General features: G+C 66.8%; 457 protein-coding genes, 4 tRNA genes, 4 pseudogenes and 2 riboswitches (1 of these 467 only partly in view). Of the genes and pseudogenes, 201 read left to right on the top strand and 264 right to left on the bottom strand.

Annotated features, from left to right (window positions below):
• The 4 genes from ACAG21_RS02325 to ACAG21_RS02310 all read left to right on the top strand — a co-directional run.
• A protein-coding gene (locus tag ACAG21_RS02325) for a CoA-acylating methylmalonate-semialdehyde dehydrogenase (RefSeq protein WP_370494422.1) crosses the window boundary here: on the top strand, nt 1–887 show its 3' portion. 634 nt of this gene lie to the left of the window's left edge; 887 of the gene's 1,521 nt are visible here — the last part of the coding sequence; the start codon falls outside the window, past its left edge; it ends in the stop codon at nt 885–887.
• 4 nt (nt 888–891) lie between these two features.
• Nucleotides 892–2,052 carry an acyl-CoA dehydrogenase family protein gene (locus ACAG21_RS02320; protein ID WP_370494421.1) on the top strand — a complete coding sequence of 387 codons (1,161 nt, stop codon included), beginning with the start codon at nt 892–894 and terminating at the stop codon, nt 2,050–2,052.
• A 10-nt stretch (nt 2,053–2,062) separates the two neighbouring features.
• Nucleotides 2,063–2,950, top strand: coding sequence for a 3-hydroxyisobutyrate dehydrogenase (gene mmsB, locus ACAG21_RS02315; protein WP_370494420.1), 888 nt, complete (start codon nt 2,063–2,065; stop codon nt 2,948–2,950).
• 150 nt (nt 2,951–3,100) lie between these two features.
• Nucleotides 3,101–3,469: an STAS/SEC14 domain-containing protein gene (locus ACAG21_RS02310; RefSeq protein ID WP_342925819.1), complete on the top strand. Its 369-nt coding sequence runs from the start codon at nt 3,101–3,103 to the stop codon at nt 3,467–3,469.
• Here ACAG21_RS02310 and ACAG21_RS02305 read toward each other — a convergent pair.
• From ACAG21_RS02305 to secY, 10 genes are all read right to left on the bottom strand, one after another.
• Nucleotides 3,466–3,966: a MarR family transcriptional regulator gene (locus ACAG21_RS02305; RefSeq protein ID WP_342925820.1), complete on the bottom strand. Its 501-nt coding sequence runs from the start codon at nt 3,964–3,966 to the stop codon at nt 3,466–3,468. The genes ACAG21_RS02310 and ACAG21_RS02305 overlap by 4 nt on opposite strands.
• Nucleotides 3,967–4,024: 58 nt before the next feature.
• A complete protein-coding gene (locus ACAG21_RS02300) occupies nt 4,025–5,056 on the bottom strand; it encodes a histidinol-phosphate transaminase (RefSeq protein ID WP_370494419.1) in 1,032 nt (343 codons plus the stop codon).
• Entirely contained in the window at nt 5,056–6,075 is a 1,020-nt protein-coding gene (locus ACAG21_RS02295; RefSeq protein WP_370494418.1) for a 3-oxoacyl-ACP synthase III family protein, read from the bottom strand. Before ACAG21_RS02295 ends, ACAG21_RS02300 begins: the two co-directional genes overlap by 1 nt.
• A gap of 7 nt (nt 6,076–6,082) precedes the next feature.
• Nucleotides 6,083–6,730: an SRPBCC family protein gene (locus ACAG21_RS02290; protein ID WP_370494417.1), complete on the bottom strand. Its 648-nt coding sequence runs from the start codon at nt 6,728–6,730 to the stop codon at nt 6,083–6,085.
• A complete protein-coding gene (locus tag ACAG21_RS02285; RefSeq protein WP_370494416.1) occupies nt 6,711–8,453 on the bottom strand; it encodes a thiamine pyrophosphate-binding protein in 1,743 nt (580 codons plus the stop codon). Before ACAG21_RS02285 ends, ACAG21_RS02290 begins: the two co-directional genes overlap by 20 nt.
• Before the next feature lie 74 nt (nt 8,454–8,527).
• Nucleotides 8,528–9,298, bottom strand: a complete 771-nt coding sequence (locus ACAG21_RS02280; protein ID WP_370494415.1) for an anti-sigma factor — start codon at nt 9,296–9,298, stop codon at nt 8,528–8,530.
• 70 nt (nt 9,299–9,368) lie between these two features.
• Nucleotides 9,369–9,914, bottom strand: coding sequence for a sigma-70 family RNA polymerase sigma factor (locus ACAG21_RS02275; protein ID WP_370494414.1), 546 nt, complete (start codon nt 9,912–9,914; stop codon nt 9,369–9,371).
• Nucleotides 9,915–9,965: 51 nt separating this feature from the next.
• On the bottom strand, nt 9,966–10,766 hold the full coding sequence (gene map / locus ACAG21_RS02270; protein WP_370494413.1) for a type I methionyl aminopeptidase: 801 nt from the start codon (nt 10,764–10,766) through the stop codon (nt 9,966–9,968).
• 2 nt (nt 10,767–10,768) lie between these two features.
• On the bottom strand, nt 10,769–11,314 hold the full coding sequence (locus ACAG21_RS02265; protein WP_370494412.1) for an adenylate kinase: 546 nt from the start codon (nt 11,312–11,314) through the stop codon (nt 10,769–10,771).
• Entirely contained in the window at nt 11,311–12,636 is a 1,326-nt protein-coding gene (secY, locus tag ACAG21_RS02260) for a preprotein translocase subunit SecY (RefSeq protein WP_370494411.1), read from the bottom strand. The genes ACAG21_RS02265 and secY overlap by 4 nt, the downstream gene beginning before the upstream one ends.
• A gap of 256 nt (nt 12,637–12,892) precedes the next feature.
• Here secY and ACAG21_RS02255 point away from each other — a divergent pair, with 256 nt between their 5' ends.
• Genes ACAG21_RS02255 through ACAG21_RS02245 form a run of 3 tightly spaced genes read left to right on the top strand, consistent with a single transcriptional unit; the run spans nt 12,893 to nt 15,673 of the window.
• On the top strand, nt 12,893–13,804 hold the full coding sequence (locus ACAG21_RS02255) for a class I SAM-dependent methyltransferase (RefSeq protein WP_370494410.1): 912 nt from the start codon (nt 12,893–12,895) through the stop codon (nt 13,802–13,804).
• Between the two features lie 10 nt (nt 13,805–13,814).
• Nucleotides 13,815–14,738 (top strand): class I SAM-dependent methyltransferase, encoded by a 924-nt coding sequence (locus ACAG21_RS02250; protein WP_370494409.1) that lies wholly within the window; start codon nt 13,815–13,817, stop codon nt 14,736–14,738.
• 2 nt (nt 14,739–14,740) lie between these two features.
• On the top strand, nt 14,741–15,673 hold the full coding sequence (locus ACAG21_RS02245; RefSeq protein WP_370494408.1) for a class I SAM-dependent methyltransferase: 933 nt from the start codon (nt 14,741–14,743) through the stop codon (nt 15,671–15,673).
• Here the strand turns inward: ACAG21_RS02245 and ACAG21_RS02240 are convergent, their stop codons facing one another.
• Both ACAG21_RS02240 and ACAG21_RS02235 read right to left on the bottom strand, forming a co-directional pair.
• Complete coding sequence (locus ACAG21_RS02240; protein ID WP_370494407.1) at nt 15,674–16,339, bottom strand: GNAT family N-acetyltransferase; 666 nt, start codon at nt 16,337–16,339, stop codon at nt 15,674–15,676.
• 34 nt (nt 16,340–16,373) lie between these two features.
• Nucleotides 16,374–17,747, bottom strand: coding sequence for an FGGY-family carbohydrate kinase (locus tag ACAG21_RS02235; protein WP_370494406.1), 1,374 nt, complete (start codon nt 17,745–17,747; stop codon nt 16,374–16,376).
• Between the two features lie 30 nt (nt 17,748–17,777).
• Here ACAG21_RS02235 and ACAG21_RS02230 point away from each other — a divergent pair, with 30 nt between their 5' ends.
• Genes ACAG21_RS02230 through ACAG21_RS02220 form a run of 3 tightly spaced genes read left to right on the top strand, consistent with a single transcriptional unit; the run spans nt 17,778 to nt 20,334 of the window.
• On the top strand, nt 17,778–18,758 hold the full coding sequence (locus ACAG21_RS02230; RefSeq protein ID WP_370494405.1) for an NAD(P)-dependent oxidoreductase: 981 nt from the start codon (nt 17,778–17,780) through the stop codon (nt 18,756–18,758).
• Nucleotides 18,755–19,411 (top strand): L-fuculose-phosphate aldolase, encoded by a 657-nt coding sequence (locus ACAG21_RS02225; RefSeq protein ID WP_370494404.1) that lies wholly within the window; start codon nt 18,755–18,757, stop codon nt 19,409–19,411. Before ACAG21_RS02230 ends, ACAG21_RS02225 begins: the two co-directional genes overlap by 4 nt.
• On the top strand, nt 19,408–20,334 hold the full coding sequence (locus tag ACAG21_RS02220; RefSeq protein ID WP_370494403.1) for an MBL fold metallo-hydrolase: 927 nt from the start codon (nt 19,408–19,410) through the stop codon (nt 20,332–20,334). The genes ACAG21_RS02225 and ACAG21_RS02220 overlap by 4 nt, the downstream gene beginning before the upstream one ends.
• Here the strand turns inward: ACAG21_RS02220 and ACAG21_RS02215 are convergent.
• Together ACAG21_RS02215 and ACAG21_RS02210 are read right to left on the bottom strand one after the other, a co-directional pair.
• Nucleotides 20,321–21,547, bottom strand: coding sequence for a cytochrome P450 (locus ACAG21_RS02215; RefSeq protein ID WP_370494402.1), 1,227 nt, complete (start codon nt 21,545–21,547; stop codon nt 20,321–20,323). The two genes, ACAG21_RS02220 and ACAG21_RS02215, sit on opposite strands and share 14 nt — an antisense overlap.
• Nucleotides 21,544–22,110, bottom strand: coding sequence for a TetR/AcrR family transcriptional regulator (locus tag ACAG21_RS02210; protein WP_370494401.1), 567 nt, complete (start codon nt 22,108–22,110; stop codon nt 21,544–21,546). Before ACAG21_RS02210 ends, ACAG21_RS02215 begins: the two co-directional genes overlap by 4 nt.
• Nucleotides 22,111–22,264: 154 nt before the next feature.
• Between ACAG21_RS02210 and ACAG21_RS02205 the strand changes: the two genes are divergently transcribed.
• Nucleotides 22,265–23,299 carry a dihydrodipicolinate reductase gene (locus ACAG21_RS02205; RefSeq protein ID WP_370494400.1) on the top strand — a complete coding sequence of 345 codons (1,035 nt, stop codon included), beginning with the start codon at nt 22,265–22,267 and terminating at the stop codon, nt 23,297–23,299.
• Here ACAG21_RS02205 and ACAG21_RS02200 read toward each other — a convergent pair.
• Complete coding sequence (locus ACAG21_RS02200; protein WP_370494399.1) at nt 23,296–24,147, bottom strand: helix-turn-helix transcriptional regulator; 852 nt, start codon at nt 24,145–24,147, stop codon at nt 23,296–23,298. The two genes, ACAG21_RS02205 and ACAG21_RS02200, sit on opposite strands and share 4 nt — an antisense overlap.
• Before the next feature lie 75 nt (nt 24,148–24,222).
• Here ACAG21_RS02200 and ACAG21_RS02195 point away from each other — a divergent pair, with 75 nt between their 5' ends.
• The 4 genes from ACAG21_RS02195 to ACAG21_RS02180 all read left to right on the top strand — a co-directional run bounded on the left by ACAG21_RS02195 (nt 24,223) and on the right by ACAG21_RS02180 (nt 27,816).
• The gene (locus ACAG21_RS02195; protein WP_370494398.1) at nt 24,223–24,867 is read left to right on the top strand and encodes a class I SAM-dependent methyltransferase; all 645 of its coding nucleotides are present in this window, start codon (nt 24,223–24,225) and stop codon (nt 24,865–24,867) included.
• A gap of 139 nt (nt 24,868–25,006) precedes the next feature.
• Nucleotides 25,007–25,966, top strand: coding sequence for a class I SAM-dependent methyltransferase (locus tag ACAG21_RS02190; protein ID WP_370494397.1), 960 nt, complete (start codon nt 25,007–25,009; stop codon nt 25,964–25,966).
• Nucleotides 25,967–26,881 (top strand): class I SAM-dependent methyltransferase, encoded by a 915-nt coding sequence (locus ACAG21_RS02185; protein WP_370494396.1) that lies wholly within the window; start codon nt 25,967–25,969, stop codon nt 26,879–26,881.
• Between the two features lie 20 nt (nt 26,882–26,901).
• Nucleotides 26,902–27,816, top strand: coding sequence for a class I SAM-dependent methyltransferase (locus ACAG21_RS02180; protein ID WP_370494394.1), 915 nt, complete (start codon nt 26,902–26,904; stop codon nt 27,814–27,816).
• Here the strand turns inward: ACAG21_RS02180 and sppA are convergent.
• Nucleotides 27,813–29,615: a signal peptide peptidase SppA gene (gene sppA / locus ACAG21_RS02175; RefSeq protein ID WP_370494393.1), complete on the bottom strand. Its 1,803-nt coding sequence runs from the start codon at nt 29,613–29,615 to the stop codon at nt 27,813–27,815. The genes ACAG21_RS02180 and sppA overlap by 4 nt on opposite strands.
• Before the next feature lie 39 nt (nt 29,616–29,654).
• Between sppA and ACAG21_RS02170 the strand changes: the two genes are divergently transcribed.
• Nucleotides 29,655–30,584 carry an LLM class flavin-dependent oxidoreductase gene (locus tag ACAG21_RS02170; protein ID WP_370494392.1) on the top strand — a complete coding sequence of 310 codons (930 nt, stop codon included), beginning with the start codon at nt 29,655–29,657 and terminating at the stop codon, nt 30,582–30,584.
• Here ACAG21_RS02170 and ACAG21_RS02165 read toward each other — a convergent pair whose 3' ends face one another.
• Entirely contained in the window at nt 30,585–31,508 is a 924-nt protein-coding gene (locus tag ACAG21_RS02165; protein WP_370494391.1) for an alpha/beta hydrolase fold domain-containing protein, read from the bottom strand.
• 79 nt (nt 31,509–31,587) lie between these two features.
• Here ACAG21_RS02165 and ACAG21_RS02160 point away from each other — a divergent pair, with 79 nt between their 5' ends.
• Nucleotides 31,588–32,181, top strand: a complete 594-nt coding sequence (locus tag ACAG21_RS02160) for a TetR/AcrR family transcriptional regulator (protein WP_370494390.1) — start codon at nt 31,588–31,590, stop codon at nt 32,179–32,181.
• Here ACAG21_RS02160 and rplO read toward each other — a convergent pair.
• The 13 genes from rplO to ACAG21_RS02095 all read right to left on the bottom strand — a co-directional run bounded on the left by rplO (nt 32,178) and on the right by ACAG21_RS02095 (nt 39,516).
• Entirely contained in the window at nt 32,178–32,621 is a 444-nt protein-coding gene (gene rplO, locus ACAG21_RS02155) for a 50S ribosomal protein L15 (RefSeq protein WP_370494389.1), read from the bottom strand. The two genes, ACAG21_RS02160 and rplO, sit on opposite strands and share 4 nt — an antisense overlap.
• A complete protein-coding gene (gene rpmD / locus ACAG21_RS02150; protein WP_370494388.1) occupies nt 32,618–32,800 on the bottom strand; it encodes a 50S ribosomal protein L30 in 183 nt (60 codons plus the stop codon). Before rpmD ends, rplO begins: the two co-directional genes overlap by 4 nt.
• Entirely contained in the window at nt 32,797–33,486 is a 690-nt protein-coding gene (gene rpsE, locus ACAG21_RS02145) for a 30S ribosomal protein S5 (RefSeq protein ID WP_096284803.1), read from the bottom strand. The genes rpmD and rpsE overlap by 4 nt, the downstream gene beginning before the upstream one ends.
• Nucleotides 33,487–33,508: 22 nt before the next feature.
• The gene (gene rplR, locus ACAG21_RS02140) at nt 33,509–33,910 is read right to left on the bottom strand and encodes a 50S ribosomal protein L18 (RefSeq protein WP_370494387.1); all 402 of its coding nucleotides are present in this window, start codon (nt 33,908–33,910) and stop codon (nt 33,509–33,511) included.
• Between the two features lie 2 nt (nt 33,911–33,912).
• Nucleotides 33,913–34,452, bottom strand: a complete 540-nt coding sequence (rplF, locus tag ACAG21_RS02135; RefSeq protein WP_370494386.1) for a 50S ribosomal protein L6 — start codon at nt 34,450–34,452, stop codon at nt 33,913–33,915.
• Nucleotides 34,453–34,461: 9 nt separating this feature from the next.
• Nucleotides 34,462–34,860 (bottom strand): 30S ribosomal protein S8, encoded by a 399-nt coding sequence (rpsH, locus tag ACAG21_RS02130; protein WP_036466727.1) that lies wholly within the window; start codon nt 34,858–34,860, stop codon nt 34,462–34,464.
• A gap of 84 nt (nt 34,861–34,944) precedes the next feature.
• Nucleotides 34,945–35,130, bottom strand: coding sequence for a type Z 30S ribosomal protein S14 (locus ACAG21_RS02125; RefSeq protein ID WP_090600437.1), 186 nt, complete (start codon nt 35,128–35,130; stop codon nt 34,945–34,947).
• Between the two features lie 4 nt (nt 35,131–35,134).
• Nucleotides 35,135–35,698, bottom strand: coding sequence for a 50S ribosomal protein L5 (gene rplE, locus ACAG21_RS02120; RefSeq protein WP_370494385.1), 564 nt, complete (start codon nt 35,696–35,698; stop codon nt 35,135–35,137).
• A 1-nt stretch (nt 35,699) separates the two neighbouring features.
• Entirely contained in the window at nt 35,700–36,017 is a 318-nt protein-coding gene (rplX, locus tag ACAG21_RS02115; RefSeq protein WP_342925849.1) for a 50S ribosomal protein L24, read from the bottom strand.
• Nucleotides 36,018–36,386, bottom strand: coding sequence for a 50S ribosomal protein L14 (rplN, locus tag ACAG21_RS02110; protein ID WP_003403649.1), 369 nt, complete (start codon nt 36,384–36,386; stop codon nt 36,018–36,020).
• Nucleotides 36,387–36,612: 226 nt separating this feature from the next.
• Nucleotides 36,613–37,563, bottom strand: a complete 951-nt coding sequence (locus ACAG21_RS02105) for a DUF4436 domain-containing protein (RefSeq protein WP_370494384.1) — start codon at nt 37,561–37,563, stop codon at nt 36,613–36,615.
• Nucleotides 37,564–37,677: 114 nt separating this feature from the next.
• Nucleotides 37,678–38,598 (bottom strand): formylglycine-generating enzyme family protein, encoded by a 921-nt coding sequence (locus tag ACAG21_RS02100; protein WP_370494383.1) that lies wholly within the window; start codon nt 38,596–38,598, stop codon nt 37,678–37,680.
• Nucleotides 38,599–38,628: 30 nt separating this feature from the next.
• Nucleotides 38,629–39,516 carry a DUF4436 domain-containing protein gene (locus ACAG21_RS02095; RefSeq protein ID WP_370494382.1) on the bottom strand — a complete coding sequence of 296 codons (888 nt, stop codon included), beginning with the start codon at nt 39,514–39,516 and terminating at the stop codon, nt 38,629–38,631.
• Nucleotides 39,517–39,973: 457 nt separating this feature from the next.
• Between ACAG21_RS02095 and pstS the strand changes: the two genes are divergently transcribed.
• A complete protein-coding gene (pstS, locus tag ACAG21_RS02090; RefSeq protein WP_370494381.1) occupies nt 39,974–41,101 on the top strand; it encodes a phosphate ABC transporter substrate-binding protein PstS in 1,128 nt (375 codons plus the stop codon).
• A gap of 13 nt (nt 41,102–41,114) precedes the next feature.
• Here pstS and ACAG21_RS02085 read toward each other — a convergent pair whose 3' ends face one another.
• From ACAG21_RS02085 to rpsJ, 14 genes are all read right to left on the bottom strand, one after another.
• Nucleotides 41,115–42,044, bottom strand: a complete 930-nt coding sequence (locus tag ACAG21_RS02085; RefSeq protein ID WP_370494380.1) for a DUF4436 domain-containing protein — start codon at nt 42,042–42,044, stop codon at nt 41,115–41,117.
• 87 nt (nt 42,045–42,131) lie between these two features.
• A complete protein-coding gene (locus ACAG21_RS02080; protein ID WP_370494379.1) occupies nt 42,132–42,830 on the bottom strand; it encodes a hypothetical protein in 699 nt (232 codons plus the stop codon).
• Nucleotides 42,823–45,183, bottom strand: coding sequence for an arylsulfatase (locus ACAG21_RS02075; RefSeq protein ID WP_370494378.1), 2,361 nt, complete (start codon nt 45,181–45,183; stop codon nt 42,823–42,825). The genes ACAG21_RS02080 and ACAG21_RS02075 overlap by 8 nt, the downstream gene beginning before the upstream one ends.
• Before the next feature lie 137 nt (nt 45,184–45,320).
• Entirely contained in the window at nt 45,321–45,650 is a 330-nt protein-coding gene (rpsQ, locus tag ACAG21_RS02070) for a 30S ribosomal protein S17 (protein ID WP_342925857.1), read from the bottom strand.
• Nucleotides 45,650–45,895: a 50S ribosomal protein L29 gene (rpmC, locus tag ACAG21_RS02065; RefSeq protein ID WP_096284781.1), complete on the bottom strand. Its 246-nt coding sequence runs from the start codon at nt 45,893–45,895 to the stop codon at nt 45,650–45,652. Before rpmC ends, rpsQ begins: the two co-directional genes overlap by 1 nt.
• Nucleotides 45,895–46,311 (bottom strand): 50S ribosomal protein L16, encoded by a 417-nt coding sequence (gene rplP / locus ACAG21_RS02060; RefSeq protein ID WP_096284779.1) that lies wholly within the window; start codon nt 46,309–46,311, stop codon nt 45,895–45,897. The genes rpmC and rplP overlap by 1 nt, the downstream gene beginning before the upstream one ends.
• Nucleotides 46,312–46,314: 3 nt before the next feature.
• Nucleotides 46,315–47,145, bottom strand: a complete 831-nt coding sequence (rpsC, locus tag ACAG21_RS02055; RefSeq protein WP_370494377.1) for a 30S ribosomal protein S3 — start codon at nt 47,143–47,145, stop codon at nt 46,315–46,317.
• The gene (rplV, locus tag ACAG21_RS02050; RefSeq protein ID WP_370494376.1) at nt 47,145–47,705 is read right to left on the bottom strand and encodes a 50S ribosomal protein L22; all 561 of its coding nucleotides are present in this window, start codon (nt 47,703–47,705) and stop codon (nt 47,145–47,147) included. The genes rpsC and rplV overlap by 1 nt, the downstream gene beginning before the upstream one ends.
• Nucleotides 47,702–47,983 (bottom strand): 30S ribosomal protein S19, encoded by a 282-nt coding sequence (gene rpsS, locus ACAG21_RS02045; protein WP_025738376.1) that lies wholly within the window; start codon nt 47,981–47,983, stop codon nt 47,702–47,704. Before rpsS ends, rplV begins: the two co-directional genes overlap by 4 nt.
• 18 nt (nt 47,984–48,001) lie before the next feature.
• Entirely contained in the window at nt 48,002–48,844 is an 843-nt protein-coding gene (gene rplB / locus ACAG21_RS02040; protein ID WP_096284773.1) for a 50S ribosomal protein L2, read from the bottom strand.
• A gap of 82 nt (nt 48,845–48,926) precedes the next feature.
• Nucleotides 48,927–49,229, bottom strand: coding sequence for a 50S ribosomal protein L23 (gene rplW, locus ACAG21_RS02035; protein WP_096284771.1), 303 nt, complete (start codon nt 49,227–49,229; stop codon nt 48,927–48,929).
• Nucleotides 49,229–49,885: a 50S ribosomal protein L4 gene (gene rplD, locus ACAG21_RS02030; RefSeq protein ID WP_370494375.1), complete on the bottom strand. Its 657-nt coding sequence runs from the start codon at nt 49,883–49,885 to the stop codon at nt 49,229–49,231. Before rplD ends, rplW begins: the two co-directional genes overlap by 1 nt.
• Nucleotides 49,885–50,538, bottom strand: a complete 654-nt coding sequence (gene rplC, locus ACAG21_RS02025; RefSeq protein WP_370494374.1) for a 50S ribosomal protein L3 — start codon at nt 50,536–50,538, stop codon at nt 49,885–49,887. The genes rplD and rplC overlap by 1 nt, the downstream gene beginning before the upstream one ends.
• Before the next feature lie 15 nt (nt 50,539–50,553).
• A complete protein-coding gene (gene rpsJ, locus ACAG21_RS02020; RefSeq protein ID WP_003873519.1) occupies nt 50,554–50,859 on the bottom strand; it encodes a 30S ribosomal protein S10 in 306 nt (101 codons plus the stop codon).
• A 445-nt stretch (nt 50,860–51,304) separates the two neighbouring features.
• Here rpsJ and ACAG21_RS02015 point away from each other — a divergent pair.
• A pseudogene (locus ACAG21_RS02015) lies at nt 51,305–51,385 on the top strand (hypothetical protein); the annotation flags it as partial.
• A 3-nt stretch (nt 51,386–51,388) separates the two neighbouring features.
• Here the strand turns inward: ACAG21_RS02015 and ACAG21_RS02010 are convergent.
• Together ACAG21_RS02010 and ACAG21_RS02005 are read right to left on the bottom strand one after the other, a co-directional pair.
• Nucleotides 51,389–51,601: a hypothetical protein gene (locus tag ACAG21_RS02010; RefSeq protein WP_370494555.1), complete on the bottom strand. Its 213-nt coding sequence runs from the start codon at nt 51,599–51,601 to the stop codon at nt 51,389–51,391.
• 80 nt (nt 51,602–51,681) lie between these two features.
• Entirely contained in the window at nt 51,682–52,287 is a 606-nt protein-coding gene (locus tag ACAG21_RS02005) for a TetR/AcrR family transcriptional regulator (protein WP_370494540.1), read from the bottom strand.
• A 147-nt stretch (nt 52,288–52,434) separates the two neighbouring features.
• Here ACAG21_RS02005 and ACAG21_RS02000 point away from each other — a divergent pair, with 147 nt between their 5' ends.
• On the top strand, nt 52,435–54,069 hold the full coding sequence (locus ACAG21_RS02000; protein ID WP_370494373.1) for an MFS transporter: 1,635 nt from the start codon (nt 52,435–52,437) through the stop codon (nt 54,067–54,069).
• A gap of 998 nt (nt 54,070–55,067) precedes the next feature.
• Here ACAG21_RS02000 and mftG read toward each other — a convergent pair.
• From mftG to mftA, 7 genes are all read right to left on the bottom strand, one after another.
• Nucleotides 55,068–56,498: a mycofactocin system GMC family oxidoreductase MftG gene (mftG, locus tag ACAG21_RS01995; protein ID WP_370494372.1), complete on the bottom strand. Its 1,431-nt coding sequence runs from the start codon at nt 56,496–56,498 to the stop codon at nt 55,068–55,070.
• A gap of 8 nt (nt 56,499–56,506) precedes the next feature.
• Nucleotides 56,507–57,919: a mycofactocin biosynthesis glycosyltransferase MftF gene (mftF, locus tag ACAG21_RS01990; protein ID WP_370494371.1), complete on the bottom strand. Its 1,413-nt coding sequence runs from the start codon at nt 57,917–57,919 to the stop codon at nt 56,507–56,509.
• On the bottom strand, nt 57,916–58,647 hold the full coding sequence (gene mftE / locus ACAG21_RS01985; protein ID WP_370494370.1) for a mycofactocin biosynthesis peptidyl-dipeptidase MftE: 732 nt from the start codon (nt 58,645–58,647) through the stop codon (nt 57,916–57,918). Before mftE ends, mftF begins: the two co-directional genes overlap by 4 nt.
• A gap of 252 nt (nt 58,648–58,899) precedes the next feature.
• The gene (gene mftD / locus ACAG21_RS01980; protein ID WP_370494369.1) at nt 58,900–60,081 is read right to left on the bottom strand and encodes a pre-mycofactocin synthase MftD; all 1,182 of its coding nucleotides are present in this window, start codon (nt 60,079–60,081) and stop codon (nt 58,900–58,902) included.
• A 2-nt stretch (nt 60,082–60,083) separates the two neighbouring features.
• Complete coding sequence (gene mftC, locus ACAG21_RS01975) at nt 60,084–61,265, bottom strand: mycofactocin radical SAM maturase (RefSeq protein ID WP_370494368.1); 1,182 nt, start codon at nt 61,263–61,265, stop codon at nt 60,084–60,086.
• The gene (mftB, locus tag ACAG21_RS01970) at nt 61,262–61,591 is read right to left on the bottom strand and encodes a mycofactocin biosynthesis chaperone MftB (RefSeq protein WP_370494367.1); all 330 of its coding nucleotides are present in this window, start codon (nt 61,589–61,591) and stop codon (nt 61,262–61,264) included. Before mftB ends, mftC begins: the two co-directional genes overlap by 4 nt.
• On the bottom strand, nt 61,576–61,665 hold the full coding sequence (gene mftA, locus ACAG21_RS01965; RefSeq protein WP_036466690.1) for a mycofactocin precursor MftA: 90 nt from the start codon (nt 61,663–61,665) through the stop codon (nt 61,576–61,578). Before mftA ends, mftB begins: the two co-directional genes overlap by 16 nt.
• 98 nt (nt 61,666–61,763) lie before the next feature.
• Between mftA and mftR the strand changes: the two genes are divergently transcribed.
• Genes mftR through ACAG21_RS01945 form a run of 4 tightly spaced genes read left to right on the top strand, consistent with a single transcriptional unit; the run spans nt 61,764 to nt 65,267 of the window.
• Nucleotides 61,764–62,360 (top strand): mycofactocin system transcriptional regulator, encoded by a 597-nt coding sequence (gene mftR / locus ACAG21_RS01960; RefSeq protein WP_370494366.1) that lies wholly within the window; start codon nt 61,764–61,766, stop codon nt 62,358–62,360.
• Nucleotides 62,357–63,409, top strand: a complete 1,053-nt coding sequence (locus ACAG21_RS01955) for a DUF2332 domain-containing protein (RefSeq protein WP_370494365.1) — start codon at nt 62,357–62,359, stop codon at nt 63,407–63,409. The genes mftR and ACAG21_RS01955 overlap by 4 nt, the downstream gene beginning before the upstream one ends.
• A gap of 59 nt (nt 63,410–63,468) precedes the next feature.
• Nucleotides 63,469–63,996: an RNA polymerase sigma factor gene (locus ACAG21_RS01950; protein WP_370494364.1), complete on the top strand. Its 528-nt coding sequence runs from the start codon at nt 63,469–63,471 to the stop codon at nt 63,994–63,996.
• A complete protein-coding gene (locus ACAG21_RS01945; protein ID WP_370494363.1) occupies nt 63,993–65,267 on the top strand; it encodes a VOC family protein in 1,275 nt (424 codons plus the stop codon). The genes ACAG21_RS01950 and ACAG21_RS01945 overlap by 4 nt, the downstream gene beginning before the upstream one ends.
• A gap of 61 nt (nt 65,268–65,328) precedes the next feature.
• On the opposite strand, the gene ACAG21_RS01940 is transcribed toward ACAG21_RS01945, so the two are convergent.
• From ACAG21_RS01940 to ACAG21_RS01895, 10 genes are all read right to left on the bottom strand, one after another.
• Nucleotides 65,329–66,312: a D-2-hydroxyacid dehydrogenase family protein gene (locus ACAG21_RS01940; RefSeq protein ID WP_370494362.1), complete on the bottom strand. Its 984-nt coding sequence runs from the start codon at nt 66,310–66,312 to the stop codon at nt 65,329–65,331.
• 4 nt (nt 66,313–66,316) lie between these two features.
• On the bottom strand, nt 66,317–67,489 hold the full coding sequence (locus tag ACAG21_RS01935; RefSeq protein ID WP_370494361.1) for an NAD(P)/FAD-dependent oxidoreductase: 1,173 nt from the start codon (nt 67,487–67,489) through the stop codon (nt 66,317–66,319).
• 24 nt (nt 67,490–67,513) lie between these two features.
• Complete coding sequence (locus tag ACAG21_RS01930; protein WP_370494360.1) at nt 67,514–68,341, bottom strand: mycofactocin-coupled SDR family oxidoreductase; 828 nt, start codon at nt 68,339–68,341, stop codon at nt 67,514–67,516.
• Nucleotides 68,342–68,420: 79 nt separating this feature from the next.
• Nucleotides 68,421–69,245 carry an SHOCT domain-containing protein gene (locus ACAG21_RS01925; RefSeq protein ID WP_370494359.1) on the bottom strand — a complete coding sequence of 275 codons (825 nt, stop codon included), beginning with the start codon at nt 69,243–69,245 and terminating at the stop codon, nt 68,421–68,423.
• 95 nt (nt 69,246–69,340) lie between these two features.
• Nucleotides 69,341–70,147 carry a PE family protein gene (locus ACAG21_RS01920; protein WP_370494358.1) on the bottom strand — a complete coding sequence of 269 codons (807 nt, stop codon included), beginning with the start codon at nt 70,145–70,147 and terminating at the stop codon, nt 69,341–69,343.
• Nucleotides 70,148–70,319: 172 nt separating this feature from the next.
• Nucleotides 70,320–71,510, bottom strand: a complete 1,191-nt coding sequence (gene tuf, locus ACAG21_RS01915; protein ID WP_036466681.1) for an elongation factor Tu — start codon at nt 71,508–71,510, stop codon at nt 70,320–70,322.
• 100 nt (nt 71,511–71,610) lie between these two features.
• Nucleotides 71,611–73,716 (bottom strand): elongation factor G, encoded by a 2,106-nt coding sequence (gene fusA, locus ACAG21_RS01910; protein ID WP_370494357.1) that lies wholly within the window; start codon nt 73,714–73,716, stop codon nt 71,611–71,613.
• A gap of 87 nt (nt 73,717–73,803) precedes the next feature.
• A complete protein-coding gene (gene rpsG / locus ACAG21_RS01905) occupies nt 73,804–74,274 on the bottom strand; it encodes a 30S ribosomal protein S7 (RefSeq protein WP_096284731.1) in 471 nt (156 codons plus the stop codon).
• A complete protein-coding gene (gene rpsL, locus ACAG21_RS01900; protein ID WP_007167812.1) occupies nt 74,274–74,648 on the bottom strand; it encodes a 30S ribosomal protein S12 in 375 nt (124 codons plus the stop codon). The genes rpsG and rpsL overlap by 1 nt, the downstream gene beginning before the upstream one ends.
• A 279-nt stretch (nt 74,649–74,927) precedes the next feature.
• Nucleotides 74,928–75,575: a WHG domain-containing protein gene (locus tag ACAG21_RS01895; protein WP_342925879.1), complete on the bottom strand. Its 648-nt coding sequence runs from the start codon at nt 75,573–75,575 to the stop codon at nt 74,928–74,930.
• A 189-nt stretch (nt 75,576–75,764) separates the two neighbouring features.
• On the opposite strand from ACAG21_RS01895, the gene ACAG21_RS01890 reads away from it, so the two are divergent.
• Both ACAG21_RS01890 and ACAG21_RS01885 read left to right on the top strand, forming a co-directional pair.
• On the top strand, nt 75,765–76,142 hold the full coding sequence (locus ACAG21_RS01890) for a DUF3060 domain-containing protein (RefSeq protein ID WP_370494539.1): 378 nt from the start codon (nt 75,765–75,767) through the stop codon (nt 76,140–76,142).
• 54 nt (nt 76,143–76,196) lie between these two features.
• Entirely contained in the window at nt 76,197–76,670 is a 474-nt protein-coding gene (locus ACAG21_RS01885) for a DUF3060 domain-containing protein (RefSeq protein WP_370494538.1), read from the top strand.
• 4 nt (nt 76,671–76,674) lie between these two features.
• Here ACAG21_RS01885 and ACAG21_RS01880 read toward each other — a convergent pair whose 3' ends face one another.
• The 5 genes from ACAG21_RS01880 to ACAG21_RS01860 are packed head-to-tail and all read right to left on the bottom strand — an operon-like array spanning nt 76,675 to nt 81,554.
• Complete coding sequence (locus ACAG21_RS01880) at nt 76,675–77,442, bottom strand: crotonase/enoyl-CoA hydratase family protein (RefSeq protein WP_370494356.1); 768 nt, start codon at nt 77,440–77,442, stop codon at nt 76,675–76,677.
• The gene (locus tag ACAG21_RS01875) at nt 77,439–78,161 is read right to left on the bottom strand and encodes a PaaX family transcriptional regulator C-terminal domain-containing protein (RefSeq protein WP_370494355.1); all 723 of its coding nucleotides are present in this window, start codon (nt 78,159–78,161) and stop codon (nt 77,439–77,441) included. The genes ACAG21_RS01880 and ACAG21_RS01875 overlap by 4 nt, the downstream gene beginning before the upstream one ends.
• A 2-nt stretch (nt 78,162–78,163) precedes the next feature.
• Nucleotides 78,164–79,102: a crotonase/enoyl-CoA hydratase family protein gene (locus ACAG21_RS01870; protein WP_370494354.1), complete on the bottom strand. Its 939-nt coding sequence runs from the start codon at nt 79,100–79,102 to the stop codon at nt 78,164–78,166.
• A gap of 8 nt (nt 79,103–79,110) precedes the next feature.
• Nucleotides 79,111–80,739 (bottom strand): acyl-CoA dehydrogenase family protein, encoded by a 1,629-nt coding sequence (locus tag ACAG21_RS01865; protein WP_370494353.1) that lies wholly within the window; start codon nt 80,737–80,739, stop codon nt 79,111–79,113.
• 56 nt (nt 80,740–80,795) lie between these two features.
• Nucleotides 80,796–81,554: a deoxyribonuclease IV gene (locus ACAG21_RS01860; RefSeq protein ID WP_370494352.1), complete on the bottom strand. Its 759-nt coding sequence runs from the start codon at nt 81,552–81,554 to the stop codon at nt 80,796–80,798.
• A 136-nt stretch (nt 81,555–81,690) separates the two neighbouring features.
• Here ACAG21_RS01860 and ACAG21_RS01855 point away from each other — a divergent pair, with 136 nt between their 5' ends.
• Complete coding sequence (locus tag ACAG21_RS01855) at nt 81,691–83,481, top strand: hypothetical protein (protein WP_370494351.1); 1,791 nt, start codon at nt 81,691–81,693, stop codon at nt 83,479–83,481.
• Between the two features lie 171 nt (nt 83,482–83,652).
• Here the strand turns inward: ACAG21_RS01855 and ACAG21_RS01850 are convergent, their stop codons facing one another.
• The 4 genes from ACAG21_RS01850 to ACAG21_RS01835 form a co-directional block, all read right to left on the bottom strand.
• Entirely contained in the window at nt 83,653–87,603 is a 3,951-nt protein-coding gene (locus ACAG21_RS01850) for a DNA-directed RNA polymerase subunit beta' (RefSeq protein WP_370494350.1), read from the bottom strand.
• Between the two features lie 34 nt (nt 87,604–87,637).
• Nucleotides 87,638–91,123, bottom strand: a complete 3,486-nt coding sequence (locus ACAG21_RS01845; protein WP_370494349.1) for a DNA-directed RNA polymerase subunit beta — start codon at nt 91,121–91,123, stop codon at nt 87,638–87,640.
• 436 nt (nt 91,124–91,559) lie between these two features.
• Nucleotides 91,560–92,570: an ABC transporter ATP-binding protein gene (locus ACAG21_RS01840; protein ID WP_370494348.1), complete on the bottom strand. Its 1,011-nt coding sequence runs from the start codon at nt 92,568–92,570 to the stop codon at nt 91,560–91,562.
• 173 nt (nt 92,571–92,743) lie between these two features.
• Complete coding sequence (locus ACAG21_RS01835; RefSeq protein WP_370494347.1) at nt 92,744–94,270, bottom strand: carotenoid oxygenase family protein; 1,527 nt, start codon at nt 94,268–94,270, stop codon at nt 92,744–92,746.
• Between the two features lie 94 nt (nt 94,271–94,364).
• On the opposite strand from ACAG21_RS01835, the gene ACAG21_RS01830 reads away from it, so the two are divergent.
• Nucleotides 94,365–95,039 carry a TetR/AcrR family transcriptional regulator gene (locus ACAG21_RS01830; RefSeq protein WP_370494346.1) on the top strand — a complete coding sequence of 225 codons (675 nt, stop codon included), beginning with the start codon at nt 94,365–94,367 and terminating at the stop codon, nt 95,037–95,039.
• Between the two features lie 58 nt (nt 95,040–95,097).
• Here the strand turns inward: ACAG21_RS01830 and rplL are convergent, their stop codons facing one another.
• From rplL to ACAG21_RS01805, 5 genes are all read right to left on the bottom strand, one after another.
• On the bottom strand, nt 95,098–95,493 hold the full coding sequence (rplL, locus tag ACAG21_RS01825; protein WP_096284709.1) for a 50S ribosomal protein L7/L12: 396 nt from the start codon (nt 95,491–95,493) through the stop codon (nt 95,098–95,100).
• 32 nt (nt 95,494–95,525) lie between these two features.
• Nucleotides 95,526–96,149: a 50S ribosomal protein L10 gene (rplJ, locus tag ACAG21_RS01820; RefSeq protein ID WP_370494345.1), complete on the bottom strand. Its 624-nt coding sequence runs from the start codon at nt 96,147–96,149 to the stop codon at nt 95,526–95,528.
• Between the two features lie 327 nt (nt 96,150–96,476).
• On the bottom strand, nt 96,477–97,382 hold the full coding sequence (locus tag ACAG21_RS01815; protein WP_370494344.1) for an ROK family protein: 906 nt from the start codon (nt 97,380–97,382) through the stop codon (nt 96,477–96,479).
• A gap of 6 nt (nt 97,383–97,388) precedes the next feature.
• Complete coding sequence (locus tag ACAG21_RS01810) at nt 97,389–98,006, bottom strand: malonyl CoA-ACP transacylase (RefSeq protein ID WP_370494343.1); 618 nt, start codon at nt 98,004–98,006, stop codon at nt 97,389–97,391.
• Nucleotides 98,003–102,184 (bottom strand): NEW3 domain-containing protein, encoded by a 4,182-nt coding sequence (locus ACAG21_RS01805; protein ID WP_370494342.1) that lies wholly within the window; start codon nt 102,182–102,184, stop codon nt 98,003–98,005. Before ACAG21_RS01805 ends, ACAG21_RS01810 begins: the two co-directional genes overlap by 4 nt.
• Before the next feature lie 171 nt (nt 102,185–102,355).
• Here ACAG21_RS01805 and ACAG21_RS01800 point away from each other — a divergent pair, with 171 nt between their 5' ends.
• From ACAG21_RS01800 to ACAG21_RS01755, 10 genes are all read left to right on the top strand, one after another.
• Entirely contained in the window at nt 102,356–102,922 is a 567-nt protein-coding gene (locus ACAG21_RS01800; protein ID WP_370494537.1) for a DinB family protein, read from the top strand.
• 81 nt (nt 102,923–103,003) lie between these two features.
• Nucleotides 103,004–104,350: an ABC1 kinase family protein gene (locus tag ACAG21_RS01795; protein ID WP_370494341.1), complete on the top strand. Its 1,347-nt coding sequence runs from the start codon at nt 103,004–103,006 to the stop codon at nt 104,348–104,350.
• Nucleotides 104,351–105,268 carry an alpha/beta hydrolase gene (locus ACAG21_RS01790; protein ID WP_370494340.1) on the top strand — a complete coding sequence of 306 codons (918 nt, stop codon included), beginning with the start codon at nt 104,351–104,353 and terminating at the stop codon, nt 105,266–105,268. It abuts the gene before it with no gap.
• A gap of 95 nt (nt 105,269–105,363) precedes the next feature.
• Nucleotides 105,364–106,227, top strand: a complete 864-nt coding sequence (locus ACAG21_RS01785) for a cyclopropane mycolic acid synthase family methyltransferase (RefSeq protein WP_370494339.1) — start codon at nt 105,364–105,366, stop codon at nt 106,225–106,227.
• Between the two features lie 140 nt (nt 106,228–106,367).
• Nucleotides 106,368–107,231 (top strand): cyclopropane mycolic acid synthase family methyltransferase, encoded by an 864-nt coding sequence (locus ACAG21_RS01780; protein ID WP_370494338.1) that lies wholly within the window; start codon nt 106,368–106,370, stop codon nt 107,229–107,231.
• 92 nt (nt 107,232–107,323) lie between these two features.
• A complete protein-coding gene (gene mmaA2, locus ACAG21_RS01775) occupies nt 107,324–108,187 on the top strand; it encodes a cyclopropane mycolic acid synthase MmaA2 (protein WP_370494337.1) in 864 nt (287 codons plus the stop codon).
• A gap of 143 nt (nt 108,188–108,330) precedes the next feature.
• Nucleotides 108,331–109,212 (top strand): cyclopropane mycolic acid synthase family methyltransferase, encoded by an 882-nt coding sequence (locus ACAG21_RS01770; protein ID WP_370494336.1) that lies wholly within the window; start codon nt 108,331–108,333, stop codon nt 109,210–109,212.
• 144 nt (nt 109,213–109,356) lie between these two features.
• Nucleotides 109,357–110,253 (top strand): hydroxymycolate synthase MmaA4, encoded by an 897-nt coding sequence (mmaA4, locus tag ACAG21_RS01765; protein ID WP_370494335.1) that lies wholly within the window; start codon nt 109,357–109,359, stop codon nt 110,251–110,253.
• Between the two features lie 92 nt (nt 110,254–110,345).
• On the top strand, nt 110,346–111,044 hold the full coding sequence (locus tag ACAG21_RS01760; RefSeq protein ID WP_370494334.1) for a YciI family protein: 699 nt from the start codon (nt 110,346–110,348) through the stop codon (nt 111,042–111,044).
• 9 nt (nt 111,045–111,053) lie between these two features.
• On the top strand, nt 111,054–112,280 hold the full coding sequence (locus ACAG21_RS01755; RefSeq protein WP_370494333.1) for an RNA polymerase sigma factor: 1,227 nt from the start codon (nt 111,054–111,056) through the stop codon (nt 112,278–112,280).
• 137 nt (nt 112,281–112,417) lie between these two features.
• Here ACAG21_RS01755 and rplA read toward each other — a convergent pair whose 3' ends face one another.
• The 12 genes from rplA to ACAG21_RS01695 form a co-directional block, all read right to left on the bottom strand.
• Complete coding sequence (gene rplA / locus ACAG21_RS01750; protein ID WP_370494332.1) at nt 112,418–113,125, bottom strand: 50S ribosomal protein L1; 708 nt, start codon at nt 113,123–113,125, stop codon at nt 112,418–112,420.
• Nucleotides 113,126–113,210: 85 nt separating this feature from the next.
• Nucleotides 113,211–113,639, bottom strand: a complete 429-nt coding sequence (gene rplK, locus ACAG21_RS01745) for a 50S ribosomal protein L11 (protein WP_036466645.1) — start codon at nt 113,637–113,639, stop codon at nt 113,211–113,213.
• A gap of 61 nt (nt 113,640–113,700) precedes the next feature.
• Nucleotides 113,701–114,468 (bottom strand): transcription termination/antitermination protein NusG, encoded by a 768-nt coding sequence (gene nusG / locus ACAG21_RS01740; protein ID WP_370494331.1) that lies wholly within the window; start codon nt 114,466–114,468, stop codon nt 113,701–113,703.
• A 37-nt stretch (nt 114,469–114,505) separates the two neighbouring features.
• Complete coding sequence (gene secE, locus ACAG21_RS01735; RefSeq protein ID WP_370494329.1) at nt 114,506–114,982, bottom strand: preprotein translocase subunit SecE; 477 nt, start codon at nt 114,980–114,982, stop codon at nt 114,506–114,508.
• A 138-nt stretch (nt 114,983–115,120) separates the two neighbouring features.
• A tRNA-Trp gene (locus ACAG21_RS01730) sits at nt 115,121–115,193 on the bottom strand.
• A 150-nt stretch (nt 115,194–115,343) separates the two neighbouring features.
• The gene (gene hadC / locus ACAG21_RS01725) at nt 115,344–115,859 is read right to left on the bottom strand and encodes a (3R)-hydroxyacyl-ACP dehydratase subunit HadC (protein WP_096284675.1); all 516 of its coding nucleotides are present in this window, start codon (nt 115,857–115,859) and stop codon (nt 115,344–115,346) included.
• Between the two features lie 3 nt (nt 115,860–115,862).
• Nucleotides 115,863–116,291, bottom strand: coding sequence for a (3R)-hydroxyacyl-ACP dehydratase subunit HadB (hadB, locus tag ACAG21_RS01720; protein WP_096284673.1), 429 nt, complete (start codon nt 116,289–116,291; stop codon nt 115,863–115,865).
• Entirely contained in the window at nt 116,278–116,730 is a 453-nt protein-coding gene (gene hadA, locus ACAG21_RS01715; RefSeq protein WP_370494536.1) for a (3R)-hydroxyacyl-ACP dehydratase subunit HadA, read from the bottom strand. Before hadA ends, hadB begins: the two co-directional genes overlap by 14 nt.
• A gap of 77 nt (nt 116,731–116,807) precedes the next feature.
• Nucleotides 116,808–116,975: a 50S ribosomal protein L33 gene (gene rpmG, locus ACAG21_RS01710; RefSeq protein WP_066818100.1), complete on the bottom strand. Its 168-nt coding sequence runs from the start codon at nt 116,973–116,975 to the stop codon at nt 116,808–116,810.
• Nucleotides 116,976–117,019: 44 nt separating this feature from the next.
• Nucleotides 117,020–117,093: transfer RNA gene (locus ACAG21_RS01705), tRNA-Met, on the bottom strand.
• A gap of 52 nt (nt 117,094–117,145) precedes the next feature.
• Nucleotides 117,146–117,218: transfer RNA gene (locus ACAG21_RS01700), tRNA-Thr, on the bottom strand.
• Nucleotides 117,219–117,304: 86 nt separating this feature from the next.
• Entirely contained in the window at nt 117,305–117,511 is a 207-nt protein-coding gene (locus ACAG21_RS01695) for a type II toxin-antitoxin system VapB family antitoxin (RefSeq protein WP_370494328.1), read from the bottom strand.
• 112 nt (nt 117,512–117,623) lie between these two features.
• On the opposite strand from ACAG21_RS01695, the gene ACAG21_RS01690 reads away from it, so the two are divergent.
• The 3 genes from ACAG21_RS01690 to ACAG21_RS01680 all read left to right on the top strand — a co-directional run bounded on the left by ACAG21_RS01690 (nt 117,624) and on the right by ACAG21_RS01680 (nt 119,989).
• Nucleotides 117,624–118,346 (top strand): MBL fold metallo-hydrolase, encoded by a 723-nt coding sequence (locus ACAG21_RS01690; RefSeq protein WP_370494327.1) that lies wholly within the window; start codon nt 117,624–117,626, stop codon nt 118,344–118,346.
• 79 nt (nt 118,347–118,425) lie between these two features.
• Nucleotides 118,426–119,268 carry a hypothetical protein gene (locus ACAG21_RS01685; RefSeq protein WP_370494326.1) on the top strand — a complete coding sequence of 281 codons (843 nt, stop codon included), beginning with the start codon at nt 118,426–118,428 and terminating at the stop codon, nt 119,266–119,268.
• Nucleotides 119,269–119,293: 25 nt separating this feature from the next.
• Nucleotides 119,294–119,989 carry a crotonase/enoyl-CoA hydratase family protein gene (locus ACAG21_RS01680; protein ID WP_370494325.1) on the top strand — a complete coding sequence of 232 codons (696 nt, stop codon included), beginning with the start codon at nt 119,294–119,296 and terminating at the stop codon, nt 119,987–119,989.
• 110 nt (nt 119,990–120,099) lie between these two features.
• On the opposite strand, the gene ACAG21_RS01675 is transcribed toward ACAG21_RS01680, so the two are convergent.
• Nucleotides 120,100–121,107: a patatin-like phospholipase family protein gene (locus tag ACAG21_RS01675; RefSeq protein WP_370494324.1), complete on the bottom strand. Its 1,008-nt coding sequence runs from the start codon at nt 121,105–121,107 to the stop codon at nt 120,100–120,102.
• On the bottom strand, nt 121,107–121,577 hold the full coding sequence (gene cynS, locus ACAG21_RS01670; RefSeq protein ID WP_370494323.1) for a cyanase: 471 nt from the start codon (nt 121,575–121,577) through the stop codon (nt 121,107–121,109). Before cynS ends, ACAG21_RS01675 begins: the two co-directional genes overlap by 1 nt.
• Before the next feature lie 173 nt (nt 121,578–121,750).
• Here cynS and ACAG21_RS01665 point away from each other — a divergent pair, with 173 nt between their 5' ends.
• From ACAG21_RS01665 to ACAG21_RS01655, 3 genes are read left to right on the top strand one after another with little or no spacing between them, the layout of a single operon-like run.
• Nucleotides 121,751–121,951 (top strand): ferredoxin, encoded by a 201-nt coding sequence (locus tag ACAG21_RS01665; RefSeq protein ID WP_090600183.1) that lies wholly within the window; start codon nt 121,751–121,753, stop codon nt 121,949–121,951.
• A gap of 9 nt (nt 121,952–121,960) precedes the next feature.
• Nucleotides 121,961–123,340: an NAD(P)/FAD-dependent oxidoreductase gene (locus ACAG21_RS01660; protein ID WP_370494322.1), complete on the top strand. Its 1,380-nt coding sequence runs from the start codon at nt 121,961–121,963 to the stop codon at nt 123,338–123,340.
• Nucleotides 123,341–123,354: 14 nt separating this feature from the next.
• The gene (locus tag ACAG21_RS01655; protein WP_370494321.1) at nt 123,355–124,629 is read left to right on the top strand and encodes a cytochrome P450; all 1,275 of its coding nucleotides are present in this window, start codon (nt 123,355–123,357) and stop codon (nt 124,627–124,629) included.
• On the opposite strand, the gene ACAG21_RS01650 is transcribed toward ACAG21_RS01655, so the two are convergent.
• The 4 genes from ACAG21_RS01650 to ACAG21_RS01635 form a co-directional block, all read right to left on the bottom strand.
• Entirely contained in the window at nt 124,630–125,388 is a 759-nt protein-coding gene (locus ACAG21_RS01650) for a class I SAM-dependent methyltransferase (protein ID WP_370494535.1), read from the bottom strand. It lies immediately after the preceding gene.
• A gap of 23 nt (nt 125,389–125,411) precedes the next feature.
• Nucleotides 125,412–125,927, bottom strand: coding sequence for a nitroreductase family protein (locus ACAG21_RS01645; RefSeq protein ID WP_370494320.1), 516 nt, complete (start codon nt 125,925–125,927; stop codon nt 125,412–125,414).
• A 58-nt stretch (nt 125,928–125,985) separates the two neighbouring features.
• Nucleotides 125,986–127,407 carry a CehA/McbA family metallohydrolase gene (locus ACAG21_RS01640; RefSeq protein ID WP_370494319.1) on the bottom strand — a complete coding sequence of 474 codons (1,422 nt, stop codon included), beginning with the start codon at nt 127,405–127,407 and terminating at the stop codon, nt 125,986–125,988.
• Between the two features lie 134 nt (nt 127,408–127,541).
• The gene (locus tag ACAG21_RS01635) at nt 127,542–128,489 is read right to left on the bottom strand and encodes a class I SAM-dependent methyltransferase (RefSeq protein WP_370494318.1); all 948 of its coding nucleotides are present in this window, start codon (nt 128,487–128,489) and stop codon (nt 127,542–127,544) included.
• Nucleotides 128,490–128,692: 203 nt separating this feature from the next.
• Between ACAG21_RS01635 and ACAG21_RS01630 the strand changes: the two genes are divergently transcribed.
• The gene (locus ACAG21_RS01630; RefSeq protein WP_370494317.1) at nt 128,693–131,068 is read left to right on the top strand and encodes a flippase-like domain-containing protein; all 2,376 of its coding nucleotides are present in this window, start codon (nt 128,693–128,695) and stop codon (nt 131,066–131,068) included.
• 8 nt (nt 131,069–131,076) lie between these two features.
• Here the strand turns inward: ACAG21_RS01630 and ACAG21_RS01625 are convergent, their stop codons facing one another.
• The gene (locus ACAG21_RS01625; protein ID WP_370494316.1) at nt 131,077–133,713 is read right to left on the bottom strand and encodes a GH92 family glycosyl hydrolase; all 2,637 of its coding nucleotides are present in this window, start codon (nt 133,711–133,713) and stop codon (nt 131,077–131,079) included.
• A 275-nt stretch (nt 133,714–133,988) separates the two neighbouring features.
• On the opposite strand from ACAG21_RS01625, the gene ACAG21_RS01620 reads away from it, so the two are divergent.
• Both ACAG21_RS01620 and ACAG21_RS01615 read left to right on the top strand, forming a co-directional pair.
• Nucleotides 133,989–134,579 carry a hypothetical protein gene (locus ACAG21_RS01620; protein WP_370494315.1) on the top strand — a complete coding sequence of 197 codons (591 nt, stop codon included), beginning with the start codon at nt 133,989–133,991 and terminating at the stop codon, nt 134,577–134,579.
• Nucleotides 134,580–134,601: 22 nt separating this feature from the next.
• Entirely contained in the window at nt 134,602–135,084 is a 483-nt protein-coding gene (locus ACAG21_RS01615; RefSeq protein WP_370494314.1) for a hypothetical protein, read from the top strand.
• Nucleotides 135,085–135,154: 70 nt separating this feature from the next.
• Here ACAG21_RS01615 and ACAG21_RS01610 read toward each other — a convergent pair whose 3' ends face one another.
• A complete protein-coding gene (locus ACAG21_RS01610) occupies nt 135,155–136,243 on the bottom strand; it encodes a galactokinase (protein ID WP_370494313.1) in 1,089 nt (362 codons plus the stop codon).
• On the bottom strand, nt 136,240–137,322 hold the full coding sequence (gene galT / locus ACAG21_RS01605; RefSeq protein ID WP_370494312.1) for a galactose-1-phosphate uridylyltransferase: 1,083 nt from the start codon (nt 137,320–137,322) through the stop codon (nt 136,240–136,242). Before galT ends, ACAG21_RS01610 begins: the two co-directional genes overlap by 4 nt.
• A 164-nt stretch (nt 137,323–137,486) precedes the next feature.
• Here galT and ACAG21_RS01600 point away from each other — a divergent pair, with 164 nt between their 5' ends.
• Both ACAG21_RS01600 and ACAG21_RS01595 read left to right on the top strand, forming a co-directional pair.
• Nucleotides 137,487–139,700 carry an FUSC family protein gene (locus ACAG21_RS01600; protein WP_370494534.1) on the top strand — a complete coding sequence of 738 codons (2,214 nt, stop codon included), beginning with the start codon at nt 137,487–137,489 and terminating at the stop codon, nt 139,698–139,700.
• A 230-nt stretch (nt 139,701–139,930) separates the two neighbouring features.
• The gene (locus tag ACAG21_RS01595; protein WP_370494533.1) at nt 139,931–141,163 is read left to right on the top strand and encodes a cytochrome P450; all 1,233 of its coding nucleotides are present in this window, start codon (nt 139,931–139,933) and stop codon (nt 141,161–141,163) included.
• On the opposite strand, the gene ACAG21_RS01590 is transcribed toward ACAG21_RS01595, so the two are convergent.
• Complete coding sequence (locus tag ACAG21_RS01590; protein WP_370494311.1) at nt 141,132–141,941, bottom strand: adenylate/guanylate cyclase domain-containing protein; 810 nt, start codon at nt 141,939–141,941, stop codon at nt 141,132–141,134. The two genes, ACAG21_RS01595 and ACAG21_RS01590, sit on opposite strands and share 32 nt — an antisense overlap.
• A 251-nt stretch (nt 141,942–142,192) precedes the next feature.
• On the opposite strand from ACAG21_RS01590, the gene ACAG21_RS01585 reads away from it, so the two are divergent.
• Together ACAG21_RS01585 and ACAG21_RS01580 are read left to right on the top strand one after the other, a co-directional pair.
• Nucleotides 142,193–143,167, top strand: a complete 975-nt coding sequence (locus ACAG21_RS01585) for a DUF1254 domain-containing protein (RefSeq protein WP_370494310.1) — start codon at nt 142,193–142,195, stop codon at nt 143,165–143,167.
• A 91-nt stretch (nt 143,168–143,258) separates the two neighbouring features.
• Nucleotides 143,259–144,596 carry a hypothetical protein gene (locus ACAG21_RS01580; RefSeq protein WP_370494309.1) on the top strand — a complete coding sequence of 446 codons (1,338 nt, stop codon included), beginning with the start codon at nt 143,259–143,261 and terminating at the stop codon, nt 144,594–144,596.
• Here ACAG21_RS01580 and ACAG21_RS01575 read toward each other — a convergent pair.
• On the bottom strand, nt 144,593–145,192 hold the full coding sequence (locus tag ACAG21_RS01575; protein ID WP_370494308.1) for a TetR family transcriptional regulator: 600 nt from the start codon (nt 145,190–145,192) through the stop codon (nt 144,593–144,595). The two genes, ACAG21_RS01580 and ACAG21_RS01575, sit on opposite strands and share 4 nt — an antisense overlap.
• A gap of 72 nt (nt 145,193–145,264) precedes the next feature.
• On the opposite strand from ACAG21_RS01575, the gene ACAG21_RS01570 reads away from it, so the two are divergent.
• From ACAG21_RS01570 to ACAG21_RS01560, 3 genes are read left to right on the top strand one after another with little or no spacing between them, the layout of a single operon-like run.
• Nucleotides 145,265–146,095, top strand: a complete 831-nt coding sequence (locus tag ACAG21_RS01570) for a mycofactocin-coupled SDR family oxidoreductase (RefSeq protein ID WP_370494307.1) — start codon at nt 145,265–145,267, stop codon at nt 146,093–146,095.
• Nucleotides 146,092–146,901, top strand: a complete 810-nt coding sequence (locus ACAG21_RS01565) for a mycofactocin-coupled SDR family oxidoreductase (RefSeq protein ID WP_370494306.1) — start codon at nt 146,092–146,094, stop codon at nt 146,899–146,901. The genes ACAG21_RS01570 and ACAG21_RS01565 overlap by 4 nt, the downstream gene beginning before the upstream one ends.
• A gap of 8 nt (nt 146,902–146,909) precedes the next feature.
• Entirely contained in the window at nt 146,910–147,710 is an 801-nt protein-coding gene (locus tag ACAG21_RS01560) for a carboxymuconolactone decarboxylase family protein (RefSeq protein WP_370494305.1), read from the top strand.
• 161 nt (nt 147,711–147,871) lie between these two features.
• Here the strand turns inward: ACAG21_RS01560 and ACAG21_RS01555 are convergent, their stop codons facing one another.
• Nucleotides 147,872–148,006, bottom strand: coding sequence for a hypothetical protein (locus ACAG21_RS01555; protein ID WP_370494304.1), 135 nt, complete (start codon nt 148,004–148,006; stop codon nt 147,872–147,874).
• 3 nt (nt 148,007–148,009) lie between these two features.
• Nucleotides 148,010–148,714 carry an FkbM family methyltransferase gene (locus ACAG21_RS01550; RefSeq protein ID WP_370494303.1) on the bottom strand — a complete coding sequence of 235 codons (705 nt, stop codon included), beginning with the start codon at nt 148,712–148,714 and terminating at the stop codon, nt 148,010–148,012.
• A 491-nt stretch (nt 148,715–149,205) separates the two neighbouring features.
• On the opposite strand from ACAG21_RS01550, the gene ACAG21_RS01545 reads away from it, so the two are divergent.
• From ACAG21_RS01545 to ACAG21_RS01530, 4 genes are all read left to right on the top strand, one after another.
• On the top strand, nt 149,206–149,772 hold the full coding sequence (locus tag ACAG21_RS01545; RefSeq protein WP_370494302.1) for a TetR family transcriptional regulator C-terminal domain-containing protein: 567 nt from the start codon (nt 149,206–149,208) through the stop codon (nt 149,770–149,772).
• Nucleotides 149,773–149,843: 71 nt separating this feature from the next.
• Nucleotides 149,844–150,593, top strand: coding sequence for a cysteine hydrolase (locus tag ACAG21_RS01540; protein WP_370494301.1), 750 nt, complete (start codon nt 149,844–149,846; stop codon nt 150,591–150,593).
• Nucleotides 150,594–150,608: 15 nt separating this feature from the next.
• The gene (locus ACAG21_RS01535; RefSeq protein ID WP_370494300.1) at nt 150,609–151,553 is read left to right on the top strand and encodes an aldo/keto reductase; all 945 of its coding nucleotides are present in this window, start codon (nt 150,609–150,611) and stop codon (nt 151,551–151,553) included.
• Between the two features lie 85 nt (nt 151,554–151,638).
• On the top strand, nt 151,639–152,643 hold the full coding sequence (locus ACAG21_RS01530) for a zinc-binding dehydrogenase (protein WP_370494298.1): 1,005 nt from the start codon (nt 151,639–151,641) through the stop codon (nt 152,641–152,643).
• 68 nt (nt 152,644–152,711) lie between these two features.
• On the opposite strand, the gene ACAG21_RS01525 is transcribed toward ACAG21_RS01530, so the two are convergent.
• Nucleotides 152,712–152,797 (bottom strand) — tRNA-Tyr (locus ACAG21_RS01525).
• An 80-nt stretch (nt 152,798–152,877) separates the two neighbouring features.
• Here ACAG21_RS01525 and ACAG21_RS01520 point away from each other — a divergent pair.
• From ACAG21_RS01520 to ACAG21_RS01505, 4 genes are all read left to right on the top strand, one after another.
• Complete coding sequence (locus tag ACAG21_RS01520; protein ID WP_370494297.1) at nt 152,878–153,369, top strand: YajQ family cyclic di-GMP-binding protein; 492 nt, start codon at nt 152,878–152,880, stop codon at nt 153,367–153,369.
• Nucleotides 153,370–153,507: 138 nt separating this feature from the next.
• Nucleotides 153,508–154,017, top strand: coding sequence for a hypothetical protein (locus ACAG21_RS01515; protein WP_370494296.1), 510 nt, complete (start codon nt 153,508–153,510; stop codon nt 154,015–154,017).
• Nucleotides 154,014–154,628: an RES family NAD+ phosphorylase gene (locus tag ACAG21_RS01510; protein ID WP_370494295.1), complete on the top strand. Its 615-nt coding sequence runs from the start codon at nt 154,014–154,016 to the stop codon at nt 154,626–154,628. The genes ACAG21_RS01515 and ACAG21_RS01510 overlap by 4 nt, the downstream gene beginning before the upstream one ends.
• A gap of 85 nt (nt 154,629–154,713) precedes the next feature.
• On the top strand, nt 154,714–156,225 hold the full coding sequence (locus ACAG21_RS01505) for a flavin-containing monooxygenase (RefSeq protein ID WP_370494294.1): 1,512 nt from the start codon (nt 154,714–154,716) through the stop codon (nt 156,223–156,225).
• Between the two features lie 19 nt (nt 156,226–156,244).
• On the opposite strand, the gene ACAG21_RS01500 is transcribed toward ACAG21_RS01505, so the two are convergent.
• Nucleotides 156,245–157,696 (bottom strand): trypsin-like peptidase domain-containing protein, encoded by a 1,452-nt coding sequence (locus ACAG21_RS01500; protein ID WP_370494293.1) that lies wholly within the window; start codon nt 157,694–157,696, stop codon nt 156,245–156,247.
• Nucleotides 157,697–157,899: 203 nt separating this feature from the next.
• On the opposite strand from ACAG21_RS01500, the gene ACAG21_RS01495 reads away from it, so the two are divergent.
• Nucleotides 157,900–158,925, top strand: coding sequence for an NAD(P)H-dependent glycerol-3-phosphate dehydrogenase (locus tag ACAG21_RS01495; protein WP_342925936.1), 1,026 nt, complete (start codon nt 157,900–157,902; stop codon nt 158,923–158,925).
• Nucleotides 158,926–159,059: 134 nt separating this feature from the next.
• On the opposite strand, the gene htpX is transcribed toward ACAG21_RS01495, so the two are convergent.
• Together htpX and grcC1 are read right to left on the bottom strand one after the other, a co-directional pair.
• Nucleotides 159,060–159,920, bottom strand: coding sequence for a zinc metalloprotease HtpX (gene htpX, locus ACAG21_RS01490; protein ID WP_096290863.1), 861 nt, complete (start codon nt 159,918–159,920; stop codon nt 159,060–159,062).
• 88 nt (nt 159,921–160,008) lie between these two features.
• Nucleotides 160,009–161,016: a nonaprenyl/(2E,6E)-farnesyl/geranylgeranyl diphosphat synthase gene (gene grcC1, locus ACAG21_RS01485; RefSeq protein ID WP_370494292.1), complete on the bottom strand. Its 1,008-nt coding sequence runs from the start codon at nt 161,014–161,016 to the stop codon at nt 160,009–160,011.
• Nucleotides 161,017–161,055: 39 nt separating this feature from the next.
• Between grcC1 and menJ the strand changes: the two genes are divergently transcribed.
• The 3 genes from menJ to ACAG21_RS01470 all read left to right on the top strand — a co-directional run bounded on the left by menJ (nt 161,056) and on the right by ACAG21_RS01470 (nt 163,479).
• Nucleotides 161,056–162,270, top strand: a complete 1,215-nt coding sequence (menJ, locus tag ACAG21_RS01480) for a menaquinone reductase (RefSeq protein WP_370494532.1) — start codon at nt 161,056–161,058, stop codon at nt 162,268–162,270.
• Nucleotides 162,271–162,352: 82 nt separating this feature from the next.
• A complete protein-coding gene (locus ACAG21_RS01475; protein WP_370494291.1) occupies nt 162,353–163,027 on the top strand; it encodes a class I SAM-dependent methyltransferase in 675 nt (224 codons plus the stop codon).
• A 44-nt stretch (nt 163,028–163,071) separates the two neighbouring features.
• Nucleotides 163,072–163,479, top strand: coding sequence for a DUF732 domain-containing protein (locus ACAG21_RS01470; RefSeq protein WP_096284616.1), 408 nt, complete (start codon nt 163,072–163,074; stop codon nt 163,477–163,479).
• A gap of 1 nt (nt 163,480) precedes the next feature.
• On the opposite strand, the gene ACAG21_RS01465 is transcribed toward ACAG21_RS01470, so the two are convergent.
• Nucleotides 163,481–164,173, bottom strand: coding sequence for a demethylmenaquinone methyltransferase (locus tag ACAG21_RS01465; RefSeq protein WP_370494290.1), 693 nt, complete (start codon nt 164,171–164,173; stop codon nt 163,481–163,483).
• A 71-nt stretch (nt 164,174–164,244) separates the two neighbouring features.
• On the opposite strand from ACAG21_RS01465, the gene ACAG21_RS01460 reads away from it, so the two are divergent.
• Complete coding sequence (locus tag ACAG21_RS01460; protein WP_370494289.1) at nt 164,245–165,069, top strand: SDR family oxidoreductase; 825 nt, start codon at nt 164,245–164,247, stop codon at nt 165,067–165,069.
• Nucleotides 165,070–165,079: 10 nt separating this feature from the next.
• Here ACAG21_RS01460 and ACAG21_RS01455 read toward each other — a convergent pair whose 3' ends face one another.
• The 6 genes from ACAG21_RS01455 to ACAG21_RS01430 form a co-directional block, all read right to left on the bottom strand.
• Nucleotides 165,080–166,240: a glycosyltransferase family 4 protein gene (locus ACAG21_RS01455; protein WP_370494288.1), complete on the bottom strand. Its 1,161-nt coding sequence runs from the start codon at nt 166,238–166,240 to the stop codon at nt 165,080–165,082.
• A gap of 77 nt (nt 166,241–166,317) precedes the next feature.
• Nucleotides 166,318–166,842: a DUF3592 domain-containing protein gene (locus tag ACAG21_RS01450; protein WP_370494287.1), complete on the bottom strand. Its 525-nt coding sequence runs from the start codon at nt 166,840–166,842 to the stop codon at nt 166,318–166,320.
• Nucleotides 166,839–168,482 carry a 2-succinyl-5-enolpyruvyl-6-hydroxy-3-cyclohexene-1-carboxylic-acid synthase gene (menD, locus tag ACAG21_RS01445; RefSeq protein ID WP_370494286.1) on the bottom strand — a complete coding sequence of 548 codons (1,644 nt, stop codon included), beginning with the start codon at nt 168,480–168,482 and terminating at the stop codon, nt 166,839–166,841. Before menD ends, ACAG21_RS01450 begins: the two co-directional genes overlap by 4 nt.
• 58 nt (nt 168,483–168,540) lie before the next feature.
• Entirely contained in the window at nt 168,541–169,323 is a 783-nt protein-coding gene (locus tag ACAG21_RS01440) for an alpha/beta fold hydrolase (protein ID WP_370494285.1), read from the bottom strand.
• A complete protein-coding gene (locus ACAG21_RS01435; protein ID WP_370494531.1) occupies nt 169,320–170,237 on the bottom strand; it encodes an o-succinylbenzoate synthase in 918 nt (305 codons plus the stop codon). The genes ACAG21_RS01440 and ACAG21_RS01435 overlap by 4 nt, the downstream gene beginning before the upstream one ends.
• Before the next feature lie 50 nt (nt 170,238–170,287).
• Nucleotides 170,288–171,892, bottom strand: coding sequence for an amidohydrolase (locus ACAG21_RS01430; RefSeq protein ID WP_370494284.1), 1,605 nt, complete (start codon nt 171,890–171,892; stop codon nt 170,288–170,290).
• Between the two features lie 77 nt (nt 171,893–171,969).
• Between ACAG21_RS01430 and fadD8 the strand changes: the two genes are divergently transcribed.
• A complete protein-coding gene (gene fadD8, locus ACAG21_RS01425; RefSeq protein ID WP_370494283.1) occupies nt 171,970–173,571 on the top strand; it encodes a fatty-acid--CoA ligase FadD8 in 1,602 nt (533 codons plus the stop codon).
• Nucleotides 173,572–173,652: 81 nt separating this feature from the next.
• Here the strand turns inward: fadD8 and ACAG21_RS01420 are convergent, their stop codons facing one another.
• On the bottom strand, nt 173,653–174,201 hold the full coding sequence (locus ACAG21_RS01420; RefSeq protein WP_370494282.1) for a TetR/AcrR family transcriptional regulator: 549 nt from the start codon (nt 174,199–174,201) through the stop codon (nt 173,653–173,655).
• Between the two features lie 83 nt (nt 174,202–174,284).
• On the opposite strand from ACAG21_RS01420, the gene ACAG21_RS01415 reads away from it, so the two are divergent.
• The 14 genes from ACAG21_RS01415 to ACAG21_RS01350 all read left to right on the top strand — a co-directional run bounded on the left by ACAG21_RS01415 (nt 174,285) and on the right by ACAG21_RS01350 (nt 187,392).
• The gene (locus ACAG21_RS01415; RefSeq protein ID WP_370494281.1) at nt 174,285–175,223 is read left to right on the top strand and encodes an aldo/keto reductase; all 939 of its coding nucleotides are present in this window, start codon (nt 174,285–174,287) and stop codon (nt 175,221–175,223) included.
• 13 nt (nt 175,224–175,236) lie between these two features.
• Complete coding sequence (locus ACAG21_RS01410; protein WP_370494280.1) at nt 175,237–175,686, top strand: nitroreductase family deazaflavin-dependent oxidoreductase; 450 nt, start codon at nt 175,237–175,239, stop codon at nt 175,684–175,686.
• A gap of 13 nt (nt 175,687–175,699) precedes the next feature.
• Nucleotides 175,700–176,602, top strand: a complete 903-nt coding sequence (locus ACAG21_RS01405; RefSeq protein WP_370494279.1) for a 1,4-dihydroxy-2-naphthoyl-CoA synthase — start codon at nt 175,700–175,702, stop codon at nt 176,600–176,602.
• 79 nt (nt 176,603–176,681) lie between these two features.
• Nucleotides 176,682–177,578, top strand: a complete 897-nt coding sequence (locus ACAG21_RS01400) for an SDR family oxidoreductase (RefSeq protein ID WP_370494278.1) — start codon at nt 176,682–176,684, stop codon at nt 177,576–177,578.
• Between the two features lie 74 nt (nt 177,579–177,652).
• Nucleotides 177,653–178,060 carry a VOC family protein gene (locus ACAG21_RS01395; RefSeq protein ID WP_370494277.1) on the top strand — a complete coding sequence of 136 codons (408 nt, stop codon included), beginning with the start codon at nt 177,653–177,655 and terminating at the stop codon, nt 178,058–178,060.
• A 97-nt stretch (nt 178,061–178,157) separates the two neighbouring features.
• Nucleotides 178,158–179,363: an anion permease gene (locus tag ACAG21_RS01390; protein WP_370494276.1), complete on the top strand. Its 1,206-nt coding sequence runs from the start codon at nt 178,158–178,160 to the stop codon at nt 179,361–179,363.
• Nucleotides 179,364–179,369: 6 nt separating this feature from the next.
• Nucleotides 179,370–179,669: a hypothetical protein gene (locus ACAG21_RS01385; RefSeq protein ID WP_165796297.1), complete on the top strand. Its 300-nt coding sequence runs from the start codon at nt 179,370–179,372 to the stop codon at nt 179,667–179,669.
• Between the two features lie 51 nt (nt 179,670–179,720).
• Nucleotides 179,721–180,044: a DUF3349 domain-containing protein gene (locus ACAG21_RS01380; protein ID WP_370494275.1), complete on the top strand. Its 324-nt coding sequence runs from the start codon at nt 179,721–179,723 to the stop codon at nt 180,042–180,044.
• Between the two features lie 68 nt (nt 180,045–180,112).
• The gene (menE, locus tag ACAG21_RS01375) at nt 180,113–181,192 is read left to right on the top strand and encodes an o-succinylbenzoate--CoA ligase (RefSeq protein WP_370494530.1); all 1,080 of its coding nucleotides are present in this window, start codon (nt 180,113–180,115) and stop codon (nt 181,190–181,192) included.
• Nucleotides 181,189–182,541, top strand: a complete 1,353-nt coding sequence (locus ACAG21_RS01370) for a hypothetical protein (RefSeq protein WP_370494274.1) — start codon at nt 181,189–181,191, stop codon at nt 182,539–182,541. The genes menE and ACAG21_RS01370 overlap by 4 nt, the downstream gene beginning before the upstream one ends.
• A gap of 6 nt (nt 182,542–182,547) precedes the next feature.
• Nucleotides 182,548–183,789, top strand: a complete 1,242-nt coding sequence (locus ACAG21_RS01365) for an APC family permease (protein WP_370494273.1) — start codon at nt 182,548–182,550, stop codon at nt 183,787–183,789.
• A 569-nt stretch (nt 183,790–184,358) separates the two neighbouring features.
• On the top strand, nt 184,359–185,615 hold the full coding sequence (locus tag ACAG21_RS01360) for a PPE family protein (protein WP_370494272.1): 1,257 nt from the start codon (nt 184,359–184,361) through the stop codon (nt 185,613–185,615).
• 14 nt (nt 185,616–185,629) lie between these two features.
• A complete protein-coding gene (locus tag ACAG21_RS01355) occupies nt 185,630–186,991 on the top strand; it encodes a PPE family protein (RefSeq protein ID WP_370494271.1) in 1,362 nt (453 codons plus the stop codon).
• A 53-nt stretch (nt 186,992–187,044) separates the two neighbouring features.
• On the top strand, nt 187,045–187,392 hold the full coding sequence (locus ACAG21_RS01350) for a DUF732 domain-containing protein (protein ID WP_370494270.1): 348 nt from the start codon (nt 187,045–187,047) through the stop codon (nt 187,390–187,392).
• Nucleotides 187,393–187,569: 177 nt separating this feature from the next.
• On the opposite strand, the gene ACAG21_RS01345 is transcribed toward ACAG21_RS01350, so the two are convergent.
• The 3 genes from ACAG21_RS01345 to ACAG21_RS01335 are packed head-to-tail and all read right to left on the bottom strand — an operon-like array spanning nt 187,570 to nt 190,667.
• Nucleotides 187,570–188,226: a DUF2064 domain-containing protein gene (locus ACAG21_RS01345; RefSeq protein WP_370494269.1), complete on the bottom strand. Its 657-nt coding sequence runs from the start codon at nt 188,224–188,226 to the stop codon at nt 187,570–187,572.
• Entirely contained in the window at nt 188,223–188,879 is a 657-nt protein-coding gene (locus tag ACAG21_RS01340; protein ID WP_370494268.1) for a glycosyltransferase family 2 protein, read from the bottom strand. Before ACAG21_RS01340 ends, ACAG21_RS01345 begins: the two co-directional genes overlap by 4 nt.
• A gap of 9 nt (nt 188,880–188,888) precedes the next feature.
• The gene (locus ACAG21_RS01335; protein ID WP_370494267.1) at nt 188,889–190,667 is read right to left on the bottom strand and encodes a hypothetical protein; all 1,779 of its coding nucleotides are present in this window, start codon (nt 190,665–190,667) and stop codon (nt 188,889–188,891) included.
• A gap of 227 nt (nt 190,668–190,894) precedes the next feature.
• On the opposite strand from ACAG21_RS01335, the gene ACAG21_RS01330 reads away from it, so the two are divergent.
• Nucleotides 190,895–192,550 carry a hypothetical protein gene (locus tag ACAG21_RS01330; protein WP_370494266.1) on the top strand — a complete coding sequence of 552 codons (1,656 nt, stop codon included), beginning with the start codon at nt 190,895–190,897 and terminating at the stop codon, nt 192,548–192,550.
• Nucleotides 192,551–192,556: 6 nt separating this feature from the next.
• On the opposite strand, the gene ACAG21_RS01325 is transcribed toward ACAG21_RS01330, so the two are convergent.
• A complete protein-coding gene (locus ACAG21_RS01325) occupies nt 192,557–193,585 on the bottom strand; it encodes an NAD-dependent epimerase/dehydratase family protein (RefSeq protein WP_370494265.1) in 1,029 nt (342 codons plus the stop codon).
• Nucleotides 193,582–194,358 (bottom strand): S-methyl-5'-thioadenosine phosphorylase, encoded by a 777-nt coding sequence (locus ACAG21_RS01320; protein WP_370494264.1) that lies wholly within the window; start codon nt 194,356–194,358, stop codon nt 193,582–193,584. The genes ACAG21_RS01325 and ACAG21_RS01320 overlap by 4 nt, the downstream gene beginning before the upstream one ends.
• Before the next feature lie 108 nt (nt 194,359–194,466).
• Between ACAG21_RS01320 and ACAG21_RS01315 the strand changes: the two genes are divergently transcribed.
• On the top strand, nt 194,467–195,339 hold the full coding sequence (locus ACAG21_RS01315; protein ID WP_370494263.1) for a 1,4-dihydroxy-2-naphthoate polyprenyltransferase: 873 nt from the start codon (nt 194,467–194,469) through the stop codon (nt 195,337–195,339).
• Between the two features lie 165 nt (nt 195,340–195,504).
• The gene (fabH, locus tag ACAG21_RS01310) at nt 195,505–196,512 is read left to right on the top strand and encodes a beta-ketoacyl-ACP synthase III (protein ID WP_370494262.1); all 1,008 of its coding nucleotides are present in this window, start codon (nt 195,505–195,507) and stop codon (nt 196,510–196,512) included.
• Nucleotides 196,513–196,514: 2 nt separating this feature from the next.
• Here fabH and ACAG21_RS01305 read toward each other — a convergent pair whose 3' ends face one another.
• The gene (locus ACAG21_RS01305) at nt 196,515–196,883 is read right to left on the bottom strand and encodes a DUF4229 domain-containing protein (protein ID WP_370494261.1); all 369 of its coding nucleotides are present in this window, start codon (nt 196,881–196,883) and stop codon (nt 196,515–196,517) included.
• 46 nt (nt 196,884–196,929) lie between these two features.
• Here ACAG21_RS01305 and ACAG21_RS01300 point away from each other — a divergent pair, with 46 nt between their 5' ends.
• Nucleotides 196,930–197,091 (top strand): hypothetical protein, encoded by a 162-nt coding sequence (locus ACAG21_RS01300; protein WP_370494260.1) that lies wholly within the window; start codon nt 196,930–196,932, stop codon nt 197,089–197,091.
• A gap of 8 nt (nt 197,092–197,099) precedes the next feature.
• On the opposite strand, the gene ACAG21_RS01295 is transcribed toward ACAG21_RS01300, so the two are convergent.
• From ACAG21_RS01295 to hemL, 7 genes are read right to left on the bottom strand one after another with little or no spacing between them, the layout of a single operon-like run.
• The gene (locus ACAG21_RS01295) at nt 197,100–198,383 is read right to left on the bottom strand and encodes a MinD/ParA family protein (protein WP_370494259.1); all 1,284 of its coding nucleotides are present in this window, start codon (nt 198,381–198,383) and stop codon (nt 197,100–197,102) included.
• A gap of 32 nt (nt 198,384–198,415) precedes the next feature.
• Nucleotides 198,416–199,402, bottom strand: coding sequence for a c-type cytochrome biogenesis protein CcsB (ccsB, locus tag ACAG21_RS01290; RefSeq protein ID WP_370494258.1), 987 nt, complete (start codon nt 199,400–199,402; stop codon nt 198,416–198,418).
• Nucleotides 199,399–200,997, bottom strand: coding sequence for a cytochrome c biogenesis protein ResB (locus ACAG21_RS01285; protein WP_370494257.1), 1,599 nt, complete (start codon nt 200,995–200,997; stop codon nt 199,399–199,401). Before ACAG21_RS01285 ends, ccsB begins: the two co-directional genes overlap by 4 nt.
• A gap of 17 nt (nt 200,998–201,014) precedes the next feature.
• The gene (locus ACAG21_RS01280; protein ID WP_370494256.1) at nt 201,015–201,794 is read right to left on the bottom strand and encodes a cytochrome c biogenesis CcdA family protein; all 780 of its coding nucleotides are present in this window, start codon (nt 201,792–201,794) and stop codon (nt 201,015–201,017) included.
• Nucleotides 201,791–202,417 (bottom strand): TlpA disulfide reductase family protein, encoded by a 627-nt coding sequence (locus ACAG21_RS01275; protein ID WP_370494255.1) that lies wholly within the window; start codon nt 202,415–202,417, stop codon nt 201,791–201,793. The genes ACAG21_RS01280 and ACAG21_RS01275 overlap by 4 nt, the downstream gene beginning before the upstream one ends.
• A gap of 14 nt (nt 202,418–202,431) precedes the next feature.
• On the bottom strand, nt 202,432–203,043 hold the full coding sequence (locus ACAG21_RS01270; protein WP_370494254.1) for a histidine phosphatase family protein: 612 nt from the start codon (nt 203,041–203,043) through the stop codon (nt 202,432–202,434).
• Entirely contained in the window at nt 203,043–204,374 is a 1,332-nt protein-coding gene (hemL, locus tag ACAG21_RS01265; RefSeq protein ID WP_370494253.1) for a glutamate-1-semialdehyde 2,1-aminomutase, read from the bottom strand. Before hemL ends, ACAG21_RS01270 begins: the two co-directional genes overlap by 1 nt.
• A gap of 234 nt (nt 204,375–204,608) precedes the next feature.
• Between hemL and ACAG21_RS01260 the strand changes: the two genes are divergently transcribed.
• Nucleotides 204,609–205,004: a nitroreductase family deazaflavin-dependent oxidoreductase gene (locus ACAG21_RS01260; protein WP_370494252.1), complete on the top strand. Its 396-nt coding sequence runs from the start codon at nt 204,609–204,611 to the stop codon at nt 205,002–205,004.
• On the opposite strand, the gene ACAG21_RS01255 is transcribed toward ACAG21_RS01260, so the two are convergent.
• The 4 genes from ACAG21_RS01255 to ACAG21_RS01240 form a co-directional block, all read right to left on the bottom strand.
• On the bottom strand, nt 205,001–206,347 hold the full coding sequence (locus ACAG21_RS01255) for an amino acid permease (protein ID WP_370494251.1): 1,347 nt from the start codon (nt 206,345–206,347) through the stop codon (nt 205,001–205,003). The genes ACAG21_RS01260 and ACAG21_RS01255 overlap by 4 nt on opposite strands.
• 93 nt (nt 206,348–206,440) lie before the next feature.
• A complete protein-coding gene (locus ACAG21_RS01250) occupies nt 206,441–207,181 on the bottom strand; it encodes a class I SAM-dependent methyltransferase (protein WP_370494250.1) in 741 nt (246 codons plus the stop codon).
• An 88-nt stretch (nt 207,182–207,269) separates the two neighbouring features.
• Complete coding sequence (locus ACAG21_RS01245) at nt 207,270–208,604, bottom strand: MFS transporter (RefSeq protein ID WP_370494249.1); 1,335 nt, start codon at nt 208,602–208,604, stop codon at nt 207,270–207,272.
• 2 nt (nt 208,605–208,606) lie between these two features.
• Nucleotides 208,607–209,755, bottom strand: coding sequence for an LLM class flavin-dependent oxidoreductase (locus ACAG21_RS01240; RefSeq protein WP_370494248.1), 1,149 nt, complete (start codon nt 209,753–209,755; stop codon nt 208,607–208,609).
• 214 nt (nt 209,756–209,969) lie between these two features.
• On the opposite strand from ACAG21_RS01240, the gene ACAG21_RS01235 reads away from it, so the two are divergent.
• Both ACAG21_RS01235 and ACAG21_RS01230 read left to right on the top strand, forming a co-directional pair.
• The gene (locus ACAG21_RS01235) at nt 209,970–210,845 is read left to right on the top strand and encodes an alpha/beta hydrolase (protein ID WP_370494247.1); all 876 of its coding nucleotides are present in this window, start codon (nt 209,970–209,972) and stop codon (nt 210,843–210,845) included.
• A 19-nt stretch (nt 210,846–210,864) separates the two neighbouring features.
• Entirely contained in the window at nt 210,865–213,036 is a 2,172-nt protein-coding gene (locus ACAG21_RS01230) for an acyltransferase family protein (RefSeq protein WP_370494246.1), read from the top strand.
• 277 nt (nt 213,037–213,313) lie between these two features.
• Here the strand turns inward: ACAG21_RS01230 and ACAG21_RS01225 are convergent, their stop codons facing one another.
• Nucleotides 213,314–214,009: a GDSL lipase gene (locus ACAG21_RS01225; RefSeq protein ID WP_370494245.1), complete on the bottom strand. Its 696-nt coding sequence runs from the start codon at nt 214,007–214,009 to the stop codon at nt 213,314–213,316.
• A 214-nt stretch (nt 214,010–214,223) separates the two neighbouring features.
• Nucleotides 214,224–215,453, bottom strand: coding sequence for an acyltransferase family protein (locus ACAG21_RS01220; RefSeq protein WP_370494244.1), 1,230 nt, complete (start codon nt 215,451–215,453; stop codon nt 214,224–214,226).
• Nucleotides 215,454–215,759: 306 nt separating this feature from the next.
• Here ACAG21_RS01220 and ACAG21_RS01215 point away from each other — a divergent pair, with 306 nt between their 5' ends.
• Nucleotides 215,760–216,194 carry an STAS domain-containing protein gene (locus ACAG21_RS01215; protein WP_370494243.1) on the top strand — a complete coding sequence of 145 codons (435 nt, stop codon included), beginning with the start codon at nt 215,760–215,762 and terminating at the stop codon, nt 216,192–216,194.
• Here the strand turns inward: ACAG21_RS01215 and ACAG21_RS01210 are convergent.
• The 7 genes from ACAG21_RS01210 to ACAG21_RS01180 form a co-directional block, all read right to left on the bottom strand.
• Entirely contained in the window at nt 216,178–216,438 is a 261-nt protein-coding gene (locus ACAG21_RS01210; protein WP_370494242.1) for a hypothetical protein, read from the bottom strand. The genes ACAG21_RS01215 and ACAG21_RS01210 overlap by 17 nt on opposite strands.
• Complete coding sequence (locus tag ACAG21_RS01205; RefSeq protein WP_370494241.1) at nt 216,435–216,977, bottom strand: DUF3093 domain-containing protein; 543 nt, start codon at nt 216,975–216,977, stop codon at nt 216,435–216,437. Before ACAG21_RS01205 ends, ACAG21_RS01210 begins: the two co-directional genes overlap by 4 nt.
• Nucleotides 216,978–217,017: 40 nt before the next feature.
• On the bottom strand, nt 217,018–217,998 hold the full coding sequence (gene hemB, locus ACAG21_RS01200) for a porphobilinogen synthase (protein WP_370494240.1): 981 nt from the start codon (nt 217,996–217,998) through the stop codon (nt 217,018–217,020).
• The gene (locus ACAG21_RS01195; RefSeq protein WP_096284520.1) at nt 217,998–219,668 is read right to left on the bottom strand and encodes a uroporphyrinogen-III synthase; all 1,671 of its coding nucleotides are present in this window, start codon (nt 219,666–219,668) and stop codon (nt 217,998–218,000) included. Before ACAG21_RS01195 ends, hemB begins: the two co-directional genes overlap by 1 nt.
• A gap of 33 nt (nt 219,669–219,701) precedes the next feature.
• Nucleotides 219,702–220,649 (bottom strand): hydroxymethylbilane synthase, encoded by a 948-nt coding sequence (hemC, locus tag ACAG21_RS01190; protein WP_370494529.1) that lies wholly within the window; start codon nt 220,647–220,649, stop codon nt 219,702–219,704.
• Nucleotides 220,650–220,663: 14 nt separating this feature from the next.
• Nucleotides 220,664–222,031 carry a glutamyl-tRNA reductase gene (locus ACAG21_RS01185; RefSeq protein WP_370494239.1) on the bottom strand — a complete coding sequence of 456 codons (1,368 nt, stop codon included), beginning with the start codon at nt 222,029–222,031 and terminating at the stop codon, nt 220,664–220,666.
• A 111-nt stretch (nt 222,032–222,142) separates the two neighbouring features.
• On the bottom strand, nt 222,143–222,403 hold the full coding sequence (locus ACAG21_RS01180; protein ID WP_370494238.1) for a glutaredoxin family protein: 261 nt from the start codon (nt 222,401–222,403) through the stop codon (nt 222,143–222,145).
• A 78-nt stretch (nt 222,404–222,481) separates the two neighbouring features.
• On the opposite strand from ACAG21_RS01180, the gene ACAG21_RS01175 reads away from it, so the two are divergent.
• The 7 genes from ACAG21_RS01175 (at nt 222,482) to ACAG21_RS01145 (ending at nt 228,750) form a co-directional block, all read left to right on the top strand.
• The gene (locus tag ACAG21_RS01175; RefSeq protein WP_370494237.1) at nt 222,482–222,793 is read left to right on the top strand and encodes a WXG100 family type VII secretion target; all 312 of its coding nucleotides are present in this window, start codon (nt 222,482–222,484) and stop codon (nt 222,791–222,793) included.
• Nucleotides 222,786–223,076: a WXG100 family type VII secretion target gene (locus ACAG21_RS01170; RefSeq protein WP_370494236.1), complete on the top strand. Its 291-nt coding sequence runs from the start codon at nt 222,786–222,788 to the stop codon at nt 223,074–223,076. Before ACAG21_RS01175 ends, ACAG21_RS01170 begins: the two co-directional genes overlap by 8 nt.
• Before the next feature lie 4 nt (nt 223,077–223,080).
• Entirely contained in the window at nt 223,081–225,420 is a 2,340-nt protein-coding gene (locus ACAG21_RS01165) for a putative adhesin (RefSeq protein WP_370494235.1), read from the top strand.
• Nucleotides 225,407–226,189: an SseB family protein gene (locus ACAG21_RS01160; RefSeq protein ID WP_370494234.1), complete on the top strand. Its 783-nt coding sequence runs from the start codon at nt 225,407–225,409 to the stop codon at nt 226,187–226,189. The genes ACAG21_RS01165 and ACAG21_RS01160 overlap by 14 nt, the downstream gene beginning before the upstream one ends.
• Nucleotides 226,190–226,316: 127 nt before the next feature.
• Nucleotides 226,317–227,234 carry an HAD family hydrolase gene (locus tag ACAG21_RS01155; protein ID WP_370494233.1) on the top strand — a complete coding sequence of 306 codons (918 nt, stop codon included), beginning with the start codon at nt 226,317–226,319 and terminating at the stop codon, nt 227,232–227,234.
• A gap of 45 nt (nt 227,235–227,279) precedes the next feature.
• Nucleotides 227,280–227,813 carry a MaoC family dehydratase N-terminal domain-containing protein gene (locus ACAG21_RS01150; RefSeq protein ID WP_370494232.1) on the top strand — a complete coding sequence of 178 codons (534 nt, stop codon included), beginning with the start codon at nt 227,280–227,282 and terminating at the stop codon, nt 227,811–227,813.
• Between the two features lie 10 nt (nt 227,814–227,823).
• On the top strand, nt 227,824–228,750 hold the full coding sequence (locus tag ACAG21_RS01145; RefSeq protein WP_370494231.1) for a cyclopropane mycolic acid synthase family methyltransferase: 927 nt from the start codon (nt 227,824–227,826) through the stop codon (nt 228,748–228,750).
• Nucleotides 228,751–228,814: 64 nt separating this feature from the next.
• Here ACAG21_RS01145 and ACAG21_RS01140 read toward each other — a convergent pair whose 3' ends face one another.
• The 9 genes from ACAG21_RS01140 to ACAG21_RS01100 all read right to left on the bottom strand — a co-directional run bounded on the left by ACAG21_RS01140 (nt 228,815) and on the right by ACAG21_RS01100 (nt 236,456).
• The gene (locus ACAG21_RS01140; RefSeq protein ID WP_370494230.1) at nt 228,815–229,894 is read right to left on the bottom strand and encodes a lysophospholipid acyltransferase family protein; all 1,080 of its coding nucleotides are present in this window, start codon (nt 229,892–229,894) and stop codon (nt 228,815–228,817) included.
• Nucleotides 229,876–230,949 carry an SDR family oxidoreductase gene (locus ACAG21_RS01135; protein ID WP_370494528.1) on the bottom strand — a complete coding sequence of 358 codons (1,074 nt, stop codon included), beginning with the start codon at nt 230,947–230,949 and terminating at the stop codon, nt 229,876–229,878. Before ACAG21_RS01135 ends, ACAG21_RS01140 begins: the two co-directional genes overlap by 19 nt.
• A gap of 134 nt (nt 230,950–231,083) precedes the next feature.
• Nucleotides 231,084–231,185, bottom strand: coding sequence for a 30S ribosomal protein bS22 (locus ACAG21_RS01130; RefSeq protein WP_003402602.1), 102 nt, complete (start codon nt 231,183–231,185; stop codon nt 231,084–231,086).
• 180 nt (nt 231,186–231,365) lie between these two features.
• Nucleotides 231,366–231,620 carry a cell division/environmental response transcriptional regulator gene (locus tag ACAG21_RS01125; protein ID WP_036466538.1) on the bottom strand — a complete coding sequence of 85 codons (255 nt, stop codon included), beginning with the start codon at nt 231,618–231,620 and terminating at the stop codon, nt 231,366–231,368.
• Between the two features lie 140 nt (nt 231,621–231,760).
• A complete protein-coding gene (proC, locus tag ACAG21_RS01120) occupies nt 231,761–232,639 on the bottom strand; it encodes a pyrroline-5-carboxylate reductase (RefSeq protein ID WP_370494229.1) in 879 nt (292 codons plus the stop codon).
• A 36-nt stretch (nt 232,640–232,675) separates the two neighbouring features.
• Nucleotides 232,676–233,500 carry a thioesterase family protein gene (locus ACAG21_RS01115; protein ID WP_370494228.1) on the bottom strand — a complete coding sequence of 275 codons (825 nt, stop codon included), beginning with the start codon at nt 233,498–233,500 and terminating at the stop codon, nt 232,676–232,678.
• A 14-nt stretch (nt 233,501–233,514) separates the two neighbouring features.
• Entirely contained in the window at nt 233,515–234,357 is an 843-nt protein-coding gene (locus tag ACAG21_RS01110) for a sugar phosphate isomerase/epimerase family protein (protein WP_370494227.1), read from the bottom strand.
• A 15-nt stretch (nt 234,358–234,372) separates the two neighbouring features.
• Nucleotides 234,373–235,443 carry a hypothetical protein gene (locus ACAG21_RS01105; protein WP_370494226.1) on the bottom strand — a complete coding sequence of 357 codons (1,071 nt, stop codon included), beginning with the start codon at nt 235,441–235,443 and terminating at the stop codon, nt 234,373–234,375.
• Nucleotides 235,440–236,456, bottom strand: coding sequence for a hypothetical protein (locus ACAG21_RS01100; RefSeq protein WP_370494224.1), 1,017 nt, complete (start codon nt 236,454–236,456; stop codon nt 235,440–235,442). Before ACAG21_RS01100 ends, ACAG21_RS01105 begins: the two co-directional genes overlap by 4 nt.
• 128 nt (nt 236,457–236,584) lie before the next feature.
• Between ACAG21_RS01100 and ACAG21_RS01095 the strand changes: the two genes are divergently transcribed.
• On the top strand, nt 236,585–237,370 hold the full coding sequence (locus tag ACAG21_RS01095; RefSeq protein WP_370494223.1) for a hypothetical protein: 786 nt from the start codon (nt 236,585–236,587) through the stop codon (nt 237,368–237,370).
• Here ACAG21_RS01095 and ACAG21_RS01090 read toward each other — a convergent pair.
• Entirely contained in the window at nt 237,326–238,093 is a 768-nt protein-coding gene (locus tag ACAG21_RS01090) for a FadR/GntR family transcriptional regulator (protein WP_370494222.1), read from the bottom strand. The two genes, ACAG21_RS01095 and ACAG21_RS01090, sit on opposite strands and share 45 nt — an antisense overlap.
• A gap of 51 nt (nt 238,094–238,144) precedes the next feature.
• Between ACAG21_RS01090 and ACAG21_RS01085 the strand changes: the two genes are divergently transcribed.
• The 4 genes from ACAG21_RS01085 (at nt 238,145) to ACAG21_RS01070 (ending at nt 241,851) form a co-directional block, all read left to right on the top strand.
• Entirely contained in the window at nt 238,145–239,092 is a 948-nt protein-coding gene (locus ACAG21_RS01085; protein ID WP_370494221.1) for a hypothetical protein, read from the top strand.
• The gene (locus ACAG21_RS01080) at nt 239,089–239,418 is read left to right on the top strand and encodes a hypothetical protein (RefSeq protein ID WP_370494220.1); all 330 of its coding nucleotides are present in this window, start codon (nt 239,089–239,091) and stop codon (nt 239,416–239,418) included. Before ACAG21_RS01085 ends, ACAG21_RS01080 begins: the two co-directional genes overlap by 4 nt.
• Nucleotides 239,415–241,286 carry a GMC family oxidoreductase N-terminal domain-containing protein gene (locus ACAG21_RS01075; protein WP_370494219.1) on the top strand — a complete coding sequence of 624 codons (1,872 nt, stop codon included), beginning with the start codon at nt 239,415–239,417 and terminating at the stop codon, nt 241,284–241,286. Before ACAG21_RS01080 ends, ACAG21_RS01075 begins: the two co-directional genes overlap by 4 nt.
• A 64-nt stretch (nt 241,287–241,350) precedes the next feature.
• Nucleotides 241,351–241,851: an NUDIX domain-containing protein gene (locus tag ACAG21_RS01070; RefSeq protein ID WP_370494218.1), complete on the top strand. Its 501-nt coding sequence runs from the start codon at nt 241,351–241,353 to the stop codon at nt 241,849–241,851.
• Between the two features lie 26 nt (nt 241,852–241,877).
• On the opposite strand, the gene regX is transcribed toward ACAG21_RS01070, so the two are convergent.
• From regX to ACAG21_RS01040, 6 genes are all read right to left on the bottom strand, one after another.
• Nucleotides 241,878–242,561, bottom strand: coding sequence for a two-component sensory transduction protein RegX (gene regX, locus ACAG21_RS01065; RefSeq protein WP_090599796.1), 684 nt, complete (start codon nt 242,559–242,561; stop codon nt 241,878–241,880).
• A 49-nt stretch (nt 242,562–242,610) separates the two neighbouring features.
• Entirely contained in the window at nt 242,611–243,840 is a 1,230-nt protein-coding gene (locus tag ACAG21_RS01060) for a sensor histidine kinase (RefSeq protein WP_370494217.1), read from the bottom strand.
• A 162-nt stretch (nt 243,841–244,002) separates the two neighbouring features.
• Entirely contained in the window at nt 244,003–244,752 is a 750-nt protein-coding gene (locus ACAG21_RS01055) for a phosphoglyceromutase (protein ID WP_370494216.1), read from the bottom strand.
• 96 nt (nt 244,753–244,848) lie between these two features.
• Complete coding sequence (locus ACAG21_RS01050; RefSeq protein ID WP_370494215.1) at nt 244,849–245,361, bottom strand: YbjN domain-containing protein; 513 nt, start codon at nt 245,359–245,361, stop codon at nt 244,849–244,851.
• Entirely contained in the window at nt 245,358–246,692 is a 1,335-nt protein-coding gene (gene mshA / locus ACAG21_RS01045) for a D-inositol-3-phosphate glycosyltransferase (RefSeq protein ID WP_370494214.1), read from the bottom strand. The genes ACAG21_RS01050 and mshA overlap by 4 nt, the downstream gene beginning before the upstream one ends.
• A gap of 48 nt (nt 246,693–246,740) precedes the next feature.
• A complete protein-coding gene (locus ACAG21_RS01040; protein WP_370494213.1) occupies nt 246,741–248,048 on the bottom strand; it encodes an ROK family protein in 1,308 nt (435 codons plus the stop codon).
• Between the two features lie 177 nt (nt 248,049–248,225).
• On the opposite strand from ACAG21_RS01040, the gene ACAG21_RS01035 reads away from it, so the two are divergent.
• Nucleotides 248,226–248,987 (top strand): SDR family oxidoreductase, encoded by a 762-nt coding sequence (locus ACAG21_RS01035; protein WP_370494212.1) that lies wholly within the window; start codon nt 248,226–248,228, stop codon nt 248,985–248,987.
• On the opposite strand, the gene ACAG21_RS01030 is transcribed toward ACAG21_RS01035, so the two are convergent.
• A complete protein-coding gene (locus tag ACAG21_RS01030; protein ID WP_370494211.1) occupies nt 248,959–250,341 on the bottom strand; it encodes an Ig-like domain-containing protein in 1,383 nt (460 codons plus the stop codon). The two genes, ACAG21_RS01035 and ACAG21_RS01030, sit on opposite strands and share 29 nt — an antisense overlap.
• Before the next feature lie 39 nt (nt 250,342–250,380).
• Entirely contained in the window at nt 250,381–251,454 is a 1,074-nt protein-coding gene (locus ACAG21_RS01025) for a UDP-N-acetylmuramate dehydrogenase (protein WP_370494210.1), read from the bottom strand.
• Between the two features lie 26 nt (nt 251,455–251,480).
• Between ACAG21_RS01025 and ACAG21_RS01020 the strand changes: the two genes are divergently transcribed.
• Genes ACAG21_RS01020 through ACAG21_RS01010 form a run of 3 tightly spaced genes read left to right on the top strand, consistent with a single transcriptional unit; the run spans nt 251,481 to nt 253,819 of the window.
• Entirely contained in the window at nt 251,481–252,002 is a 522-nt protein-coding gene (locus ACAG21_RS01020; RefSeq protein ID WP_370494209.1) for a DUF2505 domain-containing protein, read from the top strand.
• Nucleotides 252,003–252,023: 21 nt separating this feature from the next.
• Nucleotides 252,024–252,866, top strand: coding sequence for a carbon-nitrogen hydrolase family protein (locus tag ACAG21_RS01015; protein WP_370494208.1), 843 nt, complete (start codon nt 252,024–252,026; stop codon nt 252,864–252,866).
• Nucleotides 252,863–253,819, top strand: coding sequence for a DUF2993 domain-containing protein (locus ACAG21_RS01010; RefSeq protein ID WP_370494207.1), 957 nt, complete (start codon nt 252,863–252,865; stop codon nt 253,817–253,819). The genes ACAG21_RS01015 and ACAG21_RS01010 overlap by 4 nt, the downstream gene beginning before the upstream one ends.
• 67 nt (nt 253,820–253,886) lie before the next feature.
• Here the strand turns inward: ACAG21_RS01010 and deoC are convergent, their stop codons facing one another.
• From deoC to ACAG21_RS00980, 6 genes are all read right to left on the bottom strand, one after another.
• Nucleotides 253,887–254,552 (bottom strand): deoxyribose-phosphate aldolase, encoded by a 666-nt coding sequence (gene deoC / locus ACAG21_RS01005; protein WP_370494206.1) that lies wholly within the window; start codon nt 254,550–254,552, stop codon nt 253,887–253,889.
• Nucleotides 254,552–254,983, bottom strand: coding sequence for a DUF2599 domain-containing protein (locus tag ACAG21_RS01000; RefSeq protein ID WP_370494205.1), 432 nt, complete (start codon nt 254,981–254,983; stop codon nt 254,552–254,554). The genes deoC and ACAG21_RS01000 overlap by 1 nt, the downstream gene beginning before the upstream one ends.
• Nucleotides 254,984–254,987: 4 nt before the next feature.
• Nucleotides 254,988–255,275, bottom strand: coding sequence for a DUF2516 family protein (locus ACAG21_RS00995; protein ID WP_207768449.1), 288 nt, complete (start codon nt 255,273–255,275; stop codon nt 254,988–254,990).
• A gap of 73 nt (nt 255,276–255,348) precedes the next feature.
• Nucleotides 255,349–255,957 (bottom strand): heparin-binding hemagglutinin, encoded by a 609-nt coding sequence (locus tag ACAG21_RS00990; protein ID WP_370494204.1) that lies wholly within the window; start codon nt 255,955–255,957, stop codon nt 255,349–255,351.
• 311 nt (nt 255,958–256,268) lie between these two features.
• Nucleotides 256,269–256,676, bottom strand: coding sequence for a helix-turn-helix domain-containing protein (locus tag ACAG21_RS00985; protein WP_370494203.1), 408 nt, complete (start codon nt 256,674–256,676; stop codon nt 256,269–256,271).
• Between the two features lie 77 nt (nt 256,677–256,753).
• Entirely contained in the window at nt 256,754–258,130 is a 1,377-nt protein-coding gene (locus tag ACAG21_RS00980; RefSeq protein WP_370494202.1) for a DUF445 domain-containing protein, read from the bottom strand.
• 136 nt (nt 258,131–258,266) lie between these two features.
• Here ACAG21_RS00980 and ACAG21_RS00975 point away from each other — a divergent pair, with 136 nt between their 5' ends.
• Together ACAG21_RS00975 and pcaA are read left to right on the top strand one after the other, a co-directional pair.
• Nucleotides 258,267–258,968 carry a TetR/AcrR family transcriptional regulator gene (locus ACAG21_RS00975; protein ID WP_370494201.1) on the top strand — a complete coding sequence of 234 codons (702 nt, stop codon included), beginning with the start codon at nt 258,267–258,269 and terminating at the stop codon, nt 258,966–258,968.
• Nucleotides 258,969–259,148: 180 nt separating this feature from the next.
• Nucleotides 259,149–260,012, top strand: coding sequence for a cyclopropane mycolic acid synthase PcaA (gene pcaA / locus ACAG21_RS00970; RefSeq protein ID WP_370494200.1), 864 nt, complete (start codon nt 259,149–259,151; stop codon nt 260,010–260,012).
• Nucleotides 260,013–260,062: 50 nt separating this feature from the next.
• Here the strand turns inward: pcaA and ACAG21_RS00965 are convergent, their stop codons facing one another.
• The 4 genes from ACAG21_RS00965 to ACAG21_RS00950 form a co-directional block, all read right to left on the bottom strand.
• Nucleotides 260,063–260,923, bottom strand: a complete 861-nt coding sequence (locus ACAG21_RS00965) for a cyclopropane mycolic acid synthase family methyltransferase (RefSeq protein WP_370494199.1) — start codon at nt 260,921–260,923, stop codon at nt 260,063–260,065.
• A 109-nt stretch (nt 260,924–261,032) separates the two neighbouring features.
• Entirely contained in the window at nt 261,033–261,896 is an 864-nt protein-coding gene (locus ACAG21_RS00960) for a 3-hydroxybutyryl-CoA dehydrogenase (RefSeq protein WP_370494198.1), read from the bottom strand.
• 129 nt (nt 261,897–262,025) lie between these two features.
• Nucleotides 262,026–263,312 carry an isocitrate lyase gene (gene aceA, locus ACAG21_RS00955; RefSeq protein ID WP_370494197.1) on the bottom strand — a complete coding sequence of 429 codons (1,287 nt, stop codon included), beginning with the start codon at nt 263,310–263,312 and terminating at the stop codon, nt 262,026–262,028.
• A gap of 263 nt (nt 263,313–263,575) precedes the next feature.
• On the bottom strand, nt 263,576–264,370 hold the full coding sequence (locus ACAG21_RS00950) for an acyl-ACP thioesterase domain-containing protein (protein WP_370494527.1): 795 nt from the start codon (nt 264,368–264,370) through the stop codon (nt 263,576–263,578).
• Nucleotides 264,371–264,533: 163 nt separating this feature from the next.
• On the opposite strand from ACAG21_RS00950, the gene ramB reads away from it, so the two are divergent.
• Entirely contained in the window at nt 264,534–265,958 is a 1,425-nt protein-coding gene (gene ramB, locus ACAG21_RS00945; RefSeq protein ID WP_370494196.1) for an acetate metabolism transcriptional regulator RamB, read from the top strand.
• The gene (locus ACAG21_RS00940) at nt 265,955–266,533 is read left to right on the top strand and encodes a carboxymuconolactone decarboxylase family protein (RefSeq protein WP_370494195.1); all 579 of its coding nucleotides are present in this window, start codon (nt 265,955–265,957) and stop codon (nt 266,531–266,533) included. Before ramB ends, ACAG21_RS00940 begins: the two co-directional genes overlap by 4 nt.
• Before the next feature lie 4 nt (nt 266,534–266,537).
• Here the strand turns inward: ACAG21_RS00940 and ACAG21_RS00935 are convergent, their stop codons facing one another.
• The 6 genes from ACAG21_RS00935 to ACAG21_RS00910 form a co-directional block, all read right to left on the bottom strand.
• On the bottom strand, nt 266,538–266,813 hold the full coding sequence (locus ACAG21_RS00935; protein ID WP_370494194.1) for a hypothetical protein: 276 nt from the start codon (nt 266,811–266,813) through the stop codon (nt 266,538–266,540).
• Nucleotides 266,814–266,819: 6 nt separating this feature from the next.
• Nucleotides 266,820–268,229, bottom strand: a complete 1,410-nt coding sequence (gene lpdA, locus ACAG21_RS00930) for a dihydrolipoyl dehydrogenase (RefSeq protein WP_370494193.1) — start codon at nt 268,227–268,229, stop codon at nt 266,820–266,822.
• 69 nt (nt 268,230–268,298) lie between these two features.
• On the bottom strand, nt 268,299–268,922 hold the full coding sequence (locus tag ACAG21_RS00925; protein WP_370494192.1) for a hypothetical protein: 624 nt from the start codon (nt 268,920–268,922) through the stop codon (nt 268,299–268,301).
• The gene (locus ACAG21_RS00920; RefSeq protein ID WP_370494191.1) at nt 268,915–269,193 is read right to left on the bottom strand and encodes a putative holin; all 279 of its coding nucleotides are present in this window, start codon (nt 269,191–269,193) and stop codon (nt 268,915–268,917) included. The genes ACAG21_RS00925 and ACAG21_RS00920 overlap by 8 nt, the downstream gene beginning before the upstream one ends.
• 18 nt (nt 269,194–269,211) lie before the next feature.
• Entirely contained in the window at nt 269,212–269,694 is a 483-nt protein-coding gene (locus ACAG21_RS00915; RefSeq protein WP_370494190.1) for a DUF779 domain-containing protein, read from the bottom strand.
• 5 nt (nt 269,695–269,699) lie between these two features.
• Nucleotides 269,700–271,223 carry an aldehyde dehydrogenase family protein gene (locus tag ACAG21_RS00910; RefSeq protein WP_370494189.1) on the bottom strand — a complete coding sequence of 508 codons (1,524 nt, stop codon included), beginning with the start codon at nt 271,221–271,223 and terminating at the stop codon, nt 269,700–269,702.
• 82 nt (nt 271,224–271,305) lie between these two features.
• Here ACAG21_RS00910 and ACAG21_RS00905 point away from each other — a divergent pair, with 82 nt between their 5' ends.
• From ACAG21_RS00905 to ACAG21_RS00885, 5 genes are all read left to right on the top strand, one after another.
• Nucleotides 271,306–273,342 (top strand): prolyl oligopeptidase family protein, encoded by a 2,037-nt coding sequence (locus ACAG21_RS00905; RefSeq protein WP_370494188.1) that lies wholly within the window; start codon nt 271,306–271,308, stop codon nt 273,340–273,342.
• The gene (locus ACAG21_RS00900; RefSeq protein WP_370494187.1) at nt 273,339–273,665 is read left to right on the top strand and encodes a hypothetical protein; all 327 of its coding nucleotides are present in this window, start codon (nt 273,339–273,341) and stop codon (nt 273,663–273,665) included. The genes ACAG21_RS00905 and ACAG21_RS00900 overlap by 4 nt, the downstream gene beginning before the upstream one ends.
• 15 nt (nt 273,666–273,680) lie before the next feature.
• Nucleotides 273,681–274,601 carry a crotonase/enoyl-CoA hydratase family protein gene (locus ACAG21_RS00895; protein WP_370494186.1) on the top strand — a complete coding sequence of 307 codons (921 nt, stop codon included), beginning with the start codon at nt 273,681–273,683 and terminating at the stop codon, nt 274,599–274,601.
• Between the two features lie 65 nt (nt 274,602–274,666).
• On the top strand, nt 274,667–275,119 hold the full coding sequence (locus ACAG21_RS00890; RefSeq protein WP_370494184.1) for a DUF5078 domain-containing protein: 453 nt from the start codon (nt 274,667–274,669) through the stop codon (nt 275,117–275,119).
• A 142-nt stretch (nt 275,120–275,261) separates the two neighbouring features.
• The gene (locus ACAG21_RS00885; protein ID WP_370494183.1) at nt 275,262–275,540 is read left to right on the top strand and encodes a hypothetical protein; all 279 of its coding nucleotides are present in this window, start codon (nt 275,262–275,264) and stop codon (nt 275,538–275,540) included.
• A gap of 4 nt (nt 275,541–275,544) precedes the next feature.
• On the opposite strand, the gene ACAG21_RS00880 is transcribed toward ACAG21_RS00885, so the two are convergent.
• From ACAG21_RS00880 to ACAG21_RS00870, 3 genes are all read right to left on the bottom strand, one after another.
• On the bottom strand, nt 275,545–278,499 hold the full coding sequence (locus ACAG21_RS00880) for an RND family transporter (protein WP_370494182.1): 2,955 nt from the start codon (nt 278,497–278,499) through the stop codon (nt 275,545–275,547).
• A complete protein-coding gene (locus ACAG21_RS00875; protein WP_370494181.1) occupies nt 278,496–278,939 on the bottom strand; it encodes an MmpS family transport accessory protein in 444 nt (147 codons plus the stop codon). The genes ACAG21_RS00880 and ACAG21_RS00875 overlap by 4 nt, the downstream gene beginning before the upstream one ends.
• Nucleotides 278,940–279,005: 66 nt before the next feature.
• The gene (locus tag ACAG21_RS00870; RefSeq protein ID WP_370494180.1) at nt 279,006–279,695 is read right to left on the bottom strand and encodes a TetR family transcriptional regulator; all 690 of its coding nucleotides are present in this window, start codon (nt 279,693–279,695) and stop codon (nt 279,006–279,008) included.
• A gap of 110 nt (nt 279,696–279,805) precedes the next feature.
• Here ACAG21_RS00870 and ACAG21_RS00865 point away from each other — a divergent pair, with 110 nt between their 5' ends.
• From ACAG21_RS00865 to ACAG21_RS00835, 7 genes are read left to right on the top strand one after another with little or no spacing between them, the layout of a single operon-like run.
• A complete protein-coding gene (locus tag ACAG21_RS00865; protein ID WP_370494179.1) occupies nt 279,806–281,551 on the top strand; it encodes a cytochrome c biogenesis protein DipZ in 1,746 nt (581 codons plus the stop codon).
• A 47-nt stretch (nt 281,552–281,598) separates the two neighbouring features.
• A complete protein-coding gene (locus tag ACAG21_RS00860) occupies nt 281,599–282,909 on the top strand; it encodes an NAD(P)/FAD-dependent oxidoreductase (protein ID WP_370494178.1) in 1,311 nt (436 codons plus the stop codon).
• Nucleotides 282,903–283,601 carry a DUF1365 domain-containing protein gene (locus ACAG21_RS00855; RefSeq protein WP_370494177.1) on the top strand — a complete coding sequence of 233 codons (699 nt, stop codon included), beginning with the start codon at nt 282,903–282,905 and terminating at the stop codon, nt 283,599–283,601. Before ACAG21_RS00860 ends, ACAG21_RS00855 begins: the two co-directional genes overlap by 7 nt.
• On the top strand, nt 283,598–284,866 hold the full coding sequence (locus tag ACAG21_RS00850) for a class I SAM-dependent methyltransferase (protein WP_370494176.1): 1,269 nt from the start codon (nt 283,598–283,600) through the stop codon (nt 284,864–284,866). Before ACAG21_RS00855 ends, ACAG21_RS00850 begins: the two co-directional genes overlap by 4 nt.
• Complete coding sequence (locus ACAG21_RS00845; RefSeq protein ID WP_370494175.1) at nt 284,866–285,669, top strand: DUF1295 domain-containing protein; 804 nt, start codon at nt 284,866–284,868, stop codon at nt 285,667–285,669. The genes ACAG21_RS00850 and ACAG21_RS00845 overlap by 1 nt, the downstream gene beginning before the upstream one ends.
• 44 nt (nt 285,670–285,713) lie before the next feature.
• Nucleotides 285,714–286,277 carry a sigma-70 family RNA polymerase sigma factor gene (locus tag ACAG21_RS00840; RefSeq protein WP_370494174.1) on the top strand — a complete coding sequence of 188 codons (564 nt, stop codon included), beginning with the start codon at nt 285,714–285,716 and terminating at the stop codon, nt 286,275–286,277.
• On the top strand, nt 286,274–286,975 hold the full coding sequence (locus tag ACAG21_RS00835) for an anti-sigma factor domain-containing protein (protein WP_370494173.1): 702 nt from the start codon (nt 286,274–286,276) through the stop codon (nt 286,973–286,975). Before ACAG21_RS00840 ends, ACAG21_RS00835 begins: the two co-directional genes overlap by 4 nt.
• Here the strand turns inward: ACAG21_RS00835 and ACAG21_RS00830 are convergent.
• Both ACAG21_RS00830 and ACAG21_RS00825 read right to left on the bottom strand, forming a co-directional pair.
• Nucleotides 286,972–287,817 carry a hypothetical protein gene (locus ACAG21_RS00830; protein WP_370494172.1) on the bottom strand — a complete coding sequence of 282 codons (846 nt, stop codon included), beginning with the start codon at nt 287,815–287,817 and terminating at the stop codon, nt 286,972–286,974. The two genes, ACAG21_RS00835 and ACAG21_RS00830, sit on opposite strands and share 4 nt — an antisense overlap.
• A 9-nt stretch (nt 287,818–287,826) precedes the next feature.
• Nucleotides 287,827–288,342 carry a mycothiol transferase gene (locus ACAG21_RS00825; RefSeq protein ID WP_370494171.1) on the bottom strand — a complete coding sequence of 172 codons (516 nt, stop codon included), beginning with the start codon at nt 288,340–288,342 and terminating at the stop codon, nt 287,827–287,829.
• A 128-nt stretch (nt 288,343–288,470) separates the two neighbouring features.
• Here ACAG21_RS00825 and ACAG21_RS00820 point away from each other — a divergent pair, with 128 nt between their 5' ends.
• From ACAG21_RS00820 to ACAG21_RS00805, 4 genes and pseudogenes are all read left to right on the top strand, one after another.
• Nucleotides 288,471–290,201, top strand: coding sequence for an amidohydrolase family protein (locus ACAG21_RS00820; RefSeq protein WP_370494170.1), 1,731 nt, complete (start codon nt 288,471–288,473; stop codon nt 290,199–290,201).
• A gap of 38 nt (nt 290,202–290,239) precedes the next feature.
• Nucleotides 290,240–290,780: pseudogene (locus tag ACAG21_RS00815) on the top strand (PPE family protein); the annotation flags it as partial.
• Nucleotides 290,781–291,110: 330 nt separating this feature from the next.
• Nucleotides 291,111–291,509 (top strand): pyridoxamine 5'-phosphate oxidase family protein, encoded by a 399-nt coding sequence (locus ACAG21_RS00810; protein WP_370494169.1) that lies wholly within the window; start codon nt 291,111–291,113, stop codon nt 291,507–291,509.
• A gap of 18 nt (nt 291,510–291,527) precedes the next feature.
• Nucleotides 291,528–292,088 carry a carboxymuconolactone decarboxylase family protein gene (locus tag ACAG21_RS00805; protein WP_370494168.1) on the top strand — a complete coding sequence of 187 codons (561 nt, stop codon included), beginning with the start codon at nt 291,528–291,530 and terminating at the stop codon, nt 292,086–292,088.
• Here the strand turns inward: ACAG21_RS00805 and ACAG21_RS00800 are convergent.
• Together ACAG21_RS00800 and ACAG21_RS00795 are read right to left on the bottom strand one after the other, a co-directional pair.
• Nucleotides 292,077–292,901 (bottom strand): SDR family NAD(P)-dependent oxidoreductase, encoded by an 825-nt coding sequence (locus tag ACAG21_RS00800; RefSeq protein WP_370494167.1) that lies wholly within the window; start codon nt 292,899–292,901, stop codon nt 292,077–292,079. The genes ACAG21_RS00805 and ACAG21_RS00800 overlap by 12 nt on opposite strands.
• A gap of 22 nt (nt 292,902–292,923) precedes the next feature.
• Nucleotides 292,924–293,298 (bottom strand): heme-binding protein, encoded by a 375-nt coding sequence (locus ACAG21_RS00795; RefSeq protein WP_370494166.1) that lies wholly within the window; start codon nt 293,296–293,298, stop codon nt 292,924–292,926.
• Between the two features lie 235 nt (nt 293,299–293,533).
• On the opposite strand from ACAG21_RS00795, the gene ACAG21_RS00790 reads away from it, so the two are divergent.
• Nucleotides 293,534–293,908 carry a pyridoxamine 5'-phosphate oxidase family protein gene (locus tag ACAG21_RS00790; RefSeq protein WP_370494165.1) on the top strand — a complete coding sequence of 125 codons (375 nt, stop codon included), beginning with the start codon at nt 293,534–293,536 and terminating at the stop codon, nt 293,906–293,908.
• A gap of 78 nt (nt 293,909–293,986) precedes the next feature.
• On the opposite strand, the gene groL is transcribed toward ACAG21_RS00790, so the two are convergent.
• Nucleotides 293,987–295,612 (bottom strand): chaperonin GroEL, encoded by a 1,626-nt coding sequence (gene groL / locus ACAG21_RS00785; RefSeq protein WP_370494164.1) that lies wholly within the window; start codon nt 295,610–295,612, stop codon nt 293,987–293,989.
• A 209-nt stretch (nt 295,613–295,821) separates the two neighbouring features.
• Nucleotides 295,822–296,388, bottom strand: a complete 567-nt coding sequence (locus ACAG21_RS00780; protein WP_370494163.1) for a TetR/AcrR family transcriptional regulator — start codon at nt 296,386–296,388, stop codon at nt 295,822–295,824.
• Between the two features lie 102 nt (nt 296,389–296,490).
• Between ACAG21_RS00780 and ACAG21_RS00775 the strand changes: the two genes are divergently transcribed.
• The 3 genes from ACAG21_RS00775 to ACAG21_RS00765 all read left to right on the top strand — a co-directional run bounded on the left by ACAG21_RS00775 (nt 296,491) and on the right by ACAG21_RS00765 (nt 299,885).
• The gene (locus ACAG21_RS00775; protein ID WP_370494162.1) at nt 296,491–297,405 is read left to right on the top strand and encodes an SDR family NAD(P)-dependent oxidoreductase; all 915 of its coding nucleotides are present in this window, start codon (nt 296,491–296,493) and stop codon (nt 297,403–297,405) included.
• A 105-nt stretch (nt 297,406–297,510) separates the two neighbouring features.
• Nucleotides 297,511–298,002: a cupin domain-containing protein gene (locus ACAG21_RS00770; protein ID WP_370494161.1), complete on the top strand. Its 492-nt coding sequence runs from the start codon at nt 297,511–297,513 to the stop codon at nt 298,000–298,002.
• A gap of 128 nt (nt 298,003–298,130) precedes the next feature.
• Nucleotides 298,131–299,885: a CocE/NonD family hydrolase gene (locus ACAG21_RS00765; protein ID WP_370494160.1), complete on the top strand. Its 1,755-nt coding sequence runs from the start codon at nt 298,131–298,133 to the stop codon at nt 299,883–299,885.
• Here ACAG21_RS00765 and ACAG21_RS00760 read toward each other — a convergent pair whose 3' ends face one another.
• Nucleotides 299,886–301,328 carry a flavin-containing monooxygenase gene (locus ACAG21_RS00760; RefSeq protein ID WP_370494159.1) on the bottom strand — a complete coding sequence of 481 codons (1,443 nt, stop codon included), beginning with the start codon at nt 301,326–301,328 and terminating at the stop codon, nt 299,886–299,888.
• Nucleotides 301,319–301,798, bottom strand: coding sequence for a VOC family protein (locus tag ACAG21_RS00755; RefSeq protein ID WP_370494158.1), 480 nt, complete (start codon nt 301,796–301,798; stop codon nt 301,319–301,321). Before ACAG21_RS00755 ends, ACAG21_RS00760 begins: the two co-directional genes overlap by 10 nt.
• A gap of 100 nt (nt 301,799–301,898) precedes the next feature.
• Between ACAG21_RS00755 and glp the strand changes: the two genes are divergently transcribed.
• The gene (glp, locus tag ACAG21_RS00750) at nt 301,899–303,113 is read left to right on the top strand and encodes a gephyrin-like molybdotransferase Glp (RefSeq protein ID WP_370494157.1); all 1,215 of its coding nucleotides are present in this window, start codon (nt 301,899–301,901) and stop codon (nt 303,111–303,113) included.
• On the opposite strand, the gene ACAG21_RS00745 is transcribed toward glp, so the two are convergent.
• On the bottom strand, nt 303,110–304,252 hold the full coding sequence (locus ACAG21_RS00745) for an MFS transporter (RefSeq protein WP_370494156.1): 1,143 nt from the start codon (nt 304,250–304,252) through the stop codon (nt 303,110–303,112). The two genes, glp and ACAG21_RS00745, sit on opposite strands and share 4 nt — an antisense overlap.
• 148 nt (nt 304,253–304,400) lie before the next feature.
• Here ACAG21_RS00745 and ACAG21_RS00740 point away from each other — a divergent pair, with 148 nt between their 5' ends.
• The 3 genes from ACAG21_RS00740 to ACAG21_RS00730 are packed head-to-tail and all read left to right on the top strand — an operon-like array spanning nt 304,401 to nt 308,196.
• On the top strand, nt 304,401–305,132 hold the full coding sequence (locus ACAG21_RS00740; protein WP_370494155.1) for a phosphatidylserine decarboxylase: 732 nt from the start codon (nt 304,401–304,403) through the stop codon (nt 305,130–305,132).
• A complete protein-coding gene (pssA, locus tag ACAG21_RS00735; RefSeq protein ID WP_370494154.1) occupies nt 305,129–306,022 on the top strand; it encodes a CDP-diacylglycerol--serine O-phosphatidyltransferase in 894 nt (297 codons plus the stop codon). Before ACAG21_RS00740 ends, pssA begins: the two co-directional genes overlap by 4 nt.
• Entirely contained in the window at nt 306,019–308,196 is a 2,178-nt protein-coding gene (locus ACAG21_RS00730) for an AAA family ATPase (RefSeq protein ID WP_370494153.1), read from the top strand. The genes pssA and ACAG21_RS00730 overlap by 4 nt, the downstream gene beginning before the upstream one ends.
• Here the strand turns inward: ACAG21_RS00730 and ACAG21_RS00725 are convergent.
• Nucleotides 308,170–308,766 carry a TetR/AcrR family transcriptional regulator gene (locus ACAG21_RS00725; protein WP_370494152.1) on the bottom strand — a complete coding sequence of 199 codons (597 nt, stop codon included), beginning with the start codon at nt 308,764–308,766 and terminating at the stop codon, nt 308,170–308,172. The genes ACAG21_RS00730 and ACAG21_RS00725 overlap by 27 nt on opposite strands.
• Before the next feature lie 21 nt (nt 308,767–308,787).
• Between ACAG21_RS00725 and ACAG21_RS00720 the strand changes: the two genes are divergently transcribed.
• The 6 genes from ACAG21_RS00720 to ACAG21_RS00695 all read left to right on the top strand — a co-directional run bounded on the left by ACAG21_RS00720 (nt 308,788) and on the right by ACAG21_RS00695 (nt 315,761).
• A complete protein-coding gene (locus ACAG21_RS00720; protein WP_370494151.1) occupies nt 308,788–309,603 on the top strand; it encodes a DUF2867 domain-containing protein in 816 nt (271 codons plus the stop codon).
• A 51-nt stretch (nt 309,604–309,654) separates the two neighbouring features.
• Nucleotides 309,655–311,193, top strand: coding sequence for an MFS transporter (locus ACAG21_RS00715; RefSeq protein WP_370494150.1), 1,539 nt, complete (start codon nt 309,655–309,657; stop codon nt 311,191–311,193).
• Nucleotides 311,194–311,342: 149 nt separating this feature from the next.
• Nucleotides 311,343–312,773: a hypothetical protein gene (locus ACAG21_RS00710; RefSeq protein WP_370494149.1), complete on the top strand. Its 1,431-nt coding sequence runs from the start codon at nt 311,343–311,345 to the stop codon at nt 312,771–312,773.
• Nucleotides 312,770–314,227, top strand: a complete 1,458-nt coding sequence (locus ACAG21_RS00705) for an acyl-CoA reductase (RefSeq protein WP_370494148.1) — start codon at nt 312,770–312,772, stop codon at nt 314,225–314,227. Before ACAG21_RS00710 ends, ACAG21_RS00705 begins: the two co-directional genes overlap by 4 nt.
• A complete protein-coding gene (locus ACAG21_RS00700; protein ID WP_370494147.1) occupies nt 314,224–315,156 on the top strand; it encodes an SDR family NAD(P)-dependent oxidoreductase in 933 nt (310 codons plus the stop codon). The genes ACAG21_RS00705 and ACAG21_RS00700 overlap by 4 nt, the downstream gene beginning before the upstream one ends.
• Nucleotides 315,153–315,761: a TetR/AcrR family transcriptional regulator gene (locus ACAG21_RS00695; RefSeq protein WP_370494146.1), complete on the top strand. Its 609-nt coding sequence runs from the start codon at nt 315,153–315,155 to the stop codon at nt 315,759–315,761. Before ACAG21_RS00700 ends, ACAG21_RS00695 begins: the two co-directional genes overlap by 4 nt.
• Here ACAG21_RS00695 and ACAG21_RS00690 read toward each other — a convergent pair.
• Genes ACAG21_RS00690 through ACAG21_RS00660 form a run of 7 tightly spaced genes read right to left on the bottom strand, consistent with a single transcriptional unit; the run spans nt 315,715 to nt 320,890 of the window.
• Nucleotides 315,715–316,533, bottom strand: coding sequence for an enoyl-CoA hydratase-related protein (locus tag ACAG21_RS00690; RefSeq protein WP_370494145.1), 819 nt, complete (start codon nt 316,531–316,533; stop codon nt 315,715–315,717). The two genes, ACAG21_RS00695 and ACAG21_RS00690, sit on opposite strands and share 47 nt — an antisense overlap.
• A complete protein-coding gene (locus ACAG21_RS00685; RefSeq protein ID WP_370494144.1) occupies nt 316,530–317,552 on the bottom strand; it encodes a TIGR03617 family F420-dependent LLM class oxidoreductase in 1,023 nt (340 codons plus the stop codon). The genes ACAG21_RS00690 and ACAG21_RS00685 overlap by 4 nt, the downstream gene beginning before the upstream one ends.
• A 47-nt stretch (nt 317,553–317,599) precedes the next feature.
• Nucleotides 317,600–318,223: an LON peptidase substrate-binding domain-containing protein gene (locus tag ACAG21_RS00680; protein ID WP_370494143.1), complete on the bottom strand. Its 624-nt coding sequence runs from the start codon at nt 318,221–318,223 to the stop codon at nt 317,600–317,602.
• Nucleotides 318,223–319,353, bottom strand: coding sequence for a glutamate--cysteine ligase (locus ACAG21_RS00675; RefSeq protein WP_370494526.1), 1,131 nt, complete (start codon nt 319,351–319,353; stop codon nt 318,223–318,225). Before ACAG21_RS00675 ends, ACAG21_RS00680 begins: the two co-directional genes overlap by 1 nt.
• On the bottom strand, nt 319,343–320,047 hold the full coding sequence (locus tag ACAG21_RS00670) for a superoxide dismutase family protein (RefSeq protein ID WP_370494141.1): 705 nt from the start codon (nt 320,045–320,047) through the stop codon (nt 319,343–319,345). The genes ACAG21_RS00675 and ACAG21_RS00670 overlap by 11 nt, the downstream gene beginning before the upstream one ends.
• 32 nt (nt 320,048–320,079) lie before the next feature.
• A complete protein-coding gene (locus tag ACAG21_RS00665) occupies nt 320,080–320,562 on the bottom strand; it encodes a LytR C-terminal domain-containing protein (protein WP_370494140.1) in 483 nt (160 codons plus the stop codon).
• 19 nt (nt 320,563–320,581) lie between these two features.
• Nucleotides 320,582–320,890 carry a DUF3263 domain-containing protein gene (locus tag ACAG21_RS00660; RefSeq protein ID WP_096284348.1) on the bottom strand — a complete coding sequence of 103 codons (309 nt, stop codon included), beginning with the start codon at nt 320,888–320,890 and terminating at the stop codon, nt 320,582–320,584.
• A gap of 176 nt (nt 320,891–321,066) precedes the next feature.
• Here ACAG21_RS00660 and ACAG21_RS00655 point away from each other — a divergent pair, with 176 nt between their 5' ends.
• The 4 genes from ACAG21_RS00655 to ACAG21_RS00640 all read left to right on the top strand — a co-directional run bounded on the left by ACAG21_RS00655 (nt 321,067) and on the right by ACAG21_RS00640 (nt 323,850).
• The gene (locus ACAG21_RS00655; protein WP_370494139.1) at nt 321,067–321,660 is read left to right on the top strand and encodes a peptide deformylase; all 594 of its coding nucleotides are present in this window, start codon (nt 321,067–321,069) and stop codon (nt 321,658–321,660) included.
• Nucleotides 321,660–322,433 (top strand): GNAT family N-acetyltransferase, encoded by a 774-nt coding sequence (locus ACAG21_RS00650; protein ID WP_370494138.1) that lies wholly within the window; start codon nt 321,660–321,662, stop codon nt 322,431–322,433. Before ACAG21_RS00655 ends, ACAG21_RS00650 begins: the two co-directional genes overlap by 1 nt.
• Nucleotides 322,434–322,435: 2 nt before the next feature.
• Nucleotides 322,436–323,242 (top strand): exodeoxyribonuclease III, encoded by an 807-nt coding sequence (locus ACAG21_RS00645; RefSeq protein ID WP_370494137.1) that lies wholly within the window; start codon nt 322,436–322,438, stop codon nt 323,240–323,242.
• 170 nt (nt 323,243–323,412) lie between these two features.
• Nucleotides 323,413–323,850: a hypothetical protein gene (locus ACAG21_RS00640; protein ID WP_370494136.1), complete on the top strand. Its 438-nt coding sequence runs from the start codon at nt 323,413–323,415 to the stop codon at nt 323,848–323,850.
• A 12-nt stretch (nt 323,851–323,862) separates the two neighbouring features.
• Here the strand turns inward: ACAG21_RS00640 and ACAG21_RS00635 are convergent, their stop codons facing one another.
• Entirely contained in the window at nt 323,863–324,117 is a 255-nt protein-coding gene (locus ACAG21_RS00635) for an Rv1535 domain-containing protein (protein ID WP_370494135.1), read from the bottom strand.
• A 63-nt stretch (nt 324,118–324,180) separates the two neighbouring features.
• Here ACAG21_RS00635 and ACAG21_RS00630 point away from each other — a divergent pair, with 63 nt between their 5' ends.
• Entirely contained in the window at nt 324,181–324,456 is a 276-nt protein-coding gene (locus ACAG21_RS00630) for a hypothetical protein (protein ID WP_370494134.1), read from the top strand.
• Here ACAG21_RS00630 and ACAG21_RS00625 read toward each other — a convergent pair.
• A complete protein-coding gene (locus tag ACAG21_RS00625; protein WP_370494133.1) occupies nt 324,453–325,184 on the bottom strand; it encodes a PAS and ANTAR domain-containing protein in 732 nt (243 codons plus the stop codon). The genes ACAG21_RS00630 and ACAG21_RS00625 overlap by 4 nt on opposite strands.
• A gap of 165 nt (nt 325,185–325,349) precedes the next feature.
• Nucleotides 325,350–325,460: riboswitch (TPP riboswitch) on the top strand.
• Between ACAG21_RS00625 and thiC the strand changes: the two genes are divergently transcribed.
• The 3 genes from thiC to ACAG21_RS00610 all read left to right on the top strand — a co-directional run bounded on the left by thiC (nt 325,453) and on the right by ACAG21_RS00610 (nt 328,584).
• Complete coding sequence (gene thiC, locus ACAG21_RS00620; protein ID WP_370494132.1) at nt 325,453–327,090, top strand: phosphomethylpyrimidine synthase ThiC; 1,638 nt, start codon at nt 325,453–325,455, stop codon at nt 327,088–327,090. Its footprint overlaps the riboswitch before it by 8 nt.
• Before the next feature lie 37 nt (nt 327,091–327,127).
• Complete coding sequence (gene thiD / locus ACAG21_RS00615; protein WP_370494131.1) at nt 327,128–327,967, top strand: bifunctional hydroxymethylpyrimidine kinase/phosphomethylpyrimidine kinase; 840 nt, start codon at nt 327,128–327,130, stop codon at nt 327,965–327,967.
• Nucleotides 327,964–328,584, top strand: a complete 621-nt coding sequence (locus tag ACAG21_RS00610; RefSeq protein WP_370494130.1) for an alpha/beta family hydrolase — start codon at nt 327,964–327,966, stop codon at nt 328,582–328,584. The genes thiD and ACAG21_RS00610 overlap by 4 nt, the downstream gene beginning before the upstream one ends.
• Before the next feature lie 3 nt (nt 328,585–328,587).
• Here ACAG21_RS00610 and ACAG21_RS00605 read toward each other — a convergent pair whose 3' ends face one another.
• A complete protein-coding gene (locus ACAG21_RS00605) occupies nt 328,588–328,866 on the bottom strand; it encodes a hypothetical protein (RefSeq protein WP_370494129.1) in 279 nt (92 codons plus the stop codon).
• 41 nt (nt 328,867–328,907) lie between these two features.
• Here ACAG21_RS00605 and ACAG21_RS00600 point away from each other — a divergent pair, with 41 nt between their 5' ends.
• From ACAG21_RS00600 to ACAG21_RS00590, 3 genes are all read left to right on the top strand, one after another.
• Nucleotides 328,908–329,132: a hypothetical protein gene (locus ACAG21_RS00600; protein ID WP_370494128.1), complete on the top strand. Its 225-nt coding sequence runs from the start codon at nt 328,908–328,910 to the stop codon at nt 329,130–329,132.
• A gap of 87 nt (nt 329,133–329,219) precedes the next feature.
• Entirely contained in the window at nt 329,220–329,657 is a 438-nt protein-coding gene (locus tag ACAG21_RS00595) for a MarR family winged helix-turn-helix transcriptional regulator (RefSeq protein ID WP_370494127.1), read from the top strand.
• 16 nt (nt 329,658–329,673) lie between these two features.
• A complete protein-coding gene (locus ACAG21_RS00590; RefSeq protein ID WP_370494126.1) occupies nt 329,674–330,546 on the top strand; it encodes an LLM class F420-dependent oxidoreductase in 873 nt (290 codons plus the stop codon).
• Nucleotides 330,547–330,558: 12 nt separating this feature from the next.
• On the opposite strand, the gene ACAG21_RS00585 is transcribed toward ACAG21_RS00590, so the two are convergent.
• The 6 genes from ACAG21_RS00585 to ACAG21_RS00560 all read right to left on the bottom strand — a co-directional run bounded on the left by ACAG21_RS00585 (nt 330,559) and on the right by ACAG21_RS00560 (nt 336,500).
• Nucleotides 330,559–331,068, bottom strand: a complete 510-nt coding sequence (locus ACAG21_RS00585) for a DUF4190 domain-containing protein (RefSeq protein ID WP_370494125.1) — start codon at nt 331,066–331,068, stop codon at nt 330,559–330,561.
• Nucleotides 331,069–331,110: 42 nt separating this feature from the next.
• Complete coding sequence (locus ACAG21_RS00580) at nt 331,111–332,607, bottom strand: peptidase (RefSeq protein WP_370494124.1); 1,497 nt, start codon at nt 332,605–332,607, stop codon at nt 331,111–331,113.
• A 103-nt stretch (nt 332,608–332,710) separates the two neighbouring features.
• Entirely contained in the window at nt 332,711–334,180 is a 1,470-nt protein-coding gene (locus ACAG21_RS00575) for a M28 family peptidase (RefSeq protein ID WP_370494123.1), read from the bottom strand.
• A complete protein-coding gene (locus ACAG21_RS00570; protein ID WP_370494122.1) occupies nt 334,177–335,673 on the bottom strand; it encodes a M28 family metallopeptidase in 1,497 nt (498 codons plus the stop codon). The genes ACAG21_RS00575 and ACAG21_RS00570 overlap by 4 nt, the downstream gene beginning before the upstream one ends.
• Before the next feature lie 59 nt (nt 335,674–335,732).
• Entirely contained in the window at nt 335,733–336,110 is a 378-nt protein-coding gene (locus tag ACAG21_RS00565; protein WP_370494525.1) for a DUF2752 domain-containing protein, read from the bottom strand.
• A 60-nt stretch (nt 336,111–336,170) separates the two neighbouring features.
• On the bottom strand, nt 336,171–336,500 hold the full coding sequence (locus ACAG21_RS00560) for a CD225/dispanin family protein (RefSeq protein WP_370494121.1): 330 nt from the start codon (nt 336,498–336,500) through the stop codon (nt 336,171–336,173).
• A gap of 339 nt (nt 336,501–336,839) precedes the next feature.
• On the opposite strand from ACAG21_RS00560, the gene ACAG21_RS00555 reads away from it, so the two are divergent.
• The 3 genes from ACAG21_RS00555 (at nt 336,840) to ACAG21_RS00545 (ending at nt 338,744) form a co-directional block, all read left to right on the top strand.
• Complete coding sequence (locus ACAG21_RS00555; protein WP_370494120.1) at nt 336,840–337,361, top strand: serine/threonine protein kinase; 522 nt, start codon at nt 336,840–336,842, stop codon at nt 337,359–337,361.
• Between the two features lie 173 nt (nt 337,362–337,534).
• Nucleotides 337,535–338,050 (top strand): serine/threonine protein kinase, encoded by a 516-nt coding sequence (locus tag ACAG21_RS00550; protein ID WP_370494119.1) that lies wholly within the window; start codon nt 337,535–337,537, stop codon nt 338,048–338,050.
• 175 nt (nt 338,051–338,225) lie between these two features.
• Nucleotides 338,226–338,744, top strand: coding sequence for a serine/threonine protein kinase (locus tag ACAG21_RS00545; RefSeq protein WP_370494118.1), 519 nt, complete (start codon nt 338,226–338,228; stop codon nt 338,742–338,744).
• Nucleotides 338,745–338,747: 3 nt separating this feature from the next.
• On the opposite strand, the gene ACAG21_RS00540 is transcribed toward ACAG21_RS00545, so the two are convergent.
• The 4 genes from ACAG21_RS00540 to thiO all read right to left on the bottom strand — a co-directional run bounded on the left by ACAG21_RS00540 (nt 338,748) and on the right by thiO (nt 341,559).
• The gene (locus tag ACAG21_RS00540; protein ID WP_370494117.1) at nt 338,748–339,536 is read right to left on the bottom strand and encodes an SGNH/GDSL hydrolase family protein; all 789 of its coding nucleotides are present in this window, start codon (nt 339,534–339,536) and stop codon (nt 338,748–338,750) included.
• A gap of 16 nt (nt 339,537–339,552) precedes the next feature.
• The gene (locus tag ACAG21_RS00535; RefSeq protein ID WP_370494116.1) at nt 339,553–340,359 is read right to left on the bottom strand and encodes a thiazole synthase; all 807 of its coding nucleotides are present in this window, start codon (nt 340,357–340,359) and stop codon (nt 339,553–339,555) included.
• Nucleotides 340,352–340,549 carry a sulfur carrier protein ThiS gene (gene thiS / locus ACAG21_RS00530; protein ID WP_370494115.1) on the bottom strand — a complete coding sequence of 66 codons (198 nt, stop codon included), beginning with the start codon at nt 340,547–340,549 and terminating at the stop codon, nt 340,352–340,354. Before thiS ends, ACAG21_RS00535 begins: the two co-directional genes overlap by 8 nt.
• A complete protein-coding gene (gene thiO / locus ACAG21_RS00525; protein WP_370494114.1) occupies nt 340,546–341,559 on the bottom strand; it encodes a glycine oxidase ThiO in 1,014 nt (337 codons plus the stop codon). Before thiO ends, thiS begins: the two co-directional genes overlap by 4 nt.
• A riboswitch (TPP riboswitch) is annotated at nt 341,550–341,679 on the bottom strand. (Overlaps the previous gene by 10 nt.)
• Before the next feature lie 35 nt (nt 341,680–341,714).
• On the opposite strand from thiO, the gene thiE reads away from it, so the two are divergent.
• Entirely contained in the window at nt 341,715–342,386 is a 672-nt protein-coding gene (thiE, locus tag ACAG21_RS00520) for a thiamine phosphate synthase (RefSeq protein WP_370494113.1), read from the top strand.
• Here thiE and ACAG21_RS00515 read toward each other — a convergent pair.
• Nucleotides 342,358–342,990, bottom strand: coding sequence for an NUDIX domain-containing protein (locus ACAG21_RS00515; RefSeq protein ID WP_370494112.1), 633 nt, complete (start codon nt 342,988–342,990; stop codon nt 342,358–342,360). The genes thiE and ACAG21_RS00515 overlap by 29 nt on opposite strands.
• Before the next feature lie 131 nt (nt 342,991–343,121).
• On the opposite strand from ACAG21_RS00515, the gene glnX reads away from it, so the two are divergent.
• Genes glnX through ACAG21_RS00500 form a run of 3 tightly spaced genes read left to right on the top strand, consistent with a single transcriptional unit; the run spans nt 343,122 to nt 347,694 of the window.
• Nucleotides 343,122–344,441: a protein kinase G-activating protein GlnX gene (gene glnX, locus ACAG21_RS00510; RefSeq protein ID WP_370494111.1), complete on the top strand. Its 1,320-nt coding sequence runs from the start codon at nt 343,122–343,124 to the stop codon at nt 344,439–344,441.
• A complete protein-coding gene (locus tag ACAG21_RS00505; protein WP_370494110.1) occupies nt 344,441–345,418 on the top strand; it encodes a glutamate ABC transporter substrate-binding protein in 978 nt (325 codons plus the stop codon). The genes glnX and ACAG21_RS00505 overlap by 1 nt, the downstream gene beginning before the upstream one ends.
• Complete coding sequence (locus ACAG21_RS00500; protein ID WP_370494109.1) at nt 345,418–347,694, top strand: serine/threonine-protein kinase PknG; 2,277 nt, start codon at nt 345,418–345,420, stop codon at nt 347,692–347,694. Before ACAG21_RS00505 ends, ACAG21_RS00500 begins: the two co-directional genes overlap by 1 nt.
• An 83-nt stretch (nt 347,695–347,777) precedes the next feature.
• Here ACAG21_RS00500 and ACAG21_RS00495 read toward each other — a convergent pair whose 3' ends face one another.
• The gene (locus tag ACAG21_RS00495; protein ID WP_370494108.1) at nt 347,778–348,641 is read right to left on the bottom strand and encodes a hypothetical protein; all 864 of its coding nucleotides are present in this window, start codon (nt 348,639–348,641) and stop codon (nt 347,778–347,780) included.
• Between the two features lie 235 nt (nt 348,642–348,876).
• On the opposite strand from ACAG21_RS00495, the gene ACAG21_RS00490 reads away from it, so the two are divergent.
• Together ACAG21_RS00490 and ACAG21_RS00485 are read left to right on the top strand one after the other, a co-directional pair.
• Entirely contained in the window at nt 348,877–350,193 is a 1,317-nt protein-coding gene (locus ACAG21_RS00490; RefSeq protein ID WP_370494107.1) for a DUF1800 domain-containing protein, read from the top strand.
• Nucleotides 350,194–350,203: 10 nt separating this feature from the next.
• Entirely contained in the window at nt 350,204–351,397 is a 1,194-nt protein-coding gene (locus ACAG21_RS00485) for a DUF1501 domain-containing protein (RefSeq protein ID WP_370494106.1), read from the top strand.
• On the opposite strand, the gene ACAG21_RS00480 is transcribed toward ACAG21_RS00485, so the two are convergent.
• Genes ACAG21_RS00480 through fgd form a run of 3 tightly spaced genes read right to left on the bottom strand, consistent with a single transcriptional unit; the run spans nt 351,394 to nt 355,628 of the window.
• On the bottom strand, nt 351,394–352,545 hold the full coding sequence (locus ACAG21_RS00480; protein WP_370494105.1) for an acetate kinase: 1,152 nt from the start codon (nt 352,543–352,545) through the stop codon (nt 351,394–351,396). The genes ACAG21_RS00485 and ACAG21_RS00480 overlap by 4 nt on opposite strands.
• Nucleotides 352,538–354,625: a phosphate acetyltransferase gene (gene pta, locus ACAG21_RS00475; protein ID WP_370494104.1), complete on the bottom strand. Its 2,088-nt coding sequence runs from the start codon at nt 354,623–354,625 to the stop codon at nt 352,538–352,540. The genes ACAG21_RS00480 and pta overlap by 8 nt, the downstream gene beginning before the upstream one ends.
• Nucleotides 354,618–355,628: a glucose-6-phosphate dehydrogenase (coenzyme-F420) gene (gene fgd / locus ACAG21_RS00470; RefSeq protein ID WP_370494103.1), complete on the bottom strand. Its 1,011-nt coding sequence runs from the start codon at nt 355,626–355,628 to the stop codon at nt 354,618–354,620. Before fgd ends, pta begins: the two co-directional genes overlap by 8 nt.
• Nucleotides 355,629–355,712: 84 nt before the next feature.
• On the opposite strand from fgd, the gene ACAG21_RS00465 reads away from it, so the two are divergent.
• Together ACAG21_RS00465 and ACAG21_RS00460 are read left to right on the top strand one after the other, a co-directional pair.
• Nucleotides 355,713–356,465, top strand: coding sequence for an MBL fold metallo-hydrolase (locus tag ACAG21_RS00465; RefSeq protein ID WP_370494102.1), 753 nt, complete (start codon nt 355,713–355,715; stop codon nt 356,463–356,465).
• Nucleotides 356,462–356,797, top strand: coding sequence for a YnfA family protein (locus ACAG21_RS00460; RefSeq protein ID WP_370494101.1), 336 nt, complete (start codon nt 356,462–356,464; stop codon nt 356,795–356,797). The genes ACAG21_RS00465 and ACAG21_RS00460 overlap by 4 nt, the downstream gene beginning before the upstream one ends.
• Here ACAG21_RS00460 and ACAG21_RS00455 read toward each other — a convergent pair.
• Genes ACAG21_RS00455 through ACAG21_RS00430 form a run of 6 tightly spaced genes read right to left on the bottom strand, consistent with a single transcriptional unit; the run spans nt 356,772 to nt 362,162 of the window.
• On the bottom strand, nt 356,772–358,127 hold the full coding sequence (locus ACAG21_RS00455) for an NtaA/DmoA family FMN-dependent monooxygenase (protein WP_370494100.1): 1,356 nt from the start codon (nt 358,125–358,127) through the stop codon (nt 356,772–356,774). The genes ACAG21_RS00460 and ACAG21_RS00455 overlap by 26 nt on opposite strands.
• A complete protein-coding gene (locus ACAG21_RS00450; protein WP_370494099.1) occupies nt 358,124–359,242 on the bottom strand; it encodes an LLM class flavin-dependent oxidoreductase in 1,119 nt (372 codons plus the stop codon). The genes ACAG21_RS00455 and ACAG21_RS00450 overlap by 4 nt, the downstream gene beginning before the upstream one ends.
• Nucleotides 359,239–360,345, bottom strand: a complete 1,107-nt coding sequence (locus tag ACAG21_RS00445; RefSeq protein ID WP_370494098.1) for an LLM class flavin-dependent oxidoreductase — start codon at nt 360,343–360,345, stop codon at nt 359,239–359,241. Before ACAG21_RS00445 ends, ACAG21_RS00450 begins: the two co-directional genes overlap by 4 nt.
• Complete coding sequence (locus ACAG21_RS00440; RefSeq protein WP_370494097.1) at nt 360,342–360,827, bottom strand: GNAT family N-acetyltransferase; 486 nt, start codon at nt 360,825–360,827, stop codon at nt 360,342–360,344. The genes ACAG21_RS00445 and ACAG21_RS00440 overlap by 4 nt, the downstream gene beginning before the upstream one ends.
• Nucleotides 360,828–360,837: 10 nt before the next feature.
• A complete protein-coding gene (locus ACAG21_RS00435; protein ID WP_370494096.1) occupies nt 360,838–361,791 on the bottom strand; it encodes an SAM-dependent methyltransferase in 954 nt (317 codons plus the stop codon).
• Nucleotides 361,791–362,162 carry a DUF3054 domain-containing protein gene (locus ACAG21_RS00430; protein ID WP_370494095.1) on the bottom strand — a complete coding sequence of 124 codons (372 nt, stop codon included), beginning with the start codon at nt 362,160–362,162 and terminating at the stop codon, nt 361,791–361,793. The genes ACAG21_RS00435 and ACAG21_RS00430 overlap by 1 nt, the downstream gene beginning before the upstream one ends.
• Before the next feature lie 67 nt (nt 362,163–362,229).
• Here ACAG21_RS00430 and ACAG21_RS00425 point away from each other — a divergent pair, with 67 nt between their 5' ends.
• Genes ACAG21_RS00425 through ACAG21_RS00415 form a run of 3 tightly spaced genes read left to right on the top strand, consistent with a single transcriptional unit; the run spans nt 362,230 to nt 365,266 of the window.
• Nucleotides 362,230–363,414, top strand: a complete 1,185-nt coding sequence (locus tag ACAG21_RS00425) for an acyl-CoA dehydrogenase (RefSeq protein WP_370494094.1) — start codon at nt 362,230–362,232, stop codon at nt 363,412–363,414.
• The gene (locus ACAG21_RS00420; RefSeq protein WP_370494093.1) at nt 363,414–364,646 is read left to right on the top strand and encodes a serine hydrolase domain-containing protein; all 1,233 of its coding nucleotides are present in this window, start codon (nt 363,414–363,416) and stop codon (nt 364,644–364,646) included. The genes ACAG21_RS00425 and ACAG21_RS00420 overlap by 1 nt, the downstream gene beginning before the upstream one ends.
• A 17-nt stretch (nt 364,647–364,663) precedes the next feature.
• Nucleotides 364,664–365,266 (top strand): hypothetical protein, encoded by a 603-nt coding sequence (locus tag ACAG21_RS00415; protein ID WP_370494092.1) that lies wholly within the window; start codon nt 364,664–364,666, stop codon nt 365,264–365,266.
• A gap of 9 nt (nt 365,267–365,275) precedes the next feature.
• Here ACAG21_RS00415 and ACAG21_RS00410 read toward each other — a convergent pair whose 3' ends face one another.
• The 3 genes from ACAG21_RS00410 to ACAG21_RS00400 form a co-directional block, all read right to left on the bottom strand.
• The gene (locus ACAG21_RS00410) at nt 365,276–365,677 is read right to left on the bottom strand and encodes a DUF4189 domain-containing protein (RefSeq protein WP_370494091.1); all 402 of its coding nucleotides are present in this window, start codon (nt 365,675–365,677) and stop codon (nt 365,276–365,278) included.
• A gap of 74 nt (nt 365,678–365,751) precedes the next feature.
• Nucleotides 365,752–366,354, bottom strand: coding sequence for a TetR/AcrR family transcriptional regulator (locus tag ACAG21_RS00405; RefSeq protein WP_370494090.1), 603 nt, complete (start codon nt 366,352–366,354; stop codon nt 365,752–365,754).
• Nucleotides 366,355–366,507: 153 nt separating this feature from the next.
• A complete protein-coding gene (locus ACAG21_RS00400) occupies nt 366,508–366,798 on the bottom strand; it encodes a hypothetical protein (RefSeq protein WP_370494089.1) in 291 nt (96 codons plus the stop codon).
• Between the two features lie 199 nt (nt 366,799–366,997).
• On the opposite strand from ACAG21_RS00400, the gene ACAG21_RS00395 reads away from it, so the two are divergent.
• Together ACAG21_RS00395 and ACAG21_RS00390 are read left to right on the top strand one after the other, a co-directional pair.
• Nucleotides 366,998–367,390, top strand: coding sequence for a hypothetical protein (locus ACAG21_RS00395; RefSeq protein ID WP_370494088.1), 393 nt, complete (start codon nt 366,998–367,000; stop codon nt 367,388–367,390).
• A 134-nt stretch (nt 367,391–367,524) separates the two neighbouring features.
• Complete coding sequence (locus ACAG21_RS00390) at nt 367,525–368,898, top strand: NAD(P)/FAD-dependent oxidoreductase (protein WP_370494087.1); 1,374 nt, start codon at nt 367,525–367,527, stop codon at nt 368,896–368,898.
• On the opposite strand, the gene ACAG21_RS00385 is transcribed toward ACAG21_RS00390, so the two are convergent.
• The 5 genes from ACAG21_RS00385 to ACAG21_RS00365 are packed head-to-tail and all read right to left on the bottom strand — an operon-like array spanning nt 368,895 to nt 373,648.
• A complete protein-coding gene (locus ACAG21_RS00385; protein WP_370494086.1) occupies nt 368,895–370,112 on the bottom strand; it encodes an O-succinylhomoserine sulfhydrylase in 1,218 nt (405 codons plus the stop codon). The genes ACAG21_RS00390 and ACAG21_RS00385 overlap by 4 nt on opposite strands.
• Before the next feature lie 52 nt (nt 370,113–370,164).
• A complete protein-coding gene (locus tag ACAG21_RS00380; protein WP_370494085.1) occupies nt 370,165–370,572 on the bottom strand; it encodes a rhodanese-like domain-containing protein in 408 nt (135 codons plus the stop codon).
• 14 nt (nt 370,573–370,586) lie between these two features.
• Complete coding sequence (locus ACAG21_RS00375) at nt 370,587–371,690, bottom strand: ATP-grasp domain-containing protein (RefSeq protein WP_370494084.1); 1,104 nt, start codon at nt 371,688–371,690, stop codon at nt 370,587–370,589.
• Between the two features lie 21 nt (nt 371,691–371,711).
• Complete coding sequence (locus tag ACAG21_RS00370; protein ID WP_370494083.1) at nt 371,712–372,353, bottom strand: PaaI family thioesterase; 642 nt, start codon at nt 372,351–372,353, stop codon at nt 371,712–371,714.
• Entirely contained in the window at nt 372,350–373,648 is a 1,299-nt protein-coding gene (locus tag ACAG21_RS00365) for an adenylosuccinate synthase (protein WP_370494082.1), read from the bottom strand. Before ACAG21_RS00365 ends, ACAG21_RS00370 begins: the two co-directional genes overlap by 4 nt.
• A 138-nt stretch (nt 373,649–373,786) precedes the next feature.
• On the opposite strand from ACAG21_RS00365, the gene ACAG21_RS00360 reads away from it, so the two are divergent.
• From ACAG21_RS00360 to ACAG21_RS00350, 3 genes are read left to right on the top strand one after another with little or no spacing between them, the layout of a single operon-like run.
• Nucleotides 373,787–374,440 carry a peptidase M50 gene (locus tag ACAG21_RS00360; RefSeq protein WP_370494081.1) on the top strand — a complete coding sequence of 218 codons (654 nt, stop codon included), beginning with the start codon at nt 373,787–373,789 and terminating at the stop codon, nt 374,438–374,440.
• A 9-nt stretch (nt 374,441–374,449) separates the two neighbouring features.
• The gene (locus tag ACAG21_RS00355; RefSeq protein WP_370494080.1) at nt 374,450–375,226 is read left to right on the top strand and encodes a site-2 protease family protein; all 777 of its coding nucleotides are present in this window, start codon (nt 374,450–374,452) and stop codon (nt 375,224–375,226) included.
• Between the two features lie 40 nt (nt 375,227–375,266).
• Complete coding sequence (locus ACAG21_RS00350; protein ID WP_370494079.1) at nt 375,267–376,160, top strand: cation diffusion facilitator family transporter; 894 nt, start codon at nt 375,267–375,269, stop codon at nt 376,158–376,160.
• Here the strand turns inward: ACAG21_RS00350 and ACAG21_RS00345 are convergent.
• Nucleotides 376,157–376,570: a DUF3151 domain-containing protein gene (locus tag ACAG21_RS00345; RefSeq protein ID WP_370494078.1), complete on the bottom strand. Its 414-nt coding sequence runs from the start codon at nt 376,568–376,570 to the stop codon at nt 376,157–376,159. The two genes, ACAG21_RS00350 and ACAG21_RS00345, sit on opposite strands and share 4 nt — an antisense overlap.
• 45 nt (nt 376,571–376,615) lie before the next feature.
• Here ACAG21_RS00345 and ACAG21_RS00340 point away from each other — a divergent pair, with 45 nt between their 5' ends.
• Nucleotides 376,616–377,449, top strand: a complete 834-nt coding sequence (locus ACAG21_RS00340) for a hypothetical protein (protein ID WP_370494077.1) — start codon at nt 376,616–376,618, stop codon at nt 377,447–377,449.
• 20 nt (nt 377,450–377,469) lie between these two features.
• On the opposite strand, the gene fbaA is transcribed toward ACAG21_RS00340, so the two are convergent.
• Nucleotides 377,470–378,630, bottom strand: a complete 1,161-nt coding sequence (gene fbaA, locus ACAG21_RS00335; protein ID WP_370494524.1) for a class II fructose-bisphosphate aldolase — start codon at nt 378,628–378,630, stop codon at nt 377,470–377,472.
• Here fbaA and ACAG21_RS00330 point away from each other — a divergent pair.
• On the top strand, nt 378,592–379,308 hold the full coding sequence (locus tag ACAG21_RS00330) for a DedA family protein (protein ID WP_370494076.1): 717 nt from the start codon (nt 378,592–378,594) through the stop codon (nt 379,306–379,308). The genes fbaA and ACAG21_RS00330 overlap by 39 nt on opposite strands.
• Here the strand turns inward: ACAG21_RS00330 and ACAG21_RS00325 are convergent.
• Nucleotides 379,243–380,589: a 3-oxoacid CoA-transferase gene (locus ACAG21_RS00325; RefSeq protein ID WP_370494075.1), complete on the bottom strand. Its 1,347-nt coding sequence runs from the start codon at nt 380,587–380,589 to the stop codon at nt 379,243–379,245. The two genes, ACAG21_RS00330 and ACAG21_RS00325, sit on opposite strands and share 66 nt — an antisense overlap.
• Nucleotides 380,590–380,601: 12 nt before the next feature.
• Complete coding sequence (locus ACAG21_RS00320) at nt 380,602–381,723, bottom strand: glycoside hydrolase family 76 protein (RefSeq protein WP_370494074.1); 1,122 nt, start codon at nt 381,721–381,723, stop codon at nt 380,602–380,604.
• Between the two features lie 190 nt (nt 381,724–381,913).
• Between ACAG21_RS00320 and ACAG21_RS00315 the strand changes: the two genes are divergently transcribed.
• On the top strand, nt 381,914–383,320 hold the full coding sequence (locus ACAG21_RS00315; RefSeq protein ID WP_370494523.1) for an ethanolamine ammonia-lyase subunit EutB: 1,407 nt from the start codon (nt 381,914–381,916) through the stop codon (nt 383,318–383,320).
• Complete coding sequence (gene eutC, locus ACAG21_RS00310) at nt 383,320–384,060, top strand: ethanolamine ammonia-lyase subunit EutC (RefSeq protein WP_370494073.1); 741 nt, start codon at nt 383,320–383,322, stop codon at nt 384,058–384,060. Before ACAG21_RS00315 ends, eutC begins: the two co-directional genes overlap by 1 nt.
• Here the strand turns inward: eutC and ACAG21_RS00305 are convergent.
• Nucleotides 384,031–384,603, bottom strand: a complete 573-nt coding sequence (locus tag ACAG21_RS00305) for a TetR/AcrR family transcriptional regulator (RefSeq protein WP_370494072.1) — start codon at nt 384,601–384,603, stop codon at nt 384,031–384,033. The two genes, eutC and ACAG21_RS00305, sit on opposite strands and share 30 nt — an antisense overlap.
• Before the next feature lie 86 nt (nt 384,604–384,689).
• On the opposite strand from ACAG21_RS00305, the gene ACAG21_RS00300 reads away from it, so the two are divergent.
• Nucleotides 384,690–385,571, top strand: a complete 882-nt coding sequence (locus tag ACAG21_RS00300; RefSeq protein ID WP_370494071.1) for an SDR family oxidoreductase — start codon at nt 384,690–384,692, stop codon at nt 385,569–385,571.
• 13 nt (nt 385,572–385,584) lie between these two features.
• Here ACAG21_RS00300 and ACAG21_RS00295 read toward each other — a convergent pair whose 3' ends face one another.
• The 8 genes and pseudogenes from ACAG21_RS00295 to ACAG21_RS00260 form a co-directional block, all read right to left on the bottom strand.
• On the bottom strand, nt 385,585–386,775 hold the full coding sequence (locus ACAG21_RS00295; protein ID WP_370494070.1) for a VWA domain-containing protein: 1,191 nt from the start codon (nt 386,773–386,775) through the stop codon (nt 385,585–385,587).
• A 6-nt stretch (nt 386,776–386,781) separates the two neighbouring features.
• Nucleotides 386,782–387,474: an SRPBCC family protein gene (locus tag ACAG21_RS00290; RefSeq protein WP_370494069.1), complete on the bottom strand. Its 693-nt coding sequence runs from the start codon at nt 387,472–387,474 to the stop codon at nt 386,782–386,784.
• A gap of 13 nt (nt 387,475–387,487) precedes the next feature.
• Entirely contained in the window at nt 387,488–388,366 is an 879-nt protein-coding gene (locus tag ACAG21_RS00285; protein ID WP_370494068.1) for an AAA family ATPase, read from the bottom strand.
• A gap of 176 nt (nt 388,367–388,542) precedes the next feature.
• Nucleotides 388,543–389,241, bottom strand: a pseudogene (locus tag ACAG21_RS00280) (XdhC family protein); the annotation flags it as partial.
• A 2-nt stretch (nt 389,242–389,243) separates the two neighbouring features.
• Nucleotides 389,244–391,643 carry an aerobic carbon-monoxide dehydrogenase large subunit gene (locus tag ACAG21_RS00275; RefSeq protein WP_370494067.1) on the bottom strand — a complete coding sequence of 800 codons (2,400 nt, stop codon included), beginning with the start codon at nt 391,641–391,643 and terminating at the stop codon, nt 389,244–389,246.
• On the bottom strand, nt 391,640–392,119 hold the full coding sequence (locus ACAG21_RS00270) for a (2Fe-2S)-binding protein (protein ID WP_370494066.1): 480 nt from the start codon (nt 392,117–392,119) through the stop codon (nt 391,640–391,642). Before ACAG21_RS00270 ends, ACAG21_RS00275 begins: the two co-directional genes overlap by 4 nt.
• Nucleotides 392,120–392,178: 59 nt before the next feature.
• Nucleotides 392,179–393,057 carry a xanthine dehydrogenase family protein subunit M gene (locus ACAG21_RS00265; RefSeq protein ID WP_370494065.1) on the bottom strand — a complete coding sequence of 293 codons (879 nt, stop codon included), beginning with the start codon at nt 393,055–393,057 and terminating at the stop codon, nt 392,179–392,181.
• A gap of 66 nt (nt 393,058–393,123) precedes the next feature.
• The gene (locus ACAG21_RS00260) at nt 393,124–394,293 is read right to left on the bottom strand and encodes an XdhC family protein (protein WP_370494064.1); all 1,170 of its coding nucleotides are present in this window, start codon (nt 394,291–394,293) and stop codon (nt 393,124–393,126) included.
• 24 nt (nt 394,294–394,317) lie between these two features.
• On the opposite strand from ACAG21_RS00260, the gene ACAG21_RS00255 reads away from it, so the two are divergent.
• Entirely contained in the window at nt 394,318–395,283 is a 966-nt protein-coding gene (locus ACAG21_RS00255; protein ID WP_370494063.1) for a LysR family transcriptional regulator, read from the top strand.
• Nucleotides 395,284–395,416: 133 nt separating this feature from the next.
• Here the strand turns inward: ACAG21_RS00255 and ACAG21_RS00250 are convergent, their stop codons facing one another.
• From ACAG21_RS00250 to ttfA, 4 genes are read right to left on the bottom strand one after another with little or no spacing between them, the layout of a single operon-like run.
• Nucleotides 395,417–396,070, bottom strand: coding sequence for a TrmH family RNA methyltransferase (locus ACAG21_RS00250; RefSeq protein WP_370494062.1), 654 nt, complete (start codon nt 396,068–396,070; stop codon nt 395,417–395,419).
• A 7-nt stretch (nt 396,071–396,077) separates the two neighbouring features.
• The gene (locus ACAG21_RS00245; protein ID WP_370494061.1) at nt 396,078–396,977 is read right to left on the bottom strand and encodes a hypothetical protein; all 900 of its coding nucleotides are present in this window, start codon (nt 396,975–396,977) and stop codon (nt 396,078–396,080) included.
• Nucleotides 396,978–396,989: 12 nt separating this feature from the next.
• Entirely contained in the window at nt 396,990–397,523 is a 534-nt protein-coding gene (gene pyrE / locus ACAG21_RS00240) for an orotate phosphoribosyltransferase (RefSeq protein ID WP_096284212.1), read from the bottom strand.
• Between the two features lie 18 nt (nt 397,524–397,541).
• A complete protein-coding gene (gene ttfA / locus ACAG21_RS00235) occupies nt 397,542–398,390 on the bottom strand; it encodes a trehalose monomycolate transport factor TtfA (protein WP_370494060.1) in 849 nt (282 codons plus the stop codon).
• A gap of 201 nt (nt 398,391–398,591) precedes the next feature.
• Between ttfA and ACAG21_RS00230 the strand changes: the two genes are divergently transcribed.
• Nucleotides 398,592–399,404 carry an enoyl-CoA hydratase/isomerase family protein gene (locus tag ACAG21_RS00230; protein ID WP_370494059.1) on the top strand — a complete coding sequence of 271 codons (813 nt, stop codon included), beginning with the start codon at nt 398,592–398,594 and terminating at the stop codon, nt 399,402–399,404.
• A gap of 42 nt (nt 399,405–399,446) precedes the next feature.
• Here ACAG21_RS00230 and clpB read toward each other — a convergent pair whose 3' ends face one another.
• Entirely contained in the window at nt 399,447–401,993 is a 2,547-nt protein-coding gene (gene clpB / locus ACAG21_RS00225; protein ID WP_370494058.1) for an ATP-dependent chaperone ClpB, read from the bottom strand.
• A 118-nt stretch (nt 401,994–402,111) separates the two neighbouring features.
• On the opposite strand from clpB, the gene ACAG21_RS00220 reads away from it, so the two are divergent.
• The 4 genes from ACAG21_RS00220 to ACAG21_RS00205 are packed head-to-tail and all read left to right on the top strand — an operon-like array spanning nt 402,112 to nt 405,527.
• Entirely contained in the window at nt 402,112–403,050 is a 939-nt protein-coding gene (locus ACAG21_RS00220; protein ID WP_370494057.1) for a DUF3060 domain-containing protein, read from the top strand.
• A gap of 30 nt (nt 403,051–403,080) precedes the next feature.
• Nucleotides 403,081–404,265 carry an FAD-binding oxidoreductase gene (locus ACAG21_RS00215; protein WP_370494056.1) on the top strand — a complete coding sequence of 395 codons (1,185 nt, stop codon included), beginning with the start codon at nt 403,081–403,083 and terminating at the stop codon, nt 404,263–404,265.
• Between the two features lie 30 nt (nt 404,266–404,295).
• Entirely contained in the window at nt 404,296–405,186 is an 891-nt protein-coding gene (locus ACAG21_RS00210) for an aldose 1-epimerase (protein ID WP_370494055.1), read from the top strand.
• A 5-nt stretch (nt 405,187–405,191) separates the two neighbouring features.
• The gene (locus ACAG21_RS00205) at nt 405,192–405,527 is read left to right on the top strand and encodes a YbaB/EbfC family nucleoid-associated protein (protein WP_370494054.1); all 336 of its coding nucleotides are present in this window, start codon (nt 405,192–405,194) and stop codon (nt 405,525–405,527) included.
• A 4-nt stretch (nt 405,528–405,531) separates the two neighbouring features.
• Here ACAG21_RS00205 and ACAG21_RS00200 read toward each other — a convergent pair whose 3' ends face one another.
• Nucleotides 405,532–405,969 (bottom strand): hypothetical protein, encoded by a 438-nt coding sequence (locus ACAG21_RS00200; RefSeq protein WP_370494053.1) that lies wholly within the window; start codon nt 405,967–405,969, stop codon nt 405,532–405,534.
• Between the two features lie 48 nt (nt 405,970–406,017).
• On the opposite strand from ACAG21_RS00200, the gene ACAG21_RS00195 reads away from it, so the two are divergent.
• On the top strand, nt 406,018–406,338 hold the full coding sequence (locus ACAG21_RS00195; protein ID WP_370494052.1) for a WXG100 family type VII secretion target: 321 nt from the start codon (nt 406,018–406,020) through the stop codon (nt 406,336–406,338).
• 2 nt (nt 406,339–406,340) lie between these two features.
• Nucleotides 406,341–406,631 (top strand): WXG100 family type VII secretion target, encoded by a 291-nt coding sequence (locus ACAG21_RS00190; protein WP_370494051.1) that lies wholly within the window; start codon nt 406,341–406,343, stop codon nt 406,629–406,631.
• On the opposite strand, the gene ACAG21_RS00185 is transcribed toward ACAG21_RS00190, so the two are convergent.
• The gene (locus ACAG21_RS00185) at nt 406,606–407,727 is read right to left on the bottom strand and encodes a hypothetical protein (protein ID WP_370494050.1); all 1,122 of its coding nucleotides are present in this window, start codon (nt 407,725–407,727) and stop codon (nt 406,606–406,608) included. The genes ACAG21_RS00190 and ACAG21_RS00185 overlap by 26 nt on opposite strands.
• A 90-nt stretch (nt 407,728–407,817) precedes the next feature.
• Between ACAG21_RS00185 and ACAG21_RS00180 the strand changes: the two genes are divergently transcribed.
• The 3 genes from ACAG21_RS00180 (at nt 407,818) to ACAG21_RS00170 (ending at nt 413,130) form a co-directional block, all read left to right on the top strand.
• Entirely contained in the window at nt 407,818–409,131 is a 1,314-nt protein-coding gene (locus ACAG21_RS00180; RefSeq protein ID WP_370494049.1) for a putative toxin, read from the top strand.
• Entirely contained in the window at nt 409,128–409,766 is a 639-nt protein-coding gene (locus ACAG21_RS00175; RefSeq protein ID WP_370494048.1) for a hypothetical protein, read from the top strand. The genes ACAG21_RS00180 and ACAG21_RS00175 overlap by 4 nt, the downstream gene beginning before the upstream one ends.
• Nucleotides 409,767–409,926: 160 nt before the next feature.
• Nucleotides 409,927–413,130, top strand: coding sequence for an adenylate/guanylate cyclase domain-containing protein (locus ACAG21_RS00170; RefSeq protein ID WP_370494047.1), 3,204 nt, complete (start codon nt 409,927–409,929; stop codon nt 413,128–413,130).
• Between the two features lies 1 nt (nt 413,131).
• Here ACAG21_RS00170 and ACAG21_RS00165 read toward each other — a convergent pair whose 3' ends face one another.
• The 6 genes from ACAG21_RS00165 to dnaK all read right to left on the bottom strand — a co-directional run bounded on the left by ACAG21_RS00165 (nt 413,132) and on the right by dnaK (nt 419,437).
• Nucleotides 413,132–413,977 (bottom strand): DUF5995 family protein, encoded by an 846-nt coding sequence (locus tag ACAG21_RS00165; protein ID WP_370494046.1) that lies wholly within the window; start codon nt 413,975–413,977, stop codon nt 413,132–413,134.
• Between the two features lie 34 nt (nt 413,978–414,011).
• Nucleotides 414,012–415,187 (bottom strand): oxygenase MpaB family protein, encoded by a 1,176-nt coding sequence (locus ACAG21_RS00160; protein ID WP_370494045.1) that lies wholly within the window; start codon nt 415,185–415,187, stop codon nt 414,012–414,014.
• Between the two features lie 89 nt (nt 415,188–415,276).
• Nucleotides 415,277–415,663 (bottom strand): heat shock protein transcriptional repressor HspR, encoded by a 387-nt coding sequence (locus ACAG21_RS00155; RefSeq protein WP_370494044.1) that lies wholly within the window; start codon nt 415,661–415,663, stop codon nt 415,277–415,279.
• Nucleotides 415,663–416,841, bottom strand: coding sequence for a molecular chaperone DnaJ (gene dnaJ, locus ACAG21_RS00150; RefSeq protein WP_370494043.1), 1,179 nt, complete (start codon nt 416,839–416,841; stop codon nt 415,663–415,665). The genes ACAG21_RS00155 and dnaJ overlap by 1 nt, the downstream gene beginning before the upstream one ends.
• A 53-nt stretch (nt 416,842–416,894) precedes the next feature.
• Nucleotides 416,895–417,578, bottom strand: coding sequence for a nucleotide exchange factor GrpE (gene grpE, locus ACAG21_RS00145; protein WP_370494042.1), 684 nt, complete (start codon nt 417,576–417,578; stop codon nt 416,895–416,897).
• Entirely contained in the window at nt 417,575–419,437 is a 1,863-nt protein-coding gene (dnaK, locus tag ACAG21_RS00140) for a molecular chaperone DnaK (RefSeq protein ID WP_370494041.1), read from the bottom strand. The genes grpE and dnaK overlap by 4 nt, the downstream gene beginning before the upstream one ends.
• A gap of 412 nt (nt 419,438–419,849) precedes the next feature.
• Here dnaK and ACAG21_RS00135 point away from each other — a divergent pair, with 412 nt between their 5' ends.
• On the top strand, nt 419,850–421,016 hold the full coding sequence (locus ACAG21_RS00135) for a sulfotransferase (protein ID WP_370494040.1): 1,167 nt from the start codon (nt 419,850–419,852) through the stop codon (nt 421,014–421,016).
• A 1-nt stretch (nt 421,017) separates the two neighbouring features.
• Here ACAG21_RS00135 and ACAG21_RS00130 read toward each other — a convergent pair whose 3' ends face one another.
• On the bottom strand, nt 421,018–421,911 hold the full coding sequence (locus ACAG21_RS00130) for a LysR family transcriptional regulator (protein WP_370494039.1): 894 nt from the start codon (nt 421,909–421,911) through the stop codon (nt 421,018–421,020).
• 142 nt (nt 421,912–422,053) lie between these two features.
• Here ACAG21_RS00130 and ACAG21_RS00125 point away from each other — a divergent pair, with 142 nt between their 5' ends.
• Complete coding sequence (locus ACAG21_RS00125) at nt 422,054–423,544, top strand: aldehyde dehydrogenase (protein WP_370494038.1); 1,491 nt, start codon at nt 422,054–422,056, stop codon at nt 423,542–423,544.
• Between the two features lie 10 nt (nt 423,545–423,554).
• Nucleotides 423,555–424,505: an amidohydrolase family protein gene (locus tag ACAG21_RS00120; protein WP_370494037.1), complete on the top strand. Its 951-nt coding sequence runs from the start codon at nt 423,555–423,557 to the stop codon at nt 424,503–424,505.
• Between the two features lies 1 nt (nt 424,506).
• Here the strand turns inward: ACAG21_RS00120 and ACAG21_RS00115 are convergent, their stop codons facing one another.
• Entirely contained in the window at nt 424,507–425,040 is a 534-nt protein-coding gene (locus ACAG21_RS00115) for an NTP transferase domain-containing protein (protein ID WP_370494036.1), read from the bottom strand.
• A gap of 234 nt (nt 425,041–425,274) precedes the next feature.
• Here ACAG21_RS00115 and ACAG21_RS00110 point away from each other — a divergent pair, with 234 nt between their 5' ends.
• The 5 genes from ACAG21_RS00110 (at nt 425,275) to ACAG21_RS00090 (ending at nt 430,304) form a co-directional block, all read left to right on the top strand.
• Nucleotides 425,275–425,781 (top strand): hypothetical protein, encoded by a 507-nt coding sequence (locus tag ACAG21_RS00110; protein WP_370494522.1) that lies wholly within the window; start codon nt 425,275–425,277, stop codon nt 425,779–425,781.
• A gap of 303 nt (nt 425,782–426,084) precedes the next feature.
• The gene (locus ACAG21_RS00105; RefSeq protein WP_370494035.1) at nt 426,085–427,365 is read left to right on the top strand and encodes a PPE family protein; all 1,281 of its coding nucleotides are present in this window, start codon (nt 426,085–426,087) and stop codon (nt 427,363–427,365) included.
• A 137-nt stretch (nt 427,366–427,502) separates the two neighbouring features.
• Entirely contained in the window at nt 427,503–427,988 is a 486-nt protein-coding gene (locus ACAG21_RS00100; protein WP_370494034.1) for a hypothetical protein, read from the top strand.
• A gap of 97 nt (nt 427,989–428,085) precedes the next feature.
• On the top strand, nt 428,086–428,583 hold the full coding sequence (locus ACAG21_RS00095) for an oligopeptide transporter substrate-binding protein (protein ID WP_370494033.1): 498 nt from the start codon (nt 428,086–428,088) through the stop codon (nt 428,581–428,583).
• Between the two features lie 68 nt (nt 428,584–428,651).
• Complete coding sequence (locus ACAG21_RS00090; RefSeq protein ID WP_370494032.1) at nt 428,652–430,304, top strand: Hsp70 family protein; 1,653 nt, start codon at nt 428,652–428,654, stop codon at nt 430,302–430,304.
• Here the strand turns inward: ACAG21_RS00090 and iniC are convergent.
• Nucleotides 430,298–431,797 carry an isoniazid-induced dynamin-like GTPase IniC gene (gene iniC / locus ACAG21_RS00085; protein WP_370494031.1) on the bottom strand — a complete coding sequence of 500 codons (1,500 nt, stop codon included), beginning with the start codon at nt 431,795–431,797 and terminating at the stop codon, nt 430,298–430,300. The genes ACAG21_RS00090 and iniC overlap by 7 nt on opposite strands.
• Entirely contained in the window at nt 431,794–433,635 is a 1,842-nt protein-coding gene (locus ACAG21_RS00080) for a dynamin family protein (RefSeq protein WP_370494030.1), read from the bottom strand. Before ACAG21_RS00080 ends, iniC begins: the two co-directional genes overlap by 4 nt.
• A 214-nt stretch (nt 433,636–433,849) precedes the next feature.
• On the opposite strand from ACAG21_RS00080, the gene ACAG21_RS00075 reads away from it, so the two are divergent.
• The 3 genes from ACAG21_RS00075 to ACAG21_RS00065 are packed head-to-tail and all read left to right on the top strand — an operon-like array spanning nt 433,850 to nt 436,429.
• On the top strand, nt 433,850–434,413 hold the full coding sequence (locus ACAG21_RS00075) for a hypothetical protein (protein ID WP_370494554.1): 564 nt from the start codon (nt 433,850–433,852) through the stop codon (nt 434,411–434,413).
• A gap of 3 nt (nt 434,414–434,416) precedes the next feature.
• A complete protein-coding gene (locus ACAG21_RS00070) occupies nt 434,417–435,364 on the top strand; it encodes a hypothetical protein (protein WP_370494553.1) in 948 nt (315 codons plus the stop codon).
• 12 nt (nt 435,365–435,376) lie between these two features.
• Complete coding sequence (locus tag ACAG21_RS00065) at nt 435,377–436,429, top strand: hypothetical protein (RefSeq protein WP_370494552.1); 1,053 nt, start codon at nt 435,377–435,379, stop codon at nt 436,427–436,429.
• Nucleotides 436,430–436,609: 180 nt separating this feature from the next.
• Here ACAG21_RS00065 and ACAG21_RS00060 read toward each other — a convergent pair.
• Nucleotides 436,610–436,750: pseudogene (locus ACAG21_RS00060) on the bottom strand (IniB N-terminal domain-containing protein); the annotation flags it as partial.
• 249 nt (nt 436,751–436,999) lie between these two features.
• Nucleotides 437,000–437,539: an Rv0340 family IniB-related protein gene (locus ACAG21_RS00055; protein ID WP_370494029.1), complete on the bottom strand. Its 540-nt coding sequence runs from the start codon at nt 437,537–437,539 to the stop codon at nt 437,000–437,002.
• Nucleotides 437,540–437,797: 258 nt separating this feature from the next.
• On the opposite strand from ACAG21_RS00055, the gene iniR reads away from it, so the two are divergent.
• From iniR to ACAG21_RS00035, 4 genes are all read left to right on the top strand, one after another.
• A complete protein-coding gene (iniR, locus tag ACAG21_RS00050; RefSeq protein ID WP_370494028.1) occupies nt 437,798–440,200 on the top strand; it encodes an isoniazid response ATPase/transcriptional regulator IniR in 2,403 nt (800 codons plus the stop codon).
• A gap of 136 nt (nt 440,201–440,336) precedes the next feature.
• Entirely contained in the window at nt 440,337–443,336 is a 3,000-nt protein-coding gene (locus ACAG21_RS00045) for a heterodisulfide reductase-related iron-sulfur binding cluster (protein ID WP_370494027.1), read from the top strand.
• Between the two features lie 30 nt (nt 443,337–443,366).
• The gene (locus ACAG21_RS00040) at nt 443,367–444,656 is read left to right on the top strand and encodes a pyridoxal phosphate-dependent aminotransferase (protein WP_096284144.1); all 1,290 of its coding nucleotides are present in this window, start codon (nt 443,367–443,369) and stop codon (nt 444,654–444,656) included.
• A gap of 21 nt (nt 444,657–444,677) precedes the next feature.
• A complete protein-coding gene (locus tag ACAG21_RS00035; RefSeq protein ID WP_370494025.1) occupies nt 444,678–445,949 on the top strand; it encodes a YibE/F family protein in 1,272 nt (423 codons plus the stop codon).
• Here ACAG21_RS00035 and rfbA read toward each other — a convergent pair.
• From rfbA to ACAG21_RS00005, 6 genes are all read right to left on the bottom strand, one after another.
• Nucleotides 445,900–446,766: a glucose-1-phosphate thymidylyltransferase RfbA gene (gene rfbA / locus ACAG21_RS00030; protein WP_370494024.1), complete on the bottom strand. Its 867-nt coding sequence runs from the start codon at nt 446,764–446,766 to the stop codon at nt 445,900–445,902. The genes ACAG21_RS00035 and rfbA overlap by 50 nt on opposite strands.
• Before the next feature lie 17 nt (nt 446,767–446,783).
• Nucleotides 446,784–447,134 (bottom strand): nuclear transport factor 2 family protein, encoded by a 351-nt coding sequence (locus ACAG21_RS00025; protein ID WP_370494023.1) that lies wholly within the window; start codon nt 447,132–447,134, stop codon nt 446,784–446,786.
• Between the two features lie 52 nt (nt 447,135–447,186).
• Nucleotides 447,187–447,942 (bottom strand): maleylpyruvate isomerase family mycothiol-dependent enzyme, encoded by a 756-nt coding sequence (locus ACAG21_RS00020; RefSeq protein ID WP_370494022.1) that lies wholly within the window; start codon nt 447,940–447,942, stop codon nt 447,187–447,189.
• A gap of 29 nt (nt 447,943–447,971) precedes the next feature.
• Complete coding sequence (locus ACAG21_RS00015; RefSeq protein WP_370494021.1) at nt 447,972–449,297, bottom strand: UDP-glucose/GDP-mannose dehydrogenase family protein; 1,326 nt, start codon at nt 449,295–449,297, stop codon at nt 447,972–447,974.
• Nucleotides 449,298–449,386: 89 nt separating this feature from the next.
• A complete protein-coding gene (locus ACAG21_RS00010) occupies nt 449,387–450,910 on the bottom strand; it encodes a hypothetical protein (protein ID WP_370494521.1) in 1,524 nt (507 codons plus the stop codon).
• A gap of 168 nt (nt 450,911–451,078) precedes the next feature.
• Nucleotides 451,079–451,545: hypothetical protein (locus ACAG21_RS00005; protein ID WP_370494020.1), on the bottom strand; the 467-nt coding region annotated here is incomplete at its 5' end.

Raw genomic sequence — 451,545 nt, 5'->3', positions numbered from 1 at the left:
CGATCCTGCACCACCCCGACATCAAGGCCGTCGGCTTCGTCGGCAGCTCCGACATCGCGCACTACATCTACTCGACGGCCGCGGCCAACGACAAGCGGTCGCAATGCTTCGGCGGCGCCAAAAACCACATGATCGTGATGCCCGACGCCGACCTGGACCAGGCCGTCGACGCGCTGATCGGCGCCGGATACGGCAGCGCCGGCGAGCGCTGCATGGCGATCAGCGTCGCGGTGCCCGTCGGCGAGCAGACCGCGGATCGGTTGCGCGCCAGGCTGGTTGAACGGATCAACCAGCTGCGCGTCGGCCACAGCCTGGATCCCAAGGCCGACTATGGCCCGCTGGTCACCGAGGCCGCCGTCGCCCGGGTGCGCAACTACATCGACCAGGGCGTGGCAGCCGGCGCCGAGATTGTGATCGACGGCCGGGAGCGGCGCAGCGACGACCTGGCCTTCGGTGACGCCAACCTCGAAGGGGGCTTCTTCATCGGGCCGACCCTGTTCGACCACGTCACCACCGACATGTCGATCTACACCGACGAGATCTTCGGGCCGGTGCTGTGCATCGTGCGAGCCCACGACTACGAGGAGGCCTTGCGGCTGCCGTCGGAGCACGAATACGGCAACGGCGTCGCCGTCTTCACCCGCGACGGGGACGCCGCGCGTGATTTCGTGGCGCGCGTCGAGGTGGGCATGGTCGGTGTCAACGTGCCGATCCCGGTGCCGGTGGCCTATCACACCTTCGGCGGCTGGAAGCGCTCCGGCTTCGGCGACCTCAACCAGCACGGCCCGGCGTCCATCCAGTTCTATACCAAGGTGAAGACCGTGACGTCGCGGTGGCCATCCGGTATTAAGGACGGCGCCGAATTCGTCATCCCGACAATGGATTAAGGCCATGTTCGCGCTGAACGACGACGAACGGGTCATCACCGAGACGGCAGCGGCATTCGCTGCCAAGCGGATTGCTCCCTATGCTCTGGAATGGGAAGCAGCGCAGCACTTCCCGACCGATGTCTTGCGGGAAGCCGCCGAGCTCGGCATGGCGGCGATCTATTGCCGCGATGACGTCGGAGGCAGCGGGCTACGCCGTCTCGACGGGGTGCGGATCTTCGAACAGTTGGCCATGGCCGATCCCACCACGGCCGCGTTCCTGTCCATCCACAACATGTGCGCGTGGATGATCGACAGCTTCGGCACCGACGAGCAACGCAAGGAATGGATTCCGCGGCTGGCGCCGATGGACGTCATCGCCAGCTACTGCCTGACCGAGCCCGGCGCCGGATCCGATGCCAGCGCGTTGAGCACCCGTGCGGTCGCCCACGGTGGCGACTATGTGCTCGACGGCGTCAAACAGTTCATCTCCGGCGCGGGCGCCTCGGATGTCTACGTGGTGATGGCCCGCACCGGCGGCGAGGGACCGCGCGGCATTTCCGCCTTCATCATCGAAAAGGGCACGCCTGGACTGAGTTTCGGCGCTCTTGAGGAGAAGATGGGCTGGCACGCCCAGCCGACCGCACAGGTGATCCTGGAGGGCGTGCGGGTTCCCGCCGACGCAATGCTGGGCGGTGCCGAGGGCGAGGGCGCCGGCTTCGGCATCGCGATGAACGGCCTCAACGGCGGCCGGCTCAACATTGCGGCGTGCTCGCTCGGCGGTGCGCAGTCGGCCTTCGACAAGGCCGGGGCGTACGTGCGCGAGCGCCACGCGTTCGGCTCCGCACTGCTCGACGAGCCCACCATCCGCTTCACCCTGGCCGACATGGCCACCGGGCTTCAGACCTCACGAATGATGTTGTGGCGCGCGGCAAGCGCATTGGACGCCGGCGACCCCGACAAGGTCGAGCTGTGCGCGATGGCCAAACGCTACGTCACCGACACCTGCTTCGACGTCGCGGATAAGGCGTTGCAACTCCACGGCGGCTACGGCTACCTGCGCGAGTATGGTCTGGAAAAAATCGTCCGCGATCTGCGGGTGCACCGAATACTTGAGGGGACCAACGAAATCATGCGGGTGGTCATCGGTCGCGCCGAGGCCGGCCGATTCCGGGCCACCGCTTAGGAAGGCAGCAATGACGGAGCATCTGACGGTGGCGTTCCTGGGGCTGGGCAACATGGGCGCGCCGATGGCGGCCAACCTTGTTGCCGCCAACCACGCGGTGCGCGGATTCGACCCGGTGCCGGCGGCCCTGGCCGCGGCAACCTCGGCCGGCGTCACCGGTTTCGGCAGCGCCGCCGAAGCGGTGGCCGGGGCCGACGTCGTCATCACGATGCTGCCCAATGGCGAGTTGGTCAAACGCTGTTACGCCGAGGTGCTGCCGGCCGCGCGGGCCGGTGCGCTGTTCATCGACAGCTCCACGATCTCGGTCAGTGACGCCCGCGAAGTGCATGCGCAGGCCAGGGAGCACGGCGTTGCGCAGCTGGACGCCCCGGTCTCCGGCGGGGTGAAAGGCGCCGTCGCCGCAACGCTGGCATTCATGGTCGGCGGGGAGGAAGACGCGGTGCAGCGGGCCCGCCGGGTGCTGGAGCCCATGGCGGGCAAGATCATTCACTGCGGTGCGGCCGGTGCCGGGCAGGCCGCCAAGGTGTGCAACAACATGGTGCTGGCCGTGCAGCAGATCGCGATCGGCGAGGCCTTCGTGCTCGCCGAGAAGCTCGGGCTCTCGGCCCAATCGTTGTTCGACGTGATCACCGGCGCGACCGGCAACTGCTGGGCGGTGCACACCAATTGCCCGGTGCCGGGCCCGGTTCCGACCTCGCCGGCCAACAACGACTTCAAGCCCGGGTTCGCGACCGCGCTGATGAACAAGGACCTGGGGCTGGCGATGGACGCGGTGTCGTCGACGGGTTCGTCCGCGCCGCTGGGCACGCACGCCGCCGAGATCTACGCTGCGTTTATCGCCTCCGACGCCTCCCACGGCGCCTTGGACTTCAGCGCGGTGATCGAGGCATTGCGGTAGTACCGGTCCGGTTGGCAGGGTGGTTAAGGATTATGCGAACTGCCCGCCTCCGAGCGACAAACGTTGTCGCTGTGAGGCGGGCAAAGAGCACACCCGCGAGAAACCGGACGTAGCGTCCTCCGCAATGCGACTGCCAGAAAGGAGCATTCGATGATCGAAGTGCTGGACGACATGCCGGCGGGAGTCACCGGCATCCGCGTATCGGGCCGGTTGAACGGTGACGATCTGCGCGACTTCAAGCCCGCGATGGAAGAGCTCGTGAGCGGCGACGAGATCAGGATCGTGGAGGTCATCGCGCCCGATTACGAGGGCTTTGGGCCCGGTGGCCTGGTCGAGGACCTCAAGCTGGGCCTCGGCAGTGTTTTCAAGCATCATTCGGCGTTCAAGCGAATCGCGGTGGTGTCCGACAAGGAGTGGGTCGCCCATACCCTGCACGCGTTGGCGTGGATGGTCCCGGGCGAGATTGCCGTGTTCGGGCTCGACGACCTCGAACGCGCCAAACAGTGGGCCGCCGGCTAAAAGTCACCGGCGTTGCGGCGCAACGTTTCAATCGAGGAGACCAGCGCCTGGGATTCCGCGGTTTCCATGCCGATGTCGGCGAACACCTGCTCGTTGAGCGTGACGGTGGCGTCCTCGACCGTGGACCGGCCCAGCTCGGTGATCTGCACCAGCGTCGTGCGCCCATCGGTGGGGTGCGGCATCCGCTGAACCAGCCCGTCGGCCTCCAGCCGGCGGATCGCGTGGCTGACGCTGGTGACGTGGACCTGAAGTCGGTCGGACGCCTTGGTGATCGGCAGCGCCCCGGTCCGGCTGAACGCGAGCAGTCGCAGCAACTCGTAGCGCGAGAAGCTCAGGTCATACGGCCGTAGCGCCGTCTCCACCCGCGCCAGCAGGATTTGATGCGCACGCATCACCGAGGTCACCGCGACCATGCCCTGCGACACATCGCCCCAGCCCGCACGTTCCCAGTTGGTGCGTGCGGCGGCGATCGGGTCGCGCTTCTTGTCGGGGGCCACGCCTTTTCTTACCGCACTTGCGGCAAAAGCGGGTCAACTGGCCCGATTCAGCGGGCGCCTATTTGCCGACCGCGGCCAGCACCGCGAGCGTGGATTCACGGCTGCCCACGGTGATCCGCGCGCCACCGTCGGGATAGCAGCGCACCCGCAACCCGCTGTCGGCGAACACCTCACTCCACGGCCGGCCGGTCCTCGACGGCAGGTACATGAAGTTCGCGTGGGCGTCGGTCGTGTATATGCCCAACGCCGACAGCCGCATCCGCAGATACCGCCGCTCACAGGTGATCATCCGGATCCGTTGCAGCAGTTCGTCTTCGGCGTTGTAGGACGCCGCGACCGCCGGCAGGCTGGTCATCGCGATACCGAACGGCAGCTGGTGTGACCACATCGTCGCGGCCAACTCGGGTGCGGCCACCCCATAGCCGATCCGCAGCCCGGCCAGTCCGTATGCTTTGGAAAACGTCCGCACCACCACCACATTGGGGAATCGACGCGCCAGCGCCGACACCTCGATCCGGTGTTCGGGTGCGGCGAACTCGATGTAGGCCTCGTCGAGCAGCACGATGGTGTCGCGATGCACCCGGCGCAGGAAGCGGAACAGGTGCGACGTCGGCTCCAGCGTGCCGGTGGGGTTGTGCGGCCGGCACACCACCACAACACGGGCACTCGCGGCCGCGTTGGCCAGCCGGTCCAGGTCGTTGTGGCCGCCGTTGTTCAGCGGCACCGTCACCGGGTTCAGCCGCGCCATCTGCGCGATGATCGGGTAGCCGTCGAAGGTGGGAGCCGACATGGCCATCGTGTCACCGGGAACGGTCAATGCCTGCAGGGCCTGCAGCACCACCCCCGTCGCCCCGGCGCCCAGCACCACCTGCTCCGCACCGACCCCGATGCGATTGGCGATCAGGTTGCGCAACCGCTCGGGCAGGAACTCCGGATACCGGTTTGCCGCGTCGATGGATTTGACCAGCACCGATCGCACCGCGGGCAGCGGTGGGAACGGATTCTCGTTGAGCGACAACGCCAGTGGGTCGACCGCATGCGGAACCGAGTCGTCGACCTCCACGCTGGCAGGGCTGATAAGTGGTTGCATCAGACTCGCCCGCCCCAGCGCACCGCCGCCGCACCGGCGAAGTCGCCGGCATGGGCGAAGCCCGCCATCAGCACCACGTCACCGGAACTGAGCTGGCCGTCGGATATCGCGCGATCCAGATTGATCGGGATCCCGGCGCCGAACAGGTTGCCGCACTCCTCGAAGGTGTCCCGGTGCCGTTCCGGTGGCAACTCGAGCGCATCACGCCAGTTGCGCAGAAACGCCCTGTTCGGCTGATTGGTGACCATCAGATCAATGTCTTTGCTGGACAAACCGATTCGGTCACAGACCGCATACGCCACCTCGGGAACCTGCCGGTTGCCGCGGGCCAGCACCTTGGTGATCTTGCTTTCGGTGAAGCCGATGCTGCCCTCACCGGGGCCGGCCTGCCACCACTTACGGGGCGGGTCGAACGAAAGGGTCATCTCTCCTGCGTATTCGCCGAAGGTACGGCACTCGACATCGAGAATCGGCGACTCGTCGCCCACCGTGACGAGTCCGACCGCCGCCCCGTCACCGGGCACGGCCGACTGCGCCTTGCGGCGAATCGTCGGCTGATCGAAGAACTGGCCGGCCGCGTTCTGCGCGATCGCGATCAGCGCGGTGTGCCCTTCGCCGGACGACAACAGTTTGCGGGCCACGTTGAGCGCCAACACAAATGCCGCACATCCACCGTTGTTCAGGTCGAGCACCCACGACGGTCGCAGGCCCAGCCGGTGCGCAATGCCGCCGCCCTGCCCATAAAACGCCATGTCAGGCACCTGGGTGTGGGTGATCAGCACGTCGGCCCCTTCGACGACGTCGTGGCCGTGCCGCTCGACGAGTCCCTGCACCGCGCGTTCGATCATGTCGATCGAACTCTCATCCGGGCCAACATGATGGCGGAACTTCGGAGCCCGGAACATGACGTTCTCACGGAGCTCGTAGGATTCGGCGAACTGTGCGTAGTACTCAGCGGGGATCGGCTCGCCGGGCAGGTAGGTGGAGACGTCGATCAGGCTGACGGGTTGGTTACCCATGATTGGCTCATCTCATCCATTCGGGGGTCACCGGTAGACCATTGTGGTGGCGGTACTCGGCGATTGCCTTGAGGTTCTTCAGTTCCAGCTGATGGCCGGCGCCGAACATGTCCCAGAAGTCGCCGACCCACACCGGCCGTTGCGCGGGGGCCGTCTCCGGATACGGGTTGTGGTCGTAGAACGGGTGATGGCAATTGGTCCACAGCACAACAGAACCGGGCTTGTCGAGGACCACCTGCGCGTCGATGACGCGCATCAGGTAGATCATCCACAGATGCTTGCCCTGATCCCATGCGCAGTGATAGTCGACGGTGCGAGCCTGCTCGTTAGCGATGGTGCGCGTGTAGATCTCGGTCTGCGAGCCGAGTCGGTCGTAGGCCAGCCACAGGCCGGGCTCGTCGGTCGGGGTGAAGCCGCGCAGGCTGTAGGTCCACTCTTCGAGGCTGCGGGTGTCGGACAGGTATTCGAACAGCTCGTCGGGCGGGCAGTCGATGTAATCGTTGACGGTGCAGTACTCCCCGAAGACCTGATCGTGCGGGTACACCGATCGCATCATGTCCATGATGATCGGCGTGGCCTGCTCCCTGGGGCTGGTTTCGATGCGAGTAACCCCGTCGATGAGATCGGGGATGTCTTCAAGCGCTGGCAGCGACATTGGGGCATTTCTCCTTAACAGTCGGAATCTGGTCAATGGCAAGGGTTTCGGTCTTGGCAGCGGTGAGGAAGGGGGCGAACGGTGGGATCTCGTCGGCAGCACACTCGACACTGACCACAGCGGGGCCGTCGATGCCGAGTGCGGTGCCCATCGCGGCGGCGAGTTCTTGGGCGTCGCGGACGTCGATCGACCTCAGTCCGGGGAACATGGCCGCCAGCCCGGCACCCAGCCGACTGGGGCGAAATCGGTTGTAGCTGTAGAGGTTGTCGTAGAACAACTGCTCGCGGGTCACGCACATCGCATGCGCGTTGTTGTTGAACAACACGAACGTCACCGGCAACCGGTACTGCACGGCGGTGTGAACTTCCATGCCGTGCATGAAAAACGCTCCGTCGCCGGCGATTACCACGGTCCGCCCCTCCGGCCGTCCGCTGTTGGCCCGTCCGAAAGCCATTCCGATACCCGCCCCGAAGCTGTAGCCCATGCCGCCCATGCCGAGAGCGACGGTGAATCTGCCGCCGCGCCGGGCCGGCAGGTAATGCACCGCCGACGCACCGGTGTTGCCGGCGTCGACCACGATGTCGGTGCCGTCGGGCAGAACACCGTTGAGCACCGCCATGGCATCGCGGTAGCGCAAACCCGCGCCAACCCATGACGGAGGCGTCAATTCGGAGCGCGACACGGCGTCGGGCACCCGCACGCCGGTCGGACGCCCGCTGCCGGACAGGGCATGAGTCAGCATGCGCAGCGACATACGCAGGTCGTCGGTGTGCACGTGCGTACACGGAACGTAAGGCCGCGCAGAGCCGATCGATACGGTCCGCACCGCCGCCAGGGCGTCGTCGAGACCGGCGCGGGCCGTGACCGAGAGACGGGTGCCGACCACCAGGCACACCGCGCTGGCGGCCACCGCCTCGGCCACACCCGGGTGGCCCATCACACCGGTCACCCCAAGGGCGGATGAAGATCCGAATCCCGGTGTGCCAGAAGCATCTTTCGCGTCGGGCACGGTAGCGACCCGAGCCCGCAGCAATGCGCGCAGCTCTTCGAGCTCACCCCGAGCATTGTCGCGGGCCACCTGCTCGCCGGCGATGATCGTGATCGGCCCAGTGATGTTGCGCAGCATCGGAACGATCGGCTGCGGGTTTCCGATCGGCCGCGGCTCGACAGCGACAGGGCCCGATTGATCGGCGTAGACGAATGCTTGCTGAATATCCTTGGGCAGCAACAACACTGCAGGCCCACCCGTGCGCGCTGCCGCGATGGCCCGCGACAACGCCGCGGCGATGTCGGCCGGCCGCAGCACCCGTTCGCAGGACACCGACACCGCGGAGAATACGGCTTCGGCGTTGAGGGATCCATTGTTGCCGCTGGTGTCCTGGAAGCTGCCGCGGCCATCCATGGTCGTCGGGGTCTGCCCGACCAAAGCCAACACCGGGACCCGGCTTGTCAGCGACTCTCCAAGTGCTGCAACAAGATTCAGTGCACCACCGCCCGAAGTAGCGGCCACAACCCCGAGCCCGGCGCCGCTGCGACTGTAACCGTCGGCCATCGTGGCGGCGGAAAACTCGTGCTTGGCCAGAACCGCGGTGACCTCGGAGCGGAAATGTGCCGCGTCGTAAAGGTCTTCGATATTGGCGCCATCCACTCCGAAGATGTGGTCCACGCCGATTGACGCGAGGCATTCGACGATGTGGTCAACAACCCGGTGCTTCCGAGGCATCTGCTCACCTAAGTTCGATTGAGACGATGCCTAAGGCACGAGTCAGGTGAGCCGCCGGTTCACCTGGGGAGGTTTTACAGCGAACGCTGCAACAAAACCTGACCACTGTCGGCGGCGACCACCTGCACGGCGGCGATCTGCTCGATCGGCGTCGAGATGCTCGCGGCGGGCGTCGCGGTGTGGCCGGGTTCGGCCACCCAGGTAGCCAGCCGGGTTTGGCTGCCGTCGCGACCGACCACCACCATCGCCAACGTGTCGTGGTGCGCATACGGCGGTGCCAGGCAGACGCACTTCAAGTTGATGGACGTCCCCCAGTGCTGGCTGGAAATCTGCACCGTCGACGCCAGGAGGTTGGTACCCACCTGCGCCATCTCCGCCGAAGCGGCCACCGGCTGTGCCGGGGTTGCCGACGGGCTATGACCCTGAATGCCGACGAACACGCCGACCGCTAATACCGCGGCCGCGGCGGACGAGGCCACCCAGGTGATCGCCCGCGTTCGGCGGCGGCGCCAGGCCACCTTTGCCAGCAACGACGGCAACAGCTCGGGTGTGGGCTCCGGCGTCGCCGGCGGGAGGTCACCGGACTCAGCGATCGCGGCAACTTCTTCGCGGTCGAGTTGCGAAAGCAGGGCCGGCACTCCACTGAGCTCGGCGACGGCGTCGCGGCAAGCCGGGCACTGCAGCATGTGCCCTTCGAATTCACGGCGGTCGACCGACGACAGCGACCCCAACACGTATGCGGCATCCCACATCGCGTAGCGGTGATTGTCACCCATGATCAGACCAAAGACCTCGTTGTCGCCGGGTGGGCCTACCCCCGGAATCGGCGTCTTCATTTCATCCATCTCCTGTCACCCTTCAAGCATTCGGAGCCGATGACCACACGGATTGGTGCCCCGAAAAGGCATCGCGCTGTCATCGAGTAACTCCGAGTTCCTGCAGAGTGAGCCGCAAAGCCCGCACGGCATAGTGTAGTCGCGACTTCACGGTTCCTTCGGCAATGTCAAGGTCTGCAGCAATCTGCGCGGTGGTCCATCCGCGGTAGTACGAACGCTCGATAACGGCGCGGTGTTCCGTGGACAGTTGCGTCATCGCGTCGGCGATCAGCAACCGGTCCAGCGCCGCGTTGACCTCGTCGGGCGTGGCCTGTTCGGGTGCTCCCTCTTCGTCGAGCGAGCCGACTACATTGCGATACCGGGCGCTGCGGCGATCGTCGATGATCATGTTGCGGGCAACGGTGAACAACCAGGCTCGGGCCGACCGCTCGGTGTCACCGACGACTTCCGGATGCTGCCAGGCCCTCAGCAGAGTTTCCTGAACGACGTCCTCGGCGTGGGCCGCATCGCCGGTCAGCCGCAACGCATAGCGCCACAAGACCGCCGCGTGCTCGTCGTAGAGCGCCTTCATCAGCGCAGCTTCCGCCGCCCCCGAAGCCCGCCAAGTACCTGCGCCCCGAGCCACTCGATCACCTCCTGCCCATTGAAACGAGTGGAACAGGCGTTTAGTTCGAGATCAGTTCAAGGTGAGAATGCGGGGCCCGTCCTCGGTGACCGCCACCGTGTGCTCCCAGTGCGCCGCACGTGAGCCATCGGTGGTGGTGACCGTCCAGTCATCGTCGAGCACCAGCGTTTTACCTGTTCCGAGGGTCAGCATCGGCTCGATGGCCAGCACCGAACCGGGGGCCAGCAGCGGTCCGCGGCCGGGTGATCCCTCGTTGGGCAGGAACGGGTCCATGTGCATCTGCCGGCCGATGCCGTGGCCGCCGTAACCCTCGACGATGCCGAACGCGCGGCGGTGGCGAACCTCGGCCGCCCGCGTTCCCATCTCGATGGCGTGCGCGACATCGGTCAACCGGTTGCCCGGGATCATGGCCGCGATGCCGGCTTCCAGCGACTCCCGGGTCGCCGCGCAGAGGGCCTCGTCGTTGGGATCGAGTGTTCCGATCCCGAACGTGATCGCCGCATCGCCGTGCCAGCCGTTCAGGACCGCACCGCAGTCGATGGAGACCAGGTCACCGTGGGCGAGTACTTCCGCCGCGGAGGGGATGCCGTGCACCACCCGGTCGTTGACCGACGCGCAGATCGACGCCGGGTAGCCGTGATAGCCCAGGAACGACGGCGTCGCGCCGGCCTCCCGGATCACCGACTCGGCGATGTGGTCCAGGCTCAGCGTGGATACTCCGGCAACCGCGGCCGCGTGCACCGCCTGCAGGGCGTTGGCCACCACGGCGCCGGCCGCAGCCATCGCGTCGAGTTCGCCGGCGCTGCGCTGCGGCACTACCTTGCTTCTGCGCAGCCGCGCCAGCGCGCGCATCACTACTTGCCCAGCGCTCGCAGCGCGCGCGCGAATACCTCGTCCAACGATCCGATGGCGTCGATCGTCTTGAGTTCGTCGCGGTAGTAATCCAGCAGCGGCGCGGTCTCGTCGTTGTAGACCTTGAACCGGTTGATGATGACGTCCTCGGTGTCGTCGGCGCGGCCACGGCCCTTGAGGCGCTCCAGCAACTCGTCCTCGGACACCCGGAACTCCAGCACCGCGTCGATGTCGGTGCCGCGGCGTTCCAGCATTTCGTGCAGCGCTCTGGCCTGCTCGATCGATCGGGGATATCCGTCCAGGATGAAGCCGTTGGCGGTGTCCGGGTCGTTCAGCCGGTCGTCGACGAGCTGGTTGGTCAGCTCGGAGGGCACCAGGTCGCCCGCGTCCAGATAGCGCTTGGCCTCCAAGCCGAGCTTGGTGCCCTGCCCGATGTTGCTCCGGAACAGGTCCCCGGTGGAGATCTGCGGAATGCCGAGCTTTTCGCTGAGTTTCTCCGACTGTGTGCCCTTACCCGCCCCCGGTGGCCCCAGCAAAACGACTCTCACTTGAGGAACCCTTCGTAGTTGCGCTGCATCAGCTGACTCTCGATCTGTTTGACGGTATCCAACCCGACACCAATCATGATCAGAACCGCCGTACCACCGAATGGCAGATTCTGCACCGTCCCGGCGTTCCCGATCTGCAGGAACAGGTTGGGCAGCACCGCGATCGCACCGAGGTAGATCGAGCCGGGGAGCGTGATCCGGCTCAGCACGAAGCGCAGGTAGTCGGCGGTGGGCTTGCCCGGCCGGATGCCGGGGATGAAGCCGCCGAACTTCTTCATTTCGTCAGCGCGCTCGTCGGGATTGAAGGTGATCGACACGTAGAAGTACGTGAAGAAGATGATCAGCCCGAAGTAGATGCCGATGTAGACCGGATCGCTCGGGTCCGACAGGTAGGTGCCGACGAACTTGTCCCACCAGCTGGTGCCCACGCCCCCGCTGCCGCTGCGGATCAACTGGGTGATCAGGTGTGGGATGTAGATCAGCGACGACGCGAAGATGACGGGGATAACACCGGCCTGGTTGACCTTGAGCGGCAGATACGTCGAGGTGCCCCCGTACATGCGCCGGCCCACCATGCGCTTGGCGTACTGCACCGGGATCCGGCGCTGGCCCTGCTCAACGAAGACCACGCCGACGATGATCAGCAGCGCGGCGAGCAGCACGGCGGTGAAGATCATGCCGCCGCGGCTGTCCAGGATCGTCTTGCCCTCGGACGGAATGCGGGCGGCGATGCCGACGAAGATCAGCAGCGACATGCCGTTGCCGATGCCGCGTTCGGTGATCAGCTCACCCATCCACATCACCAGCGCCGCGCCGCTGGTCATGACGAGCACGATGACGACCAGGGTGAAGATGCTCTGGTCGGCGATGATGTCCAGCGAGCAGCCCTGCAGCAGACCGCCGTTGGCCGCCAGCGCCACGATGCTGGTGGCCTGCAGGATGGCCAGCGCGATCGCCAGATAACGCGTGTACTGCGTCATCTTGGCCTGGCCGGACTGGCCCTCTTTGCGTAATTCCTCGAACCGTGGAATGACGACGGTGAGCAGCTGCACGATGATGCTCGCCGTGATGTAGGGCATCACGCCCACCGCGAACACGGTGAGCTTGAGCAGCGCACCGCCGGAGAACAGGTTGATCAGCGAATAGATCTGCCCGGCTTCGCCGCCGCTGGCCTCTTTAATGCACTGCTGCACATTCGGGAAGTTGACGCCGGGCGATGGCAAAGCGGCGCCGACGCGATACAGCACGACAATGCCGAGCGTGAAGAGGATCTTCCGTCTCAAGTCGACTGTTCGCAGCGACGAGATGAAAGCCGAAAGCACTTCTATCCTCCTGCGCGGCCGGGGGTCTTCCTGCGTTTACGCGCGCTCAACACCCGCAGGCCAGGACGTACGGCGTCACGCGTCAAATCGTGTACGAGACTAACAGCTGGTCGGAGTAGATCCTTAAAAGGGCGTCGTGGAGCCGTACCAAAAGGGCTCAAAAAATTCAGGAAGCGGACAGCATCCAGGCGTAGAGTTTTGGAAGCTCGTTGCATTTGCTAAGTATCAAAGCTGCCGCCGAGGATCGAGGAGCACGATGACACGCACTGACCAAGACAGTTGGGATTTGGCCTCGAGCGTCGGCGCCACGGCCACCATGGTCGCCGCGGCCCGCGCGGTGGCCAGCAACGAGGACAACCCGATCATCAACGATCCATTCGCGGGACCGTTGGTGCGGGCGGTCGGGCTGGACTTCTTCACCCGCGTGGTCGACGGCAAGCTGACCACGGCCGAGACGCCCGAGGGCGGCCTGGGCGACCTGCAGGTCGAGACCGACTCGATCGCGGTGCGAACCCGCTTCTTCGACGACTTCTTTCTGAACGCCGCTCGTGACGGCATCCGCCAGGCGGTGATTCTGGCCGCCGGACTCGACGCGCGCGCCTATCGCCTGTCCTGGCCGGACGGCAGCGTCGTCTACGAGGTAGATCAGCCCCAGGTCATCGAATTCAAGACCACCACGATGTCCAAACTGGGCGCCCTACCGTCTGCCGAGCGACGCACCGTCAGCATCGATCTTCGTGACGACTGGCCAACAGCCTTGCGTAGCAGCGGGTTTGACGTAACCCAGCCGACGTCGTGGAGTGCCGAGGGGTTACTGATGTATCTGCCCCCGGACGCCCAGGACCGGCTCTTCGACAACATCACCTCGCTGTCGGCACCCGGGAGCATGCTGGCCACCGAGTTCCATCCGCCCTCGGAGACGACGATGTCGGAGCGCGCGCAGGAGTTCAACCAGCGCTGGCTCAACCTGGGCTGCGACATCGACCTGTCGCAGTTGTTCTTCGACGGCGATCGCAGCGATGTCGTCGAGTACCTGAGCGCGCACGGGTGGAAGGTGAGCTCGCGGCCACGGCGCGAACTCTTCGCCGACTACGGCCGCGATTTCCATGACAGCGAGGCCCTGTCCCAACTGCGCAACATCGTCTCGGTTACCGCCACCCTCAGTTAGGAGCGCAGGCATGACGAGCACCGACAGCAAGCGATTCGACGGAGACAGCTGGGATTTGGCATCCAGCGTGGGAGCCACCGCCACCGCGGTGGCGGCCCGCCGGGCGATGGCGTCCAAGGGCCCCAATCCGTTGATCGACGATCCCTTCGCCGAGCCGCTGGTCAACGCCGTCGGGGTCGACGCCTTCATCCGGATGATGAACGGCGAGGTCGAGGTCGCCGAGGACGATCCCGCATTCACCGCGCAGCGGCTCAGCGAAGGCATGGCGGTGCGCACCCGGTACTTCGACACCTTTCTCCTCGATGCCGCCGAAGCCGGTGTGCGCCAGGCGGTCATCCTCGCGTCCGGGCTGGACACCCGCGCCTACCGGTTGCCGTGGCCGGACGGAACCGTGCTCTACGAGATCGACCAGCCGCAGGTGATCGAGTTCAAGACCCGCACCTTGACCGACCTCGGTGCGGCCCCGACCACCGAGCGCCGGACGGTGGCGGTGGACCTGCGCGACGACTGGCCGGCGGCGTTGCGCGGCAACGGATTCGACTCGACGCAGCCAACCGCCTGGATCGCCGAAGGCCTGCTCGGGTACCTGCCGCCGGACGCCCAGGATCGCCTGTTCGACAACATCACGGCGCTGTCGGCGCCCGGCAGCCGGATCGGTACCGGCTACGTACCCGACATGCGGGACCGCGTCGAAAAGCGGGGTCGCGAGATGAGCGAACGGTGGCGCCGGATGGGCCTGAACCTGAACTGGTCCGAACTCGTCTACACCGGCGAGCGCAATGACGTGTCGGCCTACCTCACCGAGCGGGGCTGGCAGACGACGGTGCGCAGCACTCCGGAGATGTACGCGCACAACGGTTTTGAGTTTCCCACCGAACCGTCCATGGTCGCGTTCGGCGACATCAGATACTTGTCCGCAACGCTGGGGGATTGAGCGTGGCACGCACCGATCAAGACACCTGGGACCTGGCCTCGAGCGTGGGGGCGACCGCGACCTGGGTCGCCGCTGCCCGCGCAATCGCCAGCAAGCGACCCAACGCCCTGATCGACGACCCATTCGCCGACCCACTGGTGCGGGCGGTGGGGATGGACTTCTTCACCGGCGTGCTCGACGGCGAAATCACCGATGAGAGTGGCGGTATCGCACCCGACGCCGACCTCGACGCGGAGTTCAACCTGGAGCGGATGGTCAACATGATGGCCGTGCGCACCAAGTTCTTCGACGACTTTTTCACCGACGCGACCGCCGCGGGCGTGCGCCAGGCCGTGATCCTCGCCGCGGGCCTCGATTCGCGTGCCTATCGGTTGGATTGGCCCGCGGGCACCGTCGTGTACGAGGTCGATCAACCGGCGGTCGTCGAGTTCAAGTCCACCACGTTGTCGCACTTGGGCGCCGAGCCCACCGCCCAGCGACGCACTGTTGCCGTCGACTTGCGCGAGGACTGGCTGAATGCATTGCGGCACAGCGGTTTCGATGAGACCAAGCCCGCGGCATGGAGCGCCGAGGGCCTGCTGATGTACCTGCCGCCGGACGCGCAGGACCGGCTGTTCGACGCGATCACGACGCTGAGCGCGCCGGGCAGCTGGCTGGCGACCGAATACCATCGCGACAGCAGCATGCCGCTGCTGCAGCGACGCGCCAAGGCGATGGCCGACCGCTGGGGCAAGTTCGGCTTCGACGTCGACGTGTCGACGCTGGTCTACTACGGCGAGCGCACCCCGGCCGCGGAATACCTGGCCGCGCAGGGCTGGTCGGTGTCCACCCGGACCCGCGCCGAGATGTTCGCCGAGGCCGGGCTGTCCGCGCCGGCCGGAGACAGCATGCAATCGCTGCAGAACAGCATCGCCGTCACCGCTGTCCGCGAGTAGTTACTCCGGTTTGGCCGCCGGCGCCCGGACCACCAATGGCACGGCGGGAAAGCACCATGCCAGCTCCGAGCGCGACTTGCGGAGCGCGGCGGTGCCGTAGCCGTGCTTGCGGTGCTCGGGGTGAATCCAGATTCGCACGTTCACCTCGCCGGCGACGAGTTCGCCGAACACCATTCCGACCTTCTCGCCGGAATCGAGCGCGACGAACCAGGCCGCCTCTTCGTCGTCCACCCGCTTGAGCGCGGCACGGATCTCGTCGTCGATGTTCCCGGCAGGGACCCGAGAACCGTCGCCGGCCTCGCCGATTTCCGCGGTGCGCGTTGCGAACAGGTCGCGGTCCTCGGCGGCGGAGAAGGGCCGCAGCTCCAGGCTCTCCCCCGAGCTGGCCGGCCGCTCGCCGAGCGTGAAGCTCAGCTGCTTGTTCAGGTCTTCGAGCTCGGCGAGGATCTTGCGGCGCGAATCGATGGTGAGCTGTTCGAAGCGCATGCCCATCACCGCTTCGGCGGCAGCGTGCGAGGTGTCGAGCAGTTTGACGATCCCCTCGACCGCGACTGCCTTGTTTTCCGACTCCACCACGACGTCAGCTATTTCATGCCGGCGTTCAAGAGCTTTCAGAAGGGCATCCGCGATCTCTCGGCGGGCGGCTTTGCGGTCCTGGTCAGTCATTGCACCAGACTAGAACGCCAACCCGAGTATCGCGCTAGATCCTCGACTCTGATCCGCGCGACGGGTGCTCGCCCAGTTCCAGGAATCGCCGGTAGCGGTCCTGCACCGCGGCTGTCCAGGCGTGATCGGGGTCGACGATGCGCGCGGTGCGGACCCAGCGGGCGGCGTCGGCGATCGACGTTTCCAACCCGGCCGCCATCCGGGCCAGGAAGGCCGCTCCCAGCGCCGCGCCCTCGGCCACCGCGGATACCTCCACCGGACGGCCGGTGGCGTCGGCGATGGCCTGCATCCATGGCTGCAGCCGGGTGCCGCCGCCGGTGGCCACGATGCGCGACACCGGCGCTCCACTGAGCTCGATCAGCTGACGAACGACGAATCCGGACGCTTCGTAGGCGGCTCTGCGCAATGCGGCGGGGCCGTGGGTCAGATCGAGGCCGTCGAGCACGGCGCGGCGGTCCGGGTCGTTAAACGGGGTGCGTTCGCCGCGAATGTAGGGCGACCACACCGGGATCCGGCGCGGATCGATCGTGGGGAAGACGCCGGCGGCGTCGGCGGGTCCGATCACGCGATCCACCCAGCCGAGAAACAGCCCGCCGGCATTGCTGGCGCCGCCGATCTGGCTCTTGGGCGCCTTGGTGTGCGGAATGGTCCACAGCCCCGGCACTTGGCGGGCCTCGGGAACGGTGACCCACACGATCAGGGTGGTTCCGCACATCACCAGCACCTCGCCGTCGCGATCGGCACCGGCCACCATCTGCTCGCACAACGCGTCGACGGCACCCGTGCCGAGCACGGTTCGGGTCCCGGGTAGCTGCCCGGCCGCCGCGCCGATCGTCTCCACCCGCGGCAGCTGCGCGGGGGCGGCGCCGCGTTCGGCGCAGGCGGCCTGATTCCAGCCGGTGCCGTCGAAGAGGGGATACGTGGTGGCCGCGGTGGCGAAGTCGATCACCGCCTCGCCGGCCAGCGCGTGGTTGGCCACCGCCGGCGCCGGCCAGTACCCGGCCGCCCCGGGAGCTTCGGCGGCCGTCCAGCGCAGGAACTCGGCGGCTTCCCCCAGCGCGGGAAGCGATTGATCGCCGTCGACCCGGCCACGCTCGTCGCCGTAGAGCAGCCCCGGGGTGAACGGCCGGCCCGCGGCATCCACGGCGGTCAGCGAGGGAACCATCGCCGAAACGGCCACCGCACGGGGCTCGGGCCCGGGAGCCAACTGCCGCACCTGTTCGAGGGCGGCCACCGGGCCGCGCCGCCACGCCTCGTCGGCGTCGTGCTCGAGCCGGTTGGGCGCCGGCACCCGAACGTGATGGGGAATGCGCACTCGCGCCGTCACGCGGCCGTCGGCGTCGGCGGCGACCGCTTTGACCGCCGTTGTCCCGATGTCGATGCCGATTGTGACGCCGTTGCGTGACACGGGCGCCACCGTACGCCAGCATTGGCATTCGTGACATCAAGACCGCGTGCCCTGGTGACGGCGCCGCTGCGCGGTCCGGGGTTCGCCAAACTCCGCCAGCTGGCCGATGTGGTGTACGACCCCTGGATCGAGGCGGCCCCGCTGCGGATCTACGGCCCCGAGCAGTTGGCCGAACGGATCACCGCCGAAGCCGCCGACGTCGTTGTGGTGGAGAGCGACTCGGTGCGCGGACCGGTGTTGGACGTGGGTCTGCGTGCGATCGCATCCACCCGCGGCGACCCCAACAATGTCGACATCGCCGGAGCCACCGCGGCGGGCATCCCGGTGCTCAATACGCCGGCCCGCAACGCCGATGCGGTCGCCGAGATCGCGGTCGCCCTGCTGTTTTCCGCCACCCGCCACGTGCTGACCGCTGACTCGGATGTGCGCAGCGGCAACATGTTTCGCGATGGCAGCATCCCCTATCAGCGCTTCCGGGGGTGGGAGATCGCGGGGCGCACCGCCGGGCTGGTGGGGCTTGGCGCCGTCGGCCGGGCGCTGCGATGGCGGTTGACGGGGCTGGGCATGCGGGTCATCGCGCACGACCCGTATCACGACGAGGCCCGGCACAGCCTCGATGAACTGCTGAGCGAGGCCGACGTCATCTCGTTGCACGCGCCGGTCACCGACGACACCACCGGGATGATCGGCGCGAAGGAATTCGCCGCGATGCGCGACGGCGTGGTTTTCCTCAACACCGCCCGCGCGCAACTGCACGACACCGACGCGCTCGTCGACGCGCTGCGCAGCGGCAAGGTGGCCGCGGCGGGCCTGGACCATTTCGTGGGCGAGTTTCTGGCGACGGACCATCCGCTGGTCGGTATGCCCAATGTCGTGCTGACACCGCACATCGGCGGAGCCACCTGGGACACTGAGGCACGGCAGGCGCAGATGGTCGCCGACGATCTGGAAGCGTTGCTATCCGGCAACACGCCCGCCCATATCGTCAACCCGGAGGTACTGGGGTCATGAAGTTCGTCGACAACCCGGAAACCGCGGTGCTGGACGCGGCCAAAGACATGCTGCGTCGCGGGCTCGTCGAGGGAACCGCCGGCAACATCTCGGCACGACGCCGCGACGGCAACATCGTGATCACCCCCTCGTCGGTCGACTATCGGGACATGGAGCTCGACGACTTGGTACTGATCGACGCGCACGGTGCCGTGCAGCACGCAAAAGACGGCCGGGCGCCGTCGTCGGAAATGCAACTGCACCTGGCGGCCTATCACGCATACGACGACATCGGCAGCGTCATCCATAGTCATCCGGTGTGGGCGACCATGTTCGCGATCGCGCATGAGCCGATTCCGGCTTGCATCGACGAATTCGCGGTCTACGTCGGCGGCGACGTTCGGTGCGCCGACTACGCCGCGTCCGGAACCCCCGACGTCGGAGTCAACGCGGTCAAGGCACTGGAAGGCCGCGGCGCCGCGCTGATCGCCAACCACGGCCTGGTCGCGGTGGGGCCACGCCCGGACAAGGCCCTGCACATCACCGCCCTCGTCGAGCGCACCGCTCAAATCGTCTGGGGTGCAAGGGCTCTCGGCGGACCGGTGCCGATTCCCGAAGATGTCAATCGCAACTTCGCCGGTGTCTACGGCTACCTGCGCGCCAATCCCCGATGAGCCGCGTGCAGCTCGGCCGCGCCTGCGTGACGCGCATCGTGGAATTCCAGTTCGAGTTGGGCACAAAGTCTTTCACACAAACCCCGCGTGACGGTTGGCACGACAATGCCGATCTGCTGGTGCCCGACTTCTTCGACCCCGACACCGAGAAATGGCGCATCGCGGTGCAAAGCTGGGTCGTCGAGGTCGACGGGCTGACCGTCGTGGTGGACACCGGCGTCGGCAACGACCGTCAGCGCCCACACATGCCGCCGCTGGATCAGTTGGACACCGCCTTCCTCACCGCCTGGGAGTCAGCCGGCATCGACCGCGCCGCGGTGGACGTGGTGATCAATACCCACATTCACTCCGACCACGTCGGGTGGAACACGATGCTCGACGGCGACGTGTGGGTACCGACGTTCCCCAACGCCCGATACCTCGCGCCCGCAGCCGATTACCGTTACTTCGCCCCCGACGGACCAGTGGCGCGGCGATCGCCGCGCACCGAGCAGGAGGCGATCCAGCAGCGCGGGGATCAGCTGGTGTTCGCCGACAGTGTGCTGCCCGTCGACGAGGCCGGACAGCTCGTCTGTTGGTCGCAGGACTATCTCGTCAGCCCGTCACTGCGGCTGCGGGCGGCCCCGGGACACACACCGGGCTCCTCGGTGCTGTGGCTGGATGCGGGGGTCCCCACAGTGTTCGTCGGCGACATCACGCACAGCCCGCTGCAGGTGCGCCGTCCCGCAGACCCCTGCGCGTTCGACGTGGACGCCGCCGCTGCCGCGGCGACCCGGCACCGGATCTTCACCGAGGCCGCGCAGGCACACGCCACCGTGATCCCCGCGCACTATCCCGGCCACGGCGGCGCGTCGCTGCGCGCCGTCGACGACGGATTCGAAGTCGACGAGTGGTTGGAGATCGAAAAGCTCAGCCGAGGGTGACCGGCAACGAGTCGTAAACGGTCATGTTGTTGCAGAGATCAGGCAGCGTCATCGTCGGTTCCCCGGTTTCGATCACGTCGGCGTTCAACAGGATCTCGTCCAGCGCGGCCCTGATTTCCGCGCGGGCAAGCATCGCGCCCAGGCAATGATGGGCGCCGCCGCCGCCGAATGACTGATGGGGATTGGGATCACGGCGAAGGTCGAATCGGTGCGGGTCCTCGAATACGTCCTCGTCACGATTGGCCGACCGCAACATCGTCACGACGCGCGCGCCCGCGGGGACAAGCGTGTCACCGAGGATCACGTCCCGCGTTGCACCGCGTACCCAGAAGATGATGGGCGTGGAATACCGGAGCACCTCTTCGACGGCGCTGGCCCGCGCGTCGGGTTCGGATCGGTAGACGTCGATCTGTTCCGGGTTGGCGACGAAGGCCCGAATTCCGTCACACAACGCGTTGCGAGTGGTGTCGGCGCCGGCCAACCCGAGAACGAAGAAGAAGATCTCCAGTTCATTAGAAGGCAGCAGGAAACTCTCGGTCGAGTCCGCGGAGATCTCCGTGGTACACAGCGCACTCCAGATGTCATCGACGGGATGTTCGCGCTTAGCCGCCGTCAGCGTGCTCGCGTACTGAAACAACTCGATGAAGGGCAACACGTCGTCGCCATCGGGCATGGCGAGCTGCGCACCGGCGGTCTTCAATACCTGCTCGATCAGATCGAACACGTGCGGCCGATCGGCCTCGGGGATCCCGACGATGTCGCCGATCACCGAGATCGGCAGTCCGGCAGCCAGATCCACGAACTCGCCCCCACCGGATTCCAGCAGGGCACCGGCCATCTGTTTGGCCCGCTGGCGAATTCCGTCTTCCAGCTTCGCCACCGCGCGCGGAGTGAATGCGCGCGAGATGACCTTGCGACGGATGGTGTGATCCGGTGGGTCCATACTCACGATGGCCGGATAAGCGTCGAACAGCGGCACGTCCTGAATCAACGGTCCGCCGGTCGCTGTGAACGACTCATGGTCGCGGTGCACTCGCGCCACGTCGGCGTGCTTCGTGCACACCCAGAACTCGCGACCCACAGCGGATTTCACGGCACTGGTTAGCGTCTGGTGAAACACCGGTGTGCGGGCACGCAACGCTTCGAACAGTTCGTCGGGAAACCGCGACGCCCAGATCCCCGGTTCGGCCAGGTCGATCGTAGTATCGGTCACGATGCGGTCTCCCCTATCTCGGTGCGCAAACCGTTGAGGATCAGCCGCAACCCGTAGGCGAACACCCGCTCGCTCGGCCGGCCGGCCGCGGCGTCGGCGTGTCGGATGTGGGCGAGCTGCACCGAACCCAGCAGGTGGATGTACAACGCGGCGTGCGCCGCTTCGAAATCGTCTGCCCGCAAACCGGATTCACCCAGGATGCTGCGCGAGGCGCGATCCATCTCTGTGGCCGCGGCGGTGTGCGGATACTCCTGCAGTAAGGCCGCGATCCCGGGCACCTCCAGCAACACCTTCCACGCGTTGGTGTACAGCCTGATCAAACGCGCCTCCCAGTCGCCGTGGCGCGGCACCTGGATCTGGGCGAGCACCGTTTCGATCACCAGATCGAGCAACTCGCGCTTGTCGCGGACGTGGTAGTAGACCGATGAGGCTGCCGTACCCGCCTCGGCCGCGAGTTCGCGCATCGTGACCCGGTTGACGCCGACGCGCTTGGCCAGTCGCAGCAGGTGCTTGGTCAGGTGCGCCCGATCCAGCGCCCCATAGCGAAGCACCGGTGCATTCACCACGGTTTCCTCCACCATTTCGCCCCATCGCGGTTCGAACAGTGTTCTGATTAGAACAGTGTTCGAGTCGGGTGTCAACGCCGGCCCGGACTTCGTGGGTGCGTTAACTTTTTGTTGGCAATAGACACGCCACCTCGGCAGGCTAAGGAACACGATGGACCGATACCGAGTAGTTCAGTGGTCGACCGGGAACATCGGTAAGCGAGCACTCGGTGCCCTGATCGATCGCGCCGATTTCGAGGTGGTCGGCGTTCACGCGTTCGGGTCCGACAAAGTCGGTTGTGACGCAGGAGTTCTCGCCGAGCGTCCCCCGATCGGTGTGGCCGCGACCGACGATGTCGACGCGTTGATCGAGCTGGCACCGGATTGCGTGAACTACATGCCGCGCGCCATCGACTTCGAATTGGTGGACAGGCTGCTGCGCAGCGGAATCAACGTGGTGACCACGGGAGACTTCCTGACCGGTTCACACCACCCAATCCAGCGTGCGGCGCTGCGGGAGGCAGCGCTTCATGGCGGCGCGACGTTCCTGGGAACGGGATTCGAGCCGGGGTTCATCAACGTCGTCGCCGGCTTCCTTACGGGCGCGTGCCGAAAAGTGCACAGCGTCAAGCTTGTTGAAACGTTGGACTGCACCACTTATCCCGTCCAAGACGTATGGAAAGTGCTCGGCTTCGGCAAGCCGCCCCGAGAGCCGGTGACGCATCTCGACCCGTCGGCACAACGCTACGGGCTCGGCTACTTCGAGACGCTCGACATGATCGCCACCATGCTCGGCGTCGAACTCGACTCCAAAGAAGCATTCGTCGAGCCCGCGGTGCTGACCCGGGATCTGGATCTGGGGTGGGTCCGGTACGCCGCCGGCACCGCCGGGGGCCAGCGCCGCACCTATCGCGGTCTGCGCAACGGCCGCCCCGCAATCGAGTTGGCAATCTGCTGGACGATGAGCAGCGACGCGCTGGATCCGCAATGGGAAGACCCCGAGGGTTTCAGTGTGGTTATCGACGGCGAACCCTACGTCGACGCGACGATCCGGTTCGGCCATCCGGGCCAGGATGCGATGACGGTGTTGATGGACAGCACCGCGGTCGCGGCGGTCAACGCCATCCCCTTCCTCTGCGACGCGGCCCCTGGCATCATCACCCCAATTGATCTGCCGATCATGGGATCTCACGGCGCAATGGCCTAGGCAGCGCGGCGGCGCCAGTCCCGCGGCGGCATGCCGTGCTCCCTGGTGAACTGCCGGCTGAAGTAGCCGGGATCGAAAACGCCAACCCGCCGAGCGATCTCGGCAACCGGAAGATCTGTCTCCTCCAGCAAGGTGCGCGCTTGCGCCATCCGGCGTTCGATGATCCACTCACCCACCGTGCGTCCGGTGCGGCGACGCACCGCCGTGGTGAGATGCCCCGGCGTGATGCCGAGTTCAGCGGCCACGTCGCGCAGCGACAACGCCTCGCCCTGACGGCGGTCGATCACCGCGAACACGTCAGCCAGCAGCGGCTCGCCGCTGCGCTTGAGATCGGCCACCACATCGCGGGCCAGCCGCGCGAGCTCGATCAGCAGTAGCGTCAAGTGCGCCAGGGCCGCCTGTCGATAGCCATCCTGCCGGGCAGTGAGTTCGGCTTCGATCGATTCGATTGCGTTGTCCCACATGGGCCGTCGGTCCTGAGGTATCTCCAGGCGCAATACCCCACCGGAAAATCCGTGCAGAAACGGGAAGAGCAGCGGATGCCGCTGCCAGGCCGGCCACGGCGAGCGGCCGTCCTCACCGAGCGCGACGGGATCGAAGAACACCGCGACGCCGCCATCTAAGTCTTCGAACCGCGCCGGGTCGAGCACCTCGCCGGCAGCTGCCACGTACGCCAGGCCCGTCGCGGGGACGTACCACAACGCCGGGAAGTCGTGAATGTGACGGCCCCGCTCACCGAGGTCGCCCATGCGGCGGTGCAGCGACACCGGAGACATGTCCGGATCGGTGCGATATTGATAGATCGGCACACCGGCTCGGTGGCCGACCAGTCGGGGTGCCCGCGTCATGATTGCAAAATATAGTCCTACTTTTGGCAAAGATCACCCAATTATGCAGTGGCCTAACCGTCCACTATGGGCAACATGACTAAACATCATTCACATGACTACCTGCCCGCCACGGGTCACGCTGCTTTTCTGCCCGCGTACGACGTGATCGCCCGGCTCATGGGCCTCAACAGCGTCTACCAGCGCCTCATCACCCAAGCCGAGATCGCCGATGGTCAGTGCGTCCTGGAGATAGGCTGCGGCACAGGAAATCTCGCGATTCGCGCCAAGCGCGCCCAGCCTGCGGCCGACGTGATCGGTTGCGACCCGGACCCGCGCATCTTGGCAGTCGCGAAGCGAAAGGCGGCCCGATTGACCGGCATTCGGTTCGAACAGGGCTACGCCGAACGACTGCCTTACGCCGACGGCGAATTCGACCGGGTCTTGTCGTCGATGATGCTGCATCACATCAACGACGACGCGAAGCCTGCCGCGGCAGCCGAAATATTTCGGGTGCTGCGTCCGGGCGGGAGGCTGCACCTGGTCGACATCGGCGGCGAGGAGACCAGCGGCGGCTTGCTGGCACGGCTCATCCGGCACAACCCGCACGCCGCCGGCAGCCTCGGGAACGCGGTGCCCAGACTGCTGCGCGCGGCAGGATTCGACTGCACCGAACTCGCCACCACGCGGCAACGCATCGTCGGCCAACTCACCTTTTACCAGGCCGTCCGGCCCGCTTAGCCCAAGTCGACGGGCGTTGGGGTACGCCATTGGTCGAGGTTGCCCCGAATCGCCGGAAGCGTACAGTGGTGGAAGCTTGTTATATCAGCTAAGTATTAGCGAAGGTAAGCTAAATACATCCTATTGAGGGGACACCTAGATGACTTCTTCCACCAGATACGAGGGCGATACCTGGGACTTGGCGTCCAGCGTAGGGGTCACGGCCACGATGGTCGCCGCAGCACGCGCGATCGCATCGCGCGCCGAACGCCCGCTGATCAACGACCCGTTCGCCGAACCGCTGGTCAAGGCTGTCGGCGTGGACCTGCTCTCCCGGCTGGCCAGCGGCGAACTGGACCCGGCCGAGCTGAACGACGTCCACGACGGCGCGGCGGGATCGGCCGGGGCGATGTCGCGGATGGCCGACAACATGGCCGTGCGCACCAAGTTCTTCGACGAGTTCTTCACCGATGCCACGACGGCTGGTATCAAGCAGGTTGTGATCCTGGCGTCCGGCCTCGACTCGCGGGCCTACCGGCTGGCATGGCCCGCCGGCACGGTGGTCTACGAGGTGGACCAGCCGCAGGTCATCGAATTCAAGACCAAGGCGTTGGCCGACCTGGGCGCCACACCGACGGCCGATCGCCGGGTGGTGGCTATCGATCTGCGCGACGACTGGCCCACCGCGCTGCGCACCGCCGGCTTCGACCCGGCCCAGCCGGCGGCATGGAGCGCCGAGGGCCTGCTCGGCTACCTGCCGCCCGAGGCCCAGGACCGGCTGCTGGACACCATCACCGCACTGAGCGCGCCGGGCAGCCGGCTGGCCACCGAGAGCGCGCCCAACCCGGAGCCCGGTGAAGTGGACAAGATGCGCGAGCGCATGCAGACCATCGCCGAACGTTGGCGTGCCCACGGGTTCGACCTGGACATGGCGGGTCTGGTCTACCTCGGCGACCGCAACGAGGCGGTCGCATACCTCGCCGAACGCGGTTGGCGCCTGCAGAGCAGCAGCATCCGGGAGTTGTTCGCCGACAACGGCTTCGAACCGCTCGAAGACGACGACATGCGGATGGGCGAGATGCTCTACACCAGCGGCACCCTGGAAAAGAAAGTGAAATAGATGAGCACTGAGTCAGGACGTACCGACGGCGACACCTGGGACCTGGCCAACAGCGTGGGAGCGACGGCCACCATGGTCGCCGCGTCCCGCGCCGTGGCGTCACAGGGACCCGACGCGCTCCTTGACGACCCCTACGCGGATCCGCTGGTGCGGGCCGTCGGGCTGGACGTCTTCGTCCGCGTCATCGACGGCAAGATCGATTTCGAGGACGACGCGCTGCTCAACCGCCAGGCACGGATCCATCAGATGACGGTGCGCACCAGGTTCTTCGACGACTTCTTCACCAGCGCAACCGAAGACGGTGTGCGGCAGGCGGTGATCCTGGCGTCGGGTCTGGACACCAGGGCCTATCGGCTGCCGTGGCCGGCCGGCACGGTGGTCTACGAGATCGACCAGCCCCAGGTCATCGCGTTCAAGACCGACACCCTGGCCGGTATCGGCGCCGAGCCGAGCGCGCAACGCCGTACCGTCGCGATCGACCTGCGCGACGACTGGCCTGCGGCGCTGCGGGCGGCCGGCTTCGACGTCACGCAGCCGACCGCCTGGAGTGCGGAAGGGCTGCTGCCCTACCTGCCGCCGGAGGCCCAGGACCGGTTGTTCGACCACATCACCGCGCTGAGTGCGCCGGGCAGCCGGGTCGCCACCGAGCATGTGCCCGACCCCAACGCGTTCACCAACGAGCGCTTGCAGCAGATCAGCGACCGGTGGCGCAGCTTCGGGTTCAACCTGAACGCGGCCGATCTGTTCTACCAGGGCGAGCGAAGCGTCGTGGTGGACTATCTGAGCACGCACGGCTGGCAGGTGCAGGCGCATTCCGCCAAGGAGCTGTATGCGCGCAACGGGTTTGAGTTTCCGTCCGACGAGATGACGGCCGCCTTCGGCGACATGAGCTATGTGGCCGCGACGCTGAAGTAGGGCTTGGTTAGGGTCGTCTCATGCCACGCGCACACGACGATAATTGGGATCTGGCGTCCAGCGTGGGCGCGACCGCAACCATGGTCGCGACCGGGCGTGCCATGGCGACGAAGGATCCACGCGGTCTGATCAACGATCCGTTCGCCGAGCCACTCGTGCGCGCGGTCGGCGTGGATTTCTTCACCAAGATGATGGACGGTGAGCTCGACCTGTCGGCCATCGAGAACGCCACGCCGATCCGCATGCGTGCGATGGTCGACGGGATGGCGGTGCGCACGAAGTATTTCGACGACTACTTCGTCAACGCCACCGCTGCCGGCGTGCGCCAGGTAGTAATCCTCGCGTCCGGGTTGGACTCGCGCGCCTACCGGTTGCCCTGGCCCGCCGAGACGGTGGTGTACGAAATCGACCAGCCTCAGGTAATCGATTTCAAGACAACCACTTTGGCCGATATCGGAGCGCAGCCGACGGCTATCCGGCGCACCATTCCGATCGATCTGCGCCAGGACTGGCCGGCCGCACTCCGGGCCGCCGGATTCGACACCACCGCGCCCACGGCGTGGTTGGCCGAGGGGCTGCTGATCTACCTGCCGCCCGAAGCCCAGGATCTGTTGTTCGACAACATCACCGCCCTGTCGGTGCCGGGAAGCACGATCGCCACCGAATTCGTCCCGGGCATCGTGGATTTCGATGCCGATCGGGTGCGGGAAATGTCGGGTTCTTTCCGGGAGCACGGGGTCGACATCGACATGGCGTCGCTGGTGTACGCCGGGCAGCGCAACCACGTCGTCGACTATCTGGGCACGAAGGGCTGGACGGTCGAGGGCGTGACGCGCACGGAGTTGTTCGGCCAGAACGGCCTGGAGGTGCCGCCGCCGGAAAACGATGACCCGCTGGGCGAGATCATCTTCATCAGCGGCCGGCTCGACGGCTAGAAGCGCGACTCCCCCGGCCACAGCACGCTGGCACCGCTGACGGCCTGCTCGAGGTTCTCCACCACCGCGGCAACCGTGCGGCCGAGCAGTGCGCCCAGCGCGTCGGGCAGCGATGCGGCCGCCGGCTGCGAGGACGCCCGGGGGCGCACCAGCGCCAGCAACGACGATCCCGGGAAGTTGGCGACCCGGACATCGGCGTCCTCGTCCAGGCCGGCCAGGACCTTGGCGCGGCGCACCGCGGTGCGTAAGCCGCCGAGTTCGTCGACCAGGCCGCGTTCGAGGGCGTCGGCTCCGGTCCAGACCCGTCCCTGGGCGACGGCGTTGACGGCCTCGGTGCTCAGGTTGCGGCCTTCGGCCACACGCTGCACGAAGTCGTCGTAGATCAGGTCCGCCTCGGCCTCCCGATCGGCCCGCTGCTGCGCGGTGAAGGGCACATCGGTCGACCACGCGTCGGCATTGGCGTTGGTGCGCACCGCATCTGAGGACACACCGAAGCGCTCCTTGAGGCCGCGGAACACCAACTTCCCGGTGATAACGCCGATCGACCCGGTGATCGTGGCCGGGCTGGCCACGATCGCGTCGGCGGCCATCGCGGCGTAGTAACCGCCGGACGCGGCGACCGAGCCCATCGATGCGACTACCGGCTTGCCGCGTTCGCGGGCCCGCGTGACCTCGCGCCAGATGGTCTCCGATGCGGTGACCGAACCGCCGGGGCTGTCGATCCGCAGGACGATCGCCGATACCGAATCGTCGCGGGCGGCCTCCCGCAGCGCCGCCGCGATCGTGTCGCCCCCGGCGCTGGAGTTGCCCAACGGCAGGAACTGCGGCCCGCCGCGGCCGTTGACGATCGGGCCCTGCAACGTGATCACGGCGAACGTGGGCTTGGGGCGCCGACCGGGGATCGGCGGCGCCGGCGGCACCAGCCGTGACCGGGACGCGGCGGAATAGCGCGTCAAGTTCAGCCGCGGCGCCAGCTTTTCCGGGTCGGCCTCGGGGTCGACTTCGTCAGGCGAAACACCTTCCACGCCAATCAATTCCGCAATTCTCGCGTGGGCCTGGTCACGGAAGCCGATCCGGTCGACCAGACCGGAGGACACCGCGTCGTCGCGCAGCAGCGGGGCCCGGTCGGCCAGGGCGTCGAGCCCGGCCACATCGATCTTGCGTGACTCGGCGATCCCGTGCCACACCTGGTCCTGCAGACTTTCCAGCATCCGAGTGACCGCTTCGCGATGGGCTTCGGTAAAGCCCTCTTCGGTGAAAACGTTTGCCGCCGACTTGTATTCGCCTCTGGCGACGAACTCGGCATCGATCCCCGCCTTGTCCAAGGCGGTGCGTAAGAAGGTCGCATTGCTTGCGAAGCCGATCAGCCCTACGCTGCCCGACGGCTGCATCCAGACCTCGCTGAACGCCGAAGCCAAGTAGTAGGACAACGTCCCCGGGTAGGTTTCGGCCCAGGCCAGCGACGGCTTGACCGCGCTGAACGCGGCGATCGCGTCGCGCAGCTCCTGGACCGCGGCCGGCGGTGAGGCCGCGAGTTGCACGCGCGCGATCAGCCCGGCTACCCGGGAGTCCTCGGCGGCGCGGTGGATCGCCGCGACCGCCTGGCGCAGCGTTATCGGCCGCTCCGCCCCGGTGACGAACGCCATCGGGTCGAAGCCCGCCGTCTCGGGCGGCACCGAACGCAGGTTGAATTCCAGCACGCAGCCATTGGGTACGCCGTGGTGGCGAGCCGTATCGACGCGGTCGGCCAGGGCACGCACGTCGTCGACACCGGGCAGCGAAGGCAGAAAGGCGAACATGCTCTGCAGCGTACCGATCGACGCCCGTAGGGTGAGTTCGTGAGGTTCTCGATTGCCATCCCGCAGTTCGACTACGACGTCTTCGACACCGAGGGGATGCGCTCCTATGTGATGCGCGCCGAAGAAATGGGATTCGAAGGAATCTGGACGCTCGAGCAAACCATCGGCCGCGGGCCGCTGCTGGCACCGCTGGAACTGCTGTCGTACTGCGCGGCCTTCACCGAGCGAGTGCGACTGGGGGTGGCCGTGCTGGTGACGTCGCAGCATGAGCCGCTGCAGCTGGCTTCGGCGGTGGCCACGGTCGACCGGATCAGTCACGGCCGGCTGGACATCGGTGTCGCACCGGGGCGCGGCGGGCCCACGCTCGCGGCGTTCGGCGTCGAAAAGGACACGTTCATCTCGTATTTCACCGAGGGCCTGACCCTGATGAAGGCGGCTTGGTCCGACGAGCCGACGGTGAACTTCCATGGCCGGTTCCGCGACGTCGCCGACCTTCCCTTCCAACCCAAACCGGTGCAGCGCCCGCACCCGCCGATCTGGTTCGGTGGCATGGCCCCCAAGGCCTTGGCGCGGGCGGTGCGCCACGGGGACGCCTACATGGGCCCGGGCGCGTCACCCACCGAGGCCTTCGCCGAAGCCGTCCCGATCGTGCGCCGCGAACTCGACAAACAGCAGAAGGACCCGGCCCACTTTCCGATCAGCAAGCGCGTTTATCTGATGGTCGACGACGACGCCGCACGTGCCCGCGAGCGGGTGCTCGCCGGGCTAGAGCGCACCTACAGCGGGGTGATATCCGGCATCGAAGCGGTTCCGGTGTCCGGAACGCCCGCTGACGTCGTCCGCGGACTCCAAGAGGTGCTCGACGCCGGCGCCCAGACGTTGCTGCTCAACCCGCTGGGCGCCGACGTGGCAGAAAATCGCGAGCAGATGGAACGCCTTGCCGCGGAAGTGATTCCGCAGCTCGGTTAGTCAGCTCCCAAGTTTTTTGCGCAGCCAGGCACCGATCTCGGCAATCGCGTCGTCGGTCTCGGGCACCCAGCCCGCACCGATGATGAAGGAGTGCTGGCCACCCTCGACTTCGCCCACCAAGACGTCGTTTCCGGCCGCTTCGAGGCGACGGGCGAACTCGGCATCCTCGCCGGCCAGCACTTCGTCACTGCCCCAGAACACCGCGGTCGGCGGCAGCCCCGACAGGTTCGCGGCGATCAGACTCACCCGCGGGTCGTCGAAGCCCACCCCGGTGTCGTCCAGCCAGCATGACCGGAAGAACTCCGCGAGCGGACGCGACAGCAGCCGGTCGCGTTCGGCATTGCCGTTGTAGGTCGGGTTCGCCATCGTCAGGTCGACCCACGGGGAGATCGACACGATCGCACCCGGCAGCGCTGCCCCTTCGTCGCGCAGCGCGATCGCCAGGCCGACCGCGAAGTTGCCGCCGATCGAATGGCCAACGCTGGCAATGTTTTCCGGCCGATAGCCCTGTGCCAGCAGCCAGTTGTAGGCGGTGCGGACATCATCGACCTGGGCGGGGAATTTGTGTTCGGGTGAGCGTCGGAAGTTGAGCACCAGGGATCGCGCGCCCGCCGCCTTCGCGATGTGCGCCGCGGCTTTGCGGTCGGAGTGCATGGACGCGACGACGGTGCCGCCCATGTGGCCGTGCAGCAACACCCGGTCCGGGTCACTGTCGACGGGAATGCACCACAGCGCCTCGACGCCGCCGGCGTCCACTTCGGCGTAGGTCACGCCCTCGGGTTCCTTGGTGGCGACGTGCATCGTCTCGATGACGTCGCGCACCGTGTCCAGGTCGAAATTGGGGTTCGCGGACCGCGCGCTCAGGGCGCCGAAGAAGTCGGCGAACTCTTTCGCCTGCGTGCTGACCATCGGAATGCCTTTCACTGGAGTTATTGAATAACGATCGTTATCGTAACGTACGTTATTCTACGATGGGAGAAGCGTCAACCCCTAGGGAGGACCCGTGAGATACCCACCGGATCAGAAGGCACGCGCGCGCGACGCACTCGTCCGCGCCGGCACCCGCTCGCTCAAGACGAGCGGATTCAACGGCATCGGCGTCGACGGGCTGGCCGCCGCCGCGGGTGTCACGTCGGGCGCGTTCTATTCGAACTTCCCGAACAAGACGGCGATTCTCGAGGCCGTCGTCGAGGCGGGGCTGGGTGAACCGTTCGTCACGGAGACCGGCGCGATGACCCACGAGGAGGCGCGGGCGCACATGATCGCGTTTCTCCACGAATACCTGGACACCGCTCACAGCCACGATGTGGCGGGCGGGTGCGTGATGCCCGCGTTGAGCGCGGACGTATCTCGCGCCGAACCGCCCGTCAAGCAGGCTTACCAGCGCAAGATGCTCGCACTGGTCGACCGAATCACCGAGCTGCTCGACGGAGCAGAGCCCGACCGCCGGCGGCGAGCTTGGAGCATCGTCGCCCTGATGGTCGGATCGGTACTGATCTCGCGCGGTATGCCCGAGCACAGCGAAACCCGAAGCGCGGCATTGGAATCCGCGCTCGGTACGGCGTGCGCACTAATGGACGCCGGGTCCGCGGACTAAGAGACCTCGGTGGCCGAGCCGCCCGCGGCGGTGATCTTCTCGCGGGCGCTGCCGCTGAACTTGTGCGCGGAGACGTCGACCTTGACGGCCAGGTCGCCGTCGCCGAGGACCTTCACCAACGAGTTCTTGCGAACCGCGCCCTTGGCGACGAGTTCGGCGACGCCGATGGCACCGCCCTCGGGGAATAACCGGCTGATGTCACCGACGTTGACGATCTCGTACTCGGTACGGAACCGGTTCTTGAATCCCTTGAGCTTGGGCAGCCGCATGTGGATCGGCATCTGACCACCCTCGAAGGTCACCGGCACGTTCTTGCGTGCCTTGGTGCCCTTGGTACCGCGGCCGGCGGTCTTACCCTTCGAGCCCTCACCGCGACCAACGCGGGTGCGCGCCTTCTTCGACCCGGGGGCCGGCTTCAGGTCGTGCAGTTTGATGGTCATTTGGTCTCCTCCACCTCAACCAGGTGGCTCACCTTTGCGATCAGTCCGCGGGTCGCTGGGTTGTCCTCACGGACCACCGACTGACGAATCTTTCGCAGCCCCAGGGTGCGCAGGGACTCGCGCTGCTTCCAGCGCGCCCCGATGATGCCGCGCACCTGGGTGATCTTCAGCTGGCTCATTGCTGTGCCGTTCCTTCACGCGCTGCACTGGCGGCCAGCGCTTCACTTTCCCGTCGCGCCTTCAGCATTCCGGCCGGGGCGACATCCTCGATCGGCAGGCCGCGGCGAGCGGCCACCTCCTCCGGGCGCTGCAACAGCTTGAGTGCGGCCACCGTGGCGTGCACCACGTTGATCGCGTTGTCGCTGCCCAGCGACTTGGCCAGGATGTCGTGCACCCCAGCGCATTCCAGCACGGCGCGCGCGGCACCGCCGGCGATCACACCGGTACCGGGGCTGGCCGGGCGCAGCAGCACCACACCCGCGGCCGCCTCGCCCTGCACCGGGTGAGTGATGGTGCCGCCGATCAGCGGCACCCGGAAGAAGCCCTTGCGCGCCTCTTCCACGCCCTTGGCGATCGCGGCCGGAACTTCCTTGGCCTTGCCGTAGCCGACGCCGACCATGCCGGCACCGTCACCCACGATGACCAGAGCGGTGAAGCTGAAGCGCCGACCACCCTTGACCACCTTGGAAACACGGTTGATCGCGACGACCCGCTCCAGGTAGTTGCTCTTGTCTCCATCGCGGTCACGGTCGCGTCCGCGGCCACCGCCGCCGTCGCGCCGACCGCGCCCGTCACGGGAGTCGCGGGAATCGCGGCCGTCACGGCTGTCCGGGGCGCCTTGCCCCCCAGCGGACTGCTCCGCCATTATGCGGTCCTTCCAGTTGTCATCAGAATTTCAATCCGTTCTCGCGCGCGGCGTCTGCCAGCGCCGCGATCCGTCCGCCGTAGCTGTATCCGCCACGGTCGAACACCACGCTGTCGATGCCGGCGGCCTTGGCGCGCTCGGCGATCAGTTGGCCGACCCGCACGCTGTGGGCTTTCTTGTCACCGTCGAGTCCGCGAACGTCCGCCTCGATGGACGACGCGGCCGCCACCGTGGTGCCGTTGAGGTCGTTGACCAGCTGCACGTGAATGTGTCGCGACGACCGGTTCACCACCAGCCGCGGACGCGCCGAGGTGCCGGAGATCTTCTTACGCAGCCGCGCGTGCCTGCGCAGCCGCGCGACGCGGCGAGTCGCGGAGATGTTCTTGCCCACCGGCTTTTGCGTTTCAGCCTGTGTTTTCGCCATGGCTACTTACCTGTCTTTCCGACCTTGCGGCGGACCTGCTCACCCTCGTAGCGCACGCCCTTGCCCTTGTACGGGTCGGGACGGCGCAGGCGGCGGATGTTCGCCGAAATCTGGCCGACTTTCTGCTTGTCGATCCCCGTGACGCTGAACTTCGTCGGCGTCTCCACCGCGAACGTGATGCCCTCGGGCGCCTCGATCAACACGGGATGGCTGTATCCCAGCGCGAACTCGAGGTTGCGGCCCTTGAGCTGCACCCGGTAACCGACCCCGAAGATCTCCATCTTGGTGGTGTAGCCCTCGGTGACGCCGGTGACCAGGTTGGACACCAGCGTGCGCGAAAGCCCGTGCAGCGAACGGTTTTCCCGCTCGTCGTCCGGACGGTTGACCACGATCGCACCGTCTTCGCTGCGAACCACCGTGATCGGCTCGGAGACGGTCAGGTCCAGGGTGCCCTTGGGTCCCTTCACCGAGACCTTCTGACCGTCGATCGTTACGTCGACTCCGGCGGGAACCGGAATCGGCTTCTTACCAATGCGCGACATGGTTACCCCTCACCACACGTACGCGAGGACTTCGCCGCCCACGCCTTGTCTGGCTGCCTGACGGTCGGTGAGCAGACCTGACGACGTCGAGATGATCGCCACGCCCAGCCCGCCGAGCACCCGCGGCAAGTTGGTGGATTTCGCGTACACCCGCAGACCGGGCTTGGAGACCCGGCGCAGGCCGGCAATGCTGCGTTCCCGGCTGGGTCCGTACTTGAGCTGAACGACCAGCGCCTTGCCGACCCGAGCATCTTCGGTCCGGAAGTCGCTGATGTATCCCTCGCTCTTGAGGATCTGGGCGATGTTGGCCTTGATCTTGGAGTGAGGCAACGTCACCTCGTCGTGATACGCCGAATTGGCGTTGCGCAGACGTGTCAAGAAGTCTGCGATCGGGTCCGTCATTGTCATGACAGCGTCTATAACCTTCCTCGCGATGGTTCCCGTTAGGGGCCTGTCGCGCACCTGTTCTGGGTTGGTCTCGTCCTGTGCCTGTTACCAGCTGCTCTTCTGCACGCCGGGCAGTTCGCCCGCGTGCGCCATTTCGCGCAGGCAGATCCTGCACAGCCCGAACTTGCGGTAAACCGCACGCGGACGTCCGCACTTGTTGCAGCGGGTGTAGCCACGCACCGCGAAACGCGGTTTGGCGTTGGCCTTGTTAACCAGTGCCTTCTTAGCCATCTACTCAGTTCTCCTTGAACGGAAAGCCGAGAGCCCGCAACAGCGCTCGTCCTTCGTCGTCGTTCGTCGCCGAAGTGACGACGTTGATGTCCATGCCGCGAACCCGGTCGATCTTGTCCACGTCGATCTCGTGGAACACCGACTGCTCGGCCAGTCCGAAGGTGTAGTTGCCGACGCCGTCGAACTGCTTGGGCGAAAGCCCGCGGAAGTCACGAATACGCGGCAGCGCAATGGAAGTGAGCCGGTCGAGGAACTCCCACATCCGGTCGCCCCGCAGGGTGACCCGCGCGCCGATCGGCATGCCCTCGCGCAACTTGAACTGCGCGATGGACTTGCGGGCCTTGCGGATTTCGGGTCGCTGCCCGGTGATCAGGGCGAGGTCGCTGACCGCTCCGTTGATCAATTTGGCGTCCCGGGCGGCGTCGCCGACGCCCATGTTGACGACGACCTTGGTCACCGTCGGGATCTGCATCACGTTGCCGTAGTTGAATTCCTTGTGCAACGCGTCGCGAATCTCGTTGCGGTAGCGCTCTTTCAGGCGCGGCTGCGCTTTTTCTGTGGTGGTCACCTTAGATGTCCTTGCCGTTGGTCTTGGCGATACGGACGCGCTTACCGGTCTCCTCGTCGACCCGGTAGCCGACGCGGGTGGGCTTGCCGTCGGAGTCGACCACCATCACGTTGGAGATGTGAATCGGCGCTTCCTGGGTGACGATTCCGCCCGAGCGGGCGCCGCGCTGGTTGGTCGAAACAGCGGTGTGCTTCTTGATCGCGTTGACACCCTCGACCAGCACGCGGTCACGGTCCGGGTAAACCTTCAGCACTTTGCCTTTGGCGCCCTTGTCCTTACCCGCGATCACCAGGACGGTGTCGTCCTTCTTGACCTTCATCTACAAAACCTCCGGGGCCAGCGAGATGATCTTCATGAATCGCTTCTCGCGCAGTTCGCGCCCGACGGGCCCGAAGATGCGGGTTCCGCGCGGGTCGTTGTCGGGCTTGATGATTACCGCGGCATTCTCGTCGAACTTGATGTAGCTGCCGTCGGGACGCCTGCGCTCCTTGACGGTGCGCACCACGACGGCCTTGACGACGTCACCGCGCTTGACGTTGCCACCCGGGATGGCGTCCTTGACGGTGGCGACGATGACGTCACCGATGCCGGCGTAGCGTCGCGACGAGCCACCGAGCACCCGGATGCACAAGATCTCCTTGGCGCCGGTGTTGTCGGCGACCTTCAGCCGCGATTCCTGCTGAATCACTCGATCTCCTGACTGAGTTCACGTGTGCACGGCAGGAGAACACCTCGGCAAGCCTCCAGAAAGCAAGGCCCACCACAAACCTGACGTGCGCGGTCTTTGTCACCGAAGGGCACGCGGGGCCTGTGACGTTCGCACGCACCGGCCGAGGTCTGCCCAAGGCAACCCCTAGAGTCTAGGTGAAGACCTGCTCAGCGCCAAATTCCCGGCCGACCGGATCTCGCGTGCGTCAGTCGCCCTGTCGGATCCAGGCCAGGATGTACAAACTCATCGCCGACACCAGCGCGAGCAGCACCCACTGCACGACGGCCTGGTCGATCCACGAGCCCGGGGGTGGTGACCCGGGCAGGATATTTCGCAGCGGGACGATCGCGAACAGCATCGCGGCGTACCACGTCCCGAACGGCGGCACGAACTTTCTGCGGCCCATCACCATCGGAATGGCCACCGACAAGCCCAAGATCGGCAGGGTGACGAGCACGATGCAGATGAAGATGTCGAAGACCAGCGGCCCCTTGGCCCGCTTCATCGTGATGACCAGCTGGGCGTCATCGAGGCCGCGCGAGTTCACGTTGCTGGTTTCGTCGTCGCGGCTGACGGTGACGTCCCAGCCGTCCAGCCCCCCGGTCACCTCGACGCGGGCGGGTATTTTTTTCCGGTCGTCACCGGAGCCGATGAAGGTGTCGGCGGAGATCTTCTCGGTTTTGTAGGTGTCGAGCGGCCAGTTGGCCGGATCGCCGTGCGCCTCGATGGTGGTTTCGACCTGTGCCGGCGCCTTGCCTTTCGGGAACTGCAGATCGCCGAGGTCGTTCGTCGGATACAGGCGCACCGCGACGTCGGTGTTCAGCACGTCGAATCGCTTGTCGTACAGCGTATCCGGGGGATAGACGAGGACGTCCACCTTGAGACGGTTGGACGTGGTTTTGAAGTCGTCCAGACGCAACTGCACGATCGTGTCGTTGCCGCCACCTTCACTGAGGTCCAGCGGCGGCAGCGGTCCCTCCGATCGCTGCAGGTAATGCACACCGAACAGCGACAGGACGTAGACGCCGATCACCACGGCCAGAATGAACGCGCCCAGCGACAGGCGAGGGCGGTGCCGGTTCAGATAGCTGAGGAGGCCCGACTTCTTCGCCGATGGTTCCTCCGAGGGCGCCTCTGTCGGCGTTCCGGTGGTCATCGGTCCCGGCCGGAAGCGCGCTGGCGAAGTCCAGCTTGACGGGGCGACACGGGCAGATGGTAGCGAACATCCACACCGCCCGCGCAACTAAACCTCACGCCCCAGGGACTACTGTCACCTGCCCGAAAGCCGTCGTTCACGCTCGACGCCGGATCCGGGGTCGGCCACGCAGCGAAACCCGATGTGGGTGGTGGCGGTGTCCTGCGATTGCGGCGACCGGGCGGCCGGACGGTAGCGGTGGCAGTACTCCGGCGCGCACAGGTGCGAACCGCCCTTCAGCGCCTGGCTGACGGCCGGGTCGGCAGGCCCCGAGGGGGTGCAACACGCCTTCGGGGGCTGATCGAGCCGATGGTGCGCGGAAAACTCGGTGGCGGTCCACTCCCAGACGTTGCCGATCATGTCGTGCAATCCGAACCCGTTCGGCGCAAACTCCCCCACCGGCGATGTTCCCACCCAGCCCAGCGCTCCGTCGTTGCGATACGGGAAGTTGCCCTGCCAGGTGTTGGCCATCAGTTGCCCGCCGGGCTTGGGCTCGTCGCCCCACGCGTAGGTGGTCGCGCTGCCGCCGCGGGCCGCATACTCCCACTCCGCCTCCGTCGGCAGCCGCCGCCCGGCCCAGCGCGCGTAGGCGGCGGCGTCCGGATACGCGACCTGAACGACCGGATGATCGGCCCGGTCCGCGACATCGCTGTCCGGCCCGAACGGGTGCTTCCAACTCGCACCCGGCACCCACTCCCACCACTGCCGCCAGTCCCGCAGGTCGACCGGGCCCGGCGTGGGACGGAAAACCATCGCCCCCGCGCTGAGCTCGCCGGGATCGATACCGGGGTACAGCCGCGGATCGATCGGCTGCTCGGCGACCGTGACATAGCCTGTGGCAGTCACGAATTCGGCAAACTGCGCGTTTGTCACCGGGTGCCGTTCCACCGCGAACGAGTTCACCGTCACGGTGTGGATCGGCGCCTCTTCGGGATAGAAGCTCGTCGAGCCCATCCGGAAGGTGCCGCCGGGCAGATCGACCAACTCGGTGAGCACCACTTCAGGGTAGGCGGCGCCTGAACGGCGTCAGTCGGATCGCCGGTACCACGCGAGCATGTACAGGCCCATCGCTCCGACCAGCGCGATCAGCACCCAGATCACCAGCGCTTGGTCGATCCAAGCACCGGGCGGTGGGGCTCCCGGCAGGAAGTTGCGGATGGGAATGACGGCGAACAGCAGCGCGGCGAACCACCCGCCGAACGGAGGCACCACCTTTCGCTTACCGATCACCATCGGAATGACGACCGCCAACGCGATGGTGGGCATGGCGAAGAGGACCAGACAGATTCCCAGGTCGAAGATCAGCGGGGCCTTCGACCTCTGCAACGTGATGATCACGTTGTCCCCACCCTCGCCGACGCGTTGAACGCTGACGTCCCAACCTTCCAATTTTCCGGCCACCTCGATACGGGCCGGTTTGTATTTGCGGTCGTCACCGGTCCCGACGAGCACCTCGGCCGAAAGGGTGTCCGTCTCGTAGGAGTCGAAGGGCCAGATCTCCGGGTCGCCGTGAGCCTCCACCGTGGTAGCCACCTGCGCCGGCGACTTCCCGGCCGGATAGACCAAGTCCCCCAGGTCGTTCGGCGGATCCATCCGGACCGCGGTGTCCTGTTTCAAGACGTCCAGGTGCGAGTCCCACATGGCCTCCTGCGGATACACCAGCACCTTCACCCCGAGACGATTGGCGACGGTCTTGAGCTCCTCGAGGCGGATCAGCACCACGGTGTCGTCGGTCGCGTTGAGGTCGGGGGCCTTCAGCGGTGCCGCGGACTCTCCCAGCAACAGAAAGCCGAACAACGACAGGGCGTACACCACGACGAAGCCGCCGAGGATCGCCAGGCCGAGCAGTCGGCGGCGCTTCGGCTTCTCCGGTGACGGCGGGGCGGCGTGCGCAGGCGGGGCTTGAGCGGTCATCGGTCACCTCCACGGCGGACAACTGGCGGCGGTCCCACAATTCGCTGGGCGATTCCAGCTAACCGGAGCCGACACGAAGTCAGATGGTAATCAACGCGCGGCAATCGCGCTCGAAATGCGGCTTTTCGCAAACTACCTTCGTCATTCTCTCCACCGGGTGCGAACGGCCAATTCACCCGATGTTTGTTTGCGCGTCGCTTCGATAGCTGTAAATGTCGACGTGTGTCGAAAGCGGGGTGGACATGCACCCCGACACCGGGCTCGCCGCCGATGCCGGGCGCCGTCTCGCACGTCCGGGCCGGCCACGCTGCCGGAAACCGCGTGCACACCTGCGGGCCCCGTTCCGATCGACGCGGTTACCCCAGGTCACCGCTCCCACCCAGCACGTCGCGTCGCTAGACTTCGATCACAGCTCAAGGCAGTCTCACCCCCTGCCGTTCCCAAGGAGGCATTCAACGTGAAGCACAACCGACCGGCTGCCGCCATAAGCGTGCTGACCGCGGCCGCACTGGTGCTCTCGGGATGCGGAAAACCCCACACCTCGCTGTCTTACGCCAACGGAGCGCGAGTCGATTGCGGCGGCAAACAAGACCTCACCGCCAGCGGTTCGACCGCGCAGGCAAATGCGATGAAGCGCTTTGTCGATGCCTACGCGAAGGCATGCAAGGGACAAAGTCTGTCCTACACCGCAAACGCCTCGGCCGCGGGCGTCGAGGACTTCCTCGCGGGCAAGACCGACTTCGCCGGATCCGACCTCCCCCTTTCCGGTGACCAGTACGCGGCCGCCAAGCAGCGCTGCGGCGGCGCCGACGCGTGGAACCTGCCCGTGGTGTTCGGGCCGATCGCCATCACCTACAACCTCAACGCCGTTGATTCGCTGGTGCTCGACGCGCCCACGCTGGCCAAGATTTTCAACGGCACCATCACGCGCTGGGACGATCCGGCCATCACCGCGATGAACGCCTCGATGCCGCCGGAAAACATTCACGTTATCCACCGCGCCGACCCGTCCGGCACCACCGCCAACTTCCAGGCCTACCTGCAGGCCGCATCCGGCGGGGCCTGGGACAAGGGCACCGGCAAGATCTTCAACGGCGGCGTGGGCACCAGCGCGCACGGCAACGTCGGCACGTCGTCGGAGGTGAAGAACACCGAGGGCGCGATCTCTTACAACGAGCTGTCGTTCGCGTTGGACCAGGGCCTGTTCGCTGCCCAGATCAAGACCCCGGCAAGCCGGAAATCGTTGCGCCCGGTCCGGATCGGGACCGACACCGTCGGTAAGACCATCGCCAGCGCCAAGATCGTCGGCAAGGGCAACGACCTCGTGCTGGACACCACGCCGTTCTACAACCCGACCCAGCCCGACGTGTACCCGATCGTGATGGTCACCTACGAGATCGTCTGCTCGAAGTACACCGACCCGGCCGTCGGCCAGGCGGTCAAGGCGTTCCTGCAGGCAGCCGTCGGACCGGGCCAGGTCGATCTCGACAAGAACGGCTACATCCCGTTGCCGCCCGACTTCCAGTCGCGGGTCTTCACCGCTATCGACGCCATCACCTCGTCGTCGATCGAGAATGTGCGGTAAGGCTTTTCGTGCCCTAAGTCTTCTTGGGCGTTCTTCGATCTCGTTGCCGCCACCAGCCGACCAGGAACAAGGCCAAGGCGACGACGAGCGCGATCAACACCCATAGCACGACGGCTTGGTCGATCCAGGAACCGTACGGTGGGTTGCCCGGCAGGATATTGCGCAGCGGGACAATGGCGAACAGCATGGCGCCGTACCAGGTTGTCAGCGGCGGCAGGAACGAAGTCCGGCCCAGGGCCACCGGAATGGCCACCCACAACGCCAGCATCGGCAGGGCGACGAGTACCAGCACCACGCCTACATCGAAGATCAGCGGGCCCTTGGACCGGTGCAGCGTGATGACGACGTTGTCCATGATGTTGGGATCGGCATCGTCGGGGTCGTGGACCCTTGTGACGCTAGCGTCCCAGCCGTCCAGCTTTCCGGTGACTTCCACGCGGGCAGGCACCTTTTCGCGGTTTTGCCCCGTGCCGGTGAACACGTCGGCCGCGATCACGTCCGTCTTGTACGAGTCGAAAGGCCAGTTGCCCGGATCGCCGCGCGCCTGGATGGTGGTGGTCACCTGGCCCGGCGCCTTGCCAATCGGGTACTGCAGGTCGCCGAGGTCGTTATCGGGATACAGGCGCACCGCCGCATCGGTGGTCAACACACCGAAGTTCTTGTCGTACAGCGAATCTTTCGGGTAGACAAGCACATTCACCGTCAGGCGATTCGCCACCGTTTTCAGCTCGCTCAGGTTCACCTGCACGACGCTGTCTTCGGCCTCGACCTTGCTGAAGTCCACGGCGGGCAACGGCGGCGCCGATTTGGCCAACAGGTGCACGGCAATCAGGGATAGGGCGTACACGCTGATGACCGCTACGAGAATCCCGAAGGCTATTGCGATTTGGCGGCCGCGCGCTTCTGGTTTCGACGGCGGCAACGGCGGGGCTTCAGCGGTCATCGGACATCACCACCACGAGTAGAACGGATAGTTTGACGCCTTTCCCGGCAGGCACGGGGTCCGATGCTAGCAGTCAAGCGGTCTGTTTCAGGGGATAACGACCGCGAATTGCTGCATCACTGTGGATTTCGCCGCATTGAATCCCGGAGCACCCGCGGGCCCCTCCAGATGGACGACCACGAGAAATGCCTTGGTGTTCGTCCAGATGTGGGTGATGCGATCGGCGAAGGCGACCCCGCCGGTGCTGCCGCCGAGCAACTGGCTGCTGTAGCCGCAGAACTGAGCCGGTTCGACGCTGACCTGGACGCCCGGGTTGGCGGTACGCAGATCGGCGCCGTAGCGCAAGAACGCCCCACCGGGTTCGAGGTCGGTCGGGGTGATCGTCACCCTGGCCGATAACCCGTCGGTCCCGGTCGCGGTCAGTGCGACATCACCACTGCCGGGGGCCGAGTTCCAGCCGTCGGGCAGCGGCACGGTGAGCCTGGGCGCCACCGGATCCGATACCGTCGCCGCCGTCATCCGGCCGTTGCCGGTGGCGGCCGGCAGGCAGGCCAGGGCGTTGGGCGGAATGTGATCGGGCGGTGTGGCCTCGACGCCGGGCACCGGCTCAGCAGGGTCGGATTTGCGCGGCGCGCCCGACGTCGTCGTTGACGCGGCCGTGGTGCCGGCCCGAACGGCGTTGCCGCCCGTGGTTTTCCCGCAACCGCAGACCGCACCTACCAGCACACAAATCACACCCGCCGCGGCAAGCGGGACAAACCTGGCTCGTCGCGAACGTTCAGTCACGCGAAAATGCAAGCGCAAGTTCGGTTTCCACGTCTTGGTAAGGCCGCCCGGACAAGTCGATGGTGACCGCGGCGATGGTGCCGCCGGTGAAGACGAACGGCGCCTTGTACCGGCTGGATACTGCGGATCCGCCGTTTCGGCCGACGGTGATGCCGGCGCCCGCCAAACCGAAGGTTCCGGGGTGGGTGGTCACATCGGCGAGCGTTCCGACCACCTCGTCATCGATGAACAGGGTGACGTCACCCAGCGGCGTATGACTGTTCGGCACCGTGCCGGTCCGCGAGTAACTGGCGCCGAAGAGGTGCCTGCCCAACGGCACCGGACCCGACGAGGACACCAGCTGCTGACGCTCGCCCAGGAAGTTGTAGACGTAATGCAGGCGACCGTCCTGGATGAACAGCACATGCCCGCCGTGCGCGCCGCCCTGCTTGAACAGCACGCCTTCGGCGCCGGTGGTGTCCACTGTCACGTCGGCCAGCACGCCGAACGAGCGGCCACGGATTTCGGCGGCGGCACCGATTCCGACGTCCGCGCAGTTGGGGTAGTAGATGTAGCTGGTCCGCTCCCCCACCAGGTAGGGCCGGAAGCGGGTCATGGTCTCCATCAGGTTCAGGTCCGACAACGGCAGACCGTTGTACTTGGCGGCCTCGGAAAACCACAGCGCCTTAAGCTCTTCCAGCTTCTCGGGTTGCTCGGCAGCCAGGTCGTGGCACTGGCTGCGGTCGGACTCGATGTGGAACAGCTCCCAGCGGTCGGCGTCGAAGTGCGACCAGCCCGCCGGCGTGGCGGCGTGCACGGTGTTGGCGAACCAGCCGTTGTGCCAGATCCCGCGGGTGCCCAGCATCGTGTAGAACTGGGTCTGCTTGCCAGTGTCGGCGGCCGGATCATGCAGGGCCACTTTGAAACTCACGCCGTCTAACGGCTTCTGCGCAATACCCTTGACCGTGTCCGGCGCGGTCATGTCCAGCAGGTCGTAGATGGTCGGGGTGATGTCGGAAACGTTGACGTAGTTGTCGCGCACCTCACCGTGGGCCGCAATTCCGTTGGGCCACGAGATGATTGCCGAGTCGGCGATACCGCCTTCGTGCGAGGCGTAGCGCTTGTAGAGCTTGTAGGGAGTGTTGAAGGCCATCGCCCAACCGATCGGGTAATGGTTGTAGGTCGCGGGCCCACCGAGCTGGTCGAAGAGCTTCATGCTCTCCTCGACGGTGTCGATGTACCCGTTGAAGAATTTGCCCTCGTTCACCGATCCGTTCGGCCCGCCTTCACCGCTGGCGCCGTTGTCGGAAATCACCACGACGATGGTGTTGTCGAGCTGGCCGGACTCCTCGAGATAGTCCAGGACGCGGCCGATCTGGGCGTCGGTGTAGCTGAGGAAACCGGCGAACACCTCGGCCATCCGCGAAAACAGCTTCTTCTCTTCGTCATTGAGCGAGTCCCACGGTCGAACGGTGTCCTGCAGCGGCCACGGCTCACCGTTGGGTCCCTGCACGTCCAGATACGGGTTGATCGGGGACAGTTCGGTGTCCGGCGGCACGATCCCCAGCGACTTCTGGTTTTCCAGCACGACCTCGCGATAACGTTCGTAGCCCATGTCGAACCGGCCAGCGTATTTGTCGGCCCACTCCTTGAAGACATGATGAGGCGCGTGCCCGGCGCCGGGGCACAGATAGGTGAACCACGGCTTGTCGGGCGCAATCACCTTGGCGTCGCGGATGAATTCGATGGTCTTGTCGGCGAGGTCCTTGGACAGGTGGTAGCCGTCTTCGGGCGTGCCGGGCGGGTTCACCGGGTGGTTGTCGTAGACCAGGTCGGGGTACCACTGGTCGGTCTCACCGCCCATGAAGCCGTAGAACCGCTCGAAGCCGCGCGAGGTCGGCCAATGCCGTTTCGTCGAGGCCATGCTGCATTCTTCGAGCGGCGTGAGGTGCCACTTGCCGACACAGTAAGTGTTGTAACCACGTTCGGCGAGCACCTCGGAGATCAGCGCGGTATCGGTCGGGATCCGGCCGTTGCAGTTCGGGAAACCGTCGGTGAATTCTTCGATGGTGGCCATGCCCACCGTGGTGGCGTTGCGACCGGTCAGCAACGACGCGCGGGTCGGCGAGCACAGTGCGGTGGTGTGAAATTGCGACAGCCGGATGCCACGCTCGGCAATCCGCGCCATCGCGGGCATCTCGACCAGGCCGCCGAAACAGTCCCAGGTCGCGATGCCGGTGTCATCCCAGACCAGATACAGGATGTTCGGCGCATTCTCCGGAGCGGTCGGTGCGGCATACGGGCCCCAGTCCGGCTCCGAATCGCGAATGTCCAGCTCGATCTTGCCTTGAAAGCCTTGCGCGTCAGGGGACATGCGCCGAGCGTAACCCCACTGCGAAATTTCCGACCTTTTTTCGCAGTGGGTTTACGCTCGCGACGCTGAGGAACCCAGCTCGCGAAAGCAAAACGCCCGAGACCGTGAGGTCTCGGGCGTTGCATGCCGCTGGAAAGTTACTTGGCCTTTTCCCGTACTTCGACGAGCCGCCACCGCTTGGTGGCCGACGTCGGCCGGGTCTCCATCAGCAGGACGCGGTCGCCGACGCCAGCGTCGCCGTTCTCGTCATGCGCCTTGACCTTCTTGGTCGTCCGGATGATCTTGCCGTACAGCGAGTGCCGCGTACGCTCTTCCAGCTCGACCACGATGGTCTTCTGCATCTTGTCGCTCACCACGTAGCCGATGCGCGTCTTGCGCCGGCCACGCGTCTTCGGGTTCGCCGGGGTGTGCTGCGGGCCCTTCTCTTTCGAAGCGCCATCCTTCGCAGCGGCTTTAGCTTCTGCCATCACGATTCCTTAGTTCCGTCGGATCCGTCAGGACCACTAGCCAGGCCCAGCTCTCGTTCACGCAGCACCGTGTACACACGGGCGATTTCCGAACGCACCGTGCGCAGCCGGCGGTTGTTGTTGAGCTGTCCGGTCGCCATTTGGAAGCGGAGGTTGAACAGCTCTTCCTTGGATTCGCGCAGGCGCTCGGTCAGCTCCTCGTCGGTGAGCTCGCGCAGTTCGCCAGGCGAAATACCCACTGCCATCAGAACTGATCCTCTCGGGTGATGATGCGTGCCTTGATCGGCAGCTTGTGGATTGCTCGGGTGAGCGCCTCGCGAGCGGTCTGCTCGTTGGGGTAGCTGAGTTCGAACAGCACCCGGCCCGGCTTGACGTTGACCACCCACCACTCCGGCGAGCCCTTACCCGAACCCATGCGGGTTTCGGCGGGCTTCTTGGTCAGCGGACGGTCGGGGAAGACGTTGATCCACACCTTGCCACCACGCTTGATGTGCCGGTTGATCGCGATACGAGCCGACTCGATCTGCCGGTTGGTGACGTAGGCGTGCTCAAGGGCCTGGATGCCGAAGTCGCCGAAGTTCACCTCCGTGCCACCGCTGGCGATGCCGCGCTGGCGTGGATGGTGTTGCTTGCGGTGCTTAACTCTGCGGGGAATCAACATGATTCAGCTCTCCGTGCTCTGCGGTTCCGCTGCAGGCGTCGCCTCCACCGGAGCCGCACTCTCGTCGGCGCCCGCGGCCCGGCCAGCCTCAGTGCTGGTGGCCGTGGTACCCGATGCGCCGCTGCGGCGTGGGCGGGTGCCCGACGGCCGTTCGCGGCGCGGACGGTCGGCGCCCGCCGGTGCGGCAGCGGCCAATTCGCGCTTGCCGCCGACGATGTCGCCCTTGTAAATCCACACCTTCACGCCGATCCGGCCGAACGTGGTCTTGGCTTCGTACAGGCCGTAGTCGATATCGGCACGCAAGGTGTGCAGCGGAACCCGGCCCTCGCGGTAGAACTCCGAGCGGCTCATCTCGGCGCCACCGAGGCGACCCGAGCACTGCACCCGGATGCCCTTGACGTTGGGCTGACGCATCGCCGACTGGATGGCCTTACGCATCGCGCGACGGAACGCCACCCGGTTGCTCAGCTGCTCGGCAACGCCCTGAGCCACCAATTGCGCTTGCGACTCCGGGTTTTTCACCTCGAGGATGTTCAGCTGCACCTGTTTTTTGGTCAGCTTCTCCAGGTCCGCGCGGATCCGGTCGGCCTCGGTACCGCGGCGGCCGATGACGATGCCGGGACGCGCGGTGTGGATGTCGACGCGGACGCGGTCGCGGGTGCGCTCGATCTCCACGTCGGCGATGCCGGCGCGCTCCAGACCGGTGGACAGCAGCCGGCGGATCGCCACGTCTTCCTTGACGTAGTCGGCGTACTGCTTGTCGGCGTACCAGCGGGACTTCCAGTCGGTGGTGATGCCCAGCCGGAAGCCGTGCGGATTGATCTTCTGGCCCACTAGTCTGAGCCTCCCTTCGCGTCAGAAGTCTCAGACGTCTTGGCTTCGGCTTGCGGCGCAGCCTTTTTCGCGGGCGTCTTCTTGGCGGCGGGCGCCTTCTTGGCAGGCGCGGTCGCGGCTTTCTTGGCCGGAGCCTTGGCGGCGGCCTTGCTGCCCTCGGCGCGGCGGGCGCGCGACGACTTCGAAGACTGCTGGTCCTTGCTCGGGCGGCTTTCCACCACCACGGTGATGTGGCTGGTGCGCCGGCGGATCCGGAACGCACGACCCTGGGCGCGTGGACGGATGCGCTTGGCGGTGGGGCCCTCGTCGGCGTAGACCGAGGCGACCACCAGGGTCGCCGGGTCCAGGCCATCGTTGTTCTGCGCGTTGGCGGCAGCGCTGGCGATCACCTTGGCGACCGGCTCACTGGCGGCCTGCGGCGCCCAGCGCAAGATGTCGAGCGCGTCGGCCACCGACTTGCCGCGCACCAGGTCGATGACCCGGCGCGCCTTGGTCGGCGAAACCCGCACGAACCGTGCCTTGGCGACGGCCGACGGATATTCAGTCGTCGTGGTGCTCATCGGCGCTTGGCCTTTCGGTCGTCCTTGATGTGGCCCTTGAACGTGCGCGTCGGCGCGAACTCGCCGAGCTTGTGGCCGACCATCGCCTCGGTGACGAACACCGGGACGTGCTTACGGCCGTCGTGCACCGCAAAGGTGTGGCCAATGAAGTCGGGAATGATCGTCGAACGACGCGACCAGGTCTTGATGACCTGCTTGCTGTTCTTTTCGTTCTGCACGTCCACCTTCTTGAGCAGGTGGTCGTCGACGAACGGTCCCTTTTTCAGGCTGCGTGGCATCTGTTACTCCTCGACTTCCTAGCGACCGTGCTTCTTGCCGGTGCGCCGGCGTCGGACAATGAGCTTGTTACTGGCCTTGTTCGGCTGACGGGTACGACCCTCGGGCTTACCCCACGGGCTGACCGGGTGGCGACCACCGGAGGTCTTACCCTCACCACCACCGTGCGGGTGGTCCACCGGGTTCATCACGACACCACGGACGGTCGGGCGCTTGCCCTTCCAGCGCATGCGACCGGCCTTGCCCCAGTTGATGTTCGCCTGCTCGGCGTTGCCCACCTCGCCGACGGTGGCGCGGCAGCGCACGTCGACGCGGCGGATCTCACCGCTGGGCATACGCAGCGAGGCGTAGGTGCCCTCTTTACCGAGCAGCTGGATGCTGGATCCGGCCGACCGCGCCATCTTGGCGCCACCGCCCGGCCGCAGCTCCACGGCGTGGACCAAGGTACCGGCCGGGATGTTGCGCAACGGCAGGTTGTTACCGGGCTTGATGTCGGCGTTGGCGCCGGACTCCACCACGTCGCCCTGCGAGAGTCCTTGCGGGGCGATGATGTAACGCTTCTCGCCATCCAGGAAGTGCAGCAGCGCGATGTTGGCGGTGCGGTTCGGGTCGTACTCGATGTGTGCGACCTTGGCGTTGACGCCGTCCTTGTCGTTGCGCCGGAAGTCGATCTCCCGGTAGGCGCGCTTGTGGCCGCCACCCTTGTGACGAGTGGTGATGCGGCCGTGCGCATTACGTCCGCCGTGTCCGTGCAGCGGGCGCACCAACGACTTCTCCGGCTCCGTCCGAGTGATCTCGGCGAAGTCGGAGACGCTGGCGCCGCGGCGACCGGGGGTCGTCGGCTTGTATTTGCGAATTGCCATGTCTTATCAGGTCTTTCTCTCGCGCGCGCTGGGCCAGATTGCCCGGCTCCTCTTCATCGCTTCGCTCTGCATCGTCGCCGCGCTAGGCCGGTGCGCCGAACAGGTCAATCGGCTTGCTGCCCGCGGCCAGGGTGACAATCGCGCGCTTGGTGCCCTTGCGCTTGCCGAACCCGGTGCGGGTGCGCTTGCGCTTGCCCTGCCGGTTCGCGGTGTTCACCGATGCGACCTTGACGGAGAAGATCTTCTCGATAGCGATCTTGATCTGCGTCTTGTTCGAATCGGGGTGCACCACGAAGGTGTACACGTTGTCGTCGAGCAGTCCGTAGGACTTCTCCGAGATGACCGGAGCCAGGATGATGTCGCGTGGGTCAGTGACGGTCGCCATCAGGCCGAAACCTCCTCGGTGCTAGCCGTGTTGCCACTGATGTAGGCGTTGAGCGCCTCGACGCTGAACACCACGTCGTCGGCACGCAGCACGTCATAGGTGTTGAGCTGACCCGGCGCCAGGATGTGCACACCGGGCAGGTTGCGCACGCTCTTGGCACCGGCCTCGTCGGTGCCACCGATCACGACCAGCACCTGCTTGCGGTCGGTCAGCGAGTTCAGAAATGCCTTGGCGCTCTTGGTCGACGGCGTCTGACCCGACACCAGCTCGGTCACCGCGTGGATGCGGCCGTTGCGGGCCCGGTCGGACAGCGCCCCGCGCAACGCGGCGGCGATCATCTTCTTCGGCGTGCGCTGGCTGTAGTCACGCGGCTTGGGGCCGTGCACGGTGCCACCACCGGTGAACTGCGGGGCGCGCGTCGAACCTTGCCGCGCGCGTCCGGTGCCCTTCTGCCGGTAAGGCTTACGACCACCACCGCTGACCTCGCCGCGCGTCTTGGTCGAGTGCGTGCCCTGGCGAGCCGCCGCGCGCTGCGCGGTGACCACCTGGTGCATCAACGCGATATTGGCTGGGGCGTCGAACAATTCGGCGGGCAGCTCGATCGAGCCGTCGACCTTACCGTCCGGCGTCTTGACGTCAATCTTTATCGCTGCCATTACTTCTCACCTCGTTTGATCGCGGTGCGAACCACAACGAGTCCGCCGGTGCGGCCGGGGACCGCACCCTTGATCAACAGCACACCGTTCTCGGCATCGACCTTGTGCACCACCAGGTTCTGCACGGTCACCCGGTCGTTACCCATCCGGCCCGCCATCCGCGTGCCCTTGAAAACGCGCGCGGGAGTGGCGCAGCCGCCGATGGAACCCGGGCGACGGTGCACCGCCTGGGCACCGTGGCTGGCGCCCTGACCACGGAAACCGTGGCGCTTCATGGTGCCGGCGAAGCCCTTGCCCTTGGAGGTACCGGTCACGTCGACATAGGCGCCGTCGGCGAAGATCTCCGCCGTCAGCTCCTGGCCGACCTCGTACTCGGCGGCCGCCTCCGGGTTATCCAGACGCAGCTCGGCCAGGTGACGGCGCGGGTTCACACCCGCTGCGGCGTACTGGCCCGTGACGGGCTTGTTGACTTTGCGTGGGCTGATTTCGCCGTAGGCCAACTGCACGGCGCTGTATCCGTCTTGCTCCGGGGTACGGATGCGCGTGACCACGTTGGGGCCCGCCTTGACCACCGTCACCGGCACGACGCGGTTGTTCTCGTCGAACACCTGCGTCATGCCCAGCTTGGTACCCAGAATGCCTTTTCTTGCCATGAGTTCGCCGATCCCCTACTGGATGTTGACGTCGACACTGGCCGGCAGATCGATGCGCATCAATGCGTCAACGGTCTTCGGCGTCGGATCGAGAATGTCGATCAACCGCTTGTGGGTGCGCATCTCGAAGTGCTCCCGCGAGTCCTTGTACTTGTGCGGGGAGCGGATGACGCAATACACATTCTTCTCGGTCGGCAGCGGCACCGGCCCTACGACGCTGGCACCCGTACGGACGACGGTCTCGACGATCTTGCGCGCCGAGGCGTCAATAGCCTCATGGTCGTAGGCCTTAAGCCTGATGCGGATCTTCTGTCCCGCCACGCTTCTCCTACCCTCACTCCTCTGGAGGCCCGGATATCCGGGCCTGGTGCCCCCGGCGCGCCGACCCGACCCGGCCCATCTGGGGCCGATCGAGCGCCGCGCCGGATACTGCGCCGCTGTTTACCTGTCGTGGTTCACCGGCCCCCGCGGTCGGGCGTGTCACCCTCACACAGCCTTGTTCGCGGCCAAAATAGTCGCTCCAAGGATGGGACCGGACGCGCCCGTTTGGGCGCTGGTCGTATGCCCAGCCAGGCGTGAACCCGGCTCAAGGCAACCCGAACAGTATGCCCTAGATCATGGCCCAAACAAAATTCCGCCCAAATCTCGGCCAGAATCGGTCGCCGGTCCGTTCGAACTGACGTAAGTCGCTGGTCAGTGGCGTATCCGTGGAACGATCAAGGGTATCGCTGATGGGTCCCGGAAGCGTCCACGCGACCTCGATTCTTTGGCCGCGTCCATCGCCACCTCAGGAGATATTTCTCGCGCACTGAGCAGTCATCCCGCGGCTACCAGTCGCGCACTCACCCAACTAGCGCGAGACGGCTACATCGACCGACGACCTGATCTGAGCGATTCGCGACGCAATGTTGTGACTCTCACCGAACATGGCCAAGGCGTAGTTGATCAGATTGCCGCACGGATTCGCCCACGCCTCCAACAACGACTGGACCGGCTCGCGCCCGGTCAGCCAGCGAGCCTCATCGCAGCCTTGCAAACGCTTCTCGACGAACCCGGAACCCACGATTAGGGATCAGATCAGACTGGGCTCGGTCGAGCCGGCCGCAGAACCGGAACTGATCGCCACGACGTTCGTCGGTGGACTCAAGCACCTGCCGATTCGATACTCGCTGCGCTAGCCCTGGCCTGCGCGCGCTGAACGTGCAGGAAACCGTCGACGGCCGCGAACGCGCATTCCCGATAATCGAAATCCGGCAGGGTGGACAGACGCCCCAGCACCAACGGGCCGATCAGCAGGGCGATGGCCCGGGATCGGTCCACCTCGCCCAGTTCCGCGGCCTCCGGACTGTCGAACAAGGCGTCGAACGGCGCCGCGTACTGCTGGGCGATGCGTTCACGAAGCGTGGTAATCGCCGGGCTGTCGGTGCAGTTGTCGTGGTGAGGTTCTGGCATACCTTCCAGGTCGCGACCCAGCGCCAACCAGGACATGGCGGTCATCAGCGCGGGGGCCTGGGCCACCGATTCGGCTTGGGCAAGCATCAGGGCGACAAGCCGATCCCGCAGCGAGCCCTCGTCGGGCGGTGTCGGGGACGGCGGTATCAGGCTGTTGAACGCCGCGGCCAGCAAATCATTGCCACTGGGGAAGTGGCGATACAGGGTGGCTCTGGCGACGTTGGCGGTTCGGGTTACCGCTTCCACGGTCACCGCGCTGGGGCCTCCGGCACTCAGCAGCGTCGCGGCGGCTTCCAGTAAGCGAGCCCGCGATCGCGCGGGTCGGGGATCCGTAGTTCCCTCGGCGATTGTGACTCACCTCCCTGTTTAGAAACAAGACCATCGGTCTACCTACGAGACTATTGGTCTCGAAACTTCGCACGCCCCCGGAGGGAGGCGCATCTCATGGTCGATGTCTTGATCCGGCCTGACCAGCGTACTGATCCAGTGAGCATTGGCGGAAGCCCGCGCGCGCGAGTCTGGACCCTGGCGGTCGCGTGCATGGGGGTCGCGCTGGTGGTCGCATCCATGACCGCCCTGAACACCGCGTTGGGCGACCTCGCGGTGGCGACATCGGCCACACAGTCGCAGCTGAACTGGATCGTCGACGGATACACCGTGGCGCTGGCCTGCCTGCTGCTGCCCGCCGGGGCGATCGGTGACCGCTACGGCCGGCGCGGCGCGCTGCTGACCGGCCTGGTGGTGTTCGCGATCGGCTCGGTGGCGCCGGCGATCCTGCACGCTCCGATGCAGATCATCGCGGGGCGCGCGCTAGCCGGTGTCGGCGCGGCGTTCGTCATGCCCGCGACGCTGTCGCTGCTGACGGTGGCCTACCCGAAGGACGAGCGGATGAAGGCCGTCGGCATCTGGGCCGGCACCGCCGGATCCGGAGGAGTTTTCGGCTTGATCGGATCCGGCCTGCTGCTGCACTTTTGGGATTGGCACGCGATCTTCTGGTCACTGGGCATCGCGGGGCTGGTGATCTTCGCACTGGCGTGCACCGTCTCGCCGTCGCGCGACAACAACGCTCCCCGCATCGACGCGCTCGGGGCGGTTCTGATCGGTGCCGCCGTCGCGATCGCGGTGGCCGCCATCCTGGAAGCCCCCACTCGCGGCTGGGACGATCCTCTCGTCTGGGGCGGGATGGCCGCCGGGTCCATCATCGCGGCGCTGTTCGGTGTCGTCGAATTCCGGCGGCGTCAACCACTTCTCGACGTGCGACTGTTCGCCGACCCCAATTTCGCCACCGGGGTCGCCGCGATCGTCGTGCTGTTCGGCGCGACGTTCGGGTTCTTCTATATCGGCATGCAATACGTCCAGCAGATCATGGGCTATTCACCGTTGACGACGGCAGTTGCCTTCGGCCCGTTCATGATTCCGCTGGCCATCTTCTCGGCGCTGTCGTTTTGGTACGTGCCGAGGCTCGGACTGCGGCTGGTGCTGTTCATCGGCACGCTGCTGATGGCGGTTGGTTTTGCGTGCATGTCCACCCTCGACCTGCACTCGAGTTATACCCAGTTCGCGTGGCCGACGTTGATCCTGGCAACCGGCATCGGAATCTGCACGGCACCAACGACTTCGGCGATCATGGGCGCGGTCCCCGACGAAAAGCAAGGCGTGGCCTCCGCGGTGAACGACACCTCGCGCGAGATGGGCGGGGCGTTGGGCATCGCCGTGGCGGGTTCGATCCTGGCCGGACGCTATTCCCACGAACTCGCCCCGCAACTGGCGAGCTTCCCGCCGGCGGCGCGGGGCCCGGCCACCGACTCACTCGCCAAGGCCGTCGAGGTGGCCGATCGGCTCGGGCCGCAGGGGGCCCAGCTCGCCGAGCTGAGCAAGACCGCCTTCCTGACCGCCATGCACGCGTCGACGATCGTGATGGCCGTGATCGTGGCCGTGATTTCCATCCTGATCGGCCTGTGGGCGCCCGGGCGCGACGGCAGGCAGCTGCGCCTGGTGCGCCGGATCGGGCCGGTGTCAGGCCGCGGTAGATCAGACGCTGAAGTATCGGTGGTCCCGCACGACGGCGCCGACCGGTAGCCCGCTGGCCGCCGAACCGATTTGCGGGCGCACCGTCCGATCAGCACACCGGACGCGCGGGCCGAAAAGCCGGACGGCAGAACGAAAGACGCAGAACGCTGGAGCGCCGGGCGAGATCGGTGCGGTCGGTTCCGGTGGCACAAAATTCACGTCCGACAGATACTTGAAACGGCCAATTCGTTCTGGTATCAGAGATATATATCGACAGGGACAGGTCATCTCGCAGGGTGAGGTGGATGTGATGTTGATGAGCTTTGACTCACGCAGACAACGAATACGCCGGCCATCGCCGGCCGTAGGCGTCGTTGCGCGGTCCGCATTGTCGACGCTGCCGCTTGCAGCGCTATCGACTGGACGGTTGCGACGCGCAATCCGCTTGTCTCGGTGCGTAATTCGCCGTGCATCGCTGCCCGCGCCGGTTCAGCCGTACAGCGGGGTGATCACGTGACAGTGGCGATTGAGCCGTGCTGCCCGGCGATGACGGAGGCGGCGGCCATCGTGGAGGCCGAGTGGCTACGCGTGTGCTGCTCGAGCGGCCGGGGCGACGATGTTACCGGCGAGCTGCCTGTGGGACGGCCATGTCCGCGTCGACCAGGCACCGTAGTGACCCTGCGACCCACGCCGCACGAAGCTTCGGTCGAGCACGCCAACCCGGACGCACGCTGGCAGGTGACCATGGTGTGGCCGCGCCAGCGCTCGCCTCCGCTGCACTCGTGACTGCCACTGCGACAAGCCCGTTCGAGCTGAAGGAGGTGATCTGTTAGACGAGCCATTGCACACCACGGTGATACGGCTGTCATGCCGTCCACGAATATTGCGACGCATAACTCGCGCATGACGCACCATTATCTGCGCGCGCACCGCCACTGGTCGTGGCCGTTTACGTGGAACGCATGAACGCAGTCTCATCGGGCGGGTCGCGCTCTCTCGACATCTCGGCCAACCGAGCGCGGCCCGCCCACTTACCGTAACCTGGGCTGCCGGACGGCCTGGCGGCTTCAGCGGACGAATTCCACCGCGCGGTGGCCGATCATCACGATGGTCGCATGCGGACCGCGGCTGGTGATGGCCGGCAGGACCGAGCCGTCGATCACCCACAGGTTGTCCAACCCGCGCACCCGGCACCGAGAATCGACGACCGCATGCGGGTCGCCGTCGGGACCCATCGGTGCGCTGCAGCACAGGTGCTGCGACGTCGCCCATGCCGGTGGCCCGACATACGTTGCCGCACTGGCCAATTCGCGGGCCAACTCGCTGCCGCGGCGCAACGCGGCGATGTCTTCGGGTTCGCTGTCGTAGCGGTGCTCGATGCGCGGGGACACGCCCGGATCCGCGGACACCAGCGAGACGCGCCCGCGCGCCCGCGGCTGCATCAACGCGACCCCGAGATGCGGCCAGTCGGGATGCCCCTGCGTGCCGTCGCCGGTCATCGCGACGAACCCACCCGTGTACGGCCGGATCTCGATACCGTCGGCGGTGTTGAGCACCACCTCCAGCACGGGCCGCCCGGCGGCCACCGTCCAGTCGGTGGGCAGCACCCATTCGGGGTGATCGCGGCAGTTCGCCCCCACCGGAAGCGGCGCCACCACTGGCACGCCGAGTTCCCGCAGCATCGCCTCGTCGCCGATGCCGGACAACATCAGCAGGTGCGCTGACTGAATAGCGCCCGCACACAGGATGATTCGGTCGGCGGTCAGAGCCGTCGGGCCTTGCGGGCCGACGACGTCGACCCCGTCGGCGACGGTGCCGTTGAACCGTAGCCGCACTGCCCGAGTCTGCGACAGCAAGGTCAGGTTGGATCGCCCCAGCGCCGGAAGCAGATAACCGGCACCGGACCCGATGCGTACGCCGTCGACGATGTTGAGCGGCACCGCGCCGACGCCCGGTTTCAACTCGGGCCCGCAATCGTTGAGATCGGCAATCCAGGAAAACCCGGCGCTCTGTGCTGCGGCAATGAAACGCTCAGTGGTACCGGTCATTTCGTGTGTCCGGCGAACCAGAATCGGGCCGCTGTCGCCATGGGCGGGACCGGTGAAGTCGAGGTCGGTCTCGATGGCCCGGAAATGGTCGATCACGTCGGACCACGCCCAGCCCGGTATCGCGGCCCGATCGAAATCGCGTGGTAATCCTCGGCAGAAGTATCCGCCGTTGACTGCCCCGGAGCCGCCCAGCGTCGCCCCCCGCACGATCGGCAGTTCGCGAACGGGCTGGTCGGTGATCCGACTCGTATACCGCGCCACCAGCGGGCTGCCCGCCCCGATCGGCAGCTGCAACCCGTTGGCGGTCTGCGCCAGCAGCGCCGGATCGGCCAGCGCGGGGCCCGCTTCCAGGACGGTCACGGTCCGAGCGGGATCGGCGGAAAGACGTTCGGCAACAACGGATCCAGCACTTCCGGCGCCGACGATCAGCACATCGCTGTGCGTTGTCAAGGCGCCGGCTAGCTCCGGATTTGCGGTTTGAGCGCGCGCAGGTTGCGTTCGCGGACCACGCCCCACCACAGCCCGAGGCCGTACGCCAGGTCGTCAACGCGCTTGAGCAACAGATAGGTCAGCAGGCCGATTGGCTCGGCGTCGTCGCCGGTGGTGTCGCGGCGGCGCAGCCAGTCGACCACGCCGTCCATCACGGCTGCTACCACGACGACGCGTCTACAGTGCCGCGACGTGATCGCGGCGAGCAACGCCACGGGCCAGTAGTGCCGGCAGATCGCCGAGGCCAGCTGCAACGCCGCCGACCACAGGCCGCGGGTCGCGATCACCACAACATCGGAGAAGGCGGTATCGGCGCTGCGCATGGCTTTGGCGATGCGCCGGCCGGTCAGCACGGCGATCACTATCGACGCCAGCTGCGACAGGCTGGTCCCGAGCGCCATCAGGATCCAGGCCATCAGCGCCCATCCGGAGATCACCACCGGGGCGGTCTTGTCGGGATGGCGTACCGACAGCGGGGCCGCCGAACCGCCGTAGAATGCCTTGCGCGCAAGCCAATCCCGCAATTGGGTGCGGTGATCGTGGGCGACCAGCGCGATTGGCTCGTAGCGCAGCCGGGCACCTGCCTCGATCAGTCGCCAGCACAGGTCGACGTCCTCGCCGGACTGCATGGTCTCGTCGAACCCGCCGACATCAGTCAGAGCCGAGCGGCGGCAGATGATCGCCGCACTGGGCACGTAGGACACCGTGCTGTGCGGCAGCACCGGCGCTTCGCGCTGCCCGAGGTCCAGGGAGGAGTGCACCGCCTCGTACCGGGCGACCACGTTCTCGCTGTGGGCCATGCCCACGATGCGGGGCGCCACCAGGGCCACGGTCGGGTCGCAGAAGTGACCGAGCAGAGCTTCCAGCCAGCCGCGGCGCGGCGTCACGTCCGAGTCCAGGAAGGCGACGAAGTCGGTGGTGCACGCCGCCAGCCCGGTGTTGCGTGCCGCCGCCGGCCCCTTGCTGCGGGGGTGATGCAACACCTCGATATCGCAGTGCGTCCCGGCGAAGTCTGCGTGCTCGATGGGCGACACCGAGCCGTCGTCCACCACGATCACGCGCAGGCCGCGCAGCGAGTTCACTAGGCGTCGCACACCAGAAACGTTGTCCCGCACCGGGATTACCACGGTGACGTCGCGATGCGACGGGCCGCCGGCCGGGCGCGGATGCGCGACGGTGGCGTCCAGCAGGGTGCGGGCCAGCTGGGCACTGACGTCGTCGCGGACCTTCAGCCGGCCATCCGAGAGCATGTCCTGGGCGGCGGGAGCCAGCTTGAGCAGTCGGGTCGGCGAGCCGCCCAGCAAGGCCGAGCCGTCGCCGAGTACCCGCACGCGGCGATCGACCTGAACGGCGAACCCGTCCGGCAATCGAGGCTGACTCATGTCAGCATCCCGTCGGGGCCGGGCGTCCAGCGCACGATACGACGCACACAACCGTCGACCATCTCCGAGAAGATGCGCTTGCCCTCGGCCGCGGTGGCGGTGGTGGGGTCTCCCAACACGCCTACCGGGCTGACCGCCGCCACTCCGCCGGTCCGCATCGCCGGGAGCAACTCGGGCAGCGGGGCCCGGTTCCCGGCGAGCCATCGGTCGGTCAGCACATCGGACGGCGAGATATGCAGCAACACCGATGTTTCGGTATGGCCGGCATGGGCGTCGGCGCCGGCGGCCGCGCACGGGCACCAGGCGACGTCGCGGCCTTCGGTGCGAAGTGTGGTCACGGCGCGGTGCAACGCCTCCGTGTTGCCGCCGTGGCCGTTGACGAAGACCAGGCGCCGGGCCCAGCCGGCGGCCGACCTGCCGTACTCGACCAGCAGCATCGTCAGTGCGTCGGTGCCGATAGAGATCGTTCCGGCGAAACTCTGATGCTCACCGCTGGCGCCATAAGAGATAGCCGGCGCCACCAACCACGCCTGCTCAAGGCTGGCCCGGGCTCCTCGCGCGACCGCCGTCGCGATGCGGGTGTCGGTGTCCAATGGCAGGTGCGGACCATGTTGCTCGGTCGAGCCCAGCGGGATCATTATCGACGGCGAGGTGGGAAATAGCTCGTTCGACGTCGCAGCTCCTAATTCGCCGAGTACGGGCACTCGGTGATGGTAGGCCGAATTCACCTGGCGTGCACCAATTGTTGAGCGTTCAAAGTTAATTTTTTTCTGGGCTGTTCATCGGGGCGCCGAAATTCGGCTCGTCCGTCACGGTTGCCACGCGCGTATCACAATTTTCGCATACGTCGATTTTCGCTCGCAATCCCACATTCGCCCGAATTCGGCGGCGCCGCGACGGGGTCCCGGGCAGCGCCTGAGGCGCTAAATATGGCAAACCTGCCCAACATGCCGCAGATTAACTCGGGCGCCGCCGAGAGATCAGGCCGTCGGAACGCCGAGCGCGCGGGTGAAGCCGTCCGGCACCAGAATGTCGTCCGGCCGCAAGTCGTGGACCGAGGCATGCCCCAGCCCCATGAGCGCCGAGTCGATACCCCCGCGCAGGACGTCGAGGACGTTCTCGACGCCGGCCTGACCGTTCGCGGCGAGGCCCCACAGATAGGCGCGGCCGATCATCACCGCCCGCGCTCCCAAGGCCACGGCCTTCACCACGTCGCTGCCGCGCCGGACGCCGCCGTCCAGCAACACCTCGACCTGATCGCCGACCGCGGCCACCACCGGGGGCAGCGCCCGGATGGACGCGGGCGTCCCGTCCAGGTTGTTGCCGCCGTGGTTGGACACCGATATCGCCGAAACACCGGCATCCACAGCTCTTTTCGCGTCATCGACCCGCATGACGCCCTTGAGCATGAACGGTCCGCCCCACAGCTCGCGCAGCCAGGCGATGTCCTCCCAGGTCGGCGGGGGCGTGCCCATCCATTCGCCGTAGGCCTGGAAGAAGGGCGGACCGGCCTCGCCGCGCGCCGCCTGGTTCGGCACCGACAACGCCGGCGGGCGCATCGTCTTCGCCCACTTCAGGAACCACCGCGGCTTAAAGGCCGCTTCCGGCGACAGCCGCAGAATGGTGCGCAGGTTCATTTCTTCCGGGATCTTGGGGCTGCCCCAGTCGCGCCCGTGCGAGAAGGACCAGTCGGTCGTGACGATCAAACCGACCGCGCCGGCCGCGCGGGCCCGCTCCACCCGGTTGGCGATCGCGTCGCGCCCGCCCAGCCAATACACCTGGAAGAACAGCTTGGAGTTTGCCGCGATCACTTCCTCGATCGGCTTGCTGGCGAACGAGGACAGCCCCATCGCCGTTCCCCGCGCTGCCGCGGCTCGCGCGACGGCCACCTCGCCGTCCGGGTCGACCGCCTGAACGCCGGTCGGCGAAATCAGCACCGGCATGGAGATATCTTGTCCCATAACGGTTGTCGACAACTCGCGCTTTTCCTGCGCGCCTACGACATGCGGCGCGAATCCCAGTTCGCCGAAAGCTTCGACATTGTCGGAGACCGTAATTCCTTTTTCGCTGGCCGCAACAAGGGCCGCGTAAACGGATTTCGGCAATCGGCGCTTTGCGCGCTGCTGCGCGATGGCGACTGTTTCAAACCACTCGTCGGCCACGACTACACAGGGCTTTCGTTACACAGCCGCGCCGGCGGTTGCTGCGGCGGGCGCACCGTTAGCGTCAGCGGCACCGGCCGGCGGCGCGAATGGTCGGCCCGTGGGCGCGGAGTCTCCCGATCCCGGGCCAGTGCCGACTCGCTGTGCCCCTGCACGCATTCGGGATCCGGGCCGTCCATCGGCAGGCCGGTGAAGAACTTGGCCGCCATGCAGCCACCACGGCAGCTGTCGTAGTGCCCGCAACTTCCGCAGGCGCCGGCCGACTGGGGCTCGCGCAGCTCACGGAAGAGCGGAGCATTCTTCCAGACGTTGTCAAACCCGCTGTCGGACAACACGTTTCCAGCCAGGAAGCGGTCATGGATGGCGAACGGGCAGGCGTAGACGTCGCCCACCGGGTCGATCAGGCACACGACCCGGCCGGCGCCGCACATGTTCAGGCCGGACAGCGCGCCGGCGGAGCCGAGCGGAGCCAGGTGGAAGAAGGAGTCGCCGGTGAGCACCCCATCCCCCTTGGCGACCAGCCAGTCATACAGCTGCACCTGCTGAGCCGCGGTGGGGTGCAGGTCTTCCCAAACATCCGCGCCACGCCCCGAAGGCCGCAGCCGGGTGATCCGCAGCGTCGCACCGTAACGGCTTGCCAGCGCGGCGAAGTCGTCGAGCTGGTCGACGTTGTGGCGGGTGACCACGACGGAGATCTTGGCGTCTTTGAAGCCGGCCGCGGCCAGGTTCTCCAGCGCGCGCACCGCCATCGCGAAGGACCCCGGCCCACGGACCGCGTCGTTGACCTCGGCGGTGGCGCCGTCCAGTGAGATCTGCACATCGACGTAGTCGCTGGCTGCCAGTCGCGCGGCGACCTCCGGCGTGATGCGGACCCCGTTGGTCGAGAACTTCACCCCGACGTGGTGCGCGGTGGCGTAGTCGACCAACTCCCAAAAGTCCTGGCGCACAGTGGGTTCCCCGCCACCGATGTTGACGTAGAACACCTGCATGCGTTCCAGCTCGTCGATGATGTCCATGCACTGCCGGGTGGACAGCTCGCGTGGATCGCGCTTACCCGACGAGGAAAGGCAGTGCACGCAGGCCAGGTTGCAAGCGTACGTGAGTTCCCACGTCAGGCAGATGGGCGCGTCCAGCCCGTGCTCGAACTGCTCGATGAGCCGTGGTACGGGGGCCGCTGTTGTCATTGATGGTCCTCCTGGGGCACCAGCATGCGGGAATCGACCAACACACCCAGCGCGTGCAGGTATGGGCCCTGCGCTGAGTCGTCGACTCCCTCGGCCCGCAGGGCGGACCGGATGTCCGGGTGGTCGGCCAGCGACTGCACCACCGCAAGGATGGTGCGGTTCTTCAGAAACGAAAGCTTGCGGGTGCCGAAGTGATAAAGCAGTGCGCCAAACGGTTCTGGACGAACCGCGACCTGCGGGTGCAATCGCCAACCGCGATCAACGTCGAACCGGCCTTCGGTCGGTCGAGCCTGCGCGGGCGCAGGCACGGTCAGTAGACCCCGCACATGCCGTCGATGGACACCTCTTCAACCAGAGTCTCGGTGACGAGCTCGGCGTCGGTTTCGATTTCGCGGTCCATTTGAACTGCCTCTCCTACGCTATCGACAACGATGGTCGATCTTGTCAGAATCGTCGTCAGAATATGGCATCGAGTGCCGAAATGGAAGGGCGGGTCTGATGAATCCGCAGGCGCGGGTCGGCCGGCGCCGCTCGACGACGCCGGACCACATCACCGACGTCGCCATCGCGTTGTTCACCGCGCGGGGATTCGCCGAGGTGAGTGTCGACGACGTCGCACAGGCCGCCGGGATCTCGCGCCGCACGCTGTTCCGCTACTACGCCTCCAAGAACGCCATCCTGTGGGGTGACTTCGACAGCCACCTCGCGCATCTTCGTGAGCTGCTCGACACCGTCGGCCCGCGAGTTCCGCTGGGCGAGGCGTTGCGGGCAGCACTGTTGGCGTTCAACACCTTTGACGACTCCGAGACCGTCCAGCACCGTCAGCGGATGCGGGTCATCCTGCAAACCGCCGAACTGCAGGCGTATTCGATGACGATGTACGCCGGCTGGCGCGAGGTGATCGCGGAGTTCGTCGCCCGGCGCTGTGGCGCCAAGACGACCGACTTGGCGCCGCAGACCGTGGCCTGGACCCTGCTGGGGGTCGCGCTATCGGCCTACGAGCATTGGTTGCGCGACGAGGCCGTCACGCTGCAGGCCGCACTCGGCAATGCCTTCGACGTCGTCGGTTCCGGATTGGACACGCTGAAACCGTGAGCGCCGACCGCGAGCACCTGCTGCACACCCTGCGCTCGCAGGGGCGGTTCTGCGGCACCTCCGGTTCCCTGATGTACGACGAGCTGTTCGAACTGGTTGCCTCCGACGTCGAGACCGGTGGGATCTTCGCGGCGATCCTGTCCGGTCACGAGGAAGACCCGGCGCGCGAGGCCGTGCCGCTGCGGCTGCTGGGTGGCCTGCACCGGTTGGTGCTCGACGGACGGGCGCAGGTGTTGCGCCAGTGGTATCCCAGCACCGGCGGCACCTGGGATGCCGACAGCGCGTGGCCCGAGATCAAGCTCGCCGCGACGGCACATGCCGAGTCACTGCGCACGGCGCTGGGGCAGCCGCCCCAAACGAACGAGGTGGGTCGGTCCGCTGCACTGATCGGTGCGCTGATGCGCATCAATCACGAAACCGACTTCCCGATAAGGCTTTTCGAGATCGGATCGAGCGCCGGGCTGAACCTGCGGGCCGACCGGTACCACTACCGCTACGGCGGCGGGCAGTGGGGACCGATCGACTCGCCGGTGATCATCGACGACGCATGGCAGGGCCGAGAGCCGCCGCCCGGTTCGGTGCGGATCGTCGAACGACGGGGCTACGACATCGCGCCGGTGGATGTCACGGCCGCCGACGGCGAGATGACCGCGCTGAGCTACGTCTGGCCCGACCAGTCCGCGCGGCTGGAGCGGCTGCGCGGCGCCATCGCGGTCGCCCGCACGGTGCCCGCGCTTTTGGTGCAGCAGAGCGCCGGCACCGCCGTGGGCGGCCTGACACTGGCCGACGGCGCATTGACGGTGCTGTGGCATTCGGTCACCTGGCAGTACCTATCGCAGGACGAACGCAGCACCGTACACGATGGGGTGAACGCGCTCGGTGAACGCGCCGACGCCTCAGCGCCGTTCGCGCACCTGACGATGGAACCCGCGCGCGACGGCCCGGGCGGACCGCTGAAGTTCCTGGTGCGCGTCCGTCGCTGGCCCGGCGGCGAGGCTGTGGTGCTGGGCGAATGCCATCCGCACGGCCCGCCGGTGCACTGGCGGTAGCCACCATCGGAAAAATTTCGCCCAGTACCCGTCGGAGTTCGCGGCGCCGCGGCGACGATATGGGTGTGAGCGCCGGAACGGATCACCAGTCCGACCCTCGACGCGCGCTTTTGGCGCTCTACGACGAGGCGTTGCCGGCGGTTTACGGCTACTTCGTGCGACGCTGCGGCGAACGTGCCGCGGCGGAGGACCTGACGTCGGAGACCTTCCTCGCGGCGATGGACGCCGCGCGTCGGGCCGAGCCGCCGCCGATCTCGGTGCCGTGGTTGCTCGGCGTGGCGCGACACAAACTGGCCGACCATTATCGGCGGGGGCAGGACCGGCTCAGCGTGCCGGTGGCCGAGCTGCCGGAACCCGTCGACACCCCCGACGACTGGGACGTCGAGCTGGATCGCATGGTCGCCGAAGCCGTGCTGGCCCGGCTGGCCGAGCCGCACCGCACGGTGCTGGTGCTGCGCTATATGGACGACTGCAGCGTCGGCGAATGCGCCGAGCTGATCGGGCGCACGGTGCATGCCACCGAAGCCTTGCTGGTCCGCGCGCGCCGCGCCTTCAAGAAGCACTACCCGGAAGGAGGCACCTCATGAACCAGCGCGACCATAGCGACCCGCTGCGCGTACTGGGCTCCAATGACCTTCCGGTTCAACCCGATCCGGCTTTTGCCGCGCGGCTGCGCCGGCAACTGGAATCCGCGCTATCGCTTCCGGAAGGAGTTGTCATGAGCGGCACCACGACTGCCCTTGCCGACCTAGCCGAACCCGTTGCGCCGCAACGGCCGCGGCCAGCGGCATTGCCTTACCTCAGCGTGGCGAACGCACGCGCGGCCATCGACTGGTACGCCGACGCGTTCGGCGCCGTGGTCGTCGGCGACCCAATCGTGATGGACGACGGGCGCATCGGGCACGCCGAGATCGCGATCGGCGACGGCGTGCTGTACCTGGCCGATGAACATCCCGAGATCGGCCTGAAAGCCCCCGCTGCGAAAGCGGTTTCGGTCAGCCTGATGCTGCACGTCGCCGACACCGACGCCGCCCTGCAGCAGGCGCGTGAGGGCGGCGCGACCGTCGAACGGGAGATCTACCAGAATTACGGAACCCGCAACGCCACTATCGTCGACCCGTTCGGGCACCGCTGGATGTTGTCCGGTCCGACAGCCGTGCCGGTTTCGGGCATTGCGCACGGCGACATCGGATACATCTCGGTGTGGACTCCGGATGCCGATCGCGCGGCAGCCTTCTACGGGCATGTCCTGGGCTGGACATACGACCCCGCGTCACACCGGGTGACCAATACCGACCTGCCGACCGGCATCGTCACCACCGACGAACCCGCCACGCTGTTCTGCTGCTACGCCGTCGACGACGTGCGGGCCGCCCGCATCGCGATAGCGGAAGCAGGCGGTGTTCCCGGTGAAATCCGGGACACCGATTACGGCATCCTGCTGGAGGCCACCGACCCACAAGGTACGGCCTTCGCGGTGCACCAGCCCGTCGCCGGCCGAAAGCGCCCGGAAGTCAACGGTTCTGGGCCGGGTGAACTGTCTTATGTGACCTACCAGGTGCCGGATTCAGCCGCGTTCCGCGACTTCTATGGCCGGCTGCTGCGCTGGACCTTCGAGCCGGGCCGCGTCTCCGATGGCTGGCAGGTGGTGAACACGCATCCGATGGCCGGCGTTGCCGGTGGCAGTGCGCGTGCCACCACCGTGCCGATGTGGACGGTGGCCGATATCGACGCCGCGGTCGCGCGGGTGCGCGAAGCCGGCGGCACCGTGCTCGATGAGCCGACCCGCCAGCCCTACGGCATCAGCGCCGAGTGCACCGACGATCAGGGCGCGCGGTTCTACCTGGGCGAATTCTGAGGCGCCAGGATTTGCCCGTCTCGCAGCCAAACCGCTTGCGTCCCCGGCGTTCTGCAGAGGTCTAGCTCAACGCCTCGGGATTGGCGATCCGGATCGGCGCACCGTCGAACCAGGCCACCACCGCTTCGATGCTGTCCGAGTAGAAGGCACTCAGCATCTCGCGGGTGACGTACCCCAGGTGAGGGGACAATGTCACGTTCGGCAGAGCGCGCAGCGGATGGTCGGGCGCCGGAGGTTCGACGTCGAAAACGTCGAGGCCGGCGCCGGCGATACGACCGGTCCGCAGCGAAGCGATCAGCGCCGCCTCGTCGACGATCGGGCCCCTGGACGTGTTGATCAGGTAGGCGTGCGGCCTCATCAGGGCCAGCTCGGGTTCGCCGACCAAACCTCGTGTCCGCTCGGAGAGCACCAGGTGGATGGAGACCACATCGGAGGATTCGAACAATGCCGCCTTCTCGACCCGGCGCGCACCGGCCGCCGCCGCGGCCTGCGCGGTCAGGTTTTGGCTCCACGCAACGACTTCCATGCCGAATACCCCGGCGTACTCGGCCATCCGCTTGCCGGTCCTGCCCAAGCCCAGCAACCCGAGGGTTTTACCGGCCAGCGTCACGCCGACGCTGTTTTGCCATTGCCCATCGCGCATCCGCCGGTGCTCTTCGGCCAGGTTGCGCACCGTCGCGATCAGCAAGCCCCAGGCCAGTTCGGGGGTGGCGTCGCGCATCGCCCGGAACCGGGGATTGGCGAAATCTGAATGGGCAACCAGGACACCGGATTCGCTGGCCGCGGCCATGTCCAGGTTCGGCAGGCTCATGCCCACGATCGTTATCAGTTTCAGGTTCGGCAGCCGCTCAAGCAGCGTGCGCGGAAACGCCATCCGTTCGCGCATCGTGCAGATCACGTCGAACGGTTGCAGGACCTCTACCGCTTGCGCTTGACCGAGATGCCGATCGAAGACGGTGATCTCGGATCGGCTCTGCACCGGTGACCAGTCGGCGAGCTCGAGTGCCATACCGGCATAGTCATCGAGTATCGCCACCCGGTGCATGAGGTCAGCCTAGCAGCTCCGAAATCGGCGCTGCCGCAGCGATTTTGCCGCGCGCCTTCATGACTTTGCCCGGCAAACCGCCGCCGACCACGCCGACCACCACCCCGTCACGCTCGTAGTAGGCCAGGAACTTTCGTCCGTCGTCCTCGACCAGGTGCACGATGTCGGTGGCTTCCGGTTCGCCCAGGCACTGGATCTTGACGTCGTACTGGTCGCTCCAGAAGTACGGCACGACTGTGATAGACGGCACCTCCTGACCAAGCATCGCGGGCACCACGACTCGGGCCTGGTCGGCAACGTTGCTCCAATGCTCCACGCGCGCTTGATGTCCCGTCGCATCACGCCACGAGGCGACGTCGCCGAGCGCCCACACGTTGGGCGCACTGGTGCGCCCCGCGTCGTCGCAGATGACACCGTTGTCGACCTCGACGCCGCTGCCCTGTAGCCACTCGGTGGCCGGCCGCGATCCGATACCGACGACGACCAGGTCGGCCGCCAGCTCGGTGCCATCGCTGAGCACCACGGTGTCGACATGGCCTTCGCCGCGCACTTCGGCCACGCCGATGCCGGTGCGCACGTCGACGCCCTCATTTCGGTGCAGCCGCGACACCAGCTCACCGATCTGTTCACCGAGCACCGAAGCCAACGGCGTCGGCTGCGGTTCCACCAGCACCACATCGACCCCCATGCTGCGCAGGCTGGCCGCGACCTCGCAGCCGATGAAGCCGGCTCCGACGACCACGGCTTTGCGCGCCTTGCCGGCGTGCTCGCGCAACGCCATGCTCTCGTCGAACGACCTCAGCACGCGAATACCCTCGAGATCCGGGAACGCGGGAATGCGCCGCGGGACCAACCCGGTCGCAATAACCAGCTCGTCATAGCCCAGCGAGGTTCCGTCGGAAAGGGTCAGGGTCTGCGCGGCGGTGTCCAGGCCGGTGGCCGCCGCGCCGAGGCGCAGCGTGATGTTGTTCTCGTCGTAGAACTCACGCGGCTTGAGGGCGACATCGTCGACCTCTTTGCGCAGCACTTCCTTGGACAACGGCGGACGGTCATACGGCAGGTGCACCTCGTCGCTGACGATCGTGACGGGCCCGGTGTATTCCGACCGCCGTAATTGCTCGGCCGTGCGGGCCGCAGCCAGCCCACCTCCGACGATCACGATTCCTTTATTGCTCACGTGGAGTTCATAGCACGCGGGCGCTCAGTACTTCAGGGCGCCCTTATCGACGGGAATCTGCATGCCCGTCACGGTGGCCGCACCGTCGCCGGCCAACCAGGCGACGACGTCGGAAACTTCTTCGGGCGCCATGAATCCCTTGTACTGCATCGGCATTGGCGGGAAGCTGTGCACGAAGCGGGGATGTTTGGCGAAGATCTCCATCATCGCTTCCGGTTCGATCATCGGGGTGTCGATCGAGTAAGGGTGGATCGAGTTGACCCGGATACCGTATTCGCCGAGCTCGATTGCCAGCGTATTGGTCAGCGCGGTCAACCCGAACTTGCTGGCCGAGTAGTGGCCGTTGCCGGGTGTGGCCTTCAGGCCGGCCGACGAGCTCACCACCACTATCGATCCGCCGTTGCCGGCCTCGATCATCGCGGGGATCGCGGCGCGCAGGGTGCGCCAGGTGCCGGTCAGGTTGACCCCGATCACGGTGTCCCACTGCTCGTCGGTGAGTTCCCAGACCCGGCCCCAGCCCAGCACACCGGCGTTGGCCACCACGACGTCGAGCCGGCCGAACTGTTCCACGCCGTCGGCCACCAGCTGACGCACGGCGGGGTCGTCGCGAATGTCGCCGGCGCGGGCCAGGACCTTGCGGCCTTCGGCCTCCACCAGGCGGACGGTCTCACTGAGATCTTCGGGGGTGGCCGGGGTGTACGTCACGGTGTCCGACACCGAGGCGCAGATGTCGAGCGCGATGATGTCGGCGCCCTCGCGGGCCAACCGCACCGCGTGCGCGCGCCCTTGCGCGCGGGCGGCGCCGGTAACGAATGCCACCCGTCCCTGCAGTGATCCTTCACGTCCCGACACGGCACGCCCCTTTCGCCGAATCACAGGCTAGCAGCGAAACTGGAACGTGTTCTAACTTGGTTCGCTGACGCGAACGGGCTCAGATCTCCGAGATGATCTGGGTCCGGCGGGCCTGGTATTCGTCGTCGGTCAAAGCGCCACTGGCGCGCAGTGTCTCGAGCTGTTGGAGCCGATCGGCGATCGAGGCCTGCGGCGGCGTAGCGACCGGCGCCGCGCCGGCCGGGGCCCCTTGCGCCGCGGGTGCCTGGGCCCCCGCGCGGCGCACCACCGCCTGGATCTGCTCGCGCAGCGCCGGGTTCGACCGGATGTCGACCATCCGGTTGAGCGGAACGTTGTTGTCCTTGAGGATCTGCAGGATCTCCATCAGCGGCCCGGCTTGCCCGCTGAGGTCATAGGTCCGGTTGTCCTCGGCCACCGTAAACTGTGCGGGCACCAGCCCGTTGACCAAAGCGCTTCGCTCCCAGTCGATTTGGTATTCCTGCGTCGTAGGGTCAAGCAGTACCACAAGCTTTCGCGCGGTGAGGTTGCCCAACCGGGTGACGTTGGCGATGACCCGGTCCTGGCTGTCGAACGGCGTTATCCCGGGTCCCTCGATGTGCAGATCGACCTTCACCAGGGGCTGGTCGTTGATCCGGGTTCCCGTCTCGGAGAGCCCGACGATCTGGGCGAGGGCCAGCACCCCGTGCTGTTCCAGCAGCGCGGATTTGGCCGCCGATTTGGCACCGTAGTTGGTCAGCGCGAGTGCGATGAGGACGTCGGCCACGGTGATGAGTAGGCCGACGTAGAACATCCATTGCAGCAGGTTGCCCAGCCCCAGGGTGAAGTAGACGACCAGAAAGATCGGCCCGACCAAACCACCGCACAGCAAAACGACCAACTGTGTCTTCAGATACCGCGCCAACACGTGTTTCTCCTCGCCTCGCCGGGAAGGTTCGTGTCAGATTAGCGCTGTCGCGTGTGCTGTATCCATAGCTGGCGTGCGGGCATTGGCCCTGGCAGTCAGCGCGAGGGCTTCGGCGGTGCGCCTTTGGGAGAGGTGGGCGGCGGCGCCATGGCCGGCCCGTTGGACAGCGGCATCGCCGCGGGCAGCATCGTGGCCGACGACAGTTCCGCGGCCGCTGCATCCGCCGGGGCGGTAGCGGCGGCCGCCGGGGCGGCGACGTCGGCTGCTGTCGCTGCGGGAGCCACTGCCGCTGCTGCCGGTGCCGCCGCAGCTGCCGGTGCGGCCGCAGCTGCCGATACCGATGATTCGGAGTGAGGCGCCGTTGCCGAAGATCCGGCCGGGGCCGCCGCCGTGGTGGTTGCCGCCATCGGGGTCACCGTCGCCGCCGCCGGAGGGGCCGCGGGCGCCGCCACGGGGGCCGGCGCCGCTGCAGCCGGTTGCACCGCCCCTGCCACCGGCACCCCGGATGCCACGCCACCCGCCTGCGCCGCAGCGCCGATGAACTGCTGACTGCTCATTGCCTGGCCGGATACGTTGGCCGCACCCGCCACCGCCTGCGGGGCGACCGACAACGGCTCGGCATTGACCACCTCGGTGTCCGCATACTGCTGCGCCCCACCGCTCATGAGCTGCACAAACTGGTTGTGAAACAGCGCTGCCTGCGCGCTGATCGCCTGATAGGCCGCCGCGTGGACACCGAACAGATGCGAGATGCTCGCCGAAACCGCGTCGGCGCCGGCGGCCTGCACCACCGACGTCGCGCCGGAGGCCATCGAGTTGGCGTAGTTGATCGCCGTACCGATTTTTTCCAAGTCTGATGCCGCGGCCGCCACATACTCCGGCGTCGCATTTACGAACGACATCCGAACCTCCCGGCCAGGCCAAGACGGTCAAATTCCCGAACCGTCAATTTCAGACTGGACATCGCAAGATCTTACCGGAAATTCGCTGACCAGGTGTGCAGCTTTCGGGCGGGCCAGAAAGCACAGGACCCGGACCACCGATATCGGCGAGTCCGGGCCCTGTGCTGTGGAACTAGTTGATGATCTTGACGACCCGGCCGGCGCCGACGGTGCGGCCACCCTCGCGGATCGCGAACCGCAGACCGTCGTCCATGGCGACGGGCTGGATCAGCTTGACCGAGATGTTGGTGTTGTCACCGGGCATCACCATTTCGGTGCCCTCCGGCAGCGTCACCACACCGGTCACGTCGGTGGTGCGGAAGTAGAACTGCGGACGGTAGTTGTTGAAGAACGGCGTGTGCCGGCCACCCTCGTCCTTGGACAGGATGTAGACGCTGCCCTCGAACTCGGTGTGCGGGGTGGTGGTGCCAGGCTTGACCACAACCTGGCCGCGCTCGACGTCCTCACGCTTGATACCACGCAGCAGCAGCCCGACGTTGTCGCCGGCCTGGCCCTGGTCAAGCAGCTTGCGGAACATCTCCACACCGGTGACCGTGGTCTTGGTGCTGGTCGGCTTGATGCCGACGATCTCGACTTCCTCGTTCACGTTGATCACGCCGCGCTCGACACGACCGGTGACCACGGTGCCACGGCCGGTGATCGTGAAGACGTCCTCGACGGGCATCAGGAACGGCTTGTCGGTTTCGCGGACCGGGTCCGGAATCGACTCGTCGACGGCGTCCATCAGGTCCTCGACGGACTTGACCCACTCCGCGTCACCCTCGAGCGCCTTGAGCGCCGAGACGCGGATGACCGGGGCCTCCTCGTCGAACTCCTGGGCGGCCAGCAGTTCGCGGACCTCCAGCTCGACGAGCTCGAGCAGCTCCTCGTCGTCGACCATGTCGGCCTTGTTCAGTGCTACCAGGATGTAGGGCACCCCGACCTGACGCGCGAGCAGCACGTGCTCGCGGGTCTGCGGCATCGGGCCGTCGGTCGCGGCGACCACCAGGATCGCACCGTCCATCTGGGCCGCACCGGTGATCATGTTCTTGATGTAGTCGGCGTGACCCGGGGCGTCGACGTGGGCGTAGTGACGCTTGTCGGTCTGGTACTCCACGTGCGAGATGTTGATCGTGATACCGCGCTGACGCTCCTCGGGCGCGTTGTCGATCTGGTCGAAGGCGCGCGACTCGTTGAGGTTCGGGTACTTGTCATGCAGGACTTTGGTGATCGCCGCGGTCAGTGTTGTCTTGCCGTGGTCAACGTGACCGATGGTCCCGATGTTGACGTGCGGCTTCGTCCGCTCGAACTTCGCCTTCGCCACTTGTGTGTCCTCCTGGACTGATTGGTGCTTTTGAAAAGCAGTGTTGATGTTGTTGTAAGTGCCGCGGTGGTAACCGGGCTAGGTTACTCCGAGCTGGTGTTCACTCGCCCGTCGCCTTGGCGATGATCTCCTTCGAGACGTTCGCCGGGACTTCGGCATACGAGTCGAACACCATGGAGTAGTTCGCCCGGCCTTGTGTCTTGGACCGCAGGTCGCCGACATAGCCGAACATCTCCGACAGCGGGACGTGCGCCCGAACGACGCGCGCACCCGCCCGCTCCTCCATGGCCTGAATCTGGCCACGGCGGGAGTTCAGGTCGCCGATCACGTCACCCATGTAGTCCTCGGGTGTGGTCACTTCGACCGCCATGATCGGCTCGAGGATCACCGGCTGAGCTTGCTGCGCAGCCTTTTTCAGCACCTGTGACCCTGCGATCTTGAACGCCATTTCCGAGGAGTCAACCTCGTGGTAGGCACCGTCGAGCAAGGTGACCTTGAGGTTCACCAGCGGGTAGCCGGCCAGCACGCCGTACTGCATCGCGTCCTGGGCACCCGCGTCCACCGACGGGATGTACTCGCGCGGGATGCGACCACCGGTGACCTTGTTCTCGAACTCGTAGGTCGCACCGTCCTCGCCGGTGAACGGCTCGAGGTTGATGATCACCTTCGCGAACTGGCCCGAGCCACCCGTCTGCTTCTTGTGGGTGAACTCGACGTTGTTGGCTGCCCGGCGGATGGTCTCCTTGTAGGCCACCTGCGGCTTGCCGACGTTGGCCTCGACCTTGAACTCGCGGCGCATCCGGTCCACCAGGATGTCCAGGTGCAGCTCGCCCATGCCGCCGATGACGGTCTGACCGGTCTCCTGGTCCAGGTGCACCTTGAAGGTGGGGTCCTCTTCGGCGAGCTTCTGGATCGACAGCGACAGCTTTTCCTGGTCGCTCTTCGTCTTGGGCTCGATGGCCACCTCGATGACGGGGTCGGGGAAGGTCATCGACTCCAGCACGATCTGCTGGTTCGGGTCGCTCAGGGTGTCACCGGTGGTGGTGTCCTTGAGGCCGATCACCGCGTAGATGTGCCCCGCCGACGCGGTCTCCACCGGGTTCTCCTTGTTGGAGTGCATCTGGAACAGCTTGCCCAGCCGCTCCTTCTTGCCCTTGGTGGCGTTGATGACCTGGCTGCCGGAGTCGACCTTGCCCGAGTACACCCGGACGTAGGTGAGCTTGCCGAAGAACGGGTGCGTGGCGACCTTGAACGCCAGCGCGGAGAACGGCTCGTCGGTCGACGGCTTGCGCGTGATCTCCTCGTCCTCCTTGCCCGGCGCGTGGCCGACGGCCGGCGGCACGTCGAGCGGCGAGGGCAGGTAGTCGATGACGGCGTCCAGCATCGGCTGCACGCCCTTGTTCTTGAACGCGCTGCCGCACAGCACCGGGTAGGCCTCCGAGCTGATGGTCAGCTTGCGGATGGCGCCCTTGATCTCCGCGACGGTGAGCTCTTCGCCGCCGAGGTACTTCTCCAGCAGCGCCTCGTCGGTCTCGGCGACGGCCTCGAGCAGCTTGGTGCGGTACTCGTCGGCCTTTTCCTGCAGGTCGGCCGGGATGTCGACGACGTCGTACTTCTCGCCGAGCTTGGCTTCGGCACTCCACACCTTGGCCTTCATCTCGACCAGGTCGACGACGCCTTCGAAGTCACCCTCGGAGCCGACGGGCAGCTGGATCGGAATGACGTTGGCGCCCAAGCGCTCTTCCATGGTGCGGACCGAGAAGTAGAAGTCGGCCCCGATCTTGTCCATCTTGTTGACGAAGCAGATCCGCGGCACGTCGTACTTGTCGGCCTGACGCCACACCTGCTCGGACTGCGGCTCGACGCCCTCCTTGCCGTCGAACACGGCAACGGCACCGTCGAGCACACGCAGGCTGCGCTCCACCTCGACGGTGAAGTCGACGTGCCCGGGGGTGTCGATGATGTTGATCTGGTTGTCATTCCAGAAGCAGGTGGTGGCGGCGGAGGTGATGGTGATCCCGCGCTCTTGCTCCTGCTCCATCCAGTCCATGGTGGCCGCGCCGTCGTGGACCTCACCGATCTTGTAGCTGATACCGGTGTAGTAGAGGATGCGCTCCGTCGTCGTCGTCTTGCCGGCGTCGATGTGCGCCATGATGCCGATGTTGCGGACCTTGGTCAGGTCGGTCAGCACGTCCTTCTGTGCCACAGAAGTCTTCCCACTCTTTCGATTGCGTTGTTAGTTCGCTGTCGGTTGACGCCCGGCCACACTGCCAGTTTGGCGCCCGTTCGGGCTCTACCAGCGATAGTGCGCGAAGGCGCGGTTAGCCTCGGCCATCTTGTGGGTGTCCTCACGCCGCTTGACGGAAGCCCCGAGGCCATTGCTGGCGTCCAGGATCTCGTTCGCCAGCCGCTCGATCATCGTCTTCTCCCGACGGGCCCGGGAGAAGCTGACCAGCCAGCGCAGCGCCAGCGTGGTGGACCGGTCCGGACGCACCTCGACGGGCACCTGGTAGGTCGCACCACCAACGCGGCGGCTGCGCACCTCCAGGGCGGGCTTGACGTTGTCGAGAGCGCGCTTGAGCGTGATCACCGGATCGGTACCGGTCTTATCGCGAGCTTGCTCGAGCGCACCATAAACAATGCGTTCAGCGACCGATTTCTTCCCCTGCAGCAGGACCTTGTTGACCAGCTGGGTCACCAGCTGCGATCCATAGACCGGGTCGTTGACCAGCGGACGCTTGGGCGCGGGCCCCTTGCGCGGCATTAGCTCTTCTCCTTCTTGGCGCCGTAACGGCTACGAGCCTGCTTGCGGTTCTTGACACCCTGGGTGTCCAGCGAACCGCGGATGATCTTGTAGCGCACACCGGGCAGGTCCTTCACACGACCGCCGCGCACCAGCACCATCGAGTGCTCCTGCAGGTTGTGGCCCTCGCCGGGAATGTAGGCGGTGACCTCGACCTGGCTCGTCAGCTTCACACGCGCGACCTTCCGAAGTGCCGAGTTCGGCTTCTTCGGGGTGGTGGTGTACACGCGGGTGCATACGCCACGGCGCTGCGGGCTGCCCTTCAGGGCCGCGGTCTTGACCTTGGCGATCTTGTCGCGGCGACCCTTGCGGACCAGCTGCTGAATGGTTGGCATCTACTGGCTTTCTGTGTTCGACGTCTTCTTGCTGCTCTTAAGTCTCTGTACTGCAGTTTTGCCCCGCCGCATTACCCCGCGGCCGGGTGTGTCGCACCCGCTCAGCACCGGAGTCATCCGATGCGTGGTGGACATGCGAATTAGCCCGGCATCCACTTCCTTACGTCAGGCGCCGTAAGCCGCCAGGCACGAGCCACCACAATACCCGCCGCTGGTCGACCAGGTCAAAGCGGCCGCTGGACGCAACCGCTCAGCTCACTGCGCGTCTGCGACGGACCGCTATTTCGACGCGGCGCCGCCCGGCGCTGTGCGCCTGTCCAGGCCCGCTGCCAGCCGCAACACCATCTCGGTGAAGAGCGCATCGGTATCGATGTCGTCCATGACACCGGTCATTTCCAGCAAGACAAACCCGTGCAGGGCGGACCAGAATTCGAGCGCGGCGAAAAACGCCTCCTCGCCGTCGAGCCCGTACGAGGACAGCACCGCGATCACCGGCGCGGCCGCACCCCGGGTTGCCGCGGTGTATTCGGGGTCATCGCCGCCCAGCGGCATCCGGGTGAAGGCCGAGTACCGCCCGGGGTGGTGATGGGCATAGCTGCGATAAGCACCGGCCATGACCAGCACCGCGTCATCGCGGGCCCGCCCCTCCCCGACCCGGTTGAGCATCATGATGATGTCGTCGATGACCCGGATCCGAACGGCGCGACGCAGATCCTCCAGGCTGTCCACGTGGTTATAGAGCGACGGCCCCTTGGTGCCCAACTGTGTCGCCAGCGCGTTGATGGTCAATGAGTCCCAGCCCTCGCGGTCCAGGAACGTCAATGCACCGTCGACGATGCCGTCACGGCTCAGCTTTCCCGGCCGGGATCCGGACCTGCCGCCACGCTGACGTCCTCCCGCCGTCGGCTGTTCCGGATGAACTGCCATGGCGGTCGCCCCTCGATTGCGGTGAACAGGTGCAGGTCAACTAATGACTCTAGTTGACAGAGTCGCCAATCTACTCGCAGGTAACCAGAGCGGGTCGCAGTTGGCCGCGAGGAAAAATATTTGCCATCGTGCAGGCAAATGCACGTAGGCTCAGTCCAGCAGATACCCGCCGACACGAAGGGGGCCGCGGTGTACTGGAGAACCGTCGCCGGGTCGCTTGCAACCTGTGTCATCGCGGTCGCGGCCGGGCTCGCCACGCCGCCGCCGAACGCGCACGCCAAGAACGGCGACACGCACGTGATCGGGCAGAACACCACGCAAACCCTGGATTGCAACGACGGGACCCTGATCGTCAACGGCACCGGGAATTCGGTCAACGCGCTCGGCAACTGCTGGGCGGTGACGGTGATGGGCTCTGGCAATACGATCATCGCGGACTCGGTCACGCACGACATCACGGTGTACGGCTATGACCAGACCGTCTTTTTTCACAACGGTTCGCCGATCCTCTGGGACCGCGGCCGGGAGCTGGGAATGGTAAACCGGCTGCAGCAGGTGCCTGCTTGAGGCACAGCGACTCCAGTTGGGGATACCAAGGAGGGGAACACATTGCACGTCCACATCACTGACCGATCGCCGCGGCTCGCGGCACTGGCCCTGGCGCCGGTCGTCGTGGCAGTAGTGCTGTCGGGTTGCAGTTCGACCGCAAACCCTCCGGGAAACCCCAGCTCCACGACGAAGAGCAGCACGTCCACCACGACTTCGGCAGCGGCCGCGCCGACGACGTCGGGTAGCGAAAGCACCACGGCGTCCGTCGAAATCGGGAACACGCTGAACTACGGCTCGATGGGGACGACGGCCACACTGGACTGCGCCACCGGCAAATCGCTGAATGTCGCCGGTTCCAACAACACCCTGACGGTCACCGGCAACTGCCAGTCGGTCAATGTCGGCGGCGCCAACAACAAGATCACCATCGACAAGGTCGATACCCGCATCACGGTGCTGGGGCTGGACAACACGATCACTTACAAGGATGGTGAGCCGAAGGTCGACAACCTCGGCTCGGGCAACACCATCAACAAGGCGAGCTGACCGGTTAGCCAGCCGGCGCCCCGTGCCGTCCGGCGCCGGCCGCGAACCGTCCGGCCCCTTCGTTGGCTTCTGCGGCAACTTCGGCGATGCTGGCGAATTCCTGTTCCATTGCCTGCGATTCCGACAAGCCCCACTGCCGTAGTGCCGAAAGCCGGTCCGCTCGCAGGCACTGCTGGGGCAGCGCGGCCAATTGTGCGGCCAGCTCCTCGGCGGCCTGTCGCGATTCACCTTTGGGGACAACGCGATTGGCCAGTCCCATCGCGAGCGCTTCGTCGGCTTTGACAGCGCGGCCGGTGAGAATCATGTCCATCGCCCGGCTGTGCCCGATCAGGCGCGGCAGCCGCACGGTGCCACCGTCGATCAACGGCACTCCCCAGCGGCGACAGAACACCCCGAACACGGCATCCTCCTCGGCCACCCGCATGTCGCACCAGAGCGCCAGCTCCAGGCCCCCCGCGACGGCGTAGCCGCTCACCGCGGCAATCACGGGTTTGGACAACACCATTCGTGACGGGCCCATCGGGCCGGGACCGGTCCTGTGGACCGAGTTGGCCTCCGATGTGCCGAATGCCTTCAAATCGGCTCCCGCACAGAAGGTTCCGCCGTCGCCCCACAGCACGGCCACCGACGCGGAATCGTCGCGGTCGAATTCGTCGAAAGCCTCGTACAGCGCCGCAGCCGTCGGGCCGTTCACCGCGTTACGCGCGGCCGGCCGGTTCAGGATCACCGTCGTCACCGGGCCCTGACGCTCCACTCGCACCGGATCGGTCATCTTGCCTCCAGAAGTTGAGTTGCATCGCGCCGCTGCAGCAATTCGGTCGCGAAGTCGTGGTAGACGCTGCGCAGCCGCGCGCCCGGCCAATCGTCGGGCAGCAGTTCGGCGGGCAGCATCGGGTCGGTGAGTAGGTGCCGCACGATCGCCGCGGCGATCACGAAGCGGCCGGGAATGTCGCGGGCCGCGGTCATTTCGTCGACCAACAGTTGCCCGGCCTGCGCCCATGCGGGCAGGTCCCACAGTTCGGCCACCAGCTGCTCGGGTGCGTCGTCGCGAGCCTTGAGCACCCGCACCCGGTCGGCTACGCCGGGCTCCAAGTCGAGGTCGAGGTTGTCGGGCCGCATCCAGACGCCTTCGCGAAGTTCACCAAAACGCTTGCGGTACATGCTCGCTCGCTGCGCGGCCCGAGTGCGGGCATCGGTGCCCACACTGGTGACGATCACGACGTGCCAGTCTCCGTGCCAGGCCCGGGTTTGTGGTCGCATCGCCTCGTCCTGGCGGGCCTGGCGGGCCAACAGCCGATCCGAGAGCCGGTACCCGTCGGCGGAGCGAATCAGATCACCGGCACCGACCATGCGGGTCAGCGCGACCCGCAGCGTCGTTTCCTTGATCCCGAAATCGGCTGTCAGCCTGATCAAGTCGCTCGCGGTCGCCCAGGCGGGGTGCGCACCGAGCAGCACGCTCAGCACCACGGACCGGGCCGTCATGTTCGGCATGGCTACACCCCGGAGGCGCGGCGCCCGTAGTCACCGAACGGCTCGTCGCGATGCCGCACCGCTTCGCGGAAGCCGTGCTCGATGGAGTCGGCGACGAAGTCATGTCCCTCTTGGGTGTGCCGGGCGACACCGTCGAATACCGTGCTGACCATCCGGCTGGTGGCCACACCCTGCTGCAGCAGAGCGGAATTCAGCGCGAGTTTGACCATGATCAGCTGATTGACCGGAACCGCCGCGATGCGCTGGACCAGCCGTTCGGTGCGCTCGTCGAGATCCTCTGGTTCCGGGGCCTCGACCGCCAGTCCCCACTGGGCTGCCTGTGCGCCGGTAATCGAATCACCGGTGAACAGAAGACGTTTGGCGCGCTGGTCACCGAGGCGGTGGGCCCACAGGCCAGCCGCCGGAACACCCCACACCCGCGTCGGCGGATAACCGATCTTGGCGTCGGCGGCGGCGATCACCTGGTCGGCATGCAGCGCGATATCGGTGCCGCCGGCCACGCAGTACCCGTGGATCTTGACCACCGTCGGCTTGTCGGCGTGCATCAGGCTGGAGAACCCGCGCACGAACCGGCTCATCATCTGGTAATCGATCATCGGGTCCCACGGGCGATCCGGCATGTGGTTGATGCCCTGGGTCTTCCCGTCCAGCACGGTGCCCTCATAGGCGCCGGTGCCGCCGGCCGAGCCGGTGCGGTCGGCGTAGGCGGACAAGTCGAAGCCCGCGCAAAAGCCTTCCCCGCGACCGGATACCAGAATTACGTGCACGTTGGGATCGAGATCGGCCCGCTCGACCAGCGCCGAGAGTTCCAGCGGGGTGTCCGCGACGATCGCATTGCCTTTTTCCGGCCGATTGAAGGTGATCCGCGCAACCCGGTCGGTGACCTCATAGGTCATCGTTTTCAGGTTGTCGAAATCGACCGGCCTGATCGCATGAGTCATGTTGTGGCTCAGCCCTTTACCAGAGCCCGCTCCAGGATGGGTGCCAGATCGAGCCCGGTCGGCATGGTGCCGAAGGCGCCGCCCCACGCACCGCCGAGCCGGGTCGCCAGGAATGCCTCGGCGACGGCGGGGTGGCCGTGACGCACCAGCAGCGAGCCCTGCAAGGCCAGGCAGATGTCCTCGGCGACCTTGCGGGCGCGGTAGGCGATGGTGTCCAGATCGCTCAGGTCTTGGCGCAGCCGTTCGACGTGGCTGCCCAGCCGCGGATCCTGGCTCGTGCTCTCGTCCAGCTCGGCGAAAAGCACCTCGACGCATTCGGGCCGAGTTGCCATGGCGCGCAACGTGTCCAGCGCGCTGACGTTGCCGGAGCCTTCCCAGATGCCCATCAGCGGCGCCTCGCGGTACAGGCGCGGCATGCCGGACTCTTCGACATAGCCGTTGCCGCCCAGGCATTCCAGCGCTTCGGCGGCGTGCGGGGTGGAACGCTTGCAGACCCAGTACTTGCTGGCCGCCAGGCCGATCCGGCGCAGCAGCGCCTCCTTCTCGTCGCCGCGCAACGCCTTGTCGGTGGCACCGGCCATCCGCATCGCCACGATCGTGGCGGCCTCGGCCTCCACGGTCAGGTCGGCCAGCACGTTGCGCATCAGCGGCTGGTCAATCAGGTAGGCGCCGAACGCTTTCCGGTGCTGGGCGTGATGGATGGCGCGCGTGAGCCCGGTTCGCATGCTGGTGGCACTGCCCAGGGTGCAGTCCAGGCGGGTCAGGTTGACCATCTCGATGATGGTCGGCACACCGCGGCCCTCCTCGCCGACCAACCAGGCCGTGGCGCCGTCGTATTCGACTTCGCTTGAGGCGTTGGCGTGGTTGCCGAGCTTGTCCTTGAGGCGCTGCAAGAACATCCGGTTGCGGGTGCCGTCGGGCAGGATGCGCGGCAACATGAAGCACGACAGGCCGCCGGGCGCCTGCGCGAGGACCAGGAAGATGTCACACATCGGCGCCGAGGTGAACCATTTGTGACCGACCAGGCTGTAGGTTCCGTCGCCGTTGGGAGTCGCCTGCGTAGTTCCGGCGCGCACATCGGAGCCTCCCTGCTTCTCGGTCATCGACATGCCGGCGGTGATACCGGCCTTCGTGGTGGCCAGCTTGAGCTCCGGGTCGTACTCGCGACTGGTCAACAGCGGCTCGTAAACGGCTGCCAGCTCGGGGTTGTAGCGCAGCGCGGGGACGACGGCATACGTCATCGAGATCGGGCAGACGTGGCCCGGCTCGACGTTCCACGCCGAAGTCTTGGCGGCGCGCACCACATGAGCGCCCGGGCGGTCGTCGGCCCACGGCGCCGCGTGCATGCCGTGCGCGATCGCCGCACGCATCAATTCGTGGTAGGCCGGGTCGAACTCGACCTCGTCGACACGGTGTCCGGTGCGGTCGTGGGTGTGCAGGATGGGCTGATTGCGGTCGGCAAGCTCGCCCCAGCGCTGGGCCTCGTGACTGGCCGACAACGCCCCGACCGCGTGCACCTCCTCCATGCCCCACTGGCCGCCCTCGCGGATCAGGGCCTCGACGAGCATCGGTGACGTCGCCGGGTTGTAGTTCTCCAGCGGCGGAACCTGGTTGGTGACGACATGCGTGTCTGACATGCCACTCATATTACAGTTTTCGAACAACCGCACAAGAGGTGTAATGCTGTCCGCGGTCAACCGGTGGTCTTGTCTCGCAGAAACGCGATGTCGTCCTTGCGACCCTCGTCGGAGGTTTCACAGATCACCGGCGCACCCGCGGCTTTGACCGCCGCGACCAGCAAGTCGGGATCAATCTGGCCGGTGCCCAGATTGGCGTGGCGGTCCCGCCCCGAGCCCGCCTGGTCCTTGGAGTCGTTGCAGTGCACCAGATCGATCCGGCCGGTTATGGCCTGGATGCGCTCGACGGCGCCCACCAGAGCTTCACCGGCCGCCCAGGTGTGGCAGGTGTCGAGGCAGAAGCCAATTCCGCTGTCGCCGATGACATCCCACAGCCTGGCGATGGTGTCGAAGTGGCGGGCCATCGCGTGGTCGCCGCCGGCGGTGTTCTCCAGATACACCGGCACGGTGGATTCCAATTGGTCCAGCGCCTTGCGCCAGCGCACAAAACCCTCGTCGAGGTCGTTGTCGTCGGCGACATGGCCACCGTGCACGATGACCGCCGCCGCGCCGATGTCGGCGGCCGCGTCGCAGGTCTGTTGCAGGATTTTGCGCGACGGGATCCGCACCTTGTTGTTGGCCGACGCGACGTTGATCAGGTAGGGCGCGTGCACGTACATCGGCAGCGCCGCGGCCTTCAGCACGGCCGCGTCCTCGCGCGGCTTGGGGGCTTTCCAGCTCTGCGGGTTGCCGAGGAATATCTGTACAACGTCAGCGCCCTCGGCCTCCGCTGCGGCCAGCGGGTCTTGCGGACTGACGTGCGAACCGATCAGCACGTCGGCCAGTCTACGTTTCCGGGCGCGGTCACCGGGAACTGCGCTGGACCGCGGAGCTCGGACGTGAGATCGTCTGAGCTAACACGGATGCTCGACCGATTCGGCGGTGGATTCGATTGCCTTGCACGCACCAGGTATGACGCCGGCGGACGCGGACGCCGCGCTGGATCTGCTGCTTCCTGCCCGCATTCGCGAACTCATCGAGCGCAATTACTACTCGAAGGTGAACGCGAGCCTGACCCTCGAGGAGGTGGCCAAGGATCCGACCTTTCTGGACGATCCGATCCGCCACCTCGCGCTGTTCACCGATCACGGCGTGATGCACATGCGTGACGTCGCACGTCGCATCGTGGACATGATCGCCAACGTGTCGGGGGTCAAGATCGCCGAGCGGCCGCAACGTCGCCTCGATTTCATGGCGAGCTACGGCTGTCTACTCGCCTACGTCCACGACATCGGGATGTCGGAACTCAATCCCTTTGGGCGAGCGGTCCACGCGGAATTCGGCGGGCATGAGGCTTTCGGCGGGGCCTTCGATGAGATCGTCGACATCGTGTGGGAGGAGAACGTCGGGAACCTGGCGTGGCGGGTGCTGCGACTGACCGACGCCGGTGTGTTCGACGGGCCCCCGCAACGGATCCTGCGCGAACTGGCGTCGCTGGGCTATGCCCACAGCAAGAGCGCCGTGCCCGCGGCGGTGCTCAACGACACCACGGCGCTGCGCGACAGGATGTTGCATATCCTGGGCCATCCACTGGAGGCGCTCTACCACGCCAAGCAGCTGAGCAAGAGCCACGGCGACGACCGTCGTGCACATCACCAGAGCGCACTGCAGCGTGCGGCCGCGCCTGAGTCATTGAACGAGCACCGGGCGCAGCTGCTGGCTCGCCATTACGAGGACTTCGAGAGCACAGCCTTTGCGTGGCTGGAAGTCGTTGCGCCGCAAGCTCAAGAGTTCATCGCCGACGTCGTGGACACCATCCGCTGCCTGCGGTGTGCGGATGCGTTGCGACAGCGCGGCACCCATCTGAGGACCTCGGGCAACTACCAGATTTTCATCGATCAGCGCACCGCGAACGCGGTCTACGCCCTACACGACCGGGAGGGGCGAACCTACCTTCTCGAGGGCGACAATCCGATCAATGCCGGCGAGGCCAACCTCGAGGTCGCCGAAGTCACCCACGAAGGCGACCTGCGTTTCGCCTTCTTCCGAGGCAGCTTCGGATCGGCAGAGGCGGTACGCCGCGCCGCGCACAACGCGTCGGTCATCGTCGACGACATTCAGGCCGACGTCGTCGACAGCTTCGTCGGCAGCATCGGCGAAGACGGTGGTCGGCGCACCTTCCTGCTGCTCGAACACACCGAGGACAATCCCGAATTCGCGCCGCTGGTAGCCGATTTGGTGATCGCCCGGGCTCCGTCGCTGGCCGATCGCGTCGTCTGCGTACCCGCCCTGCGCAACGCTCCCGAACCGGAACGGCGGCGCTTCCTGGCGGCCAGCGCAGTCGACTGGGACCTTGCGCAACGCACGGCGTTGCTGCGCAATGTCGCAAGCCGCGGCTACCGCACCGACCATATCGATCCCGAACTCGGCTTCAAAAGCACTCGGTTGAGCCACCTTTCGCCCGGCGAATGCCTGACCGAAGTCGGCGCCCGGGCGAGCTTTGTGTATGTCCCGCTGTCGTCCGGGCTGCGGGGCCGGCCGTCGGGCGGCTACGACTACTTTCGCGTCCATCCCTGGGAGCCGCTGGGCGTTACCGGCGTGGTGCGGGGCGATTTCCGAAACTCCACGGTCGTCGCGGAAGACGAGGTGGATGTGCTGATCCTGCCGAAGGACGTCTACCTTCGGCACTGGCACCGCAACTACACGCCCGCGGAGTTCTCCGAACTGATCCGCGCGATGGCGCAAGCGAGCCCGCGAGTGTGAAGCTGGCCGCACACTCGTCGCCGAGTGTGAAGCTGGACGCGCACTCGGCGACGGAAAGGCCACTGCCGCAACGAAAAAGCCCCGGGCGAAGGCCCGGGGCTTTTTCGTTGTCGACTAGGTCCGGATTGTCCGACTCCTCAGCGGCGAGTAACTCGCCGCATCGTCGTCGAACTAGCGGTAGTCGCTGTAGCCGTAGTCGTCCAGCGGAACCGCGGCACCAGTGGCCTGACCGAAGTCCGGGCTGTAGTACTGATCCTCGTAGGACGGGATCGTGTACGCCGCGGCGCGGGCTTCCTCGGTCGGCTGAACCTGGATGTTGCGGTACCGGTTGATTCCGGTCCCGGCCGGGATCAGCTTTCCGATGATCACGTTCTCCTTCAGACCGTTGAGCTTGTCGCTGCGGCAGTTGATCGCCGCATCGGTCAGCACTCGCGTGGTCTCCTGGAACGACGCCGCACTCAGCCACGAGTCGGTGGCCAGGCTCGCCTTCGTGATACCCATCAGCACCGGACGTCCGGCCGCGGGCTCGCCACCCTCGGCCACCACCCGGCGGTTCTCCGCCTCGAACTCCGCACGGTCGATCAGCGAACCCGGCAGGAACTCGGTCGAGCCGGAATCGATGATGGTGACGCGGCGCAGCATCTGGCGAACGATCACCTCGATGTGCTTGTCGTGGATCGACACACCCTGGGCGCGGTAGACCTCCTGGACCTCGCGGACCAAGTGGATCTGCACCTCGCGGGGGCCCTGCACGCGCAGCACCTCGTGCGGGTCGGCCGAGCCTTCCATCAGCTGCTGGCCCACCTCGACGTGGTCGCCGTCGGAAAGCACTCGCTCAGAACCGTCTTCGTGCTTGAACACACGCAGCCGCTGCCGCTTGGAGAGCTTGTCGTAGACGACTTCCTCGCCGCCATCGTCGGGGACGATGGTGATCTTGTAGAACCGCTCACCGTCCTCGAGCTGAACCCGCCCCGTGACGTCGGCGATCGGCGCCTTACCTCGCGGCACCCGGGCCTCGAACAGCTCCTGCACCCGCGGCAGACCGCCGGTGATGTCCTCACCGACACCACCCTGGTGGAAGGTACGCATGGTCAGCTGGGTACCGGGCTCACCGATGGACTGCGCTGCGACGATACCGACGGCCTCGCCGATGTCGACGAGCTTGCCGGTGGCCATCGAACGTCCGTAGCAGGTCGCACACACACCGGTACCGGTGGTGCACGTCAGCACCGAACGCACCTTGATCTGCGTGATGCCCGCAGCCAGCAAGGCCTCGATCGACGGATCGCCCAGGTCCTCGCCACGCGCGACGACGACGTTGCCGGCCTCGTCGACCGCGTCGGCGCCCAAAGTCCGTGCGTACGCCGAGGTTTCGATGTACGGGTCACGGATCAGGGTGCCGTCGGGCTGACGCTCGGCCAGCTCGACGATGATGCCGCGCTCGGTCTCGCAGTCGTGCTCCCGGACGATGACGTCCTGACTCACGTCCACCAGACGACGAGTCAGGTAACCCGAGTCGGCGGTACGCAACGCGGTGTCGGCCAAGCCTTTTCGAGCGCCGTGCGTGTTGATGAAGTACTCCAGCACGGTCAGGCCCTCGCGGAACGACGACTTGACCGGACGCGGGATGAACTCACCCTTCGGGTTGGTCACCAGGCCCTTCATGCCGGCCAGCGTTCGGGTCTGGGTGAAGTTACCCGTGGCACCCGAGTCGACGATCGTGATGATCGGGTTGTCGGCCGGGTAGTGCTCACGCAGCGCCTTACCGACCTCGTCGGTGGCTTCCTTCCAGATCTCCACCAGCGCCTCGTTGCGCTCGTCGTGGTTCAAAGCACCACGCTGGAACTGCTTTTCGACCTTGTCGGCCCGGTCCTCGTAGTGGTCGAGGATCTCCTTCTTACGCGGCGGAACCAACACGTCGGCCATCGAGACCGTGACGCCGCTTCGGGTCGCCCAGTAGAAACCGGCGTCCTTGAGCTTGTCGACGGTCTGTGCGACCACGATCATCGGGTAGCGCTCGGCCAGGTCGTTGATGATGGCAGCCTGCACCTTCTTGTGCATCTGCTTGTTCACGAACGGGTAGCCCAGCGGCAGCAGCTCGTTGAACAACACCCGGCCCAGCGTCGTCTCGGCCATCCAGGCATCGCCTGGCTGCCAACCGTTCTGGCCGAACAGCTCGGCCTCGACCTCGGCCGGCGGGCGCAGCTGCGTCAACCGGACCTTGATCTGGGCCCGCACCGAGAGCAGACCACGGTCGGACGCCATGATCGCCTCGGCCGGCGAGGAGTACACACCCTGCTCCGGCTGGTCGTCGGCGGCCGCGCGGTATTCACCTTCGGCCCCGGCCACCTCGGTGGTCAGGTAGTACAACCCGGTCACCATGTCGAGTCGCGGCATGGCCAACGGGCGGCCGGACGCGGGCGACAGGATGTTGTTGCTCGACAGCATCAGGATGCGAGCCTCGGCCTGCGCCTCGGCGCTCAGCGGCAGGTGCACGGCCATCTGGTCGCCGTCGAAGTCGGCGTTGAACGCCTCACAGACCAGCGGGTGCAGCTGAATAGCCTTGCCCTCCACCAGCATTGGCTCGAAAGCCTGAATGCCGAGTCGGTGCAGGGTCGGCGCGCGGTTCAGCAGCACCGGGTGCTCGGCGATGACCTCTTCGAGCACGTCCCACACCTGCGGACGCTGGCGCTCGACCATGCGCTTGGCACTCTTGATGTTCTGCGCGTGGTTGAGGTCGACGAGCCGCTTCATCACGAACGGCTTGAACAGCTCCAGCGCCATCAGCTTGGGCAGACCGCACTGGTGCAGCTTGAGCTGGGGACCGACCACGATGACCGAACGGCCCGAGTAGTCGACACGCTTACCGAGCAGGTTCTGACGGAACCGGCCCTGCTTACCCTTGAGCAGATCCGACAGCGACTTGAGCGGACGGTTCCCCGGCCCGGTGACCGGGCGGCCGCGGCGGCCGTTGTCGAACAGCGCGTCCACCGACTCCTGCAGCATCCGCTTCTCGTTGTTGACGATGATCTCGGGCGCACCGAGGTCGATCAGCCTCTTGAGGCGGTTGTTGCGGTTGATCACGCGGCGGTACAGGTCGTTGAGGTCGGAGGTGGCGAACCGGCCACCGTCGAGCTGAACCATCGGGCGCAGCTCCGGCGGGATCACCGGAACCGCGTCGAGCACCATGCCCATCGGCGAGTTGCCCGACTGCTGGAAGGCCGCGACGACCTTCAGTCGCTTCAGCGCACGAAGCTTCTTCTGCCCCTTGCCGTTTCGGATGACGTCGCGCAGGATGTCGGCCTCGGCGTCGATGTCGAAGTTCTCGATCAGCTTCTGGATCGACTCCGCGCCCATGGCACCGGTGAAGTACTCGCCGTAGCGGTCGACGAGCTCGCGGTAGAGGTTCTCGTCGACGATCAGCTGCTTGGGAGCCAGCTTGGTGAACGTCGTCCAGATGTCCTCGAGCCGGTCCAGCTCACGCTGGGCCCGGTCGCGCAGCTGGCGCATCTCGCGCTCGCCACTGTCCCGAACCTTGCGCCGCGCATCGGCTTTCGCGCCCTCGGCCTCCAGCTCGGCCAGGTCGGCCTCCAGCTTCTGGGCCCGGGCCTCCAGGTCGGCGTCGCGCTGGTCCTCGACGGCCTTGCGCTCCACCACCATTTCGGCTTCGAGCGTCGAGAGCTCGTTATGGCGCATCTCGTCGTCGACCGCGGTGATCACATAAGCGGCGAAGTAGATGATCTTCTCGAGATCCTTCGGCGCCAAGTCGAGCAGATAACCCAGCCGGCTCGGCACACCCTTGAAGTACCAGATGTGAGTGACCGGCGCGGCCAGCTCGATGTGGCCCATCCGCTCACGACGCACCTTGGCCCGAGTTACCTCGACGCCACAGCGCTCACAGATGATGCCCTTGAAGCGGACCCGCTTGTACTTTCCGCAGTAGCACTCCCAGTCGCGAGTCGGTCCGAAGATCTTCTCGCAGAACAGGCCGTCCTTCTCGGGCTTGAGCGTGCGGTAGTTGATCGTCTCCGGCTTCTTGACCTCGCCGTAAGACCATTGCCTGATGTCTTCCGCGGTGGCCAGGCCGATACGGAGTTCATCGAAGAAGTTGACGTCGAGCACGTAACTCCCTTTCCCCTTGCGGGTTTAGTAACTATTAAGCGAGATCTTCCACGGAAGCGGATTCGTTGCGGGACAGGTTGATTCCCAGGTTCGCGGCAGCGCGCTCCAGGTCTTCGTCCTCGCCCTCGCGCAGTTCGATCGCCGCACCATCCGACGACAGAACCTCGACGTTGAGGCACAGCGACTGCAGCTCCTTGAGCAACACCTTGAACGACTCGGGGATACCCGGCTCGGGGATGTTCTCGCCCTTGACGATCGCCTCGTACACCTTGACCCGTCCGACGGTGTCGTCGGACTTGATGGTCAACAGCTCCTGCAGCGTGTACGCGGCGCCGTAGGCCTGCATGGCCCAGCACTCCATCTCACCGAATCGCTGTCCACCGAACTGCGCCTTACCGCCCAACGGCTGCTGGGTGATCATCGAGTACGGACCGGTGGACCGGGCGTGGATCTTGTCGTCCACCAGGTGGTGCAGCTTCATGATGTACATGTAGCCAACGGTCACCGGGTACGGGAACGGCTCGCCGCTGCGGCCATCGAACAGCCTCGCCTTGCCGTCTGCGTTCACCATGACGTCGCCGTCGCGGTTGGGCAGCGTGCAGGACAGCAGACCCTGCAGCTCCTCCTCCTTGGCACCGTCGAACACCGGAGTCGACACCGTCTGGTCCGGCTGCGCGTGCCGCAGACCTTCCGGCAGGTTCGCCGCCCACTCGGGCTCGCCCTCGATGTTCCAGCCCGCCTTGGCAACCCAGCCGAGGTGGGTCTCCAGGATCTGGCCGATGTTCATGCGTCGCGGCACACCGTGGGTGTTCAGGATGATGTCCACCGGGGTGCCGTCCGGCATGAACGGCATGTCTTCGACGGGCAGGATCTTGCCGATGACGCCCTTGTTGCCGTGGCGTCCGGCGAGCTTGTCACCGTCGGAGATCTTGCGCTTCTGGGCCACGTAGACGCGGACCAACTCGTTGACACCGGCCGGCAGTTCGTCGTCGTCCTCGCGCGAGAACACCCGAATGCCGATCACCTTGCCGGACTCACCGTGCGGCACCTTCAGGGAGGTGTCGCGGACCTCGCGCGCCTTCTCACCGAAGATCGCCCGCAGCAGCCGCTCTTCCGGCGTCAGCTCGGTTTCACCCTTCGGGGTGACCTTGCCGACCAGGATGTCGCCGTCACGAACCTCGGCACCGATCCGCACGATGCCGCGCTCGTCCAAGTCGGCGAGCACCTCGTCGGAGACGTTCGGGATGTCCCGGGTGATCTCCTCGGCGCCCAGCTTGGTGTCGCGGGCATCGATCTCGTGTTCCTCGATGTGGATCGAGGTGAGCACGTCCTCCTCAACCAGGCGGTTGGAGAGGATGATCGCGTCCTCGTAGTTGTGGCCTTCCCACGGCATGACCGCCACCAGCAGGTTCTTGCCGAGCGCCATCTCACCGTTCTCGGTGCACGGGCCGTCGGCGATCACCTGGCCGGCCTCGACGCGGTCTCCCGCGTCGACGATCGGCGACTGGTTGGCGCAGGTGCCGTGGTTGGAGCGGGCGAACTTGCGCATCCGGTAGGTGTGCCGGGTGCCGTCGTCGGCCATCACGGTGATGTAGTCGGCGGACACCTCCTCGATCACGCCGGCCTTCTCGGCCACCACCACGTCACCGGCGTCGATCGCGGCGCGCAGCTCCATGCCGGTACCGACCAGCGGCGCCTCGCTGCGCACCAGCGGAACCGCCTGGCGCTGCATGTTGGCACCCATCAGGGCACGGTTGGCGTCGTCGTGCTCGAGGAACGGAATCATGGCCGTGGCCACCGACACCATCTGGCGCGGCGATACGTCCATGTAGTCGACCTCGGACGACGGCACGTACTCGACCTCGCCGGCCTTACGGCGAACCAGAACGCGCGACTCCTCGAAGCGCCCGTCCGCGTCGATCGGCGAGTTGGCCTGCGCCACGACGTGGCGGTCCTCCTCGTCGGCGGTCAGGTAGTCGATCTGGTCGCTGACCACACCGTCGACCACCTTGCGATACGGGGTCTCGATGAATCCGAACGGGTTGACCCGCGCGTACACCGACAGCGACCCGATCAGACCGATGTTCGGCCCCTCCGGGGTCTCGATCGGACACATCCGGCCGTAGTGCGACGGGTGCACGTCACGAACCTCGAGGCCCGCGCGCTCACGCGACAGACCGCCCGGCCCCAGCGCCGACAGGCGGCGCTTGTGGGTCAGACCCGACAGCGGGTTGTTCTGGTCCATGAACTGGGACAGCTGGCTGGTGCCGAAGAACTCCTTGATCGCGGCGACGACCGGCCGGATGTTGATCAGGGTCTGCGGCGTGATGGCCTCGACGTCCTGCGTGGTCATCCGCTCGCGGACGACACGCTCCATCCGGGACATACCGACCCGGATCTGGTTCTGGATCAGCTCACCCACGGTGCGCAGACGACGGTTGCCGAAGTGGTCGATGTCGTCGGTCTCCACCGGGACCTCGGTGCCGCCGGGAACCGTCATGGTCGACTGGCCTTCGTGCAGGCGCACCAGGTACTCGATCGTCGCGACGACGTCCTCTTCGGTCAGCGTCGAGCTCGTGATCGGCTCGCCGGCGTTGAGCCCCAGCTTCTTGTTGACCTTGTAGCGGCCGACGCGGGCCAGGTCGTAGCGCTTCTCCTTGAAGAACAGGTTCTCCAGCAGGGTCTGCGCGGACTCCTTGGTCGGCGGCTCGCCCGGACGCAGCTTGCGGTAGATGTCCAGCAGCGCCTCGTCGGTGCCGGCGGTGTTGTCCTTCTCCAGCGTCGACATCATGATCTCGGAGAAGCCGAACCGCTCGTGAATCTGCTCGTTGGTCCAGCCCAGCGCCTTGAGCAGCACGGTGACCGGCTGACGGCGCTTGCGGTCGATGCGCACACCGACGGTGTCGCGCTTGTCGACGTCGAACTCCAGCCACGCACCGCGGCTCGGAATCACCTTGACGCTGTGCAGCAGCTTCTCGGTCGACTTGTCGATCGACTCGTCGAAGTACACACCGGGCGAGCGGACCAGCTGGCTGACCACGACGCGCTCGGTCCCGTTGATGATGAACGTGCCTTTTTCGGTCATCATCGGGAAGTCACCCATGAAGACCGTCTGGCTCTTGATCTCACCGGTGTTGTTGTTGATGAACTCGGCCGTGACGAACAGCGGCGCCGCGTACGTCATGTCCTTGTCTTTGCACTCGTCCACCGGCGCCTTGACTTCGTCGAAGCGCGGGTCGGAGAACGACAGCGACATTGAGCCCGAGAAGTCCTCGATCGGCGACAACTCGTACAGCACCTCTTCGAGACCACCGACCGGGTTGACGTCCCCGCGGGCGGAGGCGATCTCGCGCCAACGCGGCGAGCCGATCAACCACTCAAAGGAGTCGGTCTGCACGTCGAGAAGCCCCGGAACCTCAAGCGGTTCGCGGAGCTTGGCGAAAGATACTCGGTCAGGTGCTCCGGGCACGGAGTTGTTAGAACTAGAGGAGTCCGTCTTGCTCTGGCGAGAATCTGCCAAGATGCATCCTTCCAGCACCTCATGCGACTCACCGGACCACCGGACCTGCTCGCCGCAAAATTATTTCGGTTAAAACCGGCGAACGAACTGCTCAAGCCTCACGCGCGCAACTAATAGCTGAACCGCAGAGGGGGCTCAGGCTAAGACCACGGTGTCAGTGGCGGGTGAGGTGGGCAGGAAGTAGCCAGCGCAACGTCCAACAATAGCGCAGGCGCGCGCATTCCTCAACTACCCATCCAAGGGAGTCGACGCTGGCTGGCATCTCGAATTTCCCGTGGGTACATGCTGCCCAACAGATTGACCTGTGCACGCCTTTTCGTCAAGAGGAAGCGGCGGCAAGTTGTGACCGAATTCCTCGGTCAACGGCATCCGATACGCACGACCAGGCCCGACCACGGCAAGCCGTGGCGATCGGGCCTGGGGATCAGCAGATTTTTTAGTCGCCGAACTCGTGCGCTTGGTACTTGTGGGTGCCCTCGAGGTCGTCGAGGATCGCCGCCTGGGCCTTCTTCGGCAGCGTGTGCAGCATCTCGCGCACGCGGGCCTGGCGCCGGGCCACACCCTTGCGCTCCGGCATGCCCGGCGTCGCGGTGATCTGCGGCGGAACGCCCTCGATTTCTTCAGTACCACCGGCGTGGTGACCGGCGTCGAGCAGTGCCTGCTCTTCGGCCATGGTCGCCTCGTCCTTCTCTTCGGACATACCGATCGGGCCGATGCGGCGGCCGTTGAGGAACTGGCGCACCACCGGCTCGTCGCTGGTCAGCAGCACCTCGCGGGGGCCGAACATCACCAGGTGCTTGCGGAAGAGCATGCCGATGTTGTCCGGCACGGTGCGGGCGATGTTGATGTTGTGCGTGACGATCAGGATCGTCGCGTCGATCTGGGCGTTGATGTCCAGGATCAACTGGCTCAGGTAGGCGGTACGGACCGGGTCCAGACCGGAGTCGGGCTCGTCGCAGAGAATGATCTGCGGGTCCAGCACCAGGGCGCGGGCCAGGCCGGCACGCTTGCGCATACCACCGGAGATTTCGCCGGGGAACTTCTTCTCGTCGCCGCCGAGGCCGACCATCTCGAGCTTCTCCATGACGATGTCACGGATTTCGCTTTCCTTCTTCTTGGTGTGCTCACGCAGCGGGAACGCGGTGTTGTCGAACAGGTTCATCGACCCGAACAACGCGCCGTCCTGGAACAGCACCCCGAACAGCGTGCGGATCTCGTAGAGCTCCTTGGCCGAGCACTCGATGATGTCGGTGCCATCGATGACAATCGAGCCACGTTCCGGACGAAGGAGGCCGATCAGCGACTTCAAAAACACGGACTTGCCGGTACCCGACGGGCCCAGCAAAACGCTGACCTCCCCGGCGGGGATATCCAGGGTCACGTCTTCCCAAATCCTGGAGGCTCCGAAGGACTTGGTCAGACCGCTGACCTCGATAGCGACGCCCATAGGAATCCTTCCGTCGACGCATGCTGCCACCTGCCCCTTTGTGTGGCATGAGTCACTGTAGCGCACGCCTGGGACCACACAGCATGGTTGCACAGCACCGCAGCGAAAAATTCGCTGACCTGAGACCCACCCCTGCAGGCAGGCTAACGGTCCTGGCAGTAACGGTAAAGGGGTCAGACAGCGGGCGCCCAATTGCCGTGGAAGCCCATCGGCACCCGCTGCGGCAGGTGAACCGTGGCAACCGACTCGAGAGTCTGGGCATCCAGCAACAACAATTGCCCCTCGTCACGGCCGCGGTGATAGGCGTAACCCATCAGGACGCCGTCATCCTCGGCGCGCTCCGCCGAGCCGTTCGTCGGGTTGGGCACAAAGCACATCTCACCGAGCAAAAGGCCCGGATCCAGCGCCGCGGCGCTGCTCGAGCCGGTCGCATAGTCGTGTTTGTAGAGCGCCGAGGTCATCTCGGCGATGCCACCGGACAGGTAGCCGCCGTCCAACCCGACGGCGTAGCCGAACCGGTGCCGGCCGCCCAGCAACGATTCGTCGATGCGGGGAAACTCCTGCGGACGGTCATCGCGGCGTTCGGTGGCAACCGCACCGGTGGTGAGGTTGATCGTCCAGCGATCCAGTGTCGGCCGGCTGTCGCCGGGGCCGCGCAGATCGCGCTCGAACATCCGCGCGTAACTGCACACGTCGAGGACCAGGACCTCTTCTTGTTGTCGAGCCCCGCCGCGCGTCTCCGAGTAGGCGTTGAGCGGGTGGAACACGTAACAGGGTTCGATGTCGAACCAGCGCACGTCCTTGTTGCCACCTTCGCGGGGCATCACCCCGATGCGCGCCGGATAGTTGTCCTTCCAGCTATAGGGCATCCGATTCGTCGGCTGCCGATTTCCGTTCATCGCCGTCATCATCGGACTGGGGATCCGGACCCGGCCGAGCAGCGATTGCACCACCAGGCGGGCAGGCGCACTCAACCAGCGCGGCACGCCGGCCGGCACGACCTGCATCGGGTCGAACGTCACCGGCAGGTCATAGATCACCACGTACTTATCGGTCAGGGAGAAGTCGTGCATCATCGGCGACCCGCTCACTTCGATGTCGACGGTGCGCCGCGCGCGGCCGTTGGTGTCGATCACCGAGTACTGCACGGTGCGCCCGCGACCGAAGCAATAGGACACCGCGTGCAGTTCGCCGGTGCGCGGATCGCGGTGCGGGTGCGCGGTGTAGCCGCCGAACAGGGTGCCGTCGAAATCGCAGGGCTGGACGGTGTCCAGGTCCTCGGTGAGCTCGTAGATGGCACCGCCGCCTTCGACCAGCGCCAGGGTCCGCCCGGCGTGGGGCAGCACGTTGGTGTTGGGAGCGACCGACAGCATCCCGGCGCGCGGGTTCAGCCCGTGGGGCTCGGGCTCGCCGAGCGCGGCGCACGCGGGCGGCGTGCGGACCCAGCGGTTGCGGTACCAGCAGGCCTGTCCGTCGCGCAGGGCGACGCCATGCACCATCGCATCGCCGGTGAACCAGTGATAGGTGGCCGGGTCCACCTCCGCGGCCGGGTTGGGCCCGTTGCGCAGGTAGCGCCCGTCGAGGTGCTCCGGGATCTGCCCGGTGACTTGCAAGTCGGTCGCGGTCACCTCGGCGTCCACCGGCGCCAGGAAGTCTTCGAGATAGGGGTTCTCGGATCTGGCTGTTTGTGTGGAAGTCACTGCTGAGCTCCTATAACATTGATATTTCAGCGTTATTGAGACCGTACGCCGACGGTGAGAAGATGGCAAGGCCTCATCAGAGATGGTTGGAGAGATGACTTCGGAACTTCAGCGCAGCGTTCGCGACGAGATGCTGCACGCGGCGGTCGGCCTGCTCGACGAGCACGGGCCCGACGCACTGCAGACCCGCAAGGTGGCCGGCGCAGCGGGGACCTCGACGATGTCGGTGTATACGCATTTCGGCGGGATGCAGGCGCTGATCTCGGCGGTCGCCGAGGAGGGCTTGCGACAGTTCGAGGAGGCGCAACGGGTGCCCCAGACCGAGGACCCGGTCGCCGATCTGTTCTGCACCGGCGCCGCCTATCGCCGTTACGCGATCGAACGGCCACACATGTATCGCCTTATGTTCGGCAGCACCAGCGCGCACGGCATCAACGCGCCGGCTGGCAACGTCCTGACGCTCACGGTTGCCGAGATCGAGCAGCATCACCCCAGCTTCGCGCATGTGGTCCGGGTGGTGCGCCGGTGCATGCTGGCGGGCCGGATCACCGCGGGTGGCGCGGACGACGACGCCAGCGTCGTGGCCACCGCGGCCCAATTTTGGGCGCAGATACACGGGTTCGTGATGCTGGAGCTCGCCGGTTACTACGGCGACGACGGCTCGGCCGTCGCCCCGGTGCTCAACGCGCTGACGTCGAATCTGCTTGTCGCCCTGGGAGATACGGCCGAGCGGGTGGCACAGTCCGTATGGTCGGCGTTTTCCCGCTGAATACACGAAACCCCCGGGACCACAGCCACTAGGGCTCCCGGGGGTTGCGCGTATTGAACTACTTGACGGTGACGGTCGCGCCGGCGGCCTCGAGCTTGCCCTTGGCTTCCTCGGCGGCTTCCTTGGCGACCTTCTCCAGCAGCGGCTTGGGTGCGCCGTCGACCAGGTCCTTGGCCTCTTTCAGGCCCAGACCGGAGACGATCTCGCGGACCACCTTGATGACGCCGATCTTCTTGTCGCCGGCGGCCTCGAGGATGACGTCGAACTCCGACTGCTCCTCGGCGGCCTCGGCGGGCGCACCACCGGCGGCGGCGCCACCGGCAGCGGCAACGGCGACCGGGGCGGCCGCGGTGACCTCAAAGGTCTCCTCGAACTTCTTCACGAAGTCCGAGAGCTCAAGCAGGGTCATTTCCTTGAAGACGTCGAGCAGGTCTTCGGTGGAGATTTTTGCCATGGTGTGGGTCCTTCCTGGTGTGGGTTTTTGGGTTATTCGGCGTCAGCCGGTGTCTCGGCGGGTGCTTCTGCCTCGGCGGGTGCCTCCGAAGCGGCTGCCTCGGGAGCGGGTGCTGCGGCCGGAGCCGCTGCGGCAGCCGGGTCGGCCGCCTTCTTCTCTTGCAGGGCGGCCGCGAGGCGGGCGAACTGCGAGACCGGCGCGTTGAACAGGCCGGCAGCCTTGGCGAGGTTGCCCTTCATGGCACCGGCCAGCTTGGCCAGCAGCACCTCGCGCGATTCCAGGTCGGCGATCCGCTCGACCTCGGCCACCGTCAGCGGGTGGCCGTCCATGTAGCCACCCTTGATGACCAGCGCCTTGTTGTCCTTGGCGAAGGTCTTGATGGCTTTGGCGGCGTCGACGGGCTCGCCGCTGACGAACGCGATGGCCGTCGGCCCCGCGAACAGCTCGTCGAGACCCTCGATCCCGGCTTCGGTCGCCGCCCGCTTGATCAGCGTGTTCTTGGCCACGGTGTAAGTGGCCGAACCCGCCAGCGAGCGGCGCAACTCGGCCAGGTTGGCGACGGTCAGGCCGCGGTACTCGGTGATGACGGTCGCGGTCGAGGCGCTGAACTGCTCGACAATGTCCGCTACGGCGGTGGCCTTGTCGGCTTTGGCCATGCATAACCTCCTCGGTGAAAGTGTCGTCTGCGCTTCCCCCGAGGAACGACGAACGCCCCGGCGCAGGAAGCGGCACGGGGCGTTGAATTACTCCGGCGCGAACGCCGGCGGTAATGCCTCGTCCTCCTGCGTGGGCCGCCGGGATGTTTCCCGGACCTTCAACCGATTGCTCGGTGACCGACGGTCTTCGGTGGATCGGCACCAAGGATAGCGTGACAACACGCGGTCGGCCAAAACGGCGGATCTCAGGTGACGGCGACGCTCAGCAGAGCAAATGCGCCGGCAGCCGGTGCAGACCGTCGCACGGTAGGCAGCGCGCGCGGTCGGTTAAGCCCCCGCCAGCCGGGCCGCGCCGACCAGGCCAGCCTCGCCGCCGAGCTCGGCGGGCACCACCCGCAACCCGGCCAGGAAATCCAGCCCGGCGTAGTCGGCCAGCACCGCGTGCAACGGGTCGAACAACACGGGGCCGGACTTTGCGACTCCTCCCCCGATGACGACAAGGTCCAGGTCGCAGACCGCCGCCACCGAAGCGATCATCGCCGCCAGCCCGGTGGCGCCTCGCCGGAATGCCCGCAGCGCTACCGCGTCCCCATCCGCCGCTGCGGCGGACAGCTCGCGGGCGCCGGCAGCAGGCGGCGCTGACCATCCGTTGGCCCGCGCCCAGCGCACCAGCCACGGACCTGCCGCGACCGTCTCGACGCACCCGCGGCCCCCGCATGCGCACCGCTCACCGCCCTCTTCGACGACCACGTGACCGACATGCCCGGCATTGCCGGTGCGCCCGGTGTAGGGCGCACCGTTGAGTACCAATCCGCCTCCGACGCCGGTCGACACCACCATGGCCAGCAGAAAGCCCGCACCCCGCCCCGCGCCCTGCCAGTGCTCGCCCAGGGCCATGCACAATCCGTCGCCGCCGAGGCGCACCGGCACCCCGGGCACCGCCGCGGTGACCCGGTCGCGTAACGGAAAACGTTGCCAGCCTTTGATATTGATCGGGCTGACGGTTCCGCTGCGCAGGTCGATGGGCCCGGCCGAAGCGATCCCCACCGCGCGGACCGCACCGCCGGCCGCCGCCAGGGCGTCGGCGACCATGGCGGCGACCACCTCCCACACCTGGTCGGCCGAACCACCGGGCGGGGTGGGCCGGGTGGCGTTGTACACCAGCGCTGCGCCGGAATTCACAAGTCCCGCAGCGATTTTCGTGCCGCCGATGTCCAGACCAAGAGTAAGCATGGTCGATCAGTGCCGATGCGTGTTGTCGGGCTGGCGCGGGTCACCGGGATGCTCGTAACCCGCGGCGAGCCGGACCAGGGCGGCGCGGCGCTCGTCCAGCCACAGCCGGAACGCGCGACGGCGCGCCGCGCCGCGCAGATGCTCGGCGACCGCGGAGCGCACCTGCCCCAGCGGCGGCTCGACGCACGGCGGCGTGCGCCAGCCGTGGCGGTCGGGGCTCGCCGCGGCGAACCGCAGCGGATTGCGGGCGTGATAGTCGGCCACCTGTTGATCGCTGACCCCGACGGCGGCCGTCACGTCGACGAACAGCGCTCGCGCTCGGGGGTCCGCCAGCGCCGCCGCGGCCACACTGCCGATCTCCAGCCGGGCCGTCACGTCGGGCAGCAGCTCGGCCTCGGTCGGCGCGTCGCCGACGCTCAATCCGCGCGTGGCCACCTCGGCGGCGACCACGCGTTCGGTCACCAGAAGCTGGGTGAGCCAGCGGCGCAGCTGGCGGCCCTCGCTGGTGCCGCGCGCGGGCAGCGCCGCGGCGTGTGGGCCGCTGCGCAATCGCGCCTCGGCCGCGTCGACCTCCTCGACCGCGACGGGTGCGCCCGCGACGGTGGCGACCGGGTGCGTGCTCATGTCACGGTCACCCGCACCGCCGGCGAGTAGACCAGCCGCCCCGCGCAGCCCACCCGGATCAGCGCCCACCATTGGCCGGGTTCCAGCCACGGCGGTGGGCTGACGTCGAAGCCGAACTCGACGGTGCCCCCAGTCGGCAGCACCGCACCGACCGCGGCCGGGCCGATCCATTCCCAGGTGCCCCAGGGGCTGATCAGATGGGCCTCGGCCGACAGGTCCGCCGCGGCGTGACTGCCGATCGTCACGGCCACCCGGCCGGTCTCACCGGCTCGCAGTGAGACTTCCTCGGGCCCCTCGACGAGGTAGACCAACTCGGTGTCGGGGTCCGCGCCGACTTCGACGATGCTCACGTCCTCCACGGTCTGGTGCCAGGCGGCCGGGATGTCGTCGCCGAAGATGCGCAGCTGCGCCCGGACCGGATAGAGCCCGGGCGCGGCATCGGCCGGGATGGTCAGCACCACGTCGGCCTCCCGGTGATCGCCGCTGCCGAGCCGCAGCGGCAGCTCGGCAGGTGTCGCGGACCAGCCGTCCGGGCACACGAGCGCGACCACGCCGTGCAGCTCGCTGTCGGTGCAGTCACTGGCCGCGGTGAGCCGCAGGGTCAACTTTCCGCTCGGCTCGGCGGTCGCCCGCTGGGGATGCAGGTGTGCGACGGCCGGCAGCCCGCCCAGCGGCGCGGGCCCGCGATTGTGCAGCCAGTAGCGCGCGTACAGCGGCTGTGCGGTCTCGGCTTCCGGGGCCAGCGCGGTGGGCTCGTCGAATGCCTTGGGGATCTCGAGCCGGGCCAGCACGGTGGCGACCTGGTAACCGTGCAGCTCGATCGAGCGCTTGCGATCCTGCGGCTTCTCCAGCAGATCGGCGAGGTGTAGCGGGCCCAGCGCGCCGAGCGTGGAGCCGACCGAGACCCGGGCGCGCCCGCCGGCGGTTTCGACCAGCCGCAGCGCGACCGCGCCGGGGTCGACGGACTCGGCGCGACCGGCCGTCAGCGGGTTGCCGGCCGCCTTGAGCGCGCCGAGGTGCACGGTGTCGACGGGCTCGACGTGCAGCAGCGACCCGGTGGACGCCAGGTCGCCGCGCTGTTGCTCGGGAAAGACGGCGCGCAGCGGATGCGAGAACTGCGCGCTGCGGTTCGGGATGTCGGCGTGCCGCCAGTCACCGTCGCCGCTGGCCAGCGCGTAGTCGAAATGGTGTGTCCAGTGCTGCAGTTGGAAATTCGACCCGTCGGGAGCGGTGCGGCGCGGTTCGTCGATCCAGGTGCCGGACGGCCAGCCGGTGCAGGACCGCAACAACGCGGTGTGCAAGGTGCCTTCGCTGTCGACGGCAAAGCTCGGCACCCCGCGGTTGAGCAACGCGACCGTGCGGGATTCGAAGGGTTCGGCCCCCGACGCGGCGCGCTGTTTGACGACGATCTCGGCGTCGTCGAGATCGTCTGCCACCGCGGCTATTTCGGCGTCCAGACGCTTGTCGTCGGTACCGTCGATCACCAGTACGGGCAGCGCGCGCACCCCACTCAGGTCGACTCCTGGCACCCACGCCGCCGCCAACGACTTCGCCGCGGGCACCCACACCCTGGCCCGGCCCCGCTTCGACAGCTGGCGTTGGAGTTCCTTGGCGTACTCCGGATCGGCTTCGGCGAGTAATGCTTTGGTGAAGGCGTTGCGGTCAGGCCCGCCCAGCGCAATGCGGACGTCGGGCAGGTTGGAGTCGACCGCGAGGTTGCCGTAGCGCGGTCTTTGGGCGCCGCTGCAGGTAGCCGTCACGCCGGCGCGGACCAGGGCGACCATCAGCTCGCGCGCCAGCGGTCCCGACGCCGCTTCCGACGGCGACACCACTTCGGCTACGGATAGCGCACGAATATCGTTGCCCCCCAATCTAACCCGAACAGCTGATGAGAGACCGAACCAGCTGTAGGCCGGGTTGTCCAAGGTCCACGGCAAGTGCTCGGTGTCCACCGATTCGGGTCCGTCGTGCAGCAACGCGAAACCGCGGCCGACGACGGCGTCGCCCACCTCGCTGACCGGCATAGCGCCCGGCACCGGACACGGCCAGCGCAGCCGCAGCAGGCGATCCGCACCGGTGAAGTCGTCGATCGTGGTGCGGCAGTCCACCCGCGTCACACCGTTCCACAGCGTCAATGTCTGTGTGTAACAGAGCAATTCGTCAATCCGGCCGCGCACGACGAGCCGCTGACCGAGCGGCCCGCGGTAAGCCTGCACCTGCGCCGGCGATTCCGACGAGCCCACCACCGGCCCCTTGGGCAGCAGATGCCACGGGCCCTCGCCCTGCGTCGGGTGGGCCGGGTATTCGTCGTAGACGGCGAGCTCGTTGCCCACCCGCCCGTCCGCGATCAGCTCGCGGCCTTCCCGGCCGGTCAAGTGAACCAACGACACCACCGCCCCGCCCCGGGCGGGGTCGACCGTCAACCGGTAGTGCTCGTTTTCGATCTGGTGTCCGGCCACCGACTCCCAGCCGGTCGCCTCATCGGCCGCAATCAGTCGATACGACCGCCAGCCCAGCGACGGGATGTCGCGGGCGAGCCAGCTGACCGACCGCCCGTCGTGCTCGACCATTGCGGGCAGCTCGGCACCATCGGCGTCGCGCACCCGGACCCCCGCTGGCAGCGGCGGATCGACCCGCGCGGTGACGATGTCGGTGCGCGGATGCGTCAGCGAATTCCACACGACCACATCACCGGTCGCGGGACGCACAGCACTGGACAGCAGCGCCAGGGAGTTGTCGCGGGCCGCGCTGCCCAGCTCCCACGCGTCACGCCAACCGGTCAGCAGGTCGAGGTAGACCTGGTCGGATTCCGAGCCGGTGATCGCGTCGTGGTGCGCGCCGTAGGCCAGCTGCACCCATGCCTTGGCCAGCGCGGCCTGTGGATAGTCGGCGCCGGTCATCAGCGCGGCGAACACCGCGTAACGCTCGGCGTCCAGCACCGCGTTTTCGGCGGCACGGTTGGCTTGTTTGGTGTCGATGTAGGAGACGTCCTTGCCGGTGTAAATCGGGTTCATGTCGCGCGTCTGCGGGGACGGCACCGACCCGCGCTCGTCGAGCTCGGCACGCACCGCGGCGAAGAACTCCTTCGGCAACGCGCACACGAAGCGCGGCCAGGTGTAGCGCGCTGCCCAGTCGCGGTGGATTTCGGTGACCCACTTGTTCGGCGGGGTGTAGTCGGTGCCCACCGGCAACAGCACGTTGCGGGTCAACGCGACTCTCTTGAGCTGATCGAACACCGCATACGTGGCGTCGCACGCCTCGGCCAGCGACGCCGACGAATCCATCCCCCAGCCGGCCCCGTAATGCGCCGGCATGTAGTGCGTGAGCAGGCCACGCCCCGACGGCGAAATCCATTCGAACTCGCTGCAGAACTGCATGCCCTCGACACCGCCCGAGTGCGTCGGTCCCCACTGGTGGTGCGGTCCGCGGGCCCATGAACTCGAGGTCAGCCCGGCATCGGCGGCCATCCCAGGGAACTGCGGGTCGTGGCCGAACACGTCGAGCTGCCAGGCCGTGGCCGGATCGGCGCCCAGCACATCGCGCTGAAAACCAATGCCGTGCACCAGGTTTCGGATCGTCGTCTCGGGGCTGGTGAGGTTGGTGTTGGGTTCGTTGTAGGTGCCGCCCATGATCTCGACCCGGCCTTGCGCGATGAAGCGGCGCAGATCGGCGCGGTCCTCGGGGTGGGTGTCCCAGTACGGCTTGAGGTAGTCCACCTCGGCCAGCACGAATTTGTACTCGGGCTCGCGGCGGGCCATTTCCAGATGCGCGTGCACCAGTTCGAAACCGTTGGTCTGCCGGCCTTTGCCCGGCGGGTCTTCTCGCCATTCACTGGTGTAGGCGCCTTGGGTGTTCCACCACACCGGGTCGTAATGGAAATGACTGACCATGAACATCGTCCAGCCCGGCTCGGCGACGGTGAACTCGAACGCAACACTGTCGGCGCCGGCATGCACCCGGGCGGGCCGCCGCTCGCCGACGATCGGGCGCCGCACGGTCACCGCGATCTCGACGGCGTCGGCGCCGGCCTCGGCGATCGCCTCGCCGCTCAGGCCGTCGCCGTCGATGCCCAGCGGCGTCGGCTCGGTCACCCCCTCGACGGCGACACGGACCAGCTGTAGCGGCGTGTCCTGCGGCCCGACGAACAGTTCGGTCGCCTGCGCCGAAATCAGCTGCATGCCCGCACCTTAACGCGCGACCCCCCGGCGCCGGGGGTTAAGCCGTCGGCGCAGCGCAAAGCTGTCACCGGTAGCTGGAAAACTCGGCGCTACGGCTGACCTGACGTCACGGCCGTGCGCCGACTACCCGCTCAACCAGGAGGATCGATCATGCCAGCCCTCGCCCCGCCGGTGACCGACGAGCGCAGCGCCCTGCGCGAATACCTGGCGTTTCACCAAAGCTCCTATTTCGCGGTGTCCTACGGCCTCACCGACGAGCAGGCCCGGTCGGCACCGTCGGCCAGTGCGCTGTCGGTCGGCGGGCTGGTCAAGCACGTCACACGGATGCAACGCAGCTGGATGGCACGGGTCGCGGCCGCACCGGGCGAAGCTCCGCGAGACCCCCGACCGTTCGACGCCGCGGCGTTCGCCGACCAACACGTGATGCGGACCGACGAGACGCTGGACGGGCTGCTGCGGGATTTCGCAGCACAGAACGCGGCGTCGCTGCGCCTGGTGGAAACCGCCGACCTCGACGCCCCGGTGCCGGTGCCACACGATGTTCCGTGGTTCCCCAAGGACTTGGATGCCTGGTCGGTGCGGTGGGTGATCCTGCACGTCATCAACGAGCTGGCCCGCCACGCGGGGCACGCCGACATCGTCCGGGAGACCATCGACGGAGCCACGATGTACGAGCTGATCGCGGGGCTGGAAGGCTGGGCGATCGAGGGCTGGGTCACGCCTTGGAAAAAGGCGTGAACACCGGGCCGGATCGGTAAAACGCCTGCTCACCGGACAGCGAATTGGGCCTTGGCAGCCCTGGTTTGGCAGACTGCACAGATGAGCTCTACCAAACACCGAGACGTTGCCAAGCTCGACCGGGTGCCGTTGCCGATCGAAGCGGCCCGAGTCGCGGTCACCGGTTGGCAGGTCACTCGCTCCGCGGCTCGCGTCCTCACCACGCTGCCGGGCCGGGGCCCGTGGCAGCAGAAGGTGATCAAGCAGCTGCCCCAGACCTTCGCCGACCTGGGTCCGACGTATGTGAAGTTCGGCCAGATCATCGCCTCCAGCCCGGGCGCCTTCGGCGAGTCGCTGTCCCGCGAATTCCGCGGCCTGCTGGACCGGGTCCCGCCGGCCGACTCCCAAGAGGTGCACAAGCTGTTCGTCGAGGAGCTCGGTGCCGACCCGGCCGACCTGTTTGCCGAGTGGGACGAGACGCCGTTCGCCTCGGCGTCCATCGCGCAGGTGCATTACGCCACGCTGCACAGCGGCGAGGAGGTGGTGGTCAAGATCCAGCGTCCCGGCATCCGTCGCCGGGTGGCCGCCGACCTGCAGATCCTGAAACGCTTCGCCCAGGCCGTCGAGCTGGCGAAGCTGGGCCGCCGGCTCTCGGCACAGGACGTGGTCGCCGACTTCTCCGCCAACCTGGCCGAGGAGCTGAATTTCCGTCTCGAGGCGCAGTCGATGGAGGCCTGGGTCTCGCATCTGCACGTGTCGCCGCTGGGCCGCAACATCCGGGTGCCGACCGTGCACTGGGACTTCACCAGCGACCGGGTGCTGACGATGGAGCGGGTGCAGGGCATCCGCATCGACGACGTCGCCGCCATCCGCAAGGCCGGGTTCGACGGCGTCGAACTGGTGAAGGCGCTGCTGTTCTCGCTGTTCGAGGGCGGCCTGCGGCACGGGCTGTTCCACGGCGACCTGCACGCGGGCAACCTGTACGTCGACGATCAGGGCCGCATCGTGTTCTTCGACTTCGGCATCATGGGCCGCATCGACCCGCGCACCCGTTGGTTGCTGCGCGAACTGGTGTACGCGTTGCTGGTCAAAAAGGACCACGCCGCGGCCGGCAAGATCGTCGTGCTGATGGGAGCCGTCGGCACGGTCAAGCCCGAAGCCGAGGCCGCCAAGGACCTGGAGCGCTTCGCCACCCCGCTGACCATGTCGACGCTGGGCGACATGTCGTATGCCGACATCGGCCGGCAGCTGTCGGCGCTGGCCGATGCCTACGACGTGAAGCTGCCGCGCGAGTTGGTGTTGATCGGCAAGCAGTTCCTCTACGTCGAGCGGTACATGAAGCTGCTCGCGCCGAAGTGGCAGATGATGTCGGACCCGCAGCTCACCGGGTACTTCGCCAACTTCATGGTCGAGGTCAGCCGCGAGCACTCTTCCGACGTGGAGGTCTAGGTGGAGATCCGCAACGGCTATGCGACTGCCGGACCGGGTTCCAGCGACCTGAAGCTCTACTACGAAGACATGGGCGACCCCGACGACCCGCCCGTGTTGTTGATCATGGGCCTCGGCGCCCAGCTGCTGCTGTGGCGCACCGAGTTCTGCGAGCGGCTGGTCGGCCATGGCCTGCGGGTAATCCGCTACGACAACCGGGATGTCGGACTGTCCAGCAAGACCGAGCGACGTAGCGTCGGTCAGTCGTTGGTCACGCGATTGGGCCGCTCCTGGGTAGGTCTGCGCAGCAAGGCGGCGTACACCCTCGAGGACATGGCCGAGGACGCCGCGGCGGTGCTGGACCATCTGGGCATCGAGGCGGCGCATGTCGTCGGGGCATCGATGGGCGGTATGATCGCCCAGGTCTTCGCCGCTCAATTCGCCCATCGCACAAGGACTCTCGGGGTCCTCTTCTCGAGCAACAATTCGGCGTTCCTGCCCCCGCCGGCGCCGCGTGCATTGCTGGCGCTGATCAAAGGTCCGCCGCCGAGCTCACCCCGCGACGTGATCCTCGACAATGCGGTCCGAGTGAGCAGGATCATCGGCAGTCCGGGGTACCGCATTCCCGACGAGCAGCTTCGCGCGGAGGCCGCCGAGGGATACGACCGCAGTTACTACCCACAGGGCATCGCCGGGCAGTTCAGTGCGATCCTGGGCAGCGGGAGCCTGCTCCACCACGACCGGCGCATCACGGCGCCGACGGTTGTCATCCATGGTCGATCCGACAAACTGATGCGGCCCTTCGGGGGACGTGCGATCGCGCGCGCAATACGCGGTGCCCGATTGGTGTTATTGGACGGAATGGGACATGATCTGCCACAGCAGCTGTGGGATCCGGTGATCGGTATTTTGACGAGCAATTTCGCCGAAGCCAGCTGAGCCGGAGTCGAGCAGGCGGCTTAGGCTGTTCTTGTTGGTCGCAACTTTCGCACGACATCTCACAGAGTTGTAGCGTTGATACTTGGGAGGACGCGATGGTCGCGAAATTGAAGCCGTATTACGAAGAGTCGCAGGCTACCTACGACATTTCTGATGACTTCTTCGCGTTGTTCTTGGACCCCAACATGGTCTACACCTGCGCCTACTTCAAGAACGACGACATGACGCTGGAAGAGGCGCAGCTGGCCAAGCTGGATCTGGGCCTGGACAAGCTGAAGCTCGAGCCGGGAATGACGCTGCTCGACGTCGGATGTGGTTGGGGCGGAGCCCTGGTCCGTGCAGTGGAGAAGTACGACGTCAACGTCGTCGGCATCACCCTGAGCCGAAATCACTACGAGCGCAGCAAATCTCGTCTTGCCGCGATCCCAACCACGCGCCGGGCCGAGGCCCGGCTGCAGGGCTGGGAAGAGTTCGACGAGCACGTCGACCGGATCATCAGCTTTGAGGCCTTCGACGCGTTCAAAAAAGACCGGTGGCCGGCGTTCTGGGACTGGGCCTACGACGTTCTGCCTGACGACAGCCGGCTGCTGATGCACAGCATCTTCACCCATCCGCAGTCGTACTGGAAAGAGCACGGCATCCCGATCACGATGAGCGATCTGCGCTTTCTGCGGTTCCTCGGCAAGGAGATCTTCCCCGGCGGCCAGATGTGCGGTGAACCCGACATCGTCGATCTCGCGCAGGCCAGTGGGTTCTCGCTTGAGCAGACTCAATATCTGCAGTCGCACTACGTGCGGACGCTGGACATGTGGGCGGCCAATCTGGAGGCCAATCGCGAGCGCGCCATCGCCATCCAGTCCGAAGAGGTCTACGACCGCTACATGCGCTACCTCACCGGTTGCGCGGACCTGTTCCGCAAAGGCATCTCCAACGTCGGACAGTTCACCCTCGCCAAGTAGCGCGACACGCCCGACATGACAGTCGGGTTGAACTGCGAGGTTTCGCGGTTCGTCAATGCGGGCAGATGCTGAGTAATAAAATTTGCCCCACGCGGGCTCGGGGGATATTCGATGCGTTTTCGCGGGGAGGGCGCACGCTGATGGCTCAAAAACTGGAACCACACTTCGATGACGTGCAGGCGCACTACGACCTGTCCGACGACTTCTACCGGCTTTTTCTGGATCCCAGCCAGACCTACAGCTGCGCCTACTTCGAACGCGAGGACATGACGCTCGAAGAAGCTCAGCTCGCCAAGATTGATTTGTCACTGGGCAAGCTGGGCCTTCGGCCAGGCATGACGCTGCTCGACGTCGGCTGCGGCTGGGGCGCGACGATGCGCCGCGCGATCGAGAAGTACGACGTGAACGTGATCGGGCTGACACTGTCGAAGAACCAGGCCGCGCACGTGCAGAAGTCGTTCGACGAGATGGACAACCCCCGCAGCAAGCGCGTGCTGCTGGCCGGCTGGGAAGAGTTCGACGAACCCGTCGACCGCATCGTGTCGATCGGCGCGTTCGAGCACTTCGGCCACGACCGCTACAGCGACTTCTTCAAGATGGCCTACCACGTGTTGCCCGGCGACGGCGTGATGCTGCTGCACACCATCACCGACTTCACCAAGCAAGAGATCATCGACCTGGGCTTGCCCATCTCCATCGACTTGCTGCGGTTCATCATCTTCATTCAGCGGGAGATCTTCCCCGGCGGGCGGTTGCCGAAAATCCCTATGGTGGAGGAACATTCGCGCGATGCGGGTTTCACGCTCACCCGCCGCCAGTCGCTGCAGCCGCACTACGCCAAGACGCTGGATCTGTGGGCAGCGGCGTTGCGAGCGCGCAAGGACGAGGCGATCGACATCCAGTCCGAAGAAGTCTACGAGCGCTACATGAAATACCTGACCGGCTGCGCCGACAAATTCCGGCAAGGCTACGTCGACGTCAACCAATTCACGCTCGCGAAGTAACCCCGCTGCACTGACCCCCGGGATCGGATAATCGGTCCCGGGGCATGCGCGGGGTATGTTTAGGTGCGTTTTCGTCAGGAAGGCAAACGGTCATGGCTCGGAAACTGACACCGCACTTCGCCGATGTGCAGGCGCACTACGACCTGTCCGACGACTTCTTCCGCCTGTTCCTGGATCCCAGCCAGACCTACAGCTGCGCCTACTTCGAGCGCGACGACATGACGCTCGAAGAAGCCCAGCTCGCCAAGATCGATCTGGCGCTGGGCAAGCTCGGCCTGCAACCGGGCATGACCCTGCTCGACGTCGGCTGCGGCTGGGGTGCCACGATGCGCCGCGCGGTCGAGAAGTACGACGTGAACGTCGTCGGCCTGACGCTGTCGAAGAACCAGGCCGCGCACGTGCAGAAGTCGTTCGACGAAATGGACAGCACCCGGAGCAAGCAGGTGCTGCTGGCCGGCTGGGAGCAGTTCGACGAGCCCGTGGACCGCATCGTCTCGATCGGCGCGTTCGAGCACTTCGGCCACGACCGCTACGACGACTTCTTCACGATGGCCCACAGCGTGCTGCCCGATGACGGCGTGATGCTGCTGCACACGATCACCGGATTGACCGGGCCGCAGATCGTCGAACGTGGCATACCGCTGACCTTCGAGATGGCCCGCTTCATCAAGTTCATCGTCACCGAGATCTTCCCGGGCGGGCGGCTGCCCTCCATCGAGAAGGTGGAGGACCACTCGTCGAAGCACGGTTTCCGGTTGACCCGGCGCCAATCGCTGCAGCCGCACTACGCCCGGACCCTCGACCTGTGGGCAGCGGCGCTCGAGTCGCACAAGGACGAGGCCATCGAGATCCAGTCCGAAGAGGTCTACGAGCGCTACATGAAATACCTGACCGGCTGCGCCAACGCGTTCCGGGTCGGCTACATCGACGTCAACCAATTCACCCTGGAGAAGTAGCGATCGCGTCCGCCCCGGACAGGTGGCGGATCACCGATCGAGAAACCCGGTGGCATCGCAGCTCAAATCCGAGCGATGCGTCCGCCCGGGTGTAGGGTCCCCCAGATGGTCTCCCGCCGGGAGCCATGTCCACGGGGGGACATATGTCTGAAAGTTCAGCGGGTGCCACGCGCACGCGGTCTAACGAGGCCGATGTTCGGGCGCACTACGACCTGTCCAACGAATTCTTCGCGCTGTTCCAGGATCCGACCCGCACTTACAGCTGCGCATACTTTCCCCACGAGGGCATGTCGCTGCACGAAGCGCAGGTCGCGAAGCTGGATCTGACACTCGACAAACTGGCGCTGGAGCCGGGGATGACCCTGCTCGACATCGGTTGTGGCTGGGGTTCGATGATGAAGCGTGCCGTCGAGAAGTACGACGTCAACGTCGTCGGGGTGACCTTGTCCAAGAATCAGGACGCCTACTGCCAGCAGGTGCTCGACACCATCGACTCGAAGCGCTCACACCGGGTGCTGCTGACCGACTGGGCGGATTTCAGCGAGCAGGTCGACCGCATCGTCATCATCGAAGCGCTCGAGCACTTCGGCTTCGAACGCTACGACGACTTCTTCAAATTCGCCTACGACGTCCTGCCGGACGACGGGGTGATGCTGCTGCATTCGATCACCGCCTTGCATCCCGCGCAGATGACGGAGCGCGGCATACCGGTGACGATCGAGATGGCGAAGTTCATCCGGTTCATCCTGACCGACATCTTCCCGGGGGGCCGCCTGCCGTCCATCGAGAAAGTAGAGGACCACAGCGCCAAGGCGGGTTTCGACGTCACCCGGCGTCAGTCACTGCAGTCCGACTTCGCCCGCACCCTCGACCTGTGGGCCGATGCCCTCACGGCTCATAAAGACCAGGCCGTCGAAATCCAGTCCGAAGAGGTATACCAGCGATACCTGAAATTCCTGACCGGCTGCGCCAACGCATTCCGGATGGGCTATATCGACTGCAACCAGTTCACACTGGAAAAGTAGACTGATGGGTCGGGCCGCGGGGGGCCGGGCATAACGCGCCGCCGGCAGTTAAGCAGCCCGATTAGGTGTGGGTATCGTTGCTGGTCAATCGGGCGAAGATGGGCAACGGGTTTGAAAGCAGTGAATTCAGGAGACTAAACGCAAATGGCAGAGCAACCGACTAGTGCGACGAAGATCCGAACGCGTTCGGAGGACATCCAGGCGCACTACGACGTCTCCGACGATTTCTTCGCCCTGTTCCAGGACCCCACCCGAACCTACAGTTGCGCGTACTTCGAGCCGCCCGACCTGACCCTCGAAGAGGCTCAATACGCCAAGATCGACCTCAACCTGGACAAGCTGGACCTCCAACCCGGGATGACCCTGCTCGACATCGGCTGCGGGTGGGGCACCACGATGCGCCGCGCCGTGGAGCGCTACGACGTCAACGTCATCGGCTTGACCCTGTCGAAGAATCAGCACGCCCGCTGCGAACAGGTGCTGGGTGCGATCGACACCAACCGCTCCCGTGAGGTGCGGCTGCTGAACTGGGAAGACTTCAGCGAGCCCGTCGACCGAATCGTATCGATCGAGGCATTCGAGCACTTCGGGCACGAGAACTACGACGACTTCTTCAAGCGGACGTTCGACATCATGCCCGACGACGGCCGCATGACCGTGCAGAGCAGCGTCAGCTACCACCCGTACAACCTGAACGCGCGCGGCAAGAAGCTCACCTTCGAAACCGTGCGCTTCATCAAGTTCATCGTCACCGAGATCTTCCCGGGAGGCCGCCTGCCGACCACCGAGATGATGGTCGAACACGGCGAGAAGGCGGGTTTCGTTGTCCCCGAACCGCTTTCACTGCGCGATCACTACGTCAAGACGCTGCACATCTGGGGTGACACCCTGGAGTCCAACAAGGACAAGGCCATCGAGGTCACATCCGAAGAGGTCTACCAGCGCTACATGAAGTACCTACGCGGCTGCGAGCACTACTTCGGTGACGAGATGCTGGACTGCAGCCTGGTGACCTACCTCAAGCCGGGTGCCTCGGCCTGATTTTCGCCGCGCTGTCGGATTAGGGCTGCGTCGTTCGTCGGATGGGTAGAGAGTGGAGCACGAGGCTTCGCTCGCTATCGGAGGTGACGAACATGCAGTATTTCGCGCTGTTGATCAGCAAAGAGCAGGACCGCACACCCGAGGACCCGGCCACCGCGATGGCGGCGTGGCAGAGCTTCCACGCCAAAGCCGGCCCGGCGATCAAGTCCGGCGACGCGCTGGCCCCCGCGTCCGGCGCGGCCGTCATCACCGGCGGCCCGGACACCCGAGTGGTCACCGACGGCCCGTTCGCCGAGTCAGCCGAGGTGGCCTGCGGCTACTACGTGTTCGAAGCGGAAAATCTCGACGAAGCGCTGGCCTTGGCGCGCGACATCCCGCTCGCCACCTATGGGGCCGTCGAGGTGTGGCCCGCCGTCCATGCGCTGGAGCCGTCCCGCCCGCTCACCGGCAACGACTGGCTGGCGCTGCTGCTGGAACCGGCCGAGAAGGCACACACCCCCGGCACGCCGGAGTGGGACGCGGTGGCTGCCAAGCACGCGGATCTGCACGCGGCCGCCGGTGATCACATCGTGGGTGGCGCCGCGTTGCACGACCGGTCCACCGCGACGACCGTGCGGGTGCGCGACGGCGAGGTCCTGATCACCGACGGGCCCTATGTGGAGGGCGCCGAAATCGCCACCGGGATATACCTTTTGGGCGCGGCGGATCGCGACGAGGCTGTCAAGGTCGCGTCGATGATTCCCGCTTCGACGGTGCAGCTGCACCAGCTGGCTGGAATCTCGGGACTCTAACCGCCCGCAATGACCAACCTGGACGGCGTCTTCCGCCGGGAATGGGGTCCCGCCGTCGCCGCGCTCGCGCGCTGGTCCGGCGACCTCACCGTCGCCGAGGACGCCGTCCAGGAGGCCTGCGCCGAGGCGCTGCGCAGCTGGCCCCGCGACGGTGTGCCCGAGCGCCCCGGCGGGTGGCTGGTAACCGTTGCCCGCAACCGTGCCCGGGATCGGCTGCGACGCGAATCCGTCCGTCCCGGAAAGGAATTGGCGGCCTTCGTGGACGAGATCAGGGCACGCACCGAGCGCACCGATCCGCATCCGGTTCGCGACGACGAGCTGCGGATGATGTTCACCTGTGCCCATCCCGCGCTGGACCGGCAGTCGCAATTGGCGCTGACGCTGCGGCTGGTGTCCGGACTGACCGTCGCCGAGATCGCCCGGGCCCTGTTGCAGACGGACACCGCCGTCGGTCAACGAATCACGCGCGCCAAGAACAAGATTCGTCACGCCAACATCCCGCTGCGGGTACCGCCGGCACAGCTGCTACCCGAGCGGACTCCGCATGTGCTCGGCTGTATCTATTCGGTGTTCACCGAGGGATATTGGTCGACTGCGGGTTCGTCGGCGATCCGCGACGAACTGTGCGACGAGGGTGTCCGGTTAGCCGGCGAGTTGTGCGCGCTGATGCCGAACGAGCGCGAGGTCCACGCCTTGGCCGCGCTGACGCTGCTGCACGACTCGCGGCGAGCGACGCGCATCGACGGCAACGCGATGCTGGTGCCACTGGAAGACCAGGACCGCGGCAAGTGGGACCGCGGTCGCATCGCGCGCGGGCTGCACCGGTTGCGGCTGGCCGAGGATGCCCCACCTGCCGCGGGACCCTATCTGCCCCAGGCCGTGATCGCCGCGGTGCACGCCACGGCGCCGTCATGGGAGCAAACCGACTGGGTCACCATCTGCGCGGCCTACGACCGGCTACTGGAGTTGACGGGTTCGCCGGTGGCGCGCGCCAACCGCGCCATGGCGGTGGGCCTGCGCGACGGCCCCGAGGCCGGGCTTCGCGCGCTGGACGAGGCCGCGAATGATCCCCGGCTGACCCACTCGAATCTGGTCGCGACGGTAAGGGCCGACCTGCTGCGGCGCGCCGGACGGCCCGCCGAAGCACTCACCTGGTATCGAATCGCGTTGGACTCTAACGGTTCTGAGCCGGGGCGCGAATTCCTGCGGCGACGTATCGCCGAGTGCGGTGGGTAAACGCAACCGCCGTTACAGCCGCCCCACTGGCCCCCAAGGAGTTGCTCCATGCATTTTGCCCGCCTCCGAGCGACAAACGGCTGTCGCTATGAGGCGGGCAAAACGTCAGATCGTTCCAGAGCCCGGCGAGGCCGGGACTAAGCCTCGGCGAAGTTGCGGGTGATCGACGGGTCGACCGGAATGCCCGGGCCGGTGGTCGTCGACACGGTGATCTTCTTCAGGTAGCGGCCCTTCGACGACGACGGCTTGAGCCGCAGCACCTCGTCGATCGCGGCGCCGTAGTTTTCCGCGAGGTTCTTCTCGTCGAACGACGCCTTGCCGATCACGAAGTGCAGGTTGGCCTGCTTGTCGATGCGGAAGTTGATCTTTCCGCCCTTGATGTCGTTGACGGCCTTGGCGATGTCGGGCGTCACGGTGCCGGTCTTCGGGTTGGGCATCAGGCCGCGCGGGCCCAGGATCCGCGCGATGCGCCCGACCTTGGCCATCTGGTCCGGCGTGGCGATCGCGGCGTCGAAGTCGAGGAAACCGCCCTGGATCTTCTCGATCAGGTCGTCGCTCCCGACCACGTCGGCACCCGCGGCGGTGGCCTCTTCGGCCTTGTCGCCGACGGCGAACACCGCGACCCGGGCGGTCTTACCGGTGCCGTGCGGCAGGTTCACGGTGCCGCGGACCATCTGGTCGGCCTTGCGCGGGTCGACGCCGAGCCGGATCGCCACCTCGACGGTCGAGTCCTGCTTGGTCGACGCCGTCTCCTTGGCGAGCTTGGCGGCCTGCAGCGGGGTGTACAGGTTGTCGCGATCCACCTTCTCGGCGGCGGCGCGGTATGCCTTGCTGTTCTTGCTCATTGATCAATCCAATCTGGTGTTGGGGTCGTGGTTAATTCGGGCCGAAGCCAGCCCTCCCACGGGTGGAGCTGAGGGTTATGCAGACCTATTCGACGGTGATGCCCATCGACCGGGCGGTGCCGGCGATGATCTTGGCGGCAGCGTCGATGTCGTTGGCGTTGAGGTCGGTCTTCTTGGTCTCGGCGATCTCGCGGACCTGATCCCAGGTGACCTTGGCGACCTTGGTCTTGTGCGGCTCGGCCGAACCCTTGCCGACGCCGGCGGCCTTGAGCAGCAGCTTGGCGGCGGGCGGCGTCTTGAGCGCGAAAGTGAAGCTGCGGTCTTCGTAGACCGTGATCTCCACCGGGATCACGTTGCCGCGCTGGTTTTCCGTCGCGGCGTTGTATGCCTTGCAGAACTCCATGATGTTCACACCGTGCTGGCCGAGCGCGGGTCCCACCGGCGGCGCAGGGTTTGCCTGTCCCGCCACGATCTGGAGCTTGATCAGCCCAACGACCTTCTTCTTCGGGGCCATGAGATTTCGACGTTCCTTCCTGGTTTATGCATCCAGCCGTTCCCGCGAACGGGGTGGCTGGCTAGATCTTGGAGACTTGGGTAAAGGTCAGTTCCACCGGTGTTTCGCGGCCGAAGATCGACACCAACACCTTGAGCTTCTGCTGCTCGGCGTTGACCTCGTTGATCGTGGCCGGCAACGTCGCGAACGGCCCGTCCATGACCGTCACCGACTCGCCCACCTCGTAGTCGACCTCGACGACCGGGCGTTCCAGCCCACCGGCCTCGGTAGCGGCGGCGGCGGCGGTCGTACCACCCTTGACGGGCTTCTTCGCCGAACCCGGCGGCAGCAGGAACTTCACCACGTCGTCGAGCTTGAGAGCCGACGGACGCGATGTCGCGCCGACGAATCCTGTCACTCCGGGGGTGTTGCGCACCGCCGCCCACGAGTCGTCGGTCAAGTCCATGCGCACCAAGATGTAGCCCGGCAGCACCTTGCGGTTGACCTGCTTGCGCTGGCCGTTCTTGATCTCGGTGACCTCTTCGGTGGGTACCTCCACCTGGAAGATGTAGTCGCCGACGTCGAGGTTCTGCACCCGGGTTTCGAGGTTGGCCTTCACCTTGTTCTCGTATCCCGCGTAAGAGTGGATGACGTACCAGTCGCCGGGCTTGCTGCGCAGCTCCGCTTTCAGGGCGGCGGCTGGGTCGGCCTCGTCGGCCGACTCCGCGGGGGCTGCCGGGGCCTCGATGGCCGCGGGGTCCTCGGTGGTCTCAGGGGCCTCGACGACCTCGGCTGGTTCTTCTACGTCGACCGCTTCACCGGCGGACGTGTCACCGTCGAAGGTAGTCACGGTTTTCAGTCCTCTCTATCTCTTGCAAAAGCTCAGCTCAGCCGAACACCAGCAGCACGAGCTTGGTCAGGCCGAAATCAGTCAGGCCGACCAGCGCCACCATGAAGGCGAGGAACACCAGCACCACGGAGGTGTAGGTGAGCATTTGCTTGCGGTTGGGCCAGATCACCTTCCGCATCTCCGCAACCACCTGCTTGAGGTAGTTGTAGACGAAGACCAACGGGTTGGCCGTGCGGTCCCCGGGTTTCTTCGGCTTCTTGGCTTTCTTGTCGGCTCCGGCCTTCTTGGCCGGCGACTTCTCCTTGGAGTCCTCGGCCTCGTCCGATGACTCGACGTCGACGTCGTCGCCGGCATCGGCCACCCGCTGCCGGGACCGCTTGCCCGTCGGCCGTTGCGGACGCGCCGCAGGCTTGGTCACCACGGCCGTCCGACCGCCGCTGGTGCCGTCCTCGGTGTCGCCGCCGTCGCGTGCGGCGTCGTTGGCAGCAGGGACGTCGAGGCCCTCGTCGCTCACCGCATGCTCCTTTGTTCGCTAGCTATCGCGCGATTCGTCCCGCGCTGACCGGTTAGTGTCCAGCATGGCACGTTTCCCATTGTCCAACTCCTCCTCAGGCCGTTGGGGCCTGCATCGTCGTCGGACCTTCGCCGTTTGCAGGGGCGACAGGACTTGAACCTGCAACCTGCGGTTTTGGAGACCGCTGCTCTGCCAGTTGAGCTACGCCCCTTCGCGGTTGGCAGGCCAACCTGCGCTTACCTTCCGGGGCCTACATGACACGCGCGCTCTCCGTTCGGTGATCGCCGAACCTGTGGACAGCGCGCTGTAATGGGAAAACCCCGAGGTCCGAGTGTACATCGGCACGGGAGTCAGATACTAATTACGCGGTTCTGACGACCTGCCCGGATTCATGGTCCCATCTGAGCTTGACGGGATCGTCGTCGTTCGATTCTTCCCGGTACTGCCCCATCAACGTCGTGTAGGCCACCATCACGACCTCACCGTTGTCGTCGGTGCAGATGTTCTTGGTGACGACGATGTCGGCGCCGAATCGCTCGTTGACCGACTCGACGTCCATCCGCCCCCACAGTTTGTCGCCCGCCTGGATCGGCCTGTTGAAGACGAAGCGCTGCTCGACCTGGACGATCACCAAGCTCTCCATGCCCAGGTCGACGTGGCGGAAGAAATCCAGCTGCACGTACTTGGCGAAGATGGTGACGAGGGTCAGCGGCGCGAGGATCGAGTCGTAGCCGAGTTCGGCCGCCGCGGCCTCCTCGTAGAAGGCCGGGTGATCGTTCTTGATGGCCCGGGCGAACTCCCGAACCTGCTCGCGGCCCACCACGAAGTAGTCCGGATACCGCCAGATCATGCCGCGGATATCAGTCTTGAGCGCCATGGGTTACGCCAACTTGGCCGACGCGATTGCCCGTCCGAAGATCTTCTTACCGCCGGTGGTGGCGCTGATCGCGATGGTCACCGACTTGGTCTCCGGGTCAGCCGACTTCACCCGGCCACTGAATACCAGCTCGGCGCCCTTGCCGTCGTTGGGCACCGGCACCACGGCCGTGAACCGCACGTTGTACTCGGTGACGGCACCGGGGTCCCCGACCCACGACGTGACATAACCGCCGCCGATGCCCATCGTCAGCATGCCGTGCGCGATCGCGGTGTCCAGCCCGACGACCTTGGCGATCTCGTCATCCCAATGGATCGGGTTCAAATCCCCCGAAACCCCCGCGTAGTTCACCAGATCCTGGCGCGTGAGCGGGTAGGTCTTCTCCGGAAGCTGGTCGCCCACCTTCACCGAGCTGAACTCACGCAGTGGCATCAGAAAATCCCTCTTCTCCGTTCTCACCGGCACGGCCCGCCAGGGTCGTGTAGGTCTCCTGCACGATGTCACCGGCCTCGTCGGTGATGATGTTCTTGGTCACGACGATCTGGGTGCCGTGCGAGATGCGCATCGAATCGACGTACACGTCGCAGTAGAGCCGGTCGCCCGCCACCAGCGGCTTGAAGTACTTGAGCACCTGGTCGACCTGGACGATCTGCGCGTCGGTGACCGCGATGTTGGCGTGCTTGAAGAACGCCGACTGCGCCTGGTAGCCGAAGACACAGCAGAACGTCAACGGCGCCAGCAGCCCCTTGTAGCCGAGCTCGGCAGCGGCCTCCTCCTGGGAGAAGTAGGCATCGTTGTTCTGCACGGCGACCGCGTACTCGCGGATCTTTTCCCGCTCCACCTCGTAGTAGTCGGGATAGCGGTAATGCATCCCGACTAGATCTTTGGTCAACGGCACGGCTTCAAAACCTACCTAGTCAGTCTCAATAAACCATTCGTAGGTGGAGATTAGCGCGTCTCGCGGTGTGCCTGGTGCTTGCCGCAGTTCGGGCAGAACTTCTTCAGCTCCAGCCGGTCCGGGTCGTTTCGCCGGTTCTTCTTGGTGATGTAGTTGCGGTGCTTGCACACGTCGCAGGCCAAAGTGATCTTCGGCCGCACATCGGTACTGGAAGCCATTACGGTTCTCTCTCAAATCTCTCGAACTCTACGTTGTTGTGTTGTAGCGATGGCCGGACTCGAACCGGCGACCTAACGATTATGAGTCGTTCGCTCTAACCGACTGAGCTACATCGCCTCTGGCCACCCCATTTAGGGTTTGGGGCCGCCCGCCTGCTCGGCATCCGCCGAGCCCCCTAACGGAATCGAACCGTTGACCTTTTCCTTACCATGGAAACGCTCTACCGACTGAGCTAAGGGGGCCTGGAACCCGTAGCGAACAGTCTTGCCTCGGGCCTAAAAGAGGGTACAGCGCGACGCGCGACGGCACCAAACCACGCCGCGCACGCTCAGGCCTCGTCGCTGTTGCGCTTCGGCTGCCATGCGCTGAGGTCGCTGAATTCGTCGTAAATGTCGTCCTGGTCGCCCTGGGTATCCGAGTCGAGCAGCGTCCGCAGCGCGAGGTGGACGGCCTCGCGCGCATCGGCCACGTGATAGCGACGGATGGCCTCCTGGACCAGATCGTCGTCGATCTCCATCTCGACCTTCTTCAGCATGGACCAACAATACCCACGCAGCCCCGACCGAATCGTTCGGCGAAAAGCGTGGTTGACGGGCTGCGATGCGCCCGAAATGCCCGGTCGGTTCGCCGGGTCATAGGCTGATGCGGTGACAGCTTCGTCAGCGGACCGACTGTATTTCCGGCAACTGCTCTCCGGTCGCGATTTCGCCGCCGGCGACATGATGGCCGCCCAAATGCGCAATTTCGCGTATCTGATCGGCGACCGTCAGACCGGTGACTGCGTGGTGGTCGACCCCGCCTATGCCGCCGGCGAGCTGGTCGACGCGGCCGAGGCCGACGGCATGCACCTGTCCGGTGTACTGGTCACCCACCATCACCCGGACCACGTCGGCGGTTCGATGATGGGCTTCGAGCTCAACGGCCTGGCCGACCTCCTGGAGCGGACCAGTGTGCCGGTGCATGTGAATACCCACGAGGCGCTTTGGGTTTCGCGGGTTACCGGGATCGGTGTCGACGACCTGACCCCGCACGAGCACGGCGACAAGATCAGCATCGGCGCCATCGAGATCGAGCTGCTGCACACCCCGGGCCATACGCCGGGTAGCCAGTGCTTCCTGCTGGACGGCAGGTTGGTCGCCGGGGACACGCTCTTCCTGGACGGCTGCGGGCGGACCGACTTTCCCGGTGGGGACTCCGATGAGATGTATCGCAGCCTGCAGCAGCTGGCGGCGCTGCCCGGCGATCCGACCGTTTTTCCGGGGCACTGGTATTCCACCGACCCCAGCGCGTCGCTGGCCGAGGTCAAGCGTTCCAACTATGTGTATCGCGCCACCAACCTTGATCAGTGGCGAATGTTGATGGGCGGCTGAGTAATAGCCACGGTCATTGCGATTCGGCGGTCGGGCCAGCAGAATTTCGGGTGCACATCGCTGTGATATAAGCGGAGGGATGGATTCCATGGGGTGGATCCAGGGCAGCTGGCACGGGGTCACCGATGTTGGGTCCAGCACCTGGTTGGCGTGGGCGGCATGGGCGGCGATCGGGCTCGGTGTGATCGCCTTGATCTTCGCCAACCACCACATCAGCCGCAACCGCCGACTGGCCGCCGAGCAGACCCGTCCCCATGTGGGCATGCTGATGGAGCCGCACGCCGCGGACTGGCACGTGATCGAGCTGGTCGTCCGTAATTTCGGCCGTACCGCCGCCTATGACATCCGCTTTTCGTTCTCGAGTCCGCCGACGGTGGCCGAATATGAGAATTCCACCGACGGCTATGCCGAAGTCGTCGAACTGCAGCTGCCCAGCGAATTGCCGGTACTCGCGCCCGGCCAGGAGTGGCGGATGGTCTGGGATTCCGCACTCGACCGCGGCGAAATCGGCGGCGGCATCGAGTCTCGCTTCACCGGGAAGGTGATCTACTACGACCGGCCCGACAAGCCGCGCGGGTGGCGGTTCTGGGAGCGCGAGCGCCAGCCGCTGGAGACCAACGTAGTGCTGGACTGGGATGCCTTGCCGCCGGTGCAGCGCATCGAGTTGATGACCACGCACGACCTGGCCAAGCGGGAAAAGCAGAAACTGGAACTGCTACGCAGCCTGCTGACCTACTTCCACTACGCGAGCAAGGAAACGCGCGCCGACGTGTTCCGCACCGAGATCGAACGAATCAACAACGCAGTGGCCGAAACTCAGGATCGCTGGCGGGCCCGGCAGCTCGATGCACCCACCGATGTGGGCCTGCGCTGGGGCAACTCCCAAGACGACCTCGGTAAACACCGCGGCGAGCACGTCTGAGCGTCCACGTCCGAAGGAGCAACGCATGAGCGGTCCGGTCACCTACAGCCTCAACGACACCGTCGCGACCATCAGGATGGACGACGGCAAGGTCAACGCGCTGGGCCCGACCATGCAGGCGGCCATCAACGAGGCGATCGACCAGGCCGACCGCGACAACGTCGGCGCGTTGGTGCTCACCGGCAACGAGCGGGTGTTCAGCGGCGGATTCGACCTGAAGATCCTGACCTCCGGCGAAACGCAGCCCGCAATCGACATGCTCAGGGGCGGCTTCGAGCTGTCCTACCGGCTGCTGTCCTACCCCAAGCCGGTGGTGATCGCCTGCACCGGGCACGCCATCGCGATGGGCTCGTTCCTGTTGGCTTCCGGCGATCACCGGATCGCCGCCCACGCCTACAACATCCAGGCCAACGAGGTCAAGATCGGCATGACGATCCCCTATGCCGCGCTGGAGATCATGAAGCTGCGGCTGACGCATTCGGCGTATCAGCAGGCCACCGGGCTGGCCAAGACCTTCTTCGGTGAAACCGCTCTTGCCGCAGGCTTTGTCGACGAGATCGTGTTGCCCGAGATGGTGGTCAGCCGCGCCGAGGAAGCCGCGAAGGAATTCGCCGGCCTGCACCAACACGCGCACGCCGCAACGAAATTGCGCGCCCGCGCCGACACGCTCAAGGCGCTGCGCGCCGGAATCGACGGCATCGAAGCCGAATTCGGTTTGTAGGGAGGAGGCGATGCGATTGCCCGGGCAACCGCCTCCCCTCCTGTCGCCTCCTCCACCGCAGAGTGTGGCACCGCGACGACCGGTCGTCACTTCACCCTGAGACCACCGCGTCAGACGGCCCAACGGAACCGTTTGAGGTACGCCGCCCAGTCCCACGTCAGTAAGAACTCCTGCGCCGCCTGGTAGCCCTTCTGATACAGCGCCTCGAGACGATCCGCGCCGATATCGAAGTCAAGGACGCCCACGTCGGTCGATTCGACCGGAATCGCGCGGGCCGCGACCCACGGCTGGTTGAGGTGGGTCTGGTCGTGGCCGGTCAGCATCGTGGTGAGCAGGCTTTCCAGTAACGCCGTCTGCTCGAAAAGCCGCAGCGGTTTCAGCGCGGGCATCACCGCGCTGAAACCCTCGTTAAGCCGGGGCAAGACCGTGACCCCGAATGTCGGCCAGCGCGGCACTTTTCCGTCGAAGCGGTCGAACGTGTCGATCGGAAAGTTCGACAGCACGCCGCCGTCGACGAGCGTGGACGTTGTTCCGGTGACGCTGCGCAGCTTGACCGGGGGGTAAAAGAACGGGATCGCCATCGACGCGCGCACGGCGTCGGCGACCAGCTGCTCGTTCGGGTCCAGCCCGTAGAGCCGCCGGTAGTCCCAGGGCAGCCGCACCAACTGCGCCGCGGTCACGTCAGCGACGGTAACGACCAGCTTGTGACGCGGCCGCTCGGGCATCGTGCGCTCGTCGAGGAGCAGATCTCCGAAGTAGGTGACGCCCAGGTTCTTCAGCTCGCCCCGAATCCAGTCGTAGGCGGCGTCCCCGCGAAACATGCTGGTGTCCCTGACAAGTCCCCATGCAGCTCCGAGAATCGGGACGGGTCCCGCGTCGCGCCACTTGCTCAGCGGCGCCGACAGTGCGAGCTCTTTGACCTCTTCGCTCGTCAGTTGGTCGCCCGTGGACGCGGCCGCCAGAATCGCACCGACCACCGATCCGGCCGACACGCCCGACACCCGCGGGAACGTATAGCCCGCGTCCATCAGGGCAACGATGGCGCCCACCAGACCGATGAACTTGACGCCGCCGCCGGACAGAACGAGATCAGCCGATTTCGACTGCCGGCCCGCCATCACTGGTCCTGCGCCGAAACCCAGTCGTAGGCAAGGTATTTGCCGTCGAAAGTCACGACGACACGATCGCCGGCGGGGTGCGGCTTACGCTGCAGGTCGACGCTGAAGTTGATCGCGCTCATGATGCCGTCGCCGAACTGCTCATGGATGACCTCCTTGATGGCACCGCCGTACACCTGAAGCGCTTCGTAGAACCGGTAGATGGTGGGGTCGGTCGGCACTGCGCCGTTTGCGAAGGCGCCCTGTCCCCCGCGCAGCGGCGGCGCGGCCAGCACCGGTACCGCCGACTCCTCGAGATCGAGCATCTCGACCAGCACCTTGCCCAGCTCCGGCGGAATCGGATGCTGGCCGAGCAGCGCCGACGTGGTCCACAGCAGCGGCCGGTCGATCGCGTCGGCCAGCTCCTGCCACGTGAGGCCCTTTGTCAGGCGGGCAACGACGATCTGTTCGGTGATCTCGTTTCTGTTCATGAACCCAGCATGCCCTAGCCGTCCTGTCGCCACGACCCGCGAAGAAGACTTCATAGCGCAGCGATATGCGACGCGTCCCGGCGAAAGGGTTACGCAAACACCGTGATTGGCCTCACCTGGGAGAGGTACGCTGCCAGGCGTCGGATCTTGGGCCCCGGGGGATCGGAGGCGCTATGCGGATCGTTGTCGACCTCAACCGTTGTCTGGGGTACGCGCACTGCGTACCGCTGGCCCCGGAGGTGCTCAAGCTCAACGGGGAAGAGGCCCTCAGCTACGACCCCAACCCCGACGACGATCAGCGCCTGCGGGTGCTGCGGGCGGCGGCCGCCTGCCCGGTGCAGGCAATCATCGTCGACAAGCTCGACGGGCAGTAGTGGCCTGCCGTGAATCCGAACGGGTTCAAGGACAACGGGCGCATCGTCATCGTCGGCGCCTCACTGGCCGGGCTGCGTGCCGCCGAAGCGCTGCGCGAAGAGGGTTTTCGGGGTGAGCTGACCATCGTCGGCGACGAGCCGGACGAACCCTATGACCGGCCGCCGTTGTCCAAGCAGGTCCTCAAGGGCTGGGTGGCTGCCGATCACACCAAGCTGCCGCGGCTGCGTGCGGTGGATGCACACTGGCGCCTCGGGGTGGCCGCGACCGGCCTGGACCGGGCCAACCAGGTGGTCCGCCTTGCCGACGGCAGCGAGATATCGGGTGACAGTCTGCTGATCGCCACGGGTGTGCGGTCGCGGCGATGGCCCAACCCGGATGAGGCCGCGCTGCAAGGCGTCTACACGCTGCGCACCCGGGCCGACGCCGCCCGGTTGCAGGCCGCGTTGGCCGCCCGTCCGCGCCGGGTGCTGATCATCGGTTCGGGGTTCATCGGATCGGAGGCCGCTTCGGTCTGCCGCGAGCTCGGCCTGGAGGTCACGGTCACCGAGCGGGGTCCGGCGCCGCTCAGCGGTCCGCTGGGCGGTGTGATCGGCGCGATCGCTGCCGAGATGCAGCGCGACGCCGGGGTGGATCTGCGCACCGGGGTGTCGGCGCTCGCGCTGGACGGGGATGCCGAAGGGCGGGTACGGCGCGCCCGGCTCTCCGACGGCAGCACACTCGATGTCGACGTGGTGCTGACGTCGCTGGGCTCGATTCGCAATGTCGAGTGGCTCGAGGGCGCGGGGTTGGCGGCCGGGTTCTGGGGGGTGGGGTGCGACGCCGGGTGCCGCGCGTTCGATATCAACGCCGTGGTGACCAACCGCATCTTCGTGGCCGGCGACATCGCCCGGGCTCCGCATGTCCTTTACGACTATGAGTTCCTGGCGATGGAGCATTGGGACAACGCCGTGCTGGGCGCGCGGGTCGCGGCACACAACATGGTCTGCGACGAGGTCGATCGCTGGGCGCACCTGCTGGTCCCGCAATTCTGGTCGGCCCAATTCGGCGTCAACATCAAATCCGTCGGCGTGCCGTCCTTCGGCGACGAGATCGTCTTCACCCAGGGCTCGGTCAGAGCGCGCCGGTTTGCCGCGGCCTACGGCCGTCGCGGGCGCATCGTCGGCGCGGTCACCTTCAACCACGCGAAGTGGATCGACTTCTACCGCGACCAGATCGCGCGTTCGGGACCCTTCCCGCCGCATCCGCCGGGTTTCGACTTCCCGGAGAACATGCGCGTGATGCCGGCCGACTTTCCCGCGCGCGGCGTGCCGACCGAGACCCCCGACGTGGTGTTGACCGGACACGACCCCAGCGAACGGCGCGCGGAATTCCGGCCCCGGCACCGATGAGTGAGGACCTGCGCATGACGCCCGAGGAAGCATTCGACGCCGCGATGCGGCACGAAAACCGTGCGAATCCCTATCCGTACTTCGACGAGCTGCGCAAGACGCCGGTGGCGCGGGTGACCAATGGCATCTACGCGGTCACCGGGTACGAGGAGCTGATGGCGCTGGCCCACGACCCGCGGGTGAGTTCCGACCTGCGCAAGGGACGCCCGGCGCCCGTCGCCCGCAATCGGCTGGGCGCCGACGAGATGGCCTCCGAAATCACCGGGGCCTACGGCCGGGAGCCGAGCTTCATCGCGCAGGACCCGCCCGACCATGACCGGGCGCGCCGCCAGTGCATGCGATTCTTCGGGCCACCCGCCTCGCCGGACCTGATCCCGGACCAAGAGCCGTTTTGCCAACAACTCGTCAACGACATGCTCGACAAGGCAACGGTTAAGACCCGGATGGACGTGGTCGACGAGTTCGCTTATCCATTGCCGGTCAATGTGATCTGCCGCATCATGGGCATACCCGTCGAGGACGAGCCACAGTTTCACGCGTGGGTCACCGACATCGCTTCCGGCATCTTCGATCTGGGCCCCGACATTCAAACCGAGGAGGGTCAGGCCCGGCGCGCCAAGGGCGAGGCCGCCGACACCGAACTCAACGCCTACATCGTCGGGCTGGTCGAGAAGGCCGCGAAGTCGCCTGGGCCGGGGATGATTTCGCAGTTGGTTCACGATGACGGACCCGATGGCCAGATGTCGACGAGTGCGATCGTCAACAACACCATCCTGTTGTTCGTCGCCGGTCACGACTCAACGGTCAATCTGATCTCGCATTGCATTCTCACCGTGCTGCGCAACCCGTGGTCGATCGAATTACTCTGCAACAAGCCGGAATTGATCCCCAGTGCCATCGAAGAAGTGCTGCGACTGCAATCGTCGGTGCAATTCTTCCCGACCCGTTCGGCGCTGGCCGACATCGACATCGCCGGCATGACGATCCCTAAAGGTGCGCCCATCTATCTCATGTACGGTGCCGCCAACCGGGACCCGCGCCGCTTCGCGGACCCCAACACGTTCGACCCGCAGCGGGCCGACAACGAGCACGTGGGTTGGGGCCGCGGCATTCACGTGTGTTTCGGTGGCCCGCTGGCCCGGCTGGAGGTCAACACCGCGTTCGAGGCTTTCCTGCGCCGGGTGAAAGGTCCACGGCTGGTTGAAGATCCACCGCCGTACCGGATCAGCCAGGTGTTCCGCGGCCCACGGCATCTGCTCGTCGACTACGACGAGATCCTGAGCCGCTAGTCAGCCCGGCTTGGTCGCGGTGACCACGCGCGTCGCGAACCAGGGGCCGCCGTACCACATCCGCCATCCGAGATTGCGCCGCCGCACGTCGTGCCAGCCCAGTCGACGCAGGTAGCCGGCGTGGCGGTTCGTTTCCCACAGATCGGCGATCGCGAGCCGCCCACCCGGACGCAGCACCCGAACCGCTTCTTGCAGCGCCTTTCGCCGGCCCTCGTGGGTCGCAATGTTGTGGATGGCCAAACTACTGACGATCGCGTCGACACTCTCGTCGGCCAACGGCAGCGCGGTCATGTCGGCGGTCTGCACCTCGACGCGGTCGGCGACGCTTTCCAGATCCGCGTTGGACAGCGTGGACTGCTGCGAGTTCTTGGTCTGGTCCGCGCGCCACAGGTCGACGCCTATCGCACGGCCCCGCGGCACCCGCTTGGCCGCGGCCAGCAACACCGCGCCGCGCCCGCAGCCGAGATCGAGCACGGTTTCATCGCCTTGCAGCTCCAACTCGTCGAGGATCCGCTCCCACACCACGAACTTGCCGCTCCTGGTGGCGTAGATATACGACGCTGCCGTCGCGAGAACCTCAAGGGCCGAGGCCGCGCCGAGTACCGCCGCCAGCCGGTTACGGCGGGCCAGGGCGACTCCGGCGCCCGCGAACAGGGCGGCCGAGATACCGACCACCCCGGCCACCTGCGCTACCGGTGAGACGTTGCGAAAAGACCCGTCGTATCCGTATTCACCCCGGTGCCGGCCCGCCAGCTCCATGTCCGCTGCCACGATGCCCGCCCTCACCAGCGTCCGCGGTGGACGACTTCGTCGAACGGGCGCCGGTCCGGCTTGCGGATCGGCGCAATCGGGCGATCGGCCGGATATCCGACGCCGAGCATGAAAGCCACCAGATAGTCGTCCGGAACGCCCAGGATCGAGCGGGCCTTCTCCTGATCCCCCACCGACGAATGGCCGGTGCCGATGCCCAGGTCGGTCGCCGCGATCATCATCGCCATCGTCGCCTGGCCGACGTCGTAGTTGTCGGTCACCAGACGGCGCTCGTCCGGCGGCACCGGGACCACCAACACGATCGCGGCCGGGGCCGAGGCGATGTGGCCGGCACCGCGCCAGACCGTGGACAGCTCCGTTAGCTGCGCCGGATCGGTGACGATCACAAAATCCCAGGGCTGGCGGTTTTTCGCCGACGGTGCCCGCCATCCGGCCTCGACGATCCTGTTCAGGTCGTCGTCCGACACGGGTCGCGGCTGATACTGCCGCACGTTGCGTCGCGCACAAATCGCGTCCCAGGTTTCCATCTCGTTCCTCTCCTCAGCGCGCGCCTATGCCGCGAATACCGCTGTGCTTGGCCCCTTCTCAGGCTAGCCACACCGGATTCGTCAAGGCGACCATCGCACCGAGCCGACCCCGCCGCCCGTCGCGGACTTCGAGCCGGGCAAAGCGCGCGGACGCGGCGTCGAGCGCCCACTGCAGCCTGCTCCCCGCCGAGGCTACCGGCGCCCGGCCGGCGCAGCCCGCCGCGGTGATCAGGGCGGCGGTGGTGCCGGGAGCGCCGCTGATGACCGCGGTGACCGTCACCGCCTCACCGGTCGGCACCCGCAACTGCTGCCCGGGCCCGGCCACGTCGCCGCTCGGACACGACGCGGTCAGCTCGCATGCGACATCGCGCGATCCCGCGATGTACGAGCGGCCCCGCCGCAGCCCGTCGATGATCGCCGGCATCGACAGCTCGTCGGCGTGCACAGCCGTCTGCGGGGCGCCGACCACTTGCCGTTTGGCGTGCGAGTCGCTACCACCGACGGCGACGACGCGTCGGCCCTGCCGCAAGAGCCGTTGCCACATGCGCAGGGAGACTTCATCATCGACGTTCCAGCGGCCGTTCCATACCTCGAGCGCGTCCACGTCGGCGAAGCCGAATTCCCACGCCGAGCCCGGCAGCGGCGCGGCGGGATGGGCGGCGACCACCAAGCCGCCGGCCTGGCGCACCTCGGCGGCGAAGCGGCCGAACACCCCATCGCTCGGGCCGTAGCGCCAGTCGACCCAACCGCCCGGGGGCAGGCCGGCCGCGAGCCAGTGACCATGGCGCGTCGTGACCTCGACGCCGGGAATCACCAACAGCGATCCGGTGCGGCAGGTGGGCCATACCCGGTTGGCTGAATTGGTGTTGTGCTCGGTGGAGACGATGAAGTCCAGCCCGCCGGCGTGCGCGGCCGACACCAGTTCACCGGGGTCGCGTTCACCGTCGGAGTGCTCGGTGTGCAGATGCAGATCACCGCGGAACCAGCGCGCCCCGACGGAGGCGGGTGTGAACGCCGTCGATGCACTCTGCGTCGCCGGCGGCGCGACCGGCGGCCGGTAGTCCAACGTGACCTTCACCTGCCAGGCCATCCCCCACGGGCTGAGGACCACCGGGCCCAGCGCCACCGCCCACACGCCCGGTTCGATCGGACCCGCCAGGTACCCGGGCGTGGCATAGGAGCTGGAGATCATGAACTCGTCGCGGGCCCCGCCCGACCAGCCCCGGAATCCGGCGGCATTGCCCAATTCGTGGCCGGCGGCCCCAAACATCCCCAGGTCCAACACATTTCGCGCCGGCCCACCCATGCCGGAGTCATGCGAGGTGGTCACCCGAATTTGTTGCACACCTGGTGGTACCTCGAACGGCAGGTAGGCCCAGCGGTAGATACCAAACCCAAACCGTCCCGAAAACGCTATTTCGATTGCCTTGCCGTCGCGTTGCCCGGTGATGGCACCGGGCGCGACCCTGGCAATGCTCATGGCTTCTCCTGTTCGGCGCGTTAGCCATTCCGACGACAGCGTCGGGCCCGCCCACAGCATTCGCCATGAAGGTCTAACCAGCCGTTACATCGACACGAACAACCGCTGTAGGGCTGGTGAGATCGTGCCGCGAATCACGTCCCCGAGCGCTGGGCGGCCACGAACAGGTTCCCGGGCACGTCGTTCTCGACCTCTGGTGCCGGCCTGCGGCCATAGCCGGCCATCAGGTCCAGCGACGGCGTCACCGTCACATCCCAGCCGTGGCGGCCGAACCATTGGCCCACGTCTTCGCGCTCCTCGAAGTACCACAGTTCGTCGGTGGTAGGGACCTGGCGCTGCGGGTCCACTCTCGCGAACACCTCCCGGACGCGATCCATCCGCGCCCGCCGGCGCGCCCGGGCCTCGGGATCGAGAAACTTCGGCCCCAACGCCTCCACGCCGATCCGGCTGCCCGGGACCGTCAGCGCCTGCACGCGTTCGAACAGCAGCTCCTGGGCAGCAGCCGGCAGATAGGGCATCAGCCCCTCGGCCGACCAGACGCTCGGCCGCGAGGCGTCAAAACCGGCCTCCCGCAACGCCGTCGGCCAATCCTGGCGCAAGTCCACCGGGACCGCGACCCGGTTGCAGGCGGGTTCGGCCCCGTGCTCGGCCAACGTCGACGCCTTGAAATCCAGCACTTTGGGCTGGTCGAGCTCGTAGACCGTGATGCCGTCCGGCCACGGCAACCGCCAGGACCGCGAGTCCAGGCCGGCCGCCAGGATCACGGCCTGGGAGATGCCCGCCATGGCCGCATCGATGAAGAATGCATCGAAAAAGGCGGTCCGGGAGGCCATGTAGCCGACCATCGCCTTCATCTGCTGAGCCAGATTGGGTTCGGTTTCCACCAGCTCGTCGGGTAACTGCGCAGCGGAGTACCAGTTCCACACCCCGTCTCCGGCCGCGTCGAGGAACACCCGCGCGAACGGGTCGCGGATCAGGGGATTGTCGCTCTCGGTCTCCGCCGCGCGGGACGCCGCGACGCCCAGCGCCGTCGCCCCCACGCTCTCGGTGATCTCCCAGCTGTCGTTGTCGGTCCTGGCCACGCTCACGTCCTCCCGGTCGAATCCGCCTTCAGCGACCCTACGTGGGCAAGCTGTCCGCAGGCTGTGCCCGGCTTTACCGCCCGCTACCGTTTACCTGCAGGTGAACAAGCTTTCCGTCAGGTTCATGCACGCTTGCCCGAAGGTATCCGGTTAAGTTGTCGGCGGGCGGCTAACAGCGTGGCCCCGATCCGAAGGATCTTGACATGCGAGTTGACGGGCGCGACATCAGCGTCTCTGGCAGCTTGCTGCAACCGGTCAACCGGCGCACCAATGACATTCTGCGGCTGATCCTGGCCACCGCCTTTCTCGCAACGGTGGTCACCGGTTCGCTGGTCACCCGCAGCCGCTGGATTCTGCTGGAGAAATCGATCTCGCGGATCGTCGGGGTCTTGTCGCCCACCCAGGCCGATGTGGTTTACCTGCTGTACGGATTCGCGATTCTGGCGCTGCCGTTCATGATCCTGATCGGTCTGGTCGTCGCCCGCCAATGGAAGCTGTTGGGCGCCTACGGGGCTGCCGCGATTCTGGCGGCACTGCCGTTGTCGATCAGCAGCAACCGTCTCGCCGCACCCCGGTGGCACTTCGACGTCTCGGACCGGCTGAGCACACTGCCGGCGCAGTTCCTTGATGACCCGCGCTGGATCGCGATGCTGGCCGCGGTGCTGACGGTTTCCGGTCCCTGGCTGCCCGCGCGCTGGCGGCACTGGTGGTGGGCGCTGCTGCTCGCGTTCGTCCCGATTCACCTGTTGATCAGCGCGATTGTCCCGGCCCGCTCGCTGGTGGGGTTGGCGGTGGGATGGTTCGTCGGAGCGCTGGTGGTGCTGGCCGTCGGAACCCCGGCGCTGGAAGTCCCGCTGGCGGCCGCGGTGCGAGCGATGGCCAAGCGCGGGTTCATCGTGTCGCGGCTGATGGTGGTCCGCCCCGCCGGGCCGGGTCCGCTGGTGCTGTCGACCGATTCCGGCGATCCGGACTCGACGGCGGCAATCGAGTTGTACGGCCCGCACCAGCGCAGCGGCGGCGCACTGCGCGAGCTGTGGCGCAAGCTGCGGCTGCGCGACGCGGAGACCGCGCCCTTCCAAGCCTCGATGAGCCGCGCCGTCGAGCATCGCGCGTTGATGGCCATCGCGATCGGCGAAGCCGGCGTGGCCAACACCTCGACGATCGCCTTCGCGGCCCTGGACCGCGGCTGGACGTTGTACGCGCACAAGCCCGTTCGCGGGATTGCGCTCGACGAATGCACCAAGACCACGCCGGTGGCACGGGTATGGGAATCGCTGCGAAAGTTGCACGAGTATCAGATCTCGCACGGCGACCTGCGCTGCCACGAGATCACCGTCGAGGACGGCACGGTGCTGTTCGGCGGGTTCGGCAACGCCGAATACGGGGCCACCGACGCACAGCTGCAGTCCGACCTGGCACAGCTTCTGGTGACGACGACGGCGCTGTACGACGCGAAGTCGGCGGTGCGGGCGGCGATCGACACCTTCGGTAAGGACGCCATCTTGACCGCGTCTCGTCGGCTCACCAAATCCGCTGTGCCCAAACGAGTGCGGAAGTCGGTCGGCGATGCGTCCGCCGTCATCTCGGCCGCCCGCGCCGAAGTCAAGTCCCAGACCGGTGCGGATCAGATCAAGAAGGAGACCATCACCCGGTTCACCCGTAGCCAGGTCATCCAGTTGGTCCTGCTCGGCGCGCTGGTCTATGTCGCATACCCCTTCATCAGCACCGTCCCGACGTTCTTTTCCGAACTGCGAACCGCGAACTGGTGGTGGGCGCTGCTGGGGCTGTTAATCTCGGCCTCGACGTACGTGGGTGCGGCAGCGGCATTGTGGGCCTGCACGGACGGCACGGTGAACTTCTGGAAGCTGTCAATCGCTCAGGTAGCCAACACTTTTGCCGCGACCACCACCCCGGCCGGGGTCGGCGGGCTGGCGCTGAGCACCCGAATCTTGCAAAAGGGCGGCCTATCGGTGATGCGGGCCACCGCCGCGGTGGCCTTGCAGCAATCGGTGCAGGTGATCATGCACCTGGTGTTGCTGATCTTGTTCAGCACCGTGGCGGGTGCGTCGATGGACCTGTCGCACTTTGTTCCCGACGCCACGGTGCTCTATCTGCTCGCGGGTGTGGCGCTGGGCATCATCGGGACGTTCTTGTTCGTGCCCAAACTCCGGAGCTGGCTGTCGACGGCGGTGCGCCCGCGACTGCAGGAGGTGGCCGAGGATCTCGTCGAGCTGGTCCGCGAGCCCCGGCGGCTCTCGCTGATCGTCATCGGTTGTGCCGGAACAACTCTCGGCGCAGCGCTGGCACTGTGGACCAGCGTGCAGGCCTTCGGCGGCGGCGCGACGTTCGTTACCTGCACCGTCGTGACGATGGTCGGCGGCACACTTGCCTCGGCCGCCCCGACACCCGGCGGTGTGGGCGCCGTCGAGGCGGCCCTGATCGGTGGGCTGGCGGCCTTCGGGGTACCGGCCGCTGTCGGAGTCCCGTCGGTGCTGCTGTATCGGGTGCTGACCTGCTGGGTACCGGTGTTCATCGGCTGGCCGGTGATGCGCTGGCTCTCCGACAACGACATGGTGTAGGGACGAGCTCAGGATTCGTCGGTTTCAGCACGCACCATGACGAGTACCGTTGCCCGCCGGACGCTTTCGCCCGCTATGGCGGTGAGATAAAGGAAGTGATAGCCCTCCGGCACCGACCGCGCCACCGCGATGGGGACGGTCACCGCGGATGACCCGTCAGAGGCGAACTGGCCCGACACCGGTGTCGTGGTGATCCCATCGGTAGTGGACACCCCGGCGAGGGTGTAGCCGTCGACATCGTCGACCATTCGTTGGGCGTCGACTTTGACACCGGCACTCCCTCCGGGTGCGATCGTGACGACAGGACGCGGCGCACTGAGCGTCATCGCCGAACCGCCCACGCCGAACGACGGTGGCGCCGAGTCCTTATCGACACCCCAGTCCATGTCCGGGTGGACGGCCAACGAGAACACCAGATCGCCGCCGGTACGGACGATCGAATCGGGAACAAAGGTGCGGTTGGCGGGCTTGCCGTCGACGGTCAAGCGGCTGATGTATTTCAGGTGGTTGGGTCCGGATGCCCCCGGTGCGGATATTCGGATGGAATTGCCTGCCGGAAGCCGGATTACGACGCGATCGAACAGCGGGGCGTTGAGCGTGAGGGTCGGCGTACCGGGAGTTTCCGGGTACAGGCCGAGCGCGGCCCAGACATACCAGCTGGACAGCGCGCCCAGGTCGTCGTTGCCGGGCGCACCGTCCGGCGTCGGCCCGAACAGCCCGCGCACCCGGTCGACGGTGAGCTGAGTCTTCCACGGCTGACCGACGTAGTTGTAGAGCCACGGCACCCCGAAGCCCGGCTCGTTGCCGGCCCACAGGTATGGCTCATTGGGCCCCTCGTTGAGTTTCCTGGTGAAGCGGTCGAGCCGGCTGGCCACTGTCTGGCGACCGCCCAGCGCCGTCACCAGGCCGGCCACGTTGTGCGGTACCCACCACACGTATTGCTCGGCATTGCCCTCGTCGTACCCGATTTGACCGAAAGCCGAAGGAGAATCGACGAATCCGGGACCTTCGCTGAAGAAGCCCATCGGGTTGCGGGGAGAAATGTAACGGGTGGTCGGATTGAAGAGGTTCTGCCAGTACTGCGACCGATTCTGGAATTGGGCCGCGACCGCGGCATCGCCGAGTGAGTCGGCGAATCGGGAGATGGCGAAGTCATCGACCGACCATTCGAGCGTGATGGACGCGTCGGCGATCCACCCGTCGGTGTGAAACTCGTAGGTGAACGGCGCATAACCGAGCTGGCGGTAGGTGGAGATGCCCGGTCGTTCCACGTAGCCATTCAGACCGATGCCGCCGTTGATCGCCGCATTCACCATGTAGCGCAACGCCGTTCGAGTATCGAAGTCTTTGGCTCCGTAGGTATAGAGATTGACGATGAGCGGTACCACGTTGTCTCCGCTCATCTCACCGGTTGCCGCGTTCGCGAAAGACCACCGTGGTAGCGATCCGCTTTGTTCGGCGTCGTTGACCAGTGACTGCGCCATGTCGCTGGCTTGCTTCGGAAACAGCAGTCCCTGCAGGGGCGCCAGGCTGCGGTAGGTGTCCCAGTCGGAGAAGTTCGCATACTGGGTGTGACCCGGGGTGACCTCATGGATCGCACCGTCGAATCCGATGTAGCGTCCGTCCGCGTCATTGAAGGTGTTGGGGTGCAACAGAGATCGGTAGAGGGCAGTGTAGAACGTGTCGATGTTGGCGGTATTGCGGCCGGCCACGGCGATACTCGACAACGCCGCGTTCCACTGCGAGCTTGCCCCGGCACGTATCTCGTCGAAGCTCGCCGCTGCGTCGGCGGCCAGGTTGGCACGCGCCCCGTCGATGCCGACGTAGGAGATCGCGGTGCGGACCTCCACCGCCGATCCGGCCGGGAACTCGACGTAGCCTCCGCTGAACGGTGAAACCGCAGCGCGGAATCCCGGGTAGACCGAATACCCGTCCCAGGTGCCGTAAGAGCCGAACGGCCGGCTGAACTTCATCGCGAAATACACTGTGTACGTGTTGTTCTTGCCACAGAATCCACCGCTGGTCGCCCATCCGGTGATCGTGGTGTTGTCTTCTCCGATTTGGATGGCTGCGCGTGAGTTGCCGGCCAACGAAGCGCCGGAGCGCACGTGGAACACGGCAGGCCGGCCGTTGTGCGGGTAGCTGAACCGACCGACGCCGGTGCGGGTGGTGGCGGTGAGTTCCGCCTTCACGTCGGTATCGGGAAAACGCACCGCGTAGTAACCCGGCTCGCCCTGCTCCGTGTCATCGTGGGCGATCCGTTCCCAGGCGTTCCACGGTTGCGCGTTGGGGCGCGTGGTAGTCGGCAACATTGAGATATCCCCGAACGCCGCACAGCCCACCGACGCGTGGGTCATGCTGAATCCCGTCGAGCGCGGATTGTGGTAGTTGTAGCCGGCGTAGTTGCCGACGGTGTCCGGCGAGTACTGCACCATCCCGAAGGGCACGGACGCGCCGGGAAAGTCGTTGATCTCTCCCACCGTCTCGCCGCCGGTGCCCGTTCCGATGAGTGTGTCGACGTGCTCGACCGGATTCGCGACGAACGCCGGTTCACCGTCGTAGGCGATGGGCGGGGCGGCCGCGACAAAAGTCATAAAGACAGCCGTCGCCGCAACGAGTGCGATGAGGATCCGTCGCGACTTCATAGCTGTCTCTTACTGCATAACCGTGCCTTCGCGTAGATGTTTTTGCAAATGCCGGCCGCCGCGACGCCGAGCGCAGACAAATCACCGACGACAGAGCCCCTAGAGTGGGGCGATGCCACGACGCCGGCTCGCCATCGCCGTAGCCGCGGCGCTGCTCGCATGCGGCTGCCAGAGCGCGAACCCGGGGCCCGAGCAATCCCGGCACCGGCGCGGCGCCGCTTCCCAATCGCCTGTGCGGCGAGGTGCACGGGGCGTGGGACGGAAAACAATGCAAGGTGAGCAGGGACGTCAACGGTGCGCACCTCGAGGTGACCGCCGCGTACCCCGTCGACCTCGTCGACAACCCGCCGGCCGGCCCGGTCCTGACGCCGTTCATCCGGAAATTCTTCGCCGACTACGGCGAAACGGATGCCAACGGGAAGGGCGACGCCAACCTGCGCGCGCAGGTTCTGACGCACGCGGACACGACGAGATCGGTTGTATTCCAGTCAGATTGGTATTTCAGCAGCATGCCCCACCCCAGTGCCGCGATCACCACGTTCACCTTCGACGCGAAACGTCAGCTGCAGCTTGCCGACCTGCTCTGTCCCGGGATCGATCCACTGACGGCGATCCCGCCCATTGCGCGTCCTTATGTGCAGCAGGCGCTGGATGGGTCGCCGTTCCAGGTTGAGCAGTTCGAACCCGACCGCCCCGAGGGCGCCCTGGTCGACGGCTACCAGGCCTGGGCATTGGACGGCGAAGACCTCATCCTCTACATGCCGGCCGAGCGCGGCCCCGGTGGAATTTCGCCCGGTGCCGTCGCGCCCCGCATTCCGCTGGCCCGGCTCGCTCCGATCCTGCGCGGAAAAGGCTGCTCAACGTAGCGATTGGCCTTACGGTGTGTGCATGGCAGAAGAGCCGTACGCGATCGATGCCGGGCACCCGCCCTCATTCCTGCTCAAACTCGTCAACCCGCTGCTGGGTTTTCTGCTGCGCACCCCGCTGGCCGGCCCGGCCCGCAAGCAGCTGATGGTGCTGAGCTTCACCGGCCGAAAGACCGGTCGCCCGTTCACCATTCCGGTGAGCGCCCACGTCATCGACAACGATCTGTATGCGCTGACCGGTGCGCCGTGGAAGCAGAACTTCCGTGGCGGTGCACCCGCCCAGGTGGTCTACGACGGCAAGTCGACCGCGATGAACGGCGTGCTGATCCGGGACCGCGCGATCGTCTCCGATCTCTACAAGCGCTGCAGCGACGCCTATGGCCCGCGGCGGGCGCAAACGATGATCGGGCTGAAGTTCCGCGACCAGCGGATCCCGACGCTCGAGGAGTTCGGCGAGGCAGTCGACCGCATGCACCTCGGCGCGGTCAAGCTGACCCCGGCTTAGCCCTGAATTCGGGTTGCAACGACGGCGTCGAGCGCGCGCCAGGGGCGCCCAGCACGCACACTCGAGGCGCTCAGCTAACGCCGACTCCCGCGGACGCGCGGGTTCGGGTGATCGCCGGCAGCTGGAAACCGGCGTCCGAAACCGCCTGTCGCACCGCGTCGCCTACCGCCTCGGCCCGGTCGGTCGGCACCAACGCAATCACACAGCCCCCGAACCCGCCGCCGGTCATCCGGGCACCCAGGGCACCCGCGCGCACCGCGGCGTCGGCGATCAGATCGAGGTGCCCGGTAGTGATTTCGAAATCGTCGCGCATCGACGCATGTGACTCGGTCATCAGCCGGCCGGCTGCGGTGAAATCCGAATCGCGCAGCGCGGCAACGAAATCGAGAACTCGCCGGTTCTCCGTCAGCACATGACGAGCCCGGCGCAGGTCAACGGGATCACTCACCCCGGCCAGCACCGCGGGCCCACGGTCTTGGACCTCACGCAGTGACGACACCGCGAGCTCGGCGGCCGCCCGCTCGCACGACGTGCGCCGGGCCGCATATTCGCCGCCGGCATGCCGATGCCGCGCCCGGGAGTCGATCAGCAGAAGTGTGACACCGCGGGCATCGGGGTCGAAGGCCACCGTCTCGACGGTGACAGCGCGAAAATCGATCAGCAGCGCGGTCGACGGTTCGCCGAACAGCGCGGACAGTTGATCGAGCAAACCCGTTGGGGCGCCCACATATTCATTCTCGGCGCGTTGAGCAAGCCGGGCTTGGTCTTTTCTGTCGAGCCGGACGCCGGCGACCGACGTGAGCGCGCCCAGCACCGCGCACTCCAGGGCCGCCGACGACGACAGGCCTGAGCCCATCTCCACGTCGCTGGTGATCGACATCGCCCCACCCGGCACCGGATGGCCGGCCTGGCGCAGCGCCCACATCACACCGGCCACATAACTCGCCCAGCCATCCAGATCGCCGGGAACCGTGGTCAGCGGGATGCGCACCGCGGCGTCGGCGCGGTCGCTGGTCACGGTGATCGCATCACCGCGGTCAGGGGTGAACGTCACCGTGGTGCGCTGCGGAAGTGCGATCGGTAGCGCGAATCCGAGGTTGTAGTCGGTGTGTTCCCCGATCAGGTTGATCCGGCCGGGTGCCGCGCAGCGGACGGTCATGCGAGTTCACGCAGACGCTCGGCCACGCTTTCGGGCATGACGTCGCCGATGAACGCGCCCATCGCCGATTCGGATGCCGCCAGGTACTTGAGCTTGGTGGCGCTACGCCTGATCGACATCAACTCGACGTGGAAGTAGCCGTCCGCCTGTGCGCCGGTTTCGGCGTACTGATGCAGTGCCGAAATATAAGGCAGCGGAGCCGAATACATCCGGTCGAACCGCCCCAGCACATCGAGGTACAGCCGTGCGAATGCGTCGAGTTCCTCATCGGTCAATTCGAGCAGGTTGCGCACGAACCGATTCGGGTAGATGTGCACCTCGACCGGCCAGCGCGCCGCGAACGGCACGAACGCCGTGAACAGCTCGGTGCGGGCGACGACGCGGCTGCCGTCGGCGACCTCATGCGCGAGCAGGGCACCAAAGAGGTTGTTGCCGTGGCGCTTTCGATGGTCGCGTGCCTGCTCCAGCATCGTGGCGGTGCGCGGCGTCAGATACGGGTAGCCGTAGATCTGACCATGCGGGTGGCTCAGCGTGACCCCGATTTCCTCGCCCCGGTTCTCGAAGCAGAAGACCTGTTCGATACCCGGGGTGGCCAACATGTCGGCGGTGCGGTGCCGCCAGGCGTCGACCACGAGCCGGGCGTGCGCCGGCGGTAGCTGGGCGAACGACCCGGTGTGGTCACTGGAGAAGCAGATCACCTCGGTGCGCCCATGGCCGGGTGCGCAGACGAAGCCGTCGCCGCCGGGTGCACCCAGTGGCGAGCCGGCGCCGGACAGGCTGGGGAACCGGTTCTCGAAGACGACGACGTCGTAGTCCGGCGCGGGCACCTCGCTGGTCAGCCCGGTGGGGCCAGGACATAGCGGGCACTGGTCGGCGGGCGGCTTGTAGGTGCGGTCTTGTCGCAGCGCGGCGATGATCACCCACTGCCCGGTCGAGCGGTCGAACCGCAACTGCGACTGGTCGGGGTCGCGCTGCGGCAAGGGTCTGCGATCGGCGACCGGCTCAGGCGAGTGTCCCGGCAATGCGAAGAACAACAGGTCACGGCCGTCGGCCAGTTTCGCCCGCGTCGGCGCTGTCACGAGTTCGAAGACTAGCCTGGTCGGCAGCAGTCAGGCAGTCGGCGCGGCAAATGGGGCGAGCGGCAGAGAGGCGGTAGCGGGTGTTGGGTGGGCGCGAGGTGGACGAGTCCGGCCTCGCCGATACCCGAAATCTCGACGCCGCAGCCGGGCTGCTCGCGTCCACGATGGAGCACTACGAGCGAGCGCGAAACTGGTGGATCGGCTCCGATCCCGGCCTGTTGCGACTGCGGATGGCGACGCGCACGACGGCCGCGCTGGCCTGCTCGCTGGGGATGCTTTTCGTGCTGACTCGGGCGACGGGGCAGCCGCTGACCGTCGCGTTGCTGGGCGTCGTCATCACGATGATCGCGGCCCGATCCGTCAACGAGCCGGACCCGCGCCAACAGCGCATCACGATGGCGCTGCTGCCGGTGCCCGCCGCCCTGTCCATCACCGCCGCCGCGGTGCTCGCGCCATACCCGGTGGCCGCCGACGTCGTGTTCGTGGCGGTCGTCTTCGCCGCAGTCTATGTCCGCCGCTTCGGGCCTCGCGGCCGGGCGCTCGGCATGGTCGCGTTCATGGCCTTTTTCTTCACTTTGTATTTGCGAGCAAGCCTTTCGGAGTTGCCGTGGATGATCGGCGCCGTCGTGGTGGGTACGGTGTGCACATTCGTGATGAGCACCTACGTCATGCCCGAACGGCCAGAACGCGTGCTGCGCGCCACAATTCGCGCGCTGCGCGCTCGGATGGCCATCCTGGTCGACACCACGGCAGAGACGGTTCGTACCGGCCGGCTCGACGAACGGCGCCGACGCCACATGCGGCACCGCACGACTGCGCTCAACGAGACCGCGTTGATGGTGCAGAGCCAGATCGAGGACAAGGCCGATCCCGCCGTCCTGTGGCCCGGAGTGACCAGCCAACAACTGGCTCCTTGGCTGTTCGACGCCGAACTCGCCATCGAATGGGTCGCCACCGCCGGTCGGACCGTGACAGCCGTCGCCGCGGAGAATCCGGCCACCATCCCGCACGGCACTCGCCTCGAATTGGTCGGGGCGCTCAACGAACTCGCGCGGGCGATCCGGATTCCCGCGCCCGGCGGTCTGCAGGAGGCCGCGAAACGCGCCCAGCGGATCCTCGACCAGCAGCCCGGGCCCACCGCCGCCGACGATCCCGGCGAAGCCGCGGTGCGCCGCCTGGCGCTGGCAATCATCAACGCCGCCAATGCAACTGCTGAAGTCCGCGCAATCGTCGAGCACGCCACCACCGGCCCCGGGAGCACCGAGCCGCCCGAACCCGAAGACGCGCAAGACGACGACACCGGTGCCGGCAAAGCCGACGACGGGCTGTCGCAGACCACCCGCCAAGCCATCCAGGTGACGATCGCCGCGTCGTTGGCCATCATCACCGGCGAGTTGGTTTCCCCGGCCCGTTGGTTCTGGGCGGTGATCGCGGCGTTCGTGATCTTCGCCGGCACCAACTCCTGGGGTGAAACGCTGACAAAGGGCTGGCAGCGGCTGTTCGGCACCTTGCTCGGCGTGCCCTGCGGCATGCTGGCGGCCACGCTGTTCGCCAACGACAAGACCGCATCGCTGGCCGCGATCTTCGTCTGCCTGTTCTGCGCCTTCTATTTCATGACCGTCACCTACAGCCTGATGACTTTCTGGATCACCACGATGCTGGCGCTGCTGTACGGCTTGATGGGCCAATTCTCTTTCGGCGTACTGATGTTGCGGATCGAAGAAACCGCGATCGGCGCGGTGATCGGAGTCACGGTGGCGATCCTGGTGTTGCCGACCAACACCCGAACCGCGATCCGCGACGACACTCGGGCCTTCCTGCAGGCGTTGAATTCGCTGATCGAGATCTCCACCGCGACGATGTTCGGCGAGGACGAGGCCGTCAGCCCGACCGAGCAAGCACGCCAGTTGGACCGCACCCTGCAGCAGTTCCGGGTGACCGCCAAGCCGCTGCTGGCCGGAGTGGCCGGCCTGGCCGGGCGCCGCAGCATTCGGCGTGGCCTGCGCATCTTCAGCGCGTGCGACCGCTACGGGCGACGCCTGGCGCGCAGCAGCGAGCGCTACCAGGACCCTGTTGGATCGCAACGGCTCGTAGACGCCTTCACCGCCGCCGCCGACCAGACCCGGCACAACATCGACGCGCTGATCGCCCTCGTCGACGGGGCAACCGGGGTGACCGTCAACTCCACGACCGACGCGCTCGACGCCGCCGAGGCGCTGGCCCGCCATCACGACGGCGAGGACGGGCCGCAACCCGACACCCGGCGATTCCTCACCGCGGTGCACGCGCTTCGCCAGATCGAACGCGCCATCATCACCGCCGCGACCAACCTCGGCGCGCACGACACCCCGAAGCTGTCCAGCTCGACGACGAGCTGAGCCCGCGGCCTCGCGCGCTACGCGGGGTTGGCGGGCTCTAGCCACATCAGAAAGGCGCAAGTGCATGAACATCTCCGGCGAGGCCCGCCGCGAACAGGACAAGGTGATCGCGGCGCTCAACGCCAGCGGCCCGCACAGCTAACAGCCGACATTCGCCGCTGATGTGTATGCCCAGGCGTGGGTGAGCGTTAGCATCTGTTCACAGCTCGCGATTGCCGAGGAGCACGTCCATCGCCAGTGTCAACCTGCCGCCGGGCTTCGACTTCACCGATCCCGACATCTACGCCCACCGGCTACCGGTGCAGGAGTTGGCGCAACTGCGCCGTGCGGCGCCGATCTGGTGGAATGAGCAGCCGCTCGATCAGGGCGGGTTCCGCGACGGCGGCTACTGGGTAGTGACCAAGCACCGTGACATCCGCGAGGTGTCGCTGCGCACTGACGTGTTCTCGTCGGCGTCGAAATCCATCGTGCCGCGCTACCAGGAAGACCAGGCCCAGGGTCAGATCGAAGCCGGCCGCGCGTCGATGATCATGATGGACGATCCCGAACACAGCCGGCTGCGCAAGATCGTGGCGCGCGGTTTCACCCCGCGGGCCGTCGAGCGGCTGCGCGCCGACCTCAATGAGCGTGCGCGGCAGATCGCCCAGCAGGCCAAGGCGCAACGTTCGGGCGACTTTGTGTTGCAGGTGGCCTGCGAGTTGCCACTGCAGGCCATCGCCGGGTTGCTCGGAGTGCCGGCGGAGGACCGTGGCAAGCTGTTCGACTGGTCCAACAAGATGATCGGCAGCGACGATCCGGAGTTCGCCGATTACGACGCCCTCACCTCGGCGGGCGAATTGATGTGGTACGCAATGCAATTGGCGGCCCGCAAGGCCGAGAACCCGGGCGACGACATCGTCACGGCGCTGGTGGCTGCCGGCGCCGACGGGGACGGGCTTTCCGACGCGGAGTTCGGCATGTTCGTGGTCACGCTGGGCATCGCCGGCAACGAGACGACCCGCAATTCGATCACCCAGGGAATGATGGCCTTCACTGAACACCCCGACCAGTGGGAGCTGTTCAAGACGCAGCGTCCCAAGACCGCGGCCGACGAGATCATCCGGTGGGCCACCCCGATCACCGCGTTTCAGCGCGCCGCGCTGGCCGACACCGAGCTCGGCGGCGTGGCGATCAAGAAGGGCCAGCGGGTGGTGATGTTCTACCGCTCCGCCAATTTCGACGAAGACGTCTTCGACGATCCCTACGCGTTCAACGTCTTACGCAGCCCGAACCCACATCTGGGATTCGGTGGTACCGGCGCCCACTACTGCATCGGCGCCAACCTGGCCCGCATGACGATCGACATCATGTTCAACGCGATCGCCGACCACATGCCCGATCTGGTTTCCGCGGGAGATCCGCAGCGGCTGCGGTCACCGTTCATCAACGGCATCAAACACTGGCAGGTCGACTACACGCGTTGAGCACGTACGCATCAACGGGCCGGTCGTACCCGCGCAGGTTCAGCCGCCGCCGCGGCGACGTCCCCATCATCTCGTCGGCGACTCCGGATGCGACGAGCACTTCCCCGCCCTTGGCGTGCTGTTGCATCCGGGCGGAGAGGTTGACCGGATCGCCGAGCGCGGTGAAATCGACCACCGATTCCCCGACATTGCCGACGTAGCCGACTCCCGCGTTGACCGCCACACCCAGCTGCAGCCAAGGCTTCTCGTCCTGGCCATACCCGACCGCCCGAAGCAGCTCCAGTCCCGCCAGCACCGCGCGACGCCGGTAGTCCGGTCCGCTGATACCCCGCACGAAGAAGGCCATGACCTCGTCGCCGATCAGTTTGTCGATCACCGCGTCATGGCGCAGCAGCGTCTGGGTCGCGGCGGCGTAGAACCGGTTGAGCAGCGCGGCGAAGTCCGCGGCGATGCCGCGCTGGCCCAGTGCCGTGGAGCCGCGAATGTCGGCGAACAACACCGCGACGTCCACCTCGGCGCCACCCGGCGGAAGCCCGTCGCAGCAACGACTGCACAGATTCGGGTTCTTGCGCGACGGGCTGAACCCGGCCGCGGCGAAAAGACGTCCGCCCGCTCCCCCAAACGGGTTGTTGCACACCTTGCACCTTGGTGCCGACGGCAGGTAGCGAAATACCCGTCGCGCCCGCACCAGCGACCCGTGACCTTCTATTAACAGCTTGTCCCACTGCTGATTTGGCGCGACGGCGGCGGTGCTGGGCTCGGAATTGCTGACATGCATGACGCAATAGTCGACCCCTCGCCGCATCGACGCATGAGGCATTCGCCCCAAAACTGCTCATGGAACGCAGAAATCTCTGCCACGCGCCGCGCTGAACCTCGTACAGCGTGGCCATACATCATTCGGAAGTTGTCCGCGAGCTGCACGCACCACGGATTTCGCGGGTGCGTTTGAGCGGCGCGACGAGCGTGCCCATCGAGTTCGACATCCAGCGATAGTCAGCACCGCGCCGCGCGCGTAGGGTCCGAATAATGGCAGAACGGACGACACCCGACGGGTCGGTGCTGGTCTCACCGGACAACTTCGCCAGAGCCGAAAGCGACTTGTATTTCGGCAATATCGTCAACGGCGGCGGGTTCGGAAGATTCATGCACATCCGGGAGCTGACGCCGCTGGACAAGCAGCTGGTGGTGCGGCCGAACCGTGACACCTTGTACTCCGCGGGTGTCTTCGACCTGGATGCCGCGCCGGTCACGATCGTGGCGCCCGACCCCGTCGGCCGGTTCATGTCGATGCAGGTCATCAGCGAGGATCACTATGTGCCCGCCGTGTTCTACGGGCCAGGCGAACACACCCTGACCCGCGACGACATCGGCACGCGATATGTCACCGTGGTGATCCGCACCCTCGTCGATCCCAACGACGACGCCGACCTCGACGAGGTCCACCGGCTGCAAGATGCGATCGCGGTGCACCAGCGGGCCACCGGTACCTTCGAGATTCCGAACTGGGATCCGGTGAGCCAAAAGGCGGTTCGCGACGCTCTTGTTCAGCTGTCGGCGACGTTGCCCGACTCCCACCGGATGTTCGGCACCAGGTGCGACACCAACCCGGTACGCCACCTGGCCGGTTCAGCCTCGGCGTGGGGCGGCAATCCGGAAAAGGATGCGATCTATTTCAGTTTCCATCCCGCCAAAAATGACGGCGCCACCGTTTACCGGCTCACCGTGGGTGAGGTGCCGGTCGATGGGTTCTGGTCGGTCACCGTCTACAACAAAGACGGCTACTTCACCCCGAACTCGCTCAACGCCTATTCGCTGAATAACATCACCGCGCAACGCGACGGCGGCGGCGCGATCACCATCCAATTCGGCGGTTGCGATACCGCGACAGCCAACTGCCTGCCGATCACCGCGGGCTGGAACTACCTGGTCCGGCTCTACCGTCCGCAACAAAGCATCCTCGATGGACAGTGGACATTCCCCGAGGCCCAACCGGTTTCGTGATTGCGCAATTGTGAGAAAGACCCCACGAGTCGCGGCACTAGCGAACCCGCCTTACGCTCCTTGGTTACACGAAGTTAACGGGGGTTCACTGATGCGTGGGTTCAAGGGCCGAAGTGTGCCCAGACACCGGCTTGGCCTGCTCGGGCCGGCGATATGTCTTCTCGTTGCATCGTGCTCGGAGACGGCGTCCCCACCAGCCGCAACGCCGACGACCTCGACTTCTACTTTGACGACCGCCACCAGTTCGGCCCCACCACCGCCGCCGATCACCGGCCCGCTGGAGAAAGACTGGAAAAGTTACGGCGGAACCGCTTACTTCGGCTGTCCCGAGGAATTCTCGGTCAGCAAATCCGCACTCGAAGACATTCGCCCCAAAATATTTGACACCAAATCAGGACAGTACGTGGCGCCGTCCCTCCCGGCGATCCCCTCCGGCGAGAACGTCACCGGCGCCATCTGCGCGCTTTCAGGCACGGCGGACGACATGAAAGTCATCTATGTGGTGACGACCCTCAAACCCGCACAGCCACCGGCACCCGAGGTCACCAAGACCACCGCCTACAGCTTCGACTTCAAGACCGGAAAGCCGGCCGCGACGAAAGAACTCCAACCACCTACTCCTGACTTGAAATTGAGTGAACCGAAGCAATGGCGGCTTGGCGCAACGACATCCGGTGGCGCATGGCTCAATGCCTTCACCGACGGGCATGCGACCGCGTCGCCACCGCGAACCGTCATTCTTTCCGGCACCGACCTGGCTATGCCCTGGAACGACCCAGAGCCCGGTCGGGTCTGGCCGGATGTTTTGTCGTTTCCACGAAACACCCAGCCCGGCAAGGCCTCCGGGGCAGAACTGCGCCGGCCGTCGGGGGAGCCGATCTATCAGGACAACGATGCCGTGACCGTCGATGCCGAATTGTCGGACGGGCCAGACAAATTGGTGAAGATCACTCATCGCGACTCCCCGACCGCCGTGTCGACCATGTTCTTCGATCTGAATTCCAAAGCCGTCATCAAGGTCGGCGACACCGACCGGCTCTCCGGCGGCGGATTGACAGCGACGTTGTCGGACGGACAACTATTCGTCGACGGCCGGGACTCACCCGATTCGCAATTCGGCTTCGGGGTGTGGAACCTGCGCACCCAGCACTGGGACCTGCTGAAGAACCGAGAGGAGGCCAAGAAGATGCCGATCGCCAAGATGGCGTTCTTCGGCAACCACCTCTACATCTCGAACATCGGCGGAACGTACTCGGTGCTGGCCCTGCCCGCTCCGGATCCGGTCGCGACGAACTGGTCCATCCGCCCGTTCGAGCGGATATCGGGATGGACGCTGGTCTGCCGCGGCGAGACCACCGCGGGCGGAGAGTGCAAGGAAATCGTCATGGTGCAGGACCAGGAGGGCCACTACCCCGGCCCTTGGTTCTAGCTCTGCGGCCGGCCCTTCTCGTAGGCCGCGGTCAACCAGTACACCGCACGCTCGAGGCCGGGGACGATCTGGGTGACGTCGATCTCCCCCTGCGTGAATCGGCCGAGGAAACCGTACACGACACCGGTGAGAATCAGCTCGAGGTCGCTGGCGAAACTCTGATCAGCTTGTGCCAGAACGGCTCTGGCGACAGGCACCACCGCGTCGACACCGCGTTCGATGAGTTGCTCGCCACCGGGTCCGGACCTCGCGCGAAAGTAGGATTTCAGCATCTGCGGGTGCTGCTCCCACGGTTCGAAGATGGTTCTCATCACCTGCATGAGCCCCGCGTAGAGGGACTCCCCGGAGAGCCTGGCCGCCTCCGGCTCCGGCAGCTTCGCGTAGCGATTGGTCTCCATCCACCATTCGAGCGCGGCGACGATGAGTTCGTCGCGCGTGCCGAAGCGCTTGTAGATCGTCGCGAGTGACACGCGCGCCCGCCGCGCGACCTCACGCAGCTGCACGGCGTCATAGCCGTCGGTGTCGAGGAGCTCGACGACGATTCCGATGATCGGGTCAACCGTCTCAGAACCCCTGTTGCGTGCCACGGTAACCATGTTACTGTACTGGCAGTAACCGGGTTACCGGCCATCTAACTGCACTGACGCGGCGATCCAAAGCGAGGACATGTGGGCAAGCTGGACGGCAAGGTCGCCTTTATCTCCGGCGTCGCACGTGGCCAGGGACGCAGCCATGCAATCCGGCTGGCCCGCGAGGGCGCCGACATCATCGGCATCGACATCTGCGCAGACATCCCGGCCAATCACTACCCGATGGCATCGCGCCAGGAGCTCGACGAAACGATTGCCCTGGTCGAACAGGCCGGCGGCAAGATGCTCGGCACCGTGGCCGACGTGCGCGACTTCCTTGACGTCAAGTCGGCGATGGACGCCGGGGTTGCGCATTTCGGCCGCCTCGACATCGTGCTGGCCAACGCCGGGATCGCTCCGGTGGCCTTTCGTGAGCTGAGTATCGATGAAGAGTTGGCCCAATGGCGCGCGGCGGTCGGCGTCAATCTCGACGGCTCCTATCACGTCGCGGCGGCCGCGGTTCCCCATCTGCTGTCCGGCAATCGGGGCGGATCGATCGTGTTCACCAGTTCGACGGCCGGACTGCGAGGATTCGGCGGCGCGCAGGGTGGTGGACTCGGCTATGCGGCGTCCAAGCACGGTATCGTCGGGCTGATGCGCACCCTCGCCAATGCGCTTGCGCCGGCTAACATTCGGGTCAACACGGTGCATCCCACCGCGGTCAGCACCATGATGGCGATCAATCCCGCGATGACCGAATTTCTCGAAAACTATCCCGGCGGCGGACCGCATCTGCAGAACCCGCTGCCGGTCGAGATGCTGCAGCCCGAAGACATCAGTGCCGCCATCGCGTTCCTGGTGTCCGACGAGGGCCGGTACATCACGGGTGTGACGTTCCCGGTCGACGCCGGATTCTGCAACAAGCTATGAGCGGGTCAACCGGGCGGGCGGCCGGCAAGCGCGTGGTGATCACCGGGGCCGCAAGGGGAATGGGCCGCAGCCACGCGGTACGACTGGCCGAAGAAGGCGCCGACCTGGTGCTGATCGATGTCTGCGCGCCGCTTGCCGGGCTGGAATACCCCTTGGCGACGAAAGAAGAACTGGAGGAGACCGCGCGCCTGGTCCGCGAACATGGCCGCACGGTTCTGACCTACGTGGCCGACGTCCGCGACGCCGAGGCGATGAAGTCCGTTGCCGACGACGCGGTTTCACGGCTCGGGGGGCTCGACGCGGCGGTGGCTAACGCCGGCGTCCTGACCACCGGCACCTGGGACACCACCACGGCCGAGCAGTGGCGGCTGGTGACGGATGTCAATCTGATCGGAGCGTGGAACACGTGCGCCGCCGTGATTCCCCATTTGATTGAGCGAGGCGGCAGCCTGGTCAACATCAGTTCGTCGGCGGGTATCAAAGGCACTCCGCTACACGTGCCGTATACCGCATCCAAGCACGGCATCGTGGGCATGAGCTTGGCCCTCGCCAATGAACTTGCCGCACAGAACATTCGGGTTAACACGGTCCATCCCACGGGCGTCGTGACGGGGATGGCGCCGGCATCACTGCACCAGCACATCGAGGCGCGAGCCGACCTGGTGCCCATCTTCGTCAATGCGCTGCCGGTGCCGCTGATCGAGGCAGCCGACGTGAGCAACGCCGTGCTCTTCCTGGTATCGGATGAATCGCGTTATGTCACAGGCCTCGAATTCAAAGTGGACGCCGGCGTGACGATTAGGTAGGAGTCGCGATGGATCATCAACGTCGAGAGCGGGGCATCCGCGCGTACGCGGAGGTGATGGCCGTCGACCCGCCCGCGGATACCAGTACCCCGTTTGCCAGCGGGCTGATCGACTTCGTCTTCGCCGAGGTGTGGTCGCGGCCGACGCTGAGCCGTCGCGATCGCAGGTTCGTCACCCTGGCCTGCGTGGCGGCCGCCGATGCCATGGCGCCCCTCGAGCAGCACGTCTACGCGGCGCTGCGTAGCGGTGACATCTCGATCACCGAAATGCGGGAGGCTGTACTACATTTCGCCGTCTACGCGGGCTGGCCCAAAGCGTCGAGATTCAACATCGTCGTCGACCAACAGTGGTCGGCCCTGATGGCGCAACGCGGCCAGCAGCCGCCACCCGCCGAGGAGTTGCTGCCACTAGTCACCGAAAGCGATCCGGAACAACGACTGCTCGGCGGCGAAAGCTCGTTCAAGGACATCAACTGCATCCCGTTCGCGCCGCCACGGGACAACCCGTACACCGGCGCGGGCATCCTGAACTTCGTCTTCGGCGAGATGTGGCTTCGCCCCGGGCTGGGCATGAAGGAGCGGCGCCTGATCACCGTCGCGTGTGTCGCATTCCAGGACGCCGAGATCCCGATCGTGTCCCACGTCTACGCGGCGCTCAAGAGCGGGGACATCTCGTTCGACGAAATGGACGAACTGGCTTTGCAATTCGCGGCGTACTACGGCTGCGCGAAGGCCGAATATCTCCACCAGGTCATCGGCGAGCAGAAGCATCGGGTGCTGGCCGAAACCGAATCATTGCGGACGCGCTGACGTTGCGGGTGTGCGCTCCCGGCTTTCGGTGGGCGCTGAAGGCGTTGCGTGTGCACTGACGCGACGACACGCCGGCCGAGGTCATCCTGGACGCACACGCAAGGCCATGGACGCATACGCCCGCGTCCGTCGTGACCGGAATCAACCGGCGGACAACAGGTTCAAATAGCCCTGCCCGGCCCGGCCTCGACCGCCTTCCGGCGCTCCAGCAGCAGCACACAGCGCAGTGCGAGATCGAACGATCGATAACAGCAGTGCGCGATCAGGGCCAGGTGCTTGAGTTGTTCGTCACTCATCGTCTACGGGTGGATGAAGTCCCGCACGTAGACCATGTCGGCTTCCAGGAGCTGGTTGATGGGCTGGCGCGGATCCACACACGGCGAAATCGGCCACAGCTTGATCTCGCCGAAACCGTGCGGAATGAATCCCTGGCCGCGTAGCTCGGAGTCGATGTCGCCCAGCGTTGGCTGGTCCTTGTACAGGGTCACGAATGCAATCTCAGTTTGTATCGCGACCGTCTCGGCGAGTCTCGCTGTGCCGCCGCGAAATACCGCGAGTTCACTTCCTTGAACGTCTATCTTCAAAAAGTCGATGTGTTCAATCTCGGAAATGTCATCAAGCTTGTGCGCTTGCACGGATACTCGCTCGACCACCCGCCCCGGCAGCTTGAGGTACTCGAACACGTCCAGCGACGCCAGGTCCGGCTCGAGCAGGCTCGTCATTCCGGATCCGTGACACACGTTGAGCGTCTGCGCTCCGCCATCACCGACGGCATACGGCAGATACCGCTCCGGCAAGCCTTCTCGGCTCTGCAACGTTCGCAGCGGATCGCCTTGCGGCTCGAATCCCGTGACACGACATAGTCTCGCGGCCAGCATCGACGTATAGGGCGGCTCGGAATCGATCGGATTCGCACCGACGTCGACGATCTCAGTAATGCGTTGCGGGACAACTAGGTTCCAGAAATCCGCAATCTCGCTGGTGCCATCCGGAACCTCTGCCATAACCACGAAGTCAAGTATTCGGCATTTCGCCACGCGCCGTCTAGAACAAGACGAACACCGAAATGGTCTGGCCGCTTTCGCTGCGCCATGTATCGAATATGTTTCGGTTGAGCGGCGATGGTGTCGCCCTGCGTTTACGGTTGTAAAACTCTCGGCGCGCCAAGGCGCCTCAACAATGGCGCCCCGGTAATTTCAATTTCAAGTCGCCCACCGTTGGACGATTCCCCCGCTCCGCTGGATGGAGGACGCCAATGTACAAACGTGAAACCGAGCAATGCCGAAAGTGCCGGGGCCAAGCCGACGCGCTGGTCTGGTATCAGTACTCCTCACGGGGGAACACGGTCGGACGCGTCATCTACCGGATGCGCTGCCGCAGTGGCTGCTCAGGCTTGGTGGTCGACGGACCCGGCGCTCGCTGCTAACACCGTCGCCAAAAGATAGGTGACCGGTCGGCTAATATTGGTGGCATGCCACGGCCGCCGAATCCCGACGTGCGCCGCCGCCTGCTTGCGGCAGGACTCGAGCTCGTCCATGCGCGCGGTTTCGCCGCCAGTGGCGTCAAGGACATCACCGATGCGGCCGGCGTACCGAAAGGCTCGTTTTACGCGTACTTTGCGAGCAAAGAAGCGTTCGCCGCGGCAATACTCGACCACTACTGGTGCGACATAGAAGCGCGGCTGCTGCCGATTCTCGACGGAGATGGATCGGCCCAGCGACGCATTACGCGGTTCTTTCATGCCCTCGCCGACGAACATGAATCGGGCGAATTCCTGCTCGGCTGCCTGGTCGGCAACCTGTCGCTCGAGCTTGCCGGATCCAGCGAACCGGTTCGCGCCGAACTCGCCCACATTCTGCAGCGCTGGGATACGGCCTTGACCGCATGCCTGCGTTCCGGCCAGGGCGGCACCGGCGACATCCGATCCGACCTCGACGCAGCCGAACTCGCCTCCCTGCTGATCGAATCGTGGGAGGGCGCGGCCCTGCGCGGGAAGGTGACCCGCAGCCGCGCCCCGTATCAGCGCTTCGAGACGATCACCGTGCCGGCACTCCTGCGCTGACTTCAGTGTCTTTCCGCCTCTGTCCCAGCACCTCTTGATTTATAGACGACTGGTCATCTATTATCGGACATATGACGCCCGCTAAAACCGACACGTCCGGGTACGACGAGCCGCAGCATCCGGGGCTACCGAGCTCGAACTTCGAGCTCGAACCTCGGCACGCCGCCTTCGTCGTCACCGATCCACAGATCGATTTCTTGAGCCCCCAAGGGGCTTCGTGGTCGGTGTTCGGTGCCAGCGTCCGCGACAACAACACCGTCGCGCACCTCGGCGAACTGTTCGACGCGGCGAAGCTTGCGGGTCTCACCGTCGCGGTGTCGCCGCACTACTTCTATCCCACCGACAGGCAATGGCGGTTTGGTGATCCGCTCGAACAGTTCATGGCCAACGTCGGCATGTTCGAGCGCCAAGGCGCGTACACCAGCGACGGCTTCCCCGGCTCCGGGGCCGATTTCCTGCCCGAGTATCTGCACCACATTCACGACGGGCAGACCTTCATCGCGTCCCCGCACAAGATCGTCGGCCCCGAGTCGAACGACCTGGTGCTCCAATTGCGCAAGCGCGGCGTCAGCCAGGTCGTGTTGGCGGGGATGGCCGCCAACCTCTGCGTCGAAGGCCACCTGCGTGAACTGATCGAGCAGGGCTTCGAGGTCGTCGTGGTCAAGGACGCCACGGCCGGCCCACGCCTGCCCGAAGGCGACGGCTATCTGGCCGCGCTCGTCAATTTCCGATTCCTTGCCAGCGCTGTGTGGACAACCGCCGAGGCGGTAGTCCAGATGAAGAAATCCATTGGCGCCGAACCTGTTTCGCGTCAAATTTAAAGGAAGGCGATCAACATGGAGAGAATCGAAAAGCTGTCCCAACACAAATTCGCGTTGAACAACGGCGGCGAGATGCCGGCGCTGGGGTTCGGCACTTCCCTATCCGATCGCAGCCAAACACACAATGCCGTCAAGACCGCGGTCGAGGTCGGGTTCCGCCATCTCGACGCCGCCGAACGGTATCGCAACGAAGCCGAGGTCGGGGCGGCGCTCAAAGAGTTGTTCGCGCAGGCAACGGTGCGGCGCGAAGAACTCTTCGTGACCACCAAACTGTGGAACAACAACCACCGACCCGAACGGGTCAGGCCCGCGCTGCAAGCCAGCTTGAACAGACTCGGGCTCGACACTGTCGATCTTTACCTGGTACACACGCCTTTTGCGTTCCGGCCGGGCGACGACCAAGATCCCCGCGACGTGCACGGTGCTGTCGTCTATGACGACGGTGTCACGTTGGAAGAGACGTGGGCAGCGATGGAAGGACTTGTCGACGAAGGGCTTACCGGCGCGATCGGGCTGTCCGACATCGGCGTCGAGGACACCCGAAGGATCGTCAACACCGCACGGATCAAGCCCGCGGTCGTCGAGGTGGAGTCGCATCCCTATCACCCGCAATGGGAACTGCACGAGCTGGGCAAGTCCGACGGCATCATCCTGCTGGCCTTCGCGTCGCTGGGGCATGCGCTGGAACCGCGCCTGCTCGACGATCCGCTGATCGTCGACATCGCACGGCGACACGGCAAGACCCCCGCACAAGTGTTGCTGGCCTGGGGAATTCAGCGCGGTAGTGCCGTCTTGACTTCATCCGTCAACCCCCGGCGCATCAGCGAGAACTTCGATGTGGCGGCATTGCCCGAGGAAGCGATCAGCGAGATCAACGAGCGTCTCGTCACGCGCTACCGGTTCAATTCCGTTGCGGATGCGGGAGTACCGGGGTTCGCCGAAGTGCCGACAGGCAGCTGAGCCGCCGAACCCGCGGCCTTCCGCGCGATGAAATTACGGTGTAATTATTATGTGATTTAACCCACAGACGGGCTGAGGGAGCGACGTGAAAGCTTGGCAGGTCCACGGAAGCGGTGAGCCGACCGACGTCTTGCGCCAAGTGGACCGGGAGCTGCCCGAGCCCGGCGCCGAGCAGGTACGAATCCGCGTCGCCGCGGCCGGCGTCGGACTACCGGATGTGCTGATGTGTCGCGGTAGCTACCCGCTGACTCCCCCGCTGCCGTTTACCCCCGGCCAGGAACTGGTCGGCACCGTCACCGCGGTCGGGCCGGGCGCCAACATCGCCATCGGCACTCGCGTCATGGGCGTCAGTGACTTTGTCAGCGGCAACGGATCCTTCGCCGCCGAAGCGCTCGCGCACGCCAGCACCGTCTTCCCCGCTCCCGCCAACATGGACGACGCCGCCGCGGCCGGATTCTGGATCCCGAACATGACGGCATGGATCGGCCTGGTCGATCGCGGCGGACTCCAGGCGGGAGAACGCCTCGCGGTGCTGGGCGCAGCGGGCGGCAGCGGCATCGCCGCCGTCCAGCTCGGGAAGGCCAACGGCGCTACGGTGCTCGCCGTCGTCAGCGACGAGAAGCGGGCCGAATACTGCCGGTCCCTGGGCGCCGACCACGTCGTCGTCGTCCACGGCGAAAACGCTTCTGACGGAACACCACTCGCGCATGCGCTGCGCGAAGCGACCGAGTGGGCCGGTGTGGACGTGATCTTCGATCCGGTCGGCGGTGCGCAGGGCACCGCGGCCATGGGCGCCCTGGCCCGCGACGGCCGGCATCTGGCCGTCGGTTTCGCCAGCGGCAGTTGGATAACCCCTGACGTGCCCATGATGGTCATGACGAACACCACACTGGTCGGCGTGCTCGCGGCCGGCTACAGCCGCGAGCATCTCGAAGGGATCCGGCGCGGCCTCGAGGACTTGGTCGACGCCGGGACCATCGCGAACACGGTCACCGAAAGCGTGTCGTTCAACGACATCCCCGAAGCGCTCGCGCGACTGGGCGAGCGCAAAGTCCTCGGCAAGATGGTCGCCGACATCAACGGAGCCTGACGTTCGGGACGCCGCGCCCGGTCCGGGGGCCAAACCCGTTGCGGTGCGCGAAAATAGCTGCTGACCTGTGGTGGCAGGTACTGGATTCGAACCAGTGTAGGCGTAAGCCGACGGATTTACAGTCCGCTCCCATTGGCCGCTCGGGCAACCTGCCGCCTAGCAGGGTACAACGAGCGGGTAGACAATTCACAAACGGCTAGGAGCAACCCGGAACCAACACGGAAGGGCGTTCGCATGGCGGACTCATCGTTCGACATCGTCAGCAAGTTCGATCGGCAAGAGGTCGACAACGCGCTTAACCAGGCCGCCAAAGAGTTGGCCACCCGATTCGACTTCCGCGGCACCGACACCACGATCGCCTGGAAGGGTGAGGACGGCGTCGAGCTGACCTCCTCCACCGAGGAGCGCATCAAAGCCGCCATCGACGTGTTCAAGGAAAAGCTGATCCGCCGCGACATCTCGATGAAGGCCTTCGACGCCGGCGAGCCGCAGGCCTCCGGCAAGACCTTCAAGGTCACCGGCACCCTCAAGCAGGGCATCGACAGCGAGAACGCCAAGAAGATCACCAAGCTGATCCGCGACGACGGGCCCAAGGGCGTCAAGACTCAGATCCAGGGCGACGAGATTCGGGTCAGCAGCAAGAAGCGCGACGACTTGCAAGCCGTCCAGGCGCTGCTGCGCGGCGCCGACCTCGACGTGGCGCTGCAGTTCGTCAACTACCGCTAGCTCGCGCGTCGAGCGTAAGCACGCTGCGAAATGGCGCGCGATTTTTCGCGGTGCGTTTACGCTCGAGCGCCAGCGAACCCTGTTGCGTTCGGTTCGTGCATTAGACTGGACTGCACGAATCGAATGTAGGAGCTGGTCATGACCCCCACGGTCGCCGAGCTGGACGCCGCGCACCGGCGGCTCCGCGAGAGCGCCCACGCGGTGGGCGTCGCCCTGTCGTCGGTCACCGGGTACACCGAGCCCGCCGTCGCGCGGGCCGTGCAGTCCGAGCTGAACCTGTATGCCCGCATCGAGGCCGAGTTCGGAATGCTGACCAGCACCGAAGCCGGCAAGCGGATGGGGTCGCGATCGAGCGCCCCACGTAACCTGGCCACCACCGCGCGGCGCAACAAGACACTGCTCGCGGTCCGCCAGGGCAACTACCTGTCCTACCCCGGTTTCCAGTTCGGGCCGGACGGCAAGCCACTGCCCGTGATCGCACGCCTGCTCGCGCTGGCCGACGACAGTGGCTGGTCGGAGGCAGGCCTGGTGCAGTGGCTCTGCTCCCCCACCACCTACCTGGACGGAGACCGGCCCGTCGACCACCTCGTCACGGATCCGGATCGCGTCCTGGCGGTCGCCGGGGAGGCGCTGAACGTTTCGTGGTGAGACGTCCGCCGGACCCTTTCGACCCGGCCGCCGCCACGCTGCCGAAGGGCCATCTGCTCTACCGGGTCCTGTCGGCCACCCGAACCGCCACCGACTTCAACCCCGGTTTCGGCGCGCGGACCCGGTTCGGCTTCTTCGGCAAGCCGGTGGTGCCGATCATGTACGCGGCCGACACCGAAGACGCAGCCATCGCCGAGACGTTGCTGCACGATATTCCGGTCGACGGCGGCCTGCTGCCATACGACCAATACGCGACCAAGGTGCTCGTCCGGCTCAAAGTCGAGCAAGAGTTGCGTCTCGCCGTCCTGCACGGCACCGGGCTGCGCCGGCTCAAAGTCACCGCCGGCGAACTCACGTCCAGCCCGGCATCGACCTACGCCACCACGGTGCGCTGGGCGCAGGCCGCCCATCAATCGGGGTTCGACGGGCTGGTGTGGATGTCGCGGCAATGCAACGACACCAAGGCGTATGTCTTCTTCGGCGACAGGTGCGCGCAGGGGTTCAGCCAGGATCCGTCGCACGCGCGCATCTTCGCCAGCCCGGCCGACCAAATCTGGCTGATCGATCGCTGCGCGCCGCTGCACGTCGACGTGCTGATGGAGCCGTCTTGACACGGGACAGGTCCGGCCTGCTGGCTCCACCAACCGGTCGGTGCCTAATCTAGTGACGAGTCCCACACTGCAAGCGAGGTTCACGATGACCGTGACTCCCCAGGAAGCCACCGGCCACCCACCGGCCAAGCCCGGCTACTTCGACGTCGTCATCATCGGCGCCGGGATCTCCGGCATCGACGCGGCGTACCGGATCGCCGAACGCAACCCCCAGATGACGTACGCCATTTTGGAGCGCCGCGAGCAGATCGGCGGTACGTGGGATCTGTTCCGGTATCCCGGCGTGCGCTCGGACAGCAGCATCTTCACGCTGTCCTTTCCCTTCGAGCCGTGGACCCGGAAGGAAGGCGTCGCCGACGGCGTGCACATCCGCGAATACCTGGCGGCCACCGCACACAAGTACGGCATCGATCGACACATCCAATTCAACAGCTATGTCCGTTCCGCGGATTGGGATTCCTCCACCGACACCTGGACGATCACCGTCGATCAAGGCGACTCCGCCACGATTTACCGCAGCCGGTTCGTGTTCTTCGCCTCCGGTTACTACAACTACGACGAGGGCTACACCCCGGAGTTCCCCGACATCGAGCGCTTCGGCGGCACCGTCATCCATCCCCAACGCTGGCCCGAGGACCTCGACTACGACGGCAAGAAGATCGTGGTGATCGGTAGCGGCGCCACCGCGGTGACCCTGCTTCCCTCGCTGTCGGAGCGGGCCGCGAAAGTAACCATGCTGCAGCGCTCGCCGACCTATCTGGTCTCCGCCACGAAGTACCGAACGATCGACGCCGTCATTCGAGCTCTATTGCCCCGCAAGGTATCTCACCTGGTAATCCGGATGTACACCGCTTTGACTGAGGCTGTGTTCTTCTTCTTGTCCCGCAAGTTGCCCGGTTTGATCAAGCGGATGCTGCGGCGTCAGGCGGTGGACAATCTGCCCGACGGGTACGCGGTTGACGTCCACTTCAAACCGCGATACAACCCGTGGGACCAGCGGATGTGCATGATCCCCGACGCGGACCTGTACAACGCGATCAGCCAGGGCCGCGCCGAGGTGGTCACCGATCAGATCGATCACTTCGATGCCACCGGCATCGCGCTGAAGTCCGGCGCGCACCTCGACGCCGACATCATCGTCACCGCCACCGGCCTGCAACTGCAGGCGCTGGGCGGAGCCACGATCAGCCTGGACGGCGAAAAGATCGATCACCGTGAACGTTTCGTCTACAAGGCGCACATGCTCGAAGACGTGCCGAACCTGTTCTGGTGCGTGGGCTACACCAACGCGTCGTGGACGCTGCGGGCCGACATCACCGCCCGTGCCACCGCAAAACTGCTGGCGCACATGGCTTCTCATGGCTACACGCACGCCTACCCGCACCTGGGCGATCAGCCGATGGCCGAGAAGCCATCCTGGGACATCAACGCCGGCTACGTGTTGCGTTCCGCCCATCAGTTACCCAAGTCGGGCACCAAGCGGCCGTGGAATGTACGGCAGAACTACCTCGCCGACGCCCTCGACTACCGGTTCGACCGGATCGAGGAGTCAATGGAATTCGGCCGTGTTGCCGACCGGGCGCCGGTAGCGGGTTAGTTCCCAAACGGCTTGGGCGTCAGGATAATTGGCCGGTCTCCGCCTCGGGCTGCAAGAGTTCGATGTGCTTGCCACAGTTCGGACAGAACTTTTCGGCGGGGTGGTGTTGCGCTCCACAATTGACACAGTAGTGCGGCTCTGCCGCCACCAACGGCGGTTCGGCGACCGCGCTGTCGACGCGTTCATGCCTGCCGACGACCTCCGGCAAGTCCGCGACACCCGCTTCCGTGCGACCCTGCCGACGGCCCTTGAGCACCATGAAGGCCACCCAGCCGCCGACGACGAGCAGCATCAGAATCCCGCTGACGATGTACCACAACAGGTTTGAGGTATGGAACACCGACACGTCACCATACTGCTGGCGCAGATTCACCGCACTCGTCTTCAAATCGGCCAGCCCGGGATAATCGGGTGACAACGCCGCAGCCTGGTCGAAGTTCTTGATCGCGTCGCTGTAGCGGCCGGAGTAGTAGTCGGCGAGCCCTTTGCGGTAATACACATCGGCGGGACCGAGCTCAGACTTGACGGCCTTGCCGGCCAGCATCGCCGCCAGGCGATCTACCGGGGCGATGAAGTTGAACGCCTGCGGCTCACCGACGGGCGCAAAGCTGTTCACGCCAATCACCTTGCCGTCGAGTGCAATTGTCGGGCCGCCGCTCATGCCTTCCGAAACGGCGGCGTCGATCTCGTACTCCGGCATGGTCTGGATCGCCAACTTCTTATTCACCTTGCCGCTCTTGTTCGTTGGATCCAGCGAGGGACCAGTGACCCGTTGGGTGGTTTCGGGGAAACCGACCGCGAGAATCGGGGTACCGATGTTGACGTCGGCGTCGCTGGCCAGCTCGGAGGACGGCATGCCGCGCTTTTCCACCTTGAGCAACGCGACGTCACCCTTGCCGAGGGGCCGGAAATCAACCACGCTCGCGGGCAGCTTGCCGGTGAGCTTTGTCCCCGCGCCGTAGAGCACCGTGAGGGCGATCTCTGGCCCCCGGTCGGGGCTCTTGCCTTCTATCCGCGAGTTCTTGCGCAGCCACTCCGCTGTTGCGACGGGGTCCTTCCCGGTGGGCGAGTCCGGAAACTGTTCGATGTAGGCGTCCGCGGCACTCTTGGCGATGAAATCTTTCGCGTTCTCCGGGTCGACGCAGTGGCCCGCGGTGGCGACCCAGCCGTCGGGGTTGACGACGAAACCGGTGCATGACCAGTTCGCGTCGAAGGGAAGATTCAAGCCCCCGCCGAATGGAGACAACGTCTGTCCGTCGGGCAGGCGCACCTGGCCGTAGGTTTCGACCGAGAGATAGACCACGGCGGGCCGTATTATCGCCGCCGCCCGCTCCTCCGGGTTGACCTGCGGCCGGCCGCCATCGGCGACGGCGACGCCCGGCGATCCGGCCAACACCACCAAAGCAGCCGCGAACGCCCGGCTGCCGCGGGACACGAACCCTGTCTTCGCCAGGTCCGCTCGTCGGGACATGATTCCTCCTCGATGAAGCGATGACCTTGACGATCCGGTGCCGGGGCGCCAACGGGTAGGGACCGAAGTCCCCTGCTCGGAGGTCGTTGGTTTTAATTTCATCCGCGGGCCGCAGCGTTCGGTGTGTGCGCGGAACCCGGCGCCGGCCCACACTCCGAGTGAACTGCTACTAAATGTGAGGTTTCGGCAATACGCTGAGCTTCATGGCAGCCGAGAAGCGCGAACCCAAAGTCGTTGTCCTTGGCGGTGGTTCCTGGGGAACCACCGTGGCGTCCATTTGCGCGCGCCGAGGTCCGACGCTGCAGTGGGTGCGCTCCGAGGAGACCGCCAATGACATCAACGAGCAGCACCGCAATACGCGCTACCTCGGTAACGACGTGATCCTCAGCGAGACGCTGCGAGCCACCACCGATTTCGCCGAGGCCGCCCATTGTGCTGACGTTCTCGTGATGGGCGTGCCCTCGCATGGCTTCCGCGGGGTGCTGACCGAACTGAGTAAGGAACTGCGGCCCTGGGTTCCGGTGGTGTCGTTGGTCAAGGGGCTCGAGCAGGGCACCAACATGCGGATGTCGCAGATCATCGAGGAGGTGCTGCCGGGCCATCCGGCGGGCATCCTGGCCGGACCGAACATCGCGCGCGAGGTCGGCGAGGGTTATGCGGCCGCGGCGGTGCTGGCGATGCCCGACCAGCATCTGGCGACCCGGCTGTCCGGGCTGTTTCGCACCCGGCGATTCCGCGTCTACACCACCGACGACGTCGTCGGCGTCGAGATGGCGGGTGCGCTGAAGAACGTCTATGCGATCGCGGTCGGGATGGGCTATTCGCTGGGCATCGGCGAGAACACCCGCGCGCTGGTCATCGCGCGCGCGTTGCGCGAGATGACGAAGCTAGGGGTGGCACTGGGCGGGGACCCGGAAACCTTCCCCGGGCTGGCCGGCCTGGGTGATCTGATCGTCACCTGTACCAGTCAGCGCAGCCGCAACCGCCACGTCGGTGAACAACTCGGCGCGGGCAAGCCCATCGACGAGATCATCGCGTCGATGAACCAGGTCGCCGAGGGAGTCAAGGCTGCCAGCGTGATCATGGAGTTCGCCAACGATTTCGGCCTGAGCATGCCGATCGCCCGCGAAGTCGACGGCGTCATCAATCACGGCTCGACGGTCGAGCAGGCCTACAGCGGCTTGATCGCCGAGGTGCCGGGCCACGAGGTGCACGGCTCCGGGTTCTAATCGACACCGAAAAGCTCTGTGCCGCGGGACGATTCGTCACCGTTACCGGCGTCGGGTGTGCGCTCAGGGCGCCGACACGCCGATGCGACCCGCCATGTGCGCACCCGGAAAGCCGGCAACGCACTCGGGCTGTCTTACCCGCGCGCCATCGCCTCCAGCCGGCGGATGCGATCTTCGATCGGCGGGTGGGTCGAGAACATCGAGCCGATGCGCTCGCCGGCGCGGAACGGATTGGCGATCATCAAATGGGCCTGACTGGCCAGCTGCGGCTCGGGCGGCAACGGGGCCGCCTGCACACCGCCGGAAATCTTGCGCAGGGCCGATGCCAAGGCCAGCGGGTCGCCGGTCAACACCGCGCCGGACTCGTCGGCCTGGTACTCACGGGACCGCGAGACGGCCAACTTGACCACCGTCGCCGCGATCGGGCCCAGCAGCGAAACCAGCAGCAGCGCAAAAGGATTCTCGCCATCGCGGTTGCCGCCGAACAGGCCGGCCCACATGGCCATGTTGGCCAGGGCGGTGATCACTCCCGCCAGCGCGCCGGCCACACAGGAGATCAGAATGTCGCGGTTGTAGACGTGCGAGAGTTCGTGGCCCAGCACGGCGCGCAGCTCACGCTCGTTGAGGATGTCCAGAATGCCGGTGGTGCAGCACACCGCCGCGTTGCGCGGGTTGCGTCCGGTCGCGAACGCATTGGGAGCGTTGGTGTCGCTGATGTAGAGCCGGGGCATCGGCTGGTGTGCGGCGGTGGCCAACTCGCGCACGATCCGGTAGATCACCGGAGCCTGAAGTTCGGACACCGGCTGGGCGTGCATCGCGCGCAGGGCCAGCTTGTCGCTGTTGTAGTACGTGTACAGGTTCATGCCGATGGCGAACATCAGCGCCAGGAACATCGCCGTCCTGCCGAACAGCGACCCCACGAAAACGATCATCGCGGACATACCGGCCAACAGCAGGAAGGTCTTCAGCTTGTTGGCATGCGGATGCCAGGTCATCGGGTTGTCCTCCCCTAAGAAGAACTCGGTCGTTGCTTGACTGTTGTCAATTCAACGCCCCGGACGACCTGCCGGGTTCCATGACCCGCTAGCCGTGTCGGCTGATCGTGTAGTCGACCAACGTCTCCAGCGCGCGCCGACCGGCAACGTCGGGCAAAAGGCCCAGCTCATGACGGGCTTTCGCGGCGTACTGCGCCAGAAACTCCTTCGCCTGGGCCATGCCCGGCGACGCCCGCAACAGCCCGAGCGCCGCAGCCACCTCGCCGTCGTCCTCGACGGGACCGGACAGCAGCTTGCGCAGCCGGTCGCCGTCCGGCCCGGGTTGTTGCAGCGCGAAGACCATCGGCAGGGTGTGCACGCCCTCGCGGATGTCGGTCCCGGGCAGCTTGCCCGACTCATGCGAGTCGCTGTCGATGTCGATGATGTCGTCGGAGATCTGAAACGCGGTGCCCACGATGCCGCCGAGCCGGCTCAGCCGGGCGACCTGCTCATCGTCGGCCCCGGAAAACATCGCGCCGAATTGGCCGGCCGCGGCGATCAGGCAGGCCGTCTTCTCGTAGACCACCTTCAGGTAGTGCTCGATCGAATCCGCCCCTTCGGCCACCCCGCGGGTCTCCCGCATCTGCCCGGTGACCAGCTGAGCGAACGTTTCGGCGATCAGCCGCACCGCGTCGGGCCCCAGCCGCGACACCAGCCGCGACGCGGTCGCGAAGAGGTAATCGCCGGCCAGGATCGCGACGTTGTTGTTCCAGCGCACGTTGGCGGTCTGAGCCCCGCGGCGCACCTCGGCCTCGTCCATCACGTCGTCGTGATAGAGCGTGGCCAGGTGCACCAGCTCGATGACCGCGCCGGCGATCGTCACCTCGTCGGCATCCGGGCGCGGCCCGACTTGTGCGGACAGCACGGTGAACAACGGCCGGAACCGCTTGCCGCCGGCCTTGAACAAATGCGTGAGCGAATCAGTCATGATCTCATCGGCGCTGCGCAGCTCGACGTCCATCAGCTGCTCGATCTTCGCGACGCCGTCGCGCACCGTCGTGGCGAACGCGGCGTCGCCGAAGTCAATGCCCGCGACCACCGTCGCCGGAGTACTCACGCGACCAACATACTGGTGGGCGTGGAGACCGGGCTTGGCGTGGGGGCCGACGTGGTGGTCGTGGGTGCTGGACCTGCCGGTTCGGCGGCCGCCGCCTGGGCGGCTCGCGCGGGTCGCGACGTGCTCGTCATCGACTCCGCCAGCTTTCCCCGCGACAAACCATGCGGCGACGGCCTGACCCCGCGCGCCGTCGCCGAGCTGGAACACCTCGGACTCGGCGACTGGCTGGACACCCGCATCCGGCATCGGGGCCTGCGGATGAGCGGGTTCGGCGGCGAGCTCGAAGTGGATTGGCCGGGGCCGTCGTTCCCGTCCACCAGCAGCGCGGTCGCCCGCCTCGAACTCGACGACCGGATCCGCAAAGTCGCTCTAGCGTCCGGGGCACGCATGCTGCTCGGCGCCAAAGTTGTTGGTGTACATCATGACTCGTCACGCAAGGTGACCTCGCTGCAGTTGGCCGACGGCACCGAGGTGGGCTGCCGGTACCTGATCGTCGCCGACGGCGCACGCTCCCCGCTGGGCCGCAAGCTGGGCCGGCGCTGGCATCAGGAGACGGTGTACGGCGTCGCGGCCCGCGGGTATCTGAGGACCCCGCGCAGCGAGGACCCGTGGCTGACATCGCATCTCGAGCTGCGCTCCCCCGACGGCGCCGTGCTGCCCGGCTACGGCTGGATCTTCCCGCTGGGCAACGGCGAGGTGAACATCGGCGTCGGAGCACTCTCGACGTCGAAGCGGCCGGCCGACCTGTCGCTACGACCCCTGATCTCCTATTACACCGACCTGCGCCGCGACGAGTGGGGCTTTGCCGGCGAACCGCGGGCGATCTCCTCGGCGTTGCTGCCGATGGGCGGCGCCGTTTCGGGTGTGGCCGGGCCGAACTGGATGCTGATCGGCGACGCCGCAGCGTGCGTGAACCCGCTCAACGGCGAGGGCATCGACTACGGGCTGGAAACCGGACGGCTGGCTGCCGAGTTGCTGGACGCCGGTGACGTGTCGCGGGCCTGGCCGTCGCTGTTGCAAGACCACTACGGCCGCGGATTCTCCGTCGCGCGCCGGCTGGCGCTGCTGCTGACCTTCCAGCGGTTCCTGCCCGCCACAGGCCCCGTCGCGATGCGCTCGACCACCCTGATGACCATCGCCGTACGGGTGATGGCGAATCTGGTCAGCGACGACGACGCGGACTGGGTGGCGCGCGCGTGGCGCGGCGGTGGCCGATTCTCGCGGCTGCTGGATCGCCGAACACCGTTCAGCTGAACCAACTTTTCGCCCGTGATTCACCGTCCGCTTGATATCAACTTCGTTGACATGAATCAGCTTGGTTGATATATCTGGAGGCATGACTCAGCCAACTGATTTCGAGTTCGAGACGGTCTACCGCGGTGAATCCGCCCAGTTCGGCGAGGGATCGCGGCCGCCGTGGAGCATCGGCGTCCCGCAACCCGAGCTGACCGCGCTGATCGAGCAGGGCAAGTTCCACGGCGACGTGCTCGACGTCGGTTGCGGTGAAGCCGCCATCTCGCTGACGCTGGCCGCCCGGGGCCACACCACGGTGGGCCTGGACCTCTCGCCGACCGCGATCGACCTGGCCCGCCAGGAAGCCGCGAAGCGCGGCCTGACCAACGCCACCTTCGAGGTCGCCGACATCAGCACGTTCACCGGGTACGACGGCCGGTTCGGCACCATCGTCGACAGCACCCTGTTCCATTCGATCCCGGTCGAGCTGCGCGAGGGCTACCAACAGTCGATCAGCCGGGCCGCCGCTCCCGGTGCCACCTACTTCGCCCTCGTCTTCGACAGGGCGGGCGCACCCGACGGTCCCGTCAACGCGGTAACCGCCGACGAACTGCGCGACGCCGTGTCCAGCTACTGGGTCGTCGACGAGATCCGGCCGGCCCGCATCCATGCCAAGCTGCCGGAGGAGTCCCCACAGATGCCGTTCGTCGGACTGCGCGACGAACCCAGCGGTTTGAAGTCGGCGAGCGCGTGGCTGTTGATTGCTCACCGGGACTGATCATCGGTGAGACCGCGTCGTTATCGAGGTGTATAGTCCGGCTAATGAGGGGTATCAAGCTGCTTTCCGGCGCCGCCGTTGCGGCGGCCGCCATTTCGCTCGGCGCGCCGGCTCTCGCCGATCCGACGACGCCGCCGTTGCCGCCTCCGGCTCCGACCCCGCTGCGGACCCCGTCGCCGCCCAGCGACTACGACGCCCCGTTCAAGCAGACCGTCAACGGCTTTGGTATCTACCAGCCGCAGGACCAGCTCGCGTGGCTGGGCAAGATCACTTGCGATCGGCTCGGCCGGGGCGTGGACCACGACGCGTATCAGTCGGCCACCTTTATCCAGCGCAACCTGCCGCGCGGCACCAGCCAGGGACAGGCGTTCCAGTTCCTCGGTGCGGCCGTCGACCACTACTGCCCGGACCAGGTGGGCGTGGTGCAGGCAGCCGGCCAGCACCCGAACTGAGTCAGCGCAGGGGCTTATGCCCCGCGTGTAGGGCCACGATTCCGCCGGTCAGATTGCGCCACCGAACGCCCGACCATCCGGCTTGTGCCATCTGCGCCGCCAGTGCGGCTTGATCGGGCCACGCCCTGATCGATTCCGCGAGATACACGTAGGCATCGGGATTGCTGGACACCGCCTGCGCCACCCGTGGCAGCGTCCGCATCAGATATTCCTTGTAGACGGTGGCGAACAGCGCGTTGGTGGGTGTGGAGAACTCGCACACCACCAGGCGCCCGCCGGGCCGGGTGACCCGGGCCATCTCCCGCAGCCCCGCCAGCGGGTCGACGACATTACGCAACCCGAAACTGATTGTGACGGCGTCGAATACGCCATCCGCGAACGGCAGCTTGGTGGCATCGCCGGCGACCTTCGGCACCTTGCGCGTACCGCCGGCGGCGAGCATTCCGACCGAAAAATCGGCCGCCACACACCACGCCCCGGATTTCGCCAGCTCCACCGTGGACACCGCGGTGCCCGCGGCCAGGTCCAGCACCTTGTGGCCGGGTCCTATCCGCAGCGCGGAGCGGGTGGCGCGTCGCCAATAGCGGTCCTGCCCCAGCGACAGCACGGTGTTGGTCAGGTCATAACGACGGGCGACGCCGTCGAACATCGACGCGACCTCCCGGGGATCCTTGTCCAAGGCCGCACGACTCACGACGACGACGCTACCCGGCTTCCGTCTGCCCCCTCGGGAATGGTCCGCCGGGCAGTGCGTTACACAACGGCGTGAGCGAAAAAGTTTGGTTTATCACCGGTACATCACGTGGATTCGGGCGCGAGTGGGCCATCGCCGCGCTGGAGCGGGGCGACAAGGTCGCCGCGACCGCTCGCAACACCGCGGCACTGGACGACCTGGTCGCCAAGTACGGCGACGCGCTGCTGCCGATCGGGCTGGACGTCACCGATCGAAATGCGGATTTCGCCGCGGTCAAGCAGGCGCACGACCACTTCGGTCGGCTGGACATCGTGGTGAACAACGCCGGCTACGGTCACTTCGGGTTCGTCGAGGAACTGTCCGAGCAAGACGCGCGCGATCAAATCGAAACGAATGTGTTCGGCGCGCTGTGGATCACCCAGGCCGCCTTGCCCTACCTGCGCGAGCAGCGCAGCGGCCACATCATCCAGGTGTCGTCGATCGGCGGCATCACCGCGTTCCCCCTCGTCGGCATCTACCACGCGTCCAAGTGGGCGCTGGAGGGCTTCTCCCAGGCGCTGGCTCAGGAGGTCGCGCCGTTCGGCGTGCATGTCACGCTGATCGAACCGGGTGGCTTCGACACCGACTGGTCCGGCTCCTCGTCGCGGCACAGCGAACCACTGCCCGCCTATGACGAGGTGCGTGCCGCCGTCCAGGAAGAGCGCGGTCGGCGCTGGGCCAGGCCCGGTGATCCGAAAGCCTCGGCGGCGGCGCTGCTGAAGGTGGTAGACGCCGAGGAGCCACCGCTGCGAGTGTTCTTCGGTGCTTCACCGCTGCAGACCGCAAAGGCCGACTACGAGAACCGGTTACGCACCTGGGAGCAGTGGCAGCCGGTCTCCGAGCTGGCGCAGGGCTAACGGCGCAACGTCACTCGCCTTGGGCGAGTTTGCGTTGCGCGTTGCGGGCACGCGCCCGGGCAATGGGGGACTGCACGGCCGTGTAGTGGCCCAGTAGCTCGTCACAGATGGCGGGCCAGGTGCGGGCGAGGACGCTCTTGCGTGCGGCTTGCGAATAGCGCGGCCGCTCCGCCAGCAGATGCTCGACCGCCTCGGGTAGCCGCTGCTCGAATTCCTGGACGGGCAGCAGCAATCCGGTGCGCCACGGGGTGACAAGGTCACGCGGTCCGCCCGCGTCGGGCGCGATCACCGGCAGCCCGGACGCCAGCGCCTCCTGCACGACCTGGCAGAACGTCTCGTGCTCGCCGGTGTGCACGAAAACGTCCATGCTGGCGTACGCCGCGGCGAGCTCGGCGCCGTACATGGCACCGGTGAATCGCGCTGTGGGCATTGCCGATTGGAGCTTTTGCTGGTCGACGCCGTCTCCGACGATCACGAGCTGCACGTCACCGGCGGCGGCAAGGCCGGCGAGGCGCTCCACGTGCTTTTCCGGCGCCAACCGGCCCACGAAGCCGACGATCGGCTTGCCCTCGGGCGACCAGTGCCGGCGCAATGCCTCGTCGCGCGCCGACGGCGCGTATCCCATGATGTCGACGCCGCGCGCCCAGTGATGGACCCGCGGGATTCGATGGGCGACAAGCGATTCCATCGTCGCCGTGGAAGGCGCCAAGGTGCGGTCGGCGAGGCGGTGCAGGTGGCGGAACCACGCCCACGCCGCGCGCGTCGTGATCCCGATGCCGTAGCTCTCGGCGAAACCCGGTACGTCGGTTTGATAGACGGCGACCGTCGGCACCCCGAGGTAGCGCGCGGCTCGCACGCCGCCGTAGCCCAGCAGCGCCGGCGATGCGAGATGCATCACATCGGGCTGGAATCCGCGCAGCACCTTGAGCAGTCGCGGCCGGGGCACCCCAAGCGGCAACGTGGTGACCTTCGGGAACATCCGCGACGGCACCCGGTGTACCCGGATGCCGTCGTGAATGCGCTCGGCGGGAGGTTCACCGGGCGGGGTGTCGGGGGCGATCACCAGAGCTTCATGGCCCGTTCGGCGCAGATGCTCTAGTACGCGGATTACTGAATTACTGACACCGTTGACATGAGGCAGAAAGGATTCTGCGACGATCGCAACGCGCACAAAGCCATAGTGTCAGCACTGCCTGTCTCGGAGGTTGCCGACTGGCATACGGGGCGCGAAATTTGCTGCTGAAAGCGCTATATGTCTTTGCTACCCGCACTTTTGGCCGCGTCGCGGCGGTCCAGCTGCTTGTCTATTAACGCCAGGCCTACCAGCACAACCAGTGCGACGAGCCAACTCCCGACCGCGATCGAACCCGCCGGGATGATCGCCAGCCCGGCGTTGCGGTGCTGGACTCGCACCAGGTTCGGGTCATTTTTGTTGTATTCGACGTATATCCGCATGCCCGTGGCCAATTCGGACGGATATAGCACGCCGAGCTCGGGCCGGTAGGTGACTCGCTCAGGTGTGACGAATTCGATCGTCGAGCGGCGCGGCCCCGCGCTGAGCACCTCCGCCTGCGCCACACCCATGTTGTGCCGGATTGCGAGATCGTTGCGCCAGGCGCCGGCCACCAGCAACACCGACTGCAGCGTCGCCAGCCCGGCGATGACCAGCACCGTGATCCGGGTCAGCCGCAACGCAATCCGCGCCGGTGTGGTCGGCGGTTCATCGCTGCGGCCGTGGATCACAGTGCGCAGCAATGCTTTTGGTGACTTCACAAGGCGGCCTTGATGGCGGCATGGAGTCCGCGCAGCGACGACCGGTCCGCCTTGACCTCCAGCACCCGCATGCCGGCGCCGGATTCGCCCAGCGCTGCGCCCAGCTCGTCGACCTCGATCTGACGGCTTTCGACGTGGTAGGCGCGGCATAGCGCACCGACGTCCACATCGTGCGGGGTGCCGAAGATCCGGCTGGAGACGTCGGAGAACCTCGGGTCGCCCTGCTCCAGCAATTCGAAGATGCCGCCGCCGTTGTCGTTGGACACCACGATGGTCAGATGCCGCGGTGTCGGCTCGGTCGGACCGATCAGCAGCCCAGAGCTGTCGTGGACGAACGTCAGGTCGCCGATCAGGGCGACGGTGCGGGCCGGGTTCTCGGCCGTGCCATTGCGTTCGTGCGCCAGTGCCGCGCCGATCGCGGTGGACACGGTGCCGTCGATGCCGGCGACGCCGCGATTGGACCGGACCCGGACGGCGGTCGTGTCGAGCCCCACCAGCGCCGCGTCACGCACCGGGTTGGACGCCCCCAGCACGAGCTGATCACCCGGGCGCAGCGCATCCGCCACGGCGGCGGCGACGTGCAGGCCGGTGGTCAACGGATGCGCCGCCAGCTGGCCGCGCACCGCCGCGACCGCGTGCCGGTTCATCTCCGCGCAGCGATCCAGCCACGCTGGGTTGGGCGTGCCGGTGGTCACCGCCCGGGTTCCGGTGGCCTGCGAGTTACCCGAGACGTCGGGCCAACGCGGTCCGGTGGTCAGCGCGTACACCGGCACCTGTGGGTCGGCCAGCAGCGTCGAGACCGGCCGGTGCAGCGTCGGGCGGCCGAGCATGATCACCTGCTTCGGGCGCAGCAGCGACAGGGCCAGCGGGTGCAACGGGTTGACCGCGGCCGGCGCGGTCGGTTCGGCCACCGTCGGCAGCTGCGCGAGAGTGGGCTGCGCGCCGGCACCATGGCCGGCGATGACGACGGTGTCCGGCGACAGGTCGATCTCGAGCGGCTGGTCGAAGGTGACCGGCGGCGTGTAGGTCCACGGCCTACCGTCGGGCCGCCCGGGCGGCGTCACCGCACCGTGTGGATCCGGTACCAGCGGCTCGCGCAGCGGGATGTCGAACTGCACGGGTCCGGCGTTGGCGGTGCGAGAACCCATGGCCGCCGCCAACACCCGGCAGGTGGCCGACCGCCAGGTGGCATTGAGCGCATCCAGTCGCTCCGGTGCGTCCTCGGCCAGACCCAGGCTGATCGTGGCACGAACCTGGGTGCCGAAGTAGCCCAGCTGCTCCATGGTCTGGTTGGCCCCGGTGCCCAGCAATTCGTAGGGCCGGTTGGCCGACAGCACGATCAGCGGCACCCGCGCGTAGTTCGCCTCGACGACGGCCGGACCGAGATTGGCGACCGCGGTGCCCGAGGTCATGGCCACACACACCGGCGCGCCCGCCGCGATCGCCAACCCGATGGCCAGATAGCCGGCGGTGCGTTCGTCGATGCGCACATGCAGCCGGATCCGGCCGGAGCGGTCGGCGTCCTGCAGCGCGAACGCCAGCGGGGCGTTGCGCGAGCCGGGGCATAACACCACGTCGCGCACGCCGCCGCGGACCAGCTCGTCAACGACGACGCGAGCCTGTGTCGTCGAGGGATTCACTCCTACAGGGTGTCACAGCGCGCTGACGATGCCCGACGTGCTGCGTCGGGATGAGGAATCAAACGTCGGCGAAGAACTTCAGCGCCACGCTGTTGACCGCCTCGGGCCGCTCCAGGAAGCCGAGATGGCCCGCGTCGGGGATCTGCACGTAGCGGCCGTTGGGCAACGCGTCGGCGACCTCGCGCCCCAGGTGCGGCGGGGTGATGACGTCGTCGGCGAAGCCCATCACCAGCACCGGGGTGTTGATGCCGCGGTAGGCCGCGAGCCGGCTGGTCTGCGGGGACACGCCGAGCTGGGTGCGCAACCCGGACGTGCGCTTGACCGGCCAGGCCCGGAACATGGTGATCCAGTCGGCGACCAGCACGTCGTCGTTGATTGTCTTGCGCGAAAAGTTTTCCAGCACACGGACTTTCGCCTCATACGCGGGCGGTAGTTCGGTGTTGGAAGCGTAGAGCTCCTGCTCGCCCTCGTGGAAACCCTGACGGGCGCGGTCCAGGCGGCCGCGGGTAGCCATCAACACCGCGGCCTTCACCAGCTCGGGGCGCACCACCATCAGCTCCTGGGCGATGAACGCGCCCATCGACACCCCGACGATGCGCGCCGGGGCCGCACCCAGGGACTCGATCAGGGCTGCGGTGTCGTTGACCATGGTTTCGGTGGTGAAGCCCTCGGCGTTTTCGGTGGCGCCGATCCCGCGATTGTCGAAGGTGATCACGCGATAACCAGCGGACACGAATGCCGGGACCTGATGCGGCAACCAGGTGCGTCCGGGGCCGCCGCTGCCCGAGATGAAGACCACGGCCTCACCGCTGCCGCGGTCGTCATACGCCAGGTTGATCACTCGATCGACGGTACAAGGAGCGGATAGCACGCCTTGACCCGGTCGATCCACCACTGCCGTCGCTGCGGCGATGCCCGCAACGCGCGCAGCCGCTCCGGGTCGGGTGCAACAGGCCCGACGGTTAGGTGGCCGTCGACGGGCGCGGCGGGTGCGGCGACGTCGTCGGCGAACAGCCCGCCGGTGCCCAGGCCGCAAGCGTGCCGCAGTTGTGGCAATGCCGCCGCGGCGGTCAGACCCGCGGCGATGCCGACCGCCGAGTCGAGCGCGCTGGAGACCACGACTGGGATATCGATCTGCGCGGCGACGTCCAGCAGGGCCGAAATCCCGCCCAGCGGAGCGACTTTGAGGACCGCGATGTCAGCGGCGCCGGCGCGGACCACGGCCAGCGGATCGTCGGCCTTGCGGATGCTTTCGTCGGCGGCGATCGGAACGTCGATCCGCCGCCGCAGCTCGGCGAGTTCGTCGACGGTGGCACAGGGTTGTTCGAGGTATTCCAGCGGGCCGTGGGCGGTCAGCACGGCCGCGGCCAGCATCGCCTGGTCGATGGTCCAGCCGCCGTTGGCGTCCACCCGAACCGTCGGGACCAGTTCGCGCACCGCATTGACCCGGGCGACGTCGTCGGCCAGCGTCTGACCCGGCTCGGCGACCTTCACCTTGGCCGTGCCGGCGCCGGGAAAGCGGGCCAGCACGCCGGGTACTTCGGCCGCGGTCACGGCGGGCACGGTGGCGTTGATCGGGATGCGATCGCGGTGCACCGGCGGCGGCTGCCGGTAGGCGCCCTCGATGCCCGACGCCAGCCACGCCGCCGCCTCGGCCGGCCCGTATTCGACGAAGGCCCCGAACTCGCCCCACCCCGCCGGTCCCTCGATCAGCGCGACCTCGCGGGTGGTGATGCCGCGAAACCGCACCCGCATCGGCAGCGCCACCACGTGCAGGCGCTCCAGTAGATCGCCTAAAGGGGGCCTCACCGGCTGTAGACCTGGCGGCCCGCCAGATACGTCGCCCGCACGTCGAGATCGGCGATCTGCTCGGGCGGCACCGTGCGGGGATCGGCCGACAGCACCACCAGGTCCGCGTACTTGCCGACCTCGAGCGAGCCGACGACGTCGTCGGCGAACAGCTGCCAGGCGGCGTCGATGGTCTGCGCCCGAATCGCCTGCTCGACCGTCAGGCGCTCCTCGGGGCCCAGCACCCGGCCGCTGGGCGCCGTGCGGGTCACGGCCACGCTGATGTTGCGCAGCGGCTCCTCGGGCGTGACGGGCGGGTCGTTGTGCAGCGAGATGCGCATCCCGGTGGCTACCGCGGATCCTGCCGGCATCCAACGGGATCCGCGCTCCTCGCCGAACAGCCCATCGACGATGACGTCGCCCCAGTAGTGGATCTGGTCGACGAAGATGCTGCAGGTCACGCCGAGGTCGTGGGCGCGCTGCAGTTGCTCGGGCCGGATGGCGCCGACGTGCTCGAGGCGCAGCCGGTGGTCGTCGCGGGGGTTGCGCTTGAGGGCCTCCTCATAGACGTCGAGGATGGTGTCCACGCCGGCATCGCCCTGCACGTGGCAGGCCATCTGCCAGCCCAGCGGGTAGTAGGCGCCGACGATCTCGCGCAGTTGCTCAGGGGTGTAGTTGGCGCAGCCGCAGGAACCCGGCGGGATGCCGATGGTGCGGGTGGCCTCGGTGTCCAGGTAGGGAAAGGACAGCGCGATATTGCCGATCCACGGCGAGCCGTCCACCCAGATCTTGATGCCGACCTGGCGCACCATGTCGTCGCCCTGGCCGGGTGTGGCGGCGGTGGCCATCTTCGGGTTGGAGACCTCGTAGGTGCGCAGCCGGACCGTCAACCGGTCGTGCAACTGCGCCACCATCGGCCCGAAGTTCGGGTCGAACGCCATCTCCGAGCAGGTGGTCAGCCCGGCCCGGTTGAGCCGGGCGCACTCGGCCAGCAACATCGCCGGGTAGCTGTCGGCCGAGATGGCGCCGCCGAGTAGCGGGAACACCGCGGCGATCTCCTCGGCGGTGCCGTCCAAGTCGCCGTTGGCATCACGGCCGTACTTGGCGCCCTTGGGGTCGGGGGTGTCGCGGGTCAGCCCGCCCTGCCGCGCGGCATGCGAGTTGAAGTACGCCTTGTGCCCGGAGTTGTGGATGATCACCAGCGGACCGTCCGGGGCGATGTCGTCCAGCCACGCCAGCGTCGGGGCGGGCAGGCCGGACTGCAGCAGTGCGTCCCAGCCGTTCAGGTAGGCGCCCGTCGATCCACGCCGGGCGACCTCGCGATGGATCGCGGAGACGACGTCGTCGGGCCCGGGGAGGGTGACCGGTCGGATGTCGACGATCCGGTCCGACAGCGCGACGGCCTCCATCAGCGGATGTCCGTGCGCCTCAATGAATCCCGGCATCGCGCAGCCGTCACCGATGTCGATCGTCTCGGTGGCCGGGCCGATGAGCGCCTCGACCTCGGACCGGTCGCCGACGGCGACGATGCGGCCATCGGCGATGGCGACCGCCGCTGCGGTGGGCTTCGCGTCATCGACGGTGAGGATGGTTCCGGTAACGACGAGATCTGCCTGCGCCATGGGCAGAAAGCCTAGTGCTGCCGCCGCCCGCCGAGGGGGTGGCAGACAAGAATTGCAACACGTTCTAGTCTTGCCCCATGAGTGACGATCTGTTGCGCCATCCCATTCATTCCGGACACCTGACAGTCGGTGCGCTCAAGCGCAATAAGGACAAGCCGGTGCTGCATCTCGGCGACACCACGCTGACCGGTGGACAGCTCGCCGAGCGCATCAGCCAATACATCCAGGCGTTCGAGGCGCTCGGTGCGGGCACCGGCGCGACCGTCGGGTTGCTGTCGCTGAATCGGCCCGAGGTGCTGATGATCATCGGCGCCGGGCAGACCCAGGGCTATCGGCGCGTGGCGCTGCACCCGCTGGGCTCGCTGGACGACCACGCCTACGTGCTGGGCGACGCCGGCGTGACGTCGCTGATCATCGACCCCAACCCGATGTTCGTCGAGCGCGCGCTGGGCCTGCTGGACAAGGTGCCCGGCCTCAAGCAGGTCCTGACCATCGGCCCGGTCCCCGAGGCGTTGGGCGATTCCGCGGTGGACCTGGTGGCCGAGGCTGCGAAGTATTCGCCGAAGCCGTTGGTGGCCGCCGACCTTCCGCCCGACCACATCGGCGGGATGGCCTACACCGGCGGCACCACCGGCAAGCCCAAGGGCGTGCTGGGCACCGCGCAGTCGATCACCACGATGACGACGATCCAGCTCGCCGAGTGGGAGTGGCCCGAAAACCCGCGCTTCTTGATGTGCACCCCGCTCTCGCACGCCGGGGCGGCGTTCTTCGTGCCGACCATCATCAAGGGCGGCGAGCTGGTGGTGCTGACCAAGTTCGATCCGGCCGAGGTGCTGCGGGTGATCGAGGAGCAGAAGATCACCGCGACCATGCTGGTGCCGTCGATGATCTACGCCCTGATGGACCATCCCGACTCGCACACCCGCGACCTGTCCTCGCTGGAGACCGTCTACTACGGCGCCTCGGCCATGAACCCGGTGCGGCTGGCCGAGGCCATCCGCCGGTTCGGGCCGATCTTCGCCCAGTACTACGGGCAGTCCGAGGCGCCGATGGTGATCTCGTATCTGGCCAAGAAGGACCACGACGAGAAGCGGCTCACCTCCTGCGGACGGCCCACGCTATTCGCCCGCACCGCACTGCTGGACGCCGACGGCAACCCCGTGCCGCAGGGCGAGGTCGGTGAGATCTGCGTGTCCGGGCCGCTGCTTTCCGGCGGGTACTGGAACCTGCCCGAGGAGACGGCGAAGACGTTCAAGGACGGCTGGCTGCACACCGGCGACATGGCCCGCGAGGACGAAGACGGCTTCTGGTTCATCGTCGACCGGGTCAAGGACATGATCGTCACCGGCGGGTTCAACGTGTTTCCGCGTGAGGTCGAGGATGTCGTCGCCGAGCATCCGGCCGTCGCGCAGGTGTGCGTGATCGGCACCCCGGACGAGAAGTGGGGCGAGGCCGTCACCGCGGTGATCGTGCTGCGGCCCGACCACCCGTCCGACGAGGAGTCGGTGGCACAGGTGACCGTCGAGATCCAGTCGGCGGTCAAGGAGCGCAAGGGGTCGGTGCAGTCGCCCAAGCAGGTGATCGTCGTCGAGTCGGTGCCGGTGACCGCGCTAGGCAAGCCCGACAAGAAGGCCGTGCGCGCGCGGTTCTGGGAGGGCGCCGGCCGCTCGGTGGGCTGAGTTCTCCGTCGAGCGTCACGCCAGCGTGGCGCTCGCGGCCGGCGGTCACTCTGGCGTGACGTTCGTGGTCGATGGAACGGCCTACGTAGCGATGCCGGCGACGAGCAGGTCGAGCATGCGGCCGCTCTGTTCCGGCGAGCCGCTGGCCAGAAAGATGCCGATCAGGCTGCTGACTACGTCGTCGGCCCGCACGTCGTCGCGCAGGCTGCCGTCGTCTGCGCCCGCCCGCAGCAGCAGGTCGACGGCGCCGGTAATGCTTTCGCGGGTGTGGCTGGGCTGCATGGCGCCGGAGTCGAAGATCGCGTGCAGCGTCTCGGCCATACCCCGCTTGGCGGCCACGAAGCCGGCGTAGCGGTCCATCCAGCGCCGCAGGGCGATTCGGGGCGGGTGCCTGTCCAGCAGCCGCTCGGCGGCCGCGGCCACCTCGGCGAGCTCAGCGCGGAAAACCGCTTCGACCAAGGCCTCGCGGCTGGGGAAATGCCGATACAGCGTGCCGATCCCGACGCCCGCATCGCGGGCGATCGACTCCAGGGACACCGTCCGCCCGTCGGCGGTCGCGAATGCGGCCGTCGCCACCGCGAGGAGCTTTTCGCGATTCCGGCGCGCATCGGACCGGGGGCTGCCAGTCAAGCGGAGGGGCCTCCGTTTCTGCTACTCTCGGTCAAGCGGAGGGACCTCCGCATTCTCCAGTGTCTCACGGGATAAGGAGCACCATGACGGACAAACCACAGCCCGGCGGCCCGGGCAGCATCGGCACGGCAGCGGTCGCCCGCGTCGGGTACGGCGCCATGCAGCTGTTCGAGACCTCGCCCGACGACGCCGCCGCGGTGCTGCGTCGCGCCGTCGAACTCGGCGTCAACCACATCGACACCGCATCGTTTTACGGGCCCGGCGAGGTGAACAGGCGCATCCGTGCGGCGCTGGCCCCCTACCCCGACGACCTCGTCATCGTCAGCAAGGTCGGCGCGCGCTACACCGGTGAGCAACCCATCCCGCTGGCCGCGGCGCAACGGCCCGCCGAGCTGCGCGCCGCCGTCGAGGACGACCTGAGCCAACTCGGCCTGGACCGCGTGCCGGTGGTCAACCTGCGGCGGATGGACCTGGGTCCCGCCGTGGGCGCCGACGGCGACCAGATCGTCGACCTCGACGACCAGCTGGCCGAGATGATCGCGTTGCGCGACGAGGGCAAGATCGGCGCGATCGGGATCAGCAGCGTGCCGCTCGACGTGCTGCGGCGCGCCCTGCCCGCCGGCATCGTGTGCGTGCAGAACGCCTACAGCCTGCTGGACCGCTCCCAGGAGGAGATGGTCGACGTCTGCGTGGCCGAGGGCATCGCCTGGGTGCCCTATTTCCCGCTGGGCTCGGCGTTCCCGGGCTTCCCCAAGGCCACCGACAACCCCGTCGTCGTCGACATCGCCGGCGAGATCGGCGCCACGCCGTCGCAGGTCGGATTGGCCTGGATCCTGGCGCACGCGCCGAACAGCTTGCTGATCCCGGGCACGAAGTCGATCGCGCACCTCAAGGAGAACATCGGCGCGGCAGACGTCACGCTGGATGCGGACGCGCTGAAAAGGCTGGACGCCGTCGCCACCCCCGGCGCTGACCCGTGGGCGCACGGTGTCGAACGCTTCTTGGAGGCGCCGCAAACCTGACTACTGTGGTCGCATGGGCAAACCGATCAAGCCCCCGTGGTGGCTGAAGCCGGCGAACAAACTCTTCATCCAGATGTCGCGGCTGGGAGTGAATTTCGGCGGCGAAAGCCCTGTCGTGCTGACGGTGCGGGGACGCAAATCGGGACGCGAGCGCGCGACGCCGGTGACACCGATGACCGTCGACGGCAAACAGTACGTCGTCGCCGGGTTCCCCGGCGCTGACTGGGTGGCCAACGTGCGGGCGGCCGAACAGGCGACCGTGGCCCGCGGCCGCCGGATCGAGCGGGTGCGGATGGTGGAGTTGTCCGCGGCCGACGCCCGGCCGATTCTGCGCGTGTTCCCTCAAGAGGTGCCCACGGGTGTGGGATTCATGAAGCGGGCCGGACTCGTCGCCGAGGGCAGTCCCGACGAGTTCGAGCGTCTGGCAGGCCGCTGCGCGGTGTTCCGCCTGGACCCCGTATAGGAGTTGAACAACCTTGAGTGACAACCCATTTGATGCGCAGGTCTGGCGAGAAGTCGACGGCTTCGGCGACCTGACCGACATCACCTATCACCGCCACGTCGACGACGCCACGGTCCGGGTGGCGTTCGACCGCCCCGAGGTGCGCAACGCGTTTCGGCCGCACACCGTCGACGAGCTGTACCGGGTGCTCGACCACGCCCGGATGTCCGCCGACGTCGGCGTGGTGCTGCTGACCGGCAACGGCCCCTCCCCGAAGGACGGCGGCTGGGCGTTTTGCTCCGGCGGCGATCAGCGCATCCGCGGGCGCTCGGGCTATCAATACGCCTCCGGCGAGACCGCCGACACCGTCGACGCCGCCCGCGCCGGCCGGCTGCACATTCTCGAGGTGCAGCGGCTGATCCGGTTCATGCCCAAGGTGGTCATCTGCCTGGTCAACGGCTGGGCCGCCGGCGGCGGGCACAGCTTGCACGTGGTCTGCGACCTGACGCTGGCCAGCCGCGAGCACGCGCGGTTCAAGCAAACCGACGCCGACGTCGGCAGCTTCGACGGTGGCTACGGCAGCGCGTATCTGGCCCGTCAGGTCGGCCAGAAGTTCGCCCGCGAGATCTTCTTTCTGGGCCGCCCCTACACCGCCGAGCAGATGCACCGCATGGGCGCGGTCAACGCCGTCGTCGACCATGCCGACCTGGAGTCCGAAGCTATCCAGTGGGCGCGCGAGATCAACGCCAAATCGCCTCAGGCGCAACGCATGCTGAAGTTCGCGTTCAACTTGCTCGACGACGGCCTGGTGGGCCAGCAGCTGTTCGCGGGCGAGGCCACCCGGCTGGCCTACATGACCGACGAGGCGGTCGAGGGCCGTGACGCGTTCCTGCAGAAGCGCGATCCGGACTGGAGCCCCTTCCCCCGATACTTCTAGCGGGTCACGCTGGCGTGACGCTCGAGGCCAAACGCCACGCTGGCGTGACGCTCGGCGCGCCCACCTAGACTCGCGTCCCGTGAGCAAGAGTCCGCTTCGCCGTATCACCGACCAGCTGGTCCTGGCCACCATGCGGCCCCCGATAGCGCCACAGATCCTGGTCAACCGCCCGCCGATCAGGCCGATCGAGCTCGCCGGCAAGCGCATCCTGTTGACCGGCGCCTCGTCGGGTATAGGCGAAGCCGGCGCCGAACGGTTGGCCGAGCACGGCGCGACGCTCGTGGTCGTCGCCCGGCGCCAGGAACTGCTGGAGGCGCTGGCCGAGCGGATCACCGCCGCGGGCGGTGACGCCATCGCCATCTCCTGCGACGTCTCGGACATGGATGCCGTGGACGCCTTGGTCGCCGACGTCGACAAGCGCCTCGGCGGGATCGACATCTTGATCAACAACGCCGGGCGGTCCATCCGCCGGCCGCTGGCCGAGTCGCTGGAGCGCTGGCACGACGTTGAGCGGACCATGGTGCTGAACTACTACGCGCCGCTGCGGCTGATCCGCGGTTTCGCGCCGGGAATGCTGGAGCGCGGCGACGGCCACATCATCAACGTCTCGACCTGGGGCGTGCTGTCGGAGGCGTCGCCGTTGTTCGCTCCGTACAACGCGTCCAAGGCGGCGCTGTCCGCGGTGAGCCGGGTCGCCGAAACCGAGTGGGGCCGGCGCGGCGTGCACTCGACGACGCTGTACTACCCATTGGTGGCCACGCCGATGATCGAGCCGACGAAGGCCTATGACGGGTTGCCCGCGCTGACGTCAGAAGAAGCCGCCGAGTGGATGGTCACCGCTGCCCGCACCCGGCCAGTGCGCATCGCCCCGCGAATGGCGATCGCGGCCCGGGCACTCGACACCATCGGGCCCCGCTGGGTGAACACCCTGATGCAGCGCCAGAACCTTCAGCCCAATCGCGAAAACGGGAGCTGACCGCCCTCTTCGGAGTGTTGGCGTTGGCCGCGCTGCCGAGCCGACGCGCAACGGCGACGTGATAAACACGAGCTATGGAGATCCTGTTCAGCCGAATGCTGCTTCGGCCGGCTGATTATCAGCGGTCGTTGACGTTCTACCGCGACGACATCGGCCTGGCCATCTACCGCGACTATGGCGCTGGCACAGTGTTTTTCGCGGGCCAGTCTTTGCTGGAGCTGGCCGGCTGGAGCGATACCGACGGTTCCCGCGGACCCTTCCCGGGGGCGTTGTGGCTGCAGGTGCGCGACATCGAGGCAACCCAGGCCGAACTGGTCGGTCGCGGGGTGCCGATTGCCCGCGAGGCACGTACCGAACCGTGGGGTCTCAAAGAGATGCATGTGACCGATCCGGATGGCGTTACGCTCATCTTCGTCGAGGTCCCGGGCGAGCACCCGTTACGTCGCGACACCCGAGGTGAACAGCAGGGAACGACCGGTTAACTGACAGGTAACATCTGGCGACGGTTCATAAATTACCTGAGTTTCACCCGTGCCAGCATTCGACAATTTAATCCCCCTACCACCAGAATCAGGCGCTGTGGACATACAACTGTTCCTCCTAATCATTGTCGTAGTCACGGCATTGGCATTCGATTTCACCAACGGCTTCCATGACACCGCGAACGCGATGGCGACCTCGATCGCCAGTGGCGCGCTGAAGCCCAAAACAGCCGTCGCGCTCTCCGCGGTGCTCAACCTGGTGGGCGCGTTCCTGTCGACCACCGTTGCGGCCACCATCGCCAAGGGCCTCATCGATTCCAGCATCGTCTCGCTGGAACTGGTGTTCGCCGGCCTGGTCGGCGGCGTCGTCTGGAACCTGCTGACCTGGCTTCTCGGTATCCCCTCGAGCTCGTCGCACGCGCTGATCGGAGGCATCATCGGTGCCACGATCGCGGCGGTCGGCGCGCACGGGGTGATCTGGTCGGGCGTGATGTCCAAGGCGATCATCCCGGCCGTCGTGTCGGTGTTCGTGGCCCTGTTGGTCGGGGCCTGCGCGACCTGGGCGGTCTTCCGGATCACCCGGGGCCTGGGGAAGGAGCGCACCGAAGCCGGGTTCCGGCGCGGCCAGATCGGCTCGGCGTCGCTGGTCTCGCTGGCGCACGGCACCAACGACGCCCAGAAGACGATGGGCATCATCTTCCTGGCCCTGATGTCCTACGGCTCGGTCAGCAAGAGCGCCGCGGTCCCGCCGATGTGGGTCATCGTCTGTTGCGCCATCGCGATGGCCACGGGCACCTACCTGGGCGGCTGGCGGATCATCCGCACGCTGGGCAAGGGACTCGTCGAGATCACGTCGCCGCAGGGGATGGCCGCCGAATCGTCCTCTGCCGCAGTGATTCTGCTGTCCGCCCACTTCGGCTACGCGCTGTCGACCACCCAGGTCTGCACCGGCTCGGTGATGGGCAGCGGACTGGGCAAGCCCGGCGGCGAGGTCCGCTGGGGTGTCGCCGGCCGGATGGCCGTTGCCTGGGTGGTGACGCTTCCGCTGGCCGGCCTGGTCGGCGCGGTCACCTACTGGATCGTCCACTACATCGGTGGATACCCCGGCGCCGTCGTCGGCTTCGGGCTCCTGGTCGCCACCTCGGCCGCCATCTACATCCGGTCTCGCAAGAACAAGGTCGACCAGCACAACGTCAACGACGAATGGCAGGGCGACCTGACCGCCGGCCTCGACGAGACCAAGCCGTCCGGTGGGGCCAAGGTAGGCGCCACGGCCGGTTCCGACGACGTGAGTGTGGGGTAGCGTCCGATGAGTCAACTGAGCGAGTGGTTCAACTACGAAGCAACCCTGAAGATCCTGCTCTTCAGCATGCTGGCCGGCGCCTTCCTGCCCGGGCTGTTCGCCGTCGGGATCCGGCTGCAGGCGCTCGGCTCCGGTCACGCCGGCGCCGACGGCTCCACGTCGCAGCCCAACCCGATGCTGTCCGCTCTGGCCTGGTTGATCTACGCACTGGTGGTGACCGTGATCATCGTCGGTGTGTTGTTCATCGCGCGCGATTTCATTGCGCACCACACCGGGTACCCCTTCCTAGGGGCCAAGCTTAAGTAACATCGAATCGTCGTCCACCGAACTACCGAGCCCCCGGGCGGAGTTGATCGAATGAACCGATTCCTTACCTCGGTTGTCTCGTGGTTGCGCGCGGGCTATCCGGAGGGCATTCCCCCGACGGACACCTTCGCCCTGCTGGCGCTGCTGGCCAACCGACTGTCCAACGACGAGGTCAGGCTCGTGGCCAACGCGCTGATGGAACGCGGCGATTTCGACAACATCGACATCGGCGTGATGATCAGCAAGCTCACCGACGAGTTGCCGTCGCCCGAGGACATCGAGCGGGTGCGGGCGCGGCTGGAGGCTCAGGGCTGGCCGCTGGACGACCCGCACGACGACGACGTCGACGACCTCGATGGCGGAGCGCACGCATAGCTGTTCTGCGTGCGCTGTTCGTCTCGCCCGGCTCCGCTGCCGCAGCGTTGCTGCCCGCTTTGGAGCGGGTGCTGGCCGGTCGTGACTCGGCTTTTGTTGCAGCGCCACCGAATTGCGAGTTGGGCGCGTTACGGGTAGGCGAAGCCGTCGACGACGACGTGGCGTTGGTTGTGACGACGTCGGGCACCACCGGAAAACCCAAGGGCGCCTTGCTTACTGCCGCGGCCCTGGCCGCCAGCGCAACCGCCACCCATGACCGTCTCGGCGGGCCGGGCAGCTGGCTGTTGGCGCTGCCGCCGTATCACATCGCCGGCATCCAGGTGCTGGTGCGCAGTCTGCTGTCCGGTTCGGCGCCCGTCGAGCTGGATGTCTCCCGCGGGTTCGATGCCGCCGAATTGCCGCGTGCGGTAAGCACATTGAGCACCGGCCGACGATATACGTCGCTGGTCGCCGCCCAACTGGCCAAGGCATTGGCCGATCCCGCGGCAGCGGCCGCGCTCGCCGAATTGGACGCCGTACTGCTGGGCGGCGGGCCCGCACCCCGGCCGGTGCTCGACGCCGCGGCGGCCGCGGGAATTGCGGTGGTGTGCACCTACGGGATGAGCGAGACCGCTGGCGGCTGCGTATACGACGGCGTCGCACTGGACGGCGTACAGCTGCGGGTGGACGACGGGCGCATCGTAATCGGCGGCGCCACCGTGGCTAAGGGCTATCGCAACCCGGTTGATCCGGACCCGTTCGCCGAGCCGGGCTGGTTCCGCACCGACGACCTGGGCACTATCGACTCCGGTGTGCTGACCGTGCTGGGCCGCGCCGACGACGCGATCAGCACGGGCGGGCTGACCGTGCTGCCGCAACCGGTCGAGGCCGCGCTGTGCACCCACCCCGCGGTCGGCGACTGCGCGGTGTTCGGTGTCGCCGACGACCGGTTGGGCCAGCGGGTGGTCGCGGCGATCGTGGTGCGTGACGGTTTCGGACCGCCGACGCTGGACGCGCTGCGCGCACATGTGGCCAGCACCCTGGACAGCACCGCCGCCCCGCGCGAGTTACACATCGTCGATGTGTTGCCCCGCCGCGGCATCGGCAAGGTAGACCGGTCGGCGCTGGTGCGCCGGTTCGGCACCGATCATGAGTCTGGTCGATCGTGAGGGTTGCCCGTCGGGAAGTGCTGGCCGTCGCGGCCGGTGCCGGCCTGGTTGCCGCCGCGGTGGTGCTGCCGTCGCTGGATTGGGGCGTGCGGCCCCGCCTCGACCTGGGTCCGGAGCGCTTCGCCACCAACGCCGAGTCGGAACCGTTGTTCGGCGCATGGGAGCTGCACGCCAGCTGGGGAACCGGTCCGGCAATGCTGCTCGCGGTTGCCGCAGTGGTGTGGGGACCCGTTGTCGCACAACGCATTTCGTGGCGGACGCTGACGCTGGGCGGCTGGGCGGTGGCCTGCGGGTGGGCATTCGCGCTGGCCATGATCGACGGCTGGCAGCGGGGTTTCGCGGGGCGGTTGACCACCAGGGACGAATATGTGACCCAGGTGCCCAGCATCTCCGACATTCCGGCGACGGTGCGCACGTTTACCACTCGGATTCTCGACTACCAGCCCAACTCCTGGATCACCCATGTGTCCGGGCACCCGCCGGGCGCGCTCCTGTCGTTCGTCTGGCTGGACCGCCTCGGCCTGCACGGCGGCGCGTGGGCGGGCCTGCTGTGCCTGCTGGTCGGCTCCAGCGCGGCGGCGGCCGTGCTGATCGCCATCCGCGCTGTGGCCGACGAGCAGACCGCGCGGCTGGCCGCACCGTTCGTCGCGATAGCACCGACGGCGATCTGGGTGGCGGTCTCGGCCGACGGCTACTTCGCCGGCGTCGCGGCGTGGGGCATCGCTCTCCTGGCCGTGGCCGTGCACCGACAAGTTCGCTTCCCGGCGCTGATCGCCGCTGCCGCCGGGCTGCTACTCGGCTGGTGCGTCTTCCTCAGTTACGGCTTGGCGCTGCTAGGCCTTCCCGCCGCGGCGGTGCTGGTTTCGGCCAAGGATTTTCGCCGGGCGCTGCGGGCACTGGGCCCGGCCACCGTGACCGCGTTGGCGGTCGCGGTGGGCTTCGCCGTCGCCGGGTTCTACTGGTTCGACGGTTATACCCTTGTCCAGCAACGCTATTGGCAGGGGATCGCCCACGACCGACCGTTTCAGTATTGGTGGTGGGCTAATCTGGCCTGCGTGGTGTGCGCGATCGGTCTCGGCGGTGTCGCGGGCATCACCCGGGTGTTCGACGGCGCCGCCATCCGCCGCCGCTGCGGCTTTCATCTGCTGTTGCTGGCCATGCTGGCCGCGATCGTCTGCGCCGATCTGAGCATGCTGAGTAAGGCCGAGGTGGAACGGATCTGGTTGCCGTTCACGATCTGGCTCACCGCTGCGCCCGCGCTGCTGGCGGTGCGGTCGCACCGCATGTGGCTGGCGATCAACGCGGCCGGCGCACTTCTGGTCAATACCGTCATGGTCACCCACTGGTAGGCGGACATGGAAGATCAACCCGAACTGGCGCGCCGACTCAACACCACCGACGCGGTCGTCATCGGACTGGGTTCAATGATCGGGGCCGGGGTGTTCGCCGCGTTCGGCCCGGCCGCGCGCGCCGCGGGCGCGGGTCTGCTGATCGGGCTGGCGCTGGCCGCGGTGATCGCCTACTGCAATGCCACCTCATCCGCCCAACTGGCCGCGGAATATCCGACGTCGGGCGGGACGTACATCTACGGCCGGGAACGCCTCGGCCCGTGGTGGGGCTTCATCGCGGGATGGGGATTCGTGATCGGCAAGACGGCCTCGTGCGCGGCGATGGCACTCACCGTCGCCGCCTACGCGGTTCCCGGGGCGCAGGTGTGGCAGCAGCGAATCGTCGGGATCGCCGCCGTGGTCCTGCTGACCACCCTGAACTACCGCGGCGTCACCAAGACCGCGATGCTGGCCCGAATTCTGTTGGTGTGCACCCTGATTGCGTTGGCCGCCGTGGTCATCGGCATCGCGATGAGCAAGCCGGATCTCGCGCAGCTGAGCGGCTCGTGGTTCACCGGCTCGATTTACGGGGTGCTGCAGTCGGCGGGGCTGCTGTTCTTCGCGTTCGCCGGGTATGCCCGGATCGCGACGATGGGTGAGGAGGTTCGCGACCCGGCCCACACCATCCCCCGCGCGATCTCGGTTGCCTTGGCGATCGCGGTGGTGATCTACCTGGTTGTCGGGGTGGCCGCACTACTGGCCGCGGGACCCGCGCGGCTCGCGAATGCCGTTGCCCCACTGGCCGAGGCGGTGCGCGCGGCCGGCGCCCCAGAATTGGTTCCGGTGATCTCGATCGGGGCCGCGTTGGCCAGCCTCGGCGCGCTGCTGGCGCTGATCGCCGGACTGGGACGCACCACCCTGGCGATGGCCCGGCACCGGGATCTGCCGGCCTGGCTGGCGGCGGTGCACTCGCAACACCGGGTGCCACACCACGCCGAGATCGCGATCGGCGTGGTGGTCTGCGTTCTGGTGAGTGCGGTGGATCTGCGTGGTGTCATCGGCTTTTCGTCGTTCGGGGTGCTGATCTACTACGCGATCGCCAACGCCGCTGCATATACCTTGCGCCGGCGCCGGCTGGTGAACAGTGTCGGCCTGGCCGGGTGCCTGCTGCTGGTCGCCACCTTGCCGTGGGAATCGGCGGCCGCGGGGCTGGCGGTTTTCGCCGTCGGGATCGCCGGGCGCGCGGTGGTGTTGAGCCGGCGCGACTGAGGCTCTCCGGCAGTTAACCAACGCCGAGCCGGTCAGTCGGCCCCACCGGCCGGTGTAGTGCCGATCTCGTGCCCTGCGTGGCCCGTCTATCGCCCCGGTCAACTGGCCTTAGCGGGCGCGCAGCGTCGCGTGGCGCGTGTCGGATCTACGGCCACAGTGGGGTGCGCACCAACCGCTTGACGCGTTTGCTGGTGACGACTCGAATTATTGGTCGGGAGATTTAAATTAACGACATCGTCGGCCGCTATACGTCGAGTGTGTGTTTTATATGTGTTCACCCTGTCGAGCTTCGGCGTTAACGCGAGGTAGACGGGGTTCATCGGCGCCTACGCCGGCCGGCGGTCGCGTCTGGACCCGGATCCAGGCACCGTCGCGACGGCCATAGTAGCGGCCAAGTTTTCCGCCAGGGCTGGCTAGCGTACTGGCCACGAGAGCAGCTCAATGACTGACGACCAATCGCGGTGATCGACTGGCGATGGTTTAAGTCGCTCAATGTTGTTGACGTTCAACGATGTCGGCGAAGACACGCGTGCAATGTCGGCGATCAGGGGGCCGGCGGAGGGAAGGCAATGGATTTCGGAGCGTTACCTCCGGAGATCAACTCCGGCAAGATCTACTCTGGGCCGGGGTCGGCGCCGCTGTTGGTCGCCGGAACGGCCTGGGATGGGTTGGCCAGCGAATTACGTTCAACGGCAGCAGCTTACGGGTCCGTGATCGCAGAGCTGCTCAGCGGTTGGCTTGGGCCCTCGGCGACGTCGATGTTGTCGGCCGCAACGCCGTACATCGCGTGGCTGGAAAGCACTGCCGCACAAGCCGAGCAGACGGCACTGCAAGCCAAGGCCGCGGCCGCCGCGTTCGAGGCCGCCTTCGCGGCTACCGTCCCGCCCCAGGTGGTCGCGGCCAATCGGGCGTTGTTGGCGGCGCTGATCGCGACGAACATCTTGGGTCAGAACACGGCGGCGATCGCGACCACCGAGGCTCAGTACGCCGAGATGTGGGCCCAAGACGCCGGCGCAATGTACGGCTACGCCGCGGCCTCCGAGGTTGCGACCCGGCTGACTCCGTTTGCCGCTGCGCCAACGACGACAAACGGCAGCGGGACGGTCGACCAGTCGGCCGCGGTCGCCGCCGCCGCCGAGTCGTCGGCTGCCTCCGATGTGGAATCGGCGCTGTCACAAGCATCGGCTCAGGCGCCCGCCGCGGTGCAAGCCCTCGCCGCGAACGCCACCGCGAACGCGGCAGCGGCCGAGGTCCCGTTGGGCATCAAGGACATCACGGGGATTCTGAAGACGTTCAACGGCTTCATGACCAACTTCGTGGCCGGGCCGTACAACCCGCTCGGGATTGCGGGCCTGTTCAGGAACTGGTACCAGGTCGCGATCAGCATCCCGTCGGTGGGCACGGGTATCCAAGGCATTGGCCCGCTGCTGCACCCCAAACCGCTGCTCGGGGTGTTGGCGCCGTTGCTGCACAGCGACCTGCTGACCGGGGCCGGCGCCCTGCACCCGGCGGGGGCGGTGGCGGCCGCGGCGGGTCGTGCCGGCACGGTCGGCGCGCTGTCGGTGCCGGCAAATTGGGCGTCGGCCGTTCCGGCGATCAGAACGGTCGCCGCCGAACTGCCCGAGACTATGCTCGAGGCGGCTCCTGCGGTGGCCGCCAACGACGGCATGTTCGCTCCGACGGCCCTATCCAGCCTGGCCGGGCGCGCTGTGGGCGGGGCTGCCACCCGTGCCGTTGCGCCCGCCGTGCGTGTTCCCGGCGCGGTGGCACTCGACGACATCGCGACGACCTCGACGGTCATCGTGATCCCGCCGAACGCGAAATAAGGAGAGTCACGGCAATGGTTTTCGCGGATTTCGCAGTGCAGCCACCGGAGGTGATCTCCGGTCTGCTCTACTCGGGCCCGGGTTCGGGGTCCTTTTTGGCCGCCGCCGCGGCGTGGGAGGCGCTGGCCGCCGAGTTGCATTCCACCGCGGCCTCGTACAGTTCGGTGATTTCGGAACTGGTCGGCGAGTCGTGGGCGGGTCCGTCGTCGGAGGCCATGGCGGCGGCAGCGGCACCGTATGTGACGTGGACATCGACCACGGCGGCTCAGGCCGAGGAGGCCGCGTCCCAGGTGCTGGCCGCGGCGCGGGCCTACGAGGCCGCGTTGGCAGCGGCCGTGCCGCCGGCGCTGATCATCGAGAATCGTCTCGAGCTGCAAGAGCTGTTGGCGACCAATATCCTCGGCCAGAACAACGGTGAAATCGCAGCCAACCAAGCCGAATACGGCGAGATGTGGGCTCAGGACGTCGAGGTGATGTTCGGCTACGCGAGTGCCTCGGAATCCGCCGGTGAGCTGACGGCGTTTCGCGAGGCGCCGCAAACCACCAACGCGACCGCGCAGGCGACTCAAGCGGCCGCGGCGGCCGCGGCTCCGCCGCAGTCGTTGTCGTCATGGCTGACAGAGCTGGAGAACTACATCAACTCGCTCACGGGCCAGTACGCGACATTTTGGCAGCAACTGATCACGGGAGTGACGGGGAGCTCGGATGTTGCACCGATGTGGGAGGCGCTGTACTCGGCCATTTCGTCGATCGGCAGTCAGGGCACGTGGACCAACGTCGTCAATGCCAGTATCGGCCTTGGTGTTTCGCAGTGGAAGAACTTCTTCATCTACGCGCCATGGAGTGCCGCGATGGCCAAGTCGTCGCTGGGCGCCGGTCTGGCGTCGCCCGGGCATCTTGCCGCCGTCGGCGCGGTGCGGCCGGTGTCGGCGGTGCTGGGCGGCGCGCCGACGGTGGGATCGATGTCAGTTCCGCCGAGCTGGGCGACCGCCACTCCGGCGATCAGGCTGACCTCGACCGCACTGCCGGCCAGCGTGGCAGCGGCTCCCGCGAGCCTGGATGCCGGCCTGATCAACGAGGCGACCCTGGGCAGTCTGTCCGGTGGTGCGCTGGGCAGCCCGGTTTCCCGCGTCGTCAGCTCAACCGGCATCCAGGCCCGCGCGATCACCGGCGAGCGCCGCGTGGGTCCGGTCAAACTCGACCGCGTCATCGCGCAACTGCAGGAACAGCCCGACCAGGTGCAGCACTGGAGTGTCGACGAAGCCGGGCTCGACGACCTGGTTGCCAGACTGACGACCACGCCCGGCGTCCACGCGGTGCACGTCACCGACGATGCAGGGACCCCGAGCATTTCGACCGAATCCAAACTCGGATAGTGGCGGGAAATCCCGTGCAGCGCAGGAACATCAGCACCGCAGATGGAGGAGTCATGAAACTGTTGCTAGCCGTTCTCGGCATCTCGATGGGATTCGTCGTCGCGCTGCCCGCGTCTGCCGAATCCGGCGTCGATGAGGCGGCCGTCGACGACAACAACGAAGTCTTCCTGGCGGACCTGAATGCGGTGGGTATCAGCTTTCAGGACCCTGGCCAAGCGATAGCGGCCGGAAAATCGGTGTGCGGGTTGATCTCTCGCGGCGTATCCGGCCTGCAGCTGCTCAACGACCTCAAGGCCAACAATCCGGCGCTGACCACCAGCGGCGCCGCCCAGTTCGCGACGATCTCCGCGAAGTCGTACTGCCCGAAACAGCTTGAGGAAGGAAGTGGCGGGAAGGGTTAAACCGATAAGCACTAGACAACGGGCCAGGCGTGACTTCGCCCGTGCGGCAACGACTTTGATCGTGCGGCAATGATCTTGAGTGTGCGGTGGCGGCGGGAAATGTGCCGAATTCCCGCCCAGGATGCACACTCGAGTGCTTGCGTTCACACTCGAGCGGTCGCGGTGGAGGCGAGCGGCCTACAGTCCGGCCGCGCGAGTCGCCCGCGCGAAACGACTGGCCGGCCCGCAGACCTCTCGTACCGCGGCGACGTCGGCAACGACGTCGAAATCGCTCAGCCGCTGCACCAGCGCAACATCAATAGCATTGTCTTGCAGCGCTTTTCGTGTGAGCTCGCCGGTGTCGGGTTGAGACATCGGCACGGCGCGCAGGCATTCGGCCATCGCTGGGTTCTGCACGCCGAGCACCCACCAACCACCGTCGTCGGCGGGTCCGAGCACAGCCGGCACACTTAGCAGCCTGCGCGCACAGTCGGTCAACAGCTCGGCCGTCACCTGCGGGGTGTCCATGCCGATCTGCAGCACCGGGCAGCCGTTGGCCGCGTCGGTGTGGGCATTGGCCAGCCGGTCGGCGAAGTCGTCACCGCGTTGCTCGATCACCGTGAACGACTCGAGCCGCTGCCGGATCTGCGCCGCGCCGGCGGCCGCATCCAGGTCGCCGGTCAGCGCCACCACCCGCGAGCTCACCGCCGCGGCCGCCACCGCGTCGAGCGTGTCCAGCAACGCCGCCGCGGCAATCTCAGCCGCGACCTGATCGCCGACCGAGGCGGCCAGCCGGGTCTTGGCCAGGCCGGGCTCCGGCGCCTTGGCGACGACCAGCAGTGTCACCGGGATCATGAAATGACTTTCCAGAAGTCCAGGATCGCGGTGATGCTGCCCCGCAGTGATCCGCTGACCTTCGACTTGCCACCGGTGCGGGGTCCGTAGCGGACGTCGAGCTCGACGACACGCCAGCCGGCCGCTGCGGCGCGCACCAGCAACTCCAGCGGATACCCGGAGCGTCGATCGACGACCCCGAGACCCAGCAGCGCATCCCGGCGCGCGACCCGCATCGGCGCGATGTCGTGGACCGGCAGGCCGTGACGGGTGCGCAGCCGCCAGCTCATCACCACGGTGCCCACCCGCGCGACCCACGGCCAGTGCAGCCCGACAACGGGCCGCCGCCGGCCAATCGCCAGATCCGCGCCCTGCTCGAGCGCGGCGACCAGCCGCGGCAAATCGCCGGCATCCATCGAGCCGTCGGCGTCGATGACCGCCACGATCGGAGTCGTCGCGGCGACCACGCCGGCATGCACCGCCGAGCCGTACCCGGGCCGCGGTTCGGCGACGACGTCAGCGCCGTGTCGGGCGGCGACGGCCGCGGTGTCATCGGTGCTGTTGTTGTCCACGACCAGTGCTCGATAGCCGGCGGGGATGGCCGCCAGCACCGCCGGCAACGACTCCTCCTCGTTCAGACACGGCAGCACCACCGTGACCAGATCACCGGACATGAGCCGCGATCAGAACCCGGACGACGAGTGGCCGCCTCCGCCGCTGGATGGCGGCTTGGGGGCGACGGTCTGCGGCGGGGGCTTGGGCGCCACCGTCTGCTGCTGCGTGGGCGGCTTCGGCGCCACCGTCTGCTGCTGGGTGGGCTGCTGCGTCGGCTGGACCGTGGGCTGCTGCGTCGGCTGGACCGTCGGCTGCTGCGTCTGGGTCTGCTGCGTCTGGGTCTGCTGCGTCTGGGTCTGCTGAGTCGGCGCCTGCGTCGTGGGAGCGACCGTGGTGGGCGCGACCGTCGTCGTCGGCGTGAGTGGCGTATACGTCGTCGTTGTCGGCGGGACGGTCGTTGTCGGCGTAATCGGAGTGGTCGTCGGTGTCGTCGGCGGCGTGTACGGGGTCGTCGTCGGCGTGGTCGGCGTGGTCGGTGTGGTCGGCGTCGTCGGTGTGGTCGGTGTGGTCGGCGTCGTCGGCGTCGTGTAGGTCGGCGGCGTGTACGGCGGATACCACGGTGGCTGGGGCCGCCAGCCCGGGTACGGGACGATGATCGGCACCGGAATCGGGATCGGCCCGTCCGGGTTGGGCACCAGGCCTGGAACTACCGGTGCGACCGGCGCTTCCGGAGCGGGAGCGACCGGTGCCGGACCCACGGGCGCCTGCGGCATAGCCGGAATGACGCCGCCCTGGTAGCCCGCGTTCGGCGCTTGCGGGGGCGGCGGGGGCACCGGCGCCTGCTGCTGCGTCGGCAACAGCGGCATGAACTTGCCCGGCGCGGCGTTCTGGTGTCCCACCACCGGCTCCTGCGCCGCGGTCGGCCGGACGGCAACCACCACCGCGACGGCCAGCGAGGCCACGCCGATGACCGCGAACGCGATCACGGCATTGCCGACCAGCAGCGATCGGCGGCTCAGTTTCAGCGGGCCGGTCTCGGCGTCGGGGTCGTCCTCGTAGAAGTCGTCGAAATCGTCGACCTCGCCCCCGAACAGGTCGTCGTCATCGTCGGTCATCGAGTAGGCCAGCTGGTCGACCGCGGCAGGATCGGTCAACCCGGCGGACGGGGCCATCGCGGTCGCATCGCCGGTCAGCCCGGCCGCGGGCGCCATCGCCGTCGCATCGCCGGTCAGCCCGACCGCCGGGGCCATCGCAGTGGAGTCCGGGGCCGGCGGTGCGGCCGCGATCGCGGCGCCGCGGGCCAGCGCGAAGGTGGGGTCCTCGGGAATCTGCACCCGCATCGTCGCGTCGCGCAGCTGATCGGCCACCCCGGTCAGATCCGACGAGGCGCCCACCAGAAACACGTCGTTGGTGGCGCCGGGGTGCTCACCCAGCCGGGCCATCATCGTGTCCAGCGTGCCGCTGGCGTCACCGCCCAGCAGCTCGCTGGCCAGCATGGTCGGCGGCGCGTCCGGATCCCCGTCGGACGAGCCCACCACCGACAGCGTCGCGGTGTTGTCGTCCACCACCAGCGCGCCGCCGGACCGGCCCGCCGCGCGCATCAGGGCCGTCACCGCCTGCGATTGCGACAGCACCGCGACGTTGTGGACGCCGGAATCCTCCAGCGCCTGGCGCAGCTGGTCGGCGCTGGGATGGTCGGTCCAGCACAGCCGGGTCCCGACCAGCCGGTGGTTGTCGTTCGCCAGCAGCCGATTCGTGCCGACCACGGTTTCGGTGAGCTGTTCGACGGGGTTGTTAGCCAGGTCGACGACGGATTGGTCGATCACGTCACTGCCGCCGGCACCCGCTCCGACAAGCGCCAAGCGGGCGACGGGGCCGGTGACAGCGACCCCCAAAACGACGTCCATACCTGCTCTCCTTCGGCTGGCCGACCCCGCAACCAGCTTGTCCCGGCATCATTACACTTCGGTACCGTCGGCAGTAACAATCATTCGGGCGACCCCGTTCGCCTACAGGCGCAGCGTAACCGCGTTCCCAAACCGGGCGGTCACTCCCGCGTCGTCCGAACGGAGATTATGTTTCCAAGTAAGCAACGAAGTCGCCGCGGCAGGGGGTTCCCTGCCCGCCTGAGCGAATGTGCGCCGTCCGTAACCGTCCTCGATACCCGGGGGGAACCGTGAGCCAGAGCAGCGACGAGGCGCCGACCGGGCCCATCAGGGGTGTGCCGGCCGCGGGCCCGCAAGTTGCCGGAGTGCCGGCCCCGCGACGCAACGTCGTGGCCGACCTAAGCGCCGCCGTGTTGCTCCTCGCCGCGGCGCTGCTGCCGTGGAACCTGTATTTCGGCATCGCGATCGCCGACAGCAACACGTCGGTGTTCGCCGCCCTGATCGGGGTGACGCTGCTTTCGCTGATCGCCATCGCTTTGCCCGGTTCCGGGCGCACGGTCGGCACGCTTCGGCTGGCGCTCAACGTTCCCTATTTGCTGCTGTTGCTCGCCTTCGTCGGGTTCGACGCATTCGAGACCGTGCGCTTCGGCGGGACCGTAACCGTGCCGGGCGGCGTCGGGCCGGGCGCCTGGCTGGGTGTGGCCGGCGCGCTGCTGAGCACCCAGTCGGGCGGTCACGGCGCCGCGCCGGACGACGACACCGCCGACGGGCGGCACCGCTCCGCCCAGATCATCGGCTACATCTCGATGCTGGCCGCGGCATTGAGCTTCGGCTTCACCCTGTACTGGCGGGTGAAGTACGCGCTGGGCGACTCGGGTGGCGACTTCGGTAAGCAGAACATCGCGGTGATCGTGACGGCGACGGTGTACGGCCTGGTCGCGTTGATCGCGGTGCTCGTCGCCTCGCGGTGGCTGCTCAGCGGCACCAGGGCAACCCGGCTGGCGACGATCGCGCTGGGGGCCTCGACGCTGGTCGCCGGGATCATCGTTTGGCTGCTCCCGGTCGGCCGTGACATCGACGCGTTCCACGGCATCGCGCAGAACACGTCGACGGCGGGCGTCGGGTTCGAAGGCTATCTGGCGTGGGCCGCGGCCGCGGCGATCTTCGTGCCGCGCACGCTGTTCGGGCGCGCCCGCACAGTGTCGTCCGAGGAGGGCGCCTGGCGGGCGGCGGCCCGAACCGGGCTGCTGCTCATCATCATTTGGTGCCTGGGATCGGTCGCGATGCGGATCACCGACCTGGGGGTGGCGGTGAGCCTGAACTACCCGTACTCCCGCTACGACAGCGTGGTGCTCGCCGCGTTCGATGCGGCCACCGCCGCGCTGGCGGTCTGGCTGCGGATCAGCCTGGGCCAAGCGTCGGCGTCGGCCCGGCTGATCACGACGCTGTCCGGACTTGTTGCCACCCTGAGTATTTCGCGGGTCATCGTGGGCGTGGTGCTGGCGCCACGGTTCCAGGAAGCACCCAATGCGGTGCAAAACCCGGTCTACGGAAACGATCTCGCCCAGCAGATCACCAGCACCTTCGACGTGGCGCTGTCCGCGCTGGCGGTGTGCATCCTGGTGGCGGCGATCGTCACCGGGCACTTCAGCCGGCTGCGACGGCGTCGCCGGGCCGCGCGCAGGCGTGCCCTCACGCAGAACGCTGAGGCGCCGACGACCCACATCCCGACCTCCGCGGCGCCGGCCGACGTGACGACCCGGATCCACACCGGCGAATCACCAACCACCGCAATACCGCAACTGGCCGGCTCGCCGCGGATCTTCCGCGGTGACGATTCGGCCACCACCCAGATACCGGTCGCCAAGCCGCAGATCTACCGGCCGCCGCACGACCCCTCGTAGCGCGGGTCAGCGCAGCGGCGCGAACGCGAACTCGCGCAGGCCTTCGCGCGGATCGATCGCCGCGCGGAAGCCCAGCACCTCGGCGGCGCGCGCGGGGTCGGCAACGATGTGGCGCACGTCGCCGCTGCGGTACTGCCCGGTGATCACCGGGGACACCGCCTCGTCGCGCGCCTGGCAGATCGCGGTCGCCACCTCCAGGATCGAGATCGGCCGTCCCGAGCAGACATTGACCGCGGTGAAGCCGTCGCGCTGCGCGGTGGCAGCGAGGTTGGCGGCCGCCACATCATCGACGTGGACGAAGTCTCGCATCTGGCCGCCGTCTTCGAAAACTCTTGGTGGATCACCCTTTTCCAGTGCCGAGCGGAAGATCGCCGCCACTCCGGAGTACGGGGTGTCGCGCGGCATGCCCGGGCCGTAGACGTTGTGGTAGCGCAGCGCCACCACCGAGCCGCCCGTCGACTCCGACCACGCCAGCGCGTAATGCTCCTGGGCGGTCTTGCTGGCGGCGTACAGGCTGCGCGGGCGCAGGGCGGCATCCTCGTCGACCAGCCGCCAGGTCAGCTCCTCGCCGCCGAGCGGACAGCGGTGCTCGAAGGCCCCGGCATCCAGGTCGGCGCGCCGTCGCGGCAGCGGGTCGACCTGCCCGTGCTGCGGGCAGTCATAGCGACCCTGCCCGTACACCACCATCGACGACGCCAGCACCAGGCGAGAAACCCCGGCGGCGAACATCTGCGCCAGCAGCACCGTGGTGCCGTAGTCGTTGTGACCGCCGTAGGCGGGCGCGTCGGCCGCGTCGACGCCCGCACCCACCATCGCGGCCTGGTGACACACCAGATCCACACCATCGAGCAGCGGGGAAAGCGCGTCGGCGTCCCGGATGTCGACCCGGTGACATCCTTTGGGCAGCAACGAATCTGGTCCGTGCGCGGCAGGCAACAGCAGGTCGACACCGACCACCTCGTGACCCGCCGCGCGCAGCGCCGCGTCCACCCGCGACCCGATGAAGCCGGCCGCACCGGTCAGCAGCACCCTCACGGCAGCTCGAAGGGCAGCGTGACACCGGTGTGCGACAGGCAGTGCGTGCAGTCGCGCTCGGCGGCCACCCGGCCGATCGCCGCGCGCACCAGCGTCTTGAACGGCTCGATGTTCTTCTCGAATTCCACCATCACGTCGACCGTCTTCACCCCCTCACCATGGCTGACACCGGCGTCCAGATCGGTCACCAAAGCGATTGCCGCATAACATATTTCAAGCTCACGAGCCAGCACCGCCTCCGGATACCCGGTCATGTTGACCAGGGTGAAACCCGCCGAGGCGAACCACTGGCTCTCGGCGCGGGTGGAAAATCGCGGGCCCTGGATCACCACCATGGTGCCGCCGTCGACCACGTCGGGCAGGCCGGTGGCCGCCTCGCGCAAGACCGGGCAATACGGGTCGGCGAAGTCGACGTGAATCGCACCGGAGTCGAAGTAGGTGTCGGCGCGGCTGTTGGTGCGGTCCACCAGCTGATCGGGCACCACGATGGAACCCGGTCCATAGCCGGGATTCAGACTGCCCACCGCGCACGGCGCGAGCACCCGTCGCACCCCCAGTGAGCGCAGCGCCCACATGTTGGCGCGATACGGCACGGTGTGCGCCGAGTACTCGTGCTTGACACCGTGCCGGGGCAGGAAGGCGACTTCGTGCTCCCCGACGGTGCCGACCGTCAGCGGGGCGCTGGGCGGCCCGTACGGGGTGTCCGGGGTGACGTGGTGAACGTCGGAGCCGAAGAACGTATAGAAGCCGCTGCCGCCGATCACTCCGAGCATTTACGCCGCTTCCTCTCCCCGCAAGCGGGTGGTACCCCCACATCGCTTCGCTCTGCATCGTCACCGGCGGGCATTCGCCCATTGTGGTGCATAGGGCAGGATGCCCTGGTGGCCACTTTTGCGCAGTGGATTTCGGGAGCCCGGCCGCGGACGCTGCCCAACGCGATCGCACCGGTCATCGCGGGCACCGGCGCGGCGGCATGGCTGCACAGCGCCGTGTGGTGGAAAGCGCTGCTGGCGCTGGCCGTCGCCGTCGCGCTGACGGTCGGGGTCAATTACGCCAACGACTACTCCGACGGCATCCGGGGCACCGACGACGTCCGGACCGGCCCGGCACGGCTGGTGGGATCGAAATTGGCGACGCCGCGAGCGGTGCTGACCGCCGCGGTGGCCTCGCTCGCGGTGGGCGCCGCGGCCGGTCTGGCGCTGGCCCTGCTGTCCGCGCCGTGGCTGATCGCGGTCGGTGTCGTATGCATCGCGGGCGCCTGGCTCTACACCGGCGGCTCGCGGCCCTACGGGTATGCGGGTCTCGGCGAGGTCGCGGTGTTCGTGTTCTTCGGGCTGGTCGCCGTACTGGGCACCCAGTACACCCAGGCGCTGCAGGTGGACTGGGTGGGGCTGGAGCTGGCGGTGGCCACCGGCGCGCTGTCGTCGTCGGTGCTGGTGGCCAACAATCTGCGGGACATCCCGACCGACGCGCAGGCCAACAAGATCACCCTCGCGGTGCGCCTCGGCGACACCTACACCCGGGTGTTCTACCAGGGACTGCTGGCAACCGCCGGGGTGCTGACCCTGGCGCTGATGTGGGCGACGCCGTGGTGCGCGGCGGGCCTGATCGCTACCCCGTTGGCGCTGCGCGCCGCCGGGCCGGTGCGATCCGGGCGCGGCGGCCCCGAGCTGATCCCGGTGCTGCGCGACACCGGCCTGACGATGCTGGTCTGGGCGGTCGCGGTGGCCACGGCCTTGGCGCTGGCGCATTGACGCATCCGGCGTCAGTGCGCGCTCGGGGCTTCTCGTGTGCGTTGACGTCGCCGTCATTACACACCCGATAACGGGATTCCTTCACGAAGACGTCGTCGGATTCCGGTAACACACGTTAGCGTCGGTGTGACAGCCCTTACACCGCTAGACCGAGCGAGGAGCGCAATGCAGCAGATCGCCGCGATCAGTGGACCCAGGAACGTCGGACTGCTCAGCGTCGGCGCGTACCGCCCCGAACGCGTGGTCACGAACGAGGAGCTGTGTCGCAACATCGACTCGTCCGATGAGTGGATCTACTCGCGCACCGGCATCAAGACCCGCCGCTTCGCCGCCGCCGACGAATCCGTCGCGTCTATGTCGATCGAGGCCAGCCGGGAAGCTATCGCCAGGGCCTCGCTGGAAGCGACCGACATCGACGGCGTCATCGTCGCCACCAGCACGCAGTTCTTGCAGACCCCGGCCAGCGCGCCGGCGGTCGCTTCGGCGTTGGGCGCCACCGGTGTGCCCGCATTCGACGTCTCGGCCGGATGCGCCGGCTTCGGCTACGCCGTCGGCATCGCGGCCGACATGATCCGCGGCGGCAGCGTGGCCAAGATGCTGGTCATCGGTTCGGAGAAACTGTCCCCCACCGTCGACATGCTCGACCGCAGCAACTGCTTCATCTTCGCCGACGGCGCCGCCGCGGTGGTGGTGGGCGAGACACCCGAGCAGGGTATCGGGCCAACCGTGTGGGGCAGCGACGGCGAACAGGCCATGGCCATCCGTCAGGACATCGACTGGATCGCCTACACCGAGAACCCGACCGGCCCGCGCCCGTTTCTCCGACTGGAAGGCAGCGCTGTATTCCGTTGGGCCGCATTCGAAATGGGCAAGGTCGGGCGACAGGCGATGGACGCCGCGGGGGTGCGACCCGATCAGATCGACGTGTTCATCCCGCATCAGGCCAACGCCCGGATCAACGAGGTACTCGCCAAGAATCTGGACCTGCGCCCGGACGCGATCGTCGCCAATGACATTGAGCACACCGGGAACACGTCCGCGGCGTCGATTCCGCTGGCGATGGCCGAGCTGCTCGCGACCGGGGCGTCCCGGCCCGGCGATCTGGCCCTGCTGATCGGTTACGGCGCCGGCCTGAGCTACGCAGCGCAGGTCGTGCGGATGCCCAACTACTGAGCTCAGCTCTCGGAGGGCTCGTCGTCGACGGCCTCGCCGCGCAGCCGGGCTTGCAGGTGTTCACGTTCGGCGCGGCGGCGTTCGCCGGAAACCGCGAGCGAGGCCGTGGCACGCCGGCGCAGCGGGCCGAACACCCAGATGCCCAACGGCATCGCGATGACCAACGCGAACAGCGCCGCGACGACGATCGGGATCTGGTTGACGCCGAGCAGTCGCGCCACGAGATAGATCACCGCGGTGAGCACGACCGCCAGCAGCAGCCGCGCCGCGGCGTAAAGCAAAACGTCGACCACCACGCGGTCGCGAGTGCGCTGCTGCGCACCGTCCGGCGGATGGTTCCCAGTGCTGTTGTCGCTCGGCCCTTCTGACACAGCTCGAGCCTACGGCGCGAGTATATTCGCTCACAGGAGGTGTGCAGTGCTCTACCTGGTGGTCGTCCTGGTCTTGGGGACGCTGATCTACATTGGCTGGCGCGCGGCGCGATCGCAGGCGCACCGGCCGAAGACGCGCGTCATCGGGCCAGACGACGATCCAGACTTCATGCGGCGGTTGGGAAGCGGGGACGACAACCCCCGCTGACCCCTCCGTCAGACGATGCCGAGGTTCGGCTGGTCTCCCGGAAACCCTTCGGCGACAACGGCAGCCAAGCCGACGAGTGCTTCACGGGTCTCCCGCCGCATCTGATCCAGGTGGATCTCGGCGCCCTCGTCGAGATGAGCGTCGTAGGGCACCAACCGCACCGCGCGGCAGCGCCGCGAGAAGTGATCGACCACCTTGTTCATGTCGACCTTGCCGTTGCGTGGGCGCACCGCGTTGATGACGGCGATCGAATTGCGAACCAGCGCTTCGTGGCCGTGCGCGTCCAGCCAGTCCAGCGTCGCCGAGGCGCTGCGCGCACCGTCGATGGAACCAGAACTCACCACGATCAGAACGTTGGCGTTCTCCAGCACCGACGACATCGCCGAGTGCAGCAGGCCGGGCCCGCAATCGGTGATCACCAGGCCGTAGTAGCGCTCCAGGATGGCCAGGGTGCGGGTGTAGTCGTCGGCGTCGAATTCCTCCGACACCGCCGGATCACTGTCCGACGCCAGCACTTCCAGCCCGCTCGGGCCCCGCGAGGTGTAGCGGCGGACATCGCTGTAGCGCTCGACGGTTCCGGCGTCGTGCAGAAGGTGACGCACGGTGCCCGCGGTCTCCAGCGGGACCTTTTGACTCAGGGTGCCGCGGTCGGGGTTGGCGTCGACGGCCACCACCCGGTCGCCGCGGATCTCGGCGAAGGTGGCACCCAGGGTGGCGGCGATTGTGGTTTTGCCGACGCCACCCTTCAGGGAGATCACCGCGATCCGGTAGGAGCCGCGCAGCGGCCGGTTGACCGAGGCCACCAAGTTGTTCTGCCGGGCGGCCCGGGGGCTCTCCCCCAGGTTGATCGTCCGGCCGGACAGCACGTACACCAGGCGGCGCCAGCCCTCCGACGGCGGCGGCTTGATCGGGCGCAGCAGCATGCCGGTGGACAGCTCCGGATACGGCGTGTGCGGCAGGTGCTCGCGGCGGTACGGCGCCGGGGCTGGCGCCGGCGCGTCGGCCTGGCCGTTGTAATAGGCGCCGTACGCGGTCGGGTCGACGCGCGGGATGCCGGTCACGGGCGTGGAATCCCAGGGCGGCATCCCGGCCGGGGGCGGCGCTGGTGCTTCGCGCCGCTCGGGGACCGGCAGCCGACGCTCGGTGCGGAAGCCGGCGAAAGCCCTGGTCGGCGCCTCGGTGTTGGGATCGGCAGCCGTCTCACCGGCCGACTGCTGCTCCTGCGGATTCACATCAGCCGTCGGATGTTCGGGCGCCCCCACGCCACTCGATGACTGCTCAGCCACGTGCATTTCCCCCTTGTTGCGGTGTCGCTTCCTAACTGTCAGCCCACGCCGGCATACGAATGCAGGCCCACGGTGACCAGGTTAACGAAGAACAAATTGAAGACCATGGCCACGAAACCGACCACGTTGACCCAGGCGGCCTTTCTGTCTCGCCATCCCGCGGTCGACCTGGCATGCAGGTACGCCGCGTATACCACCCAGGCGATGAACGAAACCGTCTCCTTGGGATCCCAGCCCCAATACCTGCCCCAGGCCTCCTCGGCCCAGATGGCCCCGAAGATGACCCCGAAACCGAAGACCGGGAACGCGAAGATCGTGGTGCGGTAGGCGATGCGGTCCAGGGTCTGCGCGTCGGGCAGCCGATGCACTACACGTTGCAGCGCGCCCTCTGCGCGCTGATCGGCGGTGGGGTCGCCGAACCGCGCGGTGCGCAGCAGAAACAGGATGCTGGCGATGCCGGCGACCAGGAACACCCCGGAGCCCAGGCTGACCACCGACACGTGGATGGGCAGCCAGTAGGACTGCAGCGCCGGCATCACGGGAGCGGCATTGGTGTACAGCCAGCGCCCGGACACGGTGAGCAGGATCAGCACCGGCAGCAGCAGGAAAACCCACAGCGGACGGAACTGCGGGCGGCGCAGCACGATTGCCCCGGCGATCAGCCCGCACAGGCAGGTGAGGTTGATGAACTCGTACATGTTGCCCCACGGCACCCGCATGGTGGCCAGGCCGCGCAGCACCAGGCAGGCCAGCAGCAGGCCGATGCCGAGGTAGACGACCGCCAGCCCGGCCCGCCCGGCGCGTTCGTCGACCGGCCGCCGGTCGACGTCCTCGACGATGCCGGGGGTGGCGCTGTCGGCGCGCACGCCGGCCAGGACCCGCTCCCGGTTGTCGGATCGCCTGCTGCCGACGTAGGCGAGCTCGAAGGCCAGCAGCAGCAGCGCGACGACCAGGGCCACCACCGCCGAGGTGAACGCCCAGTCCGAGTAGCGCGCCAGGGTGATATTGACGTGCAGGGTGTTCATGTGAGGTCCCTTCCGGCCGCGGCGGGCGCGGCCGCAGCCGGCTCGCTCAGCCCGGTCAACAAGCGCTCGGTGAGCCTTTCGAACTCGTCGCCCCAACCGGAGTTGTCGGTGCGGGCCAAGCCGCCCAGCTCGACGTTCACCGTACCGGGGGCCGATTCCACCGGCATCAGACGAACCCATACCCGGCGCCGGCGCACCAGCAGCGAGACCAGCAGCCCCGCCATCATCGTGACAGCGAAGACCAGCACCCAGGCCTGGCCGGGGTCGTGGGAAACCTGCAGGTTGACGAACGGCACGGCGCCGTCGAACCGGATCGTGGTGCCCGCGCCGGGCCCCTGGTCGATGCGCACCTCCTGGCCGGCGCGCAGGTTGACCCGCTTCTCCTTGGTCAGCCGGCCCTGCTCGATCAGCCGCGGATCCAGGGTGAACAACGACTGCGGGCGCCCGGTGTCCAGGCCGGTGTCGCCACGGTAGATGTCGACGGCCACCGCCGGGGCGTCCAGCGCCGGGAACCGCGACGACAACAGCGCGCCGTCGAGTTGCGCGGTCGGCGCCAGCAGGCCCTGGATCGCGATCTGATGCTGGCGGCGCTCGGCGGCGTTCGGGTAGCTGCCGGCCGGCGGGTCGATGCGCGCCACCCCCGACGAGAGCAGGGTCTGCGGGTTGTCGGGGCGCCACTGCACGGTCGACGTCCGCTGCTGCCCGTCGGGGAAGGTCACCGTAAAGGTGGGCGCGTAGCCGTGGCCCTGCAGATAGACCCGGTCGCCGCCGACCCGCAGCGGGTGGTTGACCTCCAGCCGGTAGGGCCGCCAGCTGTTGGCCGCCAGGTCGCGACCGTCCTGGTAGTCGATATCGGCGGCGAACGACGTGGCCTGCCCGGACGGCAGGTAGTGCGCCTGAAAGTCGTTGACCCGTACGCAGATTGGGTGCAGCGAGGTGCCGTCGACAGTGTTGCCGGCGCGGAACGAGTCGAACGCGGCCGGTGAGGCCGAGCAGAAGCCGGGGCCGCCGTCGGCGATGACGATGACGTTGCCTTCGTAGCCGAACAGCTTGCCGACGGCGACGGCGACCAGCAGGCCCAGCAGCGAGAAGTGGAAGACGATGTTGCCGAATTCGCGTAGGTAGCCCTTTTCGGCCGAAATCTCAACGGCGTGGTCCTCGTGGCGGATCGCGGTGCGCCAGCCGTTCAGCCGCCCGGCGATCTTGTTCGCCACGGCGTTCAGGTCCGCCTCGTCGGCCAGGGTGAGCTGCGAGCTGGCGTGCTTGGGTAGCCGGGCCAGGTTGCGCGGCGCCGCGACGGGCGTAGCGCGCAGGCTGCGGGCGTGCTCGATCATCCGCGGGGTCAGGCAGCCGACGAGGGAGACGAACAGCAGCACGTAGATGGCGGTGAACCAGAAGCTGGAGAACACGTCGAAGGCCTGCAGCCGATTCAGCCACGGGCCGATCGTCGGGTGGGCGGCCAGATACTCGTCGACCTTGCCCGCGTTCAGGCTGCGCTGCGGCAGCAGCGCTCCGGGGATCGCGCCGAGCGCCAGCAGACACAGCAGCACCAGCGCGGTGCCCATCGAGGTCAGCGCGCGCCAGGTGTTGCGCATCCAAGCGAGAGCGTGCCTCAAATCGGCAACCTCACGTCGCTGACGAACGCGTCGCGCAGCCAGGAGATGAAGTCGTTCCAGACGCCGGTGACCAGCAGCACCCCGACCGCGATCAGCAGCGCGCCGCCGAAGACCTGGATGGCCCGGCTGTGCCGGCGCAGCCAGCCGAGGCCGGCGACCGCGCGGGCCGAGCCAAAAGCCAACAGCACGAATGGGATTCCCAACCCCAGGCAGTAGGCGATCACCAGCAGGATGCCACGGGGAACATTCGCGCCCTCGGTGGCCGAGGCCACGGTGATCACGCCGGTCAGCGTCGGGCCCAAACACGGCGTCCACCCCAGCGCGAACACCGCACCCAGCACCGGCGCCCCGGCGACCGTCGTCAGCTGTTGCGGGCTGAACCGGACCTGGCGCTGCAGAGCGGGAATGAGCCCCACGAACACCAATCCCATCACGATGGTCAGCACGCCGCCGACGCGCTGCAGCACCAGCTGGTTGGTGATCAGCGTCGTCGTCATCCCGAGCACCGCGACCGTGCCGAGGACGAACACCGTGGTGAATCCGGCGACGAACAGTGCCGCCGATCCGGCGACGCGCCACCGGGTCGCAGGCGGGGCTTTGACCACCCCAGACCCCGGCTGGTCGTCCACTCCGACCACCGCGGCCAGATAAGACAGGTAGCCCGGCACCAGCGGCACCACGCAGGGCGAGGCGAACGACACCAGCCCCGCGAGCACGCAGGCCCCCATCGCCACCAGCAAGGGCCCGGCGGCGGCGGTCTGTGCGAAACCGGTCATCGAGACGAACCCTGCTGCCCCGGCGCCTTCACGCCCGGCGGCGCTTCCTGGGTCAGCTTCTGCACCACCGGCCGCAGATCGGACGCCAGCAGCTCCCGCAGGAACACCGCCGCGACCCGGTGCTGGCGATCCAGCACCAGCGTCGACGGGATGACGGTGGTCGGATACTTGCCGCCGAATGCGATCAGGGTGCGCATCGCCGGGTCGTAGATCGACGGGTAGGTGACGGACCGGTCGTTGACGAAGTCCAGGGCCGCCTGGCGATTGTTGTCGCGCACGTCGATGCCGAGGAATGACGCCCCCGATTCGCGGGTGGCGTCATACACCTGCTGCAGCTGGGTGACTTCGGCGCGGCACGGCCCGCACCACTGGCCCCAGACGTTGATGACGACGACGTTGCCGGCGAAGATCGCGTCGTCCACCGACAGCGTGTGCGACGGGTCGGCGAGGTCCGGTCCGGATAGCGGGCCGGGGCGGCCGCGACTCGATGGCGGGTCGTAGAAGATGTCGGTTTTGCCTCCGGGAGAGACGAATTCGAAGGTGCCGCCCTGCGCGACGGCATCATGACCAGCCGAGCAGCCGGTCAGCAATCCGGAGATTGCCAACACAGCCACGGTGATCATCGACCGAAGCACGGTCAGGTGCCGCGCGCCGGTTGGGAGTATTCGACGTCGACCAGCCGGTCGCCGTCGTAGACCAGGGTGGTCAGCGAGGCGAGGTCGCATTCGCGCCGCCGCGGGTCGTGCCACAGCCGTTGGCCGGTCAGGTGCAGCCGCAGCGTCCACACCGGCAGCTGATGGCTGACGCACACCACCTCGTGGCCCGCGCCGCGGGCCCGCGCCTTGTCCACCGCGGTCGACATGCGTTGCGCGATCTCGCGATAGGGCTCACCCCACGACGGCGTGAACGGATTGCGCAGCTGCCACCAGAAGCGTGGATTCCGCCAGGCGCCGTCACCCGGGGACATGCGCTTGCCCTCGAAGAAGTTCGCCGACTCGATCAGATCGGGATCAGTGTGAATGGGCAGGTTGAGCCCGGACGCGATGGGAGTCGCGGTCTCCTGCGCCCGCTGCAGCGGCGAGGCGATGACCGCGACGATGTCGCGGCCGGCCAGCGCGTCGGCGACCGCCGCCGCTTGCGCTTTACCCCGGTCGGACAAGTGAAATCCGGGCAGCCGCCCGTACAGGATGCCGTCGGGGTTATGCACCTCGCCGTGGCGCATCACGTGCACCCGGGTTTGTTCGGCCATCAAGATGCTCCCTGTTGGGTCGCGCTCGCGGCAGCGCGCGCGGCACCGGGCAGCGCTTCCCCGATTCGCTCGAACGCGCTGTCATCGAGTGCTGCCGAGACGAACCACGCCTCGAACGCGCTGCACGGCGGGTAGACCCCCGCGTCCAGCAGGGCGTGGAAGAACGGCGGATAGCGCCACGTCTGGCTGTTGCGAGCCGACGCGAAGTCGGTGACCGGAGTGTCGGTGAAGAACACCCCGAGCATATTGCCGGCCCGCGGAATCTGGTGTGGCACACCAGCATTGGTGAGTGCATCGGAGAAAAGACCGGCCAGACGGTCGGCGTTGGCGTCCAGCGCGGCGTAGACGGCGTCGTCCGCGGTGCGCAGGGTGGCCAGCCCGGCGGCCATCGCCACCGGGTTACCCGACAGGGTGCCGGCCTGATACACCGGCCCCAGCGGCGCCAGGCGCTCCATCACGTCGACCCGTCCGCCGAACGCGGCAGCGGGCAGCCCACCGCTCATCACCTTCCCGAACGTGAACAGGTCCGCGTCGACGGGATCGATTCCGTACCAACCGCTTCGGTTGACCCGGAAACCGGTCATCACCTCGTCGACGATCAGCAGCGCGCCGTGCTCGGCAGTGATCGTCCGTAGTCCCGCGTTGTAGCCCGCGGCCGGCGGGACGACGCCCATGTTGCCGGGGCTGGCCTCGGTGATCACCGCGGCGATCTGATCTCCGAACTGGGCGAACGTTTCGCGGACCGCATCAATATCGTTGTAGGGCAACACAATTGTGTCGGCGGCGGCGGCGCCGGTGACGCCCGGCGAGGACGGCAGTCCCAGCGTCGCCACCCCGGATCCCGCGTCGGCCAGCAACGCGTCGACGTGACCGTGATAGCAGCCGGAGAACTTGATGATCTTGGCCCTGCCGGTGAAGCCGCGGGCCAGCCGCACCGCGCTCATCGTGGCCTCGGTGCCGGAATTCACCAGCCGAAGCCGCTCGACCGGCGCGACCCGGCCGATGATCTCAGTAGCCAGCTCGGACTCGGCCGGGGTGGGTGCCCCGAACGACAGACCGTTGGCCGCGGCCTTGGCGACCGCGTCGACCACGGCGGGGTGCGCGTGGCCCAGGATCATCGGCCCCCAGGAGCAGACCAGGTCGACGTAACGATTGCCGTCGGCGTCGGTGAGCCAGCACCCGTGCGCCTCGGTGATGAAGCGCGGCGTGCCGCCTACCGCGGTGAACGCGCGCACCGGCGAGTTCACCCCGCCGGGGATGACCTTGCAGGCGTCGTCGAACAACCGCGCCGAGGTGCGCACCGACGCGGTCGCCTGATCAGTGCTGCCCATGCCGACCAGTGTCCCAGCCTTCACCGATCGCTCAACTACAGGGTGTAGCAGTCAGGCGTCCTGTTGGTCGGATTCCTGCGCGGCCATCGGGTCGCGGCGGGCCGCCGCGTGTTCTCGGCGGCGCGTTCGTGGGCAGCGCCGGCCGAGGCAGCCATGCAATGAACGTGCACCGTTTGCGCCGGATTAAGCGGCGACGCCTTGAAGTCGGCCGCCGACCCGGAGTTGGATGGTGTCATGCAACTTCCCCAAGGCCTGGCCCGGTTCAACCGGCACGTCACCAACCCCATCCAGAAGATGTGGGCCGGCTGGGCCCCGTCCTTCGCCATCATCGAGCACACCGGGCGCAAATCCGGCAAGGAGTTCCGCACGCCGGTGAGCGCGTTCAACGCGACCGTCGAGGGCAAACCCGGCATCGCGGTGCTGCTGACCTACGGCCCGGACCGCGACTGGCTGAAGAACCTCAAGGCCGCCGGCGGCGGGAAGATGCGGCGCCACGGCAAGACGTTCGGCATCACCGACCCCCAGATCGTCAGCCGCGACGAAGCCGCCGAGCATGTCAGCGGCGGGACGCAGAAGGTCTTCGGGCGGCTGCCGTTCGAGCAGGCGGTGCTGTTCACCAAGACGTCCTAGGCGGCGCGGCGAACCCTCGCGCGGGTCACGAAATACAGTCCCAGCACGAACGCCCAGGACAACAGCGACAACCAGAACTGGCTGCGCGCCGAATGGTCGAACGCCATCTGCACCAGCACGGCGGTGATCCCGGCCAGCGTGAGGATCGACAGCACCGGGAAAAACCACATCTTCAATCGCAGCTTCTCCGGGGGAGTGCGCCGGCGCAGGATGATCTGCGACAGGGCGATCAGCCAGTAGACGAACAAGATGATCGCGCCCGAGGAATTGAGCAGGAACAAAAACACCGTGCGCGGCGCCAGCCAGGACATGAGCACGCACAGAAACCCGATCGCCGACGAGAACAAGATGGCGAAGTGCGGGACCCCGCGGCCGCTGAGTTTGACCAGCCGCATCGGCGCCTCGTTGCGCGCAGCGAGCACGAACAGCATGCGCGACGCGGTGTAGAGGCCGGAGTTCAAACACGACAGCACCGCCGTGAGCACCACGGCGTTCATCACCTGATCCGCACCGGCCAGGCCCATCTGCTTGAACGCCGCGACATACGGCGAAGCACCGGGCTCGACCGAGTTCCACGGCAGGATGACGACGAGCAGAAAGACCGAGCCGACGAAGAAGATCGCGATGCGCACGACCACCGAGCGCGTCGCCCGCTGTACCCCGAGCGCCGGGTCGCGGCTTTCGGCCGCGGCGATCGTGACGATCTCGGCACCGACCATCGAGAAGATCACCACGACGATCGCGGCGAAGACCGCACCGATGCCCTTGGGGAAGAATCCGCCGTGGGCGGTCAGGTTGGCGAACCCGCCGTGCCGCCCCGGCCACAGGCCGAGCACGAAAGCCGCACCGATGCCGAGGAAGACGATGATGGTCGCGACTTTGATTCCGGCGAACCAGAATTCGAACTCGCCGAACGATGTCACCGAGAACAGGTTCGTCGCGGTCATCAACACCATCAGGCACAGCGACAGCACCCACAGCGGCGCGTGAAACCAGTAGTTGAGGACTTTGCCGCCGGCGACCGCCTCGAACCCGACGACGATCACCCAGAAATACCAATACAGCCAACCCACCGAAAATCCGGCCCAGCCGCCCAGCGCCTTGGCCGCGTAATCGGTGAACGATCCGGTCGACGGGTTGGCGGCGGCCATCTCCCCCAGCATCCGCATCACCAGGACGACCAGCACCCCGCACAGCGCATACGCCAGGAATGCGGCAGGGCCGGTGTCCCGGATTACCACGCCCGACCCGACGAACAGCCCGGCGCCGATCACCCCGCCGAGCGCGATCATGCTCAGTTGCCGCTGCGAAAGTCCTTGGCGCAGTTCTGAAGTGCTGGCCATACTGCGCCCTCCCGGCGTGCCCGCCACCTGGTGCTGGTGACTAACCACAGCACATCGTCGGTTGGGCCACCACCTGGGCGCCGCCTAACCTGGTCAATCCAGGCGGGTGGCCACCACGGACCACACCGGTAAGTGCACCCGGTGATCTTCCAAGAGCGGATCGATCACGCCCAGTCGATGCACCAGCGGTCGCATCTTCTCCAGAATCTCGCCCTGCTGGTCGGACGCAAAGGTTTTCATCGCGTCGAACGTCTCCTTGAGGAAGCGAGCCTGGTAGGTCGTTGCACCCAAGTAGTCGACGCGCCACCCACTGCCACCGAGTACCCGCTCGAAATTGTCGGCCGGTATCCCGGTCCACTGCAGGCCGTTGACGTTGTGGGGGCTGAATTCGAACATGTACAGACGAGCCCCGGGCTTGGTGGCCCGGTGCAGCGCTTGCGCGTACCGGGTCTGGATGTCCTCGTCATTCAAAAACACGTGATAGAACGCGCTGTCCACCACGGTGTCGAATCGGCCGTCGAAACCTTCCAGCCTGGTGGCGTCGGCCACCTGGAAATCGACGTGGACTCCGGCCCGCTCGGCGTTTCGCTTGGCCCGCTCGATAGCCGATGGCGACTCGTCGATCCCGGTTGCCGAATACCCTTGCGCCGCAAAATGAATGGCGTGGTAGCCGGGACCCGTACCGGGATCGAGCACCTCGCCGCGAATCCCGCCGTAGGCCACCAGTTGCTCGACGGCGGGCTGCGGGCCGCCGATGTCCCAGGGGATCCGCCGGTCGGTGTGCTCCGCCTGGTCGTACAACGACTCGAAACCGGCGACGTTGGCGTCAGTCACTTGCCTTCTCGCTTCCTCGGCGGCTGCCGACGGGGGAACGACAACTCCAGTAGTGCAGCCTACTGAGGAAAGCGACTGTGCACGGGGGTTAGAGGTAGAGATCTTGGTCGCGGATCAACGCCGTGGCGATCACGCTAATGGCCGCCGTGGCAACCAGATACCCGCACGCCAGCCACGGCGTGCCTCCGGTCGCGGCGATCAGCGCGGTCAGGATCATCGGCGTCACCCCGGAGGCATAGATGCCCGAGAACTGGTAGACGAACGACAAGCCGGTGTAACGGGTCCGGGTCGGGTACAGCGACGAGAACAGCGTGCCCTGCGCGCCGTAGAACAGCGCGTGCACGACACCGAACACGACGACCATCGCCAGCCCGAACAACACCAGGTTCTTGGTGCCGAACAGGGCGAATACCGGGAAGGTCACCAGGCCGTAGCACACCACACCCACCAGGTAGACCCGCCGGGCGCCGTACCGGTCGGTCAATGCGCCCGACACGGGCAACAGCACCGCCATCACCAGGGCGGCGATGGTCACCACGACCAGGACGGGCACCTTGTGCAAGCCCAGCGCCCCGGTGGCATAGCTGATCGCGAACACGCCCCAGGTGTTGAACGCCGAACCCTCGGCCCACCGAGAAAGCAATCCCAGCAAGGTGTTTCGCCTGGAGCGGCCGCCGCGGAAAATCTCGCGGATCGGCACGGTGGACGCCGCCTCGAGGCCGCGCAGCTCCTGGAACGCCGGTGTCTCGTCGACGCGCCACCGCACCAGGACGCCGACCACGACCAGCACCAGGCTCAGCAGGAAGGCGATCCGCCAGCCGTAGGCGAGAAACTCCGCCGAACCCAACTCGACCTGCAGGAGCGCGAAGATGCCGGTCCCCAGCGCCAGGCCCAGCGCCAGGCCGATTTGCGGGATCGCGCCGTACCGGCCGCGCTGGTCGCCGGGGCTGTGTTCGACGGCCAGCAGCACCGCACCGCCCCACTCACCGCCGAGTGCGAAACCCTGCAGCACGCGCAGCACCAGCAGCAGGATCGGCGCCCACACCCCGATCGCGGCGGCGCTCGGCAGCGCGCCGATCAGCGCCGTCGCACCTCCCATGATCAGCATCGTCAGCGCCAGGCTGCGTTTGCGCCCGATCCGGTCCCCGATGTGGCCGAACACCAGGCCACCGACGGGCCGCATCACGAACCCCACCGCGAACGTCGCGAACGCCAGCAGCGTGCCCACCAGCGAGCTGGCGTGGGGAAAGAACAGCTTGCTGAACACCAGCCCGGCGGCGGTGGCGTAGAGGAAGAAGTCGTACCACTCCACCGTGGTGCCGAGCAGGCTCGCGGCGACGACGGTGCGCAGGCGCCGGCGCCGGTCGGCGTCGGATTCGTCGAGGTTGTCCGCCGGTGCCGGGGCGGGCAGCGTCGTGGCCATGGCTATTGCGCCGAGGCGGCGGCGAACGGCGTCGACGAGGCCGGCTGCCGGGACTTGCGATTGGGGTGCTTCCACACGCCCCGGCGCTCCAGCAGGGGCAGCACGCCTTCGCCGAACCAGTACGCCTCTTCCAGGTGCGGGTATCCGGACAAGATGAAGTGGTCGATGCCGAGGTCGGCGTATTCGATCAGTCGCTGCGCGACCTCCTCGTGCGACCCGACCAGCGCGGTGCCCGCACCGCCGCGCACCAGGCCGACGCCGGCCCACAGGTTGGGCGCAATCAGCAGCTGACTGCTGTTGCCGCCGTGCAACTTCAGCATTCGCTGCTGCCCCTCGGATTCGCTGCGGGCCAGGCTCGCCTGCACGCGTTCAACGTCCGCCGGGTCGATCGCCTCGAGCAGTCGCTCGGCCTCGGCCCAGGCTTCCTCGGCGCTCGGGCGGCTGATGACGTGGATCCGTAGTCCGAATTTCAGGGTCCGCCCGACGTCGGCGGCCAGCCCGCGCACCCAATCCAATTTCTCGCCGACGGCCGCCAGCGGTTCACCCCAGGTGAGGTAGACGTCGGAGTACTTCGCCGCGACGGGCCCGGCCGACCCGGACGAGCCGCCGAAGAACACCTCGGGAATCGGGTCGGGCGGATTGTTCAGTTGTGCGCCCTCGATGTGAACGTGCTCACCGGCGAACGTCACCGGTTCTTTCGAGGTCCACAATTGCCGCACCACGTCGAGGAATTCGGCGGTGCGGGCGTAGCGCGCCTGCTTGTCCAGGAAATCCCCGTAGGCCCGCTGCTCGTGGGGTTCGCCACCGGTGACGACATTGAGCAGCAGCCGTCCGTCCGAGTGGCGCTGGAAGGTGCCGGCCATCTGTGCGGCCAGGGTGGGGCTCAGCAACCCCGGGCGGAAGGCGACCAGGAACTTCAGTGTCTCGGTGCGCTCGATCAGCGTCGCCGTCGTCAACCAGGCGTCTTCACACCACAATCCGGTCGGTGTGAGCACCGCCTCAAAACCGTTGTCCTCGGCGGCGGCGCAAATCTGGTGCAGATACCGCAGCGTCGCGGGCCGGTCGCCGTGCATCGACGTACCGTGCCCGCCGGCGACGAGATTGCGCGAATCCCCGTACGTCGGCAAGAACCAGTGAAATGCCAGAGTCATCGAGTCCTCTTCCGTTCTTGATCAGCATTCGTTTCGGAACCATGCACGAAAGCTCCAGCGTCGCGAAGCACGGTGCGCCGCGCGAGAGTTGAAACCTCGCAGATTCAATCCGCCCGACTGTGCTGCGCCGCACGTCACTGCTCGATGACTGCCGCATCACAAAGCCCTTCCAAACTCCGCGACGGGGTCGGAATGACGCTGTGTGCGCGGCATTATGACGCTCGTGCCTGAACCGAACCGCCGCGCGGTGCTGCGATTGGGCGCCAATGCCACCGTTGCGGCCGCTGGCGCGTGGGCGTTGAGCGCCTGGCTGGATCCGCTGGAACCACGAGCGGCGCCACTGCCGTCCCCGTTCGAACCGTCGACGGCGAGCAGCAACCTGCCCAACAAACTGACGGGCTCGTTCATCTCCAAGGCGCGCGGCGGGGTCAAGACCAACTGGGTGATCGCGCTGCCGCCCGGGCAGATGTCGCAGAGTGGGCCGCTGCGACCGGTGATCGCGCTGCACGGCAAGGACGGCGACGCGAACATGATGCTGGACTGCGGCGTCGAGGACGCGCTGGCCCGGCTGGTCAAGGAGGGCAAGCCGCCGTTCGCGGTGGTCGGCGTCGACGGCGGCAGCGACTCCTACTGGCACAAGCGGGCCGACGGCACCGACTCCGGTGCGATGGTCCTCGACGAGCTGTTGCCGATGCTGGGCTCGATGGGCATGGACACGTCTCGGGTGGGCTTCATGGGCTGGTCCATGGGTGGATACGGGGCACTGCATCTGGGCGCCAAGCTGGGGCCGTCGCGGACCGCGGGGATCTGCGCAATCAGCCCGGCGCTGTACCCGTCCTACGCCGACTGCGCACCCAAAGCGTTTGACAGCGAAGAGGACTGGCTGACCAACAGCGTCGTGGGCCTGCCGGCGCTGTCGCAGATTCCGCTGCGGGTGGACTGCGGGACATTCGACCGTTTCTATCCCGCGACACGCCAATTCGTGAGCCAACTCAAAACGCCTCCGGCGGTAAGCTTCACCGTCGGAGGCCACGACATGACGTGGTGGCGTTTGCAATTACCCGGCGAGCTTTCCTGGCTGGCAACCTAGCGAGGCATCCCAACAAGGCATGGCAGTCCGGCAGGAAACCGCGTCGAGCCCGCCCTCACCAGCGGGCGATAGCCCCACCGGACAAATCAAGCGACGCGGATTCCGACCCGACATCGAGGGCCTGCGTGCGGTCGCCGTCGTTGCCGTCGTGCTCTACCACGCGGGCATCCCCGGTACCGCCGGCGGCTTCATCGGCGTCGACGTCTTCTTCGTCATCTCGGGCTTCCTGATCACCGGCTTGCTATGGCGCGAGGTCAGTAGCGCGAAAACCATTGCGCTGGGCCGGTTTTACGGAGCGCGGGCCCGACGGCTGTTGCCGGCCGCGGCCACTGTCGCCGTCGTCACCGCCATCGCGGCGGCCGCCGTGCTGCCGCCACTGCAGGCCCGAAGCGTCTTCCTGGACGGCATCGCCAGTGCGCTCTACGTCGGCAACTACCGCTTTGCCCATCAAGGCACCGACTACCTGAACGCCGAGGCGCCCTCGCCGTTCCAGCACTACTGGTCGCTCGGCGTGGAGGAGCAGTTCTATCTGGTATGGCCGGTGCTGATCATCGGCACCGCGTGGTTGGTCGGACGCGTGCGACGCGACGCCGAGGCCAAATCCAAGGCGGCGCCGTACGCGGCGGTGCTGGCATTGGTTGCCGCGGCCTCGCTGGCGGCGGCCGTGGTGTGGACCCGTAGCTCGCCGCCGTGGGCGTTCTTCTCGTTGCCCACCCGGGCCTGGGAGCTGGCCGTCGGCGGGCTGGTCGCGCTGTCGATTGAGCAGTGGCGCCGGCTGCCACTGTTGCCCGCGGCGATCGCCGGTTGGGGCGGCCTGGCGCTGATTCTGCTGACTTGCACCCAGCTGGGCCCCGCTACGCCTTACCCCGGCACCGCGGCGCTGCTGCCGGTACTGGGCACCGCGCTGGTGATCGGCGGTGGCTGCGTCACCCGCAGCCTGGGGGTCGGCCGGCTGCTGTGCCGGCCGGCGATGCGCGCGATCGGGCGGGTGTCGTACTCCTGGTACCTGTGGCACTGGCCGGTGCTGCTGCTGATGCCGCGGGTGCTGGGCGAGGCCGGCCTGGCGGCCCGGTTGGCAGCGACGGCCGTCTCCGCCGGGCTGGCGGTGATCACGTTCCATCTGGTGGAGAATCCCGGCCGGTTCGCCGCCGCGCTGCGCCGGTCGGCCAAGACGAGCCTGGCCGTAGCCGGGATCGCCAGCGCCGCCACCGCTTCCGCCTGCGTGCTGTTGCTGACGGTGATACCGGTTCCGGTCGGCCACGGCCCGGCCGCGGCGAAGGCCACCATCATGGCGCTGCTGCCCGCCGCCCCCGACGCCGGCGGTCAGCAGACGGCCGTCCAGCAGGCTCTGGCGCAGGTGCGCGACGCCGTCGCGAAGGCCGCCGGCCTGCGTGCCGTCCCGTCGAATCTGGATCCGCCGCTGGCCCAGGCGCCGGCCGATAAGGCCGCCGTCTTCGTCAACGGCTGCGTGCGCTCCTGGCGCGACATCGGGCAAAGCGAGTGTGCGGCAGGCGACATCGGTTCGCCGACGACGCTCGCGCTGATCGGCGACTCGCACGCGGCGATGTGGAACCCGGCCTTTGCCCAAGTCGCCGAGCAGCGGCACTGGCGACTGGAAACGATGGCCAAAGTGACCTGCCCGATCCAGGACCTGCCCATCGACAGTCCGTATCTGGGCCGCGAGTACACCGAATGCGAACAATGGCGCACACAGGTGCTGGCCCGGGTGGCGGCCGAGCATCCGCGGCTGGTCGTGCTGGACATGAGCCGGCGTTACGGCGGCGATTTCGGCTTCGTGTCTTACGACCCGGCGTGGATCGAGACGCTGGGCCGCACCGTCGCGCAACTGCGCCGCACCGGCGCGACCGTGCTGGTGCTCGGCCCCGCCCCGGATCCGCAGTCCCCGGTGCCCACCTGCTTATCCGGACACCTGGACGACGCCACCGCCTGCGCGCCAAGCCGTTCGGTCGCGGTCAACGACGGCGGTATCTCCGCGGAACGGGCCGCGGCCACCGGCAACGGCGGCCACTACGCCGACCTCACCGACCTGTTCTGCACGTCGCAGCGTTGCCCCATGATCGTCGGTAACACCCTGGTGTTTCGCGACGACAACCACGTCACAACCGAATATGCGCAGTTGTTGGCGCCAGTGATGGGCGCACTCGCAGACGGAGCCATAACGGACGGATGACGTTGCGATGACTTTCTTTGCGAATGAACCCCGCCGCGAAACCGAACGTGTTAGGAATGTAAGGGTTTTGGAGGTTTGAAATGTCCCCGCTGTTGTTGGTCTGCATCGCGGCTGCTACGCCAGTCGCCGGAATCGGCTTGATGCAGCTGCAAGCACGCCTGGAGCAGTGGGACTACGAACGGCACGCAGAAGACTAAGCGCTTCGGGGTTGGCGCGTAAAGCCTTGCGCGGCTGGCATTTTGAGGGGGGCCAGCCCGCCGAAACTTTCGGTGCCTGGTTACCTGAATAGCTGCGTGCGAATCAGCGGCGCAATCTTGTCTGCCATGTATCGGTGCCCGGCATCGTTGGGGTGCACGCCATCTGGGCCGATCAGGTCGGGCCGGTCGACGAACCAATGGGCGCCGATCGGGTCGACGAAAGCCGCGCCGGCAGCCCGCGCCTCGGAGTTGAGCACATCACGGATCTGCAACACGGATTCGGGTACATCGGCGGTCGGCCACGGCGGTCCGATTACCAGGAATCTCGCCGTCGGCGCCAGGATGCGCGCGACTTGGAAGGTATCCCGCGCCCGGCCGGCCAGCATGCCCGGATCGGTGCCCTGGTCGTTGCGAGAGCCGAAGAACACCACCAGCACGTCGTCGGCCTTGACCGACCTGACGGTGAGATCCTCGAAGATGCTGCCGTGGTCACCGGGTACGGCATAACCGGCCCTGCCCTCGGCCGCCACCTCGGCGTCGATCTGCAGGCCGCGCTTGGTCAGTGTTTGCCAGGCCAAGGCGGTCCACGCGTTCGGGCCCAGGCCGCCCTCGTCGGTGCCGGTCGTGTACGAGTCGCCGACCACCGCGATGTGGGTCAGCCGGCCGTCCAGGGTCAGTGGCTGGTAAGGCCGCGCGTGTGCCGGGTGTGCCACGACTTCACAGCCCACGCCGACCAGCAGAGCGAGGTTGACGACGAACGCGGCCAGACGACTCACTCTTACCTCCCCCTGTGCACAGCATGGCCCGGCAATGCACCCAACCAACGGAAATCGTACGAATAACCGACGCGAACCGGCCGACAACGCGCTGTGTCACATTCGCGATCCAGGGCCGGGTCGATCAGCATGCCCCAAGCTACCAGTGTGGCGCGGCTACCATTGCGATCTCCTGGTCCGAGACGGTATGGGGCACAGCATGATTCGCGGGCACTCAGGAAGCCGTGCGCTCGGTGATCGGTTCCAGTCCGCCGTCGATCTGGTGAACCCTCGCCTCGGCCGGCTGGGCCGCGGGACGGACGTCGACCATCCTGCGCATCCAGCGGCGGGCGGGCTCCTCCACGACGTGATAGAGCAGGCTGGACAGCGCCAGAGCGATCGCGAACAGGCCCAGCACGTTCCATTTCCAGGGCGAATCGGACTCCCACGGCGTGAGTTCGAATTGTTCGACGGCCCATCCCCAGGACGTGTGCACCAGTTCATGCACCATGTACAGGCAGAACGAGATCTGCCCGCCGTAGACCATCACCCGGGTGGACAGCAGCCTGGGCAGGCTGCCCAGGCCGACCGCCAGCGTGATGACCAGAGGGACGAACAGCACGTCGACCACCCCGCCGCTGTCGTTTTCCACGACCCCGCTGATCGGATGGGCGTTGAACCAGTACAAAACGCCCACCACGGCGGCCAGCAGCAGCAACGAGAGATATCCGGCGATGTGGCGACCGCGATCGGTCAGCCGCAACCGGCGCACGGCCGCGCAGGCCAGCGCCCCGGCGGTGAACTGTGTCACGATCCGCGGCAGCCAGCTCCACGGTGTGTAGAAGTGACCACTGGCCAACAGCATCACCACCGGCGGCAGCGAGGCCGCGACGGCCAGCCACATCAGGGTCCGCGCGCGGGTGGCCAGCTTCATCCGGAACACGACCAGGGCGAGCACGCCGAAAAGCAGGTAAGCCAGCCATTCCGCGCTGATCGACCAGGCTGGCCCGTCCCAGCTGGTTCCGTCGAAGAACGGCTCGAACCACAGCTGCACCAGCAGGACCTGGCGGATGTAGCTGACCGCGGTGAGGTCGTTCGCCTCAGGCAGCGGCACATGGCCGACGTGCAGCGACAGGATCACCAGCAGCGCGGCCAGGTGCATGGTGACCAAGTACACCGGCCACACCCGGGCCAGCCGCAGCCACAGGAAGTGCAGGGTCTCGCGCGTCGACCAGGAACGGCCCATCCGGTCGAGGTAGTTCCAGGTCAGCACGAACCCGCTGAGGATGAAGAACAGGTCGACGCCTTGGGCGCCGCAATTGAGCACCGGCGCCAGGTTCTCGCGGAAATCGGGCGAGATGTCGCTCAGCATCGGCCGGAAATGAAACAGCACCACCCACACGGCGGCGATGATGCGCAGTCCCGTCAGGGCCTTGATCTCACCCTTGATCTCTGCGCTGCGCACGACGCTCTTTCGCTCTGAACCCTGCGGTTTTCGTTGCCTTCTCACCCGGCTGACCGGGCATTTCGCCCTATCCCAAGCCCCCCGACTCGCAACCGGTAGCCAGAGCAGCCTAACAGCGCGGGGGCCCGGATCGCGTGACGGCGACGGTGTGCCCGCCGACATGCCTGCGCGGACACCGGCTCGGTCAGCTTTTTAGCAAACAGTTAGACGTAACTGTCGGTCTCCTTAAGTTTGGCGGGGACCGTTGTAATTAGCTTGGTCGGCATTGCGGGCGGCCTTCGCACCACCACCGAAATGGGGGCGTTCATGACGATCGCGATGACCACGGCTCAACAGGGCAGCCTCGACTGCGGTGGAGCCGAAGTTCGGGCTCACTGCCGCCACCTCGCGACGGTGCTGACCATCCGGGGAGACATCGACGCCATCAACGTCGACCGCGTCAGCGGCTGCGTTCGCCGGTTCATCGTCGGTGAGAATCCCCTGGTACTCGACATCAGCGCGGTGACCGACTTCGGCGGTGCCGGCTTCTCGTTGCTGGACAGGTTCGACGAGGATTGCCGCCGCGCCGGGGTGGAGTGGACGCTGGTCGCCGGCGCCGACGTGATTGAGCGGCTGGTCGCCGGAAACGGCGATTCGGTGTTCCCGCTCGCCGGCTCGGTGCCCGAGGCATTCGGCGCCCTGGCCGACGCGGTGGTCTGCCGCCGCCGGTTGGCAATGCCGTTGTTCAGGAAGACGGCGTAGCGGCGCTTCGAGCGCGCCACAGCCTGGCGATCCCCAGGACGGCCAGCACCCCGGCGATCGTCGCCAGCAGCATCGCCAGCAGCAGCAGCTGCGGGTTGTATACCAGCGCCGTCGTGGACGGCTGGCCGTCGGTGATCGGCGCGACGTTCACGATGTGTCGCGCGTGCAGCCAGCTCACCCCGACACCGACCAGCGCCGCACCGGCGACGACGAGTTCGACCACGGCTCGGTAGCGGGCGATCACAGCTGGGGCTCGTCGTCGTCGATGTCCCAGACGTCCGATCGGGCCGGCTCCACGCGCTCCTGCACCAACGGGGTCAACGCTTCGCGGAGACGACGATGGCGTTTGGCCCAGGCCTGCGCGGTGCGACCGCCGGTGAGCTTGAGGCCGATGCCGGTCCGGCCGCGCGGCACCCCGAACAGTTCGCCGAGTGCCCGAGCCGACTGCCAGCGCGCCAACTCCCGATCGGAATTGGCCGGATTCTCCGGTTCGGGATAAACCTTGATGATTTCGCGCACCAGGATGGTCTCGGTGCCCTGACGCAGGGCGTCCTGGGTCAGTTCGACCGACACGTGGATGCGCGCCGCCTTGATCTGCAGCGAGATGAACGCCGACACCATCACCAGAAAGATGGCCGGAACCCACAGCGATATCGCTGCGCCACTCCACATTTCGATCAGGATCATCGACACCGCCGCGGCCGGGCCGCTCAACACCCAAAGCCAGCTGGCGCCGGGTTCGTAGAACAACGGGTCGGGATCGACATCCCTCGCTGGCGTCATGGAAGCCTCATAGTCTGATTGTCTACCGCCGATGTGGCCGCTAGGAAAGCCAACCCGCCGCCTCCGCAGCCCAATAGGTCAGCACGATGTCGGCACCGGCACGACGAATACTGATCAGCGATTCCAGGGCCGCGGCGCGCTTGTCGATCCAATTATTGGCCGCCGCAGCACAAATCATCGCGTACTCCCCCGACACCTGATAGGCCGCCAGCGGCACTGGCGAGACTTCCGCCGCGGCGGCCACCACGTCGAGGTAACTCATCGCGGGCTTGACCATGATGATGTCGGCGCCCTCGTCGATGTCCAACTCGATCTCACGCACCGCTTCTCGGACGTTGCCGGGTTCCTGCTGGTAGGTGCGACGATCGCCGGACAGGCTCGAGCCCACCGCATCCCGGAACGGGCCGTAGAACACCGAGGCGAACTTCGCGGCGTAGGCCAGGATCACCACATCGGTGTAGCCCGCTGTGTCCAGGCCGTCGCGAATCGCGCCCACCTGCCCGTCCATCATGCCGCTCGGACCCACCACCTGAGCGCCCGCTTCTGCTTGCGCCACAGCCAATTTCACGTATCGCCTCAGCGTGGCGTCGTTATCCACCCGGCCCCGGGCGTCGAGGACGCCACAGTGACCGTGATCGGTGAATTCGTCGAGGCAGGTGTCGGCCATCAACACCGTAGCGTCACCGAGATCCTTAGCCAGGTCCCGAAGCGCGCCGTTGAGAATGCCGTCGGGGTCGGTGCCGGCCGAGCCGGTCGGGTCCTTGTCCTCGTCGAGCGGCACACCGAACAGCATCAGCCCGCCCACTCCGGCTGCCACCGCATCGGCGGCCGCGCGGCGCAGCGATTCGCGGGTGTGCTGCACAACGTCAGGCATCGACGGGATCGGACGTGGTTCGTCGATCCCGTCGGCGACGAACATCGGCAGCACCAAATGCCTTGGCTCCAAGGATGTTTGCGCCACCAGGCGACGCAACGCGGGGGTGGAACGGAGCCGACGCGGGCGCTGCCGCGGGTACGCCACTAGCGCCTGCGGCTCTTCTTACGCGGCGGTGGCAGCGCACCCTCGGCGCGCAACCGCGCGGCGTGTTCGGCCAGCGCGTCGACCAGTGGGCCGATGGCAGCGGTGTCGGGCTGCACGTCCACCCGCAGGCCGAACTCGGCGGCGGTCTCTGCCGTCTTGGGGCCGATGCAGGCGATGATGGTGCGCGCGTGCGGTTTACCGGCGATGCCGACCAGGTTACGCACCGTCGAACTGGACGTGAAGCACACCGCGTCGAAGCCACCCGTCTTGATCATTTCGCGGGTGGACGCCGGCGGAGGCGCCGCACGCACCGTCCGGTACGCGGTGACATCCTCGATCTCCCAACCACGTTCGCGCAGCCCTTCGGCCAGCGTCTCGGTGGCGATGTCGGCACGCGGCAGCAAAACCCGGTTCACCGGATCGAAAATGCTGTCGTAGGGCGGGAAGTCGTCCAGCAGGCCCAGCGAGGACTGCTCCCCGGCCGGCACCAGCTCGGGGCTGATCCCGAAGGCGCGCACCCGGTCAGCCGTCGACTCGCCGACGCAGGCGATCTTCACGCCGGAGAATGCGCGGGCGTCCAGCCCGAATTCGCCGAACTTCTCCCACACCGCACGCACGGCGTTGGTGGAGGTGAACACCACCCACTGGAACCGACCGTCGACCAATCCCTTGACAGCACGCTCCATCTGGGCGGGGCTGCGCGGCGGCTCGACCGCGATGGTCGGGACCTCGACCGGCAGCGCGCCGTAGGAGGTCAGCCGCTCGCTCATCTCGCCGGCCTGGTCCTTGGTGCGCGGCACCAACACGGTCCAGCCGTACAGGGCGCGACTCTCCCACCAGTTCAGCTTGGACCGGCTGTTGACCGTCTTGCCGATGGTCACCACCAGCGGTCCGGTCAACGGGCCCGCCGGGTCGCCGGCACCGGCCACGACGGCCGCGTCGGTCAGCCCGTGCAGCGTGGTCTCGATTGAACGCTGCTGACAGGTGGTGCCCTGGGCGGTCACCACGCACGGCGTGGTCTCGGCCAGCTCATGCTCGATCAGCGTGCGCGCCGCGTCGGCCAGATGCGTCGGCGTGGCCTGCAGGATCAGCGGGCCGGGAGCCGCCGCCAAGGCTTCCCAATCCACCTGTGGGTCGCGCACGTCGGCCACCGTGTGCGAGGAGCCCAGCGGCAGACCCGCATACGTGGGCACCGCGCTGGTCGCGGCCAAGCCCGGCACGATCTCGATGTGCAGGTGAGTCCGTGCGACGGCGTTCACCTCGCTGATCACCGCGTCGAGCGTCAGCGGGTCACCGGACACCAGCCGCACCACGTCGACCCCCGTGCGGGCCTCGGCGGTCAGCGTCTTGGCGACCTCGGCGGGCTCGCCGAGCGCCGGGCGGATGTCGGCACCACCGGACAGCACCGTCGGCGCCGCCGGTGGCGGATCCGCGTCGGCGGACCCATCGCTGGTGGCGGGTGGTGGTTCGGCGGGTGCCGGGCCCGAAACGGGCGGTAGGTCCTTGCCGATCAGCGCCAGCACCGGTTCGGGTACGTCGGGATCGGTGAACACCAGGGCCGCGTTGGCCAGCACTGTGGCCGCCCGTGTGGTCAACAATCCCGGATCACCCGGGCCGGAGCCCACGAACGTGATGCGGCCCGGTCTCGGCTTGCGCCCTCGCGTCGTCATTGTCGCTCCCAAGTCATCCCTTTTTGAGGTCATTCAGTTCTCATGCGCGGGGTCTTGCCGCGCTCCCCCAATCAGCTCTCCCGCGCCCAACTCCAGCAGCTCCGCTGCCACCGAGAGCCCTAGCTCTCGGGCCCGCTCGGGAGCGCCGACGCCGGACGCGCGGATCACGTCGGATCCGTCGAGCGCCGCGACGCAACCGCGCAGCGACAGCTCGTTGAAGACCCGGCCGTCCTCATCAATGGACTCGACCACCTCGGCGATCGCTCCCACCGGTGCGGAGCAACCCGCCTCCAGTTCGGCCAACAGGGCTCGCTCCGCGGTGACCGCTGCGCGTGTGTCGGAGTCGTCCAACTCCGCCAGCACTGCCGCCAGCCGGCTGTCGTCGGCGCGGCATTCGACAGCAAGCGCACCCTGAGCCGGTGCTGGCAACATTTGCACCGGCTCTAGCGTCTCGGTGACATCAGCGAGCCGGCCCAGGCGGGCCAGTCCGGCCCGGGCCACCACGATGGCGTCTAGATCACCACTACTTACCCTGTTCAACCTGGTATCTAGGTTGCCTCGTAGGGGGCGGATTTCCAAACCGAGACCCAATGCCCTAAGCTGCGCGGCCCGTCGCGGGGATGACGTGCCCACCAGCGAACCCGCCGGCAACTCTCCGAGCACCAGCCCGTCGCGCGCAACCAGCGCGTCGCGCGGGTCGTTCCGGGCCGGAATGGCCGCGATGTTGAACCTCGGGTCGTCGGCGGTCGGCAAATCCTTGTGAGAGTGCACGGCAGCGTCGACCCGACCGTCCACGATCGCCTCGCGCAACGCGGTGGTGAACACCCCCACACCCAGGCTTTCGATGGGCGCCGACGACTGGTCACCGGCCGTGCTGATGATCACCAACTCCGCGGCGTGGCCGTTGGCGATCAGAGTGTCTCGAACGACAGAGGCCTGGGTGGTAGCGAGCAGACTGCCCCGCGTGCCTAACCGGATCACATGCGCCAATCGGGTTACTCGGCGGATTGCTGCGTGCCGGCGTCGAATCCCATTGGGACTACTGGCAATTCACCCGCAGCCACGGCGTCGACGGCGGTCTGGTCGAGTTCGAAAAGCTCGCGTAGTGCCTCGGCGTAGCTGTCGCCGCCGGGGGCGCTGGCGAGTTGCTTGATTCGCACGGTGGGAGCGTGCAGCAGCTTGTCCACCACGCGCCGGACGGTGCGGGCGACCTCTTCGCGCTGGGCGCTCTCGAGGCCGGGGAGCCGGTTCTCCAGCCGCAGCAGCTCGGCCTCCACGACGTCGGCGGCGCGCTGGCGCAACGCGGTCACGGTCGGGGTCACCTCGGCCATCCGCTGCCCGGCCAGGTAGGCAGCAACCTCTGCCGCCACGATGTGGCGTGCGGCGTCGACGTCGCCGGCAGCGGCGTGCGCCGAGGGCTCGTGCTGGATGCGGTCCACGTCGACGACCCAGACGCCGGGCAACCCGGCCACCGCGGGATCGACGTCGCGCGGCATGCCCAGGTCGCAAATCAGCAGCGGACGGCCGGCGTCGTCGCGCTGCGCGGCGGCCAGCGCCTTGTGTACGTCGGCCAGCGACACCACCGGGCTCACCGCACCGGTACAGCTGACCACCACGTCGGCGTCGGCCAGCGCGTCGGCGAGCCGGTCGAGGGTCATCGCCTGGGCGCGCACGCCCGATTCGCGGATCTTACGGACCAGTCGTTGCCCCCGGGACAGCGAGCGGTTGAGGACCAGGATGTGGTCGACACCGGCCCGGATCAGGTGGGCCGCCGCCAGCGCGCCCATCGCGCCGGCGCCGACGACGACCGCGGTCTTGCCCGCCAGCCCGTCCACCTTGCGTTCGGCCATGCCCAGCGCGACCGACACCACCGAGGCGCCCGCGGCGTCGATCGCCGTTTCGGAATGCACGCGCTTGCCGACCGACAGCGCCCGCTGAGCCAGCTCGTGCAGGACCCGCCCGACCGTTCGATTCGACTCGGCGGTGGCGTAGGCCCGGCGCACCTGCCCGAGCACCTGCTGTTCGCCGATGACCGCGGAGTCCAGACCGCTGGCGACGGCGAACAGGTGCTCGACGGCGGCCTCGCTGTAGCGCACATACGCGTATTTGGTGAGGTCGCCCATCGACATTCCGGAGTATTCCGACAGCACCTGCCCGATCACGGCCAAACCGCCGTGGAACGCGTCAACCACCGCGTAGACCTCGACCCGGTTGCATGTCGATAGCACCAAAGCCTCGGTGACCAGCGGCGACTGCAAAACCCGGTCGACGATCTTGTTGCGATCCGATTCGTCGATGCTGAGTTGTTCCAGAACGGAGACCGGCGCACTACGGTGCGAAACCCCGAAGAGCAAGATGCTCACGGCAGCATCACCTGGCCAGCTCCCTCGCTACTCCAGTAACTGAACTGCCATCTACGGTAAACGTTTATTCGGTGGGCTACCAAATAATGAGTCCGCGCCCACCACACAGCGTTATCGAGCGAGGTCCGCGCGCAGCCGCGGCTCATCGATCTCCCAGTAACTGTGCTCGCGGCCGTCCAGCAAAATCACGGGCAGCCGATCGCCGAACTCGGCTCGCAGGGCGGTGTTGCCGGCCGCCGCGGCGGCGTCGACGTCGGTGGTGGCCAGGTCGAAATCGAGCTCGGTGGCCAGCTCCGCCAGTTGTGCGTGGGCCCGCTCGCAGATAGTGCATCCGGCGCGGGTCAGCAGCTCCACCTTGGGGCGCTCGGTCATGGCACCAGTGTGGCATCGGCGCCGTTAGACGCCCAAAAGTGAATTGTGGGCGGCCACGGCACGGATTAAATTCCGGCCATGGCCGCAAACGAGAATCTGCGGGTCGACCCCCACATGATGCAAGGGTTCGCGCAGGGACTACTCGGTGCGGCCGAGTCGCTGCGAAGTCAGCTGGCCGAACTCGACGGTCAGGTCGGCGACATGCTGGGCGGGTGGCAGGGCGGATCGGGAAACGCCTACTCGGCCGCGTGGGAACTGTGGCATCGCGGGGCTCGCGAGGTCGAGACGGGACTGTCGATCTTGGCCAAGGCGGTGGATCGGGCCGGCAAGGAATATCTGAGCAACGAGGCCGTCTCCGCGCAACTGGTCCGGCAGGTGCACCGTGGCTGAGGCATTCCGGGTGGATCCGCGGGCATTGGCCGATGCCGTGCAGCGGATGGCCGAATTCCAACGCTATGCCGAGAGCATGTTGGCCGAAATCGACTCTCTGGTAAGCAATCTGCACGCGACGTGGACGGGCGAGGGAGCGGCTGCCCATGCCGAAGCCCATCAACACTGGGCTCGCGGCGAGGCAATGATGCGCGAGGCGCTGGCTCGGCTACGAACGGCCGGTGCGGCGGCGCACAGCAACTACACCGGCGCCATGACGACGAATTTGGCGATGTGGTCGTGAGCTAATGGCGCCGCTAGCGGTTGATCCCGCGGCCCTTGACGGAGCAGGCGCCGAGGTGGTGACCGCCGCCGAGGGGTTGGCGTCGGTGATCTCGACTCTGACGGCGGCACTGTCGGGTTGTGCCGGTATGGCCGGCGACGATCCTGCCGGTGCGGCGTTGGGCCACAGCTATGACAGTTCGGCGTCCAAGCTTGTCGAGGCGATGGTCACCACTCGAAACGGGCTGTGCGGCTTGGGGATTGGTGTTCGGATTTCGGCGCGCAATTACTCGCTGGCCGAAGCGATGTCTAACGTTGGCGGTGGCGGCAGCGCGCTGCCCATGCCCCCGTTGACGGGACCGATATCGGCGGCCCGTCCACCGTCGGCGGTCGGCAGCAGTGACAGCGCCCCGCCGGGTTGGGGCTGGGTCGCGCCGTACCTCGGAATGATCTGGCCTAGTGGCGATTCGGCGAGGCTGCGGGCCGCCGCCACGGCGTGGACGGCAGCCGGCACCCAGTTCGCACTCGGGGAAATCCTCGGGACCGCAGCGCCGATGGGAGCTGTTCGGGCCCAACATATTCCGGAGGGTGAGGCTATAGATCGGGCGTTCACCGACGCCTACCGCAGCACTACCCGCCTGGTGCAGCAGTGCCAACAGATCGCGAGTCAGCTCAGCAGCTATGCCGCCAAGATCGACAAGGTTCATGCGGCGATCCTGGACCTGCTGTCGCGGATCTGCGATCCGCTGACCGGGTTCAAAGAGGTCTGGGACATCCTGACCGACGAGGACGAAGACGAGATCAGAAAGATCGCCAACGACATCCGCACGGTGATCGACAACTTCCGGTCCGAGGTCGAGGCGTTGGGGGCCCAAATCGCTTCCGCCCTCGCCGAAGCCGAGGCGATCGTCACCACCATGGGCAATTACGCCGCCAAACAGTGGGATCAGTTTCTGCACGGTACCGATGTCGGGCGAATCATCGGTCGGAACGGGCACGGCGGCGAGGAGTTTCTGAGCGAAGCCGCCGAATTCGTCGAAGGCGCGTTGAGCATGAGCCAGCTGCGGCTCCTGTTCGACCCGGTGGGTTTCTACCACGATTCGAACGACATGGTCCGGGGGGCGTTGCCGCTGGCCGGCTTAGGCCCCGACGGTTCGCCTTCGGCCTTGGATTCGTGGAAAGCATTGGGCAAGGACGTCTCCCATTGGGATCAGTGGCAGACCGATCCCGTCGGGGCGGCCGGCCGGTCGTTGTTTGACGGACTGACGTTGGCCCTGCCGGGCGGACCGCTTTCCAGGCTGGGCACCAGGGGCCGCGCAGCGCTGGATGCCATCAAGGGCTTGAAGAAGCCGCCCCTGCCGACGCCTCTCGACCCCGCGGGGATCAAGCCGCCCGAGACGCCTAAGCCGCCAGTCGAGGGCGCCAAACCACCGCCGACCGGCCCGAAACCGCCGGAACCAGGCAATCCAGCACCTGCGCCCAAGCCGGGCCCGGCCCCCGCCGGCACCCCACCGCCGCATAACCCAACCGAGCCCAAGCCTCCAGCCGGTGAGACGCCCAAACCGACTGCGCCGCCACCGACGTCCGGTGGCAAGCCACCCGCGGAGGCGCCCCATCCACATCAGCACGTTCCCGCTACTCCCGGTGGAAGTCCGGGTGAGCTAGCCCCCAAAGCCGCAACCCCGTCGGCGCCGCATCCACCGTCGGTGCCGACGGGCAGCGGCCCAGGCGAGGCGCCAGTCCCGCACGGCGGGGCGCCACTCAACGGTGAACCGGGCCCACCCCATGACGGGCTTCCGCACCCCGGCGACGGCAACGGGCCGCACGGGCCCGGCGACGCCCGTCCACACGGACCAAAAGACGGCGACGGAACACCCGAGCGCCCAGGCGACGGGACCCCACAACACCCGGAAGAGGGTGGACCTGACGGGGAAGCTGAAGACACCACTATTAGTGGCCACGGAAGCTACACGCCCGAAAATGGCGATGCGCTAGTACCAGCCGGCACGACCGTCATGGCGTACGCGGACCACGGATCAACTATCACGGATGCCCTGGGCAATCTAATTGAGACCGGCGGAGATACATCCAGCGTCTATTCGAAAACCTTCGCGCCTGGTGAATCGATACCCAATTACACGGTGCATCCGCCCGACGGGTTGAATATCATGGGCAAGCCGCTGACAGTATCAGTCCCAACCCTTTTGAGTGATCTATTAAAAGAAGATATGGGCAAGGTCCATCTCGCATTCTGTCCTTTCGATGAGGCAAGTCCGACAAATAAGCTATATGATGTGAAGGGCATATGGAACGAAGTAACTGGAAATCTAGAGCAATACGAGAGGCCCGACTTTGGACCGAAATAATGATATTGAAGAGTTAATAACGCTCGCCGCTCAAGACCAAGGCCCAGAGGCTCGGCGACGACTGTTCCGCACTCTTCGATCGAGTGAGGTTTTCATGCCGTTCGACACCGTGGAGCATGAAGGCGAGGAGCGCAAAGCTATTCCGCTCCTGCGGCTACCCGACGGTACACACGCCATGATGGCCTATACATCGAAAGAACACCCGGATCTGCCCAAGAAGTTCGGTGGGGCAGTGTTTGAAAGTGCGCTTGCGGCCGCACTGCAAATGCCGGACCTCGATTGGGTAATTATCACCAATCTCGCTGCCCAATGGGTGTCCATAAGCAGAAATCAAATTCCAGTAGTCCTCGACGATCTATCTGAAACCTCGAACCAAGATAGGCTCACGCCGTCGGCGAAGTCAGATGTCGAGCAACAGACGCTCGAGGACTTGATAACTAGTTCAGTGAAGTCCAGTTCGAAAGAATTAACAGCTGCGATCGCATCAGCGCTTGAGAACCGCGAACTGTTCTTAGAGATGAGCACCGCCCAAAGTGACGATGGTCGTCCAAGGATGAAGACTTTCAAGATCCAGCATTTACACCGTGTGATACGCGCCTACACGAGCCGACTGCGACCCGGTATCGAGTACGGCGGCATCGACTGGCCGGCACTCAAAGAAATGCTGCGCGCGGCGCCCGAACTTAGCGGCGTTCAGATCATGAACGACTCCGACGACTGGATCGTGTTCGATCGCAAGTCCTTAGGACTGGAGGCTGCCCCCGGTTAGAAGAGCGCGGGCACTGCCAGCCCAACCCATGTCGGAGGCGTGAAACCGGCCATCAAACCTGCCGGATAGGGTTGATACCGGCCGCAACGTGGCCAGCAGACGGCACGGCGAACCAGGAGGTGTAGCGATGACTTCCTCAGAGTCGGATGACTCGGACAACGCCGACCCCGCCGTTCGCGTGGACCTGGAATCGGTGGCCGCCAACGCCAGCGCCGCCCGCGCGCTCGAGGGCCTGCAGGAGACCACCGCCGCCCAGGGTGGCCCGCAACCGCCGATCGACCTGACCGCCGCGGCATTCTTCGACGTCGACAACACACTGGTCCAGGGCTCTTCCGCGGTGCATTTCGGACGCGGTCTGGCCGCGCGCAACTACTTCACGTATCGCGACGTGATCGGATTCATCTACGCGCAGGCCAAGTTTCAGCTACTCGGCAAGGAGAACAGCAACGACGTCGCCGCCGGTCGACGCAAAGCGCTCACCTTCATCGAGGGCCGCTCGGTCGAAGAGTTGGTCGGCCTCGGCGAGGACATCTACGACGAGATCATCGCCGAGAAGATCTGGGCCGGCACTCGGGAGCTCACCCAGATGCATCTGGACGCGGGCCAGCAGGTGTGGCTGATCACGGCAACGCCGTACGAGCTTGCCGCGACCATCGCGCGTCGGCTCGGCCTGACCGGCGCGCTGGGCACCGTGGCGGAGTCGGTGGACGGTGTGTTCACCGGCCGGCTCGTCGGCGACATCCTGCACGGCCCGGGCAAGGCGCACGCCGTTCGGTCCCTGGCGATCCGCGAGGGCCTCAACCTCAAACGGTGTACGGCCTACTCCGACAGCTACAACGACGTGCCGATGCTGTCGCTGGTGGGCACGGCGGTCGCCATCAACCCCGACGCCCGGCTGCGCAGCCTGGCCCGGGAACGGGGCTGGGAGATCCGCGACTTCCGGACCGCTCGCAAGGCGGCGCGGATCGGGGTTCCGTCGGCACTGGCGCTCGGTGCCGCAGGCGGTGCGCTGGCCGCGTTGGCGTCCCGGCGCCAATCCCGCTGATAGGCTGCGCCGCTGAGCAACGATTAGTGGGGAGCCCGCAACGCCATGACAACATCAGAGGGGTTCACAACCCTTCCCGAGGGAACCCAAGGCCTCATCGGCAGCCATTACCGGGCACCGGACTACTTCGAGGTCGGCCGCGAAAAGATCCACGAGTTCGCGGCCTCGGTGCAAGACGACCACCCGACGCACTTCAGCGAGGTTGACGCCGCGGAAGCGGGGTATCCGGCCGTCGTGGCTCCGCTGACCTTCCTGGCAATCGCTGGCCGGCGGGTTCAGCTGGACATCTTCACGAAGTTCAGCATCCCCATCAACATCGCCCGGGTGCTGCATCGCGACCAGAAGTTCACCTTTCACCGCCCGATCCTGGCCCACGACAAGTTGTACTTCGATACCTATCTAGACTCGGTCATCGAGTCGCACGGCACTGTGATCGCTGAGATCCGCAGTGAGGTGACAGACGCCGACGGCAAACCGATCGTCACCAGCGTCGTGACCATGCTCGGGGAAGCCTCACATCCAGACGCGCGCGCTGAAGAAACCGTCGCCGCGATTGCATCAATATCTGCACGAAAGTAGGGTCGATTTGATGACGTCCCAGGGGGAAACCGGTGGCACCCAGCTCAAGCCACCAGTCGAAAAAGTCCGGTCCCATTACGACAAGTCGAACGAGTTTTTCAAGCTCTGGCTCGACCCGTCAATGACCTACAGCTGCGGTTACTTTGACGAAAATCCAGACCCGCAGAACCTCACCAAGACGCTCGAAGAGGCGCAGTACGCCAAGCGCAAGCTCGCCCTGGACAAGCTGAACCTCGAGCCCGGCATGACGCTGCTGGACATCGGCAGCGGCTGGGGCTCGACCATGCGGCATGCGGTGGCCGAGTACGACGTCAACGTCATCGGCCTGACGCTCAGCGAGAACCAGTACGACCACTGCGTCGCGGAGTTCGACAAGATGGACAGCCCCCGCCGCAAGGAGGTGCGGATCCAGGGCTGGGAGGAATTCCCCGACGAGCCGATCGACCGCATCGTGTCGCTGGGCGCTTTCGAGCACTTCGCCGACGGCGCCGGTGACGCCGGGTACGAGCGGTACGCCACCTTCTTCAAGAAGTACTACGACCTGCTGCCCGACGACGGCCGCATGCTGCTGCACTCGATCGTGGTCCCCAGCCGCGAAGAGGGCAACGCGATGGGTCTGAAGGTGAACATGACCCTGCTGCGGTTCATCAGCTTCATCCTGAAGGAGATCTACCCGGGCGGGAAGTTGCCGCAGGTGGACCTGGTCGACAAGTACTCGACTGACGCGGGCTTCAAGATCGAGCGCCACCACTTCATCGGCAAGAACTACGTCCCGACGCTGACCGCGTGGGCCGATGCCCTCGAGGCGCACAAGGAAGAGGCGATTGCCCTGAAGGGGCAGGAGACCTACGACATCTACTTGAAGTACTTGCGCGGCTGCTCGGACCTGTTCCGCGACGGCTACACCAACGTCTGCCAGTTCACGCTGGTCAAGTAACCCGTACGCAAGACGCCCCGGTGCCAATCGGCCCGGGGCGTTTTCGTCGGTGGTCGCCGATGCGCTAGCCGAGAAAGACGTTGCGACGCCCGGCCAGCAAGCGGTACAGCGTCTGCTGGATCGTCTCGCGGACTTGATCTGTCAGCTCGAAGGTGACCATCGGGTCCTCGGCGTCGGACGCGGCGTAGTCGTTGGTGTAGATCGGTTCACCGAACGCGATACGCCACTTCGACGGCAGCGGCACCAGGCCGGCCGGCCCGGCCAACGGGAACAGCGGGGTGAGCGGGAAGTAGGGCAGGCCGAACAGGCGCGCCAGCAGCTTCACGTCGGTCAGCATCGGGTAGATCTCTTCGGATCCGATGATCGAGCACGGGATGATCGGCGCCTTGGTGCGCAGCGCCGCCGTCACGAAGCCACCGCGGCCGAACCTCTGCAGCCGGTAGCGGTCTTCGAAGCGCTTGCCCAGGCCCTTGTAGCCCTCCGGGAACACCGCGGTGAGCTCGCCCGCGGCCAGCAGCCGGTGCGCGTCCGTCGTGCAGGCCATCGTGTGACCCGCCTTGCGGGCGGCTTCGCCAACCAGAGGTAGGTCGAACACCATGTCGGCGGCCAGCAGCCGCATGTCCCGCTGCGCCGGATGCTCGTCGTGTACCGCCACCGACAACATCAGTCCGTCGAAGGGCAACACCCCGGCGTGATTGGCCACCAACAGCGCGGCGCCTTCGCTCGGCAGGTTCTCGATTCCACTGACCTCGACGCGGAACCAGTTCTTGAAAAAGAATCTCAGCAAAGGCCGGACGATCGCGTTGTTGAAGTGCGGATCGAAGCCGAATTCGTCGACTGCGTAGTCGCCCGTCAGACGCTGCCGGAAAAATCCGGCAACCGAGGCGACCTGTTGAGCGAACTCGTTGAGCGGAGCCTCAGTTGACGAAGTCGCGCCTCCGACGCGCCTGTGCTCGTCGATTTCGCGGACCACCGCAGCGACCTGCTCGGCCGATACATGGCCGTGCGGATCGGACAGCAAGGAAGGATGCTGACGTGATGCTTCGGCTCTGCGGCGAGCTGCGACGCGACCCCGATTACTGTGCAGGGGAATGACATTCGCTCTGGTTTCACCCGCCACGATATCTACCTGACCCCACCCCATGGAATTGGATTTCGGCTTCCCCAGCGCTGCGCTAAGGCTATGGCGCGACCCTCCAAGGAGCGTACCCGATGTGGGTCGATTATGGGAGTCAGGCCGCGACCACGAACGTAGTCGTCAAACGCCTCCGCGGTTGACCATTTCGGCTGGTAGCCGAGCTCGGTGCGCATCCTCGAGGTGTCCATGACCCGGCCGTAACTCAGGTAATTGAATTGTTCCCGATTGATCTCGGTATAGCGATTAGCTCGCCTCAGCGAATCCAGCGCCCACACACCGAAACCCGGCACCGGCAACGGAATCCGGCCGGCGCGACGGATCGCCTGCGACAGCATGATGATGCCGTCGGCGCCGACGTTGAAGGTGCCGGCCTTGCCGGCCATCGCCGCACGCTCGAGCGCACCCAACGCGTCTTGCTCGTGTAGCAGCTGCAATCGCGCGTCTCGGCCGAACATCGTCGGGACCACCGGACCGGCCAGATAACGGGACAGCGTGGTGTCCATCGCCGGGCCAATCATGTTGGCCAGCCGCAGAATTGTCACCGCGATATCGGGGCGACGCCGCCCCAGTCCGCGCGCGTATCCCTCGATGTCGAGGGAGTCCTTGGCGAACCCGCTGCGCAGCGGGCGACGGCTACTGCTGTCCTCGGTGAACATCACCGGGTCGTGAGGGCTTGACCCGTATACCTCGGAGGTCGACTTCAACACGACGCGGCGGACCGAGGGCGCTTTCTGGCAGGCCGCGAAAAGTTGCATCGCGCCCATCACGTTCAGTTCCTTCAGCGCCGCCGTGCCGCCGGAGCGTGGCGCGTACGACGCCGCGGCGGCATGTACCACCGTGTCGACGTCGCCGTTGCGAATCACCTTGGCTATGAAGGGATTACGAATATCGGCGCGGACGAACTCGGCCCGCCCCATCCGGCGCAGCATGTCCTTGCTCGGCGCAATCGCGTCCACCGCGATAACCCCTTGGATCAGTGGGTTCTGCGCCAGCCGGGCAATCAAGTAGCCGCCGAGAAACCGGCACGCACCGGTTACCAGCACCACCTTGGGGTAGTGCATCGTGTCCGCGTTGTCGCCGGTTCCGGCACCGCCCCCGCTCGACGAATCCACCCGAACAGCCTAGCGGCCGAGACGCGCCGCGGCGCTATGGCCGCGCGGTGGTCGGCGAGTTCGTGAGTGCGGCGAAGCGGGGCTTACTTGCCAAGTTTTCTGCGCTGCACTCGCGTGCGGCGCAGCAGCTTGCGGTGCTTTTTCTTCGACATACGCTTGCGCCGCTTCTTGATTACTGAACCCATGAACTCCGCTATCTGACCTGTGACCGCTTCTTAAGGACTGCTGAAGTAATTGAAAACTTCGGGGTCACTTTACCCGGCGGGCCGCACCGAACACCAAACCGCCGGTCGCGCGGCCGCTGAACGGCCACGCCCCACGCGTCGGTCCCGATCCGTCCGCCGGCTCTCGCGGCGGGCGCGGGCTCAGCCGGCGTCGAAGTAGGACGTCTCCAGCATGTCGTGCACCGCCTTGGCGTGCACGCGGAAGGACCGGCCAACTCGTACCGCCGGCAGCTCTCCGTTGTGCACCAAGCGGTAAACCGTCATCTTGGAGACCCGCATCAGGGCCGCCACTTCGGCGACGGTGAGAAATTGTGTCCTTGCCTGGCTATCGGCCGAAGCTGTGTCCCGCGGCTTACCTGCGGAATCTCGCGCCGATGGCCCGTTGGTAGACGTCATCGCAACCCAATCGTGTCAGGCCCGCGCAATGCCAGCGGCTTCCCCTCCGCTGGCACCCACACGGGCATACAGAAAGGAGAATAGCGGGACTAGTGGGGTTACTGGTACTGGTGGGGGACAATCAATTTGAAATCTTTAAATTATTCCGATGTAATTCTCAGCTGCTCAGAGCGCGTTTTTGCGGCCTGAACGGCCGCGTCGACGGCGGTGCGCAGCCCCCCTCGTTCGAGTTCGCGCAGCGCAGCGGCGGTCGTACCGCCGGGTGAGGTCACCATGGCCCGCAGTTGCGCGGCGGTGGCATCTGATTGCTTGCCCATTGCCTCGCTGTCGGCGGGCCCCGGCCCCTGATCCAGCCGTTCCAGCAGCAGCGCCGCCGATCCGGCCATCGTCTGTGCCGTCAGGTCCGTCGCCACGCCCCGGCTCAGACCCGCCGCGACGCCGGCGTCCACCAGCGCCTCGACCATCAGAAAGAAATACGCGGGTCCCGAGCCCGACAGGGCGGTCACCGCATCCATCTGGGATTCGGGCACGGTCAGCACGCCGCCGACGGAGTCGAACAGCGCCGTCACCTCCTGGAGCTGCGGCGGGGTGACGAAACGGCCCTTGGCCAGCGCGGTCACCCCCGCACCCACCACGGCCGCCGCGTTCGGCATCGCCCGGACCACCGGCGTCCCGGCAGGCAACTTGGACTCGAAGGAGGCAAGCGTGATCCCCGCCGCGACAGTCACGAAAACCTGCTCGACGCTGTCGCCTTCGACCGCGGAAGCCGCCTTGCTGAGCTTCTCCATCACCGACTCGACGTCGGCGGGCTTCACCGCGACGACGATGAACGTCGCGCCGCTCACCGCATCGCCCACCGACGACGTCACCAGCACCGAATATGTGTCGGCCAGGTACTTCGCGCGTTCCGGGACGCGTTCGGCCACTACCAGGTCCTTGACCTTCCGCCCGGACCGGAGCAGACCCGACAGCAGGGCCTCGCCCATGCTGCCACCACCGATGATCGCGATTCTCGCCACGGGAGAAAGCATCGCAGACGGCCGGGCTTCTCCCGGCTACCGGGGCGCGGGCACCAGCGCCAGCTGCCGGGACTGCACGACGAGGCGGCCCAAGCTGTCGACGACGATGTGGTCCTCGTCGAACCAGTCGTGCCCGATCTCCACGCAGGTACAGATCACGCGCAGCCAGCCGTCGGCGGGCAGGGCGCGAAGGAAGGCGGTCAGCTGGATCGTGGGCGCCCAGCCGGTGCGCTCCACCGCGAACGTCACCGGAGCGGACAGATCACCACACATCAGCGCGAAGAGGCCGTCAGGAGCGACACCGCGCGGCCGCGCCCACATCTGCAGCATCGGGGGGCGCCCGTCGGTGCTGGGCGCCAGCGTCGACAGCAGCGGGCGCACGTCGCAGCCCTCGCCCAGGTGCACCAGGCCGGCCAGCGGGTGGCCGGGCCCGATCGGTTCGATGTCGTCGGGCGGTTCCGGCGCCATCAGGTCCAGGACCGGATTCGCCGACAACAGCGGTGCGGTGTCGCCGCCGGGTTCGAAGTGCTCCGGCTCGCCGAGGTTGACCACCGCGTGGACGGCGGTGCGATCGCCCTGGGTGAGTTCGACGTCGACGACGCTGATCCGCCGGCCGCGCTTGCGGATCGACGTGATCAGCCGCATCGGCCCCGGATCGGGTGCCCACAGGAAGCTCGCCGACACTGCCACCGGTTCGTGCCCCGCCTCGGCGCAGGCGTGACGCGCCGCGTTGGCACACAGCGCCAGCATCGCGCCGCCGTGCACCTTGGGGCCGATGGTCCAGTGCTTGTTGAGTTCTCCCTCGAATACACCCGGATCGACCTCCCGCAACGTCATTGCGGTGGTGAATAGCGCGGTCATGGTCTCCTGAGGGGTCAACGCAACAGATGTGTGCGGGCGAACTGCAGGGATTCGGCGAGCATGGCTTCGCGCTCGCTGGCCGAGCGGGCGCTGGACGTGGACACCTCGAGGATGGCGTGGCCGGCGAACTGGCCGGCCGCCAGCAGCTGGCACACCTCGGCGGTGGGTTGGGTGCCGCGCCCGGGCACCAGATGCTCGTCGGCGGGCAGGCCGCTGCCGTCGCACAGGTGCAGATGCACCAGCCCTGCGCCCATCCGCTCGGTCATCTCCAGCGCATCGGTGCCGGCAGTCGAGGTATGCGACAGGTCCAGCGTGTAGTGCTCGTGGTTGCCGTCGAGCGGGTCGTACGACGGCGAGAAGGCCGAGATCGCCGGTCCCGGCCCGCCGCCGCGCCGGCGCATCCGTTCCCGCGACTGATCGGTCCCGAAGAATCGGTCCGCCCGGAACGGGAACATGTTCTCCACCGCGACCATCACGTCGCTGGACGCTTCCAGGGCCGTCACCTGTTCGCTGAAGCCTTCGGCGTAGCGCCGCTGCCAGCGGAACGGCGGGTGCACGACGACCGTCTGCGCGCCGAGCTCCTCGGCGGCCCGCACGCTGCGTTCCAGCTTGGGAATCGGATTGGAGCCCCACACCCGCTGTGAGATCAGCAGGCAGGGCGCATGTACCGAGAGGACCGGCACCTGATAGCGCTGCGACAGCTTCTTGACGGCGGCGATGTCCTGGCTGACCGACTCGCTCCACACCATCAGCTCGACGCCGTCGTAGCCCAGCCGGGCCGCGTACTCGAATGCGGCCTCGGCCCTCAGCGGGTAGACCGAGGCCGTGGACAGGCCGACCTTGATTGCTGGGCGCACTGTTGCGGGTGACGCCTAGCCGGACTGCATCGATAGCGCCAGCGGTCCCAGGGTGATCAGCGCCCCGACTGCCACCGCGATCAGCGTGCTCGCGATGTCCTCGGTCTTGCGCACCACCCGCACTCCGGCCACCAGGCCGAGGATGACCAGCACCGACAGCACCAGGGCCACCAGGCTATTCCATCGCCACAGTTGGTCGAACGCGATGAAGAGCCCGGCGCCGAAGGCGACGGCCAGCATCGACTGAAACACGATCAAGCTGCCGCGCCACAGCGCCTCGAGTTTGCCGGGCGCCGGTTGGGCGTCCTTGGGTTTGTCCGCGCGCGCGACGTCGACGCCGGCCTCGGCGGGCGCCTCTTGCGCGGTCGGCGAGTCCGCGTCGGGGCCCTCTCGCTGGTCGCTGCGCCGCCGGGCCACCTCGTCGGCGAGGGTCTGTCCGCCGAACAACGTCGAATCCGACGTCTGCAGGTAGGAGCGCACGTAAGCGGAATCTTCGGTGGCGGGTTCGGCTTCGCGCACCTCGGAATCCATGACATCCACCGGGATGTCGGCGTAATGGTCGAGCGGATCCGGGCTCATGTCCTCGGCGCCGGAGGGGGCCGCGGGCTTACCGGCGGGTTTCGGCGGCGATTCGGCTTCTGGTGTATCGGGGCGGCGTGTGGGCCGGGGGTAGGCACTGCGCTCGGGCCCTACCCGGGGAGGCTGTGGCGGCGACTTGGGCCAGCGGGCCTCCGGCCGGTCCGCCGGCTGGGGACGGTCCGCCGGCTTGGGCCGGTCCTCGGTGACCGGTTCGGCGACGACGGCTTCCGAGACGGGTTCGGGCGCCGCTTCGAGCACGGCCTCGGATTCGGCGACCTCGACGGCCCCGTTGGCCTCGTGTGTTGTCTCGCCGTGCTCTTCGTCGTCGCGGATGACGGGAATCTCGCCGGTCAGTTCGGCGACGGTGACCGTGTCGCTGTCGCCGCGCCGGCGACGCCGTCGCCGGGTAACCGCCGGGGCGCCGATGGTTCCGTTCCTGGCCAGCAGTTCGGCCACCGAGATGGGCCGAGTGCCGGGGCTCTCGGTCTCTGGGTGTGGTCCGGTCATGGTTTGTCGCCTCTCGATCGGCTGGCGTTCCGATCTACTGCCTGACCTCCAGCATTGCGCACCGAAGTCTCTACGAGGGCGGTTCCGTCGGCTTCGCTGTCGAGCTTGCGCAAGATGAGACCTTCCCGTAACGCCCACGGGCAGATATCCACTGTTTCTATCGACAGCGCTCGCATACTCGCCTCCGCCACCAAAGCGCCCGCCACGATCTGCGGCGCCCGCTCGGCGCTGACTCCTTCCAGTTCCGCCCTGTCAGCGGTGGTCATCCTAGATATGAAAGATATGAGTTGCCTGAGGCCGTTGGCCGTCAGCGTCCGCTTGACCCGTGGCCCGGCGGCCGAGGGCGCGGCACCGGTGAGCCGGGCCAACGACCGGAACGTCTTCGACGTTGCCACCGCGAGGTCCGGGGCGCCAGCTTCGAGCACGGCGACGCTGGCGTCGGCCAGCTCGGCGTCCAGCCAATCCCGCAGCATCGCCACCCGGCGCCGCCCGGGCGGATCGTCGGGCAGCCACTCGCGGGTCAGCCGCCCGGCACCCAGCGGCATCGACAAGGCGACTTCGGGTTCTTCGTCGACGCCGCTGGACAGCTCCAGCGAGCCACCGCCGATGTCGAGGTTGATGATCCGCCCGGCGCTCCATCCGTACCAGCGGCGCACCGCCAAAAACGTCAGCCGCGACTCGTCCACCCCGGTCAGCACCTGCAACGCGACACCGGTCTCTTTGCGCACCCGGCTCAGCACGTCGTCGGAGTTCTCGGCGTCGCGGACCGCGGAGGTGGCGAAGGCCATCAGCTCGGCACAGCCGGAGCTGACGGCGATCTTGGCGAACTCGTCAATCGTGGTGATCAGTTTTTCGGCGCCGCGCTTGGTGATCTTTCCTGAGCTGTCGGTGGCCTCGGCCAAGCGCAAGGTGGCCTTCGTCGAACTCATCGGGGTGGGGTGCCCGCCGCGGTGGGCGTCTACCACCAGCAGATGGACCGTATTGCTACCCACGTCGAGCACGCCTAATCGCACGAAAACAAACTAGCGGGACAACGATGGGCTCTGGGTTGCGCCCCGCTGAGGAGAGCCGCAATTCACACCGGTGCCGGCGCGGGTGTCAGCGAAGCGAACAGCAGGAATATTGGTCTAACGTTGCATCCGTGGCGAATTCGCACCCCGAGCCCGGGCAAGAAGTGGAATTGGATTTTGCCCGTGAATGGGTGGAGTTCTTCGATCCGGACAATCCGGAGCACTTGATCGCGGCCGACTTGACGTGGTTGCTGTCGCGCTGGACGTGTGTGTTCGGTACCCCGGCCTGCCGCGGCACGGTCGAGGGGCGCCCGGACGACGGGTGTTGCTCGCACGGCGCGTTCCTGTCCGACGACGACGACCGCGCCGGACTGGACGACGCCGTCAAACAACTCACCGACGCCGACTGGCAATTCCGCGAAAAGGGTTTGGGCCGTAAGGGTTATCTCGAACTCGACGAGCACGACGGTCAGCCCCAGCACCGCACCCGCAAATACAAGGGCGCGTGCATTTTCTTGAACCGCCCCGGCTTTCCCGGCGGCGTCGGCTGCGCGCTGCACAGCAAGGCCCTCAAGCTGGGCGTGCCGCCGTTGACGATGAAACCCGAAGTCTGCTGGCAGCTGCCGATCCGGCGCAGCCAGGAGTGGGTGACGCGGCCCGACGGCACCGAGATCCTGAAGACCTGGATCACCGAATACGATCGCCGCGGCTGGGGCTCCGGTGGCGCCGACTTGCACTGGTACTGCACCGGCGATCCGGCCGCGCACGTCGGTGCCAAGCAGGTGTGGGAAAGCCTCGCCGACGAACTCATCGAGCTCCTCGGTTCCAAGGCTTACGCCGAATTGGCGGCAATGTGCAAGCGCCGCAGTCAATTAGGGCTCATCGCCATCCACCCGGCGACGCGAATCGCGGAGTAGCCAGCCGGTCGACTGCGACCGGTACGCCGCGACCATTCGCAGCGCGCTGGCAAGCAGATATGCCTCGACAGCCGCGGCGGCCGCGGCGTCGTCGCGCGCCAGCACCGCCTCGGTGATCGCCCGCAGATCGGCGATCACCGGCTCAGGCTCGTCGTAGGCCGCGGTGAGCTCATGCTCGCGACCGCCGAAGGAGTGGTCGACCCAGCGATACAACAACCCCAACGCACGGTTGCGGGTGCCGTGGATGAGTACCTGGAAGAAGGCCAAGTCGGCCGCCTGGCGCGCCGCGGCACTGTCGGCCTGCTGCACGCCGGCCAGCGCAGCGCGCAACGCCTCGTCGTCCTCGGGACCGCACCGTTGCGCGGCCAAGCGCCCGATCAGCGGGCCCAGTGCCGCGCGGATCTCGAGGAGCTCGACCAAGAACTCGGGACCCAACTTGCGTATCAACGCTTCAACCACAGCGGGGTGGGTGAGTTGCTGAGGGTCTCGCACCACGTTGCCGCTGCCGTGCCGGGCCTCGATGAGTCCCATCTGCTGCAGCCGCGCCAGACCCTGTCGCAGCGACGTGCGGTTGACCCTCAGTTGCTCGGCTAACTCCCGCTCCGGCGGCAGCGCCGAGCCCGGCGGGAACGCGCCGTCGAGGATCGCGTCGGCGATCGAGGCGGTGATCTGTTCGTCCACCCGCTGGCGGTCGGGTGGACGAAGCATATTTGACTGGTTCATTGGTTCAACCAATATAGTGGACGGAACCGACAATGGGGTGGAGGCGACGCAGTGGACGAGAAGCTATTGGCCGCGGCTCCGCGCTGGCGGGGCAAGGCGGGCCGGCTGGAGGTCTGGTACGCCACCCTCTCGGACCCGCTGACCCGGGCCGGCCTGTGGATTCACTGCGAAACGGTCGCACCGAGCGACAACCGCGCCCCGTACGCACACGGCTGGGTGACCTGGTTCCCGGCCGACGCCGCACCGCACACCGAGCGTTTCGGACCCGAACCGGTCCAGCCGGCGATCGGCGCCTGGTTCGACTCGGCCGGGGTGCGCGCGGCTGCCGAAGAACTGACCGGCCGGGCCGGAAACTTGGCGTGGGAACTGGCGTGGAAAGACACCGGCGCGCCACTGTGGACATTCCCGAAGCCGGCCTGGGACCGCGAGCTGCTGCCCGGCGCTCAGGTCGTTCTCGCTCCGACCGCCGACTTCACCGGTGCACTGACCGTCGGCGGCCTCACCCATCCCGTCGGCGGTTGGCGGGGCGGCGTCGCCCACATCTACGGGCACGGCAACGCCAAACGCTGGGGCTGGATCCACGCCGACCTCGGCAACGGCGACGTCCTGGAGGTCGTCACCGCGGTGTCACACAAACCGGGTCTGCGCAGGCTTGCGCCGATGGCGTTCGTTCGCTTCCGTATCGACGGAAAGGATTGGCCCGCAAGCACATTGCCGTCACTGAGAATGCGTACCACCCTCGGCCTGCGGCATTGGCAGCTGGAAGGACGCATCGGCGGTCGGCGCGTGCTCATCCGCGTCGACCAGCCGCCCGAGCGCTGCGTGAGCCTGGGTTACACCGATCCCGACGGCGGCACGGCGGTGTGCACCAACACCGAACAGGCCGACATCTATGTCGAAGTCGACGACCGCCGGTGGTCGGTGCTGGGCACCGGCCACGCCGAAGTAGGCCTGCGCGGCAGCGAGGCGCCCGCCATCAACGAAAGGACCGCGACATGAGCTTTCTGCTCGACCCGCCGCTGCTGTTCGCCTCCGGAGTGCTCATCGAACGGCAACTGCCGTCGGATCGCCGCGATGCCGCCGAGGCCGCCACGCTGGGCGTCTTCTTCGGCGGATCGTTCGGCCTCTACAACAACGTGCCCGGACTGGGCCTGCTGTGGCGCCCCTTCCGTGCCCGCAATGGCCGCGACTTCATGTGGAACAGCGGGGTTTTCGGCGTCAAGACCGAGGAGGCGGGCTGGCCGCTGCACGCGGCGGCAGGGGCCATCTTCGCGACCTACCCGTTCTTCATCAAACTGGGCCGCCGGCTCGGGCGTGTGACATGAGCCGCCGGGCCGAACGGCGGGCCGCGTTGGTCTCGTTCGGCACCGCGCTGCTGCCGCACGAACACGGCGGTCCGCCATCGGCTCAACTGGCCGACCGCGTCGAGCGCTACCTCACCCAGCTGCCCGCGACGACACGGCTGGCGGTGCGGGCCGGACTGCTGTGCATGAGTGCGGCAAGCTACCTCACCACCGGTCGCTCGAATTCGCGTCTGGACCCCGGCCAGCGTGATCAGGTGTTGCGCCGGCTCGCCGCACTCGGTCCGGATGCCGCAGTGGCCGTCGAGGCGATGAAGGCGATCGTGCTGCTTGCCAACGGCGCGGATACCTTTGCCCCAGAGCTACTTTCACGCGCACAGGCACACGATACGGCGCGCCCCGATGCGCGCCTGACCGTCATCTCCTCGGCCGAGAGCCGCTCCGTGGTGACCGCCGATGCGGTGATCGTCGGCTCCGGCGCCGGCGGCGCCATGGCGGCGCGCACCCTGGCTCAAGCCGGCCTCGACACGGTGGTGCTCGAGGAGGGACGCCGTTGGACGGTCGAGGAGTTCCGCACCACCCACCCGATCGACCGATATGCCGGGTTGTATCGCGGCGCCGGCGCAACCGTCGCACTGGGACGCCCGTCCATAGTGCTGCCCCTGGGCCGGGCGGTCGGCGGCACCACCGTCGTGAACTCCGGAACGTGTTACCGGCCACCGCTTTCGGTACAGCGGCGCTGGCGTGACGAGTTCGGGCTCGACCTGGCCGATCCGGACCGGCTGGCCCACCATCTCGACAACGTCGAGCACACGCTGCAGGTCGCGCCGGTGCCCCTGCAGATCATGGGTCGCAACGGGCGCCTGTTGCTCGATGCCGCCGCGACGCTGGGATGGGACGCGGCGCCGATCCCCCGCAACGCGCCGGGCTGCGAAGGCTGTTGCCAATGCGCGATTGGCTGCCCGCGCAACGCCAAGTTCGGTATGCACCTCAACGCGCTGCCGCAAGCCTGCGCGGCGGGCGCGCGGATCATCTCGCACGCGCGTGTCGAACGGGTACTGCACCACAACGGCCGGGCCCGCGGTGTGCGGGCCCGACGGCCCGACGGCACCGCGCTGGACATCCTCGCCGAGTCGGTGGTGGTTGCCGCCGGCGCCACCGAGACACCGGGATTGTTGCGGCGCAGTGGATTTGGCGCACATCCGCGGCTGGGACGAAATCTTGCGCTGCATCCGGCGACGATGCTCGCCGGGCGTTTCGATGATGACGTGTTCGCCTGGCACGGTGTGCTGCAGAGCGCGGCGGTCCACGAATTTCACCAGTCGGACGGCGTGTTGATCGAAGCAACCTCGACGCCGCCGGGTATGGGGTCGATGGTCTTTCCCGGTTACGGCGCCGAGCTGCTCGGCTGGCTCGACCGCGCACCTCAAGTCGCGACGTTCGGCGCCATGGTCGCCGACCGCGGAGTCGGCTCCGTCTTCGCGGCGCGCGGCGAGACGGTGATGCGCTACAACATCTCTCGCGCGGACATCGCCAAGCTGATGACCGCCGTCGAGGCGATGGGCCGGCTGTTGTTCGCGGCGGGTGCGGTCGAGGTACTCACCGGCCTGCCCGGCGCACCGACGGTGACGTCACTGCCCGCGTTGCAGGATGCGCTGAGCCGCAGCAATCCCAGGAGCCTGCACCTGGCCGCCTTCCATCCCACCGGCACGGCGGCAGCCGGCGCCGATGAACAGCTCTGCCCCGTCGACAAGACCGGACGGTTGCGCGGCATCGACGGAGTGTGGGTTGCCGACGCGTCGATCCTGCCCAGCTGCCCGGAGGTGAACCCGCAGGTGTCGATCATGGCGCTGGCGCTGGCGGTCGCGGACGAGGTGGTCGCGGCCCGCTGATGCGGTGTGCATCCTCGGGGTCGCGAGTGCGGCGCGGGCGCCGCCACTCGTGTTAGGAAGGGGAGTGCCGGTTCCCGACTTCATCGTTGAGCTGCGTCGCGCGATCGGCCATGCGCCGCTGTGGTTGCCCGGCGTCACCGCCGTCACCATTCACGAGCACAAGGTGCTGTTGGTGAAGCGCTCGGACAACGGCGCCTGGACGGCGGTGACGGGGATCGTGGAGCCGGGCGAGAATCCGGCGGATTGCGCCGTGCGTGAAGTGCTCGAAGAAGCCGGGGTTCATGTGCAGGCCGTCAGACTGGCCTGGGTCAAGGTAGGCCAGCCGACGGTGCACGCCAACGGCGATCACGCGCAGTACCTGGATCACGTATTTCGGATGAAGTGGCTATCCGGGGAGCCGTATGCGGCCGACGACGAGAGCACCGAGGCGAGGTGGTTCGATCTCGACGACCTGCCACCGATGACAGCGAACATGCGTCGGCGCATCGAGGTAGGCGCGGCCGACGAGGAGCGGACCCTGTTCGACTCCTCGCGCGGCGACGAGTGCGCGCCGCAGGCGCCATAACGGCGCCCTTCCGGCCGCCTGCCGGGCTACCCTTCGAGCTTGTAGCCCAGCCCGCGCACCGTCACCAGGTGCACCGGGTTGGCCGGGTCGGCTTCGATCTTGGACCGCAGCCGCTTGACGTGGACATCGAGCGTCTTGGTATCGCCGACGTAGTCCGCGCCCCACACCCGATCGATCAGCTGTCCACGGGTCAGCACCCGGCCGCTGTTGCGCATCAGGTACTCGAGGAGGTCAAACTCCTTGAGCGGCAACGTGATTGTGTCACCGTTGACCGAAACGACGTGCCGCTCGACGTCCATCCGGACCGGGCCGGACTCCAATACGCCGTCGCTGATCTCGGAGTCGTCGTCACCGCCCCGGCGCAGCACCGCCCGGATCCGGGCAATCAGCTCACGCGCCGAATAGGGCTTGGTCACATAGTCATCGGCACCGAGCTCCAGGCCGACAACTTTGTCGATCTCGCTGTCCCTGGCCGTCACCATGATCACCGGCACGCTGGAGCGAGCGCGCAGCTGCTTGCACACGTCGGTGCCCGACATGCCCGGCAGCATCAAATCCAGCAGCACGATGTCCGCGCCTGCCCGGTCGAACTCGGACAGCGCCGCTGATCCATCGGTCACCACGGTGGCTTCGAAGCCTTCCTTGCGGAGCAGGAAGGCCAGTGGATCGGCAAGCGACTCCTCGTCCTCCACGATCAGCACACTGGTCACGGGCGCCACTCCTGTTCGTCGCTGCGCTCTGCATCGTCGTATGCGCGGGTCATCGACTTAGTTCTTCCTCTCGTTGGGATCTGTTGGGCCGCACTTCGCGGGCCCGGGGTTGCTCGGTTTCTTCGTCGCTATCGGTGTCCTGATAGGCCGGGATCGACAAGGTGAACGTCGAACCGGTTCCCGGCTTGCTCCACACCCCGATGCTGCCGTCGTGATTGGCCGCAACGTGTTTGACGATCGCCAGCCCCAGCCCACTGCCGCCGGTGGCTCGCGAACGCGCCTTGTCCCCCCGGAAAAACCGCTCGAAGACCCGCTCCTGGTCTTCTAGCGCAATCCCGATCCCGCGGTCGGTAACCGCGATCTCGATGTTGTCGCCACGACGGCGACGGCTGATCGACACCGGCGATCCCGGCGGCGAGTAGGCGATCGCATTGGAGACCAGATTGGCCAATGCGGTCACCAGCAGCGTTTGATCCCCCAGTACCCGCAAACCGGTGGGCGCGTCGGTGCGAACCTCGATCTTGGCATTGTCGGCAGCCACCTTGTGGCGTGAAATCGCTTCGGCCACAACGGTATCGACCTCGACTGCGACGACATTGGGCAATCGCTCGGCGCCTTGGAGCCGGGAGAGCTCGATCAGCTCGGCGACCATGTCGCCCAACCGGTTGGCCTCGATCAGCACCTTCTCGGCGAAGCGGCGCACGGTTTCGGAGTCGTCCGCCGACGCCAGCAGGGCCTCGGCGAGCAGCGCCATGGCGCCAACCGGCGTCTTGAGCTCATGGCTGACGTTGGCCACGAAGTCGCGCCGAGTGGCTTCCATGCGCGCATGGTCGGACTGGTCGTGAACGAAGACCACGGCGAACCGCCGGTCTTCCTCACTGAGCAGCGTCGCCTGCCCGTGCACCGATATCCCGGATCGTCCGGCGGTCCCGCGTTTGCCGGGCTGTAGGTCGAATTCGACGACCTCCCCGCCCAGCGCCTGCTGCGCCGCTTGCCAGGCTTGGTCGTCGAGCTGCCGATCGCGCACCAGGCCCAATTCCTTGGCCCGCTCGTTGAGGTAGACGACGTCACGATGCGAATCCACGACCGCGGCGCCCAGCGGCATCAGGCTGACGATCTGTTGCAGCATCTGCGCGACGGTGATGCCGGTCGACTCGGTGGCCACTCGCTGTCGCCGCCGAACCACTCGTGCGGACAACCGGGTGCCGGCCGCCACTCCGACGGCCAGCGCCAGCAAGGACAAGACCCCGGCCAGCAACAGCGCCGAGAACACAGTCACGAACAAAATCCTACAAATCTGGTGAACGCAGCCCTAGCGGAACGAGGCCAAAATCGGACAAGTCACAACTTGCGCTACAGGTGTTCGGCTGTAGTTCATGCGGAATTTGGCCTACGGGCTTTTCGCGCTCAAAAGCGGGCAAAATTGAGCCGCGCGTCAATCTTACCGGGCACCCTGGCTGGCTACCGCCGCAGCGCCCGCGGCCGCTGCTTCCGGGTCCAGGTAGGTGCCGCCGGGCACCACCGGACGCAAATCAGCGTCCAGGTCGTAGCGAAGCGGAATGCCGGTCGGAATGTTCAGCTCGGAGATGTCGTCGTCGGAGATCTGGTCGAGGTGCTTGACGAGCGCGCGCAGCGAATTGCCGTGGGCGACGATCAGCACCGTCTTGCCGAAGCGCAGATCCGGGACGATCACGTCGGTGAAGTACGGCAGGAAACGCACCACCACGTCGGCCAGGCATTCGGTGAGCGGGCCGCCGCTGATGTCGGCGTAGCGCGGGTCGCGATCCTGGCTGAACTTGCTGCCCTTCTCGATCGGCGGCGGTGGGGTGTCGTAGCTGCGCCGCCAGGCCATGAATTGCTCGTCGCCGTAGCGGGCCTTGGTCTCGGCTTTGTCCAGGCCCTGCAGCGCCCCGTAATGGCGTTCGTTGAGTCGCCAGCTGCGTCGTACCGGGAGCCACAGCCGGTCCGCGGCGTCCAACGCCAGGTGCGCCGTGGTGATCGCGCGGCGCAGCAGCGAGGTGTACAGCACGTCGGGCAGCAGGCCGTGCTCGGTCAACAGCTCACCGCTGCGAACCGCTTCGGCCCGGCCCTTTTCGGTCAGCCCGACGTCGACCCACCCGGTAAACAGGTTCAGCGAGTTCCATTCGCTTTCGCCGTGGCGAAGCAGTACCAGCGTCGCAGTGTCACCCATGCCGGTCAGTCTCTCACGCACGGCATGAGCCTTGCCGAGCGTAAGGTCACTGCGAAATCCGGGCCCGACAATCGCAGCCACATTACGCTCGCGGAGCTAGTCGTCTTCGTCGTCGTCGATCAGGTGGGCGAACGCCTCGAGGTTCTTCAACGATTCACCCCGCGATACCCGCCAATCCCATTCCTTCTGGATCGACGAGCGAAAACCCAACTCCAGCAACGTATTGAAGTCCGAATCCACCGCTTCGAGCACTTGCCCGAGCACCCGGTCGATCTCGTCGGCGTCCACCGAGGCCAGCGACATCCGGCCGACCAGGTAGATATCGCCGACGTTGTCCAGCGTGTAGGCGACCCCGTACAACCGGCGATTGCGCTTGAGCAGGAACCGGTACACGCCCTCGTGATTCTCGTCGGGCTTGCGGCACACGAACGCCTCGACGCGCACCGAGTGCTCGCCGATGCTCAGGATCGTGTTGGTCTTGAGCTTGCGCTCGCCGGGCAACTCCACCACCAGACCCGGCAAACCGCCATGTGCGCCTTCATGTTTCGAGTACGTCAGGTCGCTGGCATCAAGCGCACGCTCGATCACCTGCTGCACGGCTACGGTCATGCGCCAACCCCGCGACGCGGCGTCCAATGACGCGGTTTGCGTGCCGCCACCCGGTCGCGAACCCGGCGCTGCCGCGCGACGGTGAAATCACCGATGGCCCGCCGATAGCTGGCCAGCAACGCATCGGTGGTGTTCTCCCACGAGAACGTCGCCGCGTGCGCGGCCGCGGCCCGGCTCATCGCCGCACCCCGCGCCGTGCCGTGAAGGCGCAGCAGCTCGTCGAGCGCGCGGGCCCAGTCTTCGACGTCATGCCCTGGTACCAGCGAGCCGGTGACACCGTCGCGCACCGCGACCGGCAGCCCGCCGACCGCCGCCGCCACCACCGGCGTGCCGCACGCCTGCGCCTCGACGGCAACCAAGCCGAAAGACTCCGAATAACTAGGCACCGCAACAAGATTCGCGGCCTGGAACAGGGTCGCCAGGTTCGGCCGGGACTGCGGCGGCAGGAACGTCACCCGCTCGCTGATCCCGAGTTCGTCGGCCAGGCGAACCAGTCCGTCCGGGGTGGCCAGACCACTGCCCGAGGGCCCGCCCGCCACCACGATGCGCACGCCCGGCAACTTCGCCGCCGCCCGCAGCACGATGTCGGGTGCCTTCAGCGGCTGGATTCGCCCGACGAACGCCACGATCTGTTCGTCGAGCCCAAAACCCAGCGCGGCGCGGGCGGCCCGGCGTTCGCCCGGATGGAACACCTCCAGGTCGACGCCCGGATGGACTACGTCGATCCGCTCGGGGTCGGCATGATGGATCGAAACCAATTGCCGCGCTTCGTCTTCGGTGTTGACGATCAGCCGGTCCGCCTCGTCGACGACCTGCTGCTCCCCCACCGTGCGCAGCGGCGGCTCGGGGGCGTCGCCGGCGGCCAGCGCGGCGTTCTTCACCGCGGCCAAGGTGTGCGCGGTGTGCACGAGCGGCACCGCCCACCGGTCGCGGGCCAGCCAGCCGACCTGTCCGGACAGCCAGTAGTGCGAATGCACGATGTCGTAGTAGCCGGGCTCATGCGACGCCTCGGCACGCAGCACCCCGGCCGCGAACGCACACAGCTGGGTGGGCAGGTCGTATTTGTCCAGTCCCTCGAACGGTCCGGCCACGACGTTGCGCACCAGCACTCCGGGCTCGACCTCGACGACCGGCGGATCGGCCGACGCGGTGGCGCGAGTGAAGATCTCCACCTCGATGCCCCGCCGGGCCAGATGCAACGCACTTTGCAGCACGTACACGTTCATCCCGCCGGCATCACCGGTACCCGGTTGAGCCAACGGCGAGGTGTGCACTGCCAACAGCGCGACCCGACGCGGATCGCTGCGCAGGAGGACGTCGTCGTGCCGCACTCTTTCATCTTTACAGCACGGTCCGGCCGCCGGCCTAAGCCGTTCGCCTTAGGCGGACGACTCGTCGACGACCTCCGGGATCCGGGAGCCGATCACCCCGGCACGGCGCATCGCGCCCAGCGGGTCGGCGTAGAGCCCACCCAGCGACACGATGCCCGCCCCGGCCTCTTGCACCCGGTTACCGAAGGCGGTGACGCGGATATCGCGCGGCGTCAACACCGAACGCTCGGCGAATGCCGCCTCCACCTGCTCCATCGCCTCGGGATACTCGGTGAATGCCTGGCCACCGACCACCAGCTCGTCGGGGTTGAGCAAGTCACGCAGCAGCGCGACTGCCTCACCCAGGACGCGGGCGCGCTCGCCGAGCAGGTCCTTGGCCGGCTGGTTGCCGGCCCGGGCCAGGCGCAGCAGATCGGTGATGCCCGCGGCGGGTCCGTTGGCGCGCCCGGCCGGGGCCGGGGGCAGGATGCGCAGCCGGCGAGCCGCGGCCAGCACGGCCTCGTCGCTGACCGTGGACTCCAGCTGCCCGCTGCCGCCGAGCAGCTCGGAGTACGCGGGCAGGCCCGCGATCGTGCCCGGACCGCTGGACGGGCAGTGCACCCGTCCGCCGATCACCAGCGCATAGCCCACGGTCTCGCGGGCGTAGACGTACAGGCTGGTCGGCGAGCTCGGCGCAAACCGCCGCATACCCAGCAGCAGCTCGGCGCCGGCCATCGCGTCGACGTGGGAAGCCACCGACACCGGCAGGCTCAGCGCGTCGGCCAGCACCGGCCCGACCGGCGCTTGCCGCCAGCCCAGCCGCGGGTGGTCGACATGGCCGGTGGCGCCGTCGACCGTGCCACCGATGGCGACCCCGACCCACAACGGCCGCCGGCGATGCCAGCGCCTCAGATAGCGGGTGGCGCTTTCGGCCAGCGACGTCAGGGCGGCGGCCGGCGGACTCAGCGGCGTCGGCGTTTCCACCGTGTCCAGCGTGCGGCCGAACAGGTCGGTGGCCACGATGCTGGTGGTCCGCGCACCGATGTGGATGCCCAGCGCCACGAACGGCTCGTGGTTGATCTCCACCGGAACCCGAGGGCGGCCGATGGCTCCGGAGACGGCCAGGTCTGCGCGTTCGCGCAGCAGGCCCGCGTCGAGCAGGGCGATGACTTGCCGGTTCACCGTCGCGATGCTCAGCGAGGTGACCCCGGCGATGACGTCGCGGCCGACCGGGCCGCGCAGCCGGACCGCCCGGAACACCGAGGCCGCAGCGGAGTCGGAGATGTGCAGCGACGGCGGCAGGATCTGACGGTGCAGCCGCAGGTGGCCCGCACGGCTGGGCGAATGATGGGTGTGGGTGAGAGAAGTCGAGCGCACGAGCGTCCTTTGTCCGAGTTCCAATGGCCGGTCTTGGCCACAACCTGTTTTGGGTTCAGGCGCGGCAAAGTGCGCGGCAACAACACGCACATGCCGCGCAAAGACACGCGGCGGTGTTGTTGAACTGGGCGCTGTGGTGCACCTCAGGAATTTAGCACGTTTATTAGAGTTAGCTCAGTGAGTTCAAATAACCTGCATCAACGGGTTGCGGTGGTGACCGGTGCCAGTTCCGGGATCGGCGAAGCAACAGCCAAAACCCTTGCCGCCCTTGGGTTTCACGTCGTCGCAGTCGCGCGGCGCACGGACCGGATTACTGCCCTCGCGCAAGAGATAGCCGGCACCGCAATTGTGGCTGACGTCACAGACGACGCGGCGGTGGAGGCGCTCGCCAGCAAATTGGGCCGGGTCGATGTACTGGTCAACAACGCCGGCGGCGCACGGGGGTTGGCGCCCGTCGCCGACGCCGACCTCGAGCACTGGCGCTGGATGTGGGAGACCAACGTGCTTGGCACGCTGCGGGTCACCCGCGCACTGCTGCCCAAGCTGATCGACTCCGGCGACGGCCTGATCGTCACCGTCACCTCGGTGGCCGCGCTCGAGGTGTACGACGGCGGCGCCGGCTACACCGCGGCCAAGCACGCCCAGGGCGCGCTGCACCGCACGCTGCGCGGCGAACTGCTGGGCAAGCCGGTGCGGCTCACCGAAATCGCCCCGGGCGCAGTGGAAACCGAGTTCTCACTGGTCCGATTCGACGGTGATCAGGAACGCGCGGATTCGGTCTATGCCGGCATCACACCGCTGACGGCGACCGACGTGGCCGAGGTGATCGGGTTCGTGGCGTCACGGCCTTCCCACGTCGACCTGGACCTGATCGTGCTCAAGCCTCGCGATCAGGCCACTACGATGCGATTTAACCGCCAGGGCCAGGCGAGGACGTAGTCGTCGAGGTCGTGGTGGTCGGCGTCCCCGACAAACTCGGCGCGGTCGACGGCGTGACCGGCGCGGTGACGGGGATCTGACTGGCCGGCGGGTGCGCATTGGGAGGCGGTAGGGCCGACATGGCCACCCAGGTGTCCCAGTCGACGGCCCAGTCCCAGATGTCGCCGTCGGAGTAGGACAACTGGATCGAGCTGCCGGTCACCTCGACCGGGTCGCCGTACATCGCGGTCGGGTAGTACTCCGCGGCATCCTCGGTCGACAGGTTGATGCAGCCGTTGGTGACGTTGGTGTTGCCCTGTGCGCCGGCGCTCATCGGGTTGGCGTGAATGAACTCGCCGTTGTTGGAGATCCGCACCGCCCAGCGTTCGTGCACGTGGCTGTAGCCGGCCGCGGGGTTGGACATGTAGAAGTCCGCGTACTTCTCGGTCACCACGTGGATGCCGTTGCGGGTGACGTTGCGCGCCTTGTCGGCCTCGCCGTAGCTGCACGGGAAGTCCATGATCACGCCCGCGTCGGTGACGACCTGGATGCGGTGCGACGACACCTCGGCCTTGACCACCTGCTTACGTCCGATCTGAATCTTCAGCGACATGTCCTGCAGGCCATAGGCGCCGTCACCGAACGGCAGCCCGTAGAACTTGGCATCGACGTTGACCGTGGTGCCAGCCGGGTAGTACTCGCGCGGCCGGTAGTGGATGCGCGCGCCCTGCTGCTCGTCGGGCAGCCAGGCCCAGCTGCCCTCGACGGGCGGGTTGGTGGTGATGGTCAGCGCCCGTTCGACGGCAGCCTTGTCGCTGATCGGCGCGTCGAACTGGATGATGATCGGCGCGGCGACGCCGACCGTCTGACCGTCGGCCAACTGGAATCCGCCGTCAATCTTCTTGGTGGGGGCGACGGTGGTGAATTTGCCCGTCACGGGAACGGTCTTACCGTCGTGGCCGACGACCGAGCCGCTCCAGCTATAGCTGGTGTCGTAGCCCAACGGCTCGGTGGTCGTGTAGACGGTGCGGTCGGAGTTGAAAACTCCAGCCACGGCCTTGCCGGCCGAATTCGTCAACGCCACCTTCTGGAACCAGCCGTCGCTGACCGTGACGCTGACCGGCGCGATGGGAACCACGTCGGCAGCGGCCCCCTGGCCGTCCAGGGCGGGCTGGTATTTCAGACTCGGCGCCGACTGCTCTTTGTTCTTCTGCGCTTGCTTGGCCGCGGGGCTGCTGCAGGCGGCCAGCACGCTCGGCGCGAACACACCCAGCCCAAGGGCTGCCAACGCCAGCCGCCGATTAATCGGCGACTGTTCGGGGGATGTGCTCACGACAATAAAAGATACCGGCAGTACCGACACCGCTTGCGTCACGACGAGTCGCGAAAGCCTACAGACACACCGAATCCACAGCTAAAGGCGGCAGCCGAGCAGCACCGGTTCGGGTTCCAGTGTGATGCCAAACACGTCACGAACCCCGTCGCGGATGGTCCGCGCCAAGGTGATCACGTCCGCCGTGGTGGCGTTGCCTCGATTGGTCAGGGCAAGCGCGTGCTTGGTGGACAACCGGCAGGGCGCGCCCGGGTCGTCGGGATAGCCCTTGCCGAAGCCCGCGTGCTCCACCAGCCAGCCGGCGGCCAGCTTGACGCCGTCGGGCGCCGGGTAGTTGGGCACCGGCCCGTCGGTACGCCCGGCCAGCGACTCGTAGACCGGCGGCGCGACGACCGGGTTGGTGAAGAACGAGCCCACGCTCCAGGTGTCGTGGTCGGCGGCGTCGAGCACCATGCCCTTGCGCGCACGCAGGGCCAGCACCGCCTCGCGCACCGCGCGCGGGTCCGCACGCTCACCGCTGGCCGCGTTCAACGCCGCGGTGAGCTCGCCGTAGCGCAAGGGCGCGCTGCGGCCCGAATCGTTTAGCGCGAACTCCACTTCCAGCACGACGCCGGGTACCTGCTGACCGGCCCGCTTGAACATGCTGGTGCGATAGCCGAAGGCCAGCTCGTCGCCGGGTATCCAGCGCACCGCACCGCTGCGGCGATCCAGCACCCGCACCCGGGTGATGGTGTCGGATACCTCCGCGCCGTAGGCGCCGACGTTTTGCACCGGCGTGGCTCCCGCCGATCCCGGTATGCCGGACAGGCACTCGAGCCCGCCCAGCCCGTGCTCGATCGCCGCGACGACCACGTCGTCCCACACCGCCCCGGCCTCGGCGCGCAGCAGGTGGCCGTCCACGGTGATCCCGCGGGTGGCCAAGTGCACGGCGGTCAGGTCGGTCAGGTCGTCGGCGATCACCAGATTGGAACCGCCCGCGAACACCAGCACCGGCCCGTCACGCGCGGCGTCCAGCTCGGCCAGCACGGCGACGACCTGTTCGCTGCTGGTGCAGGTGATCAGGCGTTGCGCGACCGGTCCGACGCGCAACGTGGTCAACGGCGCCAGCGGCACCGACTCGGCGACGCGCGCACCCGCGTACAGCGATCCGGTCACGGCCCGTAACGGTAGCCTGACCTGCTATGCCCCGATCATTCGACTTGTCCGCCGACTATCGGGACAGCGTCGAAAAACTGCACCGGGCGTTCGCCGAGCCCGACTACTGGCGGGCCAGGCTGGCCGACATTCCGGTCGACGAGGCGCGGCTGGAGTCGATCCGGGTGGGCGGGGAATCCGGCGACGACGGCACCATCGAAGTGGTGACGCTGCAGGAAGTGCACAGCCATAACCTGCCCGCGATGGTCACCCAGCTGCACCGGGGCGATCTGTTCTTCAGACGCGAGGAGGCGTGGGGGCCGGTCACCGACGGCATCGCCACCGCGTCCATCAGAGGCTCGATCGTGGACACCCCGGTGAATGTTCTGGGCACCGCCGAGCTGTCGCCGATTGACCGCGGCGGCGCCCGCCTGACGTTCCGGGTCAGCATCCACGTCCGGATTCCGCTGATCGGCGGCAAGGTGGAGAACATCATCGGCACCCACCTGGCCGATCTGGTGAGCAGGGAGCAGCGCTTCACCACCGAATGGATCACCAACAACGCGTGATTCGCTCCTAAGCTGGCGGCCATGCGAATCGCGTTGGCGCAAATGCTCAGTGGCAGCGATCCGGCGGCCAATCTGCAACAGGTGCGCGACTACACCGCCCGGGCCGCCGACGCCGGCGCGACGCTGGTGGTGTTTCCCGAAGCGACCATGTGCCGGTTCGGTGTCCCGCTGGCACCGATCGCCGAGCCTGTCGACGGGCCGTGGGCCGACGGGGTCCGGCAGATCGCGGCCGAGTCCGCCGTCACGGTGATCGCCGGCATGTTCACCCCGGCCGGCGACGGGCGGGTGACGAACACGCTGATCGCGGCCGGGCCCGGCACACCGAATCAGCCGGACGCCCACTACGACAAGATCCATCTCTACGACGCGTTCGGCTTCACCGAGTCGCGCACCGTTGCCCCAGGCCGGGAGCCGGTCGTGGTCACCGTCGACGGCGTAGGGGTGGGATTGACCGTTTGCTACGACATCCGCTTCCCCGAGCTTTACACCGAGCTGGCCCGGCGCGGCGCTCAACTTATCGCGGTCTGCGCGTCCTGGGGTTCGGGTCCGGGAAAGCTGGAACAGTGGACGTTGCTGGCCCGCGCCCGCGCGCTGGACTCGATGAGTTATGTCGCCGCGGCAGGTCAGGCCGATCCCGCTGACACACTGGCGGGCTCGGGGTCTTCCGCGGGCGCGCCGACGGGCGTCGGCGGCAGCCTGGTGGCCTCGCCGCTGGGCGAGGTGGTCGCATCGGCCGGGTCCGACCCACAACTGGTGCTCGCCGACATCGACACCGCCGTGGTCGCGAAGGCTCGCGACAACATCGCGGTGCTGCGCAACCAGTCCGACTTTGCTCGTAGCGATAGGGCAGAATCGGTTGGGTGACGAACCCGCAAGGACCACCGCACGAGGGCCCGTCAACGTGGGGGGCCAGCGAGGATCACGGTCCGTTCGGCCCGAGCTCCGCCCCGACCGAGCAGCACTATCCGGCCGGAGCGGACACGCAGCAGGCCAGCTACTCGCCGCCGCCGCTGCCACCGCTGAGCCCCACCGAGCGGGTTACCCGGCCCAGCGAGCAGCCCGAGCCGGCGACGAAGAAGAAGAGATTTCGCGACCCGCTGTCCATCGTTCTGATCTGCGTCATCGTGGTGTCGCTGCTGCTCGCGGGGCTGATCGGCGGCGAGCTGTACGCCCGCCACGTGGCCGACACCAAGGTCGCCGAGGCGGTGGCTTGCGAGGTCCAGGACCAGGCCACGGCGTCATTCGGAGTCGCGCCGCTGCTGCTGTGGCAGCTCGCGACGCAGCACTTCACCAACATCTCGGTGTCGACGGCCGGCAACCAGATCCGCGATGCCAAGGGCATGAAAATCGACATCGTCATTAAAGATGTCAAGCTGGACCGGACGTCGTCGTCGAAGGGCACCATCGGATCGCTCGACGCGACGATCACGTGGACCAGTGACGGCATCAAGGATTCGGTGCAAAACGCGGTCCCGGTGCTGGGCCCGTTTGTCACCAACAGCGTGATCACCCATCCCGCCGACGGCACCATCGAACTGAAGGGAATGCTGGACAACATCACGACCAAGCCCGTGGTGTCCGGCAAGGGGATTCAGCTGCAGATTCAGAGCTTCAACGCGCTGGGCTTCACGCTGCCTCGCGAAAGCGTCCAGTCCACCCTGGATGCGTATACGGCGAAGCTGACCGCCGACTACCCGCTGGGTATTCACGCGGACAGCGTGCAAGTGACGCCGACCGGCGTGACGAGCCATTTCTCGACCCAGAACGCCACGATTCCGGCCGGCGAAAACAACGACTCCTGCTTCGCCAATATCTAGGGCTTCGCGCGGCTGGGGCGTTGCCGTCCGTTGCACCCGCTCCCGGGCTGCCGTGAGGGCGCCGGGCTCAGCCGAGTCCGTCGAGGACTGCCCGTGTCCCGGATAGGCCGAGCCTGGTCGCCCCGGCGTCCACCATCGCGATCGCGTCGGCCGCGGTGCGAATGCCACCGCTGGCCTTGACCCCCAGGCGACCGCCGACGGCCTCGGCCATCAGCGCGACGGCGCGCACCGACGCCCCGCCCGCGGGGTGAAACCCAGTGGAGGTCTTGACGAAGTCCGCGCCGGCCTCTTCGGCTGCCCGGCACACGTCGGTCAACGTGCGCCCGTCCGAATCACCCAGCAGCACAGCCGATTCCACGATCACCTTGAGAATGGCGTCGGGTATGGCCGCGCGCACCGCCGCGATGTCGGAGCGCACCGCGTCCAACTCGCCGGCCAACGCGGCGCCGATGTCGATGACCATGTCGACTTCGCTCGCCCCCGATGCCACCGCCTGGGCGGCCTCCTGGGCCTTGATCGCGCAGGTGTGCTTGCCGGACGGAAAGCCGGCGACCGTCGCGACTCGGACCCCACCGGCCGCCGCGGCGACCGGAACCATCGACGGTGATACGCACACCGCGTAGACGGCCAGGTCTGCGGCCTCGGCCAGCAGCGCGACCACGTCGGCGCCGGTGGCCTCGGGTTTGAGCAGCGTGTGGTCGACGAGTGCCGCGAGCTGTTCTCGACGCATCATCAGTTGGGTTCCTCCGGGCCGCCGGGATTGCAGCCGGACGCGACCATCTCGGCGTCGTCGACGACGGGCCGCCATGGTTCGAGGTTCCAGCTCGTCTTGCCGGGTTGCGCCATTTCGGCGAATTGCCAATGGCAGATGAATTGAGCATGCATGCCGGGGGTCTCGGCGTTCGGTGCCATCGCCAGCACCTCGGCCCAGGCCTCGTCGACGGCACCCGGGTTGTTGGGCTGGCGGGAGGCCAGCCGCCCCGATGGCGTCGGAAAGACCCGCAAGCTGGCCAACCGTCCCCACTGCGCCCACGCGGTGTGATCGACAAACGGCGGGGCGGGGTTGACCGCGCCGGTGCCGGGATCGGCCCACGCGGTGCCCACAACGGGCCCAGCGGGCAACCAGCCCAGCAGCGCGACGACCGCGGCCAGCACGGCCTTCATCGCGTCAGCGCGACTTGCCCTGAATTTCGAGAAGTTTGGGCCGCACGTCGACCAGGTAGACACCCGCCGCGCAGGCGGAGATCGCCATGCCGAGCACGCCGAAAACGAAGCTCAGGATCGATGTCAGCGCAACGGCCAGGCCCAGGATCACCAGCCACACCGGCTTGGTCAGCTTGTCCGCAGCGGTGTAAGCGTCGGGTCGCTGCATTGCCGCATGAATGAATGCGTACACCGACATCACCAGGACGCCGATCTGCAAGACCAACATGACGGTACCCACAGCATGATTCACGACTCAAGGGTATGCGGGCAGCGTCGCAAACGTCGAATCCGAGTTGCCCCGAAGGGCAACTCGGTATCCGAAACTACTTCTGGGTGACCTTCTTGGCGGGAGCCTTCTTGGCCGGAGCCTTCTTGGCCGGAGCCTTCTTGGCCGGGGCCTTCTTGGCGGGGGCCTTCTTCGCCACTGCCTTGGTCGCCGACTCGGCCTTCTTGGGCAGCTCGATGCCGACCAGCTTGGCGGCCCGCTCGCCGACCGCGCGGGTCTGGTTGGCCACGGTGCCCAACGCTTCCTGGGTCAGCTCGACGGCCTGGTCGACGTAGCCCTCGGCGCGCGCCTGGGTCTCCTCGAACGGCCGCTGGCTGCGCAGCCGCTGCAGTGCGGCCTCGCCGCGCTCGACCAGCTCGTTGTAGCGGTTGGTCGCGGCGTCCAGGTAGCCCTCGGCGGCCTTGCGCAGTTCCTCCGGGGTGAAGCGCTCGCGCAACTCGGTGAACTGTTCGGGCAGGTCTTCCTGCAGCTTGGCGATGCGAGCGCGGCTCTCCTCGACCCGGCTGCGGGTGTCGGTGCGGGTGTCCTCGGCGCGGTCACGCAGGTTGCCGATGAGCTCGTTCACGGTGGCCAGGGCCAGGTCTGCTGCGCCCAGGGCCGCCAGCAACGGTGCCCGCAATTCTTCGATGTTCGTGTTTTCAGCCATGGTGTTTCCTTTCATGGTTCGTTGTCGTTCTCAGGGTTCAAGGGTTTGGTATGGAAGTCGAGGCAAGCGTCGGCTCCTGGTGCGTGGAGTGGTCAAGACCCGCGGATTGACCTGGCACGCGACTTGCCGAAAACCTCCTGGTTGGTCGGGTCGGGTTGACGATCGAGTGGGTGTGGGCGCAGCGTCGCGCCACGGCATCAGTGGGAATCGGTGCATCCTTCCCTTCTGGGTAACCCAGCGGCCGTTGGGCTATACGTCACCAACTCGTGCTCAGGCGTTGTCGCAGCTGAGCCGGCCCGGGCCGGGCTACCTCACTCGTGGTTGTCGGATTCGGGCGAACACTCCTCATGGGTCGATTCGTTTTGCTGGGCAAATGAGGTATAGATCTCGAGCAGAATCTGCTTCTGACGCTCGGTGATCGCCGTGTCGGTGATGACCGCGTCACGCACTTGGCTCTTGTCGCTCGGCTCCAGGATCCCGGCCCGCACGTAGAGGACCTCGGCGGAAACCCGCAGCGCTTTCGCGATCTGACTCAGCACGTCGGCAGAAGGTTTGCGCAGTCCGCGCTCAACCTGGCTCAGATAGGGATTGCTGACACCGGCCAGCTCGGCAAGTTGTCGCACCGAAACCTGCGCGAGTTCACGCTGGCTTCGGATGAAGCTGCCGATGTCGGAAGCCGCTGTCGACACCTTGGCGGAGAGCGTCTCCTCCGGTGGCATTGCGTGCTCCTAGGGTCCGATGGCTGACCTTGACAGGAACGAGCGTACGGACATGTGCTTGCATTTGCAAGCAGTAGTTAGCACCCCCAGAAAAACAGCTGCGCGATGGTGTAGATGACCAGCCCGGCCAGTGATCCGACCACGGTGCCGTTGATCCGGATGAACTGCAGGTCACGGCCCACGTGCAGCTCGATGCGCCGGCTCGCCTCCTCGGCATCCCAGCGTTCGATCGTGTCGGTGATGATCGCGGTGATCTCGACCCCGTACTGCGAGACCAGATGCTGAGCCGCCCGCACGATCCAGCTATCGACCTTGTCGCGCAGCTCGGCGTCGTCGCGCAGCGACTCCCCGATACGCACGACGCTGTCCGCGATGCGGGTACGCAACGCGCTGGAGGGATCGTCGACGCCCTCGAGCACCAGCCGCTTCAGCGTCTTCCACGCCGTCGCGGCCGCGTTGGCGATTTCGTCGCGTGCCATCAGCTGGTCTTTGATCGCGTCGGCGCGCGCGATGGTGTCCGGGTCGTTTTGCAGATCGTCGGCGAATTCGAACAGGAAGCGGGTCGCCGAGCGGCGCAACTCGTGGTCCGGATTGCGGCGCACCTTGTCGGTGAAGTCCATCAGCTCGCGGTGGATGCGATCGCCGACGAGATGGTCGATGAACCGCGGCGACCAAGTCGGCGAATCACGCTCGACCACTCGCTGGATGATCTCGCCCGCATTCAGCGACCACTGAAAGGCCCGGTCCGCCAGCAATTGGATCAGGGCTTCCTGCCGGTTCTCGGCGAGCAGCGTTGCCAGCACCCGGCCCACCGGCGGTCCCCACTGCGGTTCGGCGATGCGCCGCACGATCATCCGGTCGATCACCTGCTGGACGTCCTCGTCGCGCAGCAACTCGACGAGAACACGGAGCACCGTCGCGGCCTCGCTGGCCACCCGCTCGGCATGCGCTCGCTCCGAGAGCCACTTGCCCAGCCGGCCCGGCACCTCGGCGTCGAGCAGCTTGGTTTCGACCACCTCGGGCGACAGGAAGTTCTCCCGCACAAAGGTGCCCAGGCCCTCGCCGAGCTGGTCCTTCTTGCGCTTGATGATCGCGGTGTGCGGGATCGGGATGCCCAACGGGTGTTTGAACAACGCGGTCACCGCGAACCAGTCGGCGAGCGCACCCACCATGCCGGCCTCGGCGGCCGCGCCGACGTAGCCGACCCAGGCCCCCGCGCCGCCGTGCGCCTGGGCCCATCGGCAGGCCAGGAACACCACCGTGGCACCGACCAAAAAGCTCAGTGCCACCAATTTCATCCGGCGAAGCGCCACCCGGCGCTGCGCGTCCGCCTCGGGATCGGCCCCGGCGAACGACTCCGCGAAGGACGTACGAGTCCGGCCCGCCGCGGCCGTGGGTGTGGTCGGCTCCGGCCGCGGTGCGGCCGAATTCGATCCCTCGGCTCTATGTGACACCCCACCATCATGTATCGCTGCGGCGAGTTCGTGTTGGGACACCGCCGATGGAGCCCCTCACACCGGGCGTCCCGTCCGCCAAACAGACCCCCACGCCGTAGTATCGAGAGCGTCTAGTGAATGGGAATCGTCGACAGTGGCAGAGCAAATCCCGGCTGTAATCGTGAAGACGGACGGTCGTAAGCGGCGCTGGCACCAGCACAAGGTGGATCGCCGTAACGAGCTGGTTGACGGCACGATCGACGCGATCCGCCGACACGGCCGCTACCTCAGCATGGACGAGATCGCCGCCGAGATCGGGGTTTCCAAGACTGTTCTGTACCGCTACTTCGTCGACAAGAACGACCTCACGACCGCGGTGATGATGCGCTTCGCGCAGACCACGCTGATTCCGAACATGGCCGCCGCGCTGACATCCAATCTCGATGGCCTGGACCTGACCCGCGAGGTCATCCGCGTCTACGTCGACACCGTGGCGAACGAGCCCGAGCCCTACCGGTTCGTGATGGCCAACAGCTCGGCCAGCAAGAGCAAAGTGATCGCCGACTCCGAGCGGATCATCGCGCGCATGATCGCGGTGTTGATGCGCCGGCGCATGCTGCAGGCCGGGATCGACACCGGCGGCGCTGAGCCGTGGTCCTATTTGATCGTCGGCGGTGTGCAGTTGGCCACGCACTCGTGGATGTCGAATCCGCGGATGACTCGAGACGAGCTCATCGACTACTTGACGATGCTGAGCTGGAACGCGCTGTGCGGAATTGTCGAAGTCGGCGGATCACTGGAGAAGTTCCGCGAGGAGCCGCATCCTTCGCCGATCGCGCCACCGCGGGAGTCCTAAACCGCCTCTGGCGTGCGGCTCGTTTGTGAATTGCGGGTGTCTCGTGTGACCCTAGGTGGCGGCCGCGCGCACGAACTGCGCCGACCGAACCCGATAGCATGCAGAAGGCATGCACCGGAGGCCGATGGGCATTACCCAATTCGTCCCCGCCTCCTGGGATACAGAAAGGCTTCTTTCGTTATGGCCGTACAGCTCACGCCGCATTTCGGGAACGTGCAGGCGCACTACGACCTGTCTGACGACTTCTTCCGCCTCTTTCTGGACCCGTCCCAGACCTACAGCTGCGCGTACTTCGAGCGTGACGACATGACCCTGGAAGAGGCGCAGCTCGCCAAAATCGACCTGTCGCTGTCCAAGTTGGGCCTCGAGCCCGGGATGACATTGCTGGATATCGGCTGCGGCTGGGGCGCCACGCTGCGGCGCGCCATCGAAAAATACGACGTCAACGTCGTGGGCCTGACCTTGTCGGAGAACCAGGCCGAGCACGTTCAGAAGTCGTTCGACCAGCTCGACACCACGCGCACCCGGCGAGTACTGCTGGAGGGCTGGGAGAAGTTCGACGAGCCGGTCGACCGGATCGTCTCGATCGGCGCTTTCGAGCACTTCGGCCGCGCCCGCTGGTCCCGCTTTTTCGAGATGGCCTACTCGGTGCTGCCGGACAACGGCGTGATGATGCTGCACACCATCGTGCGCCCCGCATTCAAGGAAGCCAGGGCCAAGGGCCTGCCGCTGACCCACGAGGTCGTTCACTTCACCCAGTTCATCCTGGCCGAGATTTTCCCCGGCGGCTGGCTGCCGACACCGGCGTTGGTGGAAGAACACGCGGCCGATGCCGGCTTTACACTCACCCGGACCCAGTCGCTGCAGCTGCACTACGCGCGCACTTTGGACATGTGGGCGGCGGCGCTGGAAGCCAATAAAGACACGGCGATCGAGATCCAGTCGCAGAAGGTCTACGACCGCTACATGAAGTACCTGACCGGCTGCGCCAAGCTGTTCCGTCAGGGCTACACCGACGTCGACCAGTTCACGCTGGAGAAGTAAACGAAAAGCGGGCCGGACGTATCAGTCCGGCCCGCCGCTGCTGTCGGTGCCTACTTCACGCAGGTGAATTGCCCCACGTTGCAGATGCCCTTGCGGAAGAAGTTCTCACAGCCCGTCAAGTAGTGCATGTACCGGTCGTAGATCTCTTCGGATTGGATCTCGATCGCCTTTTCCTTGTTGGCCTCGAGGTTGGCGGCCCACATGTTCAGCGTCCGGGCGTAATGCGGCTGCAGCAATTGCACCTTTTCGACCGAGAATCCGGCGTCAGGTGCGAGTTTCAACAGGTCCTCCACTGACGGCAGCTGTCCGCCGGGGAAAATCACCTCGCCGATAAACTTCATGAATCGGATGTCGTTCATCGTCAATTTGACGCCGTTTTCGTGCATCTGCTTCTGCGTGTAAGCCAGAATCGTGTGCAGCAACATCCGGCCGTCGTCGGGCAGGATGTTGTAGGCACGGTCGAAGAATGCGGGATAACGCTCCGACTTGAAGGCTTCGAACGCGCCGATCGTGACGATCCGGTCAACCCGGTCCTCGAATTCTTCCCAGCCCTGCAACCGAATCTCGACGGTGCGGTCGGTGGGGATCTTGGCCATCCGCTTCTTGCTGTACTCGAACTGGTTGCGGCTGAGCGTGATTCCGATGACGTTGACGTCGAACTTCTCGACGGCGCGTTGCAGCGCTCCGCCCCAGCCGCAGCCGATGTCGAGCAAGGTCATCCCGGGCTCGAGGTTCAGCTTGCCCAGCGCCAGATCGAACTTCGCGTTCTGGGCTTCTTCCAGCGTCATGTCGTCACGCTCGAAGTAAGCGCAGGTGTAGCCCATCGTCGGGTCCAGGAACAATGCGAAAAATTCATCCGACACGTCGTAGATGGACTGCGACTCTTCGTAATACGGCCTGAGCTGCGTCATGAAAGATAGCTACCTCTCGCGTTGGTGACCGCGGAAATGATACCTGACGCTGGCCTATGACTCTGGAGGCGGCAATGCGACAGTCAGCAAAACTGCTTCGCTTTTCGGCTCAGTACGTGTAGAAACCCTGACCCGATTTCTTGCCCAACATGCCCGCCTCGACCATGCGGAGCAGCAAGGGCGGCGGACCGTAGTGCGGCTCTTTGAATTCTTCGAACATCTTGTCGGCGATCAGCTTGAGTGTGTCCAAGCCGACAAGATCCGACAGCCGCAGCGGACCCATCGGGTGTGAGAGACCGGCGACGACCGCCTTGTCCACATCCTCAACGGTGGCGAATCCCGCCTCGACCATCCGTACGGCCGACAGCAGGTAGGGCACCAACAGAGCGTTCACCACGAAGCCGGACCGATCCGAACAGCGCACCACCTGCTTGCCCAGCACCGAGCTGGCGAACTCCTCGGTGCGGGCGGCGGCGGCTTCGTCGGTGACCAGGGTGCTGACCAATTCGACGAGCGGCAGCACCGGCACCGGATTGAAGAAATGCAGGCCGAGCACCCGCTGGGGGTTCTTGGTGGCGGCCGCGATCTTCATGATCGGAATGCTCGAGGTGTTCGACGCCAGCACCGCGTCGGGATCGGTGATCACCTGGTCGAGTTTCGCGAAAACCTCGGCCTTGACGGCGTCGTCCTCGATGATCGCCTCGATGACCAGCTGACGGTCGGCGAGGTCGTTCAGATCGGTGGTGAAGGTGAGCTGGCTCAGGGCGCGGTCACGTTCGCGCTCGGTCACCTTTCCGGCGCTGACGCCACGCTCCAGCGATTTCACGATGCGGTTTCGCCCCGCGGTAATCAGCGCCTCGGTGGTCTCATACACCGTGACCGCGACACCGGCGCGGACCGAGACCTCGGCGATTCCTGACCCCATCTGTCCGGCCCCGACGACCCCAACCCGCTGAATTCCTTTGTCGCTCATTGCGTTTCTCCACTCGTATGGTCTTAGACCGCAATAGGCCCCGCCCAGGATCGCTGGGCGGGGCCTATGCTACTTCAGCCCTGGTTAGGCCGAGATCAGTGACTTCACCTACCGGGTTTCACTCAAGACTCAGTGAAACTGACCCTCTTCGGTCGAGCCGGTCAGCGCGGTGGTCGACGACGTCGGGTCCACCGTGGTGGCGATGCGGTCGAAGTAACCGGCACCGACCTCACGCTGGTGCTTGGTCGCGGTGTAGCCGCGCTCCTCGGCCGCGAACTCGCGCTCCTGCAGCTCGACGTAGGCGCTCATCTGGTTGCGGGCGTAGCCGTAGGCCAGATCGAACATCGAGTAGTTCAGCGCGTGGAAGCCGGCCAGCGTGATGAACTGGAACTTGAATCCCATTGCGCCAAGCTCCTTTTGGAACTTCGCAATGGTGGAGTCGTCCAGGTGCTTCTTCCAGTTGAAGGAAGGCGAGCAGTTGTAGGCCAGCATCTGGTCGGGGAACTCGGACTTGACGCCCTCGGCGAACTTGGCCGCGAGCTCGAGGTCCGGGGTCCCGGTCTCCATCCAGATCAGGTCCGAGTACGGCGCGTAGGCCTTGGCCCGCGCGATGCACGGCTCCAGGCCGTTGCGGACGCGGTAGAAGCCTTCCTTGGTCCGCTCACCGGTGATGAACGGCTGGTCGCGCTCGTCGACGTCGGAGGTGATCAGGGTGGCCGCCTCGGCGTCGGTACGGGCGATCACGACCGTCGGCACACCGGCGACGTCGGCGGCCAGACGCGCCGAGGTCAGGGTGCGGATGTGCTGCTGAGTCGGGATCAGCACCTTGCCACCGAGGTGGCCGCACTTCTTCTCCGAAGCCAGCTGATCTTCCCAGTGCGACCCCGCGACGCCTGCGGCGATCATCGCCTTCTGGAGCTCGTACACGTTGAGCGCGCCACCGAAACCGGCCTCGCCGTCGGCGACGATCGGCGCCAGCCAGTTCTCCACCGACCGGTCGCCTTCGACCTTGGCGATCTCGTCGGCGCGCAGCAGCGCGTTGTTGATGCGACGGATGACCTGCGGCACCGAGTTGGCCGGGTACAGGCTCTGGTCGGGGTAGGTGTGGCCGGACAGGTTCGCGTCACCGGCGACCTGCCAACCGGACAGGTAGATGGCCTTCAGGCCGGCGCGCACCTGCTGCACGGCCATGTTGCCGGTCAGCGCGCCCAGGGCGTTGATGTACTCCAGGTCGTGCAGCTGCTCCCACAGCACCTCGGCGCCGCGGCGGGCCAGGGTGTGCTCCTCGACGACGCTGCCCTGCAGGGCCACGACATCGGAAGCGGTGTAGGTCCGGCTGGTGTCCTTCCAACGGGGGTTGGTGTCCCAGTCGTGCTGGATCTGCTCGGCGCTCTTCGGGGTGCCAACAACAGACATTGGGCTTACTCCTTTGATTCTGAATTCTGAGCCGGATCGCGCGTCTTGCGATGACTAAGGCTCAACTTCGCTCGTGTGCTAACACGACCATGGCACAGGGTGTTGATGCTGGTCCACCCATTTCTATTGCCAATTTAGGCCACGACTGCGCGTCGATTTTGCGAAGTTTGCAAAGATGTACGGCAACTGAACCGTTCCAGAAGCTACCCGTCAGTAACCGGTATTCGCAGGTCAGCCGGGGATTTACCAGGACGCTTGTCCGGTTAGAGATTGAAGAGCGAAGCGACCGCTTTCGTCTCGTCTCCGACGACATATGTGAGCGTTCTAACAGGCCGGTCGGCCAGTGCGGCGCCGAACTGTTCGGTCGATCCAGCCGGATGGATGTGCGAGATGATCTCCAGCTTGTCGCCCAGCGCCACCGGCGCCTCGTGCTCGATCGTGATGCGCAGTGGCTCCCGCATCAAGTCCACGTGCGACGCCAGGTAGTCCTCGATGACGCTCCAGTAGACCGAGTTGTTCACGTGGTCGAACAGATCGATGTCGGTGACCCGGATCGGGAACTCATGAATCTCGGCCGCGTCGTCGCGGCTGCCCGGCTTCAGGTAGCCCTTCCACCGCAACCGGTCGACGGAGGTGGTCTTGTGCAGTCCCTCGAGGAAGTCGTCGGAGATGCGCGACGGCATCTGGGTCTCCCGGTTGATGTTGATCCAGAAGGCCTCGGACTCGATCAGGCCGCCCTTGCGTCCGTCCACCCGAACCCGCATCTCGCACCACCGGTTCGAGGTGCCCGAACACCAGCGCCGACAGCGCAGCATGTCCTGGAACTCGATCGGCCGCAGCAGGTCGAGCATCGTGCGCCGGACGATCCACAGCGGATGGGTCTCCTCGAAGCCCATCTCGCGCAGCTGGTCCTGGCCGATGTCCTGAATGTGCCGGCAGGCGGCGTCCAACCGCAGCCGTCCGGTGCGGTCGATGTCGCCGACCCGCAGCGGCCACTCCCGGTCGAACACGTCTGGGTGACCGTCGGGCACCGGCATCATTGATTTGTCCAGGCTCACGACTTCGCTCCCCATTGCCTTACCTGCGGAATCCCGGGGGTTTACCCGAGACCCCGAGGCGAATCATGCCAACGACCGCGGACAAACGCCAAACCCGACGACGCCCGCTCATGATTGCCAAGTCTGCAAACCCATTCTTCGCAACCCAGGTAGGCTGGCATAAATGTCCAAAACGTTCGTCGGGTCACGCGTTCGCCAGCTGCGCAACGAGCGCGGGTTCTCCCAGGCCGCGCTGGCCCAATTGCTCGAGATCTCGCCGAGCTACCTCAACCAGATCGAGCACGACGTTCGCCCACTCACAGTGGCCGTGCTGCTGCGCATCACCGAGGTGTTCGGTGTGGACGCGACCTTCTTCGCCTCCCAGGACGACACCCGCCTGGTCGCCGAGTTGCGCGAGGTGACCATGGATCGCGATCTGGACATCAACGTCGATGCGCCCGAGGTCGCCGAGATGGTCAACGCCCACCCGGCCCTGGCCCGCGCGGTGGTCAACCTGCACCGGCGCTACCGGCTCACCACTGCGCAGCTGGCCGCCGCCACCGAGGAGCGCTACTCCGACGGCAGCGGCAGCGGATCGATCACGATGCCGCACGAGGAGGTCCGCGACTACTTCTACCAACGGCAGAACTACCTGCACGAGCTGGACACCGCCGCCGAAGACCTGACGGTCCACACCCGGCTGAACCACGGCGACCTGGCCCGCGAATTGACCCGACGACTCACCGAGGTGCACGGCGTGCACATCAACCGGCGCATCGACCTGGGCGACACGGTCCTGCACCGCTACGAGCCCAAGACCAAGACGCTGGAGATGAGCAATCACCTGTCGCTGGGCCAACAGGTCTTCAAGATGGCCGCCGAGCTGGCCTACCTCGAGTTCGGCGACCTGATCGACAGCATGGTCGCCGAGGGCAAATTCACCAGCGACGAGTCCCACACGCTGGCCCGGCTGGGGCTGGCCAACTACTTCGCCGCCGCGGCGGTGCTGCCCTACCGCCAATTCCACGACGTCGCCGAGAATTTCCGCTACGACGTCGAGCGCCTGTCGGCGTTCTACTCGGTGAGCTACGAGACCATCGCGCACCGGCTCTCCACGATGCAACGGCCGTCGATGCGGGGAGTGCCGTTCTCGTTCGTCCGGGTGGATCGCGCCGGCAACATGTCGAAGCGCCAGTCCGCCACCGGTTTTCACTTCTCCTCCAGCGGTGGCACCTGCCCGCTGTGGAACGTCTACGAGACGTTTGCCAACCCGGGCAAGATCCTGGTGCAGATCGCCCAGATGCCCGACGGCCGCAACTACATGTGGGTGGCCCGCACCGTGGAGCGCCGCGCTGCCCGGTATGGTCAGCCAGGTAAAACCTTCGCGATCGGGCTGGGGTGCGAGCTGCGGCACGCGCACCGGCTCGTCTACTCGGAAGGACTGGACTTGTCCGGAGACCCAGGCCGTTCAGCCACACCCATCGGCGCGGGTTGCCGTGTCTGCGAACGCGATAACTGTCCACAGCGAGCCTTCCCCGCGTTGGGCCGCGCCCTCGATCTCGACGAGCACCGCAGCACGGTGTCGCCGTACCTGGTGAAGCAGCCATGAGCGGCACGCAGAACGGCCACGTCGCCCGCATCCCGTCGTCCACCAAGGTTCGCCGGCTGGGGCCGATCAACTGGCTGCTGGCCAAAGGTGCCGCCCGCAAATTGCAGGCACCCGAGATGCATCTGTTCACCACACTCGGGCAGCGCCAAGGGTTGTTCTGGGCATGGTCACTCTACGGCGGTCGGCTGCTGCGCGGCCGGTTGCCGCGGATGGACACCGAATTGGTGATCCTGCGCGTCGCGCATTTGCGTTCAAGCGAATACGAGTTGCAGCACCACCGGAAGATGGCGCGCCGATTCGGTCTGGACGCTCACATGCAGGAGACGATTTTCGCGTGGCCCGACGCCCCGGACGGCGACGGTCCCCGGGTGATACTGAGCGCGCGGCAACAGGCGCTGCTGAACGCGACGGACGAGCTGATCAAGAACCGGTCCATCAGCGAGGAGACCTGGCGACAACTCGCGATGCACCTCGACCGGCACCGGCTCATCGAATTCTGCTTGCTCGCAACGCAATACGACGGGCTTGCCGCGACGATATCCGCGTTGAACATCGAGTTGGACAACCCGAGGTAGTGCCTCAGGCGTAGACGTCGGCCAGCACAGCCAGCGTCAAAAGCACCGGCAGTAGTGGCAAGTCGAAGGCGAACGCCGCCCACAGGTACTTGCGGCGCCGGCGCAACACGACACCCGCGATCGCGGCGAGAACTCCCAGCAGCACCGAACCCAGCAACACCAGCGGACCCCAGTGGCCCGCCGTCGCGTTGTCACCGACGAGCGAAATGGCAACCAGCCAAAGCACATAACCGGTCGCCGCACCCGCCAGGGCACCGAAAATGGTCTCGCCGCGAATCATCGGCGCTCAGAAGTTGATCATATGGCCGGTTAGGCCGTGGAAGCATTCCTGCAGCGCCTCGGACATGGTCGGGTGGGTGTGCACGTTGCGGGCCAGCTCGGTGGCGGTCAGGTCCCACTTCTGCGCCAGGGTGAGCTCGGGCAGCAGCTCGGAGACGTCGTGGCCGACCAGATGGCCGCCCAGCAATTCGCCGTACTTGGCGTCGGCGACCAGCTTGACGAAACCGCTGGGGTCGCCCACGCCATGCGCTTTGGCGTTGGCGGTGAACGGGAACTTGGCCACCACCACGTCGTAGCCTTCCTGGCGGGCCTGCTCCTCGGTCAGCCCGAAGCTGGCGACGTTCGGCTGGCAGAACGTCGCACGCGGCAGCATCCGGTAGTCACCCAGCGCCAAAGTCTCGGCGCCGGCGATGGTTTCGGCCGCCACCACTCCCATGGCCTCGGCGACGTGGGCCAGCATCAGCTTTCCGGTGACATCGCCGATCGCGTAGACGTGGTCGACGTTGGTGCGCATATAGTCGGTGATCCCGATGGCCTTGCGGTCGGTCAGCGCGACCCCGGCCTTGTCCAATCCGTAGCCGTCGACGTTGGGCGCAAAACCGATGGCCTGCAACACCTTTTCGGCTTTAAGCTCCTCGGACTTACCGTCCTTGCTGATCGCCACCCGGACCACAGACCCGTCGTCGGAGATGGACTCGACTTTCGTTCCGGTCAGGATCTTGACGCCCAGTTTCTTGAACTGCTTCTCGACCTCTTTGGACACTTCGGCGTCCTCGTTGGGCAGCGCGCGCGGCAAGAACTCGACGATGGTGACGTCGACGCCGTAGTTCCTCAGCACGTAGCCGAACTCCATGCCGATCGCGCCGGCGCCAGCGATGACGATCGACTGCGGCAGCTCGCGGGTCAGGATCAGCTCTTCGTAGGTGACCACGTTTTCCGACAGCGACGTGCCCGGCACCAGCCGGGTACTGCTCCCGGTGGCGATGATGACGTTGTCGAACGTGACCATTGCCGGATTTCCAGCGCCACCGTCTTCGTTCAATTCGACCGACAGCGTATGAGCGTCGGTGAAGCGGCCGTAGCCGTGGATCTCGGTGATCTTGTTCTTCTTCATCAGGAAGTGCACGCCGGCGACGCGGCCCTCGGCCACCTTGCGGCTGCGGTCGAACGCGACCCCGTAGTCGAAGGTCGCCTCGCCGCTGATGCCGAACGTCTTGGCCTCTTTGGTGAAGATGTGGGCGAGTTCGGCGTTGCGCAGCAGCGCCTTGGACGGAATGCAGCCGACGTTGAGGCAGACTCCACCCCAGTATTTCGGTTCGACGATTGCGGTGTTCAAGCCGAGCTGCGCGGCGCGAATCGCTGCCACATATCCGCCGGGACCAGCTCCAAGGACAACGACGTCATAGTGAGAAGTCACGAGCCCACACTAATGGGCGAGGAGTTCTCACCGCACGACACCGTGGGTCACCAGACCTACCTTGAGGGGTCAATACGGGATGACGCCGACCAGACAATGACCCGTCCGTGCGCAGTAGTAATAGCCGTACAGCGGCGCCGCGGCGGCGACCGACGCGAACGGTCCGGACATCACCGCAATGGACAGCGCCGCGATCACCGGCCGGCCCTGAACCATCGCCAGCATCACGCCGCCGACGGTGCAGGCGACGACGTAGACCAGCGCCATGAAGACCGCCGGCGTCTTGTCGATGGTGTGGAACCACCAATAGAACAGGCTCAGTCCGACCTCAGCCGTCGCGGCCCACACGCCGAGGATCACCAGCGCCAATTTCCACCACTTCAGGTACTGGTAGCGGCCGGGGACGGTGACGGACTGCACCGGCGCCACCGCCGGCTCGGCATCCGCTTCGGAGGCAGCGGCGGGCGCCTCGACCGCGGCTTCTTCGGGCTCGGATGCGGCCGGCTTCTTCGCGGCGACGGGGATGAGCTGCACGCCGGTGTCGTCGAAGTTCGGCACGAACGGCACCGAATGCTCACCGGTGTCCTCGAAGTCCGGGACGAATCCCTGCGTCCCGGTGTCCTCGAAATCCGGGACGAACGGCGCCGTCCCGGGACTGGTCGCGGGGTCGTGCTCGGCCTTTTTGTCAGGCACGAGAGGTCACCTCGATGGCGGCCAGCACCCCGAACCAGCCCGGACCGATGGCCAGAATGAACGCGCCCAGCACCGTGACCCACCGACGTCCCGAGAACAGGATCGTCAGCAACCCGATCACCCCGGGCAGCCCGACCACCAGGGCGATGACGACGTCGGGCCGCACCGGCGCATGGACCAGCACCGTCAACGCCACCCCCGCCAGGAACCCGACCGCGGTGCCGATCAGCATCGCGCTGGCCAGCTGCCAGGGCCGGGGTAGCGGTATCACCTCATCGAGGGTACTGAGTCACCGACTACGAGGCGGGCACGTTTCCGGCACGGCTTCGTCAATCACCGGGCCCCGAGTCGATGGCCGCTCGCCGCGCTCGTACGCGGCGCCGGTGATCACCGGGACGGCGTCGAGCTGGGCTTTCTCCTCGTCGGTGAAGACGCGGCCACGACTGAGAAACCGCACCCCCTCGGGTGCCTCCAGGCTGAATCCGCCGCCGCGGCCGGGCACGACGTCGATCACCAGCTGGGTGTGTTTCCAGGCCGCGTACTGCGGGCCCGAGATCCACACCGCGACGCCGTCGGCTCCCACGTCCAGGACGCCGAGCAGCACGTCGCGGTCGCCGACCAGGAAGTCGCCACGCGGGTAGCACATCGGTGACGACCCGTCGCAGCAGCCGCCGGACTGGTGGAACATCACCGGCCCGTGACGCTCCTGCAGCCGAGCCAGCAGTCCGGCGGCGGCCTCGGTGATGACGACACCGGGTGGGGCCGCCGTCATACGCATCAGAAGAAGCCCTGCGCCTTGTCGGCGTAGGACACCAACAGGTTCTTGGTCTGCTGGTAGTGATCGAGCGCCATCTGGTGGGTCTCGCGGCCGAACCCGGATTGCTTGTAGCCGCCGAACGCCGAGTGCGGCGGGTACATGTGGTAGCAGTTGACCCACACCCGGCCGGCTTTGATCTCGCGGCCGGCGCGGTAGGCCGTGTTGCCGTCGCGGCTCCACACCCCGGCACCCAGGCCGTAGAGCGTGTCGTTGGCGATCCTCATCGCGTCGTCGAAATCGGTGAACGACGTCACCGTCACCACCGGCCCGAAGATCTCCTCCTGGAAGACGCGCATCTTGTTGTTGCCCGAGAAGATCGTCGGCTGCATGTAGTAGCCGCCGGACAGATCACCGCCGAGTTCGGCACGCTCACCGCCGGTGATGATCTTGGCGCCCTCGCCCTTGCCGATCTCGACGTAGGACAGGATCTTTTCCAGCTGATCGTTGGAGGCCTGCGAACCGATCATGGTCTCGGTGTCCAGCGGGTCGCCCTGCCGCACCGCCTTGGTGCGGATCGCGGCCAGCTCCAGGAACTCGTCGTGAATGTCGGACTGGATCAGGCTGCGCGACGGGCAGGTGCACACCTCGCCCTGGTTGAGGGCGAACATCGTGAAGCCCTCGAGAGCCTTGTCCTGGAAATTGTCGTGGGCGGCCATCACGTCGGAGAAGAAGATGTTCGGGCTCTTGCCACCGAGCTCGAGCGTGACCGGGATCAGGTTCTGCGATGCGTACTGCATGATCAGCCGGCCCGTGGTGGTTTCCCCGGTGAATGAGACCTTCGCGATGCGGTCGCTGGACGCCAGCGGTTTGCCCGCCTCGACGCCGAATCCGCTGACCACGTTGACCACACCCGGCGGGATCAGGTCGGCGATCAGCGACATCAGATACAGGATCGACGCCGGTGTCTGCTCGGCGGGCTTGAGCACGACCGTATTGCCGGCGGCCAGCGCCGGCGCCAGCTTCCAGGCACCCATCAGGATCGGGAAGTTCCACGGGATGATCTGGCCGACGACACCGAGCGGCTCGTGGAAGTGGTAAGCGACGGTGTCTTCGTCGATCTGCGACAGCGAGCCCTCCTGGGCGCGAATCGCGGCGGCGAAATACCGGAAATGGTCGGCGGCCAGCGGGATGTCGGCGGCCAGCGTTTCGCGGATCGGCTTGCCGTTCTCCCAGACTTCGGCGACGGCCAACGAATCCTTGTTCGCCTCAATGCGATCCGCGATCTTGTTCAGTACCGCGGCCCGCTCGGCCGGTGACGTCTTGCCCCATGCCGGGGCGGCCGCGTGTGCCGCATCGAGCGCCTTGTCGACGTCGGCCTGGTCGGACCGCGCCACTTCGCAAAACGTCTGGCCGGTCACCGGCGTCGGGTTCTCGAAGTAGAGACCCTTGACGGGCGCGACCCATTCACCCCCGATGAAGTTGTCGTAGCGCGATTCATACGACATCAGGGCCCCGCTGGAACCCGGGCGTGCGAAGACAGTCATCAGCTCGACTCCCATTCTGCTTCACCTGTAATACAGCTCACAGTACCGCTGGGACCACAATGGCTTCCATGACAGGGCTTTCATGACAGCGACAGATCCCGGCCCCGACGACCCGTACCTGTGGCTCGAGGACGTCACCGCCGAAAAGGCACTGGATTGGGTGCGCGCGCGCAACCAGCCGACAATGGCCCAGTTCTGCGAGGGCCGCTACGAGGCGGACTTCGAACGGATGCGCGCCGAGGCGCTGGAGGTGCTCGACACCGACGCCCGCATCCCCTATGTGCGTCGCCGCGGCGAGTATCTGTACAACTTCTGGCGCGACGCCGCCAACCCACGCGGGCTCTGGCGGCGCACCACGCTGGACAGCTACCGCAGCGACTCTCCCGAATGGGACGTGCTGATCGATGTCGACGAGCTCGGTCGCACCGATGACGAGAAGTGGGTGTGGGCCGGCGCCACGGTCATCGAACCGGAGTTCACCCGCGCCCTGGTCAACCTCTCCCGCGGCGGCTCGGACGCGGTGATCGTGCGCGAATTCGACATGCTCACAGGCGAATTCATCCCCGACGGGTTCGCACTACCGGAGGCCAAGTCGCAGATCGGCTGGGCCGACCCGGATACGGTGCTGGTCGGTACCGACTTCGGCCCCGATTCGCTGACCGAATCCGGATACCCCCGCATCGTGAAACGATGGCATCGCGGCACACCGTTGAACGAGGCCGAAACCATCTTCTCCGGCACGCGCACAGACGTCAGCGCCGGCGCCAACGCCGACCGGACGCCGGGCTTCGAGCGCAGCTTCGCGGGGCGTTCCATCGACTTCTGGAATTCGGAGCTCTACGAAATACGCGGATCGGAACTGATCCGCGTCGACGTGCCCACCGACTCGGGCACCTCGATTCACCGCGAATGGCTGTTGATCGAGCTGCGCAGCGATTGGACGCTCGGCGCCGCCACCTATCGCGCCGGCTCGCTGCTGGCGGCCCGCTACGACGAATTCCTCGCCGGCACAGCCGATGTGCAGGTGGTCTTCGAACCAGACGAACACACCTGCCTACACCAGACGGCGTGGACCCGCGACCGGCTGTTGCTGGTCACGTTGGTCGACGTCGCCAGCCGGGTCGAAATCGTCACACCCGGCACCTGGCGGCGCGAAGCGATCGCCGGAATCCCGCCGGCGACCAACACGGTGATCGCGGCCGCCGACGATACCGGCGACGAATTCTTCTTGGACTCAAGTGGATTCGATATGCCTTCGCGGCTGCTGCGCGGCACCGGCGAAGGGGAACTCGAGCAGATCAAGTCCGCGCCGGCATTCTTCGATGCCGAAAACCTAGACGTGCGGCAGTATTTCGTGCCGTCGAACGACGCGACCTTGATCCCCTACTTCGTGGTGCGATCACGCGCGATCGAAGGTCCCGGTCCCACCCTGCTCAGCGGTTACGGCGGTTTCGAATCCTCCAGGACGCCCGGCTACAGCGGGGTGCTTGGCCGGTTGTGGCTGGACCGCGGCGGCACCTACGTGATGGCCAACATTCGCGGCGGCGGCGAATACGGGCCGCGCTGGCATACCCAGGCGATGCGCGAGAACCGGCACAAGGTCGACGAGGATTTCGCCGCGGTGGCAGACGATTTGGTGAACCGCGGCATCACCAGTGTCGCGCAGCTTGGCGCCCAGGGCGGCAGCAACGGCGGCCTGCTGATGGGCATCATGCTGACCAAGTACCCGGAGAAATTCGGCGCGTTGGTCTGCGATGTGCCGCTGCTGGACATGAAGCGCTACCACCTGTTGCTGGCCGGCGCGTCCTGGGTGGCCGAGTACGGCGATCCGGACAACCCGGACGACTGGGAATTCATCTCCAAATACTCTCCCTACCAGAACATTTCGGCGACACGCCAGTACCCTCAGGTGCTGTTCACCACCTCCACGCGGGACGACCGGGTGCATCCTGGCCACGCCCGCAAGATGGTCGCGGCACTGCAGGCCGCGGGCCATCAGGTGTGGTTGTACGAGAACATCGAGGGCGGGCACGCCGGTGCGGCGGACAATGAGCAAGCCGCCTTCAAATCGGCCCTGAGTTATTCGTTCCTTTGGCGCACGCTGGGAGGCCAACCGTGAAGATCCTCGACATCATCGAATTCGGCATGGTCATTGCCGGTCTGATCCTGATCATCGCGGGGTGGGCGCAGGCGCGATTCCGCTTCATCTCGCAACGCCGCAAGGCCCGGTACTTCTACTGGGGGACCTCGGCTCTGGGCATCGTGCTTTTCGGCTTCGGGACCGGACAGCTGTGGCCGAACGCGGTCATCACGACGCTGATCTTCTCCACACTCGTCCTGAGCACCGCCTACTTCACCACGCCCTACCTGAAGATCGGCGACCAGATCTACGCGTCGACGCCGGAAAATCGCGAACCCGACCCGCCCGTCGAGGACAGCTAGCCCACACTGGGGCCTATGCCAGATACCGAGCCCGACTTCGAGACCCTGCTGTACAGGACCTCCGGTCCGGTCGCGACCATCACGCTGAACCGCCCCGAGCACCTCAACACGATCGTGCCGCCGATGCCCGACGAGATCGAGGCCGCCATCGGCCTCGCCGAGCGGGATGCGGGCGTCAAGGTCATCGTGCTGCGCGGTGCCGGCCGGGCGTTCTCCGGCGGCTACGACTTCGGTGGCGGATTCCAGCACTGGGGCGAGTCGATGATGACCGACGGGAAGTGGGATCCGGGTAAGGACTTCGCGATGGTCAGCGCCCGTGCGACCGGGCCCACGCAGAAGTTCATGGCGATCTGGCGGGCGTCCAAGCCGGTGATCGCGCAGGTGCACGGCTGGTGTGTCGGCGGGGCGAGCGACTACGCGCTGTGCGCCGACATCATCGTCGCCAGTGAAGACGCCGTCATCGGCACTCCCTACAGCCGGATGTGGGGGGCGTACCTGACCGGCATGTGGCTCTACCGGCTGAGCCTGGCCAAGGCCAAGTGGCATTCCCTGACCGGCCGGCCGCTGTCCGGCGTCCAGGCCGCCGAGATCGAGTTGATCAACGAGGCGGTGCCGTTCGACCGCCTCGAAGCCCGGGTCGCAGAGATCGCCGCCGAGCTGGCACACATCCCGCTGTCGCAGCTGCAGGCGCAGAAGCTGATCGTCAACCAGGCTTACGAGAACATGGGACTGGCCTCCACCCAGACGCTGGGCGGCATCCTGGACGGCCTGATGCGTAATACGCCCGACGCGATCGGCTTCATCAATACCGCTCAAAGCCAGGGCGTGCGGGCCGCGGTGCAGCACCGCGACGGGCCGTTCGGCGACTACAGCCAGGCCCCACCTGACCTGCGGCCCGATCCCTCGCACGTCATCGTCCCTGATAGCGATGGCTAATAAGCTGGACTAAAAAGTCGGCCAGGACTCGCCCACGGGATGTCCGAAGTGCTACCGTTACAGCTATGTCTCGGCTGAGTTCGTGCCTGCGAGCAGGCGCCATGTTCTTTGCAATGGGTATGGCCGCTGTGACCGTCCCGGCGACCGCGTCGGCGGACTCCACGGAGGACTTCCCGATCCCCCGCCGGATGATCAACACCACGTGTGACGCCGAGCAGATCCTGGCAGCCACCCGGGACACCAGCCCGGTGTACTACCAGCGGTACATGATCGACTTCAACAACCACCCGAACGTCCAGCAGGCGACGATCGACAAGGCGCACTGGTTCTTCTCGTTGGCGCCGCAGGACCGTCGCGGCTACTCGGAGAACTTCTACGCGCCGGTCTCCGACCCGCTGTGGGTGGCCTGGCCCAACCACATGAAGATCTTCTTCAACAACAAGGGTGTCGTCGCCAAGTCGACCGACATCTGCAATCAGTACCCGGCCGGCGACATGTCGGTCTGGAACTGGGCGTAACTCCCCGCACTCACCAATTAACCCCGGGCCCGGCCCGGGGTTAATTGCTTTTCGTCCCCCGATCGGGGGACAACCGAATCAGCCGTTGTCGGGGCTGTTCGGTGGATGTTCGGTGAGCGGCGCAGCGGGAATAGTTGGGGCCATGCGCACCGCGACCCCAGCCACGATCCCAGCCGCAGCCCTCGACTGGCGTGATGTCGTCGGCGACTCCGACGCCCCGACCACGCGCATCGTGCACGTGCACGCCCGCGAAGCCGGGCTGATCGTCGACATGCTGTGCGTGGTACGCGGACAGCACGTCGAGCCCGACGCGCGGGTGAAGGTCGGACGGCTGCGCCGCTACGCAAGCTCGCACTGCCGCACCTGCGGCGAGTCCGTGGAACAGACCCACGACGTGCTGCCGCAAGTGGTTGCGCTGTAGTCCGTCAGTAGTGGGCCGGGAACCGATCCGTCGCGGCCGCCTCCCCGTTGGGTGAACGGCCATTGCCGGGGACCAGCACGGGCGCGTCGAGCAGTTTGCGAACCGCCGGACGAGGCCCGTAGGGCCGCAGCATCTGACTGGCCGGGCGGGTGCGCACCTGCGTCGGCCACCAGAACCAGCGCCCCATCAACGCCGCGACCGACGGCATCATGAACGAGCGCACGATCAGCGTGTCGAACAACAGGCCCAGGGCAATGGTGGTTCCGACCTGCCCCATGACGCGTAGCGGGCTGATCGCGAACGTGGCCATCGTGGCGGCAAACACCAGACCGGCAGACGTCACCACCGCACCGGTACCGGCCATCGACCGGATGATTCCGGTCTTCAACCCCGCGTGGATCTCCTCTTTAAATCGCGACACCAGCAGCAGGTTGTAGTCGGACCCCACTGCCAGTAGCAGGATGACCGACATCGCCAGCACCATCCAGTGCAGTTGGATGCCCAGGATGTCCTGCCAGACCAGCACCGAGAGGCCGAAGGAGGCTCCCAACGAAAGCAGCACGGTGCCCACGATGGTGATCGCGGCGACGAGGCTGCGGGTGATGATCAGCATGATGATCAGGATCAGGCTGGCCGCCGATATCCCGGCGATCATCAGGTCGTACTTGGACCCGTCTCGCATGTCCTTGTAGACCGCGGCCGTGCCGCCCAGCCAGATCTTGGACCCCTCCAGTGGCGTCCCCTTGATCGCTTCCTTGGCCGCCAACTTGATCGGGTCGACGTGCGAAATGCCTTCGGGCGTCGCCGGCGCGACGTCATGGGAAATGATGAAACGGGCGGCGTGGCCGTCGGGCGACAGGAACATCTTCAGGCCGCGCTTGAAGTCGGGGTTGTCGAATACCTCCGGCGGAATGTAGAAGGAGTCGTCGTTCTTGGCCGCGTCGAAGGCCTGACCCATGGCCGTCGAGTTCTGGCTCATCACGTCCATCTGGTCGTACATCGAGTTCATCGAGCTGTGCATCGTCAGCATCATCTGCTTCATCGTCGACATCGTGGCGATCATCGGCGGCATCTGCGCCAGCATTTGCGGTAGCAACGCATCCAGCTGACCAATGTCATTGGACAGGTACTGGAACTTTTCGACGATCTGATCCAGGCCGTCGAGGGCATCCAGGATGGATCGCAGCGACCAGCAGACCGGAATGTCGAAACAGTGCTTCTCCCAATAGAAGTAGCTGCGGATCGGCCGGAAGAAGTCGTCGAAGTTGGCGATCTCGTCACGCATATTGCTTGTGACGTCCAGCATTTCGTGCGTGAGGCCGTCCATGTGGTGAGTCACGGCGGCCATCTTCGACGTGATGTCGTACATCCGCTGCATCGTGTCGATGGACATCTGCATCGCGTCGGCCTGCGTGAGCATGTCGGCCATCCGCTTCTTCATGTACTCCTGGTTTTCGACCTGCGTGGTGTTCTGCATGCTGATCTGGAACGGGATCGACGTGTGCTCGATGGGCGCCCCCAACGGCCTGGTGATCGTCTGGACGCGGGCGACGCCGGGAATATGGAAGACACCCCGGGCAATTCGGTCCAGTACCAACATGTTTGCCGGATTCCGCATGTCGTGATCGGTCTCGATCAACAACAGTTCCGGGTTCATCCGGGCGTTGGAGAAGTGCCGCTCGGCGGCTTCGTATCCGACCACCGCCTTCGTGCTCGGCGGAAGGTACTGGCGGTTGTCGTAATTGGTCTTGTACCCGGGCAGCGCCAGCAGGCCGATCAGCGCGATGCCGATCGAGACCCCCAGGATCGGCCCCGGCCACCGGACGATCGCCGTGCCCACGCGCCGCCAGCCCTGGGTCCGCATCTTGCGCTTGGGGTCGAACAGGTGGAAGCGGCTGCGGCTGCCCACCGCCAATATGGCCGGGCCGAGCGTGAGTGCGGCGAGCACGGCGACCAGCGTCCCCACCGCGCACGGGACGCCGAGGCTCTGGAAATACGGAAGGCGGGTGAAGCTGAGGCAATACATCGCACCGGCGATCGTCAGACCGGAGCCCAGCACGACGTGCGCGGTGCCGTGGAACATGGTGTAGAAGGCCTGTTCTCGGTCCTCGCCGAGGGATCGCGCCTCCTGGTACCGGCCCAGTACGAAGATGGCGTAGTCGGTACTGGCCGCGATCACCATCAACACCAGCAGGTTCACCGCGAAGGTCGACAGGCCGATGATCTCGTTGTGCGCCAGGAACGCGACGACCTGGCGCGCCGCGAACAGCTCGAGCACCACCATCACCAGCGTGATGAACATCGTGATGACCGAGCGGTACACCCACAGCAACATTACGATGATCACGGCGAAGGTGAGCAGGGTGACCAGGATGACGCCCTTGTCGCCGGCCGCCGACTGATCGGCGGTCAGGGCCGCCGCACCGGTCACATACGCCTTCACCCCGGGCGGCGGTGGCGTCGAATCCACCAGCTGGCGAACCGACCGGACGGACTCGTTGGCCTTGGTCTCGCCCTGATTGCCTCGCAGATACACCTGCACGTAGGCGGCCTTGCCGTCCGAGCTCTGGGAGCCGGCCGCCGTCAGGGGATCGCCCCAGAAGTCCTGGACGTGCTCGACGTGCGCCGTGTCCGCGACGAGTTTCTTGACCAGCTGGTCGTAAAAGCGGTGCGCGTCGTCACCGAGCGGCTTGTCGCCCTCCAGCAGGATCATGATCGCGCTGTCACTGGTGAATTCGTTGAAGACCTTGCCGACGCGCTGCGTCGCCTGCATCGATGCCGCCTCTTTCGGGCTCATCGGCACCGTGTGTTGCTTGCCGACCGTTTCCAGGTCGGGAACGAACATGGACAGGCATACCACCAGCGCGACCCAGCCCACGACGATCAAGGGCGCGAATTTGTACACCGACCGCGCAAACAGCGGCATGTGGGGAAGCCCAACGGCCTGGTTGTCGGTCATGCGGACTTCACTATGCAAAAGGTTTCGGCGTTCACTCCGGTGACCGACCTTTCGTCCTTGACTACGTCATTCACGATGATCTGGCAGCCGATCTGGTCTCCGTCGGTTTGCGCGACCACGTTGACGCTCACCGACGGAAGCGTGGTGGTGACCGAGAGCGTCCAGGGCAGTGGCACGTTGTCGATGCGCCGCGGCTGGGCATTGATGTCCAGATAGTTGATATTGGCGGTGCTCCCCGACCCGTACACCTTGTAGACCACGTGCTTGGGGTTGAACGGCTTGATGTCGTCCAGGCTGCTGCTGCCGATCCCCGAGGTGTCGTGGTTGCCGAAGAAGGAGCGCAGGCGAAGGACGCAGAAGGCCGCGACCGCGATCACGACCGCGATCACGAGAACGATCCACAGTCGTCGCACCGCATTGGCAACCGGCGCCTTCGCCACCCGCTTACCTCCCGCTCACCGGGCGACCGACCGCCCGTCCGAGTGCGATTCCAATTCGCCTGCTAGTCATGGCGATTCGGCGAGAAGGCCGATGCAGGTGGCGGTGAGTACCCGGGTAAGGGCGGGGCCGAATTCGATATTCCACTCCTCGGGCGGCACGGCCTCCGGCTGGTCGGCGTAGGCATCGGTGAGCCGCTCCGGCGGGTTGGCGATCTGCCAGAACGCGGCCGCCAACGAATAGGCGGCGATCAAGCTGTCGAACGCTCCCGAGCGGCCGAGTTTGGGCAACGCGCGCTCGATGGCGTCGGCGAGGGCGACCGCGGCGGCCGAGATCGTTCGCCGGATGTCGACCACCCGCTCCACCTCCACCTCATGTTCGAGGTGAAGGTGGAGGTTGGCCAGCAGGTCGCAGAACAGTGGATCGGCCGCCAGGCCGTTGGCCAATGTTTCGGCTACCCGCGCCGGCGACATGGGGCCCGGCTCGGCCAGCTGCTCGCACACCGTTTCCGACCATCGCACCCACCCCTCGGCGGCGAGATGGAGCAGGACCTCTTTGTGTGACGTGAAGTAGCGGCGCACCGCCGAGTAGTGAATGCCGGCGCGACCGGCCACGGCGGTGAGCGTCACCGACGCGACACCGGTCTCGCGGGCCAGGGAGCGCGCGGCTTCGACCAATGCGGCCGCACGTCGGCGCTTGTTCTCTTCCGTGCGGGCGCGCTGAAATGTGAGTTGCGCCACCGCGCGAGCGTAACGCACATCACGTGATTTGTATAACGCACATAGTGTGTTTTTCGCGGGCGGTTACCGTGGAGAGTCGTCAGCGTCTGGTATCCCGTCCGTAACCGCCACCGTCTCGAATAACTCGTATGCACACAATTGCGCTCATCGGTCTGCTCGGTGGCTTGATCACCGGCATTTCGCCATGCATCCTGCCCGTGCTTCCAGTGATTTTTCTGTCCAGCATGGACAGCGGCAGCAGCAAAGCCAGCAGTCGCGGTTTGAGCTCGGCCATGCGCCCCTACCTGGTGATCGCGGGCCTGGTGTGCAGCTTCAGCCTGGCCACCCTGATCGGCTCCGCGCTGCTGTCGGCACTGCACCTGCCCCAGGACGCCATCCGGTGGACGGCCCTGGTGGTGCTCACTCTGATCGGCCTGGGCTTGATCTTCCCGCCCCTTCAACACCTGATCGAGCGGCCGTTCACCTTCCTACCGCAACGCCAAAATAGCGGCAGCACAGATGGTTTCGGCCTAGGACTGACGTTGGGCGCCCTGTATGTACCGTGCGCGGGGCCGGTGCTGGCCGCGATCGTGGTCGCCGGCGGCACGACGTCGCTGGGACCGGCGACCTTCGTGTTGACCGCGACGTTCGCACTCGGCAACGCGATACCGCTGCTGGCTTTCGCGCTGGCCGGACGGCAAGTCGCGCAACGAGTTACGGCTTTCCGACGTCGCCAGCGCCAGATTCAGATCGCCGGCGGAATCATGATGATCGTGCTGGCGGTGGCGCTGGTGTTCAACCTGCCCGCCCTGCTGCAGCGCGCCGTACCCGACTACACGACTGCGATGCAGAACCGTTTGGGCGCCAACGATATCCAACGGTCACTGGTTCCGAGCCGCCCACCGGGGACAACCACGGGCAGCGTGCTGGAACTCAATCAGGGCAACACGAGCAACGGGCTGCCCACTAACTGCAACGACGGTGCTACCGAGCTACAACAGTGCGGGCAGGCGCCGGCTATCACCGGCATCACCGGATGGCTCAACACCCCGGACGGCAAACCGCTTGATCCCGCCTCGGTGCGGGGCAAGGTGGTGCTGATCGACTTCTGGGCCTACTCCTGCATCAACTGCCAACGCGCCATCCCGCACGTCGTCGATTGGTACAACCGCTATCGCGACAGCGGATTGGTGGTCATCGGGGTGCACACCCCCGAGTACGCCTTCGAACGGGTCCCCGGCAACGTGGCCAGCGGCGCGGCCGGCTTGCACATCGACTACCCCATCGCGCTGGACAACGACTACGCGACCTGGAACGCCTTCAACAACATGTACTGGCCGGCCGAATACCTGATCGACGGCAACGGAACGCTGCGGCACACCAAGTTCGGCGAAGGCGACTACGACGGCACCGAGAAGCTGATCCGCCAACTGCTGGTGGACGCCAACCCCAACGTCGCGCTACCCCCGGCGGTCAACGGGGCCGACACCACCCCCAAGACCAACCTCACCCCCGAGACCTACCTGGCTCCCGACAAAGCCACCACCTACGGCGGTGACGGCAGCTATCAGGCAGGCGCCGCCGGGTTCAGCTTCCCGCCGCAGCTGGCTAACGACAGGTTCGCGCTGCGCGGCCGGTGGACCCTCGACGACCAGGGCATCACCGCCGAAAGCGACGACGCCGCGATCCGGCTGAACTACACCGCCAAGAACGTCTTCGTCGTCGTCGGCGGCACCGGGACCATCACGATGACCCGCGACGGGAAAACCACCACCACACCGATCGGCGGCGTCCCCACGCTGCACGAGATCGTGTCCGACGGCGCCGCCCACCGCGATCAATTCGACTTGCAAGTGAGCAGGGGCTTGCAGGTGTTTTCGTTCACTTTCGGCTAGACATCGGTAAGCACGCAGCAGCCCATCCGCCAGCTGCGTGGCTACGAATGAGAATCGTGGACTCCTTACCCGCACGGTCGGTTGCCGTCATCGGCAGCGGCGTGGCCGGCCTGACCGCCGCCTACATCCTGTCCGGCCGCGACCGCGTCACGCTGTATGAAGCCGACGTACGGCTCGGGGGCCACGCGCACACCCATTTCCTGGACGACGGCGACCGGGTGATCGGCGTCGACTCGGCATTTCTGGTGCACAACGACCGGACCTACCCGACGCTGTGCCGGCTGCTGCGCGAGCTAGGGGTGGCTACCCAGCCCTCGGAGATGTCGATGTCGGTGCGCGCCGACGAGATCGGGCTCGAATACGCCGGCGCCCTGGGCTTGAGTGGATTGTTCGCGTGTAAGCAGTCGCTGCGGCCCCGTCACCTGCACATGCTCGCCGAGATCACCAGATTCCACCGCGCCGCCGCGCGGCTGCTGCGCGACGACAGCACCGAGCCGGCGGAACTCGAGACACTGGAATCCTTCCTGCGCCGGCATCGCTTCTCGTCGTATTTCGTCGACTTCTTCATCACCCCGCTGGTCGCGGCGGTGTGGTCGTGCGCCGGTGACGACGCCCTGCGCTACCCGGCGCGCTATCTGTTCGTCTTCCTCGACCACCACGGCATGCTGTCGGTGTTCGGCTCCCCCACCTGGCGCACCGTGACCGGGGGTTCGGCGCACTACGTGCAGGCCATCGCCGCGCGGCTCGCCGAGGTGTCGACCGGGACGCCGGTGACCTCGCTGCGGCGGGTACGCGACGGCGTACGGCTGCAGGCGGGCGACCACCCGCCGCGGCTGTTCGACGCGGCCGTCGTCGCCGTGCATCCCGACCAGGCGCTGCTGCTGCTCGACGATCCGACCCCCTGGGAACGCGCGGTGCTGAGTGCGATCCCGTACTCGACCAATCAGGCGCAGCTGCACACCGACGAATCGGTGCTACCCCGGCATCGCCGTGCGCGCGCATCATGGAACTACCTGGTTACCCCCGGGAAGGACCATGTCGTGGTCAGCTATGACGTCAGCAGACTCATGCGGCTGGATGGCAACCGCCGGTACCTGGTGACCCTGGGCGGTCACGACCGCGTCGATCCGGCGTCGGTGATCGCCGAAATGACCTACAGCCATCCCCTCTACACGCCGGAATCGGTTGCGGCACAAGCATTGTTGCCCACACTGGACGACGATCGGCTGGTCTTCGCGGGCGCATACCACGGCTGGGGTTTTCACGAGGACGGCGCCGCCTCGGGCTTGGCCGCGGCGCGGCGCCTCGGTGCCGACTGGCCGACGGCGACCCAGTGCGAGGCGGTGGCCCGATGCTGACGCCGGCGATCTACCGCACCACGATCCGCCATTGGCGACAGGCCCCGGTGCGCCACTCGTTCGAATACCGCAGCTACAGCTGGTATGTCGACCTCGACGAGCTGCCGCTGCTGCCCTGGTGGCTGCGACCGTTCGCCCGGTTCCGCGCCTCGGATCACTTCGCCCCGGGGCAGCCCGGTTCGTTGCGCGATCGGCTCGGTGCCTTCTTCGCCGACCGCGGCCTGACCGCGCCCGAGGGTCGCGTCACCGCGCTGCTACAGGCGCGCGTGCTCGGGTACGTCTTCAACCCGCTGAGCGTCTTCTGGTGCCACGACCGCGACGGTCAACTGCGCCATGTGATCGCCGAGGTGCACAACACCTATGGCGAGCGCCACGCCTACCTGCTGCCCCCGGCCGACGTGCCGGTGGTCACCGAGAAGAAGTTCTATGTGTCGCCGTTCAATGCGGTGGACGGCTACTACCTGGTACGAGCACCGCGGCCCGACGACGAAGTCGACATCACCATCGAACTGCGCCGCGACCGTCAGCCCGCGTTCGTGGCCAACATGCGCGGGCAGCGGCGGCCGGCGAGCGCCCGGCAGGTCGCGATCATGCAACTCGTTTCGCCGCTGGCGCCGCTGGTGGTGGCCGTACGCATCCGAATTCAGGGGATCAAACTGTGGTTACGTCGAGTCCCGTTGGTACGGCGATGACCGTATCGACCATCCGAAAACCCGCGGCAGCAATCGATTCCGATCGCTGGCCGACCATCGCGAAGGTGCCCTCCGGGCCGGTGAGCGCGGCCTGCGCCGCCGCCGCCGACCGACTGTTGCGACGCGCGGCCGCTCGGCTCCCGCTGCGGGTGGCCTACCCGGACGGCACGGTGGTCGGTGCCGCCGACCCGACGGTGCCGACTTTGTTTGTCCACCAACCGAAAGCGATGGCGCGCCGGATCGGGCGCCACGGCCTGATCGGTTTCGGCGAGTCCTACATGGCAGGAGAATGGTCGTCGGACGACCTCAGCGGAATGCTGACGGTGTTCGCCGGCTCGGTGGACGAACTGGTGCCGCGCTCGCTGCAATGGCTGCGCCCGATCGGGCCGGCCTTCCGGCCGCGGTGGTTCAGCGCCAGCCGGGATCGCACCCGGCGCAATATTGCCGAGCACTACGACCTGTCCAACGACCTGTTCTCCGAATTCCTCGACGAGACCATGACGTACTCCTGCGCGTTGTTCGACCGGCTGCCGGCGTCGGCGTCGGATCTGGCTGCCGCGCAAGAGCGCAAGATCGATCGGCTGCTCGACCTCGCCGGCGTTCACCGGGGCAGCCGGGTGCTCGAAATCGGGACCGGCTGGGGCGAGCTGTGCATCCGCGCGGCCGCCCGGGGCGCCGAGATCCACTCGGTGACCCTGTCGGTCGAGCAGCAGCAGCTGGCGCGGCTTCGGGTTGCCGCGGCGGGGCTGACCGACAACGTGACGATCGACCTCTGCGATTACCGGGACGTTGACGGAGTTTACGACGCGGTGCTGTCGGTCGAGATGATCGAAGCGGTGGGATTCCATGCGTGGCAGCGGTATTTCACCACCCTCGAACGGCTGGTGCGACCGGGCGGCCGCGTTGCGATCCAGGCGATCACGATGCCGCACTCGCGGATGATGGCCAGCCGCAACACACAAACCTGGATCCAGAAGTACATCTTCCCGGGCGGACTGTTGCCATCCACCCAGGCCATCTCCGCAATCACCGAACGCCGCACCGGTTTACGCACGGTCGACATGACCTCGTTGCGCCCGCACTACGCCGAGACGCTGCGGCTGTGGCGGGAGCGTTTCCTGCAGCGACGAGACCGATTGGCGCACATGGACTTCGACGAGGTGTTCCAACGCATGTGGGAGCTGTACCTGGCGTATTCGGAGGCGGGCTTTCGCTCGGGATACCTGAACGTCTATCAGTGGACGTTCGCGCGCGAGGGGTGCTGATGAGCGAGGTGAGCATCGTGGAGAACTTGGCCCAGGTGTGCGGCGCCTCGGTTGCGGTTCTGGCCGTGGTGCATTCGGTTACGTTCACCATCGGCAAGCGCATCGGCCGCTACAACGTCGTCGACGTGGCCTGGGGTATCGGCTTCGTCGGGATCGCCGCCGTCGCCGCGGCGCTCGGCCACGGCGACCCGATCCGGCGCTGGCTGCTGCTGGCGCTGGTGACGATCTGGGGGGCGCGGCTGAGCTGGCACATCCACCGCAAGACCGCCGGCAAGGGTGAGGATCCGCGCTATGCCGCCATGCTGGGCGATGCCACACCCGGGGAAGTGGTGCGCAAAGTCTTTCTGCTGCAGGCGTTGATCACCTGGTTTGTCTCCTTCCCGCTGCAACTGTCGGCGGTGACCGGGCCCACCCCGAAACCGCTGGTCGCCGTGCTGGTGTTCGGTGTGGCGGTGTGGCTGGTGGGCGTCACCTTCGAAGCGGTCGGAGACCGGCAGCTGCGGATCTTCAAGTCCGACCCGGCCAATCGCGGTGTAGTGATGGACCGCGGGCTGTGGGCGTGGACGCGTCACCCCAATTACTTCGGCGACGCCGCCGTGTGGTGGGGCCTGTGGCTGATCACCATCACCGGGTGGTGGTCGCTGGCCACGGTCGGGTCACCGCTGCTGATGACCTACTTCCTGGTCTATGTGACCGGGGTCCGGCTGACCGAGAAATTGATGGCCGGCCGGCCCGGCTTCGCGGAATATCAGCAACGGACCGCGTGTTTTGTCCCGAGACCACCGAGACCAGCACGTCGATAGCCATCGCCGATGCCGCTCGGTGAACAGCGATAGGCTACTTGACAATGACCGGACTGCCGCAGCTGAGCAGCGACCTGGATGAGTTGCTGCGAGAAGTCGCGCGGGGAGACACCCAGGCCTTTGCTGCGGTCTACGACCTCACCAAGAGCCGGGTGTTCGGGCTGGTGATCCGGGTGCTGCGCGACGCCGGCTACAGCGAAGAAACCACCCAGGAGATCTATCTCGAGGTGTGGCGTTCGGCGTCGGACTACGACCCCGCCCGCGGCTCCGCCCTGTCCTGGCTGCTGACCATGGCGCACCGGCGCGCGATCGACCGGGTGCGCGCCGAGCAGGCCGGCAGTCGCCGTGAATCGCGGTACGGCGCGGCCAATGTCGACACCGACCATGACGTCGTCGCCGACTCGGCGATCGCCGGCGACGAGCGCCGCCGGGTGGCCGACTGCCTGGGCGGGCTGACCGATGCGCAGCGCCAGTGCATCGAGCTGGCCTACTACGGCGGACTGACGTACACAGAGGTGGCGCAACGTCTGGCCGCCAATTTGTCGACGATCAAATCGCGTATTCGCGACGCCCTGCGCGGGCTGCGTAACTGCTTGGACGTGCCGTGACCGAACCTACCGATTTCGAGCTGCTCGAGCTGGCGACCCCGTACGCCCTGCACGCGGTGTCCGACGCGGAGCGCGCCGACATCGACTCGCGCCTCGCGACCGCGCCCGCGTCGGTCGCGTCGGCCTTCGCCGAGGAAGTCCGCGCCGTGCGCGAGACGATGGCCGTCGTCTCGGCTGCCACCATCGCCGAACCGCCCGCACGGCTGCGGTCCGCCGTGCTGGCCCTTGCCACGCCGAGTCTTGCGAAGCGCCGGAACCGTTGGCGCACTACCGCATTGATATCGGTCGCGGCGGCGATCGTGGCGGGCCTGACGGCATTCGGCCTGCAGACGCTGCTGCGCCCGACGCCGACGCCGTCGGTGGCCGAGCAGGTGATGGCCGCCCCCGACGTCCGGACGGTTTCGCGCCCGCTGGCCAACGGGACGGCCACGGTGGTGTTTTCCCGCGACCGCGGTGCCGGGGTGCTGGTGATGAACAACGTGCCGCCGCCGAGTCCGGGCACCGTCTACCAGATGTGGTTGATCGACTCCAAGGGCCCGACATCGGCGGGGACGATGGGCACCGCGGCCGTCTCGCCCTCGACGACGGCGACGCTGACCAACCTCGGCAAGTCGACGGCCTTGGCCTTCACCGTCGAACCCGGCTCGGGCTCACCCCAGCCCACCAGCCCGATATTGGCGACCTTGCCGCTGAGCTAGGCCTTCTTCACCAGGCTGCCGAGCATCGCGACGATCACGCCGACAACGACCAGCCCCGCACCGGCAGCCAACGTCAGGTTCAGCCAGACTCGCATTCCGGCTTCGGCGGTGTGCACCATGACGTCGGCGATCTGGCGGATGTCGCCGCTGGTGCGATTGAGCGCGTCGTTGACGTAGCGGGCACCGACCTCTATGCCGACCCACCCGGCGGCGCCGACCAGCAGCGCCGAGACGCCCAAACCGGTCAGCGCCTTGCCGCGGCGCCGGGCGGCCAGCAGGGTCAGCAGTGCCAACAGCCCGCACAGCGCTACCGCCCCCAGGCTCGCCCACTTGCCCCACGCGCCGACCCGGCTCAGCTCGCCCTGCCGCAGCGAGTGGGGCACCGACGCCGTCAGCGGCACGGTCAGCGTGGCGGGCACCGTCACATTGTGCTCGCTCAAGATCTGCCGAAACGCAGGGTCGTTGAGCATTGGGGCCACGTCGACCGCCCAGGAATCATCCGACCCCGCATCGGCGAACAGCCAGCGGTGCGCCGCCCGGTTCGCCGTCGCGAACATCGGCGGGAAGGACGGCCCGGCGGTGTATGCGCCGGCGGCGTCGCGCACCTGCGCGCTGTCCACCGGGGTGCGTGCACCGCCATGCTCGGCGATCAGCGTCATCGTCCGGCTGGTGAGTTCACCGGCCATCGCGGACTGCAGGGCGGGGTCAGCCGCCGCTTTCTGGGCCAGCGCCGCGTAGCCGTTCTCGTCGACGAGATTGAGCTGCACCCATCTCCCGGGGACGGCCACCGCCAGCGCAATCGTGGTGGCGAGCCACAGCGTCAGCGTCGCGAGAAATCGCACGCCGTCAATCTACGGCGCGATGCCCCGCACGTACGCGGCTTGCCCCAGGTGCTGGGCGCAGTCGTCGATGATGCTCACCAACCGGGCGCTGGCCGTTACCGGCGGATCCCAATTGCTGTCGACGACCCGGGCCAACTCCTCGGCGGTGACGCCGGCGATGTACTCACACGAAAGCTTGTGCACCGCGCGGTAGTAACCGGACAGCAAATCGGCAGGCGCCCGCACCTTCGCCACCTCCGCGGCGCCGTGGCCGTAGCCGGTGTCGCGGCGGGGCAGATCCAGCGCGAAGCGGTCCACCCAGCCGTCACGGGTCCACACCTCCTCGACACCGGCGACGTGGGCCAGCTGGATGTCCTGCACCCGGGCGCTGTGCCAGATCAGCCAGGCGATGGAGTTGGCGTCCGCGGTGGGTCGGTAGTTGGACACGTCGTCGGTCAGTCCGTCGGTGAGCTCGTCGACGTGTTCGATCAACCGGGTGAACGCATCGCGGAGTAACTCGCGGGCGGCGGCGTCGGCATCTGACATACCAACGACCCTACGGCTATTCGTGCTGGACCGCTTCGACGTTCGCGCCGCCAGCGCAGCAAATACCCGTGTGGTCGTTCTCGAATTGATCGTGGCACGACTCGAGGCAACGGTCGTAGATTGATCAGGTGAGCTACGACCTGCTGATTCGCAATGGCACCATCGTCGACGGGCTGGGCGGTGAACCGTACGTCGGCGACGTCGGGATAACCGGCGGCGTCATCACGGCCGTCGGGCCCGTGAACGGTGACAGCGCCGCGCGCGAGATCGACGCGACCGGCCTGCTGATCACGCCGGGATTCGTCGACCTGCACACGCACTACGACGGCCAGTCCATCTGGTCGGAGCGCCTGACGCCGTCCTCGGCGCACGGAGTGACCACCGTGGTGATGGGCAACTGCGGCGTCGGGTTCGCCCCGTGCCGTCAGGAAGACCACGACGTCCTCGTCGACGTGATGGCCGGCGTGGAAGACATCCCCGGCGTGGTGATGACCGACGGCCTGCCGTGGACCTGGGAGACCTTCCCCGAATACCTCGACGCGCTGGAAGCGGGACGCCGCGACATCGATGTGGCCGCCTACCTGCCACATTCGCCGCTGCGCGTCTACGTGATGGGCCAGCGCGGCGCCGACCGCGAAGCCGCCACTGCCGACGACCTGGCCAAGATGCGGGCGCTGGCCAAGGAGGCCATGGAAGTAGGGGCGCTGGGCTTCGCGTCGTCGCGGTTGACCATCCACAAGACCGAAAGTGGTTCGCCCATACCGAGTTACGAGGCCGCCCGTGAGGAGATCGAGGAGATCGCCAAGGGCGTTGTCGACGGCGGCGGTGGGCTGCTGCAGTTCGTGCCCGATATTCCGGCCGGCGGCTACCAGCCGGTGCTGCAGACGGTGTTCGACGTCGCCGAGGAGGTCGGCTTGCCGGTCACCTTCACGCTCGTCGTCGCCAACGCCGGGGACCCGACGTGGCCCGACGCGATCAACATGATCGAGAAGGCCAACGCCGCCGGCGGCGATATCACCGCGCAACTGCTGCCCCGTCCGATCGGGTTGATCATCGGGTTGCAACTCACCGCCAACCCGTTCGTGCTCTACCCCAGCTACCAGGAGATTGCGCATCTGCCGCTGGCCGAGCGGGTCGCCGAGATGCGCAAGCCCGAGGTCCGCGCCCGCATCCTGGCCGACAAGCCGGGCGAAGGGCACCCGATCCTCTACGTCGCGCAAATGTGGGACTGGATCTTCCCACTGGGCGAGCACCCCAACTACGAGCCGGACCCGGCGGACAGCATCGGGGCCCGGGCCAGGGCCCGCGGCGTGCACCCGATGGAGGAGGCCTACGACCGGCTGCTCGACGACGACGGCCGCGCCATGCTCCTGGTCGCGACCAGCAACATGGAGCGCAACTCGCTGAACACGGTCGGCGAGCTGCTGCACCGCGACGACGTGGTGCTCGGGCTGGGTGACGGCGGCGCCCACTACGGGATGATCTGCGACGCCAGCTACTCGACGTTCTTCCTGGCGCACTGGGCGCGGGACCGGGCGTCCGGACGGTTCACGGTCGCCGAGGCCGTCCGCGAGCTGACGTCGGTACCGGCCCGGGTCGCCGGGCTGGCCGATCGCGGACGAATCGCGGTCGGATACAAGGCCGATCTCAACGTGATCGACCACGCCGCGCTGCGCCTGCACAAGCCGGTCATCACCTATGACCTGCCCGCCGGGGGGCGTCGACTGGATCAGACCGCGGACGGGTATGTGGCCACGATCGTGTCCGGTGAAGTGATCGCCGAAAACGGCAAACCCACCGACGCGCGTCCCGGCAAGCTGGTCCGCGGCCGCCAAACGGCGCCCGCACCCACGCCATAACGCCACGAAGAAGGCCCTGTCCCGGTTAAGTTATTGCAGTGACGAGCCCGCATTACGCGTGGTTGCCGCCAGAGATCAATTCGGCCCTCCTTTACGCCGGTCCTGGATCGGCGCCGCTGCATGCTGCCGCGGAAGCCTGGGATGGGCTTGCCGAGAACCTGGCCTCGTCCGCGTCCTCGTTTTTCTCCGTGGCCTCCGATCTGGCCAACGGTTCGTGGCAGGGGCCCTCGGCGTCGGCGATGCTGGCCGTCGCGACCCAATACGTGAGCTGGCTCAAGGCGGCGGCCGCCCAGGCCGAGGCGACCTCCAGCCAGGCCTCGGCCATCGCGGGTGCCTTCGAGACGGCGCTGTCGGCGACGGTGCAGCCGGCGGTGGTGACGGCCAACCGCGCCTTGGTGCGGGCGTTGGCTTCGCAGAACCACCTGGGCCAAAACGCCCCCACGATCATGGACATCGAGTCCGCCTACGAACAGATGTGGGCCACCGACGTGGCAGCGATGTCCGGCTATCACGCCGACGCCTCGGCGGCCGCCGAACAGCTGGCGCCCTGGCAGCAGGTCATGCAGAACCTCGGCGTGCAATTCAACAACGGCGACCTGATCTTCGGACCCCACTCGGGCACCGGAAGCCTGGCGCACCACATCAACACACTGGCCAGTCTCGATCACACCGGCGGCCACGTCGGGTCCTGGCTGACCGACACCCCCGGCACCGGGTTCGCCCACACCGTGCCGAGCGGTTCGGCTTCGGCGGACTTCAGCGCCAGCCTCCTCAACTCACCGAACGCCGGCACCGGTTTCAACCCGGGAACCGCAAACCTGGGCCTGCTCAGCAATCTGGGCTCGGGCACCATACCGACGGGTTTGACGGCGGAGTAACGACCCGCCCGCTGCGCCTATCCTCGACATCATGCGCACCAAGAAGAGGGTGGATCTGGACAGGCTGGCCGCCGCCCTGCCCGACTTCCCGTTCGCATACCTGATCACCGTCGACGACGAATACCGCGTCCACACCGTGACGGTCGAACCGCGGCTGCGCGACGGCGCCGTCCTCGATATCGGACTCATCGGCGGCCGCACCCGCGAAAACCTCAGCCGGCGCGGCGATGTCACGCTGCTGTGGCCGCCGCGCGAGCCGGGCGGCTATTCGCTGATCGTCGACGGCCACGCCGAAATCGCCGAGTCCGACTCCGAGACAGTCCGATTGGATGTGGTGCCGGCCCGCGCGCTCCTGCACCGCGACGCCGATCCCGACTCCGCGGCCCACGGCACCCTGCACGACTGCGTGGTGTTCTCCCTGCCGGCGTGACCTCGTACAGTCAGTCGGATGAGCCGCGTCGCGCCATTAGCCCCGCCATGGAGCGAGGAAGACGCCCACAGCATCAACAGCTGGGGCCACCCCGACCGCTCGTATGAGCCACTGCTTCTGGTGCGCTGCCTGCAGCGCCATCCCGCGCTGGCCAACCGGCTGCGCAAGCTCGGTGAATCCCTCTATATCGCAGCGCTTTTGCCTCCGCGGACCCGGACGATCGCGATCCTGCGCAGCTGCGCGCTGGTCGGTTGCGAGTACGAGTGGGGCGGGCAGGCGGCGTTCTGGGGACCGATCGTCGGAGTCAGCGACGATGAATGTGACGCGCTGGTGACCGGCGGCCCCGACGACGCGCGGTGGAGCCCGGCCGAGCGGACACTGATCGCGGCGGTCGACGAGCTGGAGCGCACCGGTTCGTGGTCGGAGGCGACGTGGGCGGCGCTGGGCCGCGACCTCGACGACGAGCAGCGCATCGAATTGCTCACGGCCGTCGGCTGGTATCGCACGATCTGCACGCTGTGCAACGCGCTCGCCCTTCCGGTGGAGGGCTGGATGCGGCGCTGGCCGCTAGGTCGCTGAGCGGTCCCGTTTGAGGCCGGGATGCTGCTTCTTCAGTAGCGGCAGCAGCAGACGTCGCGGCATGAACTGGAACAACCGGGTGCTGACTTGGCTGGGCAGCCCGGGGATCACGGATCCGCGGTCGCCGTCGAGCGCATCGATTCCGGCGCGCGCCACTTCGGCGGCGGGCAGCCACATGAACTTCGGGAACGCGTCGGCGAATTTCCGCTCATCCATGCCCGCGTTCTTCAGGAACTCGGTGCGCACCGGTCCGGGGTTGAGCAACGCGACGGTGACACCGGTGCCGGCCAGTTCGCCGCGCAGCCCTTCGGTGTAGGTGATCACGAACGCCTTGGTGGCGGCGTAGCCGACCTGGCCGGGGAAGGGGTAGTAGCCCGCGGTGGACCCGACGTTGAGAATCCCGCCGCGCCCGCGCGCCACCATCTGCTGGACCGCGCGCGTGGTCAGGTCGATAACGGCCTCGACGTTGACCCTGACCTGGGCGATCTCGTCATCGACCGACGTGTCCGTCACCGACCCGATGGTGCCGACGCCGGCGTTGTTGACCAGGATCTCGGCCGTCAATCCGCGACGCTCGACCTCGCCGAAAAGGCCGGCGCGAGCGGCGGAATCCGCGACATCGCAGCCGATCACCTCGACGCGAACCCGGCCGGTGAGTTCGTCCGCCAGCTCGCGCAGCTTGTCCTCGCGGCGCGCGACGAGAGTGACACCGTGCCCGCGATCGGCGAGCTCGCGGGCGATCGCGGCGCCGATCCCCGACGACGCTCCGGTGACGACGGCGGTGCTGGTGGGCGCGGGAGGAGGCAGAGTCACGGATCGAACCTACCGGCCGCGACTACTCGGACAATGCGTTGAACAACGCCGCGAGCTGATCGGGCGACACCGACGCGTTGCATCTGCTGCGCAGGTCGAGCAGCGGCTGGGCGATGCCTTTCAGTTCCAGCGCCTCACCCGGATGACTGAGAAAATAACCGCGTACGGATGCCTTTGCGTCGGCGGGCGGCTGGTTGACCGCCGCGGTCAGCACGTTGTTGGCATCGGGATGACCGTCGAGATATCCGCTCGCCGAGTTCAGGACACCGCTCGCGGTGGCGGCGACCCCGCTCGCCGAGCACGGGTCGGGCGCGGCAGCGGCGGTCGGCGCGATCCCGACGCCGAACACGCAGGCGGCGATCAGTCCCCAAACCGCGCCCCATGACGATTTGCCCATTGGTAAGCCCCCTTCGTGCTCAAATGTCCGAACCTTGGATAGATCAGTACCCAAAATGCGGGAAGCTGCCCGGCCGGGATGAGATCGGGGCGATGTCCGACTTGCCCGCCTCACAGCGACAATTCAACTTGTCGCTGTGAGGCGGGCAAAACATGACGGGCCGCCCGCAGGGACGGGTGGGGCCGCTGCGACTACGACGTATTGCCACCGCACACGCGCGGCCTATCCTCGCGTCATGAGCGTGAAAGTGGATCTCGATCAACTCGCCGGCGCGCTGGCCGACTTCACGTTCGCCTACCTGATCACCTTCGGCGACGGCCGGCACGCGCACGCCGTGGCGGTCGACCCGATGCTGATCGACGGCGTGCTCGAGGTGGGCTCCATCGGCAACAGCACCCGCAACAACGTCGCCCGGCACGACGCCGTCACGCTGGTCTGGCCCCCGCACGAACCGGGCGGCTACTCGCTGATCGTCGACGGCACCGGCCTGGCCCGCGATGACGTGCTGCGCGTGCTGCCCAGTCGCGCGGTTCTGCACCGCAAGGCGGGACCGGAAACGGTGACCAAACCCGGCTGTAAAGACGACTGTCTGCGTCTCGAACAGCCCTGACACACGAAAAAGCCCGGCCCACTGGGGTTTCCAGGGGACCGGGCTTCTTCAGTGAGTTGAGCTTTTCCGCTCTTGGACTTAGAAGTCCATACCGCCCATGCCACCGGTCGGGTCGCCCACCGGAGCGGCCGCCTTCTCCGGCTTGTCGGCCACGACGGCCTCGGTGGTCAGGAACAGCCCCGCGATCGACGCGGCGTTCTGCAGCGCCGAACGGGTCACCTTGACCGGGTCGGCCACGCCGGCCTTCAGCAGGTCCTCGTACTCGCCGGTGGCCGCGTTCAGGCCGGTGCCGGCCTTCGAGTTGCGGACCTTCTCGGCGACAACGCCGGGCTCCAGCCCGGAGTTGAAGGCGATCTGCTTCAGCGGAGCCTCGAGCGCCACGCGGACGATGTTGGCACCGGTGGCCTCGTCGCCCTTGAGCTTGAGCTCGTCCAGGGTCGGGGCGGCCTGCAGCAGCGCCACGCCACCACCGGCGACGATGCCCTCCTCGACGGCGGCCTTGGCGTTGCGGACCGCGTCCTCGATACGGTGCTTGCGCTCCTTGAGCTCCACCTCGGTGGCAGCTCCGGCCTTGATCACCGCAACACCGCCGGCCAGCTTGGCCAGGCGCTCTTGCAGCTTCTCGCGGTCGTAGTCGGAGTCGCTGTTCTCGATCTCGGTGCGGATCTGAGCCACCCGGCCGGCGATGGCGTCGGTGTCACCGGCGCCCTCGACGATGGTGGTCTCGTCCTTGGTGATCACGACCTTGCGGGCCTTACCGAGCAGCGAGATGTCGGCGGTCTCGAGAGAGAGGCCGACCTCTTCGCTGATGACCTGACCACCGGTGAGGATGGCCATGTCCTGCAGCATCGCCTTGCGGCGGTCACCGAAGCCGGGGGCCTTGACCGCCACCGACTTGAAGGTGCCGCGGATCTTGTTCACGACCAGGGTGCTCAAAGCCTCGCCCTCGACGTCCTCGGCGATGATCAGCAGCGGCTTGCCGCCCTGAATCACCTTCTCCAGCAGCGGGAGCAGGTCCTTGACGGTCGACACCTTGGAGCTGACCAGCAGGATGTAGGGGTCCTCCAGGACCGCTTCCTGACGCTCGGCGTCGGTGACGAAGTAGCCCGAGATGTAGCCCTTGTCGAACCGCATGCCCTCGGTGAGCTCGAGCTGCAGGCCGAAGGTGTTGGACTCCTCGACGGTGATGACGCCCTCGTTGCCGACCTTGTCCATCGCCTCGGCGATCAGGTCACCGATCGACTGGTCACCCGCCGAGATACCCGCGGTCGCAGCGATCTGCTCCTTGGTCTCGACATCCTTGGCCGACTTCAGCAAGGTCTCGGTGACCTTCTCGACGGCCTTCTCGATGCCGCGCTTGAGGCCCAGCGGGTTGGCGCCGGCCGCGACGTTGCGCAGGCCCTCTTTGACGAGCGCCTGAGCCAGCACCGTGGCCGTCGTCGTGCCGTCACCGGCGACGTCGTCGGTCTTCTTAGCGACTTCCTTGACCAGCTCGGCGCCGATCTTCTCGTACGGGTCCTCCAGCTCGATCTCCTTGGCGATGGACACACCATCGTTGGTGATCGTGGGAGCGCCCCACTTCTTCTCCAGGACGACGTTGCGACCCTTGGGCCCCAACGTCACCTTTACCGCGTCGGCGAGGGCGTTAAGACCCCGCTCGAGGCCGCGACGGGCCTCTTCGTCGTACGCAATTGTCTTGGCCATTGCGAAGTGATTCCTCCGGATTGGGAATGAAACGGAGGCCGCCGGATGGCGGCAACCCCGTTACTTACGCTGGCCGGGCGCAGTGCCCGCGACGGACGACCAGAGCTGGCCTCACCGTCCCGACCTAGCACTCGCACACTGCGAGTGCCAACGTCATTCTTAGCACTCGCCTATGCCGAGTGCAAGAACGGGGCAGCGGTTGTCCGGCGCTATCGCTCAGCGCGTAAACCGTCGACGACGACGTCGGTAACCCGCTCGGCCAGCTCCGCGTTGTAGGCCTCCATGGCCTGACATCCGACCAGGATCGTCTTCACTTCGCGCACGCCGATGTCCGCCCGCGCCGTGCCCGCCCGCTGCGCGGCGCGCAGCAGCTCGTCGAGCATCGCCAGGAAGGCGTCCTCGGCATCGGGTGCCGCGGTAGCGATGTCGATGCCGAAACCGGCCAGGGCGTCGACCAGGCCGCGATCCGCCGCACCCCACCGCAGCACCAGCGAGCGCAGGTAGACGAACAGCGCCTCACCCGGTCCGGCGGATTCCAGCAGGGCGTGCCCCTCGTCGACGAGGTGCTGCATGCGGTCCTCAATGACCGCCTGGAACAGCGCTTCCTTGGTCGGGAAGTGCCGGTAGACGGTGCCGGCCCCGACGCCGGCCCGACGGGCGATCTCGTCGATGGGTACCGACAGGCCCTCGGCCGCGAAGGTGTCATAGGCGACTTCCAGCACGCGCGCCCGGTTGCGCGCCGCGTCGGCACGCAACCGACGTTCGGGCTGTGCCATCTATTCACCACCCATCGGTTGACAAAGCGGGGCGCACGTTCCGTATAGTACAAATAAACCGGAGCGCTCGCCCCGCTTACTTTACTCGCAAAGGAGTTTGCCATGGCCAAGTGGACAGCAGCGGACATTCCCGACCAGAAGGGCCGCGTCGCCGTCATCACCGGAGCCAACACCGGCCTGGGCTACGAAACCGCCGCCGCGCTCGCCGAGCGGGGCGCCCACGTAGTGCTCGCGGTGCGCAATCTCGACAAGGGCAAGGACGCCGCCGCACGGATCACCGCACGGAGTCCGCACGCCGACGTCGAGCTGCAGGAGCTCGACCTGACCTCGCTGGACTCCGTCCGCGCGGCCGCCGGACAGCTCAAGTCCGACTACGACCGTATCGACCTGCTGATCAACAACGCGGGCGTGATGTACACGCCGAAGGAAACCACCAAAGACGGCTTCGAGATGCAGTTCGGCACCAACCACCTGGGCCACTTCGCGCTCACCGGCCTATTGCTGGAACGGCTGCTGCCGGTCGCCGGCTCGCGGATTGTGACGGTCAGCAGCGTCGGTCACCGCATTCTGGCCGACATCCACTTCGACGACCTGCAGTGGGAACGCCGCTACAACCGGGTGGCGGCCTACGGGCAGGCCAAGCTCGCCAACCTGTTGTTCACCTACGAACTGCAGCGACGGCTTGCCCCGCACGGGACGACGATCGCCGCCGCCGCCCACCCCGGCGGGTCGAACACCGAGCTGGGCCGCTACACGCCCGCGTCGTTCCGGCCGCTCGTCAACCTGTTCTTCTCGGTGATCGCTCAGGACGCCGCCATGGGCGCGCTCCCGACGCTGCGCGCCGCCACCGACCCGGGCGTCCTCGGCGGCCAGTACTACGGCCCCGACGGCTTCGCCGAAACCCGCGGCTACCCCAAAGTCGTTGCCTCGAGCACCAAGTCGCACGACACCGAGTTGCAGCGCCGGTTGTGGACGGTCTCCGAGGAGCTCACCGGCGTCGTCTTTCGCATCGACTAGGCCAAGTCGAGCAACTGCTCGTAGCAGCCGCCGAAACCACGCGGGCGGCCAGGTCGCGGATCTTGTCGGACAGCGCCCGCTCTGCTAGCTGGCAGGCTGGATTCCATGTCCCTCGTCGTGCCGCCGTATCCACCGCCCCGCTACACCGCCGGCCAGCCGGAAGTCAGCGCCTGGCTGAAACGGGGTGACGCGCCACCGGATTACCAGACCGCCGGGGTCAACTACCACTACCTGGCCAACCAGCAGGCCACCGACGGCGACTACGGCCTGTACCGGGTCGATATCGCGGCGGCCGGCGGCGGGCCCCCGGCGCACTATCACCGGGCCATGTCCGAGGCGTTCTTCGTGCTGTCCGGGACGATCAAGCTCTACGACGGCACCGAATGGGTCGACGGCCGCGCACACGATTTCCTCTATGTCCCGCCGGGCGGGATCCACGGCTTCCGCAACGAGGCCGACGAACCCGCGTCGATCCTGATGCTGTTCGCCCCGGGCGCGCCGCGCGAGACGTACTTCGAAGGCTTTGGCACGCTGGCCGACATGACCGACGACGAGCGCAGCGAGTGGTTCGTCCGGCACGACAACTTCTGGGTCTGACGTCGCTCGCCGTTAGCGCCTTCTTCACGTCAAGTTTCACCATGGCGTGAAATTCCTGTTGCGTTGAGACTAGTTTCAACGTAGCGTGAGGATAGTTTCAACGATCCGTGAAAACAGGAGAGCAGGCCATGGGCACCACCTCGAAGCGCGTCGCCGGCATCGAACCGGGCCAGCGCCGGCTGAACGGACCGCAGACGTCGGGGCGCGAGTTCCGCAATCTGAGCGAACCGAAGTACGGCACGCGTCGACACCTCAACGTCACGATCCCGATGCGCGACGGCATCGAGCTGATGGCCGACATCTACCGGCCGGACGCCAACGGGCCGTTTCCGGCACTGGTGGCCGCATCCCCCTACGCCCGGCAGCTACAAGACCTCGGCGCCCCGGCCGGCTTCATCGAGGCGGGCGCCACTGACTTCTGGGTGCCGCGCGGCTACGCCCACGTGATCGTCAACCTGCGCGGAACCGGCGGCTCCGGCGGGACTTTCGCTTTCTTCGACAGCCAAGAGCGCCGCGACATGTACGACGTGATCGAGTGGGTTGCCGAACAACCATGGTGTGACGGCAATCTCGGCATGCTGGGCATCAGCTACTTCGCCATGACCCAACTCGAGGCAGCCGTCGAGCGACCGCCACACCTCAAGGCCATCTTTCCGTTCGCCGTGACCAGCGATCTCTACGACGGCGCGACGCACCACGGTCTGCCCAGTACGAAATTTCTCAGCTCGTTTTTGTCGATGCTCGGGCTGACGGCGCCTAAGAGTGACCGGTTCTACCGCAGTACACCTTTCGCCATCGGCCGCCGCCTGCTGAATCTGGCGCCGATACACGAGAAGTTCGCCACGATGAACGGCGAATCGGCCAACGACATGCTCAACCTGCTGATGGAACTGCCCCATCCGCCGCGGCCATGGGACGAGCTGTGGCAGAACGCCGTCGTCAGGCATCCGATACGCGACGAATGGTGGGACGAGCGCGACCTGACTGAGCTGCTCGAAAACATCGATATACCAGTTTATTTGGGATGCGATTGGGAGAACGTGCCGCTGCACCTGCCGTCCACCTTTTCCACGCTGCGCAACCTGACCAAGAGCCCGTGTGTCCGGGTCGCGATGCTCGGAAAATACGGCCTTACCTGGCCGTGGGAGAGCATGCACATCGAAGCGCTCGCGTGGTACGACCATTGGCTCAAGGGACAGGACACCGGAATTCTCGAGGGTCCCGCGTTCCGCTACTTCCTGCCCGTGGCCGAAGAGTGGAAGGCGCAGGAATCATGGCCTCCGCTCGACAGCTCACATGTCGAGTTCGCCCTGCGCGCCGACGCAGGCCTTGCCGTCGACGAAGGCGAGCCGGGCAGCCGCGAATATTGGTCCCTGGGAACAGGACTCAACCGCGCCAAGCCCAGCGAGATCGATCCGCCGTCACTGCTGACCTGGACCACCGCGCCGCTGGACGAAGACGTGGACGTGGCGGGCGACATCGAACTGCGACTGGTTGCCTCGGCAACCGCGTTGGACACCGGATGGATCGTGACCGTGTCCGACATTGCCGAAGACGGCTCGACTGTCGAGCATCTCACCAGTGGTTGGCTCCGGGCCAGCCTGCGTGAGGTCGACGAAGACGCCAGCCGTCCCGGCGCGCCGGTACTGCCGTGCCGGACCGCAGTCGGAGTACCGATCGGCGAGGACGTCGTGTACCGAATCCCCTTGCGGCCCAACGCCCGACGATTTCGCCGCGGGCACCGTATCCAGTTGACACTCACCAGCGACGACCAAAATCCCGACGTTCCGGCCATCATGGACTTCCGGCATGCGCCCGTCGGCACCAGCACGGTCAACACCGTTCGATCGTCATCGCGGCTGCTGTTGCCGGTGCTCGGCTAGTTACGCGCGCAGCTCGTAGTCCTCGTCCACCAGCGTGCGGGTGCGCTCGAAGAAGGTCCGCCCGCTGTAGGGCAGCTGGGTGACCACCTTGCCGCTGGGATGGCGAAAGTAGTTGGTACAGGCCAGCCAGACCTTGCCCTCCATCGCCGACTGGATCTCGTCGTTGTAGCGGCGCTGCGCATCCTGAGTGACCTCGATGGTGCGCGCCCCGCGATCACCCATCACGTCGAGCATCTGACGGATGAAGGTCGTCTGCGCCTCGTGGATGTAGATGATCGAGTTGACGCCGTTCGTGTTGGGGCCGTACAGCATAAAGAAGTTCGGGTATCCGGCGATCAACGTACCGAGATAGGCTTGCGCGCCGTCACTCCAGTCGTCGCGCAGCGCACGGCCGCCGCTTCCGTACACGTCGATGCTGGCGAGGTAGTCGGCGGCTTTGAAGCCGGTGCCGTAGATGATGGTGTCGACGCGGTGCTCGACGCCGTCGGCGGTGCGCACTCCGCGTTCGGTGATCTCGGTGATCGCGCTGGTTTCCAGGCTGACGTTCGGCAATCCGAACGTCGGGTACCACTCGCGCGACATCAGCGGTCGCTTGCAGCCCACCGGGTAGTCCGGCGTCAGCTTGGCGCGCAGCTCGGGATCGGCGACCTTGCGCATCAGGTAACTGCGCGCGAGCTCGGTGGCCTCGCGCGTCTGATTCGCGTCGACGTCGAAGCTGGACGACTCGTAGGCGTCGAATGCCTCGTCGCGCAGCTTCTGCATGGCCGCCGGATCGCGTTCGAACTCGGCGTGCTGTTGCGGCGTGAACGGAAAATCGAATCGGGGCGAGATCCAGATCGGGGTTCGCTGAAACACGATGAGGTGTGCGGTTTTCGGGGCGATTGCCGGAACGTACTGGATCGCGCTGGCGCCCGTGCCGATGGACGCGACCCGCTCACCTGCCGTCGACTTTCCGTGATCCCACCGCGCAGAGTGAAATTGCCTGCCCCGAAACCGTTGCGCGCCAGGGATATCGGGAACGTGGGGCACGTCGAGCATTCCGACCGCGCTGACCACGGCGTCGAACTCGTGCGCGTCGCCGTCGCCGGTGACGAGCGTCCACCGCCGGCGGTTGTGCGACCAGCGCACGGTGGTGATCGAGGTGTGGGGCCGCAGGTGCGGGCCCAGCCCGTGCTCGGCGGCCACCCGTTTCAGGTAGGCCAGGATCTCGGGCTGGTTCGCGTAGGTCTTGCTCCAGCGTGGGTTCGGCGCGAACGAGTACGAGTACAGATGCGACGGCACATCGCAGGCCGCCCCCGGAAAAGTGTTGTGCCGCCAGGTACCCCCGAATCCGTCGGCGCGGTCGAAGATGGTGAAGTCGTAGCCGCCGTCGGCGAGCTGGATTCCCATCGCGATGCCACCGGCGCCCGCGCCGATGACCCCGACGCGCGGCTTCAGTCCCATTGCGCGAAGTAGGGTCGCTCGGGTCGGCTCTTCTCCACCAGGATGAACACCACGCCCCACGGATCGACGAACCAGCTAGTGCGCACGCGCGCGACGTCGGCAATTCCGCTCACCAGGAACCGGACTCCCCTGCCCTCGAGTTCGGCGCGAGTGGCGTCGAGATCCGCGCAGATCAGCCCGACATGCGAGAGCCCGTGATCGGTGAGGGCCGCGGCAGCCCGCTGATCGCCGCCGTCGACGTTGAGGTATTCGATCACCTCCAGGACGCGATCGCTGCCGTCGCCGAAGCCGACGATGGCGGCTTTCATCGTGGGATCGGCCACCAGCTCACCCATGTCGTTGCGAATGGCGTTACCGCCCATCACATACGGCGGCGACAGCACACGCAGGCCCAACACGTCGCGGTAAAAGGCCACTGCGGCCTCACAATCCGGTACGCACACGCCGGTGTGGGCCAACCCGGTAATCACGTTCTCGACTCTACGTCGGACAGCACGCATCGCAGAGGATGAGTTTTGCGACGCCGCCACCGGCGTCGGCTCCGGAATTCGAGGGGCCGATAATGGCCGGGTGCGGTCAGTCGAGGAACATCAGCGCGTCGTAGCTGCCATGATCGGCGCCCGCCCCGCCGTGACGGTGCCACTGACGCAGGCCCAGGGCCTGGCGCTGGCGGACGACGTGGTTGCCGAGTTGGCACTGCCGGTTTTCGACAACTCCGCGATGGACGGATACGCGGTGCGCGCCGAAGAGACCGAGGGCGCCACACCCGAACGGCCGGTGGTCTTGCCGGTCGCCGAGGACATTCCTGCCGGGCGCACCGATCAGTTGACGCTGCGACCCGGAACCGCGCATCGCATCATGACCGGCGCACCGATGCCGGCCGGGGCGACGGGCGTTGTGCCGGTGGAGAACACCGACGGCGGCGTGGACTCGGTGGCGATCCGCGCACGGGCGGAGCCGGGCAAGCACATTCGACGGGCGGGCGAAGACGTGGCGCCGGGCACCACCGTGCTGCGCAAGGGTCAGGTCGTCACGCCGGCGGTGCTGGGCCTGGCCGCGGCGCTGGGATTGCCGGGGCTGCCGGTGATCCCGCGACAGCGCGTGCTGGTGATCTCGACCGGGACGGAGCTGGTGACGCCGGGCACCCCGCTGCAGCCCGGACAGATCTACGAGTCCAACTCGATCATGCTGGCCGGGGCCGTGCGTGAGGCCGGCGCCGACGTGATCGCCGTCGCGACGGCCGAAGACGATGTCGCGCAGTTCAGCTCGATTCTGGATCGGCACGCGGCCCCTGAAAACGAAGTCGACCTGATCATCACCAGCGGCGGAGTCAGCGCCGGCGCCTACGAGGTCGTCAAGGACGCGTTCGGCCGTGACGGAGACCAGGGCGTCGAGTTCGTCAAGGTGGCGATGCAACCCGGGATGCCGCAGGGCATCGGGCGGGTGGCCGGCACCACGATCGTCACCCTGCCCGGCAACCCGGTCAGCGCGCTGGTGTCCTTCGAGGTGTTCATCCGTCCCGCGCTGCGCACGGCGATGGGCCTGCCGGATCCGCACCGGCCGCACCGGCCCGCGGTGCTTGCCGAGTCGCTGACCTCGCCGAAAGGTAAGCGCCAATTCCGCCGCGCGATCCTCGACACCGACAACGGCAGCGTGCTCAGCTACGGCCCGCCGGCCTCGCACCACCTGCGATGGCTGGCTTCCGCGAACGGCCTGCTGGACATCCCCGAGGATGTCGTGGAAGTGGCCGCCGGAACCGAGCTGCAGGTCTGGGATCTGAGCTAAACCTGGCGGTGGAACTCGTCGGCGGCGTCGAACGCGGAGGTGCAGCGGATCGCGATTGCGGCCACGCAGACCATCACCGGAATGGTCACCAATGCCGCTGACAACCCGATCCAGTCGGCGAGATGGCCGATCAACGGCGGCCCGAGCAGGTAACCCAGCCAGCCGCTGGCGGCCACCATCGTGATGGCCGAACCCGCGGTGCCCGCCGAGTAGGCGGAGCTGAACGCCGTGGGCACCAACAGCGCCACGCCGGCGCCCAGACAGGCGAACCCGATCACCGTGACGATGGGGTTGCCCAGCGCCAGCGTCACACACATCGCGATCGCCGCGAATACGGCCAGTGCCGGCAACAGCCGGCGCGCGGAAAGCCGCACCTGCAGGCGGGTGGCGCCCAGCCGGGTGACGACCATCAGCAACGTGTACGCGGCGTAGCTCAGCGCGGCCGCGCCCGGGCCGGCCCCCACGACGTTGCGCGAGTAGGTGGCCGACCAGTCGGCCGCGGCACCCTCGGACAGGAATGACGCGAACGACACCAACGCCAGTACCGCCACGGCGGCCGTCAACCCAAAGCGCTTGGCGCAACGCGTATCCGAACGTTCGGTCGTCGCCTGATCCGGTACCAGGTAACGCAGGAACGGTACCGCGACACCCAGCACGGCGACCCCCACCGCCACCAGCAACGGGGTAAGGCCGACTCCGGCGCCCACGCACGCCGCGCCAGTGCTGGCTCCGAGCAATCCGCCGGCGCTCCACATGCCGTGGAAGCGGGCCATGATCGGCGCTCGGGCGAGCCGCTCGACGGTGCCGGCCTGGGTGTTCATCGCGACGTCCAGCGCACCCTGAAAGACCCCCCACACCGCGAGCGCCAGAAACAGCGACAGCTCGGAGGAGGCCAGCCCGATGGCCGGCCCTGCCAGGGCGTAGCCGACGAGAGGGGCGGGCACCAACCGGTGGCTGCCCCACCGGGGCAGCGCCCAATGGCAAAAGATCATCGCGGCAACCGAGCCCAGCGGCACCCCGAAGAGCGCGGTGCCCAGCGCCGCATTGGACAACCCGAGCTGTGCTTTGACTTGCGGGATATACGCGACCCAGGCCGAGGCCAGCACCGCGTGAGCCGTGAAGATGACGGTGACGGTCATTTTTGCGCGGCGCAGCCGCGTCGCCGCGCGGTCGCGAGTCTGCGATCGAGTCGAGATCCGTACACCCCCTATGCGCGTGAAAGACCAATGCTTCCATTGCTGGCCCGCACGAAGCAGAACGCCACCCGGGCTCCGTAAGATGACGCGCGTGGCACGACGCCCCCGCCATTCCGCCGACGAAGGCCTGTCCTACCAGGGCCCGACCGTCAGCCCACGGCACATGCTGCAGCTGGTGGGAGAAACCGTGCCGCCGGTGCATCCCGCGGGGCTGCCGTTCATCTCCGCCGGCCTGGCCCTCGCGCTCCTCGGACGCCACCACCGGTGGCCGCGCCGGGTCGGTCTGCTGGCCGCGGGAGCCTGCGCGGCGTTCTTCCGGCACCCGCCCAGGGTGCCGCCGACGCGGCAGGGTGTCGTGGTCGCTCCCGCCGACGGCGTCGTCTGTCTGGTGGATTCCGCGGCCCCACCCGCGGAACTGAGCATGGGCGACGCGCCGCTGCCGCGGATCAGCATTTTCCTGTCGATCCTGGACGCCCACGTGCAACGCGCCCCGGTCGGCGGCGAGGTGATCGCCGTGCAACACCGCCCCGGCCGTTTCGGGTCGGCCGACCTGCCGTCGGCGAGCGACGAGAACGAGCGCACCAGCGTCCGGATCCGGACCGACAGTGGCGCCGAGGTGGTAGCGGTGCAGATCGCCGGGCTGGTCGCGCGCCGCATCGTCTGCGACGCGCACGTCGGGGACAAGCTGTCGATCGGTGAGACCTACGGCCTGATCCGATTCGGCTCGCGGCTGGACACCTACTTGCCGCCGGGCAGCGAGCCGATCGTCGCGGTCGGCCAGCGCGCGGTCGCCGGCGAGACGGTATTGGCCGACCTGCGATGAGCAACAAGATTCGGGGCCGGGCGGTCAACCTGCAGATCCTGCCCAGTGCGATGACAGTGCTGTCGATCTGCGCGGGCCTGACGTCGATCAAGTTCGCGCTCGAACATCAGCCCAAGGCGGCGATGGCGCTGATCGCCGCAGCGGCCATTCTCGACGGGCTCGACGGCCGGGTGGCCCGCATCCTGGACGCGCAGTCGCGCATGGGTGAGGAGATCGACTCGCTGGCCGACGCGGTGAACTTCGGGGTGACTCCGGCGATCGTGCTGTACGTGACGCTGTTGTCGACGTCGCCGGCCGGCTGGGTCGTGGTGCTGCTGTACGCGGTCTGCGTCGTACTGCGGCTGGCGCGGTTCAACGCGCTGCAGGACGACGGATCCAAGCCCGCCTACGCCAACGAGTTCTTCGTCGGAATGCCCGCGCCGGCCGGCGCGATCTCGATGATCGGCCTGATCGGGCTCAAGCTGCAGTTCGGCGATGGCTGGTGGTCGTCGACGGTGTTCCTCTGCCTCTGGATCACCGGCACGTCGATGTTGATGATCAGCAAGATCCCGATGCGCAAGATGCACGCCGCGGCGGTGCCACCGAACTGGGCGGCGCCGCTGCTGGCCATCCTGGCGATCTGTGCAGCGGCCGCGGTGCTGGCTCCTTACGTCCTGATCTGGGTCATCATCGTCGCTTACTTGTGCCACGTCCCCTTCGCGGTGCGTAACCAGCGCTGGCTGGCCGCACACCCCGAGGTGTGGGGCGAAAAGCCCGAGCAACGGCGCGCCGTGCGGCGGGCCAACCGCCGCGCCCAGCCCCACCGGCGCCCGATTGTCCGGCTGGGGCGACCCGGCGGACGATCGATGGCGCGGCTGGGGCTGCGTAAGCCGGGTGGACGTTTGCCATGACGGATCCCGGCGCGGGGTCCGGACACCTGACGCTGACCGCCCGGCTGAACACCTCGGCCGTCGACTCGCGCCGCGGCGTCATCCGGATGCACCCGAGCGCCGTTGCCGCCCTTGGCATTCGGGAGTGGGATGCGGTGTCGCTGACGGGATCGCGAACCACCGCGGCGGTGGCAGGCCTCGCCGAAACGACGATCCCGGTGAGCACGGTGCTGCTCGACGACGTGACGCTGTCCAACGCGGGCTTGCGCGAGGGCACCGCGGTGATCGTGAGCGCGGTCACGGTGTACGGCGCGCGATCGGTGACGCTGAGCGGCTCTTCGCTTGCCACCCGATCGATTACCTCGGCCACCCTGCGACAGGCCCTGCTCGGCAAGGTGATGACCGTGGGCGACGCGGTGTCGCTGCTGCCCCGCGACCTCGGGCCCGGCACCTCGACGTCGGCAGCCAGCCGGGCGCTGGCGTCCTCAGTCGGGATCAGCTGGACCTCGGAGCTGCTCACCGTCACCGGCGTGGACCCCGACGGGCCGGTGAGTGTGCAACCGAACTCGTCGGTCTCCTGGGGCGACGGGATTCCTGTCGGTGCCGCCGCGGCCCGGCCGCAACCGGTCGCCGTTGCGGATCCCGCCATCGGAGTCGACGATCTCAAGGGTTCCCAAGTGCAGGCCGGCAAGCTCAGCGAATGGCTCAAGCTGGCGCTCGACGAACCCCACCTGCTGAAAACCCTTGGCGCCACCACGAATTTGGGTGTGCTGGTGTCGGGCCCGGCCGGAGTCGGTAAGACGACGATGGTGCGCGCGGTGTGTGCCGGCCGCCGGCTGATCCAACTCGACGGTCCCGAGGTCGGCGCGCTGGCGGCCGAAGACCGACTCAAGACGGTGGCCGCCGCGGTGACCGGGATTCGTGACGGCGGCGGCGTGCTGCTGATCACCGACGCCGACGCGCTGCTGCCGGCGACCGCCGAGCCGGTGGCCGCCCTGATCCTCGCCGAGCTGCGTACCGCGGTGGCCACCGATGGCGTGGCCCTGATCGCCACGTCCGCGCTGCCCGATCAGCTCGATCCGCGGTTGCGCTCCCCTGAGCTGTGCGACCGGGAGCTCGGCCTGACGCTGCCGGACGGCGCGACCCGCAAGGCGCTGCTGGAGACACTGCTGAAATCCGTCCCGACCGGCGAGCTGGATCTGGATGAAATCGCAGGCCGTACACCGGGTTTCGTTGCCGCCGACCTGGCCGCACTGGTCCGGGAGGCAGCGCTGCGGGCGGCGTCGCGGGCCAGCGCCGAAGGCCGGCCGCCGACGCTGCATCAGGACGATCTGGTCGGCGCGCTGTCGGTCATCCGGCCACTGTCTCGTTCGGCCAGCGAGGAACTGACCGTCGGAAACGTGACGCTCGACGACGTCGGCGACATGGTCGAAGCCAAACAGGCGCTGACCGAAGCGGTGCTGTGGCCGCTGCAGCATCCCGACACCTTCGCGCGGCTCGGCGTCGATCCGCCACGCGGCGTGCTGCTCTACGGGCCACCGGGCTGCGGCAAGACGTTCGTGGTCCGGGCACTGGCCAGCACCGGGCAGCTGAGCGTGCATGCGGTCAAAGGCTCCGAGCTGATGGACAAGTGGGTGGGCGCCTCGGAGAAGGCGGTTCGCGAATTATTCCGTCGGGCAAGGGATTCGGCGCCGTCGCTGGTCTTCCTCGACGAGGTGGACGCGCTGGCGCCCCGGCGTGGGCAGAGCTTCGACTCGGGCGTCACCGATCGCGTGGTGGCCGCGTTGCTGACCGAGCTCGACGGCATCGACCCGCTGCGTGACGTCGTGGTGCTGGGCGCGACCAACCGGCCCGATCTGATCGATCCCGCGCTGCTGCGCCCGGGCCGCCTGGAGCGGCTGGTTTTCGTCGAGCCGCCCGACGCGGCGGCCCGCCGCGAAATCCTGCGCACCGCAGCCAAATCCATCCCGCTGAGCGCGGATGTCAATCTCGACGACATCGCCGCCGAACTCGACGGGTACAGCGCGGCCGACTGCGTGGCCCTGCTGCGCGAGGCCGCGCTCACCGCGATGCGGCGCTCCATCGACGCCGCCGACGTCACCGCCGCCGACCTCGAGGCGGCCCGCAAAACCGTGCGGCCCTCCCTGGATCCCGTCCAGGTGGCGTCGCTACGCGCGTTCGCCAAAGCTTTCTAGCACCGCACGCACCGACACCGCGACATCGGCCTCCAGCCAGGATGGCATCGGATCGTCGCGCGCGTGCCGTCGGACGACGGCATAGGGCAGGTCGACGATCGCGCGCGAGACAGCGTCAACTGACCGGGAGTCCTTGCGCCCATACAGCTTTCGGGCCAACGCGCCGACCCGCTCGATCAGCGGCGCATTCATCGCGGCCAGCGTCTGCTGGAATTGCGCGTCAGGCTCGGCGTCGAGCAGGTCGGCCGGACGGATGGTCAGCAACAGTCGCGCGTCCTGCGGGAGTTCGCGCGCGAAGCTGATCGCGGACACCGCCATCGCCACCGCGACTTCGGTCGGGGTATCGGCGGCTGCGGACATCGCCCGCGACTGGAAGCGTTCCAGCGCGCGCAGCCACACCGCCGTCAGGATGCCGTCGCGGTTGCCGAAGCGGTGATACAACGTGCCGGCCGGCGCACCGCTGGACTTCGCGATCGCCGCGACACTGGCCGCGCGCGGTCCGCCGTCAAGAACCAGTGTTCGGGCCGCGTCCAGGATCACATCGGTTTCATGCTTCCGCGGAGGTGCCATGATCTAGTACATTCCTTCTATATGGAACGATTACCCTATATCGATGAGCATGCCATAACCATCGACGCGAATCGGGCCGAAGCGTGGTCGGCGCTGCTGCGGGTGATGTGTCGCGACCCGCACGACCCGTCGGGCGTGCCAATCGGATTCGTGCTCGACGAAGCACGCGAGCCCGAGCGCTTCGCACTCGCGGGCCGCCACCTGTTCGCGGTCTACCGGTGGGTGTTCGAACTGGAGGCCGACGCCGCGGGCCGTACCCGATTGCGCGCGACCACGTGGGCAGCCTTCCCGGGTGTGCACGGCAGGATCTATCGCGCCCTGGTGATCGGCACCGGCGCCCACCAGGTGGTGACGCGCGGGACGCTGAAACGCATTGCGGCCGCGGCACTGCGCGATCAGACCGAGAGCGGCCAGACCGCATCCGACTACACCGACGTCTTCGAAGTCCCGATGTCGCCCGGCGACACGCGCACCGCCGAACAGATGTTCCGTGACGCGCTCCGAGACGAACGCGGTGGCGGCGCGGTGTCGTGGATCCACCGCCATGTCTTGCGATTTCAGCTGCATTCCTCGACCGATCACTTGATCGGCTGGCAGATCGTGCAATCGGATCCCGACGAGCTCGTGCTGACCGCGGGCGGGCCGCTGATGCGCGGGGAGCTGACGCTGCGGCGCCGGGACGGTCGGCGGGCCACGCTCACCACGCGGGTGCACTATCGCCGCAGACTGTCCGCCCGCATGGTCTGGGCGGTGATCGCCCCGCTACATCGCGTCGTCGCGCCGCGGCTCATGCAGCGTGCAGCCGAGCCCGATCCACGCCGAGCGGCGGTCATATGAGTTCAGCCTGAACGTTTCGCGGCGCTGGTCCGTAACCACTTCGCATACATCATGCTGAAGAGGCCGTCGGCCCAACACGTTCCGGCGCGCCTCGAGGAGGACTCGGATGAGCAACCGCCCCGCGAGGCCGTCATGCTCGTGACCCAACCGTCCCGCGTGGCCATGCAAACGGCACCCCGGACACGATGGCTGGCGAAATTGCGTGAGACGGCGCCCACCACCCGGGTCATGGTGGTGGCGGTCATGGTGTCGATGGTGGCCTTCCTCGACAGCACCGTGGTGAACCTGGCCCTGCCGGCCACCGAGCGCGAACTCGGTGGCGGCCTGTGCTTGCAGCAGTGGGTCGTCGACGGTTACCTGCTGGCCCTGGCGGCCGCGATCCTGCCCGGTGGTTCGATCTCCGATCTGTTCGGTCGAGTGCCGGTCATGCGTTTCGGGCTGGCCACCTTCGGGACCGGCTCCGTGCTGGCGGCCAGCGCGACCTCGCCGGTGATGCTGATCGCAGGCCGGGTCATTCAAGGCTTAGGGGCGGCGTTTTTGGTGCCTGGGTCGCTGGCGATGATCAACTCCACGTTCGCCCCCACGGACCGCCACCGAGCCATCGGAGCCTGGACGGGCTGGACGGGCACCGCGTTCGCGATCGGCCCGCTGCTGGGCGGTCTGGCGGTGGACCTGCTGAGCTGGCGATGGATCTATGCGCTGTCGGCCGTCCCGATCGTCATCGGTTTCGCGTTGACGTTCTGGCTGTGCCCGGTGCCCCGACCGACCCACCGCGCCAGCCTGGATGTCCGCGGGGCGGTGCTGGCCGCGATTGGGCTGGCCGCCACCGTCGACGCACTGATCGAGGCCGGTCAGCACGGCTGGTCCGGCCGCATCATCGCCACGCTGATCGTCGGAATCGCGGCACTGCTGGCGTTCGTGAGCTGGCAACGGCGCGCCCCGCACCCACTCATACCGCTGCGCCTGTTCACGGTCCGCAACTTCGCCGCCGCCAACCTGGTCACCGCGTTCGTCTACGGCGCCATCGCGATGGCTTCCCTCGCCGTCGCGCTCTACACCCAGGAGGTCGCGGGCTACTGTGCGACGGTCGCCGCCTTGGCCACCCTGCCCAACCCGATCCTGTCGTTCCTGTTCGCCAAGCGCGTCGGCGGTTTGGCCGCGCGCATCGGACCCCACGTGTTCCTGACGGCGGGCCCGATCCTGGCCGGACTGGGGCTGCTGCTGATCCGGCCCGGTGCCGGATTCAACATCGTCACCCATCTGCTGCCCGGCACGACGGTGCTGGCCATCGGACTGCTATTGACCACAACACCGTTGGGCGCGTTGAACCTGTCTTCGGTTGACGCGGCCCGCAGCGGCATCGCGGCGGCCATCCAAAACGCGGTGGGCCGCACGTCCGCGCTGACCTCCGTGGCGAGCGTGGGGTTGATCGCCGCGGGAACGCTCACCGATGCCAGTTTCACCCGGTTGCTGCAGATCGCCGCGGCCCTGTTCTTCATCGCCGCCCTGATCGCCACCGTCTGCGTCGTCAATCCACGCCACGGCGCCGATTCCGCTCTCGCCGAGGCCGAAGCCGCCGCCGTGGCATGAACGCCCCGGCACTGGAGCCGAGCCCGCCCCGAGTGTGGGGCCTAGGTACGAAAATCGCCGTGAATTAGGCCCCACGCTGGGCGTCGCCTTGTTGTTTACAGTTAACTGCACTATTGCGCCTGACTGCAGGCTAAAGCTAGGGTAGCCCGATGACGAGTACGGCAGCGTGGCCGGTGACCGAATTCATGAACGACCCGATCGGCTTCTTCGGCCAGTCCTACACCCAGATGCACAGCATCGGCCGCGACGAGCTCGAAGAGCTGCAGCGCCGGGCCATGGGCATCCGCTTTGCCGAGCACTACGAAAGCATCGAGATCCTGCGCAAACTGGCCGACCGACTCGGCATCACCGAGCTCAACCAGTTCAATGATGTTGTCCCGCTGCTGTTCTCGCACACGGCGTTCAAGTCGTATCCGGCCGCGCTGGTGGACAAGAAGCGCTTCGACCTGATGACGAAGTGGCTGGACAAGCTCACCAGCTACGACCTGTCGGCGGTGGACACCGCCGGCTGCACCGGGATCGACGACTGGATCGAGCGGCTCGATGCGCAGACGCCGCTGGAGGTGATCACGTCCAGCGGCACCACCGGAACCATCTCGATCCTGCCCAAGGACAAGCACGGCGCCGCGGAGGGCATGACGCTGTGGAAGATCTGTCTTTTCCAGACCTTCGGCCACGAGCCGACCGACGCCGAACTCAACCCGTCGGTCGATGTGGTGTGGCCGAACTTCGCCAACGGCAAGCTCGGTCATCTGCGCATTGCCAACATGATCAAGCGTGGCTTCACCGGCGGTGACGAAACCAGGTTTCACGCGCTCTATCCGTTCGCGGTAGATACCGACCTGATGTTTCTGGCCTCCAAGATGCGCGCGGCGGCGTCGCGCGGCGAACTCGACCGATTGGAGATCGACCCCGCGCTGGCTGCTCGCAAGGACGAGTTCATTGCCATGCAGGCCCGCCAGGCTCAGGACATGGATGCGTTCTTCACCCGCATCACCGAGCAGCTGCGCGGCAAGCGGGTGTTCATGCTCGGCACCTACCACTTGATGTACGACATCGCCAGGGCCGGCCTGGACCGCGGTGTGCGCAACGTCTTCTCCCCCGACTCCGCGATTCTCACCGGCGGAGGCATGAAAGGCGTTGCGCTGCCTGATGATTTCATGGACGTCATCAAGGACTTCCTCGGCGTCGACCGCATCCAGGTCGGCTACGGCTTCTCCGAGTCCAGCACCTTTCACTGGGGCTGCAGCGAGGGCCGCTACCACGTCGCACCCTGGGTCGTTCCGTTCGTGCTCGACCCGGACACCAGCGAACCACTTCCCCGTACCGGCGTGCAGACCGGGCGCGCGGCCGTCTACGACATCCTGCTGCGCGCGCATTGGGGCGGTGTCATCTCGGGCGACGAGGTCACGATCGACTGGGACCTGCGGTGCCCCTGCGGCCAGGCCAGCCTCGCGTTCGAGAAGGACATCATGCGCTACAGCGAGAAGCAGGGCGTCGAGGACGACCGGATCACTTGCGCCGCAACACATGAGGTGCATAACGAGGCGGTGAACTTTATGAAGGGCGTCGACCTGTGATCGCCTACACCGTCCCGCTGTTCTTGCGGGGACAGGTCATCACCGACGATCTCGTCGGATTCGATACCCGCATCGGCGCCTCGCAGTTCCAGGCGCCGGACATGGGCAAGTACGTCGATCGGCTGCCACTCAAGAGCCCCGGCGAGATGAGCGACCTCTACGAAATCAGCTTCGACGAGATCCTCGATGTGCTGGCTGCCCTCGGCGAGGCGCTGGACTTCGAGTCGAACACCCATCTGCAGGAGGCCTACGAGGCCTCGCTGGTCGCCAACGTGCTGCCGGCGGAGATGATGAAGAACAGCTATCTCGTGCTGCGGCCGCTGTTTTCGCGAGAGAACGTTACCGAAATCGCCGACAGCCAGGTCGGGCTGGACTACCTCAACGGGTGGGTCCCGCATACATTGCGCGACGGGCGCGAACTACGCGTGCGCGCGTTCGGATCCCGAGTGCTGCACATCCCGGCGGGCAACGGCGGATTGGTGTCGGCGGTGACGATCCTGCGCTCGGTGATCACCCGATCCGACGTCATCATCAAGGCTCCGTCCAACGATCCGCTCACCGCGATCGCGATCGCCCGTACGCTTGCCGATGTCGCGCCGGACCACCCGATCACCAGGCACCTGGTAGTCGGGTACTGGAAAGGGGGCGATCTGGCCGTCGAGGAGGAGCTCTACCAGCCCCAGCACATCGAAAAGATCGTGGCATGGGGCGGGATGGCGTCCGTCAAACACGTAACCCGGTACATCCAACCGGGTTTGGAGCTCATCGCGCTGGATCCGAAACGCAGCGCGACCATCATCGGCCCCGAGGCCTTCGTCGACGACGACACTTTACGGGAGGTGGCCCGGCGCGCCGCGACCGACATCGGCGTGGCCAATCAGGAAGGGTGCGCCAACGCCCGGGTCATCTACGTGCTCAGCGGAACCGACATCGAGGGCCTGGCCAACGCGAACCGGCTCGGCGAATTGATCTACCGAGAACTGGTTTCGCTGCCCGACATCGTCAGCACGGCGCCGCGCTACCCCAACCGCGAATTGCTCGATCATCTCGAGGCCTCGCGCATGACCGACGACTTCTATCGCGTCATCGGTGGCGAGCACCGCGAGGGAGCCATCGTCGTCTCCCAATTCGACGAGCCGGTCGACTATTCGCCGATGTTGTCGGGACGCGTCGCCAACATCGTGCCGGTCGATAGCATCGACCGGGTGACCTCCGCAGTCAACGCCTACACTCAGACGATCGGCATCTATCCTGAGTCGCTCAAACGACAATTGCGAAACACGCTGCCGCTGTTCGGTGCCCAACGGTTGACCAGCCTGGGCTACGCGTGCAGTGTCGCGATCGCGATGCCCCAGGATGCCATCGAACCGATCCGGCGGATGTGCAAGTGGATCGTCGACGAGGAATGCGACCCCGCCACGGTCGTTCCGCTCTGGGAGCTGGCTCGCCGATGAGTGAACGTCGCACCGCGCTGCAGGTCGTCGAGGGAAACGACCTGTCCGGCAAGGTATGTGTGATCACCGGCGCCTCGTCGGGGCTGGGCCGGGAGTCGGCGCGAGCGCTGGCCACCGCGGGCGCCCACGTGATCCTGGCCGCGCGCAACTCCGACGCCCTGGCCGACACCGCCCAGTGGGTGCGGGACGAAGTACCGGGCGCGGCGACCTCGACGATTGAGCTCGACCTCACCGCGCTGTCCAGCGTTCGCGCGGCGGCCACTGCGATCAGCGACATCGCGCCGGCGGTGCATGTGTTGATGAACAACGCCGGCGTCATGTTCACCCCGTTCGGCCGCACCCGGGACGGGTTCGAATTGCAGATCGGGACAAACCATTTCGGGCACTTCGAGCTGACCCGATTGCTGGTCCCGCAGCTGGCCGCGGCCCAGGGCGCCCGGGTGGTGATCCTGTCCTCCGGTGGCCACGTGATGGGTGACGTCGACTTCGACGATCCCAACTGGGAGCGTCGCGATTACGACAAGTTCGTGGCATACGGCGCCTCCAAGACGGCGAACATCCTGCACACGATCGAGGCCGATCGGCGGTTGCGCGATTCGGGAATTCGCGCCTACGCCGTGCATCCCGGCACCGTTGCCACCTCGCTGGCGCGATACATGTCGCGCGACGACTTCTCCGACCTCCGCAAGCTGGTGGTGGACAACAGCGCACTGCGCGGCGAGTCGAGCGACGGCCGCCTCGACTTCTCCACTCCCGAACAGGGCGCGGCCACCCAGGTGTGGGCCGCAGTGAGCCCCGAACTCGCCGACCGGGGTGCGCTGTACCTGGAAGACTGCGGCATCAGCGAAAACGTCGCCCCGTACGCGAGCGATCCGCAGCGCGCCGCCGAATTCTGGCTGCTCTCCGAAAAGGTATGTGCCAGCGTATGACCCGGATGGAGCGGCGCAAGAACGAGATGCGGGAGAAGATCCTCGTCGCCGCGTTCGACCTGTTTCTGGCGCAGGGCGTCGCGGCCACCACCATCGAGGAAATCTGCGAACGCGCCGACGTCGCCAACCGGACCTTCTTCAATCACTTCGCCACCCGCCAGGACATGATTCGCGCGCTGGCCGAACGGCGCCTGGTCAATCTGCACGACGTGGTCTTCGACCGCGCCGACGAACCCATCCCGGCGCGGCTGATCGGCGTGTTCGACGACATCGGCACGACGTTGGTCAAATCCGGTGACACCTACCGCGAGCTGATCGGCGAGATGCTCGCCACCTCCGGCTACGGCATTCAGCGCGGATTCAATCTGCACGCCACCTTCGGCGAACTGATCAAGGAAGGCGTCAGCTGCGGCGAGGTCAGCACCCGCCACGACGCAGACACGTTGGCCGACATCATCGTTGGTGCGCTCTCGGGCGGCATCGTCAACTGGACGAACGATCGCACCTACTCGCTCGAGACCAACCTGCACAACCTCGGTGTCGCGCTGGCCGACTTGCTCACGGCTCCGGCAGCGGCTCCCACTCGCTCGACACGCTCGCGCTGAACCGCGGCGGCCGCTTGTCGAAGAACGCGGCGACGCCTTCACTCGCGTCGGGACTGCCCATCACGCGGTGGTGCAACTGCGTTTCCAGCGAGGCGACCTGCCTTGGCGTGTAGCCGTGAATCGCGGTGTCCCACAACAGCCGTTTGCACAGCGCCGCCGACATCGGCGCCACATTGACCGCGATGGCGCGGGCCATCTCCAGCGCGGTGTCGAGCACCTGCGCGGCTGGCACCGCCCGATTCGCGATGCCGTACGCGACGGCCTCGGGCCCGTCGAACGTGCGCCCGGTCAGCAGCACCTCGGCGGCCACCCCGAGATTGGTCAGGTGCGCCAATGTCCAGTGCGCCATGCAATCGGGTATCACTCCCCGGCGCACCTGCACCACACCGTATTTGGCGTCCTCGGCAAGGATGCGGATGTCGGCCTGCAGCGCGATGGTCAGCCCGATTCCGATGGCATGCCCATTGACGGCAGCGATCACCGGTGTGCGCAATTCGAACGCCGGCGGGTCGATCGGCGACGCGGAAAACCCGGTACCGTCTTCGGGGCTGTCGAAGGGCGTTGCGCCGTCGGAGAAATCGGCGCCGGCGCAAAAGGCCCGGCCCGCCCCGGTGACCACAATGGCCCGGACGTCGTCGTCCTCGTCGTAGTCCCGGTACGCCGCGCTCAGCAGCGCACCCATCTCGGCGGTGTATGCGTTGAGATGCTCGGGCCGATTCAGCGTGAGCACTGCCACGCCCGAGTCGACATCGGCCACCACGTCGCTGCTCATCGCCGTGCGGACCTGCGGTGCAGGGCGTCGATCAGGCCGGCAAGGTCCGCGTTGGCCGGTGTGTAGTAGGGGAAGTAGCAACATATTTCGTCGACGTGCTCGCCGAACCGCTCGGCGATCTGCTGCGCGCATTGGTCCGGTGTGCCGACGATTCCGATCCGGGCGACCATGTCGTCGGTGATCAGGGCGCGCATCTCGGCAAAGCGGCCCTGTTTGGACAGCGCGTTGAGTTCCGGCTGGACATCCGCCCAGCCCTCCACCTCGAGCACCGGCAGGTAGGCCGGTGTGGAGCCATAGAAGGCGATCAGCGATGCGACGCCGTCGACTGCGGCCGCCAGGTCCCCCTCGTTGCTGCCGACCGCGACCATGGCCTGAGCGATCACCTGAAAATCGTTGGCGGAGCGCTGCGAACGGCGCAGTCCCTCGTTGATCGCGGGGACGGTGCGGTCGGCGAAGTGGCGGGCGCTGTTGAACGGCATCACCAGCAGCCCGTCGGCGACTTCGCCGGCGGTGCGCGTCATGATCGGGCCCAGTGCCCCCATCAGCACCGGTGGCGGCCCGAACGGGTTGGGGCCGGGGTTGAAGTTGGGCGCCATCAGGGTGTGGGTGAAGAACTCACCGCGAAAGTTCAGCGGGGACTGGCCTTCCCACGCCGCGAAGATCGCCTTGATCGCGGCGATGGTTTCGGCCATCCGCGCCGCCGGACGATGCCATGTGCTGCCGTAGCGCTTTTCGATGTGGACCTTGATCTGCGAGCCCAGCCCGAGCCGGAACTTGCCGCCGCTGTAAACCTGCAAATCGTAGGCGGCGTGCGCCATGTGCAGCGGACTGCGCGGCGCGGCGATCGCGACGTTGGTCATCAGGTCCAGGTCGGTCTCGTTGGCCGCGATGAGCAGCGGAAAAAACACATCGTGCTGACCCTCGAAGGTGAACAGGCCGTCGGCACCCGTCTCGGCGATCTCGGCCGCACTCGCCGACGCACCGGTGGGCGATCCGTTGACTTGCAGATGTACTTTCACTCAACCGTCCAGTCGCGCAATCAGTTTCCCTATAGGAAAGCACACCGCTACTTCGACAACTGGAACTCCACCATCTCGGCGATCGCGTCGACCGCCTCACCCAGTGCGGCGAACCGGTCGGCCACCGATGGCGCCGCGAGCACCGAGTAGCGGTCGGCCGCGCCGATCGGGATGCGGGTGGCCAACGTGTACAGCCGCTGTCCCGCGTCGGCGTCGTCGGGGCCCAGCAGCACCTCACGCTCCGGCAGCGTGGCGCCGCGCGCTTCGGCGATCCGCTCGAACAAGGCCATCATCCGGTCTTCGAGGTCGACAAGCTGCGCCACGGTGACCGCGTCGCCGGGTTCGTCGGGCCACGGCTGCACCGATGCCCGTGGATAGGGATCGTCGGGTAGCCACTCGGACACCCGAATCCGCTCGCCGGTCCGGCAGCGCAGCGAGTATCGGTCGGCGCCCTGCTCGACGCATTCGTCGATCGTGCACAGGACGCCGATATCGCAGCGCGAATCGCCGCCGCCGACCTCGCGACCGCGTGAGATCAGCACCACGCCGAATGGTTCGCCGGCGTCGACGCAATGCCGCACCAGTGCGACGTAGCGAGGCTCGAAGATGCGCAGCGGCATATCCTGATTCGGCAGGAACGCCGACTCCAGCGGAAACATCGCCAGCTCCATCAGATCTCCAGCTCGCCCACCAACGCATCGACGACCGCGCGCAGATCGCCGTCGTGCTCTTCGGCCACCCGACGCTGCCGCTGATAGGAAGCGCCGTGGCGCCAGATGTCCTCCACCGCCGCGAGTTCGTCGGTGCAATGCAGCAGCTTGGCGACCGGCTCCAACCGATTCAGCACATCGGTGAGGTCGTCGGTGACCAGGCGCTCGTTGCTGTCGGCGTCCTGGATGATCACCGCGTCCAGGCCGTAGCGCGCCGCGCGCCACTTGTTCTCCTGGTTGTGCCACGGCGGCATGGTCGGCAACGTCTCGTCGGCTTCCAGCCGGCGATCGAGGTCGACCACCAGGCAATGCGTCAGCGCGACCAGCGCGCTCAGCTCACGCAGGTTGGACACACCGTCGCAGACTCGCACCTCGAGAGTGCCCAGATGCGGCGAAGGCCTTATATCCCAACGAACTTCGTCGACATGGTCGATGATGCCGGTCTTCTTCTGGTCGTAGACGAACCCTTCGAATTCCGGCCAGGTCTGAAACTGGAACGGCAGCCCGGCGGTGGGCAGCTGCTGGAACATCATCGCCCGGTTGCTGGCGTATCCAGTGTCCACGCCGGTCCACCACGGTGATGACGCCGACAGCGCCAGCAGGTGCGGGTAGTAGCGCAGCAGTGACGTCATGATCGGCATCACCTTGTGCGCCGAGGAGATTCCCACGTGCACGTGCACACCCCAGATCAGCATCTGGCGTCCCCACCACTGGGTGCGCTTGATCAGCTCGGCGTAGCGGGGCGCATCGGTGAGCTTCTGGGTGCTCCACTGCGCGAACGGGTGTGCCCCGGCGCAGAACAATTCCATGCCACGGGCCCGGACGATCTGGCGTGCGGGACCCAACGTCTCGCGCAAATCCTCGATCGCCTGCCCGGTGCAATCGCAGATGCCGCTGACCACCTCGACGGTGTTGCGCAGCAATTCCTTGTGCACCCGCGGGTTTTCGCCGATCTCGGCGATAACAGAGGTGGCCTCGTTACTCAGATCGCGAGTCTGCGCGTCGACGAGGGCGAACTCCCACTCCACGCCGAGCGTCGGCCGCGGCGACCGGGCGAAATCGATATGCGCGAGAGGCCTGTTAGCCGGCACCAATGACACCGCACGCCACTCGCTTGCCGGCGTCACCAGTGCTCATCGTCATCGCATCCGGACCCGGCGCCCCGTTGGTCTGGCTGTATCGCTCCGGCGGGATATTGGCGAAGTTGTCCGCACCGGCGTGGATGATGATCGCGGTCTTTTCACCCGTCAACAGGTCTTCCATCGCGAAGGCGTCGGTGGTGGTCACCAATGTCCCGGCCCCGTCCTTGCGAACTTCCAGCGAGGTGAGGTCGCCGCTGGCGGGCTCGGCTGCGTGGCCGGGTGCTTGGAAGTGGCCGCCCGCGGACAGGAAGTCGCCGGGCGCACCGCCGGTGGGGCCAACCGAATTGGCCTCGCACTTGCCGACTTTGTGGATGTGCACACCGTGGAAGCCGGGCGCGATCTGGCCCACCCCGGTCGTCGCGATCGTGATGGTGGCATAGCCGTTGGCGAAGTCGAGTGTCGCGGTCGCGACCTGTGTGCCGTCGGGTGCGCGCAGATGGGTCGTGATGCTCCGCTTGCCCTCGCTCGCGGCTCCCGCGGTTGCCGACGGTGCCGGTGATCCCGTCCAAATGGCAGGGGTGGTACCCGGGACCGACGACGCGTGTTGGGGCGAGGAGCACGCACTCAGCAAAACGACACTGGTGGCTGCGGACAGTGCGGACAGGGTGACAACGACATGGCGGTGACCGGCAAGCGTAGGCATAGCGAGAGCCTAACCCGGCTCGCGACTCAGAGTCAGCCCGCGACCAAGACGATGACGCCGGGCGGTTCCCCGCTCAGCGCGGGAATGCGCGGTTCGACCGGCGCGCTCAGGTTTTTGCCGACCGCGTCCGCGGTGGCGTGCTCGCTACCGGCGTCGGTGAAGTACACGGTCGTGACGGTCACTTCGGGCAACGTCAGGTTTCCGACGTCGACGACCTTGAAGCCGCCGGCCTTGAGTTGGTCCGCGGTCTTCCCGGCCACACCTTCCTTGCCGGAGATGTTGAACACGTGGACATCGGCATCGGTGGCCGCGGGCTTGGTACTCGTCGAGGTCGACGAGGCGGTGCTGCTGGTGCTGGTTGCGCTCGAGGACGCCGAGGCCGAGTCATCGTCGGACTTCCCGGAGGAGCTCAGCGCCTGCCACCCGAGCAGCAAAAAGATGACACCGAGAAACAACAGCACCATCACCATGGCCCGCAGTGGGAGCCCCGTGGAATCGGGGACACGCTCTTTCATCGAGCCCTACTGTAGCTAGTCAGGTCACCTCGAAGCCGAGGCGCCGGGCCGCACGTGCCTTCTGGCGGCTGGCCCGCAACCGCCGCAACCGCTTCACCAGCATCGGGTCGGCGGCCAGCGCCTCTGGCCGATCCACTAGCGCGTTCAGCACTTGGTAGTACCGCGTTGCCGACATCGAGAACAACTCTTTGATCGCGTCTTCCTTGACACCGGCGAACTTCCACCACTGACGCTCGAAGGCCAGTATGTCGTGTTCGCGTCGGGTCAGCCCGTCGGCGACTTCAGGATCGTCCCCCGATCGATTTGCCCGCGCCATGGCGCTGTCCATATCGCTTCCCCTGGACCCTTCCGCCGAATTCCCTGTAGCTCTGCTGACTTGACTTACACCGGGGCATGTTTCGGCGAATATTGAATCACGCCGCGAACCCTCAAGCCCTCATCCAGACCCGCGAGTCGGCGGATTGCCTTCATTGCTTACTTCGCGGCCCCTTAAGCTAGCCGACCATGGCAGTCGTACCAATCCGCATCGTGGGCGATCCGGTGTTGCACACACCGACCACACCGGTGCCCGTCGATTCCGACGGCGCGCTGCCGGCAGACCTGGCGGCGTTGATCTCCGACATGTACGACACCATGGACGCCGCCCACGGCGTCGGGCTGGCCGCCAATCAGATCGGACACGGCCTGCGGGTGTTCGTGTACGACTGTGCCGACGACCGCGGCATGACCGAGCGCCGCCGCGGCGTGGTCGTCAATCCGATCCTGGAGACCTCCGAGATACCCGAGACCATGCCCGACCCGAGCGACGACGACGAGGGATGCCTGTCGGTTCCCGGCGAGTCGTTTCCCACCGGGCGCGCGAAATGGGCGCGAGTCAGCGGACTGGACGCCGACGCCAAACCGATCACCATCGAGGGCACCGGACTGTTCGCCCGGATGCTGCAGCACGAGACCGGGCACCTGGATGGCTTCCTCTACCTGGACCGCCTGATCGGACGGCACGCCCGCGCCGCAAAGCGCACCGTCAAATCCCACGGCTGGGGTGTGCCCGGGCTGTCCTGGACGCCCGGTGAGGGACCGGATCCGTTCGGACACTGATGGTCTCATGGCCGGACCTCGGAACCCGGGTAGCGGTTCGCTACCGGCGTCCGGCCGGATCGGTTCCGCCGCTCTCGGATGCGGTCGGACACCTGTTGGCGATCGATCCGGTGGTGCGGGTGCAGACGAAAACGGGCGCGGTCATCGCATTCGCCGCCGCCGATGTGGTGGCCCTGCGGGTGCTGACCGACGCGCCGGTGCGCACGTCGGCAATCCGCGCGCTGGAGTACGCCGCCGCGATGGCCCGGACCGGCCCGGAACACGCTTGGCTGGACGGCTGGCTGCTGCGATGGGGGCCTTGCCCGGTCGCGGGGGACGGCGACGAAGCCGGCTTTGCCTCGAATTCGGCAGTGCCACTGGATATTTCCGCCCGATTCAGCTCCGTCCCGGCGATCGTCGCCTGGTATGAGCGTCGCGGCCGATCCCCGCTGCTGGCCATCCCGGACCGCTTGCTGACCCCGCCGCGCACCGGGGTGGCCGATCACACCGAGCGCGTGTTGGTCCGCGACGTGCCGAGCATCACGCCAGAGCCGGACGATGCGAGCGAGGGGGCCGCCGTGACCGATGCGCCCGACGGCACCCGCTGGGTAGGACTTTCGGCGCCGCGCGAAGCGCAGTTGGCCTGGGGGGCGCGCCGGGGCGCCACCCGGGCATACCTCGCGGTCGCCGAGGGCGATACCGCGACGGCCGGCCTCGCCGACCACCTCGGCTTCCGGCTGCACCACCGCCGTCGCTACTTCGAGGCCCGGTCGGCCGGCTGGGATACCGTCTAGCTGTGCGACTAGCGACCTGGAACGTCAACTCGATTCGCACTCGCCTGGACCGCGTCACCGGTTGGCTCGCCCGCGCCGAGGTCGACGTGCTGGCCATGCAGGAGACCAAGTGCTCCGACAGCCAGTTCCCCGCCCTGCCGTTCGTGGAACTCGGCTACGAGGTCGCCCACGTCGGCTTCAACCAGTGGAACGGCGTGGCGATCGCTTCTCGCGTGGGCCTGGACGATGTGCAGGTCGGATTCGACGGCCAGCCCACCTGGAGCAGCAAGCCGGAGGTGGCCGCGACCGCCGAAGCCCGCGCCTTGGGCGCGACCTGCGGCGGCGTGCGGGTATGGAGCCTCTACGTGCCCAACGGCCGCACCCTGGTCGACCCGCACTACACCTACAAGCTGGAATGGCTTGCCGCGCTGCGCGATACGGCCGCCGGCTGGCTGCGCGACGATCCCGGCGCCCAGATCGCAATGGTCGGCGACTGGAACATCGCGCCGACCGACGACGACGTCTGGAGCACCGAATTCTTCGCCGGCGCCACCCACGTGTCCGAGCCGGAACGCCGGGCGTTCAATGCAATTGTCGAGGCGCAATTCACCGACGTAGTGCGGCCTTTCACCCCCGGCCCCGGCGTGTATACCTATTGGGATTACACCCAGCTCCGGTTCCCGAAGAAGCAAGGTATGCGCATCGACTTCATCCTCGCCTCACCGGCGCTGGCCGGGCGGGTCGCCGATGCGCAGATCGTCCGGGACGAACGCAAGGGCAAGGCGCCCAGCGATCACGCTCCGGTATTGGTCGACTTGAATCCGGAGTAGCCGCACAAATTCCAGGCGACTTCGCGTTGTGAGTACGTTTCCGACATGGCAGCATTTTGCGTTGTTAGATACGTGCACAATTTTCGTCGCTGCTGTTAACCGCCCGTTCGGCGGGTATACATGTTGCTACGCGGTTGCAACCAGAGCGACCAAGGATCCAGGGAGTCATCATGGGTGTCGTCGGAGGGGCAGTCCGCAACGCGGGAAAAACTGTCAATCGCGCGGCGGATGCCACCACCGCCGCTGCGGGCGCCGTCGGAGGGGCGGCAATCAATGGAATCGTGGGTGGGGTAACCGGAGCGGCCGAGGGCATCAAGCGCGGGATCAACTCGGGCAGCCACTCGACCCCGGCGGCCGCGCTGGCCATTGGGGCGCTGGGCGTGGCCGGGCTGGTCGAGTGGCCGCTGCTGTTGGCGGTCGGCGGCGGTGCGCTGGTGTTGCACCGGCTCAACCGCAAGCCTCAGGGCTCGGCGAAAGCCCAGCTCAAGCCGGTACCGACCGAGTCGACGCCGGCGAAGTCGGCACCACCGAAGCCCGCTAGCAAGGCCCCCGCCAAGAAGACGGCCGGACGTCGCGCCGGCGCCGCGCCGTTGCGCAGCACCAACTAGCTGGGACTTGACTTACGCGGACGCGCGCTGTGGACGGCCATGCGGCCGTCCGGCAACGTGTGCCGACGGGTCGGGGCAGATCGTCGCCCGGGGTCGCGAAATCACTCGCGAGGAAAAGCGCGGCGGCCTGCGATGCGTCCGATCTTGCTGGACGATCTCCACGATCCCGACGCGCCACAGCAGCGCATAGAGTTCGAGCAACGGCACGCGTAGCACCGAAGCAACAGATGAAAATATCGGATCGGCCAGGGAGTCGGTCGTCGACATAAGACCGACGGTGACCAAGTCACCCGGCGAGTTGGGAAACCCTTCGTTACTGAAAGGCAAATGATGGCGGAAAAGAAAACTCGCCGTGCAACATCTCAACGCGAAGCGGTAGAAAAAATTCGCGCGGGCGAAACCTTCGTCGTGAAGCTGCCCGGGATCGGGCGGACCGAGATTCCGCGACCAGAACAGCTGGCCTACTACGGCGGCCTGGCCGCCCTGGCCGCGCTCGAACTGATCGACTGGCCGGTCGCCCTGGTCATCGCCGCCGGACACATCCTGGCCAGCAACCACCACAACAAGCTGCTGGAAGAAATCGGCGAAGCGATGGAAGAGGTCTAGCGATCGGCTTCTGCGGGAATGCGCTCGTGGATCGTCAACAGCAGATGGTCGACCTGGCTCTGCACCACCGCTGACATTGGCGGCAGGTCGCTGACCTCCTGGATCAGCTGCTTGGCCAGCGTGCGCAGCTTGATGTTGGTCTCCTGCGAACGCCACTGCAGCACCCGGAACGCCTGGTCGGCGCTGACGCGGTAGATGGCCATCATCACGCCCTTGGCCTGCTCGATAGCCGCCCGGTTTTCGAACAGATCCGGCAGCGCCTCGTCGAGAACTTCCTGGCGGCTTTCGTAACGTGCTTCGTCGATGCCGCTCAAGTCGATGTAATAGCCCGACGTCCCCCGCACCGCACCCGACTCGTCGTCCACGATGCGGTCCGCCACGACGATCGCATCGTGCACCGCGCCGGATGTGTCGACAAAGCGGTGGCGACTGGAGAAGGACTCCCCGGAGTGCAACGCATGGCGGAGCAGGTCGCGGACGTGTTCCCGATCGTCGGGATGTTTGTGGGACAACATCAGGTTCGTTGTCGGTGCGACCGTGCCGGGTTCGTAGCCGTGCATCCGCGCGACCTCGTCGGACCACTCCCAGCGTTCCCCGTCGAACCAGAACTTGAAGCTGCCGACGTTCAGGTATGAAATCGCCGCGCCCCCGGTCCCCTTCGTCGGCTGCTTTCGACTCCGGGTGAATGTCGCGGCACCGGCTTGCTTGGGCTGCTGCACGTCCTTCATCATCCCACTGCGCGAAATTCACGGAAGAGCTATCCGCTGATTGGAGCCCGTTTCCGCCGTCAACCCGGCCGATATTTTCGCATTCTGGACCGCTTGGGCGCTCCCGTGCGGCGCGGATGGCCCGAGGTGGGGGTAACGTCGCGTGCGGGCATTAGCCACCGAAAAGTAAACAACCGCGGGAGCGCACGCCGAGTGTGCTGAGAGGACGGCTTGGGGCCGTCGACCGTACGAACCTGACCGGATAATGCCGGCGTAGGGAGATGAAAATATGACCGTCACCGTCGAACCGTCCGTCACCACCGGGCCGATCTGGGGCAGCACCAAGGTGTATCGGGAGATCGATGAGGTTCCCGGCGCCCGGGTGCCGTTGCGCCGGGTGAACCTCTCCAACGGCGAGCACTTCGATCTGTACGACACTTCCGGGCCCTACACCGATCCGGACGCCGCGATCGATCTGAGTGCCGGGCTGCCGCCGCGACCCGGCGTGGTCCGCGATCGCGGCACTCAACTGCAGCGGGCCCGCGCCGGTGAGATCACCGCCGAGATGGCGTTCATCGCCGCGCGCGAGAGCATGCCCGCCGAGCTGGTGCGCGACGAGGTCGCCCGCGGACGGGCGGTCATCCCGGCCAACCACAACCACCCCGAGATCGAGCCGATGATCATCGGCAAGACGTTCGCGACCAAGGTCAACGCGAACATCGGCAACTCGGCCGTGACGTCGTCGATCGCCGAAGAGGTCGACAAGATGGTGTGGGCGACCCGCTGGGGCGCCGACACCATCATGGACCTGTCGACCGGCAAGAACATCCACGAGACGCGCGAGTGGATCCTGCGCAACTCGCCGGTTCCGGTCGGCACCGTGCCGATCTATCAGGCGCTGGAAAAGACCAACGGCGACCCCACCGAGCTGACCTGGGAGCTCTACCGCGACACCGTGATCGAGCAGTGCGAGCAGGGCGTGGACTACATGACGGTGCACGCCGGCGTGCTGCTGCGCTATGTGCCGCTGACCGCCAAGCGGGTCACCGGCATCGTGTCCCGCGGCGGGTCGATCATGGCGGCCTGGTGCCTGGCGCACCACCGAGAGTCGTTCCTGTACACCAACTTTGAAGAACTCTGCGACATCTTCGCCCAATACGACGTCACCTTCTCCCTCGGCGACGGGCTGCGGCCGGGATCCATCGCCGACGCCAATGACGCCGCGCAGTTCGCCGAGCTGCGCACCCTGGGCGAGCTGACGAAGATCGCGAAAGCCCATGGCGTGCAGGTGATGATCGAGGGTCCCGGGCACGTCCCGATGCACAAGATCGTCGAGAACGTGCGGCTGGAAGAGGAGCTGTGCGAGGAGGCACCCTTCTACACGCTGGGCCCGCTGGCCACCGACATCGCGCCGGCCTATGACCACATCACCTCGGCGATCGGCGCGGCGATCATCGCCCAGGCCGGCACCGCGATGCTCTGCTACGTCACACCGAAGGAGCACCTGGGGCTGCCGGACCGCAAGGACGTCAAGGACGGTGTGATCGCCTACAAAATCGCCGCCCACGCAGGCGATCTGGCCAAGGGGCATCCGCACGCGCAGGACCGCGACAATGCGTTGAGCCAGGCACGTTTCGAGTTCCGGTGGAACGATCAGTTCGCGCTGTCCCTGGACCCCGACACCGCCCGGGAGTACCACGACGAGACGCTGCCCGCCGCACCCGCCAAGGCCGCGCACTTCTGCTCGATGTGCGGGCCGAAGTTCTGCTCGATGCGCATCACTCAGGATGTCCGCGACTACGCCGCCAAGCACGGCCTGGAGACCGAAGAGGACATCGAAGCCATGCTCGCGAACGGCATGGCCGAGAAGTCACGGGAGTTCGCCGAGCACGGCAACCGGGTGTATCTGCCGATCACGCAGCCGTGATGCGGATGCGGGGGCCGGGTCGCGGCAATCCGGCACAGTGAGCTACCTGCCGCTGGCACCACCGGGTGCGACGCCGCGCCGCGTGCTGTCCATCGCCGGCTCGGACTCCGGCGGTGGTGCGGGCATCCAAGCCGACATGCGCACCTTTGCGCTGCTCGGCGTGCACGCCTGCATCGCGGTCACCGCGGTGACCGTGCAGAACACGTTGGGAGTCAAGAGCTTTCACCAGGTTCCCGAAGACGTGGTCGCCGGCCAGATCGAAGCGGTAGTCAGCGATATCGGCGTTCAGGCCGCCAAGACCGGGATGCTGGCATCGCCGCGCATCATCGACACGGTGGCCGCCACCTGGCGCCGGCTCGGATCGACGGTGCCGCTGGTTGTCGACCCGGTGGCGGCGTCCATGCACGGCGACGCGCTGATGGCGCCGGCGGCCCTGGATTCGCTTCGCTCGCAACTGTTTCCGCTGGCCACGCTGGTGACGCCGAATCTCGACGAGGTGCGGCTGCTGGTCGGACTCGACGTCGTGGACGCCGAGTCGCAGCGCGCGGCGGCCAAGGCACTGCACGCGCTGGGCCCGCAGTGGGTGCTGGTCAAGGGCGGTCACCTACGCTCGTCGCACCGCAGCTGCGATCTGCTCTACGGTGGCTCTTCCGGGGGCGCGGATTTCTACGAGTTCGACACCGAGCGCATCGCCACCGGCAACGACCACGGTGGCGGTGACACGCTGGCCGCCGCGATCGCCTGCGCGCTGGCCCACGGGTTGACCGTCCCCGAGGCCGTCGCATTCGGAAAGCGCTGGGTCACCGAATGCCTGCGTGCCGCCTACCCACTCGGCCAGGGCCACGGCCCGGTCTCGCCACTGTTCCGGCTGTCGTGAATCTCGACCAGATCGCGGGTATCGCGCACCAACCCGACGGCGTCGCGCACGGTGTCGTGGTGCTCACGCACGGCGCCGGCGGTAACCGCGAATCGGAGCTGCTGCAACGGATTTGCGACGAGTGGGCGCGGCGCGGCTGGCTCGCGGTCCGGTACAACCTGCCCTACCGGCGGCGCCGCCCCAAGGGGCCGCCGTCCGGCTCGGCGGCCACCGATCGCGCCGGAATCGACGAGGCAATCGCCTTGTGCCGCACCCTTGCCGACGGCCCGCTGATCGCGGGTGGACATTCCTACGGCGGCCGGCAGACGTCGATGGTCCTCGCCGAGGCAGACCCGCCCCAGGTCGCCGTGTTGACACTGTTTTCCTACCCGGTCCATCCACCGGGAAAGCCGGAACGACCCCGCACCGAACACCTGCCCGCTATTCGGGTGCCCACCGTCTTCACCCACGGCACGTCGGATCCCTTCGGCACGCCGGCCGAGGTGCGTGATGCAGCGGCCTTGATCCCCGCGACGACCGAGGTCGTCGAAATCGCCGGCGCGCGTCACGATTTGCGCTCGAAGACACTCGACGTTCCCGCGCTCGCGGTCGATGCGGCGCTGCGTCTGTTGGGCTGAGAGTTACTGCCCCGGCAGGGTGCAGGTGGCGGGAAGCAGCAACAGCGCTGGCCACAGCGCGGCGGCTTCGCCGAATGCGACCAGGTCCGGACTGATCGGGGTCACTTTCTCCCATTCGGCTTGCAGATCGCGCATCCGGTCGGGGTGGATGGTGGCCCAGAAGAAGCCGATCAGGAGGTAGGGCAGGGCGAGCCACAACGCCAACTCGATGAGCGCCTGGACCGAAACCCGGCGCCCGAGCCCGCGGCGAATGCGGGCCATCCCTGCCGCCAACGCTGCCATATGCGCAACGATAGGTCAGACGCCCGGAAGGACGCAGTCGGTTGATCGCTAAGCTGCGGCAGTTGTTGAACTACGAGATGACGGTGGCCGAGTGGATCGCACTCGCGGTGCTGCTGGGCATTCCTTACTCGATCGTCGGACTGATCTGGTCATGGACACACACCAGCCATCTTCGCGGCATGCAGGGCGCCGACCTGGTGGTGTCGTTCCTCGGCTCGATCGTGTCCTGGCCGGTGTTGCTGTTCTCCAACGTCTGCATGACCTGACCCGCTTCCGCGAGTTGCAGTCTCGCGGCGGGTTCATTTAGCCAGTTCAAACTGGACAGTTTGAACTGGCTAGTTTACGGTGGTGTCATGGATGGCATCGGCGAGTCCGCTGCAACCGCCGCCCGGGACATTCGAGTGGTGTTCAGCCGCCTACGACGTCGGCTGCGAGATGTCGAGGTCCGCAACGACCTGACCCCGTCACAGACAGCGGTGCTCACCCGGCTCTGGAAGGAAGGAGCCTCGTCGGCCAGCGTGTTGGCCGCCGCGGAGCGGGTACGTCCCCAGTCGATGGCAACCATCCTGGCCGCCTTGGGCCAGCGCGGATTCATCGAGCGCACACCCGACCCCGAAGATGGTCGGCGCCAAGTGGTCTCGTTGACAAAGGCGGGCCGTCAGCGTGCCGAAAGCGACCGCCAAGTGCGGGAGGAGTGGCTGGCACGGGAGTTGCAGGACCGCTACTCCGAAGCCGAACGCCGCATCATCGTCGACGCGCTGGCACTACTTGAACGATTGACCGAATCCTGAAAGGGCATTGGTTGCAATGGAAATAGGTGTGCACTTTATCGACTTTCTGCCCGGCGACACCGCGGAGCTGGGTCCGACACTGGCCAACGCGGCCAAGACCGCCGAGCAAGCCGGCGCGACGATGTTCACCCTGGCCGATCATTTCCTTCAGATGGAGAACACCGGGCGGCCGGCCGAGGATCCATTCCTCGAGGGTTACACATCGCTGGGTTTCCTTGCCGGACAGACGAACACGATCGATCTGACCCTGTTGGTCACCGGAGTCACCTATCGCCACCCGGGCGTGCTGGCCAAGACGGTTACCACCTTGGACGTGCTGTCGCAGGGCCGCTCGATGCTGGGCCTGGGCGCGGCGTGGTACGACCGCGAACACGCAGCCCTGGGCATTCCCTATCCGCCGGTGAGCCAACGCTTCGAGATGCTAGAGGAGACGCTGCACATCTGCCGGCAGATGTGGAGCGACGACAACGGGCCTTACACCGGCAAGCACTATCAGCTGGCCGAGACAATCTGTGAGCCGCAACCGATTCGACGCCCGCCGATCCTGATCGGTGGCGACGGCGAGAAGAAGACGCTGCGACTGGTCGCACAGTACGCCGACATATGGAACAGCACGGTTCAAGAGGTCGACGTGCTCCGGCACAAGGTCGACGTGCTGAACCGGCACTGCGACACCGTGGGCCGCGACCCCGTTGACATCCGCAAAACCGTTGGTATTCTTGCCGACCCGTTCGAGGACGTCGACGGCTACCTGAAGAACGTGCAGCGGTACGCCGAGCTGGGATTCACATTGATCAACGTCGGCCCGCTGCCGGGAAATCCCGATCCGGTCGGCTTCATCCGCCGCCTCGGCGACGAGCTGGTTCCGCGGCTCGCCGAGATCGGTTGAACACCAACGTATTTAGGCAGCCATACCCGGGATGGCCGGTAGCTCAACGTGGTCGATGTAAGCCGTGGCGGGAGCACCCGAATACCTGTCGTGATACCGATCCCGCTCCACAGTCCCGGTGATCGCGCTGAGGATCCCGATGACGATACCGACCACGATCAGGACCGCGCCGATCGCGATTCCGGCAATGGCCAACCCGCGGCCACCTTCACCGGTCTGCTTGATCTTGCCCAGGGCGATAATGCCGAAGATGATGCCGAGGATCGGCCCGATGCCGCAGAGCCATCCCAACAACGAGCAGACCAGTGAGGCGATGGCCATGCCGTTGGTGCCGGCTGCCGCGGGTGGGTAACCGCCGCCCGGCGCCGGCGGGTAGCCCGGCGCCGGCGGCGGGGGCGGGTAACTTCCTCCCGGCGGCGGCGGATAGCTCGGTCCCGGCGGCGGGGGCGAATAACCCTGCCCCGGCGGCGGATAGCCGGATTCGCCCGGTGGGGGCGGATAGCTAGGCGGTTCTTCCGTCACGACGCCTCCTGAGGTCAAGTGGTTCCATACTCTACGCCTTGGTCAGCCGGGGTACCGCGTGTAGCAGGCGTCCATATCGCCGGCCACGCCACCGCGGAACGCCGAAATGCGCGTGAAGCCGGCGGGCACGCTGGTCCCGTCCGCATCGCTGGCGACCATGTGGTTGGTGAGCAACCCGGCAACAGCCTCATCGAGGTCACCGGCGGTCAGTAACAGCTCCTTGTGGGAGGGGGTGTCGATCGGCTCGGCCATCTTGCGGTGCACCACACCGGTGAGGCACGCGGTCCGCAGCGCGGTCCACGGGCTCTGCATCGGTAGACCGCGTTCGTGTTGTACCGCAAGCGCGTATCTCGACATGACGATCGACAGGGCGGTGTCATCACCTTGCGGCAGGGTGTGTTCCTTCTCGTCGGAAACCTTCGCCATCGCCGCCAGGCCGGCCAGGTCGACCATGATGGTGTTGGTGGCCGGGCAGTAGGACGCGGGCGGACTGGGTTTGGCATCCGGGCACGGCGTGGTGTGGAAGGACAGGGTCGGCGCGCTCTTGGGCGAGAACACCTTTCCCAACAAGTCCATCAGTGTCGACAGCGTGTCTTCGTTGATCGGGACCTCGCCGGTCTCGGGGTCCCCGTTGGGGTCGGTCTGCAAACCCTTGGGCAGGTCTCCGCGGCGTTGCGTGATTTCCTGCTGGTTGATCCCCGCGCACGCCGACGCCCCGCTGATGAAGCCCATCTGGAAGGCGCCGACCCGATCCAGCGCCGACCCGTGCTCGTCGTCGTTCTCGGTTTCGGCATCCATCACCGGGTCACGAGTGACGATGATCCCGGCCAGCACATGGTCGAGGCCGTCGGCGGTGCTCAGCGTGAAACGCGGTGACTTCCCGGCGGCCACCCAATACAGATAGACCCCCGCGAAGCAGTCGGCCTGTTGCTCGCGGACGATGGTCGGGTCGCGTTTGGTCACCAGCTTCGCCATCTGCTGCAGGGCGTGGCCGAACTCGTGCGCCAGCACGCCGGTGACGGACATGTCGCCGAAATACTTTTGCGCGACCGGCATGAACACTCCGCGGTCCCAGGCGATCAGATTGCAGCGGGACGTGAAAAAGGCGTTGACGAGCTTGTACGTTTCGTTGTGGCAAACGATCGGACTGCTCGGGTCATTGGAGTCGTAGGAGACCAGTTTCGCGACGGGCAGGAACGTGCCCTGCAACGACTGGCTGTACGCCGATTTCCAGTAGTCCTCGATGTCGGTAACCGACAGCAACGACAACTTGTCGATCAGGCCGTTATCGGTGTTGATCACCGTGCCGTTCGGTGGCGCCGGGTTCTCGCGGATCCCGCTGTGGCCGTCGGTGGCGAGCAGATCGCTTACCCGGAACGGGTCGTTGAGCATCGACAAGGCCCGCCCGTCGAGGACGGTCGTACACCCCGCTACCACGAACACCGTCGCTGCACAGGCAATTGCCGCCCTCAGCGAACCGCTGATGACGCGCCTGCGACTGCCCTGCAGCCGACGTCGACCTTGCCCGCGGTTCATCATGCCCAACCTCATCCCGACCGGCTGCACGGCAGCATCAAAGGGTTCTCATTCTAGGTCCGCTGGTTGAACAGCGTAGCGAAAACCAGCGGCCCAGCAAACGCCGCTAGGGCAACCGGGTCCGATGCCGTTTGTCGTGGAGCGGGACGCCGTTGACACCGGAGATGGACATGGCGTAGCTGCCTGCCGCGTATGCCACGCCAGAACCCATGACGGCCAATGCTTCCCGGTTGATGTTGTCGATCGTGTCCCGGGGGCTTTGAAAATTGGGATCGTAGCCGACACCGGCCCGGCCGCCCCACAGGCGCGCTTGCACAGGGGATTTCAGCTGCGATGCGCCAGTGCTCATGCCGCCGATCGGCACCCCCGCGATCATGAACGGGTGGTAGTCGGTCCGGGTGCCCAACGGCATGTCGGCGGGCCGCTTGCCGGCCAGATTGAGATAGCCGGACAGGGTGCGCTCGATACCGGCCGAACCCTCGGGCACATCAGCGGACGCGATCCCCTGTCCGGGCGGGCCGGACTGATCGCCGTCGTCGGTGAAGAAGCCGGCGTTGGGCGAACCGAGCAGATTGAAGTCCAGGTACATCGCGATGTCGTTGAGCTGCTCGTCGTCCAGGCCGAACACGTAATCCATGACGCCGTTGAGCCCGTCCTCGTCGGCTCCCCAGAACACGAACCGCACCGCGTTGTTCACCGGCGCCAGTGGGCCCAGCTGCAGGGCGGTTTCCAGCACCGCGGCCACCCCGGACCCGTTGTCGTTGATGCCCGCACCGCTACGCGGACCGTCGAGGTGGGCGCCAACCATGATCACGTCGTTCGTCGAGCCAGTTTTGGTCTGCGCCAGCACATTTCGCGATGTGATCTTGACGTTCTCGGCGTCCAGCACCAGCCGCACCGGTGCGGTGGCGTGCGACAGCGCGCTGCCACCGTAGCTACTCACGACGGCGACCGGCATGGTCAGCTGCTTGTAGTAGCCCGCGGTGAACAACGTGGGCGGGGCGCCTTCGCCGGTGGCCGTGCTGACCACGATCACCGCCACGGCTCCCTTTGCCCTCGCGCTGTTCTGCTTGTCGACCACCGAGCAGCGCGCGTCGTCGACGACGGCGATGGCGCCCGCGGGCAGCGCGGCCGGGTAATCACCCGCCGCGCAGCCCGACGGTTGCGTGGGTTTCACCGGTTGGCCGCTGAGACCCCCCGGCGGTGTCCGGACCAGCAGCGAGGCCTGGTCCACCGAATAGCTGTTGCCGGCGATCGTCAGCGACGGCTTACCCGGTGACACCGCGTACAGTCGGTCGAACTGCGGCGTGGCCACCTCGAACCCCTTGCCGCGCAATGCTTTCGCGACATATTCGACGCTGGCGTCGTAGCCCGGTGTTCCCTCTGCCCGGTTACCCTTGTTGGCGTTGGCGATGTCCTGCAGCGCCCGCAGGTGCACGAACATCCCGTCGGCAGTGACCTTTCCGGCCAGCACCCGGCCGAGGTCCGGCGCGGCCGCCGGCGGTGCATGCCGGGGCGAGGAACACCCTGCCACCAGCCCGATCAGCACCAACACCGAGCACAGGTGGCGGATCATCGCTTTGCGAGCACGTGGCGGGTGCGGTCGGCCAGGGCGGGAACCCCGTTGTGTCCGGTGAGGTCCTGGGCGTACAGAGCGATCGCGTAGGCCACGCCGGCGCCGTTGATGCCCAGCGAGGTGCGGTCGATGTGGTCGAGCGTGTCCGTGCTCTTGTGGTAGTTCGGATCGAAAGGCTCGTCTGCGGTCCCGCCCCACAGCTTGGCTTGGTCGGCGGACTTCTTTGCCTCCGCGCCGGAGAACAAGCCGCCCGACGGGACACCAGCCTGGGTGAAGCCGTCGTAGTCGGAGCGTCCGTCGAACTGGGTGTCCTGCGCGGTCTTGCCGGCCGCCTTCAGGTAGGCGACCAGCGTGCGCTCGATGCCTGCCGAACCCTCTGGTACCACCGGTTGGCCGCGGGTGTCCGCCGGCAGGGATTGGTCACCGTCATAGGTGAAGTAACCGGGGTTCGGCGAGGCGAGCATGTCGAAATTCAAGTACAGCGCAATGTTTTTGAGGTCGTCGAGATTCAGTGATTCGACGTAGTTGCGCGATCCGATCAGTCCGAGTTCCTCGGCACCCCAGAACGCGAAGCGCACCGCGTTGTGCACCTGCGGCGAATTCCCGAGTTGCACTGCGGTTTCCAAGATTGCGGCGACACCGGAGCCGTTGTCGTTGATGCCCGGTCCCGCCAGGACGCTGTCCAGGTGTGCCCCGGCCATCACCACGTCGGTGGGCGAGCCCGTCTTGGTCTGCGCGATGATGTTGCGCGCTTTGAAACTCTGACTGCTGGCGTCCAGCTTGATCGTGACCGGCCCGGGCTGGGCGCGCAGTTGCAAACCGGTGGACTTGGTGACACCGACCGCCGGAATCTTCACGACGGTGTTCGCCCCGAGCGTGCCGCCCATCTGTTCCTCGTCGACATTGTCGGCGACGATCAACGCCACCGCGCCGCGCTGCGCTGCGGCGTCCTCCTTCTGCGCGAATGGACACGTGCCACGGTCGACGAGGACCACCGCGCCCCGCACCGCAAGCTTGTCGTAGTCCGAGGCCGCGCAGCCCTGGCCGTTGCCGGTCGACACGGCCAGCAACGGGCCGCTCACGCCGTCGGGTCCGGTGCCGAGGCTGAACTCGAGTGAGTGCGCCTCGACGGTCGTACCGCCGACCGTCACCGTGGGCTTCTCGGAATGAAAAACCCGCGCCGAGAACTCGGGGGTCTGCACGTCGAAACCGCTGTGGCGCAACGTATTTACCACATAGTCAACGCTGGCGTCGTAGCCGGGTGTGCCCACCGCCCGGGTGCCGTTATTGGCGTTGGCGATGTCTTGAAGCTTGGTCAGGTGCGTCATCATCGCGTCGGCCGTGACCTTGTTGTGCACGGTGTTGGCGAACTCCGCCGCGGCGGGATCGCTCGCCTGCTGGGAGTTCGCCGCCCGGTGCGAGCAACCGGTGATCACCACGGCGAGGGCGACCGTGGCGAGCATCGCCGCCAGCGTTCGGGATTTGTTCACCATCGCGCCCAAGGTTAGACGCCCGTCGCGCCTGGGCGCACTCGGCTCACCGCGGCGTGAGGTCAGACGTATAGCCCGCTGAAGGGCGCAAACGGAATGTTGCGCACCACAAACCAAACCGACACCAACGACAGCGTCACCATGGCCGCCCAACGTTGGTGTTGCCAGCTCCTGATCCGCCGGCCCGTCACCCGGCCGTAGGTCCAGGCCAGGTAGGCCCAGACCAACAGCACGACCGCCGCCAAGCCCAACGCGTTGAACCTGGCGGCGGCCATCAAGTTGCCGTGCAACAGCGAATAGATCATCCGTAGGCTGCCGCAACCGGGACAGTCGATACCCAGCAGAGCCTTGGTGGGACACACCGGCAGCGGGCCACCCGGGGTGGTCGGATCACCCATCCAGGTGGCCGCGCACACCAACGTCGTCGACGCGGCGACCATGAGCGGGGCGCCGAGACCGAGCGTGAGCGGCCGCTGGAGGGTCACCGTGAGTGCAAACCCTTACAGCATTGCGGCCATGGCCGCTGGGGTCGAGGTGTCGGCGGTCATGGCGATGATCGCCAGCACGATGCCGTACAGGACGGCGCTAACGACCGCGGCGATGACCGACCACTTCACCCACTTCTTGGCGGCATCGGCTGCGGCCTGCGCCTCGGCGTACTGACCCTGCGCCCACAACCCACTCACCTGAGTGGATTTGACGATGGCCACGATGCCGAATGGCAGACAGCAGAACAGTGTCGCCAAGATGGACCACACCAGATAGTTATCCGGTGCTTGCCCGGCGGGCTGCTGCGGCGGGTAACCCGGGGGCGGCGGTTGTGCAGTCATGAATTCTCCAGTCGCGAGAAGTTAGCTGGCGTGAAGCGTGCTTACCATACATGAGCGGAGTCGCCAGGGCACTATGTACGCATAAATCAGTTCGTCCACACCCCCGACATCATTGCCGCCGCAGCGCCTCTGCCGATGGTCGCGTTCGCTCGATCCCGGGCGTATCCACGAAATGCGTTGTGTGGGTCGTCTTCCCGTTATTGCCCGGAATCGCCCCAGGTCAGGCCCGAATAATGTGCAGAAAGACAATGTCGAGGCGGAATGTATTGCACAGTCCCGACATAGCCCTACGATTGCAATAGCCGCACCGCCACCGCGACCACCGAAAGGAGTCGCCGGATGTCACCTCTGAGTTACCCACTGCGCACTGCGACGGCGACGGTGCTCGCGGGTGGTTTGGCGTTTGCGGGCAACGCGACAGCGACCGCGGACCCCAACACCGGAAGCGGCGCGGATATCAACACACTAGCCAGCGCGCTGTCGAAGGGATACGGCCTCAACAACTGCATCGCCCAGGGGGCTCCCAGCGGCGCGCTGGCCTACCTACAGTGCGGACAGAGTCCGGACCCGAACGGGCCGCTGCTCGGCAAATATTTCCTTTTCAGCGACGGCAGCGCATTGGCAAGCTCATTCCAGCGCCTGATCGGTGGCGACTCCCTGAGTAACTGCGGGAATGCCGCCTCGCCGACGCCATGGCACCAGGGCAGCTCCACCGCCAACGCGGGATCGGTGGCGTGCGGGACTTTTCAGAACCATGCCGAGGTCATCTGGACCAATGAGGCCAAGAACACCCTCGGCGTGATCCGTGCCGCCGGCAACGACGTCTCATCGCTCTACCAGTGGTGGCGAGACAACGGCTGAGCTTTACCGTTGGGCCGCAACGGGTTCCAGAGCCGCGCTGCCGAGAATGTTGCCGGTGCAAACGGTATGCGACGGAATGGGTTGCGCAGCGGCAGTTTAGCCTTACGATCAGTCTGGCAAATAATTTGCTGGGTCCTCGGTCCCGGCGGTCCGACAAACCTCAGGAGTCGAGGATGCTTCACCCGACCAACGCCGCGATAGCCGCAGCTCTTACGGCTGCCTTTTGCTGTGTCGGTACCGCAACAGCGACCGCGGATACCGGCAGCTCGGCCGATGTCAACACGCTGGCCGCTTCGCTGGCGAAGGGTTACGGCCTCAACAATTGTCAATCGTCTCCCTTGACGGGGGCCGAATTGGCGGAGCTGCAGTGCGGGCCGAACCCCGACTCCGGCGGTCCGGCTTCCGCTGTCTACCAGCTCTTCAAGACTGCCAATGACCTCAGCGGCGCATACGCGTCCAACCTCAAAGACGTGACGCTGTCCTCATGCAGCGGCAGCGGCAGCGGCAGCAAAGATCCGGGCCCCTGGCACCAGGCCAGTTCCGATCAGGCCGGCGGCCAAATAGCATGCGGAACCTACAAGTCCGTCAGCCTGGTGCTCTGGACCGTCGACGGCAAAAACGTGTTGGGCTCCATCTTTTCCAAAGGTGACGTGCCCTCGCTCTACAAGTGGTGGCAGGCCAACGCCTGATCGGACTTGGGCGACAACAGGTTCCACGCTCGTGTCGCCGAAAATGATGCCGGTGTAAACCGTATTCGGCGGAATGGGTTGCATAGCCGTCGTTTGCCCCTACGATCATTCTGGCAAAGACAAATACCGTCGGCGCAGCCTTTTCAGGCGGTTACCCGAGTTTCAGGAGTCGAGGATGCCCCACCCGGCCAAGATGCTGCGAGCCGCGACGGCCGCAGTCTTTACAGCGACTTTCTTCTGCGTCGGCACTCCCACCGCGATGGCAGACAACAACGCCACGCTCCTGAGCGCCCTCTCGAAGGGCTACAGCAGCAGCAACTGCTCGTCTCAGGCGGTGTCCGACGTGCAGGGCTCGTTTACCGCCACGGTGGTAGCGGTCCTGCAGTGCGGACAGAACGCCGATTCCAGCGGCCCGATGGGCGGCAAGTACTTCCTGTTCGCCAACAGCGCCGACACGGCCAGCTCGTTCACCAAGCTCATCAGCAGTGACACCCTCGCCAACTGCGGGGACGCCAAATCGCCCACCACATGGCACCAGGGCAGCTCCGACTCCGCCGGACAGGTAGCCTGCGGAACGGATTCCGGTCAGGCCGAGGTCCTCTGGACCGTCGATGCCAAGAACGTGCTGGCCTTCATCCGCGCGTCCAACTCAGACACGGCAGCCCTGTACAAGTGGTGGCAGTCCAACGGCTGAGTTTTAAAGCTGGGCCGCAACGAGTTCGGCCACCGCTTTCATCCCCGCGCCGTTGGGATGTAGCGGCGCCGGCCGACCCGGCAGCGGCACAATGGATTTCGCCGGTCTGGTCGTCCACGGCTGGGTAGACCATGCGTGATGATCCCTACTGGCCGCGGCGGCCCTGACCACCCCGCAGCCGGATGCCGCGGCGGCGTCGGCCGTGAGCCGTTCCAGCGCCGCGGCCACGTGGCGGCCCAGGGCGGCATCCGCATCCGAGATCGGAGGTGCCGACATGCCCTCGGGCGGCAGGATTGTCAGGTAGTCGACGAAGAAAACCCGTGCGCGCGGGGCCCGTTCACACACGGCTTTCCCTACCGCACACAAGGACTCGGAAACTTCTGCCAGGGCCCGTTCGCGCACGCCACGGTCCAACAGTTCGGCGATCCGCGCGCCCAGCAGCGGCAGCCGCCGCGTCGCCCGTGGCAGGGCCGCTGCCATCAGCAGCGGAACGTAGCCGACGTCGTTGCCACCGATCGTGATCGTGACGAGGTCCTCCGAGCCGTCCAGCGCGGTGATCTGGGGCGGGGCGGTGTGCTGACGATCGGTGAGGATGTGGGCGGTGGTGGCGCCGGAAAAGGTGACATCGACCAGTTGGAGGTTCCTCTGCTCGGCGAGCAGGTGCGCATAGTTGCGCGCCGATCGGCCCGACCATCGGGGAGCGCCTTGAACGCGCGGCTGGATGCCCGGACCGGCAGCCATCGAACTGCCCAGCGCTACATATCGTTTCGATGGACTCTTCGCTTCGCTCATCGCCCGGCTGTTCGCATCACTCGATGGCCCGCTGCTGCGCGGGCCGGTCCCCGGCCCGCATCGTCGTCGGGTGTGGGCTGGATGCCTGCGCCCAGAAGCGCTTCGGGATCCGCCCGGCGCGCCGCGCCAGATAGCCGGCGGTGACTGCGGCCGCCATCGCGGCCGCCATCGCGGGCGGATCGGTGGCCCGGGTCACCGCGGTGGCCAACAACACCGCGTCACAACCCAACTCCATCGCCAGCGCGGCGTCACTCGCGGTGCCGATGCCGGCGTCGAGGATTACCGGAACACCGGCCCGCGCGACGATCATCTCGATGTTGTGGGGGTTGGTGATGCCCAGCCCGGTTCCGATCGGTGAACCCAAGGGCATCACCGCGGCGCACCCGGTGTCCTCCAGCCGGCGGGCCAGCGCCGGGTCGTCGTTGGTGTAGGGCAGCACGACGAATCCGTCGTCGACCAATTGCTCTGCCGCCCGGACTAATTCGACCGCGTCGGGCAGCAACGTGCGCTCGTCGGCGATCACCTCCAGTTTGACCCAGTTGGTGTTCAGTGCCTCGCGTGCCAGCTGTGCGGTGAGCACCGCTTCGGCCGCGCTGCGGCACCCCGCGGTGTTGGGCAACGGCGTGATGCCAAGCCGGTTGAGCAGGTCGAGCAATCCGGTACCGCCCTCGGCGTCTACGCGGCGCATCGCGACCGTGGTCAGCTCGGTGCCCGAGGTCCTCAGCGCATCTTCCAGCACCGCCAGGCTGGTCGCTCCCCCGGTACCCATGATCAGCCGCGAAGCGAAGCTGCGGTCCGCGATCGTCAGCTTGGAATCAGCCACCCTGCACCGCCGTCACTACCTCGAGCCGAGCACCATCGAAAAGCTTTGTGGTCCAACTGGACCGGGGCAGCACCGCATCGTCCATGGCCACCGCTATGCCCTGTTCGGGAAATCCGAGCGATTCCAGCAACCCGGCGACGGTGGTCGGGCCATCGACCTCGACCTCGTTTGCGTTGACTACCACGATCATGACTGGACTCCTACCGCAACGAGCTGGGACACAATCTGTTCGGCGGTCCACGGCGCCAGCAGAAAACCTGACCGGCCGTGCCCGGTCGCGACCAAGGTGCGGTCGTCCAGGCGATGCACCAGCGGAAGGTTATCCGGTGTCATCGGGCGCAGCCCGGCGGCGCACTCGGCCAGCTCGTATTCACCCAGCGCCGGCAGCACCGCGCACGCGTCGTCGAGCAGATCACGTACTCCGGATACCACCGGGGCGGTGTCCCGGCCGTGTTCGTACTGCGTCGCACCCACGACAACCCCATCCGCACGCGGCACAACGTACACCTGACGGCCGTGCACACGTGCGCGAATTACTCTGCCCAGCAACGGCATACAGCCCTTACGCCAGCGCAGTCGCAGCACCTCGCCCTTCACCGGGCGCACCGGCAGGCCGGGGCACAGCGCCGGCGCGTCGATGCCGTTGGCGATCACCACGGCGTCGCCGCAGACTCGCGACAGGTCCTGCGCCGGCGGCGCCCATGCCACACCGAGACGTTCGCAATCCGCCGCCAGCGCGTCGAGGACGGCACGGTTGTCCACGGCCAGTTCGGTGGGTGCCCGAAAGCCATGCCGGATGCCTTGCGCGAGAAGGGGTTCGACGTCGCGAGCGGCCGGCTCCCAGATAACGGGATGCCCTTGTGCGTCCAGCCAGTCCGCCACGGTGCGCAGGTCGGCGACATCGGCCCGGTCGACGGCCACCACCAGCGACTCGCGGGCGGTGACCACCTCCGGCGGCAGCCCGTCCAGGTAGCCACCTTCACGCCACAGCCGCAGCGAGTCCAGTCCCAGCCTCAGCAATCGCTCCTCGCCGGGCCAGCCCTCGCTGTGCGGGGCCAGCATGCCGCCGGCGACCCAGGATGCGCCGTGCGCGCCGGTGCGGTGCACCCGCACCGACCATCCGGCTCTGGCCGCCCGGCGCGCCACGGACAGCCCGATGACGCCACCGCCGATGACGGCCAGCGTCCCTGCCTCTGACATCTTCCGCTCCCTTCGCCGGCATGATCCGGATCAGGTGTGACGGTAAGGACAGCTCCGGCGCTTTCCGGCTGTGTCCACTCTCAGCCCCGCAGATCGCCCGGGACTCCCGTGTCTCTCGTTGTTCGGGTTCTACGCTAGCGCGCTAGCGTCGCGGTGTGCACGATCCTGTTACCCGTCTTACCGGCGCCCGGCTCTATCTGTGTACCGACGCGCGCCGCGAGCGCGGCGACCTGGCCCAGTTCGCCGAGGCAGCCCTGGCCGGCGGAGTGGACATCATCCAGCTGCGCGACAAGGGGTCGGCCGGAGAACGGCGGTTCGGCCCACTGGAGGCGCGCGAGGAGCTGGCCGCGTGCGAGATCCTCGCGGACGCGGCCCGCCGGCACGGCGCACTGTTCGCGGTCAACGATCGGGCCGACATCGCCCGGGCGGCCGGGGCCGATGTGCTGCACCTGGGCCAGGGTGATCTGCCACCGGACGTGGCCCGCGACACCGTCGGGCCCCACCCGCTGATCGGCCTGTCCACCCACGACGCCGACCAGGTCAAAGACGCCACGACGGCCGCCGTCGACTACTTCTGCGTCGGCCCGTGCTGGCCCACTCCCACCAAACCCGACCGTTTGGCGCCCGGGTTGCCGCTGGTCGAGACGGCCGCCCGGCTCAACCCGGCCAAACCGTGGTTCGCGATCGGCGGCATCGACGCGCAACGGCTGCCCGAGGTGCTGGGGGCTGGGGCCCGGCGAATCGTGGTGGTGCGCGCGATCACCGCGGCCGACGACCCCCGGGCCGCGGCCGAACAGCTCAGTTCAGCGCTTCGAGCAGCGAACTGATCCGGGGACTCAGGTGCGACGGCGCCTGATCCGCGTCGACCGGCATGCACCAGACGAAGACCCCGGCGTCGATCTCCAGCGTGCGCGGCAGGTGCTGGCGCCGTTCGTCGCCGTGGCCGAGCGGAATCAGCGCCGTCGCGGTGCGCAGCCGCTCCCAGCTGGCGGCGAAGCCGGGATGCAGCGGCAGATCGGCCACCTCGTTCTCGGCGACCCAGCGCATTTCGGCGCTTTCCCGGTTGGGCACCGTGTGCAGCAACTCGCCGGCGTCGGCGATGACGGTGGTGTAGGACCAGTGGGTACCGGCGATCCCGGCGACCTCGGCGGTGACCACGGTCGCGCGCACGGCCACGCGCTCGGCGAGCAGCCCGGCCTCCTCGTGGGCTTCGCGGACCGCCGTCTCCTCCGGGGTTTCGTGGCTATCCCGGGCGCCGCCGGGCAACCCCCAGGTGCCGCCCTGATGACTCCACACCGCCCGGTGTTGCAGCAACACCGCGGGGGTACCGTCGGGCCGTGGCGCCCGCAGCAGCAGACCCGCAGCGCCGTACCGACCCCAGTAGTGGGCGCCGCTGTCGGATATCACCCATCCGTCACCGTCGCCATGCACGTGTTCAGGATATGCAGCCGATCACCGAAATTGGGCCGCCTCCCCCCATCCGCGCCGACATCCTCTTAGAATTCGCTTATACAGGTACGAGCGGCGCATTCCAGTGACCGAAAGTTGAGGTCTGAAAACACGTGACGGTTGAGCTGGCGCACCCGTCGACCGAACCGCTGGGGTCGCGGTCGCCGGGCGAACCGGCCCACCCCCGTTGGTGGTTCATCTCGACGACGCCCGGCCGCATCCTCACCATCGGCATCGTGCTGGCGGCGCTCGGGGTCTCCAGCGCCTTCGCCACCTCGACGACGATCAACCACCGCCAGCAAGTGCTGTCCACCGTGCTCAACCACACCGAGCCGCTGGCGTTCGCCGCCGGCCGGCTCTACACCACCCTGTCGGTGGCCGACGCCGCAGCGGCCACCGCGTTCATCGCCCAGGCCGAGCCGTGGCCGGTCCGCATGCGCTACGAGCAGGCCATCACCGACGCGGCGGTGGCCGTGACCCGGGCCTCCAGCGGCCTGACCGATGAACCGCTGGTACAGCTACTCGGCAAGATCAACGCCGAGCTGGCCGTCTATACGGGCCTGATCGAAATAGCGCGGACCAACAACCGGGAAGGCAACCCGGTCGGTTCGTCGTACCTGTCGGAGGCCTCGGGCCTGATGCAGTCGACAATCCTGCCCGATGCGGCGCAGCTCTATCAGGCGACGTCGGAACGTGTGGACGCCGAAACCACCGCGTCCACCCACTTTCCGGCTCCGGTGGTCCTGGTCATCGCGACCACGGTCGTCTTCGGGGTGTTCTCGCATCGTTGGCTGGCCCGGCGCACCCGGCGCCGAATTAATCCCGGGCTGGTCGTGGGTGCGCTCGGTATCCTCGTCATGGTGGTGTGGGTCGGGACTGCGCTAACAATCTCCACGACTGCCAGCCGTAGCGCCAAAGATACGGCGGCCGAGTCGCTCAAGACCGTGACCAGCGTGGCGATCACCGCGCAGCAGGCCCGGGCCGACGAGACACTGTCGTTGATCCGGCGTGGTGACGAGCAGATCCGCAAACAATCGTTCTATCAGCGCATCGATTTCATGCATCAGCAGATCGACCAGTACATGGCCCGCAGCGACGCCGTCGACAAACCCGACCTGCAGGGCGCCGACCAGCTGCTGGTCCGGTGGCGGCAGGCCAACGACCGCATCAACTCCTACATCTCGGTCGGTAACTACCGCTCGGCCACTCAGATCGCGCTGGGCAGCGCCGAGGACGACTCCACTCCCGCGTTCGACAAGCTCGAAGACCAGTTGGGCAAGGCAATGACGCAGTGCCGCACGCACCTGCGCAACGACGTGATCAACGCGCGCAGCGGGCTGTCCGGCGCGCAGGTCGGCGGTGTGGTGCTCAGCCTGGGTGCCGCCATCGCGGTCGCCCTGGGTCTGTGGCCGCGGCTGAAAGAGTATCGATAATGATCCCGCTGCCCAGGATCCGCCGGGCGTCCGCCGTGCTGGCCACGGCGATCGTGCTGGCGGGTTGCGGGCACACCGAAACACTGACCGTCGCCACCGCGCCGACCTTGCCGCCGCCCACCCCGGTCGGCATGGAGCAGCTGTCGTCGGAGCCACCGCTGCCGCCCGACGAGACGGGCCAGGATTGCAACGCCACCGCCAGCCTGCGCCCCTTCGCCACCAAGCCCGAGGCCGACGCCGCGGTCGCGTCGATCCGGGCTCGCGGCCGGCTGATCGTCGGGCTCGACATCGGCAGCAACCTGTTCAGCTTCCGCGACCCGATCACCGGCGAGATCACCGGCTTCGACGTCGACATCGCCGGTGAGATCGCGCGCGACATCTTCGGCGCCCCGTCGCACGTCGAGTACCGGATCCTGTCGTCGGACGAACGCATCACCGCGCTGCAGCACTCCGAGGTCGACATCGTCGTGAAGACGATGACCATCACCTGCGAGCGCCGCACGCAGGTGAACTTCTCCACCGTCTACCTCGACGCCAACCAGCGGATCCTGGCCTCGCGCGACTCGCCGATCGCCAAGGTGGGCGACCTGTCCGGCAAACGGGTCTGCGTGGCCCGGGGCACCACGTCGTTGCACCGGATCCGACAGATCGACCCGCCCCCGATCATCGTCTCGGTGGTGAACTGGGCGGACTGCCTGGTGGCGATGCAACAGCGGGAGATCGACGCCGTGTCCACCGACGACTCGATCCTGGCCGGACTGGTCGAGGAAGACCCGTATCTGCACATCGTCGGACCGAACATGGCGACCCAGCCCTACGGCATCGGAATCAACCTGGACAACACCGGGCTGGTCCGGTTCGTCAACGGCACACTGGAACGCATCCGCCGGGACGGCACCTGGAACACGTTGTACCGCAAGTGGTTAACGGTTCTCGGCCCGGCACCCGCCCCACCCGTACCGAAGTATGTGGACTGATGACCGAGGCCGAACACACCGACACCGAGGCCGACGCCGAGGACGTCGACCCGGGCACCGACGCGGCGGAAGCGCAGACCGGCGCGACGACCGGGCGCGCGCATGCCACCCAGGCACTATTCCGGCCCGACTGGGACGACGATGACGACGACCTGCCGCACATCACGCTCGGCAGCCTAGACACCGAACCGCAGGACCGGATGACGGTCGCGACCCGGGTACTGCCGCCTACCCGGCAGCTCGGTGGTGGGCTGGTGGAAATCCCGCGGGTCCGCGACATCGACCCGCTCGAAGCACTGATGACCAATCCGGTGGTGCCGGAGGGCAAGCGGTTCTGCTGGAACTGCGGAAAGCCGGTGGGCCGGTCCAGCTCTGCGGGCAAGGGCGCGTCGGAAGGCAAATGCCCGTCCTGCGGGAGCCCGTATTCGTTTCTGCCCCAACTGAATCCGGGCGATATAGTCGCGAACCAGTACGAGGTCAAGGGTTGCATCGCACACGGCGGGCTGGGCTGGGTGTACCTGGCCGTCGACCACAATGTCAACGACCGCCCGGTGGTGCTCAAAGGCCTGGTGCATTCCGGTGACGCCGAAGCCCAGGCGATTGCGATGGCCGAACGACAGTTCCTCGCCGAGGTGGTCCACCCGCAGATCGTGCAGATCTTCAACTTCGTCGAGCACACCGACCGGCACGGCGATCCGGTCGGCTACATCGTCATGGAGTACATCGGTGGCCAGTCGCTCAAGCGGGGCAAGAAGGACCCGCGGCTACCGGTCGCCGAAGCCATCGCGTATCTGCTGGAAATCCTTCCGGCACTGAGCTATCTGCATTCCATCGGCTTGGTCTACAACGATCTCAAGCCGGAGAACATCATGCTCACCGAGGAGCAGCTGGAGCTGATCGACCTGGGCGCGGTGTCGCGAATCAATTCGTTCGGCTATCTCTACGGCACACCCGGCTATCAGGCACCGGAGATCGTCCGTACCGGCCCGACGATCGCCACCGACATCTACACGGTCGGGCGCACGCTGGCCGCGCTCACGTTGAACCTGCGCACCCGCAACGGCCGCTACGTGGACGGGCTGCCCGAAGACGACCCGGTGCTGTCCACCTACGACTCGTTCGGCCGGCTGCTGCGCCGCGCCATCGACCCCGACCCGCGGCGCCGGTTCGCTTCGGCCGAGGAGATCTCAACGCAGTTGATGGGCGTGCTGCGCGAAGTCGTCGCTCAGGATTCCGGAGTGCCGCGGCCCGGGTTGTCGACGCTGTTCAGCCCGAGCCGCTCGACCTTCGGGGTGGACCTGTCGGTCGCGCACACCGACGTCTACCTGGACGGGCAGGTGCATTCGGAGAAGCTGACCGCCCGGGAGATCGTAACCGCGCTGTCGGTGCCGCTGGTCGATCCGACCGACGTCGCCGCCCCGGTGCTGCAGGCGACGGTGCTCTCCCAGCCGGTGCAGACCCTGGACTCGTTGCGCGCGGCGCGGCACGGCTCGCTGGCCGCCGAGGGCATCGACGTCTCGGAGTCCGTCGAGCTGCCGCTGATGGAGGTGCGCGCGCTGCTGGACCTCGGCGATGTCGCCAAGGCGACCCGCAAACTCGACGACTTGGCCGAGCGGGTGGGCTGGCGTTGGCGGTTGGTCTGGTTCCGGGCCGTCGCCGAGCTGCTCACCGGCGACTACGACTCCGCCATCAAGCATTTCACCGAGGTGCTCGACACCTTTCCCGGCGAGCTGGCACCGAAATTGGCATTGGCCGCCACCGGCGAACTCGCCGGGAATGTCGACGTGGACAAGTTCTACAAGACGGTGTGGCGCACCAACGACGGCGTGATCTCGGCGGCGTTCGGTTTGGCGAGATCCCTCTCGGCCGCCGGCGATCGACGCGGCGCGGTGCGCACGCTGGACGAGGTGCCGCCGACATCACGACATTTCACCACCGCACGACTGACCAGTGCGGTGATGCTGCTGTCCGGCCGGTCGACCAATGAAGTCACCGAAGAGCAGATCCGCGACGCCGCCCGACGGGTCGAGGCGCTGCCGCCCACCGAACCGCGGGTGTTGCAGATCCGGGCGCTGGTGCTCGGCGGTGCGATGGACTGGCTCGAAGACAACGAGGCCAGCACCAACCACATCCTCGGCTTCCCGTTCACCAAGCACGGGCTGCGGCTGGGCGTCGAGGCATCGCTGCGCAGCCTGGCCCGGGTAGCGCCCACCCAGCGGCATCGCTACACGCTCGTCGACATGGCCAACAGGGTTCGGCCGACCAGCACGTTCTAACTCACCTCGCGAGTGTGCGTCCAGGGAGTTGCGCGTGCGTCCAGGGCGGCGACACGCCGACGGACTGCGTCGCAGGCGCACACTCAAAGCCGTTGACGCACAGTCGAAGTACCGATCGCGGCGCGGACCCGTCGGAGGGTCGCTGCGGGTGAGTCCTCTGCGACCACTCGCACGACAAGCCAGCCCATTTGCTCGAGCATCTCGATTCGACGGATGTCTTTGACGTATTGCCGTCGGTCCGTTCGATGTTGGTCACCGTCGTATTCGACCGCGACCATCCACTCCGGCCAGCCCATGTCGAGGTAAGCGACAGGGATGGTATCCACACCCAACACCGGGATCTGGGTCTGTGGCCGCGGCAGACCCGCGTCGATGAACAGCAGTCGCAGGTAGCTCTCCCGCGGGGACTGCGCACCGGCGTCTACCAACTCCAGTGCGGTTTCCAGGCTCCGAAGCCCCGGTGAACGCGGATGGTTTTCCGCGATGCCCAGCACGTCGTCGATTTTGAAACCAGTCGCGCGAGCGAGCGCGTCCAGTCGGGCGATCGCTGAATGGACGGCACCGCGCCGACCGATATCGAAAGCAGTTCGCTCGGCAGTGGTGACCGGGATCCCGCCGATGGTCTGGGTCTCACCGTCCTTCAGCATGCCGCGCCGCGTCAGCACGCCGTGCGGAGCACGCGGGTTGGTGTGCACCACTTCGACGGGGACATCCTCGGGAATCCATTGGGCGCCGTGCAACGCCGCGGCGGCCGCACCGGCGATGGTCGCCCGGCGGCCGGACCACAGCCACGCCGCGGTGATGCGCAGTTGTAGCGAAAGGTGAACGTCTGTGCCGACATAGACGTTCGGCAACACCGCGCGATATCGTGCCCGCAATTGGTGGCGGCTCAACTTGCCGCCCGCCAGCGCCTCGCTACCGATGAATGGGTTAAACGGGTCGACCATGCCGTGACCCTTGCACGTCGGCGCCTGGCGCGACGTCGGCTATCCACAGGCCGCTACCCGCGTGCATCGAAGGCGTCGTGAGTGCGTGCACGGCCAAGAATCCCGCGGTTTCCCGCCATGGGCGCACGCGCGAAGCCCTAGGCTCACACTGGACGGCCAGGACGCACACCCGTGCACGCTCGAGACGTCACCGCATGCACAGCTGATTCATAGCTCCATGCCGCACAGTTATTTCATGCCGGGGCAGTCCAGCCAGTGGATCGCAGCGGCCCGCGTGCTGCGCCGGGCCGGCTTCGGGGTGACCGGGGCCGACGTCGACGCGGCACTGCGCCGGGACTGGCCCGGCTACCTAGACGCCATGCTCGCCGGCGACCCCGCCGCGGATCCCGGTGCGATCGCCACCCCGATGCCGCGGCTGGAGCCGCTACGCGGCCCGGGCAAGGGCGCGACTCCGGCCGCCCGCAAGGAGTTCAACCACCAAGTCTCCGAACAAGAAAGCATGCTGTCGGACTGGTGGTTGCGGCGCATGGTTTACGTACAGCAGCCGGTGCACGAGAAGCTGACCGTGCTGTGGCACAACCACTTTGCGACCTCCGCGCAGAAGGTCCGCTCCGCCGCACAGATGGCCGCACAGAACGAGAAGCTGCGCACCCTGTCGCTGGGCGATTTCCGCGCGCTTGCCTACGCGATGCTGACCGATGCCGCGATGTTGCGATGGCTGGACGGACAAAGCAACACCGCCAAGGCGCCCAACGAAAATCTCGCCCGCGAATTCATGGAGCTGTTCGCGCTGGGCCATGGCAACGGTTACACCGAGGACGACGTACGCGCCGGCGCCAGGGCGTTGACGGGTTGGGTGATCGACCCCGACGGCCAAACCTCGCTGACCCCCAAGCGGCACGACGCGGGCGGCAAAACACTGTTCGGCCTCACCCGTAATTTCGACGCTGCCGAATTCTGCGATACCGTGCTGGCGCAACCGAAGTCGGCGGAATACGTCGCCGGACGGCTGTGGCAGCAGCTGGCGTCCGACGAACCCCCCTCCCCCCAGGTGCTCGGCCGGCTGGTCTCCGCCTACGGCCCCGGGCGCGATCTGCGTTCGCTGACCCGGGCCATCCTGACCGACGACGAGTTCACCGCCAACCGCGCGACCGTCGTCAACACGCCGATCGAGTGGCTGGTCGGCGTGATGCGAGCACTGCGTGTTCCGGTCGACAAGCCGGAGGTCCTGAAGATGGCCGACGCGACGTTGAAAGCCCTTGGGCAGCGGCCGTTCTACCCGCCGAGCGTCGGTGGCTGGCCGCTCGGTCAGGTATGGCTGACGACCGCGAGCGCCGAGGCGCGGCTGCGCGCCGCCGCCCGGCTGGCACACCTCGGCGACCTGTCCGGCATCGAGAGTGTGGCCCCCGCCGACCGCATCGACGCGGTCGGCTATTGGCTCGGCATCGGCTCCTGGTCGGACCGGTCCGCCGACGCGCTCGAACCGCTGGTGCGCAAGCCACCACAGTTGATCGCCGCCGCGGTCAATACACCCGAATACCTGACGTCGTGACGAGAGTGCCATGCCCGAGATCAATCGCCGCAGATTCCTGATCGCCAGCGCCGGCGTGGGCGCGGCCGGCCTGCTCTCCGGAGCGGTCGCAGTCGGCTGGCCCGACCTGATGCGCGCCGCCGAGGACCGACCGCTCGCCGACGGTGCCGGGGTGTTGGTGATTGTCACGCTCTACGGCGGCAACGACGGCATCAACACGCTAATTCCCTACTCCGAGAGCGCTTACCACGATTCCCGTCCCGAACTCGCCTATGCCCCGAGTGAGGTGTTGCACCTGGATTCTCAGCTGGGCCTCAACCCCGCGATGAAGGGCATGGCGCAGTTGTGGGGCCAGGGCCAACTCGCCATCATGCGCGGTGTGGGCTATCCGAAGCCCGACCACAGTCACTTCCGGTCGATGGACATCTGGCAGACCGCATCGCCCGCCGAACCGGTCTCGACCGGATGGATCGGCCGCTGGCTCGATGTCACCGGCGACGACCCGTTGCGCGCGGTAAACATCGGCCCTGTACTGCCGCCGCTGGCGGTCGGCGAAAAGTACACGGCGGCAGCGCTTTCGCCGACGCGGGCGCCGGAGCAGCAGACCGACCGCTTCGAGGCCATCATCAGCGCGCTAGGCAACGACGACCCCGTTGACACCCCGGCGATGGCGGCGGTAAGCAAGTCCTATCGAGCCAGCCGCACCACCAGCAAAGCGTTCGCTGCGGTGAAATCTGTTGATAGGGACAGCAATTCGTTGGCCGCGCAGCTGAATATGGTTGCCGCCGCGGTACGCGCCGGCGTCCCGACCCGGGTGTACACCGTCGCGCTCGGCGGCTTCGATACCCACGCCAACGAGCGCGATACCCAACAGCGTCTGCTGCAAAGACTCGACGAAGCGGTGACCCCGTTCCTGCGGGACATGGCCGCGGATCCCGGCGGACGCAACGTCGTGCTGATGGCCTACTCGGAGTTCGGTCGCCGTGTGGCAGCCAACGCCTCACAGGGGACCGATCACGGCACCGCGGGCCCGGTCTTCATCGCGGGTGTGCCCGTCAAGGGTGGCTGCTACGGCGAAGAGCCCAGCCTCACCGACCTCGACCACGGAGACCTCAAGTTCACCACCGACTTTCGCGACATCTACCACGAGTTGCTGGTGCATACAGTGGGGACGGACCCGACGCCGTCGGTGGGGGCCGGCCGCACCAGCTTGGGCTTCCTCTAGCCCGTCAACAGCTCCGCGCAGTCGCGTGCGATCGCGAGTTCTTCGTCGGTCGGGACGACGAGCACGGTGATCGACGAATGGTCAGCCGAAATCCGCTGTGCGCCTTTGCCTGTGGACTGATTGCGGCTCTCGTCCAGCACGATGCCCAATTCCTCGAGGCCGGTCACAGCATCACGACGCACCAAAGCATCGTTCTCCCCGATCCCGGCGGTGAACGTCAGCACATCGGTGTGCCCCAGCACCGCAAGGTAGGCGCCGATGTACTTACGCAGCCGGTGGATGAATACGTCGTACGCCAATTGTGCCGAGTTGTCGCCTGATTCGATCATCGCATGCAGCCGGCGGAAGTCGCGCTCGCCGGACAGGCCCCAGACGCCCGACCGGTTGTTGAGCATGGACTCGATCGCCTCCACATCCATGTTGGCGCTGCGCCACAGGTAACTGATGACGCCGGGATCGATGTCGCCGCTGCGGGTGCCCATCACCAGGCCCTCCAACGGGGTCAGGCCCATCGACGTGTCGACCGGCCGGCCCCCGGCGATCGCCGAGGCGGAGGCGCCATTGCCCAGGTGCAGCACGATCTGGTTCAGGCTGTCCGGCGAGGCCCCCAGGAAGGCGGCGGCCTGCTCGCTCACGTAGCGATGCGACGTGCCGTGAAAACCGTAGCGGCGTATCCGGTATCGCTCGGCAAGCTCTCGATTCATCGCGTACGTCGCGGCCGCGGCCGGTAGATGGTGGAAGAAGGCGGTATCGAACACGGCGACGTGCGCGACATCCGGCAACAGTTTGCGTGCCACCTTGATGCCCTGCAGAGCGGGCGGATTGTGTAGCGGTGCAAGCTCCGACAACTTCTCGAGCTCCGCTATCCGCTCGTCGTCGAGCAGCGTCGGGCGGTAGAAATCGCTGCCCCCGTGCACGACCCGGTGGCCGACCGCCAGTAGGCCGCTCGACCTCAAGTCGATGCCGTCCTCGGCCAGCTGGTGAAATGCCAGCCGCAACGCCTCCTCGTGATCGGCGGCCCGCCCGGACGGCTCGCCGATCTCGCCAATCACGCCGCGCGCGCGAGTGATGCCCGAATCAGGTTGCAGCAGCTGAAATTTCAGCGACGATGAGCCCGAGTTGATAACGAGAACGGTGCGCTCAGCCATGTCCGACACCCTGCGCCTGGATCGCGGTGATCGCAATGGTATTGACAATGTCTTCGACGAGCGCGCCGCGCGACAGGTCGTTCACCGGCTTGCGTAACCCCTGCAGCACCGGACCGATCGCGATGGCCCCGGCACTGCGCTGCACCGCCTTGTATGTGTTGTTACCGGTGTTGAGGTCGGGGAAGATCAGCACGGTGGCGCGACCGGCCACCGCGGAGTCGCGCAGCTTGGTGGCGGCCACCGAGGGCTCGATCGCGGCGTCGTACTGGATCGGCCCCTCGACCAATAGCTGCGGATCCCGGGCACGCACCAATTCCGTAGCCTTCCTGACCTTGTCGACGTCGACTCCGGTTCCGGAATCGCCGGTGGAGTAAGACAGCATCGCCACCTTCGGATCGATGCCGAACCGCGCGGAGGTGCGCGCCGAACTGATCGCGATGTCGGCGAGCTGCTCGGGCGTGGGGTCCGGGACGATCGCGCAATCGCCGAAGGCCAGCACCCGGTCGGGCATGCACATCAGGAAGATGCTGGACACCGTCGAGACGTCCGGCACGGTCCTGATGATCTCGAATGCCGGCCGAACCGTGTGGGCAGTGGTATGCGCGGCGCCGGACACCATGCCGTCGACCATGCCGTTGTGCACCAGCATGGTCCCGAAATACGAGACGTCGTGCATGATCTCGTGGGCCTGCTCTATGGTGATCCCCTTCGCCTTGCGCAGTTCGGCGTACTGCGCGGCGAACTGGTCGCACAGTTCTTCGTTGTACGGGTCGATGATCGTGGCGTCGTGCAGGTCGACTCCGAGTTCGGCCGAACGCGACCGGATTTGAGATTCGTCGCCCAGGATCGTCAGGTCGGCGACACAGCGTTTCAGCACCCGCCCGGCGGCCTTGAGGATGCGGTCGTCGTTGCCTTCGGGCAGCACGATGTGCTTTCGATCGGCACGAGCCTGCTGCGTGAGCTGATGAGTGAACATCTGCGGGGTTGTGACTGTAGGGATCGGAATAGCCAGCTGTGCAATGAGATCCGCGATATCGACATGACGCTCCATCAGCCCCACGGCGGTGTCGATCTTACGTTGCGAGGTTGCCGTGACGCGGCCGCGGGCCAAGGCTGCCGCCCTCGCCGTTTCGTAGGTCCCCAGGTCGTTTCCGATGATCGGAAGCCGTAGGCGCAGCCCCGCGACCAGTGCCGCAATGGACGGATGCAGCTGGAGCCCGCCGTTGAGCACAATGCAGGACAGCGACGGAAACCCTTCGGCCGCATGGGCACTCGCGGCCGCCAACACGACGTCGGACCGGTCGCCGGGGGTGATGACCGCCATACCGTCGCGTAGCCGCTCCAGCACATGGTCGGCGGTCATCCCGGCCACCAGTACGTCCATCACCTCACGCCGAACCAGCTCGGGGTCGCCGCTGACCAGCGTCCCCTGCACGGCCTGCCGCAACTCCTCGACCGTCGGCGCCGAGAGCAGCGGATCTTCCGGCAGCACATAACTGGGCGGGGCGAAGCGGTGCAGCGCTTCGGCAACGGCACCCAATTCAGCCGGATCACACCGGTTGGCCACCACCGCCGCGGTGTGGGCGCGCTGTGCGGCGAGCTCGGCAAGACACACCTCGATGACCCCGGCGACCTGATCGGCGGTGCGGTCCTTGGCCCGCACCGCCAACAGCACCGGCGCACCGAGATTGACCGCGACGCGGGCGTTGACCGACAGCTCGGCGGGACCGGCGATATCCGTGTAGTCACTACCTACGATCACCACCGCGTCGCATGCCTGCGCCATCGCGTGATAGGCATCGACGATGCCGGCGATCGCCGCGTCGGTATCGGCATGGATTTCCTGATAGGTGGCGCCGACGCATTCCTCGTAGGGCAGGCCCGCGGTGGCGCGGGTCAACAGCAGCTCCAGGATGTAGTCGCGGTCCTCGCCGAGCCGGGTAATCGGCCGGAACACACCAACTTTGGCGACCGTGGCCGTCAGTCGGTTGAGTAGCCCCAGCGCGATCGTCGACTTGCCGGTCTCGGGCTCGGGCGCCGCGATGTAAATCCCTGAAGCGGGTCGAGCGGTATCAGCCAAGTCGCCGCAGCCTGGGCGCAAGGTCCTTTTCGAACAGCTCCAGGAACCGGCGCTGGTCGTGGCCGGGCGCGTGGAACACCAGGTGGTTCAGGCCCCAGTCGATGTAGTCCTTGACCTTGGCGACCGCCTCGTCGGGATCCGAGGCCACGATCCAGCGCTTTGTGATCTGCTCGATCGGCAGCGCGTCGGCGGCCTTCTCCATCTCGATCGGGTCGTCGATGGAGTGCTTCTGCTCGGCGGTCAGCGACAGCGGCGCCCAGAACCGGGTGTTCTCCCGGGCCAGTTCCGGGTCGGTGTCGTAGGAGATCTTGATCTCGATCATCCGGTCGATGTCGTCCGGGTTCTTGCCCGCCGCTTCGGCACCCTCGCGCATCGCGGGGATCAGCTTGTCCTTGTAGAGCTCCTCACCCTTGCCCGACGTGCAGATGAACCCGTCGCCGGCGCGCCCGGCGTACTTGGCCACCTGTGGTCCACCCGCGGCGATGTAGATCGGGATACCGCCCTCGGGCACGTCGTAGATCGAGGCGCCCTTGGTCTTGTAGAACTCGCCGTCGAAGTCGACGCGGTCGCCGAGCCACAGCTCGCGCATCAGCCGCACCGATTCGCGCAGCCGCGCGTAGCGCTCCTTGAACTCCGGCCACTCGCCCTCGTATCCGGTGGCGATCTCGTTGAGCGCCTCGCCGGTGCCGACGCCGAGGAAAATGCGGTTCGGGTACAGGCACCCCATCGTGGCGAAGGCCTGGGCGATGACGGCCGGGTTGTACCGGAAGGTCGGGGTGAGCACCGAGGTGCCCAGCACGATCCGCTCGGTGCGCTCGCCGACCGCGGTCATCCAGGCCAGCGAGAACGGGGCGTGCCCGCCCTTGTGCCGCCACGGCTGGAAGTGGTCACTGACGGTGGCGCTGTCCATGCCGTGGGCTTCGGCGGCCACAGCCAGTTCGACGAGCTCGCGCGGGGCGAATTGTTCAGCAGACGCTTTGTATCCAAGTTTCAGTTCAGCCACCCGTTCTTTCTACTCCTACATCGATGGTCGCGACCCGCTGCGCCCGGCTTCGCCGCGCTTGCGATCGCTCCTACAGTGTTGGGCATGGCAGCAGCGCCAACACTTGTTCAAGTCACCGACACCGTGCACCTCGCCCAGGGTGAGGCCGTCAACTGGACGCTGGTCACCGACGACACCGGTGTAATGCTGATCGACGCCGGCTATCCCGGTGACCGGGCAGCCGTGCTGGCCTCGCTGAAAGCGCTCGGCTACGGCGTCGGCGACGTGCGCGCGATCCTGCTGACGCACGCCCACATCGACCATCTGGGCTCGGCGATCTGGTTCGCCGCAGAGCACGGCACTCCGGTCTACTGCCACGCCGACGAAGTCGGCCACGCCAAGCGCGAGTACCTCGAACAGGTCTCGGTGATCGATCTGGCGTTGCGCATCTGGCGGCCAACGTGGGCGGTGTGGACCGCGCATGTGGTGCGCAGCGGCGGCCTGATCCGTGACGGGATTCCGACCACCCAGCCGCTGACTCCCGAAATCGCCGCGGCGCTGCCGGGCCACCCCAGACCCGTTTTCAGCCCCGGTCACACGAACGGCCACTGCTCTTATCTCGTCGACGGTGTGCTGGCCAGCGGCGACGCGTTGATCACCGGGCACCCGCTGATACGCCACGACGGGCCGCAACTGCTGCCGGCGATCTTCAGCTACAGCCAGCAGGATTGCATCCGAACGCTTTCGGCGCTGGCGTTATTGGAGACCGAGGTGCTCGCGCCCGGTCACGGCCCGCTGTGGCGCGGCCCGATCCGCGAAGCGACCGATGCCGCATTGACGAAAGCCGGCGCGCTGTGACCGTCGCCAAGTCGATCGCGTTGTTCGTCGTGGCCGCGCTGTTCGAGATCGGCGGCGCCTGGCTGGTATGGCAGGGGGTGCGCGAACACCGCGGCTGGATGTGGGTGGGCTGGGGCGTGATCGCGCTGGGCGCTTACGGCTTTGTCGCCACCTTGCAGCCTGACGCCCACTTCGGTCGCATCCTGGCCGCGTACGGCGGCATCTTCGTGGCCGGCTCGCTGCTGTGGGGCATGGGGTTTGACGGGTTTCGACCCGATCGGTGGGATGTCGCCGGCGCGCTGATCTGCCTGCTGGGCGTGGCCGTCATCATGTATGCGCCGCGAACTCGCTGAGCCCCAGGTGATCCCGCAGCGTCTCGCCGGTGTACTCGGTGCGAAACGCGCCGCGCTCCTGCAGTAGCGGCACCACCCGGTCGACGAATTCGTCGAGGCCGTGCGGCGTCAGATGCGGGACGAGGATGAACCCGTCGCAGGCGTCGGCCTGGATGTATTTGTCGATCTCCTCGGCGACCCGGGATGCGGTGCCGACGAATTGCTCCCGGCTGGTGACCGCGATGATCAGCTCACGGATCGACAGCTTCTCGGCCCTGGCGCGGTCGCGCCACGCGCCGGCCACCTTGACGGGGTCGACGTGGCGGACCCGGCCCTGGGTGATGTCGCTGTCGACGACGGGATCGAATTCGGGCAGCGGCCCGTCGGGGTCGAAGTCGGCGAGCTCACGGCCCCATACCTGCTCGAGCATCGCGATTGCCGTAGCGCCACTGACCTGTTGATAGCGGATGTGGCGCGCCTTGTCCTGCGCCTCGGCGTCGGTGTCACCGAGGACGAAGGTCGCGGCCGGAAAAACCTTGAGCTGGTTGGGGTCTCGACCCGACGCGACGGCCTTGCCCTTGACGTCGGCGTAGTAGCGCTGGCCGTCCTCCAGGGAACCGTGCAGGGTGAAGAACGCGTCGGCGTACCGGGCGCCGAACGCCCGCCCCTCGTCGGAATCACCGGCCTGCAGCAGGATCGGGTGCCCCTGCCTGCCGACCGGGAGGGTGCCGAAGCCCCGGACGTTGAAGTCGGGGCCCCGGTGTTCGACGGCGTGAATCCGGGAAGGGTCGACGTAGGTTCCGCTTTCGACATCGGCGAGCACCGCGTCGGCTTCCCAGCTGTCCCAGAATCGGCGTGCGACCGTGAGGAACTCCTCGGCCCGCCGGTACCGGTCGGCGTGCTTCAGGAAGCCGCCACGGCGGAAGTTGGCACCGGTGAAGGCGTCCGACGAGGTGACGATGTTCCACCCGGCGCGGCCCTCCGACAGGTGGTCGAGCGTGGCGAATTGCCTTGCCACCTCGAATGGTTCGTTGAAGGTGGTGTTGATCGTGCCGGTCAGCCCGATCCGGTCGGTGACCGCGGCCAACGCGGCCAGCACCGCGAAGGTGTCCGGGCGCCCGACGACGTCGAGGTCGTAGATCCGGCCCCGGTGTTCGCGCAGCCGCAACCCTTCGGCCAGGAAGAAGAAGTCGAACAGCCCACGCTCGGCGGTGCGGGCCAGGTGTACGAACGAGTCGAACTCGATCTGGCTGCCCGCGCTGGGATCGGTCCACACCGTGGTGTTGTTGACGCCCGGGAAGTGAGCGGCCAGATGAATTGGCTTGCGGTGCTTACCGTTTCTGATGTTCATTGCGTCAGACCCCAGCGTTTGGCGATCAGCTCGTGCGACCGCAACCGGTCCTCGAACCGGTGCGTCACCGAGGTGATCACGAGTTCGTCGGCGCCGGTGACCCGCTGCAGCGCCTCCAGCCGCTCGGCCACGTCGTCGGGATTACCGACGAATTGCGTTGCCAACCGGTCCTTTACCAGATCGAACTGCTCGTCGGTCAGGGGCGGGCAGCTGCCGGGCTCGGGGTAAGGCATGGCACCGATGCCGCTGCGGATCGAGTACACCCAGTGGCCGTACCCGGCGGCCAGGTGTCTAGCGGTGTCGGAGTCGTCGGCCGCCACGATGTCGGCCGACACCACCACGTAGGGTTCGGCCAAGGCCGGCGACGGCACAAACGCTTCGCGGTAGGCCTCGATCGCCTCTAGGGCGGTGGCCGGCGTGATGTGATAGCTCGCCACGAACGGCAACCCCAGGGCCCCGGCCACCCGGGCGCTTTGTCCCCGGGTGCTGCCGAACACCCACGGCCGCAGCCCGCTTCGTTCGCCTGGAACGGCATGTATGTCGAACTTACCGACGTGGTAGGTGCCTTCGAGCAGAGCGAGGATGTCGTCGACCTGTTCGGCGAAGTCCGGGGATTGCGCCTGCGGCTGCTGCAGGATCCCCATCGTGGCTTGCAGCTGTTCGAGATCGAGCAGCCCGCGCAGGTCGAAGGGAGTCGGAACGACGACGCCGTCCACCTCGTGCCACACCCGCGGCGGACGGGGTTCCTTCGGCTTCTTGGGCTGCTGGTCCTCGCTGCGGCGCTGCCCGGACCTGCCGATACCGAGATCGATGCGTCCGGGATAGAACGCTTCCAGCATGCCGAAGCTTTCGACCACCGCGACGGCGGTGGTATAGCCCAGTTGCACCGCCGCGGCGCCGACCCGAATTCTGTTGGTAGCAGCCGCGATTTGTCCGATCAACACCGCGGGCGCCGCGCTGGCGACCCCGACGAAGTGATGTTCGGCCACCCAGTAGCGGCGAAAGCCCCAGTCTTCGGCACGTTGGGCCAGTTCGACGGTGTTGCGCAGCGCGGTCGCCGCGTCGCTCCCGGCACTGATCGGCGAGAGGTCGAGGATGGACAGCGGGACGTTCATGGCCGCACCGCCGCGTATCGGTTGGGCGCGACCGGCAGGCCGAGCCGGGCCCGCAGCGTCTCGCCCTCCTGATACGCCTTCCGGAAGCGGCCGGCACGCTGCAACAGCGGCACCACCTCGTCGACGATCACCGGCAGATCGGTGGCGTTGACGGCCGGTCGCAGCCGCGCGCCGTCGATGCCCAGGTGCTGCCAATCGAGCAGCAGGTCCACCAAATCCGTTGGGCCGCCGGTGAAGTTGAGCGCATCGGAGCGAGGATCGCCGTCGCCCCCGAAGGACACCACGACGTCGGCGTAGACCTTCAGCTGCGCGCCGCCGGCGGCGGCCACCTCGTCCAGGATGCCGCGCAGCGAGGCCTCGCCTTTTGGCGTGATGAACACGAGATCGCCACTGGTAGAAGCGAATTCGTAAACCGGCCGTTGATGGGCCAGCACCGCCACGACCGGCTGGCCCTGGGGCGGGCGGGGGGTTATCGACGGCCCCTTGACCGAGAAGAACTTGCCGCTGAAGTCGATGTAGTGCAGCTTGTCGATGTCGACGTAGCGGCCGGTCGACACGTCGCGGACGATCGCGTCGTCCTCCCAGCTGTCCCAGAGCCGGCGCACCACCTCGACGTAGTCGGCGGCCTCCGGAAACAGGTCCGACAGGCCGTCCACCGATGCGTCGCGGCGGCCGAACAACGCCGCCTCGTGCGTGGTGGAGCTGACGCGGGGCTGCCAGCCGGCCCGCCCGTGCGAGACATAGTCAAGGGTGGCAATGGATTTGGAGATATGGAACGGCTCGGTATGGGTCACCGTCGCCACCGGGATCAGCCCGATGTGCCGGGTTGCGGGTGCGATGCGCGCGGCGAGGAGGGCGGCGTCGCCGCGACCGGCCAGCCGTCGCGGGTCGATCTGCTCGCGGCGACCGGGCTGCGGCATCAGGGTGTCGTCGATGGTGAGGAAGTCGAGCAACCCGCGCTCGGCGGTGGCCGCAAGGCCGGCCCAGTAGCGTCCGCTCAGCTGCGACGGGGTGTTGGGGTCGACCGCCAACGTGGCACGCCACGCCTGGGGGTCCCAGCCGTATCCGTCCAGCGCGACGCCCAGATGCAGCGGGCCGGTCATGTCAGCCACTTCTCGAAAGCGATCGGGAAAACCGGGCCCTCGGACGGCAACGGCTCATCCAGCCGGCTGTATCCGGTGGCCTGATACAGCTCCTCGGCCTCGGGCTGACGGTTGCCGGTCATCAGATAGACCCTCCGGTAACCGCGCTCGGCGATCGCGGCCTCGAGCTCGGCCAGCAGCGCCATCGCGTAACCGCGGCGACGATGCTCGCTGTCGGTCCAGATCCTCTTGAGCTCGGCCGTCTCGGCGTCGAAGCGGCGAAATCCGCCGCCGGTCACCGGGCGGCCATCCAACAGGCCGATCAACATGCCCCCGTCCGGTGGAGCGAACTCGTCGGTGGGGTTGTCCTTGAGCCACGCCAACACCGTTGCTGGTGTGCTGTCGTAACGCTGCGCGTACTCGACGGCAAGCTCGGCCAGCAATGGCTGCGCCAACGCGTCGTCCAACGCGGCCGGCACAAACCGAAGCTGGGTCTTGGACATCACCTCACCTCTAACGCCTATCAGGCGGATGCATTCCAGCCGGGTCTTGCTCCGCCCCGGATGATCGTGTGGCGGTGAGGTACTGAGGTGCAATCGCGTTGTCATCGGGGGTGCCGCGCCAGCGGGTGCCCATTCCAATCGCACTGAACAAATCGGCGGCATTCCGTTCGACGGTCTGCCAGCCGTGATCGGTCAGATACTGCGGGACCGCGCGATATTCGCCGGGGTAGGTCAGTCCCGCCAGGTCGACGTCCAGGCCGAATCGGCGCCAGGTGTTGACGAACGTCTGCGCGGCCTCCAGCTGGAAGGAGCTCCAGCTGGGCATGTGATCGCCGGAGAACCGGCTGCCGGGCGCACTGACGGCGCAGACATCGTCGAGCAACCGGCTCTGCCCGTCCGGAGGCAGGAACCCGACCAGCAACGTCTCGGCGATCCACGCCGTGGGTTGGGCGGCATCGAACCCCGACCGGTGCAGCGCCGTCAACCAATCGCGACGCAGGTCGACGCCGACCGCTCGGCGGTGCGCGGTCAGTTCGGCATCCAGCCGGCGCAACACGGCGGTCTTGAAGTCGATGACGTCCGGCTGATCGATCTCGTACACCGTGGTCCCGGGTGGCCACCAGAGCCGATACGGCCGGGTGTCCAGGCCCGAGCCCAGAATCACGACCTGGGCGATGCCCGCCCGTCCGGCCGCGGCGAGGAATTCATCCAGGAACCGGGTATGCGCCCCGAGCAGGGTGATGAGCCCGGTCATGATCGCGTTGTCGCCGCCGTCTTCGACGTACCGCTGGTCGTCGAGCATCCGGGTGAAGTACTGCACCCCCGCGGCGCGCACCAACTGCTCGGCGAACGGATCGTTGACCAGACCCTTCGCGGTCGCCAGTGCCCGCGCAACCGCGCCGAACGTCGCGGTCATGCCGACGCCGCTGTCGGGACCCCACGTGTCGTCGTCGGTCCGTGCCATCAGACGTCGGAACGGCGCCGCAACGTTAGTCCGACCGCCACCCGCCAACCGAGCAGCAGCAGCGCGGTGACCGTCGCCGCGACCGCCACGAAACTCGCGGCCACGCCCGCGGAACTGGCTTTACGCAACACCATGCCGATTACCACCGTGCACAACCAGATGATCACCCCGGTAGGTGCGACGGCGGTGGGACGCCGCCACCCCCGGGACACCAGCCACCCGATCAGGGTGCCGGTGAGAAACGGCCAGGCCGTCGTCGCGACGCCGGCGAGATTGAGCCCCTCGTCGTGACTGCGGCGTCCCAGGGCGCAGAACACCAAAACGCCCACCACGTCTGACAAAAGGTAGGCCAGCCAGCCCAGCCGTTGCATAGAGCGAGACTACCGGGCTGAACCCGAGGCTGTTCTTCGCCTCGGACGCGGTGGCAGGCTGACTGTTATGAGCACACACAAACCTCCCGCGTTCAACCGAGAAGACCCGCTTGGGCTGGACGCGTCGCTGTCCAGCGATGAGATCGCGGTGCGCGACACGGTCCGGAAGTTCTGCGCCGAGCATGTCATCCCCTACATCGCGGAGTGGTTCGAGATCGGTGACCTGCCGGTGCGCCAACTGGGCAAGCAGTTCGGCGAGCTCGGGCTGCTCGGCATGCACTTGGAGGGCTACGGATGCGGTGGGTCCTCGTCGGTGCATTACGGCCTGGCGTGTACCGAGCTGGAGGCCGCCGACTCCGGGGTGCGGTCGATGGTCTCGGTGCAGGGATCGCTGGCGATGTTCGCGATCTGGAACTTCGGCTCCGAGGAACAAAAGCAGCAGTGGCTTCCCGGCATGGCCGCCGGTGAGCTGCTCGGCTGCTTCGGGCTCACCGAACCCGATGCCGGATCCGATCCCGCCGCGATGAAAACCCATGCGCGACGGGATGGTTCGGACTGGGTGCTCAACGGTCGTAAGATGTGGATCACCAACGGTTCGGTCGCCGACGTCGCGGTGGTGTGGGCCAATACCGACGACGGGATTCGGGGTTTCCTGGTCCCGACCCGCACCGCGGGCTTCACCGCCAACACGATTCACCACAAGCTGTCGCTGCGGGCTTCGATCACCAGCGAGCTGGTGCTCGACGACGTGCGGCTGCCCGCCGACGCGATGCTGCCCGATGCCAAGGGGCTGCGCGGTCCGCTGTCGTGTCTGTCCGAGGCGCGCTACGGCATCATCTGGGGATCGATGGGCGCAGCGCGCACGGCGTGGCAGGCCGCGCTTGAATACGCCACGCAGCGCACCCAGTTCGGCCGGCCGATCGCCGGATTCCAGCTGACCCAGGCCAAACTCGTCGACATGGCCGTCGAATTGCACAAGGGGCAGCTGCTCTCGCTGCACCTGGGCCGCCTCAAGGACAGTGTCGGCCTGCGGCCCGAACAGGTCAGCTTCGGCAAACTGAACAACACCCGTGAGGCGCTCAAGATATGCCGGACCGCCCGAACCATCTTGGGCGGCAACGGGATATCGCTGGAATTCCCGGTGATCCGGCACATGGTCAACCTGGAGTCGGTGCTGACCTACGAAGGCACCCCCGAGATGCACCAGCTGGTGCTCGGCCAGGCATTCACCGGTAACGACGCCTTCCGCTGATGCGCCCGAGGCAGCTGCGCCCGCTCACCTGGCTGGTGATCGCTTGCCTGGTGGTGGCCGGCTGTGGGCCCACGTCGCCATCGTCACCCCCGGACTCCGCGGACCAGGCCAAGGCCGAAGCCGTGCTGCGGGTGGTCGCAAACTTCATGACGCAGGCGCACCTGAAGGCCGTGATCGTTCGCATCACGGTGGATGGCAAGCAGGTGCTCACCCGGGCCGTCGGCGATTCGATGACCGGGGTGCCAGCCACCCCCGACATGCACTTCCGCAACGGCGCGGTCGCGATCTCCTACGTCTCGACGTTGCTACTCAAGCTGGTCGACCAGAAGAAGCTGAGCCTTGATGACCGGTTGTCGAAATGGCTGCCCGACTTCCCCAATTCCGGACGCGTCACGCTGGGGCAGCTGGCGCAGATGACGTCGGGCTATCCGGACTACGTCATCGGCAACGACCAGTTCGCCAAGGAGTCATACGCGAATCCGTTCCAGCAGTGGACAACTCAAGACATCCTGGCCCAGATCTCCGGCCGGCCGCTGCTCTACGAGCCCGGAACCAACTGGAATTACGCGCACACCAATTACGTCTTGCTGGGCCTGGCGCTGGAGAAGGCCACCGGTCAAGACATGCCGACGCTGTTGGCCAACGAGGTGCTGGGCCCGCTCGGACTCAAGCACACCGCGAACTCCGAGACGGCCGAAATCCCGTGGCCCGTCTTGCACACGTTCAGCTCCGAGCGGCGCCAGGCACTGAAAATCCCTGCGGGGATACCGTTTTACGAAGAGTCCACCTACTGGAATCCGTCCTGGACGATCACCCATGGCGCCATCCAGACCACCACCATCGACGACATGGAAGCCACCGCTGTTGGGATCGGCTCGGGCAAGCTACTTTCGGGCGACTCGTACCGGAGGATGGTGTCTACGGCGCTGCGCGGCAAGACCCACGCCCAGCCGGGCTGCCCGACCTGCTTCGACCAAAGCGAGGGCTACACCTACGGCCTGGGCATCATCATCTCCGGCGATTGGTTGATGCAGAACCCGTTGTTCTCCGGCTGCGCGGGTGTCGAGGCATATCTGCCGGCCCAGAAGATCGCGATCGCAGTCGCGGTCACCTACGCTCCGGAAGCATTCGACGACCAGGGCAACTACAGTAATCAGGCCGACATACTGTTCCGCAAGATCGGCGCGGTGATGGCCCCGAACGCGGCCCCACCGATGCCACCGGGGAGATGAGCGAAGGAGTTTGAAGTATGCGGATTCTCGCTATCGCCGGGTGCGTGCTGGCGCTGGGCGCGTTGACGGTGTCGACCGCGGTCGCCGATCCCACCGGCACGTTGCCGCCCATGACAGCCACCAATGGCGGGCCGATCATCGGCGGCGGGGGCGCCGCGTCGCAGATGTCGCAGCAACTCAAGAGCCTGGGCGATCCGAACGTCCAAGAAGTCGATGGCCCCGACGCGGCGCAATTCATCGCTGCCGCAGCCGGTATCAGCGATCGCGACCTCGCCCTGCCGTTCATGGCGCTGCAGCGCGCGCTGGGGTGTCAGAAAAACAACGCCGGGTTCGGCGCGCGTGGCTATCGCCGCAACGACGGGAAATGGGGAGGCGCGATGCTGGTGATCGCCAAAAGCGCCTACCCGGACGTCGCCGCCATGAAAGCATGCGAGATGTCCAACTGGCGCCGGCCGTCGATGGGCAGCCCCACCCAAATGTGCAACAGCGGATGGGCTTATCCCCCACAGACATTCAACGACAAGGGCGGCGACTTCATCGTGTTGCTCGCCGGGACGAACTCCGACTTCTGCACCGCGCTCAACGGGAACTACAAGAGCTCCGCCTCGCCGTGGCCGTGAGCCCGGTACTCACCAGCCACTGCAGCCGTCGAGGTCGATGATCGAACCCGGCCCCGCGCCGTCGCGCGCCGCGGCATCGGCGGCGTCCTGAGTGAAGGCCTGGCGGCCTGCCAGCGTTTTTCCGTCGGGGCTCTCCGCGATCGACAGGCAGCCCAACCCCGAGATGACCACCTGGCAGTCGTTGGTTTTCCCGATCACGTCGCACCACATGACGGCCGCGTCCTCGGCCTTTTGCTGCGTCGTGTAGCCGGTGCGGATTGATTCTTCGCCGGTCGACTGAGACGCCGCGATTGCGCCCCAGCATCCCGGCCGGCAATACAGCGAGATGTCAGCCTTGGCCGTCGGCGCGGTCAGTACCGATCCGGCCGCCGCGAAGACGCCGATAATCGCATACGGCGCAACGTGCTTCATGGTCAGACGATGGCAGCCGCAGGTGGGCGGGGCTTATGAGTCAGCTCTGAGGCCCGTGAGAACGGGCCGGTTGGTCACGCCGTCAGGTCACCGCTGACGTAGTGCTGCAGATTGGGGGCGATCGCCGCGATCGCCTCGCCCTCGGTCATCGATGCGATCGGCTCGATCTTCCAGACATAGCGCATCAGCGCGAACCCCATCATCTGCGACGAGACAAGCCCGCTGCGGATCATCCGGTCGCGTTCGTCGACACCGAGGTTCGATACGCCCATCAGGCTGCTCTCGACGATCCGCCGCAGTTTCTCGTGGGTGGCCGGTTCGTGCGCGGCGGTCTGCAAGATGGCCCGCAAGGTGGGCGCTACTTCGTCGTCGGCCCAGGCGCTCAGCAAGAAGGTGATCAGTGCGGCGCCCAGCCGATCGACGGGTGTGGTCCAGACCTTGGCGACGTTCTCCAGGAACTTTTGCGGCGGGTTCGTCGCCGCGTCCAGCAGACCTTCCTTAGAGCCGAAGTAGTGGTAGACCAGCGCGGGGTCGACGTCGGCCCCCCGTGCGACCGCCCGGATCGTGGTGCCCGCCCAGCCGTGTTGGGCGAACTCGTCGCGGGCGGCCGCGGTGATGCGCGCCGCGAGCACCCCCCGTTCATCTCGGGGCCCCGGAGTTATCGATTTCTTCGGCATAAGTTTCATTCTAACGTGAATTTCTTCGTGCGTTGAGACTTATTTCAACGTGGCGTGAGATTAGCTGCAACGGCCGTCGAAGCGCGGTAGACGGGCTCCCCACCTCGGCGCCCGCTGCCGGCCGAGCCCCTACGCAGCCGACCGCCGAGGTTCCTAGTCGTCGATGTGCGTCGGTGGCTCGTTAAAAGCGACGCCCGACGGATGTTGGTCGGGACCCAACGTCTGGCAATTCGTATTGGTGACGTAAACCGGAGAGCCGTCACGCCCGCCAGCCGGGGGAAACACGACGCAGCGTTGCCAGGTGCCGTCGGGCTGGACGGGTCCGTCGCACTTGCTGAGCACGACGCCGCCCAACTGGCAGCCGGCGCCGGCCGGGGGCGCCGTGGCGATCAGCGCGCCGACTGACAGCGCGACAACCGTTCCGCCCAAGACAAATTGCTTCATTGATCTCTCCTGAACAGGCCGCTGGGACGGACACTACTCGGTTGATCGGCGGCTGTTCGTCATTGGCGATGACGCGGATTTCACGCGCCGCGCCGGACGCTGATCCTTGGGATTGGTAGCCGATGGGCCCGGGTGTACTTGCCGTGCGGGGTCCACGAGAGGAACCCACTCATAGTCCGACATCCAGGAGGAGTCTGCGTTGTCACTGTTCGGGAAAAGAGACCACAACGCGCCAGCCGATGCCGCACAAAGTGACTTCGAGTCGCTGATGGTGCTGGCGCCGGCGGACTTGGCCGCCGAGCTCATGTCGGCGTTCGGCCCGGACGGCCCCCGGCACGGCAAGGACGTTCACACGTTGCACCTGGTCAGCTGGCTCCTGCGCCGGCACCGCGGCGCCAACAAAATGTCACGGCCGGCGGAGCAGCTGTATGCGGTGGTAGGCGAGGCGATGCAGGTGCTGGAGCACGCCGAACTGGTCCGGGTGACACAGCGCGGTGATCGCAGCTCGCATTGGAACGCCACCCGTTCGGGCACCGCAGCCCTGGCCGACGGCACTGTCAGGCAACAGATCGAGGTCCGAACCGGTCTTTAGAGGCGGCGGCTCGACGGCACTGTCACCGGCAACGCTGCGACCACACCCAACGTTCATCCCGCTGAAGTCGTACGGTGGAGATGCGCTGCGGAGACTGTAGGAGCCAGACGGATCACAGGACCTGAAGGAGAATCATGTCGCGCCATCGCGTCGTCGTCATCGGAAGCGGGTTCGGGGGGCTGAACGCGGCCAAGGCGCTCAAGCGCGCCGACGTCGACGTCACCCTGATCTCCAAGACGACCACTCACCTGTTCCAGCCGCTGCTGTATCAGGTGGCCACCGGCATCTTGTCCGAAGGTGAGATCGCGCCTGCGACCCGGCTGATCCTGCAGCGGCAGAAGAACGTGCAGGTGCTGCTGGGCGAGGTCTTCGACATCAGCCTGGCGGCCGGCACCGTGACGTCGAAACTGATGGGTATGGAGACGGTGACACCGTTCGACAGCCTGATCGTGGCGGCCGGTGCCCAGCAGTCCTACTTCGGCAACGACCAGTTCGCGACGTACGCCCCCGGCATGAAGACCATCGACGACGCCCTCGAACTGCGCGGCCGGATCCTCGGTGCGTTCGAGGCCGCCGAGTTCACCGACGATCCCGTCGAGCGGCAACGCCGGCTGACCTTCGTCGTCGTCGGCGCGGGACCCACCGGTGTCGAAGTGGCGGGCCAGATCAAGGAACTCGCCCACCGCACCCTCAAGCAAGCGTTTCGCACCATCGAGCCCCGCGATTGCCGGGTGATCCTGCTCGACGCCGCGCCCGCGGTATTGCCGCCGATGGGCGAGAAGTTAGGCCTCAAAGCACAACAGCGGCTGGAGAAGATGGGGGTCGAAGTCCAGCTCAACGCGATGGTCGATGACGTGGACTACATGGGCCTCACGATCAAGGAGAAGGACGGCACCAAGCGCCGCATCGAATGCGCGTGCAAGGTGTGGGCGGCGGGCGTGCAGGCCAGCTCGCTGGGCAAGATGATCGCCGAGCAGTCCGACGGCACCGAGGTCGACCGGGCCGGACGGGTGGTCGTCGAGCCCGACCTGACCGTCAAGGGCCACCCGAACGTCTTCGTGGTCGGAGACCTGATGTCGGTGCCTAACGTGCCCGGGATGGCCCAGGGCGCGATACAGGGCGCGCATTACGCGGCGACATTGATCAAGCACATGGTCAAGGGCACCGATGATCCGGCAAACCGCAAGCCCTTCGACTACTTCGACAAGGGCAGCATGGCCACCATCTCGCGATTCAGTGCCGTCGCGCAGGTCGGCAAGCTCGAGTTCGGCGGCTTCATCGCCTGGCTGGCCTGGCTGGGCCTGCACCTGCTCTACCTCGTCGGCTTCAAGAACCGGTTCACCACCGTGATCGCCTGGTTCATCACCTTCTTGGGCGACGGGCGCAGCCAGATGGCCATCACCAACCAGATGATGTACGCCCGAGTCGTGACGAACTGGATGGAAGCACAAAGCCAACAAGCGACGACCGAAGCCGAACGCCAGACCGCCGAGCAGCGAGCCGGCTAACTCAGGGCTTGGTCGATATCGGCGATCAGGTCGTCGGTGTTCTCCAAGCCGACCGAGATGCGGACGACGCCGTCGCCCAGACCGATCGCGGCACGCCCTTCCGGCCCCATCGCCCGATGCGTGGTCGTCGCCGGGTGTGTGACAAGCGATTTGGCGTCACCGAGGTTGTTCGAGATGTCGATCAGCCGCAGCTTGTCCAGTACCTCGAAGGCCCGCTCCTTGGCGCCGCCGGGGGCGTTGAGCTCGAAGGTGAGCACCGTTCCGCCACCGGACATCTGACGCTTGGCCAGGTCGTACTGCGGGTGCGATGTCAGGAACGGGTAGCGCACCCAACTTACCGCAGGATGCTCTTGCAGAAACTCCGCGATCCGCTGTGCTGAGGCATTGCTGTAGTCCACCCGAACCGACAGTGTCTCAAGGCCTTTCAGCAACACCCAGGCGTTGAATGCACTCATGGCCGGGCCGGTGTGCCGCATCAGCTTCTGCACCGGGCCGTCGATGTATTCCTGATCGCCGAGGATGGCGCCACCGAGCACTCGGCCCTGGCCGTCGATGTGCTTGGTGCCGGAGTACACCACCACGTCAACCCCGAGCGGAAAGCCTTGCTGCAGCAGCGGAGTGGCAAAGACGTTGTCCAGCACCACTTTTGCACCCGCAGCATGTGCCAGCTCGGTCACCGCGGCGATATCCACCAGCGACTGCATCGGGTTCGACGGCGTCTCGAAGAACACCGCCTGGGTGGGCACCGACAGCGCCTGTTCCCACTGGGCGAGGTCGTCGCCGTCGACGAAGACGGTCTCCACACCCCAGCGCGGCAGGATCTCGTTGCACACCACGAAACACGATCCGAACAGGCTGCGCGCGGCCACCAATCGATCGCCGGCGCCCAGCAGCGCGCCCAGCGAGGTGAACACCGCGGCCATGCCGCTGGCCGTCGCGAACGCCGCCGGCGCGCCCTCGATCAGCCGCAGCCGTTCCTCGAACATCGACACGGTCGGGTTTCCGTAGCGCGAATACACAAAGCGGTCGAGCTCGCCGGAGAAAGCCTGCTCGGCAGCCGCCGCCGACGGGTAGACATAACCCGAGGTCAGAAACATCCCCTCGGCGGTCTCGTCGAACTCGGACCGTAACAGCCCCCCGCGCACGCCGATGGTGGCTTGGCCGACGCCGTCGGGCAGTGCCTTCGGAATGCGAACCGACGGAACGTCGGTCATTGGCGCCGCTCCTCAATGCCGGCTACGCCGGCATCATCGTCGTCGACGCGGGTCATTGTTGCTTCCAGGGCAGTCCGACTGCCCGCCAACCGGTTTCACCTCGATGGCCCTGAGCATCGAGGTTGCCCTCGAAACCGTCCAGGATGTTGTAGGACGGCTCGATGCCCGCCTCGGTCGCGGTCTCGGCGGCACCGATGGAGCGGTTGCCGGAGCGACACAGGAAGACGACCGGTCCCGCCTGCGCGGGAAGCCTGTCCTTCAGTTCGGCCAGGAAGTTGTCGTTGTGCCCGGTCGCGGTGTTCCACTCGATGAAGACCGCGTCGCGGCCCAGGCTCGACAAGTCCGGCACCCCGACGAACCGCCATTCGGCATCGGTGCGCACGTCGACCAAGACCGCCTGCGGGTTGTCGCTGAGCAGCTTCCATGCCTCAAGCGGCGTGATATCTCCTGCGTAGCTCATTCTCGTGAGTCTAGTTAACCGCCCTTGGACGCTGCGGTGGCCACGTCGCGGGCCCGGTCGCGGGCGGAGGCCACATCCGGCGCGGTGGCCAGCGCCACCCCACGCCGCGGGCCCGGCCCCGTATCGAAGATGCGAAGGTCGCTTTCCGGCACGGCCAGCGCCGCGGTCAGTGCCTCGACGGTGGGCGCCGGGTGACTCGTGCGCGCGGCGGCCGGTGAAATCATCAGGACATCCACCGGCAGGCCGAGAATCACCCGGGCCTGCAGTTCGAATGCCGAAATCCGCTGGCTTCGCAGCGTCACCCAGACGCTTTGCGGCAGAACGGCGCTCACGTCGCAGAAGTACACCTCGTCGCCGTTGATCATCAATTCGACGCCGAACACGCCGCGGCCGCCGAGCGCCTTGACGATGCGCGCGGCGATCGATTTGGCGGCATCGAGGGCCGCCGGGCTCAGATTCTGGGGCTGCCAGGATTCCAGCACGTCGGGTTCGGCGCGCCGGTGCCCGATCGGCGAACAGAACTCGATCACCGGCCCGTTGCGACCCTCGCCGCGGATTGCGAGCAGCGTGACGTAAAACTCGACCTCCACCACCGTTTCGGCCAGCACCCGCGGCTGCTCGGCGTGACCCGTCGCCCGCCGCCACGCGGGCTCGACGTCGTCGGGACCGGACACCATCGAGCGCCCGGCCGTCGCGCCCAGCGGCTCGACCAGCAACGGATAGCCACCGTGGGCGGCCACCGCCTTGAGGTCGTCGAGCGAGCCGGCGAACCAGAACGGCGCGGTGGGCAGACCCAGCTGGTCGGCGGCCAGCCTGCGCAGGCCCTCCCGGTCGTTGGTCAACCGGACGGTGCGCATGTTAGGCACCAATTCGATGCCGTCATTGTCGGAACGGGCCGCGAGCGCCTCGAGCGCCGGGACGGAGACCGGGCCGGCGGCCGTCGCCACGATGTCGGGTTGTAGCCGGTCGATCACCCCCGACACGGTGTCCATGTCCGAGTGCTCGTGAACTTCCGCGCCCAGGCGTCGCAGCGCATTCGCCAGCTCTCGGCTGAGTTCGCCGGAACCCAGCAACAACACCCGGGGTACGCCTGCGGTTTCGCGTCGTCCTTCGGTCACAAGTGCATGCTACGGGCGCCGTCAGGGCTGACCGGGCAATAACCGCACCATCAGGCCGTTGCCCTCGGCCAGCAGCGTCTCGTCGCCGTCGACCAATTCGGCGGAGACGAACGCCTTGCGGCCCTCGGTGCTGGTGACTCGCCCGCGCACCAGCAACGGCACGTCGGTCGGCGTGACCTTGCGGTAGTCGACGTGCAGGAAGGCCGTGCGGCTGATCGGGCGTCCCGCGGCGTGGGAGATCATCCCGAACATGTGATCAAACAACAGCGGCAGCACACCACCGTGCACCGCGTGGTTGCCGCCGACGTGGAAACGGGTGAAATGGCCCGTCATTTCGACGCCGTCGGGCGAGTAGCGGGTCAACGTCCACGGCGGCAGCAGCAGGCTGCCCATGCCGGGTAGTTCGGGCGTGCGGCCCGCCGGCGCCTGACCTTCCACCTGGGCCTGAAACGGGCCCAGCAACTCCGTCAGCGCAACCACCCGATCGGCCGCGTCGTCCCAGATGTCGTCGGCCGGGTCGGCGGAGACGGCGAGGTCCTGCAGCCGGCGCATGGCCGCCACGAACCGGCCGAATCCCGGGCCCGGGGTGGCCGGGCCGTATTCGGGAAAGCCGCCGTGGTGTTCGTATTCGGGATCGAGTTCTTTTGGATCGGGATCGCTCACTGGCGCGCCGCCAGGATGTCGCGGCGCACGATGGTCTGATCCCGCCCCGGCCCGACGCCGATGCACGAAACATGTGCTCCGGCAAGCTCTTCCAGACGCAACACGTAGTCGCGCGCCTTGGCGGGCAGGTCGTCGAATTCGCGGGCCGCCGAGATGTCTTCCCACCAGCCGGGCAGCTCTTCGTAGATCGGCTCGGCGCGGTGCAAATCGCTTTGCGTCATCGGCATTTCGTCGGTCTGCACGCCGTCGACGCGGTAGCCGACGCACACCGGCACGGTTTCCAGGCTGGACAGCACGTCGAGCTTGGTCAGGAAGTAGTCGGTGATGCCGTTGACCCGGGTCGCGTAGCGGGCGATGACGGCGTCGAACCAGCCGGTGCGCCGGCGGCGCCCGGTGGTGACCCCGAATTCACCGCCGGTCTTGGACAGGTATTCGCCGTGCTCGTCGAACAATTCGGTCGGGAACGGGCCCGAGCCCACCCGTGTCGTGTAAGCCTTGAGAATTCCCAGCACCGTGGTGATCCGGGTCGGGCCGATCCCGGACCCGACGGCCGCGCCACCCGCGGTCGGATTCGAGGACGTCACATAGGGATACGTGCCGTGGTCGACGTCGAGCAGCGTGCCCTGCGAGCCCTCCAGCAGGACGGTCTCGCCGGCCTCCAGCGCGGTGTTGAGCAGCAGTCGGGTGTCGCGGATGCGGTGCTGGAAACCCTCGGCCTGTTTCAACAGGGCATCGACCACCTGCCGCGGATCCAGCGCCTTGCGGTTGTAGATCTTGACCAGGATCTGGTTCTTAAGTTCCAGGGCGCCCTCGACCTTTTGGCTCAGCTGCTCGGGATCGAGCACGTCGGCGACCCGGATGCCCTGACGGGCGATCTTGTCCTGATAGCACGGTCCGATGCCGCGGCCGGTGGTGCCGATCTTCTTGTTGCCCATGTAGCGCTCGGTGACCTTGTCGATGGCCACGTGGTAGGGCAACAGCAAATGCGCGTCGGCGGAGATCAGCAGTTTCGTGGTGTCGACACCGCGTTCCTCCAGGCCCTTGAGCTCATCGAGCAGCACGCCGGGATCGATCACCACGCCATTGCCGATGACGTTGGTGACGCCGGGCGTCAGCACGCCCGACGGGATCAGATGTAGCGCAAAGTTTTCCCCGGTGGGCAAGACGACGGTGTGCCCGGCGTTGTTGCCACCCTGGTAACGCACCACCCACTGCACGCGCCCGCCGAGCAGGTCAGTGGCCTTACCTTTGCCCTCGTCGCCCCATTGGGCGCCGATGAGGACGATTGCCGGCATGACATGCTCCCGCCTGGTCTCGCCTGCTTATTGTGGTCAGCCGGGGACCTACCTTAGTCCGGTGACGATGCGGGCGTCTTGCGGCCCGCTGAGGAGCCGGCGCAAATTTGCTCGAGCCCAGCAGGTCACGAGGAGCCCATGAATATCGCCGCGGACACGGCCAACATAGCCGTGTTGTGCTTCGGCGACCGGCGACTGCCTGGCCCACTGCACGGCCTGCCCGTCCACCGGGTCGAGACCACGGCCGACCTCGACGCCGCGATCGGGCCGTACCGACGGCTGGTCGTGCTCGGCGCCGACGCCGAGCTGGCCGCCGTGCTGGGCCGGCTGCTGCGCGCCGAGCGACTCGACGTCGAAGTGGCCTACGTGCCACATCGGCGCACCCGGGCAACGCGCATCTACCGCTTGCCGGTGGGCCGGCGGGCGGCCCGTCGGGCCCGGCGCGGCACAGCCGGGCGGGTCACCCTGGTGCGCGACGAAACCGGCGCGGTGATCGTCGGCCGGGCAGGCTGGCAGCCCCCCGGCGACCAACAGCACATCCACGGCGAAGCCGTCGTCGACGACATCCAGCTGTTCGACGGCGACATCACCGGCGCACACATCGAGCCGACGCTCGCGGTGCCGGGGCTGCGGGCTGCGGTGCACCGACGCTGGCGCCGCTGGGTGGCCGGGCGCGCCGTCCAGTTGGGCAGCACCGGCGTGCTGGTGGTGCGCGACGGTGTCGCCGCGCCCCGCCCGGCCCGGCGATCGACGTTCTACCGTCACGTCGAAGGCTGGTTGCTGGTCCGGTAGTTTCGACCGGTGGACTCACGTGGGCACGCATCGGTGCGGCCGAGCCCAATCTTCTTGGCACTGGTCGCATTGACGGCCGTCGGCGGTGTGCTGGCCTGGCTGTCCGGGACGACCGTGAAGCCGATGTCCTACGCCGGGGTGTTCATCTTCGTGGTCGCCGGCTGGCTGGTTTCGTTGTGCCTACACGAATTCGGCCATGCGGCGACCGCGTGGCGGTTCGGCGACCACGACGAGGAGGTCCGCGGTTACCTGACGCTGGACCCGCGGCGCTATGCCCATCCCGGGCTGTCGCTGCTGTTGCCGATGGTGTTCATCGCGCTCGGTGGGATCGGCCTGCCCGGCGCCGCGGTGTACGTGCGCACCTGGTTCATGTCGCCGGCGCGCCGCACCCTGGTCAGCCTGGCCGGCCCGGCCGCCAATCTGGTGCTGGCGGTGCTGCTGCTGGCGCTGACCCGGCTGTTCTTCGACCCGGAGCACTGGGTGCTGTGGGCGGGCGTGGCGTTTCTGGGCCTGCTGCAGATCATGGCGGTGGTGCTGAACCTGCTGCCCATCCCCGGGCTGGACGGCTATGACGCCCTGGAACCACACCTGAGCCCGGAGACGCAGCGCGCCGTCGCGCCGGCCAAGCAGTACGGCGTGTTCATTCTGCTGTTCCTGCTGCTGGCGCCCGCGATCAACCAGTGGCTGTTCGCGGTCGTGGACTGGTTCTTCGACTTCTCCGGGGTGCCGCACCTGCTGGCCAGCGCCGGGAACTCGCTGACCCGCTTCTGGAGCCGCTGGTTCTAGGTCTTGCAATATATGCGTTGCCACGCATATATTGTTCGCCATGGGCGCAGGACACAGTCACACCCCCGCCGAGGCCGACGCGTCTCGGATGATCCCCCGCATGATCATGGCCGCCGGGATTTTGGCGACGTTCTTCGTAATCGAGCTGACCACCTCGCTGCTGATCAATTCCCTTGCGCTGCTGGCAGATGCCGGGCACATGCTGACCGACGTCGTCGCGGTGTTCATGGGGCTGGGGGCGGTGATCCTGGCCAAGCGCGGCAGCACGTCGCCGAATCGCACTTACGGCTGGCACCGCGCCGAGGTCTTCACCGCGGTGGCCAACGCGGTGTTGCTGGTCGGCGTGGCGACGTTCATCCTCTACGAGGCGATCGAACGGCTCGGTACCGGAGCAGACGTCCCCGGCATACCGATGATCGTCGTGGCGCTGGCCGGGCTGATCGCCAACTTCGTGGTCGCGATGCTGCTGCGGTCGCACTCCGAGGGCAGCCTGGCCGTCAAGGGCGCCTACATGGAGGTGATCGCCGACACCGTCGGCAGCCTGGGCGTGCTGATCGCCGGTGTCGTGACCGTCACGACGCACTGGCCATACGCCGACGTCGTGGTCGCCGTGCTGGTGGCCCTCTGGGTGCTGCCCCGCGCGTTCTCGCTGGCGCGCGCCGCGCTGCGGATCCTGTCCGAGGCGTCGCCGGCCCACATCGACGTCGAGGAGCTGCGATCAGCCCTGGGTGCCGTCGACGGCGTGACCGAGGTGCACGATCTGCACGTCTGGACACTGTCACCGGGCAAGGACATGTGCACCGTGCACCTGATCAGCTCCAGCGACTCCACCACCGTGCTCAGCGACGCGCGTGAGGTGCTGCACGAGCGCGGGCTCGAGCACGCCACCGTGCAGGTCGAGAGCCGCGACAGCGACTGCTCGGAGAACTGCTAGAGGCCCAGCTCTTTGCGGGCCGCCGGGTCGCAGTCGTCGAGCAGGTCCAGGCAACGGTTCAGCTCGTCGGTCTCGCCGATCGCGTCGGCGGCCTTGGCCAACGCGGCCACACAGCGCAGGAAGCCGCGGTTGGGCTCGTGCGAGTAGGGCACCGGCCCGAAGCCCTTCCAGCCGTTGCGGCGCAATTGATCCAGGCCGCGGTGGTAGCCGGTGCGGGCGTACGCGTAGGCGGTGATGGCCCGGTCTTCGGCCAACGCCTCCTCGGCCAGCGCCGCCCAGGCCACCGACGCCGACGGGTGCGCCGCCGCGACGATGCCCGGATGCTCGTCGGCGAGCAGTTCGGCTTCGGCTTCGCTGTCGCCGGGCAGCAGGATCGGATCAGGTCCCAGGAGATCACCCATTGGTGTCATGCGTTCTATTCTGCCGTCCCGCCGCGGATGACTAAGCTCCCACTCATGCCTAACCCACCGGAGCCCGGCCGCGGCACCCCGCCGGGCGAGGACCCGACGGCGGAGCAGGCCGACGACGCGACCGAGGCCCATCCACTGGTTCCTCCCGACCCCGAGACCGAGACCGTGGTGATCGACAAGCCCGATCCCGGCAACGACCCCGCGGCCAAACCCGACGACCAACAAAGCGAACGTCGATTCACCGCGCCGGGCTTCGACGCGAAGGAAACGGCGATCATCCACACCGCGCCGGAACCCGCGACGGAAGTGTTCTCGACCCCGGCCGGCCCGCCGGGACAGCCGCCACTGCCTGGACAACCCCCGATGCCTCCGAAACCTGCTGTGCCACAATCTATTCCGGGCCGCGACGGCACCAAGCCGCGGACGGTGGGCAGGGGATTCAACTGGGGTTGGGTGCTGGCGATCACGGTGATCGTGTTGGCACTGGCGGCGATCGCCATCCTGGGCACCGTGCTGTTGACCCGCGGCAAGCACTCGCACGTCTCGCAGGAAGACATGGTGCGCCAATCGATCCACGCCTTCGACACCGCGGTACAGCGCGGCGACCTGACCCAGCTGCGCAGCATCACCTGCGGCACCACCCGTGACGGCTACGTCGACTACGACGAGCGCTCGTGGAACGAGACCTACCAACGGGTTTCGGCGGCCAAACAGTATCCCGTGATCGCCAGCATCGACCAGATCGTCGTCAACGGCCAGCACGCCGAGGCCAATGTCACCACCTTCATGGCCTACGACCCGCAGGTCCGCTCGACGCGCAGCCTTGACCTGCAGTACCGCGACGATCAGTGGAAGATCTGCCAGTCCCCCAGCGGCTAGTCATCTCTTGCGCCGAGCGGCTAGCTGACTGACTTTCCGGCGCAGTGCAGGTCGTTGCAGGCCTCGATCACGCGCTCGGTCATCGACGCTTCGGCCTTCTTGAGGTAGCTGCGCGGGTCGTAGACCTTCTTGTTGCCGACCTCGCCGTCGACCTTGAGCACACCGTCGTAATTGGTGAACATGTGGCCGGCCAGCGGGCGGGTGAACGCGTACTGGGTGTCGGTGTCGACGTTCATCTTCACCACGCCGTAGCGCAGCGCCTCCTCGATCTCCGACTTCAGCGAGCCCGAACCGCCGTGGAAGACGAAGTCGAACGGCTTGGACCCGTCGGGCAGACCGAGCTTGGCCGACGCGACCTTTTGGCCCTGATCCAGGATGTCGGGGCGCAGCTTGACGTTGCCGGGCTTGTAGACGCCGTGCACGTTGCCGAACGTCGCGGCCAGCAGGTACTTGCCGTGCTCGCCGTGGCCCAGCGCCTCGACGGTCTTCTCGAAGTCCTCGGGCGTGGTGTACAGCTTCTCGTTGATTTCGGCCTCGACGCCGTCCTCCTCGCCGCCGACCACGCCGATCTCGATCTCCAGGACGATCTTGGCAGCCACCGCGGCCTTGAGCAGTTCCTGCGCGATCTCCAGGTTCTCGTCGATCGGCACCGCCGAACCGTCCCACATGTGCGACTGGAACAGCGGATTCTTGCCGGCCGCCACCCGCTTGGCGGAGATGTCCAGCAGCGGGCGCACGTAGGTGTCCAGCTTGTCCTTCGGGCAGTGGTCGGTGTGCAGCGCGACGTTGATCGGGTACTTGGTCGCGATGTGGTGGGTGAACTTGGCCAGCGCGACCGCACCGGTGACCATGTCCTTGACGCCGAGGCCGGATGCGAACTCCGCACCGCCCGTGGAGAACTGGATGATGCCGTCGCTGCCGGCGTCGGCGAAGCCCTTGATGGCGGCGTTGACGGTCTCCGACGAGGTGCAGTTGATGGCCGGGAAGGCGTACGCGTTCTCCTTGGCGCGTCCCAGCATCTCGGCGTAGACCTCGGGGGTTGCGATGGGCATGAAATTCCTCCTGAAGACTTCAGTTGCCTCAGTATCGCAACCCGACGTTGACGGCGGGCACCCACCTCGGGGCCGGTATGTTGAGGCACCATGAGCACCGCCGTCGTGGCCCTGCCCGACATCATCGATCCGATGTTCTGGATCGGGCCCCAGGGCCTGTTCGCCTCCGCGGTGCTGCCGACCATCCTGGTCATCGTCTTCGTCGAGACCGGATTGCTGTTTCCGCTGCTCCCGGGCGAATCGCTGCTGTTCACCGGCGGTCTGCTGGCCGCACACGGAACGCTGAACATCTGGGTGCTGGCGCCGGCGGTCGCCGTGGTGGCGGTGCTGGGCGACCAGACCGGATACTTCATCGGCCGCCGGATCGGCCCGGCGCTGTTCAAGAAGGAAGATTCCCGCTTTTTCAAGCAGCATTACGTGACCGACTCGCACGCCTTCTTCGAGAAGTACGGGCCCGCGGCCATCATCCTGGCCCGCTTCATGCCGTTCATCCGGACGTTTACGCCGGTCGTCGCCGGGGTGTCCTACATGCGCTATCCGGTGTACCTGGCGTTCGACATCGTCGGCGGGGTGCTGTGGGGCGGCGGCGTGACGGTAGCCGGCTACTTCCTGGGCAACGTGCCGTTCGTGCACCACAACTTGGAAAAGATCATCCTGGTCATCCTGTTCGTCTCGATGCTGCCGGCATTCATCGCCGCCACCCGCGGCTACCTGGCGCGACGGCGTGCCGCCAAAGAGAGTTCAGGCGACGGCGAAATCGCAACCGGTCTTGGCACGGACGTCGTCGACCGTCACCCCGGGGTGTAGCTCGGTCAGCGTGAGCCCGCGTTCCGGGTCGACATCGAAGACGCACAGGTCGGTGATGATCATGTCGACCACGCCCTTGCCCGTCAGCGGCAGCGTGCATTGCTTGAGGATTTTCGGGCTGCCGTCCTTGGCGGTGTGATCCATCACGACGATCACCCGCTTGACCCCGGACACCAGATCCATCGCGCCGCCCGGGCCCTTGACCATCTTGCCGGGCACCATCCAGTTGGCCAGGTCGCCGTTCTCGGCCACCTCCAGGCCGCCGAGGATGGACAGGTCGATGTGCCCGCCACGGATCATCGCGAACGAGTCGGCGCTGCTGAAGAAGCTGGAGCCGCTGATCGTGGTGATGGTCTGTTTCCCGGCGTTGATCAGGTCGGGATCCACCTCGTCGTCGGCCGGATACGCCCCGATACCCAGCAGGCCGTTCTCGGACTGCAGCGTTACGTTGATGCCGTCGGGGATGTAGTTGGCGACCAGCGTCGGGATGCCGATGCCGAGGTTCACGTAGTAGCCGTCGCGCAGTTCCTTCGCGGCGCGCTTGGCCATGATCTCGCGGATGGGGCTCTCGTGCTTGGCCGCGGCGGCACCGCTGGTGGTGCGGAATTCGATCCGCTTCTCGTAGCCGGGGCCCGCGATGATGCGGTCGACGTAGATGCCGGGGGTGTGGATCTGATCGGGATCCAGCTCGCCGACCTCGACCAGTTCCTCGACCTCGGCAACCGTCACCTTGCCGCAGGTGGCGATCATCGGGTTGAAGTTGCGCGCCGTCTTCCGATAGATCAGGTTGCCGGCGGTGTCGCCCTTCCACGCCTTGACGATCGCGACGTCGGCCTGGATGCCTTCCTCCAGCACGTATTCGGTGCCGTCGAAGACGCGCATGTCCTTGCCTTCGGCGAGTTGGGTACCGAACGCGGTACGGGTGTAGAAACCCGGGATCCCCGCGCCGCCGGCCCGTAACTTCTCGGCCAGGGTGCCCTGCGGGGTGAGCGACAGGTCCAGCTCACCGGCCAGCACCTGGCGCTCGAATTCCTTGTTTTCTCCTACGTAGGAGGCAATAACTTTCTTGACCTGACGCCCCTTGAGCAGCAGACCCATGCCGAAATCGTCGACGCCGGCGTTGTTTCCGACGATCGTCAGGTCTTTGACGCCGCTGTCCACCAGCGCCAGGATCAGGTTCTCCGGAATACCGCACAGGCCGAATCCGCCTGCGGCAATGGTGATTCCGTCCTTCAGCAGGTCCCTCAGCGCCGCGTCGGCATCGGGGTGGACTTTACTCACGGATCGCTCCTTCTAATGCGACGATTCGGCCGTGACGTTACATGCGGCCTCCATCAGCATCCACCCCGACAGCTGCACCGAAAGGTCACGCTCGGGAGTCTCGGAGGCGTTCACCGCACCCTCGACGAACTGCGCCTGCGCGCCGGCGGTCGTCGGCAACGTCGCGTCGCGGTCCCAGAACGCCCCGAACAGCGGCAGGCCGTCCACCGTTTGTCGGTAATCCCAGGCCGATTTCGCGCTCGACAGCACGATGGTCCGCGCGGTGTCGCGGGCCACTGCGTCGTCGGCGGAGTCACCCGGCAGTGCGGTGGCGACCAGCGCCAGATAGCGGGCGGTAATGCCGGCGAACAGCCCGCCGTCCCCGCCGCCGGAGCCTTTCAGCACGCCCGACGGCGCCATGTGCTCGTTGACGGCAGCGACCAGGCGATGCACCCGCTGGGCATGTCGGGCCCGGGCTTCGGCGCCGGTGCGGTTCGCCAGCTCGGTCTCCAGGCCGAGCACCACGCCCTGGCAGTAGGTGTACTGCGCGCGCACCAGTGACCCGGCCTTGATGCCGTCGAACACCAGATGGGTTTCGGGATCGATCAGCGTTCGGTCGATCCAGTCGCCCATCTGCGCGGCGCGTTTCAAGTGATCCCCGTACCGGGCCAGAAAGATTCCCGCCGGCCCGTTGCCGGGGGCATTGAAGAACTGATCCTGCTTGCGCCACGGGATTCCGCCGCCGTCCTCGGGCACCCACGCCTTCATGAACTGGTCGGCGAGTTTCGGCAGCGCGCGGCCGCGCTCGACGCCGGCGATCCGGGCGGCGCGTTCCAGCGCGATCGCCAGCCACGCCATGTCGTCGTAATAGTTGTTGGTCCAGCGAAAGTTGTTGCGCAGCCGGTGCGAGCGAACCTGCCGGTTGATCTCGGTGCGCCGGTGCGGCTGTGGGTCACGCAGCTCCGCGTCGACCAGGCAGTCCAGCAGATGCGCCTGCCACCAGTAATGCCAGGTGCCGAACAGCCGAGCCTGCCGCGTCGCGGGCCACGCCACCACTCCCAGCTGCGTTCCCGGTAACCCCCACAACCGTTTCAGGTGGCGCTGCGTAACAGCGGCTTCGGAGCTGGCAGCCCGGTTGGCCCATAACTGGTCCATGCCTACCGATCCTGCCTCATGGCGGCAGGGCCGGCGTGGCCGTCTAGCGCCTTGAGTGTGCATCCAGGGCTTTGAGCGCGCGCCCTCGGTGGTGCGGCTCGGCGTGTCGCCGCCGCCATCGCACACTCCACGCCCCGGACGCACGGCGACGTTGACCTGCTGCTGAACCCAAGGTGTCTTACTGTTGAATATGCGCTACCGGCAGACCATCTCGGGGACCACGTATTCCTTCGCGGGCCTGGTCGATGTGCTGGCGAAGGCCACGCCGCTGCGTTCCGGTGACCAGCTGGCCGGTTGCGCCGCCGATTCCGACGCCGAACGGGCCGCGGCGGCGTGGGTGCTGGCGGACATACCGCTGGCGACGTTTCTGCACGACGTGGTCGTGCCGTATGAGACCGACGAGGTCACCCGGCTCATCATCGACACACACGATCGCGAGGCGTTCGGCCCGATCGCGCACCTGACCGTCGGTGGCTTGCGCGACTGGCTGCTGGACGCGGCGTCGCGCGACGACAGTGCCGCGCGGATCTCCGCCGTCTCGGCCGGGCTCACTCCCGAGATGCTGGCCGCGGTGTCGAAGATCATGCGCAACCAGGACTTGATCCTGGCGGCCGCCGCCGCGACGGCGACCGCCGCCTTTCGGACCACGATCGGACTGCCCGGCACGCTGGCCACCCGGCTGCAGCCGAATCACCCCACCGACGACCCGCGCGGGATCGCCGCGGCACTGCTCGACGGCCTGCTGATGGGCTGCGGCGACGCGGTGATCGGCATCAACCCCGCCACCGACTCGCCGCGCGCGGCGTCGGACCTGCTGCACCTGCTGGACGACATTCGCCAGCGATTCGCCATCCCCGTGCAGTCGTGCGTGCTGTGCCACGTGACGACCACGATGGAACTGATCGAGCAAGGCGCACCCGTCGACCTGGTCTTCCAGTCGATCGCCGGGACCGAGGGCGCCAACGCCGGCTTCGGCACCTCGATCGCGATGTTGACCGAGGCCGACGAGGCCGCCCGGTCGCTGCGCCGCGGCACTGTCGGGGACAACGTCATGTACTTGGAGACGGGACAGGGTTCGGCGCTGTCGGCCGGGGCGCATCTCGGGGTGGACGGCAAGCCGGTCGATCAGCAGACGCTCGAGGCGCGTTCCTACGCGGTGGCCCGGGCACTGCAGCCGCTGTTGATCGACACCGTGGTCGGCTTCATCGGGCCCGAATACCTGTACGACGGAAAGCAAATCATTCGCGCCGGACTGGAAGACAACTTCTGCGGGAAGCTGCTCGGCCTGCCGATGGGCGTCGACGTCTGCTACACCAACCACACCGAGGCCGATCAGGACGACATGGACACGCTGCTGACGCTGCTCGGTGCGGCGGGTACCGCTTTCGTGATCGCCGTTCCCGGCGCCGACGACATCATGCTCGGCTATCAGAGCCTGTCGTTTCACGACGCACTCTATGTCCGAAAAGCGTTGGGGCTGAGGCCCGCACCCGAATTCGAAGCCTGGCTGGCCAGCCTGGGCATGGCCGACGCCGAGGGCCGGATTCTTCCCGTCGACCTCTCGGCCTCGCCGCTGCGCGCCCTGGCGGCCGGCTGATGAGCGACCTCTGGGCGCCGCTGCGGGCCACCACGCAGGCGCGCATCGGGCTCGGGCGGGCCGGAAACTCGCTACCGACCCGGCGGGTGCTGGAGTTCCAGGCCGCGCACGCCGCGGCGCGCGACGCCGTCCACGAACCACTCGACGTCGGCGACCTGACCAACCAGCTGCACGGCATCGGCGTTTGCCAGCCGTTGCGGGTGCGCAGCCAAGCGACCTCACGCGGCGAGTACCTGCGCCGGCCCGATCTCGGTCGACTCCCCGTGGACCTGTCCGGCCTGCCAAAGACCAACGCGGACATCGGGTTTGTACTTGCCGACGGGTTGTCGCCACGGGCCCTGACCGACCACGCCGCGGACATGGTCGATGCGTTGGTCCGCGCATTCGACGGCCGCTATCGCATCGCGCCGCCGGTGATCGCCACCCAGGCGCGCGTCGCGCTCGGTGACCACATCGGCCACGCCCTCGGTGTAGCAACGGTTTTGGTGCTGATCGGCGAACGCCCGGGGCTGTCGGTCGCCGACAGCTTGGGCATCTACCTGACGCATCGACCGGCGCCGGGGCGCGCCGACGCGGACCGCAATTGCATCTCGAACATCCATCCGCCCGACGGCCTCGACTACCGCACGGCAGCGGCCGTCGCCGCCGCGCTGGTCGCCGGGGCGCGAACGCTGGGCCGGTCCGGTATCGCGCTCAAAGACCGGTTTGGCTCAGCTGAGATCGGTTGCGGCGGAGTGTAACTCGTGTAGCTCTGCGCACGCGATGACGCCCAGGTCGAGGTCTTCGCCGGGCTCGGCCCAACGAGCATAGGCTTTCTTGAATGCCAGGGCGCCGAGTTCGGCGGCCAACACCGCGGTCGATTCGGAGAAGCCACGAGATTGCAGCGCCTCGGCCATCGCGAGGGCCAGCCCAATTTGCTTGAGCGCGTTACGTTCCTGAAGCTCAGCGCTGGCCGCGATCGCGGCCTTGAGCCGGGGAGCGAGTTCCTTGTTGAACGACGTGAACGCCGCCGCTGCCGACTTCAAACCGCAGCACACCACAGTCAGCGGTGTCGCGTCGGCGGGCGCCGCGGCGATGCCCTCGCGCAGCAGTTGGGCGATGACGTCCTGGCCGGCTGCCAGCACATCACGCTTGTCGGGGAAGTGCCGAAAGAAGGTGCTCTTCGTCAGGCCCGCACGCTCGGCGATCTCCGCGACGGTCGTCTGGTCGTATCCGCGTTCGTTGAACAGGTCCAGTGCCGCCGCGACCAAGCGTTCGCGCGCGTCGGGTTGCCAACGAGCCATGACCACCACCTTAGTGATGCGACTGTTGTCCCATCACTGCTGTATGGTGATGGGACCATAGTCGCATCACATGAATGGAGCTGCTCGTGCGTGTATTCGTCACCGGCGCCAGCGGAGGAATCGGCTCAGCCGTCGTCTCAGAACTGATCGCCGCCGGTCATCACGTCGTCGGCCTGGCCCGATCCGACGCCTCGGCCGCGACCATCAGCGCACTCGGCGCCGAGCCGCTGCGCGGGGACATCACCGACCTCGCCGTCTTACAGCAGGCGGCCCGTGACACCGACGGCGTTGTCTATTTGGCGTTCTCGCACGACTTCAGCGCCGTCGGGGACGCGGTCGGCGACGAAGCCCGCGCGACCGCCGCGTTGGGTGAGGCGCTGATCGGCACCGGCAAGCCGCTGGTGCTCGCGAACGGAACCCCGGCGGTGCCCGGGCGGGTGAGCACCGAAGAAGACCCGTTCAATGTCGAGGGCCCGGTAGCCGGACGCGGCCGTACCGGCCAGGCCGTCATCGATCTCGCGCAACACGGGGTTCGATCCGCTGTCGTGCGGTTGCCTCGGTCGGTGCACGACGCCGGCGGGCGCTATGGCTTTTCCAGCCTGCTGATCCAGGCCGCCCGCCACACCGGCGTATCGGCCTACGTCGGCGATGGCACGCAACGCTGGCCCGCGGTGCATCGCGACGATGCCGCGGCGCTGTTCCGGCTTGCCCTCGAAGAAGCACCGCCCGGCTCGGTGCTGCACGCAGTGGGCGACGAAGGCGACCCGATGCGGGCGATCGCCGAAGTGATCGGCCGCCGGCTTGGCGTGCCCGTCGAATCCGCCCCGGCCGAGCACTTCGGTCCGCTGGGCGCGATGTTCGGCGTCGACCAGCCGTCGTCGAGCGCCCTGACGCAACAGCGGTTCGCCTGGAAGCCAACACATCCGAGCCTGCTCGAAGACTTGGAAGTCGGCGACTATCCCGAGTAATGACGGGCTCGCCTCAACCCGCCAGCGCCTGCAATAGGTCGCGGAGGCCGGTCAGCGAGTTCGCGGGCAGGAACAAATCGCAGTACGGCAGGGCGGCCGCCATCGACCCGGCGAGCGGTTGGAATTCCCGTTGTGCCGCACGCGGATTGAGCCAGACCAGCAGTTCGGCGCGGCGACGTAGCCGTGCCATCGCGTGCTCCAGCGCGTCGGGCGGATCGCTGTCCCAGCCGTCGGAGGCGATGATCACCACCGCGCCGCGCAGCGCGTTGCCGTGTGGCGGCGCGAGCAGGCCGGCCACACTGCGGCCGATGAACGTGCCGCCGTAACGGTCAACGACCTTGGCGTTGGCCCGCTGCAGCGCCACCTCGGCCGATCGGTGCGACAGCACCGAGGTGAGCCGGGTCAGCGACGTCGAGAACGCGAACACCTCGGGCCGAGTGCCCTGCTGGCGCAACACCGCTCGCATCAAATGCAGATACACCGCGGCGTACGGCTGCATCGAACGGCTGACGTCGCAGAGCAGGACGACGCGCCGCGGCCGGCGGCGCGGGCGGGTTCGCGCCAGCACCATCGCTTCCCAGCCGGTGGCCCGCGATGCGTTCATGGTGGCCCGCAGGTCGATCCGCTTACCGGCCGGGCTGGGCTCTAATCGCAGGCTGCGGCGGCGCGGCCAGCGCGCGACGGTTTCTTCCAGCCAAATGCCAAGCAGGCGAAGATCTTCGGGGTCGAAACGGTCGAACGACTCGTCGGCCAGGGCGGCGATCCGGCCGGGCAGCACGTCGGGCAGCAGCAGGCTCGCACTCGCCGAGTCGTGCGCCGCGGCGATACCCCGCGTCACCCACGGCAGTTTTTCGGTCGCCCCGGACCCGCTGCCGCCCGGTCGCACCGGGCCGGCGGCCGGAGTCTTGGCCCCCGGCAACGGCAGCGGCGAATCAGGGCCGGCGGTGCCGTCGAGTTCGACCGCGCCGAACACCGCCGCGAAGACCTCGTCGAAGGCGCCCAGGTCCTCCATCCGGTTGACCAGCGTCAGCCGCGCTGTCCAGTACAACGCGGATGTGTTGTCCGGTAACAGCTTTCGCAGCGCCTGCACAAAACTCGCCGGACCGCTGGCGGAGACGGACACCCCGCCACTGCGCAGCCGGGCAACCAGCGCCGTGGCGAGGGCGGCCCGGTCGACGCCCCGCAGCAGCAAGGGGGTGTCCACGAGTCGCTAACGCCGCCGCAGCAGCACCCAGATGAGCACCAGCGCGGCGAGCGCGGCCAGCGCCGGGACGGCGTACTTCTTGAGCTGGTCGCCACCGGCCAACTGCAGCAGGTCGATCGGCTCGGGCTCGGCGGCGGGAGCCTGTTGCGTTCCCGGGACCGGATTGGCCGGCCAGGCCGGAATCGACTCCTCCGACGTCGGCTCGGCTGCTGCCGCGGCACCGTTGGTCTCGGCGGGCGCCGCGGCGCCGTTCTTCTCGGCGGCCAACTTGGCTTCCAGCGATTCCACGAACTGGCCCAACAGTTTCTCCGACACCTGCTGCAGCATGCCGCTGCCGAATTGAGCCAGCTTGCCGACGATCTTCAGGTCGGTGTCGACGGTGACGCTGGTCGTCTCACCGTCCGCCTGCAGCTGAGCGGTGACGGTCGCGGCCGCGTTGCCGGTGCCGCGGGCTTCCTTGCCCTTGCCGTCGATGACCGCGCGATACTGCTCGCGGTCCTGTTCGACGAAGCGCACCTTGCCGCTGAATTCGCTGGTGACCGGCCCGACTTTGACCTTGACCTTGCCGAGGTAGTCCTCACCCTCATGGCCGACCAGCTGAGCGCCCGGCATCAGCGGGATCACCTGTTCCAGGTCGCACAGCACATCCCAGGCCCGGTCGATGGGCGCGCTGACGGTGAACTGGTTGGCGATCTTCATGCTGCGGGTCCTCTCAGGTGCGGCTGTATTCGGTAAAGGCGTGGTAGGCGTCGCGAATCAGCGTACGGTCGTCGGGTGTCTTGGCCAGTGCCCCCAGGCTCATGACGGCGGAATCGTCGACGAGGTCCGCGACGCCCAGCGACACCAGGGCGGCGACCCAGTCGATGGTCTCGGCCACCCCGGGTGGCTTGTCCAGGTCGAGATCGCGTGTGCTGCCGACGAACTGGGTGGCCCGTTCGATCAACGGTGCGTCGGCGCCGGGCACCGTGCGCCGCACGATCGCGGCGGCCCGGGCCGGCTCGGGGTAGTCGATCCAGTGGTATAGGCAGCGCCGGCGCAGCGCGTCGTGCAAATCGCGGCTGCGGTTGGAGGTCAGCACCGCGATCGGCGGGCGCTCGGCCACAAAGGTTCCGAGTTCGGGCACAGTCACCGCGGACTCGCCGAGGAACTCGAGCAGCAGCGCCTCGAATTCGTCGTCGGCACGGTCGATTTCGTCGATCAGCAGCACGGGGGGCGTCGGCCCGCGGTGGCGCACACACTGCAGGATGGGCCGGTCCACCAGATAGGTCTCGGTGTAGAGATCGGACTCATCGAGACCGGTACCACGGGCCTCGGCCAGCCGGATGGACAGCAGCTGGCGTTGGTAGTTCCAGTCGTAGAGCGCCTCGTGCGCGGTCAGACCTTCGTAGCACTGCAGCCGCACCAGAGGGGTATTCAGCACCGCCGCAAGCGTTTTCGCGGCTGTGGTCTTGCCGACGCCGGGCTCACCCTCGAGCAGCAGCGGCCGTCCGAGAGTGATGGCCAAATAGATCGCCGCCGCGGTACCGGTGTCGAGCAGATAGTCCTGGGCGTCGAACTGGCGCACCACGTCGTCGGGGCTGGCGAACGTCACTGGGCATCCTTGCCGGCGGCGAAAGCCGATCGGCATCCCGGGCAGCAGAACCAGTAGTCGGTGCCCTCCAGCTCCAGGTGCGCGGTACCGGGGCCGATCGGCACCGTCATGCCGCAGACCGGATCGACGGCCCCGGCCGGTGCGCCGGTCGCCGGGACGGTCAGCCGGGTGAGGCTGCCGTCGCGCACGGCGGCGATCAGTTCGGCCGCGATCGACACCGCGATCTCCGCGGGGGTCTTGGCGCCGATCCGCAGTCCGACCGGGGTATGGATACGAGCCCGCTGCGCCTCGGAGAGTTCGAGATCATTGAGGATCGACTCGCCGCGGACCTTGCTGGCCACCAGCCCGATATAACCGACTCCGTTATCCAGTGCGGCACGGATGATTTCGGCCTCCGGTCCGCCGTGGCTGGCGATCACCACCGCGGCGGTGTCGGACAGATCGGTGTCGCGACGCGCGTCGTAGCCGAGCACCCCACACACGTCGATCAGCGCATCGGCGATCGGGGTGGCGCCGTAGATCCGGATCAGCGGAGCCGGCAGCTGCGGCGTCAGGAAGATTTCCAGCGACCCGCCCGACAGGCACGGGTTGACCACCACGCAGGCGCCGGCGGCCTCGGGAAAATGCACATCGCCGTCGGGCAGCACGCGCAGCAGCACACTCTCGCCTGCCTGCAACACACCCAGCGCAGCTTTGCGCACCGAATTCTGCGCGCACTGCCCGCCGACGAACCCCTCAATTGTTCCATCCGCCAACAGGATTGCCTCGTCACCCGGATACGCCGATGTGGGCGACTGGGCACGCACCACCGTGGCATGCACGAACGGCGTCCGCGCCGCCAACAATTCCTGAGCCCGCTCGCTGATCGTTGTCATGGCTAAATGGGTGGTTTGGCGCGGCCTTGCATGGCCTCCCAGACCCGCGACGGTGTCAGTGGCATGTCGGCGTGGCGAACCCCGAACGGCGCCAACGCATCCACCACCGCGTTGACCACCGCGGGCGGTGAACCGACCGTCGCCGATTCGCCGATGCCCTTCGCACCGATCGGGTGATGCGGCGACGGCGTCACGGTGTGTCCGGTCTCCAGATGCGGTACCTCGACCGCGGTCGGGATCAGGTAGTCCATCAGCGATCCGCCCAGGCAGTTGCCTTCCTCGTCGAAGGCGATCATCTCCATCAGGGCCATCCCGATGCCGTCGACGATGCCGCCGTGGACCTGGCCCTCGATGATCATCGGGTTGATCTGGGTACCGCAGTCATCGACGGCGAGGAAGCGCCGCACCTTGACCACCGCGGTGCCCGGATCGATGTCCACCACACAGAAATAGGCGCCGTAGGGGTAGGTCAGGTTCTCCGGGTTGTAGCAGATCTGCGCGTCCAGCCCACCCTCGATGCCCTCGGGCAAATCGCCGGCGCCGTGTGCGCGCATCGCGATGTCCTGAATCGTGACCGCTGCCGACGGGTCGCCCTTGACGTGGAATTTGCCTTTCTCCCACTCCAAGTCGGCGACCGACACCTCGAGCATGCCCGACGCGATGATCTTCGCCTTGTCGCGGACCTTGCGGGCCACCAGGGCGGCGGCCGCGCCGGACACCGGCGTGGAGCGGCTGCCGTAAGTGCCCAGCCCGAACGGAGTCTGGTCGGTGTCGCCGTGCACCACGTCGATGTCGTCCGGCGGAATTCCCAGCTCCTCAGCGACGATCTGGGCGAACGTCGTCTCGTGGCCCTGGCCCTGGGTCTGCACCGAAAGCCGCACCACCGCTTTGCCGGTGGGGTGCACCCGCAGCTCGCAGCCGTCGGCCATGCCGAGGCCGAGGATGTCCATATCCTTGCGCGGGCCGGCGCCGACGGCCTCGGTGAAGAAGGACATGCCGATGCCCATCAGCTCGCCGCGCTCACGCTTGGCCTTCTGCTCGGCCCGCAGCGCGTCGTAGCCGATCATGTCCATGGCCTTGCGCATCGTGGTCTCGTAGTCACCGGAGTCGTACACCCAGCCGGTTTTGCTCCGGTACGGGAACTGTTCGGGCCGCAACAGGTTTCGCAGCCGCAGCTCGGCGGGGTCCATCTTCAGGTCGAAAGCCAGGCAATCCACCAGCCGCTCAACGAAATACACCGCCTCGGTGATCCGGAACGAACACGCGTAGGCGACGCCGCCGGGGGCCTTGTTGGTGTACACCGCGGTCATGTGGCAATAGGCGGCTTCAATGTCGTAGCTGCCGGTGAACACCCCGAAAAAGCCCGCCGGGTACTTCACCGGGGCCGCCGTGCCGTTGAAGGCGCCGTGGTCGGCCAGCACGGTGGAGCGGATCGCCAGGATCTTTCCCTCGTTGGTGGCCGCGATCTCGCCGACCATGATGTAGTCGCGCGCGAAGCCCGTCGAGGTGAGGTTCTCGCTGCGGTCCTCCATCCATTTGACCGGCTTGCCCAGCAGCAGCGAACCGACGATCGCGCACACGTAGCCGGGATAGATCGGCACCTTGTTGCCGAACCCCCCGCCGATGTCGGGCGAGATCACCTGGATCTTGTGCTCGGGCAACCCGGCGACCAACGCATACAGCGTGCGGTGTGCGTGCGGCGCCTGGCTGGTGGACCACAGCCTCAGCTTTCCGGTGATCGGGTCCAAATCGGCTACCGCACCGCAGGTTTCCATCGGTGCCGGGTGTACCCGGGGGTAGACGATCTCCTGCTTGACCACCACGTCGGCCTTGGCGAACACGGCTTCGGTGGCGGCCGCGTCGCCCGTCTCCCAGTCGAAGCAGTGGTTGTCGGTCTTGCCTTCCAGATCGGTGCGGATCACCGCCGCGGACGGATCGAGCGCGGTGCGCACGTCGACCACGGGATCGAGCGGGTCGTACTCGACGTCGATGAGCTCCAGCGCGTCGCGTGCCGAATAACGGTCCTCGGCAACGACGAACGCCACCTCCTGCCCCTGGAAGCGCACCTTGTCGGTGGCCAGCACCGCCTGCACGTCGTTGGACAGCGTCGGCATCCAGGCCAGACCCTTCTCGGCCAGGTCGGCACCGGTGACCACCGCCTTGACCTTCGGATGGGCAAGGGCTGCAGTCACATCGATGCTGACGATGCGCGCGTGCGCGTACGGCGAGCGCAGGATCGCCAGGTGCAGCATGCCCGGCAACACGACGTCGTCGACGTAGTTGCCGTGGCCCCGGATGAATCGGGGATCTTCCTTGCGCATCATCCGGCCGTAGCCGCAGGGCTTTTGGTCGTTGTCGGCCAGGTCTTCCGGTGACGGCGGGCGAGATTCGATCGTGGTCACGAGCCGGCCTCCACGGGAGCTGAGTGCGACGCGGCCCATTGGATAGAGCGCACGATCGTGGTGTATCCGGTGCAGCGGCAGATCTGCCCCGAAATCGCCTCACGGATGGTCTCTTCGTCGGGGTTCGGGTCGCGGTCCAGCAGGGCGCGGGCAGTGATCATCATGCCCGGCGTGCAGAAGCCGCATTGCAGGCCGTGGCAGCGCATGAAGCCTTCCTGCACCGGGTCCAGCTGGCCATTGGTTGCCAGGCCCTCGACGGTGCGCACGCTGTGGCCCGAGGCCATCACGGCCAGCATCGTGCAGGATTTCACCGGCACGCCGTCGACGTCGACCACGCAGGTTCCGCAGTTGCTGGTGTCGCAACCCCAGTGAGTTCCGGTGAGCCGCAAGTGGTCTCGCAGGAAGTGCACGAGCAGCATCCGGGGTTCGACGTCGGCGCTCACCTGCTCGCCGTTGACGGTCATATTCACCTGCATGGCTAATTCCTTTCTGTCGGCGACCCGCTGCACCCGGCTCCGCCGCGCTTGCGATCGCCTTAATTCCCTCCTGCACGTACTCGCTGAGCGGCGGTGCGCAAGGTGCGAGTGGTCAGTTCGGCGGCCAGATGGCGCTTGTACTCGGCGGTGCCGCGCACATCGGTCACCGGGTCGCAGGCCTGCGCGGCCCGCTGTCCCGCATCGGCGAACACCTCGTCGGTGGCCGGCCGCCCGGCCAGCCCGGCCGCGACGTCGGCCAGCGCGCTGCGGTCGGCGTTGACCGCGGTCAGGCCCAGCCGCGCGCCGGCGATGGAGTCACCGTCGAGGGTGAGCGCCGCGCCCGCTGCCGCGACAGCCCAATCACCAACGCGCCGTTCGACTTTCGCGTATGCGCTGGAGGTATTGTGCCGCAGCGGGATTCGTACCTCGACGAGCATCTCGTTGAAGGCGAGTGCGGTTTCGTACGGGCCGACGATGAAGTCGTCGATCGGTATTTCGCGTTCACCCGACGGCCCACGGGCCAGGCACACCGCGTCCAGCGCCTCGCACACGGTCGACAGATCCTCGGCCGGATCCGCCTGGCACAGCGAGCCGCCGAGGGTGCCGCGATTGCGCACCACCGGGTCGGCGATCACGCGTTCGGCGTCGCGGAAGATCGGGCATACGGCGGCCAGCGGATCGGAATCCAGCAGCTCGCGATGACGGGTCATGGCGCCGATGCGGACCAGGGTCGGATCGGTGATCACGTAGCCGAGTTCGAGCGCCAGGTCGTTGATGTCGACGAGGTATTCGGGGTTGGCGATGCGCAGTTTCATCATCGGCAGCAGGCTGTGCCCGCCGGCGACCACTCGCGCCCCCTCCCCCAACCGATCCAGTAATCCGATGGCGTGGTCGACACTGGTTGCGCGTTCGTATTCGAAGGGCCCGGGTACCTGCATGTGACGCACCTCACTTGGAAGGGGAACCCAAGTGTCGGCTGCTCTGACAGGGGCGTCAATAGCGAGTTAAGGGATCGTTGAAGTCGCCTCGAATTCGCCCGCGACCTGCTGCTCTGGCGCGCCGTGGTGAATCCGGCCGCCCAGCTGGGCCAGTGGCAAACCGCCGCCGCCCCATCGTCTGGCGATGATGTCGGCCGCGATCGAGACCGCGGTCTCCTCCGGCGTTCGAGCGCCCAGGTCCAGCCCGATCGGGCTGGCCAGCCGGCTCAGCTCGGCGTCGCTCAGCCCGGCCGCCCGCAACCGCTGCATCCGGTCGTCGTGGGTGCGGCGCGAGCCCATCGCCCCGATGTAGCCGACCCGCGGCAGCCGCAGCGCCACCTCGAGCACGGGGACGTCGAACTTCGCATCGTGGGTGAGCACGCAGATCACGGTGCTTTCGTCGACGGCGCCCGCCTCGGACTGGGCGGCCAGATAGCGGTGCGGCCAGTCGACGACGACATGCTCGGCCGCCGGGAAACGCGCGCGGGTAGCGAACAGCGACCGCGCGTCGCACACCGTGACCCGGTAGCCGAGGAAGGCACCTTGCTGGGCGAGGGCGGCGGCGAAGTCGATAGCGCCGAAGACGAGCATTCGCGGCCGCGGGGCGTAGCTGGAGACGAAGACCTCCATGCCCTCGCCGAGCCGTTGCCCGTCGGGACCGTATTTGAGCACCTCGCTGCGGCCCACCGCGAGCAGTCCACGCGCGTCGTCGGCGACCGCCGCGTCGGCGCGCGCCGATCCCAGCGATCCCGCCTCCGAGTCACGACGGATGACGAGGCGCCGGCCGATCCGCTGCGGATCGGGATGGGCGATGACGACCGCGACCGCGACCGGGCGCTGCGCCTCGACGTCCTCGGAGAGCGTCTCTAGTTCGGGAAAGGTTGCCTGCGACACCGCCTCGACGAAGATGTCGATGACGCCGCCGCATGTCAGGCCCACCGCGAAGGCGTCGCCGTCACTGACCCCGTAGCGCTCAAGCCGTGGCGTCCCGGTCTGGGTCACCTCCGTGGCCGCTTGGTAGACAGCGCCTTCCACGCATCCGCCCGACACCGACCCGCTCACCGAGCCGTCCGGCCCGACCACCATCGAGGCTCCGGGCAGCCGCGGCGCCGAGCGGAAGGTGCGCACCACGGTTCCCACACCAGCGGTGCCACCAGCGCGCCAAATCTTCATCAACTCGGCAAGCACGTCTCGCACAAATCCCAAAGTAGGCTCACAACCATGACTCCGGCTCAACTTCGGGCCTATTCGGCGGTGGTTCGGTTGGGCTCGGTGCGAGCCGCCGCCGCGGAACTGGGCGTTTCCGACGCCGGGATCTCGATGCATGTCGCGGCGCTGCGCAAGGAACTCGACGACCCGTTGTTCACCAGAACCGGTGCGGGGCTGGCGTTCACGCCCGGCGGGCTACGGCTGGCCAGCCGCGCGGTCGAAATCCTGGGCCTGCAGCAGCAAACCGCGATCGAGGTCACCGAGGCGGCACACGGGCGCCGGCTGCTGCGCATCGCGGCGTCGACGGCGTTCGCCGAACACGCCGCGCCGGGCCTGATCGAGTTGTTCTCGTCGCGGGCCGACGACCTGTCGGTGGAGTTGAGTGTGCATCCGACGAGCCGTTTCCGTGAGCTGATCGCGTCACGCGCCGTCGACATCGCGATCGGTCCGGACAGTGAGAACTCATCGCCGCCTGACGAGTCGATCTTCGTGCGGCCCTTCCTCAAATATCAGATCATCACCGTCGTCGCACCGAATAGTCCACTGGCCGCGGGCAATCCGGCGCCGGGGCTGCTTCGCCAGCAGCAGTGGATGCTCGGGCCGTCGGCGGGCAGCGTGGACGGCCAAATCGCAAACATGCTGCGCGGCTTGGCAATTCCGGAGTCACAGCAGCGGATCTTCCAGAGCGACGCGGCGGCGCTCGAGGAGGTGCAGCGGGTCGGCGGTGTCGCGTTGACGATCGGTTTCGCGGTCGCCAAGGACCTCGCCGCGGGCAGACTGGTGCACGTGAACGGCCCGGGTCTGGACCGGTCGGGTGAGTGGTGTGCGACAACGCTCGCGCCCGCGGCGCGTCAGCCCGCGGTGTCGGAGCTGGTCCGCTTCATCACCACGCCGCGGTGCATCCAGGCGATGATTCGCGGCTCCGGTGTCGGGGTGACGAGGTTTCGCCCGAAGGTGCACGTCACGCTGTGGAGCTGACGGCGGCTCTTCGCCGGCTCGAGTGTGCGCTGACGGCTTTGAGTGTGCGTCCAGGGCGGCCCCTATCGGCGTGACGGCGCCCTGAGCGCACACTCGACACCCTGAGCGCACACTCGACGCGGCAGACGGGAGATCACCAGGCGCGGTTGAGGTCTCCGTGCTGGCGGATCCAGGCGTGCATCGCGATCCCGGCGGCGACGCCGGCGTTGATGCTGCGCGTCGAGCCGAACTGGGCGATCGACACGGTGACCGCCGCACCGAGGCGGGTGTCGTCGGTGATGCCCGGCCCCTCCTGACCGAACACCAGCAGACATTCGCGCGGCAGTGCGACTTCCTCCAGGCGTGCGGCGCCCGGCACGTTGTCCACCGCGACGACGGCCAGCCCGGCGGCCGTCGCGAAATCCAGCAACTCGGCCGTGCTGTCGTGATGGCACAGCCGTTGATAGCGATCGGTCACCATGGCGCCGCGGCGATTCCAGCGGCGCCGCCCGACGATGTGCACGGTGTCGACCGCGAACGCATTGGCGGTGCGCACCACCGAACCGATGTTCGCGTCGTGGCCGAAGTTTTCGATCGCGATGTGCAGCGGGTGCCGGCGCTGGTCGATGTCGGCGATGATCGCCTCCCGGGTCCAATATCGGTAGGCGTCGACGACATTGCGAGTGTCACCGTCGCGCAACAGAATTGGGTCATACCGTGGGTCGTCGGGAAGCTCGCCTGCCCAGGGCCCGACGCCGGCCGCGGGTGGTACCGCCCATTCGGTGGGTCCCGGCCCGGACTCGCTCATCGCTGGCTCATCGCGACGTCCACACCCCGGCATGGGTGCCGACGATCGCGACCGTCGCATACAGCAACGCCTGGTTGATTTCGCCCTGGGTGCACAACGACGCCGATACGCGCACCGCGTCCAGCGAAGCGTCGGGCAAGATCAGCACCGACGACCCGTACACGGCACACGCCGGGTTCAGGCCGCTGCCGGGAACGGTCGGCGAGGCGAGCAGCATCATCGGGCCGCCGCGGCGGGCGGAGTCGTCGCGGTATCGGGCCGCGACGGCCTCGGCCTCCAGCCCGAGCAGCATGTAACCGGCGCCGGTGAAGGCTCCTGGATCGCCGAGTTGCGCGTTGGTCACCGGTTTACCGTCGCCGTGCCAGGCCGACAGGCTGGTGGTCTTGACGACCAGGCCGGTGTCGTTGACGTTGGTCGGCATCAGCCCCACCGGAAACGCCGCGGGGTAGGCCGCGGAGGTGTCGGCGATCCGGTCCCGCTCCGAATAGCTGTACACGCCGCGCACCTGGCTGCGGTCCGTCAAGGGGCCCAAACACACCGCGCCGGTCAGCCGGCCGGGGGGCGCCGACAGCGGCGTCCGGATGTCGTTCGCGGTGGCCATCGCTTTGTCGCAGCTGCCCAGCCCGGCGGCTTCCATCGGGTGGGCGAGCGCGCCGTAGAGCCCGAACCGGATGTCCTCCGGTTTGGCGTGCGGCGCCTTGGGATCGGCGGGTGAGGCATCGACGTCGACCAACACGTAGTCGCCGTCCCAGCGCAGGTTCGACACCGACATGTTCCAGCCCAGCAGCGCCAGCGATTCACCCAGCCGCGCGCCCTGCGCTCCGTACGGCGCCACGGCGTGGTTGGACCCCGAGCAGCCTGTCAGGCAGGTGGCCGCACAGATTGCTATCGCAAGAAACCGGCGCACAGCGACGAAGCCCTAGCCCAACCCCAGATCGGCCAGGCCCAGCACGCTGCGATAGAGCAGGCCCTCGGCCTGGATGGCCTCCGCGGCACCGGTGGCGCGGTCCACCACGGTGGCCACGCCGACGACTTCGGCTCCCGCGTCCTGCACGGCATGCACCGCCGTCAGCGCCGACCCACCGGTGGTGCTGGTGTCCTCGACGACCAGCACCCGTCGGCCGGAGACCTCCGAGCCCTCGATAAGCCGTTGCAGGCCATGGGCTTTCGCGGACTTACGCACCACGAACGCGTCGATCGGGCGTCCGGGCGCATGCATGATGGCGGTCGCGACCGGATCGGCGCCCAGCGTCAGCCCGCCGACGACCGAGTAATCCCAGTCGGCGGTGAGTTCGCGCATCAGCACCCCGATCAGGGCGGAGGCCCGGTGGTGCAGCGTGGCCCGGCGCAGGTCGACGTAGTAGTCGGCCTCTTTGCCCGACGACAGCGTTACCCGGCCGTGCACCACCGATAATTGACGCACCAGCTCGGCTAGTTCGTCGCGGTCAGACATATTGCGGCGCAATAGCTTTCAGCGCTGGAAGTTGCTGGCCTGCTGGCCGTTACGCCCGGTCGACGACGGGGGGCGCCGGATGGCTTCGGTACGGCCCTCGTCATGGCGGGTCGGCTCCGGGGCACGGCGCGCGGTGTCTCCCAGCAACCCGGAAACATCCTGGGCCGAACGCCGCGGCGGCAATTCCGCCCGTCCGGCGGGCGCCAGCGGGCGACTCGGTGCCGCGCTGCGCAGTCCGGCCGGCTCGTCGCTCTCGGCAGGCACCGGCGGCAATACGCGCAGCAGATCGTTGAACTGACGCACCGTGCGCAGACCCTCGTCCCACTGGGTGCGCGTGCTGGACACCGGCATCGCGACCAGCGTCCAGTTCTGCTCGTTCCACATGATCTCGGCGCAGTCCGGCGCGGTGTGCGCGAAGGTGACCATGCGCCGGTCGCAGGCCCGCCGGGCCGCGTCCAAGTTCGTCGAGTACACCATCCGCGGGCCGATCGCGCCCAGCAGCCAGATGTCGCTCTCGCGCGGTTCTTTCAGTCCTTTGAGCCGCAGGTCGACGACCACGTTGGTGCCCACCTTGCGATGCAGCGCGATCACCGTGGCGACTTCCTCGAGATCGAAGATGTACACCGCTTCGCCGCGGATCTGTCCCAGCACGACGTTGTGGGCGGAAACATCTCCCACCGTCGACATCACGCCGCGCTTCCAGCGCTTGAGGATGTCGGTCGATTCGCGCTCGTAGTCGAAACCGTGCGAGCGCGCCCACGACTTGCGGCGCCTGCTGCGCCCCCGCCGACGGTCGACGTCGACATACAGCAACACCACCGCGCCGACGAAGCACAGCGCGGAGAGCGTGAACCAAAGGGGGACCATCCTAAGTAGCGTATCTGCTACCCCGCCCGAACCGAGAATGCGACCTGGTCACAACCACATTAAGGTTTGCCAGGACCTCGACGAGGAGAACCTCGTGTTCAGCGTGGGGGCGCAGGTCGAGCGTTGCGGCGCCACGGCCAATGGCAAAGCCGACGCGGGATACGGGAGGATTTCGCCGTCCTGTCCCCGTAGGGTTCGGCCATGGGCTACCAGGGCTACCAGCTGATTCGCGTCGCCGCGGCCGACGGCGTTTGCCGGGCGACGATCGACAACCCCCCGATCAATCTGCTGGACGTGCCGCTGCTGAACGAGTTCGACCGACTGGCCCGCGAGGTCGCGGCCGACGACGCGGTGCGTGTGCTGATCGTCGACTCGGCCGACCCGGAGATCTTCATTGCCCACGCCGACGTCGGGCTGATCCTTGACCTGCCCGCTGACGATGTCGGGCTGCACGACGAGCTGACGCCGTTTCACGCCATGACGGAGCGGATCCGGACCCTGCCCCAGGCCACGATCGCGGTCATCGAGGGCGTCTGCCGCGGCGGTGGCTGCGAGTTCGCGATGGCCTTCGACATGCGATTCGCCGCGATCGGCGCGACGGTCCTGGGTCATCCCGAGTTGGCGGTCGGCATCATCCCGGGCGGTGGCGGCACCCAGCGGCTGCCCCGGCTGGTGGGCCGGGCGCGCGCCCTGGAAGTCATCCTCGGCTGCCTGGACATCGACGCCGAGACCGCCGAGGCCTGGGGATATGTCAACCGCGCGCTGCCGGCCGACAAGCTGCGGCGATTCGTCGACAAGCTCGCCGCCCGCATCGCGTCGTCGCACGCGGTCGCCATCGCCAACGCCAAGCGTGCGGTCGACGCCGCCACCACAGACCTGCCGACCGGGCTGCGCATCGAGGATCAGCTGTTCCGCGAAACCCTCGCACAGCCGAAGGCCCGCGAACTGCTCCAGGCAGTAATCGACGCCGGCGCCCAGACCCGTGACTTCGAGCTGGGCGACCGGCGCCGCTAGTGGGAACACGCGCCGTGAGAGCACGTTCGGCGCCAAGGGGGATCAGCCGAGGATCAGGCCGTCGCCGTCCGGGCTGACGTTGACCGGAACGGTGTCGCCGTCGTGCACGTCACCGGCCAGCAACAACTTGGCCAGCTGGTCGCCGATGGCCTGCTGCACCAACCGGCGCAGCGGCCGGGCGCCGTACACCGGGTCGAACCCGCGCTGGGCGAGCCACTGCTTGGCCGGCAGCGACACCTCCAGGGTGAGGCGGCGCTGCGCCAGCCGCTTCTGCAACTGGGCCAGCTGGATGTCGACGATCGAGACCAGCTCGCCGGGTTCGAGGCCGTGGAAGATGATCACGTCGTCGAGCCGGTTGATGAACTCCGGCTTGAACGCCGAGCGCACCGCGGCCATCACCTGCTCCTCGCTGCCGCCGGACCCGAGGTTGGACGTCAGGATCAGGATGGTGTTGCGGAAGTCGACCGTGCGGCCCTGCCCGTCGGTCAGCCGGCCCTCGTCGAGCACCTGCAGCAGCACGTCGAACACGTCGGGGTGCGCCTTTTCGATCTCGTCGAACAGGATCACCGTGTACGGGCGCCGCCGCACCGCCTCGGTCAGCTGACCGCCCTGGTCGTAGCCGATGTACCCGGGCGGGGCACCGACCAGGCGAGCCACCGAGTGCTTCTCGCCGTATTCGCTCATGTCGATGCGAACCATCGCCCGTTCGTCATCGAACAGGAACTCCGCCAGCGCCTTGGCCAGCTCGGTCTTACCGACGCCGGTCGGGCCCAAGAACATGAACGAACCCGTCGGCCGGTTGGGGTCGGCGACCCCGGCGCGGGAGCGGCGCACGGCGTCGGACACCGCGGTCACCGCCGCCTTCTGCCCGATGACGCGCTTGCCCAGCTCGTCTTCCATCCGCAGCAGCTTGGCGGTCTCGCCTTCCAGCATCCGGCCGGCCGGGATGCCCGTCCACGCCGACACCACATCGGCGATGTCGTCGGGTCCGACCTCCTCCTTGAGCATCACGTTCTCGCGGGCCTCGGCGTGTGGCAGCGCGGCGTCGAGCTTCTTCTCCACCTCGGGGATGCGCCCGTAGCGCAGCTCGGCCGCCTTGGCCAGGTCGCCGTCGCGCTCGGCGCGCTCGGACTCCCCGCGCAACGTTTCGAGCTGCTCCTTGAGGTCGCGGACGATGTCGATGGCACTCTTCTCGTTCTGCCACCGGGTGGTCAGCTCGGCCAGCTTCTCCTTCTGGTCGGCCAGCTCGGCGCGCAGCTTCTCCAGCCGCTCCTTGGACGCCTCGTCCTCCTCCTTGGCCAACGCCATCTCCTCGATCTCGAGACGGCGCACCAGGCGCTCGACCTCGTCGATCTCGACGGGCCGCGAGTCGATCTCCATCTTCAACCGGGAAGCGGCCTCGTCGACGAGGTCGATGGCCTTGTCCGGCAGGAAACGAGCGGTGATGTAGCGGTCCGACAGCGTGGCCGCGGCCACCAGCGCGGAGTCGGTGATCCGCACACCGTGGTGCACCTCGTAGCGGTCCTTCAGGCCGCGCAGGATACCGACCGTGTCCTCCACCGACGGCTCGCCGACCAGCACCTGCTGGAACCGGCGCTCCAGCGCGGCGTCCTTCTCGATGTACTTGCGGTACTCGTCGAGCGTGGTGGCGCCCACCAGCCGCAATTCGCCCCGGGCCAGCATCGGCTTGATCATGTTGCCGGCATCCATCGCGCCTTCACCGGACGCACCGGCGCCGACGATCGTGTGCAGCTCGTCGATGAACGTGATGATCTGTCCGGCGGAGTTTTTGATGTCGTCGAGCACGGCCTTGAGCCGCTCCTCGAACTCGCCGCGGTACTTCGCGCCGGCCACCATCGAGCCCAGGTCCAGGCTGACGACAGTCTTGTCGCGCAGGCTGTCCGGCACGTCGCCCGCGACGATGCGCTGGGCCAGGCCCTCGACGATCGCGGTCTTACCGACGCCGGGCTCACCGATCAGCACCGGGTTGTTCTTGGTGCGCCGCGACAGCACCTGCACGACGCGGCGAATCTCGTTGTCGCGCCCGATCACCGGATCGAGCTTGCCTTCGCGCGCGCGGGCGGTCAGGTCGGTGGAGTACTTCTCCAGCGCCTGATACGTCGACTCGGGATCGGCGCTGGTGACCCGGGCGCTGCCGCGGACCTTGACGAACGCCTCGCGCAACGCCTGCGGAGACGCGCCGTGCCCGGTGAGCAGCTTGGCGACGTCAGAGTCGCCGGTGGCCAGGCCCACCATCAGGTGTTCGGTGGAGACGTATTCGTCGTCCATCTCGGTGGCCAGCTGCTGGGCGGTGGTGATCGCCGCGAGGGATTCGCGGGATAGTTGCGGTTGCGAGCTCGATCCGCTGGCCTGAGGCAGCCGTTGCAGAAGTTTTTCGGCTTCGGCGCGGATGGTCGCGGGCTCGACACCGACAGCTTCCAGCAGCGGCGAGGCGATCCCATCGTTCTGTGTCAGCAGCGCCAACAGCAGATGAGCCGGCCTGATCTCGGGGTTACCGGCGGCGCTGGCCGCCTGTAACGCTGACGTCAGAGCCGCTTGCGTCTTGGTGGTCGGGTTGAAAGAGTCCACGACACCTCCGTTCGGGTATAGGGAAAATGCTTGTCGCGTTGTTCAACGCCGTCAAGGTTGAGTCTGTTCCGCTCAAGTTTAGAATTTTTCTGCTCGAAGCGATAGGGGACTTTGGTCCATGAATCAGACGGATAAGGACCTCGCGCCGCCGCCGCGCAGGGTTCCGGTCGCGTTCCGGCTCGCCGAGCTGCTGCCGTTTCGCTGGTGGTACGTCTGGACGCTGCTCGCGGTTGCGATCGCCCCGATCGTCCTGTGGATCCACCGGCCGGCGGCCTTCGCCGTGGCGGCGGTGCTCACCCTGGCAATGATTTATGCCGTGCACCTGTTCGGCGCGCGGGTACGAGTCGGATTGCTCAAGTGGGGCCGGGTCGCAACCGTCACGGGTGCTGAAAAGTTTTCGCGTGCACAGCATTTCAATGCGCGACTGCCGATGGCACATGAATGGAGGGTCACCCGGGAGCGCTGGAGCGGTCCCAACACCACGACCAAGGTGTCCTACACACTCGACGGCCACCAAGGCGAGCTGGTGGCGCGCGGTCGCGAATACGCCGACGGGGTGATCCTGGCCGACGTGCGCAATCCGGCGCGGGCCCGTTGCGTGACCGCTTTCGCCTACGACCTGGACCGCGACCAGACCGGCAACTGGGCCGGCGCGCTTGGCCCCCGGCTGCGGGTGCGGATGGTCTGCTGGCTTCTCATCGTGATCGGCTGGCTGGTCGTAGCGGGTCTGGCGGCGACCGGGACCCGCACCACCGACCTCGCCGGCGGCGGCCTGCCCACGAAGGTCCCCAGCTACGGCACCTTGCAGGTCAACGGGTCCGGCACCACGAAGACGATCCCCTGCAACGGCGGCTACCTCTCGGTGAGCGGCGCGAACAACACGGTCACCGTAACGGGTCACTGCACCAGCCTCAGCGTGTCCGGCAAGGGGAATCGCGTCACGATCGACAACACGGACGCGATCAGCACGACGGGCACCGACAACGTTGTCACCTATCACTGGGGCTCACCGAATGTCGCCAACACCGGAACGTCGAACACCGTCGGCCAGGGCTGACGTGCCTGGGCGAGCTTAGAATTGGGCTCCGTGGGATTAGAGGACTCCGATGCGCTGCGGGTACTGCGCGACGCGCTGGCCCCGGACGACTCGGGCGCCGGCGGCGAGCTGGTCCATCGCTTCTACACTCACTGGTTCGCCGTCGACGGCTCGGTGCGCGACCTGTTCCCGCCCGAAATGGACGCCCAGCGAGCCGCTTTCGGCCACGCACTGCACTGGGTTTACGGCGAGCTGGTAGAGCAGCGCGCCCAGGAGCCGGTAGCCTTCCTCGCCCAGCTCGGCCGGGATCACCGCAAATACGGTGTGCTGCCGGCACATTACGAGTCGCTGCGGCGGGCGTTGCGGACAACACTGCGCGCCCACTTGGGCCACCATAGCCCCGGGGCCTGGACAGCTGCCGTCGACGAAGCCGCCAACCAGTCGCTGAACCTGATCACCGGAGTGATGAGCGGGGCCGCCGACGCCGAAGAGGGACCCGCGTGGTGGGACGGCACCGTCATCGAACACCAGCGGGTATCCCGGGACCTCGCGGTCGTGCGGCTGCGACTCGACCACCCGATGCACTATCACCCGGGTCAGTACGTCAACGTCCAGATTCCGCAATGCCCGCGACGGTGGCGGTTTCTCAGTCCCGCCATTCCCGCCGACCCCGGCGGCGGGATCGAGTTTCACGTCCGTCAGGTACCCGGCGGCCTGGTCAGCACCGCGATCGTCAACGAAAGCCGACCGGGCGACCGGTGGCGGTTGTCCAGCCCGCACGGTGGCTTACACGTCGACCGCGACGGTGGCGACGTCCTGATGGTGGCCGGCAGCACCGGATTGGCTCCGCTGCGCGCGCTGATCATGGACCTGTCCCGCTACGCGAACAACCCGCGGGTGCACCTGTTCTTCGGCGCGCGCTACCGCTGTGAGCTTTACGACCTGCCGACGCTGTGGCAGGTCTGTGCCCATAACCCCTGGCTGTCGGTCTCGCCGGTGTCGGAATACAACAGCGACCCCGCGTGGGCCGTGGACTACCCGGACGTCACGCCGCCGCGCGGCCTGCATGTCCACCAGATCGGTCAACTCCCCGAGGTGGTCACCAAATACGGCGGATGGGGCGACCGACAGATCCTGATCTGTGGTGGACCGAAGATGGTCCAGGCGACCAAGGCCGCGCTGATCGCCAAAGGCGCCCCGGCGGAGCGTATTCAGCACGACCCGCTCTACCGCTAGCGGTCGTCCGATTCAGGCTAGGCTGACCGCGTGCATGTGGTGACCCTGCGCGACCCCACGTCATCGGTGGCCGCACAATTCGTGCCGGACGCGGGCATGATCGGCATCTCGCTGACCGACTCCGGGGTGGAGTTGCTCGGTCAGCGGCGCGGCCTGGATGCCTACATCGAAGCCGGCAAGACCATGGGCATCCCGATTCTGTATCCCTGGGCAAATCGGCTGAGCAGCAACACCTATACGGCTGAGAACGTGACCGTCGAGCTGACACCGGGTGAAAACGGGGTGCGCGCGGACCCCAACGGGCTGCCCATCCACGGCACGCTGGCCGCCTACCCCGACTGGCGAGTGGTGGCCGAGTCGACCAACGAGCTGACCGTCGACGTCGACTTCGGTGCCGAGCCGCGGCTGCTGGCCGGCTTCCCGTACCCGCATCTGCTGACGGTGTCGGTGCGACTGGCCGACCGGACGCTGACCGTGCGCACCACCGTCACCGCAACCAGCGACACCGCGGTGCCGCTGTGCTTCGGCTTCCATCCGTATCTTCGGGTGCCCGACGCGGCGCGCGGCGAGTGGATCATCGAGACACCGCCGCTGCGGCATCTGAGCCTCGACGGACGCGGCCTGCCCACTGGCGAATTCTCCCAGCAGCCGGCCAAGAAAGAACCCTTGGGCGACAAGGCTTTTGACGACGCCTACGACCAGGTGGCCGAGGGAGCGGTATTTGCGGTGTCCGGCGGCGGGCGGCGGCTGGAAGTGCATTTCGAGCAGGGGTATTCAGCGACCCAGATCTTCGCACCACCCGGTGAGGAGCTGGTCTGCTTCGAGCCGATGACCGCGCCCACGGACGCGCTGAGCCGCGGCGGCTACCGTACCGCGCGACCCGGCGAGCCGGCGGTCTCGGTGTTCTCCATCCGGATCTAGCAGTCATGCGCCCCGAGGTCGAGCAGCTGCTGCAGCAATGGAACTCGGTGCTGTCACTACTCGACGAGCAGGTCGAGCGGATGCGCACCGAGGCCTTCGCGGTCAGCGATCACACCGGCACCGTCGAGGTAACCGTCAACGGTCAGCTGCGCCTGGTCGACCTGCGCATCGATCCGGGGATTCTCGGCCTCGGCGCCCGGGAGGTGTCCGGACGAATCAACGAAGCCCTTAGCGAGGCAACAGTTTTCGCGAATGAAAACGTCGACGCCGAAGTGAGCGAACTGGAGAGCCGGGTCGTCGAGGCGCTGGCGAAGCTGCGGGATTTGCCGCCGGCGAAGTAACGGCTCAGGCCGTCCACACGCGCGGCGCTTCCCGGTGCGCAGCGGGCGCCACCAACTCCGCCTCGCCGTCGGCGTCGATGGTGTAGGGAAATATCAGTCCGATCGCCACCCCGTCGCGGTGTTCGACGGTGATCTCGATGCCGTCCCGATTCCTTTCGGGCAGAGTCACATTCACTGCTACCGCGGCGGCGCGCAGGCTGTCCTTCAGATCGGCGACGGCGCGCCACTGCGCGGCGAGCTGATCGCCGATCGGAAGATCCTGGCCACGGGGATAGTTGGGCGCGATGGCTTGGCGCTCGCCCGCATTGGATACCGCGAGTGCGAAAGGCAGGAACTCCCCCGCCGACGCGATGCGCTGCAGCGCGAAATCTACGGCAGCGTCGACCAGGCCATCGAGATCGGCTTGGGCTTCTGCTGTCACGTTGTCGCGCCAACCGGCCATGCGGTTGAGGGTAGCCTGAATCAGGACCTCTTTCGAAAGGTGCGGGGGATGGCGGGGAATGAGCTACGGGCCTACTGTGCGGGGTTGACACACGCGTCCAAAGTGGCCACCGATGCGGCCGACGAGATCGAGGGCCTGCGTGCCAGGCTCGGAACGCAGATGGATGGCCTCGGCCGCACCTGGACCGGACAGGCGGCCAGCGCGTATCTGAGCATTTGGGCCGAGATCAACGACGAGTGCGGCGACATGCTCGGCGACTTGCGCTGGATCGGAGATTCGCTGTCCGCGGCAGCCGCGGCCTACGCGAAAATGGAAGGCAGCGGGGCCAACGCACTCGGCAGCATCGCGCCCCCGGCGAGCGGGCTCTGATCGTGGCGCGGCGCACCGTCAACGAGGCCGAGCTGGTGGATGCGGCCGACGCTTTGCGGCAGTTCTGTCAGACGATGAAGGACCGCCTGAACGAAGTCGCCACCGATCTGAAGGGCTTGCAACAGACCTGGGAAGGCGTGGGATTCGACGCGTTCCTCCAGCGTCTACAGCATTGGCAGCACTGGGCCGACGAGATGAGTGAGGTGGTGTTCGACATGCACCTCAACGCGCATATCGCCCACCGCAACTACGTGCACAACGCCGAGGTCAACACCGCGATGTGGGGCGGATAGCTGCCGGACTGTTCGACGGCAAGTTCGACGGCCCGAACTCCGAAGGGATGGCCTTAACACGCAACGACTTCGGGAACGGGTCGGGCAGTGCAGCGAGTTGGCCGCGGTCGGCGGGCTCGTCAGTAGGCACGTATAGGGCGCCCTCGTCGTAGTAGGTCGTGCCCTCGGACGGCAAGTAATCACCGGCCAACGAAAGATAGTCACTGCCCAGCCAGGTCCACCAGGTCGGCGGGTCCGGCAAGCCGAGAATTCCGTCGGGGCCGCGCAGCGTGCCGCTGCGGTCCCAGCTGAGATCCGGGGGCCCGGACAGCCTGTGGTTGCGCAGCACTTCGCCGGTGGCCAGCAAGCTGCCGCGTCGTCGGGCGTACTCGACGAAGAAGCGCCGCACCGTGTTCCGCCACCGCGGTTCGTCCAGCGGCTCGGCCGCCACCCGGAGATGGTCGACCATGTTGCCCCCATACACATTCGAGTACAGCCCGCCGTCCAGGCACGGCAGCGTCGCGGTGAACCAGGCTACATCGGAGTAGGTGGAGACTAATTCGTCGTCACCGTCGCGGTCCAGCCGGTGCTGGTAAGGGTGGTAGCTGCCAAAGCGGCGTGGAAGCGCCTCGGGCAGAAGCTTTCTCGCAAGCTCGAGCCAGATCTTGGGTGCGCTGCGGTCCGATTCCGGGGAGTACCAATGCAGATCGAGTATGCGGATCAGCTCGGATGTGGGGCGCGGCACTTTGCGGGCACGTTTGGCACCGAGGATGTCCTCGGTCTGCTCGTCGATCGCCACGCCACCCGCGGCCACGGCCAGCGCTTTCGCGAAGCGCCGGGCGGGCTTGATCTCGGCGGGGCTGCTGCCTTCGACGATCACCTGCCAGCTGGTGGTGGGTTCCAGCACGTGCGGCACTACGTCGTCGGGCACATCCTCGGGATCGATCTCGTGGGGCCCGAACACGGTGAACGCATAGTTTTCCTGTTTGCCCCGCAGCACCCTCACCTCGTGATCACTGCTGTCGCCGACGGCCAGGCCGGGAATCGACGCCACGATCGTGGCCAGCGCGTCATCGCCGATGCTGGTCGGGGCATAGACCGTGAGGTCGTAGGACATGGCGTCGACGCTCCTGCTCAGGTGACTAACGCATAGACCCAGGCTGCCATAGACTCAACCGCCAGTCGTGAGAGTGGGGCGGGGCTACCGGTGACGGACGTCGATCCAGAGTTGTTTTACGACGCGGCCGCTGCCTATAAGGAGAACAGCGACCACACCGCGGCCGCGCTGAACAAGCTGACCGGAGTGCACGCCGCGAACGGGGCCGGCACCCACGGAGTCGGCCCGCAGTGGGCGACGGCCTATGACACCGCGGCCGACGAAGTCGGGCAGGTCGCGTACCGGCTGGTGAACGCCTTTCACAATCTGGGCAGCCTGCTGCGCCAGGACGGGGTCAACCACGACGAAACCGAAGAGGCCTCGACGCTCAACCAGCGGGATGCCTACGGGGCGCCGATCACGCCGCCGGGCGAGTCCGCGGGGACATTCATCGACGCCGCCGTGAAGGTGAGCTCGGTGGCCGGAGGCGGCGACCCCGAGCCGCCGCATTGGGATTTGGTCGGCGGTCAGATCACCGACGGCTGGCCCGACGGGCACCCCGACCAGTTGCTGTCGGCGTCGGCGGCCTGGGAGACCTTCGGTCACGATCTGGTGGGCATCGACGATCAGCCGGGCCCGGAGGAACAACGGCTGATCGTCGACGTGGAGGCGGCCGAAATCGCCTTTGTCATAGACCGACTCAACGAAGCGCGCATCGTCAGCACCGATATCGCGGGCGCCTGCGGCGACATGTCGCGCGCGGCCAAGGATTACGGCAACGAGTTGAAATCGGTCAAGGACGACATGGCATTTATCGTCAAATGTCTCTACCTGATCGTGACGGCCCTGGATGCCTACCCGCCGCAATTGCATCTGATCGCCGAGACCATCAAAAACACGTTCATCGCGACGGCGGTCACCCAGATCAACGGGCTCAACGCCGCGCTGCGCGTCACCGCCACCTCGTCGATGAAGGACTTGGGAGTCGCAGCCACGGCGATGGGCACCGCACTGCCGGCGGTCAAGTCGATCCTGGCGCTGGTGCCGCGCGGCGTAACCCCTACGCCGACGCAGCGGGTCAACGACAACCGGCGCAAGGGCCGTCGCGCCGAAGAGATCGCCGGCATCGACCAGACTACAAAGCGGCCGATCCAGGTGACGGACCCGAAGACCGGCGCCCAGCGGACCCGGATCCCCGACGAAATCGATGACGAAAACCACGTAGTACGCGAGGTCAAGAACGTCCAAAAGCTGGAAACCACGCAACAGATCCGCGACATGGCCCAGTGGGCGCGAGACAACGGATACAAACTTGTCATCGTGGTGGACAAGGGCCGCACCGACGCTGGCACAGTGGAGCAGAGATTGAGAGACGAATACCCGGGGCTGAATGTGACGATCGACGCGAGCCAGAACCTGTCATGAACAAATACGGAGATGACCCCCAGACCTGGCCGGAATGTCGACAGGCGATGAAGCGCGAGCTCAACGAAGCCGGCATCCCCGAAGATACGGTGTGGGAATTGGTCAACTCCCGCAACGACTATCCGGAGGCAGTACCGATCATCGTTGACTGGTTAGAGCACCTCGACGAACGCGTGCCACCGGATGAGGACCGCCGTGCGTGGCGCGCCGGGCTACTTCGAAATCTGATCACCAAACACGCCAAGGGCAACCGCGCAGCCGCCGATGTTCTGTTTCATCAGTTTGAAATTGAACCTCCGCTGACCAATCTGGAACTCGAGGCGGCAGGTTTCGCACTTGCCGAAGTGGCCGACCGCTCCGACTTCCCGCGAGTAGCCGAGCTGATCCGTTCGGGGCGAGACTTTCCCACCAAGTCAGTACTGGTTGAATGGCTCGGCCGAATCAAAACCGAAGAAGCCAAAGATCTTGCGGTGAGCCAACTCCCGTACCCCAGCAGGCGAATCCCGGCCATGCGCGCCCTGGTCCGCCAAAAGGCGACCGGGGTGCGCGACGCGGTCGCTGCGTACCTCGACGACGAACACGAAGTCTTCCGTAAAGAAGCGCAAAAGACTCTGGACAAGCTTCCCGAAGACTGAAATCCATGATCAGGCATCCATTACAAATGACGAGAGTGTCAATAACACGGCGTTGGGGAGCCGGCTGAATAGCTGGGAGTGACCTTCCGCATCTGCTGAAAATCGCGCTGCTGAACGGTATTCTTGGCCCATCCTGGGGATAGGGCACAGGAGGAGCGGGTTGGTCGCTGGCGACAGCGTTGCCTCGATAGACGACTTGCTGGAACGCGCGGTGCGGGCCATCAACGCTGGAGACCGCGCGACCGCGACCACGTTGGCCGGGCAGGTGCTGTCGGTCGACCGCAGTAACCCTGAGGCCGAGGACCTGCTCAGCGCACCCGCCAACTACGGCGAGATTCGCCGGCTGACAATTTTGGTGGCCGACCTGGTGGATTCGACGGCGCTGTCCACTCGACTAGAGCCCGAGATCTATCACACCCTGGTCGGCCGCTACCGGGAGCAGGTGACCCGGACTGTCGATCGCTACGAGGGACACATCAGCTCGATCAAGGGCGACGGATTGTTGGCCGTGTTCGGGCATCCCAAGGCACATGAGGACGACGCACGGCGAGCCGTCGCGGCGGGGCTCGACATCATTCGTGTCGTCGCGCAGCTCAGCAAGCGAGCTCAAAGCAAGTTCGGCGAGACCATCGACGTTCGAGTCGGCATCCACCGCGGCCTGGTTTATCTCGACACCGACCAGGACGACGTTTACGGGTTCGCCGCGAATTTTGCCGCGCGCGTTTCGGGTTTGGCCGAGCCGGGCACGGTTACGGTGTCGGATGCGGTTGCGCCCCTGGTGGATTACCTGTTCGAACTCGAAAATCGTCCGGCCGCAGCGGTGAAGGGCGTCGACGGTTTGATCAGCTACCATCAGGCGCTCGGTGAGCGACCCGACGCGGCCCCGGTGCGTCGGGTACCGCTGATCGGGCGTGACCGCGAGCGCGACTGGTTGCGGCAGAGTTGGCAGCAGGCGTGCGACGGGACGCTGACCAACCCCGGCATCGGGTTTTGGGGAGAGCCGGGAATCGGTAAGAGCCGACTCGCCACTGAGGCAGCCGAATTGGTGCGGAGTTCGGGCGCACCGGTGATCGAGCTGTTCGGTTCCCCGCTGCACACCGACACCGGCTTGCACCCGATACGACGGCTGATCGAGCGTCGATGCGGCATCACCCGGCTCACTGCCGGGCGCGAACGGCTGAGCTTGCTGCAGGACGAATTACGCAGCTGCGGAATGGAATCCGACAATATGGTGCCGCTGTTCGCTCCGATCATCGGTGTGGGCCCCGAGCAGGGCTATAACCCGGCCGCCGTAGAGGGCCGAGCCCTTTACGAATTGATCAAGACGACTGTTCAGCAGTATCTGCGGGCCTGCATCGGGGATCAAGCCGGGCTCGTGATCGCCGAGGATCTGCACTGGTACGACCCCTCCACCCTGGATCTGGTCAACTCGCTGCTCACCTGCACCGACGGACGACTACTGGTGGTACTCACCGGCCGTGACGGCGATTGGCTGCGAACAGATTGGCCGGCAACCTATTTCGATCTCTCACCACTGACCGACGAGCAGTCCGATGCGCTCATCAGCGCATTAGCCCCGGCGGTGACCGAAGACCAGCGCGCGGCAGTGCGCAACAGATGCGACGGTGTGCCGTTCTACATCGAACACGTCGTCGGTGAGCTCGATATCTCGGCAGGGGTGCCCGAGGCACTGTACGAGTCGCTCTTCGCCCGGCTGCACCGCCCGCACGCCGATGTAGTGCCGGTGGTGGAGGCGGCCGCGGTCATCGGGCGCGCCGGCGATCTCGCGTTGCTGCGGTCGGTGGTCGGAACGACCAATACCACCGTCGACGCCGTCGTCACCGAACTTGTGCGGGCCCGAGTGCTCGAGCGGCGCGGAGACAACCGGTGGCGTTTCCGTCATGAGCTGTTTCGCGAAGTGGCCGCCGAGCTGGCCCCGCCATCGCAGGCTCGGGACTTGCATGCCCGTGCAGCCCGCGCTCTGGTCGATGCGGCCGTCGGCGCCGAGCCGGATTGGCCCCTTGTCGCAAGCCATTTCGAGCAGGCGTGGCACTACAAGGAAGCCGTCGAGGCCTATCGGAAGGCTTCGGTGAGCGCCCGACGCCGGGGCGCCATCCATGAGGCGGTCGCATGCCTGACCAAGGCGATCGACGATCTGGCTCGAACCGCGGCGGGACCGCAGCGCGACCGCATGGAGATCGCCATCCGGATGGAACGCGGGTTCCTAGCGGGTGCAACGCACGGCAGCATGAGCGGTGAGGGACCCGCCGACTTTCAGCGCTGCTTGGCGATAGCGAGCGACGGAAACTATGAAGAGGAACTGCTGACTACGCTTACCGGCCTCATCGGCTACTACGTGCCGCGGGCCGAACTGCGTCGAGCCCACGAGCTGATCGACTCACTGTCCGCCCGAATCATTAAGAACCGACCCTGGAGTCACCCGGCAATAGCATCGGTATTGGGTTCCGTCGTCTGGTTAGAAGGTGACTTCATGGGCGCCCGCGAACACCTGATGCAGGCACTGGCTGACAGCTCCGCGGCCGATCCAAACGTGCTGGACACCGCGTGGTGGGTGAACGTCGACCCGATCTCGTTGGCGCACACGTACATGGCCCTGACGCATACGGTGTGCGGCGACCTCGACCGTGCCAACACCCAGTTGACCGATTCATTCCGGCGATGCGATGGCCTGGGCTTTCCACGGAATGCCTACAACCGGGCGAATACCTACTACATGGAAATCTGGGTGCGGTTGGAAAACAGCCAAATAGACAAGGCCGAGAAGCTGGTGGCGGAGCTGCGAATGCTCAGCGCGCAGTCGGGACTTGACGTATGGCAGTTGGTCGGTAGAACCGAACACGCGGCGGTAAAGGCACTAATCGCGCTGAGAGACAACGAAGATGCGGCCACGCTGGCCGCCCGCGCGGAGAAGCTGGCACGGTGGGTCGACGGCTCCCGACACATGCACCTCAATATGTTTCTCACGTTTCACGATGCGATCGTCGGCCGCCTGCTGATTGCTGCTGGCAGGCCCGACCTGGCACGGAAACGATTAGAGATGGCGCTGCAGCACGCGGAACAAACGGGCATGCACTTCTACGATGGCGAGCTGATGCGCGTGCGGGCACAGACGTTCGCCGACGCGCAAGTGCGTCGCAATGCCCTGACGGCGGCACTCGACTTCACCCGGCAGCAAGGCGCGACGCTCTTCGAACTGCGCTGCTGTTTAGATCTTCTCGACCTCGACGGCAGTTCGGATCGGAGCATGCTCGTTGACGTCGTCCGCCGCTTTCCCGGCGACACTCGATGGCCGGAATACGCCCGAGCAGAGAGCATCCTCTCGAAGTCTTGCGGTCGCAACTAGATCAGCGGTATCCCTTCTTAGGCTTGTACGGGGTATTCGATACGTCTTCGAGCGCTCGCAGGTTGCTAACCACGTCTCGGCATTCATGCTTACCAATGAGACGCACGAGTGCAGGGAACGGAGTAAACCGTCCGGGCGGCTGCAGATACCAGGAACCAAGCGCCGCCGTCCAGGCTTCCTGGTGCACTGTTCTCTCAACGACACTCGACGAGTGCGTCGCCAGATAATAGGCGAAATCCCATGCCCCCCTGCGCAATTGCCTCAGCGAACGCTGCAGAAAGCCGATCTCGCCCGGTATCAGCCAGCGGGTCCAGCGTATCTCCGGTGAAAGCTGGTCGATGACCCTGAGAACGTCTGGTAATTGCTTGAACAGGATGGTGTTGACGCGGTCGTAATCGTCCGCCAAGCTGTCCATCGAGTTAGGCGCGACGGCGAAAACTGCGAGCCCTAGGTCGAACGTAATGTGGGCATTCATCCCAGCCATCAAGTGCTGCAGAATGATCGCCTGACCGTCGTGGTCGCCGACGAACGAGACCGTCCATGGCAGGCTTGAGCCATCACCCTTGGCCGGGTGAAAATAGGCATTCAATGCATTGAAATATCGAGTGGCGAAAGCGATGTCGAGTGCTTCCATTCGAGGCCCGTCATCGAAGACCTTGTCGTTGACCGCGTCGCGAATCGCCAGCGTCGTCCGCTTGTAAAGAACCGCAAAGTAGCCGATGTGACTCTTGGTTTCGGTTGCCCAGCCAATGATCTCGTCGATGTTGCGTAGTACGTCGTCGATGGTTTTGGGTTCATTGAGCCGGTTGAGTCGGAGCGCCGAACTGGCAGGTATGGGAGCAGACATACCGAAAGACCTTTCATTTCAGGCGAAATGCGTGTTATTGCTTCGACAGCCCCCAGTCTCTGGCGAGGTGATCGGGTATGTCGAACGGTGCCCGCTCCCCACCGCGTTCGAACGCGAACAGTCCCCGCATCAGGTCGCGCGCGAACGGCCGGGCTAGTTCCGAAACCAGCTGATAGCGTGCAGAATTACGCAGATTACGGCCGAAGATGAGAACCCAAACCCAGTTGACGACACGGGTGACACGCCCGAGGTCGTCGGTAAAGCTCGACGTCGGCACCTTCAGCATGTCGGCGTACGTGTCGCCGATCAGGTGCCGTATCAACGGTGGAATCGTCTCGTCGAAGTCGCGACCGGGCGTCAGTTCGTCGAGCAGCTCCATCAGCGCCTTGGCCATGTCTTGCCCTTGCGACGACGCAGTGAACTGCCGGTGACGGATGGTCTCGACCAGGTCGGTGGCATCGTCAATACCGCGCACCCGCATGTCGTCGTCGATGCCGAGCAGGTGGGCGATCACGTTCCACAGATGTAGATAGGCCTCGCAATCCTCGTCGGAGACGCGTACTCCCAATCGGCGCATCGGCTCGACCGGGACATAGGAGAACGAGAGCATGGTGCCGGCGAGATCCTCCTGGTTGATCGGTGTGCCCCAGTGGGGATCCCAGAAACCGGGCTCCTTCAGACTGCGGTCCTCGATCAGCTTGCGCACCGCGGCGTGCATCAGGCGGATGTGCTGGATGGTGCGAAAGCCCTTGCCTTGCGGCTCGAAGCTGCCGACGGCGAGCACATTCATCAAGAACTGGCCGGTCTCGACTACTCGCCGGCGCGCATCGTCGTTGAGCCGGGCAGTCAGCCAGAGCACCTTCACGCCGTTGGCCGCCGCGTACGCCGACGGCAGGGATGCGCAGAACAGACAGAGAGAGATCTGCAGTCCCCACGTTTCGAACAGCTTCTGCCCGCGGTTGATCTTGGACGGGTCGGCCCAGTCCGGCAGCGTCATGTTGTGGGCCAGGTAGTTCTGGACCGGCCCGGGCAAGCCTGCGGGCACCAACTGGTCATTGCGCACCAGGGTGCGGATCAGATCATTGACTGCCTGCACACTGCCCTGCTGGAACAGCTCTTCGACGACGTCGTCCGCGAATGAATCCCCGTGCTCACGCTTGCTATTGAGCAGCTCGTCCGTCCACCGGGAGCCCCCAGGTGCGCCCGTCATGCAGGCAGCATGGCAGATGGGTAGCCCTTCTTGCTAGAGCAGAGAGCCGCTCAACGTAGATACAGGTAGTCGGCTACTCGCTCGCTAACCTAGCGGCCCTTGCGCGGCTGCCACACCACCAGCGCGGTGCTCTTGGGCACCACCGCGACATCGCGGCGCTGGTTGGCGCGCAGCATCGCAATTTCGTCGGCCATCTCCTTGAGCCGCGACTGCAGTGCCTCGACCTGATTGGTCAGCTCGATGATCCGCTTGATACCGGCGAGGTTGACGCCTTCGTCCTGTGAGAGCCGCTGGACCTCACGCAACAGATCCACGTCGTGCTGCGAATAGCGCCGTCCGCCACCGGAAGTGCGGCTCGGTGTCACCAGCCCGAGGCGATCGTAGGTGCGCAAGGTCTGCGCATGCATGCCGGCCAGCTCGGCCGCCACCGAGATCATGAAGGTGCGGGCGTCCTCTCGCTTGGAGTTTTTCGCCATCAGCGGTTACCCGCCCATCCCGCGCGTGGGTTGAACCCACTGGCGCGCTCGGCCTCCGCGTACGCCTCCAGGGCCTCCTGCGCGGCGCCTTCCAGGTTCGGTGGCACAGCGACTTTCACGGTGACCAGCAGGTCCCCGCTGCCGCCGCTACGTTTGGGCACACCGCGTCCGCGCACCCGCAGGATCCGGCCGTCGGCGGTGCCCTTGGGCACCCGCACGCCAACCTTGCCGTCCAGCGTAGGAACCGAAAGCGTTGACCCCAAAGCCAATTCGCTGAAGCTGACCGGCACCGTCACGGTGAGGTCGTCGCCGTCGCGGCTGAAGATCTTGTCCGGCCGCACATGCACCGTCACGTACAGGTCACCCGACGGCGCACCGCGCAACCCCGCCTCACCCTGCCCGGGCAGCCGAATCCGTTGTCCGTCTTCGACGCCGGGCGGGATGCGTACGTTGATGGTGCGGGTGCGAGTGGTGACGCCGGTGCCTTTGCACTCGTCGCAGGGGTGCTCGATGATCGAGCCACTGCCCCGGCAGTCGGTGCAGGGCTCGGAGAACCCGAATGCACCCTGGTTGCTGCTGACCACGCCGGCGCCGTTACAGGTGGGGCACACCTTCGGACTGGTACCCGGACGTGCGCCGCTGCCATGGCAATTGGTGCATGGTGCGGGGCTGGTCAACCGCAACGGCATCGCGACGCCATTGGCTGCCTCGACGAAATCCAGCTCGGTTTCGGTTTCCAGATCGTTGCCACGCCGTGGCCGGCTGGGACGACCGCCCGCGCCGCGTCCGAACAAGCCACCGAAGAGGTCGCCGATGTTGGTGCCACCGCTGCGGCCCGCTGCGTCGAACAGATCGTTGAGATTGAACTCGGCGCCGTCGCCGCCCACGTTGAAACCACCGAAGCCGCCGGTGTCGAACCGCCGACCGCCAAGACCACCACCGGCGAAGAGCCGACGGGTTTCGTCGTACTCCTTGCGCTTGGCCGGATCCGACAGCACGTTGTGCGCTTCCGACACCGCTTTGAACCGTTCACCGGCGGCGGGGTTGTCGGGATTCGCATCCGGATGCAGGTCACGCGCCAACTTGCGATAGGCGCGCTTTATCTCTTCGGGGCTGGCGTCGGAGGAGACGCCAAGCTCCTTATAGAAGTCCTTTTCGACCCATTCACGCTGGGCCATGTCGCGTCACCTCCCCTCACCTTTCGCTATTTCGGTTGTGCTGATTCTGTGCCTTAATCACCGGCGGTGTCGGCATTTTCGTCGGTGTCGCTCGCAGCGGGGTCCGCGCTCGCCGCGGCGCCGGCGTCATCGCCCGCGCCCGAGACCGTGTCGACGACACCAACCAGGGCGTGACGCAACACGTTCTCGCCCAGTTTGTAGCCCTCACGCATCACGGTGCCGATCACCGGTTTGGAGCCCTCGCCGCCATCACCTTCGTGCTGGACGGCTTCATGCAGCAACGGGTCGAAATCTTCGCCCTCGGCACCGAAGGCCACCAGACCGAGTCCGGTCAGCGCGCTCATCAGCTTGTCGGCAACCGACTTCAGCGGGCCCGACTCCAGGTCACCGTGCTTGCGTGCACGCTCGAGATCGTCGAGCACGCCCAGCAATTGGCTGACGACGGTGGCCTTGGCCCGATCCGCCGCGGCCTGCTGGTCGCGCAGCGCACGCTTGCGATAATTCGCGAAGTCGGCTTGAACCCGTTGCAGGTCGGCGATCAGTTCGGCCGCCTTGCCCGCCTCCTCCGGAGTTTCGCCGGTGAACGACTCGGACGCTGCCCCGCCCGGCGCCCCTGTTGTTTGGGGGCCGGGGGGGACATCCCGCACTTCTCCGGTCTCGGGATCGATCCGCCGCTTGTCGGTGACAGTCACCTGTTCTTGCGGATTGCCATCCCGTTGTTGATTTCCTTGAGTCACTTGGACTCCCGGTCGTCGTCGACCACCTCCGCGTCCACGACGTCATCAGCGGAGCCGGATGAGCTGCCGGACTCGGCGCCACCGGCCTGTCCGCCGGCCGCTTGCGTGGCTTCGTAGATCGCCTGACCCAGCGCCTGAGACTCCTGGCCCAGCTTCTCCATCGCCGCCTTGATCGCGGAGATGTCGGTGCCGCCCAGCGCCGACTTGGCCTCGGCGATCGCGCCGTCGACCTTGGCCAGCGTCTCCTCGGGAACCTGCGACCCGCCTTCGGCTTCGCGCTGCTCCTTGATGAACTTCTCGGTCTGGTAGACCAGCGATTCGGCCTGGTTGCGAACGTCGGCCTCTTCGCGCCGTTTGCGGTCCTCCTCGGCGTGCGCCTCGGCGTCCTTGATCATCCGGTCGATCTCCTCCTTGGACAGGCCGGAGCCCTCCTGGATTTTGATCGTGTTCTCCTTGCCGGTGCCCTTGTCCTTAGCGGTGACGTGCACGATGCCGTTGGCGTCGATGTCGAAGGTGACCTCGATCTGCGGGACACCGCGCGGAGCCGGCGGGATACCGGTCAGCTCGAACGAGCCGAGCAGCTTGTTGTGCGAAGCGATTTCGCGCTCACCCTGGAAGACCTGGATCTGCACCGACGGCTGATTGTCGTCGGCCGTGGTGAAGGTCTCCGACCGCTTGGTCGGAATGGTGGTGTTGCGCTCGATCAGCTTGGTCATCACGCCGCCCTTGGTCTCAATGCCAAGGCTCAGCGGTGTGACGTCAAGCAGCAGAACGTCTTTCACCTCACCCTTGAGGACACCGGCCTGCAGCGCGGCACCAACGGCCACGACCTCGTCGGGGTTGACGCCCTTGTTGGGCTCCTTGCCGCCGGTGAGCTCCTTGACCAGGTCGGTCACTGCGGGCATGCGGGTGGAACCACCCACCAGCACCACATGGTCGATCTCGGACACCGAGATGCCGGCGTCCTTGATGACCGACTGGAACGGCTGCCGGGTGCGGTCGAGCAGATCCTGGGTGATCTTCTGGAACTCCGCGCGGGTCAGCTGCTCATCGAGGAACAGTGGGTTCTTGTCGGCGTCGACGGTGATGTACGGCAGGTTGATCGAGGTGCTCTGCGAACTCGAGAGTTCGATCTTGGCCTTCTCGGCGGCCTCACGCAGCCGCTGCATCGCCATCTTGTCCTTGGTCAGGTCAATGCCGCTGGTGCCCTTGAACTTGTCGACCAGCCAGTTGACGATGCGGTCGTCCCAGTCGTCACCACCGAGGTGGTTGTCACCACTGGTGGCGCGGACCTCGACCACGCCTTCGCCGATCTCGAGCAGCGAGACGTCGAACGTACCGCCACCGAGGTCGAAGACCAGGATGGTCTGTTCCTTCTCACCCTTGTCCAGGCCGTAGGCCAAGGCCGCCGCGGTCGGCTCGTTGACGATGCGCAGCACGTTGAGGCCGGCGATCTGGCCGGCTTCCTTGGTCGCCTGACGCTGGGCGTCGTTGAAGTACGCGGGCACGGTGATGACCGCGTCCGTGATGTCCTCACCCAGGTACGCTTCCGCGTCGCGCTTCAGCTTCTGCAGGGTGCGGGCGCTGATCTCCTGAGCGGTGTACTTCTTGTCGTCGATCTCGATGGACCAGTCGGTGCCCATGTGCCGCTTGACCGAACGAATGGTGCGGTCAACGTTGGTGACCGCCTGGTTCTTGGCGGGCTGGCCGACGAGCACCTCACCGTTGCGCGCGAAGGCGACGATAGACGGCGTGGTGCGTGAGCCCTCGGAGTTCGCGACGACGACGGGGTCGCCACCTTCTAGAACTGCGACGACGGAGTTGGTGGTCCCGAGGTCGATACCGACCGCACGAGCCATAGTGATTCCTCCTGATTGTGTAGAGCTTCTTTGGTGCCACTATTGCTGAGTGAACCCCGCTCAAGCCTGCCCCCGAGGGTGCCGACCTGTCAACCCAGTATTGAGTCTGGGTCACTCAAGTTGTCGATGATGCTAACGATTGGTGTCGTGAGCTTGTTCCCGGGGGCCTTACGATCTTTACAACGGGTTTGATCAGCCCGAGTACCAGCGGATACGGTGCGATTCTCAAATTCGCCGTGTCTTGGAAATGACGTTCTTGTTAATTACGCATGCGTAGCACAACGAATCCGTAGCGTCCGCACTTATCCACTTCATGTGTCGAAGTTCCTCCGCCAGAAGGGCGATGCGTCATGACTGCTCCTCGGGTCGTCGTTTCCCGACGCGCCACCCAACAGTGTCGGCTCCACCTGCGATGAAGGCCTACTGTCCAACCTCGCGATCCGCGTGGTGGCACGAGTGGGCCGCCCCGCTGTGGATCGGCTGCAACTTCACCGCCTGGATGCGCCTGCTGATCCGCAACCGCTTCGACGTGCACTGGAGCCGCTGGCACTACGCCGTGCTCTACACGGGCCTGTCCGTCGTCAACTCTTTCCTGGGGACGTGGCAGAACATCGTGTTCAGCAGGCGAGTCTCCAGCACGGCGATCGGCCATGCGCCGATCTTCATCATCGGGCACTGGCGCAGCGGCACCACCATGCTGCACGAGATGATGGTGCTCGACGAGCATCACACCGGTCCGACGACGTACGAATGCATTGCGCCGCACCACTTTCTGCTGACCGAGCGGTTCGCGCGTTTCGCCGAATTCCTGACCTCGAAGCATCGCGCGATGGACAACATGGACATGAGCATGGCGCACCCCCAGGAAGACGAGTTCGCCTGGTGCATGCTGGGACTGCCCTCGCCCTACCTGACCATCGCGTTCCCCAACCGGCCGACCCAGGACGAGCATTACCTGGACATGGACAAGCTGAGCGCCCGAGAACTGGAAACCTGGAAGCAGACCTTCTTCCGGTTCGTGCAGCAGGTGTACTTCCGCCGCCGCAAGGCAATCGTCCTGAAGAGTCCGACGCACAGTTTCCGGATCAAGGTGCTGCTGGACATATTTCCGCAGGCGAAGTTCATCCACATCGTCCGGGATCCCTACGTCGTCTACCCCTCGACCGTCAACCTGTTCAAGGCGTTCTCCCTGGTACACGGGCTGCAGCGGCCGACGTTCCAGGGACTCAACGAAAACGTCCTGTCCAACTACCTGGACCTGCATCGGAAACTGGACGAAGGGCGCGAACTCGTTGACCCGTCCCGGTTTTACGAGTTGCGCTACGAGGACCTGATCGGCGATCCCGAGGGCCAGCTGCGCAAGATGTACCAGCATCTGGACCTGGGTGACTTCGATCGGTACCTGCCGCGGCTGCGAAAATACCTCGACGACAAGGCTTCCTACCGGACGAACACGTACGAAGTGACGGCCGAACAGCGCGCGATCATCGCCGAGCGCTGGGCCGAGGTCATCGATCGCTACGGCTATGGGGCGGTGGCCGAGGACGCTGTGCTCGAACAGGTAGCCATCGCAAGCTGATTCAGCGGGAAGCGACTTCCTCGATCAGCGCGAGGACGGCGCGGGTAGCCGCGCTGGTCGACCGGGCCGCGGATGTGGTGACGAACAGTCGCCATTCGAGGTCGTAGTCGCTGACGCGCAGCGTGGCCAGGCCGAAATCATCGATCTCGTCGAGGATGGTCCAACTGAGAAAACCGATCCCCAGGCCGTTGCGGATGTAGGTCGCGGCCGTGCCGAGGTCGGCGACCTCCACCGCGACGGTCCGTTCCACGCCGGCGGCGGTGAACGCATTGTCGATCACGGTTCTGGTGCCGTACCCGGGCGGGCTGTCGACGAACGACATCCCTTCCAGTTCGGCCAGCGGTACCGAATCTCGTTGGGCCAGTGGATGATCCGCCGGTACGACCAGAAGCAGCGGGACGGCCGCGACGAGCCGGGCGTTCAGATCGGCCGGCGGCGGGCCGGTGAAGACCAGGAAGGCGACATCGAGATCGCCGTCGCGCAGCTGGCGGGCGAGGCCGGCCGATCCGGCGCTGGCGGCGCGCAAGTGCACCGTCACTCCCGGATGCCGGGTGTGCAGTTCGGCCAGCACCGCGGGCATGTCGATCACGCTGATCGACGTCAGAATCCCGACCGTGACGGTGCCGCGGATCGAGCCGCGGGTGGCGTTGACGGCATCCTTGGCCGCGCGGGCGGCATCCAGGGTTTCGCGGGCGCGGGGCCGCAGCTCCTCCCCCGCTGGAGTCAGCTCGACGCCCGCCGAACCCCGGACGAATAGCTCTGCGCCGAGTTCTCGTTCCAGGGCCTTGATCGTCGCCGACACACCCGATTGGACGACATGCAACTTTTTCGCGGCCTCGGTGAAGCTCCGGTTATCCGCGACGGCGAGGAAGTACTCCAGATGACGCAGCTCCATGCAGCAATTATCACCACCCGTGCTAGTACCCATCAGAACATTTCGTTGGCCCTGATGCCGCAGGTAAACGTAGCGTCGACGGCGTCGAGCGTGACTGACCGCCCGTCGACCACCCCTACCCCCAACCTTGCTGGACGTGCCAATGACTCTGCAAGCTCCCGCCCTGACCCGGACCAGAACACGCTGGTCGTCCGCTTCCACCGACGACCAATTCGTCGTCGAGAACCCCGCGACGGGCCGAACCGTCACCGTGGTGCAGGGAGCGGGACCCAACGAGGTCGACCAGGCGGTGCGCAAAGCCCACGCCGCACACCTGCGCTGGAAGCAGCGGCCGGCCCGGGAGCGCGGGGGCTATCTGCGCCAGATCGCCGAGGTCATCCGCGCGCATGCGGACGAACTCGCGGTGCTCGAGTCGCGAGAGATGGGCAAGCCGATCGTCCAGGCGCGCCAGTTCGATCTCGAAGCGGCGATCTCGATCTTCGAGTTCTTCAGCAGCATCGTGGAGAACGTGCCGAACAAGGCGCGCGACCACGACACGGTCCTGGACGTCACGACGCTCGAGCCGTACGGCGTGATCGCGGCCATCGTGCCGTTCAACTGGCCACCCATCCACACCGCCGGAAAGATCGCTCCGGCGCTCGCCGTCGGTAACGCCGTCGTGCTGAAGCCACCGGAGCAGACCCCGTCGGTCGTGCTGCGCATGGTCGAGCTGATCCAGTCGGTGCTCCCGGACCGCGTGGTGCACGCCGTGCCGGGCAAGGGCGAGGTGGGTGCCGCGCTCGCCGGACATCGCCTGGTGGGCAAGGTGTCTTTCACCGGGTCGCCGCGGACGGGTTCGGCCGTGATGCGCAATGCCGCCTGCAACCTGACCCCCACGCTGATGGAACTGGGCGGCAAGAACCCGCTGATCGTCTTCGACGACGCCAACATGCACGAGGCGTTGCTGGCGGCCATCGACGGTGGCTTCTTCAACCAAGGCGAGGCGTGTACCGCATCGTCACGAATACTGGTGCAGGACAAGATCTATCACGAGTTCGCCGCGAAGCTGTGCAAGGCGGTGACCAAGCTGCGGGTGGGCGACGGAGCCGATCCCACCACGGACGTCGGGCCGTTGGTCACCCGTGCGCAGCAGAAGCAGGTGCTGGACTACCTCAAGCTGGGCGTGGCCGAGGGCGCGCGTATCGCCGCCCAGGCGCCGCTGCCCGACGACCCTCGGCTGGCCGACGGGTTCTACGTGTCGCCAACCGTGCTGACCGACGTGACTCCGCGGATGCGGGTCGCCCGGGAGGAGATTTTCGGACCGGTCGTCACCCTGATCCCGTTCACCGAGGAGGGTGAGGCGGTGCGGATCGCCAACAGCACTCCGTTCGGACTGGTAGCGGCGGTGTTCACCCAGGACGGCGACCGCGCGTTGCGGGTGAGCCGGCAGATCCGGGCGGGTGCGGTGTTCGTGAACAACTACGTCCGGATCGCGATCGGCACCGGATTCGGCGGGGTCGGCCACAGCGGCTTCGGACGCGAGCACGCCGAGGAGACGCTGGCCGAATACGGCTACACCAAGACGATTCGGTGGGCCGCCAAACGCGACGAACTGCCCTACTGGACCGCGGCCAGCCGCGTGCTGGAGAGCTGAGGACGGCTAAGTGCGGACCATCGCACTCGAAGAGCATTACGCCACAGCGGGATTCCTGAGCGGCCCGGGGAGCTGGCTGGCATCGCGCGCGGGCGTGATCGAACCCATCGCCGATCTCGGTGACGACCGCATCGCCGCGATGGACGAGGCGGGTATCGATCTGGCGGTGCTGTCGCTGGCCGCGCCCGGTGTCGAGCAGCTGGACGGCCCGAAAGCCGTTCCGCTGGCCCGCGAATGCAACGACGAACTCGCGGCGGCGGTCGCCCGCTACCCCGGGCGGCTGGCGGGCTTCGCCTGCGTGCCGATCAGCGCGCCCGACGAGGCGGCCGACGAATTGCAGCGAGCGATGCGCACGCTCGGCTTCCTGGGCGCGGTAATCAACGGGCACAGCCAAGGTCGCTATCTGGACGACCCGTTCTTCGAGCCGATTCTCGATCGCGCGGCGACGCTGAACGCGCCGATCTATCTGCACCCGACGATCCCGCCGGCGGATGTCATCGAGTCGAGCTACGCGGGGTTCTCCCCCGAGGTCACGTTCGCCTTCGCGACCGTGGGGTGGGGCTGGCACATCAACACGGCCACCCACCTGCTGCGGTTGATTCTCGCCGGCGTATTCGACCGCTACCCGCAGCTGCAGATTGTGATCGGGCACATGGGCGAGGCGACATCGTTCATGCTGCCGCGCTTCGACGCCACGCTGAGGCCGGAACTGACCGGACTCAACCACCCTGTGAGCACCTACCTGCGGCGCAACGTGCATTACACGTTCGCCAACTTCAACGACGAAGCGACCTACGCCAACCTGGTCGCCCAGGTCGGGATCGACCGAGTGGCGTTTTCGGCCGACTATCCGTTCGGGTCGATGAAGGCCGCCCGCGCGTTCCTGGATGGGCTCACCCTGACCGACGACGAACGCGCACGCATCAGCCACCGCAACGCCGAGAAGCTGTTGGGTCTGTGACTCACCCGGGCTCGTCGACGTCGTGACCGCCGGCGAGGTCGCTGCAATCGACGATCTCGACGTCGTGGCGGCCGCGCAGATAAGCCCCGGCGCCTTTGTCTCCGGAGATCCGGGCCAGCACCTCGGGCCAGTGCCGGCGCGCGATGACTACGGGGTGTCCGGGACGGTTACCGAAACATGCTCGCGCCAAGCCACTTTCGCCGGTATGGCTAAGGACCCGCGCCACTACGTCCGAGCCGACGTCAGGAGTGTCGATCACATGCAGCACGGCGTAGTCGGCACCCCTGCGGTCGGCCTCGGCCAGCCCGGCACGCACGGACGCGCTGAGCCCCTCGTGCCATTGCGTCGCGGTGATCGCCGCGACGCCGGGTGGGGCCGCGACCTGGGCCGCACCCAAGACCACGATGACGTCGTCGCATCCCCCGTCGCGCAGGGCGTCCACCGCGATCTCCAGCCAGCCTTCGACCAAGACTTTGGGCTTGCCGTACCGGCTGCCGGCGCCCGCGGCCAGCAACACTCCGGTGAACTGCGCCACACTCCCATGATGCCTCAGGGCAATCCGTCGCGACGCGCCTGCCGCGTGGCGATAACACTTTGCTATCAGCGACATTTCAAACGCGCGTCGCCCCAGCACATTGCGCCGTAAGCTGCGTAGTCTGCTTCTGATATCTCCAAGATTCGGGAGCGACGCGTGCGGTTTTCGCAGAGGACACGGTGGAGTCTTGCCGGTGGAACCTTGCTGCTTTCGCCCGTATTGGTGATCAGTCCCATGCTGATCAACGGCTGTTCGTCGGTCATCGAGGGCAGGCCGGTCGCCGCGCCGGGCGCCGGGCCGACCGAACCCGCATTTCCCGCACCGAGGCCCAGCGCCGCGCCGTCGAACCCCACCGGGATCCCACCGACGACGCCGGTCAACCCGAACGCACCGGCCGGCGCGATTCCGCTGCCGCCCGACCAGAACGGCTACGTCTTCATCGAGACCAAGTCCGGCGTCACGCGGTGCCAGATCAACAAGGACAGCGTCGGGTGCGAGGCACCGTTCACCGACTCACCCATGCAGGATGGTGAACACGCCAACGGCGTCCACATCACCTCTGCCGGTTCCGTCCAGTGGATCTTGGGCAACCTGGGCGCCATTCCCACCGTCCCGATCGACTACAAGACGTACGACGCGCAGGGCTGGACGATCGAGGCGTCCGAGGCCGGTACCAAGTTCACCAACGCGCGGACCGGACACGGCATGTTCGTAAGCGTGGAGAAGGTCACCACCTTCTAACGCGAATGGTCCAGGGCTCAAGATGTATCGGGTCAGATGCCGAATACCAAATCGCCGCTGTCTCGCAAGCGGTTTGCGCCTGACGCAGTAGGCGCTATCGCGCGGACGGGTAGCTCCAATCGATGATCCGTTTGTAGTCGGTGACCTCGCAGGCTAAGGCTTGTCCCCGAGGAGCCGTGTGCGCCAAGCGGAGTTGTCCAGACGATTGCTGGCGGGACTTGGCCGTGCTGTCACCGGCGATTTACGTGAATCCGGTTTGATCTGCCCGGTATTTGCACTGCTGTCAAATAAGGACGGGGCGTTATGGATTTTGGGTTACTGCCACCCGAGGTCAACTCGGGGTTGATGTACGCCGGTCCCGGATCGGGACCGATGCTGGCGGCCGCGGCGAGCTGGGAGGCGACCGCCGCCGAGTTGGAGGCCGCCGCCAACGCCTACTCCTCCGAGATCTCGGAGCTGTCCGGCAGGTGGCTGGGCCCATCATCGATGCGCATGGCCGCCGCCGCGACTCGCCATGTGGCCTGGCTAGAGGCTAGTGCCGACCAAGCCATCCAGACCGCCACCCAGGCTTACACTGCGGCGGCCGCCTATGAGGCGGCGTTTGTGGCCACGGTGCCCCCGCCGGTGATCGCCGCCAACCGCGCACAGCTGATGCTGCTGATCGCGACTAATTTCCTCGGTCAAAACACCCCAGCGATCGCGGCCACCGAAGCCCAATACATGGGCATGTGGGTGCAGGACGCCACCGCGATGTACGCCTACGCTGCCACCGCCGAAACCGCCAGCGTCCTGGAACCTTTCGACGAGCCCCAACCCACCACCGAATCCGGGGGCCAGGCCGACCAAGCCAATGCCGTCGCCCGCACCGCTGCCAACACCACCGCTGGCCGCACCCAATCGGCCGTGCAGATGGCCACTAACACCCAGTCCCTGGGGCAACTCAACGCACCGGGGGCCGGCCAACAGCTGATCGATCCCACGCTGGTACCCGGCAACACCATCACCTTCGACGGACCAACCTTTACCTACGTCGAGCCCGGCGTCAGCCTTCAGATCCCCAGCACCACTGCTGGCAGTGTCTACTTTTATGCCAACGGCGCCAGCGCCACCGTCTACGTCAGCCAGGGGAGCGTCACCTGGAACGGTCTTTCGCCCGTGTCGGGCCTGGTCGTCTTCCCGCCGGGTACATCGGTTTATGCCGGCCCTGCCGGGGCCACCTTCACTGTCCAGACCGGCGAACTTGTTGGGATTAACGTCGCGTACCCGGGTGTTTCCGGCCCCATAACCGTCGTCAATGGCGCGGTCGACGTCACCGGCGCCGCTGGCTCCTTTACCTGGAACCCCGCCACCGGCGCACTCACCGTTCTTGGCAGCGTCAACGTCACCCCCGGGGTCGCTCCCGCCCCCGTCGTGCCTGCTGCGCCAAGCATGTCTGGCGCGGCCACCGCAGCACCGATGGCCAGCTCCCCGGGCCTCGCAGGAACCTCGGCTATCCAACCGCAGTTCAATGCCGAGTTACTCGCCGACTGGGCACGCGGCCTGACCGGTGTCGACCTCGCTGATGTCCTCGTCGGGGCCGGTTAAACCAAGAGCATCGTCATCGTTGACCGGAGAGGCTGTCCACACGTGTGACCAGCCTTGTCTCTCGGTTTGGCTTGCCCAGGAAGCAGATACAGCGGATGAGCGGCGCCCGACAGTAACCGGTCAGTACGATCGGTGCCGTGGCAGGCCCCCCGGACAACTTCAACAATGAGCCGACGAGGTATAGAGACGTCGGTCGGGGCGAGCACCCGCCAGCCGATGGACCGCCGCCGCCCGCTCCCCACCCGGCGGAGCCCCAGCTCGATCCTTTCGACGAGGACACCGAGCCCACCCCGTGGTACCGCAAGCCGGTAGGGCTCATTATCTGGGGCCTATCCGTGCTGATCCTGGTTGCCCTGATCGTCTACGGGATCATCGAGCTCATCGGAGACCAGGGCAGCAGTACCGCACCGAAAACCACCACGACCACGCCGCACTCCACCACGACGACGACCACGACCACCACGACGAGTCCGCCGTCGGCCACCACGACCACCGAGCCACCCACCAGCAGCGCCGTCGAGTCGCCGGAGCCGCAGCCGACGCATCAGCCGACCCAGCAGCAACCGACGCGTCGGCATCACTGGCCATCGTGGCTACCGACGACCGTGCCCGCGATCCCCTAACGAGTTGGTTGCAATTAAGTCAACGTTTGACGGCCGATCGGAACCTGCCCGTGTGGGTCCCACCTCGGCCGACACCGCCCCGATAGTCTCAGCGACCATGGCAAGGCACGCGCCGGCAGACCATTTCGTCGACGACGAACCGACCGTCTACATCCACCACGGAAACGATGCGTACGGCAACGCGGAGCCCGACCCCGACGACCCGATTCCCGGTTGGCGTAAACCAATCGCATTGGCCGGGTGGGGTGCCCTCATCGCGGTCCTGATCGCGCTGATCGTCTGGGGCATCATCCAGCTCATGCACGGCGCCCCGCCGCAGGAGCCGGTAACGGGCCCCACTTTGGTGCCCTCCACCACGACGCCTCGGTCGTTCAACACCACCAGTGCGGCGCCGACGGTGTCGAGCGAACCGCCGGCCACCACACCCACCGACACGCCGACGGCGTCCACCGAGGACACACCGCCGTCGACCGCCACCACCACTGCGACCACGTCGTCGGGCGACGCGTACCCAGTGCCACAGCTGCCCTCGGTGATCACGCTGCCCGCGCTGCCGGGGCTACCGACCGAGATCACGCTGCCGCCCGGTCTGTGAAACGGGCCCCCACCTAGACTCGCGGGAACCCACAGCCACATTTACGACAACGCACAGGGGAACACCAGATGTCCGAGTCGCTCGGCTTGTCCATCGGGATGGCCAACCTGGTCGCGGCCCATGCCGGCGGCGACGTAGTGACTCGCAGATCCGTGCTCACCCTGTTCGACCAACGGGCATCCGAAGTAGGCCTGCCCGAGGAAAATCCGGCTCCGGCCGAAGCCGGCCTGGTGATGCGGGGGTTCGTCGAACGGGTCGGGGACCGCACTCCGCTGGTGGCAGCCGACGGGACGAAGTACCTCGGCGACGCGCTGACGGTCGAAGCGCTCGAAGCGATGGCCCGGACCGTCGACTACGGAACACCGGTCACGATCGCGATCCCCGCGTACTGGTCACCGGCGCAGGCCGCGGCCCTGCGTGAGGAATTCTTCGCCCAGCCGGGCCTGGCGCCGGGCGGCGTACCGCCGGCGCTGATCTCCGATGCCACCGCCGCACTCACCGCGCTGCGGGCCGAACCCGGCTTCCCGACCGAAGGCATCGTCGCGTTGTGCGACTTCGGCGCCGGCGGCACCACCGTGACACTGATCGACGCCGGGTCCGACTGTGCGCAGATTGGGCCGTCGGTGCGGTACTCCGAATTCTCCGGCGACGGGATCGACGAACTCATCCTCGATCACCTGCGCGAAGCGATTCCGGCCGACACCAGCGGCGGCGTGGCCAGCACGACGCGGATGGGCTCGATGGCCCGCCTGCTCGAACACTGCCGACGCGCCAAGGAAGAACTGTCCACAGCGACCACAACCACCCTGCCCGCAGTCACCGGCGAGGATGTCGAGTTGTCCCGCAACGAGTTCGACGAATTGCTCTCCGGTCCGCTGGGCGAATTCGTCACGGGCGTCGAAAACATCTTGCAGCGCAACGACATTCCGACCTCCAGCCTGTCCGCTGTGGCCACGGTCGGTGGTGGCGCCGCCATCCCGCTGCTGGCCACCCGCCTTTCCGAACGTCTCGGGGTGCCGGTGCGCACCACGCCGCAGCCCGGGCTCAGCGCCGCACTCGGCGCCGCTGTCTTCGGTCAACAACACCCCGCCCCGAGCGCGCTGGCGAGTCCCGTCGCCGAGAACCCGACGCAATTGGCCGCCGCGGCGCCGGCCGACATGACCCAGGTCATGCCGAACGCCCGGGTCGAAGAAGAGCGTCCGCTGGCGTGGTCGGAGGACGATGACGAGGAAGATCCCGTCCCCTACACCGGCCCCGAACACAGCGGCCAATATGTCCGCGACGCAATGGATTTCGAGGACGGCGACGACGGCCCTTACCCGGCCCCGCCGCTGTGGTACCAGCGTCCCGCCGTGGTGTTGAGCCTGGCCGCTGCGGCCGCGGCCATCCTGGTGGCCGTGATACTGGCGTTGACGCTCGGCGAGGAGAAGCCCGGGCCGGTGCAGACCCCGCCTCCTCAACCGACGGCCCCGTCGCCGGAGCAGACGGTGACGATCACCGAGTCGAACACCAACCCGGCCACGACGACGACGCAGGCACCGCCGCCACCGTCGACCACCACCACCGAGGCGCCGCCCGTGACAACGACCACGACCGAGGCGCCGCCCACCACGACCTATCAGCCGCCGAGCACCACGACGGCCCCGCCGCCCACCACCACCTTCACGCCGCCGCCGCCGACCGAACGGGAGAGGCCGCACTGGCCGTGGCGGCGCTACTGAGGCCGGGCGCCGTGTGCGGCGAACTCGGCGACCATCGCCTCGGCGCTGCGCACCGCGGCACGGCACGCTTTGGTGGTGAACGGGTCGTTGAGCGGATGTTCGGCCCGGCGGCGCCAGCGCTGCGCCGCGGCGAACGCGGCCCGCGGCCCCTCGCCGGGGTCGGTGTTCTCGGGGTCCAGGCCGAGCCTGCTGGCCGGACGGGTGCCCGATCCGCCGATGATCCGGCGCAGCGACGCGAGCTCTTCGTCATTCAAAGACGTTGGGCGAGAGGATAATTGGCTGAGTAGCCGAAGCTCTTCGAACGCGTGCGTATCAGCCAGCAGCGGGTCGATGTCGGCGATGACGTAGGGCGTCGCGACGATCGGGAACGCCTCGACGAACCGGCGCAACGACAGCAGCGCGGTGTGTGCCTTGAGCATGTCGGAGCGTTGCGCGAATTGCTGATCGATGACCTCACGCAGCGCCATTAACCCGCTGCGCTCGAGTAATTCGTCGGCCAGCCCAGCCGCGTCGGCGACACCGGTGGCCAGCACGGCCAACGAAATCCGCAGCCCGAACATGCCGAAACGGTCCAGCAGCTGGGCGCGGGTAGCCGCGTCGACGGGCAGCGGGCTCTCGACACGAACGAAACGGTCCACGCTCAACATGGCCTTGCTGAGTTCGGTCTTGTCGGCCGCGGCCAGCTTCTGCAGGGCGATGAACTCGCTTTGGCGCAGCGTGCGCGCGGTCAGCGCCAACAACCCCGACACCGGCACCACGGCTTGGCAGATGCCGGTCTCGTTCATCTCCTTGGTGAATCGCTGCGCCACGTCGGCCGCCGACAGCATCGCGTCGATGCGGCCCGCACCGATTTCGTCGGCCCGGGATGCCACACCGACGATGCCCAGCGCGCCCGCGGATCCCCCGACGAGTTGCCCAATCTGCTTGAGCAAAGCGATATCTGCGGCATTGAGGGTGCGCAGCAGGAAGACCACCGCGTCCACCCGCGGCACCCCGTCGGGGGGCACCAACAGCCGCAGCGTGCGATCCGAGGCCTCCCGCGTCAGCGACGACGTCCCCGGGGTGTCGATGATCGTGGTCTCGACCAGCTCTTCGGCCGGCCACTCGACGTCCAGATCGGCCACGTCGGCCGGGTTGAGGGCCCGGAAGTCGAACGTGAGCCCGGCGCTGTGGCTGATCGGCACGTTGGAATGCCTTCCACCCCAATGGTTTGCGGTGACCTTCGGCGTGGGACCGTGCCGGAACCAGGTCACGATACGGGTGGCCTCGGTGGCATCGGTCGGGGCGATGTCTTGACCCACCAAAGCGTTGAGCAGAGTGGACTTTCCGGCCTTGAGCGTGCCGGCCAAAGCGATGCGGATCGGCTCGTTGAGCCGCGCGCCGATGCGGTCCAGTTCGTAGAAAACTTCGGGTCGATTCCGGAACGCCGGCTCACCACGGTAGGCCTGGATGGTCCCGCCCAATATCGCACGCACTCGATCGCTAGTGCTCACACCCGTCCTACGGTCACCTGGGGCATCAGTTTGTCCACATTGTCGGTGACCTGGTTCAGGATATTCAACTGCCGCTCGAGTTCACGGATCTTGTTCTCGCGTTCGGCTTCTTCCATATGTGCCGCGGCGATGGTGGACTGCAGCGATTCGTTGAGCGAACGGGAGATCTCGTTGGCGATGTCGCGGTAGTGGTCGTGCAGCGTGCGGTGGATGATCTTGAGCCGGTCGCGAGATTCCTTGCCCACCACGAACGAGACGTCGTCGACGAAGCGCCGCACATTCGTCTTGGCCTCGGCGCGCGCCCGCAGCAGCCGGTTCTCCTTGTCCTCCTTGTAGGCCATGCGGCCAAGGATCAGCCCGGCGCCCACGGACAAGGGGTTGAACAGGCCGAGCCCCGCCACCGAGGACAACATGCCGATCATCACCACGCCGCCGTAGGAACCACGCAGCCCGGTCACCATCTTCTGGCCCTTGCCCGCCGGCTTGGACTCCAGGTCGGACACCGACTTGAGCTGGCCGAAGTCCTCGCCCATCGCGCGTTGATTCAGCTCGGGTGTCAGCACCGAATCCAGCCCGGCCGCGGCGAACGAATTCGCCACGTCGTCGGCCAGCTCCTCGGCGCGTTGGTAGGCCCAGACGAAGTTGTCCCCGACGGCGGTGGCCACCGCTTCCTCGACGTCGCTGCCGATTTCGGCCCAATGCCGGGTCGGGTCGCACGAATCGATCTGGCGCTCGATGTCCTCGGTGAGCGCGCGGAACCGGGCCCGCATGTCGTGATCGACGTCGGTGCTCAGGTCGGTGAAGCCGTCGTTGAGCACCTGTTGCCACAGCGCGGTCTGCTCCAGCGCGTCCAGCGCATCACGCTTGCGCCGCTCCAGGTCTTCGGCCAGTCGGTCACGCAACCCCGGGTCGTTGACCACGGCGAGTTCTGAACCCGCAGCCATCGTCAATTGTTCTGCCGCCGAACGGATATCGCGAAGAACCTCGTCGCGCACCCGGTCGTTCTCGCGGGAGAGCACCCGCTCGCTGAGGAACTTCACGATCGCCGGGAAGTTGGATTCCTCGTTGAGTTCGGTGTCGTTCTGCGTGACGGCGTGGCTGCGCAGCAGTGACGAGACCGGCAGGATCGGCATCGACACCCCGGCGCGGTGCAGGTGCCCGGTGTTGGCGTTGACGATGTCTCGCCAGTGCGGATAGAGGTCGGTCTTGGTGGCCGCCAACACTGCGACCGGGCAGATCCGATGCGCCTGCCGGATGAACCACATCTCCGGTTCGGTCAATTCCTGGCTGGTGTCGCTGACCATGATCAGTGCGTCCGCGTTGGGCAGCAGTCCGAGCGTGGCCGACAAGTGCGGCTGCCCGTGGCCGCCCACGCCCGGGGTGTCGATAAACGTCAGCCCGCCCTGCAGCAGCGGGCTGGGTGCGCCGATCTCGACGCGCAGCACTTCCCGGTTGCCGGCTTGCGGCGCTCGTCGTAGGTCGGTGTTGATGTCGTCGATCGGGATGTCGACGGGGACGGTCTCGCCGTTGGGGCCCGCGGCCACGATCAGCCGGGCCGACGGCGGGTCGCCATGGCTGACGACGGTGATAACCACGGTGGCCTCGTCGTCGCCGACGCGCGCCACCGGCAGGTTCAGCAACGAGTTGAGCAGCTGACTCTTACCCTGCTTGAGTTGCCCGGCGATGACCACCCGGATCTGCGGGTCGGTGATGCGCTCGCGGGCGCGCACGAGGCGATCCTTGAGGTCATTGCGTTCGTTGAGTTCGGCGATTGCGATGGTGTGGTCGATCAGCTCGACGATCACGCTGACGCGCCTCGGATCACTGGCTTGAGTCACCGCGGTTCCCCACTTTCTCGCATCGGTGATTACGGTATGCGCGCGAATCGGCGGGGATCAAAAGATCCCCGCCGATTCGCTGGGTCCGCGCGCGTTACCCGTGCGGGCCGCCGACGTGCGACGGCGACGGGTGCGGTGCCGGCGCGGGTTCGTGCACCGGAGCCGGAGCGTGCGGAGTGCCTTCGAACACCGATGGGCTGTGCGGCGCCGGAGCGTGCTCGACCGGAGCCGGCGAATGCTGCACCGGGGCCGGGGAATGCTGCACGGGCGCGGGCGAGTGCTCGATCGGCGCGTGCTGAACCGGGGCGGGCGAGTGCTGCACCGGGGCCTGCTGCGCCGGCTCATGGATCACTGGTCCGCCCGCACTGCCGTGGCCGCCGGCACCGCCCGCGCCTCCACCCTGGAAGACCGAGCCGGGGTTCGACGGCGGCGTCGCGTGTCCGCCGACGCCGCCTCCGGCACCGCCGCCACCCTGAATCACCGGGGCCTGTCCAGCAGGCCCGGCCGGGCCGTGAGCGCCGATGCCGCCACCGCCGGCGACACCGCCGCCGCCACCGAGCGTCGCGCCCTCCTGGCCGAGGATGCCGCCGTGGGCTCCACCGCCGGCACCCGCGTTGATGCCGCCGCCGGCTCCGCCGGACGGGAAGCCACCGCCGACGCCTGCGCCCGCGGCACCGCCGGCACCAGCGTGACCGCCCAGACCTGCGCCGCCGGTTCCACCGACTTCAGCGTGACTGCCCAGGCCGGCGCCGCCGGCAACGGCCGCGGATTGCGGTGAGGCGTGGCCTCCCAATCCGCCCTCGCCGCTCAACGAGCCGGTGCTGCGGGCGCCGCCGAAACCGAGTCCAGCGCCACCGGCCGCAGCGGCACCACCCTGACCGCCGACGCCGACACCCCCAAGCGGGCCGGCGACGTGGGGAGTGGCGGCTCCGTTCAGCGCCGCGCCCTCGCTAGCGATCAACCCCGCCTGACCGCTGGCGCCCAGGGCTGCGTTGCCGCCCACCCCGAGGGCTGCATTACCGCCTGCACCGGCGAGTGCACCGGCATTGCCGGCACCCGCCAGCTGGCCGCTGGCACCGATACCTGCCTGGCTCGCGAGAGCCGCCTGGCCGCCGAAGCCAGCTTGACCGCCCAGGTTGCTGCCGCCGGACAGTCCACCGCCGGCACCGAAGCCCGCCTGGCTCGCCAGAGCCGCCTGGCCGCCCAGACCCGCCTGAGCAGCGGCACCTGCTTGACCACCAGCACCCAAGCCGCCACCGATCTGACTGCCGGCACCGAAGCCCCCGCCGACCTGGCTACCTGCCCCGAAACCGCCGCCAGCTTGACCACCGGCACCGATCTGGCTGCCTACGCCGAAACCGCCACCGGCCCCCAAGCCGCCACCGCCCTGGCTACCGGCACCGAAGCCCCCGCCGACCTGGCTGCCTACGCCGAAACCGCCGCCAGCCTGACCACCGGCACCGAAGCCCGCCTGGCCGCCCAGACCAGCCTGACCGTCGGCACCCAAGCCGCCACCGCCCTGGCTACCGGCACCGAAGCCCCCGCCGACCTGTCCGCCAGCACCCAAGCCACCACCAAACTGGCTACCCGCGCCGAAGCCCCCGCCAGCCTGACCACCGGCACCGATCTGGCTGCCTACGCCGAAACCGCTACCGGCCTGACCACCTGCCCCCAAGCCACCACCGATCTGGCTACCCGCGCCGAGGCCACCACCGGCTTCACCCCGTAGACCAACACCGGCGTGGCCGGCGGCGTCGCCGCCAAATCCGCCACCGCCGTTGAATCCAGCACCAGCACCGACCGCGGTGCGACCGCCAAGTCCAGCCTCACCACCGAGACCGCCCTCACCGGTAAGACCCGCGCCGCCACCGAACCCAGCGCCACCGTCAACTCCACCACCGGCCCGCAGCCCAACACCCTCACCGAAGCCAGCGTGGCCACCAAAGCCGCCCTCCGCGCCGCCACCGAACCCAGCGCCACCGTCAACTCCACCGCCAGCCCGCAGCCCAACACCCTCACCGAAACCTGCGTGGCCACCAAAGCCGCCCTCACCACCGACACCGATGCCGGTGCGACCGCCCAGGCCAACGTCACTGGCCAGACCGAAGCCCGTGTGTCCGCCGAAGCCACCACCAAGACCCAGGCCACTCTCGCCGCCGAAACCAAGTCCCGCACGTCCGCCGAATCCGGTCTGTGCACCCAAACCGATGCCTGTCAGGCCGCCGCCGCCAAGACCGAAGCCCGTGTGTCCGCCAAAGCCACCACCAAGACCCAGGCCGGCATTGATCCCAACGCCCAGACCGAACTCGCCCCCGAAGCCGGTACCGAACCCGGTTCCATGGCCGAATTCACCGAAGCCAGGCCGGTCACCCCAACCATGTCCCCAGCCAGGCCGCCCGTCACCCCAGCCATGTCCCCAGCCAGGCCGCCCGTCACCCCAACCATGTCCCCAGCCAGGCCGCCCGTCACCCCAGCCATGTCCCCAGCCGGGTCGCCCGTCACCCCAGCCATGTCCCCAACCCGGCTCGCCCCAGCCCGGACCGAAGCCGCCCCAACCAGGTCCGAAACCGGGACCGAACCCGCCGGTGCCGGGACCAAAGCCCCAACCAGACTGCAGGCCGAACCCGCCGTAGCCGCCCCCGTAGAGTCCGGCGTCAACAGCGCCGAGCAGTCCGCCACCCACGTTGCCGACGATCGCGCTTCCCAGACCGAGGGCGAGGCCGGCGCCGTCGACAACCGGGGCAATCGCGTCACCCACCAGGGCGCCCGCGTCCTGGGCAACCTCGCCGACTAGGCCGACGGGACCGTACCCGTAGCCCGGGTCGTATCCCCCGTAGCCGGGGTCGTAGCCGCCATAGCCTTGGTCGTAGCCATAGCCGTCATAACCCGGGGCAAAGCCGTACTGGTCGGTCAGCACCTGCTGCAACCCACCGATCGGGTCGCCCGCGCCCAGGGGCACACCAGGGAGCGCGCTGGCCACTGCGGAGGAGAACTCCTCCGGAGCCACGTTGACCAAGCCTGCGTCGGTCATGGCCTGCCCGGGGCCCGCGACGAAAGCGCGGGCCGCGTCCGGGTTGCCAAACAAACCCATGATGTATTGGATCAGCCGGTCCATGATTCATTCCCCTTCAATCCCCTGCGCCGGATCGACCGGCGTTCTGCAATACACGCTATGGATTCCGCCCCTCCTAGGAATCGGGGACGGATCCCCCAGCCGATCGGTGCCTCACCGGGATCCGTGGGGGCTGTCTGTTAGGGGATTAGGGGATATGTGCCATAACCCCGACGCAGCCCGAAGACGCCCCTAGTAAACAGTGTTAGCGCAGCTCAGGACTGCAACGAATCGACCGCGGCGGCCGGAGAATCAGCCGTGCAGGCCGAAGTCGTGGTGCTCGGGGTCGCCGGGATGCGGGTGGGTGACCTGGTGATCCCACAGGCTCACGTCATGCGCTGGGAATCCCCCGTGATCGACCGGGTTATCGGGTGTCTCTGAGCCAGTGAGCTGCACCGATGCCCCAGGAGAGTCAATGCCGAAGGGCCGCGGATCGACCGGCGCCTCAACGGGTGCGGGGGTCGACGGCGGATGGATCACGCTGCTTCCCGGGCCATGCGAATCGACGATCCCAGTGGGGGTGTGCGGCGTGAAGGCGTCCAGGGCGGCCGCGGCCGCGCCGCTTGCCCAGACGTTTCCGTGATCAGCGACGGGCACGCCTGAGGCGGGACCCGCGGGAGTGCCCATCGATAGCGAATCCGTCACCATTGGAATCAAGTTATTCACATCGGCGCTGGTCACATCGGTAAGATGGGCATCCGCGATGGACTGCGCGGGGTTGGCCGCATACCGGGCCGCAGCATCGGGATCGCGGACCAGCGAGATCACGAAATCGAGCAATGAGTTTGCCATCAGGCACACCTCCTCGCCGTTCGTTGCCCTTGCCGACGCCCGCCACAGGGACCGCCCAGTCAATTACCACGATGCTATCCGCCCCGCCGAGCGCTGTGATCGGTGCACAACCCACCAGGCGCCCGGCGGCATTAGGGGGTGGCACTTTAGGGGAAACACGGGGCTACGGGGATGGCTACCCGGATACGGGGGTTGCTGGGGCTATGGTGGAAAAACTGCTTCTGACCACCAGCGCAGCACCGATTAGGGGGACGCGACATGAGCGACTCCCCGACGCTCGAACAAGTCATCCGGGCCCTGCCCAACGCGTCGACGAGTCCGGTGAAGCTCATGATCAGCGGCGGCATCGGGACCGGCAAGACCACCGCCCTGGCCGCCGCCCGCGACGCGCTGCGGGGTGCCGGGCGGACCGTGCTCACCCGCCCGCCACAGGCCGGCGATCCGCCCGACGCCGCCTTGGTGATCGACGACGCCCATCTGCTGACCGAGCCCGAATTGCTCAGCCTCACCGAGTGCGCCGCCGACCCGCGGACCACGGCGGTGGTGGCCGCCGAGCCGCAGGAGCGCCTGCGGGACCTGACCGTGGTGATGCAACGGGATCGTCCGCCGATATCGCTGGGCCCCCTTCCCGTCGACGACGGCCTGCTGGCGTGCACCGGGGGGCTCCCGTTTCTGGTGCGCGCGGCGTCCGAGGGCACACACGCCCCGGCCCAGGCAGCAACCTTCGCGCTGATCACGCGATTACGTCGGCTCGACGAACCGGACCTGGACACGCTTCTCATCATGTCGCTGACCAAAGAGCTGGGTCCGGCCGATGTGGCTGCGGCACTGGGTATTTCAGCGACCGATGCGCGTCGGGTGGTCGATCGCGCCCGCGCCGGCGGGCTTGTCGAGCCCGCACACTCCCCCGAATTCCTCCAGCTGGTCCACGACGCGATCGCCCAGATCGTCGGCAATGCCCACCACCGCGAGGTCGAAACTGCACTGTTGCGTTCGCAATTGGACATGTCGACGGTTTCGCTGCCGTTCGCGTTGCGCCTCGCCGAACACGGACTCAAAGACGACCGGCTAGCGGCCATCCTGGCCACGCATGCCGCGGCGGTACGCGGCGTATCTGCCAGGGCCGCAAGGCTTTACCAAGCCGCCGTTAACGCCGGCGCCGAAGGGCTGACGTCTCGGGTCGCCGACGCGCTGGCCCTCAACGGAGATTGTGCCGCCGCGGCAGCACTGGCTGACGAGCTGCTGAGCTCGCCTGATTCCGCCGAACGCGCTGCAGCGGTTCGGATTTCGGCCAGCGTTGCAGCCCACGAGGGCAACGCGAATCAAGCGGCGGAATTGTTCAGCTGGCTGGGCCCGCACCCGGACGCGGTGGTCGCCGCGGCCGCCGCGATCGCGCTCGCCTCGACCGGTGATCTGGTGACGGCGCGTGCAGCGCTGCGCCTCAAGGACGCCGGCCCGCCGACGATGGCCGCCCGTACCGCGCGCAGTCTGGCCGAGGGGTTACTGCTGACGATGGACCACCCGTATCCGGCCGCGATGGCGAAACTGGGTCAGGCCATCGCGACCGAACAGACTGTGACCGAAGTGATTCCGGACAGTCCGGCCGCACTGGTGACCCTGGCCGCGATCCACGGCGGCGACCCGGTCCGCGCCCGCAGCGTGATCGGCCGCGCCGTGCGCACCGACGGTGACCCGCTCTTTGCGCCTAGGCACACCTTGCTGTCCGGCTGGATCAAGATGCAGGACGGGCAGCTGCCGTCGGCCAGTGCGGACGTCGCGGCGGTCGGTTCGACCGGGTTACACCGGCGCGACGCATTGTGGGCAGCGGCCCTGCAGACGGCGATCGCGCGCCGCAGCGGTGACACCGGCGCACTTCAAAAGCATTGGTACGCAGGCATGGAGGTGCTGTCCGAGTACTCCATCGACCTGTTCGCGCTGCTGCCGTTGGGCGAGTTGTGGGTGAGTGCCGCCCGGATACGCCAGGTCGATCAGCTGCGCCACGCCCTAGATCAGGCGTTTACCCTGCTGGAGTCGCTGGGCAACCCGATCTTGTGGTCAATCCCACTGCATTGGGCCGGCGTGCACGCGGGAATCCTGTCCAACTCACCGGATTTGGTCGCCCCGCACGGGCAAGCCCTCGCTGCGTCGGCCGGATCCAGCATCCTGGCGCAGGCCCTGTCGGGTTCCGGCCGCACCTGGCTACGGGTCCTGGCCAACCAGGTCGACGCCGACGAGGTCACCGCGTCGGCCAGGGCGCTGTCGCATGTCGGGCTGACATCCGACGCGACCCGGCTGGCCGGGCAGGCCGCGCTGCAAACACCCGACGGCAGGGTGTCCGGCGCGATGCTGCAGCTGGCCCGCGATCTCAAGTTGGGCGCGGACCCGGGTGACGTCTCCACCGGGCTGACGCGCGACGAGCCCGACGGCGCGGCTTCGTCGCCCTCCCATCAACCCACCTCGGGATCGCCGCTGTCGCAGCGCGAACGCGAAGTCGCCGAGCTCCTGTTGCTGGGCATGCCCTACCGCGACATCGGCGCCCAACTCTTCATTTCGGCGAAGACCGTTGAGCACCACGTGGCCCGTATTCGCCGTCGGCTGGGCGCCGGCTCACGCTCGGAGATGTTGTCTATGTTACGTGCCATGCTGGCACCGGAAGGCTAAGCCGCAGGTCAAAGACTTTCGAGCGTCGCAGTTAGGGCAACCTTTCTCGCGTCGGGAGCAGCCCAGATGTCACTATGAGCTAGCAAAGATCGAACGAATTTTCGTTGAGCGACGATGCAATGGGGAGAGACCTTCGGTGACCACGCAGACGATCATCAGATTGGTGTTGGGGCTGGGCCTGACCGCGATCGTGGCGCTGTTCGCACTCAAACGCGTCTGGTGGCTGTATCGACTGATCATGTCCGGGCAGCCGGTGAGCGGCCGCACCGACAACGTCGGCACCCGCATCTGGACGCAGATCGCCGAGGTATTCGGTCAGCGCAAGCTGCTGAAGTGGTCGATCCCCGGCCTTGCGCACTTCTTCACCATGTGGGGCTTCTTCATCCTCATCACGGTGTACATCGAGGCCTACGGCACCCTGTTCCAACCCAACTTCCACATCCCGATCGTCGGCCGCTGGGATGCACTGGGTTTCTTGCAGGACTTCATCGCGCTCGCCGTGCTGGCCGGCATCATCACCTTCTCGATCATCCGATTGCGCAGTGAGCCAAAGGAACACGGCCGTTCGTCGCGGTTCTACGGCTCCCACACCGGCGGCGCTTGGCTGATCCTGTTCATGATCTCACTGGTCATCATCAGCTTCGCGATCTTCCGCGGCGCCTCGGTGGTCACCGGCAACTTCCCGTACGGCCGGGGTGCGTTCTTCTCGCACGCCATGGGCGCGCTCATGCAGCCACTGGGTGTGACCGCGAACGAATGGATCGAGACCTTCGCGCTGCTGGCTCACATCGCCGTGGCGCTGTTCTTCTTGATCATCGTGCTGCACTCCAAGCACCTGCACATCTTCCTCGCGCCGATCAACGTCACCTTCAAACGCCTGCCCGACGGCCTCGGCCCGCTGCTGCCGATGGAATCCGGCGGCAAGCCGATCAACTTCGAAGATCCAGGCGAGGACGACGTCTTCGGTCGCGGCAAGATCGAGGACTTCACCTGGAAGGCGAACCTCGACTTCGCCACCTGTACCGAGTGTGGGCGCTGCCAGTCGCAGTGCCCGGCCTGGAATACCGGAAAGCCGTTGTCGCCCAAGCTCGTCATCATGGACCTGCGCGATCACTGGATGGCCAAGGCGCCCTACATCCTGGGTGAGAAGACCGCCGAGCCGATGGAGGGTCTGGACCTCGAGACGGTCGAAGAAGAAGGCCACCACGTTCCGGAGTCCGGCTTCGGCCGCGTTCCCGGCCACGGACCCGAGCAGGTGGCACGCCCGCTGGTCGGCACGGCCGAGCAGGGCGGTGTGATCGATCCCGACGTGCTCTGGTCGTGCGTGTCCTGCGGCGCCTGCGTCGAACAGTGCCCGGTGGACATCGAGCACGTCGATCACATCATCGACATGCGCCGCTACCAGGTGATGATGGAGTCGGAGTTCCCGTCCGAGCTGTCGGTGCTGTTCAAGAATCTGGAGACCAAGGGCAACCCGTGGGGCCAGAATGCCGGTGACCGGACCAACTGGATCGACGAGGTCGACTTCGACGTCCCGGTCTACGGCGAAGACGTCGAGAGCTTCGACGGCTACGAGTACTTGTTCTGGGTGGGTTGCGCCGGCGCGTACGACGACAAAGCCAAGAAGACCACCAAGGCCGTCGCCGAGCTGCTGGCCATCGCCGGGGTGAAGTTCATGGTGCTGGGCACCGGGGAGTCCTGCAACGGTGACTCCGCGCGCCGGTCCGGCAACGAGTTCCTGTTCCAGCAGCTGGCCGCCCAGGCCGTCGAGACGCTGGACGGGGTCTTCGAGGGCGTGGAGACCGTCGACCGCAAGATCGTCGTCACCTGCCCGCACTGCTTCAACACCATCGGCAGGGAGTACCGCCAGTTGGGCGCCAACTACAGCGTGCTGCACCACACCCAGCTGCTGAACCGATTGGTGCGCGACAAGAAGCTGGTGCCGGTAACGCCTGTCTCGCAAGACATTACCTATCACGACCCGTGCTACCTGGGCCGCCACAACAAGGTGTACGAGGCGCCGCGCGAACTGATCGGCTTCGCCGGGGCGAACCTCACCGAGATGCCGCGCAACGCCGACCGCAGCTTCTGCTGCGGCGCCGGTGGTGCGCGTATGTGGATGGAAGAGCACATCGGCAAGCGCATCAACCACGAGCGCGTCGACGAAGCGCTGGCCACCAACGCCGCGACGATCGCGACCGGCTGCCCGTTCTGCCGCGTGATGGTCACCGACGGTGTCAACGACCGGCAGGAGGAGGCCGGCCGCAGCGGGGTCGAGGTGCTCGACGTGGCGCAGATCCTGCTCGGGTCACTCGAATACGACAAGGCCACGCTGCCGGAGAAGGGCACGGCCGCAAAGGAAGCAGAGGAGCGAGCCGCCAAGGCCGAGCCCAAGGCCGCTGCTCCCACCGCGACGGCACCGGCGCAGGAGGCGCCCGCGCAGGCCGAGGAGCCCGCGGCCGCCGAGCCCGAGCAGCCAGCCAAGGCCGCAGCGCCGGCGAAGGGGCTGGGTATCGCCGGCGGTGCCAAGCGCCCCGGCGCCAAGAAGTCCGCGGCCCCGGCAGCAGAAGCACCGGCTGCGGAAGCCAAGACGGAAGCCGCCCCCGCCAAGGGCCTGGGCATGGCCGCCGGCGCCCGAAAGCCGGGCGCCAAGAAGGCCGCCCCGGCCGCCGAAGCCTCGGCAGCAGAAGCACCTGCGACGGAGGAAAAGACCGAAGCCGCCGAGGCCAAGGCGCCCGCCGCTCCCGTCAAGGGCCTCGGCATGGCCGCCGGCGCCCGAAAGCCGGGCGCCAAGAAGGCCGCCCCGGCCGCCGCGGCCCCGGCGACCGAAGCCGAGCCGGAGAGCGCGCAAGCCGACGAACCCAAGGCCGCCGCCGCCGAACCCAAGGCGCCGGCCGCGCCCGTCAAGGGCCTGGGCATCGCCGCAGGGGCCAAGCGCCCGGGCGCCAAGAAGGCCGCGGCCCCCACCGCCGAAGCGAAGGCTGAGGCTCCCGCACCCGCCGAGCAAAAGGCCGAGGCCAAACCCGAGCCGAAGCCGGAGCCGTCCGAGGACACCAACGGTGAGGCGGCGCCCCCGGCGGCCCCTGTTAAGGGGCTCGGGATCGCACGCGGGGCCCGTCCCCCGGGGAAGCGCTGATCACAGATTGGCCTCTATCAGCAAAAATCGGTGGACGCCGATGGCACCATTGGTGACGTGACCACTCACCAGGTGCCCGTGCACAGCCCCGGCCACCACCGGCAGCGGATCTTCGCGCAGTCGTCGAAGCTTCAGGACGTTCTGTACGAAATCCGCGGCCCGGTGCACCAGCATGCTGCGCGTCTGGAGGCCGAGGGCCACCGCATCCTCAAGCTCAACATCGGCAACCCGGCACCGTTCGGCTTCGACGCACCCGATGTGATCATGCGCGACATGATCCAGGCGCTGCCCTACGCGCAGGGCTACTCGGATTCGCAGGGCATCCTGCCGGCCCGGCGCGCGGTGGTCACCCGCTACGAGCTGGTCGACGGTTTCCCGCGCTTCGACGTCGACGACGTCTTCCTGGGCAACGGGTGCTCCGAGCTGATCACGATGACCCTGCAGGCTCTGCTCGACAACGGCGATCAGGTGCTGATTCCCTCCCCCGACTACCCGTTGTGGACGGCGTCGACGTCGCTGGCCGGTGGCACGCCGGTGCACTACCTGTGTGACGAGACCCAGGGCTGGCAGCCCGACATCGCCGACATGGAGTCCAAGATCACCGAGCGCACTAAGGCGCTGGTCGTGATCAACCCGAACAACCCCACCGGCGCCGTGTACAGCCGCGAGATCCTCACCCAGATCGTCGCGTTGGCGCGTAAGCACCAACTGCTGCTGCTGGCCGACGAGATCTACGACAAGATCCTCTACGGCGACGCCAAGCACATCAGCCTGGCCACGCTGGCGCCGGACCTGCTGTGCCTGACCTTCAACGGCCTGTCGAAGGCCTACCGGGTTGCCGGGTACCGGGCCGGCTGGCTCGCGATCACCGGGCCCAAGGACCACGCCAGCAGCTTCATCGAGGGAATCAGCCTGCTGGCCAATATGCGGCTGTGCCCGAACGTGCCTGCCCAGCATGCGATCCAGGTCGCCCTCGGCGGCTACCAGAGCATCGACGATCTGGTGCTGCCCGGCGGCCGGCTGCTCGAGCAACGCGATGTCGCGTGGACCAAGCTCAACCAGATTCCCGGGGTGTCCTGTGTGAAGCCGGATGGCGCCCTGTACGCGTTTCCGCGGCTTGACCCCGAGGTCTACGACATCGAGGACGACGAACAGCTGGTCCTGGACCTGCTGCTGCAGGAGAAAATCCTGGTCGGTCAGGGCACCGGCTTCAACTGGCCGGCCCCGGATCACCTGCGCATCGTGACCCTGCCGTGGGCACGTGATCTGTCGGCGGCGATCGAACGGCTGGGCAACTTCCTGACCGCCTACCGGCAGTAGGCCGCCTCTACGGTGGAGCGGGTGACCCACTCGCACTCGCACAACCTGTCGTCAGGACCGTCCCCGCTGGGTCCGCTGCCCGCCAAAATCGTCGTCGGGCTGTTGGTGGCGATCGGCATCGCCGTGATTGCCGGTGCGGCGTTGTTGTGGCCGAGCCGCCAGCATGTCGCCATCCCGATGCCGTATCAGAGCGCCACCGGCGGGGCGGTGACCACCGAGCGCGCGCACGTGCTGTCCAGCGGGTTGGCCGACTGCGGCAGCCCGTCGGCCAGTCAGGTGCTCACCACGGCTCCGCAGCCGGGGACGCCGGGCGCGGGACGATGCGTAGAGACTTTGGTGGCAATCGATTCCGGGCCGAATGCCGGCGCGAAAACCCTGTTGGAATTCTCGCCCGGCCCCGGCCAGCCGCAATTCAAAGCCGACGACCACATCCGGGTGGTGCGGCAGGTCGACCCGCAAGGCGCTACCACGTACGCGTTCTACGACTTCGAGCGCGGCTGGTCGCTGGTGGGGCTGGCCCTGGCCTTCGCGTTGGTCATCGTCGCGGTCGCGCGCTGGCGCGGGTTGCTGGCGCTGGTCGGGATCGTGGTCGCGTTTCTGGTGCTGGTGGTCTTCTTACTGCCGGCGCTGCGCGACGGCGCCCCCGCGGTTCCGGTGGCCCTGGTGGCCTCGGCGGCGATCCTCTACGTGGTCATCTACCTCGCCCACGGTGTCAACCTGCGCACCAGTGCCGCGCTGCTGGGCACCTTGTCCGCGCTGCTGTTGGCAGCCGGATTATCCTGGGGCGCAATCGGATTAGCGCATTTGACCGGGCTGTCCGATGAACAGAACTCGGCGGTCAGCGCGTATCTGGGCAGTGTGTCGATCAGCGGGCTGCTGCTCGCCGGGTTCATCATCGGCTCGCTGGGTGTGCTCAACGATGTGACGGTCACACAGGCGTCCACCGTCTTCGAACTCGCCCATGTCGGCGGTGACACCTCGCGGCGGACGATTTTCCTGAGCGCGATTCGGGTGGGGCGCGATCACATCGCCAGCACCGTCTACACGCTGGTGCTGGCGTACGCCGGCAGCTCGCTGCCGCTGCTATTGCTCTTCAGCGTCGCGAATCGATCGCTGAGCGACGTGCTGATCAGCGAGAGTGTGGCCATCGAACTCGTGCGCTCCGCGGTGGGCGGAATCGCGCTCGCGCTGTCAGTGCCGTTGACCACGGCGATTGCCGCCGTGCTGGCCAAACCGGGCGAGCTCAGCCCCGCTCCATCATCTCCAGCAGGTAGCCGCCATAGCCGGACTTGAGCAACGTGCGAGCACGAGTGGCCAGCTCGTCGTCGGTGATCCAGCCCCGCCGCCACCCAACCTCTTCGGGCACACTGACTTTCAGACCCTGACGTCGTTCCAGGGTGCGCACGAAATCACTGGCATCGAGCAGCGAGTCGAAGGTTCCGGTATCCAGCCAGGCGGTGCCACGGGCCATCACCTCGACCGCGAGCCGGCCGCGGTTGAGGTAGATCCGGTTGACGTCGGTGATCTCGTACTCGCCTCGTGCCGACGGCTTCAAACCCTTGGCGATTTCGATGACGTCGTTGTCGTAGAAGTACAGCCCGGGCACCGCGTAATTCGACTTCGGCGTGGCCGGTTTCTCCTCCAGCGACAACGCCAGGCCGTCGGGACTGAATTCGACCACACCGTAGGCCGACGGGTTGGCCACCCAGTACGCGAAAATCGCTCCGCCTTCGATGGATTGGAAGCGGTCAAGGCTGGTGCCCAGTCCCGGGCCGTAGAAGATGTTGTCCCCCAACACCAATGCTACTGAGTCGTTGCCAATGTGCTTGTCGCCCAGGACAAAAGCCTGCGCCAGGCCATCAGGACTCTCCTGCTCGACATAACTGAGGTTGATGCCGAACTGCGAACCGTCACCCAGCAGTCGCTGAAAGCCGGCCGCGTCGTGCGGAGTGGTGATCACCAAAATGTCGCGGATGCCGGCCATCATCAAGGTGGACAACGGGTAGTAGACCATCGGCTTGTCGTAGACCGGCAGTAACTGCTTGCTGATGCCCATCGTGATCGGGTGCAGACGAGTGCCCGAACCGCCGGCCAAGATGATTCCGCGCATGTAGTGGCTCCTGAGTCCTAGGTGACGAGGTCGTCCGGCGTGAGTTCGGTGGCTGCCAGCGCCGACGCCAAGTCCTGATGACGGAACACCGAGGTGACATGGTCGTGGACAACGCGGAACGCCAACGCACCGGGAGCACCGCCCGTTTGTTCGGCGACCACGACGCCGTCGTGCACGTACATCTCGCCGAGTTCGGTGGTCGCCTGGTGGGAGGTGGCCCAGGTGCGTAGCGCCTCATGGCCCTGCGCTGCTCCGTGCGCGTCCCCAAGCTCGATGTCATCGCTGGATAGGGCGGCCAAGGTGTCGATGTCCGCGCTGGCGAGAGCGTCGTGCCAAGCCAGCACGGTGGCAATCTCCGATGTGGTCATGGACTAAAAATTACCGTGTACCACTTCTCAGCACGTCGTTTCCCCGACGTTGCTAAAGAGGCGTGCGCTGCAGCCAGGTTTGCCAGACGGCGTCGTCGCCGAACATCTCGATACCGGTGTCGGCGAGCCGAGTTCGGCGCGCCATCGCCAGCAACAGCTCGGTGGCACCGCCGCGTAACGCCGCACTGCCTTTGCCGTGCTCGTGTGACCAGACCACGCCGCCGTCCGAGACCGCGATCGTCCATTCGCCGGCTTCGCCCAGCCCCGGGTCGGTCGCGTGCAGGTGCAGTGTCTGGCCGTCCTCGAGCGGCAGTGGGGAGCCGTTGCTGCCGGCCTGGACGACGATGCGCTCGAGGAACTCCGTGATCCCGTCGGCCGCGACGGCAGGATCGAGGGTGAATTGACGCCGGAGCGCGATGGCCGCGTCGGCGCGATGTACCGACGTCTCGTGCAGTCGGCGTCGGATCCACCAATTCGCCGGGCGCTCACCGAGAAAGGTCCATACCGGCGTCTGGACGCCGGACAGTTCGACGGCGTCGAGCAGGCGTTGGGCTCCACCGTGCAACCAGGAGATCGCGTCGGCGGGATCCGGCGGCGGTTTACCGCCTTCGACGCTGCGCACGTCGAGCCGTTCGTCGAGTCGGTCCCGCACGATTTGCGCCGCCCAGCGGTCGCCGCGGCCGACGTGACGGAACAGCTGCTTGAGGCTCCACTCCGGGCAGGTCGGCACCGGGAGCGATTCGTCGACATCGCGGAAAAGCTCCGCAAAAGAGCGGTTTTCGTCGAGAAAGGCTGCCGCGTAGTCCACGCGATCAGGCTACTCGTCAAGGGTGCGATCTAGGGACGTCGCGCCCCGAGCCGGAACACCTTCCAGCCCGCCTGCGTCCAGCGCTCGACGTCCAGGCAGTTGCGGCCGTCGACGACGACGCGGGCCCGCACCCGGTCGGCGAGGTCGTTCGGGTCGAGGTCGGTGAATTCCTGCCACTCGGTCAACACCAGGACCGCGTCCGCGCCCTCGCAAGCCTCAGCCACCGACACCGCGTAGTTCAGCGTCGGGAACAGGCGGCACGCGTTCTCCAAAGCTTTCGGATCGTAGACGTTGACCGCGGCCCCGTTGAGCTGCAGCTGGCCGGCGACGTTGAGCGCCGGTGAATCCCGTACATCGTCGGACTCGGGCTTGAAAGCGGCTCCGAGCACGGCGATGTTGGCGCCCAGCAGCGAACCGCCGCACGCGGCGGTCGCCAGCTCGACCATCTTGGTGCGCCGGCGCATGTTGATGCTGTCGACCTCGCGCAGGAACGTCAGCGCCTGGTTGGCGCCCAGCTCTCCAGCGCGGGCCATGAAAGCCCGAATGTCCTTGGGCAGGCAGCCACCGCCGAAACCCAAGCCCGCGTTGAGGAATTTGCGCCCGATGCGGGAGTCATATCCGAGCGCGTCGGCGAGCAGCGTGACGTCCGCCCCCGCGGCCTCACACACCTCGGAGACGGCATTGATGAACGAAATCTTGGTTGCGAGAAAGGCATTGGCCGAAACCTTGACCAATTCCGCTGTCTGCAAATCGGTTACCAGGAAAGGCACACCGCTGTCGAGGATCGGTGCGTACAACTCGCGGACGACGATCTCTGAGCGCACCGAATCCTGCTGTATACCAAGCACAATGCGGTCCGGCTCTAGGGTGTCATGCACCGCGTGTCCCTCACGCAGGAACTCCGGGTTCCACGCGATTTCGACGTCGACGCCTGCGGGCGCCAGCGCAGCGGCGCGCTCGCCGAGCTCGGCCGCAGTGCCCACTGGCACAGTCGATTTGCCGACCAGCACGGCCGGCCTGGTCAGCCGGGGTACGAGATTGTCGATGACGGCGTTGACGTGGCTCAGGTCGGCGCCGTACTCACCCTTCTTTTGCGGCGTGCCGACGCCGAGAAAGTGCACGTCGGCGAAATCGGCCGCCAAGTCGTAGTCGGTGGTGAATTGCAATCTGCCGGCAGCCAGGTTGTCGGTCAACAACTCTCGGAGACCGGGCTCGTAGAAGGGAATGTCACCCGCGGCGAGCTTGGCGACTTTACCTGGGTCGATATCGACCCCGACGACCTCGTGTCCCAGCACAGCCATGCCGACTGCGTGCGTGGCACCCAGATATCCAGTGCCGAAGACGGTGCATCGCATACCACCGTGTGTAGGGGGCCGCGATGAGCTAACTGCATCGCTCCGTTAAGCGGGAGGCAAACGGGAGGTGACAGCTGGCTCTCGGAGACCTAATGGCGGCCAAACCCGCCGTGTCCGCCGCCGAAACCGCCGTGACCGCCCCCACCGCCGAAGCCCGGGAAGCCGCCACCGCCACCGTGACCGCCACCACCTGGGAAGCCGCCACCACCGGGGAACCCACCACCAGGGTGACCGCCGCCGCCGGGGAAGCCGCCTCCCTCATGGCCCGGATTACCGGGGAACCCGCCACCACCGCGGCCGGGGCTATTCGGGAAGCCGCCACCGCCGGGCCCGATCGGCACGCCAGGCACTCCGATGACCGGGGGTATCGGCAGCGGGATCGGGACTGGAATCGGCGCCACGGGCGCGGGCGCCGGAGCCACTGGCACCGGGACCGGCGCGGGCGCGTCGGGTACTGGCGCAGGCGCGTCCGGGACCTGGACCGGAACCGGCGCCTCGGGTATCGGAGCCGGGGCGGGCGCCTGGGGGACGGGCGCCGCAACGGGTGCCGGAGCCGGAATCGGGGCCGCCTCAGGCACGGGAGCCGGCGCGGGGGCGGCGGGCGGCGGAGCTGGAGCCGCCGGCGCCGGTGTGGCTGGGGCGACGATGTTGTGGCTGGGAACCGGCTTCACGCCGGCGGTCGGCCGGATCGCGATCGCCAGCGAAACGACCAACGCCGCCACGCCGACGATGAAGATCGCCGCCACCACACTGCCCACCAGACCGAAAGACCTACGTTCCTGGTAATCGGCGAGCGAGGTGGCGGCGGTGTGCTCGCCCGTAAAGGGGTCGACGTACTCCTCAGGAACCGCGCTGTATGCCAGGGCGCCCTCTTCGGAGGCCGGGGCGTTGAAATACCCGGGGGCAATCGCGAAGGGGTCGATCGCACCGGTGCCGGGGTCCTGGGCGTAGGCCTGTGCGGCGGTGGACGACGCGAACAGCGGAGCGTGCGCCGACGCCAGGGCGGCGCCGCGAGCCAGCGCCGTCTCAGGCTCCTCGGGCATTGCCAGCGGGAGCGTGGTCGCGGCCTCCAGGGCCGGCTTGATCAGCGGAACATCGACGCCGGAGCCGACGACGAACACCGCGCCCGGGCGGGTGTCCAGCGTCTCGGCCTCCGAGACCATCGTGGCCAGCTGGGCCACCGCGGCGTCATCGTCTTCGGGCAGGGGCTGGCGATGCACATCGGCAATGGAGCCGTCGGCGGTATCGACGAGCGCCAAGGTGGCGGTGTCGGGTTCGATGAACAGCAGCGCGGTCTGCGCGTAATTGGTTTCGTTGCCGACCGCCTGCGCCAATGCGGCCGCGGCCAGGAACGCCGAGACCAACATCACATTCTCGACCTTGTGCGCAGCGAGTGCGTCGCGCAGGGCGGCGGCCTCGATGGGGTCGGTCCAGGTGACGCCGGTCGACGTCAGCTGGTAGCCGCCCTGGGCGGCACCCTCCTGGGTCCCCAGGATCGCCGAAACCACCTGATCAGCAGCGCTGGTCGTTGCCGCGTCGTCGTCGGACGCGACATCGAAATTGTCTTCATCGACGGTGGCGCCATCGCCATTTTCGCCTTCGACCAGAACCATCCGGACTGCCGTCGGCGCCATCGACACCCCAAGTACGGTGTCCAATGCCCCTCCATTGTCGTTTGCTAGACAGTGCTTTGGAGGACGTCGTGATCGCAGACTCCGGCTGCCTCGAGACGACGTGATTCCCCACCCTGTATTCCCCTAGCGACCCGATTTTACGCGCCTTCAAGCTCGGTCGCGTGGGACGAGATGGCTAGTGATGGCCGCCGCCACCGCCACCACCGCCGCTATGACCGCCGCCTCCGCCGCCGCCGAAGCCGCCTCCTGCGTGGCCGCCGCCTCCGCCAAGTCCGCCGCCGCCGCCGAAGCCGCCTCCTGCGTGGCCGCCGCCTCCGCCAAGTCCGCCGCCGCCAATCGGGCCGCCACCGACGGGGCCGCCACCAATGGGACCGCCACCACCGTGGCCGCCCCCACCAAACGGACCACCACCAGACGGACCACCAACCGGGCCACCACCGACGGGTCCGCCACCAATGGGACCGCCACCACCGTGGCCACCCCCACCAAACGGACCACCACCAGACGGACCACCACCGACGGGTCCGCCACCAATGGGACCGCCACCACCGTGGCCGCCACCGAACGGACCACCACCAGACGGACCACCACCAACCGGGCCGCCACCGACGGGT

Source organism: Mycobacterium sp. pR1184 (assembly GCF_041287235.1).
Lineage (GTDB): Bacteria > Actinomycetota > Actinomycetes > Mycobacteriales > Mycobacteriaceae > Mycobacterium.
The sequence above is the reverse complement of the archived record's forward strand: the minus strand, read 5'-3'. Positions and strand labels throughout refer to the sequence as shown.

Excerpts from the sequence above, each read along its gene's own strand:
- ACAG21_RS02320 (WP_370494421.1), top strand. The coding sequence starts at position 892 with ATGTTCGCGCTGAACGACGACGAACGGGTCATCACCGAGACGGCAGCG.
- mmsB (WP_370494420.1), top strand. The coding sequence starts at position 2,063 with ATGACGGAGCATCTGACGGTGGCGTTCCTGGGGCTGGGCAACATGGGC.
- ACAG21_RS02310 (WP_342925819.1), top strand. The coding sequence starts at position 3,101 with ATGATCGAAGTGCTGGACGACATGCCGGCGGGAGTCACCGGCATCCGC.
- ACAG21_RS02300 (WP_370494419.1), bottom strand. The coding sequence starts at position 5,056 with ATGCAACCACTTATCAGCCCTGCCAGCGTGGAGGTCGACGACTCGGTT.
- ACAG21_RS02295 (WP_370494418.1), bottom strand. The coding sequence starts at position 6,075 with ATGGGTAACCAACCCGTCAGCCTGATCGACGTCTCCACCTACCTGCCC.
- ACAG21_RS02290 (WP_370494417.1), bottom strand. The coding sequence starts at position 6,730 with ATGTCGCTGCCAGCGCTTGAAGACATCCCCGATCTCATCGACGGGGTT.
- ACAG21_RS02285 (WP_370494416.1), bottom strand. The coding sequence starts at position 8,453 with ATGCCTCGGAAGCACCGGGTTGTTGACCACATCGTCGAATGCCTCGCG.
- ACAG21_RS02280 (WP_370494415.1), bottom strand. The coding sequence starts at position 9,298 with ATGGATGAAATGAAGACGCCGATTCCGGGGGTAGGCCCACCCGGCGAC.
- map (WP_370494413.1), bottom strand. The coding sequence starts at position 10,766 with ATGCGCGCGCTGGCGCGGCTGCGCAGAAGCAAGGTAGTGCCGCAGCGC.
- ACAG21_RS02255 (WP_370494410.1), top strand. The coding sequence starts at position 12,893 with ATGACACGCACTGACCAAGACAGTTGGGATTTGGCCTCGAGCGTCGGC.
- ACAG21_RS02250 (WP_370494409.1), top strand. The coding sequence starts at position 13,815 with ATGACGAGCACCGACAGCAAGCGATTCGACGGAGACAGCTGGGATTTG.
- ACAG21_RS02240 (WP_370494407.1), bottom strand. The coding sequence starts at position 16,339 with ATGACTGACCAGGACCGCAAAGCCGCCCGCCGAGAGATCGCGGATGCC.
- ACAG21_RS02225 (WP_370494404.1), top strand. The coding sequence starts at position 18,755 with ATGAAGTTCGTCGACAACCCGGAAACCGCGGTGCTGGACGCGGCCAAA.
- ACAG21_RS02220 (WP_370494403.1), top strand. The coding sequence starts at position 19,408 with ATGAGCCGCGTGCAGCTCGGCCGCGCCTGCGTGACGCGCATCGTGGAA.
- ACAG21_RS02205 (WP_370494400.1), top strand. The coding sequence starts at position 22,265 with ATGGACCGATACCGAGTAGTTCAGTGGTCGACCGGGAACATCGGTAAG.
- ACAG21_RS02200 (WP_370494399.1), bottom strand. The coding sequence starts at position 24,147 with ATGACGCGGGCACCCCGACTGGTCGGCCACCGAGCCGGTGTGCCGATC.
- ACAG21_RS02195 (WP_370494398.1), top strand. The coding sequence starts at position 24,223 with ATGACTAAACATCATTCACATGACTACCTGCCCGCCACGGGTCACGCT.
- ACAG21_RS02190 (WP_370494397.1), top strand. The coding sequence starts at position 25,007 with ATGACTTCTTCCACCAGATACGAGGGCGATACCTGGGACTTGGCGTCC.
- ACAG21_RS02185 (WP_370494396.1), top strand. The coding sequence starts at position 25,967 with ATGAGCACTGAGTCAGGACGTACCGACGGCGACACCTGGGACCTGGCC.
- ACAG21_RS02180 (WP_370494394.1), top strand. The coding sequence starts at position 26,902 with ATGCCACGCGCACACGACGATAATTGGGATCTGGCGTCCAGCGTGGGC.
- sppA (WP_370494393.1), bottom strand. The coding sequence starts at position 29,615 with ATGTTCGCCTTTCTGCCTTCGCTGCCCGGTGTCGACGACGTGCGTGCC.
- rplO (WP_370494389.1), bottom strand. The coding sequence starts at position 32,621 with ATGACCATCAAACTGCACGACCTGAAGCCGGCCCCCGGGTCGAAGAAG.
- rpmD (WP_370494388.1), bottom strand. The coding sequence starts at position 32,800 with ATGAGCCAGCTGAAGATCACCCAGGTGCGCGGCATCATCGGGGCGCGC.
- rpsE (WP_096284803.1), bottom strand. The coding sequence starts at position 33,486 with ATGGCGGAGCAGTCCGCTGGGGGGCAAGGCGCCCCGGACAGCCGTGAC.
- rplR (WP_370494387.1), bottom strand. The coding sequence starts at position 33,910 with ATGGCGAAAACACAGGCTGAAACGCAAAAGCCGGTGGGCAAGAACATC.
- rplF (WP_370494386.1), bottom strand. The coding sequence starts at position 34,452 with ATGTCGCGCATTGGTAAGAAGCCGATTCCGGTTCCCGCCGGAGTCGAC.
- rpsH (WP_036466727.1), bottom strand. The coding sequence starts at position 34,860 with ATGACAATGACGGACCCGATCGCAGACTTCTTGACACGTCTGCGCAAC.
- ACAG21_RS02125 (WP_090600437.1), bottom strand. The coding sequence starts at position 35,130 with ATGGCTAAGAAGGCACTGGTTAACAAGGCCAACGCCAAACCGCGTTTC.
- rplX (WP_342925849.1), bottom strand. The coding sequence starts at position 36,017 with ATGAAGGTCAAGAAGGACGACACCGTCCTGGTGATCGCGGGTAAGGAC.
- ACAG21_RS02105 (WP_370494384.1), bottom strand. The coding sequence starts at position 37,563 with ATGACCACCGGAACGCCGACAGAGGCGCCCTCGGAGGAACCATCGGCG.
- ACAG21_RS02095 (WP_370494382.1), bottom strand. The coding sequence starts at position 39,516 with ATGACCGCTCAAGCCCCGCCTGCGCACGCCGCCCCGCCGTCACCGGAG.
- ACAG21_RS02085 (WP_370494380.1), bottom strand. The coding sequence starts at position 42,044 with ATGACCGCTGAAGCCCCGCCGTTGCCGCCGTCGAAACCAGAAGCGCGC.
- ACAG21_RS02075 (WP_370494378.1), bottom strand. The coding sequence starts at position 45,183 with ATGTCCCCTGACGCGCAAGGCTTTCAAGGCAAGATCGAGCTGGACATT.
- rpsQ (WP_342925857.1), bottom strand. The coding sequence starts at position 45,650 with ATGGCAGAAGCTAAAGCCGCTGCGAAGGATGGCGCTTCGAAAGAGAAG.
- rpmC (WP_096284781.1), bottom strand. The coding sequence starts at position 45,895 with ATGGCAGTGGGTATTTCGCCTGGCGAACTGCGCGAGCTCACCGACGAG.
- rplP (WP_096284779.1), bottom strand. The coding sequence starts at position 46,311 with ATGTTGATTCCCCGCAGAGTTAAGCACCGCAAGCAACACCATCCACGC.
- rplV (WP_370494376.1), bottom strand. The coding sequence starts at position 47,705 with ATGAGCACCACGACGACTGAATATCCGTCGGCCGTCGCCAAGGCACGG.
- rpsS (WP_025738376.1), bottom strand. The coding sequence starts at position 47,983 with ATGCCACGCAGCCTGAAAAAGGGACCGTTCGTCGACGACCACCTGCTC.
- rplB (WP_096284773.1), bottom strand. The coding sequence starts at position 48,844 with ATGGCAATTCGCAAATACAAGCCGACGACCCCCGGTCGCCGCGGCGCC.
- rplW (WP_096284771.1), bottom strand. The coding sequence starts at position 49,229 with ATGGCGACCGTCACTGACCCACGCGACATCATCCTGGCTCCGGTCATC.
- rplD (WP_370494375.1), bottom strand. The coding sequence starts at position 49,885 with ATGGCAGCGATAAAGATTGACGTCAAGACGCCGGACGGTAAGGTCGAC.
- rplC (WP_370494374.1), bottom strand. The coding sequence starts at position 50,538 with ATGGCAAGAAAAGGCATTCTGGGTACCAAGCTGGGCATGACGCAGGTG.
- ACAG21_RS02000 (WP_370494373.1), top strand. The coding sequence starts at position 52,435 with ATGGTCGATGTCTTGATCCGGCCTGACCAGCGTACTGATCCAGTGAGC.
- mftF (WP_370494371.1), bottom strand. The coding sequence starts at position 57,919 with ATGAGTCAGCCTCGATTGCCGGACGGGTTCGCCGTTCAGGTCGATCGC.
- mftC (WP_370494368.1), bottom strand. The coding sequence starts at position 61,265 with ATGACAACAGCGGCCCCCGTACCACGGCTCATCGAGCAGTTCGAGCAC.
- mftA (WP_036466690.1), bottom strand. The coding sequence starts at position 61,665 with ATGGACCGCGAAATCGAAACCGACGCCGAGCTCGTCACCGAGACTCTG.
- mftR (WP_370494366.1), top strand. The coding sequence starts at position 61,764 with ATGAATCCGCAGGCGCGGGTCGGCCGGCGCCGCTCGACGACGCCGGAC.
- ACAG21_RS01950 (WP_370494364.1), top strand. The coding sequence starts at position 63,469 with ATGGGTGTGAGCGCCGGAACGGATCACCAGTCCGACCCTCGACGCGCG.
- ACAG21_RS01945 (WP_370494363.1), top strand. The coding sequence starts at position 63,993 with ATGAACCAGCGCGACCATAGCGACCCGCTGCGCGTACTGGGCTCCAAT.
- ACAG21_RS01940 (WP_370494362.1), bottom strand. The coding sequence starts at position 66,312 with ATGCACCGGGTGGCGATACTCGATGACTATGCCGGTATGGCACTCGAG.
- ACAG21_RS01920 (WP_370494358.1), bottom strand. The coding sequence starts at position 70,147 with ATGTCGTTCGTAAATGCGACGCCGGAGTATGTGGCGGCCGCGGCATCA.
- rpsG (WP_096284731.1), bottom strand. The coding sequence starts at position 74,274 with ATGCCGCGCAAGGGGCCCGCGCCCAAGCGTCCGCTGGTCAACGACCCG.
- rpsL (WP_007167812.1), bottom strand. The coding sequence starts at position 74,648 with ATGCCAACCATTCAGCAGCTGGTCCGCAAGGGTCGCCGCGACAAGATC.
- ACAG21_RS01895 (WP_342925879.1), bottom strand. The coding sequence starts at position 75,575 with ATGGCAGTTCATCCGGAACAGCCGACGGCGGGAGGACGTCAGCGTGGC.
- ACAG21_RS01880 (WP_370494356.1), bottom strand. The coding sequence starts at position 77,442 with ATGACCGATCCGGTGCGAGTGGAGCGTCAGGGCCCGGTGACGACGGTG.
- ACAG21_RS01875 (WP_370494355.1), bottom strand. The coding sequence starts at position 78,161 with ATGCCGAACATGACGGCCCGGTCCGTGGTGCTGAGCGTGCTGCTCGGT.
- ACAG21_RS01870 (WP_370494354.1), bottom strand. The coding sequence starts at position 79,102 with ATGACTCATGCGATCAGGCCGGTCGATTTCGACAACCTGAAAACGATG.
- ACAG21_RS01865 (WP_370494353.1), bottom strand. The coding sequence starts at position 80,739 with ATGTCAGACACGCATGTCGTCACCAACCAGGTTCCGCCGCTGGAGAAC.
- ACAG21_RS01855 (WP_370494351.1), top strand. The coding sequence starts at position 81,691 with ATGACGCCGGCGGACGCGGACGCCGCGCTGGATCTGCTGCTTCCTGCC.
- ACAG21_RS01840 (WP_370494348.1), bottom strand. The coding sequence starts at position 92,570 with ATGGGCGTCGCTATCGAGGTCAGCGGTCTGACCAAGTCCTTCGGAGCC.
- ACAG21_RS01830 (WP_370494346.1), top strand. The coding sequence starts at position 94,365 with ATGACTTCGGAACTTCAGCGCAGCGTTCGCGACGAGATGCTGCACGCG.
- rplL (WP_096284709.1), bottom strand. The coding sequence starts at position 95,493 with ATGGCAAAAATCTCCACCGAAGACCTGCTCGACGTCTTCAAGGAAATG.
- rplJ (WP_370494345.1), bottom strand. The coding sequence starts at position 96,149 with ATGGCCAAAGCCGACAAGGCCACCGCCGTAGCGGACATTGTCGAGCAG.
- ACAG21_RS01815 (WP_370494344.1), bottom strand. The coding sequence starts at position 97,382 with ATGCTTACTCTTGGTCTGGACATCGGCGGCACGAAAATCGCTGCGGGA.
- ACAG21_RS01810 (WP_370494343.1), bottom strand. The coding sequence starts at position 98,006 with ATGAGCACGCACCCGGTCGCCACCGTCGCGGGCGCACCCGTCGCGGTC.
- ACAG21_RS01805 (WP_370494342.1), bottom strand. The coding sequence starts at position 102,184 with ATGCAGCTGATTTCGGCGCAGGCGACCGAACTGTTCGTCGGGCCGCAG.
- ACAG21_RS01795 (WP_370494341.1), top strand. The coding sequence starts at position 103,004 with ATGAGCTCTACCAAACACCGAGACGTTGCCAAGCTCGACCGGGTGCCG.
- ACAG21_RS01785 (WP_370494339.1), top strand. The coding sequence starts at position 105,364 with ATGGTCGCGAAATTGAAGCCGTATTACGAAGAGTCGCAGGCTACCTAC.
- ACAG21_RS01780 (WP_370494338.1), top strand. The coding sequence starts at position 106,368 with ATGGCTCAAAAACTGGAACCACACTTCGATGACGTGCAGGCGCACTAC.
- mmaA2 (WP_370494337.1), top strand. The coding sequence starts at position 107,324 with ATGGCTCGGAAACTGACACCGCACTTCGCCGATGTGCAGGCGCACTAC.
- ACAG21_RS01770 (WP_370494336.1), top strand. The coding sequence starts at position 108,331 with ATGTCTGAAAGTTCAGCGGGTGCCACGCGCACGCGGTCTAACGAGGCC.
- mmaA4 (WP_370494335.1), top strand. The coding sequence starts at position 109,357 with ATGGCAGAGCAACCGACTAGTGCGACGAAGATCCGAACGCGTTCGGAG.
- ACAG21_RS01760 (WP_370494334.1), top strand. The coding sequence starts at position 110,346 with ATGCAGTATTTCGCGCTGTTGATCAGCAAAGAGCAGGACCGCACACCC.
- ACAG21_RS01755 (WP_370494333.1), top strand. The coding sequence starts at position 111,054 with ATGACCAACCTGGACGGCGTCTTCCGCCGGGAATGGGGTCCCGCCGTC.
- rplA (WP_370494332.1), bottom strand. The coding sequence starts at position 113,125 with ATGAGCAAGAACAGCAAGGCATACCGCGCCGCCGCCGAGAAGGTGGAT.
- rplK (WP_036466645.1), bottom strand. The coding sequence starts at position 113,639 with ATGGCCCCGAAGAAGAAGGTCGTTGGGCTGATCAAGCTCCAGATCGTG.
- hadC (WP_096284675.1), bottom strand. The coding sequence starts at position 115,859 with ATGGCGCTCAAGACTGATATCCGCGGCATGATCTGGCGGTATCCGGAC.
- hadB (WP_096284673.1), bottom strand. The coding sequence starts at position 116,291 with ATGCCACTGCGTGAGTTCAGCTCGGTGAAGGTGGGCGACCAGCTTCCG.
- hadA (WP_370494536.1), bottom strand. The coding sequence starts at position 116,730 with ATGCATTACCGCTATCCCGACTACTACGAGGTGGAGCGGGAAAAGATC.
- rpmG (WP_066818100.1), bottom strand. The coding sequence starts at position 116,975 with ATGGCTTCCAGTACCGATGTGCGGCCGAAGATCACTTTGGCCTGCGAC.
- ACAG21_RS01695 (WP_370494328.1), bottom strand. The coding sequence starts at position 117,511 with ATGCTGAAGAAGGTCGAGATGGAGATCGACGACGATCTGGTCCAGGAG.
- ACAG21_RS01685 (WP_370494326.1), top strand. The coding sequence starts at position 118,426 with ATGGATTCCATGGGGTGGATCCAGGGCAGCTGGCACGGGGTCACCGAT.
- ACAG21_RS01680 (WP_370494325.1), top strand. The coding sequence starts at position 119,294 with ATGAGCGGTCCGGTCACCTACAGCCTCAACGACACCGTCGCGACCATC.
- ACAG21_RS01675 (WP_370494324.1), bottom strand. The coding sequence starts at position 121,107 with ATGGCGGGCCGGCAGTCGAAATCGGCTGATCTCGTTCTGTCCGGCGGC.
- cynS (WP_370494323.1), bottom strand. The coding sequence starts at position 121,577 with ATGAACAGAAACGAGATCACCGAACAGATCGTCGTTGCCCGCCTGACA.
- ACAG21_RS01665 (WP_090600183.1), top strand. The coding sequence starts at position 121,751 with ATGCGGATCGTTGTCGACCTCAACCGTTGTCTGGGGTACGCGCACTGC.
- ACAG21_RS01655 (WP_370494321.1), top strand. The coding sequence starts at position 123,355 with ATGACGCCCGAGGAAGCATTCGACGCCGCGATGCGGCACGAAAACCGT.
- ACAG21_RS01650 (WP_370494535.1), bottom strand. The coding sequence starts at position 125,388 with ATGGAGCTGGCGGGCCGGCACCGGGGTGAATACGGATACGACGGGTCT.
- ACAG21_RS01645 (WP_370494320.1), bottom strand. The coding sequence starts at position 125,927 with ATGGAAACCTGGGACGCGATTTGTGCGCGACGCAACGTGCGGCAGTAT.
- ACAG21_RS01640 (WP_370494319.1), bottom strand. The coding sequence starts at position 127,407 with ATGAGCATTGCCAGGGTCGCGCCCGGTGCCATCACCGGGCAACGCGAC.
- ACAG21_RS01630 (WP_370494317.1), top strand. The coding sequence starts at position 128,693 with ATGCGAGTTGACGGGCGCGACATCAGCGTCTCTGGCAGCTTGCTGCAA.
- ACAG21_RS01625 (WP_370494316.1), bottom strand. The coding sequence starts at position 133,713 with ATGAAGTCGCGACGGATCCTCATCGCACTCGTTGCGGCGACGGCTGTC.
- ACAG21_RS01615 (WP_370494314.1), top strand. The coding sequence starts at position 134,602 with ATGGCAGAAGAGCCGTACGCGATCGATGCCGGGCACCCGCCCTCATTC.
- ACAG21_RS01610 (WP_370494313.1), bottom strand. The coding sequence starts at position 136,243 with ATGACCGTCCGCTGCGCGGCACCCGGCCGGATCAACCTGATCGGGGAA.
- ACAG21_RS01600 (WP_370494534.1), top strand. The coding sequence starts at position 137,487 with ATGGAGCACTACGAGCGAGCGCGAAACTGGTGGATCGGCTCCGATCCC.
- ACAG21_RS01590 (WP_370494311.1), bottom strand. The coding sequence starts at position 141,941 with ATGCATGTCAGCAATTCCGAGCCCAGCACCGCCGCCGTCGCGCCAAAT.
- ACAG21_RS01585 (WP_370494310.1), top strand. The coding sequence starts at position 142,193 with ATGGCAGAACGGACGACACCCGACGGGTCGGTGCTGGTCTCACCGGAC.
- ACAG21_RS01580 (WP_370494309.1), top strand. The coding sequence starts at position 143,259 with ATGCGTGGGTTCAAGGGCCGAAGTGTGCCCAGACACCGGCTTGGCCTG.
- ACAG21_RS01575 (WP_370494308.1), bottom strand. The coding sequence starts at position 145,192 with ATGGTTACCGTGGCACGCAACAGGGGTTCTGAGACGGTTGACCCGATC.
- ACAG21_RS01565 (WP_370494306.1), top strand. The coding sequence starts at position 146,092 with ATGAGCGGGTCAACCGGGCGGGCGGCCGGCAAGCGCGTGGTGATCACC.
- ACAG21_RS01560 (WP_370494305.1), top strand. The coding sequence starts at position 146,910 with ATGGATCATCAACGTCGAGAGCGGGGCATCCGCGCGTACGCGGAGGTG.
- ACAG21_RS01555 (WP_370494304.1), bottom strand. The coding sequence starts at position 148,006 with ATGAGTGACGAACAACTCAAGCACCTGGCCCTGATCGCGCACTGCTGT.
- ACAG21_RS01550 (WP_370494303.1), bottom strand. The coding sequence starts at position 148,714 with ATGGCAGAGGTTCCGGATGGCACCAGCGAGATTGCGGATTTCTGGAAC.
- ACAG21_RS01540 (WP_370494301.1), top strand. The coding sequence starts at position 149,844 with ATGACGCCCGCTAAAACCGACACGTCCGGGTACGACGAGCCGCAGCAT.
- ACAG21_RS01535 (WP_370494300.1), top strand. The coding sequence starts at position 150,609 with ATGGAGAGAATCGAAAAGCTGTCCCAACACAAATTCGCGTTGAACAAC.
- ACAG21_RS01520 (WP_370494297.1), top strand. The coding sequence starts at position 152,878 with ATGGCGGACTCATCGTTCGACATCGTCAGCAAGTTCGATCGGCAAGAG.
- ACAG21_RS01515 (WP_370494296.1), top strand. The coding sequence starts at position 153,508 with ATGACCCCCACGGTCGCCGAGCTGGACGCCGCGCACCGGCGGCTCCGC.
- ACAG21_RS01505 (WP_370494294.1), top strand. The coding sequence starts at position 154,714 with ATGACCGTGACTCCCCAGGAAGCCACCGGCCACCCACCGGCCAAGCCC.
- ACAG21_RS01500 (WP_370494293.1), bottom strand. The coding sequence starts at position 157,696 with ATGTCCCGACGAGCGGACCTGGCGAAGACAGGGTTCGTGTCCCGCGGC.
- ACAG21_RS01495 (WP_342925936.1), top strand. The coding sequence starts at position 157,900 with ATGGCAGCCGAGAAGCGCGAACCCAAAGTCGTTGTCCTTGGCGGTGGT.
- htpX (WP_096290863.1), bottom strand. The coding sequence starts at position 159,920 with ATGACCTGGCATCCGCATGCCAACAAGCTGAAGACCTTCCTGCTGTTG.
- ACAG21_RS01475 (WP_370494291.1), top strand. The coding sequence starts at position 162,353 with ATGACTCAGCCAACTGATTTCGAGTTCGAGACGGTCTACCGCGGTGAA.
- ACAG21_RS01470 (WP_096284616.1), top strand. The coding sequence starts at position 163,072 with ATGAGGGGTATCAAGCTGCTTTCCGGCGCCGCCGTTGCGGCGGCCGCC.
- ACAG21_RS01435 (WP_370494531.1), bottom strand. The coding sequence starts at position 170,237 with ATGCGGGTGCGGTTTCGCGGCATCACCACCCGCGAGGTCGCGCTGATC.
- ACAG21_RS01430 (WP_370494284.1), bottom strand. The coding sequence starts at position 171,892 with ATGGCGCAGGCAGATCTCGTCGTTACCGGAACCATCCTCACCGTCGAT.
- fadD8 (WP_370494283.1), top strand. The coding sequence starts at position 171,970 with ATGAGTGACGATCTGTTGCGCCATCCCATTCATTCCGGACACCTGACA.
- ACAG21_RS01415 (WP_370494281.1), top strand. The coding sequence starts at position 174,285 with ATGACGGACAAACCACAGCCCGGCGGCCCGGGCAGCATCGGCACGGCA.
- ACAG21_RS01410 (WP_370494280.1), top strand. The coding sequence starts at position 175,237 with ATGGGCAAACCGATCAAGCCCCCGTGGTGGCTGAAGCCGGCGAACAAA.
- ACAG21_RS01395 (WP_370494277.1), top strand. The coding sequence starts at position 177,653 with ATGGAGATCCTGTTCAGCCGAATGCTGCTTCGGCCGGCTGATTATCAG.
- ACAG21_RS01385 (WP_165796297.1), top strand. The coding sequence starts at position 179,370 with ATGAGTCAACTGAGCGAGTGGTTCAACTACGAAGCAACCCTGAAGATC.
- ACAG21_RS01380 (WP_370494275.1), top strand. The coding sequence starts at position 179,721 with ATGAACCGATTCCTTACCTCGGTTGTCTCGTGGTTGCGCGCGGGCTAT.
- ACAG21_RS01365 (WP_370494273.1), top strand. The coding sequence starts at position 182,548 with ATGGAAGATCAACCCGAACTGGCGCGCCGACTCAACACCACCGACGCG.
- ACAG21_RS01360 (WP_370494272.1), top strand. The coding sequence starts at position 184,359 with ATGGATTTCGGAGCGTTACCTCCGGAGATCAACTCCGGCAAGATCTAC.
- ACAG21_RS01355 (WP_370494271.1), top strand. The coding sequence starts at position 185,630 with ATGGTTTTCGCGGATTTCGCAGTGCAGCCACCGGAGGTGATCTCCGGT.
- ACAG21_RS01350 (WP_370494270.1), top strand. The coding sequence starts at position 187,045 with ATGAAACTGTTGCTAGCCGTTCTCGGCATCTCGATGGGATTCGTCGTC.
- ACAG21_RS01345 (WP_370494269.1), bottom strand. The coding sequence starts at position 188,226 with ATGATCCCGGTGACACTGCTGGTCGTCGCCAAGGCGCCGGAGCCCGGC.
- ACAG21_RS01340 (WP_370494268.1), bottom strand. The coding sequence starts at position 188,879 with ATGTCCGGTGATCTGGTCACGGTGGTGCTGCCGTGTCTGAACGAGGAG.
- ACAG21_RS01335 (WP_370494267.1), bottom strand. The coding sequence starts at position 190,667 with ATGGACGTCGTTTTGGGGGTCGCTGTCACCGGCCCCGTCGCCCGCTTG.
- ACAG21_RS01330 (WP_370494266.1), top strand. The coding sequence starts at position 190,895 with ATGTGCGCCGTCCGTAACCGTCCTCGATACCCGGGGGGAACCGTGAGC.
- ACAG21_RS01320 (WP_370494264.1), bottom strand. The coding sequence starts at position 194,358 with ATGCTCGGAGTGATCGGCGGCAGCGGCTTCTATACGTTCTTCGGCTCC.
- fabH (WP_370494262.1), top strand. The coding sequence starts at position 195,505 with ATGCAGCAGATCGCCGCGATCAGTGGACCCAGGAACGTCGGACTGCTC.
- ACAG21_RS01295 (WP_370494259.1), bottom strand. The coding sequence starts at position 198,383 with ATGCACGTGGCTGAGCAGTCATCGAGTGGCGTGGGGGCGCCCGAACAT.
- ccsB (WP_370494258.1), bottom strand. The coding sequence starts at position 199,402 with ATGAACACCCTGCACGTCAATATCACCCTGGCGCGCTACTCGGACTGG.
- ACAG21_RS01285 (WP_370494257.1), bottom strand. The coding sequence starts at position 200,997 with ATGCGCAACACCTGGCGCGCGCTGACCTCGATGGGCACCGCGCTGGTG.
- ACAG21_RS01280 (WP_370494256.1), bottom strand. The coding sequence starts at position 201,794 with ATGACCGGTTTCGCACAGACCGCCGCCGCCGGGCCCTTGCTGGTGGCG.
- ACAG21_RS01275 (WP_370494255.1), bottom strand. The coding sequence starts at position 202,417 with ATGATCACCGTGGCTGTGTTGGCAATCTCCGGATTGCTGACCGGCTGC.
- ACAG21_RS01270 (WP_370494254.1), bottom strand. The coding sequence starts at position 203,043 with ATGGCCGAACAAACCCGGGTGCACGTGATGCGCCACGGCGAGGTGCAT.
- hemL (WP_370494253.1), bottom strand. The coding sequence starts at position 204,374 with ATGGGCAGCACTGATCAGGCGACCGCGTCGGTGCGCACCTCGGCGCGG.
- ACAG21_RS01260 (WP_370494252.1), top strand. The coding sequence starts at position 204,609 with ATGCAACTTCCCCAAGGCCTGGCCCGGTTCAACCGGCACGTCACCAAC.
- ACAG21_RS01255 (WP_370494251.1), bottom strand. The coding sequence starts at position 206,347 with ATGGCCAGCACTTCAGAACTGCGCCAAGGACTTTCGCAGCGGCAACTG.
- ACAG21_RS01245 (WP_370494249.1), bottom strand. The coding sequence starts at position 208,604 with ATGGCCACGACGCTGCCCGCCCCGGCACCGGCGGACAACCTCGACGAA.
- ACAG21_RS01240 (WP_370494248.1), bottom strand. The coding sequence starts at position 209,755 with ATGACTCTGGCATTTCACTGGTTCTTGCCGACGTACGGGGATTCGCGC.
- ACAG21_RS01235 (WP_370494247.1), top strand. The coding sequence starts at position 209,970 with ATGACGCTCGTGCCTGAACCGAACCGCCGCGCGGTGCTGCGATTGGGC.
- ACAG21_RS01230 (WP_370494246.1), top strand. The coding sequence starts at position 210,865 with ATGGCAGTCCGGCAGGAAACCGCGTCGAGCCCGCCCTCACCAGCGGGC.
- ACAG21_RS01215 (WP_370494243.1), top strand. The coding sequence starts at position 215,760 with ATGACGATCGCGATGACCACGGCTCAACAGGGCAGCCTCGACTGCGGT.
- ACAG21_RS01205 (WP_370494241.1), bottom strand. The coding sequence starts at position 216,977 with ATGACGCCAGCGAGGGATGTCGATCCCGACCCGTTGTTCTACGAACCC.
- ACAG21_RS01195 (WP_096284520.1), bottom strand. The coding sequence starts at position 219,668 with ATGACGACGCGAGGGCGCAAGCCGAGACCGGGCCGCATCACGTTCGTG.
- ACAG21_RS01180 (WP_370494238.1), bottom strand. The coding sequence starts at position 222,403 with ATGACCGAGCGCCCCAAGGTGGAGCTGCTGACCCGCGCCGGATGCACT.
- ACAG21_RS01175 (WP_370494237.1), top strand. The coding sequence starts at position 222,482 with ATGGCCGCAAACGAGAATCTGCGGGTCGACCCCCACATGATGCAAGGG.
- ACAG21_RS01165 (WP_370494235.1), top strand. The coding sequence starts at position 223,081 with ATGGCGCCGCTAGCGGTTGATCCCGCGGCCCTTGACGGAGCAGGCGCC.
- ACAG21_RS01155 (WP_370494233.1), top strand. The coding sequence starts at position 226,317 with ATGACTTCCTCAGAGTCGGATGACTCGGACAACGCCGACCCCGCCGTT.
- ACAG21_RS01150 (WP_370494232.1), top strand. The coding sequence starts at position 227,280 with ATGACAACATCAGAGGGGTTCACAACCCTTCCCGAGGGAACCCAAGGC.
- ACAG21_RS01145 (WP_370494231.1), top strand. The coding sequence starts at position 227,824 with ATGACGTCCCAGGGGGAAACCGGTGGCACCCAGCTCAAGCCACCAGTC.
- ACAG21_RS01140 (WP_370494230.1), bottom strand. The coding sequence starts at position 229,894 with ATGGGGTGGGGTCAGGTAGATATCGTGGCGGGTGAAACCAGAGCGAAT.
- ACAG21_RS01135 (WP_370494528.1), bottom strand. The coding sequence starts at position 230,949 with ATGCACTACCCCAAGGTGGTGCTGGTAACCGGTGCGTGCCGGTTTCTC.
- ACAG21_RS01130 (WP_003402602.1), bottom strand. The coding sequence starts at position 231,185 with ATGGGTTCAGTAATCAAGAAGCGGCGCAAGCGTATGTCGAAGAAAAAG.
- ACAG21_RS01125 (WP_036466538.1), bottom strand. The coding sequence starts at position 231,620 with ATGACGTCTACCAACGGGCCATCGGCGCGAGATTCCGCAGGTAAGCCG.
- ACAG21_RS01115 (WP_370494228.1), bottom strand. The coding sequence starts at position 233,500 with ATGACCGCGCTATTCACCACCGCAATGACGTTGCGGGAGGTCGATCCG.
- ACAG21_RS01105 (WP_370494226.1), bottom strand. The coding sequence starts at position 235,443 with ATGACCGGACCACACCCAGAGACCGAGAGCCCCGGCACTCGGCCCATC.
- ACAG21_RS01090 (WP_370494222.1), bottom strand. The coding sequence starts at position 238,093 with ATGAACCAGTCAAATATGCTTCGTCCACCCGACCGCCAGCGGGTGGAC.
- ACAG21_RS01080 (WP_370494220.1), top strand. The coding sequence starts at position 239,089 with ATGAGCTTTCTGCTCGACCCGCCGCTGCTGTTCGCCTCCGGAGTGCTC.
- ACAG21_RS01075 (WP_370494219.1), top strand. The coding sequence starts at position 239,415 with ATGAGCCGCCGGGCCGAACGGCGGGCCGCGTTGGTCTCGTTCGGCACC.
- ACAG21_RS01055 (WP_370494216.1), bottom strand. The coding sequence starts at position 244,752 with ATGGGTGACACTGCGACGCTGGTACTGCTTCGCCACGGCGAAAGCGAA.
- ACAG21_RS01050 (WP_370494215.1), bottom strand. The coding sequence starts at position 245,361 with ATGACCGTAGCCGTGCAGCAGGTGATCGAGCGTGCGCTTGATGCCAGC.
- ACAG21_RS01020 (WP_370494209.1), top strand. The coding sequence starts at position 251,481 with ATGCCCCGATCATTCGACTTGTCCGCCGACTATCGGGACAGCGTCGAA.
- ACAG21_RS01015 (WP_370494208.1), top strand. The coding sequence starts at position 252,024 with ATGCGAATCGCGTTGGCGCAAATGCTCAGTGGCAGCGATCCGGCGGCC.
- deoC (WP_370494206.1), bottom strand. The coding sequence starts at position 254,552 with ATGATGCGTCGAGAACAGCTCGCGGCACTCGTCGACCACACGCTGCTC.
- ACAG21_RS01000 (WP_370494205.1), bottom strand. The coding sequence starts at position 254,983 with ATGAAGGCCGTGCTGGCCGCGGTCGTCGCGCTGCTGGGCTGGTTGCCC.
- ACAG21_RS00990 (WP_370494204.1), bottom strand. The coding sequence starts at position 255,957 with ATGGCTGAAAACACGAACATCGAAGAATTGCGGGCACCGTTGCTGGCG.
- ACAG21_RS00985 (WP_370494203.1), bottom strand. The coding sequence starts at position 256,676 with ATGCCACCGGAGGAGACGCTCTCCGCCAAGGTGTCGACAGCGGCTTCC.
- pcaA (WP_370494200.1), top strand. The coding sequence starts at position 259,149 with ATGGCCGTACAGCTCACGCCGCATTTCGGGAACGTGCAGGCGCACTAC.
- ACAG21_RS00965 (WP_370494199.1), bottom strand. The coding sequence starts at position 260,923 with ATGACGCAGCTCAGGCCGTATTACGAAGAGTCGCAGTCCATCTACGAC.
- ACAG21_RS00960 (WP_370494198.1), bottom strand. The coding sequence starts at position 261,896 with ATGAGCGACAAAGGAATTCAGCGGGTTGGGGTCGTCGGGGCCGGACAG.
- aceA (WP_370494197.1), bottom strand. The coding sequence starts at position 263,312 with ATGTCTGTTGTTGGCACCCCGAAGAGCGCCGAGCAGATCCAGCACGAC.
- ramB (WP_370494196.1), top strand. The coding sequence starts at position 264,534 with ATGTCCAAAACGTTCGTCGGGTCACGCGTTCGCCAGCTGCGCAACGAG.
- ACAG21_RS00940 (WP_370494195.1), top strand. The coding sequence starts at position 265,955 with ATGAGCGGCACGCAGAACGGCCACGTCGCCCGCATCCCGTCGTCCACC.
- ACAG21_RS00935 (WP_370494194.1), bottom strand. The coding sequence starts at position 266,813 with ATGATTCGCGGCGAGACCATTTTCGGTGCCCTGGCGGGTGCGGCGACC.
- ACAG21_RS00915 (WP_370494190.1), bottom strand. The coding sequence starts at position 269,694 with ATGACGGCGGCCCCACCCGGTGTCGTCATCACCGAGGCCGCCGCCGGA.
- ACAG21_RS00910 (WP_370494189.1), bottom strand. The coding sequence starts at position 271,223 with ATGACTGTCTTCGCACGCCCGGGTTCCAGCGGGGCCCTGATGTCGTAT.
- ACAG21_RS00905 (WP_370494188.1), top strand. The coding sequence starts at position 271,306 with ATGACAGCGACAGATCCCGGCCCCGACGACCCGTACCTGTGGCTCGAG.
- ACAG21_RS00895 (WP_370494186.1), top strand. The coding sequence starts at position 273,681 with ATGCCAGATACCGAGCCCGACTTCGAGACCCTGCTGTACAGGACCTCC.
- ACAG21_RS00890 (WP_370494184.1), top strand. The coding sequence starts at position 274,667 with ATGTCTCGGCTGAGTTCGTGCCTGCGAGCAGGCGCCATGTTCTTTGCA.
- ACAG21_RS00885 (WP_370494183.1), top strand. The coding sequence starts at position 275,262 with ATGCGCACCGCGACCCCAGCCACGATCCCAGCCGCAGCCCTCGACTGG.
- ACAG21_RS00880 (WP_370494182.1), bottom strand. The coding sequence starts at position 278,499 with ATGACCGACAACCAGGCCGTTGGGCTTCCCCACATGCCGCTGTTTGCG.
- ACAG21_RS00865 (WP_370494179.1), top strand. The coding sequence starts at position 279,806 with ATGCACACAATTGCGCTCATCGGTCTGCTCGGTGGCTTGATCACCGGC.
- ACAG21_RS00860 (WP_370494178.1), top strand. The coding sequence starts at position 281,599 with ATGAGAATCGTGGACTCCTTACCCGCACGGTCGGTTGCCGTCATCGGC.
- ACAG21_RS00855 (WP_370494177.1), top strand. The coding sequence starts at position 282,903 with ATGCTGACGCCGGCGATCTACCGCACCACGATCCGCCATTGGCGACAG.
- ACAG21_RS00850 (WP_370494176.1), top strand. The coding sequence starts at position 283,598 with ATGACCGTATCGACCATCCGAAAACCCGCGGCAGCAATCGATTCCGAT.
- ACAG21_RS00845 (WP_370494175.1), top strand. The coding sequence starts at position 284,866 with ATGAGCGAGGTGAGCATCGTGGAGAACTTGGCCCAGGTGTGCGGCGCC.
- ACAG21_RS00840 (WP_370494174.1), top strand. The coding sequence starts at position 285,714 with ATGACCGGACTGCCGCAGCTGAGCAGCGACCTGGATGAGTTGCTGCGA.
- ACAG21_RS00825 (WP_370494171.1), bottom strand. The coding sequence starts at position 288,342 with ATGTCAGATGCCGACGCCGCCGCCCGCGAGTTACTCCGCGATGCGTTC.
- ACAG21_RS00810 (WP_370494169.1), top strand. The coding sequence starts at position 291,111 with ATGCGCACCAAGAAGAGGGTGGATCTGGACAGGCTGGCCGCCGCCCTG.
- ACAG21_RS00805 (WP_370494168.1), top strand. The coding sequence starts at position 291,528 with ATGAGCCGCGTCGCGCCATTAGCCCCGCCATGGAGCGAGGAAGACGCC.
- ACAG21_RS00795 (WP_370494166.1), bottom strand. The coding sequence starts at position 293,298 with ATGGGCAAATCGTCATGGGGCGCGGTTTGGGGACTGATCGCCGCCTGC.
- ACAG21_RS00790 (WP_370494165.1), top strand. The coding sequence starts at position 293,534 with ATGAGCGTGAAAGTGGATCTCGATCAACTCGCCGGCGCGCTGGCCGAC.
- groL (WP_370494164.1), bottom strand. The coding sequence starts at position 295,612 with ATGGCCAAGACAATTGCGTACGACGAAGAGGCCCGTCGCGGCCTCGAG.
- ACAG21_RS00780 (WP_370494163.1), bottom strand. The coding sequence starts at position 296,388 with ATGGCACAGCCCGAACGTCGGTTGCGTGCCGACGCGGCGCGCAACCGG.
- ACAG21_RS00775 (WP_370494162.1), top strand. The coding sequence starts at position 296,491 with ATGGCCAAGTGGACAGCAGCGGACATTCCCGACCAGAAGGGCCGCGTC.
- ACAG21_RS00770 (WP_370494161.1), top strand. The coding sequence starts at position 297,511 with ATGTCCCTCGTCGTGCCGCCGTATCCACCGCCCCGCTACACCGCCGGC.
- ACAG21_RS00765 (WP_370494160.1), top strand. The coding sequence starts at position 298,131 with ATGGGCACCACCTCGAAGCGCGTCGCCGGCATCGAACCGGGCCAGCGC.
- ACAG21_RS00760 (WP_370494159.1), bottom strand. The coding sequence starts at position 301,328 with ATGGGACTGAAGCCGCGCGTCGGGGTCATCGGCGCGGGCGCCGGTGGC.
- ACAG21_RS00745 (WP_370494156.1), bottom strand. The coding sequence starts at position 304,252 with ATGACCGTCACCGTCATCTTCACGGCTCACGCGGTGCTGGCCTCGGCC.
- pssA (WP_370494154.1), top strand. The coding sequence starts at position 305,129 with ATGAGCAACAAGATTCGGGGCCGGGCGGTCAACCTGCAGATCCTGCCC.
- ACAG21_RS00730 (WP_370494153.1), top strand. The coding sequence starts at position 306,019 with ATGACGGATCCCGGCGCGGGGTCCGGACACCTGACGCTGACCGCCCGG.
- ACAG21_RS00725 (WP_370494152.1), bottom strand. The coding sequence starts at position 308,766 with ATGGCACCTCCGCGGAAGCATGAAACCGATGTGATCCTGGACGCGGCC.
- ACAG21_RS00720 (WP_370494151.1), top strand. The coding sequence starts at position 308,788 with ATGGAACGATTACCCTATATCGATGAGCATGCCATAACCATCGACGCG.
- ACAG21_RS00715 (WP_370494150.1), top strand. The coding sequence starts at position 309,655 with ATGCTGAAGAGGCCGTCGGCCCAACACGTTCCGGCGCGCCTCGAGGAG.
- ACAG21_RS00710 (WP_370494149.1), top strand. The coding sequence starts at position 311,343 with ATGACGAGTACGGCAGCGTGGCCGGTGACCGAATTCATGAACGACCCG.
- ACAG21_RS00700 (WP_370494147.1), top strand. The coding sequence starts at position 314,224 with ATGAGTGAACGTCGCACCGCGCTGCAGGTCGTCGAGGGAAACGACCTG.
- ACAG21_RS00695 (WP_370494146.1), top strand. The coding sequence starts at position 315,153 with ATGACCCGGATGGAGCGGCGCAAGAACGAGATGCGGGAGAAGATCCTC.
- ACAG21_RS00690 (WP_370494145.1), bottom strand. The coding sequence starts at position 316,533 with ATGAGCAGCGACGTGGTGGCCGATGTCGACTCGGGCGTGGCAGTGCTC.
- ACAG21_RS00680 (WP_370494143.1), bottom strand. The coding sequence starts at position 318,223 with ATGGAGCTGGCGATGTTTCCGCTGGAGTCGGCGTTCCTGCCGAATCAG.
- ACAG21_RS00670 (WP_370494141.1), bottom strand. The coding sequence starts at position 320,047 with ATGCCTACGCTTGCCGGTCACCGCCATGTCGTTGTCACCCTGTCCGCA.
- ACAG21_RS00665 (WP_370494140.1), bottom strand. The coding sequence starts at position 320,562 with ATGAAAGAGCGTGTCCCCGATTCCACGGGGCTCCCACTGCGGGCCATG.
- ACAG21_RS00660 (WP_096284348.1), bottom strand. The coding sequence starts at position 320,890 with ATGGACAGCGCCATGGCGCGGGCAAATCGATCGGGGGACGATCCTGAA.
- ACAG21_RS00655 (WP_370494139.1), top strand. The coding sequence starts at position 321,067 with ATGGCAGTCGTACCAATCCGCATCGTGGGCGATCCGGTGTTGCACACA.
- ACAG21_RS00650 (WP_370494138.1), top strand. The coding sequence starts at position 321,660 with ATGGTCTCATGGCCGGACCTCGGAACCCGGGTAGCGGTTCGCTACCGG.
- ACAG21_RS00640 (WP_370494136.1), top strand. The coding sequence starts at position 323,413 with ATGGGTGTCGTCGGAGGGGCAGTCCGCAACGCGGGAAAAACTGTCAAT.
- ACAG21_RS00635 (WP_370494135.1), bottom strand. The coding sequence starts at position 324,117 with ATGTCGACGACCGACTCCCTGGCCGATCCGATATTTTCATCTGTTGCT.
- ACAG21_RS00630 (WP_370494134.1), top strand. The coding sequence starts at position 324,181 with ATGGCGGAAAAGAAAACTCGCCGTGCAACATCTCAACGCGAAGCGGTA.
- ACAG21_RS00625 (WP_370494133.1), bottom strand. The coding sequence starts at position 325,184 with ATGAAGGACGTGCAGCAGCCCAAGCAAGCCGGTGCCGCGACATTCACC.
- thiC (WP_370494132.1), top strand. The coding sequence starts at position 325,453 with ATGACCGTCACCGTCGAACCGTCCGTCACCACCGGGCCGATCTGGGGC.
- ACAG21_RS00605 (WP_370494129.1), bottom strand. The coding sequence starts at position 328,866 with ATGGCAGCGTTGGCGGCAGGGATGGCCCGCATTCGCCGCGGGCTCGGG.
- ACAG21_RS00595 (WP_370494127.1), top strand. The coding sequence starts at position 329,220 with ATGGATGGCATCGGCGAGTCCGCTGCAACCGCCGCCCGGGACATTCGA.
- ACAG21_RS00590 (WP_370494126.1), top strand. The coding sequence starts at position 329,674 with ATGGAAATAGGTGTGCACTTTATCGACTTTCTGCCCGGCGACACCGCG.
- ACAG21_RS00580 (WP_370494124.1), bottom strand. The coding sequence starts at position 332,607 with ATGATGAACCGCGGGCAAGGTCGACGTCGGCTGCAGGGCAGTCGCAGG.
- ACAG21_RS00575 (WP_370494123.1), bottom strand. The coding sequence starts at position 334,180 with ATGATCCGCCACCTGTGCTCGGTGTTGGTGCTGATCGGGCTGGTGGCA.
- ACAG21_RS00570 (WP_370494122.1), bottom strand. The coding sequence starts at position 335,673 with ATGGTGAACAAATCCCGAACGCTGGCGGCGATGCTCGCCACGGTCGCC.
- ACAG21_RS00565 (WP_370494525.1), bottom strand. The coding sequence starts at position 336,110 with ATGGTCGCCGCGTCGACGACGTTGGTGTGCGCGGCCACCTGGATGGGT.
- ACAG21_RS00560 (WP_370494121.1), bottom strand. The coding sequence starts at position 336,500 with ATGACTGCACAACCGCCGCCCCCGGGTTACCCGCCGCAGCAGCCCGCC.
- ACAG21_RS00555 (WP_370494120.1), top strand. The coding sequence starts at position 336,840 with ATGTCACCTCTGAGTTACCCACTGCGCACTGCGACGGCGACGGTGCTC.
- ACAG21_RS00550 (WP_370494119.1), top strand. The coding sequence starts at position 337,535 with ATGCTTCACCCGACCAACGCCGCGATAGCCGCAGCTCTTACGGCTGCC.
- ACAG21_RS00545 (WP_370494118.1), top strand. The coding sequence starts at position 338,226 with ATGCCCCACCCGGCCAAGATGCTGCGAGCCGCGACGGCCGCAGTCTTT.
- ACAG21_RS00540 (WP_370494117.1), bottom strand. The coding sequence starts at position 339,536 with ATGAGCGAAGCGAAGAGTCCATCGAAACGATATGTAGCGCTGGGCAGT.
- thiS (WP_370494115.1), bottom strand. The coding sequence starts at position 340,549 with ATGATCGTGGTAGTCAACGCAAACGAGGTCGAGGTCGATGGCCCGACC.
- thiO (WP_370494114.1), bottom strand. The coding sequence starts at position 341,559 with ATGTCAGAGGCAGGGACGCTGGCCGTCATCGGCGGTGGCGTCATCGGG.
- ACAG21_RS00505 (WP_370494110.1), top strand. The coding sequence starts at position 344,441 with ATGATCCCGCTGCCCAGGATCCGCCGGGCGTCCGCCGTGCTGGCCACG.
- ACAG21_RS00500 (WP_370494109.1), top strand. The coding sequence starts at position 345,418 with ATGACCGAGGCCGAACACACCGACACCGAGGCCGACGCCGAGGACGTC.
- ACAG21_RS00495 (WP_370494108.1), bottom strand. The coding sequence starts at position 348,641 with ATGGTCGACCCGTTTAACCCATTCATCGGTAGCGAGGCGCTGGCGGGC.
- ACAG21_RS00490 (WP_370494107.1), top strand. The coding sequence starts at position 348,877 with ATGCCGGGGCAGTCCAGCCAGTGGATCGCAGCGGCCCGCGTGCTGCGC.
- ACAG21_RS00485 (WP_370494106.1), top strand. The coding sequence starts at position 350,204 with ATGCCCGAGATCAATCGCCGCAGATTCCTGATCGCCAGCGCCGGCGTG.
- ACAG21_RS00480 (WP_370494105.1), bottom strand. The coding sequence starts at position 352,545 with ATGGCTGAGCGCACCGTTCTCGTTATCAACTCGGGCTCATCGTCGCTG.
- ACAG21_RS00465 (WP_370494102.1), top strand. The coding sequence starts at position 355,713 with ATGGCAGCAGCGCCAACACTTGTTCAAGTCACCGACACCGTGCACCTC.
- ACAG21_RS00455 (WP_370494100.1), bottom strand. The coding sequence starts at position 358,127 with ATGAACATCAGAAACGGTAAGCACCGCAAGCCAATTCATCTGGCCGCT.
- ACAG21_RS00450 (WP_370494099.1), bottom strand. The coding sequence starts at position 359,242 with ATGAACGTCCCGCTGTCCATCCTCGACCTCTCGCCGATCAGTGCCGGG.
- ACAG21_RS00445 (WP_370494098.1), bottom strand. The coding sequence starts at position 360,345 with ATGACCGGCCCGCTGCATCTGGGCGTCGCGCTGGACGGATACGGCTGG.
- ACAG21_RS00440 (WP_370494097.1), bottom strand. The coding sequence starts at position 360,827 with ATGTCCAAGACCCAGCTTCGGTTTGTGCCGGCCGCGTTGGACGACGCG.
- ACAG21_RS00435 (WP_370494096.1), bottom strand. The coding sequence starts at position 361,791 with ATGGCACGGACCGACGACGACACGTGGGGTCCCGACAGCGGCGTCGGC.
- ACAG21_RS00430 (WP_370494095.1), bottom strand. The coding sequence starts at position 362,162 with ATGCAACGGCTGGGCTGGCTGGCCTACCTTTTGTCAGACGTGGTGGGC.
- ACAG21_RS00425 (WP_370494094.1), top strand. The coding sequence starts at position 362,230 with ATGAGCACACACAAACCTCCCGCGTTCAACCGAGAAGACCCGCTTGGG.
- ACAG21_RS00420 (WP_370494093.1), top strand. The coding sequence starts at position 363,414 with ATGCGCCCGAGGCAGCTGCGCCCGCTCACCTGGCTGGTGATCGCTTGC.
- ACAG21_RS00415 (WP_370494092.1), top strand. The coding sequence starts at position 364,664 with ATGCGGATTCTCGCTATCGCCGGGTGCGTGCTGGCGCTGGGCGCGTTG.
- ACAG21_RS00410 (WP_370494091.1), bottom strand. The coding sequence starts at position 365,677 with ATGAAGCACGTTGCGCCGTATGCGATTATCGGCGTCTTCGCGGCGGCC.
- ACAG21_RS00405 (WP_370494090.1), bottom strand. The coding sequence starts at position 366,354 with ATGCCGAAGAAATCGATAACTCCGGGGCCCCGAGATGAACGGGGGGTG.
- ACAG21_RS00400 (WP_370494089.1), bottom strand. The coding sequence starts at position 366,798 with ATGAAGCAATTTGTCTTGGGCGGAACGGTTGTCGCGCTGTCAGTCGGC.
- ACAG21_RS00390 (WP_370494087.1), top strand. The coding sequence starts at position 367,525 with ATGTCGCGCCATCGCGTCGTCGTCATCGGAAGCGGGTTCGGGGGGCTG.
- ACAG21_RS00385 (WP_370494086.1), bottom strand. The coding sequence starts at position 370,112 with ATGACCGACGTTCCGTCGGTTCGCATTCCGAAGGCACTGCCCGACGGC.
- ACAG21_RS00380 (WP_370494085.1), bottom strand. The coding sequence starts at position 370,572 with ATGAGCTACGCAGGAGATATCACGCCGCTTGAGGCATGGAAGCTGCTC.
- ACAG21_RS00365 (WP_370494082.1), bottom strand. The coding sequence starts at position 373,648 with ATGCCGGCAATCGTCCTCATCGGCGCCCAATGGGGCGACGAGGGCAAA.
- ACAG21_RS00360 (WP_370494081.1), top strand. The coding sequence starts at position 373,787 with ATGAATATCGCCGCGGACACGGCCAACATAGCCGTGTTGTGCTTCGGC.
- ACAG21_RS00350 (WP_370494079.1), top strand. The coding sequence starts at position 375,267 with ATGGGCGCAGGACACAGTCACACCCCCGCCGAGGCCGACGCGTCTCGG.
- ACAG21_RS00345 (WP_370494078.1), bottom strand. The coding sequence starts at position 376,570 with ATGACACCAATGGGTGATCTCCTGGGACCTGATCCGATCCTGCTGCCC.
- ACAG21_RS00340 (WP_370494077.1), top strand. The coding sequence starts at position 376,616 with ATGCCTAACCCACCGGAGCCCGGCCGCGGCACCCCGCCGGGCGAGGAC.
- ACAG21_RS00330 (WP_370494076.1), top strand. The coding sequence starts at position 378,592 with ATGAGCACCGCCGTCGTGGCCCTGCCCGACATCATCGATCCGATGTTC.
- ACAG21_RS00320 (WP_370494074.1), bottom strand. The coding sequence starts at position 381,723 with ATGGACCAGTTATGGGCCAACCGGGCTGCCAGCTCCGAAGCCGCTGTT.
- ACAG21_RS00315 (WP_370494523.1), top strand. The coding sequence starts at position 381,914 with ATGCGCTACCGGCAGACCATCTCGGGGACCACGTATTCCTTCGCGGGC.
- eutC (WP_370494073.1), top strand. The coding sequence starts at position 383,320 with ATGAGCGACCTCTGGGCGCCGCTGCGGGCCACCACGCAGGCGCGCATC.
- ACAG21_RS00305 (WP_370494072.1), bottom strand. The coding sequence starts at position 384,603 with ATGGCTCGTTGGCAACCCGACGCGCGCGAACGCTTGGTCGCGGCGGCA.
- ACAG21_RS00290 (WP_370494069.1), bottom strand. The coding sequence starts at position 387,474 with ATGAAGATCGCCAACCAGTTCACCGTCAGCGCGCCCATCGACCGGGCC.
- ACAG21_RS00270 (WP_370494066.1), bottom strand. The coding sequence starts at position 392,119 with ATGCAGGTGAATATGACCGTCAACGGCGAGCAGGTGAGCGCCGACGTC.
- ACAG21_RS00265 (WP_370494065.1), bottom strand. The coding sequence starts at position 393,057 with ATGCAGGTACCCGGGCCCTTCGAATACGAACGCGCAACCAGTGTCGAC.
- ACAG21_RS00255 (WP_370494063.1), top strand. The coding sequence starts at position 394,318 with ATGACTCCGGCTCAACTTCGGGCCTATTCGGCGGTGGTTCGGTTGGGC.
- ACAG21_RS00250 (WP_370494062.1), bottom strand. The coding sequence starts at position 396,070 with ATGAGCGAGTCCGGGCCGGGACCCACCGAATGGGCGGTACCACCCGCG.
- pyrE (WP_096284212.1), bottom strand. The coding sequence starts at position 397,523 with ATGTCTGACCGCGACGAACTAGCCGAGCTGGTGCGTCAATTATCGGTG.
- ttfA (WP_370494060.1), bottom strand. The coding sequence starts at position 398,390 with ATGGTCCCCCTTTGGTTCACGCTCTCCGCGCTGTGCTTCGTCGGCGCG.
- ACAG21_RS00230 (WP_370494059.1), top strand. The coding sequence starts at position 398,592 with ATGGGCTACCAGGGCTACCAGCTGATTCGCGTCGCCGCGGCCGACGGC.
- ACAG21_RS00220 (WP_370494057.1), top strand. The coding sequence starts at position 402,112 with ATGAATCAGACGGATAAGGACCTCGCGCCGCCGCCGCGCAGGGTTCCG.
- ACAG21_RS00205 (WP_370494054.1), top strand. The coding sequence starts at position 405,192 with ATGCGCCCCGAGGTCGAGCAGCTGCTGCAGCAATGGAACTCGGTGCTG.
- ACAG21_RS00200 (WP_370494053.1), bottom strand. The coding sequence starts at position 405,969 with ATGGCCGGTTGGCGCGACAACGTGACAGCAGAAGCCCAAGCCGATCTC.
- ACAG21_RS00195 (WP_370494052.1), top strand. The coding sequence starts at position 406,018 with ATGGCGGGGAATGAGCTACGGGCCTACTGTGCGGGGTTGACACACGCG.
- ACAG21_RS00185 (WP_370494050.1), bottom strand. The coding sequence starts at position 407,727 with ATGTCCTACGACCTCACGGTCTATGCCCCGACCAGCATCGGCGATGAC.
- ACAG21_RS00175 (WP_370494048.1), top strand. The coding sequence starts at position 409,128 with ATGAACAAATACGGAGATGACCCCCAGACCTGGCCGGAATGTCGACAG.
- ACAG21_RS00165 (WP_370494046.1), bottom strand. The coding sequence starts at position 413,977 with ATGTCTGCTCCCATACCTGCCAGTTCGGCGCTCCGACTCAACCGGCTC.
- ACAG21_RS00160 (WP_370494045.1), bottom strand. The coding sequence starts at position 415,187 with ATGACGGGCGCACCTGGGGGCTCCCGGTGGACGGACGAGCTGCTCAAT.
- ACAG21_RS00155 (WP_370494044.1), bottom strand. The coding sequence starts at position 415,663 with ATGGCGAAAAACTCCAAGCGAGAGGACGCCCGCACCTTCATGATCTCG.
- dnaJ (WP_370494043.1), bottom strand. The coding sequence starts at position 416,841 with ATGGCCCAGCGTGAATGGGTCGAAAAGGACTTCTATAAGGAGCTTGGC.
- dnaK (WP_370494041.1), bottom strand. The coding sequence starts at position 419,437 with ATGGCTCGTGCGGTCGGTATCGACCTCGGGACCACCAACTCCGTCGTC.
- ACAG21_RS00135 (WP_370494040.1), top strand. The coding sequence starts at position 419,850 with ATGAAGGCCTACTGTCCAACCTCGCGATCCGCGTGGTGGCACGAGTGG.
- ACAG21_RS00130 (WP_370494039.1), bottom strand. The coding sequence starts at position 421,911 with ATGGAGCTGCGTCATCTGGAGTACTTCCTCGCCGTCGCGGATAACCGG.
- ACAG21_RS00125 (WP_370494038.1), top strand. The coding sequence starts at position 422,054 with ATGACTCTGCAAGCTCCCGCCCTGACCCGGACCAGAACACGCTGGTCG.
- ACAG21_RS00110 (WP_370494522.1), top strand. The coding sequence starts at position 425,275 with ATGCTGATCAACGGCTGTTCGTCGGTCATCGAGGGCAGGCCGGTCGCC.
- ACAG21_RS00105 (WP_370494035.1), top strand. The coding sequence starts at position 426,085 with ATGGATTTTGGGTTACTGCCACCCGAGGTCAACTCGGGGTTGATGTAC.
- ACAG21_RS00095 (WP_370494033.1), top strand. The coding sequence starts at position 428,086 with ATGGCAAGGCACGCGCCGGCAGACCATTTCGTCGACGACGAACCGACC.
- ACAG21_RS00090 (WP_370494032.1), top strand. The coding sequence starts at position 428,652 with ATGTCCGAGTCGCTCGGCTTGTCCATCGGGATGGCCAACCTGGTCGCG.
- ACAG21_RS00055 (WP_370494029.1), bottom strand. The coding sequence starts at position 437,539 with ATGGCAAACTCATTGCTCGATTTCGTGATCTCGCTGGTCCGCGATCCC.
- iniR (WP_370494028.1), top strand. The coding sequence starts at position 437,798 with ATGAGCGACTCCCCGACGCTCGAACAAGTCATCCGGGCCCTGCCCAAC.
- rfbA (WP_370494024.1), bottom strand. The coding sequence starts at position 446,766 with ATGCGCGGAATCATCTTGGCCGGCGGTTCGGGCACTCGTCTGCACCCG.
- ACAG21_RS00025 (WP_370494023.1), bottom strand. The coding sequence starts at position 447,134 with ATGACCACATCGGAGATTGCCACCGTGCTGGCTTGGCACGACGCTCTC.
- ACAG21_RS00015 (WP_370494021.1), bottom strand. The coding sequence starts at position 449,297 with ATGCGATGCACCGTCTTCGGCACTGGATATCTGGGTGCCACGCACGCA.
- ACAG21_RS00010 (WP_370494521.1), bottom strand. The coding sequence starts at position 450,910 with ATGGTTCTGGTCGAAGGCGAAAATGGCGATGGCGCCACCGTCGATGAA.